The sequence below is a fragment of the Peribacillus simplex genome (assembly GCF_001578185.1).
Classification (GTDB): domain Bacteria; phylum Bacillota; class Bacilli; order Bacillales; family DSM-1321; genus Peribacillus; species Peribacillus simplex_A.
Window position 1 is genome coordinate 779,729 of sequence record NZ_CP011008.1, and the last position, 461,373, is coordinate 1,241,101.

General features: G+C 40.2%; 441 protein-coding genes, 16 tRNA genes, 3 rRNA genes, 19 pseudogenes and 8 riboswitches (1 of these 487 running past the window's edge). Of the genes and pseudogenes, 304 read left to right on the forward strand and 175 right to left on the reverse strand.

Features of this window, described 5'->3' with window-relative positions; all coding sequences use genetic code 11:
* Nucleotides 1–102: 102 nt before the first annotated feature.
* On the forward strand, nt 103–1,278 hold the full coding sequence (locus UP17_RS03570; protein WP_061461692.1) for an MFS transporter: 1,176 nt from the start codon (nt 103–105) through the stop codon (nt 1,276–1,278).
* A gap of 76 nt (nt 1,279–1,354) precedes the next feature.
* On the opposite strand, the gene UP17_RS03575 is transcribed toward UP17_RS03570, so the two are convergent.
* The 7 genes from UP17_RS03575 to UP17_RS27290 form a co-directional block, all read right to left on the reverse strand.
* On the reverse strand, nt 1,355–2,092 hold the full coding sequence (locus UP17_RS03575) for an amino acid ABC transporter ATP-binding protein (RefSeq protein ID WP_061461693.1): 738 nt from the start codon (nt 2,090–2,092) through the stop codon (nt 1,355–1,357).
* Between the two features lie 29 nt (nt 2,093–2,121).
* Nucleotides 2,122–2,826 (reverse strand): amino acid ABC transporter permease, encoded by a 705-nt coding sequence (locus tag UP17_RS03580; protein WP_061461694.1) that lies wholly within the window; start codon nt 2,824–2,826, stop codon nt 2,122–2,124.
* Nucleotides 2,810–3,634, reverse strand: a complete 825-nt coding sequence (locus UP17_RS03585; protein ID WP_061461695.1) for an amino acid ABC transporter substrate-binding protein — start codon at nt 3,632–3,634, stop codon at nt 2,810–2,812. Before UP17_RS03585 ends, UP17_RS03580 begins: the two co-directional genes overlap by 17 nt.
* Nucleotides 3,635–3,969: 335 nt before the next feature.
* Nucleotides 3,970–4,167 carry a hypothetical protein gene (locus tag UP17_RS28585; protein WP_250211753.1) on the reverse strand — a complete coding sequence of 66 codons (198 nt, stop codon included), beginning with the start codon at nt 4,165–4,167 and terminating at the stop codon, nt 3,970–3,972.
* A gap of 264 nt (nt 4,168–4,431) precedes the next feature.
* On the reverse strand, nt 4,432–4,902 hold the full coding sequence (locus UP17_RS03590) for a DinB family protein (protein ID WP_061461696.1): 471 nt from the start codon (nt 4,900–4,902) through the stop codon (nt 4,432–4,434).
* 489 nt (nt 4,903–5,391) lie between these two features.
* A complete protein-coding gene (locus tag UP17_RS03595; protein ID WP_061461697.1) occupies nt 5,392–5,802 on the reverse strand; it encodes a GNAT family N-acetyltransferase in 411 nt (136 codons plus the stop codon).
* A 173-nt stretch (nt 5,803–5,975) separates the two neighbouring features.
* The gene (locus UP17_RS27290) at nt 5,976–6,176 is read right to left on the reverse strand and encodes a hypothetical protein (RefSeq protein ID WP_155727206.1); all 201 of its coding nucleotides are present in this window, start codon (nt 6,174–6,176) and stop codon (nt 5,976–5,978) included.
* A gap of 209 nt (nt 6,177–6,385) precedes the next feature.
* Here UP17_RS27290 and UP17_RS03600 point away from each other — a divergent pair, with 209 nt between their 5' ends.
* Together UP17_RS03600 and UP17_RS03605 are read left to right on the forward strand one after the other, a co-directional pair.
* The gene (locus UP17_RS03600; protein WP_061461698.1) at nt 6,386–7,279 is read left to right on the forward strand and encodes a TIGR01777 family oxidoreductase; all 894 of its coding nucleotides are present in this window, start codon (nt 6,386–6,388) and stop codon (nt 7,277–7,279) included.
* A 70-nt stretch (nt 7,280–7,349) separates the two neighbouring features.
* Complete coding sequence (locus UP17_RS03605) at nt 7,350–8,525, forward strand: LL-diaminopimelate aminotransferase (protein WP_061461699.1); 1,176 nt, start codon at nt 7,350–7,352, stop codon at nt 8,523–8,525.
* A gap of 181 nt (nt 8,526–8,706) precedes the next feature.
* Here the strand turns inward: UP17_RS03605 and UP17_RS03610 are convergent, their stop codons facing one another.
* Complete coding sequence (locus tag UP17_RS03610; RefSeq protein WP_061461700.1) at nt 8,707–8,943, reverse strand: hypothetical protein; 237 nt, start codon at nt 8,941–8,943, stop codon at nt 8,707–8,709.
* A 263-nt stretch (nt 8,944–9,206) separates the two neighbouring features.
* Here UP17_RS03610 and UP17_RS03615 point away from each other — a divergent pair, with 263 nt between their 5' ends.
* Together UP17_RS03615 and UP17_RS03620 are read left to right on the forward strand one after the other, a co-directional pair.
* Entirely contained in the window at nt 9,207–9,479 is a 273-nt protein-coding gene (locus UP17_RS03615; RefSeq protein ID WP_061461701.1) for a phage holin, read from the forward strand.
* Nucleotides 9,480–9,675: 196 nt separating this feature from the next.
* Nucleotides 9,676–10,155 (forward strand): C40 family peptidase, encoded by a 480-nt coding sequence (locus tag UP17_RS03620; protein WP_061461702.1) that lies wholly within the window; start codon nt 9,676–9,678, stop codon nt 10,153–10,155.
* Between the two features lie 83 nt (nt 10,156–10,238).
* Here the strand turns inward: UP17_RS03620 and UP17_RS03625 are convergent, their stop codons facing one another.
* Both UP17_RS03625 and UP17_RS03630 read right to left on the reverse strand, forming a co-directional pair.
* The gene (locus UP17_RS03625; RefSeq protein WP_061461703.1) at nt 10,239–10,775 is read right to left on the reverse strand and encodes a GDYXXLXY domain-containing protein; all 537 of its coding nucleotides are present in this window, start codon (nt 10,773–10,775) and stop codon (nt 10,239–10,241) included.
* Entirely contained in the window at nt 10,768–11,826 is a 1,059-nt protein-coding gene (locus UP17_RS03630; protein ID WP_061461704.1) for a DUF2157 domain-containing protein, read from the reverse strand. Before UP17_RS03630 ends, UP17_RS03625 begins: the two co-directional genes overlap by 8 nt.
* A 229-nt stretch (nt 11,827–12,055) precedes the next feature.
* Here UP17_RS03630 and UP17_RS03635 point away from each other — a divergent pair, with 229 nt between their 5' ends.
* From UP17_RS03635 to UP17_RS03655, 5 genes are all read left to right on the forward strand, one after another.
* Entirely contained in the window at nt 12,056–12,376 is a 321-nt protein-coding gene (locus UP17_RS03635; RefSeq protein ID WP_061461705.1) for a PadR family transcriptional regulator, read from the forward strand.
* Nucleotides 12,373–12,924, forward strand: coding sequence for a DUF1700 domain-containing protein (locus UP17_RS03640; RefSeq protein ID WP_061461706.1), 552 nt, complete (start codon nt 12,373–12,375; stop codon nt 12,922–12,924). The genes UP17_RS03635 and UP17_RS03640 overlap by 4 nt, the downstream gene beginning before the upstream one ends.
* On the forward strand, nt 12,921–13,715 hold the full coding sequence (locus tag UP17_RS03645; RefSeq protein WP_061461707.1) for a DUF4097 family beta strand repeat-containing protein: 795 nt from the start codon (nt 12,921–12,923) through the stop codon (nt 13,713–13,715). Before UP17_RS03640 ends, UP17_RS03645 begins: the two co-directional genes overlap by 4 nt.
* 148 nt (nt 13,716–13,863) lie before the next feature.
* On the forward strand, nt 13,864–15,048 hold the full coding sequence (locus tag UP17_RS03650; protein WP_061461708.1) for an MFS transporter: 1,185 nt from the start codon (nt 13,864–13,866) through the stop codon (nt 15,046–15,048).
* 193 nt (nt 15,049–15,241) lie between these two features.
* Entirely contained in the window at nt 15,242–19,906 is a 4,665-nt protein-coding gene (locus UP17_RS03655) for a hypothetical protein (RefSeq protein ID WP_061461709.1), read from the forward strand.
* Between the two features lie 112 nt (nt 19,907–20,018).
* On the opposite strand, the gene UP17_RS03660 is transcribed toward UP17_RS03655, so the two are convergent.
* A complete protein-coding gene (locus UP17_RS03660; RefSeq protein WP_061461710.1) occupies nt 20,019–20,948 on the reverse strand; it encodes a glycine-rich domain-containing protein in 930 nt (309 codons plus the stop codon).
* Between the two features lie 208 nt (nt 20,949–21,156).
* On the opposite strand from UP17_RS03660, the pseudogene UP17_RS26015 reads away from it, so the two are divergent.
* Nucleotides 21,157–21,276, forward strand: a pseudogene (locus UP17_RS26015) (excisionase family DNA-binding protein); the annotation flags it as partial.
* Nucleotides 21,277–21,583: 307 nt separating this feature from the next.
* The gene (locus UP17_RS03665) at nt 21,584–22,462 is read left to right on the forward strand and encodes a type IIL restriction-modification enzyme MmeI (RefSeq protein WP_349817599.1); all 879 of its coding nucleotides are present in this window, start codon (nt 21,584–21,586) and stop codon (nt 22,460–22,462) included.
* A gap of 142 nt (nt 22,463–22,604) precedes the next feature.
* Here UP17_RS03665 and UP17_RS03670 read toward each other — a convergent pair whose 3' ends face one another.
* Nucleotides 22,605–23,993, reverse strand: coding sequence for a cytochrome P450 (locus UP17_RS03670; protein ID WP_061461712.1), 1,389 nt, complete (start codon nt 23,991–23,993; stop codon nt 22,605–22,607).
* A gap of 95 nt (nt 23,994–24,088) precedes the next feature.
* On the opposite strand from UP17_RS03670, the pseudogene UP17_RS29430 reads away from it, so the two are divergent.
* The 6 genes and pseudogenes from UP17_RS29430 to UP17_RS03695 form a co-directional block, all read left to right on the forward strand.
* Nucleotides 24,089–24,214: pseudogene (locus UP17_RS29430) on the forward strand (IS3 family transposase); the annotation flags it as partial.
* 398 nt (nt 24,215–24,612) lie between these two features.
* The gene (locus UP17_RS03675) at nt 24,613–24,846 is read left to right on the forward strand and encodes an excisionase family DNA-binding protein (RefSeq protein WP_061461713.1); all 234 of its coding nucleotides are present in this window, start codon (nt 24,613–24,615) and stop codon (nt 24,844–24,846) included.
* Nucleotides 24,847–25,423: 577 nt separating this feature from the next.
* On the forward strand, nt 25,424–26,443 hold the full coding sequence (locus UP17_RS03680) for an AI-2E family transporter (protein ID WP_061461714.1): 1,020 nt from the start codon (nt 25,424–25,426) through the stop codon (nt 26,441–26,443).
* Between the two features lie 346 nt (nt 26,444–26,789).
* Nucleotides 26,790–27,611, forward strand: a complete 822-nt coding sequence (locus tag UP17_RS03685; RefSeq protein WP_061461715.1) for a basic amino acid ABC transporter substrate-binding protein — start codon at nt 26,790–26,792, stop codon at nt 27,609–27,611.
* A gap of 88 nt (nt 27,612–27,699) precedes the next feature.
* On the forward strand, nt 27,700–28,356 hold the full coding sequence (locus UP17_RS03690; protein ID WP_061461716.1) for an amino acid ABC transporter permease: 657 nt from the start codon (nt 27,700–27,702) through the stop codon (nt 28,354–28,356).
* Complete coding sequence (locus UP17_RS03695) at nt 28,353–29,075, forward strand: amino acid ABC transporter ATP-binding protein (RefSeq protein WP_061461717.1); 723 nt, start codon at nt 28,353–28,355, stop codon at nt 29,073–29,075. The genes UP17_RS03690 and UP17_RS03695 overlap by 4 nt, the downstream gene beginning before the upstream one ends.
* 62 nt (nt 29,076–29,137) lie before the next feature.
* Here UP17_RS03695 and UP17_RS03700 read toward each other — a convergent pair whose 3' ends face one another.
* The 3 genes from UP17_RS03700 to UP17_RS03710 all read right to left on the reverse strand — a co-directional run bounded on the left by UP17_RS03700 (nt 29,138) and on the right by UP17_RS03710 (nt 31,143).
* On the reverse strand, nt 29,138–29,509 hold the full coding sequence (locus tag UP17_RS03700; protein ID WP_061461718.1) for a hypothetical protein: 372 nt from the start codon (nt 29,507–29,509) through the stop codon (nt 29,138–29,140).
* 150 nt (nt 29,510–29,659) lie between these two features.
* Nucleotides 29,660–30,544 (reverse strand): cidABC operon transcriptional activator CidR, encoded by an 885-nt coding sequence (cidR, locus tag UP17_RS03705; protein ID WP_061465961.1) that lies wholly within the window; start codon nt 30,542–30,544, stop codon nt 29,660–29,662.
* Nucleotides 30,545–30,717: 173 nt separating this feature from the next.
* A complete protein-coding gene (locus UP17_RS03710; protein ID WP_061461719.1) occupies nt 30,718–31,143 on the reverse strand; it encodes a universal stress protein in 426 nt (141 codons plus the stop codon).
* A 164-nt stretch (nt 31,144–31,307) separates the two neighbouring features.
* Between UP17_RS03710 and UP17_RS03715 the strand changes: the two genes are divergently transcribed.
* The 5 genes from UP17_RS03715 to UP17_RS03735 all read left to right on the forward strand — a co-directional run bounded on the left by UP17_RS03715 (nt 31,308) and on the right by UP17_RS03735 (nt 36,689).
* A complete protein-coding gene (locus tag UP17_RS03715) occupies nt 31,308–31,736 on the forward strand; it encodes a MerR family transcriptional regulator (RefSeq protein ID WP_061461720.1) in 429 nt (142 codons plus the stop codon).
* A gap of 35 nt (nt 31,737–31,771) precedes the next feature.
* The gene (locus UP17_RS03720; RefSeq protein ID WP_061461721.1) at nt 31,772–32,539 is read left to right on the forward strand and encodes a 3-hydroxyacyl-CoA dehydrogenase; all 768 of its coding nucleotides are present in this window, start codon (nt 31,772–31,774) and stop codon (nt 32,537–32,539) included.
* Between the two features lie 110 nt (nt 32,540–32,649).
* A complete protein-coding gene (locus UP17_RS03725; protein ID WP_061461722.1) occupies nt 32,650–33,795 on the forward strand; it encodes an acyl-CoA dehydrogenase family protein in 1,146 nt (381 codons plus the stop codon).
* Nucleotides 33,796–33,825: 30 nt separating this feature from the next.
* A complete protein-coding gene (locus UP17_RS03730) occupies nt 33,826–34,977 on the forward strand; it encodes a thiolase family protein (RefSeq protein ID WP_061461723.1) in 1,152 nt (383 codons plus the stop codon).
* A gap of 131 nt (nt 34,978–35,108) precedes the next feature.
* Nucleotides 35,109–36,689, forward strand: coding sequence for a fatty acid--CoA ligase (locus UP17_RS03735; RefSeq protein WP_061461724.1), 1,581 nt, complete (start codon nt 35,109–35,111; stop codon nt 36,687–36,689).
* Nucleotides 36,690–37,069: 380 nt separating this feature from the next.
* Here UP17_RS03735 and UP17_RS03740 read toward each other — a convergent pair whose 3' ends face one another.
* From UP17_RS03740 to UP17_RS03745, 3 genes are all read right to left on the reverse strand, one after another.
* Entirely contained in the window at nt 37,070–37,255 is a 186-nt protein-coding gene (locus UP17_RS03740; RefSeq protein WP_061461725.1) for a YfhD family protein, read from the reverse strand.
* 106 nt (nt 37,256–37,361) lie between these two features.
* Nucleotides 37,362–37,484, reverse strand: coding sequence for a YfhE family protein (locus UP17_RS26020; RefSeq protein WP_081088510.1), 123 nt, complete (start codon nt 37,482–37,484; stop codon nt 37,362–37,364).
* A 53-nt stretch (nt 37,485–37,537) separates the two neighbouring features.
* Nucleotides 37,538–38,458 carry a TIGR01777 family oxidoreductase gene (locus UP17_RS03745; protein ID WP_061461726.1) on the reverse strand — a complete coding sequence of 307 codons (921 nt, stop codon included), beginning with the start codon at nt 38,456–38,458 and terminating at the stop codon, nt 37,538–37,540.
* A gap of 127 nt (nt 38,459–38,585) precedes the next feature.
* On the opposite strand from UP17_RS03745, the gene recX reads away from it, so the two are divergent.
* Together recX and UP17_RS03755 are read left to right on the forward strand one after the other, a co-directional pair.
* On the forward strand, nt 38,586–39,383 hold the full coding sequence (gene recX, locus UP17_RS03750) for a recombination regulator RecX (RefSeq protein WP_061461727.1): 798 nt from the start codon (nt 38,586–38,588) through the stop codon (nt 39,381–39,383).
* Between the two features lie 75 nt (nt 39,384–39,458).
* Nucleotides 39,459–39,770, forward strand: a complete 312-nt coding sequence (locus UP17_RS03755; protein ID WP_061461728.1) for a YfhH family protein — start codon at nt 39,459–39,461, stop codon at nt 39,768–39,770.
* Nucleotides 39,771–39,808: 38 nt separating this feature from the next.
* Here UP17_RS03755 and UP17_RS03760 read toward each other — a convergent pair whose 3' ends face one another.
* Nucleotides 39,809–39,964 (reverse strand): small, acid-soluble spore protein K, encoded by a 156-nt coding sequence (locus UP17_RS03760; RefSeq protein ID WP_034305387.1) that lies wholly within the window; start codon nt 39,962–39,964, stop codon nt 39,809–39,811.
* A gap of 113 nt (nt 39,965–40,077) precedes the next feature.
* Here UP17_RS03760 and UP17_RS03765 point away from each other — a divergent pair, with 113 nt between their 5' ends.
* Complete coding sequence (locus tag UP17_RS03765; RefSeq protein WP_061461729.1) at nt 40,078–40,344, forward strand: YfhJ family protein; 267 nt, start codon at nt 40,078–40,080, stop codon at nt 40,342–40,344.
* Nucleotides 40,345–40,400: 56 nt separating this feature from the next.
* Here UP17_RS03765 and UP17_RS03770 read toward each other — a convergent pair whose 3' ends face one another.
* A complete protein-coding gene (locus tag UP17_RS03770) occupies nt 40,401–41,378 on the reverse strand; it encodes a metal-dependent hydrolase (RefSeq protein WP_061461730.1) in 978 nt (325 codons plus the stop codon).
* Between the two features lie 205 nt (nt 41,379–41,583).
* On the opposite strand from UP17_RS03770, the gene mutY reads away from it, so the two are divergent.
* A complete protein-coding gene (gene mutY / locus UP17_RS03775) occupies nt 41,584–42,702 on the forward strand; it encodes an A/G-specific adenine glycosylase (RefSeq protein WP_061461731.1) in 1,119 nt (372 codons plus the stop codon).
* Between the two features lie 105 nt (nt 42,703–42,807).
* On the opposite strand, the gene UP17_RS03780 is transcribed toward mutY, so the two are convergent.
* The gene (locus tag UP17_RS03780) at nt 42,808–43,032 is read right to left on the reverse strand and encodes a hypothetical protein (RefSeq protein WP_061461732.1); all 225 of its coding nucleotides are present in this window, start codon (nt 43,030–43,032) and stop codon (nt 42,808–42,810) included.
* A 68-nt stretch (nt 43,033–43,100) separates the two neighbouring features.
* Here UP17_RS03780 and fabL point away from each other — a divergent pair, with 68 nt between their 5' ends.
* The 5 genes from fabL to UP17_RS03805 all read left to right on the forward strand — a co-directional run bounded on the left by fabL (nt 43,101) and on the right by UP17_RS03805 (nt 47,432).
* A complete protein-coding gene (gene fabL, locus UP17_RS03785) occupies nt 43,101–43,850 on the forward strand; it encodes an enoyl-[acyl-carrier-protein] reductase FabL (RefSeq protein WP_061461733.1) in 750 nt (249 codons plus the stop codon).
* An 82-nt stretch (nt 43,851–43,932) separates the two neighbouring features.
* Entirely contained in the window at nt 43,933–44,208 is a 276-nt protein-coding gene (locus UP17_RS03790; RefSeq protein WP_061461734.1) for a gamma-type small acid-soluble spore protein, read from the forward strand.
* Between the two features lie 172 nt (nt 44,209–44,380).
* Nucleotides 44,381–44,635, forward strand: coding sequence for a YgaB family protein (locus tag UP17_RS03795; RefSeq protein ID WP_061461735.1), 255 nt, complete (start codon nt 44,381–44,383; stop codon nt 44,633–44,635).
* Nucleotides 44,636–44,868: 233 nt separating this feature from the next.
* Complete coding sequence (ntdP, locus tag UP17_RS03800; RefSeq protein WP_048685440.1) at nt 44,869–45,399, forward strand: nucleoside tri-diphosphate phosphatase; 531 nt, start codon at nt 44,869–44,871, stop codon at nt 45,397–45,399.
* A 284-nt stretch (nt 45,400–45,683) separates the two neighbouring features.
* Complete coding sequence (locus UP17_RS03805) at nt 45,684–47,432, forward strand: ABC transporter ATP-binding protein (RefSeq protein ID WP_061461736.1); 1,749 nt, start codon at nt 45,684–45,686, stop codon at nt 47,430–47,432.
* 110 nt (nt 47,433–47,542) lie between these two features.
* On the opposite strand, the gene UP17_RS03810 is transcribed toward UP17_RS03805, so the two are convergent.
* The 5 genes from UP17_RS03810 to UP17_RS03830 all read right to left on the reverse strand — a co-directional run bounded on the left by UP17_RS03810 (nt 47,543) and on the right by UP17_RS03830 (nt 51,960).
* Entirely contained in the window at nt 47,543–48,463 is a 921-nt protein-coding gene (locus UP17_RS03810; RefSeq protein ID WP_061461737.1) for an EamA family transporter, read from the reverse strand.
* A gap of 293 nt (nt 48,464–48,756) precedes the next feature.
* On the reverse strand, nt 48,757–49,098 hold the full coding sequence (locus UP17_RS03815) for a hypothetical protein (protein ID WP_061461738.1): 342 nt from the start codon (nt 49,096–49,098) through the stop codon (nt 48,757–48,759).
* Nucleotides 49,099–49,111: 13 nt separating this feature from the next.
* Entirely contained in the window at nt 49,112–49,642 is a 531-nt protein-coding gene (locus UP17_RS03820) for an NAD(P)H-dependent oxidoreductase (protein ID WP_061461739.1), read from the reverse strand.
* Nucleotides 49,643–49,660: 18 nt separating this feature from the next.
* Complete coding sequence (locus UP17_RS03825) at nt 49,661–51,265, reverse strand: DHA2 family efflux MFS transporter permease subunit (RefSeq protein WP_434218692.1); 1,605 nt, start codon at nt 51,263–51,265, stop codon at nt 49,661–49,663.
* A gap of 56 nt (nt 51,266–51,321) precedes the next feature.
* Nucleotides 51,322–51,960 (reverse strand): biotin/lipoyl-containing protein, encoded by a 639-nt coding sequence (locus tag UP17_RS03830; protein ID WP_061461741.1) that lies wholly within the window; start codon nt 51,958–51,960, stop codon nt 51,322–51,324.
* Between the two features lie 344 nt (nt 51,961–52,304).
* Between UP17_RS03830 and UP17_RS03835 the strand changes: the two genes are divergently transcribed.
* On the forward strand, nt 52,305–52,763 hold the full coding sequence (locus tag UP17_RS03835) for a MarR family winged helix-turn-helix transcriptional regulator (RefSeq protein WP_155727208.1): 459 nt from the start codon (nt 52,305–52,307) through the stop codon (nt 52,761–52,763).
* A 58-nt stretch (nt 52,764–52,821) separates the two neighbouring features.
* Here the strand turns inward: UP17_RS03835 and UP17_RS03840 are convergent, their stop codons facing one another.
* From UP17_RS03840 to UP17_RS03855, 4 genes are all read right to left on the reverse strand, one after another.
* On the reverse strand, nt 52,822–53,913 hold the full coding sequence (locus UP17_RS03840) for an FUSC family protein (protein ID WP_061461743.1): 1,092 nt from the start codon (nt 53,911–53,913) through the stop codon (nt 52,822–52,824).
* A gap of 345 nt (nt 53,914–54,258) precedes the next feature.
* Nucleotides 54,259–58,731 carry a glutamate synthase-related protein gene (locus tag UP17_RS03845; protein WP_061461744.1) on the reverse strand — a complete coding sequence of 1,491 codons (4,473 nt, stop codon included), beginning with the start codon at nt 58,729–58,731 and terminating at the stop codon, nt 54,259–54,261.
* Between the two features lie 338 nt (nt 58,732–59,069).
* Nucleotides 59,070–60,359, reverse strand: coding sequence for a glutamate-1-semialdehyde 2,1-aminomutase (locus UP17_RS03850; RefSeq protein WP_061461745.1), 1,290 nt, complete (start codon nt 60,357–60,359; stop codon nt 59,070–59,072).
* Between the two features lie 139 nt (nt 60,360–60,498).
* Entirely contained in the window at nt 60,499–60,819 is a 321-nt protein-coding gene (locus UP17_RS03855; RefSeq protein ID WP_061461746.1) for a hypothetical protein, read from the reverse strand.
* A gap of 151 nt (nt 60,820–60,970) precedes the next feature.
* Between UP17_RS03855 and UP17_RS03860 the strand changes: the two genes are divergently transcribed.
* Genes UP17_RS03860 through UP17_RS03870 form a run of 3 tightly spaced genes read left to right on the forward strand, consistent with a single transcriptional unit; the run spans nt 60,971 to nt 63,608 of the window.
* On the forward strand, nt 60,971–61,978 hold the full coding sequence (locus tag UP17_RS03860) for an ABC transporter ATP-binding protein (RefSeq protein WP_061461747.1): 1,008 nt from the start codon (nt 60,971–60,973) through the stop codon (nt 61,976–61,978).
* Nucleotides 61,979–62,026: 48 nt separating this feature from the next.
* Nucleotides 62,027–62,818: an ABC transporter permease gene (locus tag UP17_RS03865; protein WP_061461748.1), complete on the forward strand. Its 792-nt coding sequence runs from the start codon at nt 62,027–62,029 to the stop codon at nt 62,816–62,818.
* Nucleotides 62,819–62,822: 4 nt separating this feature from the next.
* Nucleotides 62,823–63,608 carry an ABC transporter permease gene (locus tag UP17_RS03870; protein ID WP_048678294.1) on the forward strand — a complete coding sequence of 262 codons (786 nt, stop codon included), beginning with the start codon at nt 62,823–62,825 and terminating at the stop codon, nt 63,606–63,608.
* Nucleotides 63,609–63,650: 42 nt separating this feature from the next.
* On the opposite strand, the gene UP17_RS03875 is transcribed toward UP17_RS03870, so the two are convergent.
* Both UP17_RS03875 and metE read right to left on the reverse strand, forming a co-directional pair.
* Nucleotides 63,651–64,127 carry an acyl-CoA thioesterase gene (locus UP17_RS03875; RefSeq protein ID WP_061461749.1) on the reverse strand — a complete coding sequence of 159 codons (477 nt, stop codon included), beginning with the start codon at nt 64,125–64,127 and terminating at the stop codon, nt 63,651–63,653.
* Nucleotides 64,120–66,429, reverse strand: coding sequence for a 5-methyltetrahydropteroyltriglutamate--homocysteine S-methyltransferase (metE, locus tag UP17_RS03880; protein ID WP_208857041.1), 2,310 nt, complete (start codon nt 66,427–66,429; stop codon nt 64,120–64,122). The genes UP17_RS03875 and metE overlap by 8 nt, the downstream gene beginning before the upstream one ends.
* Before the next feature lie 145 nt (nt 66,430–66,574).
* A riboswitch (cobalamin riboswitch) is annotated at nt 66,575–66,767 on the reverse strand.
* Nucleotides 66,768–67,025: 258 nt separating this feature from the next.
* Here metE and UP17_RS03885 point away from each other — a divergent pair.
* The 5 genes from UP17_RS03885 to perR all read left to right on the forward strand — a co-directional run bounded on the left by UP17_RS03885 (nt 67,026) and on the right by perR (nt 70,788).
* Nucleotides 67,026–67,442 carry a potassium channel family protein gene (locus UP17_RS03885; protein ID WP_061461750.1) on the forward strand — a complete coding sequence of 139 codons (417 nt, stop codon included), beginning with the start codon at nt 67,026–67,028 and terminating at the stop codon, nt 67,440–67,442.
* 62 nt (nt 67,443–67,504) lie between these two features.
* Entirely contained in the window at nt 67,505–67,975 is a 471-nt protein-coding gene (gene bcp, locus UP17_RS03890) for a thioredoxin-dependent thiol peroxidase (RefSeq protein WP_061465963.1), read from the forward strand.
* Nucleotides 67,976–67,986: 11 nt separating this feature from the next.
* Entirely contained in the window at nt 67,987–69,096 is a 1,110-nt protein-coding gene (locus UP17_RS03895; RefSeq protein ID WP_061461751.1) for an aminopeptidase, read from the forward strand.
* 148 nt (nt 69,097–69,244) lie between these two features.
* A complete protein-coding gene (locus UP17_RS03900; RefSeq protein WP_061461752.1) occupies nt 69,245–70,189 on the forward strand; it encodes a D-2-hydroxyacid dehydrogenase in 945 nt (314 codons plus the stop codon).
* Nucleotides 70,190–70,344: 155 nt separating this feature from the next.
* A complete protein-coding gene (gene perR, locus UP17_RS03905; RefSeq protein WP_061461753.1) occupies nt 70,345–70,788 on the forward strand; it encodes a peroxide-responsive transcriptional repressor PerR in 444 nt (147 codons plus the stop codon).
* A gap of 95 nt (nt 70,789–70,883) precedes the next feature.
* Here perR and UP17_RS03910 read toward each other — a convergent pair whose 3' ends face one another.
* On the reverse strand, nt 70,884–71,237 hold the full coding sequence (locus tag UP17_RS03910) for a YgzB family protein (protein ID WP_061461754.1): 354 nt from the start codon (nt 71,235–71,237) through the stop codon (nt 70,884–70,886).
* A gap of 175 nt (nt 71,238–71,412) precedes the next feature.
* On the opposite strand from UP17_RS03910, the gene UP17_RS03915 reads away from it, so the two are divergent.
* The 19 genes from UP17_RS03915 (at nt 71,413) to UP17_RS04005 (ending at nt 78,873) form a co-directional block, all read left to right on the forward strand.
* On the forward strand, nt 71,413–72,288 hold the full coding sequence (locus UP17_RS03915; RefSeq protein WP_061461755.1) for a nucleotidyltransferase-like protein: 876 nt from the start codon (nt 71,413–71,415) through the stop codon (nt 72,286–72,288).
* A 268-nt stretch (nt 72,289–72,556) separates the two neighbouring features.
* Nucleotides 72,557–74,107 (forward strand): 16S ribosomal RNA (locus UP17_RS03920).
* Nucleotides 74,108–74,283: 176 nt separating this feature from the next.
* A 23S ribosomal RNA gene (locus tag UP17_RS03925) occupies nt 74,284–77,217 on the forward strand.
* 120 nt (nt 77,218–77,337) lie between these two features.
* Nucleotides 77,338–77,453, forward strand: a 5S ribosomal RNA gene (gene rrf / locus UP17_RS03930).
* Together the 16S, 23S and 5S rRNA genes with 15 tRNA genes alongside form the textbook arrangement of a ribosomal RNA operon.
* A 9-nt stretch (nt 77,454–77,462) precedes the next feature.
* Nucleotides 77,463–77,537 (forward strand) — tRNA-Asn (locus UP17_RS03935).
* 5 nt (nt 77,538–77,542) lie between these two features.
* Nucleotides 77,543–77,634 (forward strand) — tRNA-Ser (locus tag UP17_RS03940).
* A 10-nt stretch (nt 77,635–77,644) separates the two neighbouring features.
* A tRNA-Glu gene (locus UP17_RS03945) sits at nt 77,645–77,719 on the forward strand.
* Nucleotides 77,720–77,734: 15 nt separating this feature from the next.
* Nucleotides 77,735–77,810, forward strand: a tRNA-Val gene (locus UP17_RS03950).
* A gap of 102 nt (nt 77,811–77,912) precedes the next feature.
* Nucleotides 77,913–77,986 (forward strand) — tRNA-Met (locus UP17_RS03955).
* 5 nt (nt 77,987–77,991) lie between these two features.
* Nucleotides 77,992–78,067: transfer RNA gene (locus UP17_RS03960), tRNA-Asp, on the forward strand.
* A gap of 12 nt (nt 78,068–78,079) precedes the next feature.
* A tRNA-Phe gene (locus UP17_RS03965) sits at nt 78,080–78,155 on the forward strand.
* A gap of 7 nt (nt 78,156–78,162) precedes the next feature.
* A tRNA-Thr gene (locus tag UP17_RS03970) sits at nt 78,163–78,238 on the forward strand.
* A gap of 16 nt (nt 78,239–78,254) precedes the next feature.
* Nucleotides 78,255–78,338, forward strand: a tRNA-Tyr gene (locus UP17_RS03975).
* 6 nt (nt 78,339–78,344) lie between these two features.
* A tRNA-Trp gene (locus tag UP17_RS03980) sits at nt 78,345–78,418 on the forward strand.
* Between the two features lie 17 nt (nt 78,419–78,435).
* Nucleotides 78,436–78,511, forward strand: a tRNA-His gene (locus UP17_RS03985).
* 38 nt (nt 78,512–78,549) lie between these two features.
* Nucleotides 78,550–78,624, forward strand: a tRNA-Gln gene (locus UP17_RS03990).
* 3 nt (nt 78,625–78,627) lie between these two features.
* A tRNA-Gly gene (locus tag UP17_RS03995) sits at nt 78,628–78,702 on the forward strand.
* A gap of 8 nt (nt 78,703–78,710) precedes the next feature.
* Nucleotides 78,711–78,784 (forward strand) — tRNA-Cys (locus tag UP17_RS04000).
* 8 nt (nt 78,785–78,792) lie between these two features.
* Nucleotides 78,793–78,873 (forward strand) — tRNA-Leu (locus UP17_RS04005).
* Between the two features lie 555 nt (nt 78,874–79,428).
* On the opposite strand, the gene UP17_RS04010 is transcribed toward UP17_RS04005, so the two are convergent.
* Both UP17_RS04010 and UP17_RS04015 read right to left on the reverse strand, forming a co-directional pair.
* Entirely contained in the window at nt 79,429–79,719 is a 291-nt protein-coding gene (locus UP17_RS04010; protein ID WP_061461756.1) for a hypothetical protein, read from the reverse strand.
* A gap of 403 nt (nt 79,720–80,122) precedes the next feature.
* Nucleotides 80,123–80,329, reverse strand: coding sequence for a hypothetical protein (locus UP17_RS04015; RefSeq protein WP_061461757.1), 207 nt, complete (start codon nt 80,327–80,329; stop codon nt 80,123–80,125).
* A gap of 474 nt (nt 80,330–80,803) precedes the next feature.
* Between UP17_RS04015 and UP17_RS26025 the strand changes: the two are divergent.
* A pseudogene (locus UP17_RS26025) lies at nt 80,804–81,390 on the forward strand (glutaminase); the annotation flags it as partial.
* A 109-nt stretch (nt 81,391–81,499) separates the two neighbouring features.
* On the opposite strand, the gene UP17_RS04030 reads toward UP17_RS26025, so the two are convergent.
* Complete coding sequence (locus tag UP17_RS04030; RefSeq protein WP_061461760.1) at nt 81,500–81,694, reverse strand: hypothetical protein; 195 nt, start codon at nt 81,692–81,694, stop codon at nt 81,500–81,502.
* Nucleotides 81,685–82,197, reverse strand: coding sequence for a tyrosine-type recombinase/integrase (locus tag UP17_RS04035; RefSeq protein WP_061465964.1), 513 nt, complete (start codon nt 82,195–82,197; stop codon nt 81,685–81,687). Before UP17_RS04035 ends, UP17_RS04030 begins: the two co-directional genes overlap by 10 nt.
* A 441-nt stretch (nt 82,198–82,638) precedes the next feature.
* Here UP17_RS04035 and UP17_RS04040 point away from each other — a divergent pair, with 441 nt between their 5' ends.
* The 5 genes and pseudogenes from UP17_RS04040 to UP17_RS04060 all read left to right on the forward strand — a co-directional run.
* Complete coding sequence (locus UP17_RS04040; RefSeq protein ID WP_155727210.1) at nt 82,639–82,899, forward strand: hypothetical protein; 261 nt, start codon at nt 82,639–82,641, stop codon at nt 82,897–82,899.
* Between the two features lie 437 nt (nt 82,900–83,336).
* Nucleotides 83,337–84,044: a sigma-70 family RNA polymerase sigma factor gene (locus tag UP17_RS04045; RefSeq protein WP_061461762.1), complete on the forward strand. Its 708-nt coding sequence runs from the start codon at nt 83,337–83,339 to the stop codon at nt 84,042–84,044.
* 30 nt (nt 84,045–84,074) lie between these two features.
* Complete coding sequence (gene clpP, locus UP17_RS04050) at nt 84,075–84,659, forward strand: ATP-dependent Clp endopeptidase proteolytic subunit ClpP (protein WP_061461763.1); 585 nt, start codon at nt 84,075–84,077, stop codon at nt 84,657–84,659.
* A gap of 417 nt (nt 84,660–85,076) precedes the next feature.
* Nucleotides 85,077–85,664 carry a DUF6241 domain-containing protein gene (locus UP17_RS04055; RefSeq protein ID WP_061461764.1) on the forward strand — a complete coding sequence of 196 codons (588 nt, stop codon included), beginning with the start codon at nt 85,077–85,079 and terminating at the stop codon, nt 85,662–85,664.
* 9 nt (nt 85,665–85,673) lie between these two features.
* Nucleotides 85,674–85,871 (forward strand): annotated as a pseudogene (locus UP17_RS04060) (ABC transporter permease); the annotation flags it as partial.
* A 62-nt stretch (nt 85,872–85,933) separates the two neighbouring features.
* Here UP17_RS04060 and UP17_RS04065 read toward each other — a convergent pair.
* Nucleotides 85,934–87,160, reverse strand: a complete 1,227-nt coding sequence (locus tag UP17_RS04065; protein WP_061461766.1) for an ATP-binding protein — start codon at nt 87,158–87,160, stop codon at nt 85,934–85,936.
* A gap of 318 nt (nt 87,161–87,478) precedes the next feature.
* Here UP17_RS04065 and UP17_RS04070 point away from each other — a divergent pair, with 318 nt between their 5' ends.
* The 3 genes from UP17_RS04070 to UP17_RS04080 all read left to right on the forward strand — a co-directional run bounded on the left by UP17_RS04070 (nt 87,479) and on the right by UP17_RS04080 (nt 89,529).
* Complete coding sequence (locus UP17_RS04070) at nt 87,479–88,408, forward strand: glycerophosphodiester phosphodiesterase (RefSeq protein WP_061461767.1); 930 nt, start codon at nt 87,479–87,481, stop codon at nt 88,406–88,408.
* Between the two features lie 389 nt (nt 88,409–88,797).
* On the forward strand, nt 88,798–89,046 hold the full coding sequence (locus UP17_RS04075) for a hypothetical protein (protein ID WP_155727212.1): 249 nt from the start codon (nt 88,798–88,800) through the stop codon (nt 89,044–89,046).
* 27 nt (nt 89,047–89,073) lie between these two features.
* Nucleotides 89,074–89,529, forward strand: coding sequence for a hypothetical protein (locus UP17_RS04080; RefSeq protein ID WP_061461769.1), 456 nt, complete (start codon nt 89,074–89,076; stop codon nt 89,527–89,529).
* Between the two features lie 373 nt (nt 89,530–89,902).
* Here the strand turns inward: UP17_RS04080 and UP17_RS04085 are convergent, their stop codons facing one another.
* Complete coding sequence (locus UP17_RS04085; protein ID WP_061461770.1) at nt 89,903–90,799, reverse strand: PdaC/SigV domain-containing protein; 897 nt, start codon at nt 90,797–90,799, stop codon at nt 89,903–89,905.
* A gap of 102 nt (nt 90,800–90,901) precedes the next feature.
* On the opposite strand from UP17_RS04085, the gene UP17_RS04090 reads away from it, so the two are divergent.
* The 4 genes from UP17_RS04090 to UP17_RS27295 all read left to right on the forward strand — a co-directional run bounded on the left by UP17_RS04090 (nt 90,902) and on the right by UP17_RS27295 (nt 94,739).
* Nucleotides 90,902–91,435 carry a histidine phosphatase family protein gene (locus UP17_RS04090; RefSeq protein WP_061461771.1) on the forward strand — a complete coding sequence of 178 codons (534 nt, stop codon included), beginning with the start codon at nt 90,902–90,904 and terminating at the stop codon, nt 91,433–91,435.
* A 175-nt stretch (nt 91,436–91,610) separates the two neighbouring features.
* Complete coding sequence (locus tag UP17_RS04095) at nt 91,611–92,399, forward strand: HAD family hydrolase (RefSeq protein WP_061461772.1); 789 nt, start codon at nt 91,611–91,613, stop codon at nt 92,397–92,399.
* A 115-nt stretch (nt 92,400–92,514) separates the two neighbouring features.
* Nucleotides 92,515–92,629, forward strand: a riboswitch (TPP riboswitch).
* Between the two features lie 135 nt (nt 92,630–92,764).
* A complete protein-coding gene (thiC, locus tag UP17_RS04100; RefSeq protein ID WP_061461773.1) occupies nt 92,765–94,546 on the forward strand; it encodes a phosphomethylpyrimidine synthase ThiC in 1,782 nt (593 codons plus the stop codon).
* Nucleotides 94,547–94,568: 22 nt separating this feature from the next.
* The gene (locus UP17_RS27295; RefSeq protein ID WP_155727214.1) at nt 94,569–94,739 is read left to right on the forward strand and encodes a hypothetical protein; all 171 of its coding nucleotides are present in this window, start codon (nt 94,569–94,571) and stop codon (nt 94,737–94,739) included.
* 92 nt (nt 94,740–94,831) lie between these two features.
* Here the strand turns inward: UP17_RS27295 and UP17_RS04105 are convergent, their stop codons facing one another.
* Both UP17_RS04105 and UP17_RS28185 read right to left on the reverse strand, forming a co-directional pair.
* Complete coding sequence (locus tag UP17_RS04105; protein ID WP_061461774.1) at nt 94,832–95,341, reverse strand: DUF3231 family protein; 510 nt, start codon at nt 95,339–95,341, stop codon at nt 94,832–94,834.
* Nucleotides 95,342–95,433: 92 nt separating this feature from the next.
* On the reverse strand, nt 95,434–95,577 hold the full coding sequence (locus tag UP17_RS28185; RefSeq protein ID WP_167555965.1) for a hypothetical protein: 144 nt from the start codon (nt 95,575–95,577) through the stop codon (nt 95,434–95,436).
* Nucleotides 95,578–95,743: 166 nt separating this feature from the next.
* On the opposite strand from UP17_RS28185, the gene UP17_RS04110 reads away from it, so the two are divergent.
* Nucleotides 95,744–96,376 carry a spore coat protein gene (locus tag UP17_RS04110; protein WP_061461775.1) on the forward strand — a complete coding sequence of 211 codons (633 nt, stop codon included), beginning with the start codon at nt 95,744–95,746 and terminating at the stop codon, nt 96,374–96,376.
* 56 nt (nt 96,377–96,432) lie between these two features.
* Here UP17_RS04110 and UP17_RS04115 read toward each other — a convergent pair whose 3' ends face one another.
* From UP17_RS04115 to UP17_RS04125, 3 genes are all read right to left on the reverse strand, one after another.
* A complete protein-coding gene (locus UP17_RS04115) occupies nt 96,433–96,798 on the reverse strand; it encodes a carboxymuconolactone decarboxylase family protein (RefSeq protein WP_061461776.1) in 366 nt (121 codons plus the stop codon).
* Between the two features lie 113 nt (nt 96,799–96,911).
* A complete protein-coding gene (locus UP17_RS04120) occupies nt 96,912–97,697 on the reverse strand; it encodes a cytochrome c oxidase assembly protein (RefSeq protein ID WP_061461777.1) in 786 nt (261 codons plus the stop codon).
* Entirely contained in the window at nt 97,687–98,205 is a 519-nt protein-coding gene (locus tag UP17_RS04125; RefSeq protein WP_061461778.1) for a DUF2243 domain-containing protein, read from the reverse strand. The genes UP17_RS04120 and UP17_RS04125 overlap by 11 nt, the downstream gene beginning before the upstream one ends.
* Before the next feature lie 209 nt (nt 98,206–98,414).
* On the opposite strand from UP17_RS04125, the pseudogene UP17_RS04130 reads away from it, so the two are divergent.
* The 9 genes and pseudogenes from UP17_RS04130 to UP17_RS04160 all read left to right on the forward strand — a co-directional run bounded on the left by UP17_RS04130 (nt 98,415) and on the right by UP17_RS04160 (nt 103,897).
* Nucleotides 98,415–99,199, forward strand: a pseudogene (locus UP17_RS04130) (manganese catalase family protein).
* Between the two features lie 328 nt (nt 99,200–99,527).
* Nucleotides 99,528–99,674 carry a hypothetical protein gene (locus UP17_RS29435; RefSeq protein ID WP_349817588.1) on the forward strand — a complete coding sequence of 49 codons (147 nt, stop codon included), beginning with the start codon at nt 99,528–99,530 and terminating at the stop codon, nt 99,672–99,674.
* 162 nt (nt 99,675–99,836) lie between these two features.
* Nucleotides 99,837–100,091, forward strand: coding sequence for a zinc-binding dehydrogenase (locus UP17_RS29440; protein ID WP_349817589.1), 255 nt, complete (start codon nt 99,837–99,839; stop codon nt 100,089–100,091).
* On the forward strand, nt 100,088–100,345 hold the full coding sequence (locus tag UP17_RS29445) for an MDR/zinc-dependent alcohol dehydrogenase-like family protein (RefSeq protein WP_349817590.1): 258 nt from the start codon (nt 100,088–100,090) through the stop codon (nt 100,343–100,345). The genes UP17_RS29440 and UP17_RS29445 overlap by 4 nt, the downstream gene beginning before the upstream one ends.
* A gap of 171 nt (nt 100,346–100,516) precedes the next feature.
* Entirely contained in the window at nt 100,517–101,284 is a 768-nt protein-coding gene (locus tag UP17_RS04140) for an arylamine N-acetyltransferase family protein (protein WP_061461779.1), read from the forward strand.
* 75 nt (nt 101,285–101,359) lie between these two features.
* Nucleotides 101,360–101,677 (forward strand): hypothetical protein, encoded by a 318-nt coding sequence (locus UP17_RS04145; RefSeq protein WP_089363514.1) that lies wholly within the window; start codon nt 101,360–101,362, stop codon nt 101,675–101,677.
* A 60-nt stretch (nt 101,678–101,737) separates the two neighbouring features.
* Nucleotides 101,738–102,355 carry a hypothetical protein gene (locus tag UP17_RS04150; RefSeq protein ID WP_061461781.1) on the forward strand — a complete coding sequence of 206 codons (618 nt, stop codon included), beginning with the start codon at nt 101,738–101,740 and terminating at the stop codon, nt 102,353–102,355.
* Between the two features lie 317 nt (nt 102,356–102,672).
* Complete coding sequence (locus tag UP17_RS04155) at nt 102,673–103,242, forward strand: YdhK family protein (RefSeq protein WP_061465965.1); 570 nt, start codon at nt 102,673–102,675, stop codon at nt 103,240–103,242.
* 172 nt (nt 103,243–103,414) lie between these two features.
* Nucleotides 103,415–103,897, forward strand: coding sequence for a GNAT family N-acetyltransferase (locus UP17_RS04160; protein ID WP_061461782.1), 483 nt, complete (start codon nt 103,415–103,417; stop codon nt 103,895–103,897).
* A gap of 147 nt (nt 103,898–104,044) precedes the next feature.
* Here UP17_RS04160 and UP17_RS04165 read toward each other — a convergent pair whose 3' ends face one another.
* Entirely contained in the window at nt 104,045–104,899 is an 855-nt protein-coding gene (locus UP17_RS04165) for a DUF4915 domain-containing protein (protein WP_061461783.1), read from the reverse strand.
* 633 nt (nt 104,900–105,532) lie between these two features.
* Between UP17_RS04165 and UP17_RS04170 the strand changes: the two genes are divergently transcribed.
* The 4 genes from UP17_RS04170 to UP17_RS28590 all read left to right on the forward strand — a co-directional run bounded on the left by UP17_RS04170 (nt 105,533) and on the right by UP17_RS28590 (nt 109,407).
* Nucleotides 105,533–106,717 carry a glycosyltransferase family 4 protein gene (locus UP17_RS04170; RefSeq protein ID WP_061461784.1) on the forward strand — a complete coding sequence of 395 codons (1,185 nt, stop codon included), beginning with the start codon at nt 105,533–105,535 and terminating at the stop codon, nt 106,715–106,717.
* A 20-nt stretch (nt 106,718–106,737) separates the two neighbouring features.
* Entirely contained in the window at nt 106,738–107,061 is a 324-nt protein-coding gene (locus UP17_RS04175; RefSeq protein ID WP_061461785.1) for a hypothetical protein, read from the forward strand.
* A 38-nt stretch (nt 107,062–107,099) separates the two neighbouring features.
* On the forward strand, nt 107,100–108,893 hold the full coding sequence (locus UP17_RS04180; RefSeq protein WP_061461786.1) for a glycosyltransferase family protein: 1,794 nt from the start codon (nt 107,100–107,102) through the stop codon (nt 108,891–108,893).
* Between the two features lie 292 nt (nt 108,894–109,185).
* A complete protein-coding gene (locus UP17_RS28590) occupies nt 109,186–109,407 on the forward strand; it encodes a hypothetical protein (protein ID WP_061461787.1) in 222 nt (73 codons plus the stop codon).
* Nucleotides 109,408–109,442: 35 nt separating this feature from the next.
* Here the strand turns inward: UP17_RS28590 and arfA are convergent, their stop codons facing one another.
* Nucleotides 109,443–109,580, reverse strand: coding sequence for an alternative ribosome rescue factor ArfA (arfA, locus tag UP17_RS27300; protein WP_155727218.1), 138 nt, complete (start codon nt 109,578–109,580; stop codon nt 109,443–109,445).
* Nucleotides 109,581–110,039: 459 nt separating this feature from the next.
* Between arfA and UP17_RS04190 the strand changes: the two genes are divergently transcribed.
* From UP17_RS04190 to UP17_RS04200, 3 genes are all read left to right on the forward strand, one after another.
* On the forward strand, nt 110,040–110,507 hold the full coding sequence (locus tag UP17_RS04190) for a hypothetical protein (protein ID WP_061461788.1): 468 nt from the start codon (nt 110,040–110,042) through the stop codon (nt 110,505–110,507).
* A gap of 40 nt (nt 110,508–110,547) precedes the next feature.
* Nucleotides 110,548–111,036, forward strand: coding sequence for a hypothetical protein (locus tag UP17_RS04195; RefSeq protein ID WP_061461789.1), 489 nt, complete (start codon nt 110,548–110,550; stop codon nt 111,034–111,036).
* Nucleotides 111,037–111,118: 82 nt separating this feature from the next.
* Nucleotides 111,119–112,120: a hypothetical protein gene (locus UP17_RS04200; RefSeq protein ID WP_061461790.1), complete on the forward strand. Its 1,002-nt coding sequence runs from the start codon at nt 111,119–111,121 to the stop codon at nt 112,118–112,120.
* A gap of 130 nt (nt 112,121–112,250) precedes the next feature.
* Here UP17_RS04200 and UP17_RS27305 read toward each other — a convergent pair whose 3' ends face one another.
* Nucleotides 112,251–112,421: a hypothetical protein gene (locus UP17_RS27305; RefSeq protein WP_155727220.1), complete on the reverse strand. Its 171-nt coding sequence runs from the start codon at nt 112,419–112,421 to the stop codon at nt 112,251–112,253.
* Between the two features lie 127 nt (nt 112,422–112,548).
* Here UP17_RS27305 and UP17_RS04205 point away from each other — a divergent pair, with 127 nt between their 5' ends.
* On the forward strand, nt 112,549–113,034 hold the full coding sequence (locus UP17_RS04205) for a PaaI family thioesterase (protein WP_061461791.1): 486 nt from the start codon (nt 112,549–112,551) through the stop codon (nt 113,032–113,034).
* Between the two features lie 428 nt (nt 113,035–113,462).
* Here UP17_RS04205 and UP17_RS04210 read toward each other — a convergent pair whose 3' ends face one another.
* Nucleotides 113,463–115,529, reverse strand: coding sequence for a Na+/H+ antiporter (locus tag UP17_RS04210; protein WP_061461792.1), 2,067 nt, complete (start codon nt 115,527–115,529; stop codon nt 113,463–113,465).
* A 409-nt stretch (nt 115,530–115,938) separates the two neighbouring features.
* Here UP17_RS04210 and UP17_RS04215 point away from each other — a divergent pair, with 409 nt between their 5' ends.
* From UP17_RS04215 to UP17_RS04255, 9 genes are all read left to right on the forward strand, one after another.
* Nucleotides 115,939–117,516 (forward strand): spore germination protein, encoded by a 1,578-nt coding sequence (locus UP17_RS04215; RefSeq protein WP_289320969.1) that lies wholly within the window; start codon nt 115,939–115,941, stop codon nt 117,514–117,516.
* Complete coding sequence (locus tag UP17_RS04220; protein WP_061461794.1) at nt 117,513–118,757, forward strand: Ger(x)C family spore germination protein; 1,245 nt, start codon at nt 117,513–117,515, stop codon at nt 118,755–118,757. Before UP17_RS04215 ends, UP17_RS04220 begins: the two co-directional genes overlap by 4 nt.
* 14 nt (nt 118,758–118,771) lie before the next feature.
* Entirely contained in the window at nt 118,772–118,975 is a 204-nt protein-coding gene (locus tag UP17_RS04225; protein WP_250211754.1) for a hypothetical protein, read from the forward strand.
* Between the two features lie 56 nt (nt 118,976–119,031).
* Nucleotides 119,032–120,132, forward strand: coding sequence for a GerAB/ArcD/ProY family transporter (locus tag UP17_RS04230; RefSeq protein WP_061461796.1), 1,101 nt, complete (start codon nt 119,032–119,034; stop codon nt 120,130–120,132).
* Nucleotides 120,133–120,321: 189 nt separating this feature from the next.
* Nucleotides 120,322–121,428 carry a GerAB/ArcD/ProY family transporter gene (locus UP17_RS04235; RefSeq protein ID WP_061461797.1) on the forward strand — a complete coding sequence of 369 codons (1,107 nt, stop codon included), beginning with the start codon at nt 120,322–120,324 and terminating at the stop codon, nt 121,426–121,428.
* A gap of 502 nt (nt 121,429–121,930) precedes the next feature.
* Nucleotides 121,931–122,638, forward strand: a complete 708-nt coding sequence (locus tag UP17_RS04240) for an extracellular solute-binding protein (RefSeq protein ID WP_434218693.1) — start codon at nt 121,931–121,933, stop codon at nt 122,636–122,638.
* A 22-nt stretch (nt 122,639–122,660) separates the two neighbouring features.
* Nucleotides 122,661–123,131, forward strand: a complete 471-nt coding sequence (locus UP17_RS04245) for a COG4315 family predicted lipoprotein (protein WP_061461798.1) — start codon at nt 122,661–122,663, stop codon at nt 123,129–123,131.
* A gap of 78 nt (nt 123,132–123,209) precedes the next feature.
* Entirely contained in the window at nt 123,210–123,764 is a 555-nt protein-coding gene (locus UP17_RS04250; protein ID WP_061465967.1) for an RNA polymerase sigma factor, read from the forward strand.
* Entirely contained in the window at nt 123,765–124,487 is a 723-nt protein-coding gene (locus tag UP17_RS04255) for an anti-sigma factor (RefSeq protein WP_061461799.1), read from the forward strand.
* 195 nt (nt 124,488–124,682) lie between these two features.
* Here the strand turns inward: UP17_RS04255 and UP17_RS27310 are convergent, their stop codons facing one another.
* Complete coding sequence (locus UP17_RS27310) at nt 124,683–124,913, reverse strand: hypothetical protein (protein ID WP_349817600.1); 231 nt, start codon at nt 124,911–124,913, stop codon at nt 124,683–124,685.
* A 98-nt stretch (nt 124,914–125,011) separates the two neighbouring features.
* Here UP17_RS27310 and UP17_RS04260 point away from each other — a divergent pair, with 98 nt between their 5' ends.
* Nucleotides 125,012–125,707: a YjjG family noncanonical pyrimidine nucleotidase gene (locus UP17_RS04260; protein WP_061461800.1), complete on the forward strand. Its 696-nt coding sequence runs from the start codon at nt 125,012–125,014 to the stop codon at nt 125,705–125,707.
* 90 nt (nt 125,708–125,797) lie between these two features.
* On the opposite strand, the gene UP17_RS04265 is transcribed toward UP17_RS04260, so the two are convergent.
* Entirely contained in the window at nt 125,798–127,096 is a 1,299-nt protein-coding gene (locus UP17_RS04265) for an MFS transporter (protein WP_061461801.1), read from the reverse strand.
* A 477-nt stretch (nt 127,097–127,573) separates the two neighbouring features.
* Between UP17_RS04265 and UP17_RS04270 the strand changes: the two genes are divergently transcribed.
* Complete coding sequence (locus UP17_RS04270; RefSeq protein WP_034315231.1) at nt 127,574–127,753, forward strand: IDEAL domain-containing protein; 180 nt, start codon at nt 127,574–127,576, stop codon at nt 127,751–127,753.
* Nucleotides 127,754–128,057: 304 nt separating this feature from the next.
* A complete protein-coding gene (locus tag UP17_RS29160) occupies nt 128,058–128,186 on the forward strand; it encodes a hypothetical protein (protein WP_260398923.1) in 129 nt (42 codons plus the stop codon).
* A gap of 951 nt (nt 128,187–129,137) precedes the next feature.
* Here the strand turns inward: UP17_RS29160 and UP17_RS04275 are convergent.
* A complete protein-coding gene (locus UP17_RS04275; RefSeq protein ID WP_061461802.1) occupies nt 129,138–130,541 on the reverse strand; it encodes a sigma-54 interaction domain-containing protein in 1,404 nt (467 codons plus the stop codon).
* Between the two features lie 310 nt (nt 130,542–130,851).
* On the opposite strand from UP17_RS04275, the gene speB reads away from it, so the two are divergent.
* The 17 genes and pseudogenes from speB (at nt 130,852) to UP17_RS04355 (ending at nt 149,722) form a co-directional block, all read left to right on the forward strand.
* A complete protein-coding gene (speB, locus tag UP17_RS04280) occupies nt 130,852–131,850 on the forward strand; it encodes an agmatinase (RefSeq protein ID WP_061461803.1) in 999 nt (332 codons plus the stop codon).
* Between the two features lie 101 nt (nt 131,851–131,951).
* The gene (locus tag UP17_RS04285; protein WP_061461804.1) at nt 131,952–133,391 is read left to right on the forward strand and encodes a sodium:solute symporter family protein; all 1,440 of its coding nucleotides are present in this window, start codon (nt 131,952–131,954) and stop codon (nt 133,389–133,391) included.
* Nucleotides 133,391–134,197 carry a class II aldolase/adducin family protein gene (locus tag UP17_RS04290; RefSeq protein ID WP_081108695.1) on the forward strand — a complete coding sequence of 269 codons (807 nt, stop codon included), beginning with the start codon at nt 133,391–133,393 and terminating at the stop codon, nt 134,195–134,197. Before UP17_RS04285 ends, UP17_RS04290 begins: the two co-directional genes overlap by 1 nt.
* Before the next feature lie 92 nt (nt 134,198–134,289).
* Nucleotides 134,290–135,279, forward strand: coding sequence for a D-2-hydroxyacid dehydrogenase (locus UP17_RS04295; protein WP_061461806.1), 990 nt, complete (start codon nt 134,290–134,292; stop codon nt 135,277–135,279).
* 189 nt (nt 135,280–135,468) lie between these two features.
* A complete protein-coding gene (locus tag UP17_RS29450) occupies nt 135,469–135,561 on the forward strand; it encodes a putative holin-like toxin (RefSeq protein WP_289320953.1) in 93 nt (30 codons plus the stop codon).
* 264 nt (nt 135,562–135,825) lie between these two features.
* Nucleotides 135,826–136,398 (forward strand): TetR/AcrR family transcriptional regulator, encoded by a 573-nt coding sequence (locus UP17_RS04300; protein ID WP_061461807.1) that lies wholly within the window; start codon nt 135,826–135,828, stop codon nt 136,396–136,398.
* Between the two features lie 61 nt (nt 136,399–136,459).
* Nucleotides 136,460–137,887 (forward strand): MDR family MFS transporter, encoded by a 1,428-nt coding sequence (locus tag UP17_RS04305; RefSeq protein ID WP_061461808.1) that lies wholly within the window; start codon nt 136,460–136,462, stop codon nt 137,885–137,887.
* 272 nt (nt 137,888–138,159) lie between these two features.
* Nucleotides 138,160–139,200, forward strand: a pseudogene (locus tag UP17_RS04310) (alkene reductase); the annotation flags it as partial.
* Nucleotides 139,201–139,383: 183 nt separating this feature from the next.
* On the forward strand, nt 139,384–139,914 hold the full coding sequence (locus UP17_RS04315; protein WP_061461810.1) for a P-loop NTPase family protein: 531 nt from the start codon (nt 139,384–139,386) through the stop codon (nt 139,912–139,914).
* A gap of 513 nt (nt 139,915–140,427) precedes the next feature.
* Nucleotides 140,428–140,769 carry a thioredoxin family protein gene (locus UP17_RS04320; protein WP_061461811.1) on the forward strand — a complete coding sequence of 114 codons (342 nt, stop codon included), beginning with the start codon at nt 140,428–140,430 and terminating at the stop codon, nt 140,767–140,769.
* 107 nt (nt 140,770–140,876) lie between these two features.
* The gene (locus UP17_RS04325) at nt 140,877–142,076 is read left to right on the forward strand and encodes an FAD/NAD(P)-binding oxidoreductase (RefSeq protein WP_061465968.1); all 1,200 of its coding nucleotides are present in this window, start codon (nt 140,877–140,879) and stop codon (nt 142,074–142,076) included.
* A 38-nt stretch (nt 142,077–142,114) separates the two neighbouring features.
* Nucleotides 142,115–143,548: an MBL fold metallo-hydrolase gene (locus UP17_RS04330; protein ID WP_061461812.1), complete on the forward strand. Its 1,434-nt coding sequence runs from the start codon at nt 142,115–142,117 to the stop codon at nt 143,546–143,548.
* A 189-nt stretch (nt 143,549–143,737) separates the two neighbouring features.
* Nucleotides 143,738–144,919 (forward strand): MalY/PatB family protein, encoded by a 1,182-nt coding sequence (locus UP17_RS04335; protein ID WP_061461813.1) that lies wholly within the window; start codon nt 143,738–143,740, stop codon nt 144,917–144,919.
* A gap of 62 nt (nt 144,920–144,981) precedes the next feature.
* Nucleotides 144,982–146,427 carry a sigma-54 interaction domain-containing protein gene (locus tag UP17_RS04340; protein WP_061461814.1) on the forward strand — a complete coding sequence of 482 codons (1,446 nt, stop codon included), beginning with the start codon at nt 144,982–144,984 and terminating at the stop codon, nt 146,425–146,427.
* Nucleotides 146,428–146,667: 240 nt separating this feature from the next.
* Entirely contained in the window at nt 146,668–148,146 is a 1,479-nt protein-coding gene (locus UP17_RS04345; protein ID WP_061461815.1) for an amino acid permease, read from the forward strand.
* A gap of 98 nt (nt 148,147–148,244) precedes the next feature.
* The gene (locus UP17_RS04350) at nt 148,245–148,622 is read left to right on the forward strand and encodes a Rid family detoxifying hydrolase (protein ID WP_061465969.1); all 378 of its coding nucleotides are present in this window, start codon (nt 148,245–148,247) and stop codon (nt 148,620–148,622) included.
* Between the two features lie 104 nt (nt 148,623–148,726).
* Nucleotides 148,727–149,722, forward strand: coding sequence for a D-cysteate sulfo-lyase (locus UP17_RS04355; protein ID WP_061461816.1), 996 nt, complete (start codon nt 148,727–148,729; stop codon nt 149,720–149,722).
* A 291-nt stretch (nt 149,723–150,013) separates the two neighbouring features.
* Here UP17_RS04355 and UP17_RS04360 read toward each other — a convergent pair whose 3' ends face one another.
* The gene (locus tag UP17_RS04360; protein ID WP_081108697.1) at nt 150,014–151,351 is read right to left on the reverse strand and encodes an alpha/beta hydrolase family protein; all 1,338 of its coding nucleotides are present in this window, start codon (nt 151,349–151,351) and stop codon (nt 150,014–150,016) included.
* A 350-nt stretch (nt 151,352–151,701) separates the two neighbouring features.
* Nucleotides 151,702–151,867: riboswitch (M-box (ykoK) riboswitch) on the forward strand.
* A 280-nt stretch (nt 151,868–152,147) separates the two neighbouring features.
* Here UP17_RS04360 and mgtE point away from each other — a divergent pair.
* Nucleotides 152,148–153,506 (forward strand): magnesium transporter, encoded by a 1,359-nt coding sequence (mgtE, locus tag UP17_RS04365; protein WP_208857042.1) that lies wholly within the window; start codon nt 152,148–152,150, stop codon nt 153,504–153,506.
* A gap of 8 nt (nt 153,507–153,514) precedes the next feature.
* Here the strand turns inward: mgtE and UP17_RS27315 are convergent, their stop codons facing one another.
* Nucleotides 153,515–153,694: a hypothetical protein gene (locus UP17_RS27315; protein ID WP_155727222.1), complete on the reverse strand. Its 180-nt coding sequence runs from the start codon at nt 153,692–153,694 to the stop codon at nt 153,515–153,517.
* A gap of 314 nt (nt 153,695–154,008) precedes the next feature.
* Between UP17_RS27315 and UP17_RS04370 the strand changes: the two genes are divergently transcribed.
* The 4 genes from UP17_RS04370 (at nt 154,009) to UP17_RS04385 (ending at nt 158,196) form a co-directional block, all read left to right on the forward strand.
* Nucleotides 154,009–155,037 (forward strand): NADP-dependent oxidoreductase, encoded by a 1,029-nt coding sequence (locus UP17_RS04370; RefSeq protein ID WP_061461817.1) that lies wholly within the window; start codon nt 154,009–154,011, stop codon nt 155,035–155,037.
* 384 nt (nt 155,038–155,421) lie between these two features.
* A complete protein-coding gene (locus UP17_RS04375) occupies nt 155,422–157,353 on the forward strand; it encodes an FUSC family protein (RefSeq protein WP_061461818.1) in 1,932 nt (643 codons plus the stop codon).
* Between the two features lie 170 nt (nt 157,354–157,523).
* Nucleotides 157,524–157,937, forward strand: coding sequence for a YbjN domain-containing protein (locus tag UP17_RS04380; protein WP_061461819.1), 414 nt, complete (start codon nt 157,524–157,526; stop codon nt 157,935–157,937).
* Nucleotides 157,938–158,122: 185 nt separating this feature from the next.
* A tRNA-Gly gene (locus tag UP17_RS04385) sits at nt 158,123–158,196 on the forward strand.
* Nucleotides 158,197–158,789: 593 nt separating this feature from the next.
* Here the strand turns inward: UP17_RS04385 and UP17_RS04390 are convergent.
* A complete protein-coding gene (locus UP17_RS04390; protein ID WP_061461820.1) occupies nt 158,790–159,458 on the reverse strand; it encodes a B3/B4 domain-containing protein in 669 nt (222 codons plus the stop codon).
* 105 nt (nt 159,459–159,563) lie between these two features.
* On the opposite strand from UP17_RS04390, the gene queG reads away from it, so the two are divergent.
* Nucleotides 159,564–160,703 carry a tRNA epoxyqueuosine(34) reductase QueG gene (gene queG / locus UP17_RS04395; protein ID WP_061461821.1) on the forward strand — a complete coding sequence of 380 codons (1,140 nt, stop codon included), beginning with the start codon at nt 159,564–159,566 and terminating at the stop codon, nt 160,701–160,703.
* A gap of 453 nt (nt 160,704–161,156) precedes the next feature.
* Here queG and UP17_RS04400 read toward each other — a convergent pair whose 3' ends face one another.
* A complete protein-coding gene (locus tag UP17_RS04400) occupies nt 161,157–161,849 on the reverse strand; it encodes a DUF421 domain-containing protein (protein WP_061461822.1) in 693 nt (230 codons plus the stop codon).
* A gap of 271 nt (nt 161,850–162,120) precedes the next feature.
* Here UP17_RS04400 and UP17_RS04405 point away from each other — a divergent pair, with 271 nt between their 5' ends.
* The 4 genes and pseudogenes from UP17_RS04405 to UP17_RS04420 form a co-directional block, all read left to right on the forward strand.
* Nucleotides 162,121–162,978, forward strand: a complete 858-nt coding sequence (locus UP17_RS04405; RefSeq protein ID WP_061461823.1) for an amidase domain-containing protein — start codon at nt 162,121–162,123, stop codon at nt 162,976–162,978.
* Nucleotides 162,979–163,045: 67 nt separating this feature from the next.
* Nucleotides 163,046–163,534 carry a tRNA (uridine(34)/cytosine(34)/5-carboxymethylaminomethyluridine(34)-2'-O)-methyltransferase TrmL gene (gene trmL / locus UP17_RS04410; protein ID WP_061461824.1) on the forward strand — a complete coding sequence of 163 codons (489 nt, stop codon included), beginning with the start codon at nt 163,046–163,048 and terminating at the stop codon, nt 163,532–163,534.
* A gap of 86 nt (nt 163,535–163,620) precedes the next feature.
* A complete protein-coding gene (nfsA, locus tag UP17_RS04415; protein WP_061461825.1) occupies nt 163,621–164,370 on the forward strand; it encodes an oxygen-insensitive NADPH nitroreductase in 750 nt (249 codons plus the stop codon).
* 266 nt (nt 164,371–164,636) lie between these two features.
* Nucleotides 164,637–165,104 (forward strand): annotated as a pseudogene (locus tag UP17_RS04420) (FecCD family ABC transporter permease); the annotation flags it as partial.
* 98 nt (nt 165,105–165,202) lie between these two features.
* On the opposite strand, the gene UP17_RS04425 reads toward UP17_RS04420, so the two are convergent.
* Nucleotides 165,203–166,150: a response regulator gene (locus tag UP17_RS04425; protein ID WP_061461826.1), complete on the reverse strand. Its 948-nt coding sequence runs from the start codon at nt 166,148–166,150 to the stop codon at nt 165,203–165,205.
* Between the two features lie 4 nt (nt 166,151–166,154).
* Nucleotides 166,155–167,474, reverse strand: coding sequence for a sensor histidine kinase (locus UP17_RS04430; RefSeq protein ID WP_284149580.1), 1,320 nt, complete (start codon nt 167,472–167,474; stop codon nt 166,155–166,157).
* A gap of 314 nt (nt 167,475–167,788) precedes the next feature.
* Here UP17_RS04430 and UP17_RS04435 point away from each other — a divergent pair, with 314 nt between their 5' ends.
* From UP17_RS04435 to UP17_RS04445, 3 genes are all read left to right on the forward strand, one after another.
* The gene (locus tag UP17_RS04435) at nt 167,789–168,799 is read left to right on the forward strand and encodes a glutaminase (protein ID WP_061465973.1); all 1,011 of its coding nucleotides are present in this window, start codon (nt 167,789–167,791) and stop codon (nt 168,797–168,799) included.
* A gap of 199 nt (nt 168,800–168,998) precedes the next feature.
* Complete coding sequence (locus UP17_RS04440) at nt 168,999–170,633, forward strand: glutamate/serine transporter AimA (protein ID WP_061461827.1); 1,635 nt, start codon at nt 168,999–169,001, stop codon at nt 170,631–170,633.
* 545 nt (nt 170,634–171,178) lie between these two features.
* Nucleotides 171,179–173,074 (forward strand): PrkA family serine protein kinase, encoded by a 1,896-nt coding sequence (locus UP17_RS04445; RefSeq protein ID WP_061461828.1) that lies wholly within the window; start codon nt 171,179–171,181, stop codon nt 173,072–173,074.
* 154 nt (nt 173,075–173,228) lie between these two features.
* Here UP17_RS04445 and UP17_RS04450 read toward each other — a convergent pair whose 3' ends face one another.
* Complete coding sequence (locus UP17_RS04450) at nt 173,229–173,438, reverse strand: hypothetical protein (RefSeq protein WP_061461829.1); 210 nt, start codon at nt 173,436–173,438, stop codon at nt 173,229–173,231.
* A gap of 118 nt (nt 173,439–173,556) precedes the next feature.
* Here UP17_RS04450 and UP17_RS04455 point away from each other — a divergent pair, with 118 nt between their 5' ends.
* Together UP17_RS04455 and yhbH are read left to right on the forward strand one after the other, a co-directional pair.
* Nucleotides 173,557–173,736, forward strand: coding sequence for a hypothetical protein (locus UP17_RS04455; protein WP_061461830.1), 180 nt, complete (start codon nt 173,557–173,559; stop codon nt 173,734–173,736).
* Nucleotides 173,737–174,248: 512 nt separating this feature from the next.
* A complete protein-coding gene (yhbH, locus tag UP17_RS04460) occupies nt 174,249–175,418 on the forward strand; it encodes a sporulation protein YhbH (RefSeq protein ID WP_061461831.1) in 1,170 nt (389 codons plus the stop codon).
* A 789-nt stretch (nt 175,419–176,207) separates the two neighbouring features.
* Here yhbH and UP17_RS04465 read toward each other — a convergent pair.
* Together UP17_RS04465 and UP17_RS04470 are read right to left on the reverse strand one after the other, a co-directional pair.
* Entirely contained in the window at nt 176,208–177,446 is a 1,239-nt protein-coding gene (locus UP17_RS04465; protein WP_061461832.1) for a CynX/NimT family MFS transporter, read from the reverse strand.
* Between the two features lie 14 nt (nt 177,447–177,460).
* Nucleotides 177,461–178,138, reverse strand: a complete 678-nt coding sequence (locus UP17_RS04470) for a FadR/GntR family transcriptional regulator (RefSeq protein ID WP_061461833.1) — start codon at nt 178,136–178,138, stop codon at nt 177,461–177,463.
* 840 nt (nt 178,139–178,978) lie between these two features.
* On the opposite strand from UP17_RS04470, the gene UP17_RS29165 reads away from it, so the two are divergent.
* Nucleotides 178,979–179,140, forward strand: a complete 162-nt coding sequence (locus UP17_RS29165; RefSeq protein ID WP_081108698.1) for a YjcZ family sporulation protein — start codon at nt 178,979–178,981, stop codon at nt 179,138–179,140.
* Between the two features lie 75 nt (nt 179,141–179,215).
* Here UP17_RS29165 and UP17_RS27320 read toward each other — a convergent pair whose 3' ends face one another.
* The 4 genes from UP17_RS27320 to galU form a co-directional block, all read right to left on the reverse strand.
* Nucleotides 179,216–179,389, reverse strand: a complete 174-nt coding sequence (locus UP17_RS27320; RefSeq protein ID WP_155727224.1) for a hypothetical protein — start codon at nt 179,387–179,389, stop codon at nt 179,216–179,218.
* A gap of 79 nt (nt 179,390–179,468) precedes the next feature.
* A complete protein-coding gene (locus UP17_RS04475) occupies nt 179,469–180,866 on the reverse strand; it encodes a cytochrome P450 (RefSeq protein ID WP_250211756.1) in 1,398 nt (465 codons plus the stop codon).
* A gap of 255 nt (nt 180,867–181,121) precedes the next feature.
* Complete coding sequence (locus tag UP17_RS27325; RefSeq protein ID WP_155727226.1) at nt 181,122–181,259, reverse strand: hypothetical protein; 138 nt, start codon at nt 181,257–181,259, stop codon at nt 181,122–181,124.
* Between the two features lie 300 nt (nt 181,260–181,559).
* On the reverse strand, nt 181,560–182,420 hold the full coding sequence (gene galU, locus UP17_RS04480) for a UTP--glucose-1-phosphate uridylyltransferase GalU (RefSeq protein WP_061461834.1): 861 nt from the start codon (nt 182,418–182,420) through the stop codon (nt 181,560–181,562).
* A gap of 173 nt (nt 182,421–182,593) precedes the next feature.
* Here galU and UP17_RS04485 point away from each other — a divergent pair, with 173 nt between their 5' ends.
* The 4 genes from UP17_RS04485 to UP17_RS04500 all read left to right on the forward strand — a co-directional run bounded on the left by UP17_RS04485 (nt 182,594) and on the right by UP17_RS04500 (nt 188,231).
* On the forward strand, nt 182,594–184,264 hold the full coding sequence (locus UP17_RS04485) for a DUF6044 family protein (RefSeq protein WP_434218681.1): 1,671 nt from the start codon (nt 182,594–182,596) through the stop codon (nt 184,262–184,264).
* Between the two features lie 16 nt (nt 184,265–184,280).
* Nucleotides 184,281–185,303 carry a glycosyltransferase family 2 protein gene (locus UP17_RS04490; RefSeq protein ID WP_061461835.1) on the forward strand — a complete coding sequence of 341 codons (1,023 nt, stop codon included), beginning with the start codon at nt 184,281–184,283 and terminating at the stop codon, nt 185,301–185,303.
* Entirely contained in the window at nt 185,263–185,718 is a 456-nt protein-coding gene (locus tag UP17_RS04495) for a GtrA family protein (protein ID WP_061461836.1), read from the forward strand. The genes UP17_RS04490 and UP17_RS04495 overlap by 41 nt, the downstream gene beginning before the upstream one ends.
* 408 nt (nt 185,719–186,126) lie before the next feature.
* Nucleotides 186,127–186,268, forward strand: a riboswitch (cyclic di-AMP (ydaO/yuaA leader).
* Nucleotides 186,269–186,404: 136 nt separating this feature from the next.
* Nucleotides 186,405–188,231 carry an APC family permease gene (locus UP17_RS04500; RefSeq protein ID WP_061461837.1) on the forward strand — a complete coding sequence of 609 codons (1,827 nt, stop codon included), beginning with the start codon at nt 186,405–186,407 and terminating at the stop codon, nt 188,229–188,231.
* A 157-nt stretch (nt 188,232–188,388) separates the two neighbouring features.
* Here the strand turns inward: UP17_RS04500 and UP17_RS04505 are convergent, their stop codons facing one another.
* A complete protein-coding gene (locus tag UP17_RS04505; protein WP_061461838.1) occupies nt 188,389–189,747 on the reverse strand; it encodes an IS1182 family transposase in 1,359 nt (452 codons plus the stop codon).
* A gap of 1,156 nt (nt 189,748–190,903) precedes the next feature.
* Here UP17_RS04505 and UP17_RS04510 point away from each other — a divergent pair.
* Together UP17_RS04510 and UP17_RS04515 are read left to right on the forward strand one after the other, a co-directional pair.
* Nucleotides 190,904–191,758, forward strand: a complete 855-nt coding sequence (locus UP17_RS04510) for a RhaT/GlcU family sugar-proton symporter (protein WP_061461839.1) — start codon at nt 190,904–190,906, stop codon at nt 191,756–191,758.
* Between the two features lie 15 nt (nt 191,759–191,773).
* Nucleotides 191,774–192,559: a glucose 1-dehydrogenase gene (locus UP17_RS04515; RefSeq protein WP_061461840.1), complete on the forward strand. Its 786-nt coding sequence runs from the start codon at nt 191,774–191,776 to the stop codon at nt 192,557–192,559.
* 129 nt (nt 192,560–192,688) lie between these two features.
* Here the strand turns inward: UP17_RS04515 and UP17_RS04520 are convergent, their stop codons facing one another.
* Together UP17_RS04520 and UP17_RS04525 are read right to left on the reverse strand one after the other, a co-directional pair.
* Entirely contained in the window at nt 192,689–193,234 is a 546-nt protein-coding gene (locus tag UP17_RS04520) for an NADPH-dependent FMN reductase (protein ID WP_061461841.1), read from the reverse strand.
* A 99-nt stretch (nt 193,235–193,333) separates the two neighbouring features.
* Nucleotides 193,334–193,531 carry a hypothetical protein gene (locus UP17_RS04525; protein ID WP_061461842.1) on the reverse strand — a complete coding sequence of 66 codons (198 nt, stop codon included), beginning with the start codon at nt 193,529–193,531 and terminating at the stop codon, nt 193,334–193,336.
* A 520-nt stretch (nt 193,532–194,051) separates the two neighbouring features.
* On the opposite strand from UP17_RS04525, the gene UP17_RS04535 reads away from it, so the two are divergent.
* From UP17_RS04535 to cobT, 4 genes are all read left to right on the forward strand, one after another.
* Complete coding sequence (locus tag UP17_RS04535; protein WP_061461844.1) at nt 194,052–194,468, forward strand: RrF2 family transcriptional regulator; 417 nt, start codon at nt 194,052–194,054, stop codon at nt 194,466–194,468.
* Between the two features lie 114 nt (nt 194,469–194,582).
* Nucleotides 194,583–195,290, forward strand: coding sequence for a nitroreductase family protein (locus tag UP17_RS04540; RefSeq protein WP_081108699.1), 708 nt, complete (start codon nt 194,583–194,585; stop codon nt 195,288–195,290).
* A gap of 307 nt (nt 195,291–195,597) precedes the next feature.
* Complete coding sequence (gene lepB, locus UP17_RS04545) at nt 195,598–196,146, forward strand: signal peptidase I (RefSeq protein WP_061461845.1); 549 nt, start codon at nt 195,598–195,600, stop codon at nt 196,144–196,146.
* Between the two features lie 124 nt (nt 196,147–196,270).
* Nucleotides 196,271–197,317, forward strand: coding sequence for a nicotinate-nucleotide--dimethylbenzimidazole phosphoribosyltransferase (cobT, locus tag UP17_RS04550; protein WP_081108700.1), 1,047 nt, complete (start codon nt 196,271–196,273; stop codon nt 197,315–197,317).
* 68 nt (nt 197,318–197,385) lie between these two features.
* Here cobT and UP17_RS04555 read toward each other — a convergent pair whose 3' ends face one another.
* Nucleotides 197,386–198,789: a sigma-54 interaction domain-containing protein gene (locus tag UP17_RS04555; RefSeq protein ID WP_061461846.1), complete on the reverse strand. Its 1,404-nt coding sequence runs from the start codon at nt 198,787–198,789 to the stop codon at nt 197,386–197,388.
* 382 nt (nt 198,790–199,171) lie between these two features.
* On the opposite strand from UP17_RS04555, the gene UP17_RS04560 reads away from it, so the two are divergent.
* Together UP17_RS04560 and UP17_RS04565 are read left to right on the forward strand one after the other, a co-directional pair.
* Nucleotides 199,172–200,845: an alpha-keto acid decarboxylase family protein gene (locus UP17_RS04560; RefSeq protein ID WP_250211757.1), complete on the forward strand. Its 1,674-nt coding sequence runs from the start codon at nt 199,172–199,174 to the stop codon at nt 200,843–200,845.
* A gap of 303 nt (nt 200,846–201,148) precedes the next feature.
* Nucleotides 201,149–201,376, forward strand: a pseudogene (locus tag UP17_RS04565) (transposase); the annotation flags it as partial.
* A 134-nt stretch (nt 201,377–201,510) separates the two neighbouring features.
* Here the strand turns inward: UP17_RS04565 and UP17_RS04570 are convergent.
* From UP17_RS04570 to UP17_RS04590, 5 genes are all read right to left on the reverse strand, one after another.
* Nucleotides 201,511–202,701, reverse strand: a complete 1,191-nt coding sequence (locus UP17_RS04570) for a C40 family peptidase (RefSeq protein WP_081108701.1) — start codon at nt 202,699–202,701, stop codon at nt 201,511–201,513.
* A 385-nt stretch (nt 202,702–203,086) separates the two neighbouring features.
* A complete protein-coding gene (locus UP17_RS04575) occupies nt 203,087–203,923 on the reverse strand; it encodes a TIGR03943 family putative permease subunit (RefSeq protein ID WP_061461849.1) in 837 nt (278 codons plus the stop codon).
* 14 nt (nt 203,924–203,937) lie between these two features.
* A complete protein-coding gene (locus UP17_RS04580; protein WP_411730652.1) occupies nt 203,938–204,819 on the reverse strand; it encodes a permease in 882 nt (293 codons plus the stop codon).
* Between the two features lie 287 nt (nt 204,820–205,106).
* Nucleotides 205,107–205,721, reverse strand: coding sequence for a DNA-3-methyladenine glycosylase (locus tag UP17_RS04585; RefSeq protein WP_061461851.1), 615 nt, complete (start codon nt 205,719–205,721; stop codon nt 205,107–205,109).
* A 116-nt stretch (nt 205,722–205,837) separates the two neighbouring features.
* Nucleotides 205,838–207,403: an MDR family MFS transporter gene (locus tag UP17_RS04590; protein ID WP_061461852.1), complete on the reverse strand. Its 1,566-nt coding sequence runs from the start codon at nt 207,401–207,403 to the stop codon at nt 205,838–205,840.
* 282 nt (nt 207,404–207,685) lie between these two features.
* Between UP17_RS04590 and proC the strand changes: the two genes are divergently transcribed.
* Together proC and UP17_RS04600 are read left to right on the forward strand one after the other, a co-directional pair.
* Complete coding sequence (gene proC / locus UP17_RS04595) at nt 207,686–208,492, forward strand: pyrroline-5-carboxylate reductase (protein WP_061461853.1); 807 nt, start codon at nt 207,686–207,688, stop codon at nt 208,490–208,492.
* A gap of 85 nt (nt 208,493–208,577) precedes the next feature.
* Entirely contained in the window at nt 208,578–209,945 is a 1,368-nt protein-coding gene (locus tag UP17_RS04600; protein WP_061461854.1) for an FAD-binding oxidoreductase, read from the forward strand.
* A 246-nt stretch (nt 209,946–210,191) separates the two neighbouring features.
* On the opposite strand, the gene ald is transcribed toward UP17_RS04600, so the two are convergent.
* The 6 genes from ald to UP17_RS04630 all read right to left on the reverse strand — a co-directional run bounded on the left by ald (nt 210,192) and on the right by UP17_RS04630 (nt 216,671).
* Nucleotides 210,192–211,325 carry an alanine dehydrogenase gene (ald, locus tag UP17_RS04605; protein WP_061461855.1) on the reverse strand — a complete coding sequence of 378 codons (1,134 nt, stop codon included), beginning with the start codon at nt 211,323–211,325 and terminating at the stop codon, nt 210,192–210,194.
* A gap of 198 nt (nt 211,326–211,523) precedes the next feature.
* A complete protein-coding gene (locus tag UP17_RS04610) occupies nt 211,524–212,345 on the reverse strand; it encodes an EcsC family protein (RefSeq protein ID WP_061461856.1) in 822 nt (273 codons plus the stop codon).
* Between the two features lie 48 nt (nt 212,346–212,393).
* Nucleotides 212,394–213,653: a PucR family transcriptional regulator gene (locus UP17_RS04615; protein WP_061461857.1), complete on the reverse strand. Its 1,260-nt coding sequence runs from the start codon at nt 213,651–213,653 to the stop codon at nt 212,394–212,396.
* Nucleotides 213,654–213,807: 154 nt separating this feature from the next.
* A complete protein-coding gene (locus UP17_RS04620) occupies nt 213,808–214,806 on the reverse strand; it encodes an inorganic phosphate transporter (RefSeq protein ID WP_061461858.1) in 999 nt (332 codons plus the stop codon).
* A gap of 15 nt (nt 214,807–214,821) precedes the next feature.
* Complete coding sequence (locus UP17_RS04625) at nt 214,822–215,442, reverse strand: DUF47 domain-containing protein (protein ID WP_061461859.1); 621 nt, start codon at nt 215,440–215,442, stop codon at nt 214,822–214,824.
* Between the two features lie 230 nt (nt 215,443–215,672).
* Nucleotides 215,673–216,671, reverse strand: coding sequence for an inorganic phosphate transporter (locus tag UP17_RS04630; protein ID WP_061461860.1), 999 nt, complete (start codon nt 216,669–216,671; stop codon nt 215,673–215,675).
* A gap of 396 nt (nt 216,672–217,067) precedes the next feature.
* Between UP17_RS04630 and UP17_RS04635 the strand changes: the two genes are divergently transcribed.
* Both UP17_RS04635 and UP17_RS04640 read left to right on the forward strand, forming a co-directional pair.
* The gene (locus UP17_RS04635) at nt 217,068–217,898 is read left to right on the forward strand and encodes an aldo/keto reductase (protein ID WP_081108702.1); all 831 of its coding nucleotides are present in this window, start codon (nt 217,068–217,070) and stop codon (nt 217,896–217,898) included.
* Between the two features lie 490 nt (nt 217,899–218,388).
* Nucleotides 218,389–218,643 (forward strand): GlsB/YeaQ/YmgE family stress response membrane protein, encoded by a 255-nt coding sequence (locus UP17_RS04640; RefSeq protein WP_176432049.1) that lies wholly within the window; start codon nt 218,389–218,391, stop codon nt 218,641–218,643.
* 122 nt (nt 218,644–218,765) lie between these two features.
* On the opposite strand, the gene UP17_RS04645 is transcribed toward UP17_RS04640, so the two are convergent.
* Nucleotides 218,766–219,683, reverse strand: a complete 918-nt coding sequence (locus tag UP17_RS04645) for an RluA family pseudouridine synthase (protein ID WP_061461862.1) — start codon at nt 219,681–219,683, stop codon at nt 218,766–218,768.
* 193 nt (nt 219,684–219,876) lie between these two features.
* Between UP17_RS04645 and UP17_RS04650 the strand changes: the two genes are divergently transcribed.
* Entirely contained in the window at nt 219,877–220,296 is a 420-nt protein-coding gene (locus tag UP17_RS04650; RefSeq protein ID WP_061461863.1) for a DUF5365 family protein, read from the forward strand.
* Nucleotides 220,297–220,363: 67 nt separating this feature from the next.
* Here UP17_RS04650 and UP17_RS04655 read toward each other — a convergent pair whose 3' ends face one another.
* Together UP17_RS04655 and UP17_RS29455 are read right to left on the reverse strand one after the other, a co-directional pair.
* Entirely contained in the window at nt 220,364–220,834 is a 471-nt protein-coding gene (locus tag UP17_RS04655; RefSeq protein ID WP_061461864.1) for a thioredoxin family protein, read from the reverse strand.
* A gap of 91 nt (nt 220,835–220,925) precedes the next feature.
* Complete coding sequence (locus UP17_RS29455; protein ID WP_289320923.1) at nt 220,926–221,177, reverse strand: disulfide bond formation protein B; 252 nt, start codon at nt 221,175–221,177, stop codon at nt 220,926–220,928.
* A 292-nt stretch (nt 221,178–221,469) separates the two neighbouring features.
* On the opposite strand from UP17_RS29455, the gene UP17_RS04665 reads away from it, so the two are divergent.
* The 3 genes from UP17_RS04665 to UP17_RS04675 all read left to right on the forward strand — a co-directional run bounded on the left by UP17_RS04665 (nt 221,470) and on the right by UP17_RS04675 (nt 225,630).
* On the forward strand, nt 221,470–223,017 hold the full coding sequence (locus UP17_RS04665; protein ID WP_061461865.1) for a carbon-nitrogen hydrolase family protein: 1,548 nt from the start codon (nt 221,470–221,472) through the stop codon (nt 223,015–223,017).
* A 145-nt stretch (nt 223,018–223,162) separates the two neighbouring features.
* Entirely contained in the window at nt 223,163–224,893 is a 1,731-nt protein-coding gene (locus UP17_RS04670; protein ID WP_061461866.1) for a phospho-sugar mutase, read from the forward strand.
* Between the two features lie 209 nt (nt 224,894–225,102).
* On the forward strand, nt 225,103–225,630 hold the full coding sequence (locus UP17_RS04675; RefSeq protein ID WP_061461867.1) for an NADPH-dependent FMN reductase: 528 nt from the start codon (nt 225,103–225,105) through the stop codon (nt 225,628–225,630).
* Nucleotides 225,631–225,747: 117 nt separating this feature from the next.
* Here the strand turns inward: UP17_RS04675 and UP17_RS04680 are convergent, their stop codons facing one another.
* Entirely contained in the window at nt 225,748–226,002 is a 255-nt protein-coding gene (locus UP17_RS04680) for a YhdB family protein (protein ID WP_061461868.1), read from the reverse strand.
* 132 nt (nt 226,003–226,134) lie between these two features.
* On the opposite strand from UP17_RS04680, the gene UP17_RS04685 reads away from it, so the two are divergent.
* The 13 genes from UP17_RS04685 (at nt 226,135) to UP17_RS26045 (ending at nt 239,836) form a co-directional block, all read left to right on the forward strand.
* Nucleotides 226,135–227,103 (forward strand): M14 family zinc carboxypeptidase, encoded by a 969-nt coding sequence (locus tag UP17_RS04685; RefSeq protein ID WP_061461869.1) that lies wholly within the window; start codon nt 226,135–226,137, stop codon nt 227,101–227,103.
* 48 nt (nt 227,104–227,151) lie between these two features.
* Entirely contained in the window at nt 227,152–227,472 is a 321-nt protein-coding gene (locus UP17_RS04690; RefSeq protein ID WP_061461870.1) for a DUF3889 domain-containing protein, read from the forward strand.
* Nucleotides 227,473–227,718: 246 nt separating this feature from the next.
* The gene (locus tag UP17_RS04695) at nt 227,719–228,600 is read left to right on the forward strand and encodes a radical SAM/SPASM domain-containing protein (protein ID WP_061461871.1); all 882 of its coding nucleotides are present in this window, start codon (nt 227,719–227,721) and stop codon (nt 228,598–228,600) included.
* A 205-nt stretch (nt 228,601–228,805) separates the two neighbouring features.
* The gene (locus UP17_RS04700; protein ID WP_061461872.1) at nt 228,806–229,648 is read left to right on the forward strand and encodes a MurR/RpiR family transcriptional regulator; all 843 of its coding nucleotides are present in this window, start codon (nt 228,806–228,808) and stop codon (nt 229,646–229,648) included.
* Between the two features lie 52 nt (nt 229,649–229,700).
* On the forward strand, nt 229,701–230,855 hold the full coding sequence (locus UP17_RS04705; RefSeq protein ID WP_208857043.1) for a M20 peptidase aminoacylase family protein: 1,155 nt from the start codon (nt 229,701–229,703) through the stop codon (nt 230,853–230,855).
* Complete coding sequence (locus tag UP17_RS04710) at nt 230,848–231,642, forward strand: GNAT family N-acetyltransferase (protein WP_061461873.1); 795 nt, start codon at nt 230,848–230,850, stop codon at nt 231,640–231,642. The genes UP17_RS04705 and UP17_RS04710 overlap by 8 nt, the downstream gene beginning before the upstream one ends.
* A gap of 13 nt (nt 231,643–231,655) precedes the next feature.
* The gene (menC, locus tag UP17_RS04715; protein ID WP_061461874.1) at nt 231,656–232,765 is read left to right on the forward strand and encodes an o-succinylbenzoate synthase; all 1,110 of its coding nucleotides are present in this window, start codon (nt 231,656–231,658) and stop codon (nt 232,763–232,765) included.
* Nucleotides 232,766–232,934: 169 nt separating this feature from the next.
* Entirely contained in the window at nt 232,935–234,014 is a 1,080-nt protein-coding gene (locus UP17_RS04720) for a YkvI family membrane protein (protein WP_061461875.1), read from the forward strand.
* Between the two features lie 169 nt (nt 234,015–234,183).
* A complete protein-coding gene (locus UP17_RS04725) occupies nt 234,184–235,599 on the forward strand; it encodes a SpoVR family protein (protein ID WP_061461876.1) in 1,416 nt (471 codons plus the stop codon).
* Nucleotides 235,600–235,905: 306 nt separating this feature from the next.
* The gene (locus UP17_RS04730) at nt 235,906–236,253 is read left to right on the forward strand and encodes an ArsR/SmtB family transcription factor (protein ID WP_061461877.1); all 348 of its coding nucleotides are present in this window, start codon (nt 235,906–235,908) and stop codon (nt 236,251–236,253) included.
* 18 nt (nt 236,254–236,271) lie between these two features.
* Entirely contained in the window at nt 236,272–237,570 is a 1,299-nt protein-coding gene (locus tag UP17_RS04735; protein ID WP_061461878.1) for an arsenical efflux pump membrane protein ArsB, read from the forward strand.
* Between the two features lie 33 nt (nt 237,571–237,603).
* Nucleotides 237,604–238,023, forward strand: a complete 420-nt coding sequence (gene arsC / locus UP17_RS04740; protein ID WP_061461879.1) for an arsenate reductase (thioredoxin) — start codon at nt 237,604–237,606, stop codon at nt 238,021–238,023.
* 239 nt (nt 238,024–238,262) lie between these two features.
* A protein-coding gene (locus tag UP17_RS26045) for an IS3 family transposase (protein ID WP_155727228.1) occupies nt 238,263–239,836 on the forward strand; the annotation gives its coding sequence in 2 pieces (ribosomal slippage) (nt 238,263–238,905 and nt 238,905–239,836; 1,575 coding nt in all).
* Between the two features lie 101 nt (nt 239,837–239,937).
* Here the strand turns inward: UP17_RS26045 and UP17_RS04755 are convergent.
* On the reverse strand, nt 239,938–240,738 hold the full coding sequence (locus UP17_RS04755) for a SurA N-terminal domain-containing protein (protein WP_061461882.1): 801 nt from the start codon (nt 240,736–240,738) through the stop codon (nt 239,938–239,940).
* A 579-nt stretch (nt 240,739–241,317) separates the two neighbouring features.
* Between UP17_RS04755 and UP17_RS04760 the strand changes: the two genes are divergently transcribed.
* A complete protein-coding gene (locus UP17_RS04760) occupies nt 241,318–242,523 on the forward strand; it encodes a metallophosphoesterase family protein (protein WP_081108703.1) in 1,206 nt (401 codons plus the stop codon).
* A 325-nt stretch (nt 242,524–242,848) separates the two neighbouring features.
* Here UP17_RS04760 and UP17_RS04765 read toward each other — a convergent pair whose 3' ends face one another.
* Genes UP17_RS04765 through UP17_RS04775 form a run of 3 tightly spaced genes read right to left on the reverse strand, consistent with a single transcriptional unit; the run spans nt 242,849 to nt 245,379 of the window.
* Entirely contained in the window at nt 242,849–243,400 is a 552-nt protein-coding gene (locus tag UP17_RS04765) for a TVP38/TMEM64 family protein (RefSeq protein WP_061461883.1), read from the reverse strand.
* 1 nt (nt 243,401) lies between these two features.
* The gene (locus tag UP17_RS04770) at nt 243,402–244,076 is read right to left on the reverse strand and encodes a response regulator transcription factor (protein ID WP_061461884.1); all 675 of its coding nucleotides are present in this window, start codon (nt 244,074–244,076) and stop codon (nt 243,402–243,404) included.
* Nucleotides 244,051–245,379, reverse strand: coding sequence for a sensor histidine kinase (locus UP17_RS04775; protein ID WP_250211758.1), 1,329 nt, complete (start codon nt 245,377–245,379; stop codon nt 244,051–244,053). Before UP17_RS04775 ends, UP17_RS04770 begins: the two co-directional genes overlap by 26 nt.
* Nucleotides 245,380–246,324: 945 nt before the next feature.
* Here UP17_RS04775 and UP17_RS04785 point away from each other — a divergent pair.
* The 3 genes from UP17_RS04785 (at nt 246,325) to UP17_RS04795 (ending at nt 248,447) form a co-directional block, all read left to right on the forward strand.
* Nucleotides 246,325–247,059 (forward strand): DMT family transporter, encoded by a 735-nt coding sequence (locus UP17_RS04785; protein WP_061461886.1) that lies wholly within the window; start codon nt 246,325–246,327, stop codon nt 247,057–247,059.
* The gene (locus UP17_RS04790) at nt 247,056–247,784 is read left to right on the forward strand and encodes a hypothetical protein (protein ID WP_061461887.1); all 729 of its coding nucleotides are present in this window, start codon (nt 247,056–247,058) and stop codon (nt 247,782–247,784) included. Before UP17_RS04785 ends, UP17_RS04790 begins: the two co-directional genes overlap by 4 nt.
* 186 nt (nt 247,785–247,970) lie before the next feature.
* A complete protein-coding gene (locus UP17_RS04795; RefSeq protein WP_061461888.1) occupies nt 247,971–248,447 on the forward strand; it encodes a chromate efflux transcriptional regulator ChrS in 477 nt (158 codons plus the stop codon).
* Between the two features lie 37 nt (nt 248,448–248,484).
* Here the strand turns inward: UP17_RS04795 and UP17_RS04800 are convergent, their stop codons facing one another.
* Together UP17_RS04800 and UP17_RS04805 are read right to left on the reverse strand one after the other, a co-directional pair.
* The gene (locus UP17_RS04800) at nt 248,485–249,036 is read right to left on the reverse strand and encodes a chromate efflux transporter ChrA (RefSeq protein WP_061461889.1); all 552 of its coding nucleotides are present in this window, start codon (nt 249,034–249,036) and stop codon (nt 248,485–248,487) included.
* Between the two features lie 29 nt (nt 249,037–249,065).
* Nucleotides 249,066–249,623, reverse strand: a complete 558-nt coding sequence (locus tag UP17_RS04805) for a chromate efflux transporter ChrB (protein WP_061461890.1) — start codon at nt 249,621–249,623, stop codon at nt 249,066–249,068.
* 583 nt (nt 249,624–250,206) lie between these two features.
* On the opposite strand from UP17_RS04805, the pseudogene UP17_RS28605 reads away from it, so the two are divergent.
* Nucleotides 250,207–250,398: pseudogene (locus tag UP17_RS28605) on the forward strand (gamma-glutamyltransferase); the annotation flags it as partial.
* A gap of 37 nt (nt 250,399–250,435) precedes the next feature.
* On the opposite strand, the gene UP17_RS27330 reads toward UP17_RS28605, so the two are convergent.
* The 3 genes from UP17_RS27330 to UP17_RS04820 form a co-directional block, all read right to left on the reverse strand.
* A complete protein-coding gene (locus UP17_RS27330) occupies nt 250,436–250,594 on the reverse strand; it encodes a hypothetical protein (protein WP_155727230.1) in 159 nt (52 codons plus the stop codon).
* Between the two features lie 370 nt (nt 250,595–250,964).
* Nucleotides 250,965–251,837, reverse strand: a complete 873-nt coding sequence (locus tag UP17_RS04815) for a DMT family transporter (RefSeq protein ID WP_061461892.1) — start codon at nt 251,835–251,837, stop codon at nt 250,965–250,967.
* Nucleotides 251,838–252,541: 704 nt separating this feature from the next.
* Nucleotides 252,542–252,754, reverse strand: a complete 213-nt coding sequence (locus tag UP17_RS04820; RefSeq protein WP_061461893.1) for a hypothetical protein — start codon at nt 252,752–252,754, stop codon at nt 252,542–252,544.
* A gap of 195 nt (nt 252,755–252,949) precedes the next feature.
* Here UP17_RS04820 and UP17_RS04825 point away from each other — a divergent pair, with 195 nt between their 5' ends.
* The 5 genes from UP17_RS04825 to UP17_RS27335 all read left to right on the forward strand — a co-directional run bounded on the left by UP17_RS04825 (nt 252,950) and on the right by UP17_RS27335 (nt 259,212).
* Nucleotides 252,950–254,149, forward strand: a complete 1,200-nt coding sequence (locus UP17_RS04825) for an amidohydrolase (RefSeq protein WP_061461894.1) — start codon at nt 252,950–252,952, stop codon at nt 254,147–254,149.
* Nucleotides 254,150–254,568: 419 nt separating this feature from the next.
* Nucleotides 254,569–255,924 carry an APC family permease gene (locus tag UP17_RS04830; protein WP_061461895.1) on the forward strand — a complete coding sequence of 452 codons (1,356 nt, stop codon included), beginning with the start codon at nt 254,569–254,571 and terminating at the stop codon, nt 255,922–255,924.
* Nucleotides 255,925–255,951: 27 nt separating this feature from the next.
* Entirely contained in the window at nt 255,952–257,577 is a 1,626-nt protein-coding gene (locus tag UP17_RS04835) for an amidohydrolase (RefSeq protein ID WP_061461896.1), read from the forward strand.
* Between the two features lie 33 nt (nt 257,578–257,610).
* Complete coding sequence (locus UP17_RS04840) at nt 257,611–258,510, forward strand: carbon-nitrogen hydrolase (RefSeq protein ID WP_061461897.1); 900 nt, start codon at nt 257,611–257,613, stop codon at nt 258,508–258,510.
* Nucleotides 258,511–259,071: 561 nt separating this feature from the next.
* Nucleotides 259,072–259,212, forward strand: a complete 141-nt coding sequence (locus tag UP17_RS27335; RefSeq protein WP_155727232.1) for a hypothetical protein — start codon at nt 259,072–259,074, stop codon at nt 259,210–259,212.
* Between the two features lie 498 nt (nt 259,213–259,710).
* Here the strand turns inward: UP17_RS27335 and UP17_RS26055 are convergent.
* Together UP17_RS26055 and UP17_RS04845 are read right to left on the reverse strand one after the other, a co-directional pair.
* A pseudogene (locus tag UP17_RS26055) lies at nt 259,711–259,920 on the reverse strand (2-oxo-4-hydroxy-4-carboxy-5-ureidoimidazoline decarboxylase); the annotation flags it as partial.
* Between the two features lie 303 nt (nt 259,921–260,223).
* Complete coding sequence (locus UP17_RS04845; RefSeq protein WP_061461898.1) at nt 260,224–261,840, reverse strand: PucR family transcriptional regulator; 1,617 nt, start codon at nt 261,838–261,840, stop codon at nt 260,224–260,226.
* A 404-nt stretch (nt 261,841–262,244) separates the two neighbouring features.
* Here UP17_RS04845 and UP17_RS29460 point away from each other — a divergent pair, with 404 nt between their 5' ends.
* The 4 genes from UP17_RS29460 (at nt 262,245) to UP17_RS04860 (ending at nt 266,507) form a co-directional block, all read left to right on the forward strand.
* A complete protein-coding gene (locus UP17_RS29460) occupies nt 262,245–262,460 on the forward strand; it encodes a Rieske 2Fe-2S domain-containing protein (RefSeq protein ID WP_167555967.1) in 216 nt (71 codons plus the stop codon).
* 111 nt (nt 262,461–262,571) lie between these two features.
* Nucleotides 262,572–263,819, forward strand: coding sequence for an allantoate deiminase (allC, locus tag UP17_RS04850; RefSeq protein WP_061461899.1), 1,248 nt, complete (start codon nt 262,572–262,574; stop codon nt 263,817–263,819).
* Nucleotides 263,820–263,833: 14 nt separating this feature from the next.
* The gene (locus UP17_RS04855) at nt 263,834–265,096 is read left to right on the forward strand and encodes a pyridoxal-phosphate-dependent aminotransferase family protein (RefSeq protein ID WP_061461900.1); all 1,263 of its coding nucleotides are present in this window, start codon (nt 263,834–263,836) and stop codon (nt 265,094–265,096) included.
* A 31-nt stretch (nt 265,097–265,127) separates the two neighbouring features.
* A complete protein-coding gene (locus UP17_RS04860) occupies nt 265,128–266,507 on the forward strand; it encodes an allantoinase (RefSeq protein ID WP_061461901.1) in 1,380 nt (459 codons plus the stop codon).
* Nucleotides 266,508–266,667: 160 nt separating this feature from the next.
* On the opposite strand, the gene UP17_RS04865 is transcribed toward UP17_RS04860, so the two are convergent.
* The 3 genes from UP17_RS04865 to UP17_RS04875 all read right to left on the reverse strand — a co-directional run bounded on the left by UP17_RS04865 (nt 266,668) and on the right by UP17_RS04875 (nt 269,032).
* On the reverse strand, nt 266,668–267,114 hold the full coding sequence (locus tag UP17_RS04865; protein WP_061461902.1) for a PaaI family thioesterase: 447 nt from the start codon (nt 267,112–267,114) through the stop codon (nt 266,668–266,670).
* 16 nt (nt 267,115–267,130) lie between these two features.
* Entirely contained in the window at nt 267,131–268,681 is a 1,551-nt protein-coding gene (locus UP17_RS04870; RefSeq protein WP_061461903.1) for a solute symporter family protein, read from the reverse strand.
* A 66-nt stretch (nt 268,682–268,747) separates the two neighbouring features.
* Entirely contained in the window at nt 268,748–269,032 is a 285-nt protein-coding gene (locus tag UP17_RS04875) for a DUF485 domain-containing protein (RefSeq protein ID WP_061461904.1), read from the reverse strand.
* Nucleotides 269,033–269,310: 278 nt separating this feature from the next.
* Between UP17_RS04875 and UP17_RS04880 the strand changes: the two genes are divergently transcribed.
* The 15 genes and pseudogenes from UP17_RS04880 (at nt 269,311) to paaX (ending at nt 281,605) form a co-directional block, all read left to right on the forward strand.
* Nucleotides 269,311–270,639 (forward strand): phenylacetate--CoA ligase family protein, encoded by a 1,329-nt coding sequence (locus UP17_RS04880; protein ID WP_061461905.1) that lies wholly within the window; start codon nt 269,311–269,313, stop codon nt 270,637–270,639.
* 36 nt (nt 270,640–270,675) lie between these two features.
* On the forward strand, nt 270,676–270,900 hold the full coding sequence (locus UP17_RS04885) for an NAD(P)/FAD-dependent oxidoreductase (RefSeq protein ID WP_061461906.1): 225 nt from the start codon (nt 270,676–270,678) through the stop codon (nt 270,898–270,900).
* A 275-nt stretch (nt 270,901–271,175) separates the two neighbouring features.
* A pseudogene (locus UP17_RS04890) lies at nt 271,176–271,402 on the forward strand (ferredoxin).
* A 131-nt stretch (nt 271,403–271,533) separates the two neighbouring features.
* Nucleotides 271,534–272,490: a 1,2-phenylacetyl-CoA epoxidase subunit PaaA gene (gene paaA / locus UP17_RS04895; protein WP_061461907.1), complete on the forward strand. Its 957-nt coding sequence runs from the start codon at nt 271,534–271,536 to the stop codon at nt 272,488–272,490.
* Between the two features lie 18 nt (nt 272,491–272,508).
* On the forward strand, nt 272,509–272,868 hold the full coding sequence (gene paaB / locus UP17_RS04900; RefSeq protein WP_061461908.1) for a 1,2-phenylacetyl-CoA epoxidase subunit PaaB: 360 nt from the start codon (nt 272,509–272,511) through the stop codon (nt 272,866–272,868).
* Complete coding sequence (gene paaC / locus UP17_RS04905; protein ID WP_061461909.1) at nt 272,858–273,658, forward strand: 1,2-phenylacetyl-CoA epoxidase subunit PaaC; 801 nt, start codon at nt 272,858–272,860, stop codon at nt 273,656–273,658. The genes paaB and paaC overlap by 11 nt, the downstream gene beginning before the upstream one ends.
* A gap of 25 nt (nt 273,659–273,683) precedes the next feature.
* Nucleotides 273,684–274,181 carry a 1,2-phenylacetyl-CoA epoxidase subunit PaaD gene (paaD, locus tag UP17_RS04910; RefSeq protein WP_061461910.1) on the forward strand — a complete coding sequence of 166 codons (498 nt, stop codon included), beginning with the start codon at nt 273,684–273,686 and terminating at the stop codon, nt 274,179–274,181.
* A 19-nt stretch (nt 274,182–274,200) separates the two neighbouring features.
* Complete coding sequence (locus UP17_RS04915; RefSeq protein ID WP_034314904.1) at nt 274,201–274,506, forward strand: EthD family reductase; 306 nt, start codon at nt 274,201–274,203, stop codon at nt 274,504–274,506.
* Nucleotides 274,503–275,279 carry an enoyl-CoA hydratase/isomerase family protein gene (locus tag UP17_RS04920; RefSeq protein ID WP_061461911.1) on the forward strand — a complete coding sequence of 259 codons (777 nt, stop codon included), beginning with the start codon at nt 274,503–274,505 and terminating at the stop codon, nt 275,277–275,279. Before UP17_RS04915 ends, UP17_RS04920 begins: the two co-directional genes overlap by 4 nt.
* A 10-nt stretch (nt 275,280–275,289) precedes the next feature.
* A complete protein-coding gene (locus UP17_RS04925) occupies nt 275,290–276,063 on the forward strand; it encodes an enoyl-CoA hydratase-related protein (RefSeq protein WP_061461912.1) in 774 nt (257 codons plus the stop codon).
* 23 nt (nt 276,064–276,086) lie between these two features.
* A complete protein-coding gene (locus tag UP17_RS04930; RefSeq protein ID WP_061461913.1) occupies nt 276,087–277,604 on the forward strand; it encodes an aldehyde dehydrogenase family protein in 1,518 nt (505 codons plus the stop codon).
* Between the two features lie 120 nt (nt 277,605–277,724).
* On the forward strand, nt 277,725–278,597 hold the full coding sequence (locus UP17_RS04935) for a 3-hydroxyacyl-CoA dehydrogenase (RefSeq protein WP_061461914.1): 873 nt from the start codon (nt 277,725–277,727) through the stop codon (nt 278,595–278,597).
* Nucleotides 278,594–279,805, forward strand: coding sequence for an acetyl-CoA C-acyltransferase (locus UP17_RS04940; protein WP_061461915.1), 1,212 nt, complete (start codon nt 278,594–278,596; stop codon nt 279,803–279,805). Before UP17_RS04935 ends, UP17_RS04940 begins: the two co-directional genes overlap by 4 nt.
* A 56-nt stretch (nt 279,806–279,861) precedes the next feature.
* Nucleotides 279,862–280,638, forward strand: a complete 777-nt coding sequence (locus UP17_RS04945; protein ID WP_061461916.1) for an enoyl-CoA hydratase-related protein — start codon at nt 279,862–279,864, stop codon at nt 280,636–280,638.
* 85 nt (nt 280,639–280,723) lie between these two features.
* Nucleotides 280,724–281,605 (forward strand): phenylacetic acid degradation operon negative regulatory protein PaaX, encoded by an 882-nt coding sequence (paaX, locus tag UP17_RS04950; protein ID WP_155727507.1) that lies wholly within the window; start codon nt 280,724–280,726, stop codon nt 281,603–281,605.
* 95 nt (nt 281,606–281,700) lie between these two features.
* Here paaX and UP17_RS04955 read toward each other — a convergent pair whose 3' ends face one another.
* Complete coding sequence (locus tag UP17_RS04955) at nt 281,701–282,213, reverse strand: gamma carbonic anhydrase family protein (RefSeq protein ID WP_061461918.1); 513 nt, start codon at nt 282,211–282,213, stop codon at nt 281,701–281,703.
* Nucleotides 282,214–282,293: 80 nt separating this feature from the next.
* Here UP17_RS04955 and UP17_RS04960 point away from each other — a divergent pair, with 80 nt between their 5' ends.
* On the forward strand, nt 282,294–283,259 hold the full coding sequence (locus UP17_RS04960; RefSeq protein ID WP_081108707.1) for an NAD(P)H-dependent flavin oxidoreductase: 966 nt from the start codon (nt 282,294–282,296) through the stop codon (nt 283,257–283,259).
* Nucleotides 283,260–283,448: 189 nt separating this feature from the next.
* A complete protein-coding gene (locus tag UP17_RS04965; protein WP_061465984.1) occupies nt 283,449–284,075 on the forward strand; it encodes a DedA family protein in 627 nt (208 codons plus the stop codon).
* A 27-nt stretch (nt 284,076–284,102) separates the two neighbouring features.
* Here the strand turns inward: UP17_RS04965 and UP17_RS04970 are convergent, their stop codons facing one another.
* Nucleotides 284,103–284,294 (reverse strand): YjcZ family sporulation protein, encoded by a 192-nt coding sequence (locus UP17_RS04970; protein WP_061461919.1) that lies wholly within the window; start codon nt 284,292–284,294, stop codon nt 284,103–284,105.
* A 215-nt stretch (nt 284,295–284,509) separates the two neighbouring features.
* Between UP17_RS04970 and UP17_RS04975 the strand changes: the two genes are divergently transcribed.
* The 5 genes from UP17_RS04975 to UP17_RS04990 all read left to right on the forward strand — a co-directional run bounded on the left by UP17_RS04975 (nt 284,510) and on the right by UP17_RS04990 (nt 289,013).
* The gene (locus UP17_RS04975; protein ID WP_061461920.1) at nt 284,510–285,253 is read left to right on the forward strand and encodes a metallophosphoesterase family protein; all 744 of its coding nucleotides are present in this window, start codon (nt 284,510–284,512) and stop codon (nt 285,251–285,253) included.
* A 98-nt stretch (nt 285,254–285,351) separates the two neighbouring features.
* Nucleotides 285,352–285,480 carry a hypothetical protein gene (locus UP17_RS29170; protein WP_284149560.1) on the forward strand — a complete coding sequence of 43 codons (129 nt, stop codon included), beginning with the start codon at nt 285,352–285,354 and terminating at the stop codon, nt 285,478–285,480.
* Between the two features lie 205 nt (nt 285,481–285,685).
* Nucleotides 285,686–286,612 (forward strand): cation diffusion facilitator family transporter, encoded by a 927-nt coding sequence (locus tag UP17_RS04980; RefSeq protein WP_061461921.1) that lies wholly within the window; start codon nt 285,686–285,688, stop codon nt 286,610–286,612.
* Nucleotides 286,613–286,906: 294 nt separating this feature from the next.
* The gene (locus UP17_RS04985) at nt 286,907–287,596 is read left to right on the forward strand and encodes a response regulator transcription factor (protein ID WP_061461922.1); all 690 of its coding nucleotides are present in this window, start codon (nt 286,907–286,909) and stop codon (nt 287,594–287,596) included.
* A gap of 94 nt (nt 287,597–287,690) precedes the next feature.
* A complete protein-coding gene (locus UP17_RS04990; protein WP_250211760.1) occupies nt 287,691–289,013 on the forward strand; it encodes a sensor histidine kinase in 1,323 nt (440 codons plus the stop codon).
* Between the two features lie 37 nt (nt 289,014–289,050).
* On the opposite strand, the gene spx (UP17_RS04995) is transcribed toward UP17_RS04990, so the two are convergent.
* Nucleotides 289,051–289,470 carry a transcriptional regulator Spx gene (gene spx / locus UP17_RS04995; protein ID WP_061461924.1) on the reverse strand — a complete coding sequence of 140 codons (420 nt, stop codon included), beginning with the start codon at nt 289,468–289,470 and terminating at the stop codon, nt 289,051–289,053.
* A gap of 97 nt (nt 289,471–289,567) precedes the next feature.
* Between spx (UP17_RS04995) and UP17_RS05000 the strand changes: the two genes are divergently transcribed.
* Nucleotides 289,568–289,801: an ATP-binding protein gene (locus tag UP17_RS05000; RefSeq protein ID WP_155727236.1), complete on the forward strand. Its 234-nt coding sequence runs from the start codon at nt 289,568–289,570 to the stop codon at nt 289,799–289,801.
* 37 nt (nt 289,802–289,838) lie between these two features.
* On the opposite strand, the gene spx (UP17_RS05005) is transcribed toward UP17_RS05000, so the two are convergent.
* Nucleotides 289,839–290,258, reverse strand: a complete 420-nt coding sequence (spx, locus tag UP17_RS05005; RefSeq protein WP_061461926.1) for a transcriptional regulator Spx — start codon at nt 290,256–290,258, stop codon at nt 289,839–289,841.
* Between the two features lie 97 nt (nt 290,259–290,355).
* On the opposite strand from spx (UP17_RS05005), the gene UP17_RS05010 reads away from it, so the two are divergent.
* Nucleotides 290,356–290,589, forward strand: a complete 234-nt coding sequence (locus UP17_RS05010; protein ID WP_250211761.1) for an ATP-binding protein — start codon at nt 290,356–290,358, stop codon at nt 290,587–290,589.
* Nucleotides 290,590–290,646: 57 nt separating this feature from the next.
* On the opposite strand, the gene spx (UP17_RS05015) is transcribed toward UP17_RS05010, so the two are convergent.
* Nucleotides 290,647–291,042, reverse strand: a complete 396-nt coding sequence (gene spx, locus UP17_RS05015; RefSeq protein WP_061461928.1) for a transcriptional regulator Spx — start codon at nt 291,040–291,042, stop codon at nt 290,647–290,649.
* A gap of 246 nt (nt 291,043–291,288) precedes the next feature.
* Here spx (UP17_RS05015) and modB point away from each other — a divergent pair, with 246 nt between their 5' ends.
* Complete coding sequence (modB, locus tag UP17_RS05020) at nt 291,289–291,942, forward strand: molybdate ABC transporter permease subunit (RefSeq protein ID WP_061461929.1); 654 nt, start codon at nt 291,289–291,291, stop codon at nt 291,940–291,942.
* Here the strand turns inward: modB and UP17_RS05025 are convergent.
* Nucleotides 291,904–292,383 carry a GNAT family N-acetyltransferase gene (locus tag UP17_RS05025; protein ID WP_250211813.1) on the reverse strand — a complete coding sequence of 160 codons (480 nt, stop codon included), beginning with the start codon at nt 292,381–292,383 and terminating at the stop codon, nt 291,904–291,906. The genes modB and UP17_RS05025 overlap by 39 nt on opposite strands.
* Nucleotides 292,384–292,499: 116 nt before the next feature.
* On the opposite strand from UP17_RS05025, the gene UP17_RS05030 reads away from it, so the two are divergent.
* Together UP17_RS05030 and UP17_RS05035 are read left to right on the forward strand one after the other, a co-directional pair.
* Nucleotides 292,500–292,991 (forward strand): hypothetical protein, encoded by a 492-nt coding sequence (locus UP17_RS05030; protein WP_061461931.1) that lies wholly within the window; start codon nt 292,500–292,502, stop codon nt 292,989–292,991.
* 198 nt (nt 292,992–293,189) lie between these two features.
* Nucleotides 293,190–293,387 carry a cold-shock protein gene (locus UP17_RS05035; RefSeq protein ID WP_028393295.1) on the forward strand — a complete coding sequence of 66 codons (198 nt, stop codon included), beginning with the start codon at nt 293,190–293,192 and terminating at the stop codon, nt 293,385–293,387.
* 68 nt (nt 293,388–293,455) lie between these two features.
* Here the strand turns inward: UP17_RS05035 and UP17_RS27340 are convergent, their stop codons facing one another.
* From UP17_RS27340 to UP17_RS05050, 4 genes are all read right to left on the reverse strand, one after another.
* Nucleotides 293,456–293,623, reverse strand: coding sequence for a hypothetical protein (locus UP17_RS27340; protein ID WP_155727238.1), 168 nt, complete (start codon nt 293,621–293,623; stop codon nt 293,456–293,458).
* 119 nt (nt 293,624–293,742) lie between these two features.
* A complete protein-coding gene (locus UP17_RS05040) occupies nt 293,743–294,180 on the reverse strand; it encodes a flavodoxin domain-containing protein (protein ID WP_250211762.1) in 438 nt (145 codons plus the stop codon).
* On the reverse strand, nt 294,152–295,204 hold the full coding sequence (locus UP17_RS05045) for a ribonucleotide-diphosphate reductase subunit beta (RefSeq protein WP_061461932.1): 1,053 nt from the start codon (nt 295,202–295,204) through the stop codon (nt 294,152–294,154). Before UP17_RS05045 ends, UP17_RS05040 begins: the two co-directional genes overlap by 29 nt.
* 46 nt (nt 295,205–295,250) lie before the next feature.
* A complete protein-coding gene (locus tag UP17_RS05050; RefSeq protein WP_081108709.1) occupies nt 295,251–297,548 on the reverse strand; it encodes a ribonucleoside-diphosphate reductase subunit alpha in 2,298 nt (765 codons plus the stop codon).
* A gap of 139 nt (nt 297,549–297,687) precedes the next feature.
* Nucleotides 297,688–297,869, reverse strand: a riboswitch (cobalamin riboswitch).
* Nucleotides 297,870–298,162: 293 nt separating this feature from the next.
* Here UP17_RS05050 and UP17_RS05055 point away from each other — a divergent pair.
* Nucleotides 298,163–299,092: a manganese-dependent inorganic pyrophosphatase gene (locus UP17_RS05055; RefSeq protein ID WP_061461933.1), complete on the forward strand. Its 930-nt coding sequence runs from the start codon at nt 298,163–298,165 to the stop codon at nt 299,090–299,092.
* Nucleotides 299,093–299,189: 97 nt separating this feature from the next.
* Here UP17_RS05055 and UP17_RS27345 read toward each other — a convergent pair whose 3' ends face one another.
* Entirely contained in the window at nt 299,190–299,336 is a 147-nt protein-coding gene (locus UP17_RS27345; RefSeq protein WP_155727240.1) for a hypothetical protein, read from the reverse strand.
* Between the two features lie 85 nt (nt 299,337–299,421).
* Nucleotides 299,422–300,879: a SulP family inorganic anion transporter gene (locus UP17_RS05060; RefSeq protein ID WP_061461934.1), complete on the reverse strand. Its 1,458-nt coding sequence runs from the start codon at nt 300,877–300,879 to the stop codon at nt 299,422–299,424.
* Between the two features lie 334 nt (nt 300,880–301,213).
* Between UP17_RS05060 and UP17_RS27350 the strand changes: the two genes are divergently transcribed.
* On the forward strand, nt 301,214–301,396 hold the full coding sequence (locus UP17_RS27350; RefSeq protein WP_155727242.1) for a hypothetical protein: 183 nt from the start codon (nt 301,214–301,216) through the stop codon (nt 301,394–301,396).
* Between the two features lie 946 nt (nt 301,397–302,342).
* Nucleotides 302,343–302,433: riboswitch (cyclic di-GMP riboswitch) on the reverse strand.
* A gap of 397 nt (nt 302,434–302,830) precedes the next feature.
* On the opposite strand, the gene UP17_RS05075 is transcribed toward UP17_RS27350, so the two are convergent.
* The gene (locus UP17_RS05075; RefSeq protein ID WP_061461937.1) at nt 302,831–304,042 is read right to left on the reverse strand and encodes an MFS transporter; all 1,212 of its coding nucleotides are present in this window, start codon (nt 304,040–304,042) and stop codon (nt 302,831–302,833) included.
* A gap of 213 nt (nt 304,043–304,255) precedes the next feature.
* Between UP17_RS05075 and UP17_RS05080 the strand changes: the two genes are divergently transcribed.
* On the forward strand, nt 304,256–305,563 hold the full coding sequence (locus UP17_RS05080; RefSeq protein WP_061461938.1) for a CitMHS family transporter: 1,308 nt from the start codon (nt 304,256–304,258) through the stop codon (nt 305,561–305,563).
* Between the two features lie 169 nt (nt 305,564–305,732).
* Nucleotides 305,733–306,365: a superoxide dismutase family protein gene (locus tag UP17_RS05085; protein ID WP_061461939.1), complete on the forward strand. Its 633-nt coding sequence runs from the start codon at nt 305,733–305,735 to the stop codon at nt 306,363–306,365.
* Nucleotides 306,366–306,631: 266 nt separating this feature from the next.
* Here UP17_RS05085 and UP17_RS05090 read toward each other — a convergent pair whose 3' ends face one another.
* On the reverse strand, nt 306,632–307,597 hold the full coding sequence (locus UP17_RS05090; protein ID WP_061461940.1) for an oxygen-dependent tRNA uridine(34) hydroxylase TrhO: 966 nt from the start codon (nt 307,595–307,597) through the stop codon (nt 306,632–306,634).
* Nucleotides 307,598–307,781: 184 nt separating this feature from the next.
* On the opposite strand from UP17_RS05090, the gene UP17_RS05095 reads away from it, so the two are divergent.
* From UP17_RS05095 to UP17_RS29175, 3 genes are read left to right on the forward strand one after another with little or no spacing between them, the layout of a single operon-like run.
* On the forward strand, nt 307,782–308,756 hold the full coding sequence (locus UP17_RS05095; protein ID WP_061465987.1) for a nitronate monooxygenase: 975 nt from the start codon (nt 307,782–307,784) through the stop codon (nt 308,754–308,756).
* Between the two features lie 17 nt (nt 308,757–308,773).
* A complete protein-coding gene (locus UP17_RS05100) occupies nt 308,774–309,226 on the forward strand; it encodes a GNAT family N-acetyltransferase (protein ID WP_061465988.1) in 453 nt (150 codons plus the stop codon).
* Between the two features lie 20 nt (nt 309,227–309,246).
* Nucleotides 309,247–309,381 (forward strand): hypothetical protein, encoded by a 135-nt coding sequence (locus tag UP17_RS29175; protein WP_284149561.1) that lies wholly within the window; start codon nt 309,247–309,249, stop codon nt 309,379–309,381.
* Between the two features lie 126 nt (nt 309,382–309,507).
* Here the strand turns inward: UP17_RS29175 and UP17_RS05105 are convergent, their stop codons facing one another.
* Nucleotides 309,508–310,086 (reverse strand): GNAT family N-acetyltransferase, encoded by a 579-nt coding sequence (locus UP17_RS05105; RefSeq protein ID WP_061461941.1) that lies wholly within the window; start codon nt 310,084–310,086, stop codon nt 309,508–309,510.
* Nucleotides 310,087–310,190: 104 nt separating this feature from the next.
* On the opposite strand from UP17_RS05105, the gene UP17_RS05110 reads away from it, so the two are divergent.
* Complete coding sequence (locus tag UP17_RS05110) at nt 310,191–311,582, forward strand: MocR-like pyridoxine biosynthesis transcription factor PdxR (RefSeq protein ID WP_061461942.1); 1,392 nt, start codon at nt 310,191–310,193, stop codon at nt 311,580–311,582.
* A gap of 62 nt (nt 311,583–311,644) precedes the next feature.
* On the opposite strand, the gene UP17_RS05115 is transcribed toward UP17_RS05110, so the two are convergent.
* Nucleotides 311,645–312,064: a MarR family winged helix-turn-helix transcriptional regulator gene (locus tag UP17_RS05115; protein ID WP_061461943.1), complete on the reverse strand. Its 420-nt coding sequence runs from the start codon at nt 312,062–312,064 to the stop codon at nt 311,645–311,647.
* A 335-nt stretch (nt 312,065–312,399) separates the two neighbouring features.
* Between UP17_RS05115 and UP17_RS29180 the strand changes: the two genes are divergently transcribed.
* A complete protein-coding gene (locus UP17_RS29180) occupies nt 312,400–312,528 on the forward strand; it encodes a hypothetical protein (RefSeq protein ID WP_284149562.1) in 129 nt (42 codons plus the stop codon).
* Between the two features lie 15 nt (nt 312,529–312,543).
* Here the strand turns inward: UP17_RS29180 and UP17_RS05120 are convergent, their stop codons facing one another.
* On the reverse strand, nt 312,544–312,747 hold the full coding sequence (locus UP17_RS05120; RefSeq protein WP_081108978.1) for a hypothetical protein: 204 nt from the start codon (nt 312,745–312,747) through the stop codon (nt 312,544–312,546).
* A 128-nt stretch (nt 312,748–312,875) separates the two neighbouring features.
* Between UP17_RS05120 and ytvI the strand changes: the two genes are divergently transcribed.
* Nucleotides 312,876–313,919, forward strand: a complete 1,044-nt coding sequence (ytvI, locus tag UP17_RS05125) for a sporulation integral membrane protein YtvI (protein ID WP_208857044.1) — start codon at nt 312,876–312,878, stop codon at nt 313,917–313,919.
* Between the two features lie 346 nt (nt 313,920–314,265).
* Here the strand turns inward: ytvI and UP17_RS05130 are convergent, their stop codons facing one another.
* Entirely contained in the window at nt 314,266–315,618 is a 1,353-nt protein-coding gene (locus tag UP17_RS05130) for a hemolysin family protein (protein ID WP_061461945.1), read from the reverse strand.
* 615 nt (nt 315,619–316,233) lie between these two features.
* Here UP17_RS05130 and UP17_RS05135 point away from each other — a divergent pair.
* From UP17_RS05135 to UP17_RS05145, 4 genes are all read left to right on the forward strand, one after another.
* Nucleotides 316,234–316,806, forward strand: coding sequence for a YitT family protein (locus UP17_RS05135; protein ID WP_349817592.1), 573 nt, complete (start codon nt 316,234–316,236; stop codon nt 316,804–316,806).
* A gap of 93 nt (nt 316,807–316,899) precedes the next feature.
* Nucleotides 316,900–317,613, forward strand: coding sequence for a FixH family protein (locus tag UP17_RS05140; RefSeq protein ID WP_061461946.1), 714 nt, complete (start codon nt 316,900–316,902; stop codon nt 317,611–317,613).
* A gap of 104 nt (nt 317,614–317,717) precedes the next feature.
* Nucleotides 317,718–317,882, forward strand: a complete 165-nt coding sequence (locus UP17_RS27355; RefSeq protein ID WP_155727246.1) for an Lmo0850 family protein — start codon at nt 317,718–317,720, stop codon at nt 317,880–317,882.
* A 163-nt stretch (nt 317,883–318,045) separates the two neighbouring features.
* A complete protein-coding gene (locus UP17_RS05145; RefSeq protein ID WP_061465991.1) occupies nt 318,046–318,675 on the forward strand; it encodes an undecaprenyl phosphate transporter UptA in 630 nt (209 codons plus the stop codon).
* A gap of 48 nt (nt 318,676–318,723) precedes the next feature.
* Here UP17_RS05145 and UP17_RS05150 read toward each other — a convergent pair whose 3' ends face one another.
* The 3 genes from UP17_RS05150 to UP17_RS05160 form a co-directional block, all read right to left on the reverse strand.
* Nucleotides 318,724–320,055 (reverse strand): hemolysin family protein, encoded by a 1,332-nt coding sequence (locus tag UP17_RS05150; protein WP_061461947.1) that lies wholly within the window; start codon nt 320,053–320,055, stop codon nt 318,724–318,726.
* A gap of 278 nt (nt 320,056–320,333) precedes the next feature.
* Nucleotides 320,334–321,443, reverse strand: a complete 1,110-nt coding sequence (locus UP17_RS05155) for a histidine kinase N-terminal domain-containing protein (RefSeq protein ID WP_061461948.1) — start codon at nt 321,441–321,443, stop codon at nt 320,334–320,336.
* Nucleotides 321,444–321,677: 234 nt separating this feature from the next.
* The gene (locus UP17_RS05160) at nt 321,678–322,565 is read right to left on the reverse strand and encodes a cation diffusion facilitator family transporter (protein ID WP_061461949.1); all 888 of its coding nucleotides are present in this window, start codon (nt 322,563–322,565) and stop codon (nt 321,678–321,680) included.
* Nucleotides 322,566–322,800: 235 nt separating this feature from the next.
* Nucleotides 322,801–322,902: riboswitch (TPP riboswitch) on the forward strand.
* Between the two features lie 106 nt (nt 322,903–323,008).
* On the opposite strand from UP17_RS05160, the gene thiT reads away from it, so the two are divergent.
* Nucleotides 323,009–323,590 carry an energy-coupled thiamine transporter ThiT gene (gene thiT / locus UP17_RS05165; RefSeq protein WP_061461950.1) on the forward strand — a complete coding sequence of 194 codons (582 nt, stop codon included), beginning with the start codon at nt 323,009–323,011 and terminating at the stop codon, nt 323,588–323,590.
* An 84-nt stretch (nt 323,591–323,674) separates the two neighbouring features.
* Here thiT and UP17_RS05170 read toward each other — a convergent pair whose 3' ends face one another.
* Nucleotides 323,675–324,202, reverse strand: coding sequence for a universal stress protein (locus UP17_RS05170; protein WP_061461951.1), 528 nt, complete (start codon nt 324,200–324,202; stop codon nt 323,675–323,677).
* Between the two features lie 296 nt (nt 324,203–324,498).
* On the opposite strand from UP17_RS05170, the gene UP17_RS05175 reads away from it, so the two are divergent.
* A complete protein-coding gene (locus UP17_RS05175; RefSeq protein WP_061461952.1) occupies nt 324,499–326,535 on the forward strand; it encodes a transglycosylase domain-containing protein in 2,037 nt (678 codons plus the stop codon).
* 197 nt (nt 326,536–326,732) lie between these two features.
* Here the strand turns inward: UP17_RS05175 and UP17_RS05180 are convergent, their stop codons facing one another.
* On the reverse strand, nt 326,733–327,041 hold the full coding sequence (locus tag UP17_RS05180; protein ID WP_061461953.1) for a hypothetical protein: 309 nt from the start codon (nt 327,039–327,041) through the stop codon (nt 326,733–326,735).
* 195 nt (nt 327,042–327,236) lie between these two features.
* On the opposite strand from UP17_RS05180, the gene iadA reads away from it, so the two are divergent.
* Nucleotides 327,237–328,412 carry a beta-aspartyl-peptidase gene (gene iadA / locus UP17_RS05185; protein WP_061461954.1) on the forward strand — a complete coding sequence of 392 codons (1,176 nt, stop codon included), beginning with the start codon at nt 327,237–327,239 and terminating at the stop codon, nt 328,410–328,412.
* Between the two features lie 63 nt (nt 328,413–328,475).
* On the opposite strand, the pseudogene UP17_RS28610 reads toward iadA, so the two are convergent.
* Nucleotides 328,476–328,660 (reverse strand): annotated as a pseudogene (locus tag UP17_RS28610) (IS5/IS1182 family transposase); the annotation flags it as partial.
* 713 nt (nt 328,661–329,373) lie between these two features.
* Here UP17_RS28610 and pdhA point away from each other — a divergent pair.
* The 4 genes from pdhA to lpdA are packed head-to-tail and all read left to right on the forward strand — an operon-like array spanning nt 329,374 to nt 334,205.
* A complete protein-coding gene (gene pdhA / locus UP17_RS05195) occupies nt 329,374–330,486 on the forward strand; it encodes a pyruvate dehydrogenase (acetyl-transferring) E1 component subunit alpha (protein WP_061461956.1) in 1,113 nt (370 codons plus the stop codon).
* Nucleotides 330,486–331,469: an alpha-ketoacid dehydrogenase subunit beta gene (locus UP17_RS05200; protein WP_061461957.1), complete on the forward strand. Its 984-nt coding sequence runs from the start codon at nt 330,486–330,488 to the stop codon at nt 331,467–331,469. Before pdhA ends, UP17_RS05200 begins: the two co-directional genes overlap by 1 nt.
* A 30-nt stretch (nt 331,470–331,499) precedes the next feature.
* On the forward strand, nt 331,500–332,780 hold the full coding sequence (locus tag UP17_RS05205) for a dihydrolipoamide acetyltransferase family protein (RefSeq protein ID WP_061461958.1): 1,281 nt from the start codon (nt 331,500–331,502) through the stop codon (nt 332,778–332,780).
* On the forward strand, nt 332,781–334,205 hold the full coding sequence (gene lpdA / locus UP17_RS05210) for a dihydrolipoyl dehydrogenase (protein WP_061461959.1): 1,425 nt from the start codon (nt 332,781–332,783) through the stop codon (nt 334,203–334,205). It begins immediately after the preceding gene.
* An 84-nt stretch (nt 334,206–334,289) separates the two neighbouring features.
* On the opposite strand, the gene UP17_RS05215 is transcribed toward lpdA, so the two are convergent.
* A complete protein-coding gene (locus UP17_RS05215) occupies nt 334,290–334,475 on the reverse strand; it encodes a hypothetical protein (RefSeq protein ID WP_061461960.1) in 186 nt (61 codons plus the stop codon).
* A gap of 115 nt (nt 334,476–334,590) precedes the next feature.
* Between UP17_RS05215 and UP17_RS05220 the strand changes: the two genes are divergently transcribed.
* Nucleotides 334,591–335,967: an amino acid permease gene (locus tag UP17_RS05220; RefSeq protein WP_061461961.1), complete on the forward strand. Its 1,377-nt coding sequence runs from the start codon at nt 334,591–334,593 to the stop codon at nt 335,965–335,967.
* 95 nt (nt 335,968–336,062) lie between these two features.
* Here UP17_RS05220 and hisC read toward each other — a convergent pair whose 3' ends face one another.
* Nucleotides 336,063–337,175, reverse strand: coding sequence for a histidinol-phosphate transaminase (hisC, locus tag UP17_RS05225; RefSeq protein ID WP_061461962.1), 1,113 nt, complete (start codon nt 337,173–337,175; stop codon nt 336,063–336,065).
* A 171-nt stretch (nt 337,176–337,346) separates the two neighbouring features.
* Between hisC and UP17_RS05230 the strand changes: the two genes are divergently transcribed.
* Nucleotides 337,347–337,814, forward strand: coding sequence for an Lrp/AsnC family transcriptional regulator (locus UP17_RS05230; protein WP_061461963.1), 468 nt, complete (start codon nt 337,347–337,349; stop codon nt 337,812–337,814).
* A 115-nt stretch (nt 337,815–337,929) separates the two neighbouring features.
* On the opposite strand, the gene UP17_RS05235 is transcribed toward UP17_RS05230, so the two are convergent.
* Complete coding sequence (locus UP17_RS05235; RefSeq protein WP_061461964.1) at nt 337,930–338,325, reverse strand: carboxymuconolactone decarboxylase family protein; 396 nt, start codon at nt 338,323–338,325, stop codon at nt 337,930–337,932.
* 118 nt (nt 338,326–338,443) lie between these two features.
* Between UP17_RS05235 and UP17_RS05240 the strand changes: the two genes are divergently transcribed.
* From UP17_RS05240 to UP17_RS05255, 4 genes are all read left to right on the forward strand, one after another.
* Nucleotides 338,444–338,872 (forward strand): Lrp/AsnC family transcriptional regulator, encoded by a 429-nt coding sequence (locus UP17_RS05240; protein ID WP_061461965.1) that lies wholly within the window; start codon nt 338,444–338,446, stop codon nt 338,870–338,872.
* Between the two features lie 261 nt (nt 338,873–339,133).
* Nucleotides 339,134–339,352, forward strand: coding sequence for a hypothetical protein (locus UP17_RS05245; protein ID WP_061461966.1), 219 nt, complete (start codon nt 339,134–339,136; stop codon nt 339,350–339,352).
* On the forward strand, nt 339,333–339,647 hold the full coding sequence (locus UP17_RS05250) for a YbjQ family protein (RefSeq protein WP_061461967.1): 315 nt from the start codon (nt 339,333–339,335) through the stop codon (nt 339,645–339,647). The genes UP17_RS05245 and UP17_RS05250 overlap by 20 nt, the downstream gene beginning before the upstream one ends.
* A 264-nt stretch (nt 339,648–339,911) precedes the next feature.
* Nucleotides 339,912–340,844, forward strand: coding sequence for a catalase family peroxidase (locus UP17_RS05255; RefSeq protein ID WP_061461968.1), 933 nt, complete (start codon nt 339,912–339,914; stop codon nt 340,842–340,844).
* Nucleotides 340,845–340,901: 57 nt separating this feature from the next.
* Here UP17_RS05255 and UP17_RS05260 read toward each other — a convergent pair whose 3' ends face one another.
* The gene (locus UP17_RS05260; RefSeq protein WP_061461969.1) at nt 340,902–342,572 is read right to left on the reverse strand and encodes an ABC1 kinase family protein; all 1,671 of its coding nucleotides are present in this window, start codon (nt 342,570–342,572) and stop codon (nt 340,902–340,904) included.
* Nucleotides 342,573–342,587: 15 nt separating this feature from the next.
* Nucleotides 342,588–342,884 (reverse strand): phasin family protein, encoded by a 297-nt coding sequence (locus tag UP17_RS05265; protein ID WP_061461970.1) that lies wholly within the window; start codon nt 342,882–342,884, stop codon nt 342,588–342,590.
* Between the two features lie 248 nt (nt 342,885–343,132).
* Between UP17_RS05265 and UP17_RS05270 the strand changes: the two genes are divergently transcribed.
* Nucleotides 343,133–343,882 carry an SDR family NAD(P)-dependent oxidoreductase gene (locus UP17_RS05270; protein ID WP_061461971.1) on the forward strand — a complete coding sequence of 250 codons (750 nt, stop codon included), beginning with the start codon at nt 343,133–343,135 and terminating at the stop codon, nt 343,880–343,882.
* Between the two features lie 2 nt (nt 343,883–343,884).
* On the opposite strand, the gene UP17_RS05275 is transcribed toward UP17_RS05270, so the two are convergent.
* Together UP17_RS05275 and UP17_RS05280 are read right to left on the reverse strand one after the other, a co-directional pair.
* Nucleotides 343,885–344,091 carry a hypothetical protein gene (locus UP17_RS05275; protein WP_250211763.1) on the reverse strand — a complete coding sequence of 69 codons (207 nt, stop codon included), beginning with the start codon at nt 344,089–344,091 and terminating at the stop codon, nt 343,885–343,887.
* Between the two features lie 88 nt (nt 344,092–344,179).
* Complete coding sequence (locus tag UP17_RS05280; protein WP_061461973.1) at nt 344,180–344,971, reverse strand: TIGR00266 family protein; 792 nt, start codon at nt 344,969–344,971, stop codon at nt 344,180–344,182.
* Between the two features lie 462 nt (nt 344,972–345,433).
* Here UP17_RS05280 and glpK point away from each other — a divergent pair.
* A pseudogene (gene glpK / locus UP17_RS05285) lies at nt 345,434–346,861 on the forward strand (glycerol kinase GlpK); the annotation flags it as partial.
* Nucleotides 346,862–346,946: 85 nt separating this feature from the next.
* Nucleotides 346,947–347,396, forward strand: a pseudogene (locus UP17_RS05290) (CBS domain-containing protein); the annotation flags it as partial.
* A gap of 53 nt (nt 347,397–347,449) precedes the next feature.
* Here UP17_RS05290 and UP17_RS05295 read toward each other — a convergent pair.
* The 4 genes from UP17_RS05295 to UP17_RS27360 form a co-directional block, all read right to left on the reverse strand.
* A complete protein-coding gene (locus UP17_RS05295; protein ID WP_081108714.1) occupies nt 347,450–349,564 on the reverse strand; it encodes a peptidoglycan D,D-transpeptidase FtsI family protein in 2,115 nt (704 codons plus the stop codon).
* Between the two features lie 369 nt (nt 349,565–349,933).
* Nucleotides 349,934–350,287 (reverse strand): hypothetical protein, encoded by a 354-nt coding sequence (locus UP17_RS05300; protein ID WP_061461976.1) that lies wholly within the window; start codon nt 350,285–350,287, stop codon nt 349,934–349,936.
* Between the two features lie 73 nt (nt 350,288–350,360).
* On the reverse strand, nt 350,361–351,479 hold the full coding sequence (locus UP17_RS05305; RefSeq protein ID WP_061461977.1) for a DUF2515 family protein: 1,119 nt from the start codon (nt 351,477–351,479) through the stop codon (nt 350,361–350,363).
* Nucleotides 351,480–351,584: 105 nt separating this feature from the next.
* Nucleotides 351,585–351,755 carry a hypothetical protein gene (locus UP17_RS27360; protein ID WP_155727248.1) on the reverse strand — a complete coding sequence of 57 codons (171 nt, stop codon included), beginning with the start codon at nt 351,753–351,755 and terminating at the stop codon, nt 351,585–351,587.
* A gap of 506 nt (nt 351,756–352,261) precedes the next feature.
* Here UP17_RS27360 and UP17_RS05310 point away from each other — a divergent pair.
* The 3 genes from UP17_RS05310 to UP17_RS05320 all read left to right on the forward strand — a co-directional run bounded on the left by UP17_RS05310 (nt 352,262) and on the right by UP17_RS05320 (nt 356,413).
* Nucleotides 352,262–354,013 (forward strand): ABC transporter ATP-binding protein, encoded by a 1,752-nt coding sequence (locus tag UP17_RS05310; protein ID WP_061461978.1) that lies wholly within the window; start codon nt 352,262–352,264, stop codon nt 354,011–354,013.
* Nucleotides 354,010–356,028: an ABC transporter ATP-binding protein gene (locus UP17_RS05315; protein ID WP_061461979.1), complete on the forward strand. Its 2,019-nt coding sequence runs from the start codon at nt 354,010–354,012 to the stop codon at nt 356,026–356,028. The genes UP17_RS05310 and UP17_RS05315 overlap by 4 nt, the downstream gene beginning before the upstream one ends.
* 136 nt (nt 356,029–356,164) lie before the next feature.
* The gene (locus UP17_RS05320; RefSeq protein WP_061461980.1) at nt 356,165–356,413 is read left to right on the forward strand and encodes a type B 50S ribosomal protein L31; all 249 of its coding nucleotides are present in this window, start codon (nt 356,165–356,167) and stop codon (nt 356,411–356,413) included.
* Between the two features lie 110 nt (nt 356,414–356,523).
* Here the strand turns inward: UP17_RS05320 and metC are convergent, their stop codons facing one another.
* The gene (gene metC / locus UP17_RS05325) at nt 356,524–357,705 is read right to left on the reverse strand and encodes a cystathionine beta-lyase (RefSeq protein ID WP_061461981.1); all 1,182 of its coding nucleotides are present in this window, start codon (nt 357,703–357,705) and stop codon (nt 356,524–356,526) included.
* Nucleotides 357,702–358,814: a methionine biosynthesis PLP-dependent protein gene (locus tag UP17_RS05330; protein WP_061461982.1), complete on the reverse strand. Its 1,113-nt coding sequence runs from the start codon at nt 358,812–358,814 to the stop codon at nt 357,702–357,704. Before UP17_RS05330 ends, metC begins: the two co-directional genes overlap by 4 nt.
* Nucleotides 358,815–358,901: 87 nt before the next feature.
* A riboswitch (SAM riboswitch) is annotated at nt 358,902–359,015 on the reverse strand.
* Between the two features lie 336 nt (nt 359,016–359,351).
* Here UP17_RS05330 and fumC point away from each other — a divergent pair.
* The gene (fumC, locus tag UP17_RS05335) at nt 359,352–360,734 is read left to right on the forward strand and encodes a class II fumarate hydratase (protein ID WP_061461983.1); all 1,383 of its coding nucleotides are present in this window, start codon (nt 359,352–359,354) and stop codon (nt 360,732–360,734) included.
* A 108-nt stretch (nt 360,735–360,842) separates the two neighbouring features.
* Nucleotides 360,843–361,085 carry a hypothetical protein gene (locus UP17_RS05340; RefSeq protein ID WP_061461984.1) on the forward strand — a complete coding sequence of 81 codons (243 nt, stop codon included), beginning with the start codon at nt 360,843–360,845 and terminating at the stop codon, nt 361,083–361,085.
* A 66-nt stretch (nt 361,086–361,151) separates the two neighbouring features.
* On the opposite strand, the gene UP17_RS05345 is transcribed toward UP17_RS05340, so the two are convergent.
* Together UP17_RS05345 and UP17_RS05350 are read right to left on the reverse strand one after the other, a co-directional pair.
* Entirely contained in the window at nt 361,152–362,297 is a 1,146-nt protein-coding gene (locus UP17_RS05345; RefSeq protein ID WP_061461985.1) for an ABC transporter ATP-binding protein, read from the reverse strand.
* A 124-nt stretch (nt 362,298–362,421) separates the two neighbouring features.
* On the reverse strand, nt 362,422–363,306 hold the full coding sequence (locus UP17_RS05350; RefSeq protein ID WP_061461986.1) for a PucR family transcriptional regulator: 885 nt from the start codon (nt 363,304–363,306) through the stop codon (nt 362,422–362,424).
* 504 nt (nt 363,307–363,810) lie between these two features.
* Here UP17_RS05350 and UP17_RS05355 point away from each other — a divergent pair.
* The 4 genes from UP17_RS05355 to UP17_RS05370 all read left to right on the forward strand — a co-directional run bounded on the left by UP17_RS05355 (nt 363,811) and on the right by UP17_RS05370 (nt 370,909).
* Nucleotides 363,811–364,605, forward strand: a complete 795-nt coding sequence (locus UP17_RS05355; RefSeq protein ID WP_061461987.1) for an MBL fold metallo-hydrolase — start codon at nt 363,811–363,813, stop codon at nt 364,603–364,605.
* Nucleotides 364,606–365,129: 524 nt separating this feature from the next.
* Entirely contained in the window at nt 365,130–368,483 is a 3,354-nt protein-coding gene (locus tag UP17_RS05360) for a CDP-glycerol glycerophosphotransferase family protein (RefSeq protein ID WP_061461988.1), read from the forward strand.
* Complete coding sequence (locus UP17_RS05365) at nt 368,468–370,549, forward strand: CDP-glycerol glycerophosphotransferase family protein (protein WP_061461989.1); 2,082 nt, start codon at nt 368,468–368,470, stop codon at nt 370,547–370,549. The genes UP17_RS05360 and UP17_RS05365 overlap by 16 nt, the downstream gene beginning before the upstream one ends.
* Before the next feature lie 132 nt (nt 370,550–370,681).
* Nucleotides 370,682–370,909 (forward strand): hypothetical protein, encoded by a 228-nt coding sequence (locus UP17_RS05370; protein WP_061461990.1) that lies wholly within the window; start codon nt 370,682–370,684, stop codon nt 370,907–370,909.
* Nucleotides 370,910–371,103: 194 nt separating this feature from the next.
* On the opposite strand, the gene UP17_RS05375 is transcribed toward UP17_RS05370, so the two are convergent.
* The 6 genes from UP17_RS05375 to UP17_RS05400 form a co-directional block, all read right to left on the reverse strand.
* Nucleotides 371,104–371,292, reverse strand: a complete 189-nt coding sequence (locus tag UP17_RS05375) for a hypothetical protein (protein ID WP_061461991.1) — start codon at nt 371,290–371,292, stop codon at nt 371,104–371,106.
* Nucleotides 371,293–371,381: 89 nt separating this feature from the next.
* On the reverse strand, nt 371,382–371,585 hold the full coding sequence (locus UP17_RS05380) for a YheE family protein (RefSeq protein ID WP_061461992.1): 204 nt from the start codon (nt 371,583–371,585) through the stop codon (nt 371,382–371,384).
* Nucleotides 371,586–371,648: 63 nt separating this feature from the next.
* Entirely contained in the window at nt 371,649–372,845 is a 1,197-nt protein-coding gene (locus tag UP17_RS05385) for a YheC/YheD family endospore coat-associated protein (RefSeq protein WP_061461993.1), read from the reverse strand.
* Nucleotides 372,842–374,209: a YheC/YheD family endospore coat-associated protein gene (locus tag UP17_RS05390; protein WP_061461994.1), complete on the reverse strand. Its 1,368-nt coding sequence runs from the start codon at nt 374,207–374,209 to the stop codon at nt 372,842–372,844. The genes UP17_RS05385 and UP17_RS05390 overlap by 4 nt, the downstream gene beginning before the upstream one ends.
* A gap of 3 nt (nt 374,210–374,212) precedes the next feature.
* Entirely contained in the window at nt 374,213–375,283 is a 1,071-nt protein-coding gene (locus UP17_RS05395) for a YheC/YheD family endospore coat-associated protein (RefSeq protein ID WP_061461995.1), read from the reverse strand.
* A 16-nt stretch (nt 375,284–375,299) separates the two neighbouring features.
* Nucleotides 375,300–376,661 (reverse strand): YheC/YheD family endospore coat-associated protein, encoded by a 1,362-nt coding sequence (locus UP17_RS05400; RefSeq protein ID WP_061461996.1) that lies wholly within the window; start codon nt 376,659–376,661, stop codon nt 375,300–375,302.
* A 137-nt stretch (nt 376,662–376,798) separates the two neighbouring features.
* Between UP17_RS05400 and UP17_RS05405 the strand changes: the two genes are divergently transcribed.
* From UP17_RS05405 to UP17_RS27365, 5 genes are all read left to right on the forward strand, one after another.
* On the forward strand, nt 376,799–377,938 hold the full coding sequence (locus tag UP17_RS05405) for a DUF445 domain-containing protein (protein WP_167555968.1): 1,140 nt from the start codon (nt 376,799–376,801) through the stop codon (nt 377,936–377,938).
* A 73-nt stretch (nt 377,939–378,011) separates the two neighbouring features.
* On the forward strand, nt 378,012–378,368 hold the full coding sequence (locus tag UP17_RS05410; protein ID WP_061461998.1) for a YlbF/YmcA family competence regulator: 357 nt from the start codon (nt 378,012–378,014) through the stop codon (nt 378,366–378,368).
* Between the two features lie 147 nt (nt 378,369–378,515).
* The gene (locus tag UP17_RS05415; protein ID WP_061465992.1) at nt 378,516–379,382 is read left to right on the forward strand and encodes a Cof-type HAD-IIB family hydrolase; all 867 of its coding nucleotides are present in this window, start codon (nt 378,516–378,518) and stop codon (nt 379,380–379,382) included.
* Between the two features lie 114 nt (nt 379,383–379,496).
* Complete coding sequence (locus UP17_RS05420) at nt 379,497–379,769, forward strand: transcriptional regulator SplA domain-containing protein (protein WP_311627337.1); 273 nt, start codon at nt 379,497–379,499, stop codon at nt 379,767–379,769.
* A gap of 242 nt (nt 379,770–380,011) precedes the next feature.
* Nucleotides 380,012–380,170 (forward strand): hypothetical protein, encoded by a 159-nt coding sequence (locus UP17_RS27365; protein WP_155727250.1) that lies wholly within the window; start codon nt 380,012–380,014, stop codon nt 380,168–380,170.
* 211 nt (nt 380,171–380,381) lie between these two features.
* Here UP17_RS27365 and UP17_RS05430 read toward each other — a convergent pair whose 3' ends face one another.
* Nucleotides 380,382–380,831 (reverse strand): DinB family protein, encoded by a 450-nt coding sequence (locus UP17_RS05430; RefSeq protein WP_061462001.1) that lies wholly within the window; start codon nt 380,829–380,831, stop codon nt 380,382–380,384.
* Nucleotides 380,832–381,595: 764 nt separating this feature from the next.
* Here UP17_RS05430 and UP17_RS05435 point away from each other — a divergent pair.
* Nucleotides 381,596–381,991: a hypothetical protein gene (locus tag UP17_RS05435; RefSeq protein WP_061462002.1), complete on the forward strand. Its 396-nt coding sequence runs from the start codon at nt 381,596–381,598 to the stop codon at nt 381,989–381,991.
* 121 nt (nt 381,992–382,112) lie between these two features.
* Nucleotides 382,113–382,598 carry an HIT family protein gene (locus UP17_RS05440; protein ID WP_061462003.1) on the forward strand — a complete coding sequence of 162 codons (486 nt, stop codon included), beginning with the start codon at nt 382,113–382,115 and terminating at the stop codon, nt 382,596–382,598.
* 159 nt (nt 382,599–382,757) lie between these two features.
* Here the strand turns inward: UP17_RS05440 and UP17_RS05445 are convergent, their stop codons facing one another.
* Entirely contained in the window at nt 382,758–383,636 is an 879-nt protein-coding gene (locus UP17_RS05445; protein WP_208857045.1) for a dimethylarginine dimethylaminohydrolase family protein, read from the reverse strand.
* A gap of 480 nt (nt 383,637–384,116) precedes the next feature.
* Between UP17_RS05445 and UP17_RS05450 the strand changes: the two genes are divergently transcribed.
* The 6 genes and pseudogenes from UP17_RS05450 to UP17_RS28615 all read left to right on the forward strand — a co-directional run.
* Complete coding sequence (locus tag UP17_RS05450) at nt 384,117–385,733, forward strand: long-chain fatty acid--CoA ligase (RefSeq protein ID WP_061462004.1); 1,617 nt, start codon at nt 384,117–384,119, stop codon at nt 385,731–385,733.
* Between the two features lie 99 nt (nt 385,734–385,832).
* Entirely contained in the window at nt 385,833–386,624 is a 792-nt protein-coding gene (locus UP17_RS05455) for an enoyl-CoA hydratase (protein WP_061465994.1), read from the forward strand.
* 360 nt (nt 386,625–386,984) lie between these two features.
* Nucleotides 386,985–387,314 (forward strand): annotated as a pseudogene (locus tag UP17_RS05460) (DDE-type integrase/transposase/recombinase); the annotation flags it as partial.
* 195 nt (nt 387,315–387,509) lie between these two features.
* Nucleotides 387,510–387,665, forward strand: a pseudogene (locus UP17_RS27370) (transposase); the annotation flags it as partial.
* A gap of 180 nt (nt 387,666–387,845) precedes the next feature.
* Nucleotides 387,846–388,004, forward strand: coding sequence for a YjcZ family sporulation protein (locus tag UP17_RS26075; RefSeq protein WP_081108718.1), 159 nt, complete (start codon nt 387,846–387,848; stop codon nt 388,002–388,004).
* Between the two features lie 92 nt (nt 388,005–388,096).
* Nucleotides 388,097–388,467: pseudogene (locus tag UP17_RS28615) on the forward strand (transposase); the annotation flags it as partial.
* Between the two features lie 153 nt (nt 388,468–388,620).
* Here UP17_RS28615 and UP17_RS05470 read toward each other — a convergent pair.
* Nucleotides 388,621–388,809, reverse strand: coding sequence for a YhzD family protein (locus UP17_RS05470; RefSeq protein ID WP_061462005.1), 189 nt, complete (start codon nt 388,807–388,809; stop codon nt 388,621–388,623).
* 332 nt (nt 388,810–389,141) lie between these two features.
* Between UP17_RS05470 and cysK the strand changes: the two genes are divergently transcribed.
* From cysK to UP17_RS05515, 8 genes are all read left to right on the forward strand, one after another.
* Nucleotides 389,142–390,065, forward strand: a complete 924-nt coding sequence (gene cysK, locus UP17_RS05475; RefSeq protein ID WP_061462006.1) for a cysteine synthase A — start codon at nt 389,142–389,144, stop codon at nt 390,063–390,065.
* A 17-nt stretch (nt 390,066–390,082) separates the two neighbouring features.
* Nucleotides 390,083–391,459 carry a metallophosphoesterase family protein gene (locus UP17_RS05485; protein WP_081108719.1) on the forward strand — a complete coding sequence of 459 codons (1,377 nt, stop codon included), beginning with the start codon at nt 390,083–390,085 and terminating at the stop codon, nt 391,457–391,459.
* A gap of 21 nt (nt 391,460–391,480) precedes the next feature.
* On the forward strand, nt 391,481–394,501 hold the full coding sequence (locus UP17_RS05490; protein ID WP_061462009.1) for an ATP-binding protein: 3,021 nt from the start codon (nt 391,481–391,483) through the stop codon (nt 394,499–394,501).
* Between the two features lie 40 nt (nt 394,502–394,541).
* Nucleotides 394,542–394,949 carry a hypothetical protein gene (locus tag UP17_RS05495; RefSeq protein ID WP_250211764.1) on the forward strand — a complete coding sequence of 136 codons (408 nt, stop codon included), beginning with the start codon at nt 394,542–394,544 and terminating at the stop codon, nt 394,947–394,949.
* Between the two features lie 316 nt (nt 394,950–395,265).
* Complete coding sequence (locus tag UP17_RS05500; RefSeq protein ID WP_061462011.1) at nt 395,266–396,090, forward strand: ABC transporter ATP-binding protein; 825 nt, start codon at nt 395,266–395,268, stop codon at nt 396,088–396,090.
* A complete protein-coding gene (locus UP17_RS05505) occupies nt 396,083–396,781 on the forward strand; it encodes a (2Fe-2S)-binding protein (protein WP_061462012.1) in 699 nt (232 codons plus the stop codon). Before UP17_RS05500 ends, UP17_RS05505 begins: the two co-directional genes overlap by 8 nt.
* A 174-nt stretch (nt 396,782–396,955) precedes the next feature.
* Nucleotides 396,956–397,894, forward strand: a complete 939-nt coding sequence (gene yhaM, locus UP17_RS05510) for a 3'-5' exoribonuclease YhaM (RefSeq protein ID WP_061462013.1) — start codon at nt 396,956–396,958, stop codon at nt 397,892–397,894.
* A gap of 98 nt (nt 397,895–397,992) precedes the next feature.
* Complete coding sequence (locus UP17_RS05515) at nt 397,993–398,175, forward strand: sporulation YhaL family protein (RefSeq protein WP_053344914.1); 183 nt, start codon at nt 397,993–397,995, stop codon at nt 398,173–398,175.
* 57 nt (nt 398,176–398,232) lie between these two features.
* On the opposite strand, the gene UP17_RS05520 is transcribed toward UP17_RS05515, so the two are convergent.
* Nucleotides 398,233–399,099: a peptidylprolyl isomerase gene (locus UP17_RS05520; RefSeq protein WP_061462014.1), complete on the reverse strand. Its 867-nt coding sequence runs from the start codon at nt 399,097–399,099 to the stop codon at nt 398,233–398,235.
* A 199-nt stretch (nt 399,100–399,298) separates the two neighbouring features.
* On the opposite strand from UP17_RS05520, the gene UP17_RS05525 reads away from it, so the two are divergent.
* Nucleotides 399,299–399,382, forward strand: coding sequence for a YjcZ family sporulation protein (locus UP17_RS05525; protein WP_061462015.1), 84 nt, complete (start codon nt 399,299–399,301; stop codon nt 399,380–399,382).
* Nucleotides 399,383–399,565: 183 nt separating this feature from the next.
* Nucleotides 399,566–399,649 carry a YjcZ family sporulation protein gene (locus UP17_RS05530; protein ID WP_061462016.1) on the forward strand — a complete coding sequence of 28 codons (84 nt, stop codon included), beginning with the start codon at nt 399,566–399,568 and terminating at the stop codon, nt 399,647–399,649.
* Between the two features lie 112 nt (nt 399,650–399,761).
* On the opposite strand, the gene UP17_RS28620 is transcribed toward UP17_RS05530, so the two are convergent.
* Both UP17_RS28620 and UP17_RS29465 read right to left on the reverse strand, forming a co-directional pair.
* Nucleotides 399,762–399,944: a hypothetical protein gene (locus UP17_RS28620; RefSeq protein WP_061462017.1), complete on the reverse strand. Its 183-nt coding sequence runs from the start codon at nt 399,942–399,944 to the stop codon at nt 399,762–399,764.
* Nucleotides 399,945–400,052: 108 nt separating this feature from the next.
* On the reverse strand, nt 400,053–400,592 hold the full coding sequence (locus UP17_RS29465; RefSeq protein ID WP_061462018.1) for a DUF3267 domain-containing protein: 540 nt from the start codon (nt 400,590–400,592) through the stop codon (nt 400,053–400,055).
* Between the two features lie 243 nt (nt 400,593–400,835).
* On the opposite strand from UP17_RS29465, the gene UP17_RS05545 reads away from it, so the two are divergent.
* Nucleotides 400,836–401,162, forward strand: a complete 327-nt coding sequence (locus tag UP17_RS05545) for a DUF1878 family protein (RefSeq protein ID WP_061462019.1) — start codon at nt 400,836–400,838, stop codon at nt 401,160–401,162.
* 2 nt (nt 401,163–401,164) lie between these two features.
* On the opposite strand, the gene UP17_RS05550 is transcribed toward UP17_RS05545, so the two are convergent.
* The 5 genes from UP17_RS05550 to UP17_RS05575 form a co-directional block, all read right to left on the reverse strand.
* Nucleotides 401,165–401,743 carry an HTH-type transcriptional regulator Hpr gene (locus UP17_RS05550; RefSeq protein ID WP_061462020.1) on the reverse strand — a complete coding sequence of 193 codons (579 nt, stop codon included), beginning with the start codon at nt 401,741–401,743 and terminating at the stop codon, nt 401,165–401,167.
* 179 nt (nt 401,744–401,922) lie between these two features.
* On the reverse strand, nt 401,923–402,285 hold the full coding sequence (locus UP17_RS05555; RefSeq protein ID WP_061462021.1) for a YtxH domain-containing protein: 363 nt from the start codon (nt 402,283–402,285) through the stop codon (nt 401,923–401,925).
* Nucleotides 402,286–402,881: 596 nt separating this feature from the next.
* The gene (locus tag UP17_RS05565; protein ID WP_061462023.1) at nt 402,882–403,400 is read right to left on the reverse strand and encodes a tryptophan transporter; all 519 of its coding nucleotides are present in this window, start codon (nt 403,398–403,400) and stop codon (nt 402,882–402,884) included.
* A 126-nt stretch (nt 403,401–403,526) separates the two neighbouring features.
* A complete protein-coding gene (serC, locus tag UP17_RS05570) occupies nt 403,527–404,630 on the reverse strand; it encodes a 3-phosphoserine/phosphohydroxythreonine transaminase (RefSeq protein WP_061462024.1) in 1,104 nt (367 codons plus the stop codon).
* Between the two features lie 288 nt (nt 404,631–404,918).
* On the reverse strand, nt 404,919–405,341 hold the full coding sequence (locus UP17_RS05575) for an HIT family protein (protein WP_061462025.1): 423 nt from the start codon (nt 405,339–405,341) through the stop codon (nt 404,919–404,921).
* Nucleotides 405,342–406,004: 663 nt separating this feature from the next.
* Here UP17_RS05575 and UP17_RS05580 point away from each other — a divergent pair.
* The 3 genes from UP17_RS05580 (at nt 406,005) to UP17_RS05590 (ending at nt 408,759) form a co-directional block, all read left to right on the forward strand.
* Entirely contained in the window at nt 406,005–406,748 is a 744-nt protein-coding gene (locus tag UP17_RS05580; RefSeq protein WP_061462026.1) for an ABC transporter ATP-binding protein, read from the forward strand.
* Nucleotides 406,741–407,949: an ABC transporter permease gene (locus UP17_RS05585; RefSeq protein ID WP_061462027.1), complete on the forward strand. Its 1,209-nt coding sequence runs from the start codon at nt 406,741–406,743 to the stop codon at nt 407,947–407,949. Before UP17_RS05580 ends, UP17_RS05585 begins: the two co-directional genes overlap by 8 nt.
* Before the next feature lie 105 nt (nt 407,950–408,054).
* Entirely contained in the window at nt 408,055–408,759 is a 705-nt protein-coding gene (locus UP17_RS05590; protein ID WP_061462028.1) for an EcsC family protein, read from the forward strand.
* A 26-nt stretch (nt 408,760–408,785) separates the two neighbouring features.
* On the opposite strand, the gene UP17_RS05595 is transcribed toward UP17_RS05590, so the two are convergent.
* The gene (locus UP17_RS05595; RefSeq protein WP_061462029.1) at nt 408,786–409,997 is read right to left on the reverse strand and encodes a M20 family metallopeptidase; all 1,212 of its coding nucleotides are present in this window, start codon (nt 409,995–409,997) and stop codon (nt 408,786–408,788) included.
* Between the two features lie 93 nt (nt 409,998–410,090).
* Between UP17_RS05595 and UP17_RS05600 the strand changes: the two genes are divergently transcribed.
* Nucleotides 410,091–410,726 carry a phosphatase PAP2 family protein gene (locus tag UP17_RS05600; RefSeq protein ID WP_061462030.1) on the forward strand — a complete coding sequence of 212 codons (636 nt, stop codon included), beginning with the start codon at nt 410,091–410,093 and terminating at the stop codon, nt 410,724–410,726.
* Between the two features lie 166 nt (nt 410,727–410,892).
* Here UP17_RS05600 and UP17_RS05605 read toward each other — a convergent pair whose 3' ends face one another.
* On the reverse strand, nt 410,893–411,408 hold the full coding sequence (locus tag UP17_RS05605; protein WP_061462031.1) for an antibiotic biosynthesis monooxygenase family protein: 516 nt from the start codon (nt 411,406–411,408) through the stop codon (nt 410,893–410,895).
* A gap of 271 nt (nt 411,409–411,679) precedes the next feature.
* Between UP17_RS05605 and hemE the strand changes: the two genes are divergently transcribed.
* The 3 genes from hemE to UP17_RS05620 all read left to right on the forward strand — a co-directional run bounded on the left by hemE (nt 411,680) and on the right by UP17_RS05620 (nt 414,586).
* Entirely contained in the window at nt 411,680–412,723 is a 1,044-nt protein-coding gene (hemE, locus tag UP17_RS05610; RefSeq protein ID WP_061462032.1) for a uroporphyrinogen decarboxylase, read from the forward strand.
* Nucleotides 412,724–412,801: 78 nt separating this feature from the next.
* On the forward strand, nt 412,802–413,737 hold the full coding sequence (hemH, locus tag UP17_RS05615; protein ID WP_061462033.1) for a ferrochelatase: 936 nt from the start codon (nt 412,802–412,804) through the stop codon (nt 413,735–413,737).
* 273 nt (nt 413,738–414,010) lie between these two features.
* Nucleotides 414,011–414,586, forward strand: coding sequence for a TetR/AcrR family transcriptional regulator (locus tag UP17_RS05620; protein WP_061462034.1), 576 nt, complete (start codon nt 414,011–414,013; stop codon nt 414,584–414,586).
* A 160-nt stretch (nt 414,587–414,746) separates the two neighbouring features.
* On the opposite strand, the gene yhfH is transcribed toward UP17_RS05620, so the two are convergent.
* Entirely contained in the window at nt 414,747–414,875 is a 129-nt protein-coding gene (yhfH, locus tag UP17_RS26085; protein ID WP_081108720.1) for a protein YhfH, read from the reverse strand.
* A gap of 166 nt (nt 414,876–415,041) precedes the next feature.
* Between yhfH and UP17_RS05625 the strand changes: the two genes are divergently transcribed.
* The 7 genes from UP17_RS05625 (at nt 415,042) to UP17_RS05655 (ending at nt 422,202) form a co-directional block, all read left to right on the forward strand.
* A complete protein-coding gene (locus tag UP17_RS05625; RefSeq protein WP_061462035.1) occupies nt 415,042–415,776 on the forward strand; it encodes an MBL fold metallo-hydrolase in 735 nt (244 codons plus the stop codon).
* Nucleotides 415,777–415,821: 45 nt separating this feature from the next.
* Nucleotides 415,822–416,811, forward strand: coding sequence for a lipoate--protein ligase (locus tag UP17_RS05630; protein ID WP_061462036.1), 990 nt, complete (start codon nt 415,822–415,824; stop codon nt 416,809–416,811).
* Nucleotides 416,812–416,969: 158 nt separating this feature from the next.
* Nucleotides 416,970–418,514, forward strand: coding sequence for a fatty acid--CoA ligase family protein (locus tag UP17_RS05635; RefSeq protein WP_061465995.1), 1,545 nt, complete (start codon nt 416,970–416,972; stop codon nt 418,512–418,514).
* Nucleotides 418,515–418,691: 177 nt separating this feature from the next.
* On the forward strand, nt 418,692–419,219 hold the full coding sequence (locus tag UP17_RS05640) for an HD domain-containing protein (RefSeq protein WP_061462037.1): 528 nt from the start codon (nt 418,692–418,694) through the stop codon (nt 419,217–419,219).
* Nucleotides 419,188–419,418 carry a hypothetical protein gene (locus tag UP17_RS05645; protein WP_061462038.1) on the forward strand — a complete coding sequence of 77 codons (231 nt, stop codon included), beginning with the start codon at nt 419,188–419,190 and terminating at the stop codon, nt 419,416–419,418. The genes UP17_RS05640 and UP17_RS05645 overlap by 32 nt, the downstream gene beginning before the upstream one ends.
* 555 nt (nt 419,419–419,973) lie before the next feature.
* Nucleotides 419,974–421,239: a M48 family metallopeptidase gene (locus tag UP17_RS05650; protein WP_061462039.1), complete on the forward strand. Its 1,266-nt coding sequence runs from the start codon at nt 419,974–419,976 to the stop codon at nt 421,237–421,239.
* Nucleotides 421,240–421,392: 153 nt separating this feature from the next.
* Nucleotides 421,393–422,202 carry a YitT family protein gene (locus tag UP17_RS05655; protein WP_061462040.1) on the forward strand — a complete coding sequence of 270 codons (810 nt, stop codon included), beginning with the start codon at nt 421,393–421,395 and terminating at the stop codon, nt 422,200–422,202.
* A gap of 71 nt (nt 422,203–422,273) precedes the next feature.
* Here UP17_RS05655 and UP17_RS05660 read toward each other — a convergent pair whose 3' ends face one another.
* On the reverse strand, nt 422,274–422,510 hold the full coding sequence (locus tag UP17_RS05660) for an IDEAL domain-containing protein (RefSeq protein WP_061462041.1): 237 nt from the start codon (nt 422,508–422,510) through the stop codon (nt 422,274–422,276).
* A 335-nt stretch (nt 422,511–422,845) separates the two neighbouring features.
* Here UP17_RS05660 and UP17_RS05665 point away from each other — a divergent pair, with 335 nt between their 5' ends.
* On the forward strand, nt 422,846–423,412 hold the full coding sequence (locus tag UP17_RS05665) for a competence protein ComK (protein ID WP_061462042.1): 567 nt from the start codon (nt 422,846–422,848) through the stop codon (nt 423,410–423,412).
* Between the two features lie 903 nt (nt 423,413–424,315).
* On the opposite strand, the gene UP17_RS05670 is transcribed toward UP17_RS05665, so the two are convergent.
* Nucleotides 424,316–424,690 (reverse strand): YhjD family protein, encoded by a 375-nt coding sequence (locus tag UP17_RS05670; protein WP_061462043.1) that lies wholly within the window; start codon nt 424,688–424,690, stop codon nt 424,316–424,318.
* 290 nt (nt 424,691–424,980) lie between these two features.
* On the opposite strand from UP17_RS05670, the gene UP17_RS05675 reads away from it, so the two are divergent.
* The 4 genes from UP17_RS05675 to addA all read left to right on the forward strand — a co-directional run bounded on the left by UP17_RS05675 (nt 424,981) and on the right by addA (nt 433,606).
* The gene (locus UP17_RS05675; RefSeq protein WP_061462044.1) at nt 424,981–425,595 is read left to right on the forward strand and encodes a TVP38/TMEM64 family protein; all 615 of its coding nucleotides are present in this window, start codon (nt 424,981–424,983) and stop codon (nt 425,593–425,595) included.
* A 31-nt stretch (nt 425,596–425,626) separates the two neighbouring features.
* Complete coding sequence (lepB, locus tag UP17_RS05680) at nt 425,627–426,190, forward strand: signal peptidase I (protein ID WP_061462045.1); 564 nt, start codon at nt 425,627–425,629, stop codon at nt 426,188–426,190.
* Nucleotides 426,191–426,381: 191 nt separating this feature from the next.
* Nucleotides 426,382–429,879, forward strand: a complete 3,498-nt coding sequence (addB, locus tag UP17_RS05685; RefSeq protein ID WP_061465996.1) for a helicase-exonuclease AddAB subunit AddB — start codon at nt 426,382–426,384, stop codon at nt 429,877–429,879.
* Nucleotides 429,872–433,606 carry a helicase-exonuclease AddAB subunit AddA gene (addA, locus tag UP17_RS05690; protein ID WP_061462046.1) on the forward strand — a complete coding sequence of 1,245 codons (3,735 nt, stop codon included), beginning with the start codon at nt 429,872–429,874 and terminating at the stop codon, nt 433,604–433,606. Before addB ends, addA begins: the two co-directional genes overlap by 8 nt.
* 143 nt (nt 433,607–433,749) lie before the next feature.
* Here addA and UP17_RS26090 read toward each other — a convergent pair.
* A pseudogene (locus tag UP17_RS26090) lies at nt 433,750–434,618 on the reverse strand (transposase); the annotation flags it as partial.
* Between the two features lie 333 nt (nt 434,619–434,951).
* Between UP17_RS26090 and trpB the strand changes: the two are divergent.
* Entirely contained in the window at nt 434,952–436,115 is a 1,164-nt protein-coding gene (gene trpB / locus UP17_RS05705) for a tryptophan synthase subunit beta (RefSeq protein ID WP_061462049.1), read from the forward strand.
* A gap of 44 nt (nt 436,116–436,159) precedes the next feature.
* Here trpB and UP17_RS05710 read toward each other — a convergent pair whose 3' ends face one another.
* The 6 genes from UP17_RS05710 to UP17_RS05735 form a co-directional block, all read right to left on the reverse strand.
* Nucleotides 436,160–436,378: a spore germination protein gene (locus tag UP17_RS05710; protein WP_061462050.1), complete on the reverse strand. Its 219-nt coding sequence runs from the start codon at nt 436,376–436,378 to the stop codon at nt 436,160–436,162.
* A 21-nt stretch (nt 436,379–436,399) separates the two neighbouring features.
* Nucleotides 436,400–436,807 carry a spore germination protein GerPE gene (locus UP17_RS05715; RefSeq protein WP_061462051.1) on the reverse strand — a complete coding sequence of 136 codons (408 nt, stop codon included), beginning with the start codon at nt 436,805–436,807 and terminating at the stop codon, nt 436,400–436,402.
* A gap of 5 nt (nt 436,808–436,812) precedes the next feature.
* On the reverse strand, nt 436,813–436,992 hold the full coding sequence (locus UP17_RS05720) for a hypothetical protein (RefSeq protein WP_061462052.1): 180 nt from the start codon (nt 436,990–436,992) through the stop codon (nt 436,813–436,815).
* Nucleotides 436,982–437,593 carry a spore germination protein GerPC gene (gene gerPC / locus UP17_RS05725; protein ID WP_061462053.1) on the reverse strand — a complete coding sequence of 204 codons (612 nt, stop codon included), beginning with the start codon at nt 437,591–437,593 and terminating at the stop codon, nt 436,982–436,984. The genes UP17_RS05720 and gerPC overlap by 11 nt, the downstream gene beginning before the upstream one ends.
* Nucleotides 437,594–437,669: 76 nt before the next feature.
* Entirely contained in the window at nt 437,670–437,882 is a 213-nt protein-coding gene (locus UP17_RS05730; RefSeq protein WP_061462054.1) for a spore germination protein GerPB, read from the reverse strand.
* Nucleotides 437,883–437,904: 22 nt separating this feature from the next.
* Complete coding sequence (locus UP17_RS05735; RefSeq protein ID WP_061462055.1) at nt 437,905–438,126, reverse strand: spore germination protein; 222 nt, start codon at nt 438,124–438,126, stop codon at nt 437,905–437,907.
* Between the two features lie 223 nt (nt 438,127–438,349).
* On the opposite strand from UP17_RS05735, the gene UP17_RS05740 reads away from it, so the two are divergent.
* The 4 genes from UP17_RS05740 (at nt 438,350) to UP17_RS05755 (ending at nt 443,229) form a co-directional block, all read left to right on the forward strand.
* Complete coding sequence (locus UP17_RS05740) at nt 438,350–439,942, forward strand: long-chain-fatty-acid--CoA ligase (RefSeq protein WP_061465997.1); 1,593 nt, start codon at nt 438,350–438,352, stop codon at nt 439,940–439,942.
* A 313-nt stretch (nt 439,943–440,255) separates the two neighbouring features.
* Nucleotides 440,256–441,530: an MFS transporter gene (locus UP17_RS05745; protein ID WP_061462056.1), complete on the forward strand. Its 1,275-nt coding sequence runs from the start codon at nt 440,256–440,258 to the stop codon at nt 441,528–441,530.
* A gap of 40 nt (nt 441,531–441,570) precedes the next feature.
* Complete coding sequence (locus tag UP17_RS05750) at nt 441,571–442,752, forward strand: DUF418 domain-containing protein (protein ID WP_061462057.1); 1,182 nt, start codon at nt 441,571–441,573, stop codon at nt 442,750–442,752.
* Nucleotides 442,753–442,884: 132 nt separating this feature from the next.
* Nucleotides 442,885–443,229, forward strand: a complete 345-nt coding sequence (locus UP17_RS05755; RefSeq protein ID WP_061462058.1) for a YisL family protein — start codon at nt 442,885–442,887, stop codon at nt 443,227–443,229.
* Between the two features lie 54 nt (nt 443,230–443,283).
* Here UP17_RS05755 and UP17_RS05760 read toward each other — a convergent pair whose 3' ends face one another.
* Nucleotides 443,284–443,850, reverse strand: a complete 567-nt coding sequence (locus tag UP17_RS05760; RefSeq protein WP_061462059.1) for a DUF2777 domain-containing protein — start codon at nt 443,848–443,850, stop codon at nt 443,284–443,286.
* A 320-nt stretch (nt 443,851–444,170) separates the two neighbouring features.
* Between UP17_RS05760 and asnB the strand changes: the two genes are divergently transcribed.
* On the forward strand, nt 444,171–446,018 hold the full coding sequence (gene asnB, locus UP17_RS05765; protein ID WP_061462060.1) for an asparagine synthase (glutamine-hydrolyzing): 1,848 nt from the start codon (nt 444,171–444,173) through the stop codon (nt 446,016–446,018).
* Between the two features lie 43 nt (nt 446,019–446,061).
* On the opposite strand, the gene UP17_RS05770 is transcribed toward asnB, so the two are convergent.
* Complete coding sequence (locus UP17_RS05770) at nt 446,062–447,816, reverse strand: alpha-glycosidase (RefSeq protein WP_061462061.1); 1,755 nt, start codon at nt 447,814–447,816, stop codon at nt 446,062–446,064.
* Between the two features lie 370 nt (nt 447,817–448,186).
* Between UP17_RS05770 and UP17_RS05775 the strand changes: the two genes are divergently transcribed.
* From UP17_RS05775 to UP17_RS05790, 4 genes are all read left to right on the forward strand, one after another.
* Nucleotides 448,187–449,434: an extracellular solute-binding protein gene (locus tag UP17_RS05775; protein ID WP_061462062.1), complete on the forward strand. Its 1,248-nt coding sequence runs from the start codon at nt 448,187–448,189 to the stop codon at nt 449,432–449,434.
* A 150-nt stretch (nt 449,435–449,584) separates the two neighbouring features.
* On the forward strand, nt 449,585–451,120 hold the full coding sequence (locus UP17_RS05780) for an alpha-amylase family glycosyl hydrolase (RefSeq protein WP_061462063.1): 1,536 nt from the start codon (nt 449,585–449,587) through the stop codon (nt 451,118–451,120).
* Nucleotides 451,121–451,198: 78 nt separating this feature from the next.
* Entirely contained in the window at nt 451,199–452,848 is a 1,650-nt protein-coding gene (locus tag UP17_RS05785; RefSeq protein WP_061462064.1) for a glycoside hydrolase family 13 protein, read from the forward strand.
* A gap of 328 nt (nt 452,849–453,176) precedes the next feature.
* Nucleotides 453,177–454,220, forward strand: coding sequence for a LacI family DNA-binding transcriptional regulator (locus UP17_RS05790; RefSeq protein ID WP_061462065.1), 1,044 nt, complete (start codon nt 453,177–453,179; stop codon nt 454,218–454,220).
* 307 nt (nt 454,221–454,527) lie between these two features.
* On the opposite strand, the pseudogene UP17_RS05795 reads toward UP17_RS05790, so the two are convergent.
* The 5 genes and pseudogenes from UP17_RS05795 to UP17_RS05810 all read right to left on the reverse strand — a co-directional run bounded on the left by UP17_RS05795 (nt 454,528) and on the right by UP17_RS05810 (nt 458,249).
* Nucleotides 454,528–455,340, reverse strand: a pseudogene (locus UP17_RS05795) (MBL fold metallo-hydrolase).
* Nucleotides 455,341–455,441: 101 nt separating this feature from the next.
* Nucleotides 455,442–456,317 carry an SDR family oxidoreductase gene (locus tag UP17_RS05800; protein ID WP_061462066.1) on the reverse strand — a complete coding sequence of 292 codons (876 nt, stop codon included), beginning with the start codon at nt 456,315–456,317 and terminating at the stop codon, nt 455,442–455,444.
* Nucleotides 456,318–456,565: 248 nt separating this feature from the next.
* The gene (locus tag UP17_RS05805) at nt 456,566–457,057 is read right to left on the reverse strand and encodes a YajQ family cyclic di-GMP-binding protein (protein WP_061462067.1); all 492 of its coding nucleotides are present in this window, start codon (nt 457,055–457,057) and stop codon (nt 456,566–456,568) included.
* Between the two features lie 124 nt (nt 457,058–457,181).
* Nucleotides 457,182–457,313, reverse strand: a complete 132-nt coding sequence (locus UP17_RS26095) for a DUF3941 domain-containing protein (protein WP_081108721.1) — start codon at nt 457,311–457,313, stop codon at nt 457,182–457,184.
* 69 nt (nt 457,314–457,382) lie between these two features.
* Nucleotides 457,383–458,249, reverse strand: coding sequence for a DegV family protein (locus tag UP17_RS05810; protein ID WP_061462068.1), 867 nt, complete (start codon nt 458,247–458,249; stop codon nt 457,383–457,385).
* 156 nt (nt 458,250–458,405) lie between these two features.
* Here UP17_RS05810 and UP17_RS05815 point away from each other — a divergent pair, with 156 nt between their 5' ends.
* A complete protein-coding gene (locus tag UP17_RS05815; RefSeq protein WP_061462069.1) occupies nt 458,406–459,248 on the forward strand; it encodes a YitT family protein in 843 nt (280 codons plus the stop codon).
* Between the two features lie 296 nt (nt 459,249–459,544).
* Here UP17_RS05815 and UP17_RS05820 read toward each other — a convergent pair whose 3' ends face one another.
* The 3 genes from UP17_RS05820 to UP17_RS05825 all read right to left on the reverse strand — a co-directional run bounded on the left by UP17_RS05820 (nt 459,545) and on the right by UP17_RS05825 (nt 460,808).
* Nucleotides 459,545–459,736, reverse strand: a complete 192-nt coding sequence (locus tag UP17_RS05820) for a DUF3813 domain-containing protein (protein ID WP_061462070.1) — start codon at nt 459,734–459,736, stop codon at nt 459,545–459,547.
* Entirely contained in the window at nt 459,736–459,888 is a 153-nt protein-coding gene (locus tag UP17_RS28200; protein ID WP_164468789.1) for a hypothetical protein, read from the reverse strand. Before UP17_RS28200 ends, UP17_RS05820 begins: the two co-directional genes overlap by 1 nt.
* Nucleotides 459,889–459,992: 104 nt before the next feature.
* Nucleotides 459,993–460,808, reverse strand: coding sequence for a Cof-type HAD-IIB family hydrolase (locus tag UP17_RS05825; RefSeq protein ID WP_061465998.1), 816 nt, complete (start codon nt 460,806–460,808; stop codon nt 459,993–459,995).
* A 241-nt stretch (nt 460,809–461,049) separates the two neighbouring features.
* Between UP17_RS05825 and UP17_RS05830 the strand changes: the two genes are divergently transcribed.
* A protein-coding gene (locus UP17_RS05830; RefSeq protein ID WP_061462071.1) for a prolyl oligopeptidase family serine peptidase crosses the window boundary here: on the forward strand, nt 461,050–461,373 show its 5' end (the start). Its footprint extends 465 nt past the window's final position; only the first 324 of its 789 coding nucleotides appear in the window; it begins with the start codon at nt 461,050–461,052; its stop codon lies beyond the right edge, outside the window.

Below are 461,373 nucleotides of genomic sequence, written 5' to 3' on the forward strand. Positions count from 1 at the left end.
AGGAAGATTATGCTAAGTAATATGATTCGCTGCTGTTCTTTTGACCCAAATCATTCTATAAAAGTTATTAGCGAATGTGGAAGAATAAAAGGAGAAAAAATAATGGAAACAAAAAAGGTGTTACCCGTTCTTTTTTTAGTGATGTTTTTAGTCATGGTCGGATTTGGGATCATCATTCCCGTCATTCCGTTCCTTGCTGAAAAGGTTGGCGGCAGTCCTACTGAGCTTGGTCTTTTAATGGCTGTTTATTCATTAATGCAATTATTTTTTGCTCCGATGTGGGGACGTATATCTGACCGGATAGGACGTAAGCCTGTCATGATAATCGGGATTGCTGGATTGGCCCTTTCGTTTTTCATCACGGCTTCGGCAGATTCCTTATGGGTATTATTTGTAGCCAGGATCATTGGCGGGATTTTGTCTTCGGCAAACATGCCAACCGCAATGGCGTATGTGGCTGATATCACGACACCGGAAGATCGAGGAAAAGGGATGGGAATCATCGGTGCGGCTACAGGGCTTGGATTCATCTTTGGTCCGGCGATTGGCGGGGTATTATCCAAATCAAGTTTGAATTTACCGTTTTACATTGCTGGAATTTCTTCTTTGATTACTTTATTTTTAGTAATTGCGATTCTGAAGGAATCACATACAGTTGAAAAGAGGGCCCAACAGTCTAAAAATGAAGAGTCCATGTGGAAAGCCTTTAAAGGGCCTCTTACAACCATGTTCTTTCTGCAATTGATCGTCACCCTTTCAATGGCAGGACTCGAAACGACTTTTGCCTATTTTGCAGCCAAAAAGGCTGATATAAGTCTTGTCCAATTAGGCTATATCTTCATGATCATGGGGTTTGGCAGTGCGATCGTTCAAGGTGGATTAGTGGGTAGGTTGACAAAGAAATATGGGGAAGGCGCGGTCATACGAATGGGAATCATCGTATCGGCAGTTGGTTTCATTCTGATCCTGTTTTCTTCCGGTTTTTGGACATCGGCGGTTTTCCTGACGATTTTCGGAGTGGGTAATGGGTTCATCCGGCCGGCAATTTCGGCACTGCTGACCAAAAGTTCCATGACGGGCCATGGCAGTGTCACTGGACTGCTATCTTCCTTCGACTCGTTCGGCAGGATTGCAGGTCCTCCGATAGGCGGTTGGTTATTTTCGATTTCGATAGATTTACCATTTATATCGGGCGCGATCCTTTCCGTTTTTGCTTTGATTCTTTTTCAGGTATATCATGCAAGGACACAGACTAAACAGGTCCAAGTATCTCATTAATTTGATGATGGGCAAAAAAACCCCATTTTTAGAAATGGGGGGTGGCTGCGAGCGGTGCTTGAAAAAGCACCGTTTTTTATTGAATCATATTAAGGAATTTACGTGTACGCGCTTCTTTAGGGTTTGTGAAAATCTGTTCGGGTGTTCCCCGTTCCATTATTTTTCCTTCATCCATGAAAATGACCTCGTCGGCGACCTCACGGGCAAAACGCATTTCATGGGTTACCACGATCATTGTCATGCCTTCTTCTTTTGCCAGGTCTTTCATGACCTGTAACACGTCTCCAACTAGTTCGGGGTCAAGAGCGGAGGTGGGTTCATCGAATAGCATGACCTTCGGCTCCATGGCCAGGGCCCTGGCAATTCCGACTCGTTGCTGCTGTCCGCCGGACAATTGAAAAGGATAAAAATCGATTTTTTCACCTAAGCCCACTTTTGTAAGCAGGGCAGCAGCCGTTTCTTTCGCTTGATGTTTGGCTATGTTTTTTACAATGATGGGGCCTTCCATAACATTTTCCACTGCTGTTTTGTGGGGGAAGAGGTTATAACTTTGGAAAACCATCCCAGTCAAACTTCGAAAAGATGTAATCGATTTTTTTCTAACGGGTTTTTTGAAGTCCATTACGCTTTGATCGATTTCAATCGTCCCGTCCGTTGGCACCTCAAGGAGATTCAAACACCGAAGAAAGGTTGTTTTACCTGAACCCGAAGGACCGATCAATACAATGACTTTACCCTGCTCCACTTCCAAATCAATGCCCTTTAATACTTCAAGGTCACCAAACGATTTATGAAGATTCTTAATGTTGATCATTTTAAAATCTCCTTTAACTACTGAGGTTCTTATTTTGCTACATAACGATTAAGTCTGTCCTCTAAACTTCCTTGAATGAAAGATAAAATAGTACACAAAATCCAATATAAAGCAGCTGCTTCCATGTATAATAGTAAAAATTCATAGTTTTTTGCAGCAATTTCTTGAGCTTTACGGAATAATTCCGTTACAAGAATGAGTGATGCAAGCGATGTATCTTTTAAAAGGCTAATGAACGTGTTGGATAATGGGGGAATGGATACACGTGCTGCTTGCGGCAAAATGATGCGCTTTAAAGCTTGGGTATATGTCATCCCGATTGAATAGCCTGCTTCCCATTGTCCTTTTGGTATGGATAAAATGGCTGCTCGTATAATTTCCGAAGCGTATGCTCCCACATTTAAAGAGAATCCTATAATAGCCGATATGAAAGGATTAATGGTTACACCTAAATTTGGAAGTCCATAGAAAATGATAAATAATTGCACAAGTAAAGGTGTCCCGCGGATGATTGACACATATACACGCGCAATTATTTGAAAGATTTTAATGGAAGATAGTCTAGCCAATGCTGTGAGTACAGCGAGAATAAGTCCGAGAACGAATGTGATCAATGTTAGTGGAATCGTATATTTAATAGCTCCCTCTATCATCGGATAGAGGGAGGTTTGAGCGATGGAAACAAGCTGGTTCATACGCTCAGGGTCACTGAAAATATTACTTAGGAGAAACATCTTCACCAAACCATTTATCTGAGATTTTTGCGTACGTGCCGTCGTCTTTCATGGCTTTAAGTGCTTTGTTTACTTCTTCCACTAATTTGTCGCTGTCTTTTCTGAACATTAAACCACTGGCAACTCCGCTTTTTTCCTCATCAGCCACTTTGATAGGTGCATCCGGGTGTTGCTTTTTATAATCAAGGTACGACAATTTGTCATTGATCGTTGCATCTACACGTTTAGAACCGATAAGCTGTACAGACTGGGAAAATCCTTCTATACCGGTAACCTTTGCACCATGTGATTTGGCTATATCATTGTAATTACTCGTTAAAGATTGAGCAGAAGTCTTACCTTTCAAGTCATCGAATGATTTAATATCCGAATTATCTTTGTGAACAAGTAAAACGGCTCCTGATTGAATATATGGGTCAGAGAAATCATATTTCTTTTGACGGTCTTTATCGATGCCCACTTGGTTTGCGATCATATCAAAACGTTTGGCATCCAATCCTGCAAACATGCCGTCCCATTGTGTCTCCTTGAAATCAGCTTTCACTCCAAGGCGTTTTGCGACTTCTTTAGAGATTTCAACATCAAACCCCGTTAATTTGCCTGAATCATCGTGGAATGTGAAAGGAGGGTATGTACCTTCTGTTCCGACGGTTAATACGCCATCTTTTTTGACTTTATCATATAGACTTTCTTGTGAAGAAGACTTATTGCCGTTATCGTTCGTCTCATTTTTTGTATTTGAACCACATGCAGTAAGTACAAAAGTGAAAGCTAACAATAGCGATAAAAGCGGAACCATTTTTTTCATTTCGGTAAACCTCCTAGTAATCTGATAGGGATTGATACAATGTGATACTAAACAAGAATAGGAAAAAAGTCAATGAAAATAACTTATATGATTAGTGTTAATGAATCTTGGTGAATTATACGGATTTTGATGGATCGGAGTGAAATAATACTAAAAGAAAGAAGTATAATTACCGCTTAATTAATTCGAGGAAGGAACTTAAAGGAAATGAACGGTTCATTAAGATTGCATATCCTTTCTGTGGGGACAAAAAGACCCTCATCCACGTCGATTATTAGCTAAGTGGAAGAGGGCCTTTTTGGACTGTCCGGAACTATTGAATGGATCTTTTTAACTTAGTGTTTATCATCATGATTTCTGTCCTCTTCGCTGATGAAAATTTGGTTCGAATAGAACCAAAGGTCTTTATAGTTACGTTTGTTGATTTCTGAAAAACGTGTTTCGTTACCCTCGTTCTCCGTCTTCGTATCGATTAGCGGTTCACCGTCAATCGTTTCTCCAGAGACATTTGCCCCTAGATTCGTGCCTCGCAAACGGAAATATTGATTCTAATTTGCTTTGACCTTGTAAGTGATGGCATGGAAACCGTCGCCATCGGTTTTCCAGTCTTTACTTGTAAAGCGTTTAACCACTTTTGCCGTATCATTGGTAGCTTTATTATAAGCAGGTGTACCTGGCACAGTTTTTCCGGTTACTCCCCCGAAATTAAATCCACATGATCAACTTTGACTGCGTCCCCGTTGTTGAAAATAAAAAGGGTGTTCACCATGATGAATCACCCTTTGAAAATGATGCAGTTAATCCCAAACGCTAATTCTAGGAACTCCGGAAGTTCTTAAGTAGTCCAATAATTGACCAGTATGTACTGACTCATGATAAGCGATTCTAAGTAACATGTCTCCTAAATCTCTAATATATCCCATATTAGAGCGATCAATTTTAATATTTGATAAGTCGTCTTCGCTGAAGGATTTTATTGTTTCCAAAAAATCACGCCTGTAGGGTTCGGCAAAGTTTAATTCTGCTTCGACAGAGATAAGTGGCTGTTTTTCGAATGGTGATTCATAAACAGATAAGCTACCTTGATTTTTAATAGATAAATGATAGTAATGCTCACTCTCAAGGACATGTCTAACCATTTCTAAACAACTCATTGCCTTGTCATCTGGTTTCCAATGGAGAGTGTCATTAGGTATTGAAATCCATAGTTTAATGTTTCTTCTTCTGACCTCTTCCAGATTTAAGATGATTAGTTCAATTGATTTCATAATTTCCTCCTCATTAGTCATTGTATATCATTACTATACACGGTTTGATGCATGATTTATTGAATTATTTTGAAAATAAGGAAAAATTAATAATCGTTCGAAGTTGTATATTAATGCGTATTCCTTCTAAGATATATTGTACCGTTCCTATGCCAAGGGAGGACATATGGGCGGAGGTTTTCGTTCCATTAAATTGTCCGTGATTAAATGTAGAACAGATCATTTTAATGAGGCAACCTAGAGAGGAATTAGATCATGTTTAGGCTTAATAAAAGGTTGAATAGACTACAGGGAAAATGCCTATGAATCCATGTAGAATTTACAGGCGATTTCATTTTCCTTGTTGTTCATTGCATGGAGGAACACAAGATTCATATATCTATGTAATCCTAATATTCCTTATTTAGAGTCCAATTAATGAAGGATAAAACAGAATGTATTTTAATCGATTTCTTCGTATTTATGGTGATAGGGGCCAGGAGGACCCTTTTAAATCAGTGATTGAATTAGAATGTCATCATGATAAATTAAAATCGGTTTAAATCCAAATTCTTTAAATTTTTGCAATGCCTCAGGGTTATATTTGTTCACAAAACCGGATACTACAAGGATCCCTTTTTTTCTTGCATAAGCTACTAATCCTGGTAAAAGTGATTGCAGATTTCCCTTTCCTCTATACTTCTTCTCAAGCACTATATAATTAATATGAGCCACTTTAGATAAATAAAGATTATAACAAAGAAATCCCACTACTTTACCTTTATCATTACAAATCACAAGTACCTTATGTGACTTTTGCAAAATTTCATTCACTGTATCTGACGAAACCCAAAAATTACTTACCGTAATTTCCGTTAATTTCTTGATGTCTTTTTTAGGTTTCCAGTCTCGAAAGTACATCGTAATTTCTCCTTTATCTCTATTGGATATAACAGATATTTACCAGAAATATATAGCTAGGACTTGTATATACATAACCAAAACTTAGCAATCAGTATTAATGTTTTATTAATATGGAATCCCTTTAGAATATTCCAAAGGGATTCCATATTAATCTTTAAAAAAGAAACCTCTTAAAAATCCCGTTTAAATTCCTTGATTGAATTACCATTATTGCTTTTTAATAAATTTTCCAAGACTCTTATCAAGCCAGCCCTGCGGCTGCTATTTCCAATTTTGGAAGTGCCGCTTCTAGAATTACCAGGTATAAAATTACTAGTTCTTAAATTACTAGTTCTAGAACTACTTGTTCTTCTTAGTTTTTTATTTGACACTGTAATCATCCTTTTGTTTTATAATTTTCCACATTACTAATTTATGAGTAATTTCCCCTTTTGCTTGGACAAGTTCCTTAATTATTGCCACCGTGGTAGATACCATCTAATGTAATAATATGGTATAATTTTTGTGAAGTAATTCACAAAAAGGATGTTACTGGTTATTACTCGAACTATAAACACATAACAGAAAGCGGGTTGGTTATATGCTGAAGAAAGTGGTTTTAGCTGGCGGGACTGGTTTTGTCGGTCAATACTTTGAAAATCATTTCAGGAATTTGGGATATGAGGTAAGAATCATCTCCAGGCAAACCCCGCATATCGGATGGGAAGATAAAGAAGGAATAAGGGAAACAATCGATAATTCGGATATGTTAATCAACCTCGCCGGAAAAACAGTCAATTGCCGATACAATGTCAAGAATAAGAAAGAAATCTTAGATTCACGAACAATTACGACTGAAGTGCTCGGACAGGCGATTGAACAATGTGAAAATCCTCCTTCATTATGGATAAACTCAAGCACGGCAACCATATACAGGCATGCTGAAGATAAACCAATGACAGAAGAGGATGGTGTAATCGGTTCAGGCTTTTCCGTTGATGTAGCAAAAGCGTGGGAGCACTCATTTTTCGATTTCCGATTACCCAAGACGAGACAAATTGCTTTACGGATCGCCATTGTATTGGGCGATGGGGGAGTGATGACCCCTTATAGGAATTTGGTTAAATTCGGCCTGGGAGGACATCAAGGATCAGGAAATCAGAAATTCAGTTGGATACATATAGAAGACTTATTTAACATTGTCCTTTTTCTGAGAAAGAATGAGGAGTTGAGTGGGGTGTTCAATTGTTCATCGCCGCACCCAGTTACAAATCGTGAACTGATGGCCTATTTGAGAAAGAACATGAATAAAAGGATAGGAATGCCTTGCCCAACACCCATGCTTGAAATGGGGGCTTTCTTTATGGGGACCGAAACGGAATTGATATTAAAAAGCCGCTGGGTCATACCTGAGAGGTTGGAAAAGGAAGGATATGCATTTAAATTCCATCATCTTGATGAAGCTCTTCATCAGATACTGATGAACTCTAATTAAGGGTATAAAATATTATAGATTGATTGCTATAATGATAGATATAAGATCATTAATGAAGGGGAATCGCAGAATGAATATGGCTCCATCAGAAAAAGTCGGAAGATTCAAAACAGGTATATTTTCAGAGTTAGCGACCCGCAAGCGGGCAGCGATGAAACGAGGGATGGATGTTATCGATTTGAGTGTCGGAAGTCCGGATTTACCACCGCCTGATTTTGTTGTGGATACGCTTGTGAAGTACGCACAGGATCCTAATTCCTATGGATATACGTTAAAAGGTACGCCTGAATTCCATGAGGCAGTCCGTTACTTTTATCGGCAGCGTTACGGAGTGGAACTGGATGCAGAAAAGGAAGTCCTGCAACTGATGGGATCCCAGGATGGCCTTGCACACTTGGCAACTGCGATGATAAACCCGGGAGATTATGTGCTGGTGCCAGATCCGGGATATCCAATTTATGAAGCGAGTGTTGAGCTTGCCGGCGGAATTATTCATCCGATGGCGCTTACTGCGGAGAATGGATTCCTGCCGCAGCTCAACGGCATTCCGGATGAAATAGTGAAAAAAACGAAAATGATGATCATCAGTTATCCGGGAAATCCAGTCACCGCCCTTGCTGATGAAGCTTTCTTTTCAGAAGTCATATTGTTTGCGGAAAAGAATGAGATCCTGGTGGTTCACGATTTTGCTTATTCTGAGTTGATTTTTGATAATCATCCACAAATTAGTTTTATGTCCATTCCTGGTGCCAAGGAAGTGGGGATTGAATTTAATTCACTTTCCAAAACATTTAATATGGCCGGCTGCCGGATTGGGTATGTGGTCGGCAATCGCGATGTGCTGAACATCTTGGGAACATTGAAATCACACATTGATTATGGGGTTTTTTATCCGATCCAAAAAGCTGCCGAAATGGCACTTACTTCCAATCTTTCGCTGCTATCCGATCAGGTTAAGGAATACGAGTCCCGGCGTGATGCCTTGATATCAGGCCTTGTCGAAGGGGGATGGAAAGTGCCGAAGACCTCAGCAACCATGTTTATTTGGGCCAAAGTTCCAGCTGGTTGGAAATCACGAGATTTTTCCTATGCACTGATTGAAAAAGCAGGAGTTACAACCGTTCCTGGAGATGCTTTTGGGAAACAGGGTGAAGGGTATGTCCGGATGGCTTTAGTCCAACCGGCTGAGAGGTTGACGGAAGCTGCTGAACGGATTCGATTGTTTTTGGAGGAATATCGAGTGTAAAAGTTGTCATTTAGTAAGGGAAGTAAAGGCATATCACTCCAGGATTTCACCCTCAGGCAAATATGGGGAAAATTGAAGCGAAAAGCAAGTATCATGCCTATCGTTTGATTTATGTTCATTACATTGGGATATAAGAACGCTCGATCATGGATCGAACGTTCTTTATTTTTGTTTATACTGCTTAATTATTTTTCGTGACTTTATTTAAAATGAAATAAGCTGATACAGCAGAGATTGCAGCAATTATCATTAAAGGCATTTCCGAACGTTGCACAAAAATGACCTCATTGGAAAATGTACCGCCGATATGTCCTGAAAAATCCGGGGCATATGCAGCAGTTAGAATAAGTCCGGATAAAACTTGTAATATCATGAATATCAATAAGAAACTAATCGTGAAAAAAAGATACTTTTTCATTTTACACCTCCTCATTCATGTACGGATGTCCTGTATAAAAGTTACAAAATTTTACACTTTCCGTAAAGGGAATTGGTTTCTCTATCTCTATTTTTCTAAAACTATTTTGATGTTTAAGAGAAGGTCCATCCTCGGATGGACCTTTTTAAAGGTAAATTTCATGGAGTTTTCGAACGTAAAATGGACAAGCAGCATAATATATAGCAAGTCCGTAACTATTTTTCAATAAAGTTGACTTAATATGATAGATAGGGGGAAAAGCAATGATCAACTGGAAAGTGCGCCTTAAGAATCCGACGTTTATATTCACTGTACTCCTTCCAGGGCTTTTATTTTTGGCGCAGATGGTTGCTGCGTTCATAAACAATTTCATTACCCCAATAGGCTTTAGCATAACTGATGATGCAATTAACGGGGCATTAGGCATCATTAACTTCATAGCGCTTACTTTCTTTGGGGTCGGCGGTGTGGTCGATCATACCACGAAGGGTCTAAGCGACAGTGAAAATGCTCGACAATACGAGGAGCCCAAGTAATGGGCGCCGATTCCTTAATCCACTAAAAGAGAAGAAAAAACCAGATAACACCGTACTGGTTACACAACGGGGTTATCTGGTTTTTTGTTTTTTTGCAGGGATGATGGTGGACGAATGAAATTTTTTTTGGTCTGAAAACTGAAATGCAACATACATTTAAAATTGTGGTTCATTTTCAGTTTGGGGAGGAAAAAGAATGAGTTATCGTTTACCAGTTTCAAAATGGCTTGCTGCCATAGTTTTACTCGGGGCATTGTTGACGGCATTCATATTCAGTCCGGCTAATGCTTCAGCTTCTATTAATTATGGTGATGAAGTTGCTGCTTTGGCAAAGAAGCAGGTGGGAAGCTCCTATAAATATGGAGGGACGACACCAATAGGGTTCGATGCAAGTGGTCTTACCCAATATGTATATAAAAATGCCGCGACGGAAATGAAGATTCCGAGAACGAGTGCCGAACAGTATAAAATTGGAAAGGCCGTGAAACAAAAAGACTTAATGGCGGGCGATTTGGTCTTCTATGCTACAGGTAAGAAAGGGCAGGTCTCCTTTGTTGGAATCTATTATGGAAATGGCACATTTGTCGGGACCACGACCAAGGGAGTCAAGGTGGTCAAAATGAGTGATAAGTATTGGAAAGAAAAATATATAGGGGCAAAACGAGTCATTAAGTAACAATTTGATGTTCATAAAAAGTACAGCAAATAAAAGAGCATCGATTAAGATGCTCTTTTTTGCTAGTCATATCCGGGATCGGGTCATTCAATGATAATATCCGTTAAGACAACATTTCCATTACGAACCTTTACCACGGCCACTGAAGGATTGGCCAATGCGTCCTTCTCCATTTCCTTAGCCTTTTCTTCGGATGCGAAATAATTGTCCAGACCGTATCTGATCTGAATGGTTTTAGCATTTTGCAGGTCATAAGGGATTTGCAATTCCCCTTTTAGGTAAATGCCATTGCCGGGTTTTTCTTTCGTTACGGAATCGACATCATATAGCCCATCGGTGTTTTGTTTTAAACGTACATATACCTTTTTATAATCACCCGTATTTCTAGTATTGAAATCGGATTTAATCGAGCTATCGAGTTGTGATGGCTTAACGGATTCAATTTCGTATTGCAATGCCACATAGCTGCCCCTAAACAAGTCAGTCGGATCGACCGGGGCAGTTTTAATCTTGATTACATCGCCTGTCATCGTTGTCCAGACTGGAGGAAGCGCCAAGACTAAAAGAATCAAGACTGGAATGGTAAATACGATGAGAGGCCGTAATGATGGTTTATTCATTGAGTTCTCCTCCTTTTTTTCGTCGATTTTCAAAGAAGAAGCCAAACCCGATAAGCATGATGCCGCCGATGATGAATGTAAGCGATTTTGGCAGGAAGTCAAAGGAATCGATGTAATATCTGAAAATCAGTGCACAGATGATCACGATGCTGGTCAAACTGCCTTTTAGAATGAGATATAGCAGAAAAACGAAATAAGCTAAAGGGAACCAGATTGAATAATCAAAGGTGAGGAAGAGTGCAGTAATACCATGTAACATATGCCCTTGTATGTGGGTGATGTTTTGCAATTTAGTTCTTACTGGAATATAGGCCAGCAGAATTCCCAACAAAAACAGAATGGAAAGGACAATCGTATTCGAGTTTTCAAATTCCAGCTTCGGAACGGATTCCATTAGAAATAAGGCAATTGTATTGATGGCTAAAGCGTTAATGAAAAAAGTCAGGTACTTAGGGTAATCGAATTTCTTTAACAGAATGTATAAAGCCGGTAAAAATACAAGAATGGCAAGCGGATAAGACGTTTCATCAACGAAAATACTTCCGTTAATATAAATGAAAAGCAGAAAAGCTGTAAAAATAAGGATGAAGACATCCTTTAAATAGTAACCGATGGATACCGTTCCGATGGCCCATAATAAAAAGGAACTGTTGAAATTGATGCTGATGTTAAACATCTGCTCAATTAGAAAAATCCCTGCACCAAATATTAGAATCCCTGCATAATGCAGACTTCGTGACGTTTTGGGAAAGCGTGCCTGCCACTTCACACCAGCAAAGTTCACTCCGATGAGGCATGCAATGATAAGTAGGAATTTAACCGCTTTACTTAAATAGATCCAGTTACTGGCGACAAAGGTCAATATCCCCAGACCTAAAAGAAGTGCCCCAATGGATAATAGAATAGTGATGAAACTCAAATTACCTTTTACATCATAGGAACCTAACATCCTCACTTTTTCTTGCTGGGAGATGACTCCTTCCTTTTCAAGGTAATTAAATTCATGTTCAAGAAACTCGAATTTCTTTTTCGTTATTTCTTTTTTGACCAAAACACTTCCCCCTTCCATATTTTACTATTATACAATGTATTCTCTTACAGCTATGAATATATGTTAATTTTCTTCTACCCTCATTGGATTGCATGTAAGAAAAAAATATTTTCAGTATCTTGCAATAAATAGTACCATATGGTAAATTATTTACATAAGATGTACTGTTCGGTGTTCAGTACTGTTTATTGAACTATACTGAAAAAAATTTGGAAGGAGTGTTGGTGCTATGAATGTACAATTCAAGAAAGGTGTCTTGGAACTGTGCGTCCTGGTCTTATTGGATAAGCAGGACCGCTATGGCTACGAACTTGTACAGAAGATTTCAGATCAAATCGAGATATCGGAGGGTTCGGTATATCCACTTTTACGACGATTGACGAAGGAAGAGTATTTTACGACTTATTTGCAAGAATCAACAGAAGGGCCACCGCGCAAGTATTATAAGTTAACCGACAAAGGCCGGAGATACCTTCAAGAGTTGCTGACGGAATGGAATGAATTTTCCAATGGGGTCAACCAATTAATCAAGGAGGGTGTGAACCAATGAATAAAGAACAATTTTTAAAGCAGTTGAATGAATCTTTAACAGGGCTTTCCTTAGAGGAACAGGAAGATATCCTCCAAGATTACGAGGAGTATTTTGCAATTGGAATGGAAAAAGGGAAGACAGAGCAGGAAATTTCCACTTCCCTTGGGAATCCTAAACAGATTTCCAAGGAGCTATTGGCATCCTACCATCTTGGTCAGGTCGAACAATCGACTTCTGCCAGTAATGTAATTCGGGCCGTTTGGGCAGTCATTGGTTTGGGATTCTTTAATTTAGTGATCGTTTTAGGACCTTTTATGGCATTGGTCGGAGTTGTCATTGCAGGATGGGCATCGGCGATAGCGTTCATTCTTGCTCCGTTGGGCGTTATTTTCAACCTTGCAGTGGGCAACTTTCAATTATTCGATCTGTTCTTTGCATTGGGGCTAAGCGGGATTGGCATTTTCATTGCCATGGGAATGTTTGTCGCTACGAGCGCTTTAACCAAAGGTTTCATTCGTTATTTAAAATTTAACGCTTCCCTTGTGAAAGGCGGTTTGAAAAAATGATTAATGTTAAAAAGTTATCGATCATTGCACTTGTATTGTTATTGGTCGGAGTAATAGGAAGTCTGTTTACTTTTTTCCAAGTGACGGATAAGAAAACGACTACAGAGGAAAAAACGGTTTCAGAGATCGTGACGGACGTTCAGGTCGACTCTGACAATGCAGCTGTAGAGATTATTCCAACGAAGGATAAGGATACCAGGATAGAGTTGGTTTCAAAAGGTGTGGATGTTTCCAAGCTGGATTTCTCTGCAGATGTGGAAGGCAAGAAACTTTCGGTTACATTAAAAGATAAACATTCCTTTAGCTTTGGGTTTCAAATTCAATCATTACATTTAAAAGTGTATGTGCCCGAGAAATCTTATAAGTCCTTTGTCGTTAAAAGTGATAATGGAAAAGTGCAAATGAATGAACTGGAGATAAAGAATCTGAACGTGGAATCACAAAATGGCCGTGTTGAATTAAATAATATAATAACCGAAAAAGTCAAAGTGAAATCTGCTAATGGAAGAGTAGATCTTAATAATGTAGAGGGAAATCTGGTTGGGTCATCGAATAACGGTAAAATCTCTCTTGTCACAAAAGACTTGGATCGGAATATTCAATTGGAAAGTGACAATGGGAAAATCATGATTAAAACAGATAAGGAGCCGACCAATACAACCTTTGATGTTCATGTTGACAATGGGAAAATCGATATTCTCAATAAATATGATAGGAATGTTGTCATTGGCAAAGGTGAAAACTTAGTGAAATTGGAAACGAATAATGGGAAAATCGAAGTAACGAAATAGTCGTGAAGCGTGAAAATTTGCAAGAGGCCCAGTGTCATACTGGGCTTTTCTTTTAATATATATTTAGGTACACGAAATAAATCATTCGCTTATTTTAACCATTTTTAGTAAACTGGCAATGACTATTATAATTAGAAGGTGAAGGGATATGAGGGAAACCTTAGTGGGTGAACGGGTAAGAGGGAATGACAAAATCTGGACACGTGACTTTATCATGATCTGTTTGGCAAATCTGTGCATCTTCATGGGATTTCAAATGACGATGCCGACCCTCCCTCTGTTTGTTGAGAAGCTTGGTGGTGATGACCGTCTGGTGGGGGCTGTCCTTGGAATCTTTACTTTTTCGGCCTTGCTTGTTCGGCCAATTGCCGGCAGATTATTGGAAACGAAGGGAAGGCGAATCGTTTTTATTATCGGGTTAGCCATTTTCGCATTGTCCGTGGGTTCCTTCGGTTTTATGGGCAGCATCGGCTTGTTATTCATGATGCGGATTGTCCAGGGCGTCGGCTGGGGATTTTCTTCAACGGCTTCAGGAACAATAGCTTCCGATATAATCCCCGCGAAACGGCGTGGTGAGGGGATGGGTTATTACGGTTTATCGGGTAACTTAGCATTGGCATTCGGTCCATCATTGGGTCTATTTCTAGTTACGGTCCTTCCGTTTCAAGAGTTGTTCCTGATCTGTTCATTATTGGGATTGTTTGCCATCATTTCAGCATCACTTATTCGGTATCAAAAAGTGGAAAGTGATCCTTCGACGGCAGTGTCAGCCAAAAGGTTCGATATATATGAAAAAAGTGCCCTTCAGCCATCTTTGCTCATTTTCTTCATTTCCGTCACATTTGGTGGAATTGCAACCTTCCTTCCTCTTTATACAGCGGAAAAAGGGGTAGGTGGAATTCAGTGGTACTTTTTAGTATATGCAATGGCCCTCATGGTCACGAGATTATTCTCGGGTCGATTATATGACCGAAGGGGACATCGGGCAATATTCATTCCTTCAACAGTGCTCATCATGGCTGGGATGCTGCTGCTTGCGTGGATGCCGGGTGAAGCGGTCCTTTACATCGCGGCAGTGCTTTATGGATTTGGGTTCGGCTCCGTTCAGCCGGCGCTTCAGGCATGGTCGATTGAAAAGACGGCAGCCAATCGAAAGGCGATGGCGAATGCAACATACTTTTCCTTTTTCGATCTTGGAGTGGGTATAGGTGCTATTGTGTTCGGACAGATAGGCTATCTCTTAGGCTATAGAAGCATTTATATCACGGCAGCAGTCTCGATTTTCATATCAATGATCGTTTATTTATGCATTATCAGGAGCGAGGAAAAGTAAAAATCAATTTAAGGACTTTGGATGACTTCAGTTGAAGTCATTCTTTTTTTGAGTCGGGAGGAAGACACTGGTTTCCGTTGTTTTATCAGGGGATCATCCTTAATATTTAAAAAATGGAAAAACTTTGTTATTATCAAAAAGAGAATATACATAAGATGATATAAGGCCTAATAGAAGGAAGGGGAATCTGGGGATGAATGATTCTTCAAACGAAGAAATGATATTAGAAACAAGGAAGCGCATTTTCCAAGAAGAGCTGGAAGTTTTATGGGAAAGGCGGCTCATCCCTAAATCAGAATATATCCGGATTAGCAAGGCCTACGAAAGGCATTTCCAATTAGCCCTCTATAAACAAAAGTGCTTAGAGCATGAAAAAAGGAAATCCATTCAAGGACCTGAGACGATTATCGGTGAAAGTCCCGAGAAGAAGGTTCAAGATAGCCAGATTGAAGAAGCTTCATTGGAATTACTGGAATCTGGTGGATTGAAAGAATCGATATTGAAAGATGAGAAGACAGGATATGAACCTAATGAATCAGTTTTGGAGGATAGTCCTGAACCTATCAAGGGAATCCCTGAAAGGATACCGGTTATTCAACAGCAGGCAATCAAGCGGGAGAAACCAGCAAAACCAGCAAAACCGAAGAAAACACCTGAGCAGATCAGGGAGCGGAATATCTCTGTTATCCTGCTCACGGGGGTCATATTGCTTCTGTTCGGCGGGGTGATTTTGGCAACCTCTTCATGGGGAGATTTGAATGCGGTCCTGAAGGTTTTATTCATTGGAATGGTATCCGGCATTTTTGCGGGAATGGCCTTCATCGCTTCAAAGCTGAAAATTAAACAGACCGCTTTTGCATTCCTGACGCTAGCGGGTTTATTTATTCCGATTACGATTTTATCAGCTTCATATTATCGGATTTTTGGAGAGTACCTTTCACTTAATGGTGGGGGGCGGGGGCTTCTGGGGTTTCTTGGAGGATTACTCTGCTTAGCCATTTATTTTAAGATCGCTAACTACTTTAAGTCGAAAATATTCATATTCATTTCCATATTCACGTTCGGCATTACCTGCTATTTCGGTTTGGCTTTTGTGACGCCGACTATCGAGTGGATGTTTTTGACGATTGGCATTCTTAACTTAATACTTTTATGGAATATTGAACAATTGAAAAGTCAAAAAGCCTTAAAGATATTCAAACCATTCATTTTTCAATTCATCCAGTTTAAGATCATCGTGGAAGCCTTTGCGATCTTGACGTTATTTTCAAGTAACTTTGTGTATTCGCTAACGTTGATGGTCTTTTCTGTTTTGTTTTTAGTTTTTTCCGTTAAATTCCAAAAGAAACATTATGAAATGGCTTTTAGTGCCGTTTTCACTTATGGATATATCCATTTTGTTTTTAATTCATTTTTAAGTGAGTACGTGGTCATTGCTTTTGCACTTGTACCAATCATTTTTACAGCTCTTTCAAAATATCTGGCCAAATTCAAAATGAATAAGCTTTCCAAGAATTTCATGTTTACCAGTTTGATTGAGAGCGGGATTGTCTTCCTATATATAAACGCAATGGTGTACCAGGAAAACTATGCGCAAATATTCATCGCGCTCATGATAGTATCCGCACAGCTTGTCTATGTTTCCCTTCAATCGAGAAATTCAAGCTTCACGTACCCGGCGGTTGTTGTTTTCAACTTAGCGTTCGTATATCTTTTCTTTGCCTTGCCAGTCTCTTTTTCTACCGTTTTAAATCTGATTTTTATCCTTCAGGTCATTCAATACCTTGGATTATATTTATATAACCACCCAAGGTACAGCCTGTTTAAGAGGAGTATCTTACTTATCTCCCCAATGATCATGTTAATGATACTGACCAGTAAATTCAGCGAGATGGATTGGCTTGCAGTTAGCGCCGCCCTCGCCATGATCTCTGGACTTTTCTTCATCACATATATAAAAGACGATACAAAGCATATGAAGGAAAACGCCATTTACGGATTTCCAATCACTTTCGTTCTGGCTTTGGTTGCTTTCTATCCATATTTGTTGGAAAGTTTAGAGTGGGCCCGTTTAAATATCCCGATCAGTCTCTATTTAATGGGGGTTTCCCTGATTTCCATCGGTGGGGCTTACACATTAAAAAAGGGATATCATAAATTCTTTCCTGTTTTTGCATATAGTGGTCAGATTCTTTCCTTCCTTTCATTTTTATGGATTCCATTCAATTCAATGAATCCTTTAGAGGCAAGCGGAGTGATTGCCGTAGCTGCTGCAATAAATGGTTGGTCCGTCCATATACATCGGAAGCACATATTCTGGGTGCCTGTCGTGATTTCAAGTGCCGGCCTATATGCTTCGCTCTACGATGTTTTTGATTTTGGTTCAATGGTGTTGAAGATTGCGTTCGTGCTGACCGGCCCTGTTATCTTTTTCCTTTTAGGGGAATGGCTTGGGAAATATTCGAAAAATGGGAAACAGTACTTCATTTACGCAAGTCACCTTGCCAATATACTGGCGATTCCTGTTGGATATTTGCTCATTGTCAATACGGAAAGTTCACCGTTCCTATATACTGCACAGCTGTTGATCTATATTTTGAGTGTCTGGCGGGCACATGTGAAATGGGAAAAATACGTTTTTACGTACCTAGGGTTTGCAGTTCTTTTCCTACAGGTCCACTTATTTTTGGCAAACATGGGGCAAATGGTATTCATTACATCAATATGCTTGATGATAACAACAGGAATCATAACCATTCTGTGGGCGGTTTCCAATAAGAATTGGAAAGGCATCATGGAGTATTACCTTATTCCATTCATTCATTTAGGCATAAGCATATCCATATTGGAAACGGCAATCCGGGATTTTCCGCTTGACTGGGAATTGGTCTGGGTCGGGGTGATGACAGTACAGTTCTTGTTTACCTGGTATCTGCTCATGAAAAGGAATTGGCGGAACTATGTAGTGGTTCTTCTAAGCCTGGCGTTCATTTTCTACAATATGTATGTAAATACATTACCCCTGATTATGACGATTATCGTATTATTTTTATGCACGGCTGTGATGGTGTTTGCCAGCAGTCGCCATTTCAAAGGATTGGTCAACAAAGAGGAATCGAAGAGATCCATTGATTATTATAGGATTTATGGCTTGTTATATCTGTGTACTCTAAATCTGGAAGTGTTTACGAGTGATACAGGTACTGCGATTTTGGGGATTTTTGTTTCCCTGCTGTTGCCTAGCTACTTCATCCTGATGAGAAGGCTCACGATCTATAAGGATGAAAGAAGCATTTACTCAGGGATAGCGGCCATCATCGGAATTTTTCCGTTTATCATTATCAAAGACTATGCACATACACTCCCAATCTTCACAAGTTTGGCTGTTCTTATTGGCTGTATGGCAGGAATGTTGTTGTTGAGCAGGCTGTATTCCAGCGGGTTACTTAAGAAAAATGGATCAGGCATCACCAGCTTTGATCCCTTCAGAATCTATGGTTTATTCTTTTTGATCGATTTGAATGTAGAGGTTTTTAATAAAACTGATCAACTGTTACTCAAAGTCTTTGTTTCGCTCTTGTTAACCGCTTATTTCATTTTCCTGAGAAGCTTCACAAAGGAAAAGCAAGAACGGAAAATCTATTCCAATATTGCTGCTATAGTCAGTCTGTATCCTTTCCTAATCATCGTCATCTATGCCGAGAGCCTCTCGGTTGTAATGGGATTGATGGTCCTTTTCAGCTGTATGTTAGGAATGCTGTTTTTAAGCCGACGTTACTTCACTGGATTAATCAAAAGGGAAGAAACAGGTATAACCATCGATGCATACAGAGTATATGGCCTGCTATTTTTACTTGCCATGAATAGGGGAGTTGCAGTAACTGAAACACCAAGCCAGTTACTCCAGGTTTTTGCATCACTCTTGATCACGGTTTACTTCATCCTGATTGGCAGTTTCACAAAGGATGTAAAAGAAAAGGGCATCTATGTTTGGCTGACGGGAATTCTCAGTTTGTATCCGTATTGGACCATCATCATGTATGCGGACACATTACGGCCTTTCGTTGAAACGACAATCCTTTTTGGGTGTACCGCCATGATGGTACTATTAAGCAGGAAATTCTTTAAAGGCATGCTGAATAAAGGCGGGGCAGGACTTCAATTGGATTTTTACAGAGTCTATGGTCTGCTGTTCCTTCTTGCCATGAACATGGATGTTTTGACTGGGGAACCACAATTCATTCTCGAAATCATCGTGGCACTTCTGATTCCGGCCTATTTCATTTTAATGAGAAGCACGACGACAGGAACGATGGAAAGAAAAATCCAGTTGTCTGCAGCGATATTGTTCAGCCTTTATCCCTATTGGGTCATAACCGATCAATTTACGATACCAGCAGTACTTGAGGTGGAGGTAAATATTCTGCCGCTTTTCATTATCAGCACCATTCTGCTGAGGAAAATCTTTGTTAAAGGAAAAATTACACAATATATTGAGATCGGTATTGTTTTCCTCCTGTTTTCAGTTTTGATCATTGATGCAATGGCGGGCAACACCTTATATGATGCGCTCATTATTGGAACAGTATCATTGGCTGCTATGCTCTTTGGATTCATGATGAAATACAAATCCTATTTCATCGCTGGAACTGGCACCATTTTATTCAATGTCTATATGAATACCAACTCGATGTGGGGCGAGATGCCCTGGTGGCTGTATTTAATCATCGGCGGAGGGCTCCTTATCGGAATTGCATCTCTCTTTGAATGGAAAAAACAAAAAGACAACCGGACATCGAAGGAGGTTCTTGAGAAAAATAAACAAAGGATCAAGAATTGGTTCAATCGTTGGAATTAATTAATCGTATTGTTAAACCACTGTAAGGTTAATGAAGAAGAAGCGCTGAGCGGCGTTACGAATAATAGAGCATCAAAAAAACGCTTGGATTTTCCAAGCGTTTTTTTGATGCTCAAGACGAACAAGAGCTGCATGAAGAACAGCTAGAAGAGGAATCAGAACTGCTGTCATGGGAACTGTTATGATCACCACCATGAACGGCATGACCGGATTCAGAGGAAACCGCAGTCGGTTCTTTCCCAAAAATATCTTTAAATTCACTGTCAAAATCATCGGTGCTGGCATAAGTGAAATAGGCAGGAGCTGCGTAGTCCGTCTGGTTGTAATTTTTCTGCCAATTCAATTCTTTCAAGGGACGATTTTCTTTAAATTGGGAAGTGAAACATTCAAAGGTCCGTTCCGCTTGGGCACTTGTCGGTTTTCGCATATATTTCTCTTTTAACTGCTCCAGTTCCATCGTTTCAAAATCGCGGAGAAACGTTAGCCCTTTATCATGCTTGAAAAACTTGCCCCATTTTTGGATGGAAGGGGAGTCAACCGTAAATAGCTGTATATAGTAAAAGTCAAAAAGAGTGCGTTCTTCAGGTTTGAAAACGGGTTGTGAATGAGGATGGTGCTGAATGGCCCTACCGATGAAAGTCTGGCAAAACTCATTATATTCCTGTCCATAATCCAGCATGATATGCCACAACTCGTCGATGACTGAATTAAACATTTCAACTTTTCCAAACACAGCAGCCATAATCAAGTAGCGTTTCAATTCACGCCATGCCTGATTGACCCTTATCTGTGAATCCCTTGGATGCTTCAGTCGGAATTCAGTATTGACCTTTTCCATATAATCGATATCCAGTGCTTTGTTAAGCTTTTCTATCAATGCTTCTGAAACGATTTCCGTTGCATGCAGATCTAAAGTTTCCGCATGGTATTTACGGAATTCATTTGGATAGCGTTCCAATTTTGCCGGCTCACTTTGCCTTTTCATGAAATTGACCAGGAAAACAGCAAAAATTGCCGCGAGAATGACATAAAAGAAGGTCATTTTGTTCACTCCTCTTAATCTATGGATATATTACTTTAACATTATCTTACATGTTATTGGAAGGGATTGTAAGCCATTACTGTGATTTTTAACCCTGAAACGGGTTGCGTCCTTTTTTTGGTATGGAAGGGCTATTTAATTGCAAAGATCAAGCACTTCAAATAATGCCTCCAATCTAGTATAGTTAGTAAGGAAAAGGGGTGAAGGCATGTACTTGACAGTAAAAGAGACTGCGGAATATTTATCGATGCCGGAATCTTATATAGAAAGTTTGATCGTTCAAAATAAAATTCGCACCGTTCATGACGGTGAGCAGGTATATAATAACATTTAGACAAAACTATGTTATTCCCTTTAAAAACCTTTAAACACATTGATGTGTCTGGGTTTTTAAGGGGGTATTTTTTTATCTAATATTTTGAAAATTGAGACAGAATATAAACTTTATGCTATTCTTAATAGGGGAATATACGTTTGTATTTTGGGCAGGGGGTAGAAAATGGATAGCAAAATAACCAACAATAATACAAATAAAGTAATCGAGGTATTATAAAGCTGCACAATATATGCAAGATACATTTGTTAGGACAACATTTGTATCCACAAATAGTATAGTTCAAGGTGAATAAACACCTATTTTATGGAAAAAAATCATTGGAGAATATGGCATAGTGATAGATTTTGCTTACCGGTCTTTTGTCTGGACCAATGAGGCAAAAGGAAAGGCTGCTGTCCATTGTGTAATAATAGGTTTTTCAAAAGGTACCCTCAAGAAAAAGAAAATTTTTGACGGTGACGAAGTAATACTTACCCAAAATATCAATCCTTATCTAGTAGATGCTCCTACTGTGTTTATTGAAAGCAGGAAAAATCCTCTCGTGAATGTTGCTAAAATAAATTATGGAAGTATGCCCATAGATAATGGATTTTTGATACTATCGAATGATGAAAAAAAACAGTGTGTAGATGAGAATCCCGACACAGAAATCTTATTAAAAAGATATGTTGGCGGTGACGAACTAATAAATAATAAAATTCGTTGGTGTTTATGGCTCAAAGATACTCCAGACCCCAGATTAATTCGGAAATCAAGATTTATTATGGACCGGATTAGAAACACAAAACAATTTAGAGAAACCAGTAAAAGAATAGCTACTAATAAATTAGCTGATTATCCTATGCTATTCGGTGAAATAAGACAGCCTGACAGTCAATATATAGCTATCCCAAAAGTATCATCCGAAAGAAGACGTTACATCCCTATATCAATTGTTGAACCTAACGTAATTGCAAATGGGAGTTTACTAATTATTTCTGAAGCCAATTTGTATAATTTCGGCATATTAACATCAAATGTACACATGGCCTGGATGAGGACGACTTGTGGTCGTATGAAAAGCGATTATCAATATTCTGCCAGTGCTGCCAACAGAAACATGAAAAGACCGCAATGCTTTCTTGAAGAAGAACATTGCAGCCTTTTGTTTCTTTGTTTCAGAGGTGAAAATAAATAGTGAGTTCTTAGAAATCTATAACGTGATATTATGACTCCTACGAAAAATCTGCTAAAAATGGTCACTGAAAGAATAGGGTCTTCTAAAATGGCCAACACACCCAAATACTCCAAAGCCAAATGGCTGCCATAAATCCATATTACTAATCATCAATTAAGGGTTCACGAAAAGACTCTTTTCTATCTTCGACTATCATGCGCAATCCACGCTTTGGTCTGAGTGTAATAGACGGAAGTGGTTTTACTTCATGATGGTCCGGCGCAAGCTTTATCCGATATCGTTGAGCAATGCACGCTAAAACAAGCACAGCTTCCATCATTGCGAAATGATTACCGATACAAACTCTCGCCCCTCCGCCAAATGGAAAGTAAGCGAACGGAGGTAGAGTTTTCACAAAGTTGTTTTCAAATCGCTCAGGATTAAAAGACTCTGGATTATCAAAATACTCTGGCTTGTGGTGCATCACATACTGACTTAACAAGAGCATATCGCCTTTTTTAAAATGATATCCTCCTATTACCACATCCTCCTCCACTTTCCGTGATACTATATAGCCAGGCGGGTATATGCGCATTGATTCATTGATAATATTTTGTGTGTACGTTAATTTCATATAATCGCCAGGAGTAGGGTTACGATTGCCGATTACGCTATCTATTTCATTGAAAAGTTTAGTTTCCACTTCAGGGTGTTGTGAAAGCAAGTATAAGGTCCAGGAAAGCACGTTTGCAGTTGTTTCGTGACCGGCAAGGAAAATGGTCATTAGCTCATCACGTACCTGCTGGTTTGTCATAGCTAAGCCATCCTCATCATCTCGAGCATCCATTAGAATCCCAAGCATGTCCTCATGTCTCTCTGCATCTGCCCTACGTTTTTCAATAAAGTTATAAATCACTGTATCAAGTCTTTGTATCGAATTTTTAAATTCACGGTTATTTTTAGTCGGAACCCATAGTGGCAATTGAAGAAGTGTTCTCATCCTTTTAACAGCAATTCTCATAGATGCTTCTATAGGTTCCCCGAGCTCGTCATATCCTTCTTTGAGGTTCATACTGAACATGGTCTTGCTGATGATACCGAGAGCAAGGCTCATCATATCCTCCGTAATAATCCGTTCTTCCCTGTTTTTCCAATCGGAAATATAGTTCATTGTTATATCAATCATATCCTGTGCATAATTGCTAATATGAGACTTTTTGAAAGAAGGTTGAATAAGCCTTCTTTGGCGCATGTGAATTTCTTTTTCACTTGTAAGAAGGCCTTCTCCAAGTAACGGTTTTAAAGCATGGAAGTCCTTAGATTTCAAGAAGGATTTTTGTTTTGTTACAAGTACCTGCTTAATTAAATCTGGATTTGAAATGAAGTAAACATTTTGGAAAGGTCCAAAACGAATTTTAGCAACATCTCCATATTCTTTTGCTAAGTGGGTAAGAAAGCCAAGTGTATCTGAAATAAACTCCTTTGAATGGCCAGTAATTAGTCTTCCTTTTGGGCCCTTGGGAGAATCATGTGAAAAATCTGTGTCACTCAATGGTTTGTTCCTCCATTTCGATATAATTACTTGTAATCATTCTATGAGGAGAGTATAAATTGGTTTGGACAGGTTGTTAAAAAGAAGACTAACATTACCAAACAGCTAAATTAGCGATATTCCAATTTATTGAAGGTTGGTATAACCGAAAAAGAATTCACAGCAGCTTAGGATATAAAACTCCACAAGCCATTGAAGACCAAATTAGAAATGCAGCTTAAGATTTTTAAAAATTTCCTTTTGAAAAATGTTATCCTTATCCTTAGTAGCTGCTCCAAAAAATTTTTTATTGGATTTGAGAACTAAGTTTGATTGTTTATAAAAGACTGATCATTAGTAATATGTTTCTGGCAAAGATTGGCGATTCGATCAGGAGCTGTCTCGTGATGAACGGGTAGAGAGAGGCTACATCTAATAGGTAATTACATACCTGAGACAAAATAAGTCTGTACGTAATTAATCACCGACATTGTAGTCGCAAGTCTCATTTTGCAACAAAAAATGTTTAGTCTTAGTGAATCGTATTGAAGGAGTTTTACTGGCATATAAACATTTTTATGTAGTTGCTATTGAGCAAAAGAAAGATGTCTATGTTAGCTATGAAGGAGTGACGAATTAATTGTATATAACAGTAGAGGAAACGGCTGATTACTTATCGGTGTCTGTACCATATGTGGAGAAATTAATTTTACAAGGGAAAATAAGAGTTTTGCATGACGGTGAGGGTGAAGTATTGGTCTACAAGGAACAGTTCAAGACCCATTTTGAACAGCTTGAGAAATATAAAAAGTTAGTGGAGGAGTTGGAGAATGAACCAATTCCAGAAGATAAAGATATTAAAGATGAAGACTAATAAAGGCTAATACCTACGTTTAATAACCTTAATGTCAGATCTTCAGCTCGTTACAGGGATAGAAAATTATATTTATATAAATTAAAATTACATTGAGAATACAAAGGGGAAACTGGATAAAAACAATTCAGATTATGATAATATAGTTTTATCTAAATGTTATTATATATTTGCCCGTATATTATTAGGGTTTTGTCTTTCTTTTAGTTTTATACCAATTAAAAATACAGTGATATCAAAGATTAATTAGTTTTATCTCATAGTAATATGCATCTTGAACAGATGGAGAAGTATAAGAAGCAATTAGCGGATTATTATAACGAGCCCATCCCCGAAGATATCGATGTGAAGGATGAGGATTAGCATCTGCCCATTCGGCAGATGTTTTTTCATGCATGAATGGCAGTGGAATTAAGGAACCGGATGTTCTAAAAAGGTCTTATCTAACGTCCGCAAAATGGGGCTTACTGATGATTCAAATAATTTTGTTGTCAATGTAAGGTATTTGTAGTAGAATCCTTCAATTCCGTGTAAAATAGGAATTATCACAGCAGAATGGTAGTTAGGAGATAGGTAAGTGGTAAAAGAGTATTTGCAAAGCGAAGGTTTTTCAAGGTTAATTACATTAATTGTGTTAGTCCTCTTTTTAATAAGCATCGGAAGTATGGTTAATATCGTGTTATTCACATTTGTTTTCACTTTCTTGATGGGAAGGCTGGAGCAATTTATCATGATTCGGCTAAATAAAGTGATGCATATCAACTCTAAGGTTGTTATTAGCTTTTTATATGCAGTCGTTATTTCTTGTTTAGCCATCGTTCTTTATAAATATCTACCGGTCATAACGTTGCAATTTACGGAATTAGTTACACAGATCGTTTTCTTCTTTCAACATCCTCCCGATAGTCGGGTCATTCAATACGCCATTAGTTTAATGAACGAGAACGGATCGCCGCTCGATCTTCAAAAACAGATGAATACGCTTTATCTTTATGTATCTGATTTCGGCAAACTGGCATTACAGATTTTCCTTTCTATACTGCTTAGTCTATTTTTCTTATTGGAAAAAGATAAAATCATTCGTTTTACTTCTAAATTTAAGCGGGGTAAATTCAAATCCTTCTTTATAAATCTTGGTCACTTTGGAGTTAAATTCATCAATTCTTTCGGAAAGGTAATTGAGGTCCAGTTCTTAATAGCCATTACGAATGCAGTCCTTTCAGTATTTTTCTTATGGATTCTTGGATTTCCACAGTTGATCGGTCTAGGAATTATGATTTTCTTCCTAGGGTTGATTCCGGTTGCAGGAGTTATTATCTCCTTAGTTCCACTTAGCATGATTGCCTACAGTATCGGCGGTATGCCAAAAGTGATTGCTGTGTTTATCATGATTGTTGTGATCCATTCACTTGAAAGCTATATTTTAAATCCGAAATTCATGTCGGCAAAAACAAATCTTCCAACATTTTTCACCTTTATCATCCTATTGTTTTCTGAGCATTTCCTTGGGATATGGGGATTGATCATCGGGATCCCGATCTTCATCTTCCTGTTGGATATGTTAGATATTGAAGAGGGGACTAAGGAAGTCCCCTGAAAATCATTTAAGCAGCGGCCACGCTAATTTGGCCGCTGCTTATTTTTGTTCGATTAAACCTTTTGAAAATTTGCACTATTTGTTTCTAATATAATAACCATTAATTGGAATGTAGGTGATGAAAGTCTGTGTGTTTACCCATTAAAGCATAATTACGTTTCTAATTTACTGAGTTAATTGATTAAAAATTTATTTTACTAAAGTTATTTGTCCGACTTTTTATTGCATAAAAAAACAAATAAACGTATAATATTCTTGAAGGAATAAACTGAATCTTCTATAAAGTTAGATTTATCTGTTTTTTTTAAAAAAAATAGAGTTTACGAGAGAGAAGAGGGGATTATTTTTGAAAAAGGTTTCTTTTTTAGTTTTTGCCATGGTAATTTCTTTGTTATTAGTCATGACAGGATGCGGGAAGGATAAGGAAGTCTCGACAACCAGTAAAGAAGAAGAGTCCAGTGGAAAAACACTCAGGATCGTGACGGACGCCAATTATGCTCCATTTGAATTTCTTGAAGGTGATAAGATTGTAGGATTCGATGTTGATTTCATCAATGCTGTCGCTAAAGAAGCGGGTTATGAAGTTAAATTGGAAACCGTTGGTTGGGATCCGATTTTTGTTGAAATTGAATCTAAGAGAGCGGATGTCGCAATTTCTGCGATTACAGTGAATGACGAAAGAAAACAATCTTATGATTTTTCGGTTCCGTACTTTTTATCCACAAACAAGATTCTCGTTCCAGAGAAAAGTGATATAAAATCAGGAAATGAATTGAAAGGAAAGGTCATTGCCGTTCAGACTGGTACAACCGGACAGGAAGCGGTAGAGAAACTCCTTGGAAAAAATCACAAGGACATCAAGAAATTCGAAAATAATAACCTGGCCATTCAGGAATTACTAAAAGGGGGAGCTTCGGCTGTCGTAGCTGATAATACGGTTGTTGAAGAATATGTGAAAAATAACCCGGATCAAAAACTGAAAGTCGTTGAAGATAGCAATAGTTTCAATAAGGAATTCTATGGTCTTATGTTCCCAAAAGGCAGTGAATTGAAATCGGAGTTCGATAAAGCAGTGAATGCCATTTATGAAAATGGTAAATACGCAGAAATTTATAAAGAGTGGTTTGGTACTGATCCAGATATCGAAACATTGAAAGCACAACAATAAAAACAAGTGGATAGTAGAAGATTGCGAAGATTGCGTAACTTTACGTGTGAAGTTACGCAGTTTTTTTGGTCTTTAGGAGGGGAACGGAATGAGTTTTCGCTGGGATATTATTTTTGAATATGCTCCTTTCTTATTAAAAGGAACATTACTTACTATAGGGCTGTCGGTTTCCTCCATCCTCATCGGAACCTTTTTGGGGTTATTGATCGGTTTAGGGAAAATCATGAGAAACAAAGTGCTTGCCTTTCCATTTTACTGTTATGTCACGGTTTTTCGCGGAACACCGCTATTAGTTCAAATCTTTTTAATCCATTTTGGCATTGTGCCCTTTTTTACCGGGGAAACGAATGCAGTAACTGCTGGGGTCATTGCTTTATCTTTAAATGCAGCCGCATATATTGCGGAAATTTTCCGTGCGGGCATTCAATCCATCGATAAAGGGCAAATGGAAGGGGCACGTTCATTGGGAATGACCCATACCCAAACAATGATTCATGTTGTATTACCTCAAGCTTTTAAACGAATGATCCCTCCGTTGGGAAATGAATTCATCGTATTATTGAAGGATTCATCCCTGCTTTGTGTCATTGCAGCACCAGAATTAATGTATTGGGGGAAAGCGATGGGGAGTCAGTATTTTAAAGTTTGGGAGCCATATTTGGCATGTGCCTTCATTTATTTATTCCTGACCCTCATTTTAAGTTTCGTATTAAATAGACTCGAAAGAAGGTTGAAAACAGAATGATCAAGGTCGAGAATCTAAAGAAGTCATTTGGGGAAAATGAAGTATTGAAAAATATCAATGCAATCATTGCACCTCAGGAAGTAGTGGTGGTAATTGGGCCTTCTGGATCGGGTAAATCCACTTTCCTCAGGTGTATCAATCAACTTGAAACGATAACGGGAGGCCAGATTTTCATCGAGGGACTTGATACGACAGACAAGAAGGTCAATATCAATAAAGTTCGAACGGAAGTTGGCATGGTATTTCAGCATTTTAACTTATTCCCTCATAAGACTGTTCTTGAGAATATTTTGCTCGCGCCTTTAAAGGTCCGCAAGATTTCCAAAGAACAGGCTTCCCAAAGGGGCATTGAACTGCTTAAGAAAGTGGGGCTTGCCGAGAAAGCAAACGCATACCCGGATTCATTATCGGGGGGACAAAAGCAACGTGTGGCAATCGCCAGGGCGTTGGCGATGGAACCCAAAATCATGTTATTCGATGAGCCGACTTCCGCTCTTGATCCGGAAATGGTCGGTGAAGTCCTTGAGGTCATGAAGCAACTGGCAAAGGAGGGCATGACCATGGTGGTAGTGACCCATGAGATGGGGTTCGCAAAAGAAGTTGGCGATCGCGTGATTTTCATGGATGAAGGTTATATTATCGAAGAAAATATCCCCAGTGAGATTTTTGATAATCCCCAGCAGGGAAGAACCAGAGCCTTTTTGAGTAAAGTGCTATAATTAAGCTTTTAAGAAAAAAACCTTCCGTTAATGGAGGTTTTTTTTAGGAACATATCAGGGCTTCATTTGATGCATGAAGCGCCTAAAAGCGATTCAGGGCTTTTACCGAGCACAAGCATACTGATTTTGGCATATCCAATATTTTTATATTGGGAGAAGGTCTGATGTAATACCTGAAAACTCGGATCATCCTTTAACTTTTGAACTTCCTCTATATATAATCTAATAACGGAGGGCATAACGAATTCAGGGGTACATTCGTTAGGGGTTACATCCATGATTAATGTCCCCATAAATTGATATTTAAATTGAAACGCCCGTGTTAAGGCAACGACATGGAGCAGTTTATTAAATAGTTCGGGGTGTGTACTCTTAATTTTCTCCAGAGTTGCTTCTGCTGCATGTAACTCATCGACATTAGATAAAGTGATCATGAATATCTCCTTTCCGAAACTATGGAATCCATCGGCATTTAACGTGCTTACCAAGTTTAACCCCGCCCTTACGTATTGTAAAATGGTTAGATGTTATCATGTGCATAACCAAAATCTATGATAGTGCTTACATCGATCATGCCTTTTAATTCACTCTTTATGTGACAACGCTTCCTTCGTATATTTCAGCCATTCTTTTGCAGCGCATGAAAGGTAATGGTCCTTACTCCAAATGAATCCCAAATTCCAACTAATGGAGGGGTTTTTAACCTTGATGGACTTTACGCGTTCATCATTACGACATAAACTTTCAGGCAATAAAGAAACGCCAAGTCTACAGTAAACCATTTCCTCAATAAAATCCCAGCGTGAGCTTTCCGTGACGATATGTGGAGAGAAACCGGCCTCATTACAGGATGAAATGACGAGATCACGAAGGACGTAATCTTTATTGAATAAGATGAAAGACTCGTTTTCCAGGTCGGCCAAATCGATTTCTTCCCGACAAGCATATTGATGGGAGGGATGAACAATCAAGTTGATGTCTTCTTCTAAAAAAGCAAAATGATGAAAAAGTGCGGTGTTGGTTGGCAGGACTATTACGCCTATATCAATTAAGTCATTTTGGACTGATTCTTCAATTTTCTTTGAACCATCCTCTACTAATTGAAAGGTAATATTGGGATAGTCCTCATGGAAACGGCTAAGAATTCGGGGGAAGAAAGAGGCGTCGATGATCGGCGGCAAACCGATGCGTATATGCCCCTTTTTTAAACCTAATAAATTGTCCATTTCCGTTTCTAAATTGTGAAAGGCCTTATCAATCAATTTTGCCTGCTCTAAGACGACCCTGCCAGCATCGGTCAAGATCATTTGCTTACGGGAACGATCAAAAAGTTCAACGCCTAGCTCGGTTTCCAGGTTTTTAATCATCTTGCTTATAGTCGGCTGGGTAATGAATAAATGATCGGCAGCCCGTGTAAAGCTATTGAAATTGGTTACCTCTATAAAGTATTGCAAATGTTTAATATCCATTGCTTCACCTGTTATCCTCATTAAAATTTCTTTCATTTTACCTATAAACGGAAGTGTTTGTAAAACATGATAAGTATTGAGTTACCTAATGTTCATGCTCGCATAAAGAAGCTGGATTCCAAAGGGAACCCAGCTTCTCTAGGACAGGCCATAAGAAAAGTTTGCAGCACATTTTATTTGACCAATAAGACAGGCACAGGGGAATGCTGGACGATGTAGTGACTCACGCTGCCCAGGAATTCCTTGAAACCACTCAATCCGCGGCTGCCCATGATGATAAGGTCACAATTCTGGGATTGTGCATGTTCCAATAAAGCCGTGATGGCTGAACCTTCTACGACAAATGTTTGGGATGGATTCGGGATTTCGGATAATAGCGCTTCCGCTTTTTTTATTACTTCATTGCCATACTTGAGCATGGATTCTTCAATTTCCTGAAAAGCATTGCCATATATATATGGTTTGATTGGAAGTGTAACAGCGTGAAGCACCTGGATCTCGATAGAGGGATCCAGCTTCGTTAATTCAATCGCTTTTTCTAAAGATTTAAGCGCCAATTCAGATTCATCATAAGCAACTAATATTTTTGAACATAGCATGATCTTGTCCTTCCCTTCTTTTGAGGAATATACTAATAGTATATCAGTCTAAATCTTTCGCACAGTTTCATATATTGTAAATTTTGTGAATATTTATTGAAGTTTACGTTAACGTCAATGTTAAAATAAAGGTAAACAATCCCCTTGCAAAGCGTGGTTTTAACATGTACACCATTTCTGAGTTAGCAAAAGAATTCAAATTGACGACAAGGACTCTCCGATATTATGAGGAACTGGGTATGCTCAGGCCAAAGCGTACTGAAACGGGAAGAAGAGTTTATGGAAAGAAAGAATACACACAACTCAAAATCATAATGCGCGGTAAGAAGTATGGGTTTTCGTTAGTGGAAATTAAGGATATAGTCCTTTTGTTCGATAAGGATGGGACGGGTATTAAGCAATTGGAAAAAACGATAGAAACGGCAGGACAGAAATTAAGCGAAATTAATGAACGCATTAAAGAGCTGGATGGATTGAAGCAGGATTTTGAACAGGTAATCAAAGGCTTTACCGAAACCCTTTGTGAATTGAAGGTGAAACAGGCAAGCGGTGAAATTAATATTGAAAATAGGTTTTATGATCGTGAAAGATGAATATATATTCTAGACGAAACAAATGGGGTGAGGAATTGGAAATTCAAGAAAGCATTGCAGTGGTGACTGGCGGGGCATCAGGTCTGGGAGCGGCGACAGTAAGAAACATCATTAAAAAAGGAGGAAAAGCGGTCATATGTGACCTCTCGGAAGAAAATGGCGCTAAACTTGTGCAAGAATTGGGAGATTCAGTCCTTTTTGTTAAAACGGATGTAACAAGTGAAGAAAGCGTATTGGGAGCGTTGGAAAAAGGAATTGAAAAATTCCAGAGTATCAACACGGTCGTCAACTGTGCTGGTATTGCAATTGCTGAGAAGGTCATAGGCAGGAAAGGTGCACATGAATTGAAAGCGTTCTCAAATGTGGTGACAATCAATTTGGTCGGTACATTTAACGTGATCCGGCTTGCAGCTAAAAAAATGGCCGAAAATGAGCCGAACCAAGAGGGGGAGCGGGGGGTCATTATCAATACTGCTTCGGTAGCTGCCTTTGAAGGACAAATCGGACAAGCTGCATATAGTGCCTCCAAGGGAGGGATTGTTGGGATGACCCTGCCGGTTGCAAGGGAGCTTGCAGCCAAGGGGATACGTGTTGTATCGATTGCACCGGGTCTATTCCAAACTCCGATGTTCGATTCATTGCCTGATGAAGCAAGGACGTCATTAGGTAAAACCGTGCCATTCCCTTCAAGGCTCGGGTATCCCGAAGAGTACGCTAAACTAACGGAAAGCATCATAACGAATCCAATGCTGAATGGGGAAACCATCAGACTGGATGGGGCCATACGAATGTCACCCAGGTAAGTGTGAATTCCCTTCAGAAAAGACAATGCCATTTATTGTGATTATTTGAAAAAGGGCCTTCCTAAATGGAAAGGCCTTGGACAAAGCCGTACATGAGGAGATAAAAACAGATGAAACATCCATATCTAAGTGAAGATCATGAGATTTTCCGCAAATCATTCCGAAAATTTTTGGAGAAAGAAGCAGTTCCCCACTATGAACGATGGGAAGAAGAGAAAATCATTCCCAGATCATTTTGGGTGAAAATGGGGAAACAGGGTTTTTTATGTCCGGATCTTGGAGAAGAGTATGGGGGTTCCGGGGTAGATTGGGGCTTTGCGGTCATTATTAATGAGGAATTGGAAAGAGTGGGTTCTGGTTTCATTGGTTTCGGACTACACAGTGACATCACTGTTCCTTATATTGCCGCATACGGAAATGGGTCGCAGAAACAGCGCTGGCTTCCAAAATGCACGACAGGGGAAATCATTACAGCCATCGCGATGACAGAGCCTGGAACAGGTTCGGATTTAGCCAATATTAAAACGACTGCGATTTTGGATGGAGATCATTACATATTAAATGGGCAAAAGACATTCATCACAAATGGCATTCATTCGGATTTGGTCATCGTTGCTTGTAAAACGGAACCAAGTGCCGTTCCGAAGCATAAAGGGCTTAGCTTAGTTGTGGTCGAAAGGGACACACCTGGATTTTCCAGGGGACGCAAACTGAAGAAACTTGGTTTGCACAGTCAGGATACAGCAGAACTCATCTTCGAGGATTGCCGTGTTCCAAAGGAAAACCTGCTTGGTGAAGAAGGCAACGGTTTTACTTACTTAATGGAGAAATTACAGCAGGAACGTCTTGTGGTTGCCATTTGTTCCCAAACGGCATCTGAGGATATGCTGGCCGATACGATCGAGTACGTGAAAAGCAGGGAAGCTTTCGGAAAATCCGTGAGCCAGTTTCAAAATACTCAATTCAAAATCGCTGAAATGGCAACCGAAATCAAAATGGGGCGTGTTTTCCTGGATCAATTGATCGCCAATCATATGGCGGGTGAACAGGTGGTCACGGAAGTGTCGATGGCAAAATGGCGCTTGACGGAGACTGCGAGAAAAATATCGATTGAATGCATGCAGCTCCATGGCGGCTATGGATATATGGAAGAATACAAGATTGCCAGAAGGTATCGGGATGTCCCGGTAGCTAGCATCTATGCCGGGACAAATGAAATCATGAAGAAAATCATCGCTAAGAATCTTGGCCTTTAATAAAGACAGGATGAGAAGGGAAGAGAGTATATGCGGGAAGTGGTTATCGTCGAAGGGATTCGCACGCCAGTCGGCAGAAGGAACGGTGTATTGAAAGACATTCGCCCAGATGATCTGGCAGGGGAAGTATTGAGGAAGCTGATTGAAAAGGCAGGCATTGATCCGTCTATTGTCGATGATGTCATTTTAGGTTGTGTTTCACAGGCTGGCGAACAGGCCGGTGATATAGCACGGGTTGCTGCACTGATTGCCGGTTTTCCGATTGAAGTTCCGGGAACGACGATTGATCGTCAATGCGGATCAAGTCAGCAGGCTGTCCATTTCGCTTCCCAAGCCATTTTGTCGGGAGATATGGATGTGGTAGTGGCGGGAGGAGTGGAAAACATGTCCCGAGTCCCTATGGGGTCTAATTATCAAGGAGCCGTAATGAGTCCAAAGTATTTAGAGAGCTATGAGGTGATCAATCAAGGTTTATCGGCAGAAAGAATTGCCGATAAGTGGGGAATAACACGTGAAGAATGTGATCAGTTTTCCGTTGAGAGTCATGGTAAAGCAATACGCGCTCAAAAAGAAGGCTATTTTGACCGTGAAATGATATCAGTAATTGGTACTGATAAGGAAGGGAATTATATGGAGGTTAAGGAAGATCAAGGTCCAAGGGCCGAAACTACGCTGGAAGTACTTGCTGGATTAAAAACGGTTTTTCAAGAAGATGGTTTAATCCATGCCGGTAATTCAAGCCAGATCAGTGACGGTGCTGCCGCTTTATTATTGATGGAACGCAGTAAAGCGGAAGAACTTGGATTGAAACCGCGCTTTAAAGTGCATACACGGGTTGTTGTCGGGTCAGATCCAACCCTGATGCTTACGGGCCCGATACCTGCCACTCAAAAGGCTTTGGAAAAAGCATGCCTTTCCATTGATGATATCGATGTCTTTGAAGTGAATGAGGCTTTCGCTCCTATCCCGATTGCCTGGCTAAAAGAAACGGGGGCAGACCCCATGAAGCTGAATCCAAATGGCGGGGCGATCGCCTTAGGTCATCCTCTTGGCGGAAGCGGTGCCCGATTGATGGTGTCAATGATCCATGAGTTAGAAAGAACAGGCGGCCGTTATGGGCTGCAAACAATGTGTGAGGGCCACGGCATGGCGAATGCCACCATAATTGAAAGATTGGACTGAAACGGGACCAGCCGGTTATGAACATTGTAATTCGCACGAAAGTAAAGCTGAAATAGGGATGAAACCGACCTTCGGCAGGATGGCCTGAACTCTTCCTGTTGATGGTGGGTTTACTTGAGGAGGAAAATGATATGTCAGTAACGATTAAAAATATCTTTGATCAGACGGTTCAGAATTTCCCCATAAAAGAGGCTATCTACGATGTGAGAAGAAATATCCGTTATACGTACATTCAGTGGAATGAGCAGGTGAATAGATTGGCGGCGGTCCTTCAAGCGGAAGGAGTGCGAAAAGGGGACAGGGTCTCTACATACCTTTACAACAATGAAGAGCTTGCCACCGCATTCTTTGCCTGTGCAAAAATCGGTGCAATCTTTAATCCAATCAACTTCCGCTTAATGCCAGAGGAGCTGGCCTTCATTTTAAGTGACGCTTCTCCAAAGGTCGTTATATTCGAACAAGAATTGGAATCGACCGTTGCCGCCGTTGAGAAGCGATTTCCGGAAACGGCTTTCTGGTTTATTGATGATGAAGTGCCTGGATATGCCAAAGGTTACCGCCAAAAAATGGCCAGTATCTCATCAAAGCCAGACGAAGTGGACGTTCACGAGGATGATGTTTATGCCATCATGTATACGAGCGGGACAACCGGATGTCCAAAAGGGGTCATTCACCTTCATAAAGATATGATCAAACAAGCAGCAATTTTAATAGAGGCCATGAAGTATGAACGCTCTGATATCGGTTTGATTACTGCACCGATGTTTCATTGTGCTGAATTGCATTGTTCCTTTTTACCTCGCGTACAGGTTGGTGCCACCAATGTCATATTACATCAGTTTAATCCCAAAAAGGTTATGGAAATGATTGAATCCGAGGGGATCACCAAGTTATTTGCTGCACCAACGATGTGGAACATGCTCATTCAGGAAAACTTGGATGAGTATAAATTCCAGAGCTTGAAGCTGGGGCTTTATGGAGCAGCCCCAATGGCCCCATCACTTGTACGTGCCTGTCAGGAGAAACTTGGCATCCAGTTCATCCAAGCTTATGGAATGACTGAAATGGGTCCGGCCATCACTCTCCTATTGGAAGATGATCAAATTAGGAAAGCGGGTTCTGCCGGCAAAGCATGTTTCGATCATGAAATCATCATTGCCCGTCCGAATGACGAAGGGCCATCAGATCCCGATGATATTTTGGAACCTGGGGAAACAGGTGAAATCCTTGTAAAAGGTCCATGTATTATGCAGGGGTACTTTCAAAAAGGTGGAGAGACAGAAAAAGCGCTATACAAAGGTTGGTACCATTCCGGTGACATCGGTTTCCTAGATGAAGATGGATATCTGTGGGTCAAGGACAGAGTGGACGACATGATTATCTCTGGTGGGGAAAATATATATCCACGTGAAGTGGAAGACACACTTTATGAGCATCATGGAGTCCTCGACTGTGCAGTACTTGGTCAGCCTGATGATAAATGGGGGGAAATTGTAACGGCCTTCATTGTAGCCAAAGACCCAACGCTTGCGGAAACCGATTTAGAAACGTGGTGTAGGAATAGTGATACACTTGCGAACTATAAACGTCCAAGAAGATATATATTCTGTAATGATCTGCCTCGAAACGCAAGTGGGAAGATACAAAAATTCTTGCTTCGTAAACAGTTGGAAGAAAATGTTGATGGAAAAAGTTTGGGGAACCTTCTTTAATGCCGGGGGCAGTAGCCAAAAGGCCAAGATACAGCATATAAATTTAACCCATGAAAATCAGCTTAGGCAGCAGCTGGTATGAATTGATTCTTTAGTTGAATTAGTAAATGCATAATAATACTGTGGAACAAATCAAAGAGAGAGAATAGTTATCCACAACAGAAATGCAGAGTACTTAGTATAACATACCCTTTATCCACATAATCCACAGGGTTATCCAGAAATAACATTATTTTCATGTTAATAAGGTGAGTTATTGTACTTGTAGATTGTCGGTATTTTCAGAATATATCCACAATATACACAAGGTTGTGGATAAGTTATGTAAATAAAGAAAATATAAGGGGCTGATTTACAGCCCCTTGATTAGTTTCTCCTGCTTATGAGCGGCGATTATGTGCACGGCGGTCAGCCGCATTTGCCCGGGCTTGTGCCTTGACGTCTTCCTGGTCAGCCAGTTCGGAAGAATATTCAACGTCAAGTCCGTCACTTTTCAGGTTTTTAGGAACCTGAGGAAGTTTTTGTTTGTTCTTATCTCGATTATGGTGTATGTTATTTCGTCCCATGTTAGCGCCCCCTAGAATAAAAAATAAGCTGGAGATGAACAATTATCATCTCCAGCTTATTTTGTGTTGAGTGGCTGTTCAAAATGTAAGGGAAAAAACTCCAAACTTAACGGCGGGATTTCTTCTCGGTATATCCACCAGCTCGATCTGCTTTTTTAAATTCGCGAGCATAAAGAATTGCTTGGGTACTAGTTAAGTTACTTTTCTCTTTATCGTGTTTTTTGAGCAATTAGATCATCTCCATTTCACTTAATATCCCTATTTTTTCCTAAAATGACCCTTTCATACGTGAGAATCTTCTTTTAAGATATTTTGTAAAGCTTCTTTAAGGGTTGGAAAGGAGAAAATGAATCCTTCCTCCTTAAGTTTGATGGGAAGGACATTTTGGCCTTCAAGCACGAGTATGCTCATTTCCCCCAGCAGTTTCTTGAGGAAAAAGGGAGGTACAGGTAACCAATGGGGCCTGTGAAGGACAGCTCCTATCGTTTCCCCGAATGTATTCATCTGAACGGGGTTCGGTGCCGTAAAATTGACTGGACCTTCTATCCTTGAATCGTTCATGCAGAAGATGATTGCACGGACAGCGTCATGAATATGAATCCAGGAAAGCCACTGATTCCCTTTACCCATCCTTCCTCCGCCGAAAAGTTTATAAGGTAGGACCATCATTGGCAATGCGCCTTCTTTTTCTCCCAGGATCACACCGAATCTTGTTAGGACGAACCTTTTACAGTAAGAGCGGGATTTAGCGGCTTCCTTTTCCCAAAGCTTAACAGTACGGACCAAGAAATCATCACCGGTGGATTCAGAGGTTTCGGTAAATGTGTCATGGTCCGAAATACCATAATATCCGATTGCACTTGCGTTGATGATGACAGACACTTTTTCGGGCAGTATGGAAAGGATCCGGTTCATCTCTTTGGAAGCTTCGACCCTGCTTTCGACAATCCGGCGTTTTCTTTCAGGATTCCAACGCCCGCTGTTTAAAGATTCACCAGCAAGGTTAATGAAAACATCGAGCCCCTCCAAATGCTTTTCCGGCTTTGCGTCCTTGGTCAACCAGCCGATATATGTAGAATTTGTCCGTTTTTTGAACTTTTCGGGATGCCGGGTCAAAATATATATATCATGATTTTCTTTTGATAATTCATCAATAAGGGCTGTGCCGACAAAACCGCTTCCACCAGCAATGGCTATTTTCATGAAAACCACTTCCTTTCCCTTTTCTTTTCTTCACTTTAACATGCCCATTTGCTTTTTTCATTTTTAGACATGCTATATCTAGAAATGGTACACGTAAACGGGTAAAGTAGGAATGGGGGTGGATTTTATGCCAAACATAACAAAAATAACAACCCAAAAAAAACGTAAAGATCGTTATAACATTTTCGTTGATGAAAAGTATGCTTTCAGTGTGGACGAAGAAGTGCTATTGAAATTTCATTTGAAAAAGGGTATGGCACTCGATGGCCTCCTCCTGGCTGAAATACAATTTCATGATGAAATCCAAAAAGCGTTTACTGATGCACTTAATTATTTATCATACCGGATGCGTTCGGAATCGGAAATTCGCCTTTATTTGAAAAAGAAGGAAACAGAAGAGCCGATTATAAAGGAAGCGATACATAAGCTATACAGCTTTAACTATTTAGACGACCTTGAATTTGCCAAGGCTTACGTACGGACCCATGTGAACGGAGGCAATAAAGGGCCCACTACCCTTAAGCTCGAGCTTAAGGAAAAAGGGGTACAAGAAAAGTTGGTTGTCGAGGCATTGAAGGAATACCCCTATGATATTCAGATTGAGCATGCAAGGAAACTTGCTGGAAAATCGGTCAAAAAGGAAAAAAACATTTCGGAACGGGCATTAAAGCTAAAAGTTGAACAAACCTTGTTACGGAAAGGTTTCCCGAGAGATGTCATCCTTGAAGCACTTGAAGATGTGGCGGTTGAAAAGGATGAAGATGAACAATGGGATTCTCTATGCCACCATGCCGAAAAAATGAAACGCAGATATAAAAACCATGAAGGCTTCGAATATGAACAAAAAATGAAGCAGGCATTATACCGAAAAGGTTTTCCAATAGAATTGATTGAGCGTTATCTTTCCAATCCTGAAATGGATTAAGTGCATCGATAGCCAAATTACAAAATTTTGTTTAATATAGAAGTAAATTAATATTTCATTTAAGGGGCCATATATATGAGCGACGTAAGATACAGCAAGTTGTCGGTCTATGAACTGCAGCAGGAAATTGCAGCATTGACTGAAAAAGCGAGAAAAGCAGAGCAATTGGGAATGGTTAATGAATTTTCTGTATTGGAACGGAAAGTGACGATGGCCAAGGCCTATTTATTAAATCCCGATGATTTCAAAAAAGGTGAAATATATCAAATTGAAGGCGATCCCGGTGTCTATTTCAAAATTGATTATATGAACGGTGTATTCGCCTGGGGTTACCGCTTGGGTGGAAGCGGCAAGGAAGAAGCACTGCCAATTTCAATGTTGAAATAAAAAGGAACCGGGAAGACCCCGATTCCTTTTGAATTGCCTTAATTCGATCGCTCGTTTGAAGCTTTCATTCGTTCTTGAGGGTGTGTATTAATACTTCCATCTGCACGCTTTGAAGCATATCTTGCCTTTGCACGAGGCTCGCCTTGGAATTTATTATTGTTTTGGTTGGGGAATCCTTTTTGTTTATTTCGCAAGTTTTTCTCCTCCAGGCATCAGATTTATGAAAGAAGCGTTTCCGCTTACCACTAGTATGGGTAAGGGACTGTATAGTTCATTCTGTGAAAATATTGGCAATGAGGTGGTTCTAATGAATGATTACCATGAAAGATTAACCAAGAAACTGCTTGAGAAAAATGATCACATCACGTATGAGCAAGCTTTGACTTGGGTGGAATTATTATGGGAAGATTTCGAAGCGACCTATGCAAAGGCTGGACATGAATATGCCGGAGAAGAAATGACATCACGTGTTGTTAGGACCTGGATCGATAACTACGGTGAGCATTTCCACGAATTCATTGCAAAAAATCCTAAATATCAACATTTATTAAATCAACAGAATCGATTGCATTAAAAAAGCTGATTCCAGAGGGATTCTCTGGAACCAGCCTTTTTTCAGGTAGGCAGCGACTACAAAATAATATTCAATTTCTTCTGCAACTTCGCTTCGCTAAAGATCCAACCGGTATACGAATTCAGGATATTCAAATCGCGGTCTAAATGGACTACTGCCACAAACGGGTAATAACCATTGCTGCGGTATCTTAAATCGATAAAACGGACTTCATAATATTCTTTTTTCTGCTCGATTTCAAAGCGGTAAACCGGAGAAAAGGACAGAAAGGCAGCCAAGTTGATATCCTTCTTGGCGACTTCAAGAATTTCACTTTCAGGTAATGGCACTCGATCAAACGTATCAAGAATCTTCACATACCCATTATCGGCTCGTGCCACATAATAATTCTTTTCGGTAATTACCGCAATTTTCCAGCGGTGAAAACGCATGGTCGGTGATAAAAGAATTTTCCTTGCTCCAGGAATTTGTTGCTTTACGGCTCTTTTAATGAAAGACTGCTCCCTGAATCTGGAAATGTAATAAAGAACAAGTATTCCGTAAATCGAGAGAAATAAATAGCCTGGAGGAAATCCAAAGCCCCATAATATCAGGCCGGCAACATGTATTCCAAAAATGAACGGGTCGAATGTATTGATGACCCCTAAAGCTACCCATTTTGAAGAAATTGGCCTAAGAGCCTGGGTCCCATAAGCATTGAATATATCCACGAATACATGAAGGAATACGGCTAAAAAGGTCCAAAGCCAGAGGTGAAGGTAATTTGCTTCAGGTATGATGGCGAAAAGTGCTCCGCTGATAATCAAGGGCCAAAGTAAAACAGCGGGAATGGAATGCGTGATTCCACGGTGATTTCGTATATATACAGCGTTATTCCTTAATTTTAAAACAGTGTCAATGTCTGGAGCTTGTGATCCCAATATCGTACCTGCAATGACTGCACTTGCAGTTACTGGGCTCTGCGTAATGACAGGATCTAATGTGGCAAGACCTCCAAGAGCAATTCCCATGACAAAGTGAGTACCTGTATCCAAAAAACTAACCTCCCTGCCACAATTTGAAAAAAATGGTCTTCTCTCATCATACCGTATTTATATATTAACCATCAAATGAATATAATTATCTTATTTTCGTGCCCCAATACAAATAAATGGATATGAACATGATATTAAAAAAAGAATGACCTACTATTGGTATTCCCATTTTTGATAAGAGTGTAACATCTTTGGAGGAACTGATGTGAAAGAAATAACGATCAAGACAATAGAAAAAATAAAAATTGATGATTTTCAGAAAGATTTAGTTAGCTGGTTTCTTGAAGAACAAAGAGAATTGCCATGGAGGGAAAATAAGGACCCTTACCGTGTTTGGGTTTCTGAAATAATGCTGCAGCAAACGAGAGTGGACACGGTGATTCCATATTTCAACCGGTTTGTTGAATGGTTTCCCACACTAGAGGATTTTGCCATTGCAGATGAAGAGAAAGTCTTAAAAGCTTGGGAGGGTCTCGGATATTACTCACGGGTAAGGAATCTGCATAGTGCCGTTCAGGAAGTGAAGTCTTCCTATAATGGGATTGTACCGGACGATCCCGAGGAAATTTCCAAATTGAAAGGTGTCGGCCCTTATACAGCTGGTGCGATTCTGAGTATCGCCTATGGCAAACCGGAGCCAGCCGTCGATGGAAACGTTATGCGTGTTTTATCAAGGATATTGATGATATATGAAGATATAGCAAAGCCAAAGACTAGAAAAACTTTCGAGGCTGCCGTCAGAAAGCTGATCGATCATGATCATACTTCTGCCTTCAATCAAGCATTGATGGAACTGGGAGCATTAATCTGCACACCAGGTAAGCCTGCCTGTCTATTATGTCCCGTTCAAAGTCATTGTCTTGCATTTGAAGCAGGGGTTCAATCGGAACTGCCGGTAAAAATCCAAAAGAAAAAAACGCGGGATGTACCAATTGTGGCTGCCGTATTGACGAATGAAAAAGGTGAATTTTTGATTCACAAGCGGGCTTCTGAAGGATTGCTAGCGAATCTTTGGGAATATCTGAATTTCGAGAACCATTCATCCCTACAGCATAAAAGGGAATTCTTCGAGAATCGGTTTCAGGAAATGTATGGTGTCAAACCGGAAATTACAGACTCACTTGTGAGAATTGAACATGTTTTCTCGCATCTTGTTTGGAAAGTGGACACGTATACGGGAATGATCAAAGAAGCCATCAGTGAAGAGACATTAAAAGAACACCAACTCAAGTGGGTGAGTGAAGCTGAGATGGAGGAGTTCGCATTTCCGGTTTCCCACCAAAAAATGAAAAAGGCCTATAAAGAAAAAGAGCGTATTGAATAAAGGCTAGATAAATAAAGGTGCTAGTGAAATTTGGTATAATCAAAGAGGATATCCGCTAAGATATCCTCTTCTTTTGTTGATTTTCAATGTCATATCCGTATAAAATCAATCGTAAATGGTTTTCGTTCCATGAGTATAATCGGCTTCTTGCCTATTAAGTCCGCCCCTATTTTCAATTTCTTTGACGATTTCGCTATGGATACTCTGTCCTTCTTGGTTTAAATAAGGTACCATTTGTTGAAGGGAGTGATGAAAATAGGCTAGTTCACTATTTTCCCAATCCGATTTTTTCATCATCGACAACTCTGTCATATCACGTCCAACATACATAACAGTAACACTCCTTTTAAAAATGATTTTTATTACTCTGTGTTTACTCAGAAAGGATGAATAAACGAATGGAACAAAAAGTGGCACTCGTTACAGGTAGCAGTAAAGGTTTAGGTAGAAGCACGGCAATAAGGCTTGCAGAGGAAGGTTACGACCTCGTTATTAATTATGCCCGGAGCAAGTCGAAAGCATTAGAAGTGGCAGCCGAAATTGAAGCGTTGGGGCGTAAAGCTCTTGTAGTCAAGGCAAATGTAGGCGACGTTGCGAAAGTGAAGAGCATGTTCGAGGAAATCGATGCTTATTATGGACGTTTGGACATCTTTATTAATAATGCGGCATCAGGAGTACAGCGGCCATTGATGGAGCTTGAAGAATCACATTGGAACTGGACCATGGACATCAATACAAAAGCCCTTCTTTTCTGTGCACAGGAAGCGGCGAAATTAATGGAGAGGAACGGCGGAGGGAAAATCGTCAGCATCAGTTCCCTAGGGTCCATTCGCTATTTGAAAAATTATACAGCCGTCGGAGTATCGAAAGCGGCGCTTGAAGCATTGACAAGATATTTAGCTGTTGAACTGGCTTCAATGAACATTTGTGTCAATGCCGTTTCTGGCGGTGTGATCGATACGGATGCCCTGAAATCCTTTCCGAATCGGGATGAAATGCTTGCTGAGGCGGCAGAACAGACTCCTGCTGGACGGATGGTCGAGGTTGAAGATATGGTGAATACCATCTTGTTTTTAATTTCGGATGGAGCGAGTATGATTCGTGGACAAACCGTTATAGTTGATGGAGGCATTTCGTTGCTTGTTTAAAATAATTGGAAAAATTTAAATGTTTTTAGTTGGATAACACTCCATCTTAATGGTTATCTTATTATCGTGGAGGTGATTATCAATGGCTAATAACAATAATAAATCACAAGCTGGTACTGACGTTCAACAAGTGAGAAAGCAAAACGCGCAATCTCAGCAAGGTCAAGGCCAATTCGGTACTGAGTTTGCAAGTGAAACAAACGTTCAACAAGTAAGACAACAAAACGCGCAATCTCAGCAAAAAAAAGGTCAAGGTCAAGCTCAAGGTCAATTTGGTACGGAGTTTGCTTCTGAAACTAACGTTCAAGAAGTGAAACAACAAAACCAAAAATCTCAAAGCAATAAAAACCAAGGCTAATTGCTGTTTTAAAAACGAAAGGCATCCTTCTTTTGAAGGATGCTTTTCTTTTTTTTGCCTCCATTGGATTCGACAAATGTTTCGTCGGGTTTACATTTTATGTCAAAGGAAAAGCCGGATAAAAATAGAATATACATACTATAGAAAAAATACAGATTAGGAAGGTGCATTCATGGAGGAATTTAACCGGCTTATAAACAATCAGTTGAAAACGATGGATAAGCTTTTACTTTTACAATCCGAAATCGAAAGATGCCAAGATATAGAGAAGCAGCTCCTTGACCAGCAAGAGGAGAGTGAAGCAGTCACCATTCAGGAAGAGATTCAACTTAAAAAGCAGGAATTGAAAAGTATCCATGATATGTTCGAGAGGCAAACGGAGGAAGTCATCCGTTATTTTCAACAAGGACAGGCTGCAATACAATAAATAACTGGCTAATTTCTAAGTTAAAATGGGTGGATGGTCAGGCTTTTTTGACTTATTTACACATTTTCACAGGGAGATTAGCCACTTTTGTTTTAAATTTATGAATAAATCGCTATAATATAGGAATATAGGGTAAATGGAAAAAAGTATATATTTTAAATACACACAACAACTGCAAACGGAATAGGGCACAGTACGCTGTCAGGGTGTCTATAGAAAGTAGGGAGAGATAAATGGGGATTGTTCCTGCCGAAGGAGGAAAAATCCAAATCCATAGCTATAAACATAATGGACATATCCATCGTATCTGGGAAGAGACAACCGTTTTAAAAGGGACCCAAAATCTGGTGATAGCGGCGAATGATCGTACTATGGTAACGGAATCAGATGGAAGGACCTGGATTACGAGAGAGCCGGCGATTTGCTATTTTCATTCAAAGTATTGGTTTAATGTTATTGGTATGTTGAGAGAGGACGGGGTTTATTATTATTGCAACATCAGTTCTCCGTTCACATACGATTCGGGAGCATTGAAATACATTGATTATGACCTGGACATTAAAGTATTCCCAGATATGACGTTTAATTTGCTGGATGAGGATGAATATGAAAGGCATCGGAAAGAAATGAATTACCCAGATGCCATCGATTCAATATTGAAACAAAACGTAGACTATTTAATTTATATGATACGCCAGCGAAAAGGACCATTCTCCGCAGAGTTTATTGATAGTTGGTATGAACGCTTTTTGACCTACCGATGAAAGAACTGCCTGCTGCTTAAATAGCAGGCTTTTTCTATTGTGTACCATACCTACCCACTGATCGGACCATCCTAGAAAGCAGGAACGATTTTTTAAAATACCCAGGATATCTTAAAACCCTTGCCTCCTATAAATGTGTAAGAAAGATATTGAATGAAATCCTTTTGATAGTTAATCTTCGAAAAGGAAAATATAAATGAAAAGCGCATGTAAGATTCCAAGTAGGCTGTTATGGAATTTTTTTAATATTTTGATGTAATGAATCAGAGAAATGGAGGAATTCCGTGGAGAGCATTAAGAGATATTTGCAATTCGTTAAACCGTATAAATGGCAGATAACCGGGACGGTATTGATTGGACTGTTAAAGTTCGCGATTCCGCTTTTGCTTCCATTGCTCAGTAAGTATATAGTGGATGACATCATCGGAAATGGCGACCTGTCCAGAGCTGTGAAGTCCGAACGCCTTTTATGGGCAATGGGTATCATGCTGTTCATTTTTGTTGCGGTTAGACCGCCGATTGAGTATTACCGGCAGTATTTCGCTCAATGGACTGGAACGAAAATCTTATATGATATTCGAAATGATTTATTTACTCATATACAGAAACTGAGCTTTAAATATTACTCCAATACGAGAGTGGGCGAGGTCATCTCAAGGATGATCACGGATGTGGAACAAACGAAGAATTTTGTCATCACGGGTTTGATGAACCTTTGGCTGGATATAGCAACGATTATCATAGTGATAGCCATCATGTTTAAGATGGACGTGAAGTTAACCATTGTCTCCATCATCATGCTTCCATTTTATGCATTTTCAATTAAGCATTTCTTTGGCAAGCTAAGAACCTATACAAGGATCCGGTCACAAGCGTTAGCGGATGTACAGAGTCACCTTCACGAAAGGGTTTCAGGGATGTCAGTCATCAAAAGCTTTGCGATAGAAGACAGGGAACAGGAGTTGTTTGCGAAGCAAAACAAGAACTTCCTGGATAAGGCCCTAAAGCATACGAGTTGGAATGCTAAATCATTTGCTGTCGTGAATACGATTACGGACATTGCCCCCCTACTAGTGATAGGTTTTGCCGGTTATCAGGTTATTCATGAACAATTATCGCTTGGTACCATGGTTGCTTTCGTTGGTTTCATAGACCGACTTTATAATCCCCTAAGACGATTAGTTAACTCTTCGACGACAATGACCCAGACATTGGCATCCATGGACAGGGTTTTTGAGTTTGTGGATGAGAAGTATGATATTGATGATGAACCAGGGGCGAAAGAGCTGGAGCATGTAGACGGCAGAATTACCTTTCAGGATGTTTCGTTTGCTTATGACGAGAAAGAGGCATCCGTTTTAAAACATATAAATTTGGATGTTAAACCAGGAGAAACCATTGCACTTGTTGGGATGAGCGGCGGAGGGAAATCCTCGATCGTCAGTTTAATTTCCCGTTTCTATGATGTGACTGAAGGAAGAGTATTATTGGATGGGACGGATATCCGTAAATATAAAGTCCGGAGCCTAAGAGATAAAATCGGGATGGTGCTACAGGATAATATCCTATTTAGTGAATCGGTTAAGGCCAACATCCTTATGGGCCGGCCCGATGCAAGTGATGAAGAAGTATTCGAAGCCGCAAAGGCTGCGAATGCCCATGACTTCATTATTGGTCTAAAAGATGGGTATGAAACCAAAGTCGGAGAGCGGGGAGTCAAATTATCCGGAGGCCAAAAGCAACGGGTTGCCATTGCGAGGGTATTTTTGAAAAACCCGCCTATCCTTGTGCTGGATGAAGCCACATCCGCATTGGACTTGGAGAGTGAACACTATATCCAGGAGGCGCTTGATATTTTAGCGAAAAACCGGACCACCATCATCGTGGCCCATCGCTTATCGACCATCACACATGCCAATCGGATCGTCCATATCGATAATGGGGAAATTACCGAAACGGGAACACACGAAGAACTGATGAAAAAGCAAGGGAATTACTACAGCCTATTTCAAGTGCAACAATTGGATTCTTAAGGGGACCAGATTATTTTCAGCCGATGAAAAATCCACAAGAAAGACCATTCCACTAACGGGAATGGTCTTTCTTATTATAATGATGAACTTTACTAACCGGGACGTACCCTTTATGAAATTCTTTTTTTATTCGGCAATTTTTTCCTGCCAGGAAGAAATTGTGGAAGATGCTTAATTCCCTCAGGCAAGGCGATGCCGACGATGATCAAGCACATGCCGAACCATTGCAGTGACGTAACCTGTTCATTCAAGAAGATGACTGAAACGACCATCGCTGAGGGCAATTCCGCTGCACAAAGGATCGTTCCAAGCCCAACCCCCACTTTTGGCAAACTGACAGCAAAGAAAAAGAAAGGAACAAGAACACCCAAAGTGCCGAGTAACAAACCGTAGTACCATAGGTTCGTTTGGACAAGGTTCGTAACAAGCGTGACCGGGTTAGTCGTGAATACAGCAGTCACCATGGCACCCGTTGCAATGAAAAACAACCGTTTCATTGAAGATTCCCCAACTGCGAATTGAGAGTTGCAGTACATGTATAGCGCAAAAAGCAACGCAGACAATAGTCCGAACAATACTCCTTTTAGGCTTAGGGCAGATAGAGGCTGACCAAAGATTGCCCCCGCCAATAAGGTACCGATGAAGAGAACGAATATGGCTATGAGTTTATTTTTATCAGGGCGCCTTTTATTTAAGAAGCTTTCAATAAGGACGCCTATCCAGGTAAATTGAAATAAAAAGACAACGGCAATCGATGCGGGAAGCTCTGATACGGAAACGGCATATGCCTTTCCGACGAAAGTGGACATCATGCCCGTGAATAATAGTAATCCGGCACTCTTCCATGAAACTTTATATTTAAACGAAAAAAGAAATAAAACGGAGACAATCAGCCAACCTACGAGGTATTGACTGCCGACCAGCTCTCCAGAAGAATGGCCATCCATAAATCCAAACTTGATCATGGTGGATAATGTGCCATATGAGATCGAACCAATTAAGACCATTATGATATATTTCAAAAGTTGCATGTTTTTCACCCCTATAAAAATAAAAATCGCCACCTGCCAAAAAGGCAAGTGACGAACGAAAAAAGGAAATCCTTTTAAAATTCCGTCTCTCAACAAAAGCTGAGTTTAAAAAAATGTTTGGTGTTGCATTAACTTAGCTTAAATTCTTTGTGAATATTTGTCAACCAGAAAAATAAGTAAAGCCTGCAACTCGATCTTTAAGCTGAAGGAGTGTCAGAGGGCGGAGAGGATCCTTTCATGGCATATAAAACAAAAACCCCCAAAGGCAAATATGCCGGATAGGGGGGCGTGTTTCAGTCGCCATTTTGCTGGAAATCTTCCAATGTACCACGGTACTCTTCGTCTTTCATTTTGCGAAGGTTAGACTTTTTTTCTATAGGTGGCTCATCGTTAGGCTTTTGATTGTGAAGCTTGGAAAGTGCCGAACGATAATCCTGGTCTTTCATTTTCAATTCATCATTGTCTGTCGGGGTGATGATTTCGGTAATGGGATCATCATCCGAAGAAGAAGCGGACTCTTCCAACGAGTTCTCTTCCTCCACTGGCTTATCTTCAGGTGTTAATGCTTTGATATTGAATGTGATCAAACCCGTAATCGCTAAAATGGCAACGATGATAATTAGAATTATGCCCATTGAATCAAGCCTCCTAGAGCTCGTTTGTGAATGAACGGGTGACATGGGCTACCCGTTTTCCTAATGCTTCTCCAAGCTGTAAGTCATTTTTGGTTATGTTGTCATCCACACCGGGAGGGCAGCTTATCCCTACACCATAGTAGGAACCATATAAGGCGTTTTCCGGGACCGTACCGGGTAAACCGACAATGATCATGCCTTGATGAAGCATAGGGGTGATTAAGTTCAGCATGGTAGCCTCAAGCCCGCCATGTATGGTGGCAGTCGTACAGAACACAGCACCCACTTTATTGATCAGCGCACCTTCTGCCCATAGATATCCAAGTTTATCAATCCACGTTTTCAAGCTCGAACTGATGGTGCCGAAATGACCCGGACAGCCCCAAATGATGGCGTCCATTTCCGGAAGCTTATAGACATCCGCCTCGTTTACATGGTCAATGAGTACCTCAGCCCCAGGAACCGCAGCGGCACCTTGAGCTATTGATTCGGCAAGTGCCTTCGTATGGTTTCCTTCACTGTCATATACAACATAGATCTTCATCCTAATCCCCCCATTTAATTAAACCGATTTTTTTACTGGCGAAGGCAGCAAAGGTACATCCAATTTTTCTTGTTTAGCTAGTTTTATTGCTTTGTCTTTCCGAACGTCACGCAAAAACAGTGAGAGAACTATACCGGCAATAGCAAAACCTGTTGCCCAAAAGAATGCATCATTGATTCCCATTACATTTGCTTGACCCTGGATTTTTGAAGAAATCAGCGACATAGCAGTCTCCTGTGCCTGCTCACTAGTTTGATTCATCGAACTCATGATGGATTGAACGATTGTTTGGAAATTCTGAACAAAACCAGGATCACTTGTACTCATTTCAGATCCTAAAGCAGTGCCATGGAAAGAAGCACGGGTTGTATAAATGGTCGTCACGAAGCTCGTACCAATGGCTCCGGTAACTTGTTTCAGCGTATTGCTCATTGCCGTACCATGTGTATTCAAATGCTTAGGAAGCTGATTCATCCCAGCTGTCATGATTGGCATCATCAGTAAAGACATTCCAAGTGAGCGGATGGCATAGATGATGACCAAAGTAGAATAGGTGGTTTCCGTAGTCAATTTTGCGAACTCGAAGGTTGTAAGGGCAGTAATCGCTAAACCAACAAGTGCTAATGGACGAGGCCCGACCTTGTCAAATAACGCTCCTGAAATGGGTGACATCACCATCATCACAAGGGCCCCGGGTAACATCAATAGACCGGATTGAACTGGTGTGAATCCTCGTAGAGTCTGTAAATATATAGGCAATAAGAATATCCCGGTAAACATGGCCACTGTAACGATGGCGGAAATGATATTCGATAATACGAACATGTCATACTTAAATACACGGAAGTCGAGCATAGGCGTTTCCGATTTTAACTGTTGAACCACAAATAGGGTCAGAAGGATAAGACCAATGATGATGGTTCCCAGAACGATGGAATCCGTCCAGCCTTTGGATCCTGCTTCACTGACACCGTATAGTAACGATGCAACACCTATCAAGGATAGTGAGGCGCCCATCAAATCCAATTTGATTTTCTTGGGTTCTGCTACATTACGCATACTTAAAAAGGCAAGTGTCATGATAATCATGCCTAATGGCACCATTGCGTAGAACATGACCCGCCAGCTATATTCCTGAATGACCCAACCTGATAAGGTCGGTCCGATGGCAGGGGCAAACATAATGGCCAGTCCAAAGATTCCCATTCCTTTCCCGCGCATTTCAGGAGGGAAGATGAAAAGAATGATCGTCATGACCAATGGCTGTAGAATCCCGCCGCCCGCCGCCTGAATCAGCCGACCTGTAAGGATGACTGGGAAATTTGGTGCGATGCCGCAGATGAATGTCCCGACGGTGAAAAGAAACATGGCTGCGAGGAATAAAATCCGCGTGCCAAACCGTTCTATTAAAAAAGCGGACAGTGGAATCAAAGCCCCATTCACGAGCATGAATCCAGTTGATAACCATTGAATCGTAGTCGCAGCTACATTAAATTCGGCCATCATCCTCGGCATGGCGACACTAAGCAGGGTTTGATTCAAAATGACCATGAACAAACCTAGCATTAAGATAATTAACATGGGGGCAAACTGTTTCATTCCCTTGTTTTCATTTACTGATATTGTTTGAGAAGCCATTTAAGGAAAGCCTCCTTTCTATATAACTGTGTGTGCCGGTTTTATTTTGTTGAAATTTTCACTTCTGCGTTCATACCAGGCAGAACTTTATCGGAGGGTGCTTTAATGGAAATTTTAACAGGTACTTTTTGAGTGACTTTCGTATAGTTTCCGCTGTTGTTTTGATTGCCCATCACTGAAAAGACGGACGTTGTAGCATAACCGATCTGTTCCAATGTACCTTCGAAAACAGTATCGGGATCTCCATCGATGATAATATCGACGCTGTCACCTTTTTCAATATCCTTCAATTTATTTTCTTCAATATTAGCTGTTATAGATAAATCATCCATATTGATAGTCTGAGCAAGAGTTTGACCAGCTTGAACTAGCTGCTCATCATGCACTTGTGATTTAACGATTGTACCTTGTGCTGCTGTTTTTACTGCTTCTTTTCCGTCTAAGGTGGTTACATAGGCAACTTTGTCATTCTTGCTGACGCTGTCTCCTTCGTGTAAGTCCCAATCTGCTAATTTACCGGAAGCGGGGGCAACGATTGTATATAGATCTCCTGACACTTTCGCTTCATCCGTTTTAATGAAATTCGTGCTTTCATAATAGTAATAAGCCCCACCGGCTACTACCGCTAATATAATAACCAAACCAATGACATTGATTAAAACTAAACGTCCTCTATTCACTTATTTCGCCTCCAAAAAAATATTGATGATTGATTCTTGTAATCCATTGTTGATTCACTTTCATTAAATGACTTCACCTATTTGATTGCAGCCTCCTATATCCAATATATATTATTTAACTTTAATAAATATTAATTTTCATAAGTATTAATATTATTAAGTAAAGAGTTTACCAGTTTAATTTATTTTTGTCATGTAATTTATTCGGAAAAAAAGTGGAAAATAAATACATAAAATTGGTTGAAGTTTGAATTTCTTTTAGTTTTAAGGATATATGGAAAGTAAAGTTGACAATGGAATGTCATTTAATTAAATTTAAGAAGTAGGATTGTCCTATATAAGGAGTGAGAAGGCTGGATTTTAAATGGGAAGTAACCAATAGTATAGAAATGCAGATTTTCCGGATTAGGAAGAAGCTTGGGGCCATCGTAGCAAAAAATCTTCAGCCTTATGGATTAACGTCGCCACAGTTTTTCATATTATTAATATTGAAAAAAGAGGGGGCCATTAAGTCGACCCAGCTGGCTGACTTCTTAACGGTAAAGCCAAGTGCGATTACCGTATTTGTAGATAAGTTGGTCGAAATGGATTATGTGAAACGACAGCCTTCCGAAAAGGATCGCAGGGTCATAAACCTTGAATTGAAAGAGGCAGGGCAAGAAATTTTGGGGAGAGTCCTTGCTGAGCATAACCAATTGATGGGCAAGAACTTCAATTCATTCTCAGAAGAAGAGCTGCAGGATCTCTTGCAGAAATTGGATACGATTGAAAGGGCGGCTGATCAAAACCTTTTGGATGATTGAAAAAGGCGCATCCTCTAAATAGAGACGAAAAAAAGACGGTTCCTAGGAACCGTCTTTTTTAATCCTCTTCATACTGGACAGATATTTCGTTATCTTCTTTATGGAAGGACTGGAAGCTGACAATCAGCTTTTCAAGATGTTCCAATTGTTCGTCATATTCAATGACTGCAGAAATCAATGGAACAAGGCGGGCAGATAGGTGGCCTAGATCATCATGCATTTCGTCCACTTGATTCTGCTGTTCGAAAAAATGGGCGAGCAGCTCTTTACGACTTAAACAATCCTGGTTCCAATCTTCAATCTCCTCGATGGATTTAATTTTTTCGATATGCAGCAATATCAGTTGTTCATGCTTTCGAATCAAGGAATCAATCTGTTGTAGGATACTCCGTTGGAAATCTTCAGGCATTTGATATACTTCATTCTCGAATTTATGGACTCTCTTCAAGGTTTCAAACGCTTTTTTTGTTGTAATGATCATCTGCCGATAAACGACAAGCTTTCTTGCTTTGGCTATACTGTTCTTCTTGAAATATTCCCGTTCCTCTTTGTACATGGAATAGATATGTTCCAGATCGAGTAACTCGGCCTTTAGTCGGCTGATGTCTTTTTTCAGTAAAGTGTGTTCTGTAGCATGTCTTGTGCTGATTCTGATCCATTTTAAGATGTCTTCCGTTACATCTGTGATGCGTGTATAAAGTTTAGCTTCATATTTTGGAGGAATGAAAACCAGATTCACGATAAAAGACGAAACGATTCCAAGCAAAACTGATGAGAGACGTATAAAGGCAAAATTCAGGAAATCCCCTTCCTGGTTTTCCATGATGGCAATTGCTGTCACGATGGAAAGGACTATCGTTTTATCCATTTTTAATTTTAGATTGATGGTTATGACAACCATCACGGCAAGACCGATAATAAAAATATCATTTCCGAACAACAAAACGAAGGAGACAGCAACCAACGCTCCAATGATATTTCCTTGAATTTGCTCCAGCACCGTTTGGTATGAACGGTAAATGGTCGGCTGTATTGCAAAAATTGCAGCAATCCCAGAAAGGACAGGAGCAGGAAGGTTAAGCAGTTCCGATATATAAAGCGCTAAAACAATTGCTATTCCTGTTTTGAGAATGCGGGCACCAAACTTCATATATAGGTTAATCCTTTCTTTGTGATGTAATTGATCATGGTAAGAAAAGGCTCTATTTATTTATAGACTTTTGCTTAAAAATGTATTCTAACTTATTTGTTAGTACTTTACACTAAAATGAGAGGATGTAAACAAAAAGTAATATACAGGATTTCCCTTAAAGTTACAATAGGTAAACTCAAGTTTAATATATAAAGAAAATATAGGCAATTTCTTGATTGTTTTCAACTGTATTTTTCTTCGTTTAAAGATTATCCCATGGTATATGACTGAAAAAGCTGATGCTCTCGAATTGAAGAGCATCAGCTTTTTTTATAAACGAATATCAATTTAAATATATCGGCATCACTCCGTGGATACAGCGGGATCTGCTTGTTCTTTAACTGGTACGACTTGAAGGAAGTGCTCTCCAGGGTTTTGAAGCAGGGCCTCTAAGGAGGCTGCTTCTTCCGTTTGGCCATGATCTTTCAAGAGGTCCGTGTATTTGCCGAGAAGTTCGGCCACGTCCTGCAGGCCTTTAGCAGATAGGGGCTCAATCGAAATCTTTGCCCCTTTTGCAACCCGCTTCTTAATGATCTCCTTGGTTAATCCAGATTCAGGCTGTTGCCGTAAATAAACGACACCGCCAGTCATTCCTGCGCAAATCCATGGACCTGGGTCACCTAGAACCAAACCTCTTCCATTTGTCATATATTCAAAAGCGAATCCCTTAATATTGGAAGTCACCGCAATATTACCGGTTTCCTTTTCAGGAAGTGGTTGTTTCAATAATCCTCCAATGATCATATCAGCTCCGGATAGCCGGATTCCCGCCCTGGCATCGGCATCACCTTGGGCAATGAGGAGACCGTGCTGTGCACCGTATCCAAAGCCCTTACCGACAGAGCCATTGTAGAACTTCCCATCTTTTCCGGGAGATTTAAAGATGGCAATATTACCGCCAATTGATGTTTTGCCAATTCCATCCTGGGCGCCGCCATTCACGCTGATTGAAATCCCCTCCGTATTGTATGCCCCAAGTCCATTACCTGGGATGGAACCATCCTGGTAGGATAGGTGAACGGGAGGAAGTTTTTTGTATGATCCGTCAAGTCTTCCCCTGACGCGGTGACAGGACACCCTGCTGCCGAGTACGCGCTGTTCGGAAGTGATCGAGCTATAGTTGCGAGATTGCTGCAGATCATCTACATGAGAATCCAGATATTCAGCGCCAACGGCAACCTGCATGGAGCCTTCATTCAAATATGCCTCGGTTTCTTTATGTGAGAATGGTGTTATATCCAATTTTTTTAATAAATAGGTTAAATCCAGTGATTGTTGACCCTTAACTTGCTGAAGCAAATCAGAACGTCCGACGATATCCTGCAGGTTCTTCACCCCAAGGGATCCAGTCAACGATTGGAGTTCTTTGGCAAATGCACTGAACATATTCGTTAAACCTTGAACGGCTAAATCAAATTTTCGTGGAACAAAACGCCGCAGCCCATGTTCTTTAGCTTGTGCTTCCGATTCGATTTGAGTGGCGATGCCCACATGGCAGGTATCAAGGTGACATCCGCGGCACGTTGTACAGCCGACGGCGATCATCGAAAGGGTCCCAAACCCTACGCGGTTTGCCCCAAGCAGCATTAATTTCAATACATCCATCGAGCTTTTTAACCCGCCATCAGCCCAAATTTCAACGGTCTGACGAATGCCTGACTCAAGCAGTGCGTTATGGGCAGCTTTTACACCAATCTCAACGGGTAGACCGACATGTGCGAGTGCATGAATCCTGGCGGCGCCTGTTCCGCCATCAAAACCAGAAAGCGTAATGATATCGGCCCCTGCTTTGGCGACGCCGACCGCAATCGTACCAATGTTTGGAACGACCGGTACTTTGACGGCAACTTTTGCTTTGTCGTTTGCCGTTTTTAACTCATGGATCATTTGGGCCAAATCTTCAATTGAGTATATATCATGGTTATTGGAAGGGGAGATCAAGTCGGAACCGATTGTTGCATTCCGGGCTTCCGCGATTTTCGCTGTGACCTTGGACCCGGGAAGGTGACCGCCTTCACCAGGTTTTGCCCCTTGCCCAATTTTAATTTCCAATAGATTTGAAGAGTTCAAGAGTTCTGCATTGACACCGAAACGGCCGGAAGCGATTTGCTGTCCGCGGGATTTCGGGTACTTGCCCAGCATATCCTTGATTTCCCCGCCCTCGCCATTCATGCTGATCATGCCTAATCGCTCGGCAGCTTCTGCATATGCCCGGAAAGCAACCTCATTTTGTGATCCAAAGGACATGGAGGCAATGACGAACGGCAATTCCTGTTCTCCGACAGAAAGGCTGACTTCTTCAGAAGGTATGGAAGCATCTGAAGGTTTTAATGATGTCAAATGGCGGATCGTCGTAGGATTGGACTCTTCCTGTTCGGTGATCTTTTCGCGATAAGCGTCATAGTCCCCAGTAGAAGCAACTTCCCCGATTGACTTCCAAATCCTTGGGAATAAGTGGAAGGTTTTTCCCATCCGTTCTTTTTCATTTCCGTAATCTTCCGCACGCTGGATGGCGTCGGCCTTGATTTTATCAAAATTGTAGTCCAGATCATTGGAGCCGAAGAAGTTAGCCACATTTAAATATTTCGCGATTTCCTCATGTAAACCGATGCTTGAGAAAAGTCTTCCGTAGCCTCGCAGTTCATGAATGCCGATGGTTGAGATAACTTTTTCAAGACCTTTCGTCAAGGAGTTATAAAGATTGGTAACCCCCTTAAGGTCATCTGAAGATAAGGAAAGGAACATATAATAAGGGCTGATTAAGTTGGCCCCAAGACCATAAGAAACGATGATATCATGCAGTGACCTTAACGATGCGGAACGTAACAGGATGGAACAATTCCTCCGCTTGCCAGTTCGGACCAATGCTTGATCGACGGAAGAAGTGACAAGGTGTGGATCAAGCCAAAAGTTGCCGTTTTGATGTGCAAGTGCATCATCCAATACGATAAGCGTCTTTCCTTCATCCACTGCATTGACACTTTCATCAGTAATCCTCGTCAAAGCATCCGTGATGCTTTCATCCTCTTTGAACGTGCTTGAAATGAAATGCACGAGTTTTTGATCTTGGTAATACTTAATGAACTGGTCATAGCTTGGCTGCGATACGATAGATGAGCACTCATAACCCATTAATCCTTCAATCAATAAGGGAGTCAGCAGCTCTGTAACCTTTCCGGCCTTATTTGCTTCGAATAGGGAAGGTCGTTTTCCGATGATGGTTCGTGTTGAGAAGTGCTCGGTTTCCCGGTCCCGGTCGATTGCTGGGTTTGTTACAACGGCCACGCTTTCCTTAATGAAATCCGCAATGTTGGTCCGTTGGGGATTAAGTGCTGCCAGTGGCGCATCGTGACCAAGTGAACGAATGGGTTCGGCCCCTTTTTCGGCCATCTGTTCCACTAATTGAACATGCTCCCTTTCCCATCCAAAGGCTTTATACTGTCCATTATGAATGGCTTGCGCGTTTGTCATGGAGACAACCTTTTCAAAGACTTGCGGCTGCAGGCGGACCCGGTCATTGGAAAGAACGAAACGATTATTGAAGAGTTCAAATACTTTATCCTGGTAATCCTTGTATGTGTACAGTTCAATACTGTCGCCGTTCCATTTCAAACCCACTTTTTCCCCAGGGCCCATCGGTTTCGGATTTCCGGTATATTCACTGGAAGGGATGATTCCTGGTTCGGAAGTGAACATATAGGATGATTCCGTTTCAATATTCCATAATGGGCGCAGGCCTAAAGAATCGACAGAGAACACGGCTTCATCGCCGAAACGGGAGATGATTCCGGCTGGACCTTGTGCAAAATGACCCCATGCCTCCCGTAAATACGTATATAAGTCTTGTAAGTGATCGGGGTATTCCTTGATTTCATTAATGATTGGGGGAAACATAAGGTCGACAGCTTCAAATAAAGAGTAGCCATGACGGCAGATGAAAGTTTCGATCGTCTTGTTTAAATCCTGTGAGTCGCTTCCGTCTTTAGCGATTGGAACACCGATCATTTTCGCTTCATCACGCAATTTGGCAATCGTATTGATTTCGCCATTATGGCCAAGTACACTGAAAGGCTGAACCCGGAAGAAGCTTGATAGTGTATTGGTTGAAAAACGATTATGCCCCAGTGTCATGGTGGAGGCAGCTAAAGGGTCCGCAAGATCAAGATAATAGGAAGGAAGCGTATCCCCCGCACCCATCACTTTGTAGACCGCATGATGCTGGCTTAGCGATGCAACATGGATAAAATCACTTTTTTCGATGTCGGAAGTCAGCTCAAAAAGAACATTTGAAAGCTCCTGGTTGTTTTCGATGGCGGAGGAACAGGCAAATTGCCAGAACACTGGGTCTTCTTGAATGGCAATCGGTCCCAATGCCTCAGAACGGTAAGCTTTATCCGTTTCGAATATCAAGGAGAGACCATGCTGAAGCAGTTTCTCCTTGACTTCGATTTTTAAGTCGTTCGCATCCGTTTTTTTGCTTAAAAATAAGTGACCGACTATGAAGGAATCTTTATCGACGATGCTTGAATCGATATTTACAGCTTCAAGCTTCTTTTTCCAAAGAGCCCGGGGAATATCGATATGGATGCCGGCGCCATCGCCCTCACCATTGATGAAGCCGCAGCGATGGTTCATTTTAACCAGGGCGTCGATACAGGCAAAGATGTTTTCGTTAGTAGGGATCTTCTTTTTTTCGATACAGGAAACGATTCCGCAAGCATCATGTTCTTCCCTGTAAAATTCTTTGAATGTAGCAGGTGTCCATTTTTGGGTCATATGTGTGGCTTGAATAAGGTTACCCTTATTTTCGGCCTTTCACCTCCTGTAGCATTTGTTTTATGGGGGGATATTAGTAAACCCGAACAATTGTCCAAGTTCTGATAGATTGAAAGAAAATGTATAAATGTATATAAATGTATCCATATCATATCATTTAAATATTCAGAAATCAATTTTTTATACAATGGGTTGGATGCTGTGATTGATGGCGTTTTTGTGGGGAATGGCTAAAAAGGCTAACTTTAAAGAATTATTACCCGGGAATAAGAAACCCCCAAGATTGATGTGCATCCTGGGGGTGTATAAAAAATGTATAATTATGCTGTTTTGATTAATTATATTAGGTTTTTGAATGCATGTTCAACCGCTTTTAGAGTATAAGCGATATCATCATCCGTGTGAGCTATTGTCAAGAACCAGGCTTCGTATTTTGAAGGTGCCAAATTGATGCCCTGGTTGAGCATGAGTTTGAAAAACTTAGCGAACATTTCGCCATCAGTATTTTCCGCCTGCTCATAGTTTTCAATTGTTTCTGTCGTGAAATAGATCGTCAATGCCCCTTTAAGGCGATTGATGGTGATAGGGACATTATATTGGCGAGCTGCTATCAGGATACCTTCTTCAAGAATTTTTCCCAACCGGTCAAGCTCGTCGTACAGACCCTCTTCTTTAAGTACTTCCAAACAAGCTATCCCGGAAAGCATGGATGCCGGATTTCCTGCCATCGTACCTGCTTGATAGGCTGGTCCTAGGGGGGCTACAGTTTCCATGATCTCTTTTTTACCGCCATAGGCACCAATCGGAAGTCCGCCGCCGATTATTTTTCCAAGCGCGGTCAAATCGGGTTGAATTCCCAAGAAGTCCTGTGCCCCTCCGTACATGAAGCGGAACGCTGTTATGACCTCGTCGAAAATGACCAGTGCTCCTGCATCGTGTGACAATGAAATGACTTCTTCCAAAAAGCCAGGGCTCGGTTCCACGATTCCAAAGTTGCCGACGATCGGTTCAACCAGCACGCCTGCAATTTCATGTCCCCATTTATTCAGTGCTTCCTTAAATGGCTCGATATCATTGAAAGGTACCGTGATGACTTCTTGTGCGATGCTTTTTGGAACGCCCGCAGAGTCCGGTGTTCCTAGCGTGGACGGGCCGGAACCTGCAGCGACGAGAACAAGGTCGGAGTGTCCATGGTAACAGCCTGCAAACTTGATGATCTTATCACGTCCAGTGTAAGCACGGGCCACACGGATGGTGGACATGACAGACTCAGTGCCTGAATTGGTGAAGCGAACTTTATCCATGGATGGTATTGCCTCTTTCAACATTTTGGCGAATTTGACTTCATGTTTTGTCGGTGTACCGTATAAAACGCCCGTTTCTGCTGCTTTAACGATTGCCTCCGTAATATGTGGATGTGCATGTCCAGTGATGATCGGGCCATATGCAGCTAAATAATCGATATATTTATTGCCATCAACATCCCAGAAATAAGCCCCTTTGGCATGATCCATGGCAACTGGTGAACCGCCGCCTACAGCTTTGTAAGAACGGGATGGGCTGTTAACCCCACCAACGATATGTTCCAGTGCCTCTTTATGTAGAAGCTTCGAATTACTAAAATCCAATCTTAAAACCTCCTAAAAATATAAACCTGCCTTAATCATAGCATTTTTCCGCCCGTAAATCTGGGATGGAAGGCTAGGAAATGTGATCCGTCCACTGATGAAATGCTGCAGCCTTAGAAACAGCAGGATTCGTGGGCATTCATTTTGTTTGGGAAATAGGGCCGGGCCCCAAAACTCCGGTTATGAAAGTCAGAATGTCCAAGATAGTGGCAGGGTTTTCGATGTTGAAGGATTGGCGGTTCATTTCGCCTTGGGCTTGGTAATAGATAAGATGGCCGGTTCCTTTTTCTTCATTAATATGAATGTGGAAACTTATGGGGGTGCTTTCGATCGATCCGCTGGAATCCCTTTGGATGACCTGGCATAATAATTCACCGTATTCATCTTCATAAAGAAAATCATATCGAAGGTCGATAACGACCTTTTCGATTTGGGATAGTAATAATTTTTTAATATTCATAGTCTACTTGTCTCCTTTATATATGTATCTCGTACAACGGCCGGACTCGCCCTGAAAATGATACATGACATCCAGGCATTTTTATTGTCTAAAAAGGCAAGGTTGGATAAACTAATTCATTAGGACAAGAGATTACGGAGGATGTAACAGGATGAGTGATGCAATTCAAGTGAAACAGCTTCGGAAGGAATTTAAGTCGGCATCAAGCCGTTCGGGGTTAAAGGGAGCCTTCCGGGATTTACTTACAAGAAATTATAAAATCGTCCCTGCCGTCAATGATATCAATTTTACTGTAAAAAAGGGTGAGATGGTAGCTTATATCGGGGAAAATGGTGCAGGAAAATCGACCACGATCAAAATGCTGACAGGTATTTTGGAACCGACAGCAGGTGAAATCACAGTCAATGGCATGAATCCTCATAAGGAAAGGGAAAAGTTCACACAAACAATAGGAGTTGTATTTGGTCAGCGCTCACAGCTTTGGTGGGATATTGCGGTTCAAGAATCCTTTAGGCTGCTAAAAAAGGTTTATAAAGTAACGGATGAACAATATAACGATCATATGGAACATGTCATCAAGACGCTCGATATCGGTCCCTTGCTCGACAAACCAGTGCGTAAACTCTCACTTGGTCAGCGAATGCGCTGTGAGCTTGCGGCGGCATTGATCCACAATCCGCCTTTGCTGTTCCTGGATGAGCCGACAATAGGCCTTGACGTACTCGTGAAGATGAAGATTCGCGAGTTCCTGAAAGAAATCAATGAGAAATATAATACGACAATCCTTTTGACTACCCATGATTTAGGAGACATTGAGGCATTATGTGAACGCGTAATCATGCTTGATGAAGGACAGATCATTTATGATGGGGAATTGCAGAGTTTGAAGGATAACTGGGCTGAGGAAAAACAGATCCATTTTCAATTCATCGAGCCGATTGCATTGAAGGAATTGCAATCATTAGCGCTCCCATTTACCGCAAACTGGGTTTATGATGAGAAAAATCAAACATACATTGCTCTGTTGAAAGAAGAAAGTGATCATATTTCACAGCTTGTTTCAGCTGTCGTATCTCATTTTAAAATAAAGGACATCAAAATCCATGAAACGTCCATTGAAGAGATTGTTCGCAATATTTACGAAGAAGGCACTGTCTGACTCTCTTATCATTAAGAAACAACGTGTCTATCAAGAAGGGGGAGGGCAATGGGGAAGTATCTTGCAATGATCCGCATGCGTTTTTTGATGATGCTTGCGTATCGAACGGATTATTATACCGGCATTTTAATTTATAGCATTAATATCGGTGCTTATTATTTCTTATGGAATGCAATATATGGAGAAAAAAGCTCCATCGAAGGACTTTCAAGTATACAGATGACAACATATGTCGCGGTTGCATGGATGGCGCGCGCCTTTTATTTCAATAATATTGACCGCGAAATCGCCACTGAGATCAAGGACGGCAAGGTCGCCATTGAAATGATCCGGCCTTATAACTATTTAGGCATGAAAACGATGCAAGGGCTTGGGGAAGGGATATTCCGATTCTTCTTCTTCTCAATTCCCGGAATGCTGCTGGTAGCTTTCATTTTTCCTATCGAATTGCCGCACGAACCGGCTACGTGGGGGATATTCGGCATTTCCTTGCTGTTCAGTTTCATCATCAATACACAAATTAACTTATTGACAGGAATTACTACCTTTTTCTTATATAATAATGCCGGATTGATCCGGGCTAAAAGGGTTATCATTGATTTGTTTTCCGGTCTGCTGCTGCCCATCAGTTTTTATCCGATATGGGCGCAGGGAGTGATGAAATATTTGCCATTTCAAGGGATCAGCTATGTACCAAGCATGATTTTTACGAACGGGTACAGTTCAGGCGAAATTGGCATGGCGCTTTTACAGCAGTTAATTTGGTGCATCATTCTCATAATACCGATTCAGCTTTTATGGATAGTCGCAAAAAAACAGCTGATTATTCAAGGAGGTTGACGGGATGTTTTATGTATCGATGTTTTTTCAATATGTGAGTCAATATATGAAAACAAGATTGCAATATAGAGCAGATTTCTTCATGGAAATCCTATCCGATCTGCTGAATCAGGTCGTGAACCTGGTATTTATATTAGTCGTTTTTGGACATACCCAGTTTTTAAGCGGCTGGAGCCGTGAAGAAATCATATTCATTTATGGATTCTTCCTTATCCCATTCGCCCTTTTTTCTGCCTTTTTCAACATCTGGGATTTTAATGACCGCTATATCGTCAAAGGTGAAATGGACCGGATATTAACAAGACCGATACATAGCCTGTTTCAAGTCATTTTAGAAAGAATCGAGCTAGAAGCGTTATTTGGTGTTGTGACCGGTTTGATCATTATATTTTATTCGGGGATTTCATTGGATCTGCAGCTTGCGTGGTATGACCCGATTCTTTTCATCATTTTTGCAATAGGCGGGGCCCTTGCTTATGCAGCCATATTCGTTGCGATAGCAAGCATTGGGTTCTGGTCGGATGCGAAAACATCCATCATGCCAATGATGTACAATATCGGGAACTACGGGCGCTATCCTGTTGATATTTATAATAAGGTCATTCGTTTTGTCCTTACATGGGTATTGCCATTCGCGTTTGTTGGTGTTTATCCTGCATCTTATTTCCTTAGAAAAGAAGAGTGGTATGCATATGCATTTGCCACACCTGTAATTGGGGTTGCCTTTTTCGTGATATCCGTTTTCATATGGAATCAGGGAGTGAAGAGGTACCGCGGGGCAGGAAACTAAAAGAGCCCCTTCAACAACATTCATGTTGAAGGGGTTTTATGTTTATTTGCGTTTATTCTTTCTTTCAATATATCTTGCTTGTGCTTGAACATATTGCTGCTTTTCCTCTTCCGTTTCCGGAATGACCAGAGGTACGTTTGTCGGCTTACCGTCTTCATCAATGGCCAGCATCGTTAAAAAAGCGCGTGCCGTAAGCTGTTTTTCACCTGTTAATAGGTTCTCGCGCTCCACTTTCACGAATACCTCCATTGATGTGCGATGAGCACAGGTGACATAAGCTTCAAGGTTTATAGCATCCCCTGTCTTGATGGGGGCCAAAAAATCAAAAGAGTCGCTTGAAGCGGTCACAACGGGTTTTCGACAATGGCGCATAGCTGAAATGCAGGCTATTTTATCAACATAGGCCATTACCTTTCCGCCAAAGATGGTATTGTGATGATTTGTATCCGGTGGAAAAACAAGGTCGGTTAAAAATGTCCGTGACTGCTGTGTTGGATGGGCAACGTTCTTTTCAATCATAAGCTTTTGGTTTAGCTAAAAGGTTTTCACGGACGATTTTTGCTGCTTCGACCATGTTTTTCAGGGAAGCGACGGTTTCCGGGATACCCCTTGTTTTCAGGCCGCAGTCGGGATTGATCCAAAACTGGTCTTTATCCAGTACCTTGATGCCCCGTTCAATCATATCGACCATTTCGTCCACTGCCGGCACACGCGGGCTGTGAATATCATACACACCAAGGCCAATACCTTTTTCGTATGTCCTTTCCTCGAATGCGGAAGCAAGCTCTCCATGGCTACGGGATGTTTCGATGGAAATTACATCGGCATCAAGAGAGGAGATGACATCCATGAAACTGTTGAAGTCGCAATAGCACATATGCGTGTGAATTTGGGTTGTATCCTCCACGCTTGATGTGGATATCAAGAACGAATTAACAGCCCAGTTCAAATACTCATCGCGATCGGTTTTTTTCAATGGCAGACCTTCCCTAAGTGCAGGCTCATCAACTTGGATCATTTTGATTCCAGCCGATTCCAATGCAATGACTTCTTTTTCCAAAGCAAGTGCCAGTTGGTAGCAAACATTCTCCCTGGAAATATCATCACGGACAAATGACCAGTTCAAAATCGTGACAGGACCTGTTAACATTCCCTTTACCGTCTTGTTCGTCAGTGATTGTGCGTATACACTTTCCCTGACTGTCATCGGTTCGATGAAATCGATGTCACCGTAGATGACTGGTGGTTTCACGCAGCGAGACCCATAGGATTGTACCCAGCCCTTTTCTAGAAAGACAAATCCGCCTAACTTATGGCCGAAGTATTCAACCATATCCGTCCGTTCGAATTCCCCGTGTACAAGAACATCCAAGCCGATTTCTTCTTGGATATAAATCCACCTGCTGATTTCTTCGTTAACGAATGTTTCGTATTGCGAAGCGGTCCATTCTCCTCTTTTGAATTTCCCACGTGCTTGTTTAACTTCAAATGTCTGTGGAAAGCTGCCGATCGTAGTTGAAGGAAGAAAAGGCAATTTGAAAAATTCCTGTTGTTTTTGGTAACGTTCTTTAAATGGAAGCTGACGGCCGACGTTCCTGGTTTTAACCTTTTCGACATTGGATTGTACATTCCCATGATTTCGTGCATTTGAACTTGCTAACGTTTGAACCGTAAATTTATTAGCATCGACTTTTTCGGCGATTGCTTCAAAGCCTTGATTATTCCCTTTGACCAAGAGTATGATTTCCTCAAGTTTCTCATCAGCGAAAGCGAGGGCCTCTTTCACTTCTTTTGAAAGGGCGGTTTCATTACGAACGGTCACTGGGACATGAAGCAGGGAACAAGAGGGCTGAAGCCAGATTTGGTCTTCGGCTACTTTTTTCTTAAGAGTCTCGATCAATTGGATTTTTTTTGATAAATCAGATAGCCAAATGTTTTTTCCGTCAATCACACCTGCAGCAAGCACTTTGTCCTTCGGGAAACCGAATGCTTCAAGATTACTTAGATTCCTCCCTTTATCATGTACAAAGTCAAGACCGATTCCTTGGACTTGTAATTCGATGACTTCTTGGTAATGCTCCACGGCATCAAAGTATGTTTGTAGCATGATGTTCAGGTTTGGTGCTGCTTCATTCAGTTTTTCATAGAGGTAAGTAACAGTTTGCATATCATCTTTGGAAATGGATGAAACAAGAGAAGGTTCGTCCATTTGAACCCACTTCACGCCTTCTTGCTCCAACTCTTGCAGGATTTGCGTGTAAAGGGGAAGCAGGCTCAGGATGATGCCAGGGATATCTTTTTTATTGAAGCCTTTGGAAAGGGAGATGAAAGTATAAGGTCCGATCAACACGGGTTTCGTTTCAATCCCTAGCTTTTCCTTGGCCTCCCGATATGCTGCAAGTGGTTTATTTTCTGTTAAAGTCAGCTGTGACAGGTTTAATTCAGGGACAATATAGTGATAGTTCGTATTGAACCATTTCGTCATTTCGGAAGCGACTTCATCATTGTTTCCGCGGGCCATTGAATAATAAACGGAAAGGGGAACGTATCCGCCTTCATAGGCTGAATAACGTTCAGGAACAAGACCGAACATGACGGACATATCCAGCATTTGATCATATAAAGTGAAGTCGTTGGCAGGAATGATATCAATGCCTCGTTTCTTCTGTTTTTGTAAGTTGTCTAAACGGATGGCTTTTAGTTGTGCCGTAAATTCTGCTTCATCGATTTTACCGGACCAGTAAGCTTCTAATGTACGTTTCCATTCACGATCTTCCCCGATTCGCGGGTAACCCAAACTGCTGCTTTTCAAAATTCCCATCCTCCTACATTCATTTGATTGAACAATAAAAAAGCATCCCTAACCGTCAAAAGAGAAAGTTAGAAATGCTTAAAATAAAGAGGCATGCAGAATGCCCCTTACAATTATAAGGTCCCTAACACCTCCCTATCTCCCGTAGGTTAAAACAGTGTTGTCGAAATAGGCAGGTCTCCTGACTTAGGGAATATCATTAGCGGCGGGCCTTCCCGATCCGTTGATCAGTGGCATATTGGATGGCCGCTAACATTCCCATTACAGTGGCGGGACCGTGCCGGAATTACACCGGGCTTCCCTTTTAATCCTAATGAAAATTAGGAACCTATTTCCACATATGAAATTTCACAAAACCTGCTGGATAAACTGATTGCAGGCAGTGAATATTTATAAAATAAAAATTATTATAAATATTTAGACAACCTTAACATATCCGACTAAAAGGGTCAACATGAAAAAGATTCGGGATAAGGTCCCGAATTCCTGACAAATGCGTTTAGATGTGTTAGTGATAAGGATAAAGTCTGTCCCTAAGAAAGAATATATTGTTTGGACAGGGAGTATGTATAGAGGGAGTGGCGTTTTGAAATGGGGCGTGGGGGATGACTTTCTACATCTTGATTGCAGGAATCATTTTTTGCATGGTGATGAGCATTCGTACGTTATTTCTTGTTGAGTCGGGAGGAAAGAAGTTTTCTCTGGAGGATATGCTGTGGCTTGGCAATTTATATGCGACGATATTAGTTGGATTTGCACTGATTTATTTATTATACGAGCTTCAGAATCATTCGGTGATTCTTGATATGGGCAATCGATTGGATGGCACTTTCTATGAACAGTTGAAGACTTCCTTTTATTTTAGTGCGATGACGATGTTTTCTGTAGGGTATGGGGATATAGCCCCGATTGGCGTAGGCAGGATGATTGCGACAATCCAGGCATTCATCGGCTATACGCTCCCGGCCGCGTTTGTAATTCGGACGGTGATTGATTTAGATCAGGAAAGAAGGAATAAATGAAAGTTGTATTTCTTTCGATTATTGGGTACTCTTACCATAATGAAAGAAATGGAGGGTTCAATATGACTGTTAAAATTGGAGAAAAAGCACCTGATTTTCAACTCCCAGCAAACAATGGTGAAATGGTTTCCCTATCGGATTTTAAGGGGAAATACATTGTTTTATATTTTTATCCAAAAGACATGACGCCAGGATGCACGACGGAGGCCTGTGATTTCCGGGACCACAATGAGCAATTTGAGGAATTGGACGCTGTCATCATTGGTATCAGCCCAGACCCAGCGGCACGACATGAAAAATTCATCGAAAAACATGGATTGCCTTTTCTGCTGCTAGCTGACGAAAATCATGAAGCTGCTGAATCATTTGATGTGTGGCAATTGAAAAAGAACTTCGGCAAGGAGTATATGGGCATTGAACGTTCAACATTCCTGATTGATAAGGCAGGTAAGATAGTCAAAGAATGGCGTAAGGTAAAAGTAAAAGGCCACGTCGAAGAAGCTCTTGAAACTCTTCGCGACCTCAAAAAATAAGGGACAGGCAAATGAAGGATGAGCGAATAACGAAGCTTGCTGCCAGGCTGATTCATCATTCGATACAATTAAAGCCAAAAGAGAGAATCCTTATTCGGGGCCATATCAACACGAAACCATTATTGAAAGAGCTGATTGATGAAACATACAGAGTGGGTGCTTATCCATATGTAGAACTTGAAGACGATGAGATAAGCCGGCACCTATTACAAGGGAATGTGAAGGAACAACTTGACACATCATCGCAATGGGCTCTGAAGAAATATACGGATATCGATGCGGTCATCATCATCACCGGTGAAGAAAACGATGTGGAAATGACTGATGCTCTCCTCGAAAGGCACCGTCTTCAAGGGGAGGCTATGAATTCTCCAACTCTTTTCTATGTGAACAACCGACGTTGGGTCTTGCTTAATTATCCCACCAACACATCAGCGCAAAAAGCCGGCATGACTTTCGACAGGTATCAAGACTTCCTTTTGAACGTATGCACAATGGATTATGGGAAAATGGAGGCGGCATTAAAACCGTTAAAATTATTGATGGAACGGACTGACAAAGTCAGGATCCTTTCACCAGGGACAGATTTGACCTTTTCCATTAAAGGTATGCCGGCTATCATATGTGCCGGAAAAAAGAATTTACCGGACGGGGAAGTATTTACTGCACCTATAAAAGAGAGCGTCAATGGAAGGATATCCTTCAACACATCCACAACCTATGAAGGGATCACTTTTAGTGACATAGAATTAAACTTGAAAAAGGGGAAAATCAGTAAAGCCATTTCCAATCAATCTTCTAAAATGAACCGAATTCTGGATATTGATGAGGGGTCCCGTTTTATCGGGGAGTTCGCAATTGGAATCAATCCATACATATTGGAACCTATGGACGATATATTGTTTGATGAGAAAATAAGCGGGAGTCTGCACTTGGCTCTTGGACTTGCCTATGAAGAAGCTGATAATGGAAACCGTTCATCCATACATTGGGATATGGTCTTGATCCAGCGTCCCGAATATGGCGGTGGTGACATCTACTTTGACGATGTGCCGATCAGAAGGGATGGCGTTTTCATATTGCCGGAATTATATGCATTAAACCCAAATTCATTAAAATAAAGCCTTTTTTAATAAGGGTAAGGCTTTTGTCCAACTCAAAAAGGGGACACCTGAATATGCTTTATTAAGGGAATACCTCCTCAGAGAAAGTTGCGCGGGACATACAGAGCCCGTGTTTTTTTATGTTAATTATAAGGGAGAGACAAACATGTTAATACTTTCAACGATCATTCCTAATGAAGGAATCCAAACGAAGATGAAGGATGCTTTTCCTGAATTGAACTTCATTTATCAAGAAGGATGGATGGATGAGCGACTTAGTGAAGCGGAAATCTTAATTACATACGGTGAGGACTTAACTGAAAAAATCATTGGGAAAGCGGCGAACTTGAAATGGATAATGGTCATGAGTGCAGGAATGGAATTAATGCCTTTTAAAGCCATTGAGGAACGCGGCATTTTGGTTACGAACGCAAAAGGCATTCATAAAATTCCAATGGCCGAGTATACGATAGGGATGCTTTTGCAATATGAAAAGAAATTGAAACTGCTTATGAAGAATGAAAGGGAAGAAATGTGGGATAGAAAGATCGAAGTAGGGGAATTGAATGGCAAAACGATGCTCGTCCTTGGTGCCGGTGCAATTGGAGGAGAAGTGGCTCGTCTCGGGAAAGCCTTTAGGATGACGACACTGGGGGTGAACCGGAGCGGGAAGCCGGTGGAGTCCATTGATCGCCTTTATACCCTGGATAATTTACTGGAAGCCATACCTGGAGCTGATTACATCGTATCTGTCTTGCCTAGTACGGATGAAACGAAGGATCTTCTACAAAAAGAACACTTTAAAGCAATGAAAGAATCTGCAGTATTCGTGAATATTGGCCGCGGCGATCTTATTGACGAGGAAGTGTTGATAGAAGCCCTGGAAGCCGGCGAATTAGCTCATGCCATCTTGGATGTATTTGATCCGGAACCTTTAGAAAAAGGGCATCCTTTTTGGAGGATGGAGAATGTTACGGTCACGCCGCATCTTTCAAGTAAAAGCGGAGAATATTTACCAAGGACCTTTGCGATATTCGAGAAAAATATGCGTGAATACCTGAAGTCTGGAAAAGATTTCATCAACGTAATCGACTTATCGAGGGGATACTAAACTCAATACGAAAATGTGAAAGATTCAAAGCTTTGTGAATAAACTAAAAAGAGAGGGTAAAGCCATTGAATTATTGACAAATTCAACGTATAAAAGGTAGACTATTTATAAATATTATAATTTAAGAATTCATACTTAATAAGAAAAAGGGGTGGATGACGGTGTCTGAAGTTCAGTTAAAAGAAGCGTTGGATTCCCTAAAAGATACCGGTGTAAGAATAACTCCTCAACGCCATGCGATACTAGAGTATTTGATTAGCTCCATGTCCCACCCTACAGCTGATGATATATATAAAGCGCTGGAAGGCAAGTTTCCGAATATGAGCGTGGCGACAGTTTATAACAACCTGCGTGTTTTTCGTGAGGTAGGTTTGGTAAAAGAACTTACGTATGGTGATTCTTCTGCAAGGTTTGATTTCGTGACGACGAATCATTATCATGTAATCTGCCAAACCTGCGGGAAAATTGTGGATTTCGATTACCCTGCATTGGATGAAGTCGAGCATTTCGCAGCACAAGTCACTGGTTTCAATGTTAGTCACCATCGGATGGAAATCTACGGCGACTGCACGGATTGTGCAGAAAAAGAAACGCATTAAAAAAAAAGTTCCTCCACTTGGTTGGAACTTTTTTTCATGGTTATGAAGAAATCAAAAGGTCTTTATGATAAGAAGTTCAGCTAGCTGGAATTCTTCTAGTCATGCAGGCTTTTGCGATTATATTTTTCGTTGAATTCTTCGCCTTCCAACTTTTTGTCAAGGGTCAAGGGTTCTTCACAATGCATGCAAATATCTACACGCCCTAATATTTTTGTGGGTTTGCCGCAGTTAGGACAGACAACCTGGATCGTTTTTGTAGAAAGCATTCCAATCCAAAAATAAACCCCGGTGCTTGCGATTATGAATAAAAGGCCAAGTCCCATGAAAAGTGTCATGATAACAGGATGTGTTTTGAAGAAAAGTCCAATATACATTACGATAAAGCCGATGAAAATCAAACTCAAGGCAAATGTACGTATTTTATTGATTTTGCTAGAATGTTTAGCCATGGATTGTCCCTCCTAAAATATAACTTTAACTATAACATAAACTAAGGATGGAACAAAAAAGAAATAAAGGATACATATTACTTTTGAATTGAAATGGTTTAGGGTAATGGACTTAAGCAGGAATATGAAGAGTTTTGTCGAAAGTTATAAAAAAAAGGTTTTGGAGGAATTTATGATGGAAGATATCCTTCGCCCGATTTATCAAGAGCGAGCAAGTTTAAAATCTACACTTGGAATCTTGTTAATTGAAAAAAGAGATGATAATAGCCCGAATACCGATACATTTGACTACATCCTTTTTGTGATTGCAGACGATGCCCAAGAGGCCGTGTTTTTAAAACATTACACTTACCAGGATAAAAAAGCGGCCTTGCATATCGTTAAGGAAGACCAGTTAAAAGAATGGCTCCTATTAGGGACGAACCGCAAAGTGGTTGACTGGATTTATAACGGGAAAGTCCTTTTTGACCGGAATGAATATTTGGACCGTTTGAAAACCGAAATTCGGGAGTTCCCCTTCTATGGAAGAAAGTTAAAGATGGGGATGGAGTTCGCGAAGTTGATTCGCAGGTACATGGATGGGAAAAGCTTCTTTGAAAAAGGCCATTATCTTGAGGCATATAACCATATCGTTCATTCCCTGCATCATTTGGCCCGTTTGGAAATAATAGAACAAGGCTTTTATCCAGAGGTTACGGTATGGAACCAAGTGAAGCATATGGAGCCTGAAATCTACAAGTTGTATAAGGAATTGATCAGCAGTGAGGAAACTCTCGAAAAAAGATTGGAGCTTCTATTCCTTGCGAGTGAATTTCTTATTTATTCGAGGACGAATGCTGGTTCACAGCATTTGGTTGAAATAATGGGGACGAAAGAAGATCCGTGGACGATTGCGGAGCTTATGGAGCATCCGGAAGTTAAGTTTTATTCAGTCGATCTAGGTGTTTTACTGGAATATTTGATAGAGAAGAAGGTAATCGATGTCATCAAATCGGAGACCAAAGGACACGAGGTTTATCATCGGTTTTATCGAGTGTCAAAAAACTTTTAAAAAAATGTGTTTTTATTGTTGACCAATAATAATATAGGTGTTATATTAATACATGTCGCTGCGGGACATCAGCTTTCGCAGCTTCATTAAAACAAAAAAATAAAAAAACATGTTGACAACATGGTTGATAACATGATAAGATGTAAAAGTCGCTTACGAAGTAACGACAACGAAATTGCTCTTTGAAAACTGAACAAAACAAAGCGCCAACGTTAAATTTTAAGTGAGCACACACTATTAAAAAAGCAAAATGAGCAAGTCAAACATTTCTTCGGAGAGTTTGATCCTGGCTCAGGACGAACGCTGGCGGCGTGCCTAATACATGCAAGTCGAGCGAATCGATGGGAGCTTGCTCCCTGAGATTAGCGGCGGACGGGTGAGTAACACGTGGGCAACCTGCCTATAAGACTGGGATAACTTCGGGAAACCGGAGCTAATACCGGATACGTTCTTTTCTCGCATGAGAGAAGATGGAAAGACGGTTTACGCTGTCACTTATAGATGGGCCCGCGGCGCATTAGCTAGTTGGTGAGGTAATGGCTCACCAAGGCGACGATGCGTAGCCGACCTGAGAGGGTGATCGGCCACACTGGGACTGAGACACGGCCCAGACTCCTACGGGAGGCAGCAGTAGGGAATCTTCCGCAATGGACGAAAGTCTGACGGAGCAACGCCGCGTGAACGAAGAAGGCCTTCGGGTCGTAAAGTTCTGTTGTTAGGGAAGAACAAGTATCAGAGTAACTGCTGGTACCTTGACGGTACCTAACCAGAAAGCCACGGCTAACTACGTGCCAGCAGCCGCGGTAATACGTAGGTGGCAAGCGTTGTCCGGAATTATTGGGCGTAAAGCGCGCGCAGGTGGTTCCTTAAGTCTGATGTGAAAGCCCACGGCTCAACCGTGGAGGGTCATTGGAAACTGGGGAACTTGAGTGCAGAAGAGGAAAGTGGAATTCCAAGTGTAGCGGTGAAATGCGTAGAGATTTGGAGGAACACCAGTGGCGAAGGCGACTTTCTGGTCTGTAACTGACACTGAGGCGCGAAAGCGTGGGGAGCAAACAGGATTAGATACCCTGGTAGTCCACGCCGTAAACGATGAGTGCTAAGTGTTAGAGGGTTTCCGCCCTTTAGTGCTGCAGCTAACGCATTAAGCACTCCGCCTGGGGAGTACGGCCGCAAGGCTGAAACTCAAAGGAATTGACGGGGGCCCGCACAAGCGGTGGAGCATGTGGTTTAATTCGAAGCAACGCGAAGAACCTTACCAGGTCTTGACATCCTCTGACAACCCTAGAGATAGGGCTTTCCCCTTCGGGGGACAGAGTGACAGGTGGTGCATGGTTGTCGTCAGCTCGTGTCGTGAGATGTTGGGTTAAGTCCCGCAACGAGCGCAACCCTTGATCTTAGTTGCCAGCATTCAGTTGGGCACTCTAAGGTGACTGCCGGTGACAAACCGGAGGAAGGTGGGGATGACGTCAAATCATCATGCCCCTTATGACCTGGGCTACACACGTGCTACAATGGATGGTACAAAGGGCTGCAAACCTGCGAAGGTAAGCGAATCCCATAAAGCCATTCTCAGTTCGGATTGTAGGCTGCAACTCGCCTACATGAAGCCGGAATCGCTAGTAATCGCGGATCAGCATGCCGCGGTGAATACGTTCCCGGGCCTTGTACACACCGCCCGTCACACCACGAGAGTTTGTAACACCCGAAGTCGGTGAGGTAACCTTTATGGAGCCAGCCGCCTAAGGTGGGACAGATGATTGGGGTGAAGTCGTAACAAGGTAGCCGTATCGGAAGGTGCGGCTGGATCACCTCCTTTCTAAGGATAATTACGAGAGCGCTTTTGTTTTGTTCAGTTTTGAATGAGTAATTCATTCAAATACGAAAGATAAACATCACGATGTGATGGATTCTTTCTACTTTGTTCCTTGAAAACTAGATAATAGATAGAAGGCAATTAATTTTTTTCAAAGCATCAGTAAGATCTTTTTTAACGGTTAAGTTAGAAAGGGCGCACGGTGGATGCCTTGGCACTAGGAGCCGATGAAGGACGGGACTAACACCGATATGCTTCGGGGAGCTGTAAGTAAGCTTTGATCCGGAGATTTCCGAATGGGGAAACCCACTGTTCGTAATGGAACAGTATCTTTACCTGAATACATAGGGTACTGAAGGCAGACCCGGGGAACTGAAACATCTAAGTACCCGGAGGAAGAGAAAGCAAATGCGATTTCCTGAGTAGCGGCGAGCGAAACGGAATTAGCCCAAACCAAGAGGCTTGCCTCTTGGGGTTGTAGGACACTCAACATGGAGTTACAAAGGAACGGGGTAAATGAAGCGATCTGGAAAGGTCCGTCAAAGAAGGTAAAAACCCTGTAGTTGAAACTTCGTTCCCTCCTGAGTGGATCCTGAGTACGGCGGGACACGAGAAATCCCGTCGGAAGCAGGGAGGACCATCTCCCAAGGCTAAATACTCCCTAGTGACCGATAGTGAACCAGTACCGTGAGGGAAAGGTGAAAAGCACCCCGGAAGGGGAGTGAAATAGATCCTGAAACCGTGTGCCTACAAGTAGTCAAAGCCCGTTAATGGGTAATGGCGTGCCTTTTGTAGAATGAACCGGCGAGTTACGATTTCATGCGAGGTTAAGTTGATAAGACGGAGCCGCAGCGAAAGCGAGTCTGAATAGGGCGAATGAGTATGAGGTCGTAGACCCGAAACCAGGTGATCTACCCATGTCCAGGGTGAAGTTCAGGTAACACTGAATGGAGGCCCGAACCCACGCACGTTGAAAAGTGCGGGGATGAGGTGTGGGTAGCGGAGAAATTCCAATCGAACCTGGAGATAGCTGGTTCTCTCCGAAATAGCTTTAGGGCTAGCCTCAAGATGAGAGTATTGGAGGTAGAGCACTGATTGGACTAGGGGCCCCCAACGGGTTACCGAATTCAGTCAAACTCCGAATGCCAAATACTTATTCTTGGGAGTCAGACTGCGAGTGATAAGATCCGTAGTCGAAAGGGAAACAGCCCAGACCACCAGCTAAGGTCCCAAAGTATACGTTAAGTGGAAAAGGATGTGGAGTTGCTTAGACAACCAGGATGTTGGCTCAGAAGCAGCCACCATTTAAAGAGTGCGTAATAGCTCACTGGTCGAGTGACTCCGCGCCGAAAATGTACCGGGGCTAAACGTATCACCGAAGCTGTGGATTGACACCATTTTGGTGTCGATGGTAGGAGAGCGTTCTAAGGGCGTTGAAGTCAGACCGGAAGGACTGGTGGAGCGCTTAGAAGTGAGAATGCCGGTATGAGTAGCGAAAGAAGGGTGAGAATCCCTTCCACCGAATGCCTAAGGTTTCCTGAGGAAGGCTCGTCCGCTCAGGGTTAGTCGGGACCTAAGCCGAGGCCGAAAGGCGTAGGCGATGGACAACAGGTTGATATTCCTGTACCACCTATACATCGTTTGAACGATGGGGGGACGCAGAAGGATAGGGTAAGCGCGCTGTTGGATATGCGCGTCCAAGCAGTTAGGCCGGAAACGAGGCAAATCCCGTTTCCATTAAGGCGGAGCTGTGATGGCGAGGGAAATATAGTACCGAAGTTCCTGATTCCACGCTGCCAAGAAAAGCCTCTAGTGAGATGTAAGGTGCCCGTACCGCAAACCGACACAGGTAGGCGAGGAGAGAATCCTAAGGTGTGCGAGAGAACTCTCGTTAAGGAACTCGGCAAAATGACCCCGTAACTTCGGGAGAAGGGGTGCTTTTTAGGGTGAATAGCCCGGAAAAGCCGCAGTGAATAGGCCCAGGCGACTGTTTAGCAAAAACACAGGTCTCTGCGAAGCCGCAAGGCGAAGTATAGGGGCTGACACCTGCCCGGTGCTGGAAGGTTAAGGGGAGAGGTTAGCGCAAGCGAAGCTTTGAACCGAAGCCCCAGTAAACGGCGGCCGTAACTATAACGGTCCTAAGGTAGCGAAATTCCTTGTCGGGTAAGTTCCGACCCGCACGAAAGGTGTAACGATCTGGGCACTGTCTCAACGAGAGACTCGGTGAAATTATAGTACCTGTGAAGATGCAGGTTACCCGCGACAGGACGGAAAGACCCCGTGGAGCTTTACTGCAGCCTGATATTGAATTTTGGTACAGCTTGTACAGGATAGGTAGGAGCCTGAGAAGCCGGAGCGCTAGCTTCGGTGGAGGCGTTGGTGGGATACTACCCTGGCTGTATTGAAATTCTAACCCGCGCCCCTTATCGGGGTGGGAGACAGTGTCAGGTGGGCAGTTTGACTGGGGCGGTCGCCTCCTAAAGAGTAACGGAGGCGCCCAAAGGTTCCCTCAGAATGGTTGGAAATCATTCGTAGAGTGTAAAGGCACAAGGGAGCTTGACTGCGAGACCTACAAGTCGAGCAGGGACGAAAGTCGGGCTTAGTGATCCGGTGGTTCCGCATGGAAGGGCCATCGCTCAACGGATAAAAGCTACCCCGGGGATAACAGGCTTATCTCCCCCAAGAGTCCACATCGACGGGGAGGTTTGGCACCTCGATGTCGGCTCATCGCATCCTGGGGCTGTAGTCGGTCCCAAGGGTTGGGCTGTTCGCCCATTAAAGCGGTACGCGAGCTGGGTTCAGAACGTCGTGAGACAGTTCGGTCCCTATCCGTCGCGGGCGCAGGAAATTTGAGAGGAGCTGTCCTTAGTACGAGAGGACCGGGATGGACGCACCGCTGGTGTACCAGTTGTCTTGCCAAAGGCATAGCTGGGTAGCTACGTGCGGACGGGATAAGTGCTGAAAGCATCTAAGCATGAAGCCCCCCTCAAGATGAGATTTCCCATGGCGCAAGCTAGTAAGATCCCTGAAAGATGATCAGGTTGATAGGTCAGAGGTGGAAGCGTGGCGACATGTGGAGCTGACTGATACTAATAGATCGAGGACTTAACCAACGCTTTTTAAAAAAATGAAATACCTTCTTATTATCTAGTTTTGAAGGAATGAAAATTTCTTCTTGCATTTTCTCAAAAAGACGTTATAATAATATATGTCTTGAAAAAATGTTAACAATGTTTGGTGACGATAGCGAAGAGGTCACACCCGTTCCCATTCCGAACACGGCAGTTAAGCTCTTCAGCGCCGATGGTAGTTGGGGGTTTCCCCCTGTGAGAGTAGGACGTCGCCAAGCTTATATTGTTCCGCAGTAGCTCAGTGGTAGAGCATTCGGCTGTTAACCGAACGGTCGTAGGTTCGAGTCCTACCTGCGGAGCCATTATTGGAGAGCTGTCCGAGTGGCCGAAGGAGCACGATTGGAAATCGTGTAGACGGGTAACCCTGTCTCAAGGGTTCAAATCCCTTGCTCTCCGCCATTTTACAACTGGCCCGTTGGTCAAGCGGTTAAGACACCGCCCTTTCACGGCGGTAACACGGGTTCGAATCCCGTACGGGTCACCATTTAGACAACATATTGGAGGATTAGCTCAGCTGGGAGAGCATCTGCCTTACAAGCAGAGGGTCGGCGGTTCGATCCCGTCATCCTCCACCATTTTCAATAAAATCAGGTTGTTTCTACATAATGGATTGATTATTCATCCCATTGAAACACTCAACACGAAAACCTGATGTATAATAGCAACATTATTAACGTCGCGGGGTGGAGCAGTCCGGTAGCTCGTCGGGCTCATAACCCGAAGGTCGCAGGTTCAAATCCTGTCCCCGCAATCTATGGTCCCGTGGTGTAGCGGTTAACATGCCTGCCTGTCACGCAGGAGATCGCGGGTTCGATTCCCGTCGGGACCGCCATTTTTATTGCTTGGCTCAGTAGCTCAGTCGGTAGAGCAAAGGACTGAAAATCCTTGTGTCGGCGGTTCGATTCCGTCCTGAGCCACCATAGTAGTGCCGGTGTAGCTCAACTGGTAGAGCAACTGACTTGTAATCAGTAGGTTGGGGGTTCAAGTCCTCTTGCCGGCACCATGTTTCATCCATATGCGGAGGGGTAGCGAAGTGGCTAAACGCGGCGGACTGTAAATCCGCTCCTTAGGGTTCGGCAGTTCGAATCTGCCCCCCTCCACCATCTTACAGGGGTATAGTTTAAAGGTAGAACAGAGGTCTCCAAAACCTCCAGTGTGGGTTCGAGTCCTACTACCCCTGCCAATTTAAATCTTATAATGGCGGTTGTGGCGAAGTGGTTAACGCACCTGATTGTGGTTCAGGCATTCGTGGGTTCGATTCCCATCAGTCGCCCCATTTTTTAACAAATCATGGTATAATGAATACAACGTTAATGGGCTATAGCCAAGCGGTAAGGCAACGGATTTTGATTCCGTCATGCGAAGGTTCGATCCCTTCTAGCCCAGCCATATGCGAAAGTAGTTCAGTGGTAGAATACAACCTTGCCAAGGTTGGGGTCGCGGGTTCGAATCCCGTCTTTCGCTCCAAAAACGTTGGCGGCATAGCCAAGCGGTAAGGCAGAGGTCTGCAAAACCTTTACCACCGGTTCGATTCCGGTTGCCGCCTCCAACATACATGCCGGTGTGGCGGAATTGGCAGACGCGCACGACTCAAAATCGTGTTCCTCTGGAGTGCCGGTTCGACCCCGGCCACCGGTATCATCAATAGCGAAGGATCGCTATTACATCAAGCTTCACACTTAATTGTGTGAAGCTTTTTTGTGTTTTCGCCCACTACAAAATATGTACAAATAATGTGCGAGGGTAGTATGCAATGAGTATAAGGGGAAATTTATTATCAAGCAGGGATAGAAGTAACTGGTGCGAAAAATAATTCCGTGCTGATTCGTCAGACAAAAACTTATTTTAAAAAGTGCTGCCCATCATTTCAAAGGTGAAGGATTAACAGGACATTTAATTGAAGGTTTGAGGGAATGGTAAAATTGACAAGTTATTCATCAATCAAGATGAAGGAGAATTAAAACAAAGGAACATACAAAACCAATAAAACATTACGGTCTATTATCTGAGATTAAGGGCGTTAGGATTTCATTTCATATGCTTAGGCATCACACATCAGAGTATTCATTCACAATTTATTTTAACAGCGATAGTTTATGGAGCGTTTTCTGTGTTACGGTAAAAATAAAAACGAATGGGTCAAAGAGCGCTAACTCTACCATTCGTTCCGAAAGTAATGATTGGCCAATGATTTTAGATTTCAATATTCATAACATTTAGTTCTGCTTCCGTATACCCAGCAGAGGATAGTGCAATTTCAATTTCTTCAGCAGCCTTATAATCAAATAATTTAAATTTAGACATTAAAGCGAAAGCATTTTGATTTTCAATTGCCAGGGCAACAGCTTCCACGTCTTGTAGTAACTTCAGGTCTTCAATGTAGAATTGAGCGGTTCGCATCGCTAAATACTCATTCTGTGTAGTTGAACTGTAGAAAAGTCTTGTTAAAGTGGCGATTGCGTTAGGAACGAAAATTTTATTCATAATTACCCCTCCATCATTCTCAATATTCTGTCTTTAAGACACTTCAAGTATGAGTCACCATAAAAGTATTGTCAATCTTTAGCTGTTCAGCATTTTTGCTCACCAAATGAAAGTAGATCTGTATAAAACAAGCGACTTTCCAAAGGCAAAAATCATTGCACCGAAGCAGCGAAAGAATGAATGTTGCTGAGTTTAAAAAACGAGCCAACTTACATGTGAAATGTTTATTTAAGCTGGATTGCTAGGTCTGGTTGAGCATCCAGTAAATAGCTGCTTTAAAAAAAGCCAGTGTCACAAGTGGCTCGATTAAGCCCAATGTTTTAGAATTTTTTTAGAAATTCTTTCATTGATGAAATCCTTTCTGTGTTTAAAATTTTCAAAGGGCTTATGAAACAACAGATCCTTATTGACTGTGAAGAAGGCGGGCTTCCACATTACGCAGCTCTCCGAATGAAACACTATCAGCCACAATTACTTGCAATGTTCTCGTAGCTGTCATTCGTTTGTCTGGATGCTTCATTTGTAGATGCTGTTGTATCGCTCGGAAAAGTTCATTATTTTCTGGACGGTTGGCGTTATAGATTTCTTGTAAACTCTTCGATTTTCCCATGGCTTTTCCTACTTTCCATCAAGTGTTAAATACATATGAAAGCTTATGCGATAATATTCGTATGGTCTATATTTCCGTCTGAACGCGTCTAATTCCTTCTTTTTTCAATTAAATCTTCTTTAAAGAGCAGTGAAGTTGCTCCTGATTTTTTTACATGGCGTTAGCTTAGCTGTCTTACTGCTTGACCGTTGCCCGTATATGTTGTTATTTATCTTTGTCTTTAACACGACCAAAGTAATTTAGAAGCATGTTCTGCGTAGGAGTGTGTTATTGTGATGTTAAAAATTTATATTGAGACATGATGCACTAGTCCCGTTATCAACCAGAAAAGTACCTCCTTTAACCTTACTCCTATTTATTTTCAGCTTCGTACTTTTTTAAAATAATATCAGTGAAATATGGTAATAAATAAAAAACTACTATTTAAGAACTACAAACAATAAATTTTCTAAGGGGCGGCAAATTGTGAACTATATGGGATGTCAATGCAGGTCCGATGACGAGTTACAGCAACTGGTCGATCAGGCAAAACTATTTACAAATATGGGAACGGTGGCAGACTATATTCCAGCTCTTGAAAAGGCGAATCCTGGGGATTTATCTGTTGCTATTTACTATCCTGACGGAAAAGGATCGGGGGATGTAAGTGGGAAAATGACCCTGCAGAGCATATCGAAAGTTTTGACACTTGCTCTTGTATTAATGGAAAAAGAGGAAAATGTCTTTTCCTATGTAGGCAAAGACCCTACTGGTGACCATTTAATTCGATTGCCAAGTTAGAGACAAACAAGCCATCCAAGCCGTTAAACCTGATGATCAATGCAGGAGCATTGACTGTGACCTACATGATTGCAGGTGACAGTGAGAATGAAAGATTCAGGCTTATTTTAGATTTTTTCCGAGAATTGTTGCAAGATCCCACTATTGAGAATGTGGAGGACTTAATTGAATTGTACTCGAAGCAGTTTGCCAATGAAATGGACAGTCTGGAGTTGGCAAGGATAGGCTGTGAGCTGGCCATGAATGGGAAAGATTTGTTGACGGGAAAGCAAATCATCCCCTGAGACATTGCCCTAATTTGCAAGACTTTCATGGTTACCTGAGAAACAAATCACTCACTTTCACGGCAAAAAAAGGACCTCTGCACATATGGCAAGGGTCTTAAGGTGATCATAACAAGTTGGATAGGAGAGATACTTTTTTATATAATGCATGTACCTCTTTATTCCGATGATCCCCGATGTCATTTCTTAGGTGGCCTTCCATATCGGTCATTAAATCAGCTAATTTCAATGCCTTTTGCCTATCGGAAATATTGCTTCGAATGATATATTCATATTTTGCATTGTATTCAGTCAGTGACATTTCTTCCGTCCTCCCATAATATCATTAAAGCTGTCCTCTGTTCCTTCAGCAGCAATCCCAATGTACTTGAGTGTAATTTCAGGATGTGAATGATTAAGGATCACTTGTAATTCAGCAACGTCCTTACTTCGTTTATAGAACCAGTACCCATACGTTTTCCTCATGGTATGGGTACCAACGCCCTCGATATCCACCATGTCCGCTGCTTTATTAAGCTGTCTGTAGGCTTGTATCTTGCTAATTGGCTTATCGCCCTTACGTGAGGGGAATAGCCATTCACCATGGATGGTGGCTATATAGGCTGCCAATTCATTACATACATTATTAAGCTGTATTATTCTTGGCTTTTTTGTTTTGCCTTCCTTGATGATGACCTCCATCTTACCTTTAATGTCCTTTATCTTCATCGATAATAAATCAGACACACGCAAGCCTGTATTGATGCCTAACAAGAACAATATGTAGTCTCTCTCGCTGCAATGTCTCTTCAGTGACCATTTCATATCATCTAATTTTTCCAATGATCTGATAGGTTGAACGTCAATTAAATGTTCTTTTGGCAAATGAGATCACCCTTATTTCACGCTAATGGAATCAGTGTTTTGAATGTATACTTTTTATTAATTTAAGAGTAACACTTGAAAAGGATGGAAGTCAATGTGAGGTATATACTGACATCTTTTGGACTGTCCACTTTTAAGGGTTCGAAGTATTTTAGTTGTTTATTCGTATTAAGGTTGAATAATGGCATTAAAAACTTCTGGAACTTGATATAATTAGTCTATAGGAATATTTTTCTAAACTGATGTTTTGATGGATATTTAATAGATGGATTAACTCATTCTGAATTTATTATGCTTTAACAGCAGGATTGGGAAACCACCATGAAGAGAGGTTTAGTTATATTGAAAAAGTTACTGCCTTTAATGTCAAGGTTGTTTACTATGTCAATTATGGTTGCGGTTTTTTACTGTATGTTCATGTTTGCAGACTTGGAGAATGAAAAGACAGACAGCGGGAGTCATAACGAGCAATCAGTTAATTTTGAAGAGATGAGCGATCAAGAAGAGATGCCAGCAGGTTCTTTGGTGAACTATTGTAAAGATAGCGCTAATGAGAGTCGCGCCTCCAGTTGGTTTGGTATTGAAGAAAACGTTATGGAACCTAGCGAATATACGGTTGAATGCATTGAACACTTGGAGTAGCAGCAGAGTTCCTATGGATCACCCGTAAATTTGAAATTCAGGACAACAAGGATATCCGGGACGTCGGGGTTTAGCGCAAAGATAAGGACATATTGACCGAATATTATCGTGAGCGGGGGGACATCCAAAGATTTGGCTGATTGGCTTAATGGAACGGAGTGGAATTAACGGGGAATATGAAGTGTTTTGGAAAATATAGCTTTGCTGAAATGATTGGTGACGAACGGGTACACAGCGGAGAAGGCCATATTTGTTCATATAGAACATTGAAACTAATCTGTTTGGATCTTAATCAAACAGGTTTTTAGTATGAAAGGAAATCCAATGGAAAAAATGGAATAGAATATAATGAAGAATGAAGGAAAATTTTTCACCCCCATATCTTTTTCTCTTTCTGAAACGTTTATAGGATAGAGGGTGTTGAAGGAGTGAGAAAAATGATAAATAAGTTAAGGGAAGATATTTCTGAAGAAAAGGATAACGGTGAGATTTTGCGTGAAGTCTATCCTGAATTGCTTCGGTTTTGCCGATTCCTGACCCAAAATAATTGGGATGGGGATGATTTGGCACAGGAAACGGTATTGAAGGCAATGCAGGGCTATGGAAAGAAAACCGAGATAACAACGGCCTTATTGAAGACGATAGCCCGCCATTCCTGGATTGATACGATACGAAAAAGGAAAAAAGAATCATTAGACGAACTGGTGGATACCGAACAACAGGGATCAGTTGGGGAAAATGCCTTTGAAACGGTTGAATATATAATAAAGTCACTTACCCCGAAACAAGCCGTTGTGTTCCTGTTAAAGGAAGGATTCCTCTATCGGTCAAAAGAAATCTCAGATTATTTGAACACCACGGAAACGGCTGTAAAGGCAATCTTGAACCGTGTGAAAAAGCGTTTTGACGATGACGTTGAAGAGCGTAAGTTGTCTTGTGTGGAAGATTGGCAGGATGAGGAGGAACAGCGGCTCATGTCCCTGATGACACAGGCTTTAAAAGTCCAGAATCCTGATATCCTCATTAGAAGCATTCCATCTTTCAAATCCCTGGACAGTGAATCAATGACTCCTAAACTGATGAATCGTTCGATTCTTTCCAAATCAAGCTTCACTCCTTCAAACACACTCTCAATGGCAGCATAGCCAATATTATTGTTAGGAGGAAGAAGAGATATGACCACCATTCCATATGTAATTGAGCAATCAGGCAAGGGTGAGCGCTCGTATGATATTTATTCCAGACTTCTAAAAGACCGTATCATCATGATTGGGGAAGAAATCACCGATCATTTAGCCAATAGTGTGGTTGCCCAATTGTTATTCTTGGCAGCAGATGCACCTGAGAAGGAAATTACCATCTTCATAAACAGTCCAGGGGGCTCGACCAGTGCCGGTTTCGCCATTTATGATACGATGCAATATATTAAGCCTGATATCCGGACTGTATGTACGGGGATGGCTGCATCATTCGGTGCCATGCTTTTATTGGCGGGTACGAAAGGGAAAAGGTGCGCTTTGCCAAATAGTGAAATCATGCTTCATCAACCGCTTGGTGGGGCGAGGGGGCAAGCCACGGAAATTGAAATTTCTGCCCGAAGGATTTTGAAACTAAAGGATCATATCAATCAAATCATCTCGGAAAGGACTGGGCAGCCTATCGAAAAGGTGGCGAAGGACACAGATCGTGATTACTTCTTAAGCGCAATAGAGGCGAAGGATTACGGTATAATCGATGAAATAATCGTTCAGGATAAGTAATCCTGATAAAAACGCCATCAGTAAGCTCAAAAATAAGCTGGATGAAAACGAAAAGAAACTGTCGATATCTATATCGGCAGTTTCTTTTTTACCTTCGACATTACTCCATATATTTATTTACAAATCCTCCCCATACCTCGTTCCAATACTTTTTTGGATCCACTAATTTAGCTTCATCTCAATGGCCGCATAGCCAATATTATTGTTAGGAGGAAGAAGAGATATGACCACCATTCCATATGTGTGAAAAAATAGAAGGGTGCCAAGGGTGACTATTGAAATCTGAAACTACTGAAATTCTTTTTGAAAAGGGCTGAGAAAAGGATTTTGGATGTTTTCCTTTTCTGGATAGTCCATCCATTTAATATGCTAAAATAAATATTATCTAACATTATCAATATCTTGGAGGAAGTTTCAATGAAGAAAACGAAAAAGGTTTTACTTATTAGTGGAATCTTTGTTGTGGCATTATTCGGGTTGGGGATTGCTTCCTTTAAAATCATGGAAAACTCCAATGATTACGAAAAAGCACAACTGGAGGTCGAAGCCAGGGAAACCAAAGAACAAATTGAAAGAGAAAGAGAGGATGTGAAAATCACAGCCCAAAGGGAAGCGAAAGCTAGAGAGGCGGAACTTGAAGCGAAAACAGCGATATATGATGGGATTGAATTTGAAACAGGGCTTGATGAAGACTCAACCGAAACGGAAGTCATGGACGTCATGCATAAAATGACTCATCAAAAAGTTCGATCGCAAGATAAATGGGGAGCTATACCAATGTCCCCTAAGATTATAGAAGAGGTTTATAAAATAGTGGATTTAAGTGATTTTCAGCATAGAGATAGATTGCTCGGCATTGCTGCCAGGTGGGGGAACTTTAATTTTAGCACGATCGTTCAGGACCATAACTTCTTTTGGAAAGCCAAAGAAGGTACCGTTGGAAAAGCCCATGGCACATTAAGTGCGGCAGAAGAGATTGAATTCATTGAAGTGAATTTTAAGTGAGGCCATTTGATGTGCTTGGTCGTCGCTGAATTGTTGGGTGCAGATAGAGGGGTGGGCTTCATGATCCAGGATGCCCGTTCATTCATGCAAACGGACGTCGTATTCGTAGGCATCATTATTTTTGCCATGGCTGGTAAAATTTCTGACTCGTTTGTCCGCTTTTTAGAAAATCATTTGCTGAAATGGCAAGATAGCTTTAAAGCCTAATTGAAAAGGATGACCGCCCGGTTTGGGGAGGTCATCCTTTTTCTTGTTTGTTAATGTATGTTTTAATCTATTTCGCTATATAAGGGCAAATAAATAGTGAAGGATGTTCCTTTGTTCAATTCGCTCTGTACCACGATTTTCCCTTTGTATTTTTGAACGATGGAATAACAAACGGTCAGGCCGATACCAGTTCCCCTATCTTTAAGCGAATAGAATGGGGTGCCGAGTATTTCAAGCTGTTCTTTGGAAAGACCTATTCCTGTATCCGTTATTCGGATTTTTGCCATAGTGAGTTCCTTCTCTGTTTCCACCTTGATGAATCCGGGATTGTTCATCGACTCAATTCCATTTTTCATGATATTGACCAGTATCTGTTTAAGCTCGATCGGATTCATATTGATTTGTAGGTCATCACGGAAATCAAGTTGAAAGCCTATGTTTCGATTATTGGCAAAACTGGATAATAGATCGGAAATCTTTTGGATTTCATAATTTAAAGGAATGACCTGAATATTATCCGTTTGCGGTTTTGCCAAAGACAAATAGTCATTGATTATCACTTGTGTATATTCAAGTTCTGTAAGCATGGTCTGCACATAAAATTTTTCCGTCTCATTCAGTTCCTTCTCTTGATCCAATAACTGGGCAAACCCCTTCACGACTGTAATGGGATTTCGTATCTCATGTGCAATGGTGGCTGCTAGCTGACCGACTGAGTTCAATTGCTTGGCCTGTTGGATCTCCTTATGGAATGCATTAGTGGATTCCATCCTATTGTTGGTTCCTATGAACACAAATACCAATATGATTTGTATAGCGATGAAATTAATCGTATTGCCGAAACTATCCAATGAAACATACTCATAAGTGTATTTAAGATCCGTTTGCGAAATGATCAAGATGGAAGCAGGACCTAATATGATATTTAAAGTGGCGACAATATAAAATCCGATTTTATCAAAGAGAAAAATGGGAATCAAGGGTGCTATAGCAAAAAAAGCCAGCATAATTGCGGTATCTGGGAAAATCCAGAATTTGCTGTATATATAAACAGTAATTAAAGAAATGAATAGGGTTTTATAGAAATTGACTTCTGTTTTTAAGAAAAACAACAGAGAAATTATCATCCCCGATATTAAAATGACCTGGAATGTCATATCGTAGGGGTTATCTTTCCAACTTATAGGTGATACGGAAATCCCAACTAATAGTAAAAAGGATATCATTGCCATGAATGCCTTCAGTATAAATCGGTGTTTGTTTTGATAATATTGATAGTTTTTTAACATAATTCCCCTTAATATAAATATTCTGTTTGTTTAATAGTAATCTGATACTAGTTTTTTGTAAATCAGAAAAAAATAGATCTTGTCAACGTATGTAACAAATCCTTCTAAATCAAGGGGAAATGGATGATGGGGAGGCGAATGGAATGGGTTCATGGAATTAGGTTGGGTATAACGAACTGCACGGAGGCCTTGCAAGTAATTTGCTTCACGGGGCATTTTACCCATTTTAACTAATGTATTATTTCTTTACACTATATTTGCTGTAGATTCACATTCCCCTTCTAAAATGGTGGTAATAATAGGAAGGGGATAGGGAAAATGAAAACGAATATAAAGAAATTCGGTTTATGCATGATGAGTGCGGCTTTTATATTGCAGGCTACTTCCATGGAGGCCTCAGCAGCAAATGAAGATCATTCGAATTCATCTATTTATGAGAGGAAAATTGTGAATATCGCACATCGAGGAGCTTCCGGTTATGCTCCTGAACATACCATACCCGCATATCAATTGGGAGAACAAATGAAAGGCGACTACATAGAAATCGATCTTCAGATGACAAAGGATGGAAGATTGATAGCAATGCATGATGAAAAGGTGGATCGTACAACGAATGGTACAGGTCTAGTGAAAGACTTAACGCTGGCAGAAATCAAAAAACTAGATGCCGGTACATGGTTCAATGAAAAATATCCGCAATTGGCAAAAAAGAAATATGAAGGGTTAACGGTACCCACTCTTGAAGAAGTCTTTATGAAATTCGGCAGGCAGGCCAATTACTATATTGAAACAAAGTCTCCTGATGTATATCCAGGAATGGAAGAAGAACTTCTGCAAGTTCTGAAAGAAAATAAACTGGTGGATTCAAAAGGCCGTACCAAAAATGTACTTATACAATCGTTCAGTCAAGAAAGCCTGTTGAAGGTTCATGCCATGAATCCAAATTTACGACTTGTACAGCTTTTTTCTTATAAGAACCAAGCAACCATTTCTGATGAGGAATTGGAATCCATTAAGAAATATGCCATTGGCGTTGGCCCGAACTTCAATAAGGTGGACGGACAATATGTGAAGATGGTTCGAAATCATGACCTTCAATTCCATCCATATACAGTAAATGAAAGAGCGGACATGAAAAAAGCTCTAGAATGGGGTGCAACGGGGCTGTTTACGAATTATCCCGATGTATTTAACGAGGTTCTAAGAGAGTATAAGCATGAAAAGCACAATGACAATGTGAATTTATAAGGTTACTAAATAAGTGTTTCATAGGTGAGTCCCGGTTTTCCGGGGCTTTTTTTGTATGAACCGGATTCAACTTAATGAAGGGCATTTAATCCTTGGGAGAAATAGGTGTTCATAGGCTTAGTAGACTTTTGATTATAAACGGGTTTCTAGTATGAGGACATAGAAAACCTCGAATAAGGGACTTTTTTTACTGTGTCCATTATTCGGGGGATGGTTCGATCTGCATGGGCTTTTTTATTAGGGACACAAATAGATTGAAATTATTGTTATATTATGGATATCGTATAAAAAAGGTGAAAAAAGATGAATGATCATTATGTGTGTGAACTGAAGAGTATCTGCTTTTCTTGACTATTATCGTTGCTTTTGTTTCAGGTGGATCCGGGAATGTGATGATTGATCCAATGGATGATGGAGGGTATAATGTGTATCCTCAGGCCAGTTATTCCAATATGGTCGATATGGGAAATGGACTTTTTGGCGTGTTGACTGGCGGTACGGATTTAAGCGGAGATGAAACATTCAAAATCTATTATTATGATAGGGAAAAAGATGAGTTGATCTTCAAAAAAGAAACGATGCCAAGTGAACTTGAACAAGGGCTTTTGGTAATGAGATGGAGTATTTATATTATATAATGATAGTGACAAAAGGAGGATGTATAGATGATGGTATATAATTCGGCAGCAGAACTTTGTAAAGGGTTTGGGTATCCGCCCGTTCACGTTAAATTGACGATAGAGATCGTCGATAAGAGGCTGGGACCTGTAAGGGCGGAAGCAGAGATAGCCATCAAGCCTGTTGAGTCAAAGGGGTTTTTAGAGGTGCTGGTGGAGGATCTGGAATCGGAGCATATTTTTGCTGATGAAAATGGCAGCATATACGGAAGTTTTGGCATCGATCAAAGCATCCAGATTTATGATGAAGTCCTAACTACCATTCCATTCGAAGAGTTAATCGGAAAAGAAAATTGGAAAGAGGCTGTCGATTCATTTATCATGGAAGAAAAGCTAAAAGGACAGTTGGAAAAGGTACTAAATAATTATCAATTCAGTGATATGAGTGGTAAATATAAATTTAGAAAAATATGTACGATTACTGAACTCCAATTTTTGAAGTGAAAAAATGGAGAAGGTAAAAAGCCTTCTCTATTTTCATTATTCTTGGATCATATTAAAGCTGTTTTGGTTAGCATAACAAGCCTTCTTTTCTTCGTATTCGGTCCCATCCATCCATATCAGGTAAACCCCGTCCTTTAACTAAGAACATCTTCGCATTATGTTTACATCAGATAAAAGTAAGTTCGGCATTGGTTAAAAACATATTCCCATCAAATATCTATTATTAAAAAAATCCACTTTTTTGAATGCGATGGTAAGTATGCATGAAATCGCATCAGACTGTGAAATATGGTTCTATATTTTTCATCATTTGTTAGATATATTGAATGTAAGGCACTAAAAAAGCACAGGAGTTAGCCCCTGTGCGACGAAATTATTTATAAACCTTACTTGGGATTTTTACTGCAGGGCGGCCAAATGCATAAGGAGCTACTTCATATTCTTGGAATACGAGATAGATCCCCCCATTTGTATAATAGAACTGTGAATCCTTATTGACGGGAACCTCGCTCTGTTTTTTTACATAAAAACTATCTCTTTTCCTCATGTAGTCAAAAGCATATTTCTGCACCTTCGTATATTTCACTTTGGATGTGAGGATTTCACTGATTTTCACCTGTTTACCGGAAGACACTTTAAAATTATAGGATGTTGTGTATCCCATTCCATGAGCTCCACCGCTATAGGAGTAATCGTCAAAAAGAATGCTTAGCTTTTCATCCTGGTTGAATTTCACTTTATACGAAATACTGTAACTATACTGGCAAGTGTATGGGGATTCTTTGCACCATTCCTCATTTTTATCTTTTTCCCTATCCTTTTTTGCTTGCAGATAAAAGGAATAGGCATCCTTGGCATGCTTAGTTAACACCTGATTAATTTTATCCTGAGCTGCTTTACTTTTTAGTCCTGATACTTGCGGATACGACAAGTCACTAATATTTTTATACTTTTTCTTGGTTATCTTCACATTGCTGAATTTTAAATATTTAGTAGATACATAGGCTTTTTTTCCATTGTACCGAATTTCCGACCAGCCGGATTTTGTTTTTGAATAAACGGTTACGGCTTTCCCTTTCTCCAACGATCCTACTTTTTTATAGCTGGTGCCGGGACCACTTCTAACAGATAAAGGGGAATTCTTCGTGTTTACCGTTGCGTTTTCTGTAGTGGCTGCGGAGACAGAGTCGATTTTTATCAGTAAAAAAGAGATGCATGTAAAAGCTAATGCGACAGCAAGGAAAATCTTAGTGAAATTCTTGGATAGCATTCAATTACCACCTTTGTATAATTTTTACATTACCTATTATATAAGTTGGTGGATCAAATAGAAAGTTAATTTTATAATTCAAAAGCTAAAGAGGAGAAAAAAATGAAAATTGGTTTAGTACGGCATTTTAAGGTGGCACATGAATTCCCTACTGGGAAATCTGTGACGGCGGATGATATGAAGCAATGGTTTGTGGACTATGATGCAGCGGATATTATTTATGGAACGACCTTACTTGGCGTGGAGGAATGGCAGGAATGTTATTGCAGTAATATGTCGAGAGCTGTCAAGACAGCGGAACATATTTATCCAGGTACGGTTCATCGGATGGAGGAGCTGCGGGAAATACCTTCTCCCCCTCTCAAAGGGAAGGTGAAGCTGCCATTCATCCTTTGGGCCATCTGGATTCGCTGCTGCTCGCTGTTCAACAAGGAGACAAGGGCGGAAATTAAGATCGCCGAACGAAGGATCAATAGAGTATTGGATGAAGTTTTTGCAAAGGGGGAAAGGGATGTTCTGATCGTGAGTCATGCCGCCCTTATGGTCTATATGAGGAAAGAGCTGATCCGACGGGGGTTCACCGGTCCAAAATTCAAGATTGCCGGTAATGGAAAGCTGTATGTATTCGAAAGATGATAAGTCAAAAATATAGGGTTTCCCACCATAGAAGGTAAGTCTGGTATATTGAACATTTTACTTAAGAAAGATGCAGGCCTTTTCCGATTAGTTATTCTTTTTCCGTTGGTTGTGGTTTATTATTGTAATAGTGTAATTTTTACGAATTCAATAATAGGGAAAGAGGTTGGACAATTTGGTGAAGGCAGTTTTTTTTGATTTAGATGATACATTACTATGGGATCAGAAAAGTGTAAAAGAGGCTTTTGTGGCCACATGTAAAGTGGCTAAGGAGAAATATGATTTAAATGTCGACGAGTTTGAAGAAGCAGTTCGGAAGGAAGCGCGTGAGCTTTATTCTTCTTACGATACTTATGGATTTACACAAATGATCGGAATCAACCCATTTGAAGGACTGTGGGGAAATTTTCAGGATGATCATGATGAATTCCGGAAGATGGCCGTGATTGCACCAAATTATCGGAAAGAAGCATGGACGAGAGGCTTGAAGGCATTAGGGATCGATGACCCGGCATTTGGACTCGAACTGGCAGAACGTTTCCCTGCAGAGAGACGTAAAAAGCCATTTATTTATGAAGAATCATTCCGTGTGTTAGATGAATTAAAAGGGAAGTACAAAATGCTATTGTTGACAAACGGTTCTCCTGAACTCCAAAATACTAAACTTGAAATTACACCTGAACTAGTTCCTTATTTCGATCAAATCGTCATTTCTGGAGCTTTTGGACGAGGTAAACCGGATGCCTCCATTTTTGAGCATGCTTTGGAGATCATGGAGCTTGATAAGGATGAAGTATTGATGGTCGGCGATAATTTAATGACGGATATCCTTGGGGCATCACGGGTAGGTATAAAGTCGGTTTGGATAAATCGCCATGATAAGGAACGGAATGAAGTGCTTCCAACCTATGAAATCAAGCATTTAGAGGGGCTTTTCCCAATCCTTGAGAGCCTGGAAAATTAATTGGTGATCCTTCTCCAAGTAAAGAATTTGGAGAGGATGACCTAAAGTATTAGGACTTTCGAATTATATACAGAATGAAAAGGGTGATATATAGTTACCCTGTAATCAATTAAATTATTCAGACTAGGGGTGTCCAATAACAGTTGGGCTGAGAGAGAAGCGCTTATGCTTCTTAACCCTCAGGACCTGATCTGGTTCATACCAGCGTGGGGAAGTTAGAATCTACTAAACAATGACATTTCATTTGGTCATTTCTGTAGTAATACTAACGTTAGCCGGGTCTTAAATATGAGATCCGGTTTTTTCGTGCGAAATGGATTGGATTTTGTCCTTTTTAAATGAACTTAAAAAGGAGAAATGAAATCATGATGAGTAATTCAGTAAATGACATGAACGTTTCAATTATGTCCAGTTTTGCCGGGAGTAAAAAAGTGTATGTTGAGGGATCTAGACCTGATATTAAAGTACCTATGCGTGAAATTAAGCTAAGTCCCACTACAGGTGCATTCGGCGAAGAGGAGAATCCGCCTTTGCGGGTTTATGACACAAGCGGTTCATATACGGATTCAGAATATCCCATTGATATTCATAAAGGCCTTGCCCCGATTAGACGCAATTGGGTCCTGGAACGTGAAGACGTTGAAGAGTATGAAGGACGTGAAATAAAACCCGAAGATAATGGGTATAAAAAAGTGGAGTCACAATCCAAAGCTGAAATTTTTCCGGGATTGAAAAGAAAGCCATTGCGTGCAATGAAAGGTAAAAACGCAACCCAGCTTCATTATGCACGTAAAGGTATCATCACCCCCGAAATGGAGTTCATTTCAATCAGGGAAAATGTTGCCCCTGAGTTTGTAAGAGAAGAGGTAGCTAGCGGCAGGGCGATCATTCCGGCAAATATTAATCATCCTGAAAGTGAGCCAATGATCATCGGACGTAATTTTCATGTGAAAATAAATGCGAATATAGGAAACTCAGCTGTTAGTTCATCGATTGAAGATGAAGTGGAGAAAATGACTTGGGCTACACGTTGGGGAGCCGACAACATAATGGATTTATCCACCGGAAAGAATATTCACACGACCCGGGAATGGATTATCAGGAATTCACCAGTGCCAGTTGGGACGGTTCCGATATATCAAGCATTGGAAAAAGTGAATGGAGTCGCGGAAGATTTAAATTGGGAAGTTTTTCGGGATACATTAATCGAGCAGGCCGAGCAAGGTGTCGATTACTTCACCATACACGCTGGTGTGCTTTTGCGGTACATCCCTTTAACAGCAAAGCGAGTTACGGGAATTGTTTCACGAGGGGGGTCCATCATGGCACAATGGTGCTTGGCCCACCACCAAGAAAGCTTCCTCTATACTCACTTTGAAGAGATTTGTGAAATCATGAAGGCATATGATGTTTCATTTTCATTAGGTGACGGCCTCCGTCCTGGATCCATTGCAGATGCAAACGATGAGGCGCAATTTGCTGAATTGGAAACACTGGGGGAACTGACGAAGATTGCTTGGAAGCACGATGTTCAAGTCATGGTGGAAGGACCCGGTCACGTACCGATGCATTTGATTAAAGAAAATATGGATAAGCAGCTGGAAGTCTGTCAAGAAGCTCCATTCTATACCTTAGGACCTTTAACAACGGATATAGCTCCTGGATACGATCATATTACTTCTGCGATTGGTGCGGCAATGATTGGATGGTTTGGAACTGCCATGCTATGTTATGTGACACCGAAAGAGCATTTGGGACTTCCGAATAAAGAGGATGTTCGAGTAGGGGTCATTACTTATAAAATTGCAGCCCACGCAGCTGACCTTGCAAAGGGCCATAAGGATGCACAAAAACGGGATGATGCCCTTTCGAAGGCTAGATTCGAATTTCGTTGGAGAGATCAGTTCAATCTTTCTCTCGACCCTGAAAGGGCGGTTGAATATCACGACGAAACTCTTCCGGCTGAAGGTGCCAAAACAGCCCATTTCTGTTCAATGTGCGGACCTAAATTCTGCAGTATGAGAATCTCCCAGGACATCCGTGATTTGGCAAAAGAAAAGGGACTGGGTTTTGAGTCGGTAATCGATGAAGGGCTTAAAGAAAAAGCGAATGAATTTAGGAAAACGGACGGAGAAATCTATCAATGATTCGGACGAGAGGGAGAATTCGATGAATCGGGTAATCCAGATAAAAGTTGAAATGAAACAGTTGGAAACTCAATTGGAACAGCTAAAAAGAGAGCTGAACATTTATCGGGAGAATTGTAATCATGAATTTGTAAAAAATGATTATAGTCAACAATGTACAAAGTGCTACTTAATCGAAAGTCTGCAATGGTAGTGATTCCTTAATCGTCCTTTCGTTATCGGAATTAATCCCTTAATCATGTGGGGCATTCAATCATAAAGTCAACATGATTAAGGGATATTTCATTACAAACTTGTTTTATTAATATGAAGAGGGGGAGGGACCAGCCATCCTTTTTCCTTATTTAATCTTAGGAAATCAGCACCCAATGCTGCTTTTTTTGCATGGAATTGTGCGAACATCACTGCGATATCTTCGCGGATGCATTGACCCATGATCTGGCTGCAAGCAACTAATCCTGCATTAATATCGATTGATACTGAAGCAGAGATTTCAGGATCTTGAAGACGTGCCCCAACGGGAATATCCTCTAAATTAGCTTTAGGCCTTTCAGGTGGTGATGGAGGCAGTCCTACGTTATTTTCTTTTAATAATAATTCAATTTGGTCATTTTCCTGTTTCCCTTGATTTATCACTTCTACAAGTAATTTATGCAGGTCCTTGTCACCAGTGTGATTGAGCATTGTTTGATGACATGCAATTAACCCTTTTGTTGTTGTTAGAAATGCCCATGTACCAAATACCTCTCCGTAATGCATAGGCTCTTCTTTTGGGTTTCCGCTTAAAATTCCCATAACCATCCTCCTTGAACTATTTTACGCATTTAAGTTACCTTGTACTAATCCATGAATCTATGAGTTAATGTTTGGAAATGTTAGAGGGTAATTTAGCCTTTTATTCCTTGTAGCCATTCTTGATAACATTCATCACAGAGCATTTCATTTCTATCCGTGTCAGTAACTTGAAATGTTACGACATGGATTTTTTTTTCTTCCGTGTCATCAGTACAATAGAAGCATTTATGAGTCATTTGAAAGCCTCCCATACATATAAAGTGTTTATAGTTTAGAACATCAGGCTTTTTTTATACAGACAACATGATGTAGGGCGGAAGAGTTTATTGAATAATCCTGTTGGTTTTTAACATACTAAGCTTGTTCACATCATTGATGAAACGAAACGAGGAGGGAAATAAAATGCAAAATCAAAATCAACAAGGTCAAGTACACCAGAACATGCAAACGGGTGCTATTCCCCCACAAATGAATCACGGTGGTCACGAAGTATTCGATGTACATGAAGTGTTGTCGGGAGCGATTGGAACTTTAAACACTTACATGCTTTTGCGTCAGCATGCTCAGGATCAGGAATTGATGGACATTCTGGATCGTCAATATCAGTTCATCCAAGATGAATATAATATTTCACTGGAGTGCTTCCAAACGGGCCAAGATCCTTCTAAACCAACCCAGAGCTACAAAATGAATCAAGGTAATGATTTTATATATGGATTGACACCAACCCAGCCAAAGAAACCTTTGCAATCCGTGTCGGAAATTACAGATGAGTGCATTGCAGGCTTGATGCTTGGAGCTGTTAAGTCTGCAGCATCCATGAAAGCGATGGCAGCGCTTGAAATAACGAATCCGGTGGTTCGCCGTGTGTTTGCAGATTCCGTTCCGAACTGCATTGAAATGGCATATGAGATTTCGTTATATCAAAACAAACATCATTACTACCAAGTTCCACAGCTTGCACAGCAGGATATGCAACAAATGATGAATTCGTATGCCCCCGCACAAGGGAATAACAACAACATGAAACATTAAAGGCATTTATTAATAACAAAAAGAAGGGTAGGACAAATTGTCCTACCCCTTCTTTATCATTGTTTCATCTGATTTATTTCCTGAATGCATTCCTGGACGAGGGTTACAGCCTGACTCATGGTGGCTCCTCCGCCAAATGCTGCGGTCACACCAATGGCTTCAAGAATTTCTTGTTCGGAACAGCCTTGATCAAGACATCCTTTAGTATGATAGATAATACAATATTCATCTTGCGAATATAAGCTTATTCCTAATGCGATAAGCTGTTTTTCTTTCTTGGATAATTGTCCTTCTTTAAAGCACTCTTCCGTAAACGAATTGAATTTCTCAGCTAGATCAGGCATTTTATGCGTAAAGGCACCGATTCCAGCTTTATAATCACGAAGAGCATTTTCAGTAGAATTGTTAGCTTCAAATTCCATTTTCCATTCAGCTCCATCCTAAATTTTTTTCATCAAAAATTAGTATGGGCTAAACAATGAACGATTAAACAGAAACACAGGAGTTTACAGAAGTAATCATAGAACCGTCCTTCCTACAAGGCAAGTGATTCCTTAGGCCGGGTGGCTTTGAACCATTGATAGCATAGGATGCAGATAATTGTAACGTCGATGGCATCACCGGCATAATACATTAACATTCCTCCATTTTCCGCTTGTTCCTTGGTGACTCCGCTTGGAGGATGGGCAAAAATATATTTAGAAAGGATATCATGGCCGGCCAGTGAAATTGTAAATACGATAGCTCGAAACATGAAGCTGAACCTGTGGGGCGCAGGGTCCATATAAATCATAGACGCAGTGAATAGATAACCCGCTATGAACACGTGAAAATGCACTAATGCACGTAGAAGCGCACTCTGATGCATCAACCCATATAACCCAGACGTATAAAGTATCCAGAGTCCCCCAATATTTAGCGCGGAAGCAATGGTTGGATTACTTAAAATGCGCAGCGGCCAACTTTTCAACAACTTTGAAAGGCGTCTTGCTGATTGTACATCAAGTGTTCGCAGTGCAAGAGTAATGGGAGCAGCAAGCACGAGTAGGATGGGTGCAATCATTCCAAGCAGTAAATGACCAACCATATGCGCAGTGAAGTCCATATGCGCGCGATTGGCTATGGGGCCAATGATTGCAGAAGCTGCACAGATGATGCCAAGAATCCATGAGAACGTACGGTATAAGGGCCATTTTTGATAGCGGCGGCTCGAAATTACGACAGCTGCAATATAGATCACTATAACAAGCGCGGGTAGAATCAATAAAATCGATTCAAAGAGAGCTCCATTATCATTTTGAATATGACCATTACTGTGCATAGCGGCCTTCTGCTTTCATTTTAAGTAAGCTGCGCCGTGTTCGAATGATAAGGGAAATGCCGATCAAAATCATGCCAGTGGCTGCAATGTTCCAAATCAAGTCGTATGGGAGAATATCGACATTGTAACGGATCTGATGAAGACGCATGAGCTTGTGCTGGATGGTACCGTCATATAACTGAAAAGAACCTGCCCCTAGCAATACTCCCCCTGTCCACCTTTTCAGCCATAATCCCTTTCGGCGGCGAAGGTCAGCGAACATGAACAAAGACCCGACAGTCGCGAACCAGCTTAGAGCATGAAATAAACCATCCGAGACAAGCCCAATATTGGATGTGGACTTGTCATAGAAGTGATGCCAATGCAATAGCTGATGAAAGATGGCCTCATCGATGAATGCAACCAGTCCGATCCCGAATAGAAAACCTGACCATAGATTACGAGCGGAATAAGTATAGCGGATTTCTGAAAGAGATTGATCTTTTTGATTTCTGGGCTTGAAATCCATTTTCCTTCCTCCTTTTAGTTTTCTTAGATACAGTATTTTTTCCTTTATTTGGTTCTTTGTACTTTACCCAGTATTGTAAGGTTATAGACAGGGGAAATGGACCTTTAATAACACTTATTTATTGAGACGGCAATGAATTTAGATATTCCTTAGCTTTCAGTTATCTTTTTTAATTGCAATTTGAAGTTAAGGTAGACCGACCAGATCCGATGCTGGCCCGTCAAATCCAGGAAGTTTTAGGTGGACAGTTTGGGGAAATGACTGTCATGATGCAATATCTTTTTCAGGGCTTTAACTGTCGGGGAGAAGAAAAATATAAAGATATGCTGATGGATATTGGTACAGAGGAAATTGGACATGTAGAAATGCTTTGTACGCTCATTAGTCAATTGCTTGATGGCGCTTCTCCGGAAGATCAGGCAGAAGCCGCAAAAGACCCTGCTATAGCAGCGATCATGGGTGGAATCAATCCCCAGCATTTGCTCGTAACCGGTCTAGGCGGACTGCCAACCAACTCGAATGGGGTTCCCTGGAACGGATCTTATATTGTAGCGAGCGGAAATTTATTAGCGGACATGCGGCCGAATCTGCATGCTGAAAGTCAAGGACGCCTTCAAGTGGCCCGTTTATATCATATGACAAAAGATGAAGGTGTCCGTGCTACGTTCCGTAAAATGTTAGCCCGTGACCGTTACCACCAATATCAATGGATGGCGGCCATTGCAGAACTTGAAGAGAAAAACGGCGTAGTCGTTCCTGCGTCATTCCCTCCTGAAGCGGAAATGGAATCTCAACCGGAAGCGTACGAATTCTGGAACTTGTCAGAAGGTAATGAATCAGGAGACGGCCTGTGGGCAACAGGAAGTGCCCCAGATGGAACAGGAGATCTTGTTTATGTAGCAGAACCAGTTGCAAAAGGGCAGATTCCTAACCAAAAGGTCCGGCTGCAGAATTGCATCATGACCTTGATAGAAATCAATCGCTTAATAGATAAAGAGATAAAAACTCATCAAAAAAAGGTTGATGGACCTAAAGGGACATCGGCTTTTTTTATTCTACCAGGGTTACGGATTCATCGATGGACATATTTCATTATCTGTATATAGTTGCTCAAAACTTTAATAGTTGCTTGTGAAATTTTTTGGAGTAGAGTAGCATAGTTTCCAACTTCAAGACAATCCATATCAAAGGCGGTCTCTATTTATATAATAAGGAGTGGGATAGATGAAAGCTGTAGTAGTTAAAGAACCGGGTGGTGCAGAACAATTACTATTCAAAAATTTTTCTAAGCCCATGCCGGAAAAGGGGGAATTTTAATTAAGGTGAAAACCTCTGCAATAAATAGAACGGATATTGTTTCACGAGAAGGAAAATCCGGTTATATGGCCAATCCTATATTAGGGATTAAAGTTTCCGGGAATGTGGGGGAAACAGGGGAAGGAGCAAATATAGAATTGGGTTATGCTTAATATGCTGTGATGCAGCTGATAGAGCGATGAAGATCCCGGATAGCCTGTCATTTGAGGAAGCGGCAGCGATCCCTGAAGTATTCTTGGCTGCGTACCAAACCTTATTTTAGTTAGGTGAATTGACGTATCAAGAAATAGTATTGATCCATTCTGACGGAAGCGGTGTGGGCACTAACAGCTATCCAACTGGCAAAAAAACTGACAAAAGCGAAAATCAAAACTACAGCAGGTTCAAGTGACAAATTGGATTTCTGTCACTCTCTAGGAGCGGATATCCGTATCAACTATAAGAAACAATCTTTCGATGAGGAAGTGCTGAAAGCTACAAATGATCAAGGAGTGGATGTCATTCTGAATTTCATCGGTGCTTCTTACTGGGAGAAAAACCTTAAAAGCGTAAGGAGTGATGGAAGATGATACTGATAGGCATTATAGGTGGAACTGTAGTCGAGAAGGTGAATTTGATGGAACTTCTCTTAAAACGAGTTCAATTAAAAGGGAATCTATTAACTCCCCGGAGTGGTGAATATAAAAAAGAGTTAACGGAAGAATTCGCTTCAAAGGCCATGCCGTTGTTCTTCCAAAATGAAATCAGGGCAATCGTAGGTCATGTCTTCCCTTTTGGAGAAATAAAAAGGGTCCAAGAACATATGGAAGCCAATAGAACTTAGGTAAAATCATCACAGGTGAATGAATGAAGAATGAGAGCTGCTTGGTGAGTGAATGGAGGAGGTTGCCAAAGAAAACAACATTATGGGGCGAATGAAATAAGGCCAAAGTATAATGAATATATACAGAGTCAGGATACTTTTCTTCGGTGTCGGACTTAAGGGGGAATCGTAATGAATGAACTGAATGCATTATTCAGGAAAAGAATTGGGCTTCAGGACGATGAGAAGCTGACATTTGATGAATTAGATGAAATTCTTGATAAGACAGCGAAAACCATTCCTTTTGAAAACTTATCAATCATGGCATCCCATTTGAGTGATATCAATAAAGAGAATATCATGAAGAAAGTCCTCGTAAGGAATGAGGGTGGATTATGCTATGAATTGAATACAGCCCTTTATTTTTTCCTGTTGGAAAATGACTTTGATGTATTCTTGGTTCGGGGTGTCATCTATAAACAAGGGTGGATGACCATAGGAAGGACACATGTCACCATTCTTTTGAAACATGAGGGCCAAATATATTTAATCGATACGGGATTTGGTGGGAACCTGCCTTTAAAACCAGTTCCGTTGAACGGAGAAACCGTCATTTCCCAAAATGGTGAATTCAGGATAAAAAAAGAAAATACCGACCATGGGAATCATATCCTTGAATTAAAGCTGAAACATAAAGATCCCGATTGGAAAATCGGGTATGCATTCGATTCTTCAAAACCCGTAGAAAATGTAGTGGAACTTAATGAGATCCAAACGATCATCAGTGAAAATCCCCAATCGCCATTTAATAAGCATCCATTAATCACCCGTCTTACAAACGGTGGGAACATCACTTTAACTGATACATCCTTTACACAGTGGGACGATGGGAAAGTGACGAAAGAAGAAATAGATGGAACACGATTTAAAGAATTAATGAAACAACACTTCGATAGATAAGAGAAACTGTTTGAATAGGCGTGCTTGACAGTCTTTTTATGATTAGTATTTTCACTTTCACGGGACTTCATTGATGTGAAAGACAATCTAATTTTGCTGAAAGCAGGACAAGTGTCAGTCCTTGTTGAATTAGTAGTTGAAAAGAGGCTGATGAAAATGAGTAATGCAAAATATAAATTTTATTATGTGAACGGTGAGACAGAAGAGTTAGAGACGAATGAACAATATTCTGATGAAGCGAATAGTATCCTGAAATTGCAATTAATCCAAAATGCGACGTGGCTGCAAGCCGGTGGCAAACATATCAACTTGGCTAATGTAATTAGTATTGAATATACAGGAGAAAAAGGTAATCGTAAATCGGAGTCGATCAAGTTCAGACCTAATAAGTAAAAACATCCATTATGGATGTTTTTCCTATTTTAGATTCGAATTCAGAGGGGTGAAAAGGATATGGATAGGAAGAATCGGTTGGTTTTTACTAGATCAAATGCTGGTACTAAACGAAAATTCGATGAAGCGATCACCATTTTGGAATATAGCGTAATGTTAGTTGAATTCTTTGAATTAGAAGAATTCAACAATATAATTGCCGGTCAGTTAATGCTGATTCTATGTGAGACGAAAAATACTCGTATAAAACGGGAAAAGGTCACCATTGACCATTCCTTAATAAAGAAAATCAATCCTTACCCGAAATTGTATCCCATAAAAGATTCCATTCAAATAAGCAATGCTGATATTCCCGAAGACCTCTTCGATTACTCTAAACAGAGGATTGAGCTAAAGCTTTGGAGAAATCAAATTATCTATAAAACCATTATCGAAGGGAAAATCCATGAAATAAAAATCATTGATTTTATAAAGGAAACAGCTAATAAGATTGGTGGGGCGCAAGCTGAATCAAGTCTCCCTAATAATTCCATTATCTCGGATGGGCATACCAAAATCTTATTAAGGAGTATAGCGAAAGGGTTATTCAAATCCATCGGCAGGGATTATAAAGAGCAAACTTCTATGAACCTCTCACATATCATACAAAAAATTGAGGAATCAAAAGAGGGCTCATGATTAACCCCACTGATGATGGAATTGTCCGGAGTCAGCCATTTAAGTTGTGTGTTTGCGGATAAATAAACCCTAAGCAATTTAGCTTAATAAAATGAAAGGCGATTTTTTCTATTTGCGATAGAAAAGTTCGTCTTTTTTTCTTTCCTTTAATTTACCATCTCATATATAGGATCAACGCTATTAGATCACATTTATATAAGGGGAAGACTAATCATAAATTATGTTGGCTCCATTTCTTTGATCTCGAGTGTTCTCCACAATTTCTGCATATTTAATTGTTAAGGTGGGTTTAACTCGAAAAGGAGGTTTTATCCATGATGAAAAAAAGAACAAAAATGCCAATCATTTTATCATTATTAATAGCTCTACTTTTAGCCCTCGGTGCTTGTTCCAACAGCGGTGATCAAAACAAAGAAAATAAAGTAGAAAAGCAACATGGTGAAATGGACATGAACCATTCTGGCTCAGGAGATGTTCCTAAAGGATTAAAAGCTGCAGAAAATCCAACCTATGAGGTTGGAAGTCAAGCAATTATCGAATCAGGTCATATGGAAAGCATGAAGGGGGCAAAAGCAACAATAGTGGGTGCCTATGATACGACTGCTTATGCAATTTCGTATACGCCTACAACTGGCGGAGAAAAAGTGGAAAATCATAAATGGATCATTCACGAAGAGATCAAAGATGCAGGTGAAAAAGCGTATGAACCCGGAGCGGAGGTTACAGTAAATGCCTCTCATATGAAAGGGATGAATGGGGCAGTCGCTGAAATTGAATCTGCTGAAAAAACGACTGTTTACATGGTTGATTTCACTCCGACTACAGGAGGAGAAAAAGTGAAGAATCATAAATGGGTAACGGAAAGTGAATTATCAGCGTCTGAATGATCTAGCATCATATTTGCACTTGCTTTCAATTCAGAAGAAGAAAAAAGGAATGGCAAACAAATCCATTCCTTTTTTTGAATATGTGTTCTTGAAAAGTATTGTTTGACAGGAATTGTGAATTTAGTATCTGTTAATATAGAATTATAAGTTCTTAAAAAATGGTGGTGTAGGTATGGTTACTGGATTAAATATTAGACCTTTTATGGAAAATGATTATACAGCACTGATCAACTATTCTTTACCTATAGAACAAGCAATCTATACTTCTTTACCTTTGAAAGTTATCGAAGACTTCAGGAAGGATAAATATAACCTCCCCATGGTCATATATTTAAATGAGGATTTGATTGGTTGTTTTGCCTTATATACGGATAAAGCGGGAAATCAGTTTACAAGTAATGAGAATGCCATTCTTCTAAAATCATTCTCCTTGGATTCACGCCATCAGAAAAAGGGGCTAGCTTTTAAGGCTTTAAAAGTTTTACCTGAAATGATCAAACTAAGTCATCCAGATAAAGATGAGATTATTCTAACGGTGCATCATTCGAATATTCCAGCGATAAATTTATATAGAAAAGCTGGATTTGTTGACAAAGGATACAGATTTACCGGGGAAGATGGGGAGGAATTTATTTTCCATTTTGCTCTGGATTAAGGGAGCTTTAGGTAACTTCCGGTAGGTATCATTAACCTATTGTCATGAAATAGGTTTGTTATGCTTCACATAAGTTCACCAAGCAATGTAAAGCCTCTCCCCCAACGAAGTGACATCAATAGCCGTCGGAAAAATCCATATGGTTCATCAAATAACCAAAATTCCATAAATTTCTTCAGACGGTATATGGATAAAAGATGAAAGTTTCGTAGAGATATCATGAACATAAATCCCGCAATCTAGCAATATGTTCGTATGTTTTTTTAATAAAACCGGTATTTGTCTACTCTCACTTTGGCCAATAAACATCGTTTGATTTCTGACTGCCAAACCGCGAGTATATCCAAGGCATTTAAAAATATCTTCCACATTTCTTTTTACTAGGAAATCACCTGAAACACAATAATACATTTTATCATCATAATGAAGTACACTGTGAGGTTGAAGTAATTTATCATAACAAATCTTAACCACTTTTCTTTCCTGTAAAGAATATTCTAGAATCACACCTTTGGGGATTGTTTTATTAGGGAAATAACTTGTGAAAGAGAGCAAATCTTTCCTTGGAGGATTTGAGAACATTGATACATATAACTTATCATTTACGATATACAAATCGTTGACGTGGCAAACATCGTCATTTTCAGATGAAAATCTAATTTCATCAATTCTCTCCAAATTGTTTTCCAAATTATAAACACCAATTGAGTTAGTTTTGGTTTCAATAATATAAGCTTTATCATTGTCTATTGCTATACCATGTAAATCTAATTCTGTACAAAAAGCTTTATTCTTAATAACCTTTAAGTTTTCATCCAAAATAAAGATTCCATGAGAATTTGAAAGTACGACAAAAGAGCTGCCGTATTTTGTAATACCTGTGCATCCAATATTTAAAATCTTTTTTATTTCATATTCTTGGTGTTTAAATTGGACTAAATAAAGAGCACCTTTATGATTGCAACATGAAATTAATAATTTACAATCATCTATGGGTATCATGTAATGTCGCACTTCCTTTTTTTGATAATTCCTTATCTTATAAAGTATGATTTTTTTTAAAAATGGTATAGACAAGCTATAGAGGATAATAGTGGATTTTTTTATAGCACCATATATATAAATGTAGTTTGGAAAACATAATAGTGTGGTGTAAACCATTATTCTTTTTATATAAGTTTATAAATTTGTATTCGTTTTGAAATAGGCTTTATGCTCTACACTCCCAAGTTATTTAGCATATTTAAAAAAATATTTGCAAAGTATCAGGGGCCAATGTTCTCCAATGTCATTAATCTTAAGTAATTTCCTCATTGATAGCTTCAGAATACTGCCTACTGTAATCACAAAAAATACAATAGTTTATATGTATAAGGGACGATTCTGGTAAATGAATCGTCTTCTTAATTTTTGCTGGTTTACAATGTTTCCTTTACAAAAACATATAAAAGTTCATGAAAACTTTACTTTTATTTACAGATTTCTTATATTGATGTCAATATTCAGTAATACATGCTTGGTATAATCGATTAACGGTTTTAAAAAGAGATTGGAAAAGGGTCTTCTAAAAATCTTTCATTTACAGATGAGTAAGCAGGCTGATTGAAGATGACTGACTAGTAGGAGTGAACAATAATGGAGCAATCTATAAATCTAAATGAGCTTACATTTAGTGAAAGAGATAGATATATAATCATTACGAATGCTTATCCACATGAAGAGCAGTTATATCGGAATGGGTTCATCCATCGAAGAGTCAAGGCTTATCTGGATGAGGGTTTGAAGGTTGATGTCTTTGTTTTGCATCCTGCCTATAAAAAAGCAGAAAAGTATACGTATGAAGATGTGCCAGTTTATCGAGGAACTGAACAGCATCTGCGCATTTTCTTAAATCATAAAGTACATAAAAAAGCACTCATTCATTTTGTTAATCCAAAAATGGTACAAGCGATAAAAGAAACAAGCTCGGAATTACCGATTATCACATGGATACATGGATTTGAAACCGAGGCATGGCATAGAAGATGGTTTAATTTTCTTGAAAGCCCTGAAAGCTTACGGAAGATACTTGAAATGTCGGACGACTATTATGTAGAACAGCTTACTTTTATGAATTGGTTTTATCAAACGAATGAATTGGATACTACCTTTGTTCATATTTCCAAATGGTTCAAAGAACATATAGCGGAATGTGACGCGAGAGCGGACTCGAAAAATTCTGTAATCATTCCCAATGTAATAGATGACAATCTGTTCGCCTTTGTAGAAAAACCAGTTGAAATGCGGACAAAAGTCCTTTCAATCAGGCCATACGCTTCACGAAAATATGCAAATGATTTATCGGTGAAAGCAGTGCTGGAACTATCAAAGAGACCATGCTTCGATAAGTTGGAATTTGCTTTTTATGGTGATGGAAAATTGTTCGACCAAACCGTTGAGCCAATCCGGAATTTTGAAAATGTAACTATCCATAAAGGCTTCATATCTCAAGAGCGAATCGCTGCATTACATAAGGAGTATGGAATTTTCCTTTGCCCAACCCGTTTGGACTCTCAAGGTGTTTCAATGTGCGAGGCCATGTCCAGTGGGCTAGTGCCGATTTCAACAGATCTCACGGCAATTCCGGAATTCGTTAAACACGACGTTTCTGGCCTTCTTACAAAACCTGAGTCCCCTATCGATATTGCGGATGCAATAGAGCGTTTATATTACAACTCGGACGTATTTTTAAGAGTGTCAAAACAAGCATCGCAGTCGATTCGCGATAAATGCGCCGTAGATGTTGTTATTAAAAGAGAATTGGAGCTTATCCAAGGTTAATGGAGGGGAGTTTTTTCAATATGGACGAACGAAACGAATATTGGAAAACTATGTATGAAGAACTTGAATTGCAAATGAAAGACATGATGTCGATGACATTGGACCTCATAGAGAGCAATAACACGGAAAAACAAAACATTATTGAGAACGTTACAAAAGAAAATAATATGTTGCGAGCAGAATTAGAAAAAAGTAAGGTAGCCCAAAAAGAAAATATTAAACTTAACAAAGAGATACGGAGACTTAAGTTATTAGAACACAAATTCAACGTTACATATGCAGGGAAATTCACGTTAAAATATCTTGCACTTAAATCATCTATTAAAGAACAAATAAAAAAATAAAATTTTCATATCAAATTTCAGTCATTGGAGTGAAAACTTTGAATTCATATGAACTAGTGGAAAAAGGAAAATTGAAGGTACTTCTATTTGGCTTTATTGACATGAATTCAATGGATGGATCTGCAATATTTTTATCTTCCTTAGCATCGACCATTGCGTTAGACTCTAACATCGAGGTTGATTTACTATTAGCAAGCCCGGTCAAACGCGATATCTTGATTCAACCTCTTGAGAAATTTGATAATATAACCATTCTAAATCCTTTTGTTGATCCTTTTTTTACTGCCACCGATGCTGAATGGGTAAAAAAAGGGGTCATTGATTTTGATATAGCTGAAATGCTCATTTCTCATTATTGGAGTCAAAAGGAATATGATTGGCTATTTGTTAGAAGTATTGAGACTGTTGAAAAAATAGTAAAGCATAAGCATATCATAAAGAATACATTAGTTTATGCTACAGGCTTGACTCATATAGGTCAGGATGTTAATGAAGAAAAATTTGAGAGCATTAAAAATATATATGATCAATGTGCGTATTTCTTATGTCAAACAGAGGAAATGTGCGAATTTGTAATTGAGACTCTTAATTTGAATAAAGACAAAAACAAAGTTTCCCTGCTTACCCCGATGATACCAAATGTTGAATCAGCAGGAGGGGAGACCCGTTTAAAACACAAACTTGTGTATACAGGCAAGTTCGACCCTGATTGGAAGACCATTCCTATCATTACTGCCTTTAAAGAATTAAAACGCGAGATTCCGAATCTTTCACTTGATATCGCAGGGGATAAATTCAAATGGGTTAAAGATGATTCACAGTTTAAGGAAGAAGCGGAATACCTGCTTAAAAATACAGAAGGGCTTACATGGTATGGGGCATTGACAAGGGAGAATGCCCAACAGTTAATAGTGAACGGTGATATTGGGATAACCTGGAGAAGTGAGGAAATGGACAGCAGTCTGGAACTGTCTACAAAGCTATTGGAGTATGGAATATTAAGAAAGGCTGTAATAATGAATCCAACAAAAATGCATATAAAGCTTTTTGGCGAAGATTACCCGTTATATGCTGTTACAGAGAAGGATTTCCGTAGCGCAGTCAAATTAGCTTTATGCAATAAGGATATATATGAGTTTGCGGCAAAACGAATGTATCAAGTTAGCAGGCAGTTTTTGTTTTCGGAAGCATTAAAAAAATTGCAAGGGCTATTATGGAGTAGACGTATAACTGATTATGTGAATCAAAGCGGAAATGTGTATTTTTATATTGATGAAGATGACTTTGATGAACTGAATAAGCATATACCATCAAATCAGATAAAAAAATTGCCGGCAGATTTTAATGTTGAGGAAGTTTTTACCTGTATAGTGAAAAACATACCTGAAGAAGTAAAACGGGGCGAAAAACTTTTTAAACTATCAGGGTATGGTCAAATCGTTTCAGCAGAAAAAGCAGGGTGTTTTACTTTCCTCCAAATCCATAAAAGTGTTGGAAGCTTTGAACAAGATTTTCAAAGTAACTTGCCATATCTAAAAACTATAGGATATGAAACCAATGGCACTCCTAAATTAAAACCAAAAGACATGGAAATTCCAATAAAAGACCGGATCATTGTTGAAAATAAAAACAATGATTTGAAAGTGAAAAATAAAGAATTTGTTAAACAAGTAAAGCAATTAAAAAAACTGAACGAAGCTCAACTTAAAAAAATTACCAAGTTAGAAAAACAAAACCTGGCACTTGGACGTAAATACGATTCACTTTCGAACTCGAAAATGGGTAAAATGACATTTAAGTATTGGGATTTAAGAAAAAGGCTTAACTTTTAAAAAGGGAAGCCTGCAACTGACTTAGTAGAAAAATGCTTCGTCATCCTTGTTGTTGATACGTCCAGAAAGCAATGCGTCCACGAGATTACTATTAATAATCAACCCTTTTCCATGCTAGTATTCTCTTTCCCTAAGAGAGAGAGAGAGCAAAGAGCTGCAAATCAAAGTAAGCAGCCGTAGTGGTACCGTAATGGGTTCCAGGATCTCATTGTTGAGTACCGACAGTATTCACAAGATACTGCTGAATTTGTAACGAAGTTTTCTTTAGAAGGAACAGTTCGAAGGTTTGCCAGTGTGGGTTCTCCAAAAAGTTACAACACCAGTAGGTTGCCCACCATTTAATGATTACACAGCAAAACACGAATTGTATTTTGATGAAGGGCTTTCTGAGAAGTTTAATTTTTCAACAGATATCTTCCAACCGCTGCAAGCTGTATATGTAAAAAGAATACTAAAAACAGCAGGGGATCAAGTATCTATCTTAAGAGAAATTGAGTTACCTTACTTGCCATGAAGAAATAATCGAATAAGAAAAAAATAAGAGCATCCTTAGTAGGATTGCTCTTTTTTCCGGTTATAAGAACCTTTGCCTTTTTTGTTTTTAATAACACGAGTGGAGGGGGCAAACACCCAACGCATCCGGCTATTTGTCATTTCACCAATTGTCTTCTTTTTTGATTTGTTCATAAGGTGCCTACTTTCATAAATTGATAGAAATGAAAAAGACAGCCGGGGGTGACTGCCTTCTTCGTGTGAGGGAGGAAAATAAAATGTCGAACTAAGGTAAAGGTAGTTTAATCAAGTTGGATTCACGGGAGGTGTGAAGGTAAAACTTGTGAGGTAACTTACATTCTTAATAAAACCTTTTGTGTGAAAAAGTGCAAACTTGTATTGTAAAAAATATTTACTATGTAGCGTACCGCCAACATTTCGCTAAGTATATGTTTTACGTGATTAGCTGGTAAGACCCAAAACTAGTCCGACATTTTGTAAAACTGGTTTTTTCTCTATGTCTGTCGAAAGGGGTTATTTTTTGTCGGAAAATTCACACCTACCATATATAGGAAAAAAATAGACTTATGTATTATACTCTATTTATGGGATATTAAGGAAATATTCCGAATAATTTATAGGAGGTGAAAAAATATGAAATTTAAAGCAGCTTCTCTAGTCATCGCTGGCTCCCTAATTCTTCCTAGCTTTGCACTCGCTGAAAGTGAAGATGTATCTACTATTTATGATACTACTCTTAAAGCAACTAAAACCTTTGAGGCTGTTCCACTTGATGATAGTATATCTGTAAATGCAACTAAACCATATTATGTAGCTAAATCTTCTTTATACCGCCTAGGTGGTAGTTACTCTACTTCTAGATCTTACACAAGCAGCGCTAAAACTAAGAGTAAAGCAATTGATCTAATTTATGCAAAAACAAAACATTATGTGAAAGGCGCATTACAAGGTAGTGCCTCAGATACCGAAAAAAATTCATCTAGGGCAGGAGCAGAAGTAAATTATGGAAAACAATACCCTGGAGATTGGGAAGTATTTGGAAGCCATAAATTTCAGCATAAAGGCTACAAAACTTGGCAACCTGAAACATATGATACTTAAAGCCCTCCTAAATTTAAAATAATAATTAAAGGAGACTAGCATGAAAAAAGTAATGTTATGTACAGCATTTTCCTTATTAATTGTTCCTATGAGTGCATTTGCATCATCAGATGAGAGTAAAGTGTATGAAGTAGATAATACTATATACGATTTAAAGAGGGCTCCTGAAAAGTCATTTAGTCCACCGAGGATAGATGGTGAAAGTGATAATCAAGTTCAAGCTTCTGCGCCATACTGGTCTGCCTCTTCTAGTTATACTTTTTCTCTCGGTGCTGTTTCAAAGTCGGATTCATATACTAGCAGTACTAAAAAAACAAGAAAACAAATTGATTATATTTACGCTAAGACTAAGGCTTACGTAAATGGAGTTTTTAAAGGAAGTTCCTCAGATACCCAAAAAAAATCATCTAGGGCAGGAGCATCTTTCTTCGCTAAAAAGAATTTTACTGCTAAAGGTGAAGCTGTAGGTTCACACGAATTCAGACATTCAGGTTATAAAACTTGGATTGTGGAAACTGAAGGTACTTAATTTAAGTAGGTAAATCTCAAATACAAATGGAGAAAAAATATTTAAATTTTTCTCCATTTGTATTATTAGAAAGGACTTCATTATGATAAAGTTATCAAAAAATTTAAAATGGATATTTATTCTCAGTTTATTGCTAACTGGATGTAGTTCAAATGTTGAACAAAGTTCAGAAGTGAAAAAAGAAATGGTTTTGGAAAATACAAATTTCTCGAATACTATATCAGGTACAAGTGATAGAGATAACCTACCAAATACTGAAGCTGGTGGAATAAGTCTAGGATTATATAATGCCGGCGGTAATATTGAAACGGTTAGTCACTTTGAGATAGATGAGAATGAAAAGATTAATAAATATTTATCTATTGGTAATTTAATTAATAAAGATAGAATATACAAATTAATATTATTTGTTGATTATGAGCAAACAAATTTCAGCATTGATGGTAGGGATAAAAATTCGGATTTTACCTTTAAAATGAAAGCCGGAGAAACTATTGAAATCCCATTTGAAATTGATACACTTGAAAAAGGATTACATGACATTATTTTCGTGATAGCTAAGTATCCAGACAACGTTAGCTTAGATGAAGATTTTAGAAAACAAACGGATTTAAATAATTTATTATTTATGAGGTTTAGTACAAGCGTTGGTAACGACGACACTGTCTATAAAGATTTAAACTTTAATAAATACGGAAAGATTAAGACAGAGGATATTCTGGATGGGATTTTCGTTTCTAATGAAAAAAACGATTATAAAAGATGGCTAACTGAAGATATTTCTAAGTCAAAAAAGGAATTAACGTATTACACTCATATAGGAAATGTAAGTGGGGAAGAAAAAACGTATGCTCTTTTAAATTTGTTTGATTGGGAGCAAACTAAAATAATTGATAATAAAAATGTGACCTTTCACAAACTAAAAAATAACCAGGTGGCTACTCTTAAAACAAATTTAGAAATCAACAATAAAAAGGGAGTATATGATATGGTCCCTATCTTAGTACATAACCCTTTTCAAAAATTAGATATGTACAACCAGGGTGTAGAAACATCAATTCGAACAGGAATCAATATTGAATAGTCGATCTTTGGTACTAACTACAGTATATTAATTTCATCAAAAGAATTAAAAGACAAGACAATACATTTATGTCATTAATCAGGTCCCTAAGAAGGGGGCTTTTTTAGAAATCAACTCTTTCAACATAATACTAATTTAGTTGAAAGAGTGATGCAGATAAATAAAAACCAGAGAAATACCTGGCTTGATGGACAATATGGATACGGCCAGCATCAAAAATCTCAATACTTTGATAGCTACCTAGGTAATTTGATGCATCACTCATTTCGCCTTTTTCTATTAATTCTTTCTGACCATTCATATACACATCACGGTCTAAAATTAAATTATAGAAATAAACAATTTCAGCTTCGCCAATAACTTGTTAGGGAATATTGACCAATTATTCTTTGGTGGTGTTATAATATTCTGAAAAAGGGGGAGGTAAAATGGAGGAGAAAGTGTTAAAAGCGATTCAAGATGATTACCCAGATGCATTTGCATGGTGTTATGGATGTGGTCGGTTAAATAAAGATGGTCATCATTTTCGAACGGGTTGGCAAGGAGAACAAACAAGGACAATTTATAAACCACGTCCAGAGCATATCGCAATTCCAGGCTTTGTTTATGGTGGCTTGATTGCATCTTTAATTGATTGTCATGGAACAGGTTCAGCTGCATTGGCAATGCATCGTAAAAATGGGCAAGAAGTTGGAGATGGAGTGGGGCCTCCTAGGTTTGTGACAGCTTCACTGAAAGTGGAGTTCGTAAAGCCAACTCCCAATGATGTACCATTAATAGCCATTGGGACAATTCATGAGATTCATCCTAAGAAATGGAGAATCGAAACAGAGGTATTTGCGATCGATAAACTTTGCGCCCGAGGCGAGGTTGTCGCCGTGGTGATGCCAAGTACTTTTATAAGCAAAGAGTGATCGAACTCTTGGAAAAGGTCATTAAATAAGCTAATTAATATGAACGCATTCAAAAGGGAATTAAGATTTTGCAAAGGGACCGTCCAACTGGTTGGACGGTTATTTAGTGTATCTGAGTATCCATTTCAAGCATATCCATAACCATGAATGGAATCAGAAGTGCAGGAACAGATGGAGCGCTTTAAGGATAAGAAAAGACCGTATTTTGTTGGCAGGAAAGAAGAAAGCAGCATGTCTTCCAGGTAATCAGTTTGTGCGATTTTCCTACTTAGTGATTTTCAACTTGGATGAGTTAAGCTTCCGGGGCATCTTTCAACGGAATTGATAAAAGAAAATTGAGAGGACACAATGGATTGTTCAATTAGATTAAATGTTTATTTACTAAAGAGACACCGCTCCCTGTTGTATCGGTGTCTCTTTATATTTTATCAATTTTGGATCATTAGCATTTCATCATAGATTAAGTTTTGTCTAAGCTCCGTTGCTGTTTGTGTGGATATTTGCTCCTCTTCAACCATTTGCTGAATGATATCACGTTCGATTTGCATCGCATTCAACTGAAAATGACACACCATCTCTTCGAAGCGATGTGCTTCTTTTTCACTTAATGTTCCGAACGGATTCAAATAACGATTATATCTTTGAATGACAAGCATTACTTCATGACGGTTTTCTGGTGTAGTTTTTTGTTTGATCAATGAAATAGCTTCCTTTGAAGCTTCTTTTTGTGCTTTACGGAACTCCCGGATCAGGTCAGCATTTTTAACGATGGAGTCCTCTAATTTCGCTTTCCATTTCTTATCCCATTTGACATTGAGCTTTTTCTTGAAAAGGATTGCCTGCAAATTAATCCAAGCTCTTTGCAGCGATGATTTTTGCATATAATTTAACGTTCTTGAAATATACACTTTATAAAGCTCAAAGGCTGTTTCAGATATAATCCCTTTTTCGACTAACCCAGAAACGACTTCCAATTCCTCATTGGCCCCTAGCTCCACTAATTCCAGTATGGTCCGATTATCCGGTCTATTTGTTATTCCCCGCTCCAAATCTATCAGTTGATCATTTAAATCTTCCATCACTTGATGGACAGCTTTCTGATTATCGATGGTTGCTTCTTTGCTCAGCTGATTGATCGTTTTATTTAAAACAATTTTATAAGCCTCCTCAGGGGTTAGGCGTTCATCTTTGAATTCAATCGGTGTCTTCACCAGTAATGGCAAGAGAACCGTAGCCAATATGACGCTTAACAATATAACGCAAGCTGCGATAAACAAGACAGTATTACGCATCGGGAATAAAGTGTCATCCGGCATAAAATATGGTATGGATAAAGCTGTAGCTAATGTAATGGTTCCATGAATGCCGCTAACGGATGTCAAGAAGGCAAATCGTGATCTTGAAACATTCTCCTCATCGGTGTCATGGCTATCTTCTGGATGAACCCTTGACATGATGAATTGCTCTAATGGATTCACTCTGTTTTTCGTAAAAGTATCATGCAGAATGTATACCCAAATAAAACGGATCACCAATAATAAAAGAACAATCAAAACACTTATCCCAAAAAGATTACCCCTATTTAAGCCGGACTCAATTTCCTGATAAACAATCGGCAACATGAATCCTAACAAGGCAAATACAAGTCCATTCAAAACATAACCTAATACAGACCATGTATTAGTTGATACAATTTGCAATTTAGTTGTGGAACTCTGAAGGCGGTCCCGCTCGATGCCATGAATTACACCTGCAGCAACCACTGCCAAGATGCCGGATACATGGAATTCTTCAGCTACCATATATATGGCAAAAGGCGTAATCAGTTCAATAACAATGGACATGGAGACTTCTTCAAGTCCATGAACCCGTAAAAATAATCGTAATTTAACGATTAAATAACCTAATAGGATACCTATAAAGATACCGCCTAAAGCTACGAATATAAAATTAAGCGAAGCATCTTTTATAGAAAATACTCCAGTTAAGGCAGCTGCCAAGGCAACTTTAAAAGCAACGATTCCAGCAGCATCATTGAAAAGTGATTCACCTTCAAGGATGGGCATCATATTTCCGGGCAATTTCAATCCTTTTGTAATCGATTGTACCGCTACGGCATCCGTAGGGGTAATCGTGGCTGCTAAAGCAAAAGCAACAGCCATGGGCATATCGGGTATTAACCAGTGGATGAAAAAACCTCCTGCAAAAACGGTCACGAATACTAACCCAAAGGCCAATAACAGAATAGGCTTACGCAATTCAAGCATTTCTTTACGGGACGTATTTTTTCCTTCTGTAAAGAGCAGCGGAGCAATGACACAGATCATGAATAATTCTGAATGAAAATCCAACGATAATTGAAATGGCAATAATGAAAGCACTGCTCCCATGACTATCTGATATATTGGAAGCGGAATACGAGGCCATATGGCATTCAAGATGGTTGCAATTATTGTGGCAACCAATAATCCGAGCAAAGCGATTAAGAATGACATAGAATCCCCCTATCTTCTAATGTTTTACTCTGAGTGTCCATGAAACTACTATAAAAAGATAAAAATGCAGAGGTATTTTAAAGCGAATATCCATCCTTTAAAAAGTATCTTCTTTATGGTCTTGCATATCTTGGTCAAAATCCATACTTAAACAGAGACAGTATTTTTCACTAATGTGTAGCCACGGTTTTTGATATACCCCTTTGTCATTAATTACAAACAGGATATCACAAATGATTATGGTTTATTCAATATCAATCTCTAACGTAGCCTTTATTTACCCTTAAAAACTGCTTAAATGAAAATTAAGTTCATGTTAGTCTCAGGATCTTCTGTATAAAATACCCTTAATGAAGAAACATAGAAAAATGGAGTTAGAGCGACCTGCAAAAAAATGGGGGTAACCAGCTTGATTCGTAATGTTGGCAAATTGTTAAGAAAAAAGAAAGAAAAAAAATCCCTGGTGCAAAATGATTACCTAGATTCCAAGCCTGCAGATTCACTTGATGCGAATTTCAGTCAAAATGTAGAAACACTTCGTTCTGTTTATGATAATTGTTCGGATGTCATGTTTCGCTCGTTCTTACTTTTCGGAAAAACGCGGGCGATGCTCATTTACATTGCGGGACTCTCAGACATCGAGGCGATAGAGCAATATGTGCTATCTCCACTCATGCAGGAGTCATCAAAAGAACCACAACCATTAAATGATTTTATTGAACATAAATTGCCCGTTCCTAAAGTGGTAAAAGTGAGTATGCTGGCAAATTGCATTGAATCGATTTCCTCTGGAAACCCGATCCTTCTATATGAAGGGGGAAGCGATGGATTTTCTTTAGGATTGTCCAAATGGGAAAAGCGAGCGATTGAAGAACCTGTGGCAGAGAGTGGAGTTAGGGGGTCACGAGAGGGATTTATTGAATCGCTAGAGGTAAATACGTCCCAATTGCGACGCATTATTAAAAGTCCTGCCCTTAAAATACAATCGATGAAGATCGGAACTCTTACCAGGACGAATGTTTCAATTGCTTATATTGATGGACTTGCGGATAAAACACTGATTGAAGAGATTACAACTCGGTTGGAACGAATTAAAATAGACGGTATTTTAGAAAGCGAGTACATCGAGGAAATGATTGAGGACAATCCGTTTTCACCTTTCCCTCAGATCATGTCGACAGAACGGCCGGATGTAGCCTGTTCTAGTTTGCTGGAGGGACGAGCTGTCATTCTTGTAGAAGGAACCCCTTTTACTTTAATTGCACCAATATCCTTCTTTTCTTTGATTCAATCACAAGAGGATTATGCTCAACGTTTTATGGCAGGCACTTTTATCCGTTGGTTGCGTTATTTTTTCATGTTTTTATCCCTTTTGCTCCCGTCCCTATATGTTGCCATTTTGACGTTCCATCATGAGGCGGTCCCAACCGCCCTCCTGCTAAGCGTAGCAGCATCACGGGAATCGGTCCCTTTTCCTGCAATAGTAGAGGCATTGGCTATGGAAATTACGTTTGAAGCACTAAGAGAGGCAGGGGTTCGATTGCCGAAGCAGGTAGGTTCTGCCGTCAGCATTGTTGGAGCGCTAGTGATTGGTCAAGCTTCCGTACAAGCGGGCTTGGTTTCAGCGCCAATGGTCATTGTGGTTGCAATTACGGGAATCGCTTCTTTTATGATGCCTCGTTATATTGCCGGAATTGCTTTCCGGATGCTGCGTTTTCCAATGATGCTACTTGCCGGTACCTTAGGACTGCTTGGCATCATGATGGGGATCATCGCCATAGTCATTCACTTATGCAGCTTACGTTCCTTTGGCGTTCCATACTTAGCGCCACTGGCACCGTTAAAAGGTAAAGAGCTGAAAGATGTGCTGTGGAGAGCCCCTTGGTGGATGATGGATTCACGCCCGCGTCTCACAGGGGATTCTAATGTATACCGTCAAGCCCCGGAACAGAAACCAAATCCAAAAAGGGGGAGTGAAACGGAGTGAATAATAGCTGGAGGCGAAAAAGGATATTGGAGAAAGGAAAAAGGCGTCATTTCATGAAAAGCGTCCTTCTTTTGCTCGGTATTTGTGGAACGACCCCTTTTCTAAGCGGTTGTTGGGATCGAGTGGAAATCACTGATTTGGCGGTTGTCACAGCAGCCGCCATCGATAAGAAGGATGATAATCAAATCGAACTATCCGTCCAAGTCTTTATTCCAAGTTCAATAAGTAGCGGAGGAGGTCAAGGAGGGTCCAGTCAAGGAGGGGGTGGGGTTACGACATTGGTGAGATCTGAAAAAGGCTCCAATATTTCAGATGCATTGTCTAGGCTTCAAAGCAAGCTTCCGCGAAAAGTATTTTGGGGACATTGTAAAGTATTTGTATTCGGTGAAAAGTTAGCGAAGGAAGGAGTTCAAGAGCAGCTGGATTTTTTGCTGCGCCATCCGCAGCCAAGAGAGAAAGCAAATGTGTATGTAAGCAAAGGGAAAGCAAAGCCTATCCTTGAATCTTTGCCGCCCCTGGAAAACTATTCAGGGGAAGTGCTTAGAGAACTATCTGATTTACATATCGGGATGCTGGTCACACTACAGGATTTAGATGAAATGTTAACGGGTAAGCCTCAAGCGGCCGTAATTCCATTCATTAAAATATTACCTCCAGGGAAAGGGCAAACGAAATTACAGGGGATTCCTTACATTGTCGGATCAGCCGTGTTCAAAAAAGATAAAATGACTGGAACGATAACTGAAAAGGAAACTAGAGGGCTATTGTGGTTAAGGGATGAAATAGAATCATATACCGTGACCTTACAACCAAAAGGTGTGAAAGGGGAGATTTCTTTAAATCCAGTGACAGCCAAAGTCAAGATCATTCCGCAAATTATCAATGACAAATGGAAATTGTTGGTGAAGGTAAATACAGAAGGAGCTGTTATACAAAATGGAACGAATTTAGACCTTTCAAGTCCAAAATCTTTAAAAATGGCAGAACGAGCCTATCAAAAAGATATAGAAAAACGCATCGAGCTGGCTTTTCTGAATACACAGCATAAGAAATCGGACATTTTAGGGTTAGGTAAAGATTTCTATAGGAAATATCCTAAACAGTTTAATAAGGTCGAAAACCACTGGGATGAGATATTCGCGGAAATGGAAGTGGAAATCGATGTTATGGCCTATATTCGAAGACAGGGCTATATTAACAAACCTGCAGGTTTATCTGAAAATGAGGTGAAGGACAAGTGAGATGGGGGACTTTTTTGTGTACAACCGTGATTGTAATTCTAATCATTTTGTATGAATGGCCGAAAATGAAAAAAAATCCTAAAAAAGATAAAGTGGCATTTGTTACACTGCTCCTCACTGGCTTGGTTTTGTCCATGTTCAATCTCCCACAGATGTCAGGGCCCACTCAATGGGTGGAGACTCTTTTCAGGCCATTTGCAGAGTTTATGGAAAAGTGAGTCTATTAGTGGGTGTTGCGGGATTAATTTCATTCTATTAAGAAAGGAGGAAGCAGATGGAGAAAGGGAAAATTTCATCTCTGCAGATGGCATTCATGTTGTATCCGGCGATTGTGGCAACGGCTATTCTCGGTGTTCCCAGCATCACAGCCAAATATGCCAAAACTGATTTATGGCTCTCCCCCATTTTTGCTGCGCTCATAGGGTATTTGACGGTGTATATCGCTTATAAACTGCACCAACTTTATCCAAAACAAACGGTGATCCAATTCACTGAAAAGATCATTGGTCGGATTCTGGGGAAAATTTTCGGTTTTTTACTCTTACTTTTTTATATCCAGAACACGGGGCTAATCCTTAGATCCTACGCAGAATTTGTTGTCGGCTCTTTTCTGGTACGTACCCCGATTAGTGTGATCATGATATCGATGGTGATTCTGTGTGCGTTCATCGTACGCGGGGGAATAGAAGTGTTGGGGCGAGCTGCTGAATTGTTTGTACCTGTTTTCATTTTTCCAATCTTTATCTTAATCCTCTTGCTGATTCCTGATCTCGAATTTAAGAATATATTCCCGGTATTGGGGGATGGTATAATGCCCCCAATCAAGGGTGCGATTGTACCGGGTGGATGGTTCAGCGAGTTTTTCCTGATCATTTTTCTTCTCCCTTTCTTGGCAGATATGAAAAAAGGGATGAAATCAGGGATGATGACTGTGTTTACCGTGATGATGACGTTAATTGTGGTGAATCTTATGGTTCTATTTGTACTTGGGTCAACCACATCCACAAAACTTTACCCCCTGATGAATGTATCTCGATACATCAGTTTGGCCGACTTTTTTGAACATGTAGAGTCCGCCGTCATGGCGGTATGGATAGTGGGGGCGTTTGTGAAAATTTCCGTTTTTTATTATGTATCTGCTTTAGGTACAGCGCAGTGGCTGAATCTCTCCGACTATCGGCCTGTTGTATGGCCGATAGGGATCTTGATTGTCATATTCAGTTTGTGGTCGTTGCCTAGCTCTATGGATGTCAGTCGTAATGATATTAACGTCTTCCCTTTACAAGGAATTTTGATGCAAACGATTATTCCTCTGTTATTGTTGGTGATTGCTGTTGTAAGGAAAAGAAATCGTAAAGGAACCGAAACCAGCTGACTGGGCATTTTTTATGCTAAATATCCTATCAAAAAGGTGCTATCTATGTTCGTACTCGCGCAGAGGGCAGGACTAACTGAATGGATTGCATCTCTTTTTTTAGCCGTTTGAAGAGTTTATGAAAAAGTAAATCTATCAGTGGGCTACGTGATTCCAAATTTACATACCATCACAGAAAGGAGGAAGATGATGGAGAAAGGTAAAATTTCATCTCTACAGATGGCATTCTTGATGTATCCAACGATTGTGGCAACGGCTGTTCTCGGTGTTCCAAGCATCACAGCGAAATATGCCAAAACTGATTTATGGCTTTCCCCCATTTTGGCGTCTCTCATCGGGTATGCGACGGTGTATATCACTTATAAACTGCACAAACTTTATCCGAAACAAACGGTTATCCAATTCAGTGAACATATCATAGGTCGGATTCCGGGGAAAATTCTCGGTTTTTTATTCTTGTTTTTTTATATCCCGATAACAGGGCAAATCCTAAGAAGTTACGGAGAATTTATTGTCGACTCTTTTCTGGTCAAAACCCCGATTAGCGTGATCATGGCATCGATGGTACTCCTCTGTGCCTTTATGGTACGCGGAGGGATAGAGGTGATGGGGAGAGCTGCCCAATTGTTGGTTCCTGTTTTTATCTTTCCAATCCTCATTTTAATCGTCCTACTGGGCCCTGATCTTGAATTTAAGAATATATTCCCGATATTGGGGAATGGAATTATGCCTCCAATCAAGGGTTCGATTGTACCGGGTGGATGGTTCAGCGAGTTTTTTTTGATGATTTTTCTCCTCCCTTTTTTAACCGATATGAAAAAAGGGATGAAATCCGGGATGCTGTCTGTTTTTGCCGTGATGATGACGTTGATTGTGGTGAATCTTCTGGTTCTTTTTATACTCGGGTCAACAACAGCCACAAAGAATTATCCCGTGATGAATGTATCTCGGTACATCAGTTTGGCCGACTTTTTTGAACATTTGGAGTCCGCCATCATGGCCGTATGGATAGTAGGGGCGTTTGTCAAAATTTCTGTGTTTTATTATGCGGCTGCTTTAGGTACCGCGCAGTGGCTGAATCTCTCCGACTATCGTCCTGTTGTATGGCCGATAGGGATATTGATTGTAGAATTCAGCTATTGGTCGTATCCTAGCTCTATGGATGTCAGTCGATATGATATCATCGCCTTCCCTTTTCAAGGAATTTTGATGCAAACGATTATACCTCTGTTATTGTTGGTGATTGCTGTGATTGGGAAAAGAAAAATACAGAAAAGGGGAAGCAATTCAAGCTAACCTTTTCTTTCAATTCTTTGGTTTAAGATGCTTGAAAAAAGTATGGGCAAGAAAATAGACAAAAGGAGCTCTATCTTAATGTTAAAACAAAGTTGATTGGAACGAAAGGTTCGAGACTCCTGCTTAGAAAAGCGCTTCCATGGGAGAACCCGCAGGCGGATGGTGCAGAGGGCTCTATGTTCCAATCAACGGCAAAATTTTAAAAATCTTATAAAAATTATAGAAAGACTCAATCCTTATGGAGTTTGTCTACAGTCTGCAACCATTCCGTTTTCGAATGGTTTTTTTGTTGAGTGAAAAACTTAAAAACTGGAGATCATCAGATGTACTTTGCAGCAAGTTAAAAATAATTAACAATCTTTTTCAAACCGTTTTGAGGTTTGTCCCGTTATCTATAGTACAAAGTTTTTTTTAGAAAGGAGAGAAGAAAGACGTGAAGAAAAAGGTCATTTTTGTTGGGTGGATATCATTGATGTTAGTCCTGGTAGGATTTTCACCGGAAATGAATTCGAAACCGGGGCAAGCAGTCAACGATGTCGTAAAAGTATACGGTCCAGGTGGCCCTCTTGGACCAATCAAGGAAGTAGCGGAGCAATTCACCAAAGAAACGGGAATAAAAGTTGAGGTAACAGCGGGACCCGAAGAAAAATGGATTGATCAAGCCAAGCAGGATGCCGATATCATTTACGGAGGTTCCGAGTATATGCTAACTGATTTCATGCTTAACCATCCAGGTATCATTAATGAAAAAAGCCGTACTGAATTGTACTCGAGGGCAGCTGGAATTCTGGTTAGAAAAGGAAACCCAAAGAATATACAGTCATTGGAGGATTTAACGAAGAAGGGCGTAAAGATTGTGGATGTTAATGGAGCCGGGCAACTGGGGCTATGGGAAGATTTGGCGGGAAGAAAAGGACTTATTCCTGGAATTAGCAGGAATATTGCCATTTCAGTGAAGTCCAGTGCAGAAGCTATCGAGCTATGGAAGGCAAATTCTAAATTCGACGCTTGGATAACCTATGAATCCTGGCATTACCGTCTATCGGATGTGACAGACCTGGTTCAACTCCCTGAGGAAGACAAGCTATATAGGGGAACTCCGGTAAGCATAACAAGTAAGAGCGAAAACAAGAAAAAAGCAAAACAATTCATTGACTATCTTAAAACGGAAGAATCCCATCAAGTATTTCAAAAATGGGGATGGAAATAAAATTTATGAGGAGTGAAAGTATATGAAAAAGTGGTTGGTATTTTCAGTTTTTATGATGGTCCTAGTTTTGACGGCGTGTGGAAATGAAGCTGATGATTCACCCAAAAAGGATCAAGTTGTTAGTGGTACTGCCGATGAAAAAGCAGTAACCCTAAAATTATTGGAAAGTGAAACAACAGGCGAATACTTGGCTGATTCCAAGGGAATGACACTTTATTTTTTCAAGAATGATAAATCCGGTAAAAGCAATTGCGCGGATGAATGTCTGGAGAAATGGCCGCCGTTCATGGAAAGGGATTTTGCTGTTCCAAAAGGATTTGAGGAAAAAGACTTTGGAACCATTAAAAGGGAAGATACAGGAGAAGAACAAGTAACGTACAAAGGATTTCCACTCTACTATTTTGTGAATGATAAGGCAGCGGGAGATGTCAATGGTGAAGGAGTGAAAAATGTTTGGTATATTGTAAATAATGAGACGGTTTTTCCAAAATAAGAAAAAAAGGGACGATCACTGGTGGTCGTTCCTGTTGTTCGTTTTCCAAATTTACTTGGTGAGGAGTTGCAGGTGCGATTGAAAGAAAAACTTGATAAGGAATTGATGGCATTAGTAATGAAAAAGCATCGTCCTGCCCTGGAAGAACTTTATGACCGGCATATTAAATTAATCTATGGTTTTATTTTTAAATTCACAAATGGAAATGCTGAAAAAACTAAGGAGATTGTGCAGTTGGTCTTTTTAAAGCTCTGGACCACAAAAAGCAGTTACAATTCTGAAAAGGGGCACTTTTTAAGCTGGCTTTTGACGGTTACACGAAATGTGTGTGTCGATTATGTGCGTAAAGACAGTGTTCATATCCGGAATAACAAACACATGGACATGAGTCATCCAATTGACATAGAAGATCCGAATAATGATATAGAAAATGGGCTATTACACAGTGAAATTGCCAATGCAAAAAGTAAGTTAAGCAAGCCGCAAAAAAGGCTGATTGATTTACTGTATTGGAAAGGGTACTCGTTAACGGAAATTGCCAAAATTGAAAATGAACCGGTTGGTACCATCAAGAGCAGACTTCATCAGTCGCTTAAATTGTTGAAAAAGCATTTGGAAGTAGGTGGTTTGTAAATGAATACAAAATGCGCTAACCTGCTTTCATTTTTATCGGGTGAACTGGAGGAAAAAGAAAAAAAGGCATTCACGGAACACTTAATTCACTGCTCTGAATGCACTAGGGAGTATGAACAAATGACGGAAGCCTGGAATTCGTTGAAATGGGATTTCGAGGAAATCGAACCTTCTTCCTCCATGAAATCGGAGGTTATGAATTTTGTCTTTGAGACTGATGATGAAGTTCCAGTGATAAAGGAAAAGAAATGGAGTGGTATTTTCCTTAAGCAGTTTACACCTGTAACTTCAGGTATCTTGCTGGCCACTCTAGTTTTGTCATTTGTGCTGTTGTATTCCAATATTCAACTAAAAAAAGAACTTACAGCCATCAATCTGCCAATGGAGGTTAAAACGTCACTATCTTTGCAGCCTGCTGATAAGACAGCTATAAAGATGAATACGGACGGTGCTGCATACATTTTGCAGCAAGGTGAAGAAAGAAGGTTAATCGTTCAGATTCAGAATTTGCCTAGCCTTCAAGAGTCCGAGGTGTATCAGGTATGGTTGCTGAAAGATGGAAAACGGACAAATGCAGGAACCTTCAAGCCTGATGAAGCAGGCACAGGATCGTTGACATACAAACTGTCCATTAATGATCAATTCAATCAAATTGGCATCACAAAAGAACCAGATTCAAATAGTACAAAGCCTAGAGGTGATAAAATAGTTGGATCTTCATAAAAAATAAGAGACTTGCCCGCAAAGGGGAAGTCTCTTATTTTCTGTTCGTACCTGAATTTAATAGCTAAGTGAAATATGAATTCGAATATAAGTGTTTACCATTCACTATCGATCACTAGCAACGAATAACCAGCATGTTTGTTGGGGGCAAATGGACTTGTTTAAGGTAAGATAAATATTGTCCTTTCATGATATCTATTTATTCATTAAATCCCAACAGTACTCCCGGATCAATGCCGAAGCTTTCGTTTGACTGATAGAGAGGTCCTTCGCGACTTTCCTTGATGATTTGTATGTTTGGTAAGATTTCCTGATCAATATCCGTTTCGTTTCATCAAGTGCTTTATCGAGAGAAGTGGGGAGATCAATCTGTGTGACCTGTTCAACGTTCTCGGTAAAACAGTGTTCATTATTCGGCTTTTCTATGTTTGGAAGAAGTTATTCTTTTTGTTAGGCTTCTAATCATAGGAATAGTAATACAGATGATGATTTTAAACAGTTCAGTATGAATACAGGAGGCAGCGATGAAATACGAGATTATCTTATTTGATGTTGATGATACATTGCTAGACTTTAGAATATCGGAAAAAAAGGCACTGCATGAAGCCTTTTTGGAGTACGGTTTGCCCACCGGGGCAAAGGATTATGTGGTAGGCTATCAAGAAATCAGTAGAGGATTATGGAGAGATCTGGAACAGGGACTTATTGATTTAACTGAACTGGGAGTGGAAAGGTTTAAGCGGTTATTCCTTAAGCATGGTCTTGATATCCATGCGGATTCATTCAGCCGTGCGTATCTGGGATATTTGGGAAAGGAAATACATCTAATGCCAGGGGCTGTAGAGGTTTGCGAGAAGCTTAAAGGATGCCGGCTGGCTATTATAACAAATGGCTTTACGTCAGTGCAGACTGCAAGAATCGGGGGTTCTCCTCTTAGACATACTTTTGAGCATTTGATAGCTTCCCAAGAGGCTGGGTTTCAGAAGCCTGATAAAGGGATTTTTGATTATGCATTTTCCAAGTTAAAGATCACAGATAAATCGAAAGCATTGATAGTGGGTGACTCATTGACATCAGATATACAGGGTGGATTGAATTATGGAATGGACACCTGCTGGTACAATCCCCATCAAAAGGATAATAATCTAGGAATCAAGCCAACCTATGAAATCCGGAAGCTGACTGATCTCTTAGGGATTATAGGAAGTAAGCAAGTTTAGAGAGTTATCTGCGTTCTAAAAAACAGAGGCCGCTTGTCCAAGTGATAGGACATGCAGCCTTTGTTTTTATTTATGCCAGGGATTTTAGAATCAGTTCAAATCCAGCTCATCGGGTTTAAGAGTTTGATCCGTTTCGATGATTCTACTGGAATGCGGTAATAGCAGACAGAGTGCTAGGGAGATTACGAGGCCTGTCATCATGAATCCGCCAAATACCAAAGGGGATGGGCCATATGATTCCGCCATGGTGGTCCAGATGAGGGGACCGAAACCTGCAATGGCTGCCGCGACCTGATATCCGAGGGATAATCCAGTATAACGGACCTTTGCTGGAAAGAGCTCTGAGAATAATGTTCCTTGTGTAGAAAAAATGGCTCCCCAGACGACTCCGAGCACAATTGCCTGCATAAAATAGAACCAGCCGACCCCTTGCCCAATCATTGTGAAATATGGGATAGCCAAGATGAAAAGGAGAATCAGGCCCCCAAAATAAATAATTTTTCGACCGATAAAATCAGAAATGTAACCAATGAATGGAATGGTAACTAGCATTGTAGCACAGCCAATCGTTAAAGCGGTCAAGGCTGAATCTCGTGAATAACCGAAATACATTGTAGTAAAGACGAGAACATAGGACATGATGAATACATTGAAGAACCCGTCCCCGATTTTTAGTCCGATTACTTGCAGCACACTTCTCCAATCGTGTTTCAACGTTTCAATAATGGGAACTTTCGCAAGATCACCGCTATCTTTCTGTTGCTGGAACTCCGTCGTTTCCTCAATTCCACTCCTTACCCAGATTGCCAATGCAATCAGTACACCGCTTAAAAGGAAAGGAATTCGCCAACCCCAAGCTAAAAATTGGGCATCGGTTGTCAAGGAACTTATAAGGGTTAGGCTGAACGAACCGGCAACTAAACCGATGGGTACCCCTAGTTGGGGAATGGATCCATATAACCCACGGACACCCTTTGGAGCAGATTCCGTTGCCAATAGGATGGCTCCGCCCCATTCACCTCCCAGGGAAATTCCTTGAATCAACCTCAGCACCACCAAGATAGCGGGTGCCGCCAAACCAACCTGGGCATAAGTGGGCAGAACACCGATAAGCATTGAACTCCCGCCCATGCCAATTAGTGTAAACATGAGTGCTGCCTTCCGCCCGATGCGATCACCCATATGACCGAAGAGGATGCTCCCGATTGGACGGGCTGCGTAACCTGCCCCGAAAGTGACAAAGGCGAGAAGAAGTGAAATGGCAGGATCATGATTGGGGAAGAATAGAGTTGTAAAAACTAAGCCCGTTGCTGTCCCGTATAAATAAAAATCATACCACTCGATAACGGAACCGGCTAAACTAGCGAAAAGAACTCGACTTTTTTTCATGGATAATGCTCCTTTAATGCATAGTTTTACTCAAAAATGGTTTCATAAATAAAGCACTTACATTGAATGAACAAAATCGCTGGCTAGGAATATAAGTAAAAAACTGGATTATTTAGATTATTTTAGAGGGGTTATCCATCACAGTCAATATATTTCTGATTTTTCAGAAAAAATGAAGCGATTAACTTAGCTCTTATCAGCTGTATTCGAATATAATTAATTCTAAAGTAATGGAAATAAACAAATTCAGACCTTAACGGATAAAATGGTGAAGCCAAAGCAAGGGGAAATTTTTAACTAAAGATGAGAACAACATTCACTTAAAATCATTTAGTATTTTTTATGTATAGAAGAGTGGCGATGTGGAAATCATGTGGATAAGGAAATAAAAAAGCGGAAAGGATAAGATTTTAATAAATAATAATAATCTCCAAGTTACTTAGTATAATAGAAAAAAGGTTAAGGAGTTGGTTTCGTATGGAGAAGCAATTGCCAGGAACATCGCTTGAACCTGAAGAGATGGCTGAAATGGTTTTAAAAAAGGCACTTAGTGATTATCGGAAAGCACAAATTGAAAAAGAAATCGATGACTCATTAAGAAATCGTGATAAGGAAGAGTTCCTTCGTTTAACTGAAATATTGAAGGGCATTTCATGAAATTTTGAACATTGTAAAAAAGACAAGTAGTTATAAATAAGCTCATACGCACATAGAAGCCAGTGCAGCTTGATAATATAAATATGATGAAGATGAAATTTTATTTAATCTGAAACATAAGAATAGGAATCTATAGTATTATAATATTTTACATTGTAAGCGCTTTCTTGTATAATCATGATAATCAAATAAAGAAAACGATGGAGAGATATTGTAAGTGCGCCTATGACTGGATTCAAAGGTAGTGGAGGCTGAGGCTGGGAGGTATATGCATCAGGATAGAATGCTAAAAGGGGGAGAAGATATGAAAAAGAATGGAGTGTCGTTAGCTGAATTTATTCAGGAGGATCGATTCGAGCTCAACTCCTACATTACTTCTTTATTTAACAAACTGAATGACTATGTTCCCAAAAGCATTAAAGATAAAAAGTAAATGAATGTCAAAAATGAATCGGGAAATTATGTATGATTTCCTGATTCATTTTTATTTTTTTCATTTCCAGTTTTAAGTCCGTGTCCGTAGGTCAAAGCCTCATTAAACCATTAAAAGGCTTAAAGGTATCTCTAAGTGACTGGGTGGAATATCTTATTTCTCAACTATCGCATCGGATAGGGATGCGGAAAGGTTTCAGTTTACATACAATAGCTTTACCTTCACTAAAAATTCAGGCTCCCATTATGGGTGCCTCTTTTTTTGATGTATTCAGCTTCGATTAGGTTATGTAATTCTTATTCTGTTGATATAGTAAAATATCTTTTGTTTTTTAGGCGGAACCGTTGAAATGAAAAAATTCGGTCTGATATATGTATTCAAGATTATTCCATTCTAAAAACCTGATATTCAGCAATCATGTCCTGATATCTAAAAAAAGAAAAAGGAAAAATACAGGAACAACCGGAGCCACGGGATTAACTTGGCGACAGGATCAACAACAGTTAACGTAACAATTATTGTTGGTTCGAGGTTGATTTTAAAGGGTGCTTTGCCTATTGGCAACTCCATATTATCAACAGCAGTCTCAATTTCTAATTATAATAATGCTGTGGGTGTTAATTTATCAGCAGAGGATACAATCTCCTTCATGTATTTGATTTAGCGGCCACAGTTGTCTTTACAGGAGGAGCAGCAGGAGCCTCACTGACGATTATTCGTTGAATTAATTTAAGCCTGCAAATCTTACTTAAAAAAGATATTTGTGAATCCCATTCATCTTGAATGTGGATTTTTTTATTGATTGTTTGTATTATAGCTTTTTTATTGTTATTGGGTTTATGGCAACTGGCATATAAGGTTTCAAAAGCGCACTTAGCTTGAATGGCATTTCATTACTAAAGGCTAAGGACCACCATCTATCGTGTCTAGGGGATTTTAATCCAGATGAATTTAAAAATACTTTTTGTATTTCTTTAATTTATAGATGACCGTTGGCTGACTGATGCCCAAATGGTATGCCATTTCGTAGGTGGTTTTACATTGTTTCCATGCTTTAGCAATCAGTTGCATTTCAACCTTTTCCAGTGTCTTCTTTAAATCGAAATTCTCTTCACATTCTTTTTCGATTGCCAAGAAAGTGGAATCTTCGGGCTGCTCTATTTGCCCTGTGATGGATTGTGGAAGGTGTTCGGGAAATATATTTGGCACTTCAATGGTCAGGATTAACCGTTCAATTAGGTTTTCTAATTCTCGTATATTCCCGGGCCAATTATAATGGGTCAAAACTTCATAAGTCGATGGATGGATTTTTTTGAATTTCTGGTATTTATCATTCGTTTTCTTTAAATAATGTTGTATTAAGAGTGGTATATCTTCTTTACGTTCATGCAAAGCCGGAATTTGGATGGGAATCACATTCAAACGATAAAATAAGTCTAATCTAAATTTACCTTGACTAACCATCCCCTTCAGATCTTGATTAGTTGCTGCAACAAGGCGGAAGTTAATATAGTTTTCTTTTTTTCCGCCGATACGCTTTATCTTTTTTTCCTGTAATACTTTCAGTAATTTAGCTTGCATGGCAAGTGGGAGTTCCCCGATTTCATCTAAGAAAAGAGTTCCGCTGTCAGCCTGCTCAACCAGGCCTTGCCTTCCTTGTTTATCTGCCCCTGTAAATGATCCCGGCTCATAGCCGAATATTTCGGATTCAAACAAACTATCAGGTATCGTGCTGCAATTCACTTCGATAAAAGGTTCTTTCTTTCGGTTGCTTTGGTCATGAACAGCACGGGCAAAAGTGCTTTTCCCTACCCCGGATGGTCCTAATAAGAGAATCGTGGCATCGGTTTTTGCAACATTATGGATCGTTTTTAAAATCTGCTTCGTTTCATTACTTCTAGCGATCATATCATGGTAATCCAGTTCCTTTTCTCTTAAATCCTCGACTTCGGTTTGATAGCCTTTTACTTTTCGTTGTAATTGCTCAAATTGATCTTGCAATTGCAGAATCTCGGTTTGATCCTGGCCATAGCTGATTACCCTAACGAGAAGTCCGTCCTTATTAAAAATGGGATAGCCAGTTGACATGACAACATGACCTGTTTTTGTATGTTGCATTATACGCTTCGCTTTTTTTTCTTTTAAAACAATCGCGTTGATGGATGGTGTGAGAAGGCCCTCACTTTCTAATTGATAGACAGAGGTACCGATATAAGAATCACTTTCCATACCATAAATCTCCCAAAGCTTTGGATTGGAATATAAAATGATTCCATCTTGATCGGTAATGAGGATGTTATTATTCGATGTTTCAATGATCTTATTAAGTTCTTCCTCCAGCATATCGTCATACATGAGTTCCGCTCCTTTGGGATGTTGATTAATTAAAATATAAATCAAAAAGTCAGAATAATCAAAAATTAAATTAAAAAATAAGAAAATGATTAAGTCTTTGATCATTTGATGAAACAGAATATCGAAAAGCCTTATAAACCGCAGCGAAATAGTTGGCGTGAATCTTGCTTATGTAAAAGGTAAGAAGAGAACTTCCAAACAAGGGTGTTATATATTTCCATTCTATTAGTGTAAAAAAGATGGAAGTTCATTTAACATCATGAAATTGCAATGTAGTGAAAATAATAGTTGAAATTTAGGAGGATGTTACATGATGAAGTATCAACCGAAAGACTCATTCAAATCACCCCGTTTTTGCGGAGTACGTACGTTTATGCGGCTTCCATTTGTTGAACAGGTAGATGAACATATGGATTTTGTCATTACGGGAATTCCTTTTGATTCCGGGCAATCATTCAGAACGGGTGCGAGATTCGGACCAGAAGCCATTCGCGATTTTTCAATCCTTTTACGCCCTTATAATCCAGAACAAGATATAAATATTTTTGATTATATATCAGGAATTGATTATGGGGATATTCCGATCATTCCCGGTTATATCTCTGAAACATATAAAAAGATCGAAGAAGAGCTTACCCCCGTCATTGAAAAAGGGATCATCCCCATTTCATTAGGAGGCGATCATTCTATTACTCTAGGGGAGTTACGTGCAATCGTAAAAAAGCATGGACCAGTGGCCTTGCTTCAATTCGATGCTCACTCCGATACTTGGGATAGTTATTTTGATCAAAAGTATAATCACGGAACGGTTTTTCGCCGGGCAATAGAAGAGGGTCTCATCGATGTATCGCGATCTCTTCAAATTGGAATGAGGGGTGGTCTTTACGGACCGGAAGATCTTCAGGATGCCCAGGATTTAGGTTTGGGGGTTTATACGACGAACGATTATAAACGCATCGGGGTCCAAAAGATGCTAGAGGTCATTCATGAACGTGTCGCGAAGGGCCCGGTGTTTTTATCTTTTGACATTGATTTTTTAGATCCCGTCTATGCCCCTGGAACGGGGACCCCGGAGGTTTCAGGGGCCAGCATTGATGATGCTTTAGCCTTTGTAAGAGGATTGACGAATATAGATTTTGTAGGATTCGATCTTGTTGAGGTTTTACCATCATATGATCACGGACAAATCACGGCAGCCGCCGCAGCTAATATTGTCTATGAATTCATCACACTCATCGCTCTCGCAAAAAAAGGTAAACTGGAGAAAAAAGAGAGAACGGGAGATCTGGAAACGCAGCTTAACAACTAGTTCTCTCATATAAATTGAAGGGAGGAACGGTGAAATCCAATCCTTCCCTCTTTAAACACAAAGCGATATAAAACAAAACAACCCCAAAAGGAGATGTGTACATGCATATTTTGGATATATCGATCATGATTCTATATTTTTCTGTTTTAATCATTGTGGGAGTAATCGGATCCAAACGGGCAAAAACGGCAGATGATTTCATTGTAGCAGGGCGTAATCTAGGGCATTTTATGTATTTATCCTGTTTAGCTGCTGTGATATTAGGGGGGGCTTCCACTCTAGGTACAGCAAAGTTAGGTTATCAGTTTGGGATATCCGGTATTTGGCTAGTGGTGATGATTGGACTCGGCATTATCGCTATCGGGTTGTTTTTAACAAATAAGATATTTGATTTAAAAGTACTGACGATCAGTGAAATGCTTGAGAAGCGTTACAATTCTCAAACAAGATTGATTAGTGCCCTTGTCTCTGTTATCTATACTTTCATGCTGACTGTAACGCAAGTGATTGGGATGGGGACGATATTACATGTTTTGGCTGGCTGGAATTTAACGGTTTCCATGATAGTCGGGGGTGGGATCGTTTTATTTTATACAATATTAGGAGGTATGTGGTCAGTCACCATGACTGATGTCGTGCAATTCGTCATCATGACGATCGGTATTTTCTTTATCATGCTTCCATTGAGCATCTCTAAGGCAGGAGGGTGGGAATCGCTTAAAGAAAATCTCCCTGCATCCCATTTCGAGTTAGGCAACATTGGCGGAGAGACAATTTTTCAATACTTCTTACTATTTACTTTAGGGGTTGTTGTTGGCCAAGATATCTGGCAGCGTCTTTTTACTGCACGAACCAAAGCGATATCTCGTGGCGGTACGGTTGGAGCGGGAATATATAGTGTTTTTTATGCGATAGCAATCAGTATCATTGGAATGTGCGCTTTTATTATCCTTCCTAATTTAGGAGATCCACAAAACGCTTTTACTAGTATAGCGATGGAAACTTTGCCTCCTGGTCTATTGGGGGTCGTCATTGCGAGTGTGGTATCTGCCCTTATGTCCACAGCTTCAGGGACATTGCTTGCTTCTTCCACTTTAGTTGTTAATGACATCATTAAAAAATATATCGGTCCAGGAATGAGTGAACGTCAATTTTTAAAAACATCCCGGATTACGACTTTAACGATTGGTGTATTGACCATTATCGTTTCGATATGGGTTCAGGATATTTTAGTTGCATTGGATGTAGCTTATGCAATTTTATCTGGTGCTGTGTTCTTTCCAATCATCCTTGGATTCTTTTGGAAGAGGGTAACGGCTACAGCCGCATTTTACTCCATCCTGGCCAGCATGGTCGTTATTATTGTTGGGTTGGTGATAAATGGACCATCCTCCACTCAACCAATTCTGTACGGGCTCGCTACTAGTTTTGTCGTCATTACTACATTTACTTTCCTAAGTTCGAAAAATCATCTCGAGAACAAAAGCGAGGAAATGCAAGATGTTAAGGGTAAAGCTGACATGGACACCATGGCTAATTGATGGTTCACCAAAAAAACAGAAAAAGAATCAAGGAGGAAAGAAAAATGACAAAGACAATTTCCCTTCAACCCGCAACATTCAATACAATGGAAGAAGAGCGCAATCACCGGAAAGAACGGTTGGCAGCTTCATTCCGGCTTTTTTCAAAGTTTGGTTTCGATGAAGGGATAGCTGGCCATATTACGGTCCGTGATCCAAAATATACAGACCATTTCTGGGTCAATCCGTTTGGGATGCATTTTAGTCAAATTTCCGTTTCAGATCTTATATTGGTTAATCATAAAGGTGATATTGTGGAGGGTGAACATTCAGTGAATGGTGCTGCCTTTGCCATCCATTCGGAAATTCATAAAGCACGACCGGATGCAGTTGCAGCGGCACATGCTCATTCGGTCTATGGAAAGACATGGTCTTCTTTAGGGAGACTGTTAGATCCGATTACGCAAGATGCCTGCCAATTTTACAATGACCATGCATTATTTGATGATTTTACTGGTGTGGTTTATGCATCTGAAGAAGGGAAACGCATTGCCAGGGCTCTAGGTCAATACAAAGCTGTCATCCTCCGCAACCATGGATTGTTAACGGTGGGCCAATCTGTAGATTCAGCTGCTTGGTGGTTCATAACGATGGAACGTTCATGTCAAGCACAGATAATGGCTGAATCTGTAGGCAAGCCCATTTTTATAGAACAGGAGTATGCAAAGTTAACTGCAGAACAAACGGGAACTGAATATGAGGGATGGCTGAGTTTTCAGCCTCTTTGGGATAGAATTAGAGAAGAGCAACCGGATTGCTTGAAGTGATCATAAAGCACGGGGATAGACACGAAACATGAAACGGATTGCTTTCATCAAAGAGGGAAAAAGGGATTGCAGGTTGTTGAGGAGGTTTAATAATGTCCGATTCTAAAAAAACAGCACCTTCACTTTATATCAGGGTCGATATACCGGAGAAATACATCAATGAGTTTAAGGAGATTTGTTCTGAAGTTGTTATCGAACCATGGGAATTCGGCGAAACTGAACCGCAGCCAACAGTAGATCTATCAAAGTTTGATATCCTTTATACGCTGGGACTTCATGATAATCTTAGCATTTTAAAAAAAGCTCCAAAAATTAAATGGGTACATTCAGACAGTGCGGGAGTGGAGGCCATGCTGAATGAAGACATCAAAAAAAGCGATGTCATCATCACTAATGTCAAAGGCTGCTCATCTGTCCCGATAGCCGAGCATACAATTGCGATGCTATCTTCGTTAGCAAGGGGTGTGCCGACAATGATCAGAAATCAAATAAAAAAAAATTGGGTTGAAATCCCTGTGAAAGACCTTGAGAATTCAACAGTCGGGATAATTGGGTATGGTGATATTGGCTTTGAGATAGCAAAGAGATGTAAAGGACTAGGAATGACCGTTATTGGCTGCCGCAGAAATCCCGCCCAGAGGAAGGAAGAATATGAACCTGCTGATTTGATAATGGGGATGGATCAAGTGGATGAGGTCCTTTCTAGGTCCGATTTTGTAGTCTTGGCACTCCCGTTTACGAAAGATACTTCTTATTTTTTAAATGAAGAACGCATAAATAAAATGAAAAAAGGCAGCCATTTAATTAATGTCGGCCGTGGTAATACGATTGTGGATGAAGATTTAATTGAATCATTGAAAAATGGGCACATAGCAGGAGCGGCGCTCGATGTGTTTGAAGTAGAACCTTTACCTGAGGATCACCCTTTCTGGCAGCTGGAAAATGTCATGGTATCCCCACATAATGCTTACAACTCTGCCAAACATCTAGATCGTGTAATGGAGTTATTCCTGAAAAATTTAAAGCTGTTTTCTGACGGTAAGCCGCTCAAGAACGTTGTGGAAAAAGGAATGGGCTATTAACAGGACTGGGTTATGAAAAAGAAGCTCTCAACGAATGGGAACTTTCAAACTTTCAATGATATGAATGGAGTGGGAGGGCAGACCTTGATTGGGGTTTGCTTTTTTTTGAATAAAAGGTGCTGCCTTCATGTTTTTCTTGTATAGGACAATCTCTGATCAGGAAAAGCTGGATGTAAGGAGGCGGTGTGAATGGGTACTTTCGAAGTTATTTCCCTAATGCTAAGCTTTGGCATGTTTGTAATTGCTATTCTTGGTTTCAAAAATCATGACAGGAATCCTTGAAGGTAACGATATGTTTATGATAAGCCAGGCCGCTGTGTTTGATAATGGAAGCGTTTTAAAAATACCGGGATTTAATAGAAGGTAAGATTTCCTCGAACTTGCAGAGAACACCGAGTATTAGGTGTTCTTTTTGTTGTATAAGTATTTCACATGAGTTCATAAGCAAATCCCATCCATTCATTGGCAGTCATCTTTGACAAAACAATAATATACAAGTATAGTCCTAATGGACCGGTTGATATAATTCGAAGGAGTGATCCAGCTATGGCAGACAAACGAAACTCAAAAGACATTCTTATTGAAGCTGCTTCCCGACTTTTTCGCATACGTGGATATTATGGTGTAGGACTTAAGGATATTATTGAGGAAAGTGGTATCCCAAAAGGTTCGCTGTATCATTATTTTCCGAAAGGCAAAGAAGAATTGGCGATAGAGGCGATTATTCATACAAAAGAATTCGTGATAGATGAAATTCAACGGGGATTTGATGAAATCGAAGACCCTATTAAAGCGATTCAGGCTCATATTTTTCAATTATCCGAGGTTTTTGGTGAAAGTGAAAATCTATTAGGACTGCCAATCGGGACGATAGCGGCGGAAACATATACGACGAGTGAGCCGATAAGAACGGCCTGCCAACAAGCGATAGAAGATTGGCAATCCATATATGTGAAGAAATTACTCGAGGCGAAATTCAGTGAGAAACGGGCAAAGGAATTGAGTATCGTAATTAATGCTTTAATTGAGGGCGGTATCCTTTTATCCTTAACGGCGAAAAACGGGAAACCTCTCCAAGCCATTGCGGAACAGATACCATTATTGTTGATAAATAAATAAGTCATAAGGAAAAATTATTTTATGCTTACATCGAACAATCAGTAATTGGAGGAATCATTTTATGTCTATAGATGCAACACAGCAACAAAACCAAGTCATTAGAACTACCCCCATTTTAATTGCATTTTTAATTGCAGGGTTCATTGGGTTATTCAGTGAGACGGCTTTAAACATGGCGCTGGGGGATTTAATCCAGGAATTCAATGTCAGTCCTTCCACCGTGCAATGGCTGACAACGGGCTATTTATTAACATTGGGGATATTGGTCCCCGTTTCGGGACTCCTGATTCAGTGGTTCAATACCCGTCAATTATTCATTGCATCAATGGTGTTCTCCATCATTGGGACGCTCATTGCAGCAATTGCACCTGGGTTCGGCATCTTGATGCTAGCTCGAGTCATCCAGGCAATCGGAACAGGTCTTTTATTGCCTCTTATGTTCAATACCATCTTATTGATTTTCCCGATCCATAAAAGGGGAGCGACGATGGGATTGATGGGGCTGGTGATCATGTTTGCCCCAGCCATCGGACCGACAGTTTCAGGTTTGATTATTGAAAATTTGAAGTGGAATTACATTTTTTGGGTGTCTTTGCCATTCTTTGTGATTGCTTTACTATTCGGTCTCAAGTATATGCAAAACGTTTCAACAATCACCAAACCTAAAATCGATGTACCATCCATTATTTTATCGACCATTGGTTTTGGAGGAATTGTTTATGGCTTTAGTATTGTTGGGGAACATGGATGGAGTAATGCGATAGTTCTATCCTCGCTCATTGTCGGCCTTATAGCGCTATTCCTGTTTGCTGTAAGGCAATTCAATATGGATAAACCGATGATTGACTTGCGCGTTTTTAAATATCCCATGTTCACTTTAGGGTTAATAACCGTCTTCATCACCTTCATGATCATCATGTCATCCATGATCCTCTTACCGCTATACCTGCAAACCGGGCTGGCATTAGCTGCGTTTTCAGCTGGTCTGGTACTTTTACCGGGTGGAGTGCTTAATGGTATCATGTCTCCGGTTACTGGACGCATATTTGATAAGTTCGGACCAAGAGGACTAGTGATTCCAGGCTTTATTATCATGATTGTCATGTTATGGACTTTGACGAACGTAACGACTGAAACATCTATCATTATGGTAATCATCATGCATACTCTCCTTATGATTGGTGTTTCGATGGTCATGATGCCTGCCCAGACAAATGGGCTGAATCAACTGCCGAAAAATCTTTATCCGGATGGAACGGCTCTTATGAATACATTGCAACAAGTATCGGGAGCCATAGGGACAACCGTTGCCATTACCATCATGTCAGCATCCCAAAAAAATTATATGGCAAATGCAAAAGATCCGTTCGATCCATCAGCCATTAGCGGTTCATTGACTGCAGGCGTTCAAGATGCCTTCATTTTCGGTCTAGTCCTTGCAATCATTGGTTTGATCGTATCGTTTTTTATCAGAACAGCACGTGACTAAAAAGGTATGAAAAAAGATCCATCAGCCAGCAGGGAAAAGGTTTTCTCTGACTGGCTTTTTTGTTTGGAAAAAAGTAATTTAGAACCATCCACTTATTGGTAATGAATAAGTGCTTTTTTATTGGTCTATAATACCATTTTTATCAAATGGTTTTAAATTTAGAGTGAATTATTTGAAAATTAACCACTTATCGGATAATCTTACACAATGATAGTTACTAAAAGTTAGCTCAGGTAAAGTGGTTAACAGGAGGAATTCAAATGAAAAAAATAACTAAACTGTTTGAACCTGTAACAATAGGTGCATGGAACTTAAAAACAAGAACGGCAATGGCTCCTATGACACGGTCATTTGCCGATAACGAAACTGGTGTTGTGAATGACCTGACCGTAGAATACTACCGAAAACGGGCTCAAGATGGAGTCGGGCTCATCATTACAGAAGGTGTCGTGATTTCACCAAGAGCAAAGGGTAATCCTGGGGTGCCCGGGATTTATACTCAAGAGCAAATCAATGGGTGGAAAAAAGTAACGGAAGCTGTACACGGTGAAGGCGGAACGATCATTGCGCAAATCTGGCATGTTGGCCGGGCAAGCCATCATGAAATTGCAGGAGGACCTCCGCAGGCCCCTTCTCCTATCGCTGCTGAAGGAAAGGTTTCAAGATTCGGAAAACCTTTTGATATTCCTGAAGAAATGACAGAGACGGATATTGCAGAAGTAGTGAACCAATATAAACAAGCTGCAAAGAATGCGATGGATGCTGGCTTTGACGGCGTTGAAATTCATGGTGCACATGGCTACTTAATAGACCAGTTCAATTCTGACACTTCCAATAAAAGGGCGGATCGGTACGGCGGTGATTTGAAACAGCGTCTGACATTTATGAAGGAAGTGCTAAAAGCTGTTATTGATACGGTTGGAGTGGAACGTACCCTTATTCGTTTCTCGGCTTTGAAAATTGACCAGCCGTCTTACATGTGGGAAGACCCTGAAACAGCGATCCAAACATTTATTGAAGCGTTTAATGAAACAGGAGTCAAAATGATTCACCCGTCCACGATGGAATTTACCAAACCGATTGCAAGGGGACTGACCATGCATGAATTGGTACGCAGCCACTGGGATGGAATTATAGTTGGTGTGGGAGGGCTTGATCCTGAAACAGCAGAAGCCGCACTGGAAAAGGGCACAATTGACGTTGCGGCGATTGGACGTCCGCTTATCGCCAACCCGGATTATCTGGCAAGAATTAAGCATGAAGAAAAACTTGTTGATTACGAGGCAAAGAAACATTTAGGGCAACTTATTTAATAGAGAAAAAACATAGTCTTTTTTAAATGTCAGTGTACAAATAACCAATCATTTTATTCTTTCAAATTACTGATGCGATTCTTCATTAAGAAGGGTCGCCTTTTCCCTATGGAGCTAAAGGGAAGAAAGAATGATGAAACAACAAATCATTCCCAATACCCAAAGTAGAAAGCTGGTATATCAATGGAACGTATTATGGTTATAGGAGTATCCGCGGGCGTCGGAAAATCTACTTTTGCAAAAAGACTAGGAGAAAATTTAAATATTGATGTACATCATTTGGATACATTCTACTGGAGGCCTGGCTGGGTGGAAGCTCCTTTAGAGGATTTTATTTCTGCTCAGAAGGAAGTATTGAGTGATGACAAGTGGATAATAGATGGTAATTATAGTAATTCTTTTGACTTACGTTCTGAGCATGCCGATACGATTATTTATTTAGAACTCCCTCTCCGTGTTTGCCTTTACCGTGTTGTAAAACGTTGGTTGTCTTATATAGGGAAAACAAGACCTGATATGGGTGAAGGCTGTCAAGAAAAATTAGACTGGCAGTTTGTTAAATTTATAATGACCACCTACTTTCCACGTAAGAAAAAAATGAAAAAAAGACTTGCAGATCTTCAAAGAAGTGAGCCTGAAAAGATAATGGTTATTTTAAAAAGCAAGCAGGAAATTGAAGAATATTTGTTTAACAGGAAGGATAAGCCGGGGTGATCAGCAGATGGAATTGGTTCATGGAAGGGCTGTGAAATCAGCTCTTTATCTAATGCAATAAAGGGAAAGGCTAGTCAATTTCAGTTATACGAAACTTAAGGGAAATACTTATTAACTTTAAATGTTTGATAATCACTTTAATAATTGGTTCTAAGAGTTTATCACAGATGCAAAAAGCCTTCCTAGTCCTAGGAAGGCTTTAAGCCTGATGATAAAGGTTTTTTACTATAAATGATAGCAAAAATGGGAATTTCCAAAGAGTGAAATGTACAAACAAAGCGGTTTTACAGGAGAAAATTAGTTGGCATGGTTTTTGCTTGATATAAATGATGAGTAAATAGAGAAAGTAGGGAGTGATGAATCGCCAATTACTAAAGCTTTATTGGAAAGTTTGCTGCAGGAAGTGGATGTATGTATGCTCTGGATTGCAAAAGATATCTTGAAGCAAGAGCGTTCAAGTAATGAAGACAATCAGTATAGCATTGAGAACAAAATTTAGGGAGGATTGTAATTATGAAAGAGATAAAAACAAAGCAAGAGTTTGATGAGGCGATTTTATCAACAAAACCAGTTGTTGCCAAATTTTATGTTGAATGGTGCCCAGACTGTCAGAATACCAATTTATTCATGCCAATTGTAGAAGAAGCGTATAAAGAAAAAATAGATATGATCGCAGTAAATCGAGACCATTTACCGGAATTATTAGAGAAGCTAGATGTGTATGGAATCCCAAGCTTTATTGCTTTTCAAGAAGGGAGGGAACTTAATCGCTTTGTAAGTAAACTCGGAAAAAGCCAGGAGGAGGTTGAACAGTTTCTCAATCAAATCGTAGTGGAAAGTGGAAAAGTCATTTAATTGGGCGGACGCCCATCGAAAAAGATTTCGGTGCCGCTTCCAATCTGAAGCGTCAAATTGATAAGCTGCTTTATAAAATTGATATGAGGTGATTAAGAATGGCAAAGATGAAGAATGAGACACATTATAAAATTATGATTGTAGGAGGCGGCAGTGCCGGAATTACGGTCGCGGCACGTCTCCTGCGTGAATCACGCACTCTGAGCGGAAACATTGCCATCATTGACCCTGCGACGAAACATTATTATCAACCTTTATGGACGCTTGTAGGAGCAGGCGAAGCTGACAAAACTGTGACACAAAGGGAGGAGGCATCTGTTATTCCGAAAGGAGCCGTATGGGTACAGGATGCGGTTACCACATTTCAGCCAGATGAAAACGTTGTTTTAACAGCATCCGGAAACAAACTGCACTACGAATATTTAGTTGTCGCTGCGGGGATTCAAATTAACTGGCATGAAATCAAGGGGTTAAAAGAGAGTATTGGAAAGAATGGGGTATGTAGTAATTACTCTTATGATTATGTTGATAGCACTTGGGAGGCGATCCGAAACTTCAAGGGCGGGACTTCCATCTTTACCAATCCGAACACTCCGGTAAAATGCGGTGGTGCTCCTCAAAAAATTATGTATTTGGCGGAAGAATATTTCAGAAAATCAGGAGTTCGCCAGCAATCTTCGGTTATTTTTGTTTCAGGCAGCCCATCCATATTCAATGTAAAAAAATATGAACAGGCACTAAACAAAATAATTGAACGAAAAGAAATCGCAACATATTTTATGCATCATCTCATTGAAATTGATGGTGATAAAAAACGAGCGACATTTGAAAATCTAAATACAAAAGAGCGCGTGAATATGCAATATGACATGATTCATGTGGTACCGCCGATGAGCGCCCCGGATTTCATCAAGAATAGTTCCCTTGCTGCTAGTAATGGCTGGCTGGCTGTGGACAAATATACGCTGCAGCATGAACACTTTGACAATATATTCGGCATAGGGGATTGTACAAACCTGCCTACGTCAAAAACAGGGGCTGCTATTCGCAAACAAGCACCAGTGCTTGTGCAAAATTTACTTCATCGAATGCGTGCCAAACAAATGGTTCATAAATATGACGGCTATACATCATGTCCACTTGTTACTGGATACGGGCGGCTTATACTGGCTGAATTCAATTATGATTTACAGCCTCAAGAAACCTTTCCAATCGATCAATCCCGTGAGAGGTTCAGTATGTATGTATTGAAGAAAAACTTGCTTCCCGTTATGTATTGGAATGGGATGCTTAAAGGTATGATGTAATAGTATTTCTGATATCCATAAAAAAAGGAGGAAGATTTATGCTGCTCAAATATTTTTATGATGAGAAACTGGCCCAAGCTTCATACCTTGTGGGATGCCAAGCTACTGGCGAAGCGATCATTGTTGATCCGTCACGTAATGTAGAACCTTACATAAAAATGGCAAGAGCAAATGGTGTGAGGATCGTGGGTGTAACGGAAACACACATCCATGCCGATTTTTTGTCTGGTTCACAGGAGCTGGCTTCCAGGCTTGGGGCAACATTGTACTTATCTGATGAGGGAGGGCCGGACTGGAAATATGAGTACGTAACTGGGTATGAACACCGCTTTCTAAGAAATGGAGATGTATTTACGATTGGAAATATCCATTTTGAGGTGATTCATTCACCAGGACACACACCTGAACATATATCACTGCTTATAACAGATGGGGGTACAGTTACCAAGGATCCACTCGGGATATTTACTGGTGATTTTGTATTTGTCGGTGATGTGGGGCGCCCCGATTTATTAGAAAAAGCCGCAGGGGTGCACGGGTCCTCGGAAAAAATGGCACGCAAGATGTATCGGTCTCTGCAGCAGTTTAAAAATCTTCCTGACTATCTGCAAGTATGGCCAGGGCATGGAGCGGGCAGTGCCTGTGGAAAAGCGCTAGGAGCAATCCCATCATCAACCATCGGATATGAAAAACGGACAAATTGGGCACTGCAATATGATAATGAGGAGGGCTTTATAGAAGCGCTGTTGGCTGGACAGCCGGAGGCACCCTCTTATTTTTCAATGATGAAGCGGTTGAACAAAGAGGGTGCGCAGCAAATTCGAAGTATAGCAGCGCCACTTCGTATGGCGGTTTCAATAGATATTGTACTGGAATGGGCGAAACAGGGAATTGTCATTGATACACGTCCGGCCAGTGAATTTGCCAAAAAGCATATACAAGGTGTAATTAATATCCCTTATAACAAATCATTTATAACCTGGGCGGGATGGCTGTTGGACTATGACCGACCTTTATATCTTCTCGCAAGCAATGATGTTGTGGAAATTATTGTGAATGATCTCCAGTCCATTGGATTGGATCACGTCGTTGCAACAATGGAACCATATATCGATGAGATGGCAGGAGAAATTGATTCGCGTGTAATGAAGTATGAAGAAGTGACAATGGACAAGTTAGATGTTGCTACTCAATCAGACCGTATATATGTGCTTGATGTCCGAAGCATGGGCGAATGGGAGGAAGGCCATATTCCGCAGGCGAAGCATGTGATGCTTGGTCATTTACAAGAACAGGCACACAAAATTCCACATGATAAACCAATTTTGGTTTATTGCAAAACCGGCGGAAGATCGGCCATCGCTGCAAGCCTTCTACAAGTTCATGGTTTTAAAGAAGTACAAAGCCTTGTAGGCGGATATGAGGAATGGAGAAAACAGCAGAAGTTGCGCCCTGCCAGAGATGCTAAATGAATTCTTTGAATTTTATCATACATGCGAAAATACTTACCATAGTTGCAAATGTGCCAATGCTTAGAATGGAAAATTTTTAAAATAATCACCGCGGTATAAGGAGATTTTATAGAAGAAATGGGTTGGCATGGCAATTGCATATATAAAGAGGCAAGGTACACAAGCGAACATGAGAAGGAGAGATACTCGATGAAATATAATTTCGACCAAGAAATCCGTCGACTGAACACTGATTGTGAAAAATGGGATAAACTTGAAAGTCAATTTGGGGTAAAGGATGTTATACCGATGTGGGTGGCCGATATGGATTTTCAGTCTCCACAACCTATCATCGAAGCATTAAAACAGCGTGTGGAGCACGGTGTATATGGCTACACACTTAGACCGGACTCTTATATGGAATCGATTGTAAGTTGGCTAAAACGAAGACATCGATGGTCCATTGAGAAAGAATGGATTACCCACAGCCCAGGTGTGATTCCAGCCCTATCGTTGGCGATTCAGTCCTTCACTCAGAAAGGGGACAAAATAATTATCCAACCTCCTGTATACCATCATTTTGCCCGTGTGATTCAAGCGAACGGCCGTGAAATTGTAAACAACCCGCTTAAGCTTGAAAATGGACATTATTCCATAGATTTCGCAGACCTAGAGGCAAAGATGGATTCAACGGTAAAAATGTTGATTTTGTGTAGTCCTCATAACCCGATTGGAAGGGTATGGAGCAAAGAAGAATTGACAAGATTGGGACAGATTTGCATGAAGCATAACATTCTCGTTGTGGCAGATGAAATTCATTGTGACTTTGTTTATAAGACACATACTCACATTCCTTTTGCCTCTATATCAGAAGAGTTTGCAAATCATTCTCTTACCTGCATTGCGCCAAGCAAAACTTTTAACCTGATGGGTGTACAGACGTCAAGTATCATTATTCCAAATCAACAACTGCGCGATAGGTATGATCGAGAACTTAATACATTATCCATTGGTTCGCCGAACATATTTGGCGTTGTTGCGTTAGAGGCTGCTTACCGACACGGAGAAGAATGGCTGGATCAGCTCCTTGAATATTTGCAGGGGAATTTGGAATTCACTCTGAATTACTTCAGCAAAAGCATCCCGCAAATTAAAGTCATCCAGCCGGAAGGCACATACCTTGTATGGCTGGATTGCCGGGAACTGGGTTTTTCAGTTAAAGAATTGGATGAATTTATGTTACGCAAAGCAAGGGTTGCAATGAATGAAGGGCTCATTTTCGGTATGGAAGGTGAAGGGTTCATGCGGCTCAATATTGCTTGTCCGCGTTCGATGTTGAAAAATGCTTTGGATGGCATAGAAAAAGCTATCTCCTCTTTGTGTAAAGCGTAGAATTTATGCAATAATAAAATTATTTTATTATTGCATATAACGTTATAGCAGAGGAGGATAATATGGCAGGCTTTATCGGCATACAGCAGTTTATTCAAGATTACGCTGAGAACACAGCAGGAATCCTTGGTCTGGATATAACCGTGCTTGATGAAAAGGGCGTTCGCATTAGCGGAACTGGCTACTATAAAGATCTCATTGGCAAAACCGCTCCGGAAGGCTCCTTTTTCAGAATGATATTGGAAACAGGGGAGCCTGGAGTGGTTTACGACGTGAAAAGAGATGAGTCGCAGTGCAGGAGTTGTAAATTCGTGAATCAATGCAAAGAACTCGCCACCATCGGGTTTCCTATTGTAAAGCAAGACAAACCAGTTGGCGTCATCGGCATGATTGGTTTTTCCCATGAACAAAAGGAGAAAATGATTATAGAATCAGAGAATCTTATACAGTTTTTACGCTATGTTAGTACATTGTTGGTCAATAAATTAGCAATGCTGGACCCTGAGAAGGAACCGGGTTGCAAAATTCAAGAAGAGATTCCGATTCCCCCGAAGGTTTTTACTTTTGAAAACATTCTTGGAAAAGATTCCGGGCTTAAAGATGTTATTAAGAAGGCTAAAAGGATTATAAACAGCCCTTCCACTGTTTTGATCAGGGGAGATAGCGGAACGGGGAAAGAATTAATTGCCAAAGCGATTCATTTTGAAAGCAAGCGGCGGATGCATTCATTTGTGGCAGTTAATTGCGCTGCCATTCCTGAGAGCTTGTTGGAAAGTGAGTTGTTTGGTTATGAGGGTGGCTCATTTACCGGGTCAAAGCGGAATGGGAAACTGGGGAAATTCGAATTAGCACATAACGGGACCATTTTTCTTGATGAAATTGGAGATATGCCGCTTTTCTTGCAGCCAAAGTTATTACGGTTTTTACAAGAAAGAGAGATTGAAAGAATCGGTGGAAAAAAAGCAATCCAGATTAATGTACGGGTGATTGCAGCCACTCACCAAAACCTGGAGGAAATGGTGCGGAATGGCACTTTTCGCGAGGATTTATATTATCGTCTCAATGTCATCCCTCTCCATACCAAACCTTTAAGGGAGCGGCGTGATGATATCGCTTTGTATCTTGAACATTTCATGCATAAACATTGTAAGATCATGCAAAGACACCCATTGAGATTTGATCCCATGCTGGAACGATGGCTTATAAGCTATGATTGGCCGGGGAATATACGGCAGTTGGAAAACGCCGTAGAATATATGGCAAATATGGCTGAATCAGATATCGTCTCCTTCCATGATTTACCTGACTATCTGTTTCAACAGGATCCTCTTTCTGTAGAGTGTAGAGGGTTAAGTTTAGAACAAATGATTTCTGAATATGAAAAAGACGTAATCCAGAGCTATTTCCTGGCTGAAAAATATCGGCATGATAAGGAACAAATTGCCCGGGAACTACAGATTAGCCTCTCTACTCTTTATCGCAAGTTGGAAAAATATAAATTATGTTAACTTCATAGAAAATATCTATTTTATCTCAATTAAAGTTTCTTAAAATAAAAGCGGGAGAGTGCATATCATTTTCTCGCCTAAATTTTAGAAGGGTGAGGACAAAAGCTGAAGGTATAGAGATATTTTATAAAATAACTGAAAGTTCTGTAAATGAATGATGAAGAGATTTATTGAAATAACAGCCAGATGAACCTTGCATACAAGTTGTATTTGAACAATGAGTAAAAAGGGGGATACACTATGGGGAAATTAGAAGCAGAGATAAGTAACACCCTAGAAGAGCGAAATTCAAAAGGATCATTACAAAGGAAGCTGCAATCCAGACATTTAACGATGATGGCTATAGGTGGCGCTATCGGAACTGGATTGTTTGTATCCAGCGGATCGACGATTAGCACTGCGGGGCCGGGGGGAGCGCTTGCTGCATACATTCTGGTAGGGATCATGGTCTATTTTGTTATGAATAGTTTAGGAGAGCTATCGGCCTTCTTACCGCTCCCGGGGGCCTTTGACATCTATGCCTCAAAGTACATTGATCCTGCATTAGGCTTTGCATTAGGTTGGAACTATTGGTATACAACCGCGATAACGGTTCCTGCAGATTTGGTGGCCTCTACTCTTATTATGAAGTATTGGTTTCCGGACTCACCTTCTATCTTGTGGAGTGCACTATTTCTGGGTTTGTTGCTAATCTTAAATGTTTTATCAGTCAAGGCATATGGGGAAAGTGAATACTGGTTTGCCGGCATTAAGGTCATCTCGATCATCGTATTTCTCGTTATTGGGGTTGCCATGATTTTTGGAATTATGGGAGGACATGCGGTCGGGTTCAGTAACTTTACACAAGGAGATGCTCCTTTCCATGGCGGGCTTGTATCTATCTTTAGTGTAGTGCTCATCGCGGGCTTTGCGTTCCAGGGAACTGAGGTGATTGCGACGGCAGCCGGTGAAACCGAAAATCCATCGAAAAACGTACCGAAAGCGATTCGGTCAATCTTCTGGCGAATCCTTATTTTCTACGTGTTGACGATTTTTGTTATCGGTTTAATTATTCCTTATACGGATCCAAACCTGCTTAAATCGGGTGTTCAAAATGTATCTATCAGCCCTTTCACGCTTGTTCTTCAAAGAGCTGGGTTGGCATTAGCCGCTTCCGTCATGAATGCTGTGCTGCTTACATCTGTTTTATCAGCAGCAAATTCAGCAATGTATGCTTCTTCACGTATGCTATGGGCACTGGCGAAAGAAGGAAAGGCACCACGAATCTTTGCACGGCTTAACAGGAAGGGAATTCCCATGTGGGCCCTTTGTACAACTGCTTTTATAGGACTTGCCTCTTTTTTGGCTTCCCTTTTTGGAAATGGTTCAGTTTTCATTTGGTTGATAAATGCTTCAGCCCTTACCGGATTTATCAAATGGTTCGGGATTGCCGTTAGTCATTACCGCTTCCGTAAAGCCTATGTAGCCCAAGGCAGAGATCTAAATGAATTGCCGTTTAAAGCCAAATGGTACCCGCTGGGCCCGGTCATCACGCTATTATTTTTTGTGGTTTTCATTTTTGGGCAGACTTTTTTTTACGGAGATCAAATTAGCTGGGCAGAAATTATAGCGACGTATATAGGTCTTCCTATTTTCTTGCTTCTCTGGCTTGGTTATAAAATCATTAAGAAAACAAAAATAGTTCCTCTGATGGAGTGTGATTTTGAGCGCAAAGAATAAGAGGGAAGGCTTGTGTGAATGTAAGTGTTTTATTCAAAGGAGAATTAAATTCAATTCCGTTTTTTAATAGGATTGCAAAAAAAAAAGAGGTGGTTTATATGTTAAAAGAAACAATCATAACCAATGAAGCCCCAAAGGCTATCGGTCCTTATTCACAAGGTATTAAAGTAGGAAATGTAGTGTATACTTCAGGGCAGCTTCCCATTCATCCTGAAACTGGAGAAATGCCTGATAATATTGAGGAGCAAACAAGGGTGTCATTGGAGAATCTTAAGAAAGTTATAGAAGCGGCGGGAGCAAACTTACAGCAGGTAATAAAAACAACGGTTTTTTTAAGCGATATGAGTCACTTTGCTGCAATGAATCATGTATATGGAGAATTTTTTTTGGATGATTATCCTGCTAGAAGTGCGATTGAAGTTGCTCGTTTACCTAAAGATGCTTTGATTGAAATCGAAGCAATTGCTATAATCTAATAATAATAATAATAATAATAGAAAAGAGAACGTCAAATTGATATTCTCTTTTCTTTACTTTACATAGGGTAGTCCTAGACAGAGAATACAGGAGGAGAATTAATATGAATTTAGCGCAATTCCCGAGACGTCGATATACACCAACAAATACACCCATGGAGAAATTACATCATTTTTCTGAAGTACTTGGGGGCCCATCCATTTATCTTAAACGAGATGATTTACTTGGGCTGACGGCTGGTGGAAATAAAACAAGAAAACTAGAGTTCCTTGTAGCCGATGCAATGGAAAAAGGTGCGGATACCTTAATTACATGTGGGGGCATTCAATCAAATCATTGCCGCTTAACACTAGCCGCTGCCGTTAAAGAGAAAATGAATTGCATCCTTGTGTTGGAAGAGGACCTTTCAGAAAGTTCAGAGCCGGATTTTAACGGTAACTATTTTCTGTATCATTTATTGGGCGCTGAACAAATCAAAGTTGTACCTAATGGAACAGACTTGATGAAAGAAATGCAGAAAGTAGCTAAAGAGGTAACGGAAGAGGGATATAAACCTTATATAATTCCGGTAGGGGGATCGAATACAATTGGTGCAACGGGATATGTTGCTTGTGCTCAGGAGATTTTGACACAGTCCTTTGATCAAGGAGTCAATGTGAATGCTGTTGTTTGTGTAAGCGGCAGCGGGGGAATGCATGCAGGTTTGGTGACTGGATTTTATGGCAATCAAAGTAAAATACCGGTAATCGGAATAAACGTAAGCAGAGGAAAAGCCGAACAAGAAGAGAAAGTTTTTCAGCTTGTTAAAGAAACTTCAGCACACATCGGCGTTCCGAATTCAATCCCTCGTGAGGCTGTTGTGTGTTTTGATGAGTATGTCGGACCTGGTTATGCTTTACCTACGCCTGAAATGGTGGAAGCTGTCAAGCTCATGGCCAGAACAGAAGGGATTTTACTGGATCCGGTTTATACGGGTAAAGCGGCAGCGGGACTCATTGATTTAGTAAAAAAAGGCACATTTAAGCCGGATGATAACATTCTATTCGTACACTCTGGCGGCGCCTCTTCGTTATACGCCAATACTTCCCTCTTTTATTGAGGTATAATTATATTATATAGTGTACCCATCAAAACAAGTAGAAAGATGGGCAGGGAATATCCTCTCTTATAGGGAATAAACTCCAAACTGAGGGAGCCAATAAATTTGGCTCCCTGTTCCTATTTAAAAAATAAAATTTATCATTATCAAATCATTGATAGGGTAATGCAATAAAGAATACCCCCGCTGAAGTTTTGTATTTTTTATCTTAGCTAGGGACTTTCAGAATTTACCCTAATATTGATCATTTGATGCATTTTTGCAACCCCCGGGAGACCCAATTCTCAATTATCATTTTAATGGATCATCATTACTGGTGATGTCATGTTTGTTTAAAAATTCAAGAATTCCATTCACCAATCCAGGTGATAACGGTAGTTCAGGATTTGTATAGGTTGCTAGATTCCCCTCTCGATCTGCAGGGGCTTCTTTCAATACATGATTCATCTTTTCGATTATAAGTAATTCAGAATCGCCTTTTTCCTTGTACAAAGCTTTTGCATTATTGGGAGCAACTTGAATATCTCTATTCCCGTTTACGATTAGAACAGGGATTTTTAGTTCTTTTACTAATTCTATCGGATTATATTGAATCCAAGAAATCATGTAGGGTTGAACAGAAGGACGGAATACACTATACAAGTCTGCGTTGACAGACTCGACTTGTTTACCTTGTTTTAGATTTGTCAGAATATCCTTGGATTCCGTTAATAACGCCGGTGTCAACTGCTCTTCAAGCTGTTTAACAAGTACTTGGTCTATAGGTTCGCCTGCACCCGCTAATGAAATGAATATGTCTGTCTCCGTTTTCTTTGCAGCTGCCATTCCAATTAAAGAACCTTCACTATGGCCGATGATGCCAACTTTGGAAAAACGCCGATCCTTCTTAGCAAATTGAACCCAAGCAGCTGCATCATCAATATATTGTTCAAATCTCAGGTCCTCTTCTTTTCCTGCTAATTTCATATTTTCCCCTACACCGCGCTTATCGTACCTTATGCTTGCAATACCTTTTTCCGCAAGACTTTCGGCTAACATTTTCAAACTATTATTTTTCCCGGGAATTGCAATGGTGTTCCCATCTTTATCAGTCGGACCAGAACCCGCAATTATAATCATCACAGGAAAAGGGCCTTCATTTTTTGGTGTTTCTAAAAGGCCATTAATTGTTCCTTTCTTTAAGTCGGCCTGCACAACTTCACCTGATTCTTTTTCTGCAACTTCCTGATTGGATTTCTTAAGCAATTCAAAGGGGTACTCTTGCCCATTCTGAGCAAATGTTCCTGAAATCTTTTCCTGATCGACTTTCCCATCAAACGTTATTTGCTGATTTTGAATTTTCATATCAAAAAATAAATCTGATTTACTTAACTTAACACTTGTTAAGGGGAATTCGTTCAATCCTTGTACAGGAATACTTATAGTTCCATCTTCCTTCGTGAAATGAACAATAATTGGAAGGGGTTGATTGGGAATCTTTATATCTCCTTCCCACTTACCTTCAATATCTTTCAATGAGCTCACTTCCTTCAAATTCTCATCCACCTGTTCCGCCTCCTTGATTCTGCAACCTGCCATTAATACTAAAGCGCTTACGATGATACATATAATCTTTAAAGGTCTTTTCATTTGAGCAACTTCCTTTCTTTATTAGAACTTTATTGTCGTTTTCTGTTTCAGTCACTCTTTCATTATTGATATTTGAATCACTTCTATCAGTCTTCATTATAAATATGTATTAATATGGATTTCCAATTTTTTCCCTCAAGGTGGTATTTATTTTTCCATAAAAGTGTACATAATAGATTTAATGGCTAATGAGGCTGTGTCTAATATCGGTATGTTTAAGGACGGTGCTGTTCTCAAAGTAGATTTTTTTTAAAAATTATAGCGGTAGCGATATTAGGTCAATATCAGAATTTTTTATAGAACAAACATTGACTTCTAAAAGAAACTCTTTTAGAGTAGATGTGTAAATTAAATATCCTCGTTAGGTGAGGCTCCTGTGTAGGAGATACGCTACTGCCCAAAAATGTCGAAAGACGCCAATGGGTCAACAGAAACCATCGACATAAGGTGGTTTTTAATGTAGCTGGCTTTGTCCTATGCCACACAGTGCTAAAGCTCTACGAATGGAGGAACTGGATTTATGCTATGTATTTGTCATTCAGTCATATACGACTGTTTTATTTGTCATCCAGACAATGTACGCATATATACCGTATTTTTGACGCCTTCATTTGTAATGGAGGTGTTTTTATTTTTTTCCTGGAGGTGAGGATTTGGATCCTTATTCGCGACGATATACTCGAAACTTAGTGAAAATTGAATAAACACAAGATTTTGGAAGGGGAATAATAATATTTTTTTTACTCTTATTAAGGAAATATTTTTTTGCTCCCCTAAAAAGGAGTGAGTGGCAAAAATGATAAAAGTCTTGACAGAAGACCAAATAACTTTACAAATGATAAAAGTTTTAAAAGAAGGAAAAAAGAAAGAATTTCAAGCAATATTAGAAGAACTCCATCCATATGACATTGCTCGGATTTTTGAGGGACTCCCAGAAAAACATCATACACGTTTCTTGCTGTTCCTTAATTCAGAACAAATCGCTGAACTGATTCAAGAGCTTGAAAAAGTACATCAATTAAAGATTCTTAGTAAATTAGGAATAGAGAAATCCGGGCATGTAATGGATTTAATGGATAATGATGACCTAGCTTCATTGTTAGAGAACCTATCCCCTGGGAAAATTGAAGAACTTCTTTCAGGCATGAAACAAGAAGAATCTAAAATCGTTCAAAATATCATGAATTATCCCCCTGAAACGGCGGGACGAATAATGACAAACCGTTTTGTATGGATCCCCCAACATTATACGGTCCGTGAATCAGTTGAAAAACTTAAAATATTTGCGGAGTTTTCGGAAACGATTAACTATCTTTATGTAATTGATAATGATAAAAAATTAGTTGGTGTTGTCTCATATCGGGATTTAATAATAAATGATGAATCTGAAAAAATTAAAGATATTATGTACAGCCGAGTGATCTCCGTATCGGCTTATGAAGATCAAGAAGAGGTTGCCGGTGTTATTGAGCGTTATGATTTTTTAGCAATCCCTGTTGTTGAAAAAAATAATGAGTTATTAGGAATTGTAACCGTTGATGATATTATTGATGTTGTCATTAAAGAAGCAAACGAAGATATTGAAAAACTATCGGCATCCGGTAAAGCTATTGATTTTGACACGAAGGCCCATGTGGCCGCATATCGTCGGCTCCCCTGGCTTATTTTACTTTTATTTATCGGATTAGTGTCAGGAACTATTATAAGCAGTTTTGAAGAAACCTTGTCCAAAGTTGTTGCACTTGCTTTCTTTATGCCGATGATCGCAGGGATGACTGGAAATACAGGTACCCAATCTTTAGCTGTTGTTGTAAGGGGCCTAATCACTAGTGATACGGATAAGGGAGTCGTAACCAGACTTATTATACGGGAACTGAAAGTTGGATTGATAATAGGCATTACCTGTGGAATATTAATTTCCATCATAGCTTATGTTTGGCAGGGAAATCCCGTTCTGGGATTAGTGGTTGGAAGTTCGTTAGTCATGACCCTAATTATTGGGACCTTAGCTGGGACCATCATTCCTCTAATCTTATATAAACTCAACATCGATCCCGCAGTTGCTTCTGGTCCATTAATTACAACACTAAATGATATACTCTCGTTACTTATTTACTTTGGAATTGCGACGATGTTTATTTCAAAATTGATGTAGACCATCCATTAAACCAAGTTCACATATGTTTGCAAAGTTTTTTCAAGGGCGAGCATAGCCTCAATGATTGCAGTGAAAACTGTCCAGGCTGACGTTTTAAACCAGGAATATAAATAAGAAGAAAGAAAGAAAGTAGCTGCTGAGCTTGACCATTTGCCAAGCAGATCAATAAAGATAGTGTATTTCAAGCTGCGGCCTTTTCTCGGTATCCAAACGGGGAAAGGCCGTTAAATTTCCAGGAAGCGAACCGTATATGGTAGAAGTCGACGTACATTATTTATGCTTAAAACGAACATTGTAGGACAAAGCATTTTCCTCATGTCCTTTATATGAATGAAAAACATGGGGCATAATAGGTCGTAGCAAGTTTAGGACTTTCAAGAAAGGCTACATAAAGAGTGATATGGAAGCAAAAGGCAATCATATTCTTTGACCTATGAACTTCAACAGTGATACGCTTCTTTTCGATATTTACGCATTCAAAATCAAGGAGGAACGAATGATGACACAAACAAAACAACAAAAAATCACCCTGGCAAACCGTCCAAAAGGTATGCCTTCGAAAGAAGATTTTAACTTTGTTGAGAGTGAAGTTCCCACACCAAAAGATAATGAGATTTTAGTAAGGACGCTATATTTATCTGTCGATCCATACATGCGTGGCAGAATGCAAGATACCAAATCATACATTGCTCCATTTGAATTGAATAAAGTCATCACGGGTGGCGTTGTTGCTGAAGTTGTTGATTCCAAATCGAATTCTTTCAAACAAGGGGATGTCGTTGTTGGGAATATCGACTGGGCGGAATATACAGTTGTCACTGAAAAGGAAATCCGCGTGATTGATCCCAAGGTGGCTCCGATCACAACGCATTTAGGGATTCTTGGAATGACCGGTTTGACAGCTTACTTTGGTTTGCTTGATATTGGTAAACCTCAAGAAGGTGAAACTGTAGTTGTTTCCGGAGCGGCTGGAGCAGTTGGTTCAGTAGTCGGACAAATTGCTAAGATAAAAGGTGCGAAGGTTGTTGGCATCGCTGGTTCAGATGAAAAACTTGAGTACTTAACGAAAGAGCTCGGATTTGATGGAGCCGTAAATTATAAAAGTGATAGTTTTGCGGCAGATTTAGCTAATGCTGTTCCTGATGGAATCGATGTTTATTTCGATAATGTGGGCGGCGAGGTGACAGATGCTGTTTTCACACTTTTGAATGCGAATGCCCGAATTCCATTATGCGGAGCGATTTCCTCGTATAATGCAGAAGGGAAAGATCTAGGACCGCGTCTGCAATCGGCGATGATCAAAACGAGTGCACTTATGAAAGGTTTCACAGTTGGAAATTATGCCGCTAGATTCCAAGAGGGTGCGACGGATTTAGGTAAGTGGCTTCAAGAAGGAAAGCTGAAGTATGAAGAAACGATTATTGAAGGGTTCAAAAACACTCCTGATGCATTTTTAGGTTTGTTTAAAGGAACGAACCTCGGTAAGCAGCTTGTAAAAGTTGCGGAACCTGAATTCGCTCAACTCTAAGTATTATGGAAATAAAGCTGAGGAAGTTCCTTTGTTGTGATTTTTAAGCAGCTTATAATAAAAACGGCCTTTTTTCGATATTCAATCGGGGAAAGGTCGTTTTCCTTTTCATAAAAAGATATCCCAGACTTTAGGCAAATTTGAACGTTGCCTACAGGCACTCACTTAGCGCAGGCAATCCGCCCAAGGTGCCTTTGCGCCTGCGGGGTCTCCCCTGGACGCGCTTTTCCCGTAGGAGTCTCGCACACCCGTTCCAATCTACTTTGCTTTTACCTTTAGTGGTATCTTTTTATCCATATGAAGGATAATAATTATTAGAAGTCATCTTATCAGTAGCTTTCACTGCAGAGTTAATAGAATCATTAATGAAAGGATAAATTGAAAATGAGTGAAAATAAGCACCCTTCCGAATCTCTGAAATCAGATGCGATACATACGACATTTAAACAGGTTTTTGAAATAAAGAAGAATCCATTTCCTTGGATAAAAGCACTAAGCGCAGGCATAGCTGCTGCCTTACCTGTTTTCATTGGCTTATTATTCGGGAATTTAGCGTACGGTTTACTGGCAGGGATCGGAGGTTTCACTTATTTATACGTTTTTAACCAACCGTATCACCAAAGAACTATAAAGATTTTCTTTGTGATGGTGGGTCTTGCTTTATCTGTTGTATTAGGGACGCTTTTGGCTCCATACCAATTGGGAACAGCCATAATGATGGGGATCATCGGGGCAAGTGTTTTTTTTATATTTGGTGCATTAAAGATTACCGGTCCTTCGGCGGTATTCTTCGTCTTGAGCTTTGCGCTTGCGACAGGTATGCCCGTTGATCAAAGTCTGGCTCCGTTGCGTGGGGGCCTCGTTATAATGGGTGGTGCACTATCTTGGATAATCTGTATGTTAGGGTGGTTTTTCAACCCTCATGGACCAGAATCGCTTGCGGTGGAAAAGGTGTACAGAGAATTGGGGGCATTCTTTGATTCCATGGGAACCGAGAAATACAATAAAGCAAGACAGGGAACGGTAATGGCGATGAAACAGGCTGAAGATACACTGTTAGCCGGGTTTTCAAACAGGCGAAGCCCAGATGAGTTAAAGCGGTTGTTCCTACTGAATGAACATGCGAATGCCATATTCTTGGAGGCTCTGGAAATTTCCTTGAACAAAAATATCGTACTGCCGCCAGAATTAGGTCAATCCGTTCGTGCCCTTGCCGGTTCCATTGCATCTAAAACAAAGAATGAAAAAAAGATCCTTCAACCTGACCAAATGACTGAAAAGGTGGAAGAGTTATTCATGAAGATTTATAATGCAGATGCCATCATGAATGAACCTGTCCAGAAAATCGATCAAGCAGCAACCATCTCAAAGCCTTCTTTAAAAACAATTTTTCTTGGGGCGTTCGATAAGAATTCAATTGTCTTCCGCGCTTCCGTTCGATATGGAACAATCCTTACTATTGCTGCCATCATCGCATATTCCGCCGATTTTAACCGTTCGTACTGGATTCCCTTATCCTGTGCGGCCGTTATGTCGGGTTCGACCATCATCGCCACATTCCATCGAGCGGTTCAAAGGACTTTCGGGACGGTCATCGGACTCCTGCTAGCAAGTTTAATTCTAGCAGCCGTTCATAACGAGTTCATTATCGTTCTGATCATTTTATGTTTGACATTCATTACAGAGCTTTTCATCGTTCGGAATTATGGATTAGCGGCGATGTTTTTTACTCCTTCAGCATTAATCATGGCGGAATATTCAACTCAAATCTATGATTTCAGTTTTTTTGCAACAGTAAGGATAACAGATATCGTCGTTGGAAGCATGATAGGTCTTATTGGGTCGCTGTTACTCGGAAGTCGTTCGGCATCCAGTCTTCTCAATCATTTGACAGCCAAAACGATTCGAAGCCAGGGACAGTTATTATTGATGGCGTTCTCTGAAAAAGATAATGACTTTGCAATTGATGAAAGAGGCGAAAGGAACAAAATGCAAACAAATATGGTGAATCTATTAACGGTTTACAATGGATCCCTTGGTGAGATATTCAAAAACAAGGCTAGACTGGAATCTCTTTGGCCCGTTATATTTTCGATAGAACAGTTGGGCTATTATCTAAATGCCAGCTTGAAATCCTATGAACGGCCAGTCCTTTCAGAGCGGGAGCTCGCTCAATTGCTGTATGTTTTCGAAACCATGGCGATAGCGGCAGATAAAGGTCGATCATATACTAATAAAGAAGTGCCTGAAATTGAAGGATACTCAAAAGTCCGCCAGGAAATTTTGGACCTTCAAGAAGCACTTCAGTTTTGCTGAGAAACAACTGGCTAATTAATCTATTAAGGGAGTTCATATTTGACTCCCATTCATTTAATGAGTGTTTCATGCCTCTGTTAATAGGGTAAAATTGGAAGGATTATAGAAAAGTCTGTAAAAATGCCAGTTTTCATTATAAAATGTACTTACAAACAGAAAGGTGATGAACCATGTCAAACGTTGCTGAATTTCGTGATTTTTTAACTAGTGAGAAAATCTATATGAATGAGTTGAATGAAGATGGAACCACCTTTTTTAGAGCTGAGCAAAAGTTAAAGGACGGGTGGAAGGTCCTTTTAGTATTTGCATTCAATCAAGATGAAAATGTGGCGGACTTATTTTGCTTTAATGTCGCCGAGTTGAAGAATCCTGAAAAGAAACAGGATGTTCATACACTGTTGAATGAATATAATGCTAATTTTAGGTACTCCAAGCTTTATGAAGAAAATGGGACCATTTCCATTCGGTATTCATACTCCATTGAGGGGGATATCGTACCGGATCTTGCGTTCAGGAAGTTAATCATGCTGCTTGAAACGGCACAGCAAGTTTATCCGCGGTTAATGGAAGTCATTTGGTCTTAAATCATTATATAGGATGAAAAAGTTCTCTGAAACAGGGGGCTTTTTAACATCTTTACTAGAGTGAATGAATACATTAACGTTACAATACATTAATTAATAATTTTTTTAAAAGAACTATTGCATTTTTTTAGATTAAACTATATAATTAATTTTGTTGGTAATTCGACAAAGTTCTACAAGGACATGCGGGTGTAGTTTAGTGGTAAAACCTCAGCCTTCCAAGCTGATGATGAGGGTTCGATTCCCTTCACCCGCTCCAATACATACTCATAACGTAGGGTTTCGTTACCTGGAGAACGAAGCTTTGCGTTTAAATATTATTACAAGAATTCTACTGTTTACAGTGGGATTTTTTTATTGTCCAAATTACCTGCATTTTATGGGGGCGGAAATTCGGGAAAGGGTTGAATGAGCTGAAGGTTAATCTGATTATCATTTTTATTCTATCAGAGAGATGACAATACGAACTTATGGCATTCATATCGTAATTAAAACCGGAGTTTTATATTAGCTGCCATGTATTTTATCCCGATAAAAAGCGTTAATCAAAGCTATTCAGCATTAGGGGATAACAAAATAAGTTCATTTTTGGATGAATGCCTAAACAGCAGTTCTGGGGTTTTAGTAAAAACAGTGAACCGGTTAGGTTTATGATGACGGGTGTTATTTAACTTCTCAGGTGGATGGGGTTATCAGAATCATTAAATCATACGGTGGCCGGGACGCATATCAAGTTATTATCCAAAGCTGAAGGGATGGATCGATGGGAATAAAATTTACTTTAAAGGTTTGGAAAGTTTACGAAAAGACCCCTTCCGATTGTGGAAAGGGTTTATTTCCGTTCATTTTTGATTAGCCTTCTACAATCGAGTAAGTCCCTTCACCACCGTGGATTTCAAGGAACATGTCCATCAAGGATTTTGTTAGCTGATGTGCTTCTGTGATTGGAGTATTAGGTTGTAAATAAATGATTTGGATGGCTTTTTTTGTTTCTTCGGTGACTTTCGTGCGTTCTGAATCAACGTATGGGCTTCCGAATGCGCCCTCATGATCGGCTGATGTAATCATATTTTCCATGGAATTCAAGCGGCCGTTCAAACCGTCATAACCATCCGTTCCCTCGCCAATCTTAATCAAGATGTCTCCTGATACCTTTTCCGCATCATAAATGCCGATCGGAACTTCATATAATAGGGAGAAGAAGTTATTCAAATCTATCGCTGAATGGATGGGTGTCAAGTAATTCTGTTTTTTTACGCGGCGGTACAGGGCTTCAACGGATGGGCGATACCGTGACGGGTTGGTCCCTGCAGCCTTGAAAGTCTCTCGCCACACTTTAATGCCGGAAAAGTCGGTCAATTCCTTTTCTTCAAGGTCGAAGAAAAGAGCTTCCTGAAATAGTTGAAGTCTCCCTTTCACCATTTGCGGGGAGGGACCTATTTCGATGTTTTCATATGTAATGATCCCAACTTTGAATTGGGGGATTTTACTGCTAAGATTAGCTGATACGGTAATTTCCAAGCGTTTCACCTCCAAAAATGATTGCAATTAGTTTATCATAGATAGCAATGGTTTGAAATGGATACAAGCTTCGACCGGAATACTGAATGAACGTAGGTGATTAATATGGATATGAATGCATTCAAGCAAGAAGTGATTTTATATAGTAAAGAGATCGGCATCGATAAAATCGGTTTTACATCGGCCACGGCTTTTGCCGAATTGAAAGCTCGCCTGATACGTCAACAGGAACTGGATTATCAGTCAGGGTTTGAAGAAGGCGATATAGAAAAAAGGGTCAGGCCTGAATTGATATTCGAAAAACCGCAATCCATCATTTCGATTGCACTTGCTTATCCGTCAAAATTGAAGGATGCTCCGCAAAGCACAAAAGGTGAGCGGCGAGGGATCTTTTGCCGGGCTTCTTGGGGAACGGATTATCATACCGTTCTTCGTAATAAATTGCAGTTACTTGAGGGTTTCATTAAAGATAAAGTGCCAGGGGCAGTGGTGAAGTCAATGGTAGATACGGGCGAATTGTCAGATAGGGCAGTGGCTGAGCGTGCAGGAATTGGCTGGAGTGCAAAAAACAGTATGATCATCACTCCGGAATTCGGGTCTTTTGTATACTTGGGAGACATGATTACCAACCTGCCATTTGAACCGGATCAACCGATGGAAGATCAATGCGGGACATGCAATAAATGTGTCGATGTTTGCCCGACAGGTGCGCTCGTTCAGGGTGGCCAGCTAAATTCTAAGCGTTGTATTGCATTCTTAACCCAGACAAAGGGTTTCCTGCCGGATGAGTTCAGGACGAAAATAGGCAATCGTTTGTATGGGTGTGATACATGCCAGACCGTTTGTCCGAAAAACAAAGGAATGGATTTTCATTTTCATGAAGAAATGGAACCTGACCCCGAGTTAGCGAAACCGCTGCTGAAACCTCTGCTTACGATTTCAAACCGGGACTTCAAGGAGACATACGGCCATGTATCTGGCTCTTGGCGCGGTAAAAAACCAATCCAAAGAAATGCCATTTTAGCATTGGCCCACTTCAAAGACGAAACGGCATTGCCCGAACTGATCCAGGTCATGAAGGATGATCCGCGGCCCGTCATACGGGGAACGGCGGCCTGGGCGGTTGGGAAAATTGGCCGGGGGCAGTCCGTTTCCGTTCTGGAAGAAGCACGAATGAAGGAAACGGATGAAGAGGTACTGGCGGAAATTGAAAAGGGACTGCAGTTTACCTTGGAAACAAAATGATATTTAAGATGTAGTGGCTGTCCCAAAAGTCGTAAATGACTTTTGGGACAGCTTCTTTCTCTTTTTTTCTAGTTATAGACATTACCACTAAAGTTAACCGAATAGCTCCCAATTTGTAACCACTAAGTAGTAGTCTTTTGTAGAAAATACATTATTGAACAGAGGATAAAATCAGTACCGACACATCCCTGTGATAAGATTGTTGTTATACGGGTATATTTGTTACGGCATCTACCAATTCATACTTAAGATGAGCTGCAGACCACTTCTTTCGGACACTTGCCATTCTGAATAACTAGTTGCTACTCTATTCCTTATGGTAAAATATTTGTTTATATATAACCTGCGGGTACCTAAAAAGGAGAGCTTATTGGACTGATAATAATCAGCAAATCCTTAGCTCTAAAAGCATAACTGTCCAAATTTAAATGACTTGAGTTCTCCCTTTTCCTCTTAACGTGGAGGAAGCTGGTCATCTTGTCTTTTATCTATATACAAAGTGCCATCACTTTGTATTTCAGCATAAAAGACATCTTGCAGGCATACACCAAACTGCTGTAATTGCGTTTCCAACCAGCTTTGGTTTAAACTCAGTTTACTTAAATTATGAGGAACGATTTTTCCATCCACAATAATTTCTGTAGGTATGTATAATGGTTTCACATAAGTAATATCCTTTTTGGAAACACTCGGGCTATCCACTTTTTTTAAGACAGACAATTGACCATTTGGTTCTAAAACGGCATAGTTTACCTCTTGTATGGAGAATATGCTTTGTTCTCGCAATAGCATGCTAAGGTCATCCATGTTCAATTTTTCCCCTTTCAACGCTTTCTCTAGGATTTTTCCATCTTTGATTACAATTGTAGGTTCGCCGTCAAGTATTATACGAGCTTTTGGAGATTTTAAATTAATGAAGCCTACAAGAATAGTGAGTACGGACCAACCGATTAAACTAACGAAGGCGTCGACCATATCAATACTTGTATCAATTGTGATGGAAGCAGCCACCGCGCCGATAGTGATACCTGTAATATAGTTAAAGTAAGTCATCTGACTCACTTGCTTTTTTCCCATAATTCGAGTCATCAATAGTAAAACCACAAAAGCAGCGACTACCCTACTTAACACTTCAATAAAGCTCAAAATTTCCGTCTCCAATCTGGTCTAATCAGGTTAGAAAATCGTGTATTCATTCTTATATTTTCCCCAATATTACTTTGATTATAATTCAGGATAAAAAAAGCCATACTGTAATCGATCTATACGGAAAGGCTTCACACGTGACTTTAAAATTTATGAATGTGAGGGTTGTTTGGATTGCCCTTTAAAATCAGGCGGGAGGAAATCGTCAGGTGCATTTTAATCCCCTTCGAACATACACATTAGCATAGATGGTAAGAAGGAGGGCATGAACTTGAGGGAACAATTGCAACGCCTTTTACAAGAAAGAGTGGAGTTTTATACTTCCGATAATCAGGAACGGAGTGAAAGGAAATTACATCTGAAAAAGGAATTGATGAGGAACCGTGCAGCGGAAATTGTTCGGGTGAATGCAGCAGGAAAGGTCCATTCGAAGAGAAAGGAAGACATGGATACAGTCCTGACTTATCAAGTGCACCTGCAATATTTATTGAAAAAGGAGGATTCATTTTATATTGAAGAAGAAATGGAAGAAAGGGAAGCTCGATTTCGAAATGGGTATATAGTGGATGAATGTGAGCTGGTTCCCAGCTTTGAAACGGAAGAGGTACAGCCAAAATGTGATCCCGGTACAAATCGTCTTTCATATAAGTATGAGCGGATGAAGGCCGTCCAATATGCCGAGCGTTGGTGGAATGAATTCAATCCAAGGTATCATAAATTCACTGATGATTGTACGAACTTCATTTCACAATGTCTACATGCGGGAGGAATTCCGATGTGGGGGGCGCCAAACAAAAGCAAGGGCTGGTGGATAAGAGGAAAAAGCTGGAGTTACACTTGGACGACGGCACATTCTTTATATCATCTGCTAAAATCCGGGAATGCCATCAGGACAAAGCAGGTGGAGACGGCAGAGGAATTGAATTTGGGTGATATCCTTTGTATAGATTTTGAAGGGGACGGACGGTTTGATCATAACTTGATTGTAACCGCGAAGGATCAGGATGGGATGCCGCTTGTGAATGCCCATACGATGAATAGCCGTCACCGGTATTGGACGTATGAGGATTCGACTAGATATACACCGAACATCGTTTATAAATTCTTTGTGATTTTGGATGGAGGGTGATTGGTTTTTAGTCTTTTTTGTTTAATGCTATAATTAAGGTGAAGTTCAAACTAGAGGTGAATATGAAGTGTCAATACATGTAGTTTTATATCAACCACAGATTCCAGCAAATACAGGCAATATTGCAAGAACGTGTGCAGGGACGGATACGTCTTTACATCTCATTCGCCCGCTCGGTTTCTCAACGGATGACAAACAGCTCAAACGGGCTGGGCTCGATTACTGGGAGAATGTAAAGATCCATTATTATGATTCGTTAGAAGAGTTTTACGAAAAGAATGCCGGCGGTGAATTTTATTACTTAACGAAATTCGGCGAGCAGCCGCATTCCAGCTTCAATTACAGTGATCAAGACAGTGAGATATACTTCATTTTTGGCCGTGAAACGACGGGTCTCCCGAAAGAGCTGATCCAAGAAAATATGGATCGGTGCCTTCGGATTCCAATGACGGATAAAGTACGTTCCCTTAATCTGTCGAACACGGCTGCCATCTTGATTTATGAAGCATTGAGACAGCAAAATTACCGTGAATTGGATTTGAAAACAAAAGGTTGAGTGTCATCACTGGCTTACTGTCATCGGGGGAATTACAGCCCCGATGATGGATTTTTCACTTTACATATTCAATAGGGGTGAGAGCTTTGAATAAAATAATTGAGAAGATTTTAGATCACCGTTCCATTCGTTCTTTTGAGGACAAGCCATTGTCTGAGGAGCAAATCAATACGATTGTGGAATGCGCCCAGGCTGCATCGACTTCAAGTTATATTCAAGCGTATTCAATCATAGGGATAACCGAACCGGAAAAGAAAGCCAAGCTTGCTGAACTTGCCGGACCACAATCCTATGTAGAGAAGAATGGACATCTATTCGTCTTTTGCGCCGATTTATATCGTCAGGATATGGTTTCCGAAATGGAAAACATGGACCTGACTGAATCGATTGAAAGTACGGAGAAATTCATGGTTGCCTGTATTGACGCTGCTCTGGCGGCTCAAAATGCAGCATTGGCCGCAGAATCGATGGAACTTGGCATTTGCTATATCGGCGGGATACGCAATAATCTCCCGGAAGTGTCTGAGGTTTTGAATATACCGCACCGGGTTATTCCATTATTCGCTTTAGTGGTTGGATATCCGAAAAACCGTTCGGATAAAAAGCCCCGTTTGCCGAAGTCCAATATCTATCATGAAAATGGATATCAGGAGGATAAGCAGGAGTTCATCGGACAACTTGAAGAGTACAATGAAACGATTTCCAGTTATTACGAACGCCGGACTAAAGGTAAACGAAAAGACACCTGGACCGAGCAAATGGCTGGCATGCTTGGAAAGAAAAGCAGGCTGTACATGAAAGATTACGTGGAGAAGCAAGGATTTAAGAAACATTGATTGATGACTTAAGGGACATCTTTCAAAATCCTGAGCATGAGCCAAACAGTGAAGATCCCGGAAATATTTCCGGGATCTTCACTGTTTCCATTTATCAATTGGTAAAACTTTTCAGGCAAAAGATCTAAAAGGTTGTCTTCTTATATACCCATGAACTAACTATTGACAATATATTTAGATAGAATTATAGTATTAAATTAGTGGTAATGATAATCATTTTCAATTGAGTCTTAACTTACCTATTTTTCAGTAAATGGAGGTTAAAAAAAGTCGATTTCATTGCAAAATGGTTGGCGGGAAATATATGGGGTACGGATTGGCCCTTCATTTGGGCTATTCTTCCATGGTTAATCATCCTCATTCCATTCACTTTATATAAAGCAAATCGTTTGAATCTGCTTGGTTTAAGTGAACCAATCGCAATTGGAGTGGGTGTATCGATTGAAAAGGAACGGATCGTATTGCTAATCACAGCTGTCGCACTGGCTGCGGCTGCCGTTTCTGTTACAGGCGGAATTGCATTCATTGGACTCATGGCCCCCCATATAGCAAAATCTTTGGTGGGATCTCGAAATCAATTATTCATTCCAGTTGCCATTTTACTCGGTGGATGGCTATTGTTGCTTGCCGATACGATAGGACGTAATATTGTTGAACCTGAGGGGATTCCTGCAGGTATCATGGTAGCAATGATCGGTGCTCCGTATTTCATGTATTTATTGTTGAAGAAGTGAGATCATTGCTAAAATCCCTTGAAATCTTTCAGGGGATTTTACGCTTTTTTCACTTCCTTTTGTGTAATCAAACAAAATTCCATTGTTATTTATGGAATTTATCTATATCTATTTATTTCCTCTGGATTCAATCGTTTCGCTTCGAAAAAAAACACTTGAATGAATTTTTTTGTATTTACCCGGGTAGGAGTAAGGACAATCGTTGAATCCTTTTGCAGTTCTTTCATCTTTTGGCGAACGACTGTGAAATCAAAAAATTTGGAAGCGTAATTTTCAAACTTTGGATTTGAAAAATCCGTTAAACCGAGCGAAGCAAAATGATTTAACGAATGGTTGATCGTTCTGCGTATTCGCTGTTCGGCAGCTTTCATTTCTCGATTAATATCAACTTGCCCAGCTGATGTTCCGAGCTTTTTTTTTGTAATTTCTTCAAAGATATCTTTAAGAGTCGGGAAATGCTGTTCAAAAGTAAATGTCCGTTCATACATGAATAAATACTGAAGCATTTCAATTAAATCCTTTGCCCCATTTTCTCCCACAACCCCTAATTCCGATAATAAAAATTCGCCCACCTCTTTTATGCTTTTTTCATTAAAATTATTTGATTTATCAGCCTTTGGCTGTTCAAAATTCAATACACTATTTAAAGAGGCTTGGATATTAGTGATCGATCTTTCTAAATGAATACGTTCCATGACCTTTCGGATAACTGTTAATATTTCAATGCGATTAATTGGTTTAGTAATATAATAATCGATTCCGAGTGAGTATGCCTCACCAATCAGCTCTTTTGATTCAACCTGTGAAATCATTATTATTTTTCCATTAAATGTACTTTTTATATGACGAAGTGTCTCAATGCCATCCCGGATGGGCATTAATAAATCAATAAATAAAATATCAATTTGTTTTAAATTCAAAATATGTCCTTCTAATTGACTGCCATCTTCCGCTTCCTCTACCACTTCTCCTAAATCTTCGTTCTCTATAATTTGGCTTAAGTTCGAACGTATAGCACAATCATCATCTGTTATAAAAAAACGCATGAAATCATCCTTTCTGTATCAACTTATGGATTGGTAACTTTATAGAAAAAACAGCGCCGTCAATCTTACTCTCTAATAGGATATCCCCTCCCAGTTCTTTCACAACTTCTTTAACATATGAGAGTCCAATCCCTGTTGAAGGGGTCCCGAAATGATCATATTTTGAAGTGAATCCAGGTTTAAATATAACGGTCTGATATTTTTTAGGGATCCCAGGTCCATTATCAGCAACTTTAAATTCTACATTATCGCAAAGTTCACTCAAACTTAAACTAATGATTCCCTTTTCTTTAATTGCCTCCACTGCATTAGCGACTAAATTATTGAAAAGAGATAATACGGTATATACATGATAATGTGAATCGGTGTTTCCATCTAAAGAGTATTCAAATTGAATATCCTTTCCAAGTGATAAGGCATATTTTTCATTAATTCGGATAATTAATCGAATAAGTTCAGCAGCTTCCATATAATCCTTAAAACTCTCATTAGAAATCAATTTAGAGAGACCAGCAAAAATTCGTTGATTATCTTTCTTAACTTCGTGCATTTCACCCGCAATGCGCAAGGCTCTTTGACTATATTGCTGTGTAAGAACATGGGGTTGCTTTTCCCGTTTTTCCCGTTCTTTTAAATCGCGATACAAATCATACGATTCCTTTGTTATATTCTCTGCATTTTTTAATGTTTTTCTTAAATGAATCGTTTCCTCATATAAATTGGAAATGAGCATCAGCATGTGTTCATTTTGTTTTCTGATTTGCCTTTCTCTTGATTGTGCCTCATAAAGTTTCATCATATTAAAAAAGCTTAAAACGATAAAACTGTGTCCGAATGCGATCACGATCATCTCATTTAATGAACCTAACGTAATTGTTGTTTCTAATACAAAATATTGAATGATTAATTCTGCAGTGTCGGATAATATTTCGATAATGAGGCCAATAAATCCAATAATCAAAGACCGGTTTTGAAAGCGGTTGATTTTCACTAAAGAAAAAAGAAAGGAATAGGTGAAATAAAAGAAAAAACTGGGATACTGTTCTTGAAACGTGGACGCCCAGTGAAAATTATCATTTGTGAAAAAGTCTATTAGGATACGAAATAACACAACCATCGTTCCTGTCAAGGCACCCGATAAAATAGCAGGTGTTTTCTGTAATAATAGTAAAAAAAAGAAAAGTGCAGGCGGACCAAAACTTATCCGAAACGTTTCATTTAAAGGATAAAAACTCAATTCACCAGCTAATGGGACTGTTAACAACATCAGAGCAAGGATATTGACCTCTTTTTTCATTAACGTACCGAGATTCAAGGCGTTCACCTCCCAATTGTTTAAAAAATCAGTATACAGTTTCAGCGGCTTCAATACAATGCTTACTTTGCTTAATAGAACGTATTAGTAAAAATACGGAAAAAACAATCTTTTTTTCTATCCACAAAAATAGTATCAAAACATGTGAAAAGAATCACGTTTTTGATTTTAAAGGATTTTTATTTTTTAGATTTTGTAGGTTTTTGTAAGATTATGTAGTTCCCGTTTTAAAATTCAAGGTAGGTAAAAACTTTTGAAAGCGCTTAACAATATTTAGAATATTCATTATGTTTTCATCTAATCCATTAAAGTTAAGCACAACAATGAAGAGGTGGAAGAAAGTGGTTGGAGAATTAACAAAAGATTATAACATTCATGTTAATAATCAAAAGCAAGCCTGCTTGGATGAATGGGTAGCAAATTACAAACCCTATGCTACTGAAGGACAAACCGCCAATTATATACCTGCGTTGAGGAATACACACTTATCGCAGTTAGGTATTTGCATACTAGAGCCAGGTGGAAACATGATAAAGTCAGGAGATTGGGAAGTCCCTTTCACGTTACAAAGTATTTCAAAAGTGGTCAGCTTTATAGCCGCATGCTTGGGTTGCGGCATTTCTTATGTGTTGGATAGGGTAGATGTGGAACCAACTGGGGATGCTTTCAATTCAATCATTCGTTTAGAAATGCATAAGCCAGGAAAACCGTTTAATCCTATGATTAATGCTGGGGCGATTACTGTAGCTTCGCTTCTGCCAGGGGAGTCTTCACAAAAAAAATTGGAATTTCTCCTTGCATTATTTGAAAATTTGTTAGGGAAGCGCCCAATCATCAATGAGGAAGTATTTCAATCTGAGATGTTAACCGCTCATAGAAATAGAGCTTTAGCACATTATTTAAAAGAGATGAATTATTTAGAATCTGATGTAGAGGAGGCTTTAGAGGTTTACCTGAAGCAATGTTCCATAGAAGTGACTGCAGAAGACATAGCCCTGATTGGATTGATCCTCGCACTAGATGGTTACCATCCTATACGTCAAGAACAAGTTCTCCCTAAAAAAGTGGCTAAACTAGCCAAAGCGTTAATGCTTACTTGTGGAATGTACAATGCTTCGGGGAAATTTGCGGCTTTTGTTGGGGTGCCAGCCAAAAGTGGAGTATCGGGTGGAATTATGGCATCAGTTCCTCCAAGTGCCAGAAGCGGAATGCCCTTCAAAGGTGGATGTGGTATTGGTATTTATGGGCCGGCAATTGATGAATATGGGAATAGCGTGACAGGTAGTATGCTATTGAAACATATGGCAGAAGAATGGGATCTAAGCATTTTCTAAAAAAGCAGAAAATATTTGTTCTCATAAAGGGGACAACCTTAAGATATTCCAATCAAAAAGTTAGGCGCTTAATAAGAGGTGATCTGAATACAGCAATTACATTAAGATTTATTTGGGCGTACACTAGCACAAATCATAAATCCAGTTACTTTAAACGTTATTTAAAGGAATGAATTTTTGGAAAGCATGGTGATGACATATGAATTTACAGCGAAAGATGGGAACGTTCTCATTAACGATGGTAGGACTCGGGTCTATTATTGGATCAGGTTGGTTATTTGGAGCTTGGAGAGCGGCACAAATCGCAGGACCAGCTGCCATTATCTCTTGGATTATAGGAATGGTGGTAATATTATTTATTGCACTTTCTTACAGTGAATTAGGGGCAATGTTTCCTGAAGCTGGGGGAATGGTAAAATATACGCAGTACTCTCATGGTTCGTTCATCGGGTTTCTTGCAGGTTGGGCAAACTGGATTGCAATTGTTTCCGTAATTCCAGTTGAAGCGATTGCTTCAGTCCAATATATGAGCTCATGGCCATGGGAATGGGCGAAGTGGACACATGGTTTAGTGGAAAATGGAAGGCTTACAGGGGGAGGCTTGGCAATTGCCTCTGGATTACTTATCGTCTACTTTTTATTAAATTACTGGACAGTTAGTTTGTTTTCAAAAGCTAACTCATTTATTACAGTCTTTAAGGTTATTATACCTGGACTTACGATTGGATCACTTTTATTTGCTGGTTTTCATGCATCCAATTTTACGTCAGCAGGAAGTATGGCACCTAATGGTTGGGCAAGTGTGCTTACTGCAGTAGCGACTTCTGGAATAATCTTTGCGTTTAACGGTTTTCAAAGTCCGATTAATATGGCGGGTGAGGCAAAGAATCCTGGACGCTCGATCCCAATTGCAGTGATTGGCTCCATTTTAATTGCAACGGTTATCTATGTTTTATTACAGATTGCGTTTATTGGAGCAGTTGATCCGTCCATGATTGTGAACGGATGGCATCATTTGAATTTCAATTCACCGTTTGCTGACTTAGCAATTGTTTTAGGCATAAACTGGTTAGTCATTTTACTATACGCCGATGCTTTTATTTCCCCTTCCGGGACAGGAATAACATACACGGCGACAACATCACGAATGATTTATGGAATGGAAAAGAATAAATATTTACCAAGCGTGTTTGGAAATCTTCATCCTCTTTATGGTATCCCGCGTCAAGCCATGTTTTTAAATCTAGGTGTATCTTTCCTGTTTTTATTCATGTTTAGGGGCTGGGGAGTACTAGCAGAGGTAATTTCGGTTGCCACTTTAGTCTCTTATATTACAGGTCCAGTTACTGTTATGACGTTAAGACGCACAGGTAAGGACTTGTACAGACCATTACGTCTAAAAGGATTAAGCATCATTGCGCCACTTGGCTTTGTTTTTGCTTCTTTGGTTCTTTATTGGGCAAGATGGCCACTGACAGGTCAAGTATTATTTATCATAATGATTGGTCTTCCCGTTTATTTCTATTATCAAGCAAAAATAAACTGGAAGGGATTCCGTCAAAACTTTTCGGCAGGACTTTGGATGGTTGTTTACTTAATCTGTATGATGGCTATTTCATATTTAGGCAGTGAAAAGTTTGGTGGACTTAACGTAATTCCATTTGGTTGGGATATGGCCCTCATTACATGTTTATCACTGGTGTTTTATAGATGGGCAATAAAGAGTGGATTCCAAACAGAATATTTGGAACAAGGAAAGAAAGTAAACGACGACTTGAGATCATTGGAGAACGACAATACCAAATCTCAAACGGAAAAAAAGAACGCTGTTTAAAATATGAAGACCCTTCATTGATTTCATGCTTGCATGGAATCAATGAAGGGTTTATTAATTTATTTTAAAAGTAAGAAATCCTTCCGGGGTTCGAAAGGACTTTTTTCTATTTATATGGATGGGTGTGCAAAGAAAGGGGACAGCAAATTTAATTTGCTGTCCCCTTTTTTGGAATGTAAGAAAGGCCTTAATATTTTCTTTATTTGACACCCGGTTTATCTTCATAACCAGCAGTAAAGATAGCGGCTAAAAATGTAATAGCAACTGCAACGATAATAATTGTGCCCATAATGTGACCTCCCTTTACCCATATTGTCCCACTTAAGTATAGGCTTAGTATACCCTAATTTTTAGCAGTAGTGTACACTATTTTTCTTGTCAGCCGATTTGTCATCAATTGTTCAATGATGAAGCCTTTTTCGATATATGGAGCGTGCAGGAGGTTTCTAAACAATGCCCGGACACTTTTTAAAGTCTGACATGTTTGTCAGACTTAGAGCATAGATTTAAGTATTCTCTGAAAGTGACAGGGGGAGGTTCCTTAAATGGATATTTTAAAGAAAATCGAAAAATTTAGAGAAGATGAACAGAAGCTGAAGTGGGAAGGCACCTTCGCAGAGTACTTAGAAATTTTGAAAGAAACGCCATTAGTTGCTCAATCTGCTCATTCACGTGTATACAACATGATCAGAGATGCAGGGATAGAGGAAGTAAATGGGTCAAAGAAATACAATTTTTTCAGCGGTCAGTTGTTTGGGCTTGAAGATTCACTGGAAAGGCTCATCGAGGAATATTTCCATCCGGCGGCAAAGCGGCTGGATGTCCGTAAGCGGATTTTGCTTCTCATGGGTCCGGTCTCAGGAGGAAAGTCTACACTCGTTTCTTTACTGAAGCGTGGACTTGAAAATTATTCATTAAAGGATTCTGGTGCCATTTACGCAATAAAAGGATGCCCGATGCATGAAGATCCACTGCATCTCATTCCGCAGTATTTACGGGGTGATTTTTATGAGGAATACGGCATCAGGATTGAAGGAAACCTATCGCCGCTGAATGTAATGAGGTTAGAACAGGAGTATGGAAGCAGGATTGAAGATGTGATGGTCGAGCGTATTTTCCTTTCAGAGGATAAGCGTGTTGGAATTGGAACATTCAGTCCTTCTGATCCTAAGTCACAGGATATTGCTGATTTGACGGGCAGCATCGATTTTTCGACGATTGCCGAATATGGTTCTGAATCGGATCCGCGTGCCTATCGCTTTGATGGCGAACTGAACAAGGCAAACCGCGGGATGATGGAATTCCAGGAGATGCTTAAATGTGATGAGAAGTTCTTATGGCATTTGCTTTCATTGACACAAGAGGGGAATTTTAAGGCAGGGCGTTTTGCATTGATCAGTGCAGATGAACTTATCGTGGCCCATACGAATGAAACGGAATATAAAGCTTTCATTTCCAACAAGAAAAATGAGGCATTGCATTCGCGGATCATCGTCATGCCTATTCCGTATAATCTGAAGGTTACCGAGGAAGAAAAGATTTATGAAAAAATGATTCATGAAAGTGATGTCTCAGATGTTCATATTGCCCCGCATACATTACGGGTGGCGGCAATCTTCAGCATCATGACCCGCTTGAAGGATCCCAAAAAGGGCGATATAGATTTACTGAAAAAGATGAGGCTGTATGATGGGGAAAATGTGGAAGGCTTTAATTCCGCAGACATCAATGAATTGAAGAAAGAATATCAGGACGAAGGCATGAGCGGAATCGATCCACGTTACGTGATTAACCGAATTTCCTCTACGATCATTCGTAAGGAAAATCCGTCCATCAATGCATTGGATGTACTTATGTCATTAAAAGCAGGTCTTGATCAGCATCCGTCCATTACGAACGAACTTCGGGAGCGGTATTTGAATTTCATTTCCCTTGCACGTAAAGAATATGATGCCATTGCAAAAAATGAAGTGCAAAAGGCATTTGTCTATTCATATGAAGAGTCTGCGAAAATCCTCATGGATAATTATCTGGACAATGTCGAAGCATACTGCAATAAATCAAGGCTGCGCGATCCTTTGACAGGGGAAGAAATTAATCCGGATGAAAAATTGATGCGCTCGATTGAAGAGCAAATTGGAATTTCCGAGAATGCAAAAAAAGCATTCCGCGAAGAAATATTGATTCGTATCTCTGCATATGCCCGTAAAGGAAAGCGATTCGATTATAATTCACATGATCGTTTACGGGAAGCAATCCAGAAGAAGCTATTCGCGGATTTGAAGGATGTCGTCAAGATCACTACTTCAACGAAAACACCAGACGAAAGGCAACTGAAGAAGGTGAACGAAGTCATTACGAGACTTATCGATGAGCACGGTTATAATTCCACTTCGGCCAATGATTTGCTGCGCTATGTGGGCAGCTTGTTAAATCGGTAAATGCATGCTTTCTTGCCCCTGCCCCCTATTGGGTAGGGGTTTATATCCTTTTTTAGGAAAGGTAAAGTATTTGTTAAAGGTGACAGGGTATCGGATATTTAAAAATCAAAAAAATTACCGGGCCCTACTAGGGGGAGCCCGGCACTTTGGATTCCTATTTGGTTACATTCAAGCCATACTGTTCAATAAGTGTGATAAGTTGGTCGGGGGAAAGTTCGTCTTCGCTATGATCGATTTTAATTTCCCCATCATCAACATCGATGATCGCACGTTCCACGCCTTCCGTTTTTAAAAGTATGGACTCTAGATTTAGAATCGGACCTTCTGACGTTGCTTCTTTTACATAAAGCGTAGTTGTTTGCATACTTCTTACACCTCCTTTGGTTTGCTCATAATGTCTTATCTATACCCCATCTTCCCATTGGATATGTTACGTTTTGGATTTGGAAATATTGGGTATCAATAAGTGGAGGTGATAGCAAATGAGTAAAGAAGAATTGAAAAGAGAACATGTTCCGGAAAACAGCTCCATGGCTAAGGATTATGAAGAGATGAAAGAACTTGGGAAGCAGATGGAAAATCAAAGGACGAATGAAGAATTGAAAGAGCGGGACAAAAGCCCAGGTACAGTGCAACATGAAATTGAGGAAGATAAAGTTTGACGAATATCACAACCAGAATCATTCTATCTGTGTAAAAGGGTGTCCAGAAAATTACTGGAGCACCCTTTTGTTGTGGTTTATTGCTATTTTTTGATATGTATTTGCATGTCTCTGCTTTTAGATTTTGTACCCGGCTAACATCAAAAAGATATTTTAAGTTACCTTATAAAAATCTAATCCGATAAATGAAGCCTGCTGAAAAACGAACAGGACTGATAAGTCTGTTCGTTTTCTAGATAAATACTTATTTTGCAGTACATTAGAAAAAAATATTTAAAGGGTCCCTATGTCCATGTCATGACTTGTCTAGTTCGTAGGCAAACGTCCATTATTGAATTTTGTGGTAAATTATCCTGCACCGCTGCATAAGATAGAGTAATACTTTTCTTTTAATCCGTTTTTTCGCATAGTATTTTTCATTGGGACACCGGAATGATGTGGGCTTTCCCACACTAATTTATTATATGAAGGAATGATGAAAAGCGTGCAAACATTTTTAAGGGGGGAAGAGAATGTCGGAAGAGAATAATCAACAATATGTTATCTCACAGGAAAATTGGTCCCTCCATCGGAAAGGCTATGATGATCAACAACGTCATCAGGAAAAGGTGCAGGAAGCGATCAAGAATAATTTGCCTGATCTAATTTCAGAAGAAAGCATCATAATGTCTAATGGCCGGGATGTTATCAAGATTCCCATTCGCTCCTTGGATGAATACAAAATTCGTTATAACTATGATAAAAACAAACATGTAGGGCAAGGCGATGGAGACAGTAAAGTGGGGGATGTGGTTGCAAGGGATGGCTCACCGTCCGATGCCGGGGCCGGTAAGGGCCAAGGTGCAGGTGATAAGGCCGGTGAGGATTATTATGAAGCCGAAGTGTCGATGCTGGAATTGGAGGAAGCCCTGTTCAGCCAATTGGAACTGCCTAATCTCCAGAAGAAAGAACAGGCGGAGCACACGCTTGAACATATCGAATTCAACGATATCCGCAAGACAGGCTTAATGGGAAATATCGATAAAAAGAAAACGATGATCTCGGCTTTCAAACGGAACGCTTTAAGCGGGGACCCAGGGTTTCACCCTATTTATAAGGAAGACTTTAAATTCAAAACCTGGAATGAGATCCAGAAACCTGATTCCAAAGCAGTCGTGCTGGCAATGATGGATACTTCTGGTAGTATGGGGTTGTGGGAAAAATATATGGCTCGAAGCTTTTTCTTTTGGATGAACCGTTTCTTGCGGACAAAATATGAAACGGTTGAAATCGAGTTCATTGCCCATCATACTGAAGCGAAAGTGGTTCCGGAAGAGGATTTTTTTTCAAAAGGGGAAAGCGGCGGTACGATTTGTTCGTCCGTATACCGAAAAGCATTAGAACTTATTGATCATAAATATGACCCTGCGAAGTTCAATATCTATCCGTTTCATTTTTCCGACGGTGATAACCTCACATCAGATAACGTTCGATGCGTTAAGCTTGTTGAAGAACTCATGAAGGTTTCCAATATGTTCGGGTATGGGGAAGTCAATCAATACAATCGTCATTCTACATTGATGACAGCCTATAAGAATATCGAAAATGAAAAATTCAGGTATTATATCCTTAAGCAAAAGGCAGATGTTTTCCACGCAATGAAGAGCTTTTTTAAAGACGAGGAAAGTAAGAAGTATGCATAAAAAAGAGAACGCGGAGATGGCGATTTTCAAGTCATTATAATTGTAGGCTAAAAAAGGCGTGCGATTCACATTGTACGTCTTTTTTCATTTTGCAGATTCAGGAATTACATACGAAAAGGCTATTGCTCAACAAGAGCAATGGCTCAGATAAAAAGGGTTCGGAATTAAAACATTCCGAACCCCTTTTGAAATTGAATTTTGCTCAATATTAAGGAATTGTGTCTTTACGGGCCCACTATGTTAGGCCATTTTTTGACCTTCCCATGTCCAATTGGCCATCTTCTTTACATTCATGGCAGCGAAAGTGCATCACCTGCATGGACAATTTTTTAAGTCCCCTTTAAGTAGTCCAACGCACCATGCTATTCTTTTTTCATCTGCGAAAACACGCTCAATCGTTTCTTTACTTTTCGCATAGATAGGTTTTTACATCTTGATGATGACTCAGATGACCTGCTTCTATCATATAATCGTGCCCAATATGACGTGTCACTACTTTTTGATATCTTTACTTTCGGTACACTTTGATAAAAATGACATGTCACACAAATGTGTTTTGGTGATTTGTACTGGCGATAGCCCTCTTTCAAATTGTACAAGCCATAAAAAAACAGTAGGCAAACTTGATTTTAATCGAGTTTGTCCACTGTCTAGGCCATTGCTCAACAGGAGCAATGGCTTTTTTCAAATACACTAAACTTATATCATTCGTTTCGTTAATTCGACAACACGTTGTTCTAACGCTTTCACAGATTCTTTATCATGTAAGTATGGTCTTTTTTACAAAATTCATGAGAGACTTTCATTTGTAGTTACATATTCATTTTTTCCTGCACGCATTCCAACAATGAAAATAAGTGCCGAAATAACGACCAACATAAATAAGGGAATTGTCCAGCTATGTGTAACGTCATGAAGCAATCCGAATAATACCGGTCCGATGGCAGCTAAGAGGTAACCGAATGATTGAGCCATTCCTGATAATTCCGTCGCTTCATGGGTACTTTGTGTTCGAAGACTAAAGAACATCATGGATAAACTGAAAATGGTTCCGACGCCAATTCCGATCAATATCATGCATACTGGTATGAATATAGTGCTTCCGTATAATATGCCGAATATCCCTGCAATAAGGAAGGTGACAGGTGGGACCACTAGCAGGCGCTGACTTTGTAAGCGTCCAGCTAAAATTGGCACAATGAATGTTATGGGAATGACGGCAAGCTGCATAATGGATAGCATCCAGCCAGCCTCATCAGCATTCAGGCCTTTTTGCTCCAGGATTTCCGGCATCCAGGTAATTACTGTATAGAAGATAAACGATTGCAACCCCATGAAAAAAGTAATCTGCCAGGCTAATCCAGAACGCCATAAGTTAATGTTTTTAACCTTTTGAGCCGTTTGTATATCCTTACCTGACTTGAATGGCCGTCTTAATTGCGGCATCCAAAAGAAAACCGTAATAAGGGATAAAATTCCCCAGCATCCAAGGGCACCAGCCCAACCCAAACCCGATGATGTAGCAATGGGAATGCTGATCCCGGAACCTATTGCGCCACATAAATTCATGGAAACTGCATATGTCCCTGTCATTAAACCGATATTCCTAGCAAAGTTATGTTTTATCAGACTGGGTAACAATACATTGCCCATTGCGATGGCCAACCCGATTAAAATGGTCCCAATGAACAATGTCAATACGCCGCCAACAGAGCGTATCCCAATCCCGATCGTTAATAATATCAGGGAAAGGAAAAGGGTGAGCTCCATTCCAAACCGCCGTGCTATCCTAGGCGCAAATGGTGATAATAATGCGAAAGAAAGCAAAGGCAATGTCGTTAAGGAACCTGATAGTGTATTGGAAATTCCTAAATTATCCCGGATCGAAGTGACAAGGGGACCAACAGATGTTAAGGGAGCCCGCAGATTGGCACCAAGAAGAATGATCCCGATGATGAGAAGTCCTAACCTGGGTTTAATATCCATTTTTGTTTGTTCTAGTTGATTTGCCGCTTGATGAATGCTCATAATCTCCTCCGTACTTACTCTAAAGACTTTTTGAATTGTGCAATGTATTCATTCACTGTTTCGATTGCCCGGTTTACATCTTGCTCGATGATTGCATCTACAAGGTTGCAATGGATGTTCAGATGAAGGTTCGCATCAGAACTCATCTCGACTATCTGATGGATGGAATCATGGAGGGAGTCTTCCATATGTTCGTACAAATCAATCAATAAATCATTATGTGATGAACCCATAATCGATTTATGCAACTGGATATCCGCTTCTTCGTAAGCCTTGATATCCTTTGCCTTTGCCGCATTACTGCAGGCTGTTATATGAAGCCGTAATCTTTCTATATCTCCCTGGTTACGTCTCAGTGCCGCTAACTGAGCTCCCTCTCTTTCAAGGGCATGACGGACCTCTAACGTTTCTAATAAACTTGACTGCTGGATCCTTCTTTGAAATGCCGCCCCCAAGGCACTTGAGGACTTTACAAATGTTCCCTTTCCTTGTTTCGTCACTAAAAGACCTGCATAAACAAGTGATCGTACAGCTTCTCTTAATGTATTTCTGCTTACATCGAATTGTTGGATCAAATCCATTTCAGGAGGAATCTTATTTCCAATTTCCCATTCACCTGATTCGATTAACGATTCGATTTGGGAAACCACTTGCTCTACAAGGGATAAGCGATTTGTTTTAGATATGGACAATATATACACCTCGAATTTGTAGGATGATTGGTTCATTGGTTATTTTAACATATGTATGTTTAATATATAACAAGAATGTTGTTGCATACGAGTATTTTGTAAAATCAAATTTCAATTTCCCATAAGAATTTTTAGAAAAGAAAAAATCCCTGAAAAATTCAGGGATTATCCTTATTTCTTTTTTTGTTTGACAATAAAAGAAATAAGGATAAGTATTGCTAAGGTGACAAGACATACAGTAGTTCCGATTATATTTTACTTATTGAAGATAAATGCAAAAAAGATAAAGCTTAAAGATGTGATAGCTAATATAGTTGTATATGGGTGCCATTTTACCCGGAAACCCCGTTTGTCGGTATATTGTTTACGCAGCTTCAATTGCACCGAACAAATACTAAGGAAAGGGATGGCCATAAGGTAGCTTAATATCAGATCTGGGGTCTAATAGGATAAATACACACACCACCAAATATACATGATGTAGTTAATAGTATTCCATTAAATGGGATGCCCTTTTGGGTTGTTCTTAGAAATGCCATAGGGGTTCTTTATTATCTAAAAGTATTTGAATTTTATGAAATAAGTTAAGGAAAGTAGTATAATAAGTGATTTTTTAAGAGTGGAATGAAAAAATTATGTGGGCAATTTTATTTAAAATAATCGGAGGTTTTTGGAAAAGCCGATTTTGCATCCACTCCGAAAAAAATACATATTAACAAGAGACGAGAGTTAAAAAAATTATCTTAAAACGCATTTTCACTGTCATTTTGTTTGGTAGTGAATAAGATGATGTAACCAGTTCAGGTCCTTCTATAAAAACGAATAAGGAGATGTTCATATATGTCAGATTGTGGTTGTGATGGCGGTTTTGGATTTGGCGGAGGTTTCGCCTTTATAGTCGTTTTATTTATCCTTTTAGTGATTGTGGGAGCTAGCCTTTGCGGCGGAGCTGGATTTGGCGGCGGGTGCGCCCAGGGTTACGGTTATGGAACATACTGCTGAATAACAAAAAACCGACCTTGATAGGTCGGTTTTTCTATAACATATAAGGTTTAGAGCAGGAAATGGCTAATGGGACTACTCGTTCTCATATAAAAAGGGGAGAGGAAGCGGCTGTTGGTCTTCGGATTCTTGTACCGGATCAATTTCCCTTATAAATTCTAAATAACCGGTATATACTTGCGAGGCCATCCCTAAATATTGTAATTCAGTGTGGATGATACCCATCTTTGGTGAATGGTGCATATACATTTTTCATCCCTCCTTTCAAAAAATAGGCCAGTCTCTTAAAGGAGATAAAAATGTTTTGTTCATGGGGAATCATTCATATTCATTTAAAAGTTGATGATTCAGGTTCAAAGGCTTTTGCTTCCCTTTCTTCTACGACCATGCGCAGCCCACGCTTAGGCCTGAGCGTAAGGGACGGAAGTGGGGTTACTTCATGATGGTCAGGTGCAAGCTTTATCCTATATCGTTGAGAAATGCAAGCCAGGACAAGCACTGCTTCCATCATGGCAAAATGATTGCCGATACAAACCCGGGGTCCTCCGCCAAATGGAAGGTAAGCGAACATAGGCAGGTTTTTCAAAAAGTTGTTTTCAAATCGTTCAGGAATAAAAGAATCCGGTTGTTCAAAATAATTTGGATCATGCTGCATCACATAAGAACTTATTATAATCATATCGCCTTTTTTAAAGTGATATCCTCCTATAACGACATCCTCCTCCGCATCCCGGGATATCATAAAACTTGGCGGGTACATTCGAAGTGTTTCTTGTATGATATTTTGAGTGTATGGTAATTTCATGAAATCGTCAGGGCTGGGTGTCCTACGACCAATTATGCTATCCACTTCACAGAAAAGCTTAGATTGAATTTCAGGATTCATTGAAAGTGCGTACAGTGCCCAAGAAAGAGCATTTGCTGTCGTTTCATGACCTGCAAGAAAAATGGTCATTAACTCATCACGTAAATGATGGTTTGTCATTCCTGATCCGTCTTCGGCATCACGTGCATCCATCAGGATTCCAAGCATGTCTTCATGTTTTACTGTGTCGGTCTTCCGTTTTTCAATAATTTCGTAAATCACTTTATCAAGGCTTTTTATCGCCTTGTTATATTCACGGTTGATTTTAGTTGGTACCCATAATGGCAAACGGAAAATCGATCTCATCCTTTTGACTGCAGCTTTTAATACAGTGTCCAGCGATTTCCCTATAATTTCAGAGCCATCCGTGAATTCTATGCTGAACATGGTCTTGCTGACTATCCCCAGAGTGATGTCCATCATATCCTTTGTAATTATCCGTTCATCATTATGTTCCCAAGTTGATATATAAGCCATTGTGATATCAATCATATCCTTGGCATAATGGCTAATATGATTCTTTTTGAAAGAGGGCTGAATAAGCCTTCTCTGGCGCATATGAAAGTCCTTTTCACTTGTAAGCAGACCTTCACCAATAAGTGGTTTTAAAGCTTTGAGGTCCTTTGATTTGACGAAGGATTTTTGTTTTGTTACTAGTATTTGTTTTATTAAATCAGGGTTGGAAACGAGGTAAACATTTTGGAATGGTCCAAAACGGAATTTTGCGACCTCCCCATATTCCTTGGCCAATCGGGTAAGAAAGCCAAGGGCATCTTTTTGAAACTCCTTTGTATGTCCGGAAATCAGCCTTCCCTTTGGCACTTTTTGAGAATTGCGGAAGCCATCAGCAGTGTGGCTCAATGTTGCTTGACCCCTTTCTTTTAAATAGTTACATATATTCATTCTATGAGGATAAGCCAAATCTGTTTGGACAAGTCATAATGAACATTTAAATTTCTTATGATACGGCTATATAGGAAAAGAAGGGGAGTCAGCCTGCATTTAGCCATAAAAAAAACTCTGGATAAAAACCGCCAGAGTTTTTTTGAGACTAGATTCAGAAGATGTGGGGTAATTTCCCGGTAGAGGAAACTCCTTGTTGTTGATAAGGAGGATTCAATTTCTTTCTTGATCGTCCCCATGCTGGAAACGATCATTTTTTTCATTAATGGGTCCACCAAATAGGTCATTGATTTCCTTAACTACACTATCTAAAAATTCATCGGATATTATCGGATTATTTTTTTTATGCATGTGATTCTCTGCAATCCTTTCTGGATCTCATATGTTTGATATACCTTATCAACATAACCTTACTAACAATAAATTATTCTTTTTCTGTTCAAAAATTTTCACTTGATTTGCCATTAATAAACAGTTTCATATTCATAGATCTTAAGCTTTTGGTACGGGAACATGTTATTGGGGTCATATTAAAATGTATCTGGAGCTGACTAAACTCAAAAAATCTTTCCATTGAATCAAAAATGCAAGAAGTTATGAAAATGACCCAATCACATTTTGGTAATTGGGCAGAGGCTTTTATGAACCTTATTAAGGAAACAACAGTCTTAAATAAGATATTAGCTGATCGCGAAGTTCAGGTCGTTTCAAGGCGAAATCTATTGAAGCTTGAAGAAAGCCGAATTTATCCCCGACGTCATATCGATTTCCCTCGATGATGTATGAATATATTGGTTCCCTTTCCAGCAAAAGGTCTAAAGCTTCGGTAAGCTGGATTTCCCCCTTATAATCGGGCTGTACGGTTTCAAGGGTTTCAAAAATGGCAGGTGATAAAATATATCGGCCAATAATCGCCTGTGTTGATGGAGCCTCCTCAACTTTTGGCTTTTCCACTAAGTTTCGTACCAGAAATAAATCCTCATATTGTTCTTGGAAATTTACAATCCCATACTTTGAGACAGCGGCAGGTGACACTTCCTTACACCCGATAATGCTCGCTCGAACCTTGTTATACCGTTCCATTAGCTGTTTCAAGGCTGGGACACGACTATCCACGATATCATCACCTAATAGGACGGCAAAAGGTTCGTCTCCGATAAAAGTTTTGGCACATAGAACTGCATGCCCCAGACCTAATGGTTCCTTTTGTCTTACATAGTGAATATCCACCATATTGGAAATGTTCTCCACGATTGTAAGCAGATCATTTTGTCCTTTCTTTTGCAGTAGCATTTCAAGCTCTATGGATTTATCGAAATGATCTTCAATGGCACGTTTGTTTTTCCCCGTAACGATGATAATATCTGTAATCCCTGATTGTACCGCTTCCTCGATAATATATTGAATGGTCGGCTTATCGACAATCGGCAGCATTTCCTTTGGTTGAGCTTTTGTAGCAGGTAAAAATCGTGTTCCTAAACCGGCTGCTGGAATTACGGCTTTCTTTATCATAGCCTAGCCCCTTTTTAAGGTTCTTTTATTCCGCTTTTTGTTCTACCCTTCATTTTATGTAGTCATTGGTTGACCTATATCAAAAAAAGGTGAAAATAAATCCCTGAAAAAGAATAGATTTTCCATTGAAGTAAATATTATGGATATATGAATTTCGTCAAGAGGTGTATATTTTGCCAATTGAAAATCAAGAGCGAAAACAAATCCTTTTTGCTTTACTCGTCATTATTTTATATCTCTCTCCTCTACTCATCCTTGGAGAAAATGCACATATTCGTGTACATGATAATTTGGATTCCAACCTTGCCTGGTATAAAGTGCTTTCAGAAAGCGGTGAGTTATTTGGTTCAATAAACGCCAAAATTCCACAGATTATGAATGGGCTGCCCCGAAATGCGTTTGGCAGTGAATTCAGTATTATCGTTTGGCTGCATGCCCTTTTTCCGACAATGGTTGCATATGCAATAAGCCAGGCATTAACAAGATTTATTGCTTTCTTTGGTATGTATATCCTATTAAAAAAACATTTCATTACAGGGCGCCAATCGGGATGGATTAGGGTTGGAACATCCTTAGCCTTTGCCCTTACTCCATTTTGGCCATCGGGAATGCTCAGCACGCTTGGGATGCCGCTAGCCCTTTGGGCTTTTTTGAATATCCGCAACAAGGACCACTCGTGGAAGAATTATTTAGTCCTTACACTTTTACCTCTATATTCAAGCATCGTACTTGGCTTTTTCTTTTTCCTGGTTGCAATGGGCCTTCTTTGGATAACAGATGTGATTAGGAGAAAAGGTTGGAATTTAAGGTTTTTTCTTTCAATCGTTTATATGACCTTCATTTTTGGTCTTGTGGAGTATCGTTTGATTGCTTCTTTCATTTTTGATTCGGAGCCAAACAGCAGGGATGAATATTTTCACGCAAGGCTACCGCTCGAGTGGGTCATTAAGCTTACTTTCAAAAATTTCGTTCTTGGACATACGCATGTCATGACTGTACATGCGCTTATCATCCTGCCGATTACAGCTTTTGCCCTTTATATTATTTTGATTAAAAAACTGTGGAGACAGGAAAAGGTTTTTGTTTTATTGTTCGGTTTGAATTTTATGCTCTCCGCATGGTATGCATTTTGGTTTTATAAGGGCTGGCTTCCTTTAACAGAAAGGTTCCATACCTTGGATACTTTTAATTTTGCCAGATTTCACTTTTTAAGGCCGATGGTGATTTACTTGGGGTTTGCCCTCGCCATAAAAATCATCTGGGAACACAGTGAATTTGCTAAGAAAACCCTTTTAATCTTCATTGCCGTTCAAATCATGGTTTTAATGGGTTTCAATGAAGAAATCACTAACAATAAAAAACCAACTTTTAAAGAGTTCTATGCAGAAAGCCTTTTTCAGGATATAGAAGAGCATATTGGCCTCCCACAGGAAGAATATCGGGTTGCAAGCATCGGTCTACATCCTGCTATCGCCCAATTTAATGGGTTTTACACGCTCGATAGCTATAACAATTTCTATCCGCTTACATACAAACATCAATTTCGTCAAATAATTGAAAACGAATTGGCAAAGAATAAAAACATCAGAATCTACTTTGATGAATGGGGAGGACGTTGTTACCTATTTGCCGATGAGCTTGGTAAGCATTATATGTTCAAAAAAAGCTCGAAGAAAGAGTTGGATAATTTGGAGATTAATGTAGACGCATTTAAAGGATTAGGCGGCAAATATATATTTTCTGCCATACCAATCAACAACGCGAAGGAAAACGGGTTGGAACTGGATAGGATTTTCACAAAGAAAGGGACCGTATGGAAAATTCATTTATACAGAGTCATTTGAAAAGGGGGGGGATATTGTGAATTCACCGATAGTGACGATTGTTGTACCATGTTATAACGAAGAAAGTGTTTTACAGGATACCATTTCCCAGCTTTGTGGATTGGTGAGGGGTTTAATCGAAGAAAATGTTGTGTCTGGTCAAAGTAAAATTCTATTGGTTGATGATGGAAGTAAAGATCAAACGTGGAAGATCATATATAAGGAAACGATTAACAATGAATATGTTCGTGGACTGAAGCTTTCACGGAATGCAGGCCACCAAAATGCACTCCTTGCCGGATTGTTTACAGCCAAGGAAGCCTCGGATTGTGTGATTTCAATTGATGCAGATTTACAAGATGATATTCAAGTCATCCCTGAATTCATTCGGAAATTCACTGAAGGATGTGAAATTGTATATGGCGTCCGCCAAAAAAGGGACCTTGATTCATTTTTTAAACGAACATCTGCAACTGGTTTTTATAAAATGATGAACAAAATGGGGGTCAACCTTGTCTACAATCATGCAGATTTCCGGCTAATGAGCAAAAGGGCGATCGTGGAGTTGGAACGATTTGAAGAAACGAATCTTTTTTTACGGGGAATCGTCCCGCTTATTGGGTTTAAGACGGACTCTGTTTATTATGACCGCAAAGAAAGATTGGCAGGGGAAACGAAATATCCATTTAAGAAGATGGTTGCTTTTGCTCTTGATGGCATTACTTCCTTTTCAGTAACACCGATCCGGCTTGTATTATGGCTAGGATGTCTTTCCTTTTTCATTAGCTTACTTTTTGGGTCATACTTTTTATGGTTAAAGTTTTTTGGGCAGACCGAAACTGGTTGGACCTCATTAATTACCTCCATCTGGTTGATCGGCGGACTCCAGTTGATTGCTGTCGGCTTGATTGGGGAATATATCGGTAAAATCTATAATGAATCCAAACGCCGGCCTAAATATATTGTCGATCTGGATTTATTTAATCCGCTCGATTTAAATAAACGGGAGCAACTAGATAATGAACGGACAAGTATTGAAAAACTATCTAAAACACACTAACTCCTTTATCCGCTTTTTATTGGTTGGAATGGTCAATACAGGGGTTGGACTTTCCATCATGCTTTTTCTCATGAACGTTCTTGAATTATCTTACTGGATCTCTACCTTTTTCGGCAATGGTACGGGAGCAGTAACGAGTTTTCTGTTGAACAGGACTTTTACTTTTAGAAGCGATATAGATTGGCGGAGAGGGGTTGCCCGTTTCTTTTGCGTCATCCTGATTTGTTATTCCGCGGCTTATTCTTTAGGTCAAGCCATTGCAGAATCCTTGGAAGCATCCGTTCATGTTTCCATTCAGCAAAATGTGGCTGTACTTATCGGAACAATCTTTTATACAGTACTGAACTATATTGGCCAGAAATACTTTGTCTTTAAAAAAAGCAATTTGGGAACAATTCAAGAAGGAAGGAACTGATTAGAATCAAAGAATGCCCCTTAGGAAGGAAATCAAAGTGGATTTCAAGAAGCGAATTTTTGATTTTCAGGGTGGAGTTTGTATATTGCAATCCTATCCAAGCGGGGGCAGATCCTTTTAATAAGAAGGTGAACCGTTAATAAACTAGAGATTTAAACAGTTTCGTAATTCGGTAATTTTCCCCTTTAAGGACCCACCGTTTTGTTCTTTCATTTCTTAAAAATTGATTGGGAAGTTTCTCTTTTTTAACAAGTTATTCACCTTTTTCCTACCTTCGAATCATGCACTTGGATGACTTATGTTATATACGTCAGAACAAAGCCTCACTCAAAATAAATTATTATTTTACTGTGCAAAATTTTCATTTACTTTTCTATTTCACGGGAGTATGATAATCAACAGTTTCGTATTTCTAAATCGCTTAAACCTTATGGTACGGGGGACCCGTTATGGGATTATTTTAACAATCCAAGGGGTGAATCCTTTCAAGGTAGGGCTACTCTTGTCCGAACCCGACAGCTAACCTCGTAAGCGTTATATGAGAGGGAAGGTGGAGCTTGTTAGACAAAAAAGTGGATGTCTACAGGTCTATTTAGTTATGACTTGTGGGCATTTTTCCATTTTTTTTGTTTTTTCTATAGCAGGGTAACATAAACTTATAACTTAAAAACGGTGGTGAATTCTTGATGTTATCTTCTATAAAGAGGTTTTTGATTGGGAGACCTTTAAAATCAAATGCACTAGGTGATCAAAAGCTTAACAAAACCAAGGCTTTGGCGATATTATCTTCTGATGCTTTGTCTTCGGTTGCTTATGGACCGGAGCAAATATTAATCGTTCTGATCACGGTCGGTGCTGCGGCATTCTGGTATTCCATACCCATCGCCATCGGAGTATTGTTACTGTTGGCTGCATTGATCTTGTCCTATAGACAAATCATTTTTGCTTATCCTCATGGCGGGGGAGCCTATGTGGTTTCAAAAAACAATTTAGGTATCAATCCAGGGTTGATAGCTGGAGGATCCTTATTGGTGGATTATATTTTAACTGTAGCTGTAAGTGTTTCTGCAGGTACGGATGCCATCACGTCCGCCTTTCCCAGCCTTCATGCATATAATGTAGGCATAGCCATCATTTTTGTATTTCTGCTTACCATCCTTAACCTAAGAGGGGTTACGGAGTCGGCCTCTGTTTTGGCCTATCCGGTGTATCTGTTCGTTTTAGCATTGTTCATCTTGATTGGTGTAGGAATTTACAAAATCCTGACAGGAGGAGTCTCACCGGAATTACACGCGCCAATCGGGACTCCAGTAGCGGGCATCAGTTTATTCATACTGCTAAGAGCATTTGCATCAGGAAGCTCCGCATTGACAGGAGTCGAAGCGATTTCCAATGCGATTCCGAACTTTAAAGACCCAGCTCCGAATAATGCTGCAAAAACTTTAATAGCTATGGGTTCCTTACTGGCTGTATTATTTACGGGAATCGTATTCTTAGCCTACTATTTAAGCATTGTTCCTAGCGCAGAGGTAACGGTCGTCTCGCAGATTGCTGAAGAGATCTTTGGTCGGAATTTCATGTATTTCTTCATTCAAGGTACGACTGCATTGATCTTGATTCTTGCTGCCAATACTGGCTATTCCGCTTTCCCCTTGCTTGCGGTGAATCTTGCAAAAGATAAATTCATACCAAGGGCGTTTACGATTAGAGGGGACCGATTAGGATATTCCAATGGAATTATCATACTAGGACTTGCATCCATCATCTTAATAGTCGCATTTGGGGGACATACAGAAAATCTTATTCCACTTTATGCGGTAGGGGTATTTATTCCATTTACGTTTTCCCAGACCGGGATGATTGTCAAATGGATACGCGAAAAGCCAAAAGGCTGGATCATGAAATTAACCATTAATTCAATTGGTGCCACTATTAGTTTTATCGTCACGATGATATTCTTTTTAACCAAATTTACTCAGGTTTGGCCTGTTTTGATTTTTTTACCTATCATCATTTTAATTTTTCATAGAATTAGGAAGCATTATGAAGCAGTCGGAGATCAGCTAAGGATTACAACTTGTGAGCCCATCCTGCCAATAGAAGGGAATATCATTATTGTGCCTGTGGCCGGTATAACTCATGTGGTTGAGAACTCTTTAAATTATGCTAAATCTCTATCAGCACATCAGGTCATTGCCGTTTATGTTGCTTTTGAAAGAGAAGATGAAAAGAAATTTGAAGAAAAGTGGAAAAAGTGGCAGCCAGATGTTAGACTCGTCACACTAAACTCTTATTACAGGAGTATCATACAGCCATTAACTAAATTCGTGGATACAGTTGAACATAAAGCGAGTGAATCCAACTATAAAGTTACGGTAATAATCCCGCAATTTATTCCGAAGAAAGGCTGGCACAATATTCTTCATAACCAATCAAGTTTACTGATTAAGGCCTACTTGCTTTATAGAAGAAATGTAGTTGTTGCGACAGTTCCCTATCATTTGAAGAAGTAAGTTCCATTATCTAAGAAAAGAAGCAAACCTACATATGGTTTGCTTTCAGTTTGTAGACAAAAGGGGTTCGGAATTAAAAAATTCCGAACCCCTTTTTGAGATGCCCTTTGAATTTTTGCCTGAAGTTAGGAGATTGGGGTTCTACGAGCCCACTATGTTAGGCCATTTTTGGACCTCCCCATGTCCAATTGGCCATCTTCTTTAAATTAATGGCAGCGAAAGTAAGCATCGCCTGCATCGACAATTTTTTAAGTCCCCTTAAAGTTGTCCAACGCATACCATGCTTTTCTTTTGCATCTGCGAATACACGCTCAATCGTTTCTTTACGTTTCGCATATATAGTTTTTACATCTTGATGATGACGCAGATGATCTGCTTCTTCCACATGTGTTTGCCAAATATGCCGTGTCACCACTTTTTGATGGTCTTTGCTTTCTGTACACTGAGATAAAAATGAGCATGTCGCACAAGTGTGTTTGGGTGATTTATACTCGCGATAGCCCTCTTTATTGGTTGTTGAGTACTTTAATAGCTCTCCCGAAGGACAAAGGTAACAATCAAAATGTTCATCGTATACATAGTCCTGTTTGCGGAAAAATCCTTCTTTGGTGCGAGGACGTGTATAAGGTAAAGCCGGTATGATTTCTTTGTTAAAAAGGTAGCTTGTAATCGCTGGTGTTTTATAAGCTGCATCTGCGGCAACGGCTTCCGGTTTTCCAATTTTCTCAATCACTTGTTCAACTAGTGGCTCTAAGATCTGACTGTCATGTATATTTCCAGGTGTTACAATCGTTCCCAATATAAAACCGTTGCGGTCTTCGGCCGCGTGGAATGAATAGGCAAACTGTTTTGTTCGTTCATCTTTCACATAGTAGCCACTCTCAGAATCCGTTGTACTTTCTTTAATCTCTTTGGTCTCTTCTTTATCAAATTTATCTGATGGAAAAGGCTTCTTTCCATGGTTTTCACGATCTTGATTGATTTCTTCTTGAAGACGCCCTTGATACGCTCGTGTTTCTTTACGAACGATTTTCTTTTCAAATTTCCGTTTATTCGCACTGGCTTTCACATGTGTGGAATCCACGAAAACGTGTTCAGCACTTATTAACTTTTTATTAGCAGCTGTCATTAAAATGCGATAGAAAATCTGTTCAAACAGGTCTGTATCTTTAAAGCGTCGCTCATAATTTTTCCCAAACGTAGAGAAATGAGGTACTTTATCATGGAAACCATAGCCTAAGAACCAACGGTAAGCCATATTAGTTTCAACTTCTTCAATCGTTTTACGCATGGAACGAATACCGAAGGTATATTGAATGAATGTCAGTTTAACTAAAATAACTGGATCAATACTTGGGCGTCCTACCTCTGAATACATATCTTTCACCAAGTCATAAATGAAAGTGAAGTCAATGGCAGCCTCTAGTTTACGAACCAAATGGTTCGGTGGCACCAGTTGATCTAACGTAATCATTTCAAGTTGATCTCGCTGAATAGAATTATGTTTCGAAAGCATCCTCATCACCTCAAGTTTTAATACTTCTATTTTAAAACAAAAGCGACTCAGGGCAAAAGTGTTTACCTAAAAGATAAGACAAAGTTGATTGGAACGGAAGGTACGAGACTCCTGCGGGAAAAGCGCGTCTAGGGGAGACCCCGCAGGCGAAAGCCGAGGAGGCTCCCCGACCGCCCGCGGAAAGCGAGTGCCTGGAGTGGAAATCAACGGCCAAATTGTACAACTCATAAAAAATAGACAAACTCGATTTTCCTAGAGTTTGTCTACAGTCTGGAAGCAAACCTATATATGGTTTGCTTTTTTATTGGGCTCTGTTCGTATATATTTATAATCTCATAATTAAAAAGACAGCACTACGGCTGTCTTTTTTCCAACTAACGCCCCCGATATAATAAGATCATTCATTCATAGCTCATTAAATTCACAATAACTATTATTGCTCAGTAAGATGAGGGGATACTTCATCTTTCATAACATATAGGCTACTGGATTATGCATTTGCTAACTAGAATATTTCACAATAATCATATTGTTGTTAGCCTGGATAAATGCATGGTCATGATGTTAAGCATAACGGCAAGTTTAATGCTGCCATTCCTGTTGCCCGGCAAGCTGCGGTTTTACCGTTCTGGCCATCTCAATATGTGCAGTGGCAGCATCAATCAGCGGAAGGCCATTCGGTTTAACACGGTTATGGAGTCTCTTTCAACAACACTGATAGGAGCATGCTTGGGGTCATGCTGGCTCTTGATTCACAAACTTTCATGATCATTTCGATAAATCTGAATACCTTCCCAGTATATTCTTTGTGACTTTTTTTATATAAGAGAGAGGATGTAAAAGAAACAAAAAGTGGGAGGGGATTTGCTCCTTTCTTTCTGACCTCTGTTCTCCCTCATCTTTATCGGAATTGACGGCTGTTTAGGAAAATGATTATTTCAAGGTAGTGATGATTCGGAAATGGACATGCAGCATCATAACACAATTAATATCACTATTGTCAAAAAGGGCTAAGACTGCAGCCCTTTTTGTGTTGAACACTATTTCTGCGGGAACTGGATAAAATTACCGAGGCTCAATTCGAATATTGCGAACAACATATTAAGAGAATATAAAATGAAATTTCCGTTAGTACATACATATATGGGGGTTGAAGATGGATATATTATTAGCTCTCTTGCCTGCATTATTCTGGGGAAGCATCGTTTTATTTAATGTGAAACTTGGGGGGGGACCCTATAGTCAAACACTAGGTACAACGATTGGCGCCTTGATTTTCTCAATTGGTGTTTATATTTTTGCCGATATCAAGTTGTCACTTTTGGTGTTTGGCGTCGGGATCGTTTCTGGATTGTTTTGGGCCGTTGGACAAGCTAATCAGCTTAAGAGCATTGATTTAATGGGTGTTTCCAAAACGATGCCGATATCAACTGGATTACAGCTCATTTCAACGACTTTATTCGGGGTCATTGTTTTTCACGAATGGTCTACTATGAAAGCGGTCATTTTAGGCGTTTTGGCACTAGTTTTCATTATTATAGGAATTGTCTTGACCTCCTTGGAAGATAAAGAATCAAAAGAGGGCAAATCGGGAAACTTGAAGAAAGGAATCATTATTCTCCTCATCTCGACATTCGGTTATTTGGTCTATGTGGTCGTAGCCCGGCTTTTCAATGTTAATGGCTGGTCAGCATTGTTCCCTCAAGCGATCGGGATGGTGATAGGCGGTCTATTATTGACCTTTAAACATAAACCGTTTAACAAATATACGATCCGCAATATCATTCCCGGACTGATATGGGCTGCAGGGAACATGTTTTTATTCATATCCCAGCCCCGTGTTGGAGTGGCTACGAGTTTTTCCCTTTCTCAAATGGGCATAGTCATATCAACTCTCGGCGGGATTATCATATTACGTGAAAAGAAAACGAAGCGCCAACTAATTGGAATCGTTATAGGAATTATCTTGATTATCATAGCCGGGATTATGCTCGGATTGGCAAAAAGTTAATTGGAGGGTGATTAAATGTATACAGATTTAGAGGGTAAGGTCGTTGTTATAACCGGTTCATCCACTGGTTTAGGAAAGGCGATGGCCATTCGCTTTGTTCAGGAAAAGGCAAAGGTCGTGGTTAATTATCGCACTAAATCAGAGGAAGCGGACAGTGTATTGGAAGAAATCAAAAACAATGGTGGGGAAGCTATTGCAGTGAAATGTGATGTCACGGTTGAAGAAGATATGATTAACATTGTTCGATCTGCGGTAAAGGAATTCGGGAAACTTGATATATTCATTAATAATGCAGGAGTAGAAAATGCCGTTCCATCTCACGAGATGCCGTTAAGCGACTGGAATAGGGTAATCGACACCAATTTAACAGGTAATTTCTTAGGCTGCCGTGAAGCGATCAAGTATTTTGTCGAGAACAATCTTAAAGGGAATGTGATAAACATGTCCAGTGTACATGAGATGATTCCCTGGCCTTTATTCGTACATTACGCGGCAAGCAAGGGCGGTGTGAAGTTGCTTACGGAAACCCTGGCGCTTGAATATGCACCGAAAGGGATTCGTGTGAACAGCATTGGACCTGGAGCCATCGCCACGCCAATTAATGCCGACAAACTTGAAGATCCCGAAAAGAAAAAGGATCTGGAAAGCATGATTCCAATGGGGTATATCGGAAAGCCTGAGGAGATTGCCGCGGTTGCCGTATGGCTGGCATCTTCAGAATCCAGTTATGTAACGGGCATCACTTTATTTGCTGATGGCGGGATGACGAAATATCCTTCATTCCAAGCTGGAAGAGGATGAATGTATCTGCCTGGAAAAGGCAGGATTTAAATCGAGAAGGAGCACTGCCATCAAGGCTCATTTAACTCATGAATGAAGCAGCAAGAATCCCAGCAGGAGCGATCTGCTGGGATTCTTGTCTTAAAAGCATTAACGAGTATGATGATTATACCAGCTAATGAAGTTATCGACGACCGTATCGATAAACTGGACAGTCGACTCATGTGTAAGACTGCCTTCGTCATTGAATTTGTCATGCACGGCTCCGACGTATACTTCATTCCCGGGAAGGAGCGGGGAGGAGATGCCTAGAGCGAATAGGATTTCACGTAAATGCAATTGAGCTTTAACCGTTCCTAATTGCCCCATTGACGCACCCATGATCCATGAAGGTTTGCCAATCAAGACTTTATCCACACGTGACAACCAATCGATTGCATTGCCCAATACGCCTGGAATCGTACCATTGTATTCAGGCGTTACCCATAGGACTGCGTCTGCATCAGCCACTTTGCTTTTAAATTCTTTCACGACTGCAGGAGGCTCATTTTCAATATCTTGATCATAAAAAGGAAGGTCCCGAATGTTTAAGATTTCGAGATCAAAACGATCTTGATATCTAGTTTGAATATATTTGGCAAGCTTTAGGTTGTAAGACTCTTTACGAATACTTCCCACTATTGCAACAATTTTCATCTTCATTACCTCCGATTGTTTATTTTTCATGGATAATCATGTTAATAAGTTCCACTAGTCTATTATAATTGGAAATTAAATGAAAGGGAAAAAGGATGCTTAGGAAATAATCTTCACTGAATCACCCTTCTTTCGAACAACGGTGGAATGCTTCTCCAAAATGAAGCCAAAAAAGGAAGCGAGCATTTGCTGAAAATGCATACCAAGTACAACGGTTACAGTGACGGCAGCAGGGAAATAGGTATTCGCAAGAACGGATCCTGCACTGATGCTTCGCATTCCTCCTGTAAATGTCAAGGTGATGATATCCCCCTTTCCCCATCTTGAAAATTTTACCGACCACCCAAGAATGGGCATACCCTGAAGCAGCTATGAACAAAACCAAGAGGGCCATGATCATTAATTTCCGTTCCAAGCCAATAACCAGCTTATAGTCGTGATGAGAGGGTCTTTAGCATCATTCATTAACACTTCCTGAGTGAAAATTCTATTAAGTTAGTTTACCATATTCCAAAAAAAACTATTTTGGACAAATAACTAGTCCATTTTTTTCCTGGTTTTTGTAAAATGGGGAAAAGCATTTAATGGAAGGTGATATAAAATACGCCAAGTGGGAGTACTGTGTTCATCCATTCATTTTGGTGACAGATTCTACTTCCCATTACTATCACTGCTCCGAAAAACTCCTATCGGTCCAAAAGGGTCTGCAAGCTTTCCCGCATGGCTGTTCATTTAAAAGAGGTTTTAGGAAGAATTTTTCGATGCAGCGTTTTATATTCATTGAAAAATAGTTTAAAGTAGAGGAGAGGTGAAAGAAATGTCTGAAAAGGTATCCAGTATAATGTGGTTTAGTCTTGCAGTACAAGCTCTGCTCGTTCTTGCAGATCAGGATGGATTATGTAATAGTGCTAAATTGGCCGATAAGCTTGATTCGGAGTCGGGTTTTCTCAGAAAAATATTAAGTAATTTAGTTAAGGCAGGGCTGATTCAAGCGAAGGAAGGCAGGGATGGCGGATATTCACTAGCCAAAAATCCCGAACAAATCATACTTGCAGATATATACGCTGCAATTAAATCCGAACCTTTTTCAAAGGGCTTTCTTGAAGTGAATGATAAAAAATGCTTTCAGCCTTCTTCTCGCGACGCTTTATGCGGTTTGAAAAACGAGATGGAGAGCTGGATTATACAAGGCTTGGAACAAAAGACGATTGCTGATTTACTATCAAAATCTTAAAGTGAAAAACGAAACTAATAGGGTTTCGTTTTTCTTAAACTGTATTTGACAAAAGAACAGTATCCGTAATATACTGTTCCTGTAATATACACAGTTAAATGGAGGTCATTATAAATGACAAAAAATACAATGAGTAAAGAAGAGTACCTAAATAAATCGAAAGAATTGAATATACCGCTAGAAAAGCCGAAGGTCCTTACTGATACAGACTTCCTTACGGTCGCAAAAGAACGGAGATCTGTTCGCCAATACGATGCTGAATACGTGATGACTGAAGAAGAAATTAGAGAAATCCTGGAGGTTGCGATTCAGGCGCCGTCTTCTTCAAACTTACAGCCATGGAGATTCCTTGTGATTCAAGATAAGCAAACCCAACAAGAATTGCTGCCCATTGCAAATAACCAACAACAAATTGTTGATGCCTCTGCGGTCATTGCCGTTTTAGCTGATATAGAAGGTTACAAAAAAGCTGAGCGAATTTATGGTGAATTGGTGGATAAAGGGATCATGAAGAATGAAATCAAAGAGCCATTTGTAGCTTCCATCATCCATAATTACGGTAACTTTTCTGCTGAAAAGGCTTTAAGTGTAGCCATGATTGACGGTGGCTTGGTTTCCATGCAGATCATGTTAGCGGCAAAAGCAAAAGGATACGATACAGTCCCTATGGGAGGGTTCGATGAAGCCAAATTTGTGGATGCATTCAATGTACCGGAAAAATTCAAACCTGTCATGTTAATCTCCCTTGGAAAAGGAACTAAAGCAGGATTTGAAAAAGTCCGTTTGCCACTAGATACTTTATTGACTTGGAATAAATACTAAGGTTCAACATTTAAGGATTTTTGGAGCAAGGATTGGATATGAAGTAAAAGGATAGCTGAAATTCGCTATCCTTTTTTCGATATATTTTTAGATTTCTTTGCGCCCCCGATAATAAAAATGATTAATTCTCGCAAGCGATAAATGGATATGTTACAATTTTTCCAGATATTTCTTTTAGAATATCTCCTCTTAACACCGACCGGCAAAACTCAGCATTAAGGGAGTAACAGAGCTAAAAAATTGGTCTTGACGCTGCATGCATTGGTTTCAAATGTTAGCCGTTCACAATAGATGGGAGGGAGTCGCTATGAAGAATGATATGAAAGCTGAAGTGTTCTCTTGGTTGAAATCTATCTTATTCGCTTTTATGATCGTGTTTATTTGCCAACAGTTTTTATTTACGCCAGTTACCGTCAAGGGTAAATCAATGGAGCCGACTTATGAAAACGATGACCGGATCGTGGTAACTAAAATCGGAAAGCCAGAACGTTTCGATATGGTTGTATTTAATGCACCGGACGCAGATGCGAAGTATATAAAAAGGGTGATCGGTTTACCAGGTGACAGTATCGAAATGAAGGATGATATGCTGTTTATTAATGGAATAGAGTATACAGAACCATATTTGAAAACGAAAAAAGAGGAAATTCCACCTGAAGAAAATCTGACGGAGAATTTCACCCTGAATGATTTACTTGGGAAATCCAAGGTACCTGTTGGTCACTTATTTGTCATGGGGGACAATCGCAGGAAAAGTTGGGATGGAAGAAGATTTGGTTTTATTTCAGAGGAATCACTTGTGGGAAAAGTGGAATTTCGCATCTATCCATTAAATGAAATAGGGGTCCCGAAGTAAATGGATCTTAGTGTGTACACATGTTAAAGTTTAGAGGATAATTATATTGACTAAGTTGTATTTATGGATAATAACCTTTTCCGATGGTTAAGGTTTTTCATTTTGGATTATGGAGGTTTTTAATATGACGAATGGGTTAGCCGCCATTTCCATCCCGATGTTGGATGAGGATATGGGACGGCAGGTAAAAGGCCATGTCGATTCACTGACGGTTCCTCAGGGAAGCTTAGGACGACTTGAGGAATGGATAATCGAATTGGCCAAGATGACAGGAGAGGCCTTTCCGGACATTTCTAAACCGGGTGTTATCGTGTTTGCAGCCGACCACGGAATTACGGAAGAAGGGGTGTCGGCATATCCAAAAGAAGTGACGGAACAAATGGCACTCAATTTCCTGAATGATGGAGCCGCCATCAATGTACTCAGCCGTGCGATAGATGCTTACTTGGACATTGTCGATATAGGGATCGATGCAGATATCGAGGCTCCGGAATTAACTTCGAGAAAAGTCCGCCGTGGAACTAGAAACTTTTATAAAGAAGATGCGATGACAAAGGAAGAAGCACTTCAAGCGCTTGAAATTGGATATGATCGTGCACAGAAAATGATTGCCCGTGGAGTGAACTGCCTGATTCTTGGTGAAATGGGAATCGGAAATACGACATCCAGTTCCGCCATCATTTCCGTCGTAAGCGGGAAAAGCTCCGAATTGCTAGTGGGACAGGGAACAGGTTTGAAGTCTGAAGGTATTTTACATAAGCAAAGAATAATTGAAAAAGCGATTTCGTTAAGAAAACCTAGTCCTGATGATCCAATCGATATTTTGATGAAAATCGGTGGATACGAAATTGCAGGTATGGCAGGGGCCATGATCGCTGCAGCGAATAACCGTATACCCATTCTTGTTGATGGTTTCATTACAACCACGGCCGCTGTATTGGCCAACCTCATTTCTGAACATGCAGCAGATTATATGTTTGTTGGACATCGATCGGCTGAACCAGGTCATAGAACAGCCATACAATTGCTTGGTAAGGAGCCGATCCTCGATATAGGAATGAGAATCGGAGAAGGAACAGGGGCCGCAGTGGCATACCCGATCCTAAAGGCAGCGACATTGGTCCTTAAAGAAATGGCAACATTTGACTCGGCAGGCGTGTCAAATAAATAAGAGAAATAAGAGACCTTCATGTGAAGGTCTCTTATTAGATTGCAGTGAAATATTCTTTTAGTTTACTTTTACGTAATGGGTAATTGACCTTTATATTTCTTCATTTTCCTAACGACTGAAGGCTGGCTTATACCTAAGAATTTTGCCATTTCATATGTGGATTTACATTGTTTACTTGCTTTCATCATCATCCATTTTTCCACTTGTTCAAGAGCGGTTTTGAGATCACGATCCTCAACCATCATTTGGTCGATCATTAAGGTATCATCTTTTTTCTCCAAAGATACTTGTCCATGGAAATGGGAAGGGAGGAAGCCTGGGAAAATGATGGAGTCTTCCGAGGTCAGAATGAGCCGTTCAATCAGATTTTCCAATTCACGCACGTTCCCTGACCATTTATGCTGAATCAGGATTTCGTAAGTGGAAGGATGCAACTTCTTATCTGTTTTGTATTTCTTGTTGATGATTTCGAGATTATGATTGATTAAGATGGCAATATCTTCTTTTCTTTCCCGTAAAGGCGGTATATGGACGGGAATCACATTTAAGCGGTAATACAAATCGAGCCTGAATGTGCCCTTTTCGACCATTTCCTCAAGGTTTTGATTCGTTGCGGTTACAAGCCGGAAATCTATCTTATGCTCTTTTTTTCCGCCCACCCTTTTAAAAGTCTTCTCCTGTAGGACATTTAATAATTTCACTTGCATATCCAGGGGGAGCTCCCCGATTTCATCCAGAAATAAGGTTCCATTGTCTGCCTGTTCAATCAGCCCTTGCTTACCATGCTTTTGCGCACCGGTGAAGGATCCCGCTTCGTATCCAAACATTTCAGATTCAAAGAGACTTTCTGGAATGGTACTGCAGTTGACTTCGATGAATGGCTCTTTGCTGCGGTAACTCTGATTATGTAGCCGGCGGGCGAAAACGCTCTTGCCCACCCCCGATTCCCCAAGAAGCATGACAGTGGCATCCGTTTTGGAAACACGGAGTATCGTTTTGGCGATTTGCCGCATTTCTTTGCTGCGATAGATCAGCTCCTCCTGTTCCCTCAGTTCCTCGACCTCCGATTGATATTCTTGAATCTTTTTCTCCAATTGACCGTACTGGTCCTGGAGGTTTCTGATTTCAGTTTGATCTTGGGCATAACTGACGACCCGAATCAATTCACCATCATCATCAAAGATGGGATAGGCAGTCGACATGACGATCTTTCCCGTCTTCGTATGCTGCATGATTTGAACAGGTGTTTTCTCTTTCAATACCATGGCAGATATTGAAGGCGTAAGTATTCCTTCCGTTTCGAGCTGATATACGGATTTTCCAAGATAATGGTCGGGTTCAATTCCATAAATCCACCAATGGTTAGGATTCGTAAATAAAATGAATCCCTTTTCATCAGTCACGGTAATATTATTATTCGATGTGCTGATGATGGTTTCCAAAACTCTTTTCACATTGTTTTCACTCATCATTTTCCCCCTTGTCCGCTTTTTCGGTTGATTCAAATATAAATCAAAATTAGAGGTGAAATCAAGAATTTTCAGACTCTTCGATTTGGAATTGAATCGTTTTTTTTGAAATCCGCATTTTTATAGTAGGCAGTAGCTCCGGTAGCAGTTCGTTTTTGGAATGGTTGGGAATAATGAATTTTCTTCAACACCTTTAAAAGCATCCTCTTCCCTTTGAGTGGTTAAAGATTTCCACACCATTCCAGGACAATATCACCCTCAAAGTTCAAAATAGATTAATAGGTTAGCGAAGGCAGCTCTTATTTATATGGATACTTATACGGTTAACCTACTTATGTTTGGGTATTAATAAAGTAGAGATGAATCAATTGAAGGAGTGATTGACTTGGCTGGAAACAGAACCTTGGGACAATATTTATACGACTGCTTAAAAGCAGAGGGCATTACAGAGATTTTTGGTGTACCCGGAGACTATAATTTTTCATTGCTAGATACTTTGGAAGATTACGATGGGATTGAGTTCATAAATGGACGAAATGAACTCAATGCTGGATACGCTGCGGACGCCTATGCCCGGGTGAAGGGCATGGCGGCACTTATCACCACCTTTGGCGTTGGTGAGATGAGTGCATGCAATGCAGTTGCTGGTGCGTACAGTGAAAATGTGCCGCTCATTCATATTGTCGGCTCACCAAAGTCCATGATCCAAAAGGAGAAAGAGCTTGCCCATCATACGTTAATGGATGGAGATTTTGATGTTTTCCGTAAGGTTTATGAGCATATCACCAGTTATACGGCGATTCTTACACCAGAAAATGCGGGTAGGGAGATACCGGAAGCGATCAGAATTGCGAAGGAAAAGAAAAAGCCCGTTTATTTGGTAGCGGCCATCGATCTCATTACAAAACCGGTGATTTCCCACACCGAACCTTCCCAAAATAAGACCAAAACGAATGACGATGCATTGCAGTCAGCAGTGGAGCATATAAGGAAAATGTTAGAGGATGTAAAAAAAGCAGTCCTGCTTGTAGATATGAAAACACTTCGTTATAACTTGCAAGGATCCGTGCAGCAACTGGCTGAGCAGTTAAATGTTCCAGTCGCTTCGTTAATGCAGGGGAAAAGCGTGTTTGATGAGAGTCATCCCCTTTATATTGGTGTATACGGCGGAGCTTTTGGAAGTAAGGAGGTAGCTCAGGCCGTTGAGGAAGCGGATTGTATCATTGCAGTAGGTGCTGTTTGGTCAGACGTCAATACATCCAAAGGTACAGCAAAGCTTAATCCGCTGAAAATGATAGAGGTTCAACCTGACTCCTTAAAAGTGGGAGTTGCCAGCTATATGAATGTCAATGGTGAAGATGTTCTAAATGCCCTCAAAGAAATTGGCTACCGGCAGAAGGAATCTGTTGGAACAACCTCGTTTCCGTATGACACAATGGTCGGAGACCCAACAGCACCACTGGAAGCGGCCTCTTATTATCCTCGAATTCAGCAAATGTTGAAGGAACATGACATTGTGGTCACTGAAACAGGAACATTCTATTATGGTATGTCACAGGTTAGATTGCCAAAAGGGGCGACCTATATAGCTCAGGGAGGCTGGCAGAGTATTGGTTATGCGACACCCGCTGCTTTTGGGGCTTGTATAGCAGATAGAAACCGTCGTGTACTTTTGTTTACTGGTGACGGTTCGATACAGCTGACAGCGCAGGAAATAAGCTCGATGTTGGAGAACGGCTGCAAACCCATCGTGTTCATCCTCAACAATAACGGCTATACGATAGAAAAATTCTTAAACGTAAAAGTCGATATAGAAAAACAGGAATATAACGAGATACCAGAGTGGGAATATACAAAGCTAGCTGAAGCATTTGGCGAGGAGGCCTTCACTGCGAGAGTCAGGACGAATGGAGAACTGGATGATGCCATCAAGAAGGCTCAGGAAATGAACGCCGAAAAACTTTCCCTTATAGAAATGATCGTGAAAGATCAAATGGATGGACCAGAGTATCTTAATAAAATAAGGCAGTATCTTGAGACGCAAGAAAAACAAAATTAATACCTATAGGCCTTCTATCGGAGAAGGCCTCAGACTGTAGACAAACTCGATGAAAATCGAGTTTGTCTATTTTTATGGCTTGTACAATTTGGACGTTGATTGGAACGTAGGGCACTCGCTTTCCGCGGGCGGTCGGGGAGCCTCCTCAGCTTTCGCCTTTGGTGTCTCCCCTAGACGCGCTTTTCTAAGCAGGAGTCTCGTACACCTGTTCCAATCAACTTTGTCTTACCTGTTAGATAGAACACTTTTGCCTGGAGTCATTTTTGTTTTAAAATAGAAGTATTAAAACTTGAGGTGATGAGGATGCTTTCTAAACATGATTCTATTCAGCGAGATCAACTTGAAATGATTACGTTAGATCAACTGGTGCCACCGAACCATTTGGTTCGTAAACTAGAGGCTGCCATTGACTTCACTTTCATTTATGACTTGGTGAAAGATATGTATTCAGAGGTAGGACGCCCAAGTATTGATCCAGTTATTTTAGTTAAACTGACATTCATTCAATATACCTTCGGTATTCGTTCGATAATGTAAAATGTTGGATCATTTACATTATCATACGAAAAAAAGCGTGTTTGATCATTTTATCAAAACACGCTTTTTCCATTTGTTATAAAATTTTTTTAAGTGAATGTTTAGCCAACAATTGTTATTGCCATCATTTAATTAATAACACGGACAGCCTTTACAAAACTAGGTCCCCAGTAAGAATTGTTAATGTTAGCGTAGGATACACCTTTAGATGTGGAAGCATTCAGCATTTGACCGTTTCCGGCATAAATTCCTACATGATTAATTACACCATCATTATTGGTATCGAAAAATACTAAATCCCCTTTTTGAAGGGCTTTCAGAGATACAGCCGTACCAGCCTGTGATTGTGCCACTGAATTTCGAGGCAAGGAAATACCTGCATTTTGGAAAGCTCTTAATGTGAATGAAGAGCAATCAAATATGTCAGTACGTGAAGTGCTCGCACCGTAAACATACTTAGCTCCTAGGTATCTTGCGCCGGCAGCCAAAACTTGATCCGCTTTGGAGGAATAAGTCAATTTGGACGGTTTTTTAGATGCAGATGAAGATACTGATGATTTCCCGGAAACACGGATGGATTGGCCTATACGAATACGATCTGAATTAGAAATATTAGGGTTTATTTTAAGTAAGGCACTAAGGGAAAGGTTATATCTGTTAGCGATGGTCGATAAGGAATCCCCTAGTTTAACCACATAAGTTTCTGTTGTATTTTTACTATTGTTCGTATAGTTGTTAAGGGTATTAACCTTCAAAACTTGACCGGGAAAAATAAGAGTGCTAGTCAAACGGTTTTCAGACTTTAATTGTTGGATAGTCATATTATTGACTCTGGCGATTTTTCCCAGGGTGTCCCCTGATTTGACTGTGTATGTATCACTTGAATTACTGTTTTTAGCCTTAGAGCTAGATGCAGGAGCTTGTCCGGAAACACGGATGGATTGTCCAATATAAATACGATCCGAATTCGAAATATTAGGGTTTGATTTAAGCAAGGCACTAAGGGAAAGGTTATATTTTTTAGCAATTTTAGATAAAGTATCCCCCAGTTTAACCACATATTTTCCGGTTTTGTTTATATTTTTATCCGTTTGCATGTTAAGGCTATTGACCTTCAAGACCTGGCCGGGAAAAATAAGGGCACTGGTCAAATGGTTTTGAGATTTTAACTCTTGGACAGTCGTATTATTAGCTTTAGAAATTTTATCAAGGGTGTCCCCTGATTTGACTTGATAAGAACCAGCATAAGCAGAATTTCCTGCCACAAGGGTACCTATTATAGTTCCTGCAAGAATAAAAGAGCTTTTCGAATTGTTCATTTAGGAAAGTTCCTCCTGATGTGGTAAAAAAATATGTAGCATTTATATTATAAGGCTATGAAATATAAAAAACATGACAATATAAAAAAAAAATTCATTTAGAAAATAAATGAAATTCGCCTTTTTCAGGTTATCCTGTTACAGGTAAATGTGGTCTGGTCACCTCGAGTGGGATTCAAGTGCAATGAAATAGGGCACATTCGGATTATATTAATTGCAGAAAGTAGGTTGGGATGGTTCAAAGATAGTTTCAAAAATACAGGGTTTGGCCGTAGAAATGGATAACAAGTCTCCTTGAAATTCATTACATAAAATGGAGGTTTGGGGTCGGGTAATTAAAAAGAAAGGTAAGAATACATATCCTTACCTTTCCTTTATTAATTTTTTAATATTGTCTATAAACGTAGGGATCATCAGGTTCAACGATTTTGCTATGTGATGATACTTTGAGTATAGGGATGGTTTTTTTAAATGGCTGATAATAAATGGATTCCAATTCACCCGTCACGGAATACCACTCATCATTTTTAGGATGCATTCCTTCAGGAAATTCGATCAGCATACCGAATACCCCAGAGTCTGCGACACAGTGAATGACCCCAAAACGAAACAGGAATACCTGGTTTTTGGCTAGCTCATCTGAATTGTACGAAAATCCGGTTAACGTTATTTGTTTGCCGGCGAACTTTCCAGGGGAGTAATAGATGGCTTCTAAATCGGTAAGATAGTTTTTGTCGGTTAAATGAAGACTATCACGATCAGCCAAGCTTTTGAGCGAGTGATCCATTAAAGTTAAATAATCATCCTTGCCATAATAAAGACTCGTATCCGGCTGCAGAAATTGATGCTGGCTATATTCATCTGTGTCATCATACACGGGGAAATGAAATCCTTTTTTTTCTACGATATTGGAGTCCATTGTGGCAACAGGCAAAAAGAGGCCGGTTAAAATGGGAATTAAAAATAGCGTGTAAGTAAGGTTTTTTTTCCATTTCTTGTTTTCCTGGGAGTGATCATGCCCGCACTGACAATCCTCAGACTCTTCTTGATTTCCTTCTTTGATAAATATATAAGATCCCATTAAAGTGAACATAGCCAGTATATAGATTGCAATCTGTGAAACATAAGAATATTCCATATTAATGTATTTCGATATATTCCCTGAGGCGTGTAGATGCATGAATAAAAATGTAAGTCCAAGTAATATGAATAATCTTCCCATATAAAACACCCTCTTTAAGAAATAAACAATAAAGTTAAACCAAGGACGGAAATAAATATATAAGCCATCAAACATAAAACAAATTTTGTTTTGAATGTACCTAAAAGCATGATCGTATTTTTAATATCAAACATGGCCCCAAATACAAGAAAAGCAACTAGTGAAGAGGGCGAGAAGGTACTTCTAAAAGAACTTGCAACAAATGCGTCGGCTTGGGAACACAAGGACATGACATAAGACAAAGCCATCATGACTACATTCCCGGGTAATTTACCTTGACCAATTTCTAGCAATAGGGATGTTTTCAAAAAGGTTTGAATGGCAGCTGCCAGAAGTGCACCAATAATTAGGTACTTTCCAACAGAAAAGAACTCTTCAATCGAGTGTTTAAACATCCCCGTTATCTTGTCTTTAAATGTATGTTTATTGTGATGTGTATGTTCGATATGTTCCTGTTTAAGCTGATTTGTCTTAAATTGAAAAGATAGGATGCATGCAATGATCAAGACGACCACCAATGCAATTCCACCACGATAGAAAACCATGCTCCAGCTATTACCAAACGCAATATAGGTGGAAAACAGGACGATCGGATTCAGAATAGGCGCAGAAAGCATAAAGGCAATGGCCGCTGAAAGAGGAACCCCTTTAGCAATCAAACGGCGGGTAATCGGGACGATCCCGCACTCACATGCAAGAAAAAAGACCCCTGCACCTATTGCGAATAGAACTGATAAGATCGGATTTTTCGGTATAATCCTTGCAATCATCTCTTCTGACACAAACATTTGGATGATTCCAGATATAAGGACTCCCAGTAGAATGAAGGGAAGGGATTCAATTAGGATACTAATAAAAATTGTATTCATTTGCAAAAGGGCCTGAACGTTCATCATAAACCACCTTCCATGTTGCTGACTTAACTATATTAGATTCGTAAAAGAAGGAAGTCAATTAATTATTACTAATGTAATAGGCTGTGGTTTAACGTTTGGGTAAATATTGTAAAATAATTTAATTGTAATGTAACGAATTATTTTGAAAGAAGTAAAGAAAGGGAAAAAGGAGACGGTTATGGACATAGAAAAAAATCCCCACAAAGTGCTTGTGAAACATCCACAGAATACCTGTAGCCTTTTTCACCGTTCACTTAGAGGAGATATCATCACCGTGATTTTTCCTGTCATCCTTTTTTAATTAGGTTCTTGCGAGAGATAAACGGATTGTCGGTAACCCAAAAACGCCACGGATAATCTTTTGCTTCCCCGGAGTTATCAATTCCGACGCGGGGCCCGCTAGAAATGTGTTCGGGTTGCTTTCCGGCTGCAAGATATAGAGGAGGATCAGTAAAGGACCGACCATAATCAGCCATGGTGATGCCAAGTGCCTTGGTTAGCTTTCCAGGTCCATCCGTCCATTTACGTATATCGGCTATTCCGCGTCTTTCCTGCATTAACTCAAGCCCTGAATAGGGTTCCAAAGCGCGAATCAAAATGGCCTCCGGATTTTCAGGCCCGCCGCTTACAACATTGACCAGTGTATGTGTGTGCATGACGTATGTATAAATTAAACCGGACTCACCGAACATCACTTCCGTCCGTTTAGTCCTTCTATTTCCAAAACTATGTGCGGCCCTGTCCACCGGTCCCATATAAGCCTCTGTTTCAACAATGAATCCAGAAGCGGTTCCATCCGCAGTTTCTTTTACAATCAGGCAGCCAAGCAGGGATTTTGCCAGTTCAAGCGTAGGCTGATTATAAAAATCCGCAGGCAAAATTGAATGGTTTATCTTGTTCATAGTATCACTCCATTTAGTCTCTTACAGGTAAATTTCCCTTATCGATGAAAAAGAAACATGGGAATGCGGGAATTAAAAAGGCCGGCTGATATAATCAGCCGGTCCAGAGCATATTTTTAACCTATTTCCTTTTCGGTTTCTTGATCTCTTTTTATTCGGCCCGAACCCACGGAAAGTGCCACTAATATTCCGGCGGAAACAAAAAAGATACCTGTGACGAAAACACTGGAAAATGCACCGATCCAAGCATTTTCAATCGTTTTTATAAGGATATTACTGACTTCCGCCGGCATTTTAAGGTTTTCAGGGTAAAGCATGAGGTTGAATAACTTATCCGTTTTATCGGCTAGTGCTTTCAATGCCTCATGCAATACAGGGTTCCTTTGGCTAACGACCGCATCATCCATATTTTGCTGGAGATTATGATTCATGACGGCATTCAAAACCGTGATGCCCATCGTTCCTCCTATTGATCGGAAGAAGGTCGAAGCCGCTGTAACCGACCCTAGCTGTGATTTTGGAAATTCATTTTGAACGGCAATCATCAATGTCGGCATGACAAGACCCATACCGATCCCAAGGATAGCCATGAATGAGTACGCAGTGAAAATGGTCGTACTACCGTCCATCGTACTCATTAGGAAGAAGCCTAGCGTCGCAATGGCCATTCCATAGGTAAGCACTGTTCGAAAACGGAATTTCAACAGTAATCGCCCGCCAACGACGCTGGAAAGAATCAAACCGATCATCATCGGAGTCATTGTCGACCCTGCTTTTGTTGGTGAAACTCCAAGAATCCCTTGCATGAACAGCGGGACGAACATGATTGCCCCGAACATCCCGAGGCCCAGCAGGAATCCCAAAATACTTGTGGTGGCAAATACTCTATTTTTAAAAAGGGATAAATCAAGAATCGGTTCAACTGCTTTTCTTTCAAAAAAGATGAATAGGGTAATGAAGACAATGGTGCTGCCGAAAATCAAGAGAGACTCCAGTGATACCCATTCGAACTTATCACCACCGAAAGTCAAGCCTAGCAGTAAGAGGACAATACCAGGAATCAAGGTGAAAATGCCTAGATAATCGATATTCACTTTCTCTGTTTTTCGTATGCCTTCATGTTTCAACCCGACATAAATCAATATGGCAGATAGCAAGCCCGTCGGTACATTGATTAGAAAGATCCAATGCCAGCTGATATGGTCAACGATCAGGCCGCCCAGAAAAGGACCAATGACAGAACTTAAACCAAAAAGGGCTCCAAATACACCTTGCCATTTGGCCCTTTGTTCCGCAGAGAATATATCGCCGATTATCGTTTGGGACAAGGGCATGATCATTCCGCCGCCGATTCCCTGCAGACCCCTGTAGATGATCAATTGCTCCATCGAAGTGGCAGTGGCACATAAAAACGAACCGATCGTAAAGATGATCGTGCCAAGCAGATAAAGGGAACGTCTGCCATATAAGTCAGATAGCTTTCCAACAATCGGTACAACTGTCGTTGAGGCTATTAAATATGCAGTCGTTACCCATGCAAAGATGGTAAAACCATTCAATTCGCCGATTATCGTCGGCATTGCCGTCCCGACAATCGTCTGTTCCAATGAACTGAAAAACATTCCAATGATCAATCCTGCTAAGACAAGCTTGGTATTAACCACCTTTTTCTCAATTTGCATACTATTTCTCCATTCCTTAATCTATATTCCTTTATTAGGTTGTGACTGGTAGGTCAAAATTATAAATCTGAAGTGACCAATTAGTCAACATTTTTTTCGCAAAAAATGTTGCATCAAGGAGTGAGTTCTTAAAGGTAAAGGTAATTTCATTCATATCATCTTAGTAATTCGACCAGAACCCACTAAATCCTTCCTGATTAATACCCGCAAGCGTGTTTCCATTTACCATATCCGATATAATAAAAAGGAACATAGATGAACTTATGATTGGAAGTGTAAGATATGAATAAAAAAATCGGGTTTATTGGATGCGGTAAAATGGGGGAAGCAATGCTTGAGGGCATGTTGCATGCAGAGGTCATTTCCCCTGATGGAATCATGGTCAGTACAGCGAGTGTCGAAACTAAAACTAAAATCACCACGAAATATAAGGTTAAAGGAACCTTGGAGAATAAAGAGGTTGCCGGTTTTGCTGATTTTCTGTTTCTAGGGATTCAACCTTCCATGCATAAGCAGGTGCTTGAAGAAGTGAAGAACCATGTGAAAGATGATGTTGTGATCATTACAATGGCAGCTGGAATCACTATATCCCTAGTTGAGAATATCTTCGGGAAAAGAGTGAAGGTTGTCCGCACGATGCCAAACACCCCTTCGCTTGTCGGTGAAGGCATGACGGCTATGAGCATTAATGATGAAATTACGGGTGCTGATATAGAGGATGTGACTGCACTGCTGAATAGCTTCGGCAAAACGGAAATCCTGCATGAAGATTTGATGGATGCAGTACCAGCCATCAGCGGTTCTTCACCTGCTTATGTATACATGTTCATCGAAGCACTGGCAGATGGAGGGGTCCGTGATGGCATACCAAGGAAACAAGCATACCGAATGGCAGCACAAGCTGTAATGGGAGCTGCTAAAATGGTACTTGAAACGGAAAGACATCCAGCCTCATTAAAGGATGATGTCTGCACCCCGGGTGGTTCAACGATATCCGCAGTAGCGTCTTTAGAGAGGAATCAGTTTAGATCCAGCATTTTACAAGCAATGAAGGCCTGCACGGATAAAACGAAAGGGTTCGGCAAGTAAGGAAGGATGGATTGCCTCCAAGCGGGCAATCTCCTTTTTTGAATATTATTATCTGAATGTTTAGTGAAAAAGAGGGGGATGCAGAATGAATGGCTATATAGAGGATCTAAGGAAGATACTGACGGAAGTACAAGTAACGGTGAATGAGACTTTATTGGAACAGCACAGCCATGACGAATCATATCATTCTCCGCATTTACCGGATATGGTCATATACCCAAGAGATACTGCGGAAGTCAGTGCAGTCGTGCGTTATGCGAATGAGCATGAAATACCGGTCATTCCTTTTGGATTAGGATCAAGTTTGGAGGGGCATGTAGTTCCGGTCAAAGGGGGGATTTCCCTGGATTTGTCCTTGATGGATCAAGTATTGGAAATCAGGGAAAATGATTTCCTTGTGAAGGTTCAACCAGGTGTGACAAGGACGCAGCTCAATAAAGAATTAAAAAAATACGGTTTGTTCTTTTCCGTCGATCCTGGCGCCGATGCAACAATGGGAGGGATGGCAGCTACGAATGCAAGTGGGACGACATCGGTCAAATATGGGATTATGCGTGACCAAGTCAGGAATCTGGAAGTGGTTTTAGCAAACGGTGAAGTGATCCATACCGGAAGTTTAGCGACAAAATCATCTTCAGGCATTCATTTGAATGGCTTGTTTGTCGGCTCGGAAGGTACGCTAGGTGTATTTACTGAACTGACATTAAAGGTATACGGCATTCCTGAAGTCACCATGGCAGGAAGAGCTTCATTTCCAACCGTGGAACAGGCCGTATCTGCGGTTAATGGAATCATGCTTGCTGGAATCCCGATTGCACGAATTGAATTGGTTGATGCCGAGTCCATAAAAAAAGTTAATCAATTCATGGACAAATCCTATGATGTCAAACCAACTTTATTCCTGGAGTTTCATGGTAATTTTGCCGGACTGGAACAGGACATCAAGTTTGCCAAGGAAATCGTAAGTGATTTTGGAAGTGGGGATATCCAGTTTGAAACGGATTCAAAAGCACGGAATGCTTTATGGGAAGCCCGACATAATCTCGCGTACGCATTCATTCACAGTGCCCCGGGTAAGAAACTGATGGTGACCGACGTAAGTGTGCCACTTAATGAATTATCGAATGCCATATTGGATACAAGGGAGAAAGTCGAACAATCAAAAGTGGAGGGAGCGATTGTAGGACATGTAGGTGACGGGAATTATCATGTGTTGTTCATGATTGATCTAAATAATCCTGAGGAAGTTAATGAAGCGAAGAGGTTAAATGAAGAAATCGTTGAATATGCTTTAACGAAAGGCGGTACATGTACTGGTGAACATGGGGTCGGCCTTGGAAAATCAAAGTATCAGCGAAGGGAACATGGCGCAGCTTACGAAGTGATGAAAACCATCAAACAGGCATTGGACCCTAAAGGAATAATGAATCCTGGGAAAATTTTCGCGGATTAGAGAAATAGTCTATTATGGTAGATTAGTATAATATTAATCTTTATTTGTGAAAGGGCAGGAAAATCCGACCTTCATCCGAATAATTCGACCGAAGCAAAGAATAATCCGACCTTCATCCAGATAATTTGACCAAAACGAAGGAACATCCAACTTATTAAATTGTACGAAAAGGGACATCTTCAAGGGGATTCCCGTCCAAAAAAATAAGAGTCCAGACACGATGTGTGTCTGGACTCTTATTTTTTATTAAGCGTTAATGTTATTTGGGTTTAAGGCGTTTTCAACACTTACGTAATTGTAGCCTAGGTCTGTTGCAACTGCTTCGAACGTGATTTCACCGTTTGCCACGTTGACGCCTTTTGCAAGTGCGTCATTTTCAAGGATTGCCTTGATTGCGCCTTTGTTTGCGATTTGCAGTGCAAATGGTACTGTTACGTTAGTTAAAGCAACTGTAGAGGTTTGTGGCACCGCTCCTGGCATATTCGCTACTGCGTAATGCACTACTCCATGTTTAACATAAGTAGGGTTATCATGTGTTGTTATGTGGTCAACCGTTTCAAAGATACCGCCTTGATCGATTGCAACATCGACAATGACTGATCCTGGGGACATCGATTTAACCATTTCTTCTGTAACGAGTTTAGGAGCTTTAGCACCTGGAATCAATACAGCACCGATTACTAAATCAGCATCTTTGACTGCTTCTGCAATATTATAAGGATTGGAGATGAGTGTAGTCAGTTCATTTCCGAAAATATCATCAAGTTGACGAAGGCGGTCAGGGCTTAAGTCAAGAATGGTAACATCTGCGCCTAATCCAATAGCGATTTTAGCTGCATTCGTTCCAACCATACCTCCGCCGACAACAGCGACTTTACCACGTTTCACTCCAGGAACTCCGCTTAAGAGAATTCCTTTGCCACCGTTATTTTTTTCAAGGAACTGAGCACCGATTTGAGCAGCCATGCGTCCAGCCACTTCACTCATTGGTGTCAGTAAAGGAAGTGTGCGGTTCACTGCAACTGTTTCATAAGCAATGGCCAAGACACCGCTTTCTTTTAGGGCCTGAGCTAGTGCCGGTTCAGCCGCAAGATGCAAATATGTGAAAAGGATTAAATCCTTTCGGAAATATTTATATTCAGATGAGATAGGTTCTTTTACTTTCATGATCATTTCTGTGCTTGACCAAACGCTTGCAGCGTCCTCGACTATAACTGCGCCAGCCTCTTGGTATGATTCATTTGTAAAACTGCTTCCTAGACCTGCGTTCATTTCGATTAATACTTCATGCCCCGCATTGACTAATGCTACAACCCCAGCTGGAGTGATAGCTACACGGTTTTCATTGTTTTTAATCTCTTTTGGAATTCCTATTCTCATCTTAATCCCTCCAATAATATGTTTTACTATTTGTATCTCAAGTATAGTTGGAAAAAGAAACAGTTAGTATGTGGAAATCAGAAAAATGAAAAAGGTGTATTTGTGGAATTCCACAAATGCAGTTTCAATATAGATGGACTTACCAGGACCAAGGCACTTGATTCATATCATAAACGTGTGAAGATATAACGCTGAATTCTAATTCTTTGCTATAGGCTCTTGAATGCGCTCTAAAATCCGTCTTTTCTTATAAAGCATGATTCCCGTATCGGCCATATCGGCAATCATGGAACGATTGGTCAGGGCACCAAAGATAATTCCAGCAACCGGAACCATTTGCAGAAGCTTTTTCCAGCCAAACTGATCACGGTATGTATAAACGACTTCTCGCCATCCTTGCAGCTCGGATGCTATTTCCCTTTTTGTTTCTGAATCAGGCAGGTTCATTTTCGACAATTCATTTAATAGGACCCTTTTGCCGACAACATCCGAAGTTGTGAACTGCAGACATTTGACTATGAAAATACGCTCTTGGCGGTCACTGGGATTGAAGCCATAAGTGATGGCGATATCCTGAAGTGTTTTGATCGACATACCGAGAAGAAGGGGTATGTCTATAGCTATGGTGAAGATTCCACCAATACCGGTAGTGGCGCCTTGAACCGTTGCCAATTTGCTGCCTGAATTTTTAATTTCTTGACTAACGCTATCCATGATATGGAGGGGGATGCCTGAAACATCTTCCAGGGCAGTAATATTCACCTCGGGATTCTTGGCCCTTAGCTTACTTAAAATATGAGCTTCTTTCGTAAGATATTTTCCACCGTTCTGAATGTAGCTGCCGATTTCATCAAGCATGACACCCAATTTTTTCTGAATGAAATCCGGTGTCAATTTGTCCAATAGTTTGAAGGGGATTCGCCCAATCCGTTCCCAAAACCATAGCCCTTTCTGATCCTTTTCCCATTTTTCTATGATCTTTAATTCTTTTTCAAGTTCTTCTTTTGTTTCAAGTTTCATATGATCAACCTTTCATCACACTTCTAGTATTCCATATCAAGGAATATATCATTGATTTTTCTTGAAAAATTCATCATATTGTTTAAGTTTTATGTTAAGAAACAGGGACATTTTTTGAATGGGATCTTTTAACCGGATGTTTCCCACTTCTGAGATTCGTTTTAATCGGTAATTCAATGTATTCACATGGATATGAAGATTTCTAGAAGCTTCATTTGGGTTGCAGTCTTTCTCTAGGTAGACAGTGAGTGTCTGCAGCAATTCCGTCTGGTTTTTCATGTCGTATGCTTTTAGCTTCAATATGGAAGGATGAACATGACGCTGTTTGTTGCTTGCGAGCGCTTCAATCATTTGAAACATGCCAAGTTCTTCATAATGTAAAATGAGCTTCATGTCATCAGGGAAAATATTCTTCATTTTCAGGGTGTATTGTGCTTCTTCGTAACTTGATTTAACATCCATTAAGTTTTTATACATATTGCCAGCCGTTCCAAGGATATGCTCAACACCGAAACGCCGTTTCATTTCCAGTATGAAAAAAGGAATGAAATCATATATAGATGCAGAAAAAGAAGGGCTGTTTTCCTGGTTGGCTCCTGCGAAAAGAATGAGCTTGTTATGGTCAATGGCAAATAAGGAACTGTTTATCTTTTGTGTAGTCGTTAACATGTATGAAATGTAGCGTTCCACTTCGCGATTGATCTCTTTAGGAAATTCGAATACTAAAATGGAAAAAACCACGGGAACATGGATGGAGAATTTCGTGAAATTTTCATTTATTTCAGATTCTTCTTGGTAGTGTCCAGTCAACATGCGCCAAAGGAATTCTTGATGCCCAGCTTCTTTCCTTTTCTTTTTCAATTGCAATTGCTGTAATTGGTTTTTCGCTTCCTTGGCAGCGAATTGCAGGAATTTCATATCTTCTTCGGAGAAAGGTTCATTGACTTCCAAGGCCCAAATGAAGCCAAGGACTTCATTATTTTTCCGAATGGAAACTGCAGCCCTGTTACCAAGACCAACATCATTGATGGCCCCTATTTTAATGGGTGCATCTTCTTTCAATAAAGCTGGGATGAAACCATCTTTCCATAAACTGTTGATGACCTTTTCAGGTACACGTCTTCCGATAATGGTCATTATACGAGCCTGATCCGTAGTATCATCATGTGTGCTATATGCAAGTAAGCGGTGGTTACCGTCCTCGATTGTAATGGGGCAACCTAAAACAGAACTGATTCTATCGGCAAACTCCATCATATCTCCATAAAGGTCTTTAAAAATATCTCTATTTTTTTCGAATTCCTTCATATTTATTTTGCCCCTCGCTTAAAAAAATTCCTTCTCCTTGAATTTTATACGATTTCTTATGAATAAGCATAGATAAATCCTTAAATTACAAGATGCTTTTTTTGATGAAAACAGAAAATCCCTACCGATGTGAACCGGAAGGGATTTTTTTACATTAGAATAGGAAATTAATCAAAAGATAAATCAAACCTGCTAATGTTGCCGAGATGGGAATGGTAATGAACCATGTGATGATCATTCTTTTAGCCGTTCCCCATTTTACGCCCTTTACACGATGGGCCGATCCAACTCCAAGGATTGAAGATGAAATGACATGGGTGGTACTGACTGGCATGTGTATTATGGTCGCGCCGAAAATGATAAAGGCTCCGGTTAGATCCGCAGCAACACCATTGACCGGACGGATCTTCATAATTTTGCCGCCTACGGTTTTAATGATTTTCCATCCGCCAACGGAAGTTCCAAGTCCCATTGCTACCGCACAGGAAAATTGAACCCAGAAGGGGATTTCTGAACTTGTTGCATAACCATTTGCAATAAGGGCCATCGTGATGATACCCATCGCTTTTTGAGCGTCGTTCGTTCCGTGGGTATACGATTGAAGTGCTGCAGTAGCAATCTGTATAGTACGGAACCTTTGGTTTGTTTTTGTCAGGTTATTGTTTTTAAAGACGACTTTAAAGATGCTGTAAACGATAAACCCGATTGCAAAAGCAATTAACGGGGAGAAGATCAAAGCTTGAAGAATTTTCAAGAATCCTTCCCATTTAATGCCTGCGAATCCTGCTGCAGCAATTGCAGCACCTGCAATCGAACCGATCAATGCGTGGGAGGAACTGCTTGGTATTCCGTAATACCAGGTAAGAAGATTCCATATGATTGCGGCGAGCAGAGCTGCCAATATTACATATGAACCATTCGGAAGCGTGAACGGATCCACGATATCCTTCGTTATTGTCTTCGCCACTCCAGTAAATGTCATGGCTCCGACGAAATTCATGATGGCCGCCATGATGATGGCATGCCGAGGCTTCATGGCCTTTGTTGAAACAGCAGTCGCTATTGCATTGGCTGTATCATGGAAACCATTGATGAAGTCAAATGCTAAAGCAAAGAAAACGATTAATATTGTTAAAATTAATAAAGTATCCATTTATTGGGGTACTCCTTAGGCGTTTTTCATTATGATTGTTTCAAGAGTATTGGCCACTGCTTGACAGTGATCGGCGATGTCTTCAAGGCTTTCGTAAATTTCTTTATATTGAATGATCCTGATTGGATCTTTTTCTACGGTAAACAAGTTTTTGATCGATTGACGTTGGATTCCGTCACAAACGGATTCAAGATCTTTAATTTTGATTGCATTTTCACGAATCATTGGCAATTTTTTTGTGGAAAGTGTATCGACAGCTATTTCAATCTCATATGTACACTCTTTGATTGCATCCACAAACTTAAGCATATACTCATCTGCATTGACAATTGAGTACATTTCGAATAATGCGGCACAGTGTTCCAAACCGTCTATGACATCATCCATTCTCATGGTTAATTCAAGGATATCCTCGCGCTCGATAGGAGTGATGAAGGCATTGTTCAGCTCTTTAATCACGTTATGAACCATTGAATCGCCTTTATGCTCATAGTCTTTCATCGTATCTGAAAATACTTTTAGATCGGAGATGTTTTTCAGTTTATAATCTGCGAAATAGTCAGCACCTTCTTTAAGGTTTTGAGCGATGTTGAAAAGCATTACTGCGAATTTGTCTTTTTTTGATTTAAAAGCCATGTTAAAGCCTCCCAATTAGTCATGCAAATTTGCGCACTTTTTAGTCGTACGCTTAGTATTAACAAATTGATTGTAACGAATTCATGTAGTTTCAGGGAAGGTTTTTCGACGAAAATTTACAAAATCTTAATAAAACTTTACATACAAAAACAAGGATAAGTAAAAAATGGGAAACAGTTACACTTGCAAGCGTAGAAAAAAGCCTTTCCGATATGGAAAGACTCAAGATTTTATAAAAATAAAGCAATGAAGTAATAAATAATTCCAGCTAATGAAGCGGAAATCGGCAAGGTGATGAACCAAGTGATCAACATGCTTTTAGCTGTTCCCCATTTTACCCCTTTAATGCGGTGTGCAGAACCGACCCCAAGTATGGAAGAGGAAATGACATGTGTCGTACTGACCGGCATATGCAGGAAGGTGGCACCAAAAATGATGCCTGCACCAGTTATATCTGCAGCAACCCCATTTACCGGCCGTATTTTCATGATTTTACCGCCAACCGTTTTGATGATTTTCCAACCCCCGATTGATGTACCAAGCGCCATGGCTATTGCGCAGGATAACTGTACCCAGAAAGGAACTTCAGAGGTAGAGGCATATCCGTTAGCGATCAAAGCCATCGTGATGATACCCATGGATTTTTGAGCATCATTCGTTCCATGTGTATAAGACTGGATGGCGGCCGTGAGAATTTGTATTCTCCTGAATCGCTTATTGGTTTTTCCTAAATTATTATTTTTGAATACTACCTTGAAGATACTGTATACAATGAATCCAAGCGTAAAGGCAAGGATGGGGGATAGAATCAATGCCTGGACGATTTTAGTGAATCCACTCCATTTAATTGCATCGAAGCCACTTGCCACTATGGCAGCCCCCGCAATTGAACCAATGATTGCATGGGATGAACTGCTTGGAATGCCAAAATACCAAGTGATTAAATTCCATGTTATTGCCGAAAGAAGAGCAGCAAGAATAACATAAGAGCCATTGTTTAATGTGAAGGGATCAACGATATCCTTCGTAATGGTATGCGCTACACCAGTAAACGTCAGCGCCCCTAATAAATTCATGACCGCAGCCATGATGATTGCATGACGTGGTTTTAGAGCCTTGGTCGATACAGCTGTAGCGATGGCGTTAGCCGTATCGTGGAAACCATTGATAAAGTCAAAGACCAAAGCAAAAATAATAATTAGCGCGGTTAAGATGAATATGCTATTCATACATGGAAGACTCCCTTAATTTCAAGTATGTAATGTAACTATGGATTGTGGCCAATAAATTGGCGCAAGACAGCTTGCGACTCCTCACTAATTAGAATGGAAGTTTTACGTTTGATTATTCTTTAAAGATGGCACCTTCTTTTTTACTTGGTTTAAAATCAACTATTCAATTGTAACGAATTTCATATCTATAAGGATAGAGGTTTCGTCATTTTTTTACAAAATATTTAATTTGGTGAAGGATTAAATAGGAAATTGTTCATTTTGTTATAAATGAATGGATATTCAGGAGTTCATTTTCATTTTAGAAACCCGTTTAATCCAGAGGCTTTTGGTTAGAAATAGAAGGTGGGTCGATGTATAATTGGTAAATAAAAGTAAAGGGGGAATGACTGAATGATTACAAATATTGGGGAAATGATCACTTTACATAATGGAGTCCAAATGCCACAGTTGGGCTTCGGTGTATTTAAAGTTAAAAACGGCAATGAAACCGTTGAGTCCGTCAAGAAAGCGATCGAAGTAGGATATTGTGCAATTGATACGGCAGCCATTTATGGAAATGAAGAAGGAGTTGGACAGGCGATTCGGGAGTGCGGTGTGCCTCGTGAAAAATTGTTCATTACATCTAAAGTGTGGAATACGGAGCAAGGATACGAAACGACACTCAAGGCATTTGATGATAGTTTAAATCGTCTTGGCTTGGAATATTTGGATTTATACTTGATCCATTGGCCGGGTAAAGATAAGTATCTGGAAACCTGGAAGGCACTGGAAAAGCTTTATAAGGATGGAAAAGTGAAATCAATCGGTGTAAGTAATTTCCATGTTCATCATTTGGAAAATTTACTTGCAAACAGTGAAGTGAAACCGGTCGTCAATCAAATCGAATTACATCCACTTTTGACTCAAGTCGAAATTCGTGAGTACTGTGCAAAACATGAAATCAAGGTAGAATCATGGAGCCCCCTAGGCAGAGGAAATCTTTTGGAAGAGCCGACAATTAATCATATAGCGAAGAAGCATGGGAAAAGTTCAGCACAAGTGTTAATTAGATGGCATTTGCAAAATGATCTCGTCGTAATACCTAAATCGATTACGCCGTCCCGTATAGAGGAAAATGCACAGGTATTTGACTTTTCATTAAGCCTTAACGAAATGAATCAAATAGATGCCTTGAATAAAAATGAGCGGTTCGGAAGCAATCCAGATGAACTTTTGTTCTAAAGAACGTACTGCAAGAATGTTGCAAATGAAAGGAGGGTGTCCCGATAAGGGGCATCTTTTTTCTTTTTTCTTAATGAACATATTTGAGACAGTTACTGCTTATACTAACTATGTGACAAAGTTAAAAACATATTATATACCCGTTCTTCAGGTGTAATACTCCTGTTTTCGTTACCAAATATTTTTTAAAAAAATCAGGTTTTAGTTTAATTAAACGGGGAAAATAATGAGTACAGCGGCAAACAAAAAGAAAAAATTCACTAACACATTGAGGATTGTCCAATCAGTTCCTCAAGGGCTATAGCTAGCTAACACTACCTTATAACTAACACATTCACATTCATTAGATATTGTGCGTAATCGGCATTATACCATTTGAATGTAAAAGTTAAAAGAACTGAAAAAAGGGCATGACAATATGGAAGTGATGAGTTTCTTGAAGTCTGCTGTAGATATTAAAAATTAACTAATTTGAAGGAGGAAATATATTATGGGATTTTTATGGTCATTAATTATCGGAGGTATCATTGGTTGGTTAGCAGGTCTGATCGTTGGACGTGATGTACCATTTGGAATTATCGGCAACATTATCGCTGGTTTTGTTGGTGCATGGTTAGGTTCATTAATTCTTGGGCACTGGGGACCTACAGTAGCAGATTTCGCTATCGTTCCAGCATTGATTGGTGCAATCGTATTTGTTTTCATCTTAAGCCTTATCTTAAAAGGCATGAGAAAAGCATCTTAAATACAAAATAAAGCTGGCCCAGGTGGCCAGCTATTTTTTTAAAGTTAACCTTTATGATTTAGTCTATGATACAGATTAAACTGAAATGAAAAACACCGTTCCAATGGAACGGTGTTTTTCTATTATATGTGAAAATTGAATATTTCAGGTCGATCCAGGAAAGGAGCTTCAATAATCAACTTTTCCTCGGAAATGGGGTGGATGAATTCGATTTTTCGTGCATGCAGGGCTTGACGTGGGAAAGTCCTTCTTCCTCCATAAAGGGTATCTCCGGCCAAAGGGTGATTCAGATGGCTGAAATGTACCCTTATCTGGTGGGTTCGGCCGCTTTCCAAAGTACAGCTGACGAGCGTCAAGTTTTTCTTGGGATCGCGATTGAGCACCCGGTAATGGGTAACTGCGGTCTGACCTGAAGGGGAAACCCTTCGTCTCGTGGCATGGTGGCGGTCCCGGCCAATTTTTTCTTTGATTTCGCCTTCATCCTTTTTTATGTTTCCTTCGACTAAAGCAAGGTAAGTCCGTTTGATTTCCCTTGCTTCCAACATTCTATCCAGCATGGACCCAATGAGGCGGTTTTTGGCAAAAAGGACCGCACCGGTGGTATCTTTATCAAGCCTATGAATATGCTTGATCATACAGGTCTGGCCGGTTTGCCGAAGGTGGTGCGCAACTCCATTGATGAGGGAGTGTGCTTCACCTGGGAGAGAAGGGTGAGTATCCATCCCAGCCGGTTTATTGGCTATCAACAACAGGTCATCTTCATATAAGATGGATATTCCTAAGTCTGCCGTTTTAACAGTTTCATTTTCAGCTTGATCCAGCATGGGGATGCTGACCGTATCTCCTTCAGTAAGGACAGTTGACCATGTGACGGAATTGCCGTTCACTGTCACTTCTTTACTCATCCTCCACTCATGCACCAACTTCTTTGGGGCTTTCCACCGCTCCCTAAAAAGCTTTTCCAATGTTAATCCATTCCAGCTGTCCAGTACTTCTATTAATAAATGTTGGTTAGTTATATTGAAATTTTCCAATTTCATTCCTACTTTCGCCTTGTTTGGTTGTGGTTAAATGAAAAAAATAACCTTTGACCTATTGCTAAGATTTTCGTGGTGGAAATTACCACATATTTTTTACAATTTTTATGTTATTCTATTGGGAAAGAAATCGCTTGTCCTAGAGTATACATATATTAGATAGGTCTAACGGATCTGAAAAAAGGTGGTTTTTTTAGTGAAGACGGTCTTTTCTTCAACTGAAGAACAAGAGCAAGAAATAGCGAGTCTCGTTTCTCGTTTCTACGAATCTGTATTTCCGAAATACTTTACGGAAAGTGAAATCCTTCATTTTCGTGAGATTGGCGTTTTGAAGCCGAATCAGGGTTCTTTGACTTACTTAGCAACATTAAGAGATGCATTTCAAGTTATGACATGTCTTCAAATCCTCATGTCGATATTGGATAAACAGAAGAGAGAAGATTCTATAGTGATGGAATCTAAGTCTGAAGAATTGTTCCAACATAACATCACTCTATTGAATGAATGCGGAATATTCTTCCCTTTTTATTATGACCATTTTTCACATATACATCATGAAGCGGGTAATGAGATGCAGATGATGGATATCAAGGTGGCCAATCAATATTTAGTATAAGTCAAAAAAAATGAACCGGCTATAACGGGTGAAGATTTCCGTTAGGGCCGGCTCATTTTTTTCATCCTTAATTAATATCGTGGTCCTCGAACCATTTCTCGAAGGTTTCCTCTTTATTAAATCCAACGATCCGTTCTTGTTCCTGTCCATTTTTATAGTGAACGATGGTCGGCTCCTTTTTGATGCCATAATCGCTCCAGCCTTGTTCAAACTCCAAAAGGTTGTATTGAACTAGATCGATTCCCAACTTTTCTGCCAAAGGTGCCACGACGGGTGTGGTTTTTTGACTGATCGAATTCGAAGGACTATAGAAATAAACGGTCACATCTTTATTATCTTGAAGGTCCTGCTCCAATTCTTCAGGCAGGATCAAGTTTTGATAATTGGGATCATCCAGCTGATCGACAGTAGCTGATTTGAGCTTATCTTTGCCGTATGGATTTCCTTTTGTTTTTTCTTCTTTTTTCATGTTTGTAAAAACGCCGAGCAGGACAAATAGCGCGACGATTATTACTAAAATTATAGCCATTTTCTTCATTAAGCTGCAACCTCCTTGGATCTTGTCCATACGATGTAACTGCATATAAAAATAATGACGAATGCAGTCAAGGCTAGGAATGGGATAGTAATTAAACCCAATACGTTAATATATTGTCCTGTACATGAAACCCTTCAGCATGCAAGGGTGTGGTCAGAAAGGATGAGACCTTTTGTATCAAATTATGGTAAGTGGAAATGAATGCACCCGATTCGGATAGTATCATGGTATAAAAGCTGATCCAATAATCTTTTCGAATGATTGCAATTCCTAAAATGATTGTAAAAGGATACATGATGATCCGCTGATACCAACAGAGCGAGCATGGTTCATATTGCTTCATTTCAGAAAAATATAAGCTTCCTGAAAAAGCAATGATGGAAGCAGCCAGGCTACAAACATAAGTTTTCCACACTGCGTTTTGTATTGTTCATGGTTCCTCTTCCCCATCTCTTTTTGCTCTCATGAAAAGTATAGTATGTATGGACTGCGTCTGTAAAATATATATTCTTTTTCTGGGACATTAAGAATGATTTTATCAATGGAATTTTGAAAACCTTGGATAGGTTCAGTTGTTTTAATTTTTGAATAAGGGGTATAATTCTTACGGAAGAGATTAAAGGAGTCTGAGAAGAATGCCAAATTTAGACCTGCATAAATATGAAAAAATAATGGAAATACGTAATATGAGGCTAGGAGATATAGATGAAATAATTGCTCTACAGTCGAGTTGCTTTCCTGGAATGGTTCCCTGGAAGCGAGATCAGCTTGAGAGCCATCTGGCGATTTTTCCAGAAGGACAGTTTGTGGCTGAATATGATGGTAGAGTGATTGGCTCATGTTCCAGCCTCATCATTAATTTTGACGAATATGATGATCGCCATACATGGGATGATGTAACTGATAATGGATACATCACGAATCATAATCCGGACGGTTATAATTTATATGGAATCGAGGTCATGGTCCATCCTAAATTCCGCAGGATGAAAATTGGTCAAAGACTATATGATTCAAGGAAAGAACTTGTTGCCCAATTGAATTTAAAAAGCATCATTATAGGCGGCAGGATCCCCAATTACCATAAACATGCGGAGGAATTGCTACCAAGGGAATATGTCAAAGAGGTGCAATTGCATAAAATATATGACCCAGTCCTTTCGTTCCAGCTTTTAAATGGCTTCACGCTAATGAGGATCAATCCGAATTACTTGCCGGATGATCTGCAATCCAATAAGTATGCCACTCTCATGGAGTGGAATAACGTCGATTATCAGCCGAAAACAAAACGTTATTATAAAACATCCGAACCGGTGCGGATCTGCGTCGTACAATACATGCTGCGTAAAATCGATTCATTCGAGGACTTCGCGAACCAAGTTGAGTATTTCACCGACGTGGCTTCGGATGCTAATGCGGATTTTGCCGTATTCCCGGAATTGTTCACTACCCAGTTGATGTCTTTCTTAAATGAAAGATCACCAAGCTTGGCTGTACGGAAACTGTCCGATTTCACTGAGCAGTACATTGAATTGTTCACCACTTTAGCAGTAAGGTATAACGTCAATATCATCGGCGGTTCCCATTTCGTAAAAGAAGATGATGATAACATCTATAATATCGCTTATTTATTCCGTCGTGACGGGACGATTGAAAAGCAATATAAAATTCACATCACACCGAATGAAAGAAAATGGTGGGGCATCAACGCTGGTGACCGTGTTCGTGTCTTTGATACGGACTGCGGGAAGATCGCGATACAAATTTGTTATGATATTGAGTTTCCGGAACTTGCCCGGATTGCTACCGATATGGGGGCAAAAATCATATTCACTCCATTTTGTACAGAAGACAGGCAAGGCTATCTGCGCGTTCGTTATTGTGCCCAGGCCCGTGCTGTGGAAAATCAAATTTATACCGTCATCTCCGGAACGGTGGGGAATCTGCCTCAAACGGAAAATATGGATATCCAATATGCTCAATCGGGAATCTTCGCTCCATCGGATTTCGAATTTGCACGTGACGGCATAGTCGGAGAAACCAGCCCGAACCTTGAGATGGTCCTGATTGGCGATGTTGATTTGGAGATCTTACGGCGAGAACGGCAGTCAGGTACTGTAAGGCAATTGAAAGACCGCCGCCATGATATTTATAAACTGCATTATCAAAAAGGCGGAAAATAAAAGGTATACGGGCTCGTGATGTGATGAACGCTGATGCGGTTCTATTCATTACGAGCCTTTACTTCATTTATTGGAATATATATGATAATTTTGTATATGTAAGCCAGCTACATAATAATAAGGCGTTTGGGAGGAGATGTTGGAGATGGATTGGAAATCTTTATACACCACTTGGGCAGGGTACCAGAATTTAAATGGGGAATTACGTGTCCTCCTTGAGGAAATGCAGCGGGATGAAGCAAAACTCGAAGATGCCTTTTATAAGAATTTAGAATTTGGAACAGGCGGAATGCGTGGGGAAATCGGAGCTGGAACGAACCGGATGAATCTTTATACTGTAAGGAAGGCAACGGTTGGGTTGGCCCAATATATCTCTTCGTTTGGGAAAGAGGCAAAAGGAAGAGGGGCTGTGATTGCATATGATTCGAGACATAAGTCTCCGGAGTTTGCACTAGAAGCAGCTAAAACGTTGGCGACATTTGGGGTGAAGGCTTATTTATTCGATGAGTTGCGTCCGACACCAGAATTATCATTTGCCGTTCGCGAGCTGAATGCTTTTGCTGGAATTGTCATTACGGCAAGCCACAATCCGCCTGAATATAATGGTTACAAGGTTTATGGACCAGATGGGGCACAATTGCCACCGGAAGCAGCGGATCAAGTGATCAGCTATGTGGATGCCATTGAAAATGAGCTTGAAATTCAGGTTGAAGAAGCGGAAGTTCTTAAAGGGCAGGGCCTCATCGAAATGATTGGGGAGGAATTGGATGCAGCATATAATCGAGAGTTGCTCACTGTTCCCGAGAATCCAAGGCTTGCCGAGGAAATAGATGTGTCAATCGTCTTTACGCCGCTTCATGGAACGGCAAATAAATCCGTCAGGCGGGCACTGCAAAGCTTAGGGTATCAAAATTTGCATATAGTTAAGGACCAGGAACTGCCAGATCCTGATTTTTCGACAGTCAAATCTCCAAATCCAGAGGAACCAGCTGCATTTGAAATGGCAATCGAGCTTGGAAACAAAGTGGAAGCGGACTTATTGATAGCAACGGATCCAGATGCCGATCGGCTTGGAATTGCTGTGAAAAACGAGATGGGTCAATATGTTGTCCTGACTGGAAATCAAACAGGCGCCCTTTTCCTTGATTATTTACTGTCCCAGAAAAAAGAAAAAGGGGATATTCCCCAAAATGGAGTCGTCTTAAAAACAATCGTCACCTCGGAAATCGGGCGGACGATTGCGGAGTCCTATGGCTTGCAGACGATTGATGTACTTACCGGGTTTAAGTTCATCGCCGAGAAAATAAATCAGTATAACGAAAGCGGGGAACATAGCTTTCTGTTCGGATATGAAGAAAGCTATGGTTATCTGATTAAAGACTTTGCACGTGATAAAGATGCCATTCAAGCGGCTGTGCTGGCTGTTGAGGTCTGTGCTTATTATAAAAAGCAGGGTTTGACGCTTTATGAAGGGTTACTGAATGTGTTTGAAAAATATGGATTCTACCTAGAAGGGTTGCGTTCATTAACTTTAAAGGGCATTGAGGGAGCGAAACAGATTCAAGGAATCTTGAATCAATTCCGTCAAAACCCGCCTGCTCGTATAGCTGGAATCGCGGTGGTCGTTGAAGAAGATTATCAAAGCAGCAAAAAGCGTACGTTACTTTCCGAGGGTGAAGAACTGATCGAGCTTCCGAAATCAAACGTATTGAAGTATTTCCTTGAGGATGGTACATGGGTATGCCTCCGTCCTTCAGGTACTGAACCGAAAATTAAATTCTATTTCGGTGTCCAAGGTAAATCAATGCCAGAAGCTGAGTCCAAGTTATCGGGAGTCATGGCAGATTTCATGGGCAAGATTGAAGCGTTAGTTTAAAGGTATGAAAAGCTAAACGAAAGATTTCCGGTCTTTCGTTTTTTTCGTGTAAAAGTATCTTAAAGTGGCCTCTGGGAAATTTGAATGAGCAAAATTCAAGGAAATTCGGTTTCGGTTTTGGTATACTGTATTGGCAAGTGACCTCGGAAAACATCGGTAAAGTATTGAATTTAGAGTGAGCGGCAATAAGGGATAATGGAGGAATATTCATGAAATTAGTAATCATTAATGGTTCACCACGTAAACAAGGGCGTACAGGGATAGCCTCACGCTACATTTCCAAGAAATACGGAGCGGAACTTATTGATTTAAGCAATAGTGAGATCCCTTTATATTCAGGTGAAGGTGAGCAATATCAATTGGAAGTGATTCAAGGTCTTCGGAAAAGCATCGGTGAAGCGGATGGCGTGATCCTGACCACTCCGGAATATCATGGTTCCATGAGTGGAGCTTTGAAAAATGCCTTGGATTTTCTAAGCAATGAACAATTCACGCATAAACCAGTCGCTTTATTGGCTGTCTCCGGCGGAGGAAAAGGTGGGATCAACGCCTTAAATTCAATGAGAACAGTGGGCCGCAGCCTTTATGCAAATGTGATCGCCAAACAATTGGTTCTGGATCCACATTGCTTCGATTATGAAAATGATGGTTTACTTGAAGAGTCTGCCGTACTTGTGGAAGGTTTACTTGAAGATCTTAAAATGTATGCAGCTGCGTATGCAACAATGAAAAAATAATGAAATGAGGGTCAGGTATTTTCATACCTGACCCTTCCTTGTTTTATAGGGTTCACCAGCCAAAGTCAAATCCCCGAAAATCAATCTTCTTGTATAAATTTTCCCGTTTTGCAAAAACTATAGTTGATTTAAGCTTGGAAGTTCACTTAAATAATCACTTGTTTTTTCTGCCGCATGATCTAGATAACGAAGCAGCGCATACAACTGGGATTGAACAATTTGGTAATCATGCTCAAACCGGTATGCGTGCAAAAAATGTTCTATTTTTTTTGAAAGAAAATGATCTTTCGTCCGAACCATCAATACTAACAAGCTGTCCCAATCAGAACGGTGTGTGTGAAACAATGCCTGATCATAATCCGCAATCCTCATGTAGTTCTCCCCCTTAATAAGGAGCTATTTGTATTTTGTTCAGATCGGACTGAACATTTCCTTACAATAAGTGGTGATGTATTTGGACCGCGGTTGTTGCTTTTTACCTGAATAAAAAAAAAAGGTGAGTACATGAGAGAAATAATGGTAATTGGAGTAATTGTCCTGCTTTTTTTTCCTGAAACCACACTCGCAGAAGAGGTGTATTCTCCTGAGCGGATGGAAATGGATCTGCAAGGAATCCAACACCAGTATGAATTGGACGTTCAAATAATCGGTCAAACTGAAAAGGGAAAAGATATAAAAGCAGTCAAGTTAGGAAAAGGAAAAAAATCGATTTTGTTTGTGGGGTCACATCATGGGCGGGAATGGCTCAGCTCCAAACTTTTAATGAGCATGCTTGAAGACTATGCAGCCGCTTATCGAGCGGGCAAGCCTGTTGGAGAATACCCGTCGGGAGCATTGGATGAAGTTAGCATCTGGTTCATCCCGATGCTTAATCCAGATGGAGTCAGCATCCAGCAAGGAGATTTATCAAACTTAAATATACTTGAAAAGGCAGCAGTATGGAAAATGAACGGATATAGCAAGAATTGGTCGCGATGGAAAGCCAACGCCAAGGGCATTGATTTAAATAGGCAGTATCCGTCTGGATGGAAAGAAGTCATGAGTCATGAAAAAAAACCATCTTATCAATTTTATAAAGGGGAAAAACCACTTGAAGCAGCTGAAGTTAAAGCGCTTGCGGATTTTACAAGGGAAATCGATCCCCTTCTTGCTGTTGCCTATCATACCTCAGGAAGGGAAATCTTTTGGCATTACAAAAATAAACGGGAAAATATGGTGAGGGATTATGGGATTGCCAAAAAAACATCGGAATTGACTGGGTATGAACTGACCTTTCCGGAAAAAGAAGCGGTAGGAAGTGGATTTACAGATTGGTTCATAACTGAATTCCACCGCCCGGGAATGACAATCGAACTTAGTTATTTAGTGGATGAAACCAATCCTCCCTTGAGTGTATTTCCTGAGGAATGGAAAAGGAATCGATCAGTTGGAATCATGCTTGTTAAAGAAGCGATGCAGCTGCATAACAAATGAACAATCTTACATAATAATATTAAGAGGAAAATATGAGGAGGAAGAATTTTGAAAAAAGTCATCGTGATGTTAATGGGGATTTTTTTGATTATACAAGCAGGGTCCATTTCAACACAGGCCCAAAAACCCGATTACGAAAAATACGGAAAGATTGCGATTGCCGTAGTGCAGGCAGATTATCCTGAAGTTGAGGTTACCGATTACGAATATAAGGGTAGGAAAACTGTAACGGAAAATCTTGTCGAAGATGCTTTCATCTTTTTAGTCGCGGATAAGGGAAATGAGTTCAATGTTATCGTGACCGTACAACATGATTTGAAAAATGAAAAATTACTTAGTTTAAAGGTCACTGAGCAAAAAAGAAAGTAAATTCAGAACAAAAATAAAAGGTTTGAATTTTAGCCAACATCTTCACCTCGAGAAGATGTTTTTTTCTGATTTCTTTAAAGGATTGTCCGGAAAATGGTGGATATCGGATTAGTTGCCACAGTGAAGTGATACCTATCCGTTCCTTGATATCCGCTGCCATGAAGTTTTCATTGCATTTATGAGCAGCTAACCAGTATAGTTAGTATCAGAATGAAACAATAAGCTTGATTGTAGGGGTATTAGAAAATGAGAAAGTTTAAGAAAGTTTATGTGGAAATTACAAATATATGTAACTTGAAGTGTAATTTTTGTCCAAGCTCCAGCTTGCAAAGGACTCTTAAATTCATGGATCCTGAAGGGTTTACACATGTAATCGAGAAAATCAAACCGCACACCGATCACATTTATTTTCATCTGATGGGTGAACCCTTTTTAAATAAAAATTTGGGTACATTCCTGGATATCAGTGCAGAAAATGGCCTAAAGGTGAATATAACAACGAACGGTACTTTGATTCAAAAGGTCAAAGAAAAGCTGCTCTCCAAAAAAGCCCTTCGTCAGGTGAATATTTCACTTCATAGCTTCGAGGCAAACGATACGAGCAATAGTCTCGACTCATATGTCAGTAATATTGCCGATTTCATAAATGAGGCAAATGAAAAAAGTGAAATGATTTGTGCCATTCGTTTATGGAATATGGATACGGATGAACTAAAAGCGAGTAATGGCCTGAACGACGATATTCTCAGCATGTTGGAGGAGAAGCTTTCATTGGACATTCGTTTAAGTGAAGCTCTTCAGCAGAAGAATAATATTAAATTGAAGGACCGTGTTTATATAAACATGGCTGAAAAATTCGAGTGGCCAGAATTGGACCGTGACATTATCGATGAGAATATTTTCTGCTATGCTCTTAGAGATCAGTTAGGCATTTTGGTGGATGGTACAGTCGTACCTTGTTGTTTGGATAGTGAAGGGAAAATTCCACTGGGGAATATATTTGAAACGTCACTTGAAGATATTTTAAATGGTGAACGGGCTAAAAATATGTATGATGGTTTTTCAAGAAGATGTGCAGTTGAAGAATTATGTAAACGATGTGGCTATGCAAAGCGTCATAAAAAATAAATAAAGATAAGGAAACCATGGAGTTCATCTTCGTGGTTTTTTTGTGATTGAGGTACATTGACATTTCTTTTTATTAAAAATTCTGAATATTATTGTTTTATTAAAAGTCCCATGATAAAATACTCTTTATTATTGATGAAGTAAAAACTTCATATTGTCATATTAGAAGTTTTGGATTCATATCTTGCTTCAGAGGGGATTTTTTATGGAATTACAGCAAAAAGTTAAAGAAGTATTCCCTGGTTTATCAACTGGCCAAAAAAAGGTAGCAAAATACTTGTTAGTACATTCACATACATTTGCAGTCACTTCAGCTCAAAAGCTCGGGAATGATATAGGTGTGAGTGAAACGACCATCATCCGCTTTTGTTATTCATTGGGGTTAAGTGGATTTGCGGAACTTCAAAAACTTATTCGAAATCAGTTGATATTCGAGAGCAGCAGTTTGAATGAATATCATTCTTCAAAACTTGAAGCTGCGAATCAACCAAACTTCATGGCTCAAGTGATGGGGCAGGATATCGTCAGTATCGAAAAGACAATCAAAAGTTTATCAAATGAAGATTTTTCTAAAACGGTTGATAAATTGGCGGCAGCCGACAATGTTTTGATATCCGGACATCGGTTATCATTTTCTGCGGCACATTGGTTAACCTTTACACTGAGGCTTGTCAGGGAGGAGGTCCATTTATATAGGCCGGATACTGATGATATTTTTTTACTGATGAATAAAATGACTGAAAATTCCGTCTTTGTAGCCATTTCATTTCACCGTTATGTGAAAGAAACTGTGAAAATTACGGAAATGGCTAAACAAGCGGGTGCATTTGTAATTGGCGTAACGGATTCTGAATTGGCTCCGATTGCTGACTACACTGACATTTTATTGCCTATTTCAACACCAAGGACTTCCACTATCGATACGGCACCGGTTTTATTTTCATTATTGAATAGTATAGTAGCTGGTGTATCGATTAAAGATGAACAGGGTTTTAAAAAAAGAAAGGCTATATATGATGCGTTCAATCAAGACGAATATTTCTTTTGAAATAAAGTCATAAGTCAAGCCAATTAAGCCGGGAGTTAAGGGGGAGACAGAAATGGATATCAAACTAACAATCGGAAAATTAAGGCCGCGTATCATCGATATCTTCGACCATTTACACGCACATCCTGAAACGAGTTGGAATGAAGTGAGTACGACAGCATTCATTTCCAATATTTTAATGGAAAATCAATGCAAGGTAAAATCATTCGAAGACTGTACAGGAGTGATTGGGGAAATCGGGGATGGGAATTTCACAGTCGGGTTACGATCGGATATCGATGCACTTTGGCAGGAGGTGCATGGGACGTTTCAGGCCAATCATTCATGTGGACACGATGGGCATATGACCTTGGCGCTTGGAGTTTTCCTGGTATTGAAGGAAATGGACTTTCGACCAAGAGGTAAGCTGAAATTCATTTTTCAGCCTGCTGAAGAAAAAGGTACGGGCGCCTTGAAGATGATTGAAGAGAAAGTTTTGGATGATGTCGATTTCCTTTATGGAGTGCACTTAAGGCCAGTTGAGGAAGTGAAGGATGGGCAGGCGGCTCCAGCCATTGTCCATGGGGCTGCCCAGTTCATTAAAGGAGAAATAGCGGGGACGGATGCACATGGAGCCAGACCGCATCAAGGGCAAAATGCCATCGAGATAGGAGCAGCATTCGTCACTTTATTAAATGGTATCCATCTCAATCCGTCCATCCCTTATTCAGTAAAAATGACGCAGTTTTTTGCTGGGGGCGAAAGTTCCAATATCATCCCAGGGAGAGCCACTTTCTCATTGGATTTAAGGGCTCAGGATAATGCTGTCATGGAAGAGCTCACCAAAAAGGTGGAAAAAGTTGCCGAATCCTTGGCCATTGTCCATGGAGTTGAAATGAAACTCGAACCGGGAACCAACGTTGCTGCAGCAATCGTGAACGAACAAGCCCAGGAAATAATGGCTGAAGCGATAGCCGATACACTCGGAGAAGAAAATCTGGTAGCGCCTGTCATTACAACTGGAGGAGAGGATTTTCATTTTTATACGCTGAAAAGACCCAAGCTCAAAGCGACGATGCTTGGGTTGGGATGTAATTTGACACCAGGGCTCCATCATCCGAACATGACGTTCAACAAAGATGCTTTGTTATCGGGAATTGAAATCCTGACTAAGGCCATCATATTTACTTTCGAGAAATATGGCGAGGGGGGACACCTACATGACTGATGAATTAATCATTAAATCCCTAACAACACTAGAGGACTTACAAGAAGTACAGCGTCTTGAAATCCTTGTATGGGGCATGGATTGCGTTCCTACCCATCAGACGATTACCGCAGTCAAAAACGGAGGGCTTGTTTTAGGCGGCTATATCAATGACCAGTTAGTTGGATTTCAATACAGTTTCCCGGGATTCAAGGATGGAAGGGTGTTTCTTTGTTCACATATGTTAGCCATCCATCCGGCTCATCAAAAGAAGGGCTACGGCAGATTACTTAAACTGGCACAAAAAGAAGAAGCGCTCAAAAAAGGCTACAATCTAATTACATGGACATATGATCCATTGGAAAGTGTGAACGCAAACTTGAATATCGGTAAACTAAAAGCGGTTTGTTCAACATATATGGAAGATTGTTATGGAAATATGAAGGATACCCTCAATGAAGGATTGTCCACTGATCGTTTCATGGTGGAATGGAATATAGGGCAGGGAGCAAAGGAAGAGACACCGCTTCCTGATAAAGCCATACACATCGTAACCACAGAAATGAATGACCAAGGCTTTCCTTACATCAAGGATTATCATTTGGAAACCAATGCCGACGTGGTCGCCATTCCCATTCCGACAGATATTCAAAAAATCAAAAAAGATGATCTCCGCCTTGCGATTGATTGGCGGTTAAAAACCGGTGAATTATTCAAAGCTTTTTTTGCCAAAGGATATGTTGCAGCCGGGATCGAACGGGAACAAGGTGAAACCATTCAAAACTATTTATTAAAAAAACAAGAATAAGAGGGGAATCGGGATGAAAATAACAGAAGTGCGTTTACGTCATTTAAATATGGATTTGGTAGCTCCGTTTACAACAAGTTTTGGAACATTTGTAGATAAGGAATTCATACTTGTGGAAGTGAAAAATGGAGAGGGGCTTTCGGGCTGGGCTGAATCTGTGGCGTTTTCAGCACCTTGGTATAACGAAGAAACCATAAAAACCAATTGGACCATGCTGGAGGATTTCCTGATTCCGCTTGTATTGAATAAAGAAATAGAGCATCCTCGTGATGTATCGGATATGTTCTCGCATATTCGCAAAAATAATATGGCAAAATCGGCAATCGAGGGGGCCATCTGGGATTTATATGCGAAAGAAAAGAATATTCCATTAAGTATTGCTTTAGGCGGGGACCTAAAAAAAATCGATGTTGGAATCAGCATCGGCATCCAAAAAACGGTACCTGAATTACTGGCGAAGATAGAAGCTGGATTGAGAGATGGGTATAAAAGAATCAAAATGAAAATACAACCAGGATGGGATGTAGATGTAATCAGGGAAGTACGCAGTCGATATCCCGATGTTCCGATCATGGCGGATGCAAACTCCGCTTACCGGCTGAAAGACATCGAATTACTGAAACAACTTGATCAATTTGATTTAATGATGATCGAGCAGCCCTTGTCATCAGACGATATTGTCGATCATGCCACATTACAGGCGGAAATCAAAACACCGATTTGCTTGGATGAAAGTATACATTCCGTGGAAGATGCAAGAAAAGCCCTTGAATTGGGAAGCTGTAAAATCATTAATATTAAGATCGGCAGGGTTGGCGGTTTAACGGAAGCAATGAAAATACATGAATTATGTAAAGAAAGAAATGTTCCGGTTTGGTGCGGAGGCATGTTGGAATCCGGTGTGGGGCGTGCCCATAATATCGCATTGACAACACTTGATAACTTCACGATGCCTGGTGATACGGCAGCATCCGCGAATTATTGGCATAAGGACATCATTCAACCAGAGGTTACAGTGGAAGATGGAGTCATAACTGTGCCAAAGGCGGCAGGCATTGGCTATGAAGTCAATTACGCTAGGGTCGATGAATTCACTTCCCATAGTAAAAGATATACCAAATGATAAATGACCAAGAGTTGGAATAATGGCTCTACCCAGCTTCATGGGCGATGGATCGTAAAAATTACTGAAGCTGGGAAGCTATTACGGATCAGGGATTGTGATGAACGGGAAGATATTTCATTTAATCCAAGTTATCAGAATAATCTTTTAATTAGGGCGGGGGTCTGATATGAAAAACAGTGTAAATCTTGCAGGGGCATATATTGGAATCATCATTGGAGCAGGCTTTGCTTCAGGACAAGAAGTATTACAATTCTTCACTAGCTTTGGAATCTACAGTGTATTGGGAATTGTGGTTGCGACAGCTTTATTCGCGTTCTTAGGCATGCAAGTTACGCAATTGGGGAGCACTTTGCAAACGCGCTCCCATAAAAGCATCATCGAACATATTTGTGGCCGCTATTTAGGCAGGGTGGTCGATGTTATTATCACATTTTTCTTGTTTGGCGTTACTGTCATCATGATTGCTGGTTCCGGAACGATTTTTGAAGAACAATTCGGGATTCCCAGTATAGTAGGTGCAATTGTCATGGCAGTGCTGACGATTGGCACGCTCTTACTTAATGTTAATAAAATAATGTCCATCATTAGTGCCATCACACCGTTTTTATTTGTTATCATGATCATTATTTCAGGTTATTCATTTTTCACATCCGATCTAAGTTTCAATGAAATCATTTCATCTTCAAGTAAAGGAAATGCTGCAACCGGAAACTGGATAATGGGTTCATTACTTTATGTTTCATATAATATGACTGCCGGAATTGCCATGCTAGCCGTAATGGGAGGGACCTTCAAGAATAAGAAGGAGGCTGGTATTGGAGGGATTCTGGGAGGTATCGGATTGGGAATCTTGCTATTGTTAATCAATTTGGGGATGATGTCCGACTTGAAGGGCATAGAAGGCTCAGGAATGCCTACCCTTCATTTAGCGAATCAGATTTCTCCATGGTTGGGATATATCCTATCAATCATCCTTTTAGGAATGATTTATAATACCGCTGTCGGGATGCTGTATGCATTCACAGCCAGGTTGGTTCCTGCCGAAACGAGACGCTTTAAAATATCCGTGATAATGGTAGGGATCCTCGCCTTCCTTGCAAGTTTCGTTGGCTTCATAAAATTGGTTGGAACGGTATACCCAGTCACAGGATATTTAGGCTTTGTAATCATTGCAGCCCTTATCATTTCCTGGATTCGGTCAAAGGCGAAAAAGGGGGCAGTGAATACGGAATTCGCAAAATTTTAATAGAGTAGGGAAATTAAGATCGAGTACAGAACTGCATGAATCATTTGAACAGACATCTTCTTCATGGAGGTGTTTTTTTTATTATCGAGGATCTTTACTCATGATCACGGCATTTTTCCTCCTTTTTTTCATACATTAGTTTAAAGGCGGAAGACAAGGGGGATATCGGATGAATGGAGCGGAGCAAAAGGCTCTGGAATATGCCATTAGTGAAATTACAGAAATAGCAACTGGATTCGGGTTGGATTTTTACCCGATGCGTTATGAAATTTGCCCATCAGAAATCATTTATACATTTGGTGCCTATGGGATGCCGACCCGTTTTTCTCATTGGAGCTTTGGGAAGCAGTTTCATAAAATGAAGCTGCAGTATGACTTTGGATTAAGTAAGATCTACGAACTGGTCATTAACTCTAATCCTTGTTACGCTTTTCTGCTGGACTCCAATTCACTAGTACAAAATAAATTGATTGTCGCCCACGTTTTGGCCCATTGTGATTTTTTTAAGAATAATGTACGTTTCAATAATACTAAGAGAGATATGGTGGAAAGTATGTCGGCCACGGCAGAAAGAATCCGTGAATATGAAATCCTGCATGGCAAAAAGAAAGTGGAAACTTTCCTTGATGCACTTTTAGCCATTGAAGAACATATCGATCCGTCGCTGATGAGACCGAAGCTTGCCTGGACGATGGAAGATGAGGAAGAAGAAGAGGAAGCAAAACCAACAGCCACACAATACGATGATTTATGGAATCTTGATAATAAGGATAAACCGAAGAAATCCAACATTAAAAAAAGAAAAAAATTCCCGCCAAGGCCAGAAAAGGATATTATGCTTTTCATTGAACAGTACAGCAGGGACCTATCCGATTGGCAACGGGATATCATGACGATGATCAGGGAAGAGATGCTTTATTTCTGGCCGCAGCTGGAAACGAAAATCATGAATGAAGGCTGGGCATCCTACTGGCATCAACGCATAATCCGTGAATTGGATTTATCCTCAGGGGAAGCCATTGAGTTCGCAAAACTGAACGCAGGTGTCGTTCAGCCATCAAAGACCAGCATAAATCCTTATTATCTCGGATTGAAAGTGCTTGAAGATATTGAAGAACGCTATGATAATCCAACCGAAGAAATGATCAAGCTGGGTGTCAAGCCTGGATCTGGCCGGGAAAAGATGTTCGAAGTCAGGGAAATCGAATCGGATATTTCCTTTCTCCGCAATTATTTGACCAAAGACCTGGTCATGCGGGAGGATATGTATTTATTCCAAAAGCAGGGCAAGGATTACAAAATCGTCGATAAGGCATGGGAACAGGTTCGTGATCAACTCGTCAGTATGAGGGTTAACGGAGGATTCCCCTATATCACAGTAAATGATGGAGACTACATGCGTAATGGGGAACTTTATCTAAAACATTGGTATGAAGATATTGAACTGGATCTGAAATATCTCGAAAAAGTCATGCCATATATCCATCAGCTTTGGGGCCGCTCCGTGCATATGGAATCAGTCATGGAAGGAAAAGAAGTCATGTTTTCCTATGATGGAAAAAGTATTCACAGGAAATATTTGTAAACAAAAAAACTGCCGGTAACTCGGCAGTTTTTTTGTTTCGTATGATTCCTTCACGAATTGTCATACCCTCCAACTTCTCCTTTCGCTCTCCATAAACGATACTTTCTTAACAAAAATTCTATATTTGATTAACTGCTATTCGCTGAGCAAGAAGGGGACGTTTTTTGGTAGTCAAACCAGAGTAAAGTTATATTAAATAAGATGTATAGTTTTCACTTGAGTATATAAGAATATGCTTATATAATGATGAAGAATTGATTTCATATAAGCATATACTTATTTAACTATTGAATAAGGAGGGGCAGTATGCAAATGAATGAAGCTTTGGGTTTGGAAACCACCGCAAACATACTTAAATTACTAGGTGATAAAACCCGTTTGACCATGGTTAAGATCATGTCTGAACATGAATGCTGTGTCTGTGAATTTGTGGACCTGTTCGAAATGAGCCAGCCAGCTATCAGCCAACATTTACGAAAGTTGAAAGATAGTGGAATCGTGAATGAAGAGAGAAGGGGACAATGGATTTTTTACTCGTTAAACAAAACATCCTCATATTATTCATTTATTCTAACGGTCATCGGGGATTTGCCAAGTCAAAACTTAAAATTAGAAGAATTAACAGCACAAGGAAAACGGATTTGTTGTGACTGACTAGGAGGTACAACTTAAGTGGGATCAGTTATTTTGGCAGGTATCATCTTTTTATTAACACTCATTCTCGTCATCTGGCAGCCAAAGGGACTGTCGATCGGATGGTCAGCTTGTGGCGGTGCGGTTTTGGCTTTACTTGTGGGAGTGGTGGATTTTGCGGATGTCATTGATGTGACATCGATTGTCTGGAACGCGACACTCGCCTTCATTGCCATCATCATCATCTCGCTCATTTTGGATGAGATAGGATTTTTTGAATGGGCAGCACTAAATATGGTTAGGGCAGCCAAGGGAAACGGAGTGAGGATGTTTGTTTATGTAAGTATTCTGGGTGCGCTTGTTGCTGCATTTTTTGCAAACGACGGAGCGGCCCTTATCCTTACACCAATTGTATTAGCGATGGTTCGTGCCTTGAAGTTTAGTGATAAAATGATTTTACCATTTATCATCGCCAGTGGTTTTATTGCCGATACAACTTCATTACCTTTAGTGGTAAGCAATCTTGTAAACATAGTATCCGCAGACTTTTTCAGTATCAGTTTTGCCGGGTTTGCATCGAGAATGATCGTACCGGACATCTTTGCATTGGTAGCTAGCATCTTGGTTTTATATTTGTTTTTCCGTAAAAGCATTCCCAAGAATTATGATGTATCACAACTTAAGAAGCCAGTGGAAGCCATTCGGGATCAAAGAATGTTTCGATTGTCCTGGATTGTTCTGGGAATTTTACTTATTGGTTATTTTTCAAGTGAATTCATTGGGGTACCTGTATCCATCATTGCAGGCATCGTCGCCATTTTCTTCCTGATCATGGCTAGTAGGAGCCCGGCAGTCAACACGAAAACGGTTATAAAAGGCGCACCATGGGCAATCGTGTTTTTCTCGATTGGCATGTATGTTGTGGTTTACAGCCTGCGGAATGTTGGATTGACGAATGTATTAACGGATTTAATCCAAGTTACCGCCGATCAAGGATTATTTGCAGCAACGATTGGAATGGGCTTCATTGCCGCCATTCTCTCTTCGCTTATGAATAACATGCCAACCGTGATGATCGATGCACTTGCCATTTCCGATACCAATACTACCGGCGTTATCAAGGAAGCCCTTATATATGCAAATGTCATCGGTTCGGACTTGGGCCCGAAAATCACTCCGATCGGTTCTTTAGCTACATTGCTGTGGCTGCATGTACTATCGTTAAAAGGCGTGAAAATTTCATGGGGAACCTACTTTAAAACTGGAATCATCCTAACCATCCCAACATTGTTCATCACATTAGTTGGTTTATATATTTGGTTGCTCATCATACACTAAAGATTTACTCTACTCATGAAGGAGAGAAACAGCATGGCTAAAAAAACACTATACTTCTTATGTACTGGTAACTCTTGCAGAAGCCAAATGGCAGAGGCCTGGGGGAAGAAATACTTAAGTGAAGAATGGCAAGTTCTTAGTGCAGGGCTCGAAGCACACGGGTTAAATCCAAAGGCCGTAAAAGCAATGCATGAAGCGGGATTGGACATCACCAATCAAACATCAGATACCATCGACACTGACATATTAAATAATGCGGATTTTGTGGTTACTTTATGCGGCGATGCGGCAGACAAATGTCCAATGACGCCACCGCATGTTAAACGGGAACACTGGGGCTTTGATGATCCGGCAAAAGCGGAAGGAACTGATGAAGAAAAATGGGCTACCTTCCAACGTGTCCGTGATGAAATCAGAGAAAGAATCGAACGGTTCTCTAAAACGGGCGTATAAAAAATGAAAGGCCGTGAGTGATGATTGTCGATAAAAAAGTATAAATTGCTTGATTCATTTCATCAGCACTTTTCTTCAAAAGGATTTGAGTCAATTTGTCAGAATAGGGGACTTTGTTGCAGTTTTGTTATTAGGATGTCCATTAATCAAAAAAAACTGCACCTCCAATTGTGATACGCTCCCCAATAAGTAGACAGATTAAAAAATAAAATCTGTTTGCCTATTGGGGAGGTTTTTTTATGAGAAAATATAGCTTTTCAAAAGAAGAAAAATTAGAGATTCTAAATTTCTATGAAAATAGCCAATTCACTCTTAATGAGGTGGCCGAGTTGTATAAAGTTGATTCTAGAACGATCAAAGATTGGCAAAATAATTACTTGTTTTTTGGAGAGGATAGTCTTAATAGAAGTGAGAATCATAATACATATCCGAAAGGATTAAAGCTAGCAGCTGTTCAAGACTATATTTCAGGAAGTTATTCATTAAGAGAAACCGTTAGAAAATATAGACTTTCCGGTACATCCGTTTTGCGAAATTGGATTAAAAAGTATACTAGTCATAGTGAATTAAAAGATTCGGGTAAAGGAATGAGCCAAACTATGACTAAAGGTAGAAAAACAACAGTACAAGAGCGCATTGAAATAGCACAAGCTTGTATTGCCAACGATAAAAGTTATCAAGTAACAGCTGAACAATATGCGGTTTCTTACCAACAAATATATCAATGGGTAAAAAAATTCGAAAAATACGGGGAATTAGGCTTACAAGATCGCCGTGGACGTACAAAGTTAGAAGAAGAGTTAAGCACTGAAGACAAGTTTCGTTTAGAAATTCAACGCATGGAACGTGAAAATGAACGATTACGTGCAGAAAATCTCTTCTTAAAAAAGTTAGAGGAAATCGAAAGGAGGCGTCGTTAAGTAAAAGTTGTATACATAACCGTTATATTGCCATTCAAGAATTAGCAGCGAAGGAAGCACTGCCAATCATTTTATTATGTGAAATTGCCGATGTTGCACGTGCTGCTTATTATAAGTGGTTGAACCGTCAGCCATCAGCACGGGAAATCGAGAATGAACAGCTTCTAGAATCAATTCAGTACCTTTATACACAAGTAGATGGGATTTATGGATATCGTCGCATCACACTTACAATCAATCGTCAGCGTGAAAAAGTAGATTTACCGAAGGTAAATAAAAAACGTATTTATCGTTTGATGAAAATGTGTCGATTAAAATCGGTGATTCGTCGAAAACGAAAAAAATATCGTAAATCGAATCCAGATTATGTAGCAGAAAACATACTCAGTCGCAAGTTCAAAGCAGACCAACCGAATCAAAAATGGTGTACAGATGTCACGGAGTTTAAATATGGGAATGGCAAAAAGGCTTATTTAAGCGCCATTATTGATTTATACGATAATTCGATTGTGAGTTATGTATTAGGGCATTCGAATAACAATAAACTTGTATTTCAAACGATGACACCAGCCATACAAAAATTAAAAGAGGATGAGCATCCACTTATTCATAGCGATCGTGGTTATCAATATACTTCAAAACTTTTCAAACGGATGATAGATGATGCCGAGATGGTACATAGTATGTCTAGAGTGGGACGTTGTATTGATAACGGACCAATCGAGGCTTTTTGGGGTACGCTCAAATGCGAAAAATACTATTTAAATAAATATGATACATATGAAGCGCTAAAAATAGCAATTGTAGGATACATTTCGTTTTATAATTCAGAGCGCTATCAAGAAAAATTAGACGGCTTGAGCCCCTTGGAATTTAGGGATCAAGCCGTGTAAAGCATTTTTATTATTTCCACTGTCTACTTGACAGGGAGCACTTCATTGTTAATGCTGTCTAACAATTGGGGTGCAGTTTAATTTGGCAGCTCTTTTAGTCATTAAATCTTAATATCGACCTTAGCATTTTTCTTAAGTTCTTCCACACGTTTCACAAGCATTTCTTGTTTCTTTTGCTGCTTTAGCTGTTCCTTGATTTGCGGCTTCATTTCTTCAAGTTTCTGTACCTTCTGCCCGCTTGCCTTAGCTTGCTTCGCATACTGGTCGTAGGACTTTTCAATTTCTTCGTCAGTTGGTTCATCCACTTTAATCTCTTTTTCAACATACTTCGTATATGGAATATTCTCTGCGATCTGAGCATTCAACATTTTTGAATTCAGGCCTGCCTTTTTCATCGCTTCCTTGAATTTCTCTTCATTTCCATATTGGTCTTTGATTTGGGCAAGTTGCTTTTCGATTTCAGCCTTGGAAGCTGTATAGCCCTTTTTATCAGCAGCCTGAAGAAGCAATGTTTGCCCTACTAAAGAGTCGATCGTTTGCTTTTTAATTTGTTTGGCTCCCTCTTTTGATGTTGGGTCTTGTCCGAATTGCTGCATCTGCATTTGTGTCGTGGACAAAACGGTATTATATTCCGCACCTGAAATTTTTTCGTCATTGACGATGGCCACGGTTTTCTTTTCATCCACCTTTTGCTTGTCTAGTTCCTTCTGCATTTCTTCCATCTTTTTTTGCTGTTCCTCAGTTGCTTTAGCCGTTTCTTTCTCATCATTCTTGTTTTGCTGTTCCTCAGTTGTTTTAGTCTCTTTCCCGCCACTTTTTTTATCAGCTTCATCGTTCGAACCACAAGCTGTTAGAACAACTGCCAATAATCCAATAACGATTGGGTACAATAGTTTCTTCATATTCAGTCTCCTCTCGTATTCAGTGCTAAAAAAATCATCTAATGCGCATTATAAAGGAATTCCCCATTAAAACACAATATATTCATTCTTTTTTCCAGAAAACAGGAAGATAGTATAGGCATTTTCTCATTATATTCGGTATAAGATTCAAGGAAATGAACCAATTTACCCTGCATCGATTCAATAGCTGAAAAGAGATAGTCAGACTGGCATACACGACAAAAGGGAAAGCACTTCGATCCATCCATAGCGGAGACAACCCTCTATGACCATATATCCCCGATGAATCAGTAAGGATTTTTTGATATCTTACACATTCCTTCCTCTATTGTTTTTTTACTTATCTTTCATATAACATTAATACCCCACTAATAATTTCATCTTATTATGAAGTAAGAACTGACCTTTATAGGGTGATTTTTGAAAAAATGTAAGTTTGAAATCATATATATACAAATCCAATTTTTTGTTTACCATAATGGTTTTTTGAATTGGAACTACATAGTTAATTTGCTCACCATCGAATCGATAGCTTGATCCCTATAAAACAGTTACTAGAAGAGAATGGGAGTTTTATTAATGAATAATCAAGAACCGCATGAAGGGTTGGATAGACGGAATTTTATCAAGATAGGAGGAATGAGTACACTTGCCTTAACACTTGGATTCTCTGGACTTTCAGATGATTTATTTAGCACTGTAGCACTGGCAGAAGAAAAAGATGACATGGCTCTTCAATTTAATCGTAATGGAAAATTAAAAATCGTTCAATTTAATGATACACAAGATGATGAACGTATTGATCGTAGAACATTACAGCTTATGGAGAAAGTGCTTGATACAGAAAAACCTGATTTTGTTGTGATTAATGGAGACATTATTACGGGTGGATGCGATACATCTATGGAGATGAAGCAAGCCATTAACAATGTCGCACACCCTATGGAACAAAGAGGAATCAAGTGGGCCATTACCTTTGGAAATCATGATGAAGATTCTACCCCGAAGGGCGGTCTTAATGAGGAAGACATGCTTAAAATCTATCTTTCTTATAAATACAATATGAACAAGCCTACCGTCGAAGGTATTACTGGGACAGGTAACATGAATTTACTTATAAAGGATTCAAAAGGAAAAAAGGCAGCTTTCAACCTCTGGCTTCTTGACAGTGGAAGATATGCGCCAAAAACCATTGCAGGTCAAGATTTCCAAGGATATCCGACTTGGGACTGGCTTCGTTTTAATCAGGTGAACTGGTATTATGAGACGTCAAAAAAATTAGAGGGAAAATGGAAGAGAAAAATTCCTTCACTCGCTTTCATCCATATTCCTCTGTGGGAACACAGATTTATGTGGTATGCGAGCGTAGATCAAAGAGCTGACTCCAATCATGAGGTAGCCGTTAAAAAGCATAATATAGTAGGAGAAAGAAATGAAGAAGAGTGTATGGGACCAATTAACGGGGGGCTGTTTTCAGCGATGCTGGAGAGAGGCGATGTCAAGGGCATTTTTTGCGGTCATGATCATATAAACACTTATGTAGGTAATTATTACGGAATCCTGCTTGGTTATGCGGGCAGTACCGGGTTCGGCGCTTATGGTCTGCCGGGAGCTGAAAGGAACAGACTGCGCGGCGCCAGAGTATTTAATTTAGATGAAAATACAGCTGAGGTTCTAGTAGAAACGCACATGGTATTCGCAAAGGACTACGGGATCGATTTGACAGCTAATGATCAGAGTATTGATCCTGTGCCTCTAGAAAACAATAAGAAAGTAAAAATGTAAAGCGGTAAAGAGGTTTTAAGAACATTGATTGCATTTACTAGATTTTGTACAGAATTGTATATAAGGTAAATTTTACTGATTGGTTGATCGTTAAATAAAGTGGCAATTCTTTAATTTATATTTATAAGCTGAAAATCGGGCGCATTTCTTGAATAACGAAATTATTGATTTATCCGTGTCAAATCATAATGTTGTAATACTACAAATAAGGATAGATAAAGCTGATTAGGTTCAATTTTTATCTATCCTTATATAATGTTTAACATTATTTATTTTAATGAAAATATCAAATAGTCTTCTTTTTACATGGTCTCCTACTATTTCATTACATTTCTTTATTCTTACCTCTTTTAAAGTAATACAAGAGTGCAATGATCAAAATCAATAATACTAGAACAATCTTTACATCGTTTGAAGCCTTCATTGCTTGTGTCACCGAGTACGCCTCGACAAGGAGGGCAGGCAGTTTTCCGATGGATGTGGCGAGGAAGAAAATCATCACGCCCGTCTCGCTTAATGCTGCTGTAAGGTTGATCACGCCGGATGGTATAAAAGGTAGGATTCTAAGCATCAGAATCATCCAAAATGCATGGTAGCCTTGTGACTTTTGCAGCTGCATGACCCACTGGTTCTTCATGAATTTGGGTTTGAAAGTTTGAAAGCCCTTTCGATATAACCAAAAGCTGACTACTGCTCCGGCAATTTCTCCCATGTAAGAAAGGATCAATCCCTTTTCAAATCCAAATGCGGTGATATTGGCAGCCGTGATGAATACGCTTGGAATAAAACCAAGAACGCTAATCAATATGTTCAATACTAAACTTACAGCAATGAAAAAGGGTCCGCTGGTTGCTAATGCATCAGAAATGAAATCCATATCAATCCACAGAACTCCATTTATATCCGATGCCCCAGACCGTTTTCAAATGTTGGTCTACTGGAAAACCTGCATGGCGCAATTTCTCTCTAATATTGCGAATATGGGAATCGATTGTCCGATCTTCCGTATCCGTTTTAAATCCCCATATGGTCGAAAGCAGGTGATCCCTGGAATACACTTGGTCAGGGGATTTTAAAAACAAGCACAACATGGAAAACTCTTTTGGCGTTAATGGGATGATTTTGGAATCATAATGCGCTTCATAAGCGGATTCATTTAAATGTATCCCCTTAAAGAACACACCTTGGTGATTAGGTACTCTTCGTGTAACAGCTTCAATTCTGGCAAGTAAAACATCTTCATTAAAGGGTTTCGTTACATAATCGTCCGCACCCTTTTTCAACCCTTTCACCATTTCTTCTGCAGCATCCCGGGCGGTGAGCATGATTATGGGAATATTGGAAAACCCCCGGATCCCTTCACATGTTTCCCATCCATCCATCTCAGGCATCATTACATCAAGAATGACAATGTCAGCATGTTCATGCTCTAAGAACAGTAAGGCTTCATGTCCAGATTTCATCTTAATGCAAGTATATCCGTGAGGTATAAGGTATAGCTCTATAAGATCAAGCATTCTCTGTTCATCATCGACCAGAACCACTGTCTTCATATTTTATCTCCTTAAATGTGATAATGAAGCACGTTCCTTGCTCCAAATTGCTTTTAACTGAAATGGTTCCACCTTGAACTTCAACTAATTGCTTGACGATGGAGAGCCCCAATCCGAATCCACCGGTATCTCTAGCGCGTGATTTCTCGACACGATATAATCGGTCAAAGATATGGGGTATATCTTCACTTGGAATGCCAACCCCTTGATCGATTATAGAGATGGAAATACTGCTAAGCGATTCAGTGGCTTTGATGGTAGTGACTGTATATTCGTTCGAGTACTTCAGTGCATTATCCAGCAGGTTAAGAATGACTTGCTCAAACCTTGAGGGATCAATATCTAAAAATAAATGATCCTTGCATACCAGGTGCAATTGAATTTTTTTATTTGTAAAAGCTGGTAACACTTTTTCATGAATGGTTTGCAGGAATTTAGAGAGCTGTATGGTTTCTTTTGAAATCGTAAATGTATTTACATCCATTCTAGCCATATTGAATAGTTCATCCAATAATCTGTTTAATCGTTGGGATTCATCATGGATGATCTCTAAGTATCGTGATCTTTCGGATGCATCCAATTCTTTTCGGCGGGCAATATCAGCGTAGCCCTTTATATAAGTTAGCGGCGTTCGCAGTTCATGAGAGATACTTGCCAAAAATTCATTGCGTTCCTTCTTTAAATAGTTCAATTCATTAGCCAAGCTTTGAATGGATTGGGCAAGTTCCCCAAGTTCATCATGAGATCGTACTGGTACAGCCACTGAAAAATTCCCTTTACTGAGTTTGGTGGTCGATTCTTTCATCGCAATAAGCGGTCTAGTCAAAGCTTTTGAAAGAAAATAAATGGTGATAATCATGAAGAAAAGGAGCAAAACAATTGCAAAGAGGAAATGTCTATTCAATTGAGCGATTAAATCTTCAACATCCCTCGTATCTTTGAACATATAGATATAGCCTTCATTTTTTTTATCACTGATAAATGGCGTAACGGTGGCTATATACCTTTCATCCTTCCAACTTGATTGGATGATGAGGCCCTTTCGTGGTACTTGGGGGAGGTTTTTTTCTAAGATTTTTTTCATTCCCCCATTTACCTTTTCGGAAGATATCAGAATATCTCCTCTTGTATTCATTATCACGACATCTGTATCTGTATGTGATTCCATCAGGGCGATATGCTGAAGGGTTGAGTTTGAATAAGTGATTTCCAACACATCACGATGACTATTGCCACGGGCCTTCAGTGATTCCAATTCTTGATTGATACGGGAATGGATCACTTTATTATGTAAGTAAATCATGGAAACGGTTTCCATCAAAAAAATGCAAACAAAAATACATAGTCCCAACTTAAAGGAGATTTTCAAAATATTCACCTTCTTATTTGATGGAGTAAGTTTAGCAAAAAAGTATGAAGAAAGTATGCAGTTTTTTTCAATTTCTTCGCATCCTCTTAAACAACGATAATCCGAATGATGACAGGTTGCAAGAAGGACTTTAATGGACCCGAACCGCCATTTTTTTGTTTTGATATATGGACATGGGAATCAGTTTGTATTTTGGCACTTCCTACAAATAACAAACGATGAATTTTTTTTGTGCAAAATCTACTGGGGAATATATAACACTTTGGATAGTGACGGACCATTATCTTCCATGCTATCATTCATTATTTTTGGAATCGGTGAGAAACCTTCTACAGCAAGGGGAATTCGAGAGCCGAATTTTAGCAGAAGTTTCACAGCTTTTTCAGGTTCAAGGTTACCACGGAACAGGTTTGAATCAAATTTAAAAGAACGCGGCGAACCTTATTTTAATCACGTATTACTGCCGATAAAAATCGGCAGTTTTTTTATTTTAGCCTACACAAAATATTTTGCGTATAGGAAACATTTTGTTGCGATTGAATACTATGTAAAAAAAGGAGCTGATTCATATGAGTTGTACAAACCGTACACAAAAAAAAATAATGGCTTATTCCGCAATATTCAAAAAAATGGGCATTCTCAATGATGAGGAATACAAAAATATCACGAAGACCTTTCAAACAAAGGATTGATGATGGGTACATTGATATTCATAAACTTTTATCTCGCATTAAACGGGCTGTAAAACCCCCGCCTTAAATTGATGAGGAGGGGGATTGCAGTCATACTTTATTGCCCTTTGGTTACAAAAAAAGGGATATATGGTATAGTTAGGGATTAGCGTGAAGGAAGTCGATTAAAAGGAGAGTATTAGATAGAATGAATGGAATATTTGACGCAGAAAAATATATGCATGCACCCTCTTTAATCCTTATTGCAATCAGTTGCATACTGATTGGTATAGCATTTGCCATTATTTATAAAAAACAAGAAAGTCCTCCTAAGGCATGGAAGGCTCTCGTTGTGTTTGTACTAGGAATGATCACTTTTAGTTTTACTTTTAATCTATCAGATGAGGTGGTTAGTGTACCTATTATCCCTATAGGAGTTGCTCTCTTATCATGGTTATTGAGAAGGAAAGGAAATGAAGGGAGGTGGCAGAGATTCCGTCGATTTGCCTGGCTCGGATTCCTATGGAATTTCATCTTTTTGGGTGCTTCACTTTTAGCCATACCGCTGGATGAAATGATGTATCCTAAGGCTGACATATCTACATATATGATGGACATTAAAAGGGCTTCGCTGATGGCGACGCATCCGAACTCCAAAGAAGTCACTTTGAATAAAGAAGAGCTGGAAAGACAAATGAACAAGATGAAACAAAAAAAGATCGAGAGTGAATCTTGGTATTACGGAATCAATGAAGATAGCGGGTACAAAGAAATGTTCCCTTATATTTTGACAGGTACCGTTCCTAAAAAAGGAAGAGGTCTTGAAACACTCATTTTCATTGAAGAAGATGGAAAGGGTCTACTGATTACACCTAATAAAGGGCATCAGGTTTACTACAGGCTAGAGGAATCCATTTTGACTGGAGGTGCGATAGAAGGATGACTAAAAAAACAAAAATGATTGTTTTCATTACAGCTGTTATATCGATTGGAGGTATCCTTTTATTTGTTCGATTTCCAAAAGAGCCGGAACCCTTCATATCGGACAGACAAGTCATCGAACGAATAAACTCAACCTTCTCTGAGGCTCAGCCTAGGGTCATACAAGATCAAATATTTTTGGATAATACACATGTGTTTGTCCCCTTTATTAACGTAGATAATGGGTATGGGATGAGCTTTTGGGTCTGGAAGGGCAATAAATGGAGAGTGGCTTCTGTGGAAAATAGCGGTCAGCCACAGGTTTGGAATGGAGAAGAAAAATCTTTGATCATGTGGAATATGGATCCGAAAGATGACATTTCCGAAATCAGGGTTTTTATGAAAAAAGATAGAGGTTTTATGGTATCGGATGGCATAGCTACCTATCAACCTGGAATAGAAATGATGCACAGCATTGTGCTTAATGGAAAAACGTACGGAGTCGGGAGGTATCCTGACAATTGGAGGGAGCTTATGGATCAGTATGTAAAACTTCAGGTAGAAGATCGGCAGAGTGACTTTCCTGAATTTAACAAACTGATACAATTGGCTATAAATTTTTATGATAAGGATGGGAATGAGACATTTCCTGAGCACTCCTTTAACGGAAATGGCTATATGACAGGAGATAACTTTGTGGATGTTCCTTTCCTTGTTCAAGCGGATGAGTTGGAGGGAGCCTATTGAAAAGGGGCTGCCAAAATTAGCTTGCCATTACACGTATCAGTTTTTATATATTTGGCTATTGATCATTCATAAAATCCGCCGTTTTTATAATGGAGCTTAATTTTGAAAGTAAATAGGAAGATTGTTGTGACCCGCTGGTATTCTCTGCGATAATGGAATAAAGAAATCGAAAAGGAGCTACGTAGGATGGCAGAGGACTTTAAAATTCCCAGCTTGAAAGTTGATGAGATCGATAAGAAAATCATATCGGTTTTACATGAAGATGCGCGAATTTCGTATACCGACTTAGCGAAGAAAGTGGAGCTCTCCAGGGTTGCGGTTCAAATGAGAATCAATCATCTTGTTGAAAACGATGTGATTGAGAGGTTCACTGCGGTCATAAATCCAGCTAAGGTCGGCATCCATGTTTCGGCATTCTTTAACGTTGAGGTTGAACCTAAATATCTGGAATCAGTCGCACAGCAATTAGAAAGTGAACCGGCTGTAACGAGTTTATATCATATGACCGGTCCGAGTAAACTCCATATGCACGGAATCTTTACTGATAACCAGGAGATGGAACGTTTTCTCAATCAGAAGCTGTATGCGATCGTCGGTGTTGTCAGCGTTGATTGCCAAATTCTCATTAAACGTTATAAAAGCCGGATGGGCATGAAGCTTTAAATGAAAAAATCCCCCTATATAGGTGGATTTTTTATTATTATGTGAGCGGGATGATAAAGCCGCCGTACGCAAAGGCAAGTATGATTACGAAGGCGGGGTGGATCTTGAATTTACCTAGGGCCAAAAAGGCCAATCCAGCGATGACGATTGAATGGATGTAGCCGATGGAACCTACGGCATGCTCGGCCATATTCCAGGTGAGCAATAACATCATGATCGCGATCACGGGCTGTACAAGCAGGGACATGCCTTTTACGATAGGCGATTGCTTGTATTTTCGCAGGATTTTTAATAAATATATCAAAGCCACGGCTGAAGGGATGATCGTGCCTGCCAATGCGACTAGAAATCCTGGCCAGCCATATACATCATATCCGACATATGCGGCTATTTTCGTGGCGATCGGTCCTGGGAGTGAATTTCCTAACGCAAGCATTTGTGAGAACTCGGCATTATCAAGCCAGCCATAACGGGTGACGATTTGATCATACATAAGCGGAATCGAGGCTGGACCTCCGCCATAACCAAGAATATTGGCAATGAAAAACGCTAGAAAAACAGCAACTCCTATTGGGATAATAAGACCCATTAAGCGGATTCCTCCTTCCTATTAACCTTTTAATTTTTCAATCTTTCCTTTAATTTAAAATGGAACGCCCCATATAAAAGGAAAATCATAATGACGATACCCGGATGCAGGGAAATGACCTGCAGAAGCAAAAAGGAAATCGCAAAAAAGGTGATTCCGAGCATCTTTCCTAACCCTTTGACCGCCTTTTCGCCAAACTCATAAGCCATTTGACCAAGCATGACAGCAACAACCGGCATTACAGCAGCGATCATATTACTGATCATTGCCGAATTACTTAAAACATTAATGAATGAAATCAAGAAAACCATCGCAATGCATGAAGGTAAAACGTGAGCGGCCACGCTGACGATGGCTCCAGGCCAGCCTTTTAATTTATAACCAAGATATGCTGCCATCTTAGTGGCAATCGGTCCTGGGAGTGTATTGGCAATCGCCAAAGTGTCCCCGAATTCATCATCGTCGAGCCAGTGATAACGGGAAACTGCTTCATGGCGGATGAGCGGGATGACAGACGGCCCGCCGCCGAAACCTAATATCCCCGTTCTCATCATCCCAATCGTCAATTCCGTATATGGATTTTTCAAAACGATTCCTCCATGTTTTAAAATTTAGGGTTTATTTCCAGGATTATGAATTAATGATAACAAAAGTGCTTTCGAAATGTATAAAAAATTTTAATAATAATTACGTAACGAACGAAATAACTATCTTTTTTTAATAAAATAGGCTGATGAATTTAAAAAAACGCACTTTTTGTCTTGGAAACTAAAATTTGAATTACGTAATAAAAAGAAACAAGATATAATACAATTGTCATAAATTTTCCAAAATATAAAATAAATAAAAAGAGTAAATGCATGACCCAATCGATAATAGGGACGAAAAGAAAGGTGGAAAGCCCTCTTGCATCGATAGCAGGAATTAAAATTCTTTAAAAAGGGGGGACTTATAATGCGGCAGTGGCAGCGAGTGTATGTTTGGATGTAGTTTATCCGCATATGACCGGGCTTGGTTGAGATACTTTCTGGCTTATATATGAAAAGAAGGACGAAAAAACTCGTACTAATAATGGAAGCGGGCGCGCCTGAAGAAATGTCAATCTTGGAGCATATAGAGGAGAAAAGAAGATCCCTTTTCGCGGGGTAAGAAGCGCACCTTACAGTTCCTGGGATGGTAGACGGTTGTGGTGAGATATTGAAAGAATGTGGAACACTTATGCTAGCTGAAGTTCTAGAGCCGGCGATCCAGTATGCTGAAGATGGTTTTCCGATTACGAAAAATCAAGTAATGTGTACCGAAAGAAATTGGGATTGGCTTTCGAAGGCACCGACGTTAAAGAAGGGAGTCTATAAAATATAAAAGAAACAACGGTTGTGTTTAAATGACTACCGTTGTTTTATTTTCGTGAAAATAAAAGAGTGCTTAAGGCAATAAGTAAAATCAAGCCCCCTAGAGCTGCAGGGATCATTCCGAAACTGCCGCATAAATAAATAAAGGTAAATACGGGAAACACCAAAACCAAAAACACTTTAAAAACATACGTATTTTTTGTCATAAAATACCTCCCTCTATAGAATATCACAATAATAGGGGAATATAAGCCAATTAGCAATATCCTAAACTTTTACAAGCAGTATGGACTTACCCCCTTCAAGTAGATAGCTTAAAAAAAGACTAGGCTACCCTCATTATTTAATAATTTAGGACAACCTGAATCTTGAATTCTTTGAATAAGTTTGAAATTTATCCACTTTTTTAGCCATAATTAAAATCCCCTCCAAGTAATAGTGTAATATCCATGTTTTTTCATGGACTTTTTACACTGTCTACTTTAAGGGGATAATATCAATAGGCAGCCTTTTTTAAAGTGACTGCTCTATAGGGGACATTTTAATATATAACACCAATCAACTATTTTAATGATGTTATTCTTCCCGAATGACTAATAACACACCAATAAAAATTAATATTGTACCTATCCAAAAAGACAAGCCGATTTGTTCACCTAGTATTAACCACCCTAAAAAAGTTCCCACTATAGGTTGTAAAAAGAAAAATAATCCACCACTTGATGCGGTAAGCATTTGCAGTCCGCGATTCCACAGTAAAAAGGCACATGCTGTGGAAATAACGCCCAAGTATAAAAGGCCGCCCCATATGGATGGATGCATGATTGCTTGAAAATCAAGCTCATCTAATCGACTAATCGTAATAGGTGTTAAAAAGACAATTGCCACAAGCACAGCATATGTCGTTATAACGATTTGTGAATATTGCCCAGGTACACGTTTAATTAGAACAGACATGAGTGCCCAGGTTAATGCAGCAAAAAGCAGTGATACGCCCCCAAGTTGGTGAGATGAGCCGATATGGGCATTTCCGACAATGATACCGACACCGATCGTCGCTAAAATAACAGAAATTGATTTTTTTAAAGTTATCTTTTCTTTTAAAACGATACGTGCAAATATCACCATAAATGCAGGTGTTGTTGAAGTAATGATGGCTCCCATTTGTGCAGTAGATAGTAGCGTACCGACTTCCTGGGTTACGATAGATATTGTGTTTCCAACAAGTCCTATAATGAAAACCAAAAGCCAGTCCCGTTTTTCAATCCGCCAAGATTGTTTTGTTATGAAACCAATAGTTAGCAATGCTAAAATCGCAATTACATATCGTAATAATACTAATTCAAGTGGTGGAACAACGTCTACCACAACTTTTACCACAACATACATCCCGCCCCAAATGCTAGCAGCGAGTGATAAATATAAAGAACCTAATATAGTGTTTTTCATTTTGTACCCTCCGTTTTAACTAAATATTCCCAGTCCTTAACGGAGATGCAATTTTCTACCGTTAAGGAAGAATAACTGCAGGTACATCATTTTCGAATAGCGGTGACCACAACATCGGCTTTCAGCTCTCTTTCAAAAATATTTACATTCAATGATTTTAGTTAATTATAAAGCTATTCCAAGCTGTTACTGATCATTCGATTCAATAATCAGTAAGTTATATTAAATATACAAGATTTTAGTGATTTATAAACCAACAAATAATAGTTTTAGACACAGCGTAACTCCCTTGAAAATCTTCCATTAAAAAACTACTTTACACATTGAACCCATTTTTTCCGGCATGATTGCAAAAGAGGGATCTCCCGGTTGACGATATGTAGAAACCCCACCAGTGGTTAATAGGAAAAGGTAGGGTTTTGTCAGGTGTTTTAAGCTTAAGTATACTGTCTTGATTGACGAATAATCTTTTCTTTTATTTTAATGTAAGATTGAAAAATGGATTATAATTGGAATGAAAAGAAGGATTTATAGGGAAGGGAAACAAATGGTACAGTTGATGTTAGTCAAATTGTCGGCAGCGGTAATGATGAAGTAATAAAGCTGGAAAGAAAAAACGTGGATTAGGATTAAAAGGCTCCCTTAAAGAGTTTAATCCTAATCCACCATTAAGTTGAATTTTTTAGTGCATGACCTTTCCAGCATCACAATCGGTTATATTTTCGTTCGATTTTCCTGAACTCATCTGATAGTTCAAATAAGGTGTGTAATACTGCTGTTTGAATATATAGATTCATATAATTATCATTGCTCTTCTTTTGAAAAGATAAATCATGTTTTTCATTAATTTTCCGAGTTATACATTCATTAATTTCGCTCCACATTTCTTTTGTTCCTTCTTTAATTTTAGTCTCCATAATCTCCCACTCCTTTTTTATTAGTTTATCCAATCTATTACATTCTTATACTTATTTTTTTGCCAAGCTGGTAACTTTTTTATCTTAAAATTAATATCTACTGTTCAAGTTATGATTCATTGCGTTGAAAAGGAGAGAGAAGCGACTATAGGGTTAGTCCACAATTAGTTTTTTGTAGAAATTAATAACCAAAATTTGCTTAAAGCATTTGAGGATCTGGACAATGCAGGGAAATTGACCTTAAGATACGATTTAGGGTTATGGGCTGATGAAACCAAAGGGACAGAGCAGATTGGGAGATTTAAAGAAGCGCGTGACAAATATCAAGGAGAGTTGTACAAAATAGATACAATTAAAATATTTTCTGACGGCGTCGGTGACAATCAACTGGTTTGGGATCAAGAGATTTTAGAGGAGACCGTGGCTGCTTTAGATAAAGAGGGTTTCCGCGTCTATATCCATGCGATTGGCAATCAGGGATTTTACCCCAGTGGTAATTCTTTGGACGCTTTTGAATATGCAGCTAAAGTAAATGGAAAAAGAGATTCCCGACATGTGATTACCCATCTCGACTGGGTTCGGGAAGATGATGTTTCCCGGTTTAAGGACTTAGGGGTAATACCTGTTCCTCAGCCCGCCTGGTTTGGTAATGATTGGTATGATGATGTGAGAGTTGAAGAGTTGAAGAATCTTAATCGGATGAATAGCTATTTTGAAGCCGGAATACCCGTTGCTTCATCAAGTGATTTTCCTTCCACCAGTGAATTTCTAAGTGACTTCCGGCCTTTTACAGGAATAGAGGTAGGGGTAACAAGATTGGATCGGGACAAAACCGATCAAACCGATCTAAAGAAAGTATTATGGCCTAAGGAAAAAGCATCTCTCGAGGAGATGATTACTAGCTATACAATCAACGGGGCTAATGTGATTTTCGCAGAGGATGAAAGAGGCTCTATTGTAGTGGGCAAAAAAGCAGACTTGATTGTTTTGGATAAAAATCTCTTCGAGATTCCAGAAACGGAAATTAATGAAACGAAGATCTTGTTGAATTTGTTTGAGGGGAAGGAAGTATTCCGTGATCCCACGTTTATAAATGCATCCTATATAAAGACACTTGTTGAGCAATTCGAAGAAGATGGGGAAATTGTCAACCATGGTGTTGCCCGTTCACTACAGGCACATTTGGATACAGTTGTCCGTTTTGAAAAACTGGAAGCAGCCAAAAGGATTGTCAAGCACCTTCAAAGGTTTAACAAGTTACTTGATAAGCATAAAAAAGATGGGTTGATATCCGAAGATGCGTATAACACCCTTAAAACTTGTACTGTTTTTTTAATTAAGAAGTGGCAAAAAGATTGCAATAAAGACTTGGGTTACCAAGTTGATGTCGAATAATGTAGTTTCAAGGGGAGGGATGTTCGTGGTCCCTTTTCTTATACTCATAAATAAATAAGTTTTGAGTGCTTTTACTATATGACACAGTAATAATAAGCATTAATCGCATCTTAAACAATCGCGGGATTTGCGTGTCATACCAGATACAATTTATCGATGACTCCATTACAGCACGTAGCTTATTTCGAACCTTATTCGTATCAACAAGAATACACGGTGAGACATCTTCATAGCTAACGACTATTTATGCAATCTTAAATAATTGGTGCAATATTGCATAAAACTATTAATCTATTAAAAAATCTGTATATTGTAATTATTTCGAATGTATCGGTAATTAAATCGTTAAATAATTAATCTCTGCTTGGTACGGTATTTGCATATAAGTTAATTAATCACGAATAAGGGTGGAGTGATACATGGAGAATGCAAAATTAAGACGTTCGTTAACAGTGTTTCCTTTAGTGCTATTTGGATTGGCTTATATGGCACCTACAACAGTGTTTTCTACTTATGGGGTTGTTGCGGAAATAACGAAAGGGATGGTGCCTGCTGCTTATATCATAGCTTTAGTTGGTATGTTATTTACAGCCTATAGTTATGGTCAAATGGTTAAGGCCTACCCTGTTGCCGGTTCTGCATATACATTCACTCAAAAGGCTTTTAATCCTCACCTTGGATTCCTAGTGGGCTGGGTTATCCTATTGGACTATTTATTTTTGCCAATGATCAATGGGTTACTGATCGCCATTTACTTAAACGCATATTTTCCATCCGTTCCTTTTTCCGTCTGGTTAATTGGCTTTGTAATTTTAATCACCACTGTAAATATAATTGGAGTGAAAATAGCAACAAAAATAAATCTTTTACTAGTTGCCTGTCAATTCTTAATAATAGTTATATTTACATTCCTGTCAATTAAAGGGTTGCTTAACGGAATGGGTTCAGGAACATTATTCATGAGTTCTCCATTTGTGAATGGAGATATACCACTATCTTTAGTATTAGCGGGATCTTCCATTTTATGTTTATCCTTTTTAGGATTTGATGCTGTTACTACATTTTCAGAGGAAACCATTAATCCTAAAAAGGTAATACCAAAGGCTATTTTCCTCGTCGCATTAATAGGGGGAGGTCTGTTTGTCACCATCTCATACATCAGTTACCTTGTTTACCCAAATTTCCAAGCCTTTAAAGATGCAGATTCCGCCTCCTTGGAAATTGCTATGTACATCGGGGGTAATTTATTTCAATCTATTTTTCTAGCAGGTTATATTACCGGGGGGCTGGCGTCTGGTTTATCAGCTCATGCAAGTGTTTCGCGACTTTTGTATGCGATGGGGAGAGATGGAGTTCTTCCAAAGAGAATTTTCGGTCATATTCATCCAAAATTTCAAACTCCAACACACAACATCATCTTAGTGGGCATTTTTGCTTTATCTGCGTTATTTATTGATTTAGTGACAGCATCATCCTTTATTAACTTTGGAGCGCTCGTGGCATTTACGTTTGTTAATCTTTCGGTTATTTCCCATTATTTTATTAAAGAAAAACAGCGAAACGGAATTAACACACTAAAGTACCTAATATTGCCGCTGATTGGTACTGGTTTCACAATTTGGTTATGGACAAGTCTTGATTCAAAGGCACTTTTACTCGGACTGGGATGGTTTGGAATTGGTTTCATCATGCTCCTTTCTAATACGAAAATGTTTAGTAAACGGCCACCAGAGCTTTCTTTTGATAGTGCGATTGAAAAAGAAATTCAAGCATAAAAGCTATATTCATTGAGGAGGACAAAAATGGTAAAGGCAGACATCATTCTTTCTGGTCAACATGTTTTCACTGGGTTACAAGATGAGCCAATAAAAGCAGCTATCGCTATTAAAGATAATAAAATTATTAAAATCGGTTCTAAAGAAGATATAATGTCATTCCTTGGAAATCAAACAAAAGTGTATGACATGGATGACGGACTAATTATTCCGGGATTTCATGATTTTCATATGCACATTATGATGGGAAGCATTTTACAGAAGGACAGTGCCAAATTATTTGATGCAGTTTCAGAAGAAGATGCAGCCAAAATAGTAGGTGAATTTGCAGAAACGAGATCAAATGATGAGTGGATATTTGGTGTCGGTTGGGATCATACCAATTGGAAGAACAAAGTGCTGCCACATAGAACAACACTAGATAAATATATTAGTGATCGCCCTGTTTTATTATTCAATGCAGAAGTGCATTACGCATGGATCAATAGTAAAGCAATGGAAATGATTCAATTAACGAGGGATACCCCAGATCCGGAATATGGAGAAATTGGAAAAGATGAAAATGGGGAACTGACAGGCCTTCTATTTGAACAGGCAATTGGGTATGCATCAGAACATGCCTACAAATTATCGAAAGATAAACGTGTAAAACTATTCCAAGGTTTTCTTAATGAAACAAAAAGATTGGGAATTACGTCCGTTAATGATTTATACGGAGCTAAAATTGCGCCAAATCCATTAGACGATCTTGAAATTTTTAAGGAATTTGAGAGAGAAGGGTTACTTACAACCAGAATTCACTTTTCGCCGGAGTTAAAAATGGATTTAGCTGTCGCAAAGGAATTACAAAAAAAATATCAGTCAGACAAGCTCACCTTTTCTGGATTAAAACAATTTATAGATGGTGTTGTGACAAGTCATACTGCTTTTTTATTGGATCATTACAAAGACCGTCCAGATACAAAAGGCGGAACAACTTATCCAGCTGAAACAATTAAACAATTAGTAAAAAAGGCAGATAAGGAAAATTTTCAAATTCGTTTCCATGCAATTGGTAACGGTGCAGTCCGCTTAGCATTGGATGCATTTGAAGAAGCGAGAAACGTAAATGGAGAAAGGGACGCCAGACATGTCATTGAACATGTGGAGGTATTGCATCCAGACGATGTTCATCGCTTTAAGGAATTAAATGTAATCGCCTCATTTCAATCTAAACATATTGAATTAATGGAAAGCGAGGCATATACGGCCAGAATCAGTGAAAAACAACAACCACTCTATTATCCTATCAAAACACTCGTGGATACTGGTGCTAAAATTGCCTTTGGTACAGATTTTCCTGTAGTGCCCTTAAATCCCATGATGGGTATTTATCAGGCAATCACCAGAAAAGATTTAACCGGGAAGGCGTGGCAAGAGTCGGAAGGAATAACATTAGCTCAAGCGTTAAAATATTACACGGCTACACCGGCATTCGGGTCTCTCAGAGATAAAGAATTAGGTACTTTGGAAGCAGGGAAGATAGCGGATATCGCAGTATTAAATAAAAATTTATTTAGCATATCAACAGAGGAAATTCTTGAAACAGAAGTGAAGATGACGATTATGGATGGAATGGTCGTATATGAAAACCAGGTCGTTCAAACTGTATAAGATAAAAAATAATAAAAGTGAGGTAGTGAGAAGATGTCAAAAGTAAAAGTTGGCCTTATTCAAATTCGTTGCGGAGAATCCATTGAGCAAAATATTCAAAAAACGATAGAGAAAATAAAAGAAACAGTAAATAAAGGTTCACAAATCGTTTGCCTACAGGAATTATTTTCTTCGCAATATTTTCCGCAAACGGTCAGTGTGAAAAATTATGATTTAGCTGAAGATGTAGATAGCGGTACATTAGCCGAAATGGGTGAATTAGCAAAGGAATTAGCAATTGTCTTGATTGTACCTTTTTACGAAAGAGCAGGTGCCGGTATTTATTTTAATAGTGCAGCTGTATTTGATGCTGATGGAGAATGTTTAGGGATTACAAGAAAAAATCATATTCCGGATGGTCCCCAGTATCATGAAAAATATTATTTCGTTCCAGGCAATACAGGGTATCCTGTCTATGAAACGGCTTATGGAAAAATAGGAGTCGGGATTTGTTGGGACGAGTGGTTTCCAGAAGTTGCTCGAATTTTGAGCTTACAAGGTGCAGAAATATTATTCTATCCTTCCGCTATTGGTTCAGAACCAGATCATCCCGAGATATCAACAAGATCATCCTGGGAAAAGGCAATTTCTGCTCACGGCATTTCTAATGGTGTATTTGTTGCTGCGACAAATCGAGTGGGCCAGGAAAAGGATGTGAATTTTTACGGCGGTTCATTCATTAGCGATACATTCGGGAATATTTTAGCTTCACTTGATGAGGAAGAAGGAATTATCGTGCAAGAAATTGATTTAAAAGAAATAGAAGAGACTAGAAAAATGCTGCAATTCTTTAGAGATCGACGTGTCGATACATACGGACCTATATTACAAAAAGAAATACTTCCAACCCCATCCACTTCAAAAAAGGGAACAAGCAAAGCACTGTTTAGTTAATCATTAAAAACGGCAGGTATGATTACCTGCTCAGACTGTAGACAAAACTTGATAATGATTGAGTTTGCCGAATTTGTTATTTTACACTCCGGGCACTCGCTTACCGCGGTCCCCAAGGCGTCCTTTGCCCCTGTGGGTTCTCCCTTGGACGCGCTAAATTTTAGGTGGAGTTATTAGTGGTACAACTGAAAACACAGGTGTACCTGGTGTGCTTGCAGCAGTTACAAAACCGACTGCATTGTTTAGATAATCTATAGTTCAAAAGAAAAAAACCAATTTTCCTTTATGGAGAGTTGGTTTTTTACGCTGTTCAAATGGCCGTAAATGTAACAGCATTCTATTTCTTGCTTTAAAGAAATAACGTGTGAATTAGCTTTTGATCGGGGCTGTCGCTAAGGCGGCTTTTCCTTTATAGGATGGTTAGCGAAGAACAATATGGGAAATACTAAAAGAATGAAAATATTACCGAATTTTCAGAAAAATACATTGACGGGAAATTACGGTTGTTATATATTATTAATAAGTTAAATTTATTGTTATATAACAGGAGGAGGAGTCAAGATGATGAATATTCAGGATAAAGCCTATGAAAGTTATTTAAAGATTTGTGAAAGGTATGAAATAGAGTCGATAAATTTCGACCACTTCATCAAAAACTTAACTAAAGATCAGTTGGATGAATACAGTAAATTAGCCGTTTAAATGAAAGGACGTGATTGCACAAGATGGACCTCCGGGTTGATGTAGATGTAGAAGCCAGTTAGAAACCCCACCAGTTGCTATTGGGAACAGGTGGGGTTTTGTTATGTGTTTTAAGAGGTTATTTTTAATTACTTTACTTCATTAAGTAGAGGGGGGAAATCAAAATTGATTTTAGTTGGAATGATAAAGAGGTATTTATTCGGAAAGCAAGGAAAAAATGGAACAGTTATAAAGTTGGGTAAATTGTTGGTATCGGAAATGATCATATTACATGGTAAGGTTAAGAGATGGAAAGCAAACGTGGATTAGGAAAGATAGGATTATACTTTGGTATTAATGGGTTCCCTAAGGGGAGTTTTTTATCCTAATCCACAATAATGGTTAAATTTGTCACAGGCCTTTCCGATAAATATTAAATTCGGTATATTTCCTTTCAATTTTCCTGAACTCTTCTGAAGGTCCAAATAAGGTATCAAATACGGCTGTTTATAAGTCCTATTAATCCGCGCCGCGCTGTTCCTTATTAGAATCATCACTCATTTCAACTTTGTCCCCAAAATTCGGGTGCTTCCTGATTAACATTAACTTTTCTTCTTTTGATGAATTGCTTACAATGTCCACCATGCATCGATGCAGGTTGATTATTGGTGAAAAGGGCCTATTGGCAGCCGATTTTTCTGCAATCCAAGGTGAATGTTCAAAAGTATCACCAAAGCGTGAACTCCTTTTCGCTTAGTGCATTTAGTGACTAAGGGTAATCATCTTCCAGGATGGCATCAACATACATGGTAAGAACATGCTGAAGTCCCAAGAAGGCCTTGGACTTATTAATTCTTTCATTCATAAAAAAAACTCCTTTCCTAACGTGTTGTCGTATTATATCGCGCCGTTTTGTTCTGATTAATATTATCAAAATTAAAAATCAGAGAATTGTAATTAGTTAGATTAGACAATTTTTGGCCGTTGATATAGACAACTTACATAAAGTGAAGGGAGGTGGGACTGATGTTTTTATAGATTGAGTAAGGATTTAATGCGAAGGGCAAGTCGTATCTGGAGTGTGGTCTCTGAATCTTTTAAGCTCTTGCCGAGTAGCTCTTCACATTTCTCGAGTCTGTAAACAACGGTGTTCCGGTGAACGAATAATCTTTTAGCAGTTTCGGATATTTGGCAATGCGTTTCGAGATAGACGGATAATGTCTCTAATAAGGGTTGCTCCTCCTCGGTGAAAATTTTTGAAAATCCCTGTAGTGCAAAAAGATAAAAGTTCTTTAAGTCTTCTTCGGGGATGATTCTCAGTAATTCCACAATATCCCTCGTCTGGAAAGCTTGGATATATTCTGTCCTTTTCGAACGACCTCCTTCCAGAAGGGAGTCGTTCGCTTCTTTGTAAGAGTTTTTTGTTTGTAAAAAACTTGGGCTCATAAGGCTCACTCCGAAAGAAATCGTGCAGTCGAACTGGCTGGATATTATCTTCTGCAATGATTTAAGCGAGATTTCGACAGTTTGGAGAACATCGGCAAAGACTTCACTCACTTCGTATAAAAGAATGCATTTCTTACCTTTTGTAAAGAGATGGATGGGATTAGGTGATATGCGAAGCTCATCTTCTAAAAATTCGTATATCGAATCAGCCCTACGTTGCAGCTGTGTGTAACTTTTGGCCAATTCGGATTCATCGATTTTTCCGACTGCACATATATAGGCTTGTTCATTATGTAAGGAAAACTCTTTTGCCCGGTTTATGATTTCCTCTTGTGAGGAGAAACTGCCATCAAGAAAATGAAGGAAGAAATCATTTCGGGTATTTCGATCATGCTGTTTAAGGGCATGCTCTTTCATCAAGGCAAAAGAAATGACATTAGTTGCCTGCTCTATCGTCAGTGTTATGAGGTTATCACTAGTCTTGATTTCTCCTGATATCGTCAAATAGCCGATTTTTTCTTCATACATATAGATGGGGAATATTGTATAGGTTCGTTTATTGGATAGAGATGAAAAGGAAATGAATGAAGTTTTGGTTTTATGAAATCGGAATCCTTCATCACTCATTTTTTTGATTATTGGAATAATTCTGGATGTTGAAATTGGATGGAATATCGGATTAAGATACTGGTCAATTAATATGATGGGGTATCCAATCATATCCGATAAATGATCAAGGAGCTTTTGTATTCCTTTCCCCCGCATGATTAAGTTTGTGAATTGCTTATGTGTTTCCATTGCAAATGTCAATTCCGCTGCCCGTTGATCCAAAATCCCCCGTAATGTATGGTTGATAATTTCCCCAAGTGACATTTCTGCCGGGAGATCAATGATTGGAAGGGATAATTCATTGGCAAGAACCAGTACGTCCTCAGGAATTTCTTTTAGAAATCTACTTGTCTTTATCCCGAGGGCTGCGCAACCCTGGTTTGCCATCGCTTCGACGAGTGATGACAAAAGGCGTGGGTTATCCTTTACGTGATAAGCCGTGGTCACAAGGAATTCATTTGGTTTTAAAAAGTTGATGATATCTGGAGCATCCATCATGTTGACTGTCTGGACTTTGCGTTCGTTCCCTGTTTCTCCGGCAATTATATTCATGCCGGTTAAAGCGGGCATTGTTAAAAGATCTGTTACCTTCATCTGAAACACCTCATTTGGGGAAAATAAATTATTGAGTGTGATTTTATAAATACAGCTGTATATGAATCCAATGAATTGAATCGGGTTTTACATGTCCTGTATATCTTGAATCATTACGATTACACACATGCTTTGCGGATTTTAATTATCATATCATACAAATCCTTTGGCATATCTTACGAACTTCATTGTTTGGTTTATTGTTAGGGTGTATAAAAATAGGTTTTTGTGTAAGGTTTTATAAAAATTAACGTGAGAATAAGGGCGGCGATAAAATGAGTGAAAGCACAGTTGCTTCAAGTAAGAAAAAAAGAGTAACTCCGTTTTCGAAAGAATGCAGATTCGGCTATGAGTAATGGGATGTATTATCGCAATATTGGTTTCGTGTGGCTGCAGTGGGGGAAGTGTCGGAAAAACCGATAGGCATTAAACTTCTGGGTGTACACCTTGTCCTTTATCGGGCCAGTGGGAAGATTATCGTTGCAAGGGACCTTTGTCTGCATCGTGGTGGGCGGAGAGTGATGAAATCGTATGCCCTTACCACGGTTTTCTGCACCCTCTTCCTTTACAGGCATTATTTGATTGCTTTTCGTTGGTTATTTTGTACAAAAATACCCTGAAATACTAACAGAATTGTCAATGAAGTTATATGCGAAAGCAAGTAAAATAATAGATAACAAAAATTTGCGAATATTCATAACATGAGTGGATATTGGAAGGGAGGCGATGGGATGGGCATTCAAATCGAACAGTCCATAAATGAAAAGGACGAAGTTGCTTCGATGATTGAATGGTTAGCATCTTTCGGGGCAACGAAGAGTAATGGGGTGACCCGGTTATTATATTCCAAGGAATGGATGAGCGCTCAGCAGGCAATGAAAACTGAGATGGAAAAAGAAAACCTTATTACATATTTTGATAGTGTAGGCAACTTGTTTGGCAGGCTTGAGGGAACGGGCCCCTCCGGTGAAACCATTTTGACCGGCTCTCATATAGACACGGTCAAGGATGGAGGGAAATATGACGGTGCATATGGGGTCGTCGCTAGTTTCCTGGCAGTTAAGAGGTTGTATAAATCCTATGGAAAACCGCGGAAGACGATTGAAGTCGTTTCCTTTTGTGAGGAGGAAGGAAGCAGATTTCCTTTAACGTTTTGGGGATCGAGGAATATTAAAGGAGCCTATGGTCTTGAGCATGTCAGGGATTTAAAGGATACTGAAGGAATTCCTTTTTTGGAAGCCATGAAAAAATCAGGGTTTGAACCTGAAGCCTATATAACCCCGGTCCGCGATGACATTGAACGGTTTGTCGAAATTCATATAGAACAGGGGATGGTGCTTGAAAAGAATGAGAATACAATTGGGGTCGTCAGCCATATTGTCGGGCAGCGCCGTTATACGGTGAAAATCATTGGTGAGAGTGATCATGCGGGCACCACTCCCATGTCCTATAGAAAGGATGCAGTCGGTTTTGCTTCTGAATTCATTTCTTTTTTAACGAAAAAAACGAAGGATATGGACCCGGGTTTAGTTGCGACTGTCGGCAGAATGAATGTTAAACCTAATGTCCCGAATGTCATTGCTGGTGAAGTGGAGTTCAGTCTCGATATCAGGCACTACGAGGAAGTGGTTCTTGAAAGGTTTTGTCAGGAAATCTTTTCGACTTTCGATTCCTTGGCAAAAGAAGGTGAAATGAAGCTGGAGGTTTCACAATGGATGGATGTCAAACCTGTCGCGATGGATTGGGAAATGAATCGCCTTGCCCGAAAGATAGCTGAAGATAAAAATATACCTTACCAAGATATGGTCAGCGGAGCCGGGCATGATGCACAGGTATTTGGTTCGTATTGTCCGACTTGCCTGCTGTTCGTTCCAAGTAAGGGTGGGATCAGCCATTCGCCTAAGGAGTTTACGAGTGTTGCGGATATGGAAAAGGGAATCGACGTTTTAAGTGAAATACTATATAAATTAGCCTATTAAAAGGAGTGGTTAAAATGGCATATTCAGAATTGAATGCACCGATGAGAACGATCATGACACCAGGCCCGGTCGAAGTGGACCCGCGTGTCTTAAGGGCGATGAGCACACCGATATTAGGGCAATTCGATCCTGCATTCACTACTATCATGAATGAAGTGATGGAAATGCTGCGTTTGGTTTTTCAAACGAAAAATAAATGGGCGTTCCCGATAGATGGCACCTCAAGATCGGGTAATGAAGCGATTCTATGCAGCATCATTGAGCCGGGAGATAAGGTTCTGGTTCCGATATTCGGAAGATTCGGTCACTTGTTGGTGGAAATTTGTGAGCGATACGGAGCTGAAGTCCATACGATGGAATGTCCTTGGGGAGAGGTGTTCGAACCGCAAGCTGTAATCGCGGAAATCAAGAAGGTCTCCCCTAAAATAACAGCGATCGTCCATGGGGAAACTTCCACTGGTTGTATGCAGCCTTTGAAGGAAATCGGGTCGGCCTGCCGTGAATTGGGTGTCCTGCTTGTGGTGGATGCGGTTGCCTCCATTGGGGGCACCGATGTAAAGGTGGATGAATGGTGTATTGATGGATTGATAGGCGGGACACAAAAGTGCTTGTCCGTTCCTTCAGGTATGGCACCGATTACGTATAACGAGCGAATAGAAGAGATCATCCAGTCCCGCAAAAAGGTGGAACGTGGTATTGCGACCGATGAAGACAACCAAAAGGTTTCGCTCCGTCTTCCGATCACCAGTAATTATTTCGATTTAAGCATGCTGCAGGATTATTGGGGTCCGCGTCGTTTGAATCACCATACAGAAGCGACTTCCATGATTTATGCATTGCGTGAAGGATTGCGCCTTGTGCTTGAAGAAGGTCTGGAGACGCGTTTTGCCCGTCATGAACTCCACGAAGCTGCTCTCGTTGAAGGGATCAAGGCGATGGGACTAACGTTATTCGGGGATGGGAAAAACAAACTTCCGTGTGTAACTTGCATCGAAATTCCAAAAGGAATCGATGGGGAAGCTGTAAGAGCCATGCTGTTGAATGAATTCAGTATCGAAATCGCTTCCTCGTTTGGTCCGCTTCACGGGAAAATCTGGAGGATCGGGACCATGGGATTCAGCTGTAGGAAAGAAAACATCCTCTTTGTATTGGCCTCCTTGGAAGCTGTCCTTTTGCGCCAGGGGTTCCAAGTGAATCGGGGAGAGGCTTTGCAGGCTGCACTCGATGTGTATGTGGGAAAGACGGAGAAAGTGGTTGCATCCAGGGGAACTCTTTGATTTTATAAAACTATTTTGGAGGAGTTGTCGTATGTCAATATATGATCTTATTATCCGCAATGGGTATGTAGTTTTTCCTGATGAAGTGAAGAAGGCTGATCTTGCAATCCGGGATGGGGTGATTGTTAAGGTTGGGGATCATCTGGATGGTAAAGCGAATGAAGAGTATGAAGCGGATGGCCAGCATATCTTTCCTGGTATGATTGATGTCCATGTGCATTTTAGTGAACCTGGCCGCGCTCATTGGGAAGGCTTTGAAACAGGATCGCAAATGATGGCAGCGGGAGGCTGCACCACATATTTCGATATGCCCTTGAATGGAATCCCTTCAACCATCGATCGAAAGGCTCTCCTTGAAAAGGGCAAAATCGGTGAGATGAAGTCAGTTATAGACTTTGGATTATGGGGAGGATTGGTCCCAGGAAATATTGATGAATTAGAGGATCTTGCCAAATCCGGAGTCATCGGATTTAAAGCTTTTCTCTCAGCGACGGGGAATGAGGAGTTTGAGCGAGCGGATGATTTCACCCTTTTACATGGAATGAAGAAAATTGCAGAATTGGGCAAGGTATTGGCCCTTCATGCGGAAAGTGATCCGATCACTCAGTGGTTTAAGCAGGATAAAGAGAAGAATGGACTATTCAGTGCGAATGATTATGCTGCTACAAGACCTGTGCAAGCGGAAGCGGAGGCTGTGGGACGTGCCATTACATATGCAGAGTTAACAGGCTGTCCGCTGCACTTTGTCCACATTAGCAGTAGTTTGGCAATCGGAAAAATTGAATCGGCCAAACAAAAGGGGCTGGATGTGACGGTTGAGACGTGTCCGCATTATTTATTATTCAATCAGGATGATTTAATAGAAAAAGGTGCGGTTGCAAAATGTGCTCCCCCACTAAGGGGAAGAGAAGAACAAGAAAGATTGATTACCTGTTTAATGGAGGAGAAATTCGATATGATTTCTTCCGACCATTCACCATGCCCTTATGAGCTGAAAGATCCTGCCATACATAATATTTTTGAAGCGTGGGGCGGAATAAGCGGAGGGCAATTTTCGCTAATGTCGATGATAGAGTTGGCTGTATTACACGATATCCCGCTTCATAAAGTCGCTATGTGGACAGCTTCAGCCCCGGCAAAAAGATTTGGTCTCTCTTCTAGAAAAGGACAAATTAAGCACGGGATGGATGCGGACCTTGCTATCGTTTCCCTTAATGGTACGCATGAAGTTTCGGAAACGAATTTTTTCGCGAAACATAAGCAAAGCGTTTATATGGGCCATACCTTTCCTTGCCAAATCACGGCTACCATTAATAGAGGGAAAATAGTTTATCAGACTGATGTAATAAGTGAATGGGAGCGTGGGGAATGGTTAAAAGTGATAGATTCCGGTATTGCGGTCAATAACTAGGGAGAAGGCTTTGCAAATAAGGTTCGGGGCAATTGAATTCATTATAAGAGAGGGTGATTCCGAATCGGAAATCCCCCTTTTTTTCTATGCTTACGTATCCTTGGAAAATCAAGGGAAAGGAAACCGGACAAATGGATTGCTTGTACGGTTCAAACGTTACTTATTCAACTTGGTCGACGAAATATTTATTTTTCCTGAATACCATCGCTTCCATGGTTGCAATCAATTCCCTTTCATTTGACACGTCTATTTTATACCATGCCAGTTTATGGTTTTTCTTGATCTCTTCCGCTCTGGCAGTTAAAGTCTCACCCCGTTTGCCAGCTGATAAGAAATTGATGTTGTTTGAAACGCCAACTGCTATTTTTCCATATGAATTGCTGGCTGCTGCGAACACGTAATCAGCGAGTGAAAAGATAATCGCCCCGTGAACCGTTCCGTGTGAATTGAGCATATGGTCACTTGGAATCAATTCTGCTTCAGCTGTGCCGGGACCGAGTTTCGTCAACTTCATCCCGAGAAAAGAAGCATATGGTTCGTCGACAAGTACCTGTTTGATTTGGTCGTAATGCAATTCGTGAATATCCTGATCTAAATGAGTGGTCATGGAAATCTCCCTTTCTTTAATGGTCTTTTGCTGAACTTATTCCATATCCGGTGTTAGATTTGAACAGTACTTCAGGAAAATTGTTTTCCTCACCTTTTGCCTTTGACAGGATTGTACCTAAATAGGCTCCAATAAAGCCAAGCGGCACGGTGAAAATGGTCGGGTTGCTCATCGTGAAGAGGGGATTGCCTGTGAAAATCCCCATTCCAGGTTCCGGATTCCATACATTGGGACTGAGCATGACCAGTATGATGGAACTGAGTAACCCGAATAACATTCCTGTGATCGCTCCGGTTGCGTTGAAGCGTTTCCAATATATTGTGCAAAGGATGATCGGTAAATTGGCACTGGCAGCAATTCCAAGCGCAAGGACTGAAAGAAAAGCGACATTCATTGATTGTGCAAATAAAGCAAGTAAAATGGAAATGACCGCTACGCCGACCGAAGCCATTCGGGCGACGAGTATTTGCTGTTTTTCCGTAATCTTTCCTTCCTTGATGATTTCACCGTATATATCATGTGCAAAAGCGGATGCCGACGTTAAAACAAGACCGGATACAACCGCTAAAATCGTGGCAAATGCCACAGCAGAAACGAATGCGAATAAAAATTCACCGCCCATTGTTAGTGCAAGAAGGGGCGCGGCCATGTTTCCTGCCGAGTTCGCTGCGACGATCCGGTCAAAACCGACGAAAGATGCAGCACCGAAACCAAGGAAAATCGTCATGATGAAAAATATCCCTATAAACCATGTGGAATATACGACGGATTTCCTTGCAGTAGCTGCGTCTTTAACTGTAAAGAAGCGGACGAGCAAATGCGGAAGGCCTGCTGCTCCAAGGACAAGCGACATATTAAAGGAAATCATGTCAAGCCCATCGGTGTATTTATTCCCAGGATTCAAAAAATCCTTTCCGAGCGGTGTTGCAGTTTGAACATGATGGAACATCTCTGAAATGTTGAAATTAAAACGGGAAAATACGATGAACGTCAGCACAGCGGAACCGCCTAGTAAGAGAACAGCTTTGGTGATCTGCACCCAGCTTGTAGCCCTCATCCCGCCGAAAATTACATAAATCGTCATCAATATACCGACAAGAAGGACGGAAAGCCAATAATCGATGCCGAGCAATAGTTTAATTAATCCCCCTGCACCAACAAGTTGTGCAATCATGTAAAAGATTGAAATGACAAGTGTGTTAGCCGCAGCTATCCCACGCACTTTTTTTGATTTAAAGCGTGCTGAAATCATGTCTGCCAGCGTAAACTTACCTAAATTACGAAGTGGTTCCGAGACAAGATAAAGTAAGACAAGAAAGGCAACAAGGTTCCCGATGCTCATATAAAAGCCATCAAATCCAATCAGTGCGATGGCACCTGTAATTCCCAGGAAAGAAGCGGCTGACATAAAGTCACCTGCGACGGCCAAACCATTTTGCCATGCAGTCAATCCGCCGCCGGCAGTATAAAAATCACTGGCATTTTTCGTTTTCTTAGAAGAGTAATAGGTTATTGTGAGCGTTAACAAAATGATGCCTAAAAAAAGCGTTAGGGATAAAATGCTCATTCGCCAAGCTCCTTTTCATATTTATTCAAGATGTTTTTAGCCATCTTGTCGTACTTCGCTGACTTTTTAATATAGACGAATCCTCCTATCCATACTACGGCAAATTGGAGAAGTGCATATACCCAAGCCCAAGTAATATGGAAGAAGGCTTCGCCTTTCAGTTACGTCACTATAAGCAGCTAAAATTGGCAGAACAAAATAAAAGGCAAGAAAGAAGAGAGTGACAGGTACGATGAAAGCATTTTTCTTTTGAATCAGTTCCTTGAATTCTTCCGTTTCAATTAATTGACGATACTTGTTTCCACTGTCATGACCTGCGGGTGAATGCCCCGTTTTAACCGGCGATTCCATAATAATCCCCCTTTTCGTTATAGTACAAATTTAAAACGTCCGTAGTTAAAGTGATATATCACTGTTAAAGTTAACATAGTCAGAAAATTTAGTAAATTAGAAAATGTTTTTTGTTTATTCTGTCATTTTTTGTGGAATTGAAAAAAACATTATTGACAACGTAGAAACGACGTATTAATCTTGAAAATGAATCATAACGATAATTTGATACCCGTTTTATAAACGTTATGAAAGAGGGGTCGGATGGGACACGAGCAAAATTAAGGGGGACTGAAACAATGTACAATCCGGAAGTTGAAACGGCAACGCGTGCTGAAATGGAAAGTTTACAATTGGCACGTCTTAAGAAAACGTTAAGCCATGTATATGAAAATGTTTCTTATTACAGAGAAAAATTTGAAGAGCTGGGCCTTGATCCAGAAGATATTCAAACTCTAAACGATGTGACAAAGCTTCCATTTACAAAAAAACAGACTCTTCGTGATCATTATCCATTCGGTTTATTCGCAGTTCCAATGGAGGAAGTAACGCGTATTCATGGTTCATCAGGAACAAGCGGAAAGCCTACAATTGTCGGGTATACAAAAAACGATTTGGAAAACTGGGCAACGATCGTCGCACGTGGAATTGTAGCCGCTGGAGGTCAAAAATCAGATATTTTCCATAACGCATATGGATATGGTCTGTTTACGGGCGGACTTGGCCTCCATTGCGGTGCAGAAAAGCTGGGGGTAGCCACCGTACCAATTTCAGGGGGGAATACCGATCGCCAGATTACGATCATCAATGATTTTAAACCGCGCGGCATTTGTGGAACCCCTACTTATATTTTGAATCTCGCTGAAAAGATGGAGGAGATGGGGATTGACCCTGCTGATAATGGGCTTGAGTATGGTATTTTCGGAGCTGAGCCGTGGTCAGAGGCAATGAGGGCAACACTTGAAAGGAAACTGAATTTGAAAGCGATCGATATTTACGGACTAAGTGAAATCATGGGGCCAGGAGTTGCGATTGAATGCCATGAAGCACAGGATGGACTGCATGTCGCAGAAGACCATTTTCTTGTCGAGGTCATTAACCCGGACACGCTTGAACTAGTTGAGGACGGCGAAGATGGGGAACTTGTCTTTACCAGCCTTACAAAGGAAGCGTTGCCAATCATTCGTTATCGGACGGGTGATATCGCCTCCATTACCCATGAACCTTGTAAATGCGGGCGTACCACAACAAGAATGTCCCGTGTGAAAGGCAGAACGGATGATATGATCATAGTCAGGGGAGTGAATGTATTCCCTTCTGAAATAGAGCGTGTGTTATTCCAAATGGAGGGAATTGTGCCTCATTATCAGATTCATCTCGTTAAGAAGGGGAAGATGGATGGTGTTGAACTGCACATTGAAATTGAAAGCGGTTTCTACAAGAAGATTGAAGAAGACTTAACGCATGGAGATGTAGAGATATTAAGGAAAACGATTCAGCATCATATGAAATCTGCATGTCTTGTAACGATGGATATTGTTGTCAACATTCCAAAAAGCATTCCGCGCTCAGAAGGAAAAGCCATTCGGGTCGTTGATAAGCGGAAAGATGAAGTGATTAGTTTATAACTGGCTGGAAAGGAGGGTGCCATTAGTTGGGTTTTAATGCTCGAGCCTTTCGCAAATCTTGTAAAGATTGCACACCGGAGGGGGAAATTCCGTGCTCATGAACATAGCGTTGAAAACCATGCGAATTCTGACGTTCAGTTTATGACTCCATCTGTCCCGATTGAATTACGTGGAGAAGAAGAAATCGATGTGGTGCTCGAAAACGTGATTGAAGGGGAAGAAGAGATACATAAAGCGGATGCCGCTGACTACGGGCTTTGAGTCCGATTAAAGTCTGGAATCTTGATATTGAAAAAAATGCGATTGTCGTTAATTCAAGAATGGAAATGAACATTCCGGGGATTTATACCGCTGGGCATATCTGCATTTATGAAGGGAAAGTAAAGTTGAGCCAGAGGGTTTGGAGAAGCATCTACTGTAATCGGCAATGCAAAGGAACTTATCAATCCATTTTCAAAGGTTCAGCCCCTTCATGGCACAAGCTTAATGGAAAAGAAGAAGGATCAAATCATGAAATAGAGAATGAGGAAGGCATCTTGACTAAATATACAGTTGTGGATCAAGAAACTTGCATTGCTTGCGGTGCGTGTGTGGAAATCTTTGATTACAATGATGATGGAGTGGCATTTGTCATCTTGGATGAACATGAAGGACCTGCAGTGGTCGCAGAAGATTTATTTGATGATCTGGATGATGCACTGGAAGGCTGCCAACAGAGTCAATTAAAGTGGAATCTTCACCGTGTAAAGTTTTAGTTGATTAAAAGAATCGTAAAATTCCCTTATAATTTCCTTTTATTTTGAAAAAAGAGACGGAATAGTCTTGCATTAAATATAACAGTAAAATATAATAACGTTATATAAACGTTACATTGAGATATGAGAGGTGAATTGGATGAACGTTCTTTTAAATGATATGGCAGAACAAGAAAAACTAAACCAATTTATTGCCAGAATCGAAGCAGGAGAAAAGATAGAAGCGGATGATTGGATGCCGGAAGATTACCGGGGCACACTTATCAAGTTAATATCGATGCATGGCATCAGTGAAATCATGGGAGCGCTTCCGGAAAAGGAATGGGTACCTAAAGCCCCGACTTTAAATAGGAAACTTGGAATCATGGCAAAGGTGCAAGATGAAATGGGGCATGGACAATTATTGCTTCGAGTCGCCGAGGATTTGCTAAAGCCGTACAGTAAAAAGCGGGATGACCTTATGCAAGATTTATTTAATGGAGATTTAAAGTTTCATAATGTCTTCCATATGGAAGCCAAATCCTGGGGCGATGCGGGATTGATTGGGTGGCTGGTTGATGGGGCAGCCATCATTTCCCAGACGAACATGCTTGGTGCTTCATACGGACCTTATGCCCGAGCATTACAGCGAATTTGCGCGGAAGAAGTTTTTCACGCTCAGCATGGTGAAGCGATAATCATGGCTTTGGCTGAAGGAACGGAAGAACAAAGGGAATTGGTTCAAGACTCCATCAATTATTGGTGGGAATCTTTATTACTCTTCTTTGGACCTCCCAGTAAAAATGAAGTGGGCTCATCCAAACAGGATATAACGATTAAGTACAGAATCAGGACAAGTACTAATGAAGAGCTTCGCCAAGCCTTTTTTTCTAAATATGTGAAGCGGATCCTTTCACTTGGCTTTACCATTCCCGATGAAACACTAATGTTTGATAAAGAATCGAAAACCTGGATTTACCAACAACCGGATTGGGGGAAATTGAAAGTGTTCGCAAGGAATGAAGGCCCCCGTTCACAGGACCGATTAAGTCTTCGAAGGATTTCTTATGAAAATAATAAATGGGTACGCGAGGCGTTAGCGCCAAAGATCATCTAAGGGAGGGGGAAGGACGATATGGAAACTAGACAAGAAAATTACTTTGAAGAATTTGAAGTATTTAGCCGTAAAACGCAAACTTCACCCGTTCAATACCACTTCAGCCTGCTTGCCCCCAATGAGGATATCGCCATCATGATGGCACAAGAAAATTTCATGAGACGTGAAGCAGTTGATGATATCTGGGTCGTGAAAAGACAGAATATACGGAAAATGACGATTGAGGAAAAGAAAACGCTTCAACGTATTGATAATAAAGATTACAGGACTACAAAAGGGTATGGATATTTAAAGAAAAAATGGCGGAAGTATGAGCAGGGAATGCTCGATGAAAAAGAGATAATGTCTTGGGCTGGAGGCGTGAAAAATGAAGAATGAATCATTGAAGAACATCGCAATCAAGGAATTGCTGCTTCAACTGGCGGACGATGACTTCATCCATTCATACAGAGGTGCAGAATGGCTTGGACTCGCACCGCATATCGAAGAAGATGTTGCATCCGCTTCGATATCTCAAGACACGATGGGGCATGCAGCCATATATTATAAGTTACTTGATGAACTAGGTGAAGGGGATGCTGATAAGCTGGCTCACGACCGTCCCGCCAAGGAACGGCGCAATGCGATCATTCTCGAATTGGTCAATGGACCTGGTTACTATATGAAAGACCCGGATTATGATTGGGCGTTTGCGGTAGTGCGGAATTATTTTTATACCCAAGCCAAAGCTATTAAGGTTCAATCCCTTCATTCATGTTCATATGAACCGCTTGCTGAAGTGGCACAAAAGGTACAAATGGAACTTTACTATCATTTGATGCACTGGAAAACATGGTTCGTCCAATTGCTGGGTTCTGGTCACGAAGAAGCGGTTTTGAGAATGAAGGCTGCGATCGGGAAAACGATGCAGGATTTCGCTGGCGTATTTTCACTTGGACAATATGGTGAGGAAATGGTGGAGCTTGGCTTGATAGAAGGCGAAGCTGACTTAAAGAAGAAGTGGATCGAGGCTATCACCCCAATTTTTGAAAGTGTTGGCTTGGCAGCAACAATTGAAATAGGCATGGCAAGAGGTGATGGTCGTAATGGCCAGCATACGGAGGATTTGGAAAAGGCGTTAGAAACGTTAAGCGAAGTGTACGCTACAGATAGAGCAGCTTCATGGTGAAGCAATAGAAAAGGGGAGGGGTATCATGTCGACCGTACAGTTAAACACAGAAGAAATATATAAACTCCTGGAAGACGTTAAAGATCCCGAAATCGATACAGTAAGTATTCTGGATTTAGGGATGGTTGAAGACGTGACGGTTTCAGGCCAGAACGTTTCGGTAAAAATGCTGCCAACTTTTCTTGGGTGCCCGGCATTGTCAATCATTCAAAAAAATGTGGAAACAGCCCTTCGACAGCTGCCTGCCGTAAAAAATGTAAGTGTGGAATTTTTACGTTCCCCTTCCTGGACATCCGATCGAATTACAGAAAAGGGGAAAGCTGGATTGAAGGTTTTCGGAATATCCCCTCCTCCTCGACAAATGAAAAGTGATGGATCATGGCATGTGGATTGCCCATATTGTGAATCTACATACGTCACGATGGAAAATATCTTCGGTCCAACGGCCTGCCGCAGCATTTTATATTGTAAAGCATGCAAAAATCCGTTCGAAGCGATGAAACCGATGATAAAAATAATCTAATAAATGGAGGTTCTATAAAATGGTAAAGTTAATCGCCCTATACAAACAACCTGAAAACAAGGAAGAGTTCGATGAGCACTATTTCAATGTACATGGTCCGATAACGGAAAAAATTCCTGGTCTTCAAAAAATGGAGGTCACTAAAATTGTAGGGACCCCAATGGGCAAGGACTCTGAATATTACATTCTTTGTGAAATGTATTATGAAGACCATGATGCACTGCAACAAGGAATGCGTTCCCCGGAAGGAAAAGCATCAGGGAAAGATTTAATGGGCTTTGCCGGGAAACTTGTAACGATGATGATCGGCGAAGAAATAAAATGAATGCGCTTCAATTCATTGAAACGTCAATCGCGGATGGCATTGGTTATATCTCTTTAAATCGGCCGCAGCAACTGAATGCCCTTAACAGGAAAATGGTTAGGGAAATAGTTTCAACCATGGAAGAATTCGACCGGGACACACAAGTGAAGGTGATCTTGCTATCGGGAAATGGAAAAGCATTTTCCGCTGGAGCTGATATTGACGAGATGGTGAACGACAATCCAATCAGTATGGAGTTAACGAACCAATTTGCCGATTGGGATCGAATAAGCCTAGTCAAGAAGCCTGTGATTGGTGCGGTAAAAAGTTTTGTATTCGGTGGTGGTTTTGAACTTGCTTTATCCTGCGATTTCTTGATTGCCGCCAGCGATACCCAGTTTTCCTTTCCGGAAGTGACACTTGGGGTCATGCCTGGTGCAGGGGGGACCCAAAGGTTGACGAAATTGGTAGGGAAGACGAAGGCACTTGAATGGATATTGACGGCTGAAAGGATAAAGGCAAAGACAGCCCTGCAATATGGTTTCATTAATAAGATCGTTGCTCCTGAATTGTTAATGGAACAAGCGGTTGATTTTGCTAGAAAGATAGCGAAGCAACCCCCGTTAGCTGTAAGGCTGATTAAAGAATCCGTCAATAAAGCCGTTGATTACCCCTTATATGAGGGCATGCAATTTGAACGGAAGAACTTCTATATTCTTTTTGCATCAGAGGACCAAAAAGAAGGAATGAAAGCATTTGTAGAAAAAAGAGAGCCGGATTTTACAGGCGGATAAGGGGTGCTCTATGTACGAAACCATTAAATATAGGGTTGAAAATGGAGTGGCTTGGCTTACTTTGAACCGTCCTGATAAACTAAATGCCTTTACGTCCCAAATGAATAAGGAAATACAGAAAGCGATAAAAATATCTGCGGGGTCAGATGAAGTGCGGGCCATTATCATTACAGGAGAAGGCAGGGCCTTTTGTTCGGGGCAAGATTTATCGGATGTTGATGAGGGCATGAATTTAGGCCAGATGCTGCTTGATGACTACGGTCCGATGATGCAGCAAATAGCAAACTGTGAAAAACCGATCATTGCAGCAGTCAATGGAGTGGCTGCAGGGGCTGGCTTCAGCCTGGCACTGGCATGCGATTTCCGGCTTGTTTCCGAAAAAGCCAGTTTTTTAAATGCTTTTGTCAATATCGGATTGATACCTGATTCGGGGAATCTGTATTACCTTTCGCGGATCGTTGGTCATGCGAAAGCCTTGGAATTATCTTTATTGGGGGAAAAGGTCACGTCTAGCGAGGCGAAAAATATCGGGCTCGCTACAAAAGTGATCAGTGTGGAAGAATGGAATGAGCAATTAAAAGCCTTTGCAGAGAATATCGCAAACAAACCAACGAAAGCAATCGGTTTAATCAAAAGATACTTAGAGGCATCCTATCACCTTTCATTGGACGAATACTTAAAAGAAGAAGCGGAGGGTCAGCGAATTGCTGGCTTAACGAAGGACTATGCAGAAGGTGTGGCAGCATTCACTGAAAAAAGGAAAGCTCAATTCATAGGCAAGTAATATAGAAAAGGGAGTGGGATTACATGGTTAGAGTTCAAGAGGCGGCATTTGAAAAAGCGGAAATGAAGCGTGATTATTATCATCTGATCATTAATGGAGAAAGAGTGGAAAGCTCTGATGGTACCACGATTGATGCATACAATCCTGCAACTGGTGAAATCATTGCCAAGGTTGCCAAGGCTACAAAGGAAGATGCAGAAAAAGCTGTTCAAGCTGCACGTGAAGCATTTGATAACGGGAAATGGAAGAAAACTCCGATTAATAAACGGTCTCGTGTTTTGAACAAAATTGCAGCAATCATGCGTTCACGCTTTAATGAATTGGTAGAATTGGAGGTTCTGAACAGCGGCAAATCCATTTCTGCAGCACAAGGCCAAGTTATGCAGGCAATTGAAGATTTCGAGTTTTATGCAGGCGCTTTAGTTGCACACCGCGGATCTGTCAATAATGTACCTGGTCAATTCCATAACTATACGGAAAAAGAGCCAGTAGGTGTTTGTGCTCAAATCATTCCTTGGAATTACCCTATGATGATGGCAGCTTGGAAAATTGCACCTGCAATTGCAGTTGGCTGTTCAGTCATTGTCAAGCCAGCTTCGTTAACGCCGCTGACTGCCATTGTATTAGGGGAAATCTGTTTAGAAGCTGGTGTTCCTTCCGGTGTGGTCAATGTCATTCCAGGTCCTGGATCGGATGTAGGGAACTACCTTGTCGAGCATCCGAAAGTGAATAAGGTGGCCTTTACAGGTTCTACGCCAATCGGCAGGGATCTTATGGGCAAAGCTTCACAAACATTAAAGAGGGTGACATTGGAGCTTGGCGGAAAGTCCCCTAATATTGTCTTTGAAGACGCGGACCTTGAAGCAGCTATCGATGGATCACTATATGGAATTTTCTACAATACTGGGCAATCTTGCGAAGCTAGATCCCGTTTATATGTACACGAAGACATATACGATGAGTTCGTTGCCAGATTCGTAGAAAAAACAAAGAAATTGAAATTGGGCAATCCACTCGACAAAGAAACACATGTTGGTGCAGTCATAGATCAAGGGCAATTGGATGTCATCGACAATTATGTACAATCTGCCATTGCTGATGGAGCGGAAATCCTGACAGGAGGAAAACCAGCGGTTATTGAAGGCTTCGAAAGCGGTTATTGGTATGAGCCGACGGTCATAGCGAATGTCAATCATGAAATGAATGTAGTGAAAGAGGAAATATTCGGACCGGTCGTTGTCATTATGAAATTCAAAGATGAAAAAGAGGCCGTAAGACTCGCGAATGATACCGAATTCGGTTTGGGGTCAGCGCTTTGGACAAAGGATGGCGGGCGTGCGACTCGAGTGGCAAATCAAATCGAAGCGGGAATCGTCATGGTGAATTGCCCATTCTCCGCATTTCCTGGAACACCATTCGGAGGCTATAAACAGTCAGGATTCGGCCGGGAACTTTGTATTGAAACACTTGATCTTTATACAGAAACGAAAAGCATCATTTCCTATCATGGTAGCCGTCCCTTAAATCCCTTTGGAATTTAATAAAACATAAAATAGGCGGCTGGCTGAACGGTATGTCGGAGAAGTAATTCAGAAATGGATGAATGCTGATCTGATTCACGGTAGCCAGCCCCTATTTATTTTTGAAGGAGGAATGAACGAATGATTAGAAATCTAGTGATTGTCGGATCTGGTGTCATGGGCAGGGGAATAGCCTATGTAGGAGCAACAGGAGGCTTCAATGTAGTATTGGTGGATGTGAATCAAGATGCACTGGAAAGTGCAAGAATAGAGATCGATACCATTTTTGAGAAGGGTGTGCGCTACCAAAAAATCACCCAGGAAGAGGCGGCAGCAGCAAAAAGCAGATTTTCGTATTCTTCCAATTTGAAAGAATCAGCAGCATATGCCGACTTAATCATAGAAGCAGTTCCGGAAAAGGCAGAAATTAAGAGAGCCGTCTTCGAAACGATTGAAGAGCACGCAAAAGAGGACTGCTACTTTGCAACCAACACTTCGACGATGAGCCCTACGGAGATTGGTTCTTATGGAAAGCGTCCCGAAAAAACGATTGCCATGCATTTTTTCAATCCTGTACAAAAGATGCCACTCGTTGAAATTGTACGTGGTCTTGAAACCAGCGATGAAACGGCAGCCATAATAAAAGAGGTTGCCGGGAAAATGGGAAAAGAAACCGTTGTCATTAATGAATTCCCTGGGTTTGTAACCAGCAGGATCAGCTGTTTGGTCGGTAATGAAGCGTTCTTTATGCTTCAAGAAGGTTTAGGTACACCAGAAGAAATCGATAAGGCAATAAAGTTAGGGCTGAATTACCCAATGGGACCATTTGAGCTAGGTGATTTGGTGGGATTGGATGCCCGTTTGAATAATTTAAAATATTTACATAGTAAACTTGGTGAAAAATACCGCCCTGCCCCCCTTCTTGAACAGTATGTTAAAGCTGGCAGGCTCGGCCGTAAGACAGGTAAAGGTGTGTACGATTATACAAAAGATGGCGAGCTGGTGAAGAAATGAAGGATGTTGTGATTATTGATGCTGTGAGAACACCAATCGGAAGATATAAAGGAGCTTTGAAAAGCGTTCGCCCGGATGACCTCGGTGCAATTGTAATCAAGGCGCTGACCGATCGCAATCCAGAGCTGCCGCCAGATCAAATTGAAGATGTCATCTTCGGGAATGCAAATCAAGCAGGAGAGGATAATCGCGATGTGGCCCGGATGTCCGCCCTTTTAGCTGGTCTTCCGGTGAATGTGGCTGGAACGACAATAAATCGTTTGTGTGGATCAGGACTGGATGCCGTCATGTATGCTGCACGCTCCATTGCTGTAGGTGAAGGCGATATTTATATCGCAGGCGGTACCGAAAGCATGACAAGGGCGCCGTACGTCATGGCCAAACCTGAGAGTGAATTTCCGCGGGGGTCAATGGAGCTTCAGGATACAACGATCGGATGGCGCTTCACGAATGAGAAACTTAAAGAAATGTATGGCACGGATTCGATGCCTCAAACGGCTGAAAATGTCGCCCGGCGTTTTTCGGTTTCAAGGGAGGACCAAGATCAATTCGCGTATCAAAGCCAGCAAAAAGCGAAAAAAGCAGTGGAAAATGAGCGTTTCATTAATGAAATCGTACCTGTTCGATATACGGATCGTAAAGGGAATGAAGTCATTGTCGAGAAGGATGAACACCCTCGTCCTGACACGACCATCGAAAAGTTGGAAAAACTCAAACCGATCTTTAAAGACGGCACTATAACGGCCGGTAATGCTTCAGGCGTAAATGATGGAGCCTCGGCATTACTTTTGATGAGTGCAGAAAAAGCACGGGAGCTTGGATTGAAACCTCTGGCCAAATATGTTGTAGGGGCGGTAGCGGGATTAGAACCGTCCATTATGGGCCTTGGCCCGATTCATGCCACTAAAAAAGCATTGGGCAGGGCAAGCTTGACGATTGAAGACATCGGGCTAGTGGAATTGAATGAAGCATTCGCTTCCCAATCCTTGGAGTGCATCCGCCAATTGAAATTGGATCAGGAGAAAGTGAATGTCAACGGCGGGGCAATAGCGTTTGGCCATCCGCTCGGTGCAAGCGGGGCGCGTATTTTAACAACACTTGTTCATGAAATGAAAAAGCGGAAGGTACGATATGGTCTTGCAACGATGTGTGTCGGTGTCGGCCAGGGGATATCCGCCATTATAGAAAATATTGAAAATGATGGATGATGGCCCTTATTAGTTGTGCTTGCATAAGGGGCATATTTAAAAAAGGGGGAAGACACATGTCAAATGTCATTTATAAAGTGGAAAATCAAATCGGCTATATAACAGTGAATCGACCCGACGTATTGAATTGCTTCGACTATGGGACACTTTCTGAACTGCAGGAAGTCATCGATGCAGTTTATGCCGACGACGATATCCGTGTCGTCATTTTCACGGGTGCAGGGGAAAAAGCATTCAGCGCAGGAGCGGATTTGAAGGAAAGGAAGACTTTGACTGATGCGGAGGTAAGAAGGAACGTTAAATCGATTCGGGATGTTTTTAATAGTATTGCAGGGCTACCGCAGCCAACGATAGCTGCCGTCAATGGATATGCATTGGGGGGAGGATTTGAATGGCTGCTTTCATGTGACTTTGCAATTGCTGCAGAAGGTGTTTCTTTGGGGCTCACTGAAACTAGCTGGGCCATTATTCCTGGAGCAGGCGGCACACAGCGGCTGCCTAGGTTGATTGGGGAAATGAAAGCGAAGGAATTAATATTCACTGCTAAAAAATTGACTGCGGAAGAGGCATGTCGATTAGGGATCCTTTTGAAGGTCGTGCCAAGGGATCAACTTATGTCAGTCTGTGAGGAATTGGCAGCCGATATCATGAAAAATGGGCCGATTGCAGTCAAACAAGCCAAATATGCGATTACCCAAGGAATGAATACAGACTTGCAAACTGGAATGGCCATAGAGGGAAAAGCCTATGAATTGACCATCCCGACTCAAGACAGATTGGAAGCACTCCAAGCATTTAGTGAACGAAGGAAAACGCATTTTACGGGTAAATAATATTGCGGTTTCATTTTAAAAAGATATAATAATCATTATGTCTTCCGTGTGAAATTAGTAACAATGTGAGAATGAGGTGAGAAAAATAGGAACTAATACGCAATCCATGATTTTTACGATTTACGGCGATTATATCCGTAACTATGGAAGTAAAATCTGGATAGGCAGTTTAATTCGGTTATTAAAGGAATTCGGTCATAATGAGCAGGGCGTACGTGTAGCCGTTTCACGAATGGTCAAGCAAGGGTGGATTCAGTCTGAGAAGCAGGGGAATAAAAGCTATTACTTTTTGACCGATCGCGGTGTACAGCGAATGGATGAAGCAGCCAATCGCATATATAAGATGAAACCAAATGATTGGGACGGAAAATGGCGTGTCTTAATGTACACGATTCCTGAAGATAAGCGGCAATTACGGGATGATTTCCGTAAAGAGTTAATATGGAGCGGGTTTGGCAGTTTTTCCAGTGGTTGTTGGATTTCCCCTAATGATTTGGAGAAACAAATCCATCGTTTGATCGAGAAATATGACATTAATGAGTATGTAGACTTTTTCATTTCGGAGTACAAGGGCCCAAAAGAAAACCAATCGCTTGTCGAGAAAAGCTGGCATTTAGAAGAGATTGAAAATAAATATGAAGAATTCATCGAGAAATACAGCAAACAATTCATCGTACATCAAAGCATCATTAGCAGGGGGGAAATGTCCGATGCTGATTGCTTTGTGGAACGAACGAACTTGGTGCATGAATACCGTAAGTTTTTATTTATCGATCCGGGCCTGCCAAAGGAACTGTTGCCTTCAAAGTGGAACGGGAATCATGCTGCTCTTTTATTTAGCCAGTATTATCAAGTCTTGGCTGAACCAGCTAGCCGTTTCTTTGAAAGCGTATTTCAGGAAAACAATGATATATGCCGGAAAGACGAAACCTATGATGCTAAAGATCATCCTCTTATCATCAAGTGAAAAAGAGCTTCAGCCAGTTGCTAATGACGACTTGCCGAAGCTCTTTTCTACATTATAGTCAACTAAAGACAACGGGGAAATTCCCTTTGTGATGATTATTCAAGTATCCCTTTGAAGTCCTTTCCTTTTTGAACATATGTATCAATCGAAAGTTGGATCAATTCAAGATCTTTTTCATTCAATCTGCGAACCACTTTCCCTGGCGAGCCAACAACCAGCGAACGTGGAGGTATGCTTTTCCCGGAGGAAATCAATGTATTCGCCCCGACAATGCATTCCTCGCCGATTTCTACATTATCCAATATCGTTGAACCCATACCGATAATGGATCGTTTGCCAATTTTACAACCATGTAGGATAACGTTATGACCGACAGTCACTTCGTCTTCAATGACAACTGGGCATCCTTCAAATAAATGAATGGTGGAATTATCTTGAATACTGCATTTTTCTCCTATTGTGATTGAATCTTCATCACCGCGCAGAACGGAGTTAAACCAAATGGTTGATTCTTTCCCAATCGAAATATCACCGATTAAATGAGCGCCGGGTGCAATGAAAACGGTTTCGTGAATAGAGGGTTTCTTATTATTGTACGGAATAATCATAGTCTCGCTCCTTTTGGAAAAGTCAGAATTGTTTTTCTAATGAATATAGTATAACATTAATTGGACAGGGAGGGATTAAAGTGAAATATATTTGTGGGCTTTTTTCAATAAAATACCCAATTATTCAAGGCGGCATGGGGAATATAAGCAATGCAAGCCTTGCGGCAGCAGTATCCAATGCAGGGGGCCTAGGGACAATAGGGTGCGGTACCATGAATCCCGAACAGGTAGAAGCCATCATTCTCGAAACCAAAGGTAAAACCAATCACAATTTCTCATTGAACATTCCAATCAATGTTAGTCCATATACAGATGAGTTAATCAATCTTGTCTTTAAGCATGATATACCTGTAGTATCCTTATCTGCAGGAAATCCTGCCCCTTTCATTCCATTATTGCAAAAAAAGAAAATAAAAGTGATAGCCATCGTTGCATCGGTCAAGCACGCGCAAAAAGCGCAAGCTGCAGGGGCCGATGTGTTGGTTGCAGAAGGGTTTGAAGCTGCCGGCATCAATTCGAACCTGGAATTGACGACCTTTACACTCATTCCGCAAATTAGCAAGCATGTGACGCTGCCAGTTTTGGCAGCTGGCGGAATCGGCAATGGACAGGGGGTGGCAGCTGCATTGATGCTGGGAGCTTCAGGGGTCCAGTTGGGAACCAGGCTGATCGCTACACAAGAGGCACCGTTCCATCCATCATATAAACAGAAATTAATCGATGCGATGGGTGATGATACGTTTATATTGGGCAGATCCGTTGGACAGGTCAGAAGAGTATTGAAGGACCCATACACGGAAAAAGTTCTGGATTTGGAAAAACAAGGACTGTCCCCAATGAATTATCGTGAAATGACCTCAGAAGTCCATCATATTAATGGTGCAATGAACGGGGATGTTAACAATGGTTTTATGAACAGCGGCCAGGTTGCCGGATTGATTGACAATATACCCACGGTTAAGGAATTACTTGATGGCATGATGAAAGATGCAAAAAAACAAATGGAGGATGGATTGAGCAGTTTTTCCACCCCCTTTATGATTTGAGAACTAGCGGAAGGGACCAATCTGATCATTATTGATTCCCATGGTAAACTACCGAAAACTTACATTATGGAAGATTGTGAGTGAATTTGTGATACAATGGAAAATGAACTTTTTGAAATCATGGGGTGCCCTTCAATTTGGGAGTACCCCTTTTCATATGTAATAAAAGGTAGAAAAGGGGAAACCTCCATGGAAACTTTAATAATGGATATGATTGAAGCGTTTAAATCCTTATCCTATTTCGGTGTGCTGCTAGCTTTGACTTTTGAATTCATTCCTGCTGAAATAGTCTTGCCACTGGCCGGATACTGGGTTTATCAAGGTGATATGAATCTATATTTGACTATACTTGCCGGTTCGCTTGGCGGGGTAACGGGCCCTTTGACGCTTTATGCTTTAGGTAAGTATGGCGGGAGACCGCTTGTTTTAAAGTTTGGGAAATACTTTCTGATCAAGGATGAGCAGTTGAACAAGGCTGACCGCTTCTTTAAAAGGTATGGTGGGGGAATTGCCTTCTTTGGACGGTTTGTACCAGGAATTCGTACCGCTGTCTCGCTGCCATGCGGAATATTGAAAATGAGTATTTGGAAATTCATTTTATATACCTATATGGCGATGCTTCCTGTAACAAGCATTTATGTTTATCTAGGGTATAAGTTAGGGCCGAAATGGGAGCAGGCAGGAGCCATCTTTTCACAATATGCTAATTTCTTGCTTATCCCCATCGCAGTTATAGTCATTTGGTTCATTATGAAGACTCAAAATCAAAAGCAAAGACAAAAACTAAGTCAATCAATAACAAAGAAGGCGCCATGATCAGGCGCCTTTTTCATTATGTTATTATTAGCAGAATCCACCGTAGCCGCCACCGTAGCCGCCACCATATCCGCCACCATATCCGCCACCGTAGCCGCCGCCGAATCCACAGCTGCATCCAATGATAATCAACAAGATAAATAATACGATCAGCAGTGCAAACCCGTTATCGAAACCGCCGCAACCGTCGTCACAACATTCATTTCTATGTCCACCCATTCAATTTCCTCCTCATACATATTATGGAATTGCATACCTAGCAAAACATCTTACCGGGAATACTTCATACTATGTATTATAGGCCGAAGTGTTTGCTTATTCATAAAAAATGGGCGTCGGCAAATCAGGGGAATAAGCCCGAATATTTTTTTGATTTCGTTTAAAATGTTATAATATACCATGCGGATTATGGGGGAAGGGAGCTGAACTTAGTCATGAAAGTGGCCATTATAACGGATGTGCATGGTAATGCTTCAGCGTTAAAAGCCGTTTTAAGAGTTATTGATCAAAGGGACGATATAGATCATATCTATTGTTTAGGAGATATGGTTGGGATTGGCCCGGATACAAATGAAGTCCTTGAGCTATTATTTGCACGAAATGATTTGTCGATGATAACTGGAAATCATGATGAAGCGGTCCTGGCCATCATTAACGGGGAGCCGCATCCGGACGGTCATATTCATGTAAAGGAGCATCATGAATGGATAGCTGAAAGAATGCATCGGAATTTCATAACCAAACTGGAGAAATTGCCTCGCACCATACAGCATATCATTAATGATCACTCCGTTTACTTCACACATTATCACATGGAATCGAAGAAATTGGATGAGCACATAAGCCTTAATCCTTTTAGTAAAATCGTTGAACCGAACTTAAATAACTTAGAAATGCTATTTAAAGATCATCATCACGATTTAATTGGATTTGGACATCATCACCCTACCCATCTTTTTAGAAATGACCGAACGATATTCCTTAACCCAGGGTCTCTTGGCTGTAATGGTGAACCAGTTGCTCCTTATGCCATTGTTACGATTGAAAGTACAGGTATACAGGTTAAGCTCGAAAAAGTAAACTATGATAATTCATCGTTCCTGTTATCGTATAAAAGCTTACAAGTTCCCGAGTATGAATTCATTATCCGGGCCTTCCATGGCGGACAACAGGCCTAATACGTTAATAATTGATGAAATATGGGGAAGTGTTGAACATAAAGGTACATGCCTGGGGATACGATAATAGCAAAACATGATGAAGCTGGAGGTAGGGTATGAAGGAAAAAGAACAGGTAAGTCAAGAGCAAGAAGTTAGGGAACAGCACAATCTGGTATGTAATAATGAATTGTTTAATAAAGATTTATACGCCATTGTCGATGATACGATGCAAGAGGAAGGGTAAACTGGAAAAACGCTGCAGAATACTCTGTAGCGTTTATTTTTACTTTAAAATGGTTAAAGGCAGATTCTTGATTTACACAAAACGGTCATGGCCAACCTATTTTCTGCACTCTTATTACAGCAGTGAACCGCGAACGAATCATTTGAAACCATTCTGGATTTATCCCATACTATATATGAGTTTCAAATCCGAGAGGAGGAATGGCATGGGGCATCATCTTGGTCACTCCGATGAACATGGGCACGGGCACCACCATCATTCTAATAATAAAAAAGCATTGTTGGCATCCTTCTTATTAATCTCCACATTTATGATAGTCGAGGTTATTGGGGGATTCATGACAAATAGTCTGGCTTTACTGTCGGATGCAGGTCACATGCTTAGCGATGCGGCAGCTTTAGGACTTAGTTATACAGCGATAAGGTTGGGGGAAAGGAAAGCGACATCGTCGAAATCGTATGGATATAAACGTTTTGAAATAATTGCTGCTTGTTTGAATGGATTGACCTTGATCGTTATATCCGTATTCATTTTCATAGAGGCAATTAAGAGGTTCGTGGATCCTCCTGAGGTGCAAAGCTTGGGAATGCTAATGATTTCAATCATCGGCTTACTGGTCAATATCATTGCGGCTTGGATTTTAATGAGCGGAGATAAGGAAGACAATTTGAATGTACGAAGTGCTTTTTTACATGTAATTGGTGATATGCTTGGATCGGTGGGTGCAATTGCTGCCGCGCTCTTGATTTATTTTTTCGATTGGGGAATAGCAGATCCGATTGCGAGCGTCATAGTCGCGGTTTTAATTATTATCAGTGGTATTAGGGTAGTGAGGGATTCTTTCCATATTTTAATGGAGGGCACACCCGACCAAGTCGATATGGATGATGTGAAAGCATCCTTGCTGGAATTGGCCAGTGTTTCCGAAGTCCATGACCTCCATATCTGGACGATCACCTCTGGTTTTTTGACAATGAGCTGCCATGTTGTCATAGATGCCAGCGGTAATCACGATTCAGTTTTAGCAGAAGCGCAAAAACTTCTTCACGATCAGTTTGGCATTGAACATAGCACGATTCAAGTGGAAAGACAGGAAGTAGGCTGTCCGAATCCACACGAGACATGTAATTGAAAAGGGCTGGCTCATGTTAGAGCCAGCCTCTTAAGAGTGGTTTGTATAAGCAACTTTATATCCCTTTCCATATGACTTTTACAGAACATTTAGAAGCCATTCCTGTTAAAATGAATCGAGATGATTGTAGATAATAAGTTATGGAAAATACTAAGTGAAAACATCGGGGAATTTTACTGCGAACATAATCCTGACACATTAAAAGGGTAAGATTGAGGGAAAAGGCTCTGATGATTTTAATAATTAGCATATACAAAATTGTTCAACTATAATTCAGGAAGGAGGAATCCTTATATGAAGAAAATTCTTGTAGTAGAAGATGAAATTGCCATATCCATGGTATTGAAAGCATATTTGGAGCGTGAAGGTTTTAATGTAGTCCAAGTATACGATGGACTAAAGGCCATTCCGGTTTTTGAAGAAACAGAGCCAGACCTTATCCTGCTTGATGTCATGCTGCCTGGTAAGGAAGGCTGGGATATATTGAAGGAAATACGGGAGGAAGATACATGTCCGGTTATCATGTTGACTGCACTTACCGATGTCGATTACAGATTATCGGGATTTAAGTCAGGTGCGGATGATTACATCTCCAAACCATTTGTTGCCGAAGAAGTCGTGGCCCGGGTGCATGCCGTTTTAAGAAGATCCTCATCGGTTGTTGCAGAAGGTGATCATGTACATGAGTTTGGGAGTTTAACCATCGATGATCAGTCTTATATGGTGCATTTGGATGGGGAAGAAATTAACTTGACGCCGCGTGATTTGTCGCTGCTCATTTTTTTCGCAAAGCACCCTAATCAAATTTTCACGAGAGAACAGCTGCTCGATCAAGTGTGGGGCATGGATTATGATGGCAGTGACCGTGCGGTGGACCTGGCTATCAAACGAATCAGGAAGGCGATAGATGCATGGCCTGTAACTGAGGGGGAAATAAAAACATTGCGTGGATTGGGGTATCAATTGAGTGTCTATGAAAACTAAAAAAAGAACCACTTTACAACGCTATTGGACTAAGAGATACGTATTGACCTTGATTTCAGGTTTGATATTATTGTCTGTTTTTTCCTTGTGGTGGATGGAAAAAACAGCTTTGGAATATAGGCTTAGCCTGCTTAAGTACTTAGCTGATGAAACATCCGATCGGGCGATAAAGGAAAATGGTCAGATTGTCGTTGGTCCGGTCCTTTCGGAGATTGTTGAGGAAAGGGAGAAAATCCTTCATCTGAACCAACAGCCAATCATCTATATTGTCGACCCTGAAGCCAGCATCATTTATACGATGCCTCAATTGTATATCGATCCGGATGATAATAAACTCCCAGACGTCATTATGAAAAATAGGGAGTTAGTCCAGAAGGTCAAGATTTCCGACAACAAAGTATATGTCGTCAAATCCCCCATTACGTTTAACGATGAGACGAGAGGTTGGGTCGTCATTGCACAGGAAGAAGGGGCATTGAAGGAAATCAACCAAGATCATGGCTTGTTGGCGATCATGATTGGAGGCCTTCTAATTCTGGGGACGGGAGTCATTTATTTTCTTTCCAGGCAGATTTCGCGGCCAATCCAAGATGTAGCTAACGCCGCTGTCCAGGTTCGAGAAGGCAACTATGATATCCATTTCAAAGAGGAAGAGGAAATCAAGGAAGAAGAAATTTATGAACTGATAGGATCGTTTAAGGAAATGACCAATCGATTGAAGGTCATGGAGAAGTTGCGGGCGGAATTGCTTGCAGGTGTAACCCATGATTTGAAAACGCCAGTCACTTCCATTAGCGGACTTATACAAGCGGTTAAGGATGATGTCGTTACGGGAGAGCAAAGTAAGGAATTCCTCGATATTTCTTTAAAGGAAACTCAACGTCTACAAGGTATGATAGAGGATTTACTTAATTATAATGCCATATCGGCAGGTGCTTTTAAAATTCGGGTGCAGAAAGAGAATATCAATATATTCATCAAGGAAATTGCCTATCGCTGGCAAGTGACCCAGGATGATCAAGCGTTCGCTTTTGATATAAAAGTTCCTGATGAACCGGTCTTTGGTCAAATTGACTCATTGCGGATGCAGCAAATCGTCATTAACCTTTTGAATAATGCCAGGCATGCACTTGATGGCAACGGGGAAATAGTGATTCACCTTTATGAAACGGGTGAAGAACGAATCTGCATTGATGTACTGGACAGTGGCCGGGGAATCCCAAAACATGAACAACAATATGTGTTCGAACCATTCTATCGAGGTGAAAACAAAAAGTTGAAGGTACGCGGTTTAGGTCTGGGACTGCCATTCAGTAAGATGCTTGCCAAAGCGCAAAAGGGAGATCTTGTGCTGAAAGAAAGTAATGAACAAGGGACGACGTTTACTATTAGTTTAGAGAAAGCAGATCAGATATAGAAAAAAGGGTTGTCCGCTTTAATGGACAACCCTCTTATTATGCACCGATGTGGGATGGTTGATAATCCAATTGGCTGATTGCATGCCATAACTGTACATGACGTACTTTTCTAGGAAGGAAACGTCCCATTTCTTCTTCGTTATATCCAGCATGCAAGTTCTTATAGTCGAAAATGATCGGACGGCGAAGTAAATCCGGGTTATCTTGAATAAGCTTACAAAGATCATTAAGTGGTGTACTATTTATATCGATATTCAGGCTTTTGAATTTTTTGGAACGGGTTGAGATGATTTCATCTGTACCGCCTTCTGTTTTACGTAAAACCTCTTTAATTTCTTCTATAGAAAGAGGTTGGGAATATAGGTTCCGTTCATTGTAGGAAATTTCGTTTTTCTTAAGCCAAGCTTTTGCTTTACGACAGGCTAAACTGCTTGGAGTAGTATAAATTGTGACCATATAAAATCGACTCCTTCAAAGTGTTAATGTTTATGGAATGAAATTATTATTGTGTATTTGTTATACTCATACTTTAACGTTTCTTTGTGTCAGCAATATGTCAAGAAAAATAAACTTGAAAGTTATTTTAATTCCTGTACATGAACAACAGTATGTATTCGAACCATTCTATCGAGGTGAAGACAAAAAGCTTAAGATACGTTGTTTAGGTTTAGGACTGCCATTCAACAAGATGCTTGCCAAAGCGCAAAAGGGAGATCTTGTGCTGAAAGAAAGCAATGAACAAGGGACGACGTTTACTATTAGTTTAGAGAAAGCAGATCAGATATAGAAAAAAGGGTTGTCCGCTTTAATGGACAACCCTCTTATTATGCACCGATGTGGGATGGTTGATAATCCAGTTGGCTGATTGCACGCCATAATTGAACATGACGTACTTTTCTAGGAAGGAAGCGTCCCATTTCTTCTTCGTTATAACCGGCATGTAAATTCTTATGGTCAAAAATAATTGGTCGGCGAAGTAAATCCGGGTTATCTTGAATAAGCTTACAAAGATCATTTAATGGTGTATTATTTATATCGATATTTAAGCTACTGAATTTTTTAGAACGGGTTGAGATGATTTCATCTGTACCGCCTTCTGTTTTACGTAAAACCTCTTTAATTTCTTCTATAGAAAGTGGTTGTGAATATAAATTACGTTCATTGTAGGAAATTTCGTTTTTCTTAAGCCAAGCTTTTGCTTTACGACAGGCTAAACTGCTTGGAGTAGTATAAATTGTGACCATATAAAATCGACTCCTTCAAAGTGTTAATGTTTATGGAATGAAATTATTATTGTGTATTTGTTATACTCATACTTTAACGTTTCTTTGTGTCAGCAATATGTCAAGAAAAATAAACTTGAAAGTTATTTTAATTCCTGTACATGAACAACAGTATGTGTTCGAACCATTCTATCGAGGTGAAGACAAAAAGCTTAAGATACGTTGTTTAGGTTTAGGACTGCCATTCAGCAAGATGCTAGCAAAAGCGCAAAAGGGAGATGTTGTGCTTAAGGAAAGCAATGAACAAGGCACCACCTTCACGATCGTTATAGAGAAAGCGGATCAGATATAAAAAAGGGTTGTCCATTATCGGACAACCCTTTTTATGGACTGTGTACATGCTAACTGATTAAGCCAATTGGCTGATTGCATGCCATAGCTGTACATGACGGACCTGCCTTGGAAGGAAGCGTCCCATTTCTTCTTCGTTATAACCGGCATGTAAATTCTTATGGTCAAAAATAATTGGTCGGCGAAGTAAATCCGGGTTATCTTGAATAAGCTTGCAAAGATCATTAAGTGGTGTACTATTTATATCGATATTCAGGCTTTTGAATTTTTTGGAACGGGTAGAGATGATTTCATCTGTTCCGCCTTCCGTTTTACGTAAAATCTCTTTTATTTCTTCAATAGAAAGAGGTTGGGAATATAGGTTGCGTTCATTGTAGGAAATTTCGTTTTTCTTAAGCCAAGCTTTTGCTTTACGGCAGGCTAAACTGCTTGGAGTAGTATAAATTGTTACCATATAAAATCGACTCCTTCAAAATTAAAAGTTTATTGGATGAAATTATTTTTATATTTGTGATACTCTTACTTTAACGTTCCTATGTGTCAGCAAGATGTCAAGAAAAATAAACTTAATAGTTATTTCAAAAGGAAAGGGAGAAAATGAAATGCAATCTGCCTTTAATGAAAAAAAAAACGATTCGGTGATATGGCCGATCAAGGACCTGCATAGGCTGATATTTTACATGGATGTGCGGATAATACCATGACAGGGGATTTTTGGTCACCTGTCAGGCTATCGATACAGGTGGCGGGACTATCGGGTATCCTTGTTTTCATTTTAGGGATTATCCTGGCGCGAATGATGGCTAAAAAGCAATTCAGGGGAAGAGTCCTGTTGGAAACAGCATTTTTATTGCCGCTCGTTTTGCCACCTTCTGTCGTAGGTTTTTTATTGATTGTGATTTTTGGGAAGAATGGAATGCCAGGCCAATTCATCGAAAGGGTTTTTGATCAGCCCCTAATGTTCACTTGGTGGGCGGCGGTTATTGCATCCACCGTGGTAGCTTTTCCGCTTATGTACCAATCCGCTAAAACAGGCTTTGAAGGTATTGATGAAGAAATCGAAAATGCAGCAAGAGTTGACGGGGCGGGCGAGTGGAGATTGTTCCTTTTTGTATCCCTTCCATTGGCAGTCAGATCCATAGTCACAGGTGCCATATTGAGTTCTGCACGTGCAATGGGGGAATTCGGGGCGACACTAATGTTTGCCGGAAACATCCCCGGACAGACACAAACCATACCAACCGCGATATATGTCGCCATGGACTCCGGGAATATGACATTGGCCTGGCTATGGGTTGCTGTGATCATCGTCATCTCATTCATGATGCTTTTTGTCGTGACGTACATAAAATGAATGCTGTTTCTCAAATATGCTTATGAAAAGATTAGGTGCGGCTTCTATGTCTTCTTTATGGGTAAAGCCGTTTTTTTCATATAGCTTCCGTGCAGGCAGGTTCATTTTACCGGTCGAAACGGATATCTTTTCCCAGCCGCCTTGTAATTGAAGGTCATTCAAAAGGGCATCCGCAATACCCTGACGAAAATAAGCGGGATGGACGATCATTCTGCAAATCCGCATTAGTCTATTTTCTATTGTATAGGATATCGCTCCAGCTAAGGCATCACCTTCTAAAAAGCATATGAACGATTCATTACAATGAATGAATTGTTCATATGTTTCCAATAAAGGAGGGATATCGGCAAAGCCGATCAAATCCGCTTCCACCGTATAGGATTTTTTTTGAAGTTTAAAAAGCTGCTGGCCAAAATCGGAATCCAAGTCCCGAATTTTCATGATCAAATCATATCACTTCCTTTCATTACATTATAAAGGAAGAGGGAGATTATTGTTTCTTATCAGTCTGTGTTATAATCGACAAACAATATGAACTAATGAAATGAGGAAGAAATTTGTTAACATTTGAAGAAAAATTGAGCATCATTGAAACTTTTCCGGAATTACAGCGAAAAGACGTTTCATTGGGGCGTGTGAATTTCCATTACCCAGAAAGTGTCCAGGAGAAAAAGATAGTCGTTCAGCATTTGCATCCCAATGGAAATGGATTCGTTTACGCTGGCCATATGAGAAAAAAAGATACTGACCGTAAAGGATTTATCAATATACGTGATTATAATGAAGCGGAATTAAAAGAATTGATTCAAAAAAGCATGGATTTTCTTTCTGAACTTCCTGTTGAAATCGAAGAAGAGGAAAACGAGTTCGCTAGGTTGGAAGGAACATGGATTGGCCGTGAAAAGCAAGAGCTTTCACTTGAAAGGGAAGATCAGCTTTGGAACGTGTATTCAGGCTCGAATCTTGAGGAGTGTTTCGAGAGTCCAGTAGAGGCGGAGCGCTACTTATTGGACGAAGGTTTCCGTCAAAGCAATAAGCGGAAAATGTAGAATTTTAGGATAATTTGTCGGTGGAATTACTGCGATAATCTTGTTTTTTTTGGATTTTCCATGATATAATATGAGTAATTATTTTTGTTCGGAATAAGTTTGATAGAAGGATTTACTGTTATAGGATTCCTCTTGAAACATTATCCAGAACCAAAAATAGTAATAAAATGGATTTTTCCAAACACAGGAGGAACTATCATGGTACAAGGTAAAGTAAAATGGTTTAACGCAGAAAAAGGTTTCGGTTTCATCGAAGTTGAAGGCCAAGACGATGTATTCGTACATTTCTCAGCTATCCAAGGCGAAGGCTTCAAAACTCTTGAAGAAGGCCAAGAAGTTTCTTTCGAAATCGAGCAAGGCGCTCGTGGACCACAAGCAGCTAACGTTCAAAAATAATTGAACGCATATAAAAAAAGACTCCGATACTGGAGTCTTTTTATTTTCCCCTGAAAGGGGAACCACGTTTATTCTTCTTTTTTTTCGGCCATTTCCCTTAATACTTTGTCCAATTTTTCCTCGATCCGTTTAGAACGATTAAAATGCCCTGCCAGGTAAAAAACGATGAATATAACGAATACGACAAGCACTAGCATAAACAGGATAGGAAGGAACTGGGTTAAATTTTCAGTCATTGGATATTATCCCCTTTTTATTCCATTATACTTCATGCTTACCGCTGCTATGATATAGGGAGACAAATTTTTAAAAAAATACTAAAAGGTGATATGCGAAAACGCATCTCACCTTTTAGTCAGTTCTGGAATAGCGAGGCGAACTTTTGAAGTCTGGGCAAGTCTGATTCTTGATACATCTGTTCTATCTTCAATGTCACCAATAACTGGCTTTTGGCAAATAACATGTCCCGGAAATGATCGACCGCTCCACAAAAATGATTATAGTTGGTTTCACCAGTGCCAAAGACTCCCGTTTTCAGATGAGCAATAGGCAACTGTTCCAGTTCTTTGTAAAGGGCTGCTGATTTGGCAGGAAGCTCCCCATTTCCCCATGTATAGGTACCGACGATCAATGCATCGTAATCCGGCAATGTACCTAAATCGAATTCATGCAGTTGATATAGTCCAGCTCCAGGTAATAGGGAAGCGATGGCTTCAGCAAGAGCTTTTGTATTTCCTCCAGCAGAATGATAGACAATGGCAACTTTATAGCTCATCGAATCCATTGCTGGCATTTACTTGACTGTAGGTCCTTGACTTCTGTTCGAAGAAATCGGTTTTGGTAAGGCCGATGGATTCATCATCGAACGTTTTGATCCAAGGCATCGGGTTTTCACTATACTCTTTATACAAGTTTTCAAGGCCTAGCATGCGAAGCCGTTTGTTGGCGATATATTCGATGTATTCGTTGAACTCTTCCAAATCGAGATCAGCTTTGGTTTGGATATCTTCAAGCATATACTCAGACCATTCCTTTTCGAGTTCGACGGCTTTTTCAATCGTTTTATAGATGAATTTCGTGTTTTCTTCATTATTTAACTCTGGATATTCATACATCAAGATTTGAACGAGCATTCCAATGAAATCGAAATGGACCATTTCATCGCGATGGATATAGGATATCATCGTAGCCGAGCCGGTCATAAGGTTCTGGCGTCCTAAATTATAATAGAAGGCGAAAGCCAGATAAAAATAAATCCCTTCGAGGTTCGTTGAATGGATCAGTGCCTCGAATAAATGCTGAGGGCTTGGATCGTCCACGAACTTTTGATAGGCATCCACGATCGGTTGATTACGCTTAATCACTTCCGGATGTTCTTTAATGCGGTCGAAAAGCTGTTTTTGCTTGCCTACCGGTATCAGGGAAGCAAGGATATAGGAATAGGATTCATTATGGATGGATTCCTGCTGGGCCATGTTTGCCAGGATAGCTTTTGCCGCAGGATCCTTTATATACCGAAGGATTTCTACTAAAGTAGGCGTTTGTAGACTATCCATTCCAGCAATCATCGTAAGGATATCAAGAAAAGCGTCCTGGATATCTTCGTCCAATTCTCCCCACTGCTTTTTATCCTGAATCATGTTCACGCTTGAAGGCTTCCAAAAGTTATTGATGAGCTGTGTATAGGTATCATAGAATTTCTCATACTGAATATCGTTCCAAAGGAGAAAGCCTGAAGCTTCTCCTTTGAAAACACCGGTCGCTTTAGTTGGATGCGTTGGTTCTAGCATCCGGATCTTTTTTATATGATTGGTCATTCGTGAAAACTCCTTTAAGAATAGATTACTAAGGGTTTGATCGTCGTTAACTAGAACAGCTTTCGCAGGCATTGTCATATTCGGAAGAAGTCGAACGAACATAATACGTTGATTTCAACCCGGATTCCCACGCCGTTAAATGGATATCCAATAGGACCTTCGCTTTGATTGTGTTGTGTACATACAGATTAAAGCTGATTGCTTGGTCAATATGGCGTTGGCGGGCTGCATTTTGCCTGATGCTCTCCAGTTGGTCCAAATTAAAGCGGGTCTTTTTATAATATTCATACGTATTTGGCGTCAATCCTGGTGCGGTCACCTTGAATTTGAAGTTTTTCTTTTCCTCGTAAAATTCAATTTCATACAAAGGATCGATTCCATCCGTTGAATTACCGATTTTAGCAGTCGATGAATTTGGGGCAATAGCCATTAAATATCCATTACGGGTACCGTGCTCCTGCACATCTGCTTTTAAATCCATCCATTTTTGATCTGTATAGTCACGAAGTTCGAAATATTCCCCTGTATGCCAATCCGATCCTTCGAAATATGGGTATGATCCTTTTTCCTTGGCCAACTCGTTGGATGCTTTGATTGTTAAGTAAGCGATCTTTTCGTATAAAGCATCGGCATAGTGAACAGCCTCATCCGATTCCCAATAAATATTCTGAGTGGCAAGTAAATGATGCCATCCAAACGTTCCTAAACCAATTGCCCGGTAACGTTTGTTCGAGATGGATGCTTGCTTGACCGGAAGATTATTGACATCAATGACGTTATCCAGCATCCGGATCTGAATGGGAATTAACCTCTCCAAAACATCGCTGCTCACCGCACGGGGCAAGTTAATGGATGATAGGTTGCAGACAACGAAATCGCCGCTTTTACGGACCACAACGACATCTCCATCTTCTGTTTCATATTCATCCGTGATCGTCGAAGGGCTTAAGTTTTGAGCAATCTCCGTACAAAGGTTAGAACAATAAATCATGCCTTTATGTTTATTCGGATTCTTCCGGTTCACTTCATCGCGGTAGAACATATATGGTACGCCTTCTTCTAATTGAGAAATCATGATGCTTTTCATGATGTCCATCGCATTGATTTTTTCAAAGCTATAGTTTGGAAGTGTACCATTTTCTGCGGCCTCGACAGCAAGTGCGTAATGATTCCTGAAGCTTCCTTCGCCTTTCTTCTCGTCATAAAGATCTTCAAGTGAGAATCCAAGGGTTTGTTTGATGGTATGCGGATCGAAAAGATACCATTCTTTTCTGTCGCGTACAGCCTCCATGAACAAATCAGGAATACATACACCTGTAAAAATATCATGGGCTTTTAATCTGTCATCCCCGTTTTGCGTCTTCAAATCAAGAAAGCTCATAATATCTTTATGCCAGGCATCCAAGTAAATCGCGATGGCACCTTTACGTTGCCCCAATTGATCGACACTGACAGCTGTCTGGTTGAATAGCCGGATCCAGGGAGTCGTGCCGGAACTGTTTCCAGAGAAACCTCGGATATCAGAACCAAGCGAACGAATCTTACCAACGTAAAGACCTACACCGCCGCCGAATTTTGATACTTTTGCGGCATCGTAGTTAGATAGATAGATGCCGTCAATGGAATCTTCAATTGCGTCGATAAAACAAGAGCTTAACTGTCCATGCGTTTTACCTGCATTGGATAGAGTAGGCGTCGCAACAGTCATATAAAGGTTGGACATAGCCCAGTAAGCTTCTTTTATTAGTTGAAGACGATGCTCCGTTTTTTCCATTCGCATGATTTCCATCGCGATGATCATGAAGCGCTCTTGAGGCAGTTCGTAGACCTTGTCTTTTTTTGGGCGGGCTAGGTAGCGATCGTTTAATAAGTAGATGCCTATGTAAGAAAATAATTTATCCTTTTCCGGGTCGATCACCGAACCCAATTCCTCAATTTCCGCTTTCGTATAAGAAGCTAGCAGTTCTGATTTATAAATGGGATAACGCTGGCCTTCTGAAAGTTGCGAGAGTTCCGTGATCAGTTCATAGAATGGGCCATAACTCATGCCTTCATAACCTCGATTTGCCTGTGCATCCCTATACATCGTATTCAATAGTTCTGCTGCAGCAACGAACGTCCAATCGGGAGCATCTATATCCACACTTTCAAGAGCGAGCTGAATCAGTTTTTTTGATGCCTGTTCATCGGTTGAGTCACTTTTGCGATCAAGCCATTTTATAAAACGCTTTTTGAACTTTTCCATATCGAGACGGCCTTCGAATTCCTTTGATAACATCTCAAGCTGGATTGAATTCGTTTCGGTGTCATTTTCGCCTATGGTAGAGTTATATGTTTGAGTCATTAATAATCCTCCTTGTAAACTTCCGCTAAAATAAAAAAACCGCCCAAATGGATTGAGCGGATCAAACGATAGAATAAAAGAACCATGAAAAAATAGCCATTATACTATCGTTTCATCATCTCAATCCCCGAAGAATAAGAAACATGAAAAAATCAAGGCAGGTCTCCTGACTCATGATCATCCTACTTTGAGTCCTTCCCGTATAGAGAGAGCTATACAGTGGTTTCTCATTTCGTCACATTTACAGTTGCGGGGACAGTTCCGGGTTTACACCGGATTCCCTTTTCAGCCATCACTGGCACCTTGGATTATAAAATATTCTATATATAGTTATTAGTATTGTTTGTGTAATCAATATCTAGTATTTCTGCTTATATTATCGTAAGCCATATACGATGATAATTCAACTAATATATTTGAGAAAAACCAACCCTTATCTATTGACAAAGTGAAGGTAGAGGGATTGAGAATGAAAGATTTTATTGGGGAATGGGTAATTCGAGCACTGAATTTACGGGATTTTGTGTTAAAATAAAGTGTATAGTAAAGGTGGGTCTCCCTTATTGCGATGAGGGGATTCGCGGAAAAATATTTATGAAAAAGGGGTTAAAATCTTGGAAAAAGTATTAGTTTTTGGACATAAAAACCCGGATACAGACACAATCTGTTCAGCAATCGCTTATGCAGATCTTAAAAAGCAACTAGGTATCAACGCTGAACCAGTTCGTCTGGGTGAAGTGAATGGTGAAACTCAATATGCGTTGGACCAATTCAAATTCGAAGCTCCCCGCCTTGTGGAAAAAGTGGCAGGGGAAGCGGATGGCGTGATCCTGGTCGACCACAACGAACGCCAGCAAAGTGCAGAAGATATTGACCAAGTCCGTGTGTTGGAAGTTATTGACCATCACCGTATCGCTAACTTTGAAACAAGCGATCCTTTATATTACCGTGCGGAGCCAGTTGGCTGTACGGCAACCATTTTAAATAAAATCTATAAAGAAAACGGCATTGAAGTCCCTAAAGCGATCGCCGGACTTATGCTATCTGCCATAATTTCCGATTCTTTATTGTTCAAATCCCCGACATGCACAGAGCAAGACGTTGCAGCAGCTATGGAACTGGCTGATATTGCGGGAGTAAACGCTGAAACATATGGCTTGGAAATGTTGAAGGCGGGAGCTGACTTGAGCGACAAGACGATTGCCCAGTTAATCACTCTTGATGCAAAAGAATTCTCCATGGGAATGGCTAAAGTGGAGATAGCTCAGGTCAATGCTGTAGATCCGAACGAAGTTCTTGCTAAGCAAGCTGAAATAGAAGCAGCCATTGAATCGGTCATCGCTGTGAAGGAATTGGATTTATTCCTATTCGTCGTAACGGATATCTTGACCAATGATTCTGTGGCCTTGGCTCTTGGAAAAGCGGCTGATGCAGTGGAAAAGGCATATGACGTTTCATTAAACAATAACATTGCCGTCTTAGAGGGCGTTGTATCGCGTAAAAAACAAATCGTTCCGGTTTTAACGGACGTATTCAGTAAATAATATTGGAAAAGGGGTGCCCATTTAATACTTTGGGCCCCCTTTTCTTTACATCAAAAAAGACTCAACCATCCATTTAAAGGTGTTTGAGTCTTTTTTTTTAATTTAAGGTTTCTTTTTCTTTTTCATAGGCGATGACAATCAGTTCTTTATTGGCTTCCTCGCCAAGTTTGCTTTCAAAGCTTTTCAGTTCATTCAATAAATCTGGTGACAGATTCGCTGCTGTATAATCCTGATCGGATGTCATGCTTTTCGCTCCTTTCAAAAGGAAATATTTCATGTTATCTATTTTGTCGGTTTGAAAAGTTTCTATTCAGCAGAATTATACTTTTTCAAGATATTTTACTTTCTGAGGTGGCGAGTTTTTCAAGCAATAACGAACTCTCCTCATCCAGGCCTTGCACCTGGACAGGTGTACCTTGAAACTGATATTTAAGGACAACCGTATCAACAGCACCGACTGCAGAAGCATCCCATATTTTAGAATGGGAAAAATCGATGATGACCGTTTCGGCTTTTTCCTTGAAATCGAACTTAGAAACAAAGTCCTGAACCGAAGCGAAAAATATTTGTCCGCTGATACGATAAATGATTTTCTTAGCATGGATGTCTTCCGTTTTCTCAACAGCCACTTTAGAAATTTTAGCCGAGAAGAAAATCATGCTCAAGAGCACTCCAGCAAATACCCCTTTAGATAAGTCATGTGTATAAAGAACAATGAGGACCGTCACGATCATCACTGCTGCATCCGTCTTTGGAGCTTTAGTGAGCCGCCTTAGGGAAGACCAGTCAAAGGTCCCGATTGAAACCATGATCATGACTGCGACAAGGGCAGCCATCGGTATTTTAACAAGGACATCATTAAATACCACGATTAATACCATAAGAAATGCGCCAGCTACAAAAGTGGAAAGCCGGCCCCTTCCTCCCGATTTAATGTTGATACCGGATTGGCCGATCATCGCACATCCTGCCATTCCGCCAAAACATCCGGCAATGATATTCGAAATCCCTTGGCCTTTGGCTTCTTTATTTTTATTACTGTCCGTGTCAGTCATCTCATCGACTATTTGAGCGGTCAATAATGATTCAAGCAGCCCGACAAACGCAAGGGCTATGGAATAAGGGAAAATGATCGCCAAAGTTTCGAAGGTCAAAGGGATGTCTGGAAGCATGAACATCGGAAGGGCTTCAGTCAATTGCCCCATATCCCCAACCGTACGCACCGTAGCTCCCGTGGTAACTGCAACGATTGTCATGAATATGATGGCGACAAGTGGTGAAGGTATGACTTTCGTGATCAGCGGAAAAAGATAAATGATAGCTAATGAAATGGCTGTCATGAGATACATGATCCATGATTCGCCCACGAAATGGGTAAGCTGTGCCGTGAAAATCAAGATGGCTAGAGAATTCACAAAACCAGTCATGACCGGCTTCGGGATGAACTTCATTAATTTCCCGATTTTTAAAACCCCTAGTAAAATTTGCAGCAAACCAGTCAATATAGTTGCAGCAAGTAAATAGTTCAAGCCGTGATCTTTAACAAGATCGACCATTACGAGTGCCATTGCTCCAGTGGCAGCCGATATCATTCCCGGCCTTCCGCCGAAAAATGAGATGGCGATGGCAATGCAGAATGAGGCATATAGACCTACCATTGGGTCAACACCAGCAATGATCGAAAAGGCAATCGCCTCTGGAATCAATGCCAAGGCAACGACAATTCCGGAAAGAACATCCCCCCGAACGTTACCGAACCATTCCTGTTTGTATGCTGATGTATTCAAAGAAACACTCCTTCTTTCTTTTATATATGTTTGTTACTTTCATTGTTAACGGACTAAATTATAGCATGTGACCTTCTTTCTATCTATATGGATATTTCCAGGACTATTCATGCCTAAAGAAGGAAGCATTGGTGCAAAAAGTGCTTGAGCTATCATGTGGGGGGACCATGGCTGAAGATGCCTCGATTTATCTATACGAAGTATCGGTAAACTATGTTTGTTTACAAAGCCCTTCGATAGGATCCCCAAAACTTTAGTAAAGGATTACGGTAATGGGGGGGAGAATGAATTACATGCCTATTTCCCTTTCACTGAAAAATCGGGTGGGTTTCAGTTGCCGGTTCTGTTGGTAGTGTTTCTCAAGACTGCGGAAATGATTTACATTGGGGCTGTGGAACTGGAAGTGGAGTCACTGCCTAACCATCCGAACCTGATTGTAAGGCAGGCAGAAAAAGCCTTGGAATGGGATCATATGAAAGAACAACTGTATCTTAATAAAGAAATCATCATGACTTAAAGCGATGATATGATGGTATCCGTGGAAGGGAAAGTGAACTCGCAACCCCGTATAGGAGGAGATATATCATTATCTTAATGGACAGCTATTTTCAATAAGCTTTCCTTGGCGCTACATATTGGGATGGGCACCACCATTAAGCTGGAGGATTATTATTAGGTCCATAAACAGGGCATGCATGCTTATAAATTCAGCAGAACTGGATTTCCAAAAAAAATAGCTTGGCCATTTTTGACGAATTGGGCTCTTACAAGCTCTTGGATAATTTGAAAGACCCTGCACATGCCGAAGGGGGGAGCAAATCTGATGGGTACATTAAGTGTCTACCTATTCAATAACGGAAATTCAAAAATACTATGGATTTCACTTTTCAAACAAGCAGTGCATTGCGTTACCCAATGGAACGGATCCATGACATTCCGGACATGGTTTTAGAAGATGCAGAAAACACGATTGAATCTGATGATTGCTGATAAACTGCACGGTTTATACCAATCGAGCCAATTATAGTCCGACCGTACACCATTTAAGACAATGATAAAAGTCCTTGAAGGATCTTTTTTTATGTCGATTTTGTGCCTTAACTTGATTGGCATAAGGTAAGGAAGCTTTACTTACCGGAACGATATTTTCCCTTTCACCTACTTCGTAGAGGGCAGTGTTAAGTGGCTATTCCTTATCAAGGATACTGGATTTGCATTTTGGACATGTCACTTCTTTATAATGCATGAACCTGATCTTTCGAAGGTCGCTTCTTGTCAACATTGCGAATACATTATATCTTGTGCCGCATGCACATGTATTTTTATCTTTAACTATGTGTCTCTCATCCGTAGCAGCTGAATAAATGGTTGGAAAAAACATATATAACCCTCTTTTTTCAAATTTTTAGGCAAATTAAAAAGGGGCACGAAATAAATGATTAAGCGATTTAATCAAGATAAATCATGGCGGCCCGGCTGCCATGTCAACTAAGTTGTTGGTTTAGGCCCGTGGCTTTGCGTCTTTTACTTTCATAAAATTTGCCTAAAATAATCTTAACATAAAATTGAAGTGCAGAAAAAATACTTATCAGTTTATGGGTGGGTATGATGATAATAAAGTGGTTAGTCTAAAGCTATGACCTTCAGGAAGTTTGATTCATTTCTTTTGAACCTATCTTTACAAAGCATGTTATTTAACTGATAGGCTTGAAAGTGCACTCGCTTCAAATCCTTTTCTGGTTTCCTTCGATGATTCCGCATTCACCATAACTCTGATGCTTGATGATATGTATTTTTGAATAAAGTAGTCATTCTCGGCATCACCGCCTTAATCGGGATCCGACCGAAACAAGATCCAGCTCCAGATGTATCTGGCAATACGGCTGTATGTGCGTTAAACAGATAGAAACCTGACTTCCATCTGGAAGCAGGTTTTCTCGCCCGAATTTGATTAATGTGATCTGGCCAACTCCGGATTGCGGTGCATCGCGTAATAGAGGACCAGGCCAGCGATGAGGAGCAAGGTACTGGTCGTGATGAAAACAGCAGAGAATCCATAGAAGCCAGCTACCATACCACCCATTGCAGGTCCGATGATATTGCCTAAAAAGCGCAGGCTCGTATTGTACCCAAGTACTTCCCCCTGCATTGCAACCGGCGCTTCTTGGCGAATGTAGGCAATCCTTACAGGGATGATGCCGCCTATTGCCATGCCCAGTATGAAACGTACAAAAACAAGCTGCCAAAAATGATTGATGAAGGCACCAGGCAAGTAGACAGTGGCAGTAAGAAAAAGAAGCAGCACAAGAATCTTCACATGTCCATGCCGATCACCTATCTTGCCCCAGTGACGCGCCATCAATAAATTCCCTAGGCCTGCCGCAGAAAAGGCGATACCTGAATAAAATCCAAGATTGGAAGTTCCATGCAGCTCGCCAACGTATAAAGAAAGAATGGGCTGGATGCTGAAGTGGGCTACTTGAACAAGGGTCGAAATGAGCATGACATTCACTAGGATCGGGTTCCGCATGATATGCGAGAGAACCTCCTTGCTTGTATAGCTCGACTTTGTTCCATTTTGCCGTTCCATTTGATACTCCTTGGTTGCAAAAACAAGAAGTCCAGAGATGAAAATGGTGATAGAGGTGAATTTAAAGGCGGTTGAATAGCCGAGTGTGTCTGCAAGAATGCCGCCAAGCAATGGTCCGAAAAGTGAACCAGTTATATTTCCCGTTTGCAGTGTTCCCAGTACGCGTCCGGCAATCTCTTTCGGAGTCTGCGTTGATATGAAGGCCTGTGACATGGAAATGAAGCCAGTGAATATTCCCGTGAACATCCTTAAGACGAAAAGCTGCCAAACATTTTCAACGAATCCCATCAAGAAAATGGACAGTCCCATCCCAAAGGCACAGGCAATCAAGATTTTCTTTCTGCCATACCGGTCGCCAATCCGTCCCCAAATAGGAGAAAATAAAAAGGCAGTCACAAAGGTGATACCAAATGTCCATCCGGACCAATGCTGGATATATTGGGTCGAATAATCCCCGAATGTACCAATGTATAAAGATATGAATGGAAGAACCATCGTCATGCTTCCGCCTATGAAGAAGTTGGCGAACCACATGATGAAAAGATTCCGTTTAGCTATTTTATGAGCATTCATTTTACATGCAACACTTCTTTCCTTCGAAAAAAACTTCGGGTTCCTAAATAATAGTATACAGAAATTAACTAATTTATTAAATGAATTTGATTTTTGCTTATAAAAACTGGTTTTTTAATGAATGTGCAAATGGTATAATTTGAAAATATTGATTTTTCCGAAAAATTAGATAAAAGGAAAGGCGTTCATTTTCAAATTAAAGGAGTTTTTTACATGTTGACTATTTTAGGATTTAGCATGATTTTAACGTTTTTGGTATTAGTCATCACAAAGCGTCTATCCGTAGTCGTCGCTTTTATCCTCACGGCGATTGCTTTTGGTGTGATTGGCGGGTTTGCATCTGAAATGGGAGATATGATGGTGGCAGGTATTTTAAAGGTGACACCAACAGCAGTCATGATCGTTTTTGCTATTTTATATTTTGGATTAATGATTGACGTTGGTTTATTCGAGCCCATGATCGCTAAAATACTGAGTTTTGTAAAAGGCGACCCGCTAAAAATTGTCATGGCAACTGCCATAATAACCATGTTGGTAGGTTTGGATGGGGATGGTTCTTCTACATTCATGATCACCGTTTCCGCCATGCTACCGCTTTATATGAAATTAGGAATGAATAGACTCGTATTGGCCTGTGTCGTTGGTTTAGGCGCGGGGGTCATGAATATGATTCCTTGGGGAGGACCTTTGGTGAGAGCGGCCGCGAGCCTTCAAGTTCAAGTATCGGAGTTATTCATTCCTCTCATTCCAGTCATGATTTGCGGGCTTTTATGGACACTTTTTTCGGCATATGTACTTGGCAAAAAGGAAAGAGAGAGATTAGGAGTCAGGTCGATGGGAAGGACCATGCCACCTGGTATGAGTGAACAGGCTGCAGCCGCTGAAACCACACCTGAAGGAACATCCAAGTTATTTTGGTTTAATTGGCTCTTGACGATTTTACTGATGGTATTGCTGGTGATGGAATTGCTGCCAATCCAAATCCTATTTGCCTCCGCTTTTGCTATTGCGTTATTGGTTAACTTTCCGAACCCACAAGAACAGCAGGAAAGGATTTTAAGTCATGCCAATAGTTTCGTAATGATCTGTACACTCATTTTTGCTGCAGGGATATTTACGGGTGTATTCACTGAAACGAAGATGATGGACTCGATGGCCGCTTCAATCGTAACCATCATTCCGGATTGGCTTGGGGCACATTTGCCACTGGTCGTAGCGCTTTCGAGCATTCCGATGGGGTTCATTTTTTCACCTGATGCCTATTACTTTGGCATTCTGCCGATTATCAGTGAAACGGCATCGAACTTCGGTATTGCCCCTGTTGAAATCGGAAGGGCGGCTTTATTAGGTCATTCAACCACAGGATTCCCATTATCGCCATTGGTGCCTGCCACATTCATATTGATTGGTCTTGTAGGGGTGGATTTTGGGGATCACCAAAAATTCCTGTTTAAATGGGCGTTTGGGACAACCATCATCATGACGATTGCAGCCATTGCTTTCGGTGTCATCACTTTGTAAAATGTGAGCCCATTAAGCTATAATATAAGATCCTTGTCTGTGAATTTAGTAAGAGGTTCTACTCGCTGGTATAATCTATTTTCCTATTTATCCCGCTTTCTGTTTATTTTTCCATAATAGTGGTAAATAATAAGAGGAATATACATATAAGAGAGTGAGGGGATTTATCATGAACTATAAGCAAAAATTTGTGCTGCCTATGTGTGCTGCCTTTTTACTGTATGGATGTAATTCAGCGGATGATTCAAATCAGGGAGACAAAAATGCCGAAGATATGAATACAGTGGGACAAGGAACAGATACAGAGATGGATCCGCAGGTGAAAGCAGAAGTTAAAGATATAAAAGGTAAGACCCTTGGTACTGTAAACTTTTCCGCGGAAGAGAATGCTGTGGTGATCGAGACCACTTTGGAAGGCCTTGAGCCAGGCTATCATGGATTCCATATTCACGAAAACGCAACATGTGACGCACGTGCTAAGGAAGGCCCTTTCACTACAGCGGGAGGACACTTCAATCCAACTGATGAAACGCACTCGAATCATGCAGGGGACATGCCCCCTCTCTATGTAAAAGAAGATGGGACAGCAAAATATACGGCAACATTGGATAACATGACAATAGACCAACTGAAGAAAGAAGAGTTGGCTGTCATCGTTCATGCAAATCCTGACAACTTTGCCAATATTCCTGATCGTTATGAAGCCAGTGGAGAAAAAGGATCTGATGGAGATACCTTGAAAACTGGTGATGCGGGCGATAGACAAGCTTGCGGAATTGTTGTGAGTGCAGAGGCAAACTGAAATTATTGATGCAGGAGCGATTCCTTTTAAGAGGAATCGCTTTTTTCATGAAGGGACAATCATGAAAAAGCTTTAGAAGTTAGCGGATTAATTCTTTCTTTTGCTTATAAAGAAGGTTTTTTCTATTTTGATATAGAAGTAAGAATGTAAGTAATATTGCGGTTTGGGCAGTTTTGAAAGTTAACAAGTTTAATCTTCGGAAAATTGGATATAGGCTATAAAAAAACCCGAATAGGGATCATGTCCACTGATTCGGGTTTGCTTAATCATTTTGCCGTGAAGGTTTCTTCGATTTGCTGTAATCTCTCAGATACTTCTTCTTCAGAAAGGTTATGCTCGACTACATAGCGGTTACGTGGATGCACTCGGCATTCGTGAGTGCAGCTGCGCATATGTTTGTGTTCGTTCTCTTCACTGCATAGGATTTTCTTGTTGCATTCAGGGTTAGCGCAATTGACATAGCGTTCACAAGGCTCGCCGGAGTAAATATCGCGTCCGACAATGACGTGTTCCTTTTGGTTGATGGGTACGGCAATTCTTTCATCGAATACATACATTTGTCCATCCCAAAGGTCACCTTGGACTTCGGGATCCTTCCCGTATGTTGCGATGCCGCCATGCAGCTGGCTAACATCCTCAAAGCCTTCTTCGACAAGCCAGCCTGAGAATTTCTCACAGCGGATACCGCCTGTGCAATACGTAAGGATTTTTTTGCCTTCGAACATTTGTTTATTTTCACGGACCCAATCCGGAAGTTCGCGGAAATTCGTGATTTCCGGCTTGATTGCACCCCTGAAATGTCCTAAATCAAATTCATAGTCATTTCGGGCATCAAGGACGATAGTATTTTCATCTTGCATTTGCTCGAAGAACTCCTTCGGGCTCAAGTATTGGCCTGTCGTCCGGTTCGGGTTGATGTCATCTTCCAGACGAAGCGTGACAAGTTCATTTTTCGGACGAACATGCATTTTTTTGAAAGCATGTCCATCAGCTTCATCTATTTTAAACACGATATCGGCAAAGCGGGAATCGCTTTTCATCATGTCCATATATTGGTTGGTTTGCTCGATCGTACCTGAGACAGTTCCGTTGATACCTTCTGAGGCGACCAGAATACGACCTTTCAATTCAAGTGCTTTACATGCCGCAAGATGCTCGGCTGCAAATTCTTCGTGATTCTCGATAGGTACATACAAATAATAAAGTAATACTCTATATGGTTTTGTTTCCATTTTATAATTACCACCTATGTTTTATATTTGCAAGATATAAAGGGTGATCATTTAGACACTTATCTCTTACAGATAATCATTATATCAAGAAAACGTAAAAATGATAAGGGCATGAGTAAAAATCAAAAGGGAGTTGTGTGGATTGTTCAAAGATTTACTGAGATATCCAATCATTCAAGCACCGATGGCAGGAGGAGCCTCCACTCCACGGCTTGCGTCTTCAGTATCCAATGCGGGAGGGTTGGGGTTTCTTGCCGCTGGCTATAAGAGTGCAGAACAGATGAAAGACGAGATAGGGCAGACTCGTAACTTGACCCAGCGCCCATTTGGCGTGAATGTATTTGTTCCAGGTAACGAAGTGGTGGATGAAACTTTATTATTTGCCTATCGTGAAAAAATTGAAAAGGAGGCCAAGAATGTAGGGGTTGAGATTGGAAAAGCCGATAGTGATGATGATGATTGGGAAAATAAACTAACTGTATTAAAAGAGGCTCGGGTCGATGTCGTCAGCTTTACGTTTGGTTGTCCTGCGGAAGATGTAATAAGGGAGCTCCAAAGCGCCGGTTCCCTTATTGTCGTGACAGTAACCAACCTTCAGGAAGCAAAAAGGGCGGCGGGTGCAGGTGCGGATGTTCTATGTGTACAGGGGATTGAGGCAGGAGGGCATCGAGCCAGCTTCGAAAACGGCACGGAAGACGATTACGGTCTTTTAGTATTAATACGGATGATTGAAAATGAACTGAAGTTACCAATCATTGCAGCGGGTGGACTGATGCATGGAAAGGATATCGCTGCCGTGCTTGCAGCGGGAGCGACAGCTGCACAATTGGGAACAGCTTTCCTTCGCTGTCCCGAAAGCGGGGCAAGTCCCGTCCATAAGGCAGCTCTCGGAAATCCCCGTTTTACCCAGACCTCAGTTACCCGCGCCTTCAGCGGCCGGAGGGCACGCGGGTTGGTGAATCACTTTTTAAGGGAATATGATAGCATTGCACCCGTCGCATATCCTTATGTTCATCACATGACACAGCAAATGCGAAAAGCGGCGGGACAAAAAAACAATCCTGAATTGATGGCTTTGTGGGCAGGGCAAGGGTATAAGCTGAGCAGGGAACTTCCGGCAGCAGAATTGATGGAACTTCTTTTAGAAGAACTAAAATGAGAAGGGTTTGTATGGGGATGAAGATAAGGGGATTATTGGTGGATGAGTCACCGCCGATGCATTTGTTGCTTTTGGCTGATCCTTCAAGGAAATTGGTAAAAGCATACTTGGGAAGTGGGACGTGCTTTGTTGCCGAGATGGATAAGCGAATCATCGGAGTTTATGTTTTGCTGCAAAAAGGTCCTGAATTGATAGAGATAATGAACATCGCAGTGGATGAACGGCATCATGGAAGAGGAATCGGAAAGCAATTGATTGAACACGCCATAAGCCATGCAAGGGAACAAGGTTATAAAACGATTGAAATCGGCACGGGAAATTCGGGGATAGGGCAGCTTGCCCTTTACCAAAAATGCGGTTTTAGAATAACTGGGGTCGATCGCGATTTTTTTAATAGAAACTATTCCGAGGCCATTTATGAAAATGGGATTCAGTGTCAGGATATGATTCGATTGTCACAAAGTATTTGATGGAACCGGGAGACTAAGCAGTGATCATCCAGTTTGACGGAAAAGCTTTACGGACAAAAATTCGCGTCGCATTGCTTAGAGGGAATGAACTTGTTCGTTGGAGATATGATTTATCTTCTCTTTACTTTACTAATGCTGTTTTTATTTGCGATTGACGTTTTCATATTCATTCGATCAACAAAAAGGTAAAAGGATTTTTTATCGATGATTAATAAAGACTCACATGAAAGATAGCAACAAGGGAAAAAGAGTGCAAAACAACGGCACTCTTTTTCATATCTTCACCCTTTTAAAAAGGCTTCCAAACTCCTTTTCACACAGGGCCATTCGTGCTCGAGAATGCTGTAGACCACCGTATTCCTTATCCTTCCACCTTGCAGTTTTTTCTCCATCCGTAAAATGCCTTCTTCAAGGGCACCGAGCCTGGCTATTGCTGCACGCGACCTTTTGTTCAATTCGTCCGTCCTGAATTCAACCCGTGTCATGTGCCACTTTTCAAAAGCATGCTGCAATAGCAGGTACTTACATTCTGTGTTAATGGCTGTCCGCCATTTATCGGGATGATACCAAGTCGAACCGATTTCCAGGGACTGATTATGAAATTGAATATTTCTGAAGCTAGTGCTGCCAACTATCGTATCATTAGTTTGATCGATAACGACAAATGGATGATGAAGTTCCTGCTCCCTTGCTCGGATGCCTTCCTTTACATAGGAAATCGCCTCTTCATATGACAAGATCTTTGTTGCACTCCATTTCCATATTTCAGGTGGCAGGGAAGCAGCGTAAAGCGGTTCGATATGATGTTCCATCATTGGGGTTAGTATCACGTGTTTCCCGAGTAATTCGATATGCTCCATAATCTCCTCCTCTTGATTGATATTTTCATTATAAAAATATCCTGGTCCTATAATAAGGACCAAGGCTGATATAATTTATGGAACCAGTTTTTTAGGAGGACCAAATGTTTGAAATCACTCTAACCTTAGATAAGACGAATAAAGAAGCTTTATATGTCCAATTGTATAAATACTTTAAAACGGAAATCGAGAATGGGCAAATAAAGGCAGGAATGAAACTGCCTTCTAAAAGAAAACTAGCCATGCATTTAGGAATAGGTCTTAATACAGTAGATACTGCTTATCAGCAGTTGATGGCAGAAGGGTATGTGGAAAGTCAATTAAGGAAAGGTTTTTACGTAGCTGATTTAGAACCGATCTCACCTTTGAATGAACCGTTGCTTGTTACCGAAGAGAAGATGGGCCCTAAGGATGAAAGGAATATGATCGATTACAATCATGGCCGGGTGGACATGGATTCTTTCCCGCATGCTGTGTGGAAAAAATGCTTAAACAATACTTTGTATCTACAGGAAAGAAAAATGTTCATGAGTGGTGATCCCCAAGGGGAATGGGGGCTCCGGGCTGAGATCTCTTCCTATCTATTTCAATCGAGAGGTGTTCGCTGTGGCGCTGATCAAATCATCATTGGGGCAGGTACACAGTATTTCATCCATCTTCTGCGGTTGCTTCTTGGAAATGAGCGGATTTTTGGGTTGGAAGACCCTGGATTTCATCGGGTTAGGGAGGTACTGAGGTTGGAGGGAGCCAATATGGCTTTCATTCCATTAGATGAAGGTGGAATTAGTATGGACTCTTTGAAAGAGAGTGCAGCGAATGTTGCCTATGTCACTCCTTCCCATCAATTTCCTTCCGGCATGATCATGCCGATAACTAGAAGGGTGGAATTATTGAATTGGGCAGTAGAAAAAGAGGGTTATATTATTGAAGATGATTATGACGGCGAATTCCGTCATGCAGGTAAACCGATTCCATCCTTGCAGGGGTTGGACACAAATGGAAAGGTCATCTATCTTGGCACGTTTTCAAAGTCGCTAATCCCGTCAATCAGGGTGGGCTATATGGTTTTACCCAAGGAGTTGGCTTACGACTATCAGCAGAAGTTAATAGGATACAAACAGACCGTTTCCAGAATTATTCAGGAAACGCTCTGTCTTTTTATGATAAATGGACATTGGGAACGCCACCTGAATAAAATGCGTACGATTTATCGTAAAAAGAATAAGGTGTTGCTGAATGCAATTGAAGAGAACTTCCATGATCATGTAGCCGTAATCGGTGAAAAGTCAGGATTACACGTTCTTTTAAAAGTAAAAAACGGCATAAGTGAGTCAGAGCTCATTCAAAAAGCTGCCAGTGTTGGGGTTACAGTCCATCCAACTTCGGTTTATCACTCAAAAAACGTAAAAGGGCCGACAATTTTGATTGGGTACGGTGGTTTAACCGAAAGGGAAATCGAAGAAGGAATCCGACTTTTAAAAAAGGTATGGCTATAGCTTGATTCGTACAGGAAAATGGAAAGACCGTGATTCTCTTAACAATAATATAAGATACTCGTTCAGTTTCTTATATTATTGAGGATTTTGAGGACCGTCTGGAAAAACAAGTCCTGTTCTTCTTCAGTAATGCCATCCAGGGCTTTTCCTTCAATTTTCTCTGCAATTTTAAGGCATTTTGTATGTACCTCCTTGCCCCGGGGAGTCAGCTCGATCCGTTTTTCCTGTTCATCTTTTCCAGGGACCTGTTTAATCATATTATTCTGTTCCATGCTGTTGACCGAACGTGTGATAATAACATTATCTACATCCAAGTAATTACAGATATCTGGGATTGTGGAATATCCACAGTTTTTTAAATAATTCAGGATTGTCCACTGATTATGATAAATTTCAAGGGCTGTAATTTGTTCATTCATTTTGCTGACTAATGATCTGGATACTTGTAAATATTGATGAAATAATTGAGTAGGGTTCGTCATAGGATTCTCCTTTATAATGGTCGACCAGTCCATTATATTCTTTAATTCTTAAAAGTCTATTGTAATGAATCATTTATTTCAGTCAATGTTTATTTTTGGAAACACTTCAGGAATGGGAAAGATAATGGCTGAATGAATAGAATTAATCGAGAACCCAGACTCGCAAAATCCTCACAATGGGGGAAGGATATACAAGCTGACAAGAGGAAGCTTAATAATGGATGGCGCATATTCTTTTCCATGTAAATGAATTTTTTTGCCCGTAACCTGATGGAAAACAGACTTGTTTCCCATGAAAAGCAGATACGATAAAAAAAGCAATGGTGGAAACGGGGATGGAAAATACCATCATTCAAAAGGTGCCCATATCGGTAACTGTATTTCTTCAAGAAAAGGGCTGCCAAATAGCACACTTTGAAGCTGAATGCAAAGATATCCCGCAAACAAAAAACCAGCCTCTTTAGTGGCTGGTTTTTGCTTTAAAACCTGTCGCTGGTGGAGCGGTGTTTTGTTTCCTTTTTATTTCTTTCTTCTTGTCGTTCATATTTAATTTCATCAATTGGTAAATCTTCAATGGGCATGACTACTTGATCACGTTCCAGCTGTTTTTCCTGATTTTTTTTGAATGCCTTGGATTTATCATTGCGCTCTTCAAGATACTTTTCTTTATCTTTATTATCCAATGTCAATCCCTCCATCTCTTTGTAACTCTTTTTCCCTTTATTGAGAAAATAAAACGTATAAGCGAAATATATGTGACCCCGTTTCATAAATATAAGGAGAACAAGAAAGTGCAAGGAGGGTTTGTTCAGTGAATGTCGCTGTCTTTTTCCGCTGGTTTTGGAGGGGTATTTTCCTTTTAGGCATATTAATCGTCATTCCCTATTCATGGGCTTTGATTTTAGCATTACTCACAGCCATTCTATTGGATGGATTGGTCCGCATGATTGGTGAAACGGCAAAACTGCATCGGCTTTGGGCAGTATTGATTTCATTTGTTTTATATGTAGGCGGGCTTATGAGCATCACTTATTTTTCCTTTTCGGTTTTAATCAAGAAGATCATTGTCTATTCTGAAGAATTTCCTGGATTCATACGTGAAATGTATTTGACGGCGATATTGCCAGTCATAAGGCAGTGGGAACGATATTCCCAAACATTGCCGCCAAATCTCATTCTGTCAATAGAACAAACGATGGAAAAGGGGGTCAAGGCTCTAGAGGGGTTCACAGAGGGCTTTGTTCAGGATATGGTGCAATTCGTTACGCTTATTCCGGGATTTTTCATTGATTTTTTAATTTATTTAATCGCTTTATTCTTAATTAGTCTTGAATTGCCTAAGTTAAGAAAAAAGGCATTCCTTTATTTGAAGATATCCACCTATCAAAAGATATCGCTAGTTTATCAAGATTTAAGTATAGCAGCAGTTGGCTTCATCAAGGCACAAATCCTATTGAGTTTAATTACGTTCATCATGGCTTATGGAGGACTATGGTTGTTAAATGTGAAGTATGCGATTCCATTGGCACTGTTAATAGTTGTTGTGGACATTCTTCCTATCTTGGGGACGGGGTCTGTACTGGTTCCTTGGGCAATAATTGTTTGGGCGCAAGGAAACCATCATCTAGGGATTGGCCTTGTTATCCTATTCCTGGTCATTACCATTATAAGAAGGACCATCGAACCAAAAATTTATTCAGCAAATATGGGATTGAGCCCATTGGCATCGTTGGTCAGTCTTTATCTAGGGTTTAAAATGCTTGGATTCATTGGGCTTTTCCTTGGACCTTCGATATTGATCGTTTATGATACATTAAAAAAAACTGGTGTCATTAAATCCAACTTCAAAATATGAAAGATTATTAGAGGTTTTTTGCCTGGTTTCTTAAATTTGACATATCTTTTATCGCTTTTCCTTGACCCTTGCAATGATTGCAGTCCCGGGAAAAGAATTGTAGAAAACGGGTTTTCCCTTTCCCTTTGCAGTGTTGGCAAATGGTTATGAGTTTCATAATTCCTCACTCCTTCAAAAAGTATCGCTTTTCTAACAGTATGAAACAATAAAGGTAGAACTATACTTAATTATTATCATTCAATCTAAATGCAGCAGGTTTTATATAATATGTATTTATTTTATTTCATGTACCGGTTGGAAAAAAATAACCCCCTTTCCTGTTGTCAATTAGGAAAGGGGGTTATTATCATGAAACGATTTCAGTTTGTGATATCATCGGAAATTCTTTTACTTCGCTTACGACTTTAGCTGGTTTAAATATTTCAATATAACAGATATGGTGATCTTTCATTTCTTTTATCTTAAAGTTATAGGGACCATAAGTCAGGATATCACCTTGTTTGGCTTCGTAATTCTCGGTAAGGATCCATCCGCCCATCGTATCAATATCCTCATCGTTGATATCCAATCCAAGTAAATCATTCACTTCACTGATTAATACCTTGGCATCGATGATATAGTGATCTTCTTTTAATTTGCGGACATCCGGCACTTCATCCAGGTCGAACTCATCGCGGATATCGCCGACGATTTCCTCAAGGATATCTTCAACGGTCACCAAACCTGATGTACCGCCGTATTCATCCATGAGGATAGCCATGTGAATGCGTTCCTTTTGCATTTTTAAAAGTAAATCATGAATAGGGATGCTGTCAATGACACGTATGATCGGACGAACATATCGGTTGATCACTGATGCGGCCTGGTTGTTCTTGTCGATCATTTCTGTGAATAGCTCTTTGATATTGACCATTCCGATAACATGATCTTTATCCCCATCGATGACAGGATATCGTGTAAAGTTCTCTTCCGCCATAACGGTGAAAAACTGTTGGATCGTATCATCTTTGGATACCGTTGCTATTTCTGTACGTGGAACCATGATTTCTTTTGCAATCCGATCATCGAATTCAAAAATTTTATTCACATATTTAAACTCTGATTGGTTAATTTCGCCACTTTTGTAGCTTTCAGAAACAATGATACGTAGCTCTTCTTCTGTATGAGCCAAATCATGTTCGGAAACTGCTTTTAATCCTAGCATTTTTGTAAGCGTCCTTGCAGAGCCGTTCAGTACCCAGATGAAAGGATACATGACCTTGTTAAAACCAATTAAAGGTTTGGAAACCAATAAAGTTACTTGCTCCGCTTTTTGAATCGCCAATGTTTTCGGTGCCAATTCCCCTACAACCACATGTATGAAGGTAATGGAAAAAAAGGCAATTGCAACAGAGAGTGCTTGTGAAGCGGAATCTGGAAGATTCAATTGATTTAAGAGCGGGTGCAAAATGGTTTCAACTGTCGGTTCCCCAAGCACCCCAAGCCCTAAAGCGGTAACTGTAATCCCGAGCTGGCATGTTGAGAGGTATTCATCCAGGTTGGATATTACCTTCTTTGCTGAAAGTGCATTCGGCTTTCCTTCTTCAATTAATTGATCGACCCTCGTGCTTCTCACTTTAACAATCGCAAACTCCGTAGCTACAAAAAATGCTGTTAAAGCAATTAAAATGGCAATAAGAACCAAGTTTATTATGTCCAAATAGTCTCCCTTAACTCGCCTACGAGACGAATAAGGAGTCCACCTCCTACATTTTTAAAATATACAAGTATATTTTTTTTGCCTTGCTGAATATTTTCGGGAATCATTCAAACTAGCTATGGTATATGGATGTGCAGCTGCTTGAACTCCCATTTTTTTAAGTGATGAAGAGAATAAAAGTATATGCCGATAAGCGATGCGTAGACGGGAAATAGAAGAATTTCTGTATGAAGGAGTGCAGCCATTTTTCAAGAATATGCACATATCCGTTACGCAAAGCAGCGTCCGTCCGTCAAAACGAACATTCTTTAATGCCCCATCAAATCACCTCAATTTAATTAATTTAAATACTTTCATTATAGAAAGAGTTAATGATTCAGTCAAATAGCTTACGGCTCCTTAAATCCGGTAAATTGCTTGTAAAGGATCAATTTGAGCTAATATTTAGCGATATTTGACTGTTTTCTTTACTTTATTGCATTCTATTATAGAATATTCAGAAAACCGAGGACCTGCTTCATAAAAAATTGGTCAGTTTCATTATTTTTTGGACGGTATAAACATATTCTATAGAAACTGGACAGGTTTTAATGGAGATTAATGGGGGTGGCGGCCATGAAAATCATGGAAAGGATGGCAGCGATCATTGCCGGCAGCATGCTAGTGGGTGTGGGTATCAATTTTTTTCTGATACCTTTTCATTTATTGGATGGGGGCATGATAGGTATTGGCCTGATTTTTCATTACTATTTTGGACTGCCAACAGGCCTTGGTGTGATTTTGAGCAGCATTCCATTATATATATATGCTTGGTACTTTGAAAAAAAACTATTTCTGAACAGCTTGCATGGCTTGCTTTTTTCCTCTTTTTGCATCGATATTTTTTCCGACGCCGTCACCGGATGGGATCTCCCCATTTATGTAAGTGCGATAATTGGGGGAGGGTTGATTGGCCTTGGAATAGGCTTGATGCTTCGGTATGGGACCTCTACAGGCGGAACGGATATGTTGGCACAGATCCTTTCCAGGAAGAGTGGGCTCAATGTCGGTTTGCTGATTTTTATCATTGATGGATGCGTACTGCTTTGCGGATTAAGCGTTGTAGGGACTTCCATTTTTTTATATTCATTTTTAACAATCATCGCGGTAGCCATGCTGACTTCAGTTACCGTGATGAGAAATGGTTGATGTGGATGATGTATAAAAATCCGAAAAAGGGAAAGGATGGGGAATATGGAAAGAGTAGATTTCTAGTCAAATAAATTGTAAGGGGAAGTTATTATGAAAAAATTCTATATGTGTTCTGCGTTGTTATTCATGCTGGCTGGGTGCCAAGAGTCTGAAATGCCAGAGGATAAAGAAGTGAACAGCGCTGTTCCAGAATCGATGGATGCATCGATTGTCATTAAAGGGAAATTGGAGCCTGGAAAAGAAGTCATTCTTGAAACGACAGTAAAACAAGGAAGCCAATTGGTGAATGAAGCTGATGAGGTCATGTTTGAAGTGAGAAAGTCCGGACAGGATAAACGGACAATGCTGGAATCGAAGAGTACTGGAAGTGGCAAGTATCAAGTGATGCATACATTTGATGAACAAGGCAAATATATTGTGGTTTCCCATGTAACTGCCAAAGGCCTTCATGTGATGCCGGCAAAAGAAGTGGTCGTTCCAGAACATGAAAGTGAAGGTGCATCAGCTCATCCGAGTACGGATGTATCAATCGAGTTTCAAAGTAACCCTGTAAAGGCAGGAAACAGTTCGAACTTTGAAGCAAACGTAGAATTGGATGGGAAGCCACTGACAAATGCAGATGTGAATTTCGAGGTGTGGAAGGAAGGCAGTGAGGAGAGTCATTTCACCAAAGCAGAAGAAGATGGAAATGGGACATATCAAAATAAGGTATCATTTGAAGAATCGGGAACATATAAGGTGCAGGTACATGTAGAAAAAGATGAAGTGCATGAACATCAACTGCAAACCATTCAAGTAAATTGACTCCGTGTAAAATGTTTTTTTGGAAGGAATGTTTTAAATGGGTTTTATCCTTTCGTTAAATGGGAAGTTAATGGATAACGATACAGCTGAAAGGGAGGGTAAGCATGAATAATCAAATGATCAACAAGTATAAAAATCTCGGGATTCATATTGAAAAAACGAAATCACGCCAGGAGATTTTCACTAATGTTTCACAAAATGATTCATCCTTACTCACCACGGCTGCTTTTTCTCAATTTCCCCAAAAACGGGAGCTAAAAGAATATTGATGCAATGAGACCGGAGCACATATCAGCTGGTCTTTTTTTGTGCATTCCTAAAAGTGATATAAAGTGAAGCAGGATATGAAAAATCGAATAGAACCTTATAAGCTGAAATAGGATAGAAGGACAAACAATTTGAAATCAGCGGTAAGGGGAGTCCGATTGCATGATATCACAGCTTATTATGACTATATTGAATTGGTTTGCAGAAATGGGGTATATGGGGATTTTATTGGGGCTGATGGTTGAAATCATCCCGAGTGAGCTTGTTCTCGGATATGGTGGTTATTTGGTTGGCCTGGGGAAAATGACTTTTTGGGGAGCTGTCCTTGCAGGTGTGGTAGGTGGGACGATGGCACAATTATTTCTCTATTGGGCTGGTTATTATGGCGGACGGCCCTTTCTCTTAAAGTATGGAAAATATATTTTAATTAAAGAAAATCATATCGTAATGGCTGAAGAGTGGTTTCAACGTTATGGGGTAGGCGTGATTTTTACGGCTCGATTCATTCCTGTGGTTCGCCATGCCATTTCCATCCCTGCGGGAATTGCAAGGATGTCTGTATGGAAGTTTATATTTTATACGGTTGCCGCTGTCATCCCTTGGACCATTTTGTTTCTATCCTTAGGACGGATCCTCGGCGAAAATTGGCAGCAAATCAGGGAAATAACTGCACCTTATATAATTCCGGGAGCTGGTTTTTCCGTTGTCCTTATTATGCTTTATATCATATGGAAAAAAAATACTACGCCTCCAATCGTAACGGTCAAAAAAATGGGACGGTTATCCGATAAGTGAACACAAAAAGCCACGTAAAATGACTTTATACGTGGCTTTTCTTAATAATTAACCTTGAGGAAGATCCTCTTCCAAAGCAAGCTGTACGACCTTTTTTGTTACCTCGATGGAACGAATGGCGTGGTCTTCCATTTCAATCACTTTAAAGCAGTAACCGTCTTTTTCCATGATGTCCCCTACATTCACATCATAATTTTCAGTAAGGACCCATCCTCCTATAGTATCGACATCATCTTCATCTAAGTGAATGCCAAGTAAATCATTCACTTCCTTTACAAGAAGTTTAGAGTCTAATATATAGTGTCCATCCTTAATTTTCCTGATTGATGCAACTTCATCGATATCGAATTCATCACGAATTTCCCCAACGATTTCCTCTAGGATGTCTTCAACTGTGACAAGGCCCGAAGTTCCGCCGTATTCATCCATCAAAATAGCCATATGAATGCGTTCTTTTTGCATTTTCAAAAGCAAATCGTGGATGGGTATATTCTCCATGACTCGAATGATCGGACGAGCGTAATTTTCAATCGCTTTGATGTGGATTTCACGATTCTTTATAAGATCCGAGAAGACTTCCTTTAAGTTCACTAAGCCGATGACATGGTCTTTATCACCTTCGACAACAGGATATCGAGTGTATTTCTCCAATTTGGCCACATCGACGAATTCCTGTACCGTTTCATCTTTTGATATGGTCATGATTTCTGTCCTGGGAACCATGATTTCCTTAGCAACACGGTCATCGAATTCAAAAATGTTGCTGACATATTTAAATTCCGATTGGTTAATCTCTCCGCTTTTATAGCTATCAGATAGGATGAAACGCAATTCTTCTTCCGTATGTGCTATTTCACTTTCGGATGCAGGCTTGAAGCCAAATAATCCGACAACGAAACGAGAAGAATGATTCAATATCCAGATGAAGGGAAAGGCAATCTTATGGAAAAAAATCAGAGGGCTGGCAATAGCCAAGGCTACTTGCTCGGCCTTTTGGATGGCAACGGTCTTTGGAGCCAATTCACCTACAACCACATTCAGGAACGTTATCAGGGAAAACGAAATGACAAATGTCAGAATGCTTGTGACTTCTTGTGGGATGTTCAAGGCATTGAATAAAGGCCCAACCAATTTGAGGATGGTCGGTTGTCCTAGCCACCCCAATCCTAGAGCGGTAACGGTGATTCCAAGCTGTGTGGCGGATAGGTATTCATCCAGATCGGATGTAACCTTCTTGGCCGCAATGGCTTTTTTGTTTCCCTCTTCAATCAATTGATCGATCCTAGAGCTGCGAACCCTTATGATCGAAAATTCCGAAGCTACAAAAAAGGCAGTTAAAGCGATTAAAATAATGACTAATAAAAAACTTAATATGTCCAATTAGTGTGGGACTTAATTGAATCGCCTGATGTACCGAACGACTTAATTATCCCAGTCACCTCCCAAAACCAATAATGAATGAACTGATGGTAGTGTATTAAATGTTAGAAGAAAAATAAGTATCGTTTATCTTGTATGAAATTATGATGGTTTTTATTTTCAATCTATTGGTCATTCACCTCGATTAGTAGTGGAACCTAACTATTAGTATAAGTAACTGGACGTCAATCAGTCAAAAATTTCAACTGAAAACCCAAGGAAATAAGGATATTTATCCATTATTTAGTTTTCAATTGTATGGAAAAGGTCGTCAGGAAATCGGTAGAGTGGCAGGATAAGGTTCCTTGATGTTTTAAAACGATTTCTTTACAGACGAATAGTCCCAATCCCGTTCCCCTTTTTTTTGTGGTGATGAATGGTTCAAAAATATTCGGCAGGACTTCGTCCGGTATTCTTGGCCCATTGTTGGAAATGTTTAAAGTAAGAATGCCGGGTGGTGATTCAGAGCCTGAAATATAAATGGACGGGGATGGCATTCCGGCGACCACATCAAGAGCATTTAAAATGATATTAAGTAAAACTTGGCGAAACTCTTCTTTAGAACCGGAAATGACGGCATCATCGGCAATATTACATGTTATCGAAGCATTTACTTCCAAAATGCTAGGATATAAAAATTCGATTACCTCATTCACTAGCTGAGCAATCGAAAATAGATCAGTTTGTGCTTCTGAAGTTTCTTTTTTGGAAATATTAAGAAATTGAGTGATCCGGTAATTGAGCTGATCCAATTCCTTTGAAATGATATCAAGATATTTTATCTGCGGTTGCTCTGCCTGTAACAATTGTATGAATCCCATTATGGAAGTCAGTGGATTTCGGAATTCATGGACGAAGCTTGAGGTCATTTGGCCAAGGAGCGTCAAACGGTCTTTATGGTTTGGGCTAATGAATTGATAGCGTTCTTTAAGTTCCATCGTTTTCAATTCGGTATAACAGGATAATGCAAAATGAATTAGTTTATCGAAGTAAACGTTTATTTGCTTAATTAAATCGGATACTTCTTCTTTCGTTGCCTCGGAATTCAAAACGTGCTCAACGATGGTGGATCTGCCGATGGTTGCAGTGGAAAAGAAATTTTCCATATCCAATTGTTTATTAACTCGATCACACGCAATTTTTTCACCTACGACCTTCAGTACATCGTCTATGTCAGTATCCGATTTCCCAAGCTGATCCATTAGCAGATTGAAAATATTTTCCACTTCTCCTTTAAAATACCCCATATATCCGTCCGATAAATGGAGCAACTGATCTTTCCATTTGGAAATGATGCTGTTTTTTTGAGAAGATAAAAAGTGAATGGTCATTTCTCGATTAGATACCATTTTGCCCTCCATACTGTAGGAAAATGAATTTTACTTTCGACCCAGAAATTAATTTATTTGAATAAAATACAAAATATTAAAATAATTATTTTGCTTTTATGATAACAGATTAATGTTTTTTACACATGTGTCAATTGGATAAATATTCGGCAATTAATAGATAAATACCTTTTTTTGACACAGTTTTATTAAAGGAATTGCAGGATTTAATAATAAAAAAAGGTATCCGCAAAGTTAATGACGGTTACCTTTTTTATTAAATGCATATGGTTCAATGTGAACGATCACATGCTGGATGTTATATTCCTTCAAAAGATTCTCTTCGATTTTAACCGTAATATCGTGACCTTGGATGACGGTCAAAAGAGGGTTAACATGTACGGTAGTTTCGAGCAGGATTTCACTTCCGTGCATACGGGCTTTAATTTCACTCATGTCCTTAACGCCTTCTGTCAGTATAATGGTTTGTCCGATCTTTTGCAGGAGCTGCTCGTCGAAACCATCGGTTAAAGAGATGGATGCATCACGGAAGATATCCCAGGCCGTTTTGCAGATGATGATCCCTACTACAGCAGCAGCTATCGCATCCAGCCAAGGGATGCCCATCTTAGTACCGATGATTCCTATAAAAGCACCAACACTGACAAGGGCATCGGAACGATTATCCTGTGCAACGGCGTAGATGGAAGAGCTGTTGATCTTTTTACTTAACGCTAAGTTATAACGGGAGATTCCGTACATGAAGATTGCAGAGAAAAGAGCGACATAACCGGTCAGCATATTTGGAACGGTTGTTGAATCTTGCTGGAAGAAGGATTCTATAGCACTGTAAACAACCTGAATGCCCACGGTAATCATGATGAAGGCAGCTACCAGCGAGGCTATGGTTTCCGCCCGTAAATGACCATATGAATGATTATCATCAGGAGGTCTCTTCGAAATTTTCAAACCAATCAATACGGCTATGGAAGCGATGATGTCGGTCGTATTATTTAAACCATCTGCCCAAAGCCCTTTAGAATCACCGAAATAACCGAATGACAATTTAAGAGCAGACAAGAATATGTAAGCGGCAATGCTTATGTAGGCGCCTTTTTCAGCTGAAATCGAATGTTTATCCATGTCTAATCCCTCCCCAGTGTAAATTAAAAGATATCAAAACAAACCTTAGTGAGTCTATAGAAAAGTTGTTGCATTTAGCCATCTAACCTGGTTAATTGCAGGTGTATTGAAGTTGGTTAAAAGAAAGGATACCTCCATAAATATGGGAGTGGTAAGTTTTTATGATATGACATTTTCTTTAAGTTGTCTTTTATAGAAACTAGTAGTATATTCTAACCGAGGATCGAAAATTAAATACTTCCACAAGGGGAGCCAAAAGGCTGAGAGTGAACGGTTGAGTTCAGACCCTATGAACCTGATAGTTAACACTAGCGTAGGGATGTGGTTTTGGATACAAGCAATACTGGGCATCCACTACCGCCCCGGTGTTGCTTTTTTGTTTGTGCAAAATCTGGCAGGGAGGGAACTCATGGACACTTTTCATTTTTGGAGAAGGGAGAGACATGATGAAAAATAAAACGTTATTCATGACAGAGGTTGCCATTTTTGCTTCACTGGCTTTATTACTGGATTTGGTTTCTGGATTCATTTTTTCAAGAATCTGGCCGCAAGGAGGCTCGATTTCAATAGCCATGGTACCGATTTTTCTGATGGCATATCGGTGGGGCATCAAAGGTGGTATGTTAACCGGATTGTTACTTGGGCTTTTGCAGATCGTCAGTGGTACAGCATGGATCAGCACGCCGATTCAAGGCTTCATTGATTATTATCTTGCCTTTACGGTTGTCGGGATATCCGGTGTATTCATGAATAAGTTTGTAAATAGCTATAAAGAGGAAAAGCGTTCCAAAGCGAAGTGGTATGGGATTGGTGGCATGTTTTTGGGCAGTTTTCTGAGGTTTCTGTGTCATTTCATATCCGGAATCGTGTTTTTTGGCTCTGCAGCTCCAAAAGGTCAGCCAGTAGTGATTTATTCATTCATTTATAATGGGACTTATATGCTGATCAGTTTTATATTATCGGCCCTTGTGGTGATGATGTTATATTCGGCTGCTTCAAGTGTATTACTGAAAAAAGCCTATTAACAAAAAAAGCCGGATTCTATAAAGAATTTGGCTTTTTTCGGAGATTAAGCAAATTGAGTCTTACAGGGCGAAACGGCTCAATCCTCATTTTGCAATGAATACCGAACAGGGTGCGTTTTTCGCGATGGAGCTGCTTGTACTGCCAAGAAAGAATTTTTCCAAACCGCTTTTAGCGCTATTGCCTACAACGATGAGGTCGGCAGCAGTTCTTGCCGCATATTCACATACGCTATCTGGTGCATGTCCTTCCAATATCTCGAATTTCCCCTTGACTTGACATTCACTTAGCAATCTCAACGTATTACTTTCTGCGTTCTGAACACTACTCTCAACGGCGGAAGGGGTGTCATTGACCATTTGAATTTCTGGTTGTTCGACTTCAACGACGGGATGTGTCTGGACGGGATCCACATAAAATCCAGCAGCCGGTACAAACCCCGGCGCCGAGGCGTTTCCCATGATACGCTGCTCAACCTTATCAAATAGGACATGAACTACAGTCAGCTCGGCCTCAGGAAAGGCCTTTTTCAATGTTGCTCCATATTCCACGGCACGTTTACTTTCTTCATTTCCATCAAAAGCGACGACAATATGTTTTAAATTTTTTTTCATACCATCTCTCCCCTTTTATAAGTCTTTAAAGTGTTATACCCACTTTTTAAGGGTTTCACGCCATTAATCGGTATATAGATCGCAAATTACGGGTAAAGGATAGATACGGTCATTATTAAAAATGGTAGGATGAAATCCTGGTCCTTCAATTGGCGGGCTTATTTTTCATTCGGTGAAGGGGGTATCATCGGCAAGGAAACCGATACCCGGGTATAGTGCTAAAGAAAAGGCGACTTAGCTTAGGCCTTTTAGTCAATCGACGAGTTTTCTTTAATAAAAGGGGTAAAATATTTTTAATGAAACATGTCGCAGATTGGAAAATGGGGGTACAAATGAGAGGGTTAGTGAAATTAGGTCTAATTATTATATTGGTGATTGTGGTTTTAGGCGCCGGTTCACTTTTTTATTTCAGACAGGGTGCAGATATAAGCCATCTTCAAAATATTCTTCAGCAACCAACAGGAATCTATGATCGGGATGGAAATCTTGCCAGCACGATCACGGCAAATAAATCCGAAGGTGTTTCGATAGATGAAATACCGGAACATATGAAACAAGCGGTGGTTTCCATTGAGGATCACCGTTTTTATGAACATCACGGCATAGATTATCAAGGGATTTTGCGAGCGCTGATTAAAAATGCGAAGGCCGGAAGTGTTGTTGAAGGAGGGAGCACGCTTACCCAGCAGCTTGTGAAGATTACGATGCTGGAGTCGAATCGAACACTGAAGAGGAAGATTGAAGAGTTTTTTCTGGCCCAGGAAGTTGAAGATAAATATACAAAAGATGAAATTCTGGATATGTATTTGAATCAAGTTTATTTTGGCCATGGGGCATGGGGAATTAAAAAGGCCGCAAATATTTACTTTTCCAAAGAGGTCTCTGAATTGACCGTTGCCGAGGGAGCCTTGCTGGCAGGTGTCATTAATTTGCCATCCAAACTTGATCCATATAAGAACTTAGACGGGGCAGTGAAGCGGCGTAATTTGGTTCTTTCTAAAATGGCGGAACATGGTTATTTGACGAAAGATGAAGCAGCGGCAGCAAAAAAAGATACAGTTACACTTCTCATGGGGGAGAAAGAAACCGATCCATTAAAAGGGAAGTACCCTTATTATGTCGATCATGTTTTATCGGAAGCATCAAGCAAATATGGAATAGAGCTTGAGGACCTGCTTTCAAAGGGCTATAAAATATACACGACACTGGACCAATCCATGCAGCAGGCTACAGAATCCGTGTATGCGAATGAAGCCAATTTTCCAGTTGGAACGAGTACAGGAGAAATGGTTCAAAGTGGATCAGTCCTCCTTGATCCTAAAACAGGAGGGATAAGGGCAATTGTCGGTGGGAGAGGAAAGCATCAATTTATGGGATATAACCGGGCAACCCAGCTGACAAGATCTCCAGGTTCATCCATTAAACCACTTGTCGTTTATACTCCAGCGGTTGAAGAGGGATACGGTATCACTGCCCCTTTGAAGGATGAAAAAATGAGCTTTGGGGAATATGAGCCAACAAACCTGAGCGGTGTATATAAAGGAGAAGTACCCATGTATGAAGCGGTGATGAATTCCTTGAATGTACCAACGGTTTGGCTTTTGAATGAGATTGGCATCGATAAGGGGCTGGATTCTCTTAAACGGTTTGGGATTCCTTATGAAAAGGATGATCGAAATCTGTCGCTTGCTTTAGGAGGGATGAAGAAAGGTGTGTCCCCGCTGCAGATGGCAGGAGCCTTTTCAGCATTCGCCAACAGCGGGGAACGTATGGAAACCCATGCCATTGTAAAAATAGAAAATAATGATGGAAAAGAGGTAGCCGCCTGGAAAAAGGAAAGCACCAAAGTAACCTCTAAAGGCGTCGTCGATAAAATGAATTCCATGTTGCTTGGTACAGTGGAATATGGCACAGGGAAAAACGCAGCTGTGTCGGGTTATGAAATAGCAGGTAAAACAGGTTCAACACAAGTTCCCATCGAAGGAATATCAGGGGTTAAAGATCAATGGTTCATCGGTTATTCACCTTCGTTGGTCGGTGCAGTATGGGCTGGATATGATAAAACGGATGAAAAGCATTATTTAACGACACACAGCAGTCAGGGAACTGCAATCATCTTTCAAAAAATAATGTCGAGAGCATTACAGAATCAAGCATCTCAATCTTTTAATACTCAAGATATCGGACCGCTTATAGCTAAACAACAGGCAGTTATAGCTGAGCAACAGGTAAAGAAAGAAGAGGAGGACAAAAGGAAGCAATATTGGATTGATAAAGGAAAAGAAATTCGGAATGGTTTGAAAAAATGGAGGGATTGGGATGTGCCGTGGTAATTTTCATGAAATGGGAGCATGGCACGCCCGTACTTTCCAATAAATTAGCATAAAAAAAAGACTGTCAATCATTGACAGTCTTTCATCATTCATTAAAAAATGAGATTTGCTATTATGCCGATTACGACGATTGCGCCTATCACCATTAAAATGGTTCTCACTTCTATACACCCTCTTCATGACGTAGTTGGAATCATTTAAATATTTACGGTTTGGTTCGATTGGAATCCAAATGCACTTTCATCATTTTCTTTACAAATAGCCTGTACTTTTTCTAGCATGGCATGTACATTCTCGCCTTCAAGTATGACTTTCATGGTTGCACACTCTTGAAGAATGAGCACAAAGGATACGAAAGTCGAAAGTTTCTTGGCATCGACCAATTTATGGTTGCAGATAAAATATATATTCCCTTTAAATTCTTTTGTAACTTGATATAGGTTCATGATTTGTCGCATGGATAATCTTTTATTTGTTTTAATATCAGAAGAAATCACTTTATTCATGTCGTTTACTCCTTTTGTTTTTATACTTTTGGAAAAGCATAATCAAGATGTCAATTCAGCTACAACACTTTTTAAAATGAACAAGTATGTTTGGTCTTTTTTATGTAATTGTTAGCGGGTCATGTTGTATATTTACCCGAGTGAAAGATTTTGAAACCTATTTGAAAATTTCAATTTTTGGAGGGGGAACGAACTATGCTAACACTTATTAAAAATGGGGAGCTTTATGGTCCGGAATATCTGGGCCAAAAAGATATCCTCTTGGTTGGAAAGCAAATTGGTTTCATTGAGGACAAGATTGATGTCCCTGCAGAGTTCGTTGAAATGAAAGTGATTGATGCGAGTGGCCAAATTGTGGTTCCGGGTTTTATAGATGCTCACGTACATATTATCGGCGGAGGTGGGGAAGGGGGCTTTAAAACGAGGACACCAGAAATCCAATTAACAGATGCCACTTTAGCGGGTATAACGACATTGGTAGGGGTCATCGGAACAGATGGGACGACAAGGACCATGCCAGCACTGCTCGCTAAAGCGAGAGCGCTTGAAGAAGAAGGCATTAGCTGCTTCGTTCAGACTGGTTCCTATCAAGTTCCAGTCAAGACGTTAACCGGTAAGATCGAAGATGATTTGATTCTTGTGGATAAAATTATCGGTGTTGGCGAAATTGCCATTGCCGATCATCGTTCTTCACAGCCGACTGTAGCTGAATTGGCTAAATTGGCCTCTCAAGCGCGTAATGGAGGTCTGTTGTCCGGGAAAAGCGGTATCGTCAACATTCATGTCGGCGACAGTCAAAACCATTTGCAGGTAATTGAAGAAGTTGTCGAGACAACGGAAATACCGATCACACAGTTTTACCCTACACATATAAATCGAAATCCGCATTTATTCAAAGCAGGGATGGAATATGCAAAAAAAGGGGGTTATATTGATTTTACGACAAGTACGATCAAGAAGTTCCTTGAAGAAGGGGAGGTCAAAGCAAGTACAGCAATAAAGAGAGCACTAGAAGAAGGGGTAGATATCAGGCAGATCACCTTAACTTCAGATGGGCAAGCAAGCCTGCCTGACTTCGATGGCAGTGGCAACCTGCGCGGTTTGAACATTGGTACATGCATGTCCTTATATGATTCTGTCGTAGATGCGGTCATCGAGGATGGAGTGTCAATTGCCGATGCCATACGAGTTGTGACGGAAAATCCGGCAAATATTTTAAACCTCACTAAGAAGGGCCGGCTTGAGGTAGGGAATGACGCCGATATCATCATATTGAAGAAACAAACGTTAGAAATAAATAGGGTTATCGCGATGGGGCAAATCATGGTCAAAGATGGTGAAGCGGTCGTGAAAGGCACATTTGAAAAATAGATCTTTCTAATACCCGTGTAGTGGGGTAAGGAAAAATGAAATCTTGTTGGTAAAGTAAACCTCGATCGAGCGAATATTTAAGGTATATTGAATAAATGTCAGTTTAACTAAAATAACTGGATTAGTACTTGGGCGTCTACCTCTGAATACATATCTTTCACCAAGTCATATATGAATGCGAAGTCAATGGCGGCCTCCATTTTTCGAACTAAATGGTTCGCTGGCACCAGATAATCTAAAGTAATCATTTCAAGTTGATTTCGCTGATTAGAATCATGTTTGGAAGCATCCTTATCACCCCAAGTTTTTATGCTTCTATTTTAAACAATAAAGACTGTAGGCAAAAGAGATTTTAATTTTATAACAAAGTTGATGAAACGGAAGGTGCGAGACCCCGCAGGCGCAAGCCGAGGGAGGACCGCCCACGGAAAGGGAGTGCCCTACGTTCCAATCAACGTTCAAATTGTACAAGCCATAAAAAAACGTAGACAAACTCAATTATTTATCGAGTTTGTCAACAGTCTGAGACCCATGATTATAATGGGTCTTTTTGTGCTGGATCCTGATTTGGATGATAGTGGATGTACTTGTTTTATTTAGGCAGCCCTTGAATGGATGCTAGCTAACAAGTGACTTGAAAAGGTCGGAGCATATCCCCAAACTTGCCGGTAACCCGCTGATTTTACATTGGATTTTTCCATAATCGGGCTTATTTTCAAAATGAAGGTGAGATATAAGAAAACACATTCTAAATAAAGGTAATATACGAAAAATTCATTCTATTTAACATATTATTAAAATCTTGGATGTATTATCCTTTTATATAAGCAAATGTAGTTTATGAAACAGTAATTATTCACAGACATAAAAGACCAATGAAAACTTTTTGGGCTGTTATTTCATGACTGTTCAAATCCTTGGTAAGTTTGCGAAACAAATCTATCTTAAGGGGAGAAATGAAATGGAAAAGACGGGAAACCCAATAATGAAAGCGTATTCAAATGAAGGTGAGCCGGAAATGTTTCGTGTATTGACACCTGACGGAGAAATAGTTGGGACGATTGATGGGAAAATCGATAAATCATTGATGTTAAAGATGTATGAGAGCATGCTACTGCTCAGAACATTTGACCGTAAATCAATTAATCTCCAGCGCCAAGGCAGAATGGGAACTTATGCACCTTTCGAAGGACAGGAGGCATCCCAGGCAGGAAGCGCTTTAGCGTTGTCGGCAGGTGATTGGATGTTTCCCACATACCGTGATCATGGAGCGGCAATCATTCATGGACAGGAATTGTATCGTGTTTTCCTATACTGGATGGCACATTTTGAGGGTTCAATTTGTCCGGAAGGTAAAAGGATATTACCTCCTAGTGTTCCCATTGCCACTCAAATGGTTCATGCGGTAGGAACGGCTTGGGCAAGTAAAATTAAAGGGGAAAAGAATGTAAGCATTGCTTATTTTGGTGATGGTGCCACTTCTGAAGGGGACTTTCATGAGGCACTGAATTTTGCAGGTGTTTATAAAACCCCGACAATCTTTTTCTGCCAAAATAATGGCTATGCGATCAGTGTGCCTTTTGAAAAGCAATCAGCATCTAAAACTATATCCCAGCGTGCTGCTGCTTATGACATACATGGGGTTCGAGTGGATGGAAATGATATCTTTGCAGTATGGCTGACTGTAAAAGAGGCTGTCGAAAGGGCGCTTAAAGGTGAAGGACCTACTTTAATCGAAGCCATAACCTTTCGCTATGGTGCCCATACTACTGCAGACAATCCGAACATATATCGCGATCAGGACGAAGTTTCAACGTTCTGGAGGGAAAATCGTGATCCGATAACGCGTCTTAAAAAGTATTTGAATAAAGAGGGTTACTGGAATGAAGAACAGGAAGGAATGGTGTTAAAACAATTCAACGAACTGATAGATGCTCACCTCCAAAAGGCGGAAGGTTATCCGAAATCCAATCCGCTCGAAATGTTTAAACATGTATATGCTGAGGAGTCATGGCACCTAAAGGAACAGAAGCAGGAATTGAACCAAATCTTAAAGAAAGGTGTGAAGAAATAATGGGCAAAAGTTTAACGATGCTCCAGGCTATTACGGAAGCGCAGGACCAAATGCTGGGTCATGATGATCGTGTGTTGATCTTGGGTGAGGATATTGGAGTGAACGGGGGAGTTTTCCGATCGACGGAAGGGCTTTATGAAAAGTATGGAAAAGATCGAGTTGTGGATACGCCATTAGCTGAATCCGGAATCATCGGCTCTGCCATTGGTTTAGCCCTTAACGGACTGCTGCCCATAGTGGAGATTCAATTCCTCGCCTTTATTTATCCGGGATTCGAGCAACTCGTTTCCCATGCTGCCCGTATGAGATACCGGACTCGTGGGCAATTTAGCGTGCCCCTCGTTATCCGTACGCCATATGGTGCTGGAATCAGAGGACCTGAACTTCATTCCGAAAGTGTCGAAACCTTCTTTGCCCATACTCCGGGTTTAAAGGTAGTTGCACCCAGTAATCCATACGACGCAAAAGGGCTTCTAATTGCCGCAATTGAAGATCCTGATCCGGTAATCTTTTTGGAACCGACTAAATTGTATCGTGCTTTTAAGGAAGAAGTTCCCGAAGAAATGTATCGTATACCAATTGGTCAAGCAAAAGTGGTCCAGGAGGGTAGCGATCTGACGATTTTTGCATGGGGGGCTATGTTAAGGGAGGCATTGAATGCCGCGAAAAAGATTGAAAGCGAAAAAGGCTGGAAGTGTGAAGTGGTTGATCTTCGAACATTATACCCAATAGATAGGGATACCATCGTGCAATCCATTAAAAAGACAGGTCGTGCATTAATCGTCCATGAAGCCCATAAGACTGCCGGATTAGGTGCGGAGATTATTTCCATCATAAATGATGAAGCTCTTATTTACCTGAAAGCTCCGATTAAGCGTGTAACAGGATTTGATGTTCCGGTTCCGCCGTTTTCAATAGAAGATTATTATCTACCGACTGTTGACCGGGTAAAACAAGGAATAGTGGAGACGATTTCATTTTAATTGATAATTAAGGGAAAAGGAGGAAAACGCATGATGGAATTTAAACTTCCTGATGTAGGGGAAGGGATGCATGAAGGAGAAATTATCCAATGGCTGATCAAGGAAGGGGATGCGGTGACGCAGGACCAACCCATTGTTGAGGTGCAAACGGATAAAGTTAATGCGGAATTGACTGCCCCAGCAACGGGAGTGGTCAAGAAAATATTCTTTTCCGAAGGGGATATCGTGGAAGTGGGAACCACTATATTCACAATTCAAGAAGGGAACGATATGCCTGCTCCGGAAACAGGCATTAGTGAAGGAGATATCCAAGTCATTCAATCTGATGATGTAAAAGTAAATGGAGAGCATGTTACAAGCAAACCGCATCTTGATGCAGTGCGTGTGTTGGCTACCCCATTCGTGCGTCAAATGGCAAGGGAAATGAAGGTTGATATCGAGCAGGTTATAGGCTCCGGTCCTGCTGGGCGAATAATCGAAAGTGACTTGAAGCAGTTTAAAGAAAATAATTCGATAATAAGGGAAAATGCCAATAACAATGATGACAAGATTCTTCAAGATATGTCCCCAATGAAGTATGCCGTCCAGGCAAAAGGATTGGAAAAAGAGTGGGAAGAGCGGATTCTCCTTAAGGGCATTCGTAAAAAGATCGCTGAACATATGGTGAAGTCGGTTTCGATCATTCCTCATGTAACCCATGTAGATGAATTGGAAATGGATCGATTGAAGGAATTGAAAGATCAATTAAAGGCGTATTCCGATGATAAGGATATTAAATTGACCTTTTTGCCATTTTTCGTAAAAGCCATTGTAATCGCTTTAAAGGAGTTTAAAACTTTAAACGCTTCAATTGATGAAAAAACCAATGAAATCATCTTGAAAAATTATTATCATATTGGGATTGCAACGAATACAAAAGAGGGTCTCATTGTTCCTGTCATAAAGCATGCAGATCAAAAAACCATTTTCCAACTGGCTGATGAAATCAGGCAATTGGCAAACCAAGCCCGGGAAGGGAAGTTGGGCATAGATCAAATCACAGGCAGTACATTTACGATAAGCAATGTAGGACCCATCGGTGGGATGCATGCGACCCCGATCATTAACTATCCGGAAGCGGCCATATTAGCGTTGCATAAAATGGAACAACGAATGGTCGTCCGCGATTTGGAAGGTGTAATCCGTTTAATGATGAATATGTCTTTATCTTTCGATCACCGTTTAATAGATGGTGTTACAGCGGTGCATTTTACAAATAGAATCAAGGAACTGCTGGAAAATCCAATTCGTTTAGTTGTGGAGATGAGATAAATGGTAGTAGGGGAAGTTGCTGTAGAGACGGATGTTATCATCATGGGAGGAGGTCCGGGGGGATATGCTGCGGCGATCCGTCTCGGACAGTTAGGGAAATCGGTCGTGCTTGTTGAAAAGGATAAGCTGGGCGGGGCTTGTCTTAATCGGGGCTGCATACCTTCGAAGGCTTTAATTCACGCAGCCGATCAATACCAAAAGCTTAACGATTTAGGGAAAATGGGGATCAGGCTGTCTCAAGAAAGAACCACAATGGACTTGGGAATTTGGCAGGATTGGAAAGAGGGCATCACTTCCCAGTTGAACCAAGGTATTGCCCATCTGTGTAAAGAAAATGGAGTGACTGTGGTTAAAGGTCAAGCCTTCTTTTTATCTGATGACCGTATCGGAGTCGAAACCGATGGCGATTTTGAAACCTACAAGTTTGAACAGGCAATTATTGCGACGGGATCCAGACCTTTCATTCCATCATTCATTAAAGTCGATGGAGAGTATATTTTGGATTCAACAGCAAGTTTGCAGCTGCATGAAGTCCCATCTAGTTTGTCGATCATAGGCGGAGGCTATATCGGAATCGAATTGGGTATGGCATTTGCAAAGTTAGGTACTAAAGTGACCATCATTGAGATGGCCAACCGCATTCTCCCCCAGGTTGCCGAGAACCTTGTCAAGGAAGTTACCCGTAATGCCAAGAAGCTAGGCATGGATATTAAAACATCGGCGCGGGTAGAAAAGGCGAGTGTAGTGGATGGCCAAGTACACCTTCATGTTTCCTCGGAAAACCAGGTGGCGGAAGTGGTAGTGAGCGAAAAGACCCTGGTTACAATTGGCAGGATTCCCAACACAGAAGAGATTGGCCTGAATCAGGCAGGCATTACGGTTAGTGAAAAGGGCCATATAGCTGTAGATATGGAATGCCGTACAAATGTGCCGCACATCTTTGCCATCGGTGACATTACACCTGGGCCGGCTCTTGCACACCGAGCGTCCAAACAGGGTATCGTGGCAGCGGAAGTAATCGGGGGGTTGCCAAGTGCCATTGACTCCCCGTATGTCCCATATGTAATCTTCTCGGAACCACAAATAGCAGGGGTTGGTTTAAGCAGTGAAGAAGCAGAACAACAGGGATACAGAGTCAAGACCGGGAAGTTCCCGTTCAGTGCCAATGGAAGGGCGCTTGCAACGAATGAAACAGAGGGATTTGCTGAAGTGATTGTGGATGCAAAAAGCCACATATTGCTTGGAATGCACATGGTTGGTGCAGATGCCTCCAACCTTATAGGTGAAGGGGTCCTTGCACTTGAGTTGGCAGCTCGGGTCGAAGATATAGCCCTCAGCATGCATCCTCATCCAACTTTGACCGAGGGGTGGATGGAAGCGGCGGAGGCAGTTTTGGGACATGCGATTCACATCGTAAATAAATAAGATAACTGGAAGATGTAAATTCATGGGGATTACCAATGTAGTCCCCGGTTGGAGTGTTTCATTTTAATAGATTCAGAAACCTGGTCATTGTCCCCCATAAGTCAAGGCTATCAGGAAATTTACTCCATATTGAAGGATCAGGCCCGGATAACGGCGTTTGACCAACAGGAGCAGTATTAGCTTGCAATCATACTCTTGTAAAACTAACGGCATATTGATATCATTTTTATTTGGTGAAGTATGAGGTGATTTTTCAAGAAGGCTTTGCATCCTTCCACTCCTAAACCATAAGGATTGATGAGATAACTTATCTATTCGCCTTTCAACGATTGAAATGGGTTTTGATTTTTATAAGAAAAATTATGGGAAAAAGGAGGCAGCTGTAATGGAATCAAATGGTGGGTCACTGCAAAAGAGGTTGTTGCCGAGGCATATTAGCATGATGGCAATGGGAGGGGCAATAGGTACTGGGATTTTTAAAGGAAGTGCCGAAACCATATCGTTAGCAGGGCCAGGAGTCATTTTCACTTATATTTTTGCAGGATTATTACTTCTTGTAGTCATGGGAGCTATAGCGGAAATGGCAATCGCCTATCCCAATACGAATATGAAAGGTTTCGTTCAGAAAGCATTCGGTAAGCGAAGTTCCTTTATTATAGGCTGGATGTATTGTTTCATGTGGCTGTCCGTATGTGTCATTGAGGTAGTGGTGGCAGGAAGCTTTTTGCAGTATTGGCTCCCAACAATCCCGCTATGGATATTGAGTTTAGGGTGTGCTGCTTTAATCATTGGGGTTAACATGATGAATGTTAAAAATTATGGTGAATTCGAATTTTGGTTTGCCGGCATTAAGATTACAATGATCCTTCTATTCATTATCTTGGGAGCCTGTATTTTATTTGGGGCCATCCCAAGCGGCGGATCTAATTACCTGCAAAACTTCACAGGGCACGGAGGATTTTTCCCAAATGGGTGGATGTCCATCTTTTCAGCATTACTGATCGTTATGTTCTCATATGGCGGTTCCGAGTTAATAGGCCTGACGGTAACGGAAGCAAAAGATGCTGAACGAATTTTACCGAAGGTCATTAAAAGTTATATTTGGAGAGTCGTATTATTTTTCACCTTACCGATACTTGTAATCTGCGGTCTGATTCCTTGGAACGAAATTAGCGACCAAGCAAGTCCGTTTGTACAAGTTTTGTCAATGTCCGGTTTTCAAGGATCTGCCCACATCATGAACTTCATTTTAATTACGGCCGTCTTATCTGCCGCTAACTCCGGAATATATGGGTGTACTCGGATGCTGCATTCTTTAGCTGCAGAAGGGGAGGCTCCCAGGTCATTCTCTTATGTATCAAAGAATGGCGTTCCCTTGTATAGTTTAATCCTAAGTGCCGTTGCATTGGTCGTCGGCTCCATGATTACCTACGTTGCCCAGGATCGGGCATTTACTTTATTAATGGCGTTTCCGGGTTTTGTAGTATCACTTGTATGGATCAGCATTTGTTTAGCGCAGCTAAAACTTCGCAACTCATATCCTAAAGCTCCGAGTTTTAAATTGTGGGGCTTTCCATATGTAACCTTATTTGCAGTAATCGCCTTAAGCATCATTTGTGTCACGTTCGTGTTCAGTGAACAGAATCGGATCAGCATCGTTGCCTGCCTTATTGTGTTGGCTACATTGATCTCCATCTCGATCTTTAAATTTAAAAGTGTGGATGAACAGGAAACAACTATAATAGAAAAGGAATCTTGTTAAATAAATCCACGTTAAAGATACGACATGGGCAAAGGCGTCTATGTCGTATCTTTTATCTATTAATCATCAATCATACTGCAACTTCATTTCGTAGTTCAAGTACTGGACGTTTTTTTGATTGCATGTTGTAAGGAGGTTATGAATCTCTCATTTTCAAGCGGAGTGCCGATGGTCACGCGGATCGTATTTTCATAGCCTAGCAAATGACCAGAACGGATGATGACACCAGAAATCAATAGCTTCTCGAAAATGTCCCTGCCAGGATGGTTCAGTTTGACCATCAAGAAGTTGGCATGTGAAGGGAAGAATGTTAATCCCATCTCGCTTATTTCGTTTTCTAAATATCTTCTTCCTTCCTCGTTCTTACGAGCACATTGCTCTACAAATGTATGGTCATCGAGGGAAGCGAAGGCCGCAGCCTGTGCTAAACGGTTGGTATTGAAGGGTTCTTTCACTTTAACTAGCTCTTGTATGATGGAAGCATCCATTAAACCGTATCCAATCCTTAATGCAGCCAATCCATAAATCTTTGAAAAAGTGCGTAAGATGACCAGATTTGAATGGGTATTTAGAAGCGGCAAAGTTTCTAAATAATCTTCATCATCGACATATTCATAGTATGCTTCGTCAACGACCAGTAAAATATGTTTCGGCACCTTCTCGATAAAAGATGTTAATTTTTCTTTTTCGACGATCGTTCCTGTCGGATTATTGGGGTTACAGACAAAAATCATTCTTGTTTTTTCAGTTATGGCATCATACATACCCTGCAGGTCATGTACACCATTAATAAGAGGTATCTTTACAGGTGTACCGCCGTCAATCAATACATTCGTTTCATACCGTGGAAATGTAACATCAGCCATGATGACTTCATCATTTTGTTGGATGTAGGTTCTTGTTAACAAACGTATCACTTCATCAGACCCATTTCCTAGGATGATTTGATCTTGATTGATATTCAATTTCCTTGCCAGCTTTTCAGCTAATGCAGGTGCCATACCTTCAGGATAAAAGGAGATTTGCTCCATTTCGGTAAGCATGGCTTCTTTTGCTAGAGTTGAGCAACCGAATGGATTCTCATTGGATGCCAATTTAACGATCGTTTCAAGACCAAGTTCACGTTGTACTTCTTCAATTGGCTTACCGGAAACATATGGGCTTATGTCTTCAATGTTTTTTCGAACCGGGATTTTCGTAAAGGTCAATGCAGGTTCCTCCTTTAGTTGAATTCTGAATTTTCTTTTTCATTTACTAATTTTAATGATAGAATATTAACTGTTAAAATTACATACAAAAAAGAATGTTTTTTCACTTTCCATACAACATTTTACAGATATATTAGCTAATAATCCTTCATTATGAAAGGCGGTTGCTTCATGGATGAAATAGACGTTTGTTTACTGGAACTTTTACAGTTGAATGGACGCATTACGATTAGTGAACTATCGAAGAAATTGGCTCTCAGCCGGCCCAGTATTTCTGAACGTATGTATCGCCTGCAAGAAAAGGGAATCATTGAGGGGTTCAGTGCAAGGGTTTCACCACTGGCAATAGGAAGAGGTGTACTTGTGTTCATTCAGGTAAGTGAACTTAAGGTTTCCGTTTCCGATTTCGAGCAGTTAGTTAAAAATGATTTAGACATTATCGAATGCCATCGTGTAACAGGAACAGTTGGATATTTTTTGAAAGCGGCTTTAGCTGATATGGACAGCATGAGATTACTTATAGATCGATTAATACCCTATGGACATCTGAATACTTCCGTAGTTTTGACATCCCCGGTGCCTTCCCGCTCCATTCTTCCAAGGATCAATGAAATGGATGATCATGGTGCGAAAACCTAGCTGGAATTCAATTTATGCAGGTATATGACCCGAATGGTCGTTCAAACTACTGAAGGGTTTATAGGCTTTTTGCAAAAAGGAACGAGGCGAGATGCCTGTTCCTTTATTTGCGTTATTATAAATCCATCAAAGCCCCGAAATATTGCTGGGCCGTTGTAAAACAAATGAATGCCAATAGTTCAGAAATCTCTTCATCACTGAATACCTCCTTCAATACTTGGAAAAACTTTTCCTCTGTTTTTTCACGTTGAATGAGGAATACTTCTGCGAAGGCGATTGCATAGCTTTCTTTCGCATCTTCTGGCTTTAATGGAATACCTTTTGCCTGACAGTATGAACAGCCATTACCGTATGCCAGTACCCTTCTGACGTTTTCCTTTAACTCTTTCGATAGTTTCCCATCCGCAGATATGCAATTTGAGAGGTCCGACCATTTATGCGAAATCTCTTCTGAATGAAATAATCTTTGATACGGACTGGAGCCAATCGACGAATTTTTTATTCTTGTCATGAGCATCTCCCCCTTGAGATAATCCTAATATAAAAATACAGGAATATTAATTACGCTTGTAAAATATTTCGGTTGAATATTGTATAAATATAAAGAAAAAGAGAGGAATAATTTCTAAATGAAAATAGATGAAAAAGACCGGAGCATCCTTGCTGAATTAACGCTGAATAGCCGGATTTCCATGAGGGAATTGGCAAAGAAAGTAAATCTATCTGCCCCAACCGTTACCGACCGGGTACGTCAAATGGAGTCGTTCGGGATCATTAAAGGATATGTTGCCGAGATTGATCATAAAAAGATCGGTTTTCCTATTGAGTGTATCGTGGAAGCAACGATAAAAAATGGGGAATATGAGAAATTCAAAAAGTATATCTCGAAGCTGCCGAATGTTGACTTTTGCTATCGAATTGCCGGGCAGGCTTGCTTTATGCTGAAAATCCACAGTGAGAACCTTGAAGAAGTGGAGGAATTCATCAATCGGACAATTCCTTTTGCTGCAACCGTTACACATGTAATCCTTTCTCAAGTGGAGCGTGAACAGGAATGAGTATTTTATTTATTTTCAACTGTTATGAAAGTGGCTAATCATAAATGGAAGAATCAGAACGGTTTAACCGGCAAAAAAGGAAGCCATATTTTTGAATCATTCCTGAATAGTTTCTGAAGAACCCGAAAAATCACGTGTACATCAAGGTATAATATGAAAAGGTAATACATCTATATGAAGGTTTCTAGCTTTTTAGGTGATAACATAAATCTTCACTGATTATAATACATTTTATTTAAAAAGGTAGGTGGAGTGGAGTTCATGAGTAGTTTTGAAAAACTTGCCTTGATTGTATGTGGGGTTATTTTATTGAGCCAAAGCATATATCTATTTGTCGATGCAAGGAAGAATGGCTTTAACCAGTGGATGTGGGGTATTCTTGGTTTGATTCAAGCTCCAATACCGTTAATTTTTTATTTGATCGTAAAAAAAATCAGAAAAAAGGAAGAGGACGAACTATATGATTATCGTGACTACTAATACCGTTCCTGGAAAAGAAATTAAAGAACTGAAGGGGCTTGTTAAGGGGAACTGCGTTCAATCGAAACATATTGGAAAAGATATTCTTGCGGGATTGAGGACCATTGTCGGCGGTGAAATCACAGAGTATACGGAAATGATGAAAGAAGCCAGACAAAAAGCAATTGGCAGGATGGTCGATGAAGCGACAGAGAAAGGGGCGAATGCCATCGTTGCAATGCGCCTGGAAACATCGGCTATCATGCAAAACGCTAGTGAAATCATTGCTTATGGCACTGCCGTTCATGTTGAATGATTGAATGTGAAGATCTTTAGTTCTGGTTCATAAGGTCTTGCCATCTTGTTCTACTTACTATTTTTCCTATAATTATAAAAGCTATATAGAAAAACTTTTATTACATGATTTGTGCAGCGCCTGGATTTTTCCAGGCGTTTTTTAACGATCAATGCTTCAGGTGCATGCATGAACGGAAGTTTACCTTGAATAAGCTAATGGGATAAGGGGTACAGGTAATAACTAAGAACATGGATTGGAATTTTAAAAGATGGGGTGAGGTATATGGAGGGAAATGACAACTTTAAACCTGAACTAGTCAGAGAAGCAGTTAATGTGATTGAAAATGTAGCTGGAACATATCCCGGTTATCGGCGGGTGCATGCAAGGGGATATGTTTATGAGGGGGTTTTTACCCCAAACGGAAAAGCGTCCCCATTAACGGTGGCTTCGCATCTTCAGGATGAAGCCGTGCCGGTGATCATTCGGTTCTCAAATAGCTCGCCGATACCAAGCCATCCAGATGCCATATCCCCTGTGAAGGGCATGGCAGTCAAGTTTAAATTGCCGAATGGAGAGGCATCAGATCTCATTACTGTCACCATTCCGCTATTCTTTGCGAAAACACCGGAAGCGTTTGTTGATATTGCTGACTTTTTCAAGTCTGCAAAAGAAGGTTTCCCAAATCTGAAAGAGCTTACAAAAATCCTGTTGAAATACCCTGAAAGCAAGGCAAGCCTGCAAATGCTTAAAGAAATGCGTTCTCCAGCCAGTTTCTCAACATGTCAATATTACTCCATTCATGCATTCTATTTCATTAATGCGGAAGGACGGCGTCAGGCTATTAAGTATGAGTGGGTACCTGATGCCGGCCTAAGTATGCTAGCAAAAGAGGAGGTAGCCAAGCATTCGGCAGAATATCTGGAAGAAGAAATGGAAGAGAGGCTCAGGCAAGGTCCGGTGGGCTTTAAATTGAACATTCAAATAGGAGGGGAAAATGATCCGTCTGACGATCCAACCACTGCTTGGTCGGAAGAAAAACAGGTAATAACGGTCGGCCATTTAGTGATTTCTAATAAGTTGGAAACGATTAGAGATCATTTATTGTTTGATCCAACCAATATTACTGAAGGAATCGAGTGCTCGGAAGATCCAATCTTACATTTTCGCCATAGGGCGTATGCCATTTCATATGAACGTCGGATAAATAACCAATGAAATGAAAACATGAAAAAGGGAAAGCCCTTATTAGAGGGTTTGCCCTTTTTCGTAAGTTTACATTTTTCCGGATCTGAAAATGGTGTAAAGCATAAGTAAGAACATCAGGGTTGCAACGACAAATCCAATCTCGATAACCGGTATTTTCCATAGGATCAGGGTTTCCCCACCTATTGCCGAGCCAATAATGAGACCGACCATGATTATGCTGAATGCAAGCAGGATAATACTGAAAGAAAGCCTGTTCGAGATTTGATCAAGCTTATGCAAAAAAACTTGAAGTTCGGGAATATTGATATCCAGTCGCAATTTCCCTTTTTTTATGATACCTGTTACTTCCTTGATATCCTTGGGTAGTTCGGCAATGGCTTCGGCAGACTCGATGAATTGATTCCAAGCGTTCTTCGCAATATTTTTTGGATTGTAGCGCTCCTTAAAAAGCCTTTCCCCGAAAGGTTCAGCTGCCTTCATGATGCTGAAATGCGGATCTAGTCCTTCAACAATGGCCTCCATGGTAAGCAGAGCCTTGCCGAGCATCGTGAATTCTGGAGGGATTTGGACTTGGTGCCGATTGGCAACTGTGAACAGGTCATTGACCGCTCCGCCTAAGCTGATTTGGCTCAATGGTATATCATAATATTTATTTCGCAGTTCATCAATATCCACCCTTAATGGCGCCATATCGGTTTCGTCCGTCAGAAGACCCATTTCTGAAAGTGTCTTGATCAGTCCATTGGTGCTTCCACGTTTCAGGTTGATGACAAGCGAGGCGAACTGATACTTCGTTTCATCCTCCAGACGTCCCACCATCCCGAAATCCATGAGTGCGACGACATTTCCTGGCAAAATGATGATGTTGCCAGGGTGGGGGTCGCCGTGATAAAAGCCATCGATCAATATTTGCTGAAGCATGGAATTCGCTAATCTTTCTGCGATTTTCCGACGATCATAACCTTCATCATCAAGCTGTTTATAATGATTGATCTTAATTCCTTGAATGAATTCCATCGTCAGGACCCTTTTTGTGGAATACTCCCAATGGATTCTTGGTATCTTAAACCCTTGATCATCGATGAATTGCTTGGCTATTCTTTCCCCGTTTCGACCCTCGGAGTTATAATCGAGTTCTGCGCGAAGCGATTTAGCGAATTCATCAATCATTTTTCTGATTTGGTAGCGTCTGGCCCAAGATATGCGTGCTTCCATCAGTCTTGCCAAATCATCGAGAATTTCCAAATCCGTTTCCACAGTCGGCAGAATATCGGGCCGCTGTACTTTGATTGCTACGACTTCCTGTGATGGAAGCCTTGCAGTATGGACCTGCCCAATCGAAGCGGTAGCCAGTGGTTTTTCATGGAATTCAAGAAAAATGTTTTCCAAAGAATCACCCAATTCGGCTTCAATAATTTTGCGAACCTTATCAAATGGAAAGGGGGTGACCTGGTCCTGCAGCTTTTCAAGTTCGCGGATGATTTCTTCCGGAACGAAGTCACGCCTCGTGCTTGCAATCTGACCAAGTTTAATGAATGTAGGTCCCAGGCTTTGTAAAATCGTATGCAGCCGCTCTCCGATTGAGCGGAGGTTCAGGTTTTCGTCGGGCTGGAGTTTCGATGCCGCTTTACTCTCGGATAATCCAAGGCGATAGATGAAGTAACCAAAACCATTTTTCAAAAAGGCATTAATGATTTCCTGGTAACGATGTGCGTGTTTCAGTCGCTTGCCAAACATTCAAGTACCTCCAAATCACGATTGTTGGTTCTGTTTCTCTAAAATTTGGATGCGGCGCTCTAAGTCCTGAACTTCTTCTTTGGTTGCCAAGTTTAGGCCGTTGAGCGCTTGATTGACTTTGGCCTTGACGGAATCATCCAATTGTTTTTGGGCTAGTTCCCCTTTTTCGACCCAATTCTTAATAAGATCCTTGGAGTCTTCTTTGCTGATTTCGCCTTTTTTTACAAGAGAGTCCACTGCTTTTTCAATTTGTTCCTTTGTAGCAGCGGCAGCACCTAATCCTAAAGAAAACACATTTTTTAATAAGTCCATTTTTAATTCCTCCAATATAAATTTTTTACACTTTAAGAAAAATAATAGCGGGTGCCCTTCACCCAGGTTCTTTCTTGCTGTTTTTATTATCATACATCATTGGAGGCCGCTACAAAAATATAATGGGTCCTGCTGATTGTTGATGGGTAGGAAACGGATTTGTTGATCACCCAAGGGTAGTGTTTGTAGTGAAGCGAATTGGATATTATGATAAGGAAAAATAAGCTGGCGAAAGTGAGGGTGAAATGATGGGTTTTGCAAACAAAACGGTGATTGTAACGGGCGCTTCAAATGGTATTGGGAGAGGTGTGGCAAAGGGTTATGCAGAAAGCGGTGCATCGGTGGTTCTCGCAGATATGGACGAGCAGGAAGGTCTGCTGTATGCGGAAGAGCTTAAAAATAATGGGCATGAAGCCATGTTCGTTAAGACGGATGTTCGCAAGGAAGCTGACATCCAGCATTTGATGGATGTCACTCTAAAAACATATAAGACCATTGATATATTAATCAATAATGCGGGAAAGGCATTGTTCAAATCGCTTTATGAGCTGACGATTGAGGAATGGGACGATATGATGAATACGAATCTACGCAGTGTTTTCCTTTGTTCCAGGGCAGCGGCTGCATCGATGCGGAATAATGAAATGGGAGGTGCAATCATCAATTTAGCATCAACAAGAGCGATAATGTCTGAGCCGGATTCGGAATCCTATGCTGCGACAAAAGGAGGGATCAAAGCCCTGACCCATGCACTTGCCGCTTCGTTCAGTAAAGAGAAAATTACGGTCAATTCGATTTCTCCGGGGTGGATTGAAACGGGTGATTATGACTCGTTGAGGGATGAAGATCATCAACAGCATTTTTCCAATCGGGTTGGCAAACCGGAAGATATAGCAAGGGCATGTCTTTATTTGACGGCAACGGAAAATGACTTCGTTACGGGTGCTGATCTTATCGTCGATGGAGGCATGACAAGAAAAATGATGTACGAGGAGTGAACTCATTTTTTCCGATAAAGATATTGAAGTTCAGTTCCGAGCTCACGGTTGAGCAGCTGTTCCATTTCTTCAAGCTCCTTTATGCCGATAGGGGCATCGGCAGCTGTCCAGTGAACGGTATAAACAAAATAGTAATCTCTTATTTTACGGAAAATAACAGGCGAATTCGGGAATTGATCAAAAAAAGCCCTGATATTATTGCGTCTCATGTAGGACCACTTAACAAGCTGCATGTAGATATCCATCCTTTAAAAAAGTGATCAATGGCTGCCATGATGGCAGCCATTGGTCCGGTTCTTATTTATCGTTGAATAAATTGAATAAACCTCTAGTAACACTGCCTTCGTCAGAAGATCCGCCATTTTGCGGCATTGCAGCGAATACACGGCTGGCAAGACGGCTGAATGGCAAAGATTGCACCCAGACGGTTCCGGGTCCTTTTAATGTTGCAAAGAATAAACCTTCGCCTCCGAATAAAGCGGTTTTCACGCCTTTTACGAATTCAATGTTATAATCTATTCCGCTAGTCATGGCTACTAAACATCCTGTATCCACGCGTAAGATCTCTCCTGCAACCAATTCTTTTTTATGGATTGTGCCACCGGCATGCACGAAGGTCATTCCATCTCCTTCAAGCTTTTGCATGATGAAGCCTTCGCCGCCAAAGAAGCCTGCACCTATTTTTCTCTGAAACTCAATTCCGACCGAAACACCTTTCGCTGCAGCAAGGAAAGCGTCTTTTTGGCAAATGATTTTCCCACCGAGCTCGCTTAAATCCATCGGAATGATTTTACCTGGATAAGGTGAGGCAAAGGAAACGTGTTTTTTTTCTCTTCCTTCATTCGTAAAAGCCGTCATGAAAAGACTCTCACCTGTAAGGAGCCTTTTTCCAGCGCCAAATAGCTTCCCCATCATTCCGCCGTCGCTACTCGAAGACCCATCACCAAAGATGGTTTCCATCTTGATTTGATCTTCCATCATCATTAAACTTCCAGCTTCTGCAATCACCGTTTCCTGATGATCCAATTCCACTTCAACAAACTGCATGTCATCTCCATATATTTTAAAATCTATTTCATGATTATTCATTTTCCATTCCTCCTATCCAACTTATGTTCATTGTAAAAGATAATCTCTTAACCTGCTAATATTTTTCAGTTTTTCGCCGTACTTTATATATTTTTTGTTTTTACGGGTATATCAAGAAAAATGAAGAAAGAAAAAACAGCAAGACACTTAGGAATCTTAGGTGTAGGAGGAGACAACCATGGATACTTACATATTATCATTGGATCAGGGAACGACAAGTTCCCGGGCCGTTTTTTTAATAGGCTGTTTTCACATACTTTGTTGCTATTTACCAGGTAGTGAGTTGTGGTTGATTTCCCCTCCAGATGCTCGCTTTCCTTGGTGCGGGCGGTGAGCCTCCTCGGCGTAAACGCCTGTGGGGTCTCACCTGTCCCGCTGCTCCCGCAGGAGTCTCGCACTTCCGCTCCAATCAACCTTAAATAGTTTCGTTTTAAAAACAACAATCTTTACGAAAAGAGCCTTAATAAAAGAAGGGAAGTTTTGCATATTGCCCAAAAGGAATTCATCCAATATTTCCCGAATCCTGGATGGGTGGAGCACAATGCAAATGAAATTTGGGGTTCCGTTTTATCGGTAATCGCTTCCTGTTTATCGGAAATGAATATAAAACCAGAACAGATTGCTGGGATTGGCATAACGAATCAACGGGAGACGACCGTGGTATGGGATAAAGAAACAGGTCAGCCGATTCATCATGCCATCGTCTGGCAATCCAGGCAGACAAGCGAAATTTGCGAGCGATTGAAGGATGAGGGTCTTGATGACTTATTTTTACGGAAAACCGGTTTGTTGATTGATGCTTATTTTTCCGGTACAAAGGTGAAGTGGATTCTCGACCACGTAGATGGGGCACGGGAAAAAGCTGAAAGCGGAGACTTATTGTTTAGTACGATCGATACGTGGCTCATATGGAAACTTTCGGGTGGTAAAGCCCATGTAACCGATTATTCGAATGCTTCAAGGACGCTGATGTATAACATTCATGATTTGAAGTGGGACGAAGAGCTTCTGGAAATACTGCAAGTACCGCAATCGATGCTGCCGGATGTTCGTTCTTCATCGGAGGTATATGGGAATACAGCCCCACATCATTTCTTTGGCCATGAAACCCCGATTGCCGGGGCAGCGGGAGATCAACAGGCCGCTTTGTTCGGCCAAGAATGTTTTGAAAAAGGAATGGCCAAGAATACGTACGGTACAGGATGCTTTATGCTGATGAATACAGGAGAAAAGGCAGTGAAATCAGAGCATGGCCTATTGACCACGATTGCATGGGGGCTGAACGGAAAAGTCGAATATGCATTGGAAGGCAGTGTTTTTGTTGCAGGTTCGGCCATACAATGGTTAAGGGATGGATTGAAACTCTTGAATTCGAAGGACAGTGAAATGTATACAAAACGGGTCAATTCAGCCGATGGCGTCTATGTCGTCCCAGCATTTGATGGATTAGGTACCCCTTATTGGGATAGTAATGTCAGGGGAGCGGTATTCGGATTAACAAGGGGGACTTCGAAGGAGCATTTCGTCCGTGGCAACATTGGAAGCTTTGGCCTACCAGACAAAAGATGTCCTTTGCGCCATGGAAGTCGATTCAGGAATTAACCTAAAGGCATTTAGGGTCGATGGCGGGGTTGTCAAAAACGGCTTCTTGATGGAATTCCAAAGCGGCCTCTTGAATGTACCAGTCGAAAGGCCGGTTATTAGTGAGACGACAGCGTTAGGGGCAGCGTATTTAGCTGGGCTCGCAGTCGGTTATTGGGTAAGCAGGAAGAGATTTCAAAGCTATGGGCCGTCGATAAGAAATTCGAACCTAAGATGGAAGAGCAGGAACGGAAGGATTTATATAATGGCTGGAAAAAGGCAGTCCAGGCGGCAAGGGTTTTTAAATAGAGCAAAAAAGGGTATAAATAGAAAGGAGATGAATTTAGAAGACGAACTTAAAAAAAGGGGTGGTATTATGTTAGTTAAGGATTTCATGATAAGGGAAGTCTATGTAGCCCGTCCTGATTTTACACTAAAGGAAATTCTGCGAATCTTGATCGAAAATAAAGTGGGCGGGGTCCCGGTTGTGGATGAACGCGATAAGCTATTGGGAATGGTGACGGACGGGGATATCCTTCGTTATTTGAAACCTGCTGAGGAAGCCATCATGGGGTATTTCACATACATTACGGTTCTTCCTGGTGAAGAATTGGATGAAAAGGTTACATCCAAAATGAATGATAAAGTCTCACAAATCATAAAAAATAAAAGAATTACAAAGCTATCCCCCGAAGATCCGTTAGATGTATTGATAAAGGTCCTTTCCAAGCATCATTTCAAGAAAATCCCCGTCGTGGACAAAAATGATAAAGTCGTAGGCATCATCAGCAGGGGAGATGCACTTAGGGCTCTATATAAGGAATTCGTTCAAAAGCTGGAGTAGTGAGAGCACAAAAAGGCCTGCTCATAATCGGGCAGGCCTTTTTGTGTTAACCATCATTGTGTGTTTTCTATTGCATTGTCTGCATCAGATTCACCTTTTGCTCTTTTTTCCTTCAATTTAAAATAGGCGTCCATTACTTCCTTCCCGATACGCTTGTTGATATCGTCAGAGGGCTTGCCTTGATAGACCCATGGCACGACGACAGAGAATGCCACTTCCGGGTTATTGTGTGGTGCATAACCTACAAGTGTTAGATTGATAGTCGGGACTGGTTCACTATATTGATTTCTTCGCGGTCCGTCGTAAAAGGCTTCGGCTGTCCCCGTTTTCGCTGCTACATGGTAGGATTTCCCTCCGAAATAGTTATATGCCGTCCCGCCTGGCTCCTGGGCAACCTGCCTGAATCCTTCCTGAACACGCTGAATCCAGACGTCTTTCCCGCCTAAATCGTTTAATACATTGGGACTCATCGTTTTAAAGACGCTGCCCAATTCATTGTGTTCGTTGGATGGGTTCCTGATTTCCTTGACCATATGTGGCTCAAGCCTTTTTCCGCCATTTGCAATCGTCGAAACGTACTGTGCCAATTGCATTGGTGTATATGTATCATACTGGCCAATCGATAAATCCAGGAGCAATCCATCTGTTGACATATCGACTCCTTTAAACCCTACGGATTCATTAGGCAAGTCGATGCCGGTACGGACCCCCAATCCGAATTGGGCATAATGATTCCGCATGATGGAATAAGCTTCCCGGTTGATCCCTAACGGTTGATGAGGGATATAATGACCGCCGGCAATTCTGATCGCCGTCATGAACATATAGACATTCGACGATTTTTTTAATGCAGAAACATCCGTTACATACCCTAAAGGGCTATAAGATTTTTTGGGTTTGGCACCAGCTAATAAAAGTGGATGGTCATGAAACGCCGACCCTGGCGCGATGGCTCCAGTTTGAAAGCCTGTATAGACCGTAGCCCCTTTAACAGATGACCCCATCGTATAGGAGGTCGTAATGTTTCCAAGGGCGAAATCGTTCATTTCGGTCAAGCCGGTTTTACTGTTACGCCCGTATTGCCTGCCGGCCATCGTAAGCACCTCACCTGTATTCGGGTCCATCAAAACGACGAAGGCACGATCTAATAAGTAGGTATTTCCCCTAGCTTTCGCCCTCCGCAATTCGCTCTCGATGATAGCTTCTACCTTTTGCTGCAGCTCCATATCGATTGTCAGGACCAAGTCTTTTCCGCTTTGTCCTTCGGTGAGGGTATTCGTTTTGATGACCTCCCCTTTGCTCAGCACATTTTCAACCCGCGTCTTTTGGCCGCGCAGGACATCTTCATATTGTTTTTCGAGATAACTTTTTCCGACCCGATCATTCCTGGTATAGTCGCGTGCCAGATAATAGTCAATATTTTCACTGGGAATCCCTTCTTCGGAAGAAGAGACTTTGCCCAGAACCGAGCGGAGGGTCTCGTCATACTTATAGGTCCTTTCCCAATCAGTCGTTACGTCCACGCCTGGCATTTCATCCAAATGCTCACTAACCCTGGCGTATTCCTTTGTAGTGACATCTTTGTTCTTCACGATGGAAGGGGCGAGGGCATAGCCACTATTGAATTCCCGGAAGATGGCTATCACTTCCAATTCATCCTTGGTGAATTCCTTGATATTCTCATCGGTTACCCGTTCCATTTGAAGTTTGTATAAATCTTTTTGCTTCAGTTTCTTTTCGTCTACTTTCTTCCTCTCGGCCTTGGTAATCAAAGCTTCGGCTTTTTTCGGATGTTTTAAAATCCAAAAATCCTTTTTATCCGGGGTCGTTACCTTTTTTGTATCTTTTTCTATCAAGGTAGCAAGGACCTCAGCCGTCTTTACCATATCGGCCGTTTTCGTATTCGGGTATTTCGTATAGGTAATGGCATTGCGTGGCTCATTATCAACGATCGGATTCAAGTTCCGGTCATACATCTTCCCACGGGGAACGGGGGTATTGGCCACATCGTTTTCCGTTCGATCGACTTCACGGAGGTAATCATCCCCATACACGATTTGGACGATGCCAAGCCGGATTATTAAGCTTGAAAATAAAATGAATATTAAAAAGAAAAAAATGTTCAATCGGAAAGGAATTGGGTTTTTTTTCTTTTTTTCTTTGGTCATCATTAACATTCCTTTCTAGTAAAAGTAAAAAATAAGAAAATTCCTATCTCCAATGATATATAAAATTAACTTATTTTTCTATGCTTTATCCGTAAATTTATCTATATTTCCAAAAGATAGTTTAGGAGTTATAAAATTACTAGTAATCGCGCAATTGGGAAAATTAATACGAATTAATAGCCAATGATTTGCGAGGGATTTTAATAGAAGAATACGGCGCCAATAATAAAAGAGTTTTATTATCGTGTAGCTCAGTAAAAAAGGGAGCCTCAAATAGAATGATGGTTATTGTAAATGAACAATCAAGGACTTTTAACCCTGGAGAATCGATCCACAATGCCTTAAGTACCATGATTTTTTATTCAAGCATTAATTTGCTTCGTATTTCCGAACGGGAGTTTGAGTCGCCACACTGATTGTCTCTTTGAAATATCCGCATAGCTCAAGCCACTTTTCAGGGTAAATATAGATGAAACGTTCTATCGTAGCTAGAGAGTGAAGCACCAGGCAATCGATTTGACACTTTTTTCGATTCTGTAAATTGAAAAGAAGCTCATGCGGGATAGTGTAATAAGGATGGATTTGATACGGATTCAATATGACCGGGGAAATATTATTTTCGTCTATATACTTGTCCGTCACGATCTTTTGGATTGCAAAGCTTTCGTTTGCATGTAAATCCCCGATATTGTAGTTTGGATTCAATAGTACAATGCCTCTCATTCGATTCACCCATTCTTTTTGCTAACCATTCTTGCCAAATGGAGGATGGGATATTCAAAGTAAGAGGCTTGATCTAGAAAATGGCTTTCATTCCGTTAAGGGTTTTGAGATGCTTTACATTTTCAAGCACCTTGTTGGTCAGGTCCGCTTTTTTTATAATCGGTGAACTTCTTAAATCTTCTATGAAGCTTTCATTCGTGAACCAATCAATGTAAGGGGGAGGAAAGACAATTTGATCTGCCCATGCATCATGAAGAATGGGGCTATAAACTTTATCATCTTTTGCCGCGGATGCATCAGAGGTATATATGCTTTCCCAGTAATCCTCTCTTGAACCCGTGTGTGGAACCTCTTTTGTAAATTGGCCAACACCGTGAAAAACAACCGGATCCTGAAAAAGAAGCCCGTATAAGAAATTTCCCGTTTCAATACGCTGTTTCGGATTGGCAAAGCGGTCTACGGTCAGGCCGGTCAAGGAACGGAGTCCGTCTTGTTTATTCGCGTAAGGAAAGATAACGTTCATGAAGCCTAAGTATTCCTGCAGCTGAAAATCAAGCCTTCGAAGGATTTCACCATGGCGGGTGCGTTTTATTACCCTTTCCTGAAGCATTCTTTGTTCATTAATGATAAGGGATGTTGTCAAAAGGGGTGAATGGGGTTCCTCGATGAAAGATTCCCAAATCGGGGCCATGAATCTTGAAATGCGGAATATTGGAAAATACTTCCTTATTGGAAGTTCTTTTTGTTTTGAATGTTCATATAAAAGCAGCTGGGGGAAGGCATCGGCAAATATCGCTGAATTGGCGCGCTCAAGGAACTGGAAAAATTTCAGCCGTTCCGCTCTGTCAAAGAGATGGGTCATGGATGAACTTTTCAAATCAGTCATATGGTATCCCCCATTCCTCGAAACCATATGTGCTAAAAAGGCCCAATGGACCTCTGGATTACGATTATAAAAGGCCAGATATGCTTGTGTTCTTGTAGCATTATTCCGGTTCCAGGCAGCTGCTTCGGTTCGAATGCTTTTTATAAGAGCCGATTCCATAGGTAAAAAAGCTTTAGACACATCCAAAGGCTGAAAAAGCTCTTTTTGTAAATGGGATTTTAGCGTGTCATATCTTTCAGCATCGATGATGGGTTTTGTTTTGACAGGGAGTTTGCCTAACAGCTTCTGCACATATTGCGAGAACATACAATCACCACGAATGTTTTTCGATCATTATATGCAGAGCCGTCAAGAAAGGGGCGTTGCATTTGCAACGCCCTCAAGGTGATTGTTGATGGTTTTCTTTCGTCATCAGTTATTTTTCTTCTTCTTTTCCCGGTACAATAAAATATAATAAACTATCCAGAAAAGTAAAACAGGAATGAAGGAAACCGGTCTATATTGGACCGGTACGGCAAATAAGATGAAAATGGATGATAATAAAAAGGGAACCGCTAGGAGTATATATTTTCTCCATGGCATATGCTGAACCTCCTTAGGTTACGTCATTATAAGAATAAAGGATTATCCATCAATAATCTAGAAAAGTCACAATTGACAAAAATATACACACGTAGTAATCTTTTAATATAAGTTAAATATTACCATTAATCAAGGAGAAGGAGGCGAACGTCATGACTAAATCAGTTAAGCACATAGATATCACAATTGAATATCATACGTCCGCCTGCCCTGAAACTTTGTCTTTCTAGACAAAGGATTAGAACGTGCTCATTGATCATTTTAAAGCGCAGGTTGTGAATTTTCGCGGCCTGCGCCTTTATATGTGTTCTTACACATCTAAAAAAGCTTCCGCTAATTGGCGGAGGCTTTTTGGCTTTGGGGATACAGGTGCAATAGCGGCCTTTCCATATAAGTGATAGGAGGAGTTTTAAATGAGACAAATGACATTGGGAGTCTTACTGCAGCCCGGAGATCCAGAAAGCGGTTAGTGAAGGGAAAGGTTTTAACAAAAGGGAGGGGAATTCATGTTTGCGATTTTTAAAAAGCTGTCCTGGTTCTTTAAAGAACAGTGGCAGCGCTATACCTATGCCATTTTATTTCTATGTCTAGTCAATATCCTGGAGGTTATCCCGCCAAAGCTCGTCGGAAATGCCATCGATGATATGAACAATGGCAGCATGACGCAGGAGGGTGTCATGAAATACGTTGTTTATTTGCTTATGGTACTGGGCGGAAGCTACTTATTTGGTTACTTATGGAGTTTTCTGTTATTCGGCGGCGGAAACTTGGTCGAACGAAAAATAAGGTCCGGATTTATGAGCCATTTGCTGAAAATGACGCCGACTTTTTATGAAAAAAACCGTACAGGGGATTTAATGGCCAGGGCAACCAATGATTTAAAGGCAATTTCCCTCACAGCTGGTTTCGGGATATTGACGCTCGTTGACTCGGTTCTGTTCACCATTACGGTTGTGGTCATGATGGGCGCCACCATCAGCTGGGAGTTGACGATTGCGGCGGTGCTGCCACTTCCGATCATGGCAGTGATGATGCAAATCTACGTGAAGAAAATTTACAAACGTTTTACGGATGCACAAGCAGCATTTGGTTCTTTAAATGACAAGGTCCTTGAATCCATTTCAGGTGTCCGGGTCATCCGGGCCTATGTCCAGGAACGGGAGGATGAAAAGCGATTTGATGAAATGACAGAGGATGTTTATCGCAAAAATCTCGCGGTGGCAAGAATCGACGCCCTCTTTGATCCGACGATAAGCATTATCATCGGCATCAGTTATTTAATCGGTTTGGGCTACGGGGCTTATCTTGTTTTTCAACAGGCCATAACGCTTGGCGGACTTGTTTCGTTCAATGTTTACCTAGGCATGTTAATTTGGCCGATGATCGCGGTGGGTGAACTGATCAATGTCATGCAAAGGGGAAATGCTTCGCTTGACCGTGTTCAAGACACCCTTTCATATGAGGCGGATGTGAAGAACTCATGGGGTCTGGAGAGTATTCCGAATCCGGAAAATATCCAATTCAATTCCGTGTTTTTTACATACCCATCCTCAACAGTTGTGAATCTATCCAATATTTCCGTTCAGCTTGAGCGTGGTCAAACATTAGGGATAGTTGGGAAGACAGGAAGTGGAAAAACGACATTCGTGAAGCAATTGCTCCGGGAATATCCTTTAGGAAGAGGAGAAATTGCTTTTGCAGGCATGCCGCTGGAGCAACTGGACCTTGAAGATATTCGTAATTGGATCGGCTATGTCCCACAGGACCATTTTTTATTCTCAAAGTCTGTGAGGGAAAATATCTTATTCGGTAAAATGGATGCAACGGAAGATGAACTGGCTGAAGCTATCCGGCTTGCGGATTTTGAGAAGGACTTAATGATGCTGCCCAACCGCCTTGAGACACTTGTCGGTGAGAAGGGTGTCGCTCTATCTGGAGGGCAAAAGCAGAGGATCTCGATTGCCAGGGCACTGATCAAAAATCCAGAAATCCTAATATTGGATGATTCCTTATCCGCTGTGGATGCGAAAACGGAAACGACCATCATTGAAAATATCCAAAATGAACGGGCAGGGAAAACGACCATCATCACAACCCATCGCTTATCAGCCGTTCAGCACGCGGATAGGATTATCGTGTTGGATGGCGGAGAGATCATCGAAGAGGGGACTCACGAAGATTTACTGCAGGATAATGGCTGGTATAGGGAGCAATACGAGCGGCAGCAGGTTGATGAAGGAACGGAGGTGAAGGCATGAAGGTCGTAAAGAAACTTTTTAATTATGCTGCCCTTTATAAAAAATTGATCATTGGCGCCCTGATCATGCTGGCACTTTCGGTAGCGGCCGATTTAACGGGTCCGTTCGTTGCCAAGAAAATCATTGATTCACATATACTTGGCATCGAATCCTCCTGGTATGAAACGGTTAAAGGAAAAGATGCTGTGGAGTATGAAGAAAAATGGTATAAACGGGCTGATTACTTCACTGAAGGTGAGAAGAAAGGCAGGGAAGTCCACGTTCTGCAGGTTGGCAATCAATTTGTCTTCGTAAATGAAGCTGTACCAATGGATGGACGCAGAACCTTGGAGAACCAATCGTTGATCATCAAGAAAGACGGAAAAGAGCAACGGGCGCAAGCAGTGAAGTTGACCAGTCAGGAAGTGATGCGGTTTTACCAACCGGAAATTCCGCGGATCCTTAAGCTTGTGGCTTTTTACTTTGGCCTTGTCATCATTTCTTCCATTTTTCAATATGGGCAGAGTTTTTATTTGCAAAAAGCGGCCAACCGAATCATTCAGAAGATGCGAAATGATATTTTTAAGCATATTTCCCGTTTACCGATACGTTATTTCGATAATATGCCAGCGGGAAAAGTTGTAGCAAGGGTCACTAATGATACGGAAGCGATCCGGGAATTATATGTAACCGTGCTCGCCAACTTTTTCTCGAGCACGATTAATATCTTCGGCGTTCTCATTGCTTTGTTTATTCTGGATGCACGTGTTGGTACCATTGGCCTTTTACTTATTCCGATCATCGTTATCTGGACGACTGTATACCGTAAATTCGCCTCGAAATATAATCACATCATTAGGGAACGGGTCAGCGATATTAATGGGATGATCAATGAATCCATTTCTGGAATGAGCATCATTCAGGCATTTGGACGTGAAAAGGAAACGAAGCAAACATTTGAAAATTTGAACCGGGAGCATTATTCCTATCAAAATAAAATGCTCCATTTGAATTCGTTGACGGGTGGAAACTTGATTGGTGTCATTAAGGTTTTGGCGCTAATGGCATTCGTCTGGTATTTCGGCGGGATTTCCCTTACAGCGAGTTCAGCCATTTCTTTAGGAATGATGTATGCAATTGTTGATTTGATCAGCCGACTGCTTCATCCGCTTCACGGAATCGTCAATCAGTTCGCTAACCTAGAACAGGCACTTGTTGCAGGGGAGCGGGCATTCAGTTTATTGGATGAGCAGGGATTGGCTGTCAGTGATGAAAACATATCCAGGTACAAAGGAAACGTGCAATTTGAAAATGTTTCTTTTGGCTATAAGGATGATGAATATGTGTTAAGGGACATTTCCTTCTCAGCTAAGCAAGGGGAAACGGTCGCTTTAGTAGGCCATACTGGATCAGGAAAAAGTTCAATAATGAATTTACTGTTCCGTTTTTATGATAGCAGCGAAGGGCAAATCAAAATTGATGGCAGGAATATTTTGGATATCCCCCATCAAACGCTTAGGGAGCATATGGGAATCGTCCTACAGGATCCCTATTTATTTACTGGCACCATCGCTTCCAATATCAGTCTGAATCATAAAGGCATCACAAGGGAAATGGTTGAAAAATCATTAAAAGATGTAGGAGGGGACAAAGTGCTGAAGCATCTTCCTTTAGGGCTGGATGAACCCGTGATTGAAAAAGGAGGAACGTTATCTTCTGGACAGCGGCAGCTCATCTCTTTTGCACGTGCTCTTGCATTCAATCCAGCGATTCTGATATTGGATGAAGCGACTGCAAGCATCGACACTGAAACCGAGGCAATTATCCAGGAGGGAATGGATGTGCTGAAAAAAGGGAGAACGACCTTTATCATTGCACATAGACTTTCCACGATTAAAAATGCCGACCAAATTCTTGTACTGGATAAAGGGCGGATTTCCGAGCAAGGTACACATGAAGAATTAATGGAATTAAAAGGGAAGTATTATCAAATGTATGAACTGCAGGCCGGTCCGCATAACGGGATGGCCGGTTGAAGCACAATTGAATAAGTATGGATAATCAAGATTAAACTATAAGGAGGTGCCGGTTATTGGCACCTTCAAGCAAAATGATTGATAATAGTAATCATTACTTTTAACATATACCCATATTAACAATGAGGTGATAATAGTGAAACAAGAAATTCATCCCGATTATCGACAAGTAGTATTTATGGATACCAACAGTGGGTATAAATTTTTGACAGGTTCCACGAAAACGTCCAATGAAACGATCGAGTGGGAAGATGGGCAAACGTATCCTTTATTAAAAGTGGAGATCAGTTCAGATACCCACCCTTTCTATACTGGAAAGCAGAAGTTTGCTGAAAAAGGCGGACGGGTGGACCGCTTTTTGGATAAATATAATATGAAGAAATGAAAGAGAGGCCATCGAGAAATCGTTGGCCTTTATTTATTAATAGGTTGAAAAAGAATTAAAATGATGCAAACAAGTGGGTGCCCATAATTTATGAGGCACCCATCCTTTAATCATTTTGCAGCAATTGCTTCCCCTTTTGCAATATTTACGAGGGCAGCATCGAAATCCTTGATTAAATCGTCCGGATTTTCAAGTCCGACAGAGAGGCGGAGCAAGCTGTTCGTGATGCCTCGCTTTTCCCTTTCATCAGCAGGCATGGCAGCATGGGACATTTTGGCCGGGTAGGATAAAATCGATTCGACCGCTCCAAGGCTTACGGCAAAGACAGGAAGCTCGACAGTGTTCACGAAAGAGCGGAAGACTTCTTCGCTTTCCAATTCAAATGATAGGACCGCCCCTGCACCAAGCGACTGGCCTTGCTGGATTTCGTGCTGTGGATGATCGGCCAGGCCAGGATAATAGACCTTTTTCACCAAAGGCTGCTCATTTAAGTAGGCGGCAATCTTTTCTGCCCCTTTTTGGGAGTGTTCCATTCTAACGGACAAGGTTTTCAGACCTCTCATTACAAGCCAGGCGTCCTGTACACCAAGAACCGCTCCAAAGGAGTTTTGGAGGGAACCGAGTCTTACTGCCAAATCCGGATCTTTTACTACGGCAAGTCCAGCTATCACATCACTATGGCCGGATAAAAATTTCGTTGCGCTATGAAGGACAACATCAGCGCCCAGATTCAGTGGTTTTTGTAATGCTGGGGTCAAGAATGTATTATCAACAAAACTTAAGGCACCGGCTTTTTTCGCGATATCACATACTGCTTTAATATCGGTCACTTTAAGTAATGGATTTGAAGGCGTTTCGATGTATATGGCTCTCGTATTTGGCTGAATGGCCGCTTTAATGCTTTCAAGGTCCGTCATGTCAACGAATGTATGCTCAATATTGAAACGCGCCAAAACGTTTGTGACCATCCTGAACGTACCGCCATACACATCTTCGGAAATGACGATATGGTCTCCGGCAGACAACAGCAGGAAAGCTGTTGAAATGGCTGCCATACCTGATGAAAAGGCAAAACCGTGAGTGCCTTCCTCAAGTTCGGCAATGATATCTTCCAGTGCTTCGCGAGTTGGGTTCCCGCTTCTGCTGTAATCATATTTGCCGAATTGATCGATATCGGATTGATGGAAAGTGGATGCGTGCTGAATGGGGACGCTCACACCGCCTGTTGCAGGATCGAATTTATGTTGATTATGAAGTAATTTGGTTTCAAAGCTGAAATCATGAGTGGTCATCGTAGTGCCTCCCTTTTTACATGTGCGAATGCTTGCTGTAAGTCCTGGATCAAATCTTCGCTGTCTTCAATGCCGACGGAGAAGCGCAGCAGGCGATTGCAAACCCCGTTCGCCGTTCTGACTTCAAGCGGTATATCGGCATGTGTTTGTGTAGCAGGATAGGTGATGAAGCTTTCAACCCCTCCAAGGCTTTCTGCAAACGAAATTAATGAGAGTGATTGTAAAAATGGGTTGACCGCCGCTTCATCAATGATACGGAATGAAATCATGCCGCCTCTACCGGGATACAAAACATCTGTTACACAATCATGTTCCGACAAGTAATCTACAAGTATCTTGGCATTCTTTTCATGACGTTCCATCCGCAATGCCAGGGTTTTCATTCCGCGCATCAACAGCCAGGAATCAAAGGGGCTCAAGACAGCTCCCATGCCATTATGATGGAAGGCAAGTGCATCACATAATTCAGCGCCGCTAGCAACGATCAGTCCAGCGAGCACATCATTATGACCACCAAGATACTTGGTTGCACTGTGGATCACAATATCTGCTCCAAGCAGGATGGGTTGTTGAATAAGAGGCGTGTAAAAGGTGTTATCAACGATTAACAATAAATTAAATCGTTTGGCCAATGCTGCAACGGCGCTAATGTCCGTTTGCTGCATTAGAGGGTTAGTGGGAGTTTCGATGAAGATGGCTTTCGTGTGAGGAGTGATGGCTTTTTCAATATCCTCCAAACAACAAGTGTTCACATAGTCGCACTTCAATCCCCATTTCTTAAACCCTTGTTCCAACAGACGATATGTACCGCCATAAAGATCTTCGCTGACAATCCATGCATCATCTGATTTAAATAAGGCCAGTATAGTAGAAATGGCTGCCATTCCTGAACTGCAGGCATACCCTTGGTCGCCTTTTTCCAGATCGGCGATGGATCGTTCCAATAGTTGGCGTGTAGGATTACCTGTCCTTGTATAATCAAATCCAGTCGATTGGCCGATTCCTTCATGGCGAAAAGCTGTTGAAAAGTATACTGGCGGATTGACTGTTCCTGTCGCCGTTTCACTGCGATTTCCTAATTGAGCAAGATATGTTTCAGTTTTGTACATAGTTTTCACTGCTCCTTTTTAGTTAAATAAAATAAAAAAAAGTCTTCTTTAAGAAGAAGACTTTGATTAAATAGGGACGAGTCATTCTTCTTATCTTCCAAGTTCACAAACTTGTGGAATTAGCACCTTTTCATTGGTTTGAAACAAATGAAGGTTGCTGAGGTGTCATCGGGCCATTCCCTCTACCTCTCTCGATAAGAGTTTAGATTATTCGATTTCTTTTGAATTTACTATATATACAAAATACTGTCAAGAACATTTTGGATGATAATGCTTTGATTTTCATGAATAGGGCAATTGGAGACTAGCGGTGTCAACACTTTATGTGTCTAAAAAGAATATCCAAAATTTGCATGGGTCCAGGGATAAACACGATATTAAATGGATTTTAAAGAAAAAGGGGGAGGCTTGGCCGGTTATTTTTGCATTAAAAAAATAAAGTTTGTACAATGTATAGAGAGAAAGAATAATATGACATTATTCATTTCATATACATATGGTCTTCGATGAATAGTGCAAACAATAGGAGGAGAACACATGGAATACAGAATCGAACGAGATACGATGGGTGAAGTGAAAGTTCCTGCCGATAAATATTGGGGTGCACAAACGGAGAGAAGCCGTAACAATTTCAAAATCGGTAACGAAAAAATGCCGATTGAATTAGTTCGTGCATTTGCATACGTTAAACAAGCTGCGGCAAAGGTGAACTTTGATCTTGGCGATCTTTCGGAGGTTAAAAAGAATGCCATCGTTAAGATTTGCGACGAAATCCTTGAAGGTACGCTTGATGAACATTTCCCACTTGTAGTTTGGCAAACGGGAAGCGGTACGCAAAGTAATATGAACGTGAATGAAGTGGTCGCTAACAAAGGGAATGAATGGTTAAAAGAAAATGGTGAATCCGAAACCCTTCACCCGAATGATGATGTTAACAAGGCACAAAGCTCCAATGATACTTTCCCGACCGCCATGCATATTGCAGCCTTTATGGAAGTCGCTGAAAAATTGGTTCCTGCCATCAAAGCACTTCGTGATACTTTCGATTCAAAAGAAAAAGAATTTTGGGATGTCGTGAAAATTGGCCGGACACATCTTCAAGATGCAACACCACTGACTTTGGGACAAGAAATTTCCGGTTGGAAAGCGATGCTCGATAAAGATCTCGCGATGATTCAGGAAAGCAGCCAAAAATTATTGAACCTGGCCCTAGGCGGAACGGCTGTAGGAACGGGAATCAATACAAAAAAAGAATTCCCAGGACTTTCGGCCAAACAAATTGCAGCAGATACAGGACATCCCTTCGTCACTTCGGATAATAAGTTCCATGCATTGACAAGCCATAACGAAATCGTCTACGCACACGGTGCGTTGAAAGCATTGGCAGCGGATTTAATGAAAATTGCGAACGATGTCAGATGGCTGGCAAGTGGCCCTAGAAGCGGAATCGGCGAAATTGCCATTCCTGAAAACGAGCCAGGCAGCTCCATCATGCCAGGTAAAGTCAATCCTACACAAAGTGAAGCGCTTACCATGATTGCGACACAAATCGTGGGTAACGATGCGACGATTGGCTTTGCAGCAAGCCAAGGTAACTTTGAACTGAATGTATTCAAACCAGTCATCATCTATAACTTCCTGCAAACGGTGAAATTATTGACGGAAGGCATTCACTCTTTCAACATTAATTGTGCAGTTGGCATCACTGCAAATGAAGATAAAATCAAAGAAAATGTAGACCGTTCACTTATGTTGGTAACAGCATTGAACCCGCATATTGGTTATGAAAAAGCAGCCAAGATCGCCAAAACTGCATTCAAGGACAACTCTACGTTAAAAGAAGCGGCGTTGAAATTAGAATTCCTGACGGAAGCTGAATTCAAAGCATGGGTAGATCCTGCTGACATGGTTAATAAATAATTGCATAGGAGTGCCCTCCCGCGGTTTTAGGGAGGGTGTTCCCATATGTTAAAATAATGGAATCAGCAAATAATGAAATCATAAGTATCGGGGACAGGAGGAAAAACAATGTCTTTATGCCCGCTTTGCAACGGTCTAAGAAAAATTCATGTAAATTGCCCGGAGTGCAGCAGTGGCCTTGATGATAAAGGGAAATTCATGGATTACGCTGATGATTACAGTGCTTATATGGATATCGACACACTTAAAGAAAACGACGGATACCCTCAATCCCTTCAAAAAGGCCAATGCCCGCATCTCATGAAATGCTCTGAATGCGGACATGATGAAGTGGTTTTGGTCCAGGAATAGGGTTTGCCCATTAGATATTATTTGAATAAACGAAAAAGACCCATTCATGAACGGGTCTTTTTGCGTTTAATTAGCAGATAACTTCATGCTTTCCTGCATCTGTTCATCTTCTTCAACTAAAATGCGGTGTTCGGTCCCTTTATCGAAAAAGTGGGCTTTATTCATGTCAAGGGCAAGTTTGATTTTCTCGCCTGCCTGGATAATATTCTTGGCATCGACCCGTGCGACGAAGTCCTGCCCCTCTAATGTGGAGTAAAGCATGATCTCTGCGCCCATGAGCTCGGCTACATCAATTTGGGTTGTGAATGTTGTGTTTGGGGACTCCGTGAAGTAAACTCCTTCATTATGGAAATCCTCCGGACGGATTCCAAGGATTATATCTTTTCCGACATATCCTTGATCACGCAGCATTTTCATCTTCAATTCGGGTATTTCTAGCGTTTGTGCACCAATTTTAATCGTGCCTTCTTTTAATGTTCCGGTGAAGAAGTTCATGGCAGGCGATCCGATAAAACCGCCGACGAAAACGTTAATGGGTTTCTCGTAAACGTCCTTTGGTGCACCGACCTGTTGGATGATACCATCTTTCATTACGACAAGACGTGTCGCCATTGTCATTGCCTCTGTTTGGTCATGTGTGACATATATCGTCGTGGTGTCCAGCCGTTTATGTAGTTTAGCGATTTCCGCCCGCATTTGAACCCGCAGCTTTGCGTCGAGATTGGATAGTGGCTCATCCATCAAAAAAACCTTTGCGTCCCTTACAATTGCACGGCCAAGTGCCACACGCTGGCGCTGACCACCGGAAAGGGCTTTAGGTTTCCTGTTTAGCAGCTCTTCAAGTCCGAGGATCCTTGCAGCATCATTGACCCTTTGCTTGATTTCCGCTTTTGGTGTTTTCCTGAGCTTCAATCCAAATGCCATATTGTCATAGACGGACATATGGGGATATAAGGCGTAGTTCTGGAAAACCATCGCAATATCACGATCTTTCGGAGGGACATCATTGACTCGCTTGCCGTCTATATATAAATCCCCTTGGGAAATGTCTTCCAGTCCTGCAATCATCCTTAATGTCGTCGATTTACCGCAACCTGAAGGTCCCACAAAAACTATGAATTCCTTATCGGCAACACGAAGGTTGAAGTCTTTAACAGCCGTTACCTTTTTATCATAAATCTTGAATATATGATCTAATATTAACTCTGCCATGAAAAATCCCCCTTTTAAACTCCTGATTACTTGTACTAATTAACTATAGTCTAAGCTATCAGTTTAGAAAAAAGTATGGGCACATTGCACAAAAATGGATGACAATCCCTGTTTTTGATGGAAATTAATCATTCATTAATATAATCAAGTACGCAGTCAAGGCGTGACGAAAGTTTCTAATATCGAGACCAGTTCTTTCAGTGAATTTATCTATCCGGTATTGTAAGCTGTTCCGATGTATATAAAGCTGTTTGGCGGCATAGGTAGCATTGGAGTTACATTCGATATACGTTTTAATCGTTTTGATAAGTTCAGTATCCTGTTTGGTCTTGCCGAGAATCTCATTGATATACCACTTTGAATTCGTAACGGATAGGTCATTTATTAAAGAATGGGGGATGATGTCTGCCAAATCAGCCACCTTTAGATCCGGCAGATTTACTTGTGCCAAAGCAAAACATTTTTTCTCCTGATTCCTATGATGATGCAGGTCTTGATTTACTGGGTGAAAGCGCCCGGTGAACATTCGGGTCTTTACATAAAAGTCACTTTCAAGCGTGGAAGAAATGGCGATTAGTTCTTTATTTGATAAAGATTCATCCTTGTCCGTTTCAATTAAGATTCCTGCCGTTTCATTTTCCCAGACAATGGCTGCGTCAGATGGAACGAAAGCGAGGAAGGCGTCTTCAAAATCGGAGTGGGAATAATCAGCATGGGTAAGCTTGAAATGAATGAATCGAACATTCTCCCAGCTTGTTAAAGGCAATGGTGCATTCGGTTCGGATAAAAAAGTTTTCCATGATGTGCCTGGAAACGTATTGAGGTTATTTTGGTTTATGGAAGGAACAAAAAGCAGTTCCAATAAACGGATTTCTTCAGCTGTGATTTCTGAACGGGGAATGCCAAGTATACTTCTTGAGTCTTCGAACCAAACATAGTCAGTAAAATCATTAGTATCCTTTTTATTGGTAAGAGCGTTCGGGAATTTTTGTTTGAGATTTTCAAGCATCGTTTCCACCTTCTTTCTCCCTTTCCATATCATTATAGCGAAAAAGAATAAAGTTCAAAAGAATAGGCTAGGATATTGCCAGTTTTTCCGAGAAGGGAAAGTGCATTCCTTCTAGGTAAAGACACGTAATAAATATTTTCTGTTCGGCAGAAAATTTAGCCATAGAAAAACACCCCGTAAATGTTAGTTTGGTGTCTAACATTTACGGGACAGTTAAAGTTTGCCTACAGTTTTTTTATGGCTTGTAATTTGAACGTTGATTGGAACAAAAGGCACTTGCTTTCCGCGGGTGGTCCGCCCTCGGCTTGCGCCTGCTTTTTGTTCCGTGCTTTTCGTTAAAAACCATTCCTCTAAAAATGGGCTAAATGACAATTATCAAGCCTTTCCATCCAGGTTAATTATTCCATTATTTTCTTGTCAAAAGGGTAAAGAGATAATACATGTATTATAATAATGTAAAAAAGGCAGATAAAACTACTTTTTCCAATAATGGGGAGGAAATGCATGATAGAGATAAAGACAGTAAATGATGTGGTTTGTGTGCACGGGACTCCTAGCGGCAAGTCGGGGATGAGTGTCTATGTTTTTTTAACGGATGGTCTATTGATAGATACAGGTGCACAGATATTATTGGAAGGGCTTGTTCCATTCTATGAGTCCGCAGACTTCGATTTAGTGGCGCTGACACACTATCATGAGGACCATACGGGGGGCGCAGCCTGGATAATGGAACATAAAAAGGTTCCGATATTCATTCATCCGATGTCGGTCGATGCTTGTGCGAAGGATGCTGAATATCCTGAGTATCGCAAAATATTTTGGGGGAAGAGAGACGCCTTTAAGGCTGATCCGCTAGGGAAGGCCATTCATTCCCGCACCCAAAAGTGGGAGCCGATTTTTACCCCTGGTCATGCGAAGGACCATATGGTGTATTTGAATCACAGTAATGGCATGCTCTTTTCCGGAGATCTTTTCGTAACACCAAAAACAAAGCTTGTCTTACGGGAAGAGTCTGTCCCGATCATCATCGATTCTATAAAAAGATTACTCCAATATGATTTTGGAGAAGTGTATTGCTGTCATGCCGGGCATGTTCCGGATGGAAAGGAAATGTTCCGAAAAAAACTAGATTATTTGGAAAACCTCCGTGGTGAAATTTTGCGTTTACACCATCAAGGACTGACCGTTCATGAGATCCAGCAACTCGTTTTACCGAATCGATATCCCCTTATCGAGATATCTGAGCATGAATGGGATTCGGAGCATATCATTACATCAATACTAAAGGAAATATTTTGAGTGCAAGGGAGAATGAATGAAATAAGGGGGACTTTCCATTGAAGGCAAGGGGTTATCGCTTCTTGCCGTTTTCATGGAAGAGTGTAGGAGTTAAATCTTGTGTCTTCATAATTTTCTAAAAAAGACTTAATGCGCAAACGGAAATTGCGTGACCATAGGTAAGTTCAGGGGATAGAAAGTATGGAAAGAAAAAGGATCCGAACTCCATGAGAATACGAGAGTAATGCATAGGATGTAAAAGCTAATCGGGTGAATAGAAATGCATTTCTAAAATAAGCAAAATTTAAACGCATTTGCCTCGGGTCGCTTTGTTGATGTTCATGTGATTTGGTATAATCATATGTTTAAAAGTATGCAATTCACAATATCATAACAAGAGGCCTATTGTTTAAATTCATGAAATTATTTGAATATTTATTTAAACGAGGGATTGTCAGTTTCATTAAAAATGGGCTGCTTTTTATAGTATGATAGTCATAGAATATGAACAAGCTACATTACATTGAAAAAAAGGTGATCAACTAGTGGAAACAATTCATGCAACCAGTTTTAACTTAAGAGGCTCAAAGATTGAAATAATCATAAATGAAAATATAGAATCAGCCGATATAATATTGCAAGATAATGAAACGAAAGAAGAACATATTTACGATAAAGTAATTTGTAAAAGTTTGAATGAGGAAACCTGTTTGACCATTTCACTTGATAATATGAACTGGCCAGATGTACATAGGACAACTTATACAATTTTGCTTAAAATGAACCAAGAGTTGTTCAGACTGGTCAAACCTACTATAAAAAGAATGAAGAATCGATTGTTCGCCCGTTCTTATTATCAAATTTCACAAAACGAGACTGCAATCATCTTTCTGAACAAAAAAAACACCCTAAGTATAATGTATGGCAATTCAGCCAGCATATTTCGTGCATCCTGTAAAGTGGTTTCGGATAATTTATACATCTCCGCTATGGAAGTGGAGGGGGAAAAGGCAAGGTTTTTCCATGAAGAAGGAGAGTTAGGTAAGCTATTTCTGACTATATATGACCCTGCAACCGAGTGCACCTCAGCAATTGGAGCCGTGCAGGGTGAAAGGAATACAATAGATGTGGATTTATCAAAACTTGCTGAAATTCCTTCCTCTGCCAACTTGTATGTTGAAGCGAAAATCGGCAAGGTTTTAAAGTCATACAAACTTCAGTTCAATTCCAACCTTGTTCACAGACATAGTGAGCTTTCCTTTTACGAAATGGATCCGTTGGCTAATTCATTGGAAAGCATTAAAACACGATATTTTGATGAACTTGAAATAAAGGGTGACCATCTTCTCGTTCGATTGATGGAGCCTTCCTGTCAGCCCACTTCCGTTGTTTTTGAAAAAAGCACATCAGCAGAATGGGTTCAAACGCACGAATTCAGACAGGATGGACAACTTTTAGTAATCGATTTGAAAAAAATCTTTAATGATATCTTTTTTAAAACTGGTCAAAAGTGGAAGGTTTATGTTAAAGAGGTCATTGCCGGGGATGTACAGTTAAGTAAATTAAAACCCATATCAACATTTGCATTTCCTCAATTGGAACAGCTGCCTCTTGAACTGGTGAAAACTCACGCCATGGCTTATATCTCGCCTAAAGCTGAGTTGGGAATTCTATTGGGTGAAAGTGAAGGCGTCAATAAAGCTCGTTTCTATATTACGAAGAATAGACTGCCAATACATGACTTAAGCTTCCATGAATATGAATTATCTTTTTCCATGGAAGATATCCAAGATGCCGAGGTTAATTCCGCGTACGTAGTTATTAAAAATAGAAAAAGCGGAGAAATGCATCGAGTGCCATCGATTCTAAAAATAAACTCCCGACAAATTGAAGTCCATTCGAATTTGGAGCCATTTATTAGAAGTGGGATAATTCCATCAAGGTGGGATGTTTTCATTGAGATAACGTATGCGAATGTAATGGAATTGAATCGGGTTGGTTTTTACGACCAAAAGAAACTTCCTATGGAAGAAAGATATTTACCTTCGATTCAGGCAGATGAAGAGAATGCTTTTACACCTTATTTAACAGCCCGGAATGAACTCTCCTTTGTTATTGGTACAGAGTTTGCACTTCGGCATGAAAAATTAAAGTCAAAAATTCTGATTAAGAATGTTGTTCTAAAAAAATCGATACTTGAAATCGAAATAATACTCTCTTTGCCAGACGCTCAAAGTTATCAAGTAAAGGGAATGTTACTTAAGCATCGTAACAATGAGGCATTTACGCGACTTCCCGTGACTTTAAAGAAGAAGAGCATATTATCTGAAGTCAATTTGGACGAGCACGAATTTGAACAGTTTTATTGGGATTTTTATGTATTGGTTGACGTAGAAGGTGAGGATTACGAATTAAAACTTAAACGTCCAACAGATAATGTCCGTAAAAAATTGAATAGGACTATTAATGATTATTCATATTCGAAAGAGGACGACCATGTTGTATATCCTTACATTACAAGAAGTAACTCTCTTGCGTTAACATACAGAATGAAAAGTGTTTATGAAGCACCAATTTTCAAGTGGAAAGAAAAAATATCCTACTTCGTTTATAAGATGCTTAATAGGTACTATGATCATAAAAATATTTGGCTTGTTTACGAGAAGATGTCAGAAACCGCACAGGATAATGGCTATCACTTTTTTAAATATTGCTATAATGAACAACCGGAGAGAAATGTCTATTATATTATAAAAAAAGATTCTCCTGATATGGCTAACCTTAAAGGGTTTGAGGATCGTGTAATCCACTTTATGAGCTTTAAACACTTGATCTATTTATTTTCCTCTAAACTGCTCATCGCATCAGAAACCAAGGGACATTCTTATGTTTGGCGTGTACAAAAGGGTAAAGTGATTGAGTATTTAAGAAGGAAGAGAATTGTCTTTTTACAACATGGAGTGCTGGGTTTAAAGAAAATCGATAGTACGCTAAATAAGGGTTCATCAGAGGAAGTGGATTTGTTCGTTACCTCTTCAGATTTTGAAAAAGAAATCGTGAAAAATTATTTTGGATATAACGAGAAGGATATCATCGTTACCGGTTTAAGTCGCTGGGATGACGTAAACAAAGAAGAAACTCCAATAAAACGACAAATTTTCTTAATGCCTACATGGAGGAATTGGCTTAATGAAGTGTCTAATGATGCATTCATTGAATCGAATTACTTTAAAAGTTATATCGGTTTATTGAATTCTGAGAAATTGATGGATTTGCTCCGGATACACCAGGTGGAATTGAAGTTTTATGTCCATCCTAAATTTCAGCCTTTTATTGATCAATTCCATACAACTTGTGATCAGATCGAGATAATCAAGTTTGGTGATGTTAATATCAGCAAGTTGATCCGTGAATCGGCACTATTGATCACTGACTACTCAAGTGTTGCTTGGGATATGTACTATCTTGAAAAACCGACTATCTTTTATCAGTTCGATCTCGATGAATATACGGAATTACAAGGAAGCTACATGGATATGAATAAAGAATTATTCGGGGATCAAGCACTGAATACGGATGATTTGTTAACTTCCATTGAAAATAGCATACGTAACAACTTTGAAGAACAAGAAATCTTTAAAGAGAAAAGAAGTCAATACTTCGCTAATATCGACAATCAAAACAGTGAACGTATTTATAATAATATTTTAAAGAATGAAAAAAGATTAAAGCCAAGAAAAGTTTCTTTTTATAAAAAACTCACAAAGGTGACATTGCTGAGAAAGATGTGGCGCTTTGCAAAACGCAAAAAAATAACTAGGAAGCTGGCTTTTTCATTAAGGGATCATTTAATGAATCTGAATGAAAGGGGGGTTCGCGGCCTATGGGACAGAAGATAATCACGGTGGATCATCTAGTATGTAAAGATGAAAAAATCTCCTTTCATTTCAAGAATCCTCATCCAGTGAAAATCATTGGCATTGAAGAAAGCATGAAAATAAGATGGACATTCGATACGGATATAATCGATTCAAAAATGGTAATCGACCTTAAAAGCTTTAACGCAGAATATTATCAAGCGGCATCACGCTGGAAATTGTATGTGGAAGAAAATGGGGAACTGCATCGAATACAAATTAGCGGGGGAAAGAATGAGTATTTCCATTCAATCCCCTCTATTGGCGTTCAAGTGATAACCCCCTACATCACCAGAAATGGTTGTTTAAGCATCGTGATTAAACAACCGATCCACCTGTCGGATGAGGTTCTTTCAGCAAAAATGTCGCTGATGTCTTTAAATTTTAAAGGTAGCTTCCTGACTGGTACCGTACGCCTTGAAATGAAAAGGGAATATGAAATGGTCGGATTAGTCTTAAAGCCGAGGGATATATCCGAGGACAAGCAGTATTTGTTCCAGGTGAAAGGGAAAGATAAGCTTTCTTTTGAAATCGATGTTGATTCAATGGAATTGCGCCCGTTTTATTATGATTTTTATTTGTTAGTCAGGGTTGATGGGAATGATCATTATATTCGATTTAAGAATCCTACGTGGTCGGCCTCAAGAAAGTTGAATAAAAGACTTTTTGGAATGTCCTATACTTTTGATAACGGTTTTTGGATTTATCCATATATCACGGCATCAGGTACATTGGCATTAACCTATAAGGAAAAAACAGAATACGAATCGAATATGTACTTTTTTAAAGAAATTCTTGCTTCTTGGGTTTTTAATATTCTTCGTCCTTATTATATGAAAAAAAATATTTGGTTGATTTACGAGAAAACGGCTGATAGGGCCCAAGATAACGGTTATTATTTCTTTAAATATATTTATGAAAATCATAAGCATCAACAAGCTTATTATATTATAAAGCCTGATTCAGAAGATTATCCGAAATTGGAAGGCATGAGAAATAGAGTAGTTGAATTCATGAGCTTTAAATATATGGTTTACATGTTTTCTGCTCAGCTGCTAGTGTCTTCTGAAACAAAAGGGCATGCGTACGACATACGCATTCAAAAGGGCCGCATTAGAAAAGCGATGAATTATAAGCCGCTTGTCTTTTTACAACATGGTGTTATTGGTTTGAAGAAACTTAATAGCATCTTTAAAAAATCAAGCATTAATGCACCAAGTCTTTTTGTCGTTTCTTCACCTGCTGAAGGAAAGATTATACAGAACCATTTCGGCTATAGTAAAAAGGAACTTATTGTAAGTGGCCTGCCGCGATGGGATGTCATTGAAAATAAGTCTAAGGGAAAAAGTATCTTATTAATGCCGACATGGCGTGTTTGGCTTGAAAACTTGCCTTTTGAGGAAGTGGAAAAAAGTGAGTATGTTCAAGTGTTCAGGACGTTTTTACAATCTAAAGAATTGAGCCAGCTATTGGAGCAACATGATTTGACGCTGTATTTTTATTTGCATCCTAAATTCGAAGACTTTATTGACCATTTTTCAAATAATAATCATAGGATCATCATTTCTAATGAACAGGACTTAAATTCCTTATTAATGCAAACTTCCATGTTGATTACGGACTACTCAAGTGTTGCGTGGGATATGTTTTATCAGAAAAAACCTGTCATTTTCTACCAATTCGATCTAGAAACATACAATAAGTATCAAGGCAGTTATATGGATTTAGATCATGAGTTATTTGGTGATCAAGTTTTCACTACAGAAAAGTTGATATCGACCATTAAAGATTATACAGAAACCGGTTTTGAAGAAAAAGAAGGCTTTGGTCTTTTAAGAGAAATGTATCTTCCCTACATTGATCATTCCAATAGCCAACGAGTTTATAATGGAATTCAAGAGAAACAAGGGATGTTGAAAAAGATTAAACGCAAGCAGTCGATTTCAAGGCTTTTGAGTAATCCTGGGGTACGTTTCCTTTGGAGTAAACTTAATAATGTGAAACCCATAAAGAGAGTGGGAGAACGAATTCGGTTGAAAACTAAATAAGTACATTTACATTTGAAAAATGGTGAATACATTTATATTTTGCTATGTTTCGTATGCACTCAAACAACTTCCGTGAGGAAGTTGTTTTTTTATTCTTTAAATAATAACAAATCATAAGGAATGTCCGGTCAAATGATCGCACGGACATTAGGGCTATTGATGTTTGGAATGGTTGAATACTTTACCGATAATTTAAAAACACAGGTTATGGATTTTATCAAAACTCGTGAAAAACTGGCAAAGGAAATTAATATATATGTAAAAAGTTCAAATGAAAAAGAAGCACTTGCACAATCTAGAAATGGTTATGAAAAAGTGAGAGGGGAAATGTTCGGGATATTGCCAGTATTTGATACATAGCAGGATATTTGAGCCTTGAATTAGGGGTGTACTAGTCATAGCTAAAGGAAAAGTGCTTAGTTCGTATTTTCTTTTTGTCCTTATGTACCTCTATTGAAAACTTAGTCGGATTTCTACCTGACCTATAGAAATTTATGATTCACTCTTTGTATTCCGATTGGTTCAGGGCCCTCCAAAGAGAGCCCCTACTGGGTTTATTTATTGATATTGGGATCTGTTTCATCATAAAAATCATGTGCTTCCTCGATGTTTTGAAGGTTAGCGACTTCATACACATTTCCGCCTGCCATTCCTTCATTGATGATACGGTCGATATCCAGGAAAACAGAGTCCTTGCCATCATATTCGGTATCCTTCAAAAATGTCATTTTTTCTTTATCCAAAATAAATCCCTCCAGCCTTTTCTTTAGTTTAGGCAAAGGAGAGTTTTTTATACTGTTCAGAGGTTTCAAAATCAAAAGGGGGATAGGGTTCATTCATATACATGATAGACCATTAAGTCATGTATCATGCTTTTTAGTTTGGTTTCTTCTGTTTCAGAAGGTTTGTTGGCTGTCCACTCGATGGATCCATCTTTATGATATATGGCTTGAACTGCCTGCTTGTTGAAATAAAAGGAAATTTTCCATCCTGGCAAATTTTTATGCAGTGGTGACCATTGAAAATGGGTGATCATATGTATAACCTCCATATATGCTGTCTCTCATTTCATTATAATGGAAAACGGCAGCTGGAGGTGTTATTTTATTTTCAGGTTGGAAAAAGTTAATTCGATGAAAAGGTTTTTTAAATGCAAAAGTCTGTTGACTTCAATTTCCTCTTCATCGAACTGCATGGGCTTTGAGTTCACTTCGTATATGAAGAGCGATCCTGTTTCGTCTTCCCCAATATCAATGGAAAACTCACCGAGAAAACCGACTTTTTTAGAAAGAATCTCTCCGCATTTTTGAGCGATATTCGCTAATTTTAGATTCAAGCTTCTTGATTGCAGGTTTTGATAAGGGAAAAGCTTTCCCCCTTGTGGAGTGTGGGTAGTGATTTCCTGAGTTTGTGACATCCTTACTGCTTTGCCTGTCACTTTATAAAAACCTTTTTCATAATGGACGAGAATCCGGTAATCGTAACGATGTCCAAGAAGTTTTTTTGGGTTGATCGCCTGTTGGGCAAGGTAGCTTCTTTTTAATAAATCCTTTTTTTTCGTTTCCCAGAATGAGGTGAAATCAGGGAAGGATTCACTATGCTTCAGGCTATTGAACAAAAGCGTATCATCATGATTTTTGATGATCGTATAAATGCCCTTCCCTTGGCTTCCTTTGCAGGGTTTAAGGTATATATGCCTGTGGGTTTCCAGAAAAGCATCCAGGCAATCGCTGTTCCTTAGAATCATGGTGGGTGGAAGGTGATTGGTGAGGGATCCATCTTCCATTAAAGCTTCGAACATTACATATTTATCAAGAAAACAAGGGTTGAATAAGTTCATTCTATATTCTTTAATGTGAGTGATAAGACGTTGGAATTCCTCTGACGCCTCATAGCCCCTTGAGGGGATTCGGTTATAGACGATGTCTGGGAGCGGCATCTTACACTCAATCCACTTGTTTGAAATGGAGGAAAAAACATACCCTCTCAATGTCTCGGAGTGAAGGGCATTTCCTGTGAATGCAAAGGTCAGAATCCCGTGCTTCAATAAAAATGATGATAGGTTCCGAAAAAGGGTCAAGTTTCCTCCCAAGCCTGATTCCTTTTTGGGATTGGAAGCAGTCAAAATTCCGACGACAAGCATCCGGTTACCTGGAAATACTGTGATTGGAATTAGGGGTTGATTTAAATGGTCCTTTTTATAGCTTATTTCCTCTACGGCAGCTCCGGCGAAAAGTTCCGCATTCTCTTCGGTGTGGTACCAGTTTTCAGAGGGGATATCGTAGAAAATGTTCATCGCTGTACACTGATTGAATTTGTAATGGTCTGTTCCGTAAGATAAATGGCATAATCAAGGCTTAGCTTTCTGGTTAGCAATTCGAAATCCTTGAGCTTTGGATGGGAAAAGATAGAACGTCCTGGTTTGGAATTGGCCTCAAACATCCAAACCTGCCCTTTTTTATCCAATCCAAAATCAAAACCTATTTCTGCAATGATGCCGTCCAAGTGCTTTTCTATACTATCACTTAAAACCAGTGCAGCCTCCGATAGCTTTCGTTCGACTTCTTTCGCCTCATCGTCATCTCCAAACAGTTCGGCAACCGTTTTGATGACGCCCCCGCTTTTAATATGAGTCGTGACGCTGCCGGCACCGGCTATTTTTGCGGCGATCGCGGTTACCTGCCATATTCCATTACTGTCCTTGTTCGTATGGACCCGGAAATCTACAGGGCGTTTTTCAGATCGAATTAATGGGACGCCCTGCTGTACGATAAGATTCTCAAGGGGTCGGTCATGAAAGATATGTTTAACGATGGCTTCCAATGTGGAAAATTTTTGCAATTTATTTTCTTTTGCCTCATTTTTATAGCGGCAATAGTAAACATCTTCATGCTTATCATAAATAATTTGATGAATGCCTAGTCCGAGACTGCCGTGAATTGGTTTAATATAAACTTGGCGGTAATGGGAAAGAAGGGTTTCCACCACGGATATGGATTGAAATGGATACGTTTCAGGTAAATAAGGCAGTGCCCGCTCATCCGCGCATAACCTTTCATTTACATCCCATTTATTGAAAAAACCTGGATTATACCATGGAATGGTATATTCTTTTTGAAATTTATGCTTCACCTCTTTTGGTCCATCGCGGTTTTCCGTCAAACGATTGGGGAGGCGGTCATAGATGACATTTGGAAAAGGAAATTCACAAATGTGCCAGTTATCGTTCTCAAACACATAACCTTTGATTGTCTCCTCATCCCAATTGATTACATTTTCTCCAAAAACAAAGGGGATACAGCCTGTTGTCCGGCTCAGTGAAAGGAGCTTTGCAAAAAAATCCGATCTCTCCCCCAAAGGTTTGTTGGAAATGCCAGTGAAGCCTGAAGAAAAAATTCCGACAAGCGGACCAATATGGATGCTCTTGCCGTATATGAATAAATGAAGAGGAATATCGGTCTGATCGAATATTAGCGATTCCGCAAGACTTTCTGATAGGACGATTGATTGATTGATGGCCGGGTTTTGTTTAACGATGGCAGGACATGAATGCCGCCCGAAATAAATTAATTCAATCTCTGCCAAATCTCCAAGCTCTGAAGGGTAGAATAGAACATTGCCAGGGATACCGGCAATTTCGGCAGGATAAGTCTTTCTCACTTTCTATTCACCTGCTTTCTGAAGATGATCGGCTAAATACCGGCTATATTGAAATGGTGCACGATGAATATCTTTCATGGCCTCCGGCTGAATTGCCTGAATGATTTTCCTGCCGGGTTTCGAGTTGATGTCCATTATCCATATTTGCCCTTTTTTATCGATACCTAGATCAATTCCCAACTCGAATAACCTTTCAAAAACGGCCTCGGTTTCTCTAGGAAGGGTGCGAAGGATATGCTGGATCTTTTGTTCGACAGCAATCGAAATCGTTTCCGGGTTTTTTTTGATGAAAGTATCCAATGAAATGGCTTCCCCGCCTGTGGCGAGATTTGATGTAATTCCGTCTTTTTGTCCAGTGCGAATTCCGCGGCCCCGTTCCATCCATTGATTCTTCTCGTTTTTTTGTAGTAAAATTCGTAAATCGAATGGCTCGTTTTTTTCGTTGCAAAGATCCAAATATGGCTGGCAAAGGTAACGGTATCGATTTAATAAATGATGCAGCCATTTGTTCAGCTGAGATGTGGAGGTGAATTGGCGATCGTATTTGGTGCCTTTTTTCGTCATGGAAACCAAAGCTCCGTCTGCGGTTTTTGCTAGAAGATAGATACCTGTACCGCCTGCACCGAATTCAGGTTTAATAATCACCTTATCCAGGCGTTCCAAATGATCGGTAATATCTTCAGGTGTTGTCACTTTAAAGGTCTCTGGGAAAAATGCCTGTAGGAGTGGATGATTTTTTAGGATTTGGTAAACTTCCCATTTACCAGGAAGTCCAAGCCCTAAGAAATTCGAGTTATCTTTTAACCAATCGATTTTATCTCGCGTTTCCGTTGACTCACGGGATAATCCATGAAAACAGCGATCATATACAAAATCAGGTAAATCAAAGGACGTTGGAATCCATGTTTCATTCTCGGCATCAAAACGCTCGCCCCGCACTTTTTTTAGATCCCTATCAATATTTTCCGGTGTGAATTTACAAACTTTCATATTAAATGATTTAGCGGTTTTGGCTATTTCGGTGAAGTAATTGTTTTCATGTGAATCCGACGTGGCCATTAATCCTATTAACACGTGCTAGCAACTCCTTTTATGGATAGTTTTCGCGGTTAAGGACGAGCATGAAATCTATGATGGATTTTACTGATGGACGAAAGATTTCATAGCTGCCTTGAAATTTTTTCGATGGTTTCGAATTCACTTCGATGATCCATGGGTGTGTATCGGTATCCAGTGCTAAATCGATTCCGAGCTCGCCGAATGAATCGTCATGGTTTTCGACCAAGGCCTGGGCTGCGTTTTTAGCCAGCCGTACGAGCTTTTGATATATGTGGCTGGCTTCATGAAGGTCAAATGCTTCCCTTAGGAAATCTGGCCCGTTTTTCATTAATCCGCCTTGTGCAAGATTGGAAACAATAGTGCCTGGGTCTCCAATCCGGGCAACCATTGATGAAACTTTCCATTGAAGCTGATCATTCCGGTGAAGGAGCACGCGAAAATCAACTTTTCTCTGATCAATTTCGAAAAGGGAAATTCCCTTTTGAAGAATGAAGGTTTGTTTTCTGGAAAATCTTTTTAAGACGTTATACAATTTTTCATCCGTATCTGCAAAATGTACATCCCGGAGATGTCCGGAGTGCTCAATTTTCCATTTTTCAGCTACTTGCGATAACCTGCAAATATTCCTGCCTTGACTGCCAGATGCCGGTTTGAAGTAGATTACCGAATGCTTTTCTATAAATGTCAAGAATGGCTCCTTTTCGTTAAAAAGTATCGTATCAGGCAAATTTGGCAGCAAATCATTTTCTGAGATCAATAGCTCATGTACATCATATTTGGAAAGGAACCTTCCATTGAACATCGGTATCGACCGTGCCTCCAGTTCATTTTTGAACAGCTCGAAAGAATGAGATGCTTCAAGTTTGCGCGAATGAATCCTGTTATAAAAGACATCAGGAATGGGGAGGGGCAAGATGTGCCAGCCATCTGGCCCTGTCTGATATCCTTCTACTACTCCATCTTTAAGCGACTGAAGTTTTACTAAATAGAAGGGGATACCCTGTTGATTACAGTATGATTTCATTTCCTGATAAAATTTTTCCATTTCGCCGAATGTCCCGTCTTGCAAGGGAGTCTGGTTCATGAGTGCAGCGAAGAAAGGGCCTATTTTGATTGACCTTCCTTCCTTATTAAATGAGACGGAAATTTGATCTGGAAAAGCAGGTAAGGATAAAATCTGGTTCATGTCAAATGAAAGTTTCAATGTAGGCATTGATGAAGGGAATGGTTGGACAAGCACAGGGACGGAACGGCATCCAGCCATGATCGTAACGGGTTCTCCAAATTGAAGGCCCCATTCCTCAAATAGTTTTTCTTCGATAAACAGAAGCGCCTTCTTTCTAGTCACTGCAGGGTTTACCGTAATGAAAACTTTCTGATGGTTAAGGTTCATAATAATTCCCCGTTTGCACTAAGTTTGATATCCTTTTATAATTAAATGATGGGCAAAAGTGGATAACACATTCTATGTTTTTTTTATCAGAAGGTGTCATTAAGCCCATAGTTCAAGCAATAAAAGGAGAAATTTTCATGGATGAGTTTTGGATAAAGATACTGTTTATGGTCGTCGTAGGTGCTGTAATAGGAGGTTTCACCAATTTATTGGCTATCCGAATGCTATTCAGACCTTATAAACCAATCTATATTTTCGGGAAACAGCTACCGTTGACACCAGGGTTGATCCCGAAGCGGCAGGATGAGTTAGCGAAACAGTTGGGTAAGTTGGTGGTTGATCATTTAATCACGCCAGAGAGCATCCAAAGTAAAGTCATCAATGATGCCTCTATACAGAATATGAAAATTTTCGTTCAGGCAGAAGTAAAGAAAGCATTGTCCACGGAAAAAAGTACTGCTCAATTGCTTGATCAATTGGGAATGAAGAATTCTTCATTCACGATAGAACAGAGATTACAAGCATTCATTCTTGGTAAATATGAAACATGGTCGGAAGAGAACCGGAACAAAAGCTTGAAGGATATCGTCCCGCCGCAGATTCAGCAAAAAGCCCTTGACTCGATTCCTGATATGTCACGATTCATCGTAAAAAAGGGAAAAGAGTATTTTAACAGTGCAGAAGGCAAAGGCCGTCTTGAAGACATGTTGGATGATTTCTTCAAGGAACGGGGCAAGATGATCAATTTAATTCAGATGTTCATTGGAAACGAAAAGTTAATTGATAAGATCCAGCCGGAAATCATAAAATTCTTTGAACAATCCCGAACGATTGATATATTGTCAGGGATGATGATGAATGAGTGGGGAAATATGGAAAAATGGGATGTAGAGAAAATCGAGGAATTGATCGGTAAAGAAACGATTAGACAATTGATTACCGAAAAAACGGCAGAAATGATGCCAGTCTCTTCTATCATGAATAAGCCGGTTCGAGAATTGACAGCCAGTTTCACTAACACCATTGTGGAAAAAGGCGTCCCGATTTTCGTGGGAAAAGGTGCCGAGTATTTAATCAAGCATTTTCAGCCGCTTTTCCAAAAGCTTCACTTGGACGATATCGTGGAAGAACAGGTTTCGTCATTTTCGGTGTCCCGGCTTGAGGAAATGGTCGTTTCAATCACTAAGAGAGAATTGTCCATGATCACATACCTCGGGGCTTTGCTTGGTGGAATCATCGGTTTATTTCAAGGTTTCGTAACTGTTTTAATAGGATGACGTGTAATTCTCAAGCGGATTTGTTATAGTGGAAAAGATGTAGGAATACAATGATTACAGGGAGGGGAAATAAATGAATAACGTATATGATGCAGCGTACGAAATGGAAAAGGCCATTAGGGCAAGTAATGAATATGCCGACTTGCAACGCTTATATGATCTTGTCAATTCTGATGAAGCAACAAAAGGAATGTTTGAAAACTTCCGCAATCTGCAGATGTCATTGCAGCAAAAGCAAATGATGGGACAGGAGATCGCTCCAGAAGAGGTTGAGCAAGCACAAAAGACGGTACAGCTTGTCCAACAAAACCCAACCATTTCACAATTGATGGAAGCTGAACAACGGATGAGCATGGTGATCGCAGACCTCAATAAAATTATCATGAAGCCGCTTGAAGATTTATATGGCTTGCCTGAGCAACAGCAATAAGAGTTGGAGACTCCCTTCTATAATGGTTGGGAGTTTTTTTGTTCCCAAGAATGTACCGTATGCAAGGGTCATGAACTACTATTTGTTCTACTCTCTAAATTTTAGTCATAAATTTGAAAGAGGATACTACAGATGGGGGAGATCAGCATGGTATATCGTCTACTTGCGGTCAATATCGACGGGACATTGCTCCAGTCGAATGGCCGTTTAAATAAATCGACTAAAGAAGCAATCGATTATGTACACCAAAAAGGTGTCCATGTTGCACTTGTAACGTCAAGAAACTATCATTCAGCAAAAAAAGTGGCCAAAGCCCTAAAAATAAATCCGATGATCGTTGCTCAGCAAGGAGCTTTTGTCGGAGCTTCCATTGAAAAGCCCATTATGGTAAAAAGAATTTCAGAAGAACTGACTGCAGAGCTTGTACAAATGCTTGAAAAGGCCACGTGCCAAATTTTGCTCGTCCATGAAAAATACTCGCTGGGAAATCGGGTGAACCTCCCGGAGAATTTACTTGGCAAAACGGTTATGTATCTGAATGATCAAAATATTTACGCGCAAAATTATGTGGATGATATCAGTGAAGAGCTCATTGACCAGCCGATGGCCCCTACGAAAATGGATATAATATTTTCAGAAAAAAGTGATCAAAATGATATGCTGAAATTAATAAAGGAAATGTTCCCTGAGGTAGATGCAATCTTGCATCCAGGACATAAGCTGACAATTGTTCCAAAGGGTGTTTCTAAATGGAGTGGTGTATTGTATTTAGCTGATCATTTAGAGGTGAAAAGAACGGAAATCGTCTCGATTGGAGATGGATTGGATGATATGGAGATGATTGCCTGTTCTGGTCTGGGTGTTGCCATGGGCAATGCGGATGAGGAAGTTAGGAAAGTGGCAAAATGGGTGACGCGCTCCAATGATCAAGATGGTGTGGCCTACATGCTAAGGGAATTTTTCCGGAAACAGCATCCAATCGATTTTCTGCAGAAGATGAATATGCTTAAGTGAATGTCGGGCTCCTTCATATAGAAGGGGCCCCATTCACATAATGCCGCTTTACGCGGCCTGGTATTTGTCATAAATAATTCTAAGCATCTTTCCATAAACTAAAGGAAATCAGTAATGGAAAGGAAGAATTCAATGGGTGTAATCAACGCGAAAGAGGTTCAAGTCGGCGACGAGGTGTTTGTGATTTATAATAATCCCCATGTTCCTACCGTTTCGAATATAAGGGCAGCGGAAATTGTCCCGCATCCCAAAGATCCAAATGCAGTTGCCTTGTTCTTGAACGATACATTTCATACTATTGAAGATGATGATGCATTGTTCTCTTCGGAAGCCGCAGCGGAAAAAGCATACAGTGATTATATGGATAACCAGGACCAGATGACTTGAGAAGACGTGTACGAAGAAAGAATGAAAAAATGAAAGCCCTCGCTTTAGCGTGGGCTCCTTTTGATAATTGGCCTGCAGCACCGATCTTCGCAGAAGCGCAGAATTTGACCCATATGAAAAGTTTTCGTCAAATAGCCGCAAGATTGACCATTTCGCCATACGTTATAAAACCTTTGAAAAGTTTCTCTAGTCTTTCATTCAGGCGTTCTTCGGGAATGGAGAGAAGGAGGTCGTATTATTCTTTGAATTGTCGACTCAGTACTTCAATGGCTGGAACGGCGTTTATCCATTCGGCAGGGCTAGTGCCTTTAGCGAATGAATCAGCATATTACGCAGGGAAATTGCCGACTTTTAGGGTGGTCAAGAAAGAATTTTTCCGATACAAACAGGGTGTGACCTAGATGCCAGTTAATGTTGTTGTTGAAACCCTATGGTTAAATGGTTGGGAGTCAGGGGTAATGCGATCAATGGTCATTTCAAAAAAATCCCCTCTAATAAATTAGAAGCGTTACTTTAATGGGTTCATATATGTAACTCCTATTATGTATGAAATTAAATCCTTGTTCATAAAAAAACTGTCGCCCATTTTCAGAGTGACAGCCTGTGGCTTAATCAGTTAGTAGATTGAATGAAGAGTTTCATTGCATGAATTTGTCCAATGTGATTGGCTTCGTGCAGGACTACGAAATTAATGAATTCCCCCACTGTTTCCATTCCGTTGAAAGGCTTTGCTGTTTTCTCTGTCAATCGTTCTTCAGGAATTTCAAGAAGTCGGCCAAGTTGTTCTTGCAGCTGTTGCTTTAAAACTTCAACGGAAGGTACATCCCCGGTCCAGTCGGAGGGTTTTGAACCATATCCAAATAGCTGGCTGTAATTCGCTGGCAATTCACTGTTGGATTTCAATAAAAAATTTTCGGCTGCAGTAAGGACATGTCCAAGATGCCAATGGATTGTATTATTAAAACCTTCAGGCTGCACATCCATGAACTCTGGTTTGATTCCCTCGATTTCTTTTAAAAGACTGCCGCGCATAACCGTTAGCTGATTTTTTACATAATTCATTTTACATTCCCCTTTCAATCTTTTTTTAATAAAGACTATCTCTTGAAATTATAGCAAGGATATTTCAATATTATCAAACTTTAGACATGTCTTTTCAAAAGGTTTGGAAGAAGGGGCCACAATGATGTTGACGACACAGTCGGCGAAAAAGGTATACAAAATGATGGTTGAGCAGGCAATGCAGGAAACCGAGCCGATTTTGATGGTAAAAGGCTGATAATGGATCACTTGCTTTTCGAATCCTTCAGATGTGAAGGACTCTGTACTCTTATTGGAAGGATATAGTCATCTGGGCTCATTATTATTGAAACATGAAGTGGATGGGAAAATCATTACAGATCTCGATGAAATGCTTTCCTCGTTAAGCAGCCTGGCAGGGTACCATTTACATTCTCATACTGGTATGGGTGTGGGTCTCTGTTAGCAAGCTTCTGTTCACGACGGTTTTAAGCATCCCCTTTGTCAAAATTTCTTTTTCCAAAAAAGTCAATCGTTCACTCATCCGATTGACAGGTGTGATAAGCATGGTTTTCGGAATTTATTGTATGTACAATTTGGGCATCAAAGGGAAACTATTTTCGGTTGGGTTTGGTTGAACGCAGGCTATAGCCCAAGGGATACCGGGGGCATGAACTCTCAAGTAAAAAACTTGAGGTTTTTTTACTGCTTAAAACGATAAACATTCCTATTACTCTTTTGAGTGGACTAGTATAATGAAATATATTGGATAAATAATCCACATAGGTATGAGGAGATGACATGTAATGAAAAGGAAACCATTCCTGCTGGCACTTAGCCTATTATCAATAACATTTACCGCAGGTTGTACAACAAAGCAAGAACATATTTCCATTCAAAAATATGAAGGTAAAAACTACAAATTCGAAGCATATAAAGAAAAGATAGAGATTGAAAGAACAGAAAAAACAAAAGAGATAATAAAGAATGCTGACTGGGACAAATACGAGTTGGAGAAAGGTCATCCTAAGGCGGACTATATCTTTTATTTTAATGATGATAAAGATGAAGGGAAGATACCCGTGTATTATGTTTGGGTTAATTCCGAAGAAAATAGTGTGGAATTGACGCGGGATAAACATCGCCAGTTTGTACAGTTAAATAGAAAGGATTCTGAAATTCTATTAAGACTGCTGCACTAATTAAAAGAAAGTGGATATCCAAGTCCTGTCATTTCAAAAAACAAGCATTTTATTATCAGATTATAGAAGTCTATGTACATTAACGAAAATCAGTTAGTTAAGTACTCTTTTGGAGGGATTTATGAGGAAAATGACTTTGTTTAATGGAAAAACGATTGAAATCGAATGTTTAAGCTGTGCTTTAACGAGTGGGGAAATAGAAGCGGATGGTGGTGCAATAGTCGAAACCGAGTATTTTCATGCTCACCAAGACGTTGCATATCCCATTGTAGGTTTAGTTATTTTAGCATCCAAACGCCATATTAAGTGCTTTGATGAATTATATGACTTGGAGAAGGTTGATTACATAAACATATTATCCAGGATTAGAAAAGCTCAAAGGGAGGTACTAGGGATAGAACATGTTTATTATTTTTACAATGAGGATACTCCCCACCATTTTCATACTTGGATGGTTCCTCGATATGAATGGATGTACGATTTTGGACGTTCGGTGGAATCTGTTAGACCGGTTTTGCTCCATGCAAGAAATAAGTTGAATAATGATGAAAATTTTAAAAGTGTACTTGATGGAATCAAGGCTTTAAAAAAAGAACTAAACCCTTAATTATTCCTTGTTCCTCAAACAGATGCGGGAGCTCCATAAAAATAAAGAGACCACTCAAGCGGTCTCATTTGTTTGTACAAAAATCAACAATAATGTATGAAAAAGTTGAATTAAACCGGGCTTCAAAAGGGCAAGTCCGGAAAAATCTTTTCATTCTTCTCAGGCTGGATCAATCTTCTTATTCGTTGTCCTCAATAATGGCATGGTGCAACAACGGAAAGAGCCACCGGACTTGATGATTTCGCTTATATCAACTTCTATGACTTCGTATCCGCGTTCACGAAGGTGACTATTTACCTTTTTATTACATGGGAGGCTGAATAATTTTTTATTCCCAATGGAGAGTACATTGGTCCCTAATGTGAATTGTTCTTTTATAGTCACTTCAATTATGTCATAACGTGAAGCTAATAAATCCAACTCTTTTTTTGTAAAGGACTCTGGAAAAATAAGCGCCTCTGTTGGTGATATGATATTGAAAACGCAGTCTAAATGAAGGAATTTTTCAATGAAAGGCACCGCGATGATTTCGTATTCCGGTAATATGGTTTGGAGATGCTTAATAGATGTTTCATTCGTTCTATCACTGACTCCAATATAGATGGTTTTTCCGTCGATAATGACATCCCCTCCCTCTATATGGTTTTCGCGGAGGTTGAAAAATTGGATACCATTCGTTTCGAGCCAGGATTTCAATAATAGTTCCTCACCCTGCCTGATACCTGTAGCCATCTCGGCTACGTAAACGGTATTGCCAAGAGTGAAACCGATATCTCTCGTAAAAACCTGTTCAGGATATGTATATTTAGGCGGAAGTTTGATGACTTCAATCCCTTCATGTTCAAGTGCCTTAATAAATTGGGCGTGCTGCTCCCTGGCAAGTTCCTTATCGATATTTTTTTCTATAAACTCTTTTTGCGTTTCGTTAATGATTTCACGGATTTCCATATAACGAGGTTCACAGACGATCACCCGTGATAGCTTTGAATATTCGCTCGCACAATATGCCTCAAGTTCTTCGTTTATCTTGTTTACCATAAATGAGCTCCCTTTTAAATATAATTGTATCTTTACTATTACCTCTTTTTCTGGAAAGAAACATAAAAAATAGGTCGTTGCCTCGTTAATCTTTGTCCTTAACTTAAAAACGGGCGGTTGACCTATAATTCCGACATTCTTAGAACTGCAGGCTGAACGATTAGAATATTTTTAAAAAAGGATCTGGTTGATATTATCCCCTTAAAGTAGACAGTGTAAAAAGTCCATGAAAAAACATGGATGTTACACAATTTCTTGGAGGGAATTTTATTATGGCTAAAAAAAGGGGGATAATTTTCAAACTTATTCAAAGGAATTCAAGATTCAGGTTGACAAAAGTTATTTAAATAATGAGGGTAGCCAATCTGCTATAGCGAAAAAATATGGTCTTAAAAGTAAAAAGCACCTAGGGATAAAGGATTATTTTTTTTCTGGTCGAATATATAATGAATACGTTTTCAATACAAGGGGGAGATTGGAATGATGGATACTCCATTAATCATGACTCAAATCATTGAGAGAGCTGAAAAATATTTTCCGAAGAAAGAGGTAGTTTCGCGTACGGATGGTGGAATTCACACTTTTACGTATGCTGAAATTGCTGCGCGTACAAGAAGGCTAGCTAGTAACCTTGAAAAATTCGGTATTAAAACAGGTGACCGTGTTGGAACACTTGCCTGGAACCATCATCGGCATTTAGAAGCTTATTTTGCGATTCCTTGTCATGGCGCTGTCCTACATACAATTAATATGCGTCTCTCTCCTCAACATGTTTCTTATATCATCAATAGTGCGGAAGATCGATTATTACTGATAGATCCGGATGTCATCCCCCTGTTAGAAGCGATTAAAGATGAGTTAACGACCGTGGAAGGATATATCTTAATGACCGATAAAGATGAGCTGCCTGAAACGACACTTTCACCAATTTATCATTATGAAAAGTTATTAGCCGAAGGGAATCCAAAACAGCCCTTCATTCAAGCTTTGGATGAAAATGCTCCTGCCGGCATATGTTATACCTCCGCCACGACCGGGAATCCAAAAGGTGTGGTTTATTCACATCGCGGGATTTTGTTGCATGCGATTGCACTGGGACTTGCTGATTCTACAGCAATAAGCGAACGGGATGTGGCCCTTGCAGTCGTGCCCATGTTTCACGTGAATGCTTGGGGCATGCCTTTTGCCAGTGTTTGGTTTGGCACTAAGATGGTTTTGCCTGGACCATACTTCACCCCAAAAATTTTGGCTGAGCTTATAGAAACGGAGAAGGTTACAATTGCAGCAGGGGTTCCGACAATATGGCTGGGCCTATTGAAGGAGCTGGAAGAAGGTAGCTATGATATGAGCAGCATTCGCGCAGTTTTATGCGGAGGGTCGGCTGCCCCAAAAAGCATGATTAAAACCTTTGAACAAAAGTACGGGATTCCATTCCTGCATGCCTATGGAATGACTGAAACAAGCCCGCTCGTTTTTGTTTCCAAACCAAAAAGCTACCAGGAAGACCTCCCTGAAGAAGAACTATATGAGTTGAAGGCCAAGCAGGGCCTTGTCTCGCCAATGATTGAAATTAAAGTGATCGGCCAGGACGGCGAAGTAAAACCTGATGGAAAAGAAATGGGCGAATTACTAATTAGAGGTCCATGGATTGCGAATGAATATTTTAAGGATGAGCGGTCAGAGGATACATTTAAAGATGGCTGGCTTTATACCGGGGATGTTGTCACGATTGATGAAGAAGGATTCGTGAAAATCGTCGACAGGACTAAAGACTTGATTAAAAGCGGCGGTGAGTGGATTTCTTCCGTTGATATAGAGAATGCATTAATGGCCAATGAAGCAGTCTTTGAGGCGGCGGTGATTGCAGTGCCTCACGAAAAATGGCAGGAACGACCGATTGCTTGTGTTGTTTTGAAAGACGAATACAAGGCGCAGGTGTCCCAAGAAGACATCATCGAATTTTTAAAGCCGCAATTTGCAAAATGGTGGCTGCCGGATGAAGTGGTCTTTTTGGAAGATATTCCGAAAACGGGTGTTGGGAAGTTCTTGAAAAGGGCTTTGCGAGATCAGCTTCAGGATAAATATATCAAGAAGTGATAATATGTTTGTTTAATTGAAACTTTTCACCCTATTCTGACAACTTATTAAAACTATATAATAGATTCATAGAACAAAAGAGGAGGAAATAAATTGAGTATTGAATCGACATTACCTGCAGGCACTGTTTTAGTCACATATTCGGACCGGACCGCTACTGTTGCAATGAACCGTCCAGAGGCCATGAATTCTTTAAATCCGTTAATGCTGCATGATTTCATTAATGCCCTTAAGGAAGTAAGTGAGAATGATAAAGTGGACGTCGTCATTATAAAAGGGAATGGGAAAGCATTTTCCGCAGGTGGTGACATTAAGATGATGCTCGCGCCTGGAAAAGAAAACGCTTTCGATGAACTGATGGATGGAATCAGTGAATTGGTGACCACTCTATACTTCATGCCTAAATTGACCATCAGTGCCATTCATGGTGCAGCTGCAGGGCTTGGGTTGAGTATAGCTCTTGCAACCGATCATCTTATTGCCGATTCGGACAGTAAGGTTGCGATGAATTTTATCGGGATTGGATTAATCCCTGATGGCGGCGGACACTTTTTCCTTGAACGCCGTCTTGGTGAAGTAGGTGCGAAAGAATTGATCTGGGAAGGTAAAGTGCTTACAGCGCTTGAAGCAAAAGCAAAGGGCCTCATTCATGAAGTGGCAGACGGAACCTTGGAACATGCAGTAGAGAAGAAGGTGCAATCATGGCTGCAAAGCCCGGTTCAGGCCATGATTAAAACGAAAAAGATTCTTAGTGAAAAAAACCGCCCGCTATTAATTAAGATCCTTGAGATTGAAAAAGCTGCTCAAATGAAAATGCGTCAAACAGCGGACCACCAAGAAGGAATAAAAGCTTTCGTCGAAAAAAGAAAACCGAACTTCATCGGAAAATGACTGTGTGTCACTTTATTTTTTCATCTATTTTAAGCGTTATTTTGCACTATAAGTAAATATAAAAAAGTCCAATTTCTCAGCATTTAAATTGAGAAATTGGACTTTTTTCGTAGTTTAATAAATTTAAATATATCTCCAATAATGAGTTTATCAATTTCTTTCATACTATTAGTTGACATAATGTTTGTAATTTTATTGAGATATTTTTCAGATGAAGTAGTATTGAACAGGATTCAAGGAAGATAAATATTCTTAATCATTTCAAATTTAGACCCTGACCGTATTCTTGCTGGAGAGACTAATATAACGAATCGGTCCAGGCCAACGAATTAAATCGGGAATTCCTTCAAGAAGAAGAGAAAAGTAGTGGTCAGCGATTTAACATATGTCAAAGTCAAAAATAAATGGCATTACATTTGTGACTTTGTCGATCTCTTTAATCGTGAAATCATTGGATTAATACCACCTAACAAGGACGCGAAGCTTGTGGCAAGAGCGTTTGCATCTATAAAAGGGAACCTCCGTGATATTCAGCTCTTCCACACAGATCGAGGAAATGAATTTAAAAACAAACTGATTGACGAAACGTTAAACGTATTTGAGATTTGTCGTTCACTAAGTATGAAAGGTTGCCCTTATGATAACGCTGTCGCGGAAGCGACCTTTAAAATCATTAAGACTGAGTTCGCCACTTTCTAGAATATAAAAAATTATCTCTTAAAAAAGTTGTTTGATTTAGTTTGACAATCCAAACGTATGATTCCTTTGTGAGAGCATCGGTGTTGTGCATTCTTTTTTAAAAAGGGGAGAAGTTGGAGTTAGTATAGTTTCATGGACGTATTTTAGTTAAGTCCTTACAATGATTTTTGAGAGGACGTGTTCGTATTGGAACGTAAGAATACAGGGAAGAAATATAATAATGAATTCAAGAAGACCATTGTAGATCTTTATCACTCGGGTAATTCAGTAAGAGAATTAAGGGGCGAATATGGTGAATCAGACGTAACAATTTATAAATGGGTTAAAGAATTTACCCCTATCTGTCAGGTCCTTTAATTTTTCTTTTTATTTCTTTAACCTTTTTTTCTCTAATTTAAATATAAGATAATGTAAAGAATCGCACATTTAAAAGGCTTGCCAATCAGTAACTTTTTCCAGATTAGGGCATAAGATTATATAACCCATTTGAGTTCCTCCTTAACAAAAAGGAGATGTTTAGATATGTCAGGTTGTGGCAATAGTTGTGGCGGTGGCGGTATTGGATTTGGTGGAGGTTTCGCCTTTATAGTCGTATTGTTTATACTCTTAATCATTGTTGGATGTAGTTGTGCCGGCGGGTACGGCGGCGGATACGGCGGCGGATATGGCGGATACTGCTAAAACATTATAAAAATAATCCGACCTCAATTGGTCGGATTTTTTTATTTAAAGTAAGCTTAATCACATTTTTAAAAAGAGATATTAGTTTGAAACGGCACGTTTATAAACTTGTTGGAGATATGTTAGATGAGGCGATTAAACACCTAAAACCAGAAGATACAGTCATCCTCCAATCTGATTAAGGGTGGCATTATCAAATGAAGAAGTATCAAAAAACGTTAAAAGATTCCCACATTATACAAAGCATGTCCCGTAAGGGAAATTGTTTAGATAACGCAGTCATGGAAAACTTCTTTGGCTTGTTAAAATCCGAATGGCTTTATCTCCAAGAGTTTGAAAGCTGGAGCACTTTGAAAAGAAATTAGATGATTATATTCATTACTATAACCACAAACGAATGAAGGTAAAATTAAAAGACCTGAGTCCGATAGAATACCGAACTCAGGTTTTAGAACCTGCTTAAACTATTTATCTAACTTTATTGGGTCAGATCAAGTTTGTCTACAGTCTGAGCACTTAAAATAAGTGCCTAAAGTGACGGCCTTTCTCTATATAGTTTAAAAGGAGGATGTGGAAAACTGGAACACGCACTAAATGATGGCGCTTCCACTTTCAATCAGCGATGAAACAGCAATAGCGCGCCTGAAGGTGATGTACAGCGATGTGTATGATCTTGATAGTTTTTTTCATTCAATAGATTTTGTCCTAATTCTTTTGCTTTTTCATCATCCTCGGCTGTAAATGATTCATCCAATAGTTTTTCCCCTGATGGTTCAAAAACGGTTAATTTGTATAATCTGCTCATTTTCAAAAACTCCCTTTTCAAATATAATTCTGTCTATTTTCTAAAGATAGGTACTGTTATAAAAATCTTATCATTATCTGTCAATTTTGACTATTGTTATGTGGGGAATGTATTAAGACAGGGAATATTGATAAGTAGCAAAATATCTTGAAAAATGATGGGAAATAACTATATCGAACTAATTTAATGGTTTCTTCCTTTAAGTTTGGAAAGAATGAAAACAAAACCTATTTATACTAGAGGAATTCTCTCCTTAAAATGAAAAATCATAAATGATATAATAAACCTGAGTAAAAGGTAGGAAGTGAATGGATCGAAGGGGGATTTTTTGAATGTCGGTAAAAATCGTTAATAATATCACTGAATTGATAGGAGATACACCTGTTGTAAGGATTAATCATTTAACAGCGGAGGGTGACGCTGAAGTATTTGTGAAACTTGAATATTTCAATCCGAGCCGCAGCGTAAAAGATCGGGCTGCCTTCAACTTAATTAGGCAGGCTGAATTGGATGGTATCATTCAATCCGGGGCCACGATCATTGAACCAACATCAGGGAATACAGGAATTGGACTTGCTATGAATGCCGCTGCAAAGGGGTATCGTGCCATTATGGTCATGCCGGATAATATGTCGAAAGAAAGAATCAATATCTTAAAGGCATACGGAGCGGAAGTTGTCCTCACCCCTGCATCAGAGAGGATGCCTGGAGCCATTCGTAAAGCAGAGGAACTTGCCGCAGAGATTCCTAATAGCTTTATTCCGCAGCAATTCGAAAACCAAGCCAATCCTGATATTCACAGAGTGACGACAGCAGTCGAGATTTTGGATCAGATGGATGGAAACCTGGATGTGTTTGTCGCTACTGCTGGAACGGGAGGAACGATAACCGGTACAGGTGAAGCCTTAAAAGAGCATCTGCCGGAGTTAAAGGTTGTCGTTGTCGAGCCTAAGGGTTCCCCAGTTCTTTCCGGCGGAAAGCCTGGTCCTCATAAGTTAGTGGGTACGAGCCCTGGTTTTATCCCCAATATTTTAAATACAGAGGTATTTGATGAAATCGTTCAAGCGGCAGATGAAGATGCGATTTCCACCATGAAGGATTTGGCTTCAAAGGAAGGCATATTGATTGGACCTTCAGGCGGTGCTTCTGTTTGGACTGCCCTGCAGGAAGCCCGTCGTCTTGGAAGTGGCAAACGAGTATTATGCATTGCACCGGATAATGGTGAACGATATTTAAGTATGGATATTTTTAAATAAAGAAAAGACCGAATGCCGTGCATGAAACAATGTTCACGCCATTCGGTCTTTTTCCTAATGAATTTGCCCATACTGGAATAACCAGGTACCAAATGCGGATTAAAATAATAATGTATGGGAAAGTATGTTCTGTACGTGTTAAAATTAAATGTGAAATGTTGAAAGAAATCGAGGTGATAACTTTGAGCGGTGTGAAGTTCATTCATGCGGCAGATCTCCATTTGGATAGTCCCTTTTCAGGGTTGAAGGATATGCCGACATCTATATTAAAGGAATTAAGGGACAGTCCGTTTAAAGCTTTTAAAACTATCATTAATGAAGCAATTTCCCATCAGGTTGACTTTATCGTGTTATCAGGGGATCTATTTGATGGGGAAAATCGGAGTCTCCGGACACAGGTCCGGTTTCGAACTGAAATGGAAAAACTCCAGCAGCATCAGATCCCTGCTTATATCATTCATGGTAACCATGATCATCTCAGCGGCTCATGGACTACTGTGGAGCTGCCGGATAATGTCCACGTCTTTTCAGGGAAAACGGAAGTGAAACGGTTTGAAAAAATCGATGGGACGACTGTCCACCTTTATGGATTCAGTTATCCACGCCGTCACGTAAGGGAGAGAATGATTGAAACCTACATAAAAGCTGAAGGGGCCGATTATCATATAGGCCTGCTTCATGGGAATTTGGAAGGCAATTCCGAACATAGCCCATACGCCCCTTTTTCATTGAAGGAACTAGCTGCTAAAGATTTCGATTACTGGGCATTAGGCCATATTCATAAACATCAGGTAGTATCAGAAGATCCGCTGGTGATTTACCCAGGGAATATTCAAGGCAGGAATCGAAAGGAATCTGGCGTTAAAGGGTGCCTTCTCGTCGAATTTGACGGAGACACGAAGCGCCGTTCCTTTATTGAGACCTCTGAGGTGATATGGGAAAGCGAAACAATTGAAATATCCGCGGAAGGTGGATTTGATGCCCTGCTCAAACAATGCAAGGAAGTAGTTGAACAGAAGGGTTTCGATGGGAGAAGCTTTCTTTTGGAATTGAAGCTGGATGCAGGTGACGCAGCAGGCCCTTTCGGGGAATATCTTGAGGAATTAAACCAGATTTTGCAGGATGAGGAGCAAGGCGAATCGTTTATCTGGGTGTATAAAATCAAAGTCATCCAGTCCATGCCGATGATTAGGTCAAATGAAAGAATATCGCCCTTTATGGCTGAGGTATCGATGCTTGCATCTGAATTTGATGATACGGATGCTGCTCTGGCCCCGCTTTATATTCATCCGGGTGCAAGAAGGTTTCTTGATTCAATAGAGCCGGAAGAGCAGAGGGAGCTTTTGGATGAAGCGGAAAGATGGCTTTTGCAAGTTTTTGAAGCGAATAAATGAATGTAGGGAGGAGGAACGGATTTGATTATTAAAGACCTCCATGTTTATGGTTACGGCAAACTGGAAAATCAGCGTTTTCCTGAATTGGGACAGCTGCAGGTTTTCTTTGGGGAAAATGAATCGGGCAAGTCAACCATCATGTCCTTCATTCATAGTATGCTGTTTGGTTTTCCGACAAAGGTTCAAAACGAACCGCGTTACGAGCCCAAAATGCATGCCAAATATGGGGGAAGGCTCAGTCTCATAACAAAAAATGATGGGGAAATCGTCATTGAGCGTGTGAAGGGAAAAGCTACTGGTGATGTGAAATTGACCTTTGAAGATGGAAGGGTTGGCGGCGAGGAAGAATTGAATGAAATTCTCCATGGCGTTGATAAAAACTATTACCAAGCCATTTTTTCTTTCGACCTTCAAGGTCTGCAGGGATTACATACACTAAGTGAAGGGACCATGAGTAAATATCTGCTTTCAGCTGGGCTTATTGGGAATGATAAACTTCTTGAAGCCGAAACGAAATTGCAAAAGGAGCTTGATTTAAGGTTCAAGCCATCAGGCCAAAAACCTTTACTGAATGTGAGGTTGAAAGAACTTAAGGAATTGCAGAAAAAGGTAAAAGCATCAGAAGAAGAACAGCAGTCATATACGGCATTACTTCAGGAAGAAGCAAAACTTAAGGAGGAGCTCTCTAAAGTCACGATAGATATTCAAGAGATTGAAGAAAACCTTGTTAACGTGAGTACTTTTTTGCGAATTAAGCCCTTGGTTGAAGAACAGGAGGACCTTGAAACCGAAATAAGTAAAATCAAGGATGTAAGTTTTCCTGTCGATGGTTTAAAAAGACTTGAACAGTTTCAGGCAGTTGGAATGCCCATGAAAGCCCAACTGTCCGCATTGACGGATAAGATGGCCAAACTTGAAGGGAATCTCACGGAAATCGAAATCAATCCTTTCATCAAGGAACATAAAGATCAGATTGAGCATGCTATCGATCAAGGAACATTGCTGGAGAAGCTTGAGCTGGATATAAGAAGAGCGGAACATGATAGGTTGATGGAAGAAAAGAATATCGAAAAGGTGAAGCAGCAATTATTCTTGGATGTTTCTGATGATGAAATAAGAAAACTTGATATCAGTAGTTTTATGAAGGAAAAGGTCAAAAGGACGGAGAGGGAAAAGCATCAACTTCAAAATGATAAAAAACAGCTTGATGATAAATATGGACAGCAAAAGGGAAGTCTGGAAACTACAGAATCCCGCTTGAAGGAGATAAAGGCCCAGTTACTGCCAGATGAAAAAAGAATCGAGCTGGAGTCCTTATACAACAAGCAGAATAACACCGAATTTGAAGCAGCACAATCCCTTATTCTTGATGAACAAATACTCGAGCTTGAAAAGCAATTGGCTTTACAGAGAAAGAAGGGAGCGCATAACCGTAAACGTTCACTTATCATGAATGGCAGTTTAATAGTACTTCTTTGTTTAGGTGCGATTGGAAGTTATTTCAGTGAACAGATTTTGTTGGGGATTATACTTCTAGCCATGGCTGTTCTGTTTGCGGTTTCCAGGTCCCTCTTCAAAGGTGATGATATATTGTCAGGGTATATCCGGCAATTGGATGAGATGAAAAGGAAAAGGGCTGCAATTGGAAGTGAAACCAATCGAGTGAGTGAAGGGGAGTCGATAGGACAGTTGCTTGAACTGGACCGACGTCTCCAAAGGCGGCTTGAAAGTGAAAGGTTCAAGTATGAAGAAAGAGAGGAAGCGTTTGAATCGACGATTCAGGAATATACCGCTTGGGAAGCTGGCAGGGACCGATTGGAAAAAGAGGTGAGAGGCATTCTAAGCGGTTGGGGCATGTCTTATCCCGGAATGGAATACAATCTTGAATCTGTATTTGAACTGCTTGAGAAATGGAAGGAAGCCGTTGACAGGAAATATGAAACAATCAAGCGGTTCCAATTTCTACATACAGAGTTTGAAGGTAAATCGAAGGCTTTATTTCATTTTGCATACAGCCTTGATTTCGAACCTGCCACATGGCGGGAAGCAATTAGCCTTTTGAAACGGGAAATGAATAAAACGGTTGAATTCTCCGTTCAATTAACGCAATGGATGCAGGAACGGAGTCGTTTGGCGAACGAAATCGAGCAGTTGACGATGGAAAAAGACTATCTCGATGCGGAAATGGAGCAGCTTTTTGAGATAGCGAATGTAAAGGGTGAGGAAGAGTTCAGACATGACGCCGCCTTGTCCGAAAAGAAAATCACTTTCCAAAAACAACTTGATTTGATTACCATTCAAATTGGACAATCGAGAATGCTGCCTGATCAAATCCAAACTTACCTAAAACAGGGGATCACCACATATACATTTGAAAACTTGGAACGGAAACGGAAGGATTCTGTAAAGGTGAAATCACTTTTATTAGAGAAACAGTCGGATGCGAAGCATAGGATAAAACAGCTTGAAGCTTCAGGGATTCATGATGACCTACTTCATCGTTTTTATGAAGAAAGGGCTGCATTTAACGAAGAAGCAAAGGAATGGGCGAAATTGGCAATAGCCAAAAGCTTATTGAATAAAACCTTGGACCGATATAAAAGGGAACGCCTACCGAAGGTCATCGCCGATGCAGAGCGGCATTTTGCCTTTTTAACGAATGGAAGCTATCGAAAAATCATCCTTGACCAGTCGGGAGAAGGAATTTGGGTACAGCGAAGTGATGGCTTGAGTTTCAGGGTTGAAGAGGTCAGCCGCGGGACAGCAGAGCAAATATATGTTTCCCTAAGGCTCGCACTTGCTGATCATACTTTTGAAAATGATTCATTCCCTCTCATCATTGATGATAGTTTCGTCAATTTTGATGAGGAAAGGACAAAACGGACGCTTGAGTTATTGAAAAAGGTATCGGAAAAGCGGCAAATTTTCTTTTTTACGTGTCATCGACATGTAGTGGAACACTTTACTGAAAATCAAGTAATTCATCTATCCAGTCCCGTATTGCGCCAAAATAGGAATGATTTGATCATCCCCAAAATATAATGGGATTTAAACTATAAAAAAGAGAGTGAAGTCATTGAATATGAATGAGTTTATAGGCCACCATGATTCTTCCCTAGAGTTAATCATCGAAAAGGAGTTTCCTGATAGACGATGTGTTGGGGGAAAATATTCTGCCGAAGGGCATACGATCACTTTGTATAGGAGAGATATCGAAATTCAGTGTGAACGCTCCCTAGGCTCGCTTCAGAGGCTCGAGGAATATACATGGGTGATTCTCACACATGAGATGGGCCACGCGTTAGACCCCGACCTTGCTTTGCTGAGTGAGGAGCTATACAATACAGGAAAATCAGAAATCCTTTATCAAATAGAGGTCAATGCCTGGAACATCGCAGAAGGATTAGTCCCTTTTATCGATCAGGCTTTATTTACCTTCATTAGAGATGAATCCCTGGCACATTGTACTAACCGCCTGCTGGTCGGTTAAAAAGCTCTCCAAATGGAGGGTTTTTTTTTATCTAAATGGGGTTTGAAAGTTCAAACAGGTGATTGCCCTAAAGGGGGAATCTGTACTAATGAATCGTTTGTGCAGAAGCTAAAGGCAAGTGGTAATGATAGGGTAATGGACTGGATTTTTTTACATTAATGTTTCCAAAGAAAGCTATATCTTTAATTGAGTGACACTTTATGATTCATTTGAGAGGAATGGGACACGAAATTCTGGATATATTCTTTTTTAAGATTGACAGTGAGAATCATTTTCATTAAACTAGTATTATTAGACTAAAAAGGGGAGTATTTTAATGCGACCAGCTATTAACACACAGTCTCTATCGCTCGGTTATGGTGATAAATTAATTATAAATGATATGAATATAAAAATACCCGATGGGGAGATCACCGTGTTCATCGGTGCTAATGGATGTGGAAAATCAACACTGCTAAGGTCGGTTGCCCGCTTGTTAAAACCTCAATCCGGCTCGGTTTTACTTGAAGGCAAAGCGATTTCAACCATGTCATCGAAGGATGTAGCAAGAAAGATGGCGATCCTTCCGCAGTCGCCTGTTGCTCCTGAAGGACTCACAGTCTATCAACTTGTTAAACAAGGAAGATATCCTTATCAAAGTTGGTTAAAACAGTGGAGCTCCATGGATGAAGAAAAAGTTCAAAAGGCAATTGAAGCAACGAACCTGACAGAATTGAAAGATCGTGCAGTCGATGAATTATCGGGAGGTCAGAAGCAACGCGCATGGATAGCGATGACTCTGGCTCAGGATACGGACATCATTTTGTTGGATGAACCGACTACATATCTTGATATGACCCACCAAATCGAGATTTTGGACTTATTGTTCGAGTTGAATGAGTTTGAGAACAGAACGATCGTGATGGTGCTTCATGATTTGAATTTAGCTTGCCGTTATGCGGATAACCTGGTGGCACTTAAAGACGGAGCGATACATGCTCAAGGTCGGCCAGAGGATATCATCACGCCTGACTTGGTGCAGCATGTATTCGGCATGGAGTGTCAAATTTCTTTTGATCCAATTTTCGGCAGTCCCATGTGCATCCCGTTTGGTAAAGGCCGTTACGCTCGAAGTCAGGTGAAAGCGCTGGCCAATGCATAACCTCTCACCATCTATTGAAAAAGAGCTTCAAGGATATCGCGTATCGTTTCGAGATGATGCCAAGGTTTCCAAGACTTTCAATCATGTTGATGAGCTGATTGAGTATGCAAAAGCCCGGTCTGGGGCGGAAACGTCAAGAATAGCAATTTCAATGTGGTTCAGACGTTATGCTTTTTTTGTCACGGCACAATTTTATATGTTCAGCAAACATCGGCTTATCTGGGAAGGCACACTTCAGGACATTGGCGTTTTGGATGATCCAGAAGATGAACATTGGCTTCCAGATTTTTTGCTGAAAATTAACAGGTGGAGCAATGTTCCGGAAAAGGAAAGCTCTTCTGCCCTACATTCCATATTAAGCAGCTTTGGAGCGGATGCCATTCGCACATTTTCCGGAACTACTAAAATATCGAGACTTGTACTTTGGGAAAATATTTGGAGCTACACGGTCTGGATGTATAGCGAGTTACTGAAGCAGACAGATATAAAGACGCGGGTTGGAAGGGACATTGAAAGGCTGCTTGAAGATGAAACATGGCTGAATATTGAAACACGTTCACCTTTTAAAAGATTCATTGGGGAAAAAAATGTTCCGGAGTCCATGAATCCTTATAAACGGGTGACATGCTGCTTATATTTCCGAATTGAGGGCCAGGATAAGTGTGCGTATTGTCCGAACAAGAACTGTTGAAATAGATCTGAATGGAAAACCAGGCTTGATTTCAAGCCTGGTTTTCCTGTGGGGTGAAAGTGACGGCAGCTTAGTCTTTTCCTTTCAATTGTCTGTACTTATTAACGAAAACTAAACGCACTAACTAGATTGATATGTTATAATGTTGATATTTAATTGAACGGGGGCAGTCGCATGGGAAATGGGATCATACACTACGGAATTGGTGAAGTAGTAGATATATATATGTATATTAAAACGAGTACAAAAGCGGTTGCAAGTAATGGAAAGCCGTTTTTAACATTGATTTTGTGTGATAAAACCGGGGAAATCGAAGCGAAGCTATGGGATGTTTCCGAGGCTGATGAGAAAACATACAGTGCGGAAGCTACGGTGAAAGTCCAGGGGGAAGTCCAGAATTATCGGGGACGCAGCCAATTGAAAATCCGTAATATTAGACTTACATCAGATGCCGATGGCGTCACGAAAGCCGATTTAATTCAAACGGCGCCTTTAAGTCAAGAAGAAATGATGGAAACCATCACTCAATTCATTTTTGAAATGAGGAATCCGAATATCCAAAGGGTGACTAGGCACCTCATTAAAAAATACCAGAATGAATTCCTGACGTTTCCTGCTGCCACCAAGAACCATCATGAGTATATGTCGGGACTTGCCTATCACGTGGTATCGATGTTAGGGCTGGCTAAGGCCATTTCAACACTATATCCCTCGCTCAACAGGGATCTTTTGTATGCAGGAGTCATCCTGCATGATCTTGGAAAGGTACATGAGCTATCTGGACCAGTGTCGACTGTTTATACTGTCGAAGGGAACTTGTTGGGGCATATCACCATCATGGTAAATGAAGTCGGTAAAGCTGCAGAGGAATTAGGCATTGAAGCAGAAGAAATCATGATTCTAAAGCACTTGATATTAAGCCATCATGGTAAAGCGGAATGGGGCAGCCCCAAACCGCCAATGGTGAGGGAAGCGGAAGTGTTACATTATATTGATAATATGGATGCCAAGATAAATATGATGGACCGCGCCTTGGAAAAAGTGAAACCGGGTGAATTTACGGAAAGAGTCTTTGCGCTCGATAATCGTTCATTCTATAAACCAACATTTTAATGAATATGCTTCTTTCTCGATGGAGAAAGAAGCATATTTTTTTTGTTCACGCATATCCTCTATTAAATGTATAGTAGATTTTTTGGGAGGGAATGGACATGCCAATTTGGATCTGGTTCGTGTTTATTGGAATAATCGTCAGTGCAGTCATGTCAATTTGGACCGCTAGGCAGGAACGCCTCATAGATGATGCATGGATTGAGAAGGAAGGTCAGAAGTACATTGAACGTATGGAAGAAGAGCGTGAAAGGCGTAAAAAGGATATAAATCAGGGAGCATAGCTTGAATGATGAGAAAAAAAGCGACAGGCCAATGGCCTGTCGCTTTTTACTATCCAATTATTTTTCAGCTTTAGTTGCGTCACCAGAAGTGATGGCATCTTTTAGATCTTTATCTTTAATCTTCACGTCAGCTTTTTTGACTTCTGAATTCAAAATATCTTGAACTTTAGCTTGGTCAATTTGAGCGACTTTCAACTTATACTCAAGATCTTTTTTCATATCTTTATATGGTTTCTTTTCTTTTGTATCAAGAAGTTGGATGATGTGGTAGCCGTAATCGGATTTAATCGGTTTGCTGATTTCATTTTTCTTCATTTTGTAAGCTTGTTCTTCAAATGCAGGAACCATTTCACCTTGACCGAACCAGCCTAGCTCCCCGCCTTTTTCAGCTGTGCCTGTGTCTGTTGAATATTCTTTTGCAAGTTTAGCGAAGTCTTCGCCTTTGGCCAATTTAGCTTCAACTTCGTCAGCAGTTTTTTTGTCTTTTACAAGAATATGTCTCGCTTTGATTTGTGGTTTATAGTCTTCATAAGCTTTTTTTACGTCAGCTTCTTTTACTTTAATATCAGCAACGGCTGCTTTTTCTTGAAGCATGCCGATTTTAAGTGCACGTTTAAGATCATCTTCGCTCTTATATCCGGAAGAGGCCAGGGCAGTTTGGAAATTTTCACCCATTTGTTTTTTAAGCTCGTCCGTTTTAGCTTTTACTTCCTTATCCGTTACTGTATATTTCTTGGAAAGAACTTTTTCATAAATAAGTTCTTGAAGGACGGCATCACCATAACGGTCTTTCATTACATTGTAAAGTTCTTCTTTAGATATATCTCCCGCTTTAGTTTCCACGACTGCTTCCTTGTCGCTGTTGCATGCTGTAAGTCCGATCAGCCCTGCAGTAACAGCAATCGATAATGCCCATTTCTTCATAAAAACAACTCCTAGTTTTAAGTTTCTGGTTTGCTATTCTTCGTATTTCCACAAAATTAACTATAACATATTCTGGTTAGTTTACAAAAAATAATATATTGGTGTTTGAATAAGAATTTTTGGAAAATGGGTGAACGCCTACCCAGATAAAGAACCATTACATATGATAAATCGAGGACATCCAAAAGGAGGTAGCATAATGAGTAATGGATTTAACGGAGGTTTCGCTTTGTTAGTGGTGTTATTCATTTTATTAATAATTGTAGGAGCATCCTTTTGCTAATAGTTCGCAATATTAATAATGGAAAGAGCCCACTCCTTTTGCCGTGGAGTTGAATAGGATAGGGTAGCCGCTACAAAAAAGATTGAATTGATTATCAAGCTATGAAAGGAATGGATTCCTTTTGGCGGATATAAGAGTGTGCATGAAAATGCTATTACTTAAGAATGGAAGGGAGGAAGATCAATGTCTGGAGGAATAGGTGGAGGCTTTGCTCTAATTGTCGTTCTTTTCATCCTGTTAATAATCATTGGAGCTTCTTGGTTATAAACTCATAAACAAAAGGCGAAGCTGACCGCTTCGCCCTTTTTCTTTATGTGGATAATGCGCCGGGTATCACCAATGTATGTAACAAATGATGGCCATCATTTGTTGCTTATCTCTACGTATACAAAATTTCAATATAGGAGGATAATAACATAATAGTAATTAAAACATTAATGATCCTGAATACTTTAGGCTGCCGGTCTTCAGCAATTTCTTTTTGAATGCATAAAGAGTTTGTCATTCTATTAATATTATAAAGAATCAAAATAGCAAAAATAATAAACCAGAACGAGATCAAAACCTAAAATCCCTCCTTGCAAAACATCATGTATAAATACGATACCAAATTATAATGAAAAAAGATACCTAAAAATCTTATCAGGCATCTTTATGAATAGATAAGGAATCACTTTTGAATAAGTATATCGTATCCTTCTAGATGTTCTTCGATAAATGAATGTCCCGGGGAACCAACCAGGTTTTTTATATAAATAAAATCCGATACGCATAATCCAGTGTGCAGGGATAATAAAATAGTGAAATAATGGATGTAATGTGGAAAACTAAGGGCACAACCAATCAATATGACAGACATAATGAAGAAAGGTAACACAAGGGTCAAGAGATAGAGGTGCTTTCGAATCGGATAATGCACATTGACCCTGCATGTAAGCACAAGTTTCCACTTCAAGGACCAAGAAGTTTTTACTTTTTTACATAAAAATCGTAAAGGTAAATAGTGTAATAGTTTGTGAACAGGATATAATAAGAGCAATAGGCTAAAAAATACCATTGTTTGATCGTCATACAAAACAACATGGGATGAAAAGACACTTAATAATGTATAGATCAGAACAAAAGACATCAATATAGTAAAAACTGAAAATAAGATCAGACGGCAATTCCCATATTGTTTTGCCACGTCAATTGTTTTCCACGAATTCATTTAGAATCAGCCCTCCAAAGACCGTTGAATTTACCTACATACATTACGATGAATGGGTGGAAAAAGCAATAGAATTCTTGGATTAAGTTTTATGGTAATAATCACTTTAGAGTGGATGAATATTAAAGACGTTTAAGGCCGGGTTTTGGACATGGATTTGGCTGATTTTTTTGAACGTGAAAATCTGATCGGTTTTAAGTCTTTTATGATAAAATTGAATGATTGATTGGGGATTAATGATGTATGAAAAATATAAATGAAGAAATAGAAATACTCCGTTTTCATCAAAGGCTTTTATTAAACATGATACGTAATCCGGAGGCCAAGTTGGACTTTCTTTTTGTGGAAAAAAATTTCACGAAGAAGGAAGCGGAAGAGTTATTAGAAACATGTGATATCTTGAGCAAGCGCTACGAAATAGAAAAAGCGGAAGGTTACATGAACTTTCGACCGCTTTTTAATCAATTTGAAAGAAAGGTTAATCCAAGAATAACCATAAAGGAATGCATTGATGCATGCCTCTCACAAGGTTTATATGTATCATTCATGAAGGAAATGGATAGAGTGTGAGATTAAACTGGTTCAGTTTCTTTCTCTATCTTTTTTTTTGTGATTTTACCCTCCACGTCAGTAAATTCCTGATCAATGTTATCGAAGGATCGTTCAAAGATTTGCATGAAATCTTCACCGTATATATTACGTATGACAGCCATCATTTCAATCATATCCGGAAACTTCCCATAAAGCTCACGAAGTGGAAGTGCACCTGAGAAAGCAGAGTTCTTACTTGGGTCATATGTCTCCATTAAATCAAGTAGAAGCTTTTCACCTTCTGGGGTGATCTCTATATACGTATTCCTTTTGTCATTTTCTTTCTTTGAAAAAGTTAAAAACCCGCGTTCTTCTAATTTTTTTGAAAAATTAAATGCCGTAGAAACATGCATGACCCCAAATTTTGCAACATCTGAAATGGAAGAGCCATTAAGATGGTAGGCAATCCATAGAATATGGTGCTCATTGATATTTAAATCATAGGGCTTAATCCATTGCTGCCAATCTTTTTCAATTGATTTCCATAATGCTTTGCTTAATTGTGCAATTCGTTGACTAAAAATCATTGCTTCTTTCATAGAATAATTTTTATTCTGCATATTATGGGCTCACCTACTTATAAGATTCTGTATATTTATTATGACAATAAAATAAAAATTAATAAAGAAAATATTTGCGAAATTTTTAGAAAATTTTATTTTTTTTAATTGAATTCTCCATTTCACTCCAATAAACCATATGATTTATTGGTAAAAATGGAGAACCGAGCTTGTGTGTATTAATTTTTGGAAGCAGGGATTGCCCTTTCCAATTCTTTTAAAGAACTTTCAATTTCTTGAACGTTCTTCAATAATTCATTCTTATTGGGTTCGATTTCCTGCTTCCAGTTCTCGATGACGACCTGAACATCCGAAATGAAGGTTTTTACCGTTTCTTTGCTGATTTGTGTAGCTTCCATCGTGTCATCTTTAATATTTAGCATTTTCACCTTTAACTCATCAATTGTATTCTTAATTTCTTCCGTATTCGTTTTGATGCGGGTCCGTAAGTCTTTACCTGAACTTGGAGTAGAAAGTAAGGTTGCTGCACCCGCTACGACCGTTCCGGTTAAAAAGCCAATTAGTAATGATTTTGCTTTCATTAGGATCACCTCATTTTATAATATTGTTTTCGCTTAACATGGTCTAAATCCCTGCTGAAAAAAGCATCAATTGGAAATTATGATAATTAGGGATAGAAATACTATTGATATCAAAATACCATAATTTTCATTCCTATGGAAGAGTATAGACCATTTTATCTTTATATCACAAAAATATTTTTTTAAACTTAGATAGTAAATATATAATATTTAAAAATAACTTGAAGCTTTATTAAAAATGCTTCATATAAAGGAAAGAACAGCATATAGATAGTAAAAACAAGCTGTCGGAACATGGATGGCACTGGTGGGTTAATAATGAAAATCATTTTTTTATTAGGCCTGATATGCTTGTGCGGAATGGGGTATTTTCTACGAAAAGCAAAAACTCCTGGCATCTATCCGCCTAAGAGGGTGCTCCAGGCTAGAGCCTTCGCTATGGGTCTTCCCGGAGGGTTACTGCTTTTGATTTGGTTTATGTGGATATTGATTCATTGATCCTTGGGGGATGATTCTGATTAGACTCCAGATTCATAAGAGTGGAAAAAAAAGCACCGGACATTCCGGTGCTTTTTTAAATATGATGATCCTGCTGCTTAAGCATTAATGGGTATATTAGATTTTCTTACGATGCCGTTCACAATTGGATAAATGATGACCATCGCAACTGTGTTTAGCAGTACGGCAGGAAGCACAACAGCGCCGAAAAGTGCAACGAAAGGCCCTGGAAGGGAAACGATATAATAAGCCGAACCAAGGAAGACAGCACCGGAAATTATTGTTCCTACGGCAGTCAAGACACTAACCGTGACAACGGACGTTGAAAATTTCTTAAGACTGATGAATAAAAGGTAAAACAGAAAGGCTGTTGCCAATTTGTCTATGATATTTGGAATCTGTCCACCAGGAAATGTAGTTGTCATGGCAGAGATGGCTCCAGCAGCCAAGGCGACAATGAATACATTCTTCTTCGCGGGAAACAGCGTGATCGCCAAAAACATCATCAACAGCATCATATCCGGTTTCATTCCAAGGAAGAATCCAGGAATGATAAAATGCAGGGCAGCCCCAATCCCGATTAATAGGGACAGTGACACAAGGGTTTTCGTTTTCATTTACTCATCTCTCCTATTCTCATCTCAACTAACATCTTTTCTTCAACAATGCACTATTGCCTGTTGCAAGAAGTTTAAAATAGTATATCATAAGACCTATTTTTTTAGAAGGTATATTTGTTTGAATTAAAGAGTTTGAGCTTCCTTAGCTTTATACGATTCCTGGAATTTCTTCATGAAATCCGCAAGCTCCTGACAATGGGATAAAGGGACAGCATTATAGATGGATGCTCTGCAGCCACCGATAGAACGGTGACCGTTCAGTCCTACGAATCCGGCTTGCTTCACTTCTTTAAGGAATTGAACTTCAGCTTCTTCAGACGGAAGCGTGAAGGTTACATTCATGAATGAACGGCTGTCTGATAGGGCATGGCCTTTATAAAAGCCATTGCTGCCGTCGATGGCATCGTAAATGACTTTTGCTTTTTCTTCATTGATTTCAGCAATCTTTTCCACGCCACCCTGTTCTTTTGCCCAATCCAACACAAGGGACAATAAGTAAATTGCCAATGTCGGAGGAGTGTTATATAACGAATCATTTTTCGAATGGATAGAATAGTTCATCATGGATGGGATTTTTTCATTATCCGTTATTAAATCCTTACGGATGATAACGACTGTGATTCCCGACGGACCTAAATTCTTTTGTGCACCTGCATATATGATTCCGAATTTACTAACATCAATTTTTTTGCTGAGAATATCACTTGACATATCAGCTACTAAAGGAATGCTTCCAGTTTCCGGGAATTCTTTCCATTGTGTTCCGTAAATCGTATTATTGCTTGTGATATGAAGATATGCAGCATCATCATTCAATTCGATGTCTGCAACTTTAGGGATGAATGTATATTTTTCATCTTTGGATGAAGCTACTACTGCCGTTTTACCAACCTTTTTTGCTTCTTTTAATGCTTTTTCCGACCAAGAACCAGTAAGGACATAATCTGCCCTTTTTCCATCATTCAAAATGTTCATGGGAATCATGGAAAATTGTAGACTTGCTCCTCCTTGCAGCAGAAGGACTTCATAATTTTCAGGAATTTCCATAAGGTCTTTTAATGATTGAATGGCATGGTTATGAATTTTTTCGAATTCCGAACTTCTATGGCTTAGTTCCATGACGGACATTCCGGAATTCTCAATATTCAGCCATTCGTTTTGGGCTCTTTGTAAAACTTCTAAGGGAAGGGCAGCTGGCCCAGCGTTAAAATTGCGTGCACGTTTCAAATTTTTTCCTCCTAATACGTCTATGTGTTAAAGTGTTTAAATCTATTTATATCCTACCAGAAAATTAATTTCAATAGGAGAAAAATTTAGAATTTTAGGTAGATAAAAAAATGAAATAGGAAGTAATAGAAGAGGAGGAAATAAATAGGTCCCTCACTTTAAGTGAGGACCTATTTAGGGTGTTTTTTGTCACGCATAACTGAGCTATTTTAGAGAAATCGTTGAACGTAAGTTGTAATATTCCAATAGTTAGGAGGTGGATGATAACCCTTACAGGTAGCGTTAATTTCACTTAATATGCTGTGCGATGGAGTCAGCGATTTGTTTCAGGTCATCTGGTGTATAGTCGCTCGTATTCGTTTTCCAAACAGCCCCAAAGCCGTCACCTTCCCCATGCCGAGGAATTAAATGCATATGAAAATGGAAAACGGACTGTCCTGCGGCTTCCCCGTTATTATTTAGAAGATTCAGGCCTACAGGTTGGAATTCCTGTTTCATGGCACGGGCAATTTCAGGTACCACCTCAAAAAGATTCTTGGCAATTTCAGGTGTCAACTCATATAGATTTTCCTTATGTACTTTAGGTATTACCAGGGTATGGCCTTTTGTTACTTGACTGATATCGAGAAAGGCCAATACATGTTCATTTTCGAAGACTTTGGTACTTGGTATTTCTCCATCGATTATTTTGCAGAAAATGCAATCACTCATTAAAAAACGCTCCTTTAGAAGTTAATGTATTTGGTTAATCGTACCATAGCATGAATCCTTGGGAAAAGGAAAAATCATAAAAACAGGATGCAACATTAAGTTGCACCCTGCTTATTTGAAAAAGGGGGGGTGGCTTCAAAATTCGCATTTAGCATAAATTCTCTGCGACAAACACCTCATCTACATTTTAGTAAAATACGGTTATTATCTGATTAGAGATTTTCCATTCAAAGCAACCATCTCCTATATCTTTAAAGTTTCATCAACTTACAAAGCATAATTGATAATTATTGAATGATTTTTCTGCTTTTACGTGCAAGAGAACCATCTCCTTGCTCGAAACGATTTTTTTAAATGAAGCTTCTGGTTTAATTCAGTTTTACGTCTTTAACTGACACCTCATTTACAATATGATGTGAATCATTTGTAATAAAACATTTGGGTATTTCAGTGTAATACGTCTTTAACTGACACCTCATTTACAATATGATGTGAATCACACGTAATGACTAACCCCTTCTTCCTTATTTATGATGACCACCAAGCAGGAAAAATATAATTAGTTATTTATGGAAATTTTGTTCCGGGAACACTCGACTATATAAAAGCAGGATAATTTGATAAAATGGAAATAAGAACCTCTATATAGAAAGGATCGTTTATATGTCCTTATTGGAAATCAAGCAATTAGTTGGCGGTTACACGAAAACGCCCGTTCTAAAGGGAATTAGCTTTGACATTCAACCAAATGAGTTAGTAGGGTTAATCGGGCTCAACGGGGCTGGGAAAAGTACGACGATTAAACATATCATCGGACTCATGGAGCCGAAAGGCGGAAGTGTTTCGATTCATGGCAAAACACTTGCCCAGGACCCAGATACATATCGTAAGCAATTCACTTATGTTCCAGAAACTCCAATCTTGTATGATGAGCTTACACTTGAGGAGCATTTAAAGCTGACGGCCATGGCGCATGGTTTGGAGGAATCCACATATAAAGAAAGGATGGACGTTCTGTTAAAGGAATTTCATATGGAGAAAAGACTTAAATGGTTTCCGGCGCATTTTTCAAAAGGAATGAAGCAAAAGGTCATGATAATGTGCGCCTTTTTAGTACAGCCGTCTTTATATATCGTCGACGAACCCTTCGTAGGTCTTGATCCATTAGGCATTCAATCCCTGCTTGATTTGATGAGGAAAATGAAAGAGAGCGGAGCGGGAATTTTAATGTCAACACACATACTGGCTACAGCCGAGCGGTATTGTGATTCTTTCATCATCCTGCATAATGGGGAGATCCGGGCAAAAGGCAATCTTGAACAGCTTCGTGAACAATTTTCCATGCCGGGGGCAACTCTTGACGATTTATATGTTCAATTGACGAAAGAAGAAATCGGTCATGAATAGTCAAAATCTCTGGAAGGAAAGATATTTAGGCTATATAAATGAAACGCAAAAATATCTTCGTTACATTTTTAACGGCCATCTGGTTTTTGTAATGGTATTGGTTCTTGGTGGTTTAGCTTATTATTACAGCGATTGGGTGAAGACGTTAAAAAGTGATTTCCCGGCTGAAATGATCATGGCCTTTGTTTTATCGATGATTGTAACCAGAAGCCCGATAAATACTTTTTTGAAAGAACCTGATACGGTATTCTTACTTCCGCTTGAAACGAAGTTGAAAAGCTATTTCAAGAATTCTCTGGTATTAAGTTGGGTCATGCAGGGCTTTATCCTTCTGGTTGTCCTAATTGCATTTATTCCAATGTATACGAAGGTTACGGGTGCAGGAGGAACAGACTTTGGAATCATCCTGGTTGTATTGCTTATTTTGAAGTTTTTGAATTTAACCATGCGTTGGCAAGTATTGAAATATCAAGATACATCAGTGAGCAAGTGGGACGCCTTAATCCGCTTTTTACTTAATGGTGTGATGCTCTATTTCATCTGTTCAAGGGCAAATATACTGTTTGCACTTATAACCATTTTATTATTGTTAGGGCTTTACATGTATTACCGGAGCGCAACTAAAGATTTTGTGTTGAAATGGGAGCGGCTGGTGGAACTGGAAAATAAGCGGATGAATTCTTTTTATCGAATAGCGAACATGTTTACTGATGTTCCCCATTTGAAAGGGAAGGTAGCAAGAAGGAAATGGATGGACTGGCTTTTATCATTCATTCCATATGGTGAAAAATCAACGTATACCTATCTTTACGCCCGTACTTTGTTGCGATCCAATGATTATGTGGGACTTTGTTTTCGTTTAACTATCATAGGCTCCGTTATTTTAAGTGTATTCACTAGCATATGGGCACATTTAATTGTAACTTTTATGTTCCTGTTTATGACAGCCCTGCAATTGTTACCGGTTTGGAAGGCTCATGAATGGAAAGTGTGGGTCTCACTTTATCCATTGCCAGCAAAAATGAGAGAATCTGCAGTCATAAAGCTAATTTCCTTTTTCCTATTATTTGAGGACCTGGTCTTCTGCTTGGTCCTGCTAGTGAAAGGGGAATGGATGTCCGCCTTAGCCGCACTGGCAATGGGACTTGTATTCTTATTCGGTTTTAAAAATTATGCAACAAAGAAAATTAAAAACTTTTAATCAGAAGCTGATTTTTCATAAAATCAGCTTTTTCTTTTAAGAAATGAAAATTGAAACTAAAAGCCTCGTAGGGGGTATATACATATTTAATGGAGGTGTTAATTGATGGATGAATATGGACAAAAGGCATTATCGGAACTAGTATCATGGAAAAAGAAAGTAGCCAAGAAATCCGGCAGGCTTGAGCGGATGTCCAAAAAGGCGCAAATCAAAATGAATAGTTATATTCCAGAACGAGTGCACAAAATGATTACTGATAGTATTAAAGGGATGATTGAGGCCGTATTATCAGGTTCGAAATATATGTCTAAAGAAAAAAATGTAGCGCTTCTATCCTTGCAGCAAAAAGAAGAATGGGTTACGGAAACTGTAACGGCCTATCGGAAAACAGCCGTTATAGAAGGTGTGGGAACCGGAGCGGCAGGGCTTTTAATTGGATTGGCTGATTTCCCATTACTGCTTAGCATCAAGATGAAGTTATTATTCGAAATATCCCGTATATATGGTTTTGATCCAAATAAATATGAGGAACGCCTGTTCATACTCCATATCTTTCAGATGGCATTTTCGAGCGAGGAAAAAAAACTGGAAACATTACGGGTAATAGAAGAATGGGATTCAGGGAAATGGCCGGAAATAGACTGGCAAGAATTTCAGCAGGAATATCGCGATCACATCGATGTCATTAAAATGTTCCAGCTAGTCCCAGGGTTTGGGGCAGCTGTCGGTGCATATGCCAACCATCATTTGTTGGAACAACTTGGGGAGACGGCTGTCAATTGTTACCGAATCAGACTTCTAAAAGAGTAAGGGACGGGAAACCCGTCCCTTTATCATTACCGCAATAAAGATTCATTCACCTTTGGGGATGATTGTTCCTTATTATGATAGGTTACAGCAGCAGTGCCTAATATTTTGGCTGCAATGAGCATCGCTTTTTCATCGAAATCGAACAAAGGATGATGATGCGGGTATGTATGTTCATTTTTTGGCCTGGCTCCTGTAAAGAAGAATGTACCTTTCACATTTTGTAAATAATAAGAAAAATCTTCACCTGTCATATCCGGGTCAATTTCCTCTGTAACCAAAACTTCCTTGATGGACTCAGTGCTTTCAATCATGAATTTAGTTTCCTCATCGTGTGGGATGACAGCCGGATAGCCTTGAACGTATCGATATTCATAGGTGCAGTCCGCAGCTAGGCAGGTTCCTTTAACAATCCGCTCTATTTCTCCCCTTATAAATGAACGGACATCTTCCTTGAAAGTACGGACGGTCCCGATAATTTTTGCCTTATCTGCAATGACGTTAAAGGCATTATCGGCTACAAAGGAACCAACGGTAATGACTGCAGAATCTATTGGGTTAAGGCGGCGGCTTACGATTTGCTGTAGGGCCATGACTAGCTGAGAGCCGACTACGATTGCATCGCGGGTTTTATGAGGCTGTGCTCCATGTCCACCCTGCCCTTGAATGATGATCTCAAATCGGTCAGCAGCAGCCATTAGAGGCCCATAAGCGTATTGGACTGTTCCAGTAGGGACAGTAGCCCATAAATGGGTGCCGAAAATTACATCCACTCCATCAAGGCAACCCGCATCAATCATCGGTTTGGCACCCCCTGGAGCATATTCTTCAGCATGCTGGTGGATAAATATAAATTGGCCTTCGAGCTCATCCTTCAGGGCATTCAGATTTTTTGCAAGAACCAGGAGAGTCGCTGTATGGCCATCATGTCCGCACGCATGCATGACCCCGGCTACGGTTGATTTATAGGGAACTTCTTTTTCATCTTGAATCGGTAAGGCGTCGAAATCAGCGCGCATTGCTACTGTTTTACCAGGCTTACTGCCAGTAATCTTAGCAATAACACCATTACCGCCTACATTTTTCTGATGTTCGATTCCAAGTTTTTCATAATATTCAGCGATGAAGGCAGCCGTTTGGGTTTCTTGAAAAGAAAGCTCAGGATGTTGGTGAAGATAACGCCTGATTGAAACCATCTCTTCATAAGAACCATCTATAAGATCGTGTAATCGCTGTATCATTTTGCACCTCCCAATGATTGGTTTAATTGTAAATAGTATATCATATTCTGAATAATCTAAAGTGAATTAAATACCTTGAGGAGAGTTGTATGAATGATTAAATATTCTTGGATGGCTGTGGTTTTGCTTTGCCTGTTGCTTTTCTTTTTTTTGATGCATGAAGTCCAGAGCGAGAAAACGCTAGCGTTCGATACGTATATTGCAAAACTTTTTGCCGTGGGTGAGAATACTATTCCGTTCACTTTCTTCAAGTCCATTACCTATCTTGGTAAATCCAAGGTCATTGGAATTGTAAGTTTACTATGTGTCCTGTATTTATGGATAATAAAGAAGAATTATTTGCCCATGGCCGTCTTTTCTATCGGAATGGCTGGCGGCGATGTTTTAAACGAGTGGATAAAAAATCATACTCAAAGGGTGCGTCCTGAGAACCATTTGCTGGAGACAGGTGGCTACAGTTTTCCAAGTGGCCACGCAATGTTAGGACTTATTTTCTTCAGTATGGTTGCTTATTTCATTCTAAAAGAAGTTAAAGGTAACTCATTGAAATGGGTAATGGGAATCGGTTTCGTTTGTCTGGTTCTGCTAATCGGGATAAGCCGGATCGCCATGAACGTTCATTTTCCAACTGATATTTTGGCAGGTTATGCATTAGGGGCTGCTTACAGTTTAACCTTGATTAATTTGTATAAGTGCGTAAGATGGAGGAGCATTTATAAAAAAACATGAGATCTTTGTATATATCCGTTACATTTCCCCGGAAATAAAGAAGGAATTTGTCGGATTGTTTATTGGCTTAATACATTCTTTTCATAATTTGGACGTCCAAAATAAAGCTCTGAAACCGAAAAGTCCCATCCTTGAGAGGATGGGACTCTTATTGATCAGGAAAAGATTATTCTTGGGGATCCTTCACCAATGTATACTTCGTTACATAGGCTTCACCAGAAAACATCTTCTGACTGGAATTCGTAATAGTAGCGTTTGTGTCGCTGTTATGGGCCTCCTGATAGGAACTGGATTTCTGCCAGCTCATAAAGTCGGCTTGTTTCTCCCAAATCGTTAAAATTACATAAGTTTCAGAGTTGATTGGCCTCAGGATACGGAGGGCGACGAAACCTGGTTCATTTTCAATGAAACCGGCCCTTTTTTTAAAACGATGTTCGAATACCGGCCGTCCTTCTTCACTGACAGGGATATTGTTCATGACTACATATCCATGATCTTGAAGGTGTCCTTTCCCATCCACTACTTCATATTTACGTGGCGAGCTGAAGAGCGTTTTACCTGATGTTTCATGTAAAAGGACTGTAGTGCCAGAATTTTGCATAAGTAATATTTTTTCATTCGGGTGCTTATCTTTTTTGATTTTCAAAAAATCGTAGGTGCCTGTAGTGATGTATACATTCATAAATTCCCCTCCAATTTCTATATAGTAACTGTATACCCATTTTACCCAATGAATAATGCTTTTACCATTTCCAATCAAACCAAAAGGCTTGGAAATCGGTGAGATTTTTATAAAAACGTCGATTTCCTGACAAATAAATATGTTGGCTATACTTCTATTATAGAAAAAGCTATAGTTTAAGGAGATTCGATTTGAAATTCAACATCCTTCTGATATTCTATGTAAGTAATGAATAAAAATAGAAACGTGATTGCTTGAAAGGTGGATATTAATGTCTAAGGAAATTACGAATGATACATTTTTAAAAGCTGCGAGAGGAGAGAAAACGGATCATGTGCCTGTTTGGTATATGCGCCAGGCTGGCCGTTCACAGCCGGAATACCGTAAATTGAAAGAGAAGTACTCCCTTTTTGAGATTACTCATCAGCCGGAATTATGCGCTTATGTGACTAGATTGCCTGTTGAGCAATATGATGTAGACGCTGCAATTTTATATAAAGATATTATGACACCGCTACCAGCCATTGGTGTGGATGTTGAGATACAGTCGGGAATCGGTCCAGTCATATCCAATCCGATCCAATCGTTGACAGATGTTGAAAAGTTAGGTGAATTGGACCCAGAGAAAGACATCCCATATGTGTTGGACACGATTAAATTATTGACCACTGAACAATTGTCGGTACCTTTGATTGGTTTTTCCGGTGCACCATTCACCATTGCTTCATACATGATTGAAGGCGGCCCTTCCAAAAACTACAATAAGACGAAAGCTTTCATGTATTCCGAGCCAGTGGCGTGGTTTGCTTTAATGGATAAGTTAGCCGATATGATCATCATCTATGTCAAGTCACAAATTAAAGCTGGCGTTAAAGCCATCCAAATCTTTGATTCATGGGTGGGTGCATTGAACGTTGAAGATTACCGCGTATTCATCAAGCCAATCATGAATCGTATTTTTTCTTCATTACGGGAAGAAAATGTACCGCTAATCATGTTCGGGGTCGGTGCGAGTCACTTGGCACTCGAGTGGAATGATCTTCCAATTGATGTGGTCGGGCTTGATTGGAGACTTCCAATTACAGAAGCAAGACAAATGGGAATACAGAAAACGGTTCAAGGTAACCTTGATCCTGCCCTGCTATTATCATCGTGGGATGTTATAGAAGATCGGACGAAAAGAATCCTGGATCAGGGCATGGAACAGGATGGCTACATCTTTAATCTTGGACATGGGGTCTTCCCTTCCGTAAACCCTGAAACACTGAAAAGGCTGACCGCCTTCATTCATGAATATTCATCAAAAATGAAGTAAGGTGAGCGAACCATTTGCTAAGAATCCTTAAATGGATGCACAATAAAAGAACGAAATCTTTAAAAGAGGTGTAATTTGATGTCAAGAAAAAAAATGGGCCTTCTAGTCATGGCTTATGGTACTCCGTACAATGAAGAGGATATTGAAAGGTATTATACACATATTCGTCATGGGAGACGACCAAGCGATGAATTGATTGCTGATCTAAAAGGCAGATATGAAGCGATCGGTGGATTATCACCGCTTGCAAAAATAACTGCAGCGCAAGCTGAAACCCTTGAAAAGCAATTGAATTCCGTTCAGGAAGAAATTGAATTCAAGGCATATTTAGGACTGAAACATATTGAACCTTTTGTTGAAGACGCAGTGAAACAAATGCATGATGATGGTATCAAAGAAGCGGTAAGTATTGTATTGGCACCGCACTTTTCAACATTCAGCGTGAAGTCTTATAATGGACGTGCTCAGGATGAAGCCGCTAAATTAGGTGACCTGACGATCACTTCTGTTGAAAGCTGGTATGATGAGCCGAAATTCATTCAATATTGGGTAGACCAATTAAAAGAAGTAATCGGGAAAATGACCTCGGAAGAGCGCGATAATTACGCTTTGATTGTGTCTGCGCATAGCCTCCCAGAAAAGATATTGCAATTAGGAGATCCATATCCAAATCAACTGAAAGAAACTGCAGACATGATTGCAAAAGGCGCAGGGGTTACCAATTACGCAGTTGGCTGGCAAAGCGCTGGACAAACACCTGAACCATGGTTAGGACCGGATGTACAGGACTTAACCAGAGATCTTCATCAAGCAAAAGGTTATAAAGCTTTCATTTATATACCTGTTGGTTTTGTTGCTGAGCATCTTGAAGTCCTTTATGATAACGATTATGAATGTAAGGTTGTAACGGAAGATATTGGTGCAGGTTACTACCGGCCGGATATGCCCAATGTTAAACCTGAATTCATCGATGCATTGGCCACAATCATTTTAAACAGATTACAGGAAAAATGATTGGTTAATAAGGGATATGCAGTTCATCCATGATTGCGATGACCTTACATATTTTTTAAATGAAGTTGATAGATACGCTACACTACACCTGGAAAAGCGTATCCTGGTGATGAAATTTTATAACCTGTTTTAGGAAAGTGGCTGTCCAGTAATGAGGATGGCCATTATTTCCCTAGAAAACTGAAAGTTTTATTGAAAAGACTGAAAATTTTTGGTATGATATTGTTGAACTTAATGACCGTTTTGTCCGTTTGGTCAGAAATGAGGTGGGAAATGTCTGTTGATCGTAAAAAATTAATTCTAGAAGCTGCGACCAAGTCGTTTTCACTTTTTGGATATAAGGCAACGACGATGGATCAAGTCGCTAAAATTGCCAATGTGGGGAAAGGTACAATTTATACCTTTTATAAAAATAAAGAAGAGCTGTTTAAAGAAATCGTTCAGCGGATGATAGAGGAAATGAAATATGAGGCGGAACAATCTTTGGATGAACAACTACCCTTTTTTGAAAATCTGCATCGGGCTGTTTATCGAATCCTGGAGTTCAGGCAGGAACATCAATTATCTTTAAAACTTCTTCAGGAAGAGCGGGAAATTGGTACTCCGGCCGTTCAGGAAATGATAAATGAAATGGAAGAAGCCATTGTATCTTACATTAAGGAAAAACTTAAAATTGCGATTGATAAGGGCTATATACAGCCTTGTGATCCAGAGATAACAGCTTTCCTGATGCTAAAGATGTACCTTGCCCTTATTTTTGATTGGGAAAGGAATCATGCCCCATTAGGGAAAGAGGAAATTGCTGAACTATTTAAAATATATTTATTCAAAGGATTATCCACTCCGTGATAATTCTATTTTTTTGGCTTAAAATGCAATGAATCGAAATAAAGAAGAGAAACCGATCATCGGTATCTCTTCTTTATATTTGGGATGGTTTTCAGCTGCGAGACTGAATTTATATGAGATCATCCTGCTAATTGGGAAGCGGATGGTGAAACACAAATCACTACTCTCCAGAAAGGCAATGATCACAGTGGTTTCCATAACATTCGTGCTGTTCTTCGATTTTTTTTCCGCATTCCATACATTGTTTCGGAGGCAGGTTTTTAAAGAACTCAATGCTACTTTGAATCATGAACATCATCTCCTGTATTATTATTCGCTTTTCTATGATTACATTGTATTATAACAGTATTGATGTGTCAATATTTGTTTTATAACATAAGTGGAAAAGGTGAAATAAGGGTAAGAATAGTTTATATTAATGGGGAAGTCATTGAGAAAAAAAGGAGTGCCTAAGTATGAAAATCACCGTAATTGGCTGCTGGGGCGGATATCCAGCTAAAAATGAGGCAAGTTCCGGCTATTTGCTTGAATATGAAGATTTTCGCATTCTGCTTGATTGTGGCAGCGGTGTTCTATCACAGTTGCAAAATCATATGAAGCCGGAGGATCTTGGTGCAGTTGTATTATCCCACTATCATCCGGATCATGTAGCGGATGTTGGTGTCCTGCAACACGCCGCGCTCATACAGCAGATATTGGGCAGCGAGAAAAGGACCATTCCTATTTATGGCCATGATTTAGACGAAGCCGAATTTGGAAAGTTAACTTATAAAGACGTGACAAAGGGAATAGTCTACTCTGCTGATGAACCCTTAACAATAGGACCGTGTACATTCACATTCATGAAAACGAAACATCCAGTACCATGTTTTGCTATGAGGATTGAAGCTGAAAATCATTCGATTGTTTACACAGGTGACAGTTCATATATGGATGAGCTTGCAGATTTCGCTAAAAACGCAAATGTTTTATTATGTGAAAGTAACTTTTACAGCGATATGGATGGTTCAAAGGTGGGGCATATGACGGCTAGAGAAGCTGGCATGCTAGCAGCCAAGGCCGACGTACAGCTTTTGCTGTTAACTCATCTCCCTCATTATGGGGATCTTAATCAACTTAAAAAAGAAGCATCCGAGGTATTCAAAAGGGAAATAGCTGTAGCTAAAACCAATCTCGAATTCCAACTATAATTGAAATATTAATGGTATGAATGAAGTCTACAAGGAGGAACAACTGTGCTTTTTATTGATAATAATGGAATTACGGATCCAAGAATTAATCTGGCCATCGAAGAATATGCGCTTAAACATTTAAATATAGATGAGACCTATCTTCTATTCTATATTAATCGTCCTTCAATCATCATAGGAAGGAATCAAAATACGATTGAAGAAATCAATGCCGATTATGTAGATGGAAATGGCATTACCGTTGTTCGCCGCCTTTCAGGGGGTGGAGCGGTTTATCATGATTTAGGGAATCTCAATTTCAGTTTCATTACGAGAGAGGATGGGGATAGCTTCCACAATTTTAAGAAATTCACCCAGCCTGTCGTGGAAACGCTCGAAAAACTAGGAATACAAGCTGAATTAAGCGGACGTAACGATATCCTGGCTGAAGGAAAGAAAATTTCCGGAAACGCGATGTTTTCAACGAAGGGCAGAATGTTCAGTCATGGGACATTGTTGTTTCAATCAGAAATGGATCACATTGTATCCGCTTTAAAAGTGAAAAAAGATAAAATCGAGTCTAAAGGGATTAAATCGATAAGAAGCCGCGTCGGTAATATTGCTGATTTTTTAAAAGAACCGATGTCTGTTGAAGAATTCCGCTCATTCCTATTGCAAAATATTTTTAAGGAAAGCGGTGAGGTCACTGAGTATGTTTTAACGGAGGCGGATTGGGAGAAAATTCACAAAATCTCGGAAGAAAGGTATCAAAACTGGGAGTGGAACTACGGAAAATCGCCTAAATTCAACTTACAAAACTCGCATAGATTCTCGGTGGGATCTGTTGATATCCGTCTTGAAGTTAACAGGGGAATCATTGAGCATTGTAAAATCTACGGTGACTTCTTCGGGGTCGGAGAGGTTGCGGATATTGAACAGAAGCTTACTGGATCACGCTATGAAAAGAAAGCTATCAGCAATGTACTAGATGAGATAGATGTTCGGCATTATTTTGGCAATGTAACGAAAGAAGAAATATTGGCCCTAATATATTAAGCCTGAAATGCCGTCCTGACTAAGTAGGACGGTTTTTGTGTCTAATTATGACAGTAATTGCTTGAATTTGGATAAAATTGTTGCTGTAATCATTTTCTTTTAATATAATAAAAATGAATGATTACTCATTCATTATATTTGCAGGGGGAGGGAGAATGATGAATTTATCTGAACAGCTTCATCAAACTGCTTTAAGGAAGGCGGACAAGCCAGCTTTTTATTTTATGGATCAATCCACTTCATATGGGGAATTGGATAAAGCCGTTTCGAAGTTTGCAGACGAATTACATAGGCTGGGTGTTTCAAAAGGTGATAATGTTGCGCTGGTTTTAGGCAATTCTCCACATTTCATTATTTCGTTGTATGGAGTTTTACGTACAGGGGCGACCGTAATTCCCGTAAATCCAATCTACACACCTGACGAGATTGGATACATCCTGAATAACGGCGATGTAAAGGTCGTTGTGGCATTAGATAAGCTTTTACCCTTATTCGAGAAAATGAACTCGATCCTCTCAAGTGTAGATAAGTATGTAATTTGTGAAACACAGCCGGAAAATGGGGAAACTAGCAAATTGAACATCTACCCAAAAATGAAATCGTTTACAAAAATGGTCGAGAAAGGGGATGAAGGCTATAAAGGACCAGAACTGGATCCTGAAGATACGGCAATCATACTCTATACTTCCGGGACAACGGGAAAACCCAAGGGGGCCATGCTCACACATACCAATATATTCTCCAATGCACATGATGTTGGTGAATATTTAAAAATCACGGAAAATGACCGTGTCATTACGACATTGCCAATGTTCCATGTTTTCAGTTTAACGGTAGTTGTAAATGCCCCATTATTGAGTGGAGGTACGCTTTTAATTGTCCCGCAATTCAGTCCAAAGGAAATATTCAGTCAAATCAAAAAATATAATGCAACCGTTTTCGCTGGAGTGCCTACGATGTATAATTTTCTTTTCCAATATCCAGATGTAAAAGAAGACGCTTTGAAGTCATTGCGGATATGCATATCAGGTGGATCCGCCATGCCAGTTTCACTGCTTGAATCATTCGAGCGGAAATTTAATGTCAGGGTTTCAGAAGGATATGGCTTATCAGAAGCATCTCCTGTTACCTGTTTCAATCCTTTGGATCGTCCAAGGAAGGCAGGATCCATCGGAACCTCCATCCTCAGAGTGGAAAACAAAGTCGTTAATGAGCTTGGGGAAGAAGTGCCGATCAATGGTGTAGGGGAATTGATTGTCAAAGGTCCGAATGTAATGAAGGGGTATTATAAAATGCCTGAAGAATCGGCGGCAGTCTTGAAAGATGGCTGGTTGTATACAGGCGATTTAGCCAGGATGGATGATGAAGGGTATCTTTTCATTGTAGACCGTAAGAAGGAACTCATCATCGTCGGTGGCTATAATGTCTATCCACGTGAAGTGGAAGAGATTCTGTATGGCCATCCTGAAGTAGTTGAGGCAGCGGCTATAGGCGTGCCGGATCCCAATCAGGGAGAATTTGTTCACTGCTTCGTGGTAAAGAAAAACAGTGCATTGACCGAGGAAGAACTACTTGCCTATTGCATGGAACACTTGGCTAAATATAAGGTTCCGGCAAAAATTGAGTTTTTGGATGAATTGCCAAAAAACACAACCGGTAAAATTTTACGGCGTTCCTTAAAAACCCATGTAATACAAAACTGAATTTGGTTGTACAAAAAAAGGATCATTGCCTATATCTTGCAATGGTCCTTTTTTTGTACAACCAATGTGTATCTCGCTGCATAAAATATATCGGGGTAGCTTAAAGCCTTGATTCTTGTTTCGAAAAGAGTTATGATTGTCATTAAAAATTTCCACATAATTGTAAGGAGGGTTTAGATGAGAGATGTAAAGCTTTTAGATGTTTTTACACATCCCATTGCTCAAAAATACTTGAACCGTTCAGGTCTGGCACATGCGATTGCGGTAGCCTATCATTCGTTTCACCTAGCAAACGAATATAAGATAGACCCTGATATTGCGGCTAAAGCAGGACTTCTGCATGATATGGGCCATTTCACCTGGTATCGCAATGGTAAGTGGGATTATGATCTGTACAAACAAAATGATATCCATCCTATTAAAGGTGCAGAACGAGCACATAAACTGTTAATCCGTTTGGGAGAGAACCCGATAAAGGCAAAGACCATTTCCCTCGCCATTTTATTTCACACCGATTCGTTTTTACCTTCAAATGATATTATTCGAACACCGCTTCAGCAGGTCGTCAAATGGGCCGACGAAAAAGATGAAGAAGAAGGTGGAAAACATCATTACCGCAAGATTGATTTTCTCCGGGCAAAGGAAAGTATCATGAGACTTGATACACTCATTGATGAGGAACAAAAAAGAAGGCTATCATCCTGAAGGCAAACGGGTGATGGCCTTTTACAGTTTGAATTTTGATTTTATCTTTATTTCATTTAAACCTTTTTCTATTGAAGAAGCTGCAGCAGATGGTGAAAAATCACCAATATCTTCGGGCAAGGAAATAGAAAAATTCGGGTCTTTTTCCAAACGCGAGCATGAACTGCTTATTCTACTCACTGAATGCCAAACGAATTAGCAAATTTCAAAAAAACTTTTTCTATCCATCGGCACGGTGCAGGGTATACAGAAAACTGAATCGCCCGAAGCTTATGGCACTTTTGTATAGTTTTAAAAATAGCATCATGAAGGGATGACCACTAAAGCCCACCGCTCCGTTAATCGGCTTGTTTCAAAATGGCCTACCCTGATTCTTTATCGGATTCATATTCACCGCAAGGACTTTGATGAGACGATTTTCATCTTAAATCAAATATGGGTGGCGGCAGTATGGACAAATTAGGCGGTGCCTTAATCTCGAAAAAGAAAATCGAACGGGTCTGCGATCCTTTTTATTTCTTCACCTATACCTTGTAATGCCTCCCATCCTCCGCTTCATTTATCTTAAATGTCTCTGGTACAAGCTATATGTTCCGCTCCTTGTATTTCCAGACCATATCATCGTGACGTGCATTTAATGATCAAGATTGTTTGAACATATATGGAATAAATAATTATAGAAGGAAAATGGGGTTCTAACCTGTCCATTTTGGATTAAACTAATAAGAGGGAGATTCGTTTAAGGAGGGGCATCATGGTTAGAAAATGGGCAGGAAGAGCGATTCTATTATTTATCTTTTATGCAGCAGTGATGTATTGGTATATTTTTTACGGGGCGGATACTTCCATTCCCGAAGCATTGCGTGGTACTGCAGCAGACCCTGCAACATTTTTGAATGCTAGGGAACTAAAGCTTAGCGAAGAATATTCAGGCCTGCGAAATTTTATTTTTTTCGTTTCTACGCCATATGAATGGCTGTTGTATTTCTTCATTTTATTATTTGGCTTTTCAAAAGTTTTTGAAAAGTCATCTTTGGCGGTCTCGAAACGGAAAGTGATCCAAACGGGCATTTACTTATTCTGGCTTTCTGTGATTTCTTACCTGGCACTATTTCCAATCCGCTTCATTGGTTATCGGATAAGTAAAAGTTACCATATCAGTACACAAAGTTTCACCTCGTGGATGAAGGATGGAGTCATCGAATTCTGGGTGAATTTTGGGATGATGTTCATCATCGTTTCCGTCTTATATTGGTTAATGAAGAAAAGTGTGAAGAGGTGGTGGCTTTATGCTTGGATGTTGTCCATTCCATTTACCTTGTTCTTGATGTTTGTTCAGCCTGTATTGATTGATCCGCTGTATAATGAATTCTATCCGCTCAAAAATAAAGAGCTGGAAACGGAAATATTGGCACTTGCCTCACAGGCTGAAATTCCGGCTGAACACGTATTTGAAGTAAATATGGCGGAAAAGACAAATGCCTTGAACGCATACGTGAACGGTATAGGTTCCAACTCTAGGATAGTCCTTTGGGATACGACCCTGAACAAGCTAAAGGAAGATGAAATCCTTTTCATCATGGCACATGAAATGGCCCATTATGTCGAAAAGCATATTTATATAGGGATTGCAGGTTATATAGGAATGACTTTAATCGGTCTATGGCTGACATCGAAAATCATGAATTATATCATAAGGCGCTGGGGCCACCTGTTAAAGGTACGTACGGTTGATAACATTTCTTCTCTTCCATTATTTCTGTTAATAACGTCTGTGCTGCTGTTCGCTGCCAGTCCGCTGTCCAATTATGTTTCCAGATATCAAGAAACGAGGGCTGACCGTTATGCCATTGAAATGACCGGGGATAAAGAATCAGCAATCACCACCTTCCAGGAACTCACGAGGTCGGGTTTGAGCCAGGTCAATCCGCCAATCCTGGTAAAGTGGCTGCGGTATTCCCATCCAACCATGCTCGAGCGGATTTCCACGGTTGAAAATGCAGATACAAAGGGTGATTGAAAGCCAGCTGAAAATCAGCTGGCTTTTTTTCTTACCTAATATCAGGAAAGTGGAAGTTTAAATGTCGTTTTCAGAAAAAACTATTATTTTTAAAAATCTTAGGTTCTCTAATATAATAAATTAAATTCCCGGTTCGTTTTAAGGAGATCAGATATGTATAATGTACTTTGCATCACTATAGGCTCAGTGCTTGTTGCAGTAGCCTACAACTTATTTTTGATACCTCATTTAATTTTAAGCAGCGGACTTAGTGGACTTGCGATTATGTTCGGAATCATTACCCCAGTCAACACAGGGATATTGAATTTTCTATTGAACCTGCCATTGTTAATTCTTGGATACCTGAAATTAGGAAGACGCTTTATCACCTATACGATATTTTCAGTTGTCGTGATATCAGTCAGTTTATATCTCATTCCGGTTCATGGAATATCCACTGAACCGATTTTGTCTTCTTTATTTGGCGGAATCATATCGGGATTCGGTATAGGGATCATCTTTCGCGCTTCAGGATCTTCCGGCGGTTTTGATATCATTGCCATGCTTTTGGCTAAGAAGAGCGACTTTCCACTTGGTACATTGCTTTCGGTGATGAATGCAGTAGTGGTGGTTATCTCAGGCTTCATCTTTGGTTGGGATGCCGCATTATATACGCTGATTTCCATATATGCAGCAGGAAAGGTGATTGATACGATTCATTCCAATCACATTAAATTAACATTAATGATCGTTACGAAAAAGAGTGACGAAATGAAAACGAAGCTCCTGACCAACCTTTATCGAGGAATTACAGTCATGGATGGTGAAGGTGCATACTCTGGAGAAAAGAGTAAAGTAATGATGACAGTCATTACCCGTTATCAATTAACCGATGTAAAAGCGATGATAAAAGAAGTGGATCCCAATGCTTTTGTCAATATAACGGAAACAGCCGAGGTCATGGGGATGTTTCATAAAGAGTGATAATAAATAGAAAAGCCTCCCACTTTATGGGAGGCTGTTTTGATTATCAGGCTTTTTTTTAGTCATTCATTTTAATTTCCAAACTGTTTCAGTAAAACGTTCATTTCAGAACTTAGTTTTAGGAATAAAGGTTTGTTTTTCATATCCAGGGCTTCATCAATCTGTTTCGCAAGGATATTCTTTTTGGTAGTAAGGACGGATTCCAGAATAATCATATCAATTAACATTTCCTGAACCACAGCATCGTTTTTCATTTCGCTCATTGATAAGGACTTCACTGACTCTGAATAAGATTTTTCATTTTTCAAAGTTACCACCCCTGACCCTTTTTATTAGTATATGGATTTGAATGGATAAAATCAACTGAAAATTCAAAAAAATTTAAACTTAATAGAGAATGTGTCGTTTAGATGACGAAATGACCACTTTTTAAAAGAATTTTTAATTTTTTGTGAACTTGCTTTTTATCTTTACAGGTTGTGCTATTATAGTGAGGAATTTAGCATATATTTACTATCTCCCTTCACCTTTTTATACAATCGGGAATGGAAGGGTACAAGCGATTAAGAGTATAAGGTTTGGTAAAGTAAAATGGTGTTTATAGTTTTACTTTTTAATGTAATGAGGAAGAGGTGGATTGAAAATGAAGGAAAACAGTCAGGGAATCATCGAGGAATATGAAATCACGCCCTATACACTAATGGTTTCACCAATTAATTATGGAAGTAAAATATATGCCCGTATCGTTGAAATGGAGGACGAGTTCATCTCCCCGTTTAAACCTTTGGAAATAGTAAAGAAAAGCTGTGAGTTTTTCGGATCAAGTTATGAAGGACGCAAACAAGGCACGAAACAGCTCATAAACATCACACATAAAGCACCGATTGCAATTGATCCAACCAGTTCGATCTTCTTCTTTCCAACTACATCTCCGTTGCGTCCTCAATGCATCTGGTTATCACATGAGCATGTGGTATCCTATGATCGCCTGGATTCCAAACATACAACCATCACATTCAGGAATAGACAAACCATCGATATAGAAGTATCATGCAGTTCTTTTGAAAACCAGCTGCACCGGACATCTTTTTTAAAAACGAAACTGATCCAGAGGATTGAGGAAACAAAGAGGAAATCGTTCTATCTGTTCTCCGAGGCAAATGGAGTCAAGGCTTCAGAGGTAATGTCAAAGTATATACCAAGCAATTGAAGGAAGGCGGATCCAGGCTGTGAAAATCGTAACAGTGCTGACTGGAATGTAAAGGATGCAAACGGCATTTAGTCAAAATTAAAGCAAGCCCTTCTCATAAGAGAAGGGCTCTATTATTAATCTTCAAATAACACTTCCATAAATCGTCGATTTCTTTTTAAATTTTTTCAGTCCTTTCTTTAGTAAATGTGATGTTTCCCTCCTACCATGTTCCCTCTTCAAATAATATTATTACCGTTAGTACTTTTATAAAAATAATTAATTCCAGCCCACAATATAGATTACTCCTAAGTTTTCTAAATTGAGGGAGGGTTATTTTAACATCCAATGATTTTACGATTAAACAAAGGAGTATAAGTTTGTGAGTTATTCACTTCACAATATAATAGATAACCTCTATGTTTCACAAAGGTCTTTTTATACATAATGATAGAGATTATATTGATTTGCCGTTTTATTCATCTGCCGTGACCAAAGTAAGGTAAAGGATAACGTTTTCATTTGTCTCTAATATAGACTTATAACAATCTTTTGCAAAAACGTTTTGCTGACTCTAAAATGATAGTGTTGGGGAATAGTTAGTTTTATTAAATGTACAGAATAAGATGTGAGTAAAATACCGATTAAATATGAGCATGCGAGCCCGGCCTATTATTCGTTAAGACTGTGTCCTCGAAAATGTTTGTCATAATCAGTAAGCAGCTAAATGTGCAAACGGTTTATGACAATAGTTGAGGGTAGTGAGCCTTATCGATCTTGGTCATGATAAATTGACTCACTCATCTATAAGAAGCAGGAAAGAAGAGATGCGTTTTTTAATGGTCATACTTTCCCTACACCCCAATGCATCTATATCATTAACAGATAATCATACATGGAGGATGGCAGCATAGGGATAAGCCGCTAAATATCCCTAGCATGGTGACTTTTTTCGAAAAAGTAATAACATAACAAGTCTTCCGTTTTATTCCGAAGGCGGGGATTGAAATAATTATGATGTTCTTCATATCCTTTATATAAAAAACAATACATCGTGAAGGATTCATCACGTTTGATTTCACTTACTTTAATATTCTCCTTGCGCAAATAGCGCCGTACCTCGGCAAGATCGTCCTGAACGACTTTTAATATATGCTCGACTAGTTCCGAATAGGGCCTTTTTAATTTAAACGGACTAATTTCGATGACCTTGAGATCCCGGTTTAAGACTGTAATAACCATAGGGAGGTAGATGGCTTTTTCAATCATATTTCGGTCATCTTCTGGAATGCGGGTCATCATGACCGCTCCTTTCTAAAAAAGCACGTTTTTAATATTAATATGTATATCTTGTGGAAATTAGAACGTTTGTTCCCGTGTTTATCCTAATGTATTTTCAGTTTATATGCAAGAAGTTTTGATAAATGATGAAATTTTTGTTAACAAGATTATGTTTTCCTGAGATAGGGAAAGTATGAAGATATATGGATAATAATTCTTGCAATTTCAGGGGAAAGTGATATATCTAAAGTAAACGGTTTTTAATAAGTTTATGCTGCTTTGATAGTAGCATGTCGAGGGAGATAATTATGGATTTGGATACTATACGTGAGTGGTTTACACTTGATAAGATATCGGCGCTCATTCAGCAATATCGCTCATTCGGTCCAATTCCCGGAATCTTACTGCCGATGTTGGAAGCTTTTTTGCCCTTTTTACCCTTAGTGGTGTTCGTGCTTGCAAATGCAACGGCTTTTGGTCTCTGGTGGGGATTTTTATTTTCTTGGATTGGTGCAGTAGCGGGGTCATTTTTGATCTTTTTAGTTATTAGAAGATATGGTCAAATGAGGTTTTTTCGATTTTTGCAAAAACATAAGCAGGTGCAGAGGTTGATGGTTTGGGTGGAAAGCCATGGATTCGGTCCTTTGTTCATACTGCTCTGCTTCCCTTTTACACCGTCGGCCATCGTGAATATCGTGGCAGGACTTTCAAAGGTAAGTCCCTTGCAATATGGACTTGCAGTCGTTGGAGGGAAAGCGGTGATGATTTTTACGATCAGCTTCGTAGGTTACGATTTGGTATCCTTAATACATAAGCCTGTACGTACGATCATTATCGGAATTGTCATCTTTATCCTATGGTATGTGGGAAAAAGACTGGAAGTCCGATTAAATAAAAGCATGAAGAGAGAAGAAGGACAATAAATTAGTATAAAAGTAGTAGGGGTTGAACCAGATGGAAAAAACAAACAAGAATTCTTTATCCGATTGGATAAAAGCAGCCATGATAGCTTTTGTTATTTACATCTTAATCCGTACATTTTTCTTTTCAAGCTATGATGTTGAAGGGGATTCGATGCAGCCGACTCTTGAAGACGGCAATAAACTTGTCGTGAATAAAATGAGTTACCAGATTCAAGATATCAACCGTTTTGACATTATAGTTTTTCATGCGAATGCAAAGGAAGATTATGTTAAGCGAGTTATAGGGATTGCAGGTGACCGCATTCGTTATAAAGATGATTGCCTTTACGTAAATGGTGAGAAAGTGGATGAGCCATATCTTGAGAAATACAAGGAAGGTTACCCAGGACAGAATTTTACGGGCGATTTTACATTAAAGGAATTGACGGGCATGACAAAAGTCCCAAAGGGCAAGCTTTTTGTCATGGGTGACAATCGCCTTGAAAGTGCAGACAGCCGTCACTTTGGTTATATACCGGTTAAAAATGTTGTCGGTAAAGTCGATGTTCGATATTGGCCGGTCAAAGAATTCAATTATAAATTTACAGGTGAATGATTGAGGAAGCCCGAAAATTATCAGGGCTTTTTCTTTTGGAGGAAACGCGAACGTACGATTGGTGTTTTTTAAAGGGAAACGGTAAAATAATAGAAAGTAAATCTAATTGGAAACAGAAACCTAGTCAAAAAGACGAAAGTATTTCTGGTATGATGAATCTAGATATTATGTTGTATAAGGGGGAAAAAGAGATGTCACTCCGTTTTTTACTGGGAAGATCGGGTGCAGGGAAAACTTCGAATATATTGGGCGAAATCCGCACCAAATTGGAAAAAAATCCCGAAGGCAATCCAATTATCTACCTCGTTCCTGATCAGATGACGTTTCTATCTGAATATAAATTAATTAAAACACCAGGCCTTGCCGGAATGATCCGTACACAGGTTTTCAGTTTTAGCAGGCTTGCTTGGCGCGTTCTTCAGGAAACTGGGGGAATGAGCCGGCTCCATTTGGACAGCGTTGGCGTTAATATGTTGATAAGGAAAATCATGGAGGATAAAAAAGAAGAGTTAAAGATGTTTCGTCGATCTGCTGATAAGCAGGGGTTCATTGCACAGATGGAGCTTATGCTGGCTGAGTTCAAGCAGTATTGCATCAAACCGGATGACATTCAAAACTATTTGACCGAAACATCACCCTCCGGCAGCGGCATTCAGGATAAACTTCATGACCTTGAATTGGTCTATCAGGCGTTTGAGGATGAAATGGTTGGCAAATATTTAGATTCCGAAGACTATTTCACTTTGCTTATCGAGAAAATGTCTGAGTCTTCATATATAAGGAATGCGGATATCTATATCGATGGTTTTTATAGCTTGACGCCACAGGAATTGTTGATTGTGGAAGAAATGATGAAGCTGTGCAGGAGTGTAACGGTCTCGCTGACGTTAGATCAGTCCTACAGACAATATGCTCCGGATGATCTGCAATTGTTCAGGCAAACGGGAAATCTTTATCATAACCTTTATCAGGCTGGATTGAGGAACGGTATACCCATTTCAGAAGACCGAATCTTAAAAGGGACGGAAAGGTTTGGAAAGAGTCCGGGCCTGAATCATCTGGAAACTTACTTTGCCATTCGTCCTGCACGGACGTTTGGGCAGTCACCTGATGTAACGATTGCCCAGGCAGTTAACCGCAGAGCTGAGATTGAAGGAGTTGCCCGGGACATCTTGACGCTTGTCAGAAAGAAACAGCACCGTTTCCGTGATATTGCGATTTTAGTCCGAAATGGAGAGGCATACACAGATATTTTACAAACCGTTTTTCGGGATTATCAAATCCCCTTGTTCGTCGATTCCAAACGGACCATGCTGAATCATCCTCTGATTGAACTGATTCGTTCGACTTTGGAGATCATCAATGGATATTGGCGTTATGAGCCGGTATTTCGTGCAATCAAGACGGAGCTTCTATTTCCGCTGCAAAAAAATCACGATAGAATGCGCGAACAGGTTGATAAGCTGGAAAACTATGTGCTGGCCCGTGGAATTAAAGGAAGCAGGTGGACGTCCAAAGAGCGTTGGACCTACCGGCGTTTCCGCGGACTGGAACTAGAGGACCGAAACCAGACGGATAAAGAAATGAAGCTTGAGCAAGAGCTGAATGAGATGAAGCAATTATTTACCGAGCCCATCTTGAAGCTATCAAAACGTGTTAAAAAGGCAGCTAATGGCAGGGAATTGTGTGAGGCCCTTTATCTATATCTTGAGGAATTGCATGTACCGGAAAAATTGGAAAAACTGAAACAGGAGGCAGAAGAAGCGGGTGATTTGGTATCGGCTAGAGAGCATGAGCAAACGTGGAATGCGGTTGTCGACTTACTAGACCAATTCGTTGAACTGCTGAGCGGGGAAGAGCTTTCCATGAAACAGTTTGCGGTAGTCATTGAAGCTGGTCTGGAGTCCCTTGAATATTCTTTGGTACCGCCGGCAATTGACCAAGTCCTAGTAGCTAATCTCGATTTATCCCGCCTGGATGATGTGAGGACAGCTTTTGTCATCGGCTTGAATGAAGGGGTTTTGCCAGGAAAGGCTTTATCTGACGGAATATTTTCAGATAGTGATCGTGAGGTGCTGCTGGCTGGTGGACTTGATGTTGCTCCAAATTCAAAGGTGCGCCTCCTTGATGAGGAGTTTACTGCGTATAAAGCTTTTACTACACCTGCTGAGGCCCTTTATTTATCATATCCGCTTGCCGATGAGGAAGGGAAGGCACTTTTACCCTCATCCTATTTGAAAAGGGTAAGGGACGTATTGCTTAACGTTTCCGATGTGTATTATATGAACGATCCATCCGATCTGACTGCTGAGGAACAGGTGAAATATGCGGCGAATTATGATGTGGCACTATCGTACCTCGCTGCCCAATTGCAGCTGAAAAAAAGGAACTATCCAATCCACTCACTTTGGTGGGATGTATATAATTCCATTTTGGAGGATGAAAAGGCCGGTCCTTCAGCAACCAAGGTTTTATCGAGCCTTTTTTATCAAAATGGAACAAAGAAATTATCAGAGGAAACAAGCAAGCAATTATATGGTGAGAGCATTCTTACGAGTGTATCCCGGATGGAAATGTTCAATAGCTGCCCGTTTTCCCATTATGCCGCTCATGGCTTGAAATTGAGGGAAAGGCAAATTTTCCGTTTGGATGCACCAGATATTGGTGAGATGTTCCACGGAGCGTTGAAAATGATTTCGGATTACTTAAAGGAACATGATATTCCTTGGTCTGCTTTGACGAAGGAACAATGTTTGGAGTTGGCTAGAATTGCTGTGGAGAAACTTGCTCCTAAACTTCAAAATCAGATTTTGTTAAGTACGAACCGCCATCACTATTTACGCAGGAAGCTGGAACACGTGATTGGACGGGCCTCAATCGTCTTAAGTGAACATGCAAAGATGAGCGGTTTTGCTCCAATTGGATTAGAACTCGGATTCGGAAAAAATGGAGAGCTGCCGCCACTTTCTTTCACATTGAAAAACGGTACGAAGATGGAATTGATCGGGCGGATTGACCGTGTGGATAAAGCGGAAGAAGGTGAGGGTGTCTATTTGCGTGTGCTCGATTATAAGTCGAGTGAAAAGGAACTGAACATGAGTGAAGTATATTATGGACTTGCGCTGCAAATGTTGACATACCTTGATATCGTCGTCACCCATTCGAAGTCGCTAATAGGAAAGGAAGCTATTCCAGCCGGCGTTTTGTATTTTCATGTGCATAATCCTGTTGTCAAATCAAAGGGAATGCTCAGTTTGGATAAAATTGAAGAAGAAATTTATAAAAGTTTTAAAATGAATGGACTTGTACTGAATCATTCAAATGTCATTCAGATGATGGATACTTCGCTTGATATTGAAAATTCGGGTAAGTCGGATATTATTCCAGCTGGATTTAAAAAGGATGGTTCGCTCCTGGCGGCTTCCAAAGTAGCCAGCAGGGAAGAGTTTTCGCTTCTGAATCATCATGTGCGCCGCGTGTATCAGGAGGCTGGTGATCGAATGGTCGATGGTGATGTGGAAATAACGCCATATAAATTAAAGGAAAAAACGCCGTGCACCTTCTGTTCCTTTAAATCGGTATGCCAATTCGACCAGTCACTCGAGGAGAATCAATTTAGGAATTTAGCACAGAAGAAACAAAATGATGTTCTTGAGCTATTAAGAGGGGAGGGGGAGAGCGATGAGTAAAATGAAAATCCCTGCTCTGCCAGGAGACGTGACCTGGACGGAAGATCAGTGGAAGGCGATATGGGCTAAAGATCAGGACATTCTGGTTGCGGCGGCTGCAGGTTCAGGGAAAACTGCGGTGCTGGTCAATCGGATCATCCAAAAAGTCATTTCAGAAGAAGATCTAATCGATGTTGATGAACTGCTCGTCGTTACATTCACCAATGCTTCGGCTGCCGAGATGCGCCATAGGGTAAGCGAGGCATTAGAAAAAGCGATCAATGAAAATCCGCATTCACAGCATCTGCGGAAGCAGTTGAGCTTGATTAATCGCGCTTCGATTTCCACACTTCATTCCTTTTGTTTAGAGGTGATCCGGAAGTATTATTACCTGACGGAAATCGACCCAGGCTTCCGGATTGCAGACTCTACAGAGATCCAGCTACTCCGTGATGAAGTGATGGAAGAACTTTTCGAGGAACAGTATGGCCAAAATGATAATGATGAGTTCTTTAATTTGGTGGATGCTTTTACAAGCGATCGAAATGATGATGCACTTCAGAATATAGTTCGATCGCTGCATGACTTTTCGCAATCGAACCCTGACCCGGACAGATGGCTCGATGGTGCAGCAAGCATGTATGAATTGGCTGATGATGATGGGATTGATGATCTTTCGTTTATCGATTCATTGAAATTCGATATTGGTTTACAACTGGACACTGCCAGGGATTTATTGGAACGGTCGCTTGCGTTGACAAAAGTCCCTGGGGGGCCGGCACCAAGGGCTGAGAATTATTTAGCCGATTTGACATTGGTTGCAAAACTTTCGGAAGTGAAAGACCAATCCTGGAATTCTCTTTATGAAGAAATCCAAAACGTGAAATTTGGAACGGCAAAACGGCTTACTGGTGAAGATTTTATCAAGGAAGTATCGGATGAGGCTACCAAGTATCGCGATAAGGCAAAGAAGATCATCAAATCGTTACAGGAAGAGTTATTTTCCCGAAAACCGGAAAGTTATCTGCGCGATATAAGGGAGCTCAAGGGTTATGTCGATACACTTGTAATGCTTGTTAAACAGTTTGACGATCGATTCTTTGCTGCAAAAGCAGAAAAGAACTTAGTTGACTTTGCTGATTTGGAACATTATTGTCTTCGGATTTTGACAGGGGAGATTGTGGATGGCGAACGAAAACCTTCAGCGGCGGCCATCGAATACAGGAATCAGTTCAAAGAGGTTCTCGTAGATGAGTATCAGGATACGAACCTTGTTCAGGAATCCATTTTAAAACTGGTGACGGCTGACGGCGAATATAATGGGAATCTGTTTATGGTAGGCGATGTCAAGCAGTCCATTTACCGCTTCAGGCTTGCGGAACCGAATCTCTTCCTTGGAAAATACACACGTTTTACCCATGATGGTGTTGAATCCGGACTTAAAATAGATTTAAACCGCAATTTCAGGAGCCGAAAGGAAGTTCTCGATGGGACGAACTTCTTGTTTCAACAGTTGATGGGCATTACAGTCGGTGAGATTGATTATGATGAAGATGCCCAATTGAAGAAAGGTGCCCCATATCCCGAAGACGATCCAAACCCAATTGAACTCCATTTAATTGATGGAACAGCCGATTCGGGAACTCTTTCGGAAATGGAAGGATCGGATGGCGGGTTTGAGGCTGAGGAACTTGAAAAAGCGCAGCTTGAAGCAAGGCAAATGGCTAAGCTCATTAAAAAGGCTATAGGCGAAAAGCATCGGATATATGATACGAAAACCAAAAAGTACAGATCTGCCACATATCGTGACATGGTCATTCTTCTTCGCTCGATGCCATGGGCACCGCAAATCATGGAGGAATTTAAAAAGCAGGGGATTCCAGTCTATGCCAATTTGTCGACAGGGTATTTTGAAGCGACCGAAGTGGCCATCATGATTTCCTTATTGAAGGTGATTGATAATCCGCAGCAGGATATCCCATTGGCTTCCGTTCTCCGTTCACCTATAGTCGGGCTGGATGAAGAAGAAATGTCACAGGTGCGTTTATTCCATACAGGGAGCTACTACGAAGCATTAGCTGATTTTTACAGAAAGAGTGACCCGGAAGAACATCCCGGGCTTTATGAAAAAGCCTCAACTTTTTATAAAAAGCTAGTAAAGTGGAGGAAGCTTGCCAGGCAGGAAGCATTATCAGATTTGATCTGGCTTCTATATCGCGAAACGCAGTTTTATGATTTTGCAGGAGGGATGCCAGGTGGCAAACAGCGCCAGGCCAATTTAAGAGCGCTGTATGACAGGGCAAGGCAATATGAAGCAAGTTCATTCCGCGGTCTGTTCCGTTTCCTGCGTTTCATAGAAAGGATGCAAGAACGTGGAGATGATCTAGGGGCAGCCCGGGCTTTAGGGGAACAGGAAGATGTAGTCCGCCTGATGACGATTCACTCGTCAAAGGGCCTTGAGTTCCCGATCGTGTTTCTTGCCGGTCTTTCCAAGCAATTCAATATGATGGATATACGCAAGCCGTATTTACTGGATAAGGATTATGGCTTTGCTGCTAAGTATGTGAATTCCGAATTACGGATAACTTATCCATCCCTCCCTCAATTGGCTTTTAAGAAAAAAAAGCAGCTTGAATTAATTGCCGAGGAGATGCGTGTCCTCTACGTGGCGCTTACTAGAGCTAAAGAAAAGCTTTATTTAATTGCCAGCATCAATGATGCAGAAAAAACGCAGCAGAACTGGGAAAGTAATGCGGCACATGGAGATTGGCTTTTAAAGGACTATGTACGGGCAGGTGCAAAAAGCTATCTGGATTGGATTGGTCCATCCCTTGTCCGGCATCGGGATTCCCTTGGTGCTGCAGGCCTTGGCTTGGAAATGGAGTCGCATCCATCGAATTGGTCCATTTCCGTCATTCCTAGTGAAGAACTTGCTGTCCTGGATGAGGAAGAGGCACTGGTACAGGAGCAAATACTCGATCATGTCCAAAAATCAGAGAAGGTCGCGATGGTTTCCGAATTTTATGATGATATCAAAAAACAGCTCGAATGGGTGTACCCCGAGCATGAGGCGACGGTTTATCGTTCCAAACAATCCGTTTCTGAACTAAAACGTCAATATGAATTGAAGGACGAGCAAAGCTCCACGGAGTTGTTACGTAAATTTAAACGTCCCATCACGAAGCGTCCGACTTTCATGCAAGAAAAGTCACTGACACCTGCTGAAAGGGGTACGATTACACATTTAGTCATGCAGCATATTGATCTATCTAAAGAGATTACCATTCAATCGATTCAGGAACTGATCGTTGACTTGATTCAACGTGAGTTGTTGACGGAGGAACAGAAAGAAGCTGTGGATCCGGAAACGATTGTCGATTTCTTTGACAGTGAAATCGGCCAAAGAATGCAAAAGGCCTTGAGTATTCGCCGTGAAGTGCCATTTACGATGTCGGTGCCTGCAAAAGAGGCTTACAGCGATTGGGCAACTGGCGATGAGGAGATCCTTATCCAAGGTGTGATTGATTGTATCTTTGAGGATGAACAAGGTCTTGTGCTACTCGATTATAAAACGGATACAATCACTGGCCGTTTTGCTAGCGGGTATGAAGGGGCTAAAGAAATCCTTGCCGATCGATACCGGATGCAGCTTCAGCTATATACGAGAGCTGTTGAAGGGATATTGAATAAGAAAGTAACCAGCCGTTACTTGTTTTTCTTTGACGGATCGCATTTATTGGAATTATAAGAGAGACAGAGTGTCCCATTTATGTGGGACACTCAGTTTGTAGACAAAAGGGGTTCGGAATTAAAACATTCCGAACCCCCTTTTGAAATTCCCTTTGAATTTTGCTCAATATTAAGGAATTGGATCTCTACGAGCCTACTATGTTAGGCGATTTTTGGACATGGCCATGTCCAATTGGCCATCTTCTTTTTATTAATGGCAGCGAAAGTGAGCATCGCCTGCATCGACAATTTTTTAAGTCCCCTTAAAGTAGTCCAACGCATGCCATGGTTTTCTTTTGCATTTGCGAAAACACGCTCAATCGTTTCATTACGTTTCGCATAGATAGGTTTTACATCTTGATGATGACGCAGATATAATCTTGCCAAATATGACGTGTCACTACTTTTTGATGGTCTTTACTTTGGGTACACTTTGATAAAAATGGGTTTTGGTAATTTGTACTCACGATAGCCCTCTTTATTCGTTGTTGTGTACTTTAATATCTCGCCCGATGGGCAAAGGTAACAATCAAAATGTTCATCGTAAACATAGTCATATTTGCAGAAGAATCCTTCTTTTGTTCGAGGACGTGTATACGGTAAAGCCGGTGTTATTTTATTACCAAATTGATAGCTTGTAATCGCCGGTGTTTTATAAGCTGCATCTGCGGCAAAAGCTTCTGGTTTCCCAACTTTTTCAATTACTTGTCCAACAAGTGGCTCTAAGATGTGACTATCATGCGTATTTCCAGGTGTTACAATTGTCCCCAGTACAAAACCGTTGCGGTCGGTAGCCACAAATGATAGGCAAACTGTTTTTTTCGTTCATCTTTGACATAGTAGCCACTCTCACGGTCAGTTGTACTTTGTTTAATTTCTTTGGTTTCTTCCTTATTAAGTTTATCCGGTGGAAAAGGTTTTTTATTATGGTTTTCATGGTCTTGATATATTTCTTCTTGAAGTCGTCCTTGATACGCACGTGTTTCCTTGCGAACGATTTTCTTTTCAAATTTCCGCTTATTCGCACTGGCGCATTTCAAATTGATCTCGCTGAATAAAATCATGTTTAGAAAGCATCCTCATCACCTTAAGTTTTAATACTCAAAGTTGATTGGAGCGGAAGGTACGAGACTCCTGCGGGAAAAGCGCGTCTAGGGGAAGACCCCACAGGCGCAAGCGAGGAGGCTCCCTGACCGCCCGCGGAAAGCGAGTGCCTGGATTGGAAATCAACGTTCAAATTGAACAAGCAAAAAAAACTGTAGACAAACTCGATTTTCACCAAATAAACAGAATAGTTTGAAAAAATATAAAAAATTACTATATACTAGAGGAGAAAAATACCTTTTAAAGGAGTAGAGAAGAGTATGACGAGTGAGATCAAGAGCAGGGGATACTTTGGTGAGTTCGGTGGGAGCTTTGTACCGGGTGAACTACAGGAAGTTATGGATATTTTAGAAACGGAATTCCTGAAATATAAGGATGACCCGGAATTCATTGAGGAGTTTCAATATTATCTGAAAGAATATGTCGGGCGCGAAAACCCGTTGACCTATGCACAGAATTTAACGAAAAAGATTGGCGGGGCAAAAATATATTTGAAGCGTGAAGATCTGAATCATACAGGTGCTCACAAAATTAATAATGCGATCGGACAGATCCTGCTCGCTAAACGGATGGGTGCTAACCGCATCATCGCAGAAACTGGCGCTGGACAGCATGGTGTAGCGACTGCAACAGCATGTGCGATGTTCGGCTTAGAGTGTGTAATCTATATGGGTAAGCTGGATACGGAGAGGCAGGCATTGAATGTCTTTCGGATGGAATTGTTGGGGGCAAAAGTTGTAGCGGTCGAAAAGGGACAGGGGCGATTAAAGGATGCCGTTGATGAGGCATTAAATGATTTGGTGCAAAACTATGAAAATACTTTTTACTTGCTTGGTTCAGCAGTGGGCCCGCATCCCTATCCAACGATCGTTAAGCATTTTCAGGCAATCATAAGTGAAGAATCAAAACGTCAGATCGTTGAAAAGGAAGGAAAGCTCCCAACTGCCATCATTGCTTGCGCAGGAGGGGGAAGCAATGCGATTGGTGCTTTTGCACATTATATCAAAGAAGAAAATGTCCGTTTAATTGGTGTAGAACCAACTGAAGCCCCTAGTATTTCGCAAGGTGTCCCGGCAGTATTGCACGGATTCAAAAGTTTGACGTTAGTGGATGAGCATGGGCAGCCAAAACCGACATTTTCCATAGCGGCCGGCTTGGATTACCCAAGTGTTGGACCCGAGCATAGTTTTTTGAAAGATAGCGGACGAGCGGAGTATGTGACGGTAAAAGGGGAAGAAGCTCTTGAGGCTTTTCAGGTGTTATCCAAAACAGAGGGGATCATCCCAGCTCTCGAAAGCTCGCATGCTCTAGTTTACGCCATGAAGTTAGCAAAAGAGTTAACAAGAGATGATATCCTGATCGTTAATTTATCAGGACGGGGTGATAAAGATGTGGAGCAAGTATTTAACATGATAGAAAAATAGGCCAAATTTAAAAGCCTCCCGGATATGGGAGACTTTTTCTTTGACTAATTATTCCCTGCAATGGGTTGGTCGACCCCATTGACATCAAGGACATTGCTTCCATTCAGCCCATTGGCCGTAAAGACGATCGCACCAGTGTTAGATGAACCGGATCCGGTGACAGTTTTGTTGGAAGACTTCGGCGAAATGACGGCTGCATCCCCGAATAACAGGTTTCCATCCGCGACATTGAATATTTGGACTGGACCGACAATAGCTGGCATATAAATTCCTCCTTTTAACATTTAAGGGGTGTGGGTTGAATCCTCAATTGGTGTCTTTTCGGTTTTTTTAGGAATCTCCCGAATGTGTTTCACTCTGGATTCCATACGTATATGACCGACATTCCCCACACCGACAACAGCTGAAGATGATACCCCGATTACGTCGATGTTGCCAACATGAATAAAAGGATTCGGATTTGAAAATCTTGATATGACGGGTTCATTCAATCTAGGGATATAAAATGGTTTCTTAAAAATGTCATAGTCTTCGAAATGAACATCCACTGAATCGAAAGTGTCGCTTTTCTTCTGGATTGCCAAGGCAAATGAGTTTCCGTCAATATAAGAACAGTCTCCAATCTGCATGGTGGAGCTAAAAAGGATTGTCTTGGCAGATAAAGACTTTACTTTTGATGTTCTTGAAAACATCTCTTTTATCCTTTTGGAGCAAATGGGACGGTTGGTCCGATGATAAGGGATTCCGGAGGTGTATCGAATGCGGAAGATAGTTGGACCGTTTGCACATCCCCTATTAGAAATAAAGCAGAGCTTGATACACCGATAATTTTAATATCACCTACGCAAAGCTGGTGATTGATTACATTAAACTCCATTTGGATTTCCTCCTGTCTCGGTTTGTGAATGGGTAATGAATTGAAATAAAGCAGCTTGAATATCGGATTTTACCTTTTCCCTGACTTTTTCCTTGATATTATCCCGTTGCTCTGGTGCACGTTCCGCATAATTAAGATTATCGAAATACATATTGATTCGTTGATGAAGCTGGCGTTCGACGTCCTGCTTAATGAAGTCATGATAAGATGGTTCCAATGATACTTTTAACTGGGTTTCCGCATCGTGGATCATATTTTCCAAGTCTGAAAGTATATCGTTGTGAATTTCCTGGACAACGATTTCTCTGCCTGGAAATAGGTTCGGTGCAGGTGGAACGGGTTGGTTGTTGACGGCAAATTCATCAATGTTGTTTAGATCATTGGGGTTTAAGCCGATATTCAACGTTCCATCTAAAGATTCGACTTTTAACTGATCGAATTTATATTCAATTTTATCTACATGGATTGGCGGTTTGCTTTTCAGTTGGGCAAGTTCATCTGTCAGGCGTTTGAGTTCGCGTTCAAGTTTCATGATCCGTTTATCCTGGGCTTCAAGATAACACTGCATTTGGATGGAGTACGAATATAGATCCTGATTCACGATTCAACACCTCACCTTCACAATATGATAAATTCATTTATGACAGTATATGAAAAGTATGGAAATAGGTGAATGCCTATGAATTAGGACGATTAAATGGGACGAAACTGGTTAATGGGGTTACATCAGCTTCAACTCCGGGAGCAGGCTCAGTGAATCCACCGGTATTGGCTAATGTGGAATATGGTTTAATCACCCCGGCACTTCCTATTTGAAAAACGGATGAATTGGCGATACTTTGAATTTTTATCATATTGATTTGTATGGTCTGGTGAATATTAAAGATCATGCTGACTCCTTTCTTAAAAACATTAGAGATTTAAGACCAGTGGCTGATCAATACCATCTGTATCATTTGTATTTGTGGTGCTATAGGCATTATATAGTGATATGGATTCACCTGTATTGAACGAGCCAGCACCCGAAAAAGTTTTCGCAGTGGAATATGGACTAATTTTAAAGACGTCACCAACATGGACAACTCCACTGTTACTGACATTGATGACTTGAACGATTCCTACGATGGCCGGCAAGAAAAATCACCCTTTATTATTCTGGTTTTACCCTTAAATCAAGGCGATGAGCCTACACTGAAGGGAGTATCAATGTATTGTATGTCAACTCAAGATTGATGTGATTCATCTGCCTATCAATTTGTTGTTGTATAACAGGTAAGAGTGTCATTGGATGAATGGGAACAGATATGGTAAAATGTTTACTAATTCAGAATTTTTAAATAAAATGAGGGGTGAGGAAATGAACGTACCATTAGTATTATCGCATTTCTTAGATCGAGCAGCCTTACTATATGGCGATAAGAAAGCCATCATTGGAGATGACAAGGTTTTATCCTACTTAGAGTTGAACGGCCGTGTAAACCAGCTTTCAAATGGTTTAAGGGATCTTGGAGTCAAAAAGGGTGATAGGGTGGCATATTTGGCACCTAACTCAATTGAAATGCTTGAAGGCTTTTATGGAGTATTTCAACTTGGGGCCGTAATCGTTCCATTGAATATCCGCTTGAAGCCTGCCGATTATTTATTCATTTTGAACCATAGTGAGTCCAAGGTTCTTTTCGTAGATCAGGAATTGTATCAACTAATTTATCCTGTCAAGGATGAACTTGAATCGGTGGAACACATAATTGTACATTATAAAGGTGAAGAGATAAATGAAATCGATTACAACTATTGGCTGGAAAGTTATGATAACAGGAGTTTTAATCGGGAGTCAGTGGATGAAAATGATGTTTCGAGCCTTCTTTATACAAGCGGGACCACAGGAAATCCCAAAGGGGTGATGCTGACTCACCGCAACAATTACCTGCATGCCCTAGGTGCGATGCATCACTTCAGAGTCAATGACCGCGATACATATTTGCATGTACTGCCGATGTTCCACGTAAATGGTTGGGGTGCCCCATTTTATTATACGGCAAATGGTGCCACTCAAATTTGTTTGAGGAAAACCACACCCGAAACAATATTTGATGCACTTGAAAAGCATAAGGTTTCCATTATGCATATGGCACCAACGGTTCTGAATTCTTTGTTTCAATATTATGAACGGAATGTTCCGGTGATTGATCAAGATATCCGAATCGTTGTTGCGGGTTCCGCTCCGCCCCCTGCATTCGTTACAAGGGTAGAAAAAGAGTTAGGTTGGGAATTCATTCAAATTTATGGAATGACTGAATCAACACCGGTAACTTTGATATCGCTGATTCGTTCTGAATTCGATGATCTTTCGGAAAAGGAAAAATATAGAATGAAGGCGAAAGCCGGATATCCCATCATAGGCAGTGAGGTAAGGGTTGTACATGAAAATGGTGAGGAAGTAGCCCGTGATGGCGTGGATATCGGGGAGCTCATCGTCCGCAGTCATGGTGTGATGTTAGGTTATTGGAAAAATGAAGAAGCGACCAACCAGACACTGAGAAATGGATGGCTGCATACTGGGGATATGGCAACAATCGATGAAAATGGAAATGTTGATATCGTTGACCGCAAAAAGGATATAATCATAAGTGGCGGAGAAAATATCTCTTCCATAGAAGTGGAAGGAATACTCTATGAACATCCGGACATTCTTGAAGCGGCAGTCATTGCCGTTCCGCATGAAAAGTGGGGAGAGACGCCGCATGCCTTCATTGTGCTAAAAAGGGGTGTGGAATTAACAGAGGATGATATAAAGACCTTCACACGAGAAAAAATGGCCCATTTTAAATCAGTCACCAGTGTGTCGTTCGTCGATGAGCTTCCAAAAACGGCATCGGGAAAAATCCAAAAAATCCATCTTCGTAACGATTACTGGGAATCTAAGGGGAAAACAGGCAGATTCGTCAATTGAGCTCGCTAACGCTGATCAGTAATGATCAGCGTTTTTGTCCATTTGATCTGGTGTGATATGGACCTGACGGGAAATGAAGGTGGGGGGCTCCCTTTGACCATGATGAATGTCCACTTTCGTAATCACAGCCACAGGAACTCATGCCATTGTTTGATAAAGGCCATCATAATCAAATCATTCATTTTGACTTTTTAAGATGATGAATGGAATTTGTTTCGATAAAAAAACTTCCTGTTTAACGATAAAGTGTTACTATTATAAAATATTTCAAATTATTATGATTTTTCTTTTTTTTGGATTGTGGGGGGGAACATTGAAACGTATTCATTATAGCTGGGTGATTCTAATCATTACATTTTTCTCGATTATTGTAGCCGGAATCGTTAGATCATCTTCAGGAGTATTCATCGTACCATTTGAAAATGAGTTCGGGTGGGACCGGTCCGTCATTTCTTTAGCCTTTGCTATAAGTCTTTTTCTTTATGGTTTATCGGGTCCATTCATGGCTGCTCTAATTGAAGTGCTTGGATTAAAGAAAATGATGGTGTTGGCCATGTCCACTTTATTGATAGGGATTTTCCTCACTTTTTTCATGGATCATGAGTGGCAGCTCATTTTAATTTGGGGGATTATCATTGGCTTGGGGTCTGGAGTGTTTTTAACGGTATTGAGCCCATATGTGGCAAATCGTTGGTTCGAGAGGAGGCGGGGGCTGGCAGTCGGGATACTAACGGCAAGTACGGCAACAGGTCAGCTCATTTTACTTCCGGTTTTAGCAATCATCATTGAGAATTACTCTTTTAGATGGGCGATTGGTTTAATTTTGGTCCTTAGCTTAATCATGCTGGCAATCATCCTTTTATTCATGAAAAACGATCCGAAGGAAGCTGGGATTCTTCCATATGGATTAGCGGAGGAAATCCAAGAGGCTGTTCCAGTCCAAAAGAAGAACCCCATCGGTATGGCTTTTCAGTCGTTAATTGAATCAGTGAGAGTAAAGGAATTCTGGTTATTGGCAGGAAGTTTTTTTATATGTGGACTTTCAACGAGCGGGCTGATCGGCACACATTTCATTTCTTACTGCATTAGTTTTGGATTACCGGTTGTTATGGCAGCGTCACTGTTATCTTTCATGGGGATCTTTGATTTGATTGGTACGACTGTATCGGGGTGGTTATCAGATCGTTTTGATAACCGTTGGTTGTTGTTTTGGTATTACGGTCTAAGAGGTGCTTCCCTCGTATTGCTCCCGTTTGCGCTAAATGAAGGCTCAATCGCGCTATTGATCACCTTCTCCGTTTTTTACGGCTTGGATTGGATAGCTACAGTGCCTCCGACCATAAGCATTTCAAGGCAAGTCTTTGGATTGGAGAAAAGCGGGATTGTATACGGTTGGATATTCGCGGCGCATCAGGCGGGTGCAGCAGTGGCGGCATATGGCGGGGGGCTTCTCTTCAAAATATTCAATTCCTATACATGGGCATTCTTCCTTGCAGGAATCTTTTGCTTATTGGGTAGCTTGTTTGTCATACTAATAAAAAAGCAAAAATCGGCAACAGTGGTTAAAGATGAAACAATGAGGTTATAGAAGTGGTGTTAAATCTGTTATGGATGAGAGAGGTGAATCTATGAAGGGCACGTTTGAACCTATACAGGAAAGTAAACGGATCGTAAGCATCGATATTTTACGTGGGTTAGCCATTTTAGGTATTTTTTTAGTGAATATGCCTTCTTTCCACTCCCCGCTCTTATACATAGATGGTGCTGAACGATGGTCCGAAGGATGGGACGGGATTTTGTACAGATTCAGTGATGTGGCCGCACAAGCCAGCTTTTATCCTTTATTTGCGTTCCTGTTCGGTTTCGGGGCCGTCATACTGGCTATTAAGAGTGAAGAAAAGGGCATTTCATTTCCTATACTATTTACGAAAAGGCTAGGTTTCCTACTGGTACTTGGGTGCATTCATGCCTTCTTCATCTGGCATGGGGACATCCTTATTAATTATGCTGTATTTGGGTTTGCATTTATGTTTTTTTATAAGATGAAGGGCAGGAATTTAATTCTGCTAGGCTCGGTTTGTTATGTTCTGCCTTTTGCTATATTGGGTTCATTATTTCTTATAATGGGCATATTTGATAGGGAAGGAATGGAAGTGACGACTGATTCGGCGATGATGAAACAGTCTTTGAAAGTTTATCAATCTGGTACATTTACGGAAATAATGACTCAAAGGGCACTAGATTGGTATATGGTGAACAACCCTTTTAATGCCACTATCCTTTTTTTATCGATTTTTCCGTTTTTTTTAATTGGAGCAGGCGTTGCAAAGCAAGGCTTTCTCCAAAACATTAATCAATATAAACGACAGTTGAAAGCGATATTGATCGTAAGCTTGCTGTTGGGTTTGCCGATTAAGATCCTGCCATATGTGACGGTATACCATTTTGGTACGATATTCGTTCAGGATTATTTCGGCGGACCGCTATTTACGATTTTTTATATCACGGCAATCGCGCTTTTGGCGGAACAAGCAGGAGATTCCCGCCTGTTCCGGCCCCTTTCGTATATCGGAAGGATGTCGATGAGTAATTACTTATTCCAATCGATCGTATGTACGGCCATTTTTTATTCATATGGCCTTGGTTTATATGGATCAGTCTCATATACGACTGGATTTGTTTTCCTTTTAGCCCTGTTTTGCCTGCAAATGCTGCTTTCCTTATTGTGGATGAGTCTGTATAAATACGGACCGATTGAATATTTATGGCGTTTTGTTACATATGGTAAAAAACCGGTTATGCGTCGATGATGACTAGATGAGAAGAAATGTAAATGATGTTCATTAAATTGTTGATTTTACCTATTCAGCTGAATCTTAGTTTTGTTTTTTTGTAAAAGCCTATGATATGATGAAATGGAAACTGAACGAGGGGGCAAAAAAATGACTACACATATTCATATTACAGCTTGGGTTATCGGAATCATTCTTTTCTTTGTCACATATTCGATGCTTAAAAGCGGAAATCCGAAAGCAAAAATGCTACATATGATAACACGTTTATTCTATCTATTGATTTTCCTTACAGGCGGAATGCTGATCACGGATTTTGGTTTTTACGCAGTGAAAATGATTGTCGGAATCATCGTGATTGCGGCGATGGAAATGGTGTTGGTCCGTACGAAAAAAGGGAAAAGCACAGGTGCCATGTGGATATTGTTCATCGTTGCGTTTGTATTCGTCCTTTATTTAGGGCTTTCCCTGCCACAGGGAATGGACTTTTTTTAATACAGAATGGAAACGGGTAAATGAGGAAATCTCATTTACCCGTTTTTTTACAAGTTATTGTGAATTCACTTTCTCAATGACGATCCTTTTTCCAGTGTTAAGTGTGAATTCAAAACGATCGTGATCTTTTATACCATAAGAAAAATGGTGCTGAACGAGACATATTTGGCTCTCGTTATCAAAGGTGAAGAAATTCACGCCGGACTGGTTAGGGACTGCCCTTAAAAAAGTGAGCTGATTATAGCTATATATACAATCATAAATAGAAAAATCAAGTGAATTCAAGGTCGTTACAAATTGGAAAAAGGAATCGTCGTTCAATTCTTCCAATAAACGTTCAAAAGAGTAGAGCAGTTTTTTGCGAATCCGAATGGGCTCATTTTCCCTTAAGAAGGTGATTTCCCGGTGAAGCAGGATTTTTCCCTCTTCTTCAATAACTCCTTGCCGCCAGCGCCCACCCCTGTACACTTCAATGATGCTATCAACGTGGTCTTCAATGGAGCACGCCTCATCAGTTTCATCATCGAAAAAAATCCATTGTTGATTGATATTTTCCACTGTTCCTTCGGTAAAGCCTCTTGTTTGCCTGTTCATTAACTTGATTCGTTGTTGCTGACTCATACATATACCTCCAATAGTGGAATCCTCACCTACTTTTTAGTCAAAATCCAATGAAAATATAACTGTATATTTTAAAATATTATGGACAAATAACCATCTTTCCGTCTTTGCATAGGCTATGTTTAAACACGGGATACTTTGCTCAACAATTCATTAACAACGTCGGGCGTTGTGGCAGGGGGTCTTACGGAATGATGCTGATCGATACTTAAATCTTCTTTGCAATGGTCTTCGAATTTACAAATATGGAACTGTAAATCTTTTTAAGACAGGGAGCCAATATTTTTTTGATAGTCCGGATAGAAAGGATGAAATTTAAAATGTGTGGGATAACAGGCTGGGTGCATTTTCAAAAAGATTTACGGACAAAAACGAAAACACTGGAAAACATGACAAAAACGTTGGCAAAGCGGGGGCCAGACGAGGAAAATGTTTGGTGCGAAGCCCATGTTGCCTTTGGTCATAAACGGTTAACGGTTGTCGATGCGGAAGGCGGAAAACAGCCGATGACGAAATATCACGAAAACGGCAGGTATACGCTTTGTTATAACGGAGAGCTATATAACACCGAGGATATTCGTAAACAGCTATTATTAAAAGGATATTCCTTTAACGGTCATTCTGATACAGAAGTTTTACTAACTTCTTATATAGAATGGAAAGAAAAATGCATTGACTTGTTCAATGGGATTTTTGCGTTTGGGATTTGGGATGAAAAGGAACAGAAATTATTCGTTGGAAGAGATCGGATGGGGGTAAAACCATTCTTTTACGCGGAAAGGGACGGCGGGTTCATTTTTGGATCGGAATTGAAGGCGATTCTAGCCCATCCCGAAGTTAAAACGGAGATCGACCGCAGTGGACTATCTGAAGTTTTTGGTGTTGGTCCATCCAGAAAGCCAGGTTCAGGCGTATTTCATAATATCCAGGAGTTAAGGCCTGCCCATGCGCTTACCTTATCAAGGAAAGGCCTCCGGATTTGGAGATATTGGAATGTGAAAAGCGAAGAACATCGAGATACCCTTGATGAAACGGCCGAGAAGGTCCGCTTCCTTGTCGAGGACGCAGTGACGCGGCAACTGGTATCTGATGTTCCACTTTGTACTTTCTTGTCAGGAGGGCTTGACTCAAGCGCCATAACGGCCATTGCAGCAAACGTCTATCAAAAAGAAGGGAAAGGCCAGCTTCATACGTATTCCATTGATTATGAAGATAATGAACGCTATTTTAAGGCAAATGATTTTCAGCCTAACTCTGATGGGCATTGGATTAATAAGATGTCTGAAACTTTTAACACGGTTCACCATTCATCGATCATCACTCAAGAACAGTTAACGGATTATTTAACAGAGGCTGTCCTTGTAAGGGACCTTCCAGGCATGGCGGATGTCGATTCTTCTTTACTTTGGTTTTGTAAGGAAATCAAGCAGGATTTTGTCGTAGGCCTGTCTGGCGAGTGTGCGGACGAAATTTTTGGCGGTTATCCTTGGTTTCATCGTGAGGATGATTTGAATCGTGCCGGCTTCCCATGGATGAGATCGACCAATGAGCGGGTGTCTTTATTGAAATCGGGATGGCGTGAGAAATTGAAGCTTGAGGAATATGCGCAGGAAGCCTATTTTACCACCCTTGCCGAAACGCCCAAATTGGAAGGGGAAAATGGTGTGGCAGCAAAGCGGAGAGAGCTTTTCTATGTGAATTTATTATGGTTCATGACGACTCTTCTTGACCGGAAGGACCGGATGAGTATGGGGGCAAGTCTAGAGGTCCGCGTCCCATTTGCCGATCATCGCCTTGTTGAATATGCATGGAACATTCCTTGGGAAATGAAAATGGAAGGCAACCGTGAAAAGGGTATTCTGAGGAAAGCGTTGGAGGGGCTTTTACCTGATGAGGTATTGTATCGCAAAAAAAGTCCATACCCAAAAACCCATAACCCTATATATACAGACCGTGTGCAGGCATTGTTGAAGGACTTGCTGACGGATAAAAATTCGGTCCTGCATGAGTTCTTTGATAAACAGAAGCTCACGGATATAGTAGATTCCAAAGGTGCCGCTTTTAAAGTGCCATGGTTCGGGCAATTGATGTCAGGTCCACAGTTGCTCGCTCACTTGGCACAAACCCATGTATGGTTCAAAGAATATGATATCCAAATAATCGATTGAAAAAAACGGGGCCGATGATTTTCATTGCCCCGTTTTCATTGTCTCAATGATTGAATGCGAGAATTTTATATTGATAACCGCCCAATTCAAATTTACCTTCCTGTGTGGTTTCTTTTGTTCTTAAATCGGTTAATGTACGTCCTTTCAAATCAAAAGGGAGGGTAAAGGATTGCTGGACATCCGTCGGATTGATGAGGATCAGGACAGAACGTTCTCCATTATACTTTTGGTATGCCACAATATTTTCATTTTCGGCTGTATCAAGGAATTTGAATTTTCCGTCATTGGCAAGTAATCGTTCTTCTTTTCGCAAGAGGATCAATGTCTTAATTTCATTGAAAAGCTCGGTATTTTGTTTTTCTTCTTCCCAGACCATGCATTTTCGGCACCCTGGATCCATGCCTCCGGTTAAGCCTATTTCATCTCCATAGTATATACAAGGGCTGCCATTGAATGTCAAAAGGATTGCGTGGATGAGCTTGGTTCGAGCTAGATCTTCCCCGCAATCCGTGAAAATCCGCGGTGTATCATGGCTTCCAAGAAGATTGAATGTCACGTCAAAAACATTGGTAGGATAACTGTGATAGATGGCTGTCATTTCTTCTGTGAACTCGCGTGCATTGATGGTTTGTGAAGCGACCAAGCGAAAAACTTGGTTGGTAAACGGGTAATTCATGACCGCATCGAACTGATCGCCGCGAAGCCATGGCATCGAGTCATGCCAAATTTCCCCAAGAATATAAAGGTCAGGCTTTATATTTTTCACCGTTGTTCGAAATTCACGCCAGAATGGCTGATCGACTTCATTTGCCACATCGAGCCTCCAGGCGTCTATATCGAACTCCTTGATCCAATAAGCCGAGACCTCGAGCAGATATTCTTTCACTTCAGGATTCGCAGTATTCAATTTTGGCATCGATTCAAAAAAACCGAATGTTTCATAATTTGGCCTTTCCCCTCCTTTAAGAGGAAAGCTGTGTGGGTGGAACCAATCCTTATATTTTGATTTCTCCCCTTTTTCGAGTAAATCCTGAAAAGGGGGGAAATAGTAGCCGCTATGGTTAAAAACGGCATCCAGCATGACCCGGATATTCCGTTTGTGGCATTCGGTTATTAGTGTTTTCAATGTTTCCTTCGTTCCGAATTGCGGATCGATACTCCGATAATCAATCGTATCGTATTTATGATTGGAGTAGGCATGGAAGATTGGCGTGAAATAAATTCCGTTGATGCCGAGCTTCTCTAAGTAATCCAAATGTTCAATGATTCCTTCGAAGTCCCCGCCAAAAAAATTATCCACGGCCGGTTCTTCACTTCCCCAAGGTATCACACCTTCCGGATCATTGTCTGGGTTTCCGTTCGCGAATCGTTCAGGGAAAATTTGATACCAAATCGTATCTTTGACCCATTCTGGTGCTCCGAATATTTCATTTTGATGTAGATAAGGAATCGCGAAATAGCTCCCGGGATCTCTGGGGGGTTCTTTAAAGAAACCCTTTTCCGTGTAAATGGCACTTTCATCTTCTGAGGATACCTTGAACCCATATCGAATTCTTCTGTAGGGGGGCTTCACATAAATATGCCAATAATCATAACGGTTATCGCTGCCTGATAAACTCATGGGAAGTTCTTCGTACTGCCATTGACCATCATTATCTGAAATGTATGGATCCCCAAAAATCAATCCGGCTGAGGAGATATCTTGTTTTTTCGTACGCAGGCGGATATGTAGGGTTTCCGTGTTGATGGGATAGCTATAATTGTCATTAGGTCTATGGTGTATGGATGAAAATTCCATTGAAAACACTCCAATTCTATAAGTATTTGAGGAAGTGAATTGAAAAAGGGAACTTCAGGCTGTTTATGAGGGAGGGCTCTATGTAGTTATAATTAGCCGGGTTTAAGTGTTTTTTTCAATATGGTCATATACCCAAGTTTAATTGAAAGAAGCACTTATTAACTAAAAAATAACAAAAAGTGTTCATCACTACAAGGAAATAAATACGTTGAGGAAAATGTTGTAAAAACCAAAGCTGTTCATATAATGATAACAATAGGTTTGGCGCCGCTTTCATTTAGGGACTTTGTTTGATTGGCTGAACTGAAAAACAGTATTATTTGGTGCTTTTGGACATGATAAAATAAACATTTTAAAAAGGAGAATGAAAATGAAGAAGCTGATTTTTCATTTTTTCATGTCCATGTTCTTGATCGTTATTGTAAGTGCTTGTGGATCCAGTTCAGATTTGGAAAATAAAGTAGTGACAGAAAATAAGAAAAACGAAGAAGCCAGTAATGAAGCGAAGCCGAAAAAATTGATCATTTGGGAGGAAAAAGGTAAAGCCGAGGCCCTAAAGCCAGTAATTGAGGCATTTGAAAAAGAATATGGAATCAAAGTTGAGCATAAAGAGCTGGAAATAGCTACCGAGATGTATCACCGGCTTCGTCGTGATGGGCCAATCGGAAACGGAAAAGCGCCGGATGTTGTTACTTTTTCCCATGACAAAGTCGGGCGTATCGTGAAGGAAGGCCTAATTCAGGAAGTGAAGATGAATGAAGAAGTAATAAATGCCTTCATTGAATCTTCAATCAGGGGGGAAATGTATCAAGATAAGGTATTTGGATTGCCGAAATCCGTGAACACTACCGTTTTCATTTATAATAAAAAATTGATGGCTAAAGCTCCTGAAACGATGGATGACCTATATAAAATGGCGAAGAAATCAAGAAAAGGGAAAGTGTATGGTTACTATGCCAAATGGAATGATTTCCATGATGCGTATGGAGTGATGGCTGGAATGGGAGGTTATGTATTTAGAGATAAGGATGGAAATCTGGACCCTTCGGACATTGGTTTGAATAATAAGAGTGCAATAAAAGGGGCTCGGTACATCCAAAAATGGTATAAAGCGGATCTGATTCCAAAAGGCGACGAGGCAGCAATCGGGAAGTTATTTGATCAAGGGAATTTGGCTTCTTTCATGAGTGACGGTAACTCATTTTCCAAGAGAAAGGATACAGGAATTGCCCCTTTGCCAAAATTGCCAAATGGTCAGCCAATGAAAACGTTCATGGAAATCAAAGGCTGGCATGTAACAGCATTCACTAAACATCCTTACTGGTCTACGAAGTTAGTGGAATATTTGACAAACGATGATAATGCAGTCCAGCGTTATGAAAAAACAGGGGAAATCCCCCCGAATAAGGCAATCAAACAAAACCCAGCAATCAATGAAGATAAAAGGGCACAAGCCTTAAGCATACAAATACAATACGCTGAACCTGTGCCGAATATTCCGGAAATGAATAAGGTATGGGGTCCGATGAATTCTGCCATGGATGATATATCCACTGAAAAAGCAAAACCAAAAAGGGCTTTGGATAAAGCTGTGAAAACGATAAAAAAAGAACGTTAAAATCGTGTTCTGCTTATTCCAGTCATTAAGCGTAACTAGTATCTCCAAATTGTCCCTTTAGTGTAAAGTTTTTTATAATTTGGATTTGACGTTAAGGGGCCAAAAGGCTAATCTTAAAGGCGTAAAGAGATAGCTAGGAGGAGAGCGGATATGAGAAAAAGAGTGTTATCACTCGCTTTAATTCCGTTGCTTCTTTTTTACGCCATTCCAGTAGGAGCAGCTGAAAAAGAACAACGAACTTGGAAGGATGAAATCGTATATTCATTATTAGTCGACCGATTTTTCGATGGTAATATACAAAATAATGGAGACGCGAATGTCAATGACCCTTCTGCGTTTAATGGTGGGGATTTTGAAGGTGTCACGAAGAAACTGAATTATTTAAAAGATATGGGTTTTACAGCTATCATCCTTTCACCGATTTTCGCTAATGATGAAAATGGTTATCATGGTGATTGGGTGACCGATTTTTATAAAACGGATAAACACTATGGGACGATTAAAGAGTTTAAAAAACTCGTGAATGAGGCACATAAACGCGATATGAAGGTGATCATTGATTTTCAAGCTAATAATGTGGGTCCTGAATCATCATGGCTGACAGACCCTGAAAAACAAGGTTGGTTCCATGAAGAAAAAAAGATTTCCAAGGACGGAAATCAGGATGATTTGGAAACAGGATGGGTTGATGGTCTTCCGGATTTGAATCAAGACAATGATGAAACGCGGAAATATTTACTTGATGCGGCCAAATGGTGGATTACGGAAACCGATATTGATGGATACCGTTTAAATAAAGTCCAATACGTAGCAAAAGATTTTTGGAAGGAATTTGTGGATGCAGTCAAATCTGAAAAATCAAACTTCTATACAATAGGAGATGTACAAGGTGATGCCGATTTGATTTCAAGCTACAAGCAGACGGGTATCGATGCTTTTATGGCTTATCCGCAAAATGCCGAACTACGGAAAGCATTTGCTGCATCCGATAAAGAATTTAAACCTGTTTTTAATGCATTTGCGAAAAGTGAAGATGAATTTGGGAGAAATGCTCCTCAGGCATTGTTCATGGACACTCAGGGAATGCCCCGATTTACCAAGGATGCAGCCGATCATAACGAAAATCCAGGTTCCAGATGGAAAATGGCTCTGTCATATCTCTATACGGTGCCAGGAGTGCCAATCGTATTTTATGGATCGGAAATAGCCTTAAATGGCGATAGTGCCCCGGATAATCATAAATTGATGAATTTTAAGACAGAACAGGAATTGGTCGAATATATAACAAAGCTTTCCGATCTCAGAGACATGTACCCAGCATTGATAAAAGGGGATTTGGAGCTTCTATATGAAAAAGGTGGAGCTTCGGTTTTCAAGCGTGTGTATGGTGATGAAACGATTGTCGTCGCTATGAACAATACGACTGAAACTCAAACGATAAACCTTACTGAAAAGGAACTTGAAAAGAATAAAGAGTTGAGAGGTATGCTGAATGGGGATCTGGTCCGCAGTAAGGACAACAGCTACTCTATCGTAATCGACAGGGAGACGACGGAAGTCTACACACTTTCACCTAAGTCGATTATTAATATTCCTTACCTGTTAGTTATAGGATTGGTTCTTCTTATTTTTGGTATATTCATTGCTTTGGTTATTAAGCGTTCAAAACGGAACCAACCAAAATAATCATATACCTCTCGATGTCGGTAGCTGCCAAACATTGTCCCTAAGGCTTTGTGGAAAACAGGATCGGGAGGGTACAGCATGAATAAGACCTGGTGGAAAGAAGCGGTTTGCTATCAAATTTACCCGCGCAGTTTCATGGATAGTAATGGTGATGGCGTCGGAGATATAAAAGGATTGATTTCAAAGCTCGATTATCTGCAGGATTTAGGGATAGATGTTATTTGGATTTGTCCATTTTACAAGTCCCCCAATGCTGATAATGGCTATGATATTAGTGATTATCAGGCCGTATCCGATGAGTTCGGTTCAATCGAAGATATCGAACTGTTATTGAAAGATGTTCACGCACGTGGGATGAAGGTGATACTCGATCTTGTTTTGAACCATACAAGTGATGAGCACCCATGGTTCGTCGAGTCACGTTCGTCCCGCGATAATCCTAAACGGGATTGGTATATATGGAGGGATGGGCAGGACGGAAGGGAGCCTAATAATTGGGAAAGTATCTTTTCCGGAAGTGCCTGGAAGTTCGATGAAAGGACCAATCAATACTATTTACATTTATTTGCCGAAAAACAGCCAGATTTAAACTGGAAAAATACTGATGTACGAAATGCATTGTATGAAATGGTAAATTGGTGGCTCGACAAGGGAATTGATGGCTTCCGGATTGATGCTATCACTCATATTCATAAGCGTGAGGGCTTGCCGGATATGCCCAATCCTTATTGGCATCAGTATGTACCTGCGTTTGAAATGCACACCAATCAGGATGGGATTCTGGATTACCTTCAGGAGTTGAAAGAAGAGACTTTCTCTAAGTATGATATCATGACGGTCGGTGAGGCCAATGGCGTCAGGATTGAGCAGGCTGAAGATTGGGTTGGGGAATTGAATGGGAAATTCAATATGATATTTCAATTTGAACATCTTGGACTTTGGAATAGGGGACAGAATCACGATGTTGATGTTCAGGGGTTAAAACGCACAATGACCAAATGGCAAAAAGTGATGAAAAACAAAGGCTGGAATGCTTTGTTTTTTGAAAACCATGACCAGCCGAGAAGTGTCTCGACATGGGGAAATGATCATCAATATTGGTTGGAAAGCGCAAAAATGATTGGGGCTCTATACTTTTTCATGCAAGGGACACCTTTTATTTATCAAGGTCAGGAAATAGGTATGACGAATGTCCAATTTGATTCTATTGATGATTATGATGATGTTGGAATGAAAAACTTTTACCGGATTGAGACCTCCAAAGGCCGTCCACATGATGAAATCATGAACATTATCTGGCATAGCGGCCGTGATAATTCACGAACCCCGATGCAATGGAATGAAAATGAAAATGGTGGGTTCACGCACGGAAGACCTTGGATGAGGGTTAATTCCAATTATCGCGCCATTAATGTAGAACAGCAGAAGAATGACCCATCATCCATTTATCATTTTTATAAAAAGATGATTGAACTTCGAAAAAAACATCAGGTCCTTGTTTATGGGGAATATGAATTATTATGGGAAGATCACCCTGAACTTTATATTTATACAAGAAGTATGAATGAAAATTCAGTGATGGTAGTATGTAACTATAGTATGAATCACCACCAAATCAACCTTTCCCATTGGGGTAAGATGGAACTTTTACTAGCTAATTATGATGATTGCCCTGAAGGGTCCGTTATAGATTTACGGCCATATGAAACGAGGATTTATCGTTATTGACCTTTAAATGACTTCTTGTATATTACCTTAAAACCCTATGTGGTTAGTCGTCTGACTTCTTTCCTTCCAAAAGACTTGTCGTTTTTTTAGAAGCTGATCCAAAATCAGCTTCTTTTTAATTTTAAAAAAAGGTTGGAAAAAACGGAAAATTCGGTATTTTCTGAAATGTGGACGAGTGGAAAAAAAAAGTATGGATATATCTGTTGGACTGAGTGTATTATGAATACATACAAATGTATAATTATAAAATCTATTAGTGAAGTGTTTATTGGTATTCACCTTTTTTGGAATGAAATCAATAAAGGCTAAGAGGGGAGAGGGGAAATGCATGGCCATCACGATAAAAGATGTGGCACAGCTGGCGAATGTTGCTCCTTCAACAGTTTCTCGGGTGATTGCAAATAATCCTCGAATAAGTGAAAAAACAAAGGTAAGGGTACGTAAGGCGATGAATAAATTAGGGTACCATCCAAATTTCATTGCACGTAGTCTTGCCAATCAATCAACCAGGATCATTGGCTTGGTCCTGCCAAGTTCGTCAAATGATTATTATCAAAATCCATTTTTTCCAACGATTCTCCAGGGTCTTAGTGAGGGAGCTCAGGAAAACCATTATTCCCTGTTGCTAGGCACGGGAAAAACCGAAGATGAAATCTACGAAGGAGTCGTAAACATGGTGCAGGGGGGGATGGTGGATGGAATAATCCTGATGTATTCCAGGATGAACGATCACATTCTGACCTATTTGAGGGCAAGGGATTTTCCTTTTGTCATCATTGGGAAACCCTATGATTTTCTCGATGAGATAACATATGTTGATAACGATAATGTCTTGGCAGCCGAACAGGCAACAGATTATCTCATTCAGCTAGGACATGAAAGGATTGGATTCATCGGAGGCGATGTAACCCTTGTGATGACGCATGATCGCCTATTAGGATATGAACGGGCTTTGAAGAGGGCTGGGATCGATCGAAGGAGGGAATATACCCTGCATGAAGACTTTTTGCATGAAGGTGGACAAGCAGCTGCAAAAAGATTGCTTGCCATTGATGAACCGCCAACTGCTTTGGTGGTCAGTGATGATCTTATGGCACTTGGCATCGTGCATTCACTTCGCGAGATGGGTGTTCGCACTCCAGAAGAAATGTCCATCGTCAGCTTCAATAACGTTATTTTCTCTGAACTATCATTGCCTGCCCTGACTTCTGTAGATATTAATATTTTCGATTTGGGATATCAGGCCGCTAAGGGTATCATTCAAAGGCTGCAAACTGGAGATACTCCTGTTGGGTCCATCATTCCACATCATTTCGTGGAAAGGCATTCCTGCAGACCAATCAAGCAAGGTGCGATGGCCTTGACTTATTAAACGAAAGGGCATTACGTAAAAGTAATGCCCTTTCAGTCTGTAGACAAAACTCGATGAAAATCGAGTTTGTCTACAATTTTTTTATGGCTTGTACAATTTGAACGTTGATTGGAACGTAGGGCTCGCTTTCTGCGGGCAGTCCTCACTTTGGGCTGCCATGAATGTAAAGAAGATGGCCAATTGGACATGGCAAGGTCTAAAAATGGCCTAACATAGTGGGCTCGTATAGACCCAATTCCTTAATATTGAGCAAAATTCAAAGGGAATTTCAAAAGGGGTTCGGAATGTTAATTCCTAACCCCTTTTGCTAGAATTGCACGCTGAAACTTTTGAATGTATGTACACCGGTTCCGTGTCTGACTAAGTTATTATCTCTAAGATATTGAATGGCTTCGAGGACTTCCTCAAGAATCCTTGGTTCGAGGCCGAGCTTGTTGTGTCCGCCATAGATTTTGGAGACTTCCTGGAGCTTAGCGATTTTTTCTAACGAATGCACAAGGTCTTCAGGGCTTGTCGATGGGTAAAATGCATAAACTGGTGTATCTGAATAAAGCAGGTCACCAGTAAATAAATAACCTGTTTCATTATCCAAAATAGAAATGTGGCCAGGTGAATGCCCAGGCGTGTGATAAATGCCTAAACTGCGGTTCCCAAGATCAATGGTTTCCCCATCTGTTAAGAGCTTATCAGGGTACCCTTGGAATGGCTTGTATGTAATAGGGTCGAATGATTCCGGGACGGGTATGGTGATATCCCGAGCCATTTCTTTTCTTATTTGTTCCAAAGACAAACCTTTAATGCCATTGATCAGCTAATCGGCATCATCACCATGAACATAAATTTTATCAAAATCCCCATGACCGCCAATATGATCCGCATGCACATGTGTGGTCAGGACGATAATAGGAAGATCGGTAAGCTGGTTCGTAATTCGCTTAATCGAATCGATGCCTAACCCTGTATCGATTAACGCAGCCCTGGTCTCCCCAAGTAGTAAAAAGGAGTGGACGTTCTCCCAATGACCATATTCACTAATTGCGAACGTTTCTGAGTCCAATTCCTGAACGGTGAACCATGGATCTACAATATTTTTCAAATGGCACAACTCCTTCTCATACATATACTTCCGTTTAAACTGGAAATATCCTGCTTGAAAAAAGTAAAAGCAGCGGATTTCAATTTGCGAAGTCCACTGCTTTTATCGCTAAGGAAGTTAAGGCCTTATCCATTTACAACGGTCCCGCCGTTTACATGGATGACTTGTCCGCTGACATAAGATGAATCATCACTTGCCAAATATACATAGGCTGGTGCTAATTCCTCAGGCTGCCCTGCGCGACCCATTGGAGTATCCTGACCGAATTTGGCAACATCCTCTTCACCGAATGAGGCAGGAATCAGTGGTGTCCAGATAGGGCCTGGCGCAACACCATTCACTCTGATGCCATCTTTAGAAATGGAGTTCGAAAGGGCTCTTGTAAATGCTAGAATTGCACCTTTCGTTGAAGAGTAATCGATTAGTTTTGGGTTTCCTTGATAAGCTGTGATAGAGGTTGTATTAATGATACTGCTTCCTTTATTAAGGTGCTTTAATGCAGCTTTTGTTAAGTGGAACATCGAGAAAATGTTAGTGCGGAACGTTTTTTCCAATTGTTCAGCAGAAATGTCAAGGATGCTTGTCTGCACATGCTGTTCTCCAGCGTTGTTGACTAGAATGTCCAAACCGCCGAATTCATCCACCGTTTTATTGACGACATCCTGGCAGAAGGCTTCATCACCGATATCCCCGGAAATGAGTAAACATTTCTGTCCTTCTTTTTCAATCAATTCTTTTGTCGTTTTAGCATCCTCGTGTTCATCCAAGTATGCAACTGTCACATTTGCTCCTTCTTTAGCGTAATAAATGGCAACAGATTTACCTATTCCGCTGTCTCCTCCTGTTATGATTGCGGTTTTCCCTTTTAATTTACCGCTTCCTTTGTAGGCAGATTTAACTGAATCAGGGTTTGGTTCCATTTTTGTTTCCACTCCAGGCTGATGCTGTTGATGTTGAGGTGGAAATCCTTGTTTGTTTTGATTTTGGTTTTGACTAGTCAAGATTAAAACGCCTCCTGTTTAAATATCTACACTATTTCTATTCCTTCTTTTTGGAAAAACAAAACATGTAAAAAATGGTTAAAATTGTCCTTGGGTATATTATTTAATGTTATAACTGAGGGGAACATGACTAGTCTTTCCATGTTCTATGAAGGAGATTCATTTGAGGGGAAAGAGGGTATTAACAAACAATAGAGGCAGCAGCTGCATATAAAAAAAGGCCTACCTGAGCAGGCGAGGCCTTATTACTACCGGTAATTTAAGAATTGTACATCAATGGACAGATCAGCGCCTCGTATCGCGGAAATAATTCCTTGCAGATCATCCCGGTTCTTGCCGGTAACCCGGATTTGATCATCCTGGATTTGGCTTTTCACTTTAAGACCGCTATTTTTAATGATGGTATTGATCTTTTTTGCTTGTTCCTTATCGATGCCTTGAATTAACTTGGCCCGTTGTCGGACGGTTCCACCAGAAGCACCTTCTAGCTTACCATAGTCCAGATTCTTGATCGGTACGTCACGTTTAATGAGTTTACCAATGAGGACATCCTTCAACTGGTCAAGCTTATATTCATCGTCTGACACTAAAACCAGGTCTTCTTTTTCAATGGTGATACTGCTTATGCTGCCTTTAAAATCATAGCGGGTCTTTATTTCCTTCATAGCCATGGTAACTGCATTCGTTACCTCTGAAAAGTCTACTTTCGAAACAATATCAAATGAATTTTCCTTTGCCATCACTTACCTCCAGCAGGGTTTATTTCCTTTATTATAGAGAAAGTGTGATAGGAAGACAACTATATAAATCATATGGTAAAGCGGTGACAGCCTATTAAAAAAGCAAGGGGACTAGCCCCGCGCTTCATTTATGGTCCGTTTTCTTCGAATAGGAATGCTTGCCTGCAGCGAGGTTTTCCTGAAATGCGCTATTTTTTTCAGCATTTATCGCTTGGTTATCTTTTGGCCTTTTATTGTTATCAGTTGTTTTTGACAAAGTGAAAACTCCCTTCCATTATCATGATCAATATATATTGTTCACAATAATGGAAGGGAGTATGTATGTTTATGATTTCTCAGGGGTATCGTTTAAGAAGAAGAGGGCAATTGTACCAGGACCGGCATGTGCACCGATGACGGAGCCAATTGTATGGATCATGAAATCGGTTGTCCCGAATTCATTTTGAATGGCTTCCTTCCATTCCAAGGCCGTTGCTTCATCATCACCATGACTGATGGCAATCGTTTGGGTTGTTAAATTTTTGCCTCTTTCATGCATTAATTCGATTACACGTTTAATCAATTTCTTTTTGCCGCGTATCTTTTCAAGCGGAACAAGCTTTCCGTCTTCAACATGCAATAACGGTTTAATGTTTAATAAACCGCCTACAAGGGCAGAGGTCTTGGAGATGCGACCGCCACGCGCCAAATATTCAAGATTATCTACAGTGAATAGATGCTCCATATGTCTGGTGCGTAATTCGATGTCAGCTAGGATTTCTTCTTTAGAGGCACCGTTTGCTGCTAGGTCGGCTGCTTTCTTTACAATTAAACCGACTCCCATCGAAGCGCATTTGGTATTGACGATTTCTATGTCAAGATCAGGGTATTCTTCCTTCACCTGATTAAGAATCATCACTGCCGTTTGATAAGTTCCTGATAGCTCAGAGGAAAAGGCTATATATATTCCTTGTTTTTTCTCCTTAGCAAATTGTGTGAAGAGTTCTATAAAGTATTCTGGAGAAGCTTGCGATGTTTTCGGGGCTTTTCCCTCAATCATTGCCTGATAGACTTCGTGAGAATTAATAGTAAGTAAATCTTCATAATTTCTCCCATCAAGATGGACTTGTAAAGGGATTAATGATACATTGTTTTCCTTATAGAAAGACAATGGCAAATCACATGCACTATCTGCAAGAATTGTGATAGCCATAATACACCTGCTTTCTTTTTACAATTTTTAGAAAATGAGTGACCACTCTACTTTTTAGTGTAGCACGTAACGGTAAAAATTCAATCTCTACGTAAATAGAATAAATAATTAAGGGTAAAAAGATAATAGGATAAGGGTGAAATGGAGGTTTTTAGGATGTACAGTGGTGAAATGAAGAAAATTATCATAGTTGTGGTCGGAGCATTACTAAATGCTATCGCGATGAACTTTTTTCTAATACCGGCAAACGTATATGCAAGCGGCTTTACAGGAGTGGCTCAGCTACTATCGAGGATGATAGGTTCTTTTGCACCTTTTGATGTATCGACAGGCATTCTATTGCTTTTATTGAACGTTCCAGTAACGATCATTGCTTGGCGAAAAGTTGGGAAGTCTTTTACCTTTTATAGTTTTCTCAGCGTTGTCTTGATGTCCTTTTTTATGGAAATCATTCCGATTACTCGCTGGTCACCTGACATATTATTGAATGCGGTGTTTGGCGGAGTCATAGCTGCAGTAGGTGTGGGAATCACCTTGAAGTACGGTGCATCGACTGGCGGAATGGACATTATCGCCATGCTTCTATCACGGAAGAAAGATAAACCTGTAGGTACTTATTTATTTCTGCTGAATGGCGTGATCATTGTTACGGCAGGCGCTGTTTATGGACCTGAAAAAGCTTTGTATACACTCGTTACCCTTTACACATCGACCCGTGTTGTTGACGCGATACATACTCGTCATGAAAAGCTTACAGCGATGATCATTACAAAGAAAAGCGAAGAACTTAAACAGGCAATCCACGCGCAGTTAGTCCGTGGAATTACAAGGATTCCGGCAAAAGGGGCGTTTACTAACGAAAATAAGGAAATGTTATTGATTGTCATTACAAGGTATGAACTTTATGACCTTGAAAAGATCATCAAGGAAGTGGATCCACACGCTTTCACAAACATAATGGAAACATCAGGCATCGTTGGTACCTTCCGCAGGGAATGAAATTAACAATTAAGGCCATTACACTACTTTTACAAAAGGAAAGTTTTCGGCGTTTTAAGTTTATTGCGTGTACAAATCGGCTAAATTTTATATTGAAGCGCAAAATTAAAACCTTATGACGGAGTGATAAAAATGGCTAACGTAGAAAAAATGAGAGACAAGAAGAAGGACGTAAAGGCGGGGAAGGACTATAAATCACTATGAGCCGGGAAATTGGACAAAAAGGCGGAAAGGAACAAAATAACAATTCACGTTTAACATAATGAAAGCCTCCAGGAATCCTGGAGGCTTTCACTTTATTTCGAGTGGTTTTCCAGGTCATCCTGGAGTTCTCGCAGTTGTTCTTTTTCGGCCTCGGTCGTATTGGCAAAGGCCGATGAAAGAGCGTTTTTAGCGACATCCTCAGTCTTATGCTGGTCACCATCATGCTCAGAGTGGAGAGCTTCTTCAACAAATTCTCTAGCTTTCTGGAATAATTTGTTTCCCATTAGAAGCCACCATAGCTTTGTTCAGACATAATTCTCAACCTGTCTTTTTCAGCTTCTTCAAACGTAGTGTGATAAGGGATTTTTTCGGCATGCCTGGCAACACTTTCTTTGCCCTGCTGTACAAATCGTTTAGATTTACTGCTTTTACCCATACTTATCTCCTCCGATTCTGAGCGTTGTCGACAACAGAAGGAAGCTGCTGTCCATATTAGTTTGAACTTGTAAGAGAGATATTATGAAGGTAAAAAATGTCGTTTTACGGTTTTATATTGAATTTTTCTTCGAGGAAGACGGCTATGCCATCTTCTTCATTCGTCAATGTAGTTGTATTTGCTACCGTTTTTACTGGTGAGATTGCATTCCCCATAGCAACCCCGGTTCCCGCGTAATCGAGCATTTCCAAATCATTATCTTCATCACCGAAAGCGATTATCCTGTTTTGAGGAATTTCCAGATAGTTGGATACCCGTTTTAGACCCACGGCTTTACTTAACCCGCTCTTAATGATTTCGATGATATGAAAAGGCTCTGCCCAGCGGCGATGATCGACCAATTCTGCATGGACATCGGATAAATGCTGGCGAATCTGGCCTACAAATTCACTATCTGTATGAATTAGCATCGAAGTTGGGGAATCCTGAAGGAAATTGCGCAAGTCACCCGTCTTCATGTTGGGGTTTCCTACATTGAACATGTCCATCAACTTTTCATCATGATAATGGACATAAACGTCATCACGGACTTCGGCGATGATGTTGTGATATTGAAAATGATCGCACGCTTCAACAATCTCTTTCGCAACATTTATATCCAATGGGGAGTGATACAGCCCCCAGCTTGTCAGCAATGGGTGATGGACGAAAGCGCCATTGAAATTAACGATGGGTGTAGTCAATCCCAATTCCCGGTAATAAAGTTCACTTGAGCGAAAGGGACGACCGGTGGCGATCATAACTTCATGCCCATCTTTTTTTAGTTTCAGTAGTGTTTGTTTAGTCCTTGGAGAAATTGTTTTTTTATCTGTAAGTAAAGTACCATCAAGATCCAAGACGATTAAATGTTTCTCAGTCATGTAAACACCTTCTGTTCTTTTTATTTCATTATATGCGAATATTGTTAAGGCTATTTTAAAGTAAATGTAAATCTTTTTCATTCTTTATGCATTCCTGTATGATATTACTATATGCAGGATTATAATACTTAAAGCGAAGTATAGGTTTAAAGGAATGGAATGAGGAAACCTAAGCCTTTTTGAGAAGGTAGTGAAACTTCTTTTAGGTAAAGATCGTAACAAAGCATCCGGAGGGGTTAAATTGATAATAATTGAAAATGAGCAAATTGGACATATTCCTGTATTACACTTAAGTGAGCAAACCACTTTCCATCAGGAATTGCCGCTTATTATTTTTATACATGGTTATCAAAGTGCAAAGGAACACAATCTTCACTATGCTTATTTATTGGCTGAGAAGGGGTTTCGTGTTCTTCTTCCCGATGTAATTCATCATGGGAAAAGGGGAGCTGGTTTGAGTGATTCTCAAATGATGCCCCGGTTTTGGGAAATGGTTTTACAAACCATCCAGGATATATCTTTGATGAAGGATGATTTATTATCCAGAAAATTAATTGATCCTGAC

Excerpts from the sequence above, each read along its gene's own strand:
- UP17_RS03570 (WP_061461692.1), top strand. The coding sequence starts at position 103 with ATGGAAACAAAAAAGGTGTTACCCGTTCTTTTTTTAGTGATGTTTTTA.
- UP17_RS03575 (WP_061461693.1), bottom strand. The coding sequence starts at position 2,092 with ATGATCAACATTAAGAATCTTCATAAATCGTTTGGTGACCTTGAAGTA.
- UP17_RS03580 (WP_061461694.1), bottom strand. The coding sequence starts at position 2,826 with ATGTTTCTCCTAAGTAATATTTTCAGTGACCCTGAGCGTATGAACCAG.
- UP17_RS03585 (WP_061461695.1), bottom strand. The coding sequence starts at position 3,634 with ATGAAAAAAATGGTTCCGCTTTTATCGCTATTGTTAGCTTTCACTTTT.
- UP17_RS03590 (WP_061461696.1), bottom strand. The coding sequence starts at position 4,902 with ATGAAATCAATTGAACTAATCATCTTAAATCTGGAAGAGGTCAGAAGA.
- UP17_RS03595 (WP_061461697.1), bottom strand. The coding sequence starts at position 5,802 with ATGTACTTTCGAGACTGGAAACCTAAAAAAGACATCAAGAAATTAACG.
- UP17_RS03600 (WP_061461698.1), top strand. The coding sequence starts at position 6,386 with ATGCTGAAGAAAGTGGTTTTAGCTGGCGGGACTGGTTTTGTCGGTCAA.
- UP17_RS03605 (WP_061461699.1), top strand. The coding sequence starts at position 7,350 with ATGAATATGGCTCCATCAGAAAAAGTCGGAAGATTCAAAACAGGTATA.
- UP17_RS03610 (WP_061461700.1), bottom strand. The coding sequence starts at position 8,943 with ATGAAAAAGTATCTTTTTTTCACGATTAGTTTCTTATTGATATTCATG.
- UP17_RS03615 (WP_061461701.1), top strand. The coding sequence starts at position 9,207 with ATGATCAACTGGAAAGTGCGCCTTAAGAATCCGACGTTTATATTCACT.
- UP17_RS03620 (WP_061461702.1), top strand. The coding sequence starts at position 9,676 with ATGAGTTATCGTTTACCAGTTTCAAAATGGCTTGCTGCCATAGTTTTA.
- UP17_RS03625 (WP_061461703.1), bottom strand. The coding sequence starts at position 10,775 with ATGAATAAACCATCATTACGGCCTCTCATCGTATTTACCATTCCAGTC.
- UP17_RS03635 (WP_061461705.1), top strand. The coding sequence starts at position 12,056 with ATGAATGTACAATTCAAGAAAGGTGTCTTGGAACTGTGCGTCCTGGTC.
- UP17_RS03640 (WP_061461706.1), top strand. The coding sequence starts at position 12,373 with ATGAATAAAGAACAATTTTTAAAGCAGTTGAATGAATCTTTAACAGGG.
- UP17_RS03645 (WP_061461707.1), top strand. The coding sequence starts at position 12,921 with ATGATTAATGTTAAAAAGTTATCGATCATTGCACTTGTATTGTTATTG.
- UP17_RS03650 (WP_061461708.1), top strand. The coding sequence starts at position 13,864 with ATGAGGGAAACCTTAGTGGGTGAACGGGTAAGAGGGAATGACAAAATC.
- UP17_RS03655 (WP_061461709.1), top strand. The coding sequence starts at position 15,242 with ATGAATGATTCTTCAAACGAAGAAATGATATTAGAAACAAGGAAGCGC.
- UP17_RS03660 (WP_061461710.1), bottom strand. The coding sequence starts at position 20,948 with ATGACCTTCTTTTATGTCATTCTCGCGGCAATTTTTGCTGTTTTCCTG.
- UP17_RS03690 (WP_061461716.1), top strand. The coding sequence starts at position 27,700 with ATGAGTTTTCGCTGGGATATTATTTTTGAATATGCTCCTTTCTTATTA.
- UP17_RS03695 (WP_061461717.1), top strand. The coding sequence starts at position 28,353 with ATGATCAAGGTCGAGAATCTAAAGAAGTCATTTGGGGAAAATGAAGTA.
- UP17_RS03700 (WP_061461718.1), bottom strand. The coding sequence starts at position 29,509 with ATGATCACTTTATCTAATGTCGATGAGTTACATGCAGCAGAAGCAACT.
- cidR (WP_061465961.1), bottom strand. The coding sequence starts at position 30,544 with ATGGATATTAAACATTTGCAATACTTTATAGAGGTAACCAATTTCAAT.
- UP17_RS03710 (WP_061461719.1), bottom strand. The coding sequence starts at position 31,143 with ATGCTATGTTCAAAAATATTAGTTGCTTATGATGAATCTGAATTGGCG.
- UP17_RS03715 (WP_061461720.1), top strand. The coding sequence starts at position 31,308 with ATGTACACCATTTCTGAGTTAGCAAAAGAATTCAAATTGACGACAAGG.
- UP17_RS03725 (WP_061461722.1), top strand. The coding sequence starts at position 32,650 with ATGAAACATCCATATCTAAGTGAAGATCATGAGATTTTCCGCAAATCA.
- UP17_RS03730 (WP_061461723.1), top strand. The coding sequence starts at position 33,826 with ATGCGGGAAGTGGTTATCGTCGAAGGGATTCGCACGCCAGTCGGCAGA.
- UP17_RS03735 (WP_061461724.1), top strand. The coding sequence starts at position 35,109 with ATGTCAGTAACGATTAAAAATATCTTTGATCAGACGGTTCAGAATTTC.
- UP17_RS03740 (WP_061461725.1), bottom strand. The coding sequence starts at position 37,255 with ATGGGACGAAATAACATACACCATAATCGAGATAAGAACAAACAAAAA.
- UP17_RS03745 (WP_061461726.1), bottom strand. The coding sequence starts at position 38,458 with ATGAAAATAGCCATTGCTGGTGGAAGCGGTTTTGTCGGCACAGCCCTT.
- recX (WP_061461727.1), top strand. The coding sequence starts at position 38,586 with ATGCCAAACATAACAAAAATAACAACCCAAAAAAAACGTAAAGATCGT.
- UP17_RS03755 (WP_061461728.1), top strand. The coding sequence starts at position 39,459 with ATGAGCGACGTAAGATACAGCAAGTTGTCGGTCTATGAACTGCAGCAG.
- UP17_RS03765 (WP_061461729.1), top strand. The coding sequence starts at position 40,078 with ATGAATGATTACCATGAAAGATTAACCAAGAAACTGCTTGAGAAAAAT.
- UP17_RS03780 (WP_061461732.1), bottom strand. The coding sequence starts at position 43,032 with ATGTATGTTGGACGTGATATGACAGAGTTGTCGATGATGAAAAAATCG.
- fabL (WP_061461733.1), top strand. The coding sequence starts at position 43,101 with ATGGAACAAAAAGTGGCACTCGTTACAGGTAGCAGTAAAGGTTTAGGT.
- UP17_RS03790 (WP_061461734.1), top strand. The coding sequence starts at position 43,933 with ATGGCTAATAACAATAATAAATCACAAGCTGGTACTGACGTTCAACAA.
- UP17_RS03795 (WP_061461735.1), top strand. The coding sequence starts at position 44,381 with ATGGAGGAATTTAACCGGCTTATAAACAATCAGTTGAAAACGATGGAT.
- ntdP (WP_048685440.1), top strand. The coding sequence starts at position 44,869 with ATGGGGATTGTTCCTGCCGAAGGAGGAAAAATCCAAATCCATAGCTAT.
- UP17_RS03810 (WP_061461737.1), bottom strand. The coding sequence starts at position 48,463 with ATGCAACTTTTGAAATATATCATAATGGTCTTAATTGGTTCGATCTCA.
- UP17_RS03815 (WP_061461738.1), bottom strand. The coding sequence starts at position 49,098 with ATGGGCATAATTCTAATTATCATCGTTGCCATTTTAGCGATTACGGGT.
- UP17_RS03820 (WP_061461739.1), bottom strand. The coding sequence starts at position 49,642 with ATGAAGATCTATGTTGTATATGACAGTGAAGGAAACCATACGAAGGCA.
- UP17_RS03840 (WP_061461743.1), bottom strand. The coding sequence starts at position 53,913 with ATGAAGTTTGGTGCCCGCATTCTCAAAACAGGAATAGCAATTGTTTTA.
- UP17_RS03845 (WP_061461744.1), bottom strand. The coding sequence starts at position 58,731 with ATGACCCAAAAATGGACACCTGCTACATTCAAAGAATTTTACAGGGAA.
- UP17_RS03855 (WP_061461746.1), bottom strand. The coding sequence starts at position 60,819 with ATGAATATTAAAAAATTATTACTATCCCAAATCGAAAAGGTCGTTATC.
- UP17_RS03860 (WP_061461747.1), top strand. The coding sequence starts at position 60,971 with ATGAGTGATGCAATTCAAGTGAAACAGCTTCGGAAGGAATTTAAGTCG.
- UP17_RS03865 (WP_061461748.1), top strand. The coding sequence starts at position 62,027 with ATGGGGAAGTATCTTGCAATGATCCGCATGCGTTTTTTGATGATGCTT.
- UP17_RS03870 (WP_048678294.1), top strand. The coding sequence starts at position 62,823 with ATGTTTTATGTATCGATGTTTTTTCAATATGTGAGTCAATATATGAAA.
- UP17_RS03875 (WP_061461749.1), bottom strand. The coding sequence starts at position 64,127 with ATGATTGAAAAGAACGTTGCCCATCCAACACAGCAGTCACGGACATTT.
- metE (WP_208857041.1), bottom strand. The coding sequence starts at position 66,429 with ATGGGAATTTTGAAAAGCAGCAGTTTGGGTTACCCGCGAATCGGGGAA.
- UP17_RS03885 (WP_061461750.1), top strand. The coding sequence starts at position 67,026 with ATGACTTTCTACATCTTGATTGCAGGAATCATTTTTTGCATGGTGATG.
- bcp (WP_061465963.1), top strand. The coding sequence starts at position 67,505 with ATGACTGTTAAAATTGGAGAAAAAGCACCTGATTTTCAACTCCCAGCA.
- UP17_RS03895 (WP_061461751.1), top strand. The coding sequence starts at position 67,987 with ATGAAGGATGAGCGAATAACGAAGCTTGCTGCCAGGCTGATTCATCAT.
- UP17_RS03900 (WP_061461752.1), top strand. The coding sequence starts at position 69,245 with ATGTTAATACTTTCAACGATCATTCCTAATGAAGGAATCCAAACGAAG.
- perR (WP_061461753.1), top strand. The coding sequence starts at position 70,345 with ATGACGGTGTCTGAAGTTCAGTTAAAAGAAGCGTTGGATTCCCTAAAA.
- UP17_RS03910 (WP_061461754.1), bottom strand. The coding sequence starts at position 71,237 with ATGGCTAAACATTCTAGCAAAATCAATAAAATACGTACATTTGCCTTG.
- UP17_RS03915 (WP_061461755.1), top strand. The coding sequence starts at position 71,413 with ATGGAAGATATCCTTCGCCCGATTTATCAAGAGCGAGCAAGTTTAAAA.
- UP17_RS04010 (WP_061461756.1), bottom strand. The coding sequence starts at position 79,719 with ATGAATAAAATTTTCGTTCCTAACGCAATCGCCACTTTAACAAGACTT.
- UP17_RS04015 (WP_061461757.1), bottom strand. The coding sequence starts at position 80,329 with ATGGGAAAATCGAAGAGTTTACAAGAAATCTATAACGCCAACCGTCCA.
- UP17_RS04030 (WP_061461760.1), bottom strand. The coding sequence starts at position 81,694 with ATGTCACTGACTGAATACAATGCAAAATATGAATATATCATTCGAAGC.
- UP17_RS04035 (WP_061465964.1), bottom strand. The coding sequence starts at position 82,197 with ATGAAATGGTCACTGAAGAGACATTGCAGCGAGAGAGACTACATATTG.
- UP17_RS04040 (WP_155727210.1), top strand. The coding sequence starts at position 82,639 with ATGTCAATTATGGTTGCGGTTTTTTACTGTATGTTCATGTTTGCAGAC.
- UP17_RS04045 (WP_061461762.1), top strand. The coding sequence starts at position 83,337 with ATGATAAATAAGTTAAGGGAAGATATTTCTGAAGAAAAGGATAACGGT.
- clpP (WP_061461763.1), top strand. The coding sequence starts at position 84,075 with ATGACCACCATTCCATATGTAATTGAGCAATCAGGCAAGGGTGAGCGC.
- UP17_RS04055 (WP_061461764.1), top strand. The coding sequence starts at position 85,077 with ATGAAGAAAACGAAAAAGGTTTTACTTATTAGTGGAATCTTTGTTGTG.
- UP17_RS04065 (WP_061461766.1), bottom strand. The coding sequence starts at position 87,160 with ATGTTAAAAAACTATCAATATTATCAAAACAAACACCGATTTATACTG.
- UP17_RS04070 (WP_061461767.1), top strand. The coding sequence starts at position 87,479 with ATGAAAACGAATATAAAGAAATTCGGTTTATGCATGATGAGTGCGGCT.
- UP17_RS04080 (WP_061461769.1), top strand. The coding sequence starts at position 89,074 with ATGATGGTATATAATTCGGCAGCAGAACTTTGTAAAGGGTTTGGGTAT.
- UP17_RS04085 (WP_061461770.1), bottom strand. The coding sequence starts at position 90,799 with ATGCTATCCAAGAATTTCACTAAGATTTTCCTTGCTGTCGCATTAGCT.
- UP17_RS04090 (WP_061461771.1), top strand. The coding sequence starts at position 90,902 with ATGAAAATTGGTTTAGTACGGCATTTTAAGGTGGCACATGAATTCCCT.
- thiC (WP_061461773.1), top strand. The coding sequence starts at position 92,765 with ATGATGAGTAATTCAGTAAATGACATGAACGTTTCAATTATGTCCAGT.
- UP17_RS27295 (WP_155727214.1), top strand. The coding sequence starts at position 94,569 with ATGAATCGGGTAATCCAGATAAAAGTTGAAATGAAACAGTTGGAAACT.
- UP17_RS04105 (WP_061461774.1), bottom strand. The coding sequence starts at position 95,341 with ATGGGAATTTTAAGCGGAAACCCAAAAGAAGAGCCTATGCATTACGGA.
- UP17_RS28185 (WP_167555965.1), bottom strand. The coding sequence starts at position 95,577 with ATGACTCATAAATGCTTCTATTGTACTGATGACACGGAAGAAAAAAAA.
- UP17_RS04110 (WP_061461775.1), top strand. The coding sequence starts at position 95,744 with ATGCAAAATCAAAATCAACAAGGTCAAGTACACCAGAACATGCAAACG.
- UP17_RS04115 (WP_061461776.1), bottom strand. The coding sequence starts at position 96,798 with ATGGAATTTGAAGCTAACAATTCTACTGAAAATGCTCTTCGTGATTAT.
- UP17_RS04120 (WP_061461777.1), bottom strand. The coding sequence starts at position 97,697 with ATGCACAGTAATGGTCATATTCAAAATGATAATGGAGCTCTCTTTGAA.
- UP17_RS04125 (WP_061461778.1), bottom strand. The coding sequence starts at position 98,205 with ATGGATTTCAAGCCCAGAAATCAAAAAGATCAATCTCTTTCAGAAATC.
- UP17_RS29445 (WP_349817590.1), top strand. The coding sequence starts at position 100,088 with ATGATACTGATAGGCATTATAGGTGGAACTGTAGTCGAGAAGGTGAAT.
- UP17_RS04140 (WP_061461779.1), top strand. The coding sequence starts at position 100,517 with ATGAATGAACTGAATGCATTATTCAGGAAAAGAATTGGGCTTCAGGAC.
- UP17_RS04150 (WP_061461781.1), top strand. The coding sequence starts at position 101,738 with ATGGATAGGAAGAATCGGTTGGTTTTTACTAGATCAAATGCTGGTACT.
- UP17_RS04155 (WP_061465965.1), top strand. The coding sequence starts at position 102,673 with ATGAAAAAAAGAACAAAAATGCCAATCATTTTATCATTATTAATAGCT.
- UP17_RS04160 (WP_061461782.1), top strand. The coding sequence starts at position 103,415 with ATGGTTACTGGATTAAATATTAGACCTTTTATGGAAAATGATTATACA.
- UP17_RS04165 (WP_061461783.1), bottom strand. The coding sequence starts at position 104,899 with ATGATACCCATAGATGATTGTAAATTATTAATTTCATGTTGCAATCAT.
- UP17_RS04170 (WP_061461784.1), top strand. The coding sequence starts at position 105,533 with ATGGAGCAATCTATAAATCTAAATGAGCTTACATTTAGTGAAAGAGAT.
- UP17_RS04175 (WP_061461785.1), top strand. The coding sequence starts at position 106,738 with ATGGACGAACGAAACGAATATTGGAAAACTATGTATGAAGAACTTGAA.
- arfA (WP_155727218.1), bottom strand. The coding sequence starts at position 109,580 with ATGAACAAATCAAAAAAGAAGACAATTGGTGAAATGACAAATAGCCGG.
- UP17_RS04190 (WP_061461788.1), top strand. The coding sequence starts at position 110,040 with ATGAAATTTAAAGCAGCTTCTCTAGTCATCGCTGGCTCCCTAATTCTT.
- UP17_RS04195 (WP_061461789.1), top strand. The coding sequence starts at position 110,548 with ATGAAAAAAGTAATGTTATGTACAGCATTTTCCTTATTAATTGTTCCT.
- UP17_RS04200 (WP_061461790.1), top strand. The coding sequence starts at position 111,119 with ATGATAAAGTTATCAAAAAATTTAAAATGGATATTTATTCTCAGTTTA.
- UP17_RS27305 (WP_155727220.1), bottom strand. The coding sequence starts at position 112,421 with ATGAATGGTCAGAAAGAATTAATAGAAAAAGGCGAAATGAGTGATGCA.
- UP17_RS04205 (WP_061461791.1), top strand. The coding sequence starts at position 112,549 with ATGGAGGAGAAAGTGTTAAAAGCGATTCAAGATGATTACCCAGATGCA.
- UP17_RS04210 (WP_061461792.1), bottom strand. The coding sequence starts at position 115,529 with ATGTCATTCTTAATCGCTTTGCTCGGATTATTGGTTGCCACAATAATT.
- UP17_RS04230 (WP_061461796.1), top strand. The coding sequence starts at position 119,032 with ATGGAGAAAGGGAAAATTTCATCTCTGCAGATGGCATTCATGTTGTAT.
- UP17_RS04235 (WP_061461797.1), top strand. The coding sequence starts at position 120,322 with ATGGAGAAAGGTAAAATTTCATCTCTACAGATGGCATTCTTGATGTAT.
- UP17_RS04240 (WP_434218693.1), top strand. The coding sequence starts at position 121,931 with ATGAATTCGAAACCGGGGCAAGCAGTCAACGATGTCGTAAAAGTATAC.
- UP17_RS04245 (WP_061461798.1), top strand. The coding sequence starts at position 122,661 with ATGAAAAAGTGGTTGGTATTTTCAGTTTTTATGATGGTCCTAGTTTTG.
- UP17_RS04255 (WP_061461799.1), top strand. The coding sequence starts at position 123,765 with ATGAATACAAAATGCGCTAACCTGCTTTCATTTTTATCGGGTGAACTG.
- UP17_RS04260 (WP_061461800.1), top strand. The coding sequence starts at position 125,012 with ATGAAATACGAGATTATCTTATTTGATGTTGATGATACATTGCTAGAC.
- UP17_RS04265 (WP_061461801.1), bottom strand. The coding sequence starts at position 127,096 with ATGAAAAAAAGTCGAGTTCTTTTCGCTAGTTTAGCCGGTTCCGTTATC.
- UP17_RS04270 (WP_034315231.1), top strand. The coding sequence starts at position 127,574 with ATGGAGAAGCAATTGCCAGGAACATCGCTTGAACCTGAAGAGATGGCT.
- UP17_RS29160 (WP_260398923.1), top strand. The coding sequence starts at position 128,058 with ATGAAAAAGAATGGAGTGTCGTTAGCTGAATTTATTCAGGAGGATCGA.
- UP17_RS04275 (WP_061461802.1), bottom strand. The coding sequence starts at position 130,541 with ATGTATGACGATATGCTGGAGGAAGAACTTAATAAGATCATTGAAACA.
- speB (WP_061461803.1), top strand. The coding sequence starts at position 130,852 with ATGATGAAGTATCAACCGAAAGACTCATTCAAATCACCCCGTTTTTGC.
- UP17_RS04285 (WP_061461804.1), top strand. The coding sequence starts at position 131,952 with ATGCATATTTTGGATATATCGATCATGATTCTATATTTTTCTGTTTTA.
- UP17_RS04290 (WP_081108695.1), top strand. The coding sequence starts at position 133,391 with ATGGTTCACCAAAAAAACAGAAAAAGAATCAAGGAGGAAAGAAAAATG.
- UP17_RS04295 (WP_061461806.1), top strand. The coding sequence starts at position 134,290 with ATGTCCGATTCTAAAAAAACAGCACCTTCACTTTATATCAGGGTCGAT.
- UP17_RS29450 (WP_289320953.1), top strand. The coding sequence starts at position 135,469 with ATGGGTACTTTCGAAGTTATTTCCCTAATGCTAAGCTTTGGCATGTTT.
- UP17_RS04300 (WP_061461807.1), top strand. The coding sequence starts at position 135,826 with ATGGCAGACAAACGAAACTCAAAAGACATTCTTATTGAAGCTGCTTCC.
- UP17_RS04305 (WP_061461808.1), top strand. The coding sequence starts at position 136,460 with ATGTCTATAGATGCAACACAGCAACAAAACCAAGTCATTAGAACTACC.
- UP17_RS04315 (WP_061461810.1), top strand. The coding sequence starts at position 139,384 with ATGGAACGTATTATGGTTATAGGAGTATCCGCGGGCGTCGGAAAATCT.
- UP17_RS04320 (WP_061461811.1), top strand. The coding sequence starts at position 140,428 with ATGAAAGAGATAAAAACAAAGCAAGAGTTTGATGAGGCGATTTTATCA.
- UP17_RS04325 (WP_061465968.1), top strand. The coding sequence starts at position 140,877 with ATGAAGAATGAGACACATTATAAAATTATGATTGTAGGAGGCGGCAGT.
- UP17_RS04330 (WP_061461812.1), top strand. The coding sequence starts at position 142,115 with ATGCTGCTCAAATATTTTTATGATGAGAAACTGGCCCAAGCTTCATAC.
- UP17_RS04335 (WP_061461813.1), top strand. The coding sequence starts at position 143,738 with ATGAAATATAATTTCGACCAAGAAATCCGTCGACTGAACACTGATTGT.
- UP17_RS04340 (WP_061461814.1), top strand. The coding sequence starts at position 144,982 with ATGGCAGGCTTTATCGGCATACAGCAGTTTATTCAAGATTACGCTGAG.
- UP17_RS04345 (WP_061461815.1), top strand. The coding sequence starts at position 146,668 with ATGGGGAAATTAGAAGCAGAGATAAGTAACACCCTAGAAGAGCGAAAT.
- UP17_RS04350 (WP_061465969.1), top strand. The coding sequence starts at position 148,245 with ATGTTAAAAGAAACAATCATAACCAATGAAGCCCCAAAGGCTATCGGT.
- UP17_RS04355 (WP_061461816.1), top strand. The coding sequence starts at position 148,727 with ATGAATTTAGCGCAATTCCCGAGACGTCGATATACACCAACAAATACA.
- UP17_RS04360 (WP_081108697.1), bottom strand. The coding sequence starts at position 151,351 with ATGAAAAGACCTTTAAAGATTATATGTATCATCGTAAGCGCTTTAGTA.
- mgtE (WP_208857042.1), top strand. The coding sequence starts at position 152,148 with ATGATAAAAGTCTTGACAGAAGACCAAATAACTTTACAAATGATAAAA.
- UP17_RS04370 (WP_061461817.1), top strand. The coding sequence starts at position 154,009 with ATGACACAAACAAAACAACAAAAAATCACCCTGGCAAACCGTCCAAAA.
- UP17_RS04375 (WP_061461818.1), top strand. The coding sequence starts at position 155,422 with ATGAGTGAAAATAAGCACCCTTCCGAATCTCTGAAATCAGATGCGATA.
- UP17_RS04380 (WP_061461819.1), top strand. The coding sequence starts at position 157,524 with ATGTCAAACGTTGCTGAATTTCGTGATTTTTTAACTAGTGAGAAAATC.
- queG (WP_061461821.1), top strand. The coding sequence starts at position 159,564 with ATGGATATGAATGCATTCAAGCAAGAAGTGATTTTATATAGTAAAGAG.
- UP17_RS04425 (WP_061461826.1), bottom strand. The coding sequence starts at position 166,150 with ATGCGTTTTTTTATAACAGATGATGATTGTGCTATACGTTCGAACTTA.
- UP17_RS04435 (WP_061465973.1), top strand. The coding sequence starts at position 167,789 with ATGAAGAGGTGGAAGAAAGTGGTTGGAGAATTAACAAAAGATTATAAC.
- UP17_RS04440 (WP_061461827.1), top strand. The coding sequence starts at position 168,999 with ATGAATTTACAGCGAAAGATGGGAACGTTCTCATTAACGATGGTAGGA.
- UP17_RS04445 (WP_061461828.1), top strand. The coding sequence starts at position 171,179 with ATGGATATTTTAAAGAAAATCGAAAAATTTAGAGAAGATGAACAGAAG.
- UP17_RS04450 (WP_061461829.1), bottom strand. The coding sequence starts at position 173,438 with ATGCAAACAACTACGCTTTATGTAAAAGAAGCAACGTCAGAAGGTCCG.
- UP17_RS04455 (WP_061461830.1), top strand. The coding sequence starts at position 173,557 with ATGAGTAAAGAAGAATTGAAAAGAGAACATGTTCCGGAAAACAGCTCC.
- yhbH (WP_061461831.1), top strand. The coding sequence starts at position 174,249 with ATGTCGGAAGAGAATAATCAACAATATGTTATCTCACAGGAAAATTGG.
- UP17_RS04465 (WP_061461832.1), bottom strand. The coding sequence starts at position 177,446 with ATGAGCATTCATCAAGCGGCAAATCAACTAGAACAAACAAAAATGGAT.
- UP17_RS29165 (WP_081108698.1), top strand. The coding sequence starts at position 178,979 with ATGTCAGATTGTGGTTGTGATGGCGGTTTTGGATTTGGCGGAGGTTTC.
- UP17_RS27320 (WP_155727224.1), bottom strand. The coding sequence starts at position 179,389 with ATGTATATGCACCATTCACCAAAGATGGGTATCATCCACACTGAATTA.
- UP17_RS27325 (WP_155727226.1), bottom strand. The coding sequence starts at position 181,259 with ATGCATAAAAAAAATAATCCGATAATATCCGATGAATTTTTAGATAGT.
- galU (WP_061461834.1), bottom strand. The coding sequence starts at position 182,420 with ATGATAAAGAAAGCCGTAATTCCAGCAGCCGGTTTAGGAACACGATTT.
- UP17_RS04495 (WP_061461836.1), top strand. The coding sequence starts at position 185,263 with ATGAACGGACAAGTATTGAAAAACTATCTAAAACACACTAACTCCTTT.
- UP17_RS04500 (WP_061461837.1), top strand. The coding sequence starts at position 186,405 with ATGTTATCTTCTATAAAGAGGTTTTTGATTGGGAGACCTTTAAAATCA.
- UP17_RS04505 (WP_061461838.1), bottom strand. The coding sequence starts at position 189,747 with ATGCTTTCGAAACATAATTCTATTCAGCGAGATCAACTTGAAATGATT.
- UP17_RS04510 (WP_061461839.1), top strand. The coding sequence starts at position 190,904 with ATGGATATATTATTAGCTCTCTTGCCTGCATTATTCTGGGGAAGCATC.
- UP17_RS04515 (WP_061461840.1), top strand. The coding sequence starts at position 191,774 with ATGTATACAGATTTAGAGGGTAAGGTCGTTGTTATAACCGGTTCATCC.
- UP17_RS04520 (WP_061461841.1), bottom strand. The coding sequence starts at position 193,234 with ATGAAAATTGTTGCAATAGTGGGAAGTATTCGTAAAGAGTCTTACAAC.
- UP17_RS04535 (WP_061461844.1), top strand. The coding sequence starts at position 194,052 with ATGTCTGAAAAGGTATCCAGTATAATGTGGTTTAGTCTTGCAGTACAA.
- UP17_RS04540 (WP_081108699.1), top strand. The coding sequence starts at position 194,583 with ATGACAAAAAATACAATGAGTAAAGAAGAGTACCTAAATAAATCGAAA.
- lepB (WP_061461845.1), top strand. The coding sequence starts at position 195,598 with ATGAAGAATGATATGAAAGCTGAAGTGTTCTCTTGGTTGAAATCTATC.
- cobT (WP_081108700.1), top strand. The coding sequence starts at position 196,271 with ATGACGAATGGGTTAGCCGCCATTTCCATCCCGATGTTGGATGAGGAT.
- UP17_RS04555 (WP_061461846.1), bottom strand. The coding sequence starts at position 198,789 with ATGATGAGTGAAAACAATGTGAAAAGAGTTTTGGAAACCATCATCAGC.
- UP17_RS04570 (WP_081108701.1), bottom strand. The coding sequence starts at position 202,701 with ATGAACAATTCGAAAAGCTCTTTTATTCTTGCAGGAACTATAATAGGT.
- UP17_RS04575 (WP_061461849.1), bottom strand. The coding sequence starts at position 203,923 with ATGGGAAGATTATTCATATTACTTGGACTTACATTTTTATTCATGCAT.
- UP17_RS04580 (WP_411730652.1), bottom strand. The coding sequence starts at position 204,819 with ATGATGAACGTTCAGGCCCTTTTGCAAATGAATACAATTTTTATTAGT.
- UP17_RS04585 (WP_061461851.1), bottom strand. The coding sequence starts at position 205,721 with ATGAACAAGATAAACCATTCAATTTTGCCTGCGGATTTTTATAATCAG.
- UP17_RS04590 (WP_061461852.1), bottom strand. The coding sequence starts at position 207,403 with ATGCAAATTGAGAAAAAGGTGGTTAATACCAAGCTTGTCTTAGCAGGA.
- proC (WP_061461853.1), top strand. The coding sequence starts at position 207,686 with ATGAATAAAAAAATCGGGTTTATTGGATGCGGTAAAATGGGGGAAGCA.
- UP17_RS04600 (WP_061461854.1), top strand. The coding sequence starts at position 208,578 with ATGAATGGCTATATAGAGGATCTAAGGAAGATACTGACGGAAGTACAA.
- ald (WP_061461855.1), bottom strand. The coding sequence starts at position 211,325 with ATGAGAATAGGAATTCCAAAAGAGATTAAAAACAATGAAAACCGTGTA.
- UP17_RS04610 (WP_061461856.1), bottom strand. The coding sequence starts at position 212,345 with ATGAAACTTGAAACAAAAGAAGAACTTGAAAAAGAATTAAAGATCATA.
- UP17_RS04615 (WP_061461857.1), bottom strand. The coding sequence starts at position 213,653 with ATGAAGGAATTCGAAAAAAATAGAGATATTTTTAAAGACCTTTATGGA.
- UP17_RS04620 (WP_061461858.1), bottom strand. The coding sequence starts at position 214,806 with ATGGATACTTTATTAATTTTAACAATATTAATCGTTTTCTTTGCTTTA.
- UP17_RS04625 (WP_061461859.1), bottom strand. The coding sequence starts at position 215,442 with ATGGCTTTTAAATCAAAAAAAGACAAATTCGCAGTAATGCTTTTCAAC.
- UP17_RS04630 (WP_061461860.1), bottom strand. The coding sequence starts at position 216,671 with ATGAATAGCATATTCATCTTAACCGCGCTAATTATTATTTTTGCTTTG.
- UP17_RS04635 (WP_081108702.1), top strand. The coding sequence starts at position 217,068 with ATGATTACAAATATTGGGGAAATGATCACTTTACATAATGGAGTCCAA.
- UP17_RS04640 (WP_176432049.1), top strand. The coding sequence starts at position 218,389 with ATGGGATTTTTATGGTCATTAATTATCGGAGGTATCATTGGTTGGTTA.
- UP17_RS04645 (WP_061461862.1), bottom strand. The coding sequence starts at position 219,683 with ATGAAATTGGAAAATTTCAATATAACTAACCAACATTTATTAATAGAA.
- UP17_RS04655 (WP_061461864.1), bottom strand. The coding sequence starts at position 220,834 with ATGAAGAAAATGGCTATAATTTTAGTAATAATCGTCGCGCTATTTGTC.
- UP17_RS29455 (WP_289320923.1), bottom strand. The coding sequence starts at position 221,177 with ATGAAGCAATATGAACCATGCTCGCTCTGTTGGTATCAGCGGATCATC.
- UP17_RS04665 (WP_061461865.1), top strand. The coding sequence starts at position 221,470 with ATGCCAAATTTAGACCTGCATAAATATGAAAAAATAATGGAAATACGT.
- UP17_RS04670 (WP_061461866.1), top strand. The coding sequence starts at position 223,163 with ATGGATTGGAAATCTTTATACACCACTTGGGCAGGGTACCAGAATTTA.
- UP17_RS04675 (WP_061461867.1), top strand. The coding sequence starts at position 225,103 with ATGAAATTAGTAATCATTAATGGTTCACCACGTAAACAAGGGCGTACA.
- UP17_RS04680 (WP_061461868.1), bottom strand. The coding sequence starts at position 226,002 with ATGAGGATTGCGGATTATGATCAGGCATTGTTTCACACACACCGTTCT.
- UP17_RS04685 (WP_061461869.1), top strand. The coding sequence starts at position 226,135 with ATGAGAGAAATAATGGTAATTGGAGTAATTGTCCTGCTTTTTTTTCCT.
- UP17_RS04695 (WP_061461871.1), top strand. The coding sequence starts at position 227,719 with ATGAGAAAGTTTAAGAAAGTTTATGTGGAAATTACAAATATATGTAAC.
- UP17_RS04700 (WP_061461872.1), top strand. The coding sequence starts at position 228,806 with ATGGAATTACAGCAAAAAGTTAAAGAAGTATTCCCTGGTTTATCAACT.
- UP17_RS04705 (WP_208857043.1), top strand. The coding sequence starts at position 229,701 with ATGGATATCAAACTAACAATCGGAAAATTAAGGCCGCGTATCATCGAT.
- UP17_RS04710 (WP_061461873.1), top strand. The coding sequence starts at position 230,848 with ATGACTGATGAATTAATCATTAAATCCCTAACAACACTAGAGGACTTA.
- menC (WP_061461874.1), top strand. The coding sequence starts at position 231,656 with ATGAAAATAACAGAAGTGCGTTTACGTCATTTAAATATGGATTTGGTA.
- UP17_RS04720 (WP_061461875.1), top strand. The coding sequence starts at position 232,935 with ATGAAAAACAGTGTAAATCTTGCAGGGGCATATATTGGAATCATCATT.
- UP17_RS04725 (WP_061461876.1), top strand. The coding sequence starts at position 234,184 with ATGAATGGAGCGGAGCAAAAGGCTCTGGAATATGCCATTAGTGAAATT.
- UP17_RS04730 (WP_061461877.1), top strand. The coding sequence starts at position 235,906 with ATGCAAATGAATGAAGCTTTGGGTTTGGAAACCACCGCAAACATACTT.
- arsC (WP_061461879.1), top strand. The coding sequence starts at position 237,604 with ATGGCTAAAAAAACACTATACTTCTTATGTACTGGTAACTCTTGCAGA.
- UP17_RS04755 (WP_061461882.1), bottom strand. The coding sequence starts at position 240,738 with ATGAAGAAACTATTGTACCCAATCGTTATTGGATTATTGGCAGTTGTT.
- UP17_RS04760 (WP_081108703.1), top strand. The coding sequence starts at position 241,318 with ATGAATAATCAAGAACCGCATGAAGGGTTGGATAGACGGAATTTTATC.
- UP17_RS04765 (WP_061461883.1), bottom strand. The coding sequence starts at position 243,400 with ATGGATTTCATTTCTGATGCATTAGCAACCAGCGGACCCTTTTTCATT.
- UP17_RS04770 (WP_061461884.1), bottom strand. The coding sequence starts at position 244,076 with ATGAAGACAGTGGTTCTGGTCGATGATGAACAGAGAATGCTTGATCTT.
- UP17_RS04775 (WP_250211758.1), bottom strand. The coding sequence starts at position 245,379 with ATGATTTACTTACATAATAAAGTGATCCATTCCCGTATCAATCAAGAA.
- UP17_RS04785 (WP_061461886.1), top strand. The coding sequence starts at position 246,325 with ATGAATGGAATATTTGACGCAGAAAAATATATGCATGCACCCTCTTTA.
- UP17_RS04790 (WP_061461887.1), top strand. The coding sequence starts at position 247,056 with ATGACTAAAAAAACAAAAATGATTGTTTTCATTACAGCTGTTATATCG.
- UP17_RS04795 (WP_061461888.1), top strand. The coding sequence starts at position 247,971 with ATGGCAGAGGACTTTAAAATTCCCAGCTTGAAAGTTGATGAGATCGAT.
- UP17_RS04800 (WP_061461889.1), bottom strand. The coding sequence starts at position 249,036 with ATGGGTCTTATTATCCCAATAGGAGTTGCTGTTTTTCTAGCGTTTTTC.
- UP17_RS27330 (WP_155727230.1), bottom strand. The coding sequence starts at position 250,594 with ATGACAAAAAATACGTATGTTTTTAAAGTGTTTTTGGTTTTGGTGTTT.
- UP17_RS04815 (WP_061461892.1), bottom strand. The coding sequence starts at position 251,837 with ATGAAAAACACTATATTAGGTTCTTTATATTTATCACTCGCTGCTAGC.
- UP17_RS04820 (WP_061461893.1), bottom strand. The coding sequence starts at position 252,754 with ATGGAGACTAAAATTAAAGAAGGAACAAAAGAAATGTGGAGCGAAATT.
- UP17_RS04830 (WP_061461895.1), top strand. The coding sequence starts at position 254,569 with ATGGAGAATGCAAAATTAAGACGTTCGTTAACAGTGTTTCCTTTAGTG.
- UP17_RS04835 (WP_061461896.1), top strand. The coding sequence starts at position 255,952 with ATGGTAAAGGCAGACATCATTCTTTCTGGTCAACATGTTTTCACTGGG.
- UP17_RS04840 (WP_061461897.1), top strand. The coding sequence starts at position 257,611 with ATGTCAAAAGTAAAAGTTGGCCTTATTCAAATTCGTTGCGGAGAATCC.
- UP17_RS27335 (WP_155727232.1), top strand. The coding sequence starts at position 259,072 with ATGATGAATATTCAGGATAAAGCCTATGAAAGTTATTTAAAGATTTGT.
- UP17_RS04845 (WP_061461898.1), bottom strand. The coding sequence starts at position 261,840 with ATGAAGGTAACAGATCTTTTAACAATGCCCGCTTTAACCGGCATGAAT.
- allC (WP_061461899.1), top strand. The coding sequence starts at position 262,572 with ATGGGCATTCAAATCGAACAGTCCATAAATGAAAAGGACGAAGTTGCT.
- UP17_RS04855 (WP_061461900.1), top strand. The coding sequence starts at position 263,834 with ATGGCATATTCAGAATTGAATGCACCGATGAGAACGATCATGACACCA.
- UP17_RS04860 (WP_061461901.1), top strand. The coding sequence starts at position 265,128 with ATGTCAATATATGATCTTATTATCCGCAATGGGTATGTAGTTTTTCCT.
- UP17_RS04865 (WP_061461902.1), bottom strand. The coding sequence starts at position 267,114 with ATGACCACTCATTTAGATCAGGATATTCACGAATTGCATTACGACCAA.
- UP17_RS04870 (WP_061461903.1), bottom strand. The coding sequence starts at position 268,681 with ATGAGCATTTTATCCCTAACGCTTTTTTTAGGCATCATTTTGTTAACG.
- UP17_RS04875 (WP_061461904.1), bottom strand. The coding sequence starts at position 269,032 with ATGGAATCGCCGGTTAAAACGGGGCATTCACCCGCAGGTCATGACAGT.
- UP17_RS04880 (WP_061461905.1), top strand. The coding sequence starts at position 269,311 with ATGTACAATCCGGAAGTTGAAACGGCAACGCGTGCTGAAATGGAAAGT.
- UP17_RS04885 (WP_061461906.1), top strand. The coding sequence starts at position 270,676 with ATGCTCGAGCCTTTCGCAAATCTTGTAAAGATTGCACACCGGAGGGGG.
- paaA (WP_061461907.1), top strand. The coding sequence starts at position 271,534 with ATGAACGTTCTTTTAAATGATATGGCAGAACAAGAAAAACTAAACCAA.
- paaB (WP_061461908.1), top strand. The coding sequence starts at position 272,509 with ATGGAAACTAGACAAGAAAATTACTTTGAAGAATTTGAAGTATTTAGC.
- paaC (WP_061461909.1), top strand. The coding sequence starts at position 272,858 with ATGAAGAATGAATCATTGAAGAACATCGCAATCAAGGAATTGCTGCTT.
- paaD (WP_061461910.1), top strand. The coding sequence starts at position 273,684 with ATGTCGACCGTACAGTTAAACACAGAAGAAATATATAAACTCCTGGAA.
- UP17_RS04915 (WP_034314904.1), top strand. The coding sequence starts at position 274,201 with ATGGTAAAGTTAATCGCCCTATACAAACAACCTGAAAACAAGGAAGAG.
- UP17_RS04920 (WP_061461911.1), top strand. The coding sequence starts at position 274,503 with ATGAATGCGCTTCAATTCATTGAAACGTCAATCGCGGATGGCATTGGT.
- UP17_RS04925 (WP_061461912.1), top strand. The coding sequence starts at position 275,290 with ATGTACGAAACCATTAAATATAGGGTTGAAAATGGAGTGGCTTGGCTT.
- UP17_RS04930 (WP_061461913.1), top strand. The coding sequence starts at position 276,087 with ATGGTTAGAGTTCAAGAGGCGGCATTTGAAAAAGCGGAAATGAAGCGT.
- UP17_RS04935 (WP_061461914.1), top strand. The coding sequence starts at position 277,725 with ATGATTAGAAATCTAGTGATTGTCGGATCTGGTGTCATGGGCAGGGGA.
- UP17_RS04940 (WP_061461915.1), top strand. The coding sequence starts at position 278,594 with ATGAAGGATGTTGTGATTATTGATGCTGTGAGAACACCAATCGGAAGA.
- UP17_RS04945 (WP_061461916.1), top strand. The coding sequence starts at position 279,862 with ATGTCAAATGTCATTTATAAAGTGGAAAATCAAATCGGCTATATAACA.
- UP17_RS04955 (WP_061461918.1), bottom strand. The coding sequence starts at position 282,213 with ATGATTATTCCGTACAATAATAAGAAACCCTCTATTCACGAAACCGTT.
- UP17_RS04965 (WP_061465984.1), top strand. The coding sequence starts at position 283,449 with ATGGAAACTTTAATAATGGATATGATTGAAGCGTTTAAATCCTTATCC.
- UP17_RS04970 (WP_061461919.1), bottom strand. The coding sequence starts at position 284,294 with ATGGGTGGACATAGAAATGAATGTTGTGACGACGGTTGCGGCGGTTTC.
- UP17_RS04975 (WP_061461920.1), top strand. The coding sequence starts at position 284,510 with ATGAAAGTGGCCATTATAACGGATGTGCATGGTAATGCTTCAGCGTTA.
- UP17_RS29170 (WP_284149560.1), top strand. The coding sequence starts at position 285,352 with ATGAAGGAAAAAGAACAGGTAAGTCAAGAGCAAGAAGTTAGGGAACAG.
- UP17_RS04980 (WP_061461921.1), top strand. The coding sequence starts at position 285,686 with ATGGGGCATCATCTTGGTCACTCCGATGAACATGGGCACGGGCACCAC.
- UP17_RS04985 (WP_061461922.1), top strand. The coding sequence starts at position 286,907 with ATGAAGAAAATTCTTGTAGTAGAAGATGAAATTGCCATATCCATGGTA.
- UP17_RS04990 (WP_250211760.1), top strand. The coding sequence starts at position 287,691 with ATGGAAAAAACAGCTTTGGAATATAGGCTTAGCCTGCTTAAGTACTTA.
- spx (WP_061461924.1), bottom strand. The coding sequence starts at position 289,470 with ATGGTCACAATTTATACTACTCCAAGCAGTTTAGCCTGTCGTAAAGCA.
- UP17_RS05000 (WP_155727236.1), top strand. The coding sequence starts at position 289,568 with ATGTCAAGAAAAATAAACTTGAAAGTTATTTTAATTCCTGTACATGAA.
- spx (WP_061461926.1), bottom strand. The coding sequence starts at position 290,258 with ATGGTCACAATTTATACTACTCCAAGCAGTTTAGCCTGTCGTAAAGCA.
- UP17_RS05010 (WP_250211761.1), top strand. The coding sequence starts at position 290,356 with ATGTCAAGAAAAATAAACTTGAAAGTTATTTTAATTCCTGTACATGAA.
- spx (WP_061461928.1), bottom strand. The coding sequence starts at position 291,042 with ATGGTAACAATTTATACTACTCCAAGCAGTTTAGCCTGCCGTAAAGCA.
- modB (WP_061461929.1), top strand. The coding sequence starts at position 291,289 with ATGACAGGGGATTTTTGGTCACCTGTCAGGCTATCGATACAGGTGGCG.
- UP17_RS05025 (WP_250211813.1), bottom strand. The coding sequence starts at position 292,383 with ATGAAAATTCGGGACTTGGATTCCGATTTTGGCCAGCAGCTTTTTAAA.
- UP17_RS05035 (WP_028393295.1), top strand. The coding sequence starts at position 293,190 with ATGGTACAAGGTAAAGTAAAATGGTTTAACGCAGAAAAAGGTTTCGGT.
- UP17_RS27340 (WP_155727238.1), bottom strand. The coding sequence starts at position 293,623 with ATGACTGAAAATTTAACCCAGTTCCTTCCTATCCTGTTTATGCTAGTG.
- UP17_RS05040 (WP_250211762.1), bottom strand. The coding sequence starts at position 294,180 with ATGCCAGCAATGGATTCGATGAGCTATAAAGTTGCCATTGTCTATCAT.
- UP17_RS05045 (WP_061461932.1), bottom strand. The coding sequence starts at position 295,204 with ATGACCAATCATATAAAAAAGATCCGGATGCTAGAACCAACGCATCCA.
- UP17_RS05050 (WP_081108709.1), bottom strand. The coding sequence starts at position 297,548 with ATGACTCAAACATATAACTCTACCATAGGCGAAAATGACACCGAAACG.
- UP17_RS27345 (WP_155727240.1), bottom strand. The coding sequence starts at position 299,336 with ATGACATCCGATCAGGATTATACAGCAGCGAATCTGTCACCAGATTTA.
- UP17_RS05075 (WP_061461937.1), bottom strand. The coding sequence starts at position 304,042 with ATGAATGCTCATAAAATAGCTAAACGGAATCTTTTCATCATGTGGTTC.
- UP17_RS05080 (WP_061461938.1), top strand. The coding sequence starts at position 304,256 with ATGTTGACTATTTTAGGATTTAGCATGATTTTAACGTTTTTGGTATTA.
- UP17_RS05085 (WP_061461939.1), top strand. The coding sequence starts at position 305,733 with ATGAACTATAAGCAAAAATTTGTGCTGCCTATGTGTGCTGCCTTTTTA.
- UP17_RS05090 (WP_061461940.1), bottom strand. The coding sequence starts at position 307,597 with ATGGAAACAAAACCATATAGAGTATTACTTTATTATTTGTATGTACCT.
- UP17_RS05095 (WP_061465987.1), top strand. The coding sequence starts at position 307,782 with ATGGCAGGAGGAGCCTCCACTCCACGGCTTGCGTCTTCAGTATCCAAT.
- UP17_RS05100 (WP_061465988.1), top strand. The coding sequence starts at position 308,774 with ATGAAGATAAGGGGATTATTGGTGGATGAGTCACCGCCGATGCATTTG.
- UP17_RS05105 (WP_061461941.1), bottom strand. The coding sequence starts at position 310,086 with ATGGAGCATATCGAATTACTCGGGAAACACGTGATACTAACCCCAATG.
- UP17_RS05110 (WP_061461942.1), top strand. The coding sequence starts at position 310,191 with ATGTTTGAAATCACTCTAACCTTAGATAAGACGAATAAAGAAGCTTTA.
- UP17_RS05115 (WP_061461943.1), bottom strand. The coding sequence starts at position 312,064 with ATGACGAACCCTACTCAATTATTTCATCAATATTTACAAGTATCCAGA.
- UP17_RS29180 (WP_284149562.1), top strand. The coding sequence starts at position 312,400 with ATGGAAAATACCATCATTCAAAAGGTGCCCATATCGGTAACTGTATTT.
- UP17_RS05135 (WP_349817592.1), top strand. The coding sequence starts at position 316,234 with ATGAAAATCATGGAAAGGATGGCAGCGATCATTGCCGGCAGCATGCTA.
- UP17_RS05140 (WP_061461946.1), top strand. The coding sequence starts at position 316,900 with ATGAAAAAATTCTATATGTGTTCTGCGTTGTTATTCATGCTGGCTGGG.
- UP17_RS27355 (WP_155727246.1), top strand. The coding sequence starts at position 317,718 with ATGAATAATCAAATGATCAACAAGTATAAAAATCTCGGGATTCATATT.
- UP17_RS05155 (WP_061461948.1), bottom strand. The coding sequence starts at position 321,443 with ATGGTATCTAATCGAGAAATGACCATTCACTTTTTATCTTCTCAAAAA.
- UP17_RS05160 (WP_061461949.1), bottom strand. The coding sequence starts at position 322,565 with ATGGATAAACATTCGATTTCAGCTGAAAAAGGCGCCTACATAAGCATT.
- thiT (WP_061461950.1), top strand. The coding sequence starts at position 323,009 with ATGATGAAAAATAAAACGTTATTCATGACAGAGGTTGCCATTTTTGCT.
- UP17_RS05170 (WP_061461951.1), bottom strand. The coding sequence starts at position 324,202 with ATGAAAAAAAATTTAAAACATATTGTCGTCGCTTTTGATGGAAATGAA.
- UP17_RS05175 (WP_061461952.1), top strand. The coding sequence starts at position 324,499 with ATGAAACATGTCGCAGATTGGAAAATGGGGGTACAAATGAGAGGGTTA.
- UP17_RS05180 (WP_061461953.1), bottom strand. The coding sequence starts at position 327,041 with ATGAATAAAGTGATTTCTTCTGATATTAAAACAAATAAAAGATTATCC.
- iadA (WP_061461954.1), top strand. The coding sequence starts at position 327,237 with ATGCTAACACTTATTAAAAATGGGGAGCTTTATGGTCCGGAATATCTG.
- pdhA (WP_061461956.1), top strand. The coding sequence starts at position 329,374 with ATGGAAAAGACGGGAAACCCAATAATGAAAGCGTATTCAAATGAAGGT.
- UP17_RS05200 (WP_061461957.1), top strand. The coding sequence starts at position 330,486 with ATGGGCAAAAGTTTAACGATGCTCCAGGCTATTACGGAAGCGCAGGAC.
- UP17_RS05205 (WP_061461958.1), top strand. The coding sequence starts at position 331,500 with ATGATGGAATTTAAACTTCCTGATGTAGGGGAAGGGATGCATGAAGGA.
- lpdA (WP_061461959.1), top strand. The coding sequence starts at position 332,781 with ATGGTAGTAGGGGAAGTTGCTGTAGAGACGGATGTTATCATCATGGGA.
- UP17_RS05215 (WP_061461960.1), bottom strand. The coding sequence starts at position 334,475 with ATGCAAAGCCTTCTTGAAAAATCACCTCATACTTCACCAAATAAAAAT.
- UP17_RS05220 (WP_061461961.1), top strand. The coding sequence starts at position 334,591 with ATGGAATCAAATGGTGGGTCACTGCAAAAGAGGTTGTTGCCGAGGCAT.
- UP17_RS05230 (WP_061461963.1), top strand. The coding sequence starts at position 337,347 with ATGGATGAAATAGACGTTTGTTTACTGGAACTTTTACAGTTGAATGGA.
- UP17_RS05235 (WP_061461964.1), bottom strand. The coding sequence starts at position 338,325 with ATGACAAGAATAAAAAATTCGTCGATTGGCTCCAGTCCGTATCAAAGA.
- UP17_RS05240 (WP_061461965.1), top strand. The coding sequence starts at position 338,444 with ATGAAAATAGATGAAAAAGACCGGAGCATCCTTGCTGAATTAACGCTG.
- UP17_RS05245 (WP_061461966.1), top strand. The coding sequence starts at position 339,134 with ATGAGTAGTTTTGAAAAACTTGCCTTGATTGTATGTGGGGTTATTTTA.
- UP17_RS05250 (WP_061461967.1), top strand. The coding sequence starts at position 339,333 with ATGATTATCGTGACTACTAATACCGTTCCTGGAAAAGAAATTAAAGAA.
- UP17_RS05255 (WP_061461968.1), top strand. The coding sequence starts at position 339,912 with ATGGAGGGAAATGACAACTTTAAACCTGAACTAGTCAGAGAAGCAGTT.
- UP17_RS05260 (WP_061461969.1), bottom strand. The coding sequence starts at position 342,572 with ATGTTTGGCAAGCGACTGAAACACGCACATCGTTACCAGGAAATCATT.
- UP17_RS05265 (WP_061461970.1), bottom strand. The coding sequence starts at position 342,884 with ATGGACTTATTAAAAAATGTGTTTTCTTTAGGATTAGGTGCTGCCGCT.
- UP17_RS05270 (WP_061461971.1), top strand. The coding sequence starts at position 343,133 with ATGGGTTTTGCAAACAAAACGGTGATTGTAACGGGCGCTTCAAATGGT.
- UP17_RS05275 (WP_250211763.1), bottom strand. The coding sequence starts at position 344,091 with ATGAGACGCAATAATATCAGGGCTTTTTTTGATCAATTCCCGAATTCG.
- UP17_RS05280 (WP_061461973.1), bottom strand. The coding sequence starts at position 344,971 with ATGAATAATCATGAAATAGATTTTAAAATATATGGAGATGACATGCAG.
- UP17_RS05295 (WP_081108714.1), bottom strand. The coding sequence starts at position 349,564 with ATGACCAAAGAAAAAAAGAAAAAAAACCCAATTCCTTTCCGATTGAAC.
- UP17_RS05300 (WP_061461976.1), bottom strand. The coding sequence starts at position 350,287 with ATGAGAGGCATTGTACTATTGAATCCAAACTACAATATCGGGGATTTA.
- UP17_RS05305 (WP_061461977.1), bottom strand. The coding sequence starts at position 351,479 with ATGTTCTCGCAATATGTGCAGAAGCTGTTAGGCAAACTCCCTGTCAAA.
- UP17_RS27360 (WP_155727248.1), bottom strand. The coding sequence starts at position 351,755 with ATGCCATGGAGAAAATATATACTCCTAGCGGTTCCCTTTTTATTATCA.
- UP17_RS05310 (WP_061461978.1), top strand. The coding sequence starts at position 352,262 with ATGTTTGCGATTTTTAAAAAGCTGTCCTGGTTCTTTAAAGAACAGTGG.
- UP17_RS05315 (WP_061461979.1), top strand. The coding sequence starts at position 354,010 with ATGAAGGTCGTAAAGAAACTTTTTAATTATGCTGCCCTTTATAAAAAA.
- metC (WP_061461981.1), bottom strand. The coding sequence starts at position 357,705 with ATGACCACTCATGATTTCAGCTTTGAAACCAAATTACTTCATAATCAA.
- UP17_RS05330 (WP_061461982.1), bottom strand. The coding sequence starts at position 358,814 with ATGTACAAAACTGAAACATATCTTGCTCAATTAGGAAATCGCAGTGAA.
- fumC (WP_061461983.1), top strand. The coding sequence starts at position 359,352 with ATGGAATACAGAATCGAACGAGATACGATGGGTGAAGTGAAAGTTCCT.
- UP17_RS05340 (WP_061461984.1), top strand. The coding sequence starts at position 360,843 with ATGTCTTTATGCCCGCTTTGCAACGGTCTAAGAAAAATTCATGTAAAT.
- UP17_RS05345 (WP_061461985.1), bottom strand. The coding sequence starts at position 362,297 with ATGGCAGAGTTAATATTAGATCATATATTCAAGATTTATGATAAAAAG.
- UP17_RS05350 (WP_061461986.1), bottom strand. The coding sequence starts at position 363,306 with ATGCTTGAAAATCTCAAACAAAAATTCCCGAACGCTCTTACCAATAAA.
- UP17_RS05355 (WP_061461987.1), top strand. The coding sequence starts at position 363,811 with ATGATAGAGATAAAGACAGTAAATGATGTGGTTTGTGTGCACGGGACT.
- UP17_RS05365 (WP_061461989.1), top strand. The coding sequence starts at position 368,468 with ATGGGACAGAAGATAATCACGGTGGATCATCTAGTATGTAAAGATGAA.
- UP17_RS05370 (WP_061461990.1), top strand. The coding sequence starts at position 370,682 with ATGATCGCACGGACATTAGGGCTATTGATGTTTGGAATGGTTGAATAC.
- UP17_RS05380 (WP_061461992.1), bottom strand. The coding sequence starts at position 371,585 with ATGATCACCCATTTTCAATGGTCACCACTGCATAAAAATTTGCCAGGA.
- UP17_RS05385 (WP_061461993.1), bottom strand. The coding sequence starts at position 372,845 with ATGAACATTTTCTACGATATCCCCTCTGAAAACTGGTACCACACCGAA.
- UP17_RS05400 (WP_061461996.1), bottom strand. The coding sequence starts at position 376,661 with ATGAACCTTAACCATCAGAAAGTTTTCATTACGGTAAACCCTGCAGTG.
- UP17_RS05405 (WP_167555968.1), top strand. The coding sequence starts at position 376,799 with ATGGATGAGTTTTGGATAAAGATACTGTTTATGGTCGTCGTAGGTGCT.
- UP17_RS05410 (WP_061461998.1), top strand. The coding sequence starts at position 378,012 with ATGAATAACGTATATGATGCAGCGTACGAAATGGAAAAGGCCATTAGG.
- UP17_RS05415 (WP_061465992.1), top strand. The coding sequence starts at position 378,516 with ATGGTATATCGTCTACTTGCGGTCAATATCGACGGGACATTGCTCCAG.
- UP17_RS05420 (WP_311627337.1), top strand. The coding sequence starts at position 379,497 with ATGGAAAGGAAGAATTCAATGGGTGTAATCAACGCGAAAGAGGTTCAA.
- UP17_RS05430 (WP_061462001.1), bottom strand. The coding sequence starts at position 380,831 with ATGAATTATGTAAAAAATCAGCTAACGGTTATGCGCGGCAGTCTTTTA.
- UP17_RS05435 (WP_061462002.1), top strand. The coding sequence starts at position 381,596 with ATGAAAAGGAAACCATTCCTGCTGGCACTTAGCCTATTATCAATAACA.
- UP17_RS05440 (WP_061462003.1), top strand. The coding sequence starts at position 382,113 with ATGAGGAAAATGACTTTGTTTAATGGAAAAACGATTGAAATCGAATGT.
- UP17_RS05445 (WP_208857045.1), bottom strand. The coding sequence starts at position 383,636 with ATGGTAAACAAGATAAACGAAGAACTTGAGGCATATTGTGCGAGCGAA.
- UP17_RS05450 (WP_061462004.1), top strand. The coding sequence starts at position 384,117 with ATGATGGATACTCCATTAATCATGACTCAAATCATTGAGAGAGCTGAA.
- UP17_RS26075 (WP_081108718.1), top strand. The coding sequence starts at position 387,846 with ATGTCAGGTTGTGGCAATAGTTGTGGCGGTGGCGGTATTGGATTTGGT.
- UP17_RS05470 (WP_061462005.1), bottom strand. The coding sequence starts at position 388,809 with ATGAGCAGATTATACAAATTAACCGTTTTTGAACCATCAGGGGAAAAA.
- cysK (WP_061462006.1), top strand. The coding sequence starts at position 389,142 with ATGTCGGTAAAAATCGTTAATAATATCACTGAATTGATAGGAGATACA.
- UP17_RS05495 (WP_250211764.1), top strand. The coding sequence starts at position 394,542 with ATGAATGAGTTTATAGGCCACCATGATTCTTCCCTAGAGTTAATCATC.
- UP17_RS05500 (WP_061462011.1), top strand. The coding sequence starts at position 395,266 with ATGCGACCAGCTATTAACACACAGTCTCTATCGCTCGGTTATGGTGAT.
- UP17_RS05505 (WP_061462012.1), top strand. The coding sequence starts at position 396,083 with ATGCATAACCTCTCACCATCTATTGAAAAAGAGCTTCAAGGATATCGC.
- yhaM (WP_061462013.1), top strand. The coding sequence starts at position 396,956 with ATGGGAAATGGGATCATACACTACGGAATTGGTGAAGTAGTAGATATA.
- UP17_RS05515 (WP_053344914.1), top strand. The coding sequence starts at position 397,993 with ATGCCAATTTGGATCTGGTTCGTGTTTATTGGAATAATCGTCAGTGCA.
- UP17_RS05520 (WP_061462014.1), bottom strand. The coding sequence starts at position 399,099 with ATGAAGAAATGGGCATTATCGATTGCTGTTACTGCAGGGCTGATCGGA.
- UP17_RS05525 (WP_061462015.1), top strand. The coding sequence starts at position 399,299 with ATGAGTAATGGATTTAACGGAGGTTTCGCTTTGTTAGTGGTGTTATTC.
- UP17_RS05530 (WP_061462016.1), top strand. The coding sequence starts at position 399,566 with ATGTCTGGAGGAATAGGTGGAGGCTTTGCTCTAATTGTCGTTCTTTTC.
- UP17_RS29465 (WP_061462018.1), bottom strand. The coding sequence starts at position 400,592 with ATGAATTCGTGGAAAACAATTGACGTGGCAAAACAATATGGGAATTGC.
- UP17_RS05545 (WP_061462019.1), top strand. The coding sequence starts at position 400,836 with ATGAAAAATATAAATGAAGAAATAGAAATACTCCGTTTTCATCAAAGG.
- UP17_RS05550 (WP_061462020.1), bottom strand. The coding sequence starts at position 401,743 with ATGCAGAATAAAAATTATTCTATGAAAGAAGCAATGATTTTTAGTCAA.
- UP17_RS05555 (WP_061462021.1), bottom strand. The coding sequence starts at position 402,285 with ATGAAAGCAAAATCATTACTAATTGGCTTTTTAACCGGAACGGTCGTA.
- UP17_RS05565 (WP_061462023.1), bottom strand. The coding sequence starts at position 403,400 with ATGAAAACGAAAACCCTTGTGTCACTGTCCCTATTAATCGGGATTGGG.
- UP17_RS05575 (WP_061462025.1), bottom strand. The coding sequence starts at position 405,341 with ATGAGTGATTGCATTTTCTGCAAAATAATCGATGGAGAAATACCAAGT.
- UP17_RS05580 (WP_061462026.1), top strand. The coding sequence starts at position 406,005 with ATGTCCTTATTGGAAATCAAGCAATTAGTTGGCGGTTACACGAAAACG.
- UP17_RS05585 (WP_061462027.1), top strand. The coding sequence starts at position 406,741 with ATGAATAGTCAAAATCTCTGGAAGGAAAGATATTTAGGCTATATAAAT.
- UP17_RS05590 (WP_061462028.1), top strand. The coding sequence starts at position 408,055 with ATGGATGAATATGGACAAAAGGCATTATCGGAACTAGTATCATGGAAA.
- UP17_RS05595 (WP_061462029.1), bottom strand. The coding sequence starts at position 409,997 with ATGATACAGCGATTACACGATCTTATAGATGGTTCTTATGAAGAGATG.
- UP17_RS05600 (WP_061462030.1), top strand. The coding sequence starts at position 410,091 with ATGATTAAATATTCTTGGATGGCTGTGGTTTTGCTTTGCCTGTTGCTT.
- UP17_RS05605 (WP_061462031.1), bottom strand. The coding sequence starts at position 411,408 with ATGAATGTATACATCACTACAGGCACCTACGATTTTTTGAAAATCAAA.
- hemE (WP_061462032.1), top strand. The coding sequence starts at position 411,680 with ATGTCTAAGGAAATTACGAATGATACATTTTTAAAAGCTGCGAGAGGA.
- hemH (WP_061462033.1), top strand. The coding sequence starts at position 412,802 with ATGTCAAGAAAAAAAATGGGCCTTCTAGTCATGGCTTATGGTACTCCG.
- UP17_RS05620 (WP_061462034.1), top strand. The coding sequence starts at position 414,011 with ATGTCTGTTGATCGTAAAAAATTAATTCTAGAAGCTGCGACCAAGTCG.
- yhfH (WP_081108720.1), bottom strand. The coding sequence starts at position 414,875 with ATGATTCAAAGTAGCATTGAGTTCTTTAAAAACCTGCCTCCGAAACAA.
- UP17_RS05625 (WP_061462035.1), top strand. The coding sequence starts at position 415,042 with ATGAAAATCACCGTAATTGGCTGCTGGGGCGGATATCCAGCTAAAAAT.
- UP17_RS05635 (WP_061465995.1), top strand. The coding sequence starts at position 416,970 with ATGAATTTATCTGAACAGCTTCATCAAACTGCTTTAAGGAAGGCGGAC.
- UP17_RS05640 (WP_061462037.1), top strand. The coding sequence starts at position 418,692 with ATGAGAGATGTAAAGCTTTTAGATGTTTTTACACATCCCATTGCTCAA.
- UP17_RS05645 (WP_061462038.1), top strand. The coding sequence starts at position 419,188 with ATGAGGAACAAAAAAGAAGGCTATCATCCTGAAGGCAAACGGGTGATG.
- UP17_RS05650 (WP_061462039.1), top strand. The coding sequence starts at position 419,974 with ATGGTTAGAAAATGGGCAGGAAGAGCGATTCTATTATTTATCTTTTAT.
- UP17_RS05655 (WP_061462040.1), top strand. The coding sequence starts at position 421,393 with ATGTATAATGTACTTTGCATCACTATAGGCTCAGTGCTTGTTGCAGTA.
- UP17_RS05665 (WP_061462042.1), top strand. The coding sequence starts at position 422,846 with ATGAAGGAAAACAGTCAGGGAATCATCGAGGAATATGAAATCACGCCC.
- UP17_RS05670 (WP_061462043.1), bottom strand. The coding sequence starts at position 424,690 with ATGACCCGCATTCCAGAAGATGACCGAAATATGATTGAAAAAGCCATC.
- UP17_RS05675 (WP_061462044.1), top strand. The coding sequence starts at position 424,981 with ATGGATTTGGATACTATACGTGAGTGGTTTACACTTGATAAGATATCG.
- lepB (WP_061462045.1), top strand. The coding sequence starts at position 425,627 with ATGGAAAAAACAAACAAGAATTCTTTATCCGATTGGATAAAAGCAGCC.
- addB (WP_061465996.1), top strand. The coding sequence starts at position 426,382 with ATGTCACTCCGTTTTTTACTGGGAAGATCGGGTGCAGGGAAAACTTCG.
- addA (WP_061462046.1), top strand. The coding sequence starts at position 429,872 with ATGAGTAAAATGAAAATCCCTGCTCTGCCAGGAGACGTGACCTGGACG.
- trpB (WP_061462049.1), top strand. The coding sequence starts at position 434,952 with ATGACGAGTGAGATCAAGAGCAGGGGATACTTTGGTGAGTTCGGTGGG.
- UP17_RS05710 (WP_061462050.1), bottom strand. The coding sequence starts at position 436,378 with ATGCCAGCTATTGTCGGTCCAGTCCAAATATTCAATGTCGCGGATGGA.
- UP17_RS05715 (WP_061462051.1), bottom strand. The coding sequence starts at position 436,807 with ATGTTTTCAAGAACATCAAAAGTAAAGTCTTTATCTGCCAAGACAATC.
- UP17_RS05720 (WP_061462052.1), bottom strand. The coding sequence starts at position 436,992 with ATGGAGTTTAATGTAATCAATCACCAGCTTTGCGTAGGTGATATTAAA.
- UP17_RS05730 (WP_061462054.1), bottom strand. The coding sequence starts at position 437,882 with ATGATCTTTAATATTCACCAGACCATACAAATCAATATGATAAAAATT.
- UP17_RS05740 (WP_061465997.1), top strand. The coding sequence starts at position 438,350 with ATGAACGTACCATTAGTATTATCGCATTTCTTAGATCGAGCAGCCTTA.
- UP17_RS05750 (WP_061462057.1), top strand. The coding sequence starts at position 441,571 with ATGAAGGGCACGTTTGAACCTATACAGGAAAGTAAACGGATCGTAAGC.
- UP17_RS05755 (WP_061462058.1), top strand. The coding sequence starts at position 442,885 with ATGACTACACATATTCATATTACAGCTTGGGTTATCGGAATCATTCTT.
- UP17_RS05760 (WP_061462059.1), bottom strand. The coding sequence starts at position 443,850 with ATGAGTCAGCAACAACGAATCAAGTTAATGAACAGGCAAACAAGAGGC.
- asnB (WP_061462060.1), top strand. The coding sequence starts at position 444,171 with ATGTGTGGGATAACAGGCTGGGTGCATTTTCAAAAAGATTTACGGACA.
- UP17_RS05770 (WP_061462061.1), bottom strand. The coding sequence starts at position 447,816 with ATGGAATTTTCATCCATACACCATAGACCTAATGACAATTATAGCTAT.
- UP17_RS05775 (WP_061462062.1), top strand. The coding sequence starts at position 448,187 with ATGAAGAAGCTGATTTTTCATTTTTTCATGTCCATGTTCTTGATCGTT.
- UP17_RS05780 (WP_061462063.1), top strand. The coding sequence starts at position 449,585 with ATGAGAAAAAGAGTGTTATCACTCGCTTTAATTCCGTTGCTTCTTTTT.
- UP17_RS05785 (WP_061462064.1), top strand. The coding sequence starts at position 451,199 with ATGAATAAGACCTGGTGGAAAGAAGCGGTTTGCTATCAAATTTACCCG.
- UP17_RS05790 (WP_061462065.1), top strand. The coding sequence starts at position 453,177 with ATGGCCATCACGATAAAAGATGTGGCACAGCTGGCGAATGTTGCTCCT.
- UP17_RS05805 (WP_061462067.1), bottom strand. The coding sequence starts at position 457,057 with ATGGCAAAGGAAAATTCATTTGATATTGTTTCGAAAGTAGACTTTTCA.
- UP17_RS05810 (WP_061462068.1), bottom strand. The coding sequence starts at position 458,249 with ATGGCTATCACAATTCTTGCAGATAGTGCATGTGATTTGCCATTGTCT.
- UP17_RS05815 (WP_061462069.1), top strand. The coding sequence starts at position 458,406 with ATGTACAGTGGTGAAATGAAGAAAATTATCATAGTTGTGGTCGGAGCA.
- UP17_RS05820 (WP_061462070.1), bottom strand. The coding sequence starts at position 459,736 with ATGGGAAACAAATTATTCCAGAAAGCTAGAGAATTTGTTGAAGAAGCT.
- UP17_RS28200 (WP_164468789.1), bottom strand. The coding sequence starts at position 459,888 with ATGGGTAAAAGCAGTAAATCTAAACGATTTGTACAGCAGGGCAAAGAA.
- UP17_RS05825 (WP_061465998.1), bottom strand. The coding sequence starts at position 460,808 with ATGACTGAGAAACATTTAATCGTCTTGGATCTTGATGGTACTTTACTT.